Source organism: Bdellovibrio reynosensis, assembly GCF_022814725.1.
GTDB lineage: Bacteria > Bdellovibrionota > Bdellovibrionia > Bdellovibrionales > Bdellovibrionaceae > Bdellovibrio > Bdellovibrio reynosensis.
In genome coordinates this window covers 56,954-518,326 of record NZ_CP093442.1, presented here as the reverse complement: position 1 = coordinate 518,326, position 461,373 = coordinate 56,954, and the positions used below count along the sequence as shown (strand labels likewise).

Here is a 461,373-nt window from a genome sequence, read left to right as displayed (position 1 = left end):
ACCAAGACCCGCCAGCGCACTCATGATAGGGCCTGCCGCTACTAAAGGTCCAAGAGCAGGAATTGTTGCCACAGCACCAATACCCACTAGCCAACCTAAAGTACCACCAAGAACTGCACCCGTACCGCCACCGATGGCAGCACCTTCTGGCGCCTTCGTTCCTTTTTCGTGGGCGAAGGTCGCAGTGTCGCCTTTATCTGGCATTAATACTGAAACGTCCTCTGGACGGAAGCCTTCGAGGCGAAGGTTACTTACACACGATTCTAAACTTGCACGGTTTTGAAAGATCCCGTAAACAACTTTTCTTCCTTGCTTACCCATATAAGCCTCCTATTCTTTTTCTACTTCAGTTTGATTAATGATGGATTTTGCACCCGAAACTTTTTTTGCAATGGCTTCAACTTTGTTACGCTCACCCGCAGAATCAACCGGGCCTTTTAAAGTGACTTTGCCATTTTGTGCGATGATCTTGATATTTTTTGCATTCATAGAGAGCTTTTCGTCAGCGACAATTTGTTCACGCACGCGACGAGTAAGTTCAGTGTCTTTTTCGTTCATCATCGCCTGATCATCGGCTGTTTTTTCAGTATGATAGGTTTTTGAAACCTGATCATCCTTTATATGTCCCTTCTTATCCCCGTCAGCATAGGCACCACCGCTGGCGACGACAAGAGAAGCTGCAACTAGCATTGCTAATTTATTATTCATGTAGGCCTCCCTGCTTGGGTTTATTTGCCTATATGATAGTAAACTTGCTTTCTGCAGCCTATGTAATCAGTGGTGTTTGATTGCATAGAACCAACCAATCTCCGAAGCACCAAGGTCCGATTACAAAGAAAAAACTTTTGGCATTAAAAAAATATTTAGGTGCTTCAAACTTTTTTAACAAAGTTTTTAAAGAGTAACTTCTTGTTTTCTGAAAAGGTCGACAGAGTTTCCTAGGCTTCAGTGTATTTTTGTTTCATCCTCGTTAACGCAGTAACAACTTACATACACTTTTAACAGGAGAAATGGGCAATGCCGAATCAGCGAAACTATGACCGCAGCTCTGGCAATCAAGGACGCTATTCCCGTAGCAATGAACGACAAGATTGGTATGAAAATGACCCTATGGACGAGCGTTCTGGCTATCGCGGCGAAGACGATGACTATCAAATGAGCCGTAATCAACATCAACGTTATCGTTCAAATGACGATCGTGGATATTCGCGCGGGGGCGGCTCTCGTCGTGGTGGTCAAAGTGAATACTACGAACAAAGCCGCTTCGGCCGTGAAGAAGGCTACCGGGACCGTGATCGCAATGATCGTATGGATTATGAACAACAAGATCGTTACAGTCAGTTCGGTTATGGCGCACAAACAGGGGAACAAAATTTCGGTCAGTTCAACCAAAGTGGTTACAGCCAAGAAAGCCAACGTAATTATACAGGCCGCGGACCCAAGGGCTTTAAACGTTCCGATGAACGCATTAAAGAAGAGATTTGCGAGATCTTAACCCGTCACCCAGAAATTGACGCTGAAAATATTGACGTGGAAGTGTCAGAGGCCAAAGTCACACTTGAAGGCGCAGTTCCTGACCGTCGAATGAAATACTTAGCCGAAGATGCTATTGAACATTCCTTTGGAGTTCAAGAAGTCACGAACAACCTTCGTGTACAAAAAAGCGAAGAAAGGGAAGAAAGACAATCAGAAAGCAGAAGCTCTGGAAGCGAAAAATCCAGCAGCAAAAAATCTGGTTCTTCCTCGTCATCATCAAATCATTAATTTTTACCCCTATTGGGGTGGCCGGCAGAAGGATTCTTCCGGCCTTTTTTATCTTACACTACGAAGGAGTTCCCCATGGCCGATCTTTCAGGGAAATCAATAGCAATTTTAGCCGCTGAAGGTTTTGAAGAATCTGAGCTGTTTGATCCAAAGAAAGCTCTTGAAAGAGCGGGCGCAGATACTCATATAATTTCTTTAAAAAAGGGCGTCATCAAGGCTTGGAACCATGATAAGTGGGGAAAAACCATTGAAGTGGATCGCACTGTCGAAGATGCAGATTCAGCCGAATACGATGGCTTGCTAATTCCTGGTGGAGTCATGAGCCCTGATAAACTGCGCCTGGATGACGAAGCAGTTCAGTTCGTGCAAGAATTCATCGACGATGAAAAACCCATAGCAGCTATCTGTCATGGTCCTCAAATACTTATCGAAACTAGCATTCTAGTGGGCAGAAAAGTCACATCCTACCCATCAGTTCGTACTGATATCATGAATGCCGGGGCCGATTGGGTTGATGAAGAAGTGGTTGAAGACAGTGGCTTAGTGACAAGTCGCAAGCCTGCGGATATCCCTGCCTTTAATAAGAAGATGATCGAAGTCTTTGCGCAAACAGAGGATCAAAGAAAGAATGAGATTCGCAGACACAATCGCGACGAATCTCAACCATCGGTTTAAGTTTTATTTCTGCTAAAGGGGCATTTCCAGTCTGGTGGATTCATTTTTCCAGAGTACTGGATTGCCTCCCACTTATTATCATACTGTTCCACCATAGGATTAACCGAACCTTGAAATTGCATATCGCGATGACGGATGGATTTCACCATCGAATCAAACACACCTTTTTCACGTAGGACTTGAAACTGACTGTATAAATTAAATATCAATGCGTTGTAAGGCAAACGGCGTGCCCGTCGGCTGCTTTGGGGATGCATACCAACAACGAAAAAAGCGCTTCCGTCTAGACTAAAACAAAAATTCTTATCATCCGGATTTGAACTGAATTTTTCATCCCACTTCCCCGCGATTTCAGGAAAATTCCAAATGGCTGAAAGCTCATGAAACAAGTGCATTTCAAATGTGTGTTCGTCCGTGCTTTGATCCTCGGGGAAAACTGCGATATATGTTAAGTATTCCCCACCTGGTTTACTTTGCTTTTCTTTAAATGAAAGTAAATTCTGGGCCAGGCGCTGGGCAGATTCCCCTGTTCCAAACTTGCTGTAGGTATCAAAGATAAAGTCACCGTCATGAAATGCTTTAACAGCAGCCACACAGGGATAATTTTTTTGAGACACTAGCGCGCGAAGATCATTTTCAATTTCTTGTAAATTCATAGATGAATTATTCGACACAATCTTATGGGAACGCAACTTATCCGGTCGTGTGTTTTACCATGAAGTGCAAAGATAAATTTCCATTCTGTAAATTGAATTTATCTCTGCAGGATTCACACTGAGCCTATGTTTCATCAACATCAAAATCACGAATCCTATTGGCAAGAAATTGATCCTCCACTCTATACGCCCCTTTTGGGTACTTTGCATACCGATGTATGTGTTGTGGGTGCCGGAATAGCTGGCGTCATGACGGCTTACATTCTGTTGAAGAACGGATTTAAGGTTGTCCTTATCGACAAAGAATCCTTTGGGGAAAATGAAACGGCTCGCACGAGTGCCCATCTTTCCTATGTTCTGGATGAAGGCTTCACAAAACTGATTCAGTTGCACGGGGAAACAAAAGCAAACCAAGCCCTGAGCAGCCATAGTGATGCCATTGACCTGATTGAAAAAATCATTGCAGAAGAAAATATTGCCTGCGACTTCAAACGCATTCCGGGATTTTTATATTTAAGCCCGGAAACTGAAAGGGATGATTTTGAAGAAGAGTTTGAAGCCAGTCTTCGTTTAGGAGCACCTTGTGAGTTGCTGCCTTCCCCGCCTTATTTCGCGCATTTTGGCCCGGCGATTTCTTATCCTCAGCAGGCTCGCATCCATCCTTTAAAATTTATTAAAGGACTGCTGGCTTCGATTCAAAAAATGGGGGGCGAGATTTATGGGCACACCCCTGCGGTTGAGTTTGAAGACACGGACTCCACTTATGTGAAGACGAACAACGGTTCCATGATATATGCAAAGTCGATAGTGGTCGCTACCAATGTTCCGGTGAATGATCGCTTTCATATGCACACCAAAGAGGCGGCCTACCGTACCTATATCATCGGTGTTGAAGTTCCATCGGGAACTTTTCCGGATGTTTTATTCTGGGATACCACGAAGCCTTATCATTATGTGCGCCTGATTCCTGAAACCACCCCAGGCAAAGATTTAGTTATCATCGGTGGCGAAGACCACCGAGTGGGTCAAGATTCTCACACGGAAACGCGTTTTGACGATCTTGATATCTGGGCTAAAGAAAGATTGCATCTTCAAGGTGAGATAGTTCACCGGTGGTCAGGTCAGATTATCGAACCCACCGATGGTTTAGCTTTCATCGGAAAAAATCCTGGAGACAATAATATCTTTATCTCAACGGGAGATTCAGGCCATGGCCTTACTCACGGTGCCATTGCTTCGATGGTGATTCGGGATTTACTTCAAGGGACTCCGAATGAATGGGCTGATTTGTATTCACCCAGCCGGATCAACTTGCGAGCAACAATGCAATTCGTAAAAGAAAATACCAACATTCTTCGTCAGTACACAGAACGAATTCATGTTCCGAAAGAATGGACGAAAGATCATTTGCAACCAGGTGATGGCGGCCTGTTTGAAATCCATGGGCAAAAGGTCGCCGTTTATCGTGATGAAAATAATCAAATAAAAAGTTTCAGTGCCATTTGCCCTCATCTAGGCGGGGTTGTGCATTGGAACGAAACTGAAAAAACTTGGGACTGCCCCTGCCACGGTTCTCGTTTTGCTGCGACCGGGGAAGTGATCAATGGTCCTGCAATTTCTGGCTTGAAAGAAATGCCGGTCGACCAAACTAAGATTGAAAAAACTCTAGACAAAAAGGAGCCCTATCAAAGTCCGAATGACATGGGAATATGATGACATAACACAAAGACTGGCTTTAGACAGTTGGTACTCATATTTTTCGGAGCGACAATAAAGGCACCATTAAAAGGAGGCTTTTATGGCTCAACAATCAGCATCTTCACAATCTTCCAGTTCTTTTTCACCAAGCAGTAACGCTTCCAGAAGTTCACAAGCGTCAAGCAGCAGTGGTTTTGGAAGTCAAAGCTCACAAAGTTCCGGAAAAAATATTGCATCTACAGTGTCAGATTTTTCATCTAAAGCCATGAACATGGTTTCGAATCCAGAAACTTGGAGCCGTGTTTTGACTACATCAAGTTCATATTTAAGAAGACATCCCGTAGCTGCAAGCTTTGCTGGCATTGCGGGCGTAGGCTTGTTGAGAATGTTTTTGAAACGTCGTCATTAGGAGGTTCGTCATGAATGCCATTAAGATATTTGCATTGATGCTTCTTCTTGCTGGCAGCGCCCACGCTCAAACAAATTCTGCAACGGGTATGGGAACTACAACAACAGGTACTGGTACTACCACTGGAACCACACAAAGTACTGATACCTTGAACAGCACCTCAGGAGCTTCAACAACGACAAATCCCGTAGGCTCGGTTGATAATCCCGTCAATAACAATTCTACGTCTTCAACAAACTCGATTTCTGGTGGATCCGTTTCAGGTGCTCCTACAGGTCCCATGACTCCACCAAGCACTTCATCAACGATAGGTACTAGTCCTCGTACGTCCCAGTTTGATACTGGCGAGCAACTTGACCAACAACAAGAATGGATGCAAAGAAATCAAGATCAATACCGCAGAGATTTGATGGAGCAACAACGCGCACTGCAAAGAGAACAAGATAACCAAGTCATGCCCGACGGTCGTGCCTGGGAATAACTGGGACAACGACAACTAGGCATCGAAAAGCACAGGGTTAAATGCCTTGTGCTTTTTTATCGTAGGAATAAGATTTTAAAATTCTATCTAGCTGACCCGATTTTTTTATTGAGTTGATAGCTTTGTTTAATTCATCAATAGTGATGATATCTTGTTTTTTAGATAACGCACATTTGGTCATGACGGAATCTAAACCAAGATCCGCTGACTCTAAAGCGGGATACATTTTTTTATAATAGGAAAATTCAAGATTGGACATAATGGCATAAGAAATTCGTCCATTGATTAGCTTTTGGATATTCGCTTCATTATTGGGCGCGTCCTCGCGAATCACCGCGCCTTTTTTAAAATATTCATCCATTATTTGATAAATAAAATTAAGGACCGTTCCTACACGCTCGCCATGAAGGTCTTTGATTTTTTGAACGGGTTTGTTACCAAGATAAACGATCAAGTTGGTGCTGCGATAAAGATCTACACTCCATAGAACATCGTCTTTAATAGCTGGCTGCCAAACTTCGTTGAGGTGACAGACCACGGCAACGTTACCGGAAACCAAGGCCGGTGCCACTCTTCTTTTAGGAACAAGAAATACTTTGAGCGGAATTTTTAGTTCCTTATAGATTGCTTCGCCAAGATCTTTAAGAATGCCGCTTTCAAGATTCACAACATCCTGGGTTCTTCTGATTTCAACTAACGGCATTGCGTAATTTGAATTTACGCCATACTTAAGCGTGGCTTCGCCTGATTTAGATTTGGCGACTCCTGGCGTATTCCAAAATAAAAAAGCAGTCAGCAACACAGCAAACATAGACCCACATTATATCACGGAGGCATGTTGTCACTGATTTTCGTCTTTTGCGCAGTGATTTGGAATTTTCTCGAATAGAACAAACTAGTTTCTATTTAAAATATTATCGAAATAGGATCCCTTTGCAGCTCTAATAATTGGTCCCTAAGCGGTCTCATTTCTGCCTAGTAAGATAAGTAAAATCTCATAATCAAATACCTGTTTGACTCAGGCTGAGCCTGTGACTTGGTGTTTTTCACAACAGGAGTACAATAAGCCCCATGGGCCGTTTGAGTACATTGCTTCAATCATTGATTATGGTTGGTTTCTTAGTGTCATGCTCAGGAACCGCGCGAGAGATTACTAAAGGATCTGCTTTAGGACCTCCCGTTATTGGCGAAGACGGCACCCGCAGTGATGGCAATGACTTTGGCCAGATCTATACAGTGACTAGCATTGTTGAAGCCACGGATGATATTCCTGAGTGGAGCGATGCAGATTTGCCTTTTACAGCTGGTAGAAACAACTGGAATATTGAAACGCAGAATAAGCAGTGGCCGTTTAAGTTCACTTACACTTATCCATCTAATAACTATAAACTGAATGAAGCGCATATCGTCATTGTTACTCAAAGGGACAACTCTGATACTGAGGCCATCTTTGTTGACGGGGTGCTTACAGGTAGACCCCCAGGTGGAAACGTATCCACGACTTCTACAAAGGTCAGTCACAGACACTATGTCTGTGTGGGTGCGTGTGCAGCCGCTGTGACGCCCTCTTCCCCGTCTAACACCTATTTTATGGATTGGGCTTTAACCCATTATAAGGTCGCGACGAAAAATTCCTTTGATCTGAATATCGCAGATCTTCTGACTCCAACGACTTTGAAGCCTACGGACGTTGTTAGCGACGGCGTGGTCCGAGTTGTTACCGGTGACGACGCTGCTGTTTTTAATAACTATAATTCTTATTACAATAAGCCACTTTTGGTTATGGAAGGGTTTACGGTCTCAAGGTCGCCACTGACATGTACGACCAGTCCGGATTATCGCTTTGTGAATACCTACGTGCATAATGATGGAAACTCTATAGGTGAAAATACTTTTTCAAGTGGAGTCGTTGCGCCAGTGACCTCTTGGAATAATGCGATGACAGGATTTCGGGCTGTGGAGTTTTATTACGACCCTCGTTTGCCGCGCGTTCCGGTCACGAGTTTGAGTCTAGGTAAAGCTGATATCGCAATTCAGGTGAAGAGAGCCGCTGCCGGAGCATCAGCCATTATCGTGAACGGCATTGGGGTTGCTGAAAGTGGCTTTGATGATTCTTTAGCGACATCCGCAATAGAATCTTGGGAATTAAGTTCATCTGCTGTGAACTATTGGACTTCGTTTGTTGCGGATATTCCTAACGACAACACAACTCAGTCGCGCACATTAAATTTGATTTCGCTTTTAGGGGAAACAAAAGTAAAAGAGCTTTTAGCCCAAGGTAAATTAAATATTTCCATTGCTGGAGGATTAGCCACGGTATCTGGTGCTGCAGCGACTTCAACGCGTACTTACGGAGTGCAAGTCGCTGGCCCAGAGTTGATTCTAGAAGGTCACTACAATACTCAAGTCTGTGAGATCCCGAATGACCCTACGTCTCCCCTTTCTGATAGCGGAGGTGCTGTGGGCTCTTGTGATTTAGATGCCACGTCGCCAGCAGCTTCATCTATTCAAGTTGCAAGTATCACAAGCACATCGGCCACTGTTCAGTGGCTGACTAATGAGCCTGCCGACAGTCAGGTTGGTTATGGAATTTCTAGCACATCCACCCTGACGGCTCTTGATTCAACTTTAAATAGTTTTCATAGCGTTCAAATCACAGGACTGCAGCCTTATAAGTACTATCAATTTGCAGTTAGAACCAAAGATGGATGCGGCAATCAAACTATTTCAGCAACGCGCACATTTAGAACATTAAGGTAGGAATCCAACATGCGAAGTCTGCTTTCAGTTTTCATTTTATTATTTGTTTTTGGATTTGGCCTGTCCGCTTTCGCACAAAGTACGACAGGGAAAAAACATGTTTTTTCTTTTTCAGCCATGGCCCTTTCAAGCTCAACCAAACAAGGGGGCGATGGGCCTTCGGGAAGCACTGTACTTTCCCATTCAGAGTACGTCTGGAGTGGTGAACGCTTTGGGTTCGGTGCTTTTTTTCAATATGACATGCAAGGCACCACGGAGAAAGATTCTGTCTATGGTCCTAAGGTTGAAGTTTATCTTCGTCCCTTCTTCTTAGAGCTTGGTTACGCTTTATCAGTCAAAAGAGCTTATACGGATAGAACCATCGCCGAACAAACGGGTGACGGAACATTTTACGGGGTGGGTGCAAGGTTCAATCTTGGTGCTGGCGGAACTTCTGGCTGGTTCTTTCAAGCCAGTTATAAAATCAGAACGTTGAATATTAAAAAACAAGATGGAACTGAATTGGACGAACCTATTCAACAAACCGATGGATATCCTTTAATAGGTATTGGCTATCAGTTCTAAGGAAAAGCTTGTGAAGAACATTTTAGTTTTCTTATCAATTTTGTTTTTTATCTTAGGTTGCGGCCGCGGCCCTTCGCCACTGTTAAGGGTCGGTCAGGCGCCAATATTTGATTTTCCGTTGTACGTAAGTTCTGGCGATGGCACTGGGACGATATTTAAATTTGAACAAGATGGAAGCAAATCCACTTTCGTCACAGGACTTAACGACCCCAAAGGAGTCGCGACCGATAAGTTTAATAATTTGTGGGTCGTTGAAGCAGGTTCTTCGCAATTGATCAAAGTTGATCTTTCTTCCAAAGCAGTCACAGTGGTCAGAACAGGATTGAACATTCCCACCGTAGTAGCCGTGGATTCTTTCGGTGAAGCCTATGTGACACAAGAAGGTTTAAACAACGTCATTAGAGCGAGCGATGGAAAAGTCATGGCAAGCTACAACTCAAGAGCCACGGCCCTAGCGTTCGGGGTTAACGATTTAATGTTAGTTGGTTTATATGATGAATCAAAAGTATTCTGGGGAAAAGAACAAACCTCCCCTAATACCTCTGTCACTGAACCCGTTATGATTGCCACCGACGCCACAGGAAGAGTCTTTGTTGCTGAAGGCGCAGCGACGAACGCTAAGGTCTACAGATTCCACCAACAAAACCCTGATGGTAAAACCACTGTCGCAGATGGGCTTAATGGAGCTACAGGAATTGCTGTTGATGCTGTCGGGAATATTTATATCGCTGAACCTGGAGCTTCTAGGATTGTCTTAGCTACTTACGACAACCAGCTTTACAACTGGAGTTCTATCGTAGCCCCGCAATATATGACGTTCACACAATACTAACCTCCTCCAGCGAAGCAGCGACGAAAACGCCAAGGTCGCCCCCAACAAAAAGCACGCCGTGAGTTCACGTCGATTCCGCGTACCACTTAGTAGGCTTCCTTGCCTTGGTTGCAAGTTCCGCAGCCAATACAATATGAGGACGAAGGCAAAAAATGCCAACGAACCAAACCATTCCTAAGCAACAGAAAAAAAAAGAGCGAGGACTGTCCGAAGCAACCAAGGCAAGGAAGCCTACTAAGTGGTGCGCGGAGAGGGACTTGAACCCTCACGCTTGCGCATACGCCCCTCAAACGTACGTGTCTACCAATTCCACCATCCGCGCGCGAGACTCAATTATCCCCCAATAATCCTCAGAGTCAATACATTGGATTTCGCGCCACAGCCGGTTTCTAGACCTTCTTTGCCCACATTTTTAGCAAATTTCTTTAACCCCATTTCCCCCCTGCCGCATCATTATAACAAGAGCATGGATGCTCTTAGACGGAAAACAAGAAGACGCTAGGATGGCACTACTTGTTCCGAGGCCAAGGAAGGCCGCCATAAGGAGAAACAAGGAATGACGGACTTACATGATGTAGCAATGTTCTGCCTCTTATATTCGGTCATCGTGATGTATGCATTATGGATGACGATCGCAAATGCTGAAGCAAGAGTCCGAGTTAAGAATAAGAAATAGATTTAAATTTGCGACTTCGACAGGGTTTGGTGGTTCCCCTGTTCAAGTCAGGGGGGTCGATAAGACCCCCCATTTTTTTTGCCTTGAATGAACACTCGGCCAATCCTAGGATTTAGGAATGGTTGAAACTTCCTTAGAGAAAATCTTTCTGCACCAAAAAGCTGCAAGTCTGCGCTTAAGAAAACAAGATATTAGCGTTCGACTGGAATTTTTAAGCCACCTTGAAAAAGCCATTCAAAACAATCTTGAAGATATTTCGGCGGCGTTAGTTTCGGATTTTTCAAAACCAAAGGCAGAAACTTTGCTCACAGAAATTTTTCCGGTGATGCACGAAATTCGCCTGGCTAAAAGAAACCTGAAATCATGGACTAAACCCAAAAAGGTCAAAGCCCCGATCACGATGTTGGGTACTCAGAATTTTGTAATTTCCGAACCGCGCGGAGTGTGCTTAATCGTCGGCCCTTGGAACTATCCTTTTCAATTGTGCATCTCGCCTTTGATCTGCGCTGTAGCTGCTGGGAACACGGCCTTTATTAAACCTTCCGAATTTACGCCAGCCACTAATAAGATCCTAATTAAAATTATCAAAGAGGCCTTTCCTGAAGAAATCGTCGCGATCGTTGAAGGCGGCCCAGAAACGACTCAAGAACTTTTAGAACTTCCCTTTGATCACATCTTTTTCACTGGCAGTACCCGGGTCGGAAAGATCATTATGGAGGCTGCAAGCAAACACCTTAGCAGCATCACTTTGGAGCTAGGTGGAAAATCCCCAACGATCATTGATTCCTCTGCCAATCTAAAAATCGCTTGCGAAAAGTTGGTTTGGTCTAAATTCATAAATGCAGGCCAAACTTGTGTAGCACCGGATTATATTTTAGTGCAAAAAAATATTATTAACGACTTTAAGTCGATTTTTATTGCCACTCTCAATCAGTTTTATGGATCGTCGGATTTAGAAAAAAAGAACTCTCCTGATTTTGCCAGGATCATCACGCAAAAACATACTGAACGTCTGCAGGAATTAATTCAAAATGCTCTAAGCCTTAATGCTGAGATCATCACCGGTGGCGAAGTGGATTTGCAGAACCGCTATGTTGCCCCAACCGTCTTACACAAAGTCGATCCCCATGCGACCGTTATGCAGGATGAAATCTTTGGCCCCATTCTTCCCCTTATTGAATTTAAAGATATTCACGAAGCCATCCATTTTGTGAATGAAAGGCCAAAGCCATTGGCGCTTTATATTTATTCGCAAAGTGAAAGTAATATCAGCGCTATATTGAAAGAAACAAGCTCTGGTGGGGTTTGCGTGAATGATTCTATTATTCATCTAGCCAATCCTCACCTCCCTTTTGGCGGTGTCGGTCCCAGTGGAATTGGCAGCTACCATGGTGTTCATGGCTTTAGGGCCTTCAGCCACGAAAAGGCGGTGCTACGTCAATCATGGCTGGGTATCTTGTTGCGCGTGACCTATCCGCCTTATACAGGCTTGAAGATGAAGATCTTAAATAAGCTGATTCAATGGAAGTTATAACTAGTATAGCTGCACGTTCATAAGCTTAACCGCTAGCGAAGCGATAGAATCTTCTCGCGGTCACCTACGATCCAAAGCAAATCACCTTTTATTAGTTTCACTGTGGAATCTGGATTTAAAATCCGTTGGCCTTCACGCTCAATACCTACCACCAAGCCGCGGGTCGCTTCACGTAAACCACACTCACGGATGCTTAAATTTAAAAATGGCGATGTATCCGACAACAAATATTGCTCTAGGCTGTAATCAGATTGCAATTCTTCATGCCTATGGGGCATGCCCTCTGCCGTTTCCATTTGAATGAACTTTTTAAAATCCAAAAGCTGAGCATCGGTTCCAATCACGTGAATCACATCATGGGGCATAAGACATTCATTTCGCCCGGGTGCGGTGATTTTTAAGCGACCCCGCTCTATCAAAGCCACCGTTACACCGAATCTTTCGCGAATCGAGAGTTCATGCAGCTTGATTCCCACGTAGGGAACTTCCGCTGGAATTTCAAATTCAGTGATATGCGCATCCCACGGAGCCAAGGCACGAGAACTGGGGCGCGCCTTCTTTTTCGTAACATCATCATGCAGATTTGAAAGAAACCTGTTTTCAAACCAATGATAAACCGTCTTTAACTTATGGGACAGAATGTAACCGACAACTACAACCATCCAGAGTGTGATTCCGACAGCCCATCGCAAAGGCACGAATTGCGCCACCATCGCCCCTAAAAGCCCTACGGCCAGCATGATGCGAGAAACTAAAAACACATAACTTAGGTTGCTTTTATCTTGTTGCAATACCAATTGATCAAACTTTTTAGTTCGCCCGAAAGCCAAGGCCCAAAGAAAAGGAGCACTTAAAAACAATGTCGCACTGAGGGCGATAAACTTCGCTGGTCCCTCTTCTACTTGCCGTTCAAGCAGAAACGGCAATGACACTCGCGCCATTAATAAAAAGATCGCTACAACCACCACGGAATTTAAAATGATTTTTATGACGTAAGCGCGAACTTGCTCTCGCCAATCGCGATTGGCCGATAAAGCAAAGGACATGACGCTATAGGAATCTAACGTAGCAACAATTCTTGGTGGCAGGATCTTTTCAATGAATCCGTATACCTTGCCTGAGTACTTTAGCATGTAAGGGGTTGTAAATGCAGTCACTACGGACACTGCCACTGCTAAAGGATAAATAGTTTCGCTGATAACTTTTAAATTTAAACCCAGGGTCGCGATGATGAACGAGAACTCACCGATTTGCGAAAGGGCCATCCCGGATTGCACTGAGGACTTTAACGTTTGACCGGAAAGCACGGAACCCGTCGCGACGAACAAAGTTTTCCCGACGATCACGATGCTAGATAATAGTAAAACTTCCTTCCAGTATACGGCGATAATATGCGGATCGATAAGCATTCCCACGGAAATAAAAAACACCGCAGAAAATAAATTCTTAATGGGAGCCACCAAATGGTGTATGCGCTCTCCTTCAATAGTTTCAGCCAGAATACTGCCGGTGATGAAAGCCCCGAGAGCGCTTGAAAAACCCACATTGCTTGCAAACACCACCATCAAAAGACACAAGCCTACCGCCACAACCAGAACTGTTTCTTCGGTTAGCAGTCTTTGGGCTCTTTTTAAGAATGAAGGAAGTAAGAAAATTCCTGCCACGAACCAGATCGATAAAAAGAAAGCAAGTTTAACGATTGCTCCCAACATTTCACTTCCGACGAAGTCCCGGGTTAAGGCTACGGTTGTCAAAAGAACCATAAGCAGCACGGCCACAAGATCTTCAATAACTAAGATTCCAAAGACCATCCCAACGAACTTCATGTTTTTAAAACCTAGCTCTTCAACTGTTCGAATAATTATGGAGGTCGAAGAAATCGAAAGAATCCCGCCGAGGAACAAACTATCCATCGTGCTCCATCCCAGGAATCTTCCAGTGATGTATCCAATCAGGATCATAAATGAGATTTCAAAAACGGCGGTGAAACCGGCAGATCCACCCACCCTAAAAAGCTTTTTGAAACTAAATTCAAGGCCCAGGGCAAATAATAAAAAGATCACCCCAATTTCAGCCCAAAGGTGAATACTTTCTGCACCTACTACCGTGGGGAAAATTGAAGTTTTCGGACCAACAAGGAATCCCGCAACTAAATACCCCAGCACAATGGGCTGATTCAATTTTTTGAAAATAAGAGTCACAAGGCCGGCAGTGCCAAGAATCAATGCAAGGTCAGTAATCATTGCGGGTAAGTTATGCATACGTTCATTGTTGCAAAACTATAGAAGGCCCACAAATAAAAAACGGCCCCAAAAAGGGCCGTTTTCAAAAACTTATTGTTAATTTGTCTTGCCTCCGCCTTCAGCGAAGCAAAACAGTCTTATTTTGCTTGAAGAGCAGCAGATACTGCAGCTTCTGCGTTTACTAGTCCAGAACCATACTCGTTGTTAGTGTTAGGTCCCAAAGGTTGAGCAGTTTGTTTCAAGATAGCTTTAACTTGTGCACCGTTAAGAGCTTTATTAGCTGATTTAACTAGAGCAACAACACCCGCTACGTGAGGGCTTGCCATTGAAGTACCATCGAAAGCTGCGTAATCAGTCGCTTTAGTTTGAAGTGTTGCTTTAACCGCTTCACCAGCTGTTAGAAGTTTAACGATTTCCAAACCAACTTGCTGTTCAATCATGAACACAGCGATTGGAAGAACTGAACCGTCTTCAGTCAATGCACCTTGAATCAAACCAGGAGCATTGTTGTAGATAACTGCACCAGTTGCACCCGCTTTAATAGCGTTTTCAATTTTTTCGCTGAATTTGATTTCGCCACGAGCGATCAAAGCGTATTTGCCTTTAACGTTAATTTTCGCGAAATCTTCCACTTTACCAAGACCTGCAGCAACCAAAACGTTTGTTTCAGGTTGAAGAAGTTCTTTAGCACCTTGGAAAGTTGTTGAGTTTACGCGGCCAGATTTGTTGCCAACAGAAACTTCAACATGGGCTTCACGACCTGAACCTTGTGGTACAGATGATTCAACCGCAACACCTGGAGCTACGATCGCCAACTCAGGACCCCATTGAGAGAAGTCTGCTTTTGCTAGGTTGCTGTCAATCGCACCAACTGCGATAACAGTACCAAGAGCTGCTGGGAAAGAAACTTTGTTAGTTCCGTTGTTACCAGAAGCTGCTACTACGACAACACCTGCTTTATCAGCAGCTGCCACAGCTTGGCGCTCAGCAGGAGTCGACCACATACCACCAAGGGACATATTGATGACATCAACTTTCTCTTTGATACCCCAGTTGATACCTTGAGCGATAGCGATGTTTGAGCAACCGTTTTCAGCACATACGCGACCTGCTAGGATTTTTGCTTTTGGAGCAACACCTGTGAAGCCAGTTCTGTCCATAACACCAGCGATAGTTCCCGCTACGTGAGTACCGTGACCTACTTTATCTGTGTAATCAGAACCGTTTGAATCGCCAGTGAAATCTTGGCCTTTTTCAAAGTTTGCTTTTAAAGATGGGTGAGCATCGTCGATACCAGTATCTAGTACTAGAACGCGAGCGCCCTGACCTTTATTAGAGATCGCCCATGCTTGTGGAGCTTTCACAGTCAAAATACCCCATGGAGTTTTTTGGCCGATTTTTTGTTGTTGTGAAGGTTGTGCTTTAGCTAAGAAACCTTTTACTGGACGAGGAGCTGCGTGAAAAATTTCTTTTTCAACGTAGGCAACAGCTGGATTAGCTTTAAGCTTTTCAATCTCAGCTTCATTTTTTGTATCAACAATAAGAGTGTTCAAGTTTTCAAGAGTATCTTGAACTTGACCTTCTACTGCTTGTTGGCCACCCAATTTGAAACCTTTAAGTGCATAAGAAGACCCCTTCATCTTATACGCTTGGTTTGCATTATTGAAAGCCTCTTTATCTTTCATAATTACGATCACGCGCTCTGCATGAGCTGTAGTCGCTAACAACGCTGACAGGATAAGTGCGAAAACGTTGAGTTTCATAAATCCCCCCCCAAATCCATGGACTTTCACTATTGAAGTCCTTATGAGGAGGCACTTCATTTCAGCTTGAAAGATTTATCAAGTACTCTTTTGGAACCACCTAAAAATAATTTTCCACAGGAAAAAGTGAAATTTTCTGTCACTCTAGTGCAGTTCCAATTTGGAACCTCAATTCAAAATTACCAAGCACTCAGAGCTAAGTATTAGAAAGTCTTATAGTTCGTATCAGATGCGACCATTATTGCTGCTTAATATTAAATCAATGAAATTGACTCATCATGTCTTCATTTTTTTGTTCAAACGCAGAATAAAACCTCAGTCTCTAGCGACGACGCAGCTTCCACACTGTCCAAAGCATTTCAAAACTGTCTTTTAAAATACGCACATGGGATTGTTCCTGGTGTCGCCAACGGACTCCGACCTCTTTGATTGTACGATGATGTTTCATCATTAAAAGAATCAGTTCCACATCCCAGGCAAAGCGCGAAACTTTTAAATGAGGAAGAACCGTCGTGCGAAAAAGAAAATCATTTCGCAAAAGCTTGAAACCACATTGAGTGTCTTTAAATGGTAAACCAATGAATAAACGTATAATCTTATTAAAGGTCTTTCCCAAATTCTGACGAAGCCAGTGTTGCCTAACGATGATGTCACTTTCAGGCAAAGCGCGGGAACCCATCACTAAATCATTATTATGGATTTCATTTATTAACTTAAATGCTTCTTCCCAAGGTGTCGCCATATCGGCGTCGGCAATTAAAACATATTCACTTGCAGCTTCGCGCAATCCCTTGTGAACAGCAGCACCTTTACCTTGATTTACGGAAAAAGAAAAATGCTTAAGCTCGCTCCAGTCCTTTTCAGTACGCAATAAAACGTGCTCTGTTGCGTCTTTAGAGCCGTCATCAACCACCAGCACTTCTTTAAATTTTAACTCCCCCGTGTTCTTTTCAGCAAATTGACGAAGAGATTTCAGCGTCTCTGGCAATCTCGTCTCTTCGTTGTAGGCAGGAATGACCACGGAGATTTCGTACATTAGTGATTCGCCCCTTCAGAATCCTTGGCGATATGACGACCCACGGGGAAAAAGAAACTGAATGGCTCTGCCAGAAATCTTTTAAGGATGGCATTGCGAAGGGCCCGGCGTTGCGGAGGGTTTACGTTTCTAGCTTTGATAGCGACCATCAGGGCCAACCAAAAACTGATAGCGACGTTAAAGACCCCAATAAAGAAAATACCAATGGCTGCGCGCCAGAACTCAGGCGTTGAAAAGAAATCCGGTCCCAGCACTGGCAATGCGGCCCCTAGGCTTCCAGAAGATAAAGTCACGTGTCTAACGTCTAATGGAATGCCTAGAAATTTTAGAATTTCGGGCGTCATCCCCAACATAATTCCTAGTGAAATATTACCAAAGAAACCGGAAATATTCTTTTCAAGAAAAGAGGCAATATCATCAGCACCTTTTTTTGAAAAAACCGCCACTAAAGTTGGACTGCGAGCCAAGGTCTTTCGCATTGAGTGTAAGGCAAACCAGTTGTCTCCCCACCCCGCGATAAGACTTGAAAGCCATAATAGCACTCCGGTGAACGCTGCAAAGACAAGGACCGGGCCAAAGATATCGACAGACTGGTAAGCCGCCACGGCCTTTTCCTGACCCATAATGTGTCGACCAAAAAGAAGGAAGAAAAAAGTATCGATTAATAAAACCGTGGGAATAACAAAAAGAACGTTCCCGGTTACTGCAGCCACTTGCGAACGGATCAAGTGAACTATTTCGGTCACTAGTTCTTCATTCTTACCCGTGGATTCCACATCACTCATTTTGGTCGCTAAAGCAGGGGCTGTCATCGCCGGCTGCTTAGTTCCTAAGGTGAATCCTGCAAGCTGAATAGCGACAAAGCTGATGGCGTAATTTAATGAGGCCAAAAAACCTTCCGCAAATCCTGCAAGACCTAAGCTGACCACTCCGACTTTTATGTAGGTAGTTAATCCGGTGAAGGCCCCACCGCCGCCGGCTGCCATGAGCATGTGACGATATTCCTCGCGGGTGCGCGTAATATAGTGCTCGCCCGTTTCGGCTGCACGCTCTGCCACTTTTTTTGAAAGCAAAGAGATGTTTTGAGAAAATAACGTGCGCACGCTGCGCAGATCCTGATTTTCAGCGACAAGCTTTGAAAGAAAACTCGTGACTCTGTCGCCATCGACTTTTTCCATCAGCAACATATCTATAAGACCGTCGATTCTTTGCAAAAAGATATTCAGGCGTGCCATTTGAAAAACTAAGTTTACGCTGACACCGAATTGATCAAGGTGCTTATGAACCTGCTGAATTTCACGACGGCACTCCCACAGGATCAGACGAAACCGCGAAGCTTTCTCTGCTGCTAATTCGCGGTTCCCGGCATGATAGGCGTTTAAGAATTCTTCAAGTCCTCTGACGGCGCTAAAAAATGCAGAGTCGCGGAAGTTTTTATTTTCAAAGCGCGAACGTATCGCCGGTGAAAGGCCAATGGCACGCACTTGAATGACAAGATACACTAGGGCATCTTCCATATCATGGCGCAAACGATTCCAATCACTTTCATCCGCATCGACTTCAAAACTGAAAAGGCCTGCAAGCTTCGCAAAGGTCGAATCATCGATGGAAGCGAGCCACAAAGGATCATCACGATCCGGGAATAGCGCCCAGAAAAGATAAGCAAGCTCTTGATCCAAAGGCGGATTAGGCAGAATTTTTAAATTCATCCGGTCAATGAACTCACTCCAGATTCCGAGTTCCCGGGGAAGACCGGTCTCTGCATAAAGCTCTAGACCACTGACTTGCTTTACAACGGCGCGAAGGTTTTTCGCCACCGCTTTTTTCCAATCTGGATTTCTATCTAAGACAAGTAAGAAGAATTTTAAGCGCGCTAAAGGCAGTTGCCCGGTTTCTTTGACCAAATGCGAATCCGCAGCGCCTTCAAAGCGGATCCACTGCAATACTTTTACTAACCAAGCAAGTTTATCTTCTAATAACTTTTGTTCCGATGCCGATGACAGCAGAACATCAAGATCACTATGAACTTTTCCACTTTGTTTAAATGAAATGAAACGCTGACGAAATTCTTTTAACTTCTTAAACATAGAAAAAAGTTTACAGAAGTTCGATGTGCACACCAAGACTCATAGCAGCGCGCACATTTCTTATGCAGGATTTAGAACTTACTACGGATCGAGAAGACTATGTTTCAATAATATGATAGGGAATTTCAACGATAGCGCGAATGCCTTTGCGAGCAAGTGTTGCAGCAATCACGGCACGCACACCGGTGATGTTCTTACCTTTGCTGCCGATGACCTGGCCAAGGCACTTTTTATCGCACTCAACCTTGTATACTGTGGTCTTATCGCCCACCGAAAAGCTTACTGCCACCGATTCTGGATAATCGACAATACCTTTAATAACTCGTTCTAGGAGGTCACGGCCGTCTTCCCGAGCTTCGTCGAGGTCGACTTCTAACAAATTATTATCACTGCGTTTTTTGATCACTTTAAGATCAGACATAACTAACTCCTACACCAAACATTTCGGTTTTGTAATGTAAATCTTAAGGAGTTTTTTGGGATAAGAAGGGTTTGTAATGGTCTTTAATACGGTGTCCAAAACAGAAAAGGAGGATTTCTCCTCCTTCTGCAATTAATTCGTTTTTAGTTTAGAATTAATTATTAAAAGCCATCGGTCGTCCCAACTTTCGAGCGTTCCTCATCATCAAAAGGAATGATGCTTGACGCAGACTTTGCAGACATTACCGATTTTTGTGCGGTTTTTATATTTACCACATTAGTTTTTTGAACGCGTTTTACTTCTTCAACATGGGAAGTTTCCGTAGCAGTTGTTTGCGCGCCTCCCATGATTGTTTGATTCAATTCCACCGTCAGATTCTGAGCCGTATTTGCCAGGTTGTTGATCTCACTGCTTGTCGCTGCGATTTCTTCAGCGGAAGCAGCGTTAGCTTGTGCTGCTTGATCTAACTGATTCATCGCTTTGCTGATTTGCTGAATACCTGTTGTTTGTTCAGCACTTGCAGCGGCGATTTCATTATTTAGATCAGCCACTTTTTTAATCGAATTTACGATGTTTGCTAAAGATTCTCCACTTTGGTCAGCAATGCGGCTGCCATCTTCAATTTGCGACACAGAGTCTTTGATCAAAGTTGAAATCTCTTTTGCAGAGGAAGCACTTCTTTGCGCCAAAGAGCGAACCGCTTCTGCAACCACCGCGAAACCTTTACCTTGCTCACCGGCTCTAGCAGCTTCAACCGCGGCATTCAGGGCCAACAAGTTCGTTTGGAATGCAATGTCGTCAATCACGTCGATGATTTCTTCGATCTTTTTAGAAGATTGAGAGATCGCACCCATAGAGTGAATCAGATTTTTGATTTCTTGTTCACCTGTTTCAGCTGAATCTTTAGAAGAGGCTGAAAGAGCGGCTGCCTGTTTTGCATTATCTGAATTCATTTGCACCATTGAAGTCATTTCTTCAAGGGCTGCCACTGTTTCTTCAAGTGAAGCTGCTGCTTCCGTTGACGATTGCGACAAACTGTTACCAGCTTCATTCAACTGTTCTACAGAAGTCGCTACTCTTGAACTCGCCGTAGATAAACGGTCAGCGATAGAAGAAACTGATGAAGACACGCGTGATGCGATCCACAGTAATAATCCGAAAATCAAAAATGCACTGAAACAAGTAACTGCGATCACCGTCTTCATGACAAAAGCTTCTTCGGCTCTTGCTTTCACCACACCGTCTTTCGCCATTTTAGAATAGATTTCGACAACGACTTTATTCCAATTTCTGATTTTGCCGCTGACCTTATCAAGATTTCCTTTAAGCATGCCTTTGGCTTCTTCGATTTTTTGCGGGTCGCCTGACTCAATCAAAGCAATCACTTTATCCATAGATGCATAATACTCAGGGAATAATGGCTTTACTTCTTGGTAAGCCACGTCTTCTTCTGGAGTACGAGGAATTGGATCATACTCCTCTTGGGCTTTTCTAAATTCACCAATGGCTTCTTGCGCTGACGCTAAACGTTTTGTGACGCGCTCTTTATCTTCAATCTCACCAATGGCTGCCCATGATTGATATAAGAACTTATTGCGGGATTGGCGCATTTCACCAACACCCTCAAAAGTGGGGATCACTTGGTCATTGGCTTCAGATAATAGAACTAAAACTTGTTCTACGCCTTGAAATGCCACTGCTCCTAAAACTGCAAAACCAATAACTGGAAATACAGCCGCTAATAATAGTTTGCCCTTAATTCCTTTGAACCAAGATTGAAAATTCATGAACCACGCTCCAAGGTTGCAATTTGATAATGCAATTTCTCGGAGGGATACTAAAGGGACTTAAGCAAAATTTTGTAATGCGAGGTTAATCTTATGAATATCCAACAAAATTAAGTATATTCGCGGACCTAGAAAACTATTTCTGATTTTGCTCTGTAATGAAACTAAACTTATTCTTGTGAAAAAGTCGAGAGAGCCGAGCCCGTTAAGCGGTACACCGTCCACTCACTCATTGGAACGGCCTTCAATGATTCGTAGAAATCAATAGCAGGCTTATTCCAGTCTAATACTGACCACTCTACCCTGCCGCAATTTCTTGCCACTGCGATCTGTGCAATCGTTTTTAAAAGCGCCTTACCGATGCCCTTACCGCGCAAATGGGGCTGTACATAAAGATCTTCTAGATAAATCCCCTTTTTACCTAACCACGTACTGAAGTTGTGGAAGAAAAGCGCAAAGCCCACGGGTTGCTGATCCCATTCTGCAATCAAAACTTCGACCGGAGATTTTTCTGTGAAGAGTTCTTTTTCTAGTTCTTCAGCATTCGTAACGACTTCGTGAGGAAGCTTTTCGTACTCTGCTAGCTCTTTGATCAGACTTAAAATTATATGGGAATCACCGGATTTTGCTTTGCGAATATTTAAAGACGGATTCATGGAAGTTCCTTTGTCAGTCGCGTATTTAGCTGAGGCGGATTTAATTGTCACCAAAACTTCATAATTGCTAATTAGTTTAGACACACTTGCAGTTTAAAATAAGGGCATGTCTAAGATAATTGCCGTTCAAGATTTAATCTCCGCAGGTTCCAGTCTCAATGATGAGTCTGGGGGTTATCTTTTATGGTTTATGGAATCTATTGAAATCGAAAATAAGATCCTGGCCCAAGCTCGACTTTCCCACGGGAATACAGCAGCTAACTTAGCAAACGTAGCAAATGCAATTGCTCTTGCACGCATTGCCGTAGACCGAGGCGAATGTTCGGTTGCGCAGTATGAAGCATCCCTTAGTCCGATGTTGAAATCCATAGAGGCCTTGTTAGTAGACACTTAGACGTGACTTTACATGAGCATTTTCTTACTCCCAGTTAAGTAATAGTTTTACTATGTACTCATGGGACAAAAAGTTTCTCATAAGCTTCATTTTGAAAAAACCGCGACAAAGATTTCCTTCGGATTTGCATTATTTATTACACTTATTGGAATTCTTGTTCTGATTGGTTGGCAGATTAATTCCGTAGATCTTCTTACGGCGTGGGATCGTGGGGCTGTGATGAATGAACGAACTGCCTTGGGTTTGTTTTTCACTGGCTTTGGGATTTTCTTTTACCTATTTTATTTTCCGCGCCTAAGTCAGGCCTGTGGGTACATTATCGGGCTAATTGCATTCACAGGCGTGCGTTTTTTCCAAATCAATGCTTGGTGGGACCAGAGAGTGGGCCCTTATTTTAAAAGCCCCGAAACTTTGAACATCGAAAGTTATCTTTCGCCCTACACTCGCACTTGCTTTTTCTTTATTGCCGTCGCTCTTATTGCGCCATTCACCAGTGACTTTAGAAAAAAATCAATGATCTTTGGGCTTTTTGGGCCCGCGGTCATCGCAATTCCTGTCGCAGCACTGATTGCAAACTATTATGATCTTGGGCCGACTGCAGATGTTGGATTAAACGCCATGGCCTTTCACACGGCGGTAACACTGATCGCAGCCGGGATCAGTCTTACTTATCTTGAATTCGAATCCAATAAAGCCAATATCAAACAATGGTGGCCCGTTATACTTGGACTTTGCACATTCATTATTACGCTTATTGTTTGGCAAGCCTATGTGGTGCGACTGCCAGAGGATGATTTTCTATCGACTCTGATTCTAGTTGTGGGGACGGCTGTTTCCCTAGTGCTTTCGTTCATGGGTTATCTAATTCAAACCCTGATGAAAAGTCTTAAGGTTTCTAAAACCACAGAAGCACAGCTTAAAGAATTAAATGAAACCTTAGAAGAAAGAGTCGCGGAAAAAACCAGGGAGCTTGCGCAAAGACTGATTGAGCTAGATAAATTCAGTGCCATTGCAGCACATGACTTGCGTTCACCGGTGGCTTCAATGATTTCTTATTCAGAACTTATAATGGATGAAACTTCAAAAGAGCAACCTGCCCATCAGTACGCAGAGACCATTCATCGTCTTGGCACAAAAGCGGTAAAGTTAATCGAAGTCTTGCTGGAATACGCACGCTCTGGAACTGTTTCTTCTAAACCCGTTGAGTTAGATACGAACCACATCGTGGATCTTGCGATCACGAACCTTCAGTCAGAAATCGCCGGGAAAGAAGCGAACGTGGAAGTGGCACCATTACCCCATGTGTGTGGTGACGAGATTTTGCTTATCGAACTATTTCAGAACCTGATCGGAAATTCTTTAAAATACAGCAAACCCGGCGTACACCCAGAAATCAAAATCCAGTGTGAGCAAAATGAAAATATGAATCAGTTTAAGATTTCAGATAACGGCATTGGGATTGACCCTGCTTACTCTGAAAAGATATTTGGCCTTTTTGAACGCGCAAAAGAAGTCAGCGAAAAAACCGAAGGTTCCGGCGTCGGCCTGGCCGTCTGTAAAAAAATAGTCGAAGGTTACGGTGGAAAAATTTGGTTTGAGTCTAAATTAGGATTTGGAACCAGCTTTATTTTCACTTTACCGTTAGTGAAGAACACACCTTGTTCAGCCACTTCGCCCGTTAAGTAAATACTCTATAAAACTCCTATGGCCGACGTAGTTTTCAACTAAGCGCAATAGTGAAAGTTACTTCCGTGACTTCTATGATTGGAGGTTGTTAATGTCCGCCCATGAATTTATTCGGTACACTTTGGTTAATTCTAAGTTCGTTCCTATTTTCTCAAAATAGTTTTTCAAAACAAAACACCGAAGAAATCACGCTTCATTATTACGACCGCCCGCCATTCATGTTTGAAAAAAATCATATGCCCACAGGGCTTACTGCTGATTTGGTTTTGCAGATTTTCAAAGATGCGGATGTTCCTTATAAACTTAAGAAAACCCCGGCGCGACGTCAGTTGAGAATACTAAAAGAAAACCAGGGGTCTGATTGTTCGCTTGGATTTAAAAGGTCGCAAGAGAGGGATCTGTTTGCGCAGTTCACTTTGCCGATTTATTTGGATGGACCTTGGGTTCTAATCAGCTCCCCGCGCTTAAATCTAAGCTCGAATATTGAAACTGTATTTGGAAATAAGCACCTGCTGTTGATTTTATTTTCGCGTTTCACCTATGGGCCAAGAATTGAAGAACTTTTGATGAAGTATTCACCAAAGACATTAACCATCGATGGTGAAGTCAGTCGTATATACGAAATGGTAAAAAATGGGCGAGCGGATATTGCTGTGGTTACCAAAGAAGAAGCGGAATACCAGGACAAAGCTCATCCCGGCAGTTTCCGCATCTATAACTTCCCTGAATTCGGTCCCTATGGCGAAAATCGCTACATTATGTGTAGTAAAAAAGTTTCCCAAAATACGATGATGAAATTAAATAACACCATCCAACGGCTAAGGCTTCATATTACTTCACCGAAGTAGGCGCCACTTCATTTAGAAAATCCATGAAATCCCGCCATGAACGTTTGTCGGCGATTTCGTTATAAGCAACGCCATCGGAAGGATCATCGCCGGCTTCTTGGTGCGTAAAGGAATGAACGGCGTTAGCATACGCTACGAATTTATAATCAGCATTGGCGCGATTCATTTCGTCTAAAAAGCCTTCCACTTGCGTGCGCGGAACGATGGGATCAATTGCTCCGTGGGCGACAAGAATACTTGCTTTCACATTTTGTGTGTCCTGTGGGTTCGGAGTTGAAAGCACGCCGTGGAAGCTAACGGCACCAACAACGTTATCTAAGTTCGCTCGAGCAGCCTCTAAGGCACCGGCCCCACCAAAACAATAACCCATGACAACGGTTTTTGCCGCTATCACTTCACCACGGGTGGCGACAAAATCCACTGCTGCTTTCACGCGACTGCGGTACAGAGGGATATCACCCATGTGCTTAGCAACAAGTTGAAAAGCCTCTGCCGGGGTTTTAGGGCGCACGCCTTTTCCGTAAATATCAGCAGCAAAGGCGACATAGCCTTCGTTAGCTAGCATGCGGGCGCGCATCTTTTCATATTCAGTCAGCCCCATGAACTGATGAATAATAACTACAACGGGACGAGGACCTTTCCAGGCATCATCGTAGACCAGCACACCTTCAAGCGTGGTATTGCCATCCATATAATCCAGGGTTTGCTCTTTGATTGCAGCAACACTGAGTGAAGAAATAAGCAGACAGAAAATCAGCAGACAGGCTTTCATAATCAACTCCTTTTATTCGTAAGATCGGACAACCGATTGATCTAAATAGAGAATTGATTTTAAAAACGATATCAAAGCTTGGTCAAAAGGCCTTGTAACACAAAAAAAGGCTATCTATGCGCTAGCGCAGTCTAGTAGTCCTGAAGGCCCAGCATTTCTTTACAGGCTTCCATGTGTTTTTCGATTTCGTTTAAGTGCTTTTGTAATTTCAAAAGCTCACGGTCATCAAGTTCAGCTTCCATGGAGGCTAAAACGATGGGATGCTTTTTTAGCCATGCACCCTGTTTAGACGCATAATTTTCAGGAACTCCAGAACGCAGAGCCGCCATTCTTGCGTCCCCGTCTTTACGATACTCAGAAATAAATTTTAAGGTTTCTAAGGTAAGAAGCTTGCGATGGGCTTTAAGACGTTGGGAAAAGCCGACTTGTCTAATGCGCATAAACCATCTTTCGTAAGGAGTGTTCCAGCAAATTATATTCAAACATGTCACGAGTGGCAAAACAGGCTTTGAGTTAAAACCCTTTGCGTCAGGATCGGGGATTTTCTTTGAGATTCTTTTCGGACTTTGAAATAACTTTTCCCATGAAAATTCTAAAAAGTTATTTCCTCTTGATCGCTGTCATTGTGCTTTCTGTTTCATGTGCTCACTCTAAGGCGCCTCACTATGATCGCTTTCCTGAAACTCCCGCGGTTCCCTATCAAGGTGATATTTTAGATTTTTATTCTACCAAGGATGCTTACGGGGAATTTTCTAACTTTGCTCTTTTTCCTGTGTTTGTTGATAACCAATGGTGGTCAACCAGCGAACATTACTATCAAGCCCACAAATACGACACTATTGAGCTTATTGAATGGGTGAAGTCAGCGCCAACCCCTTATGAAGCCGCGCAACGGGGTCGCGATAAAAACATTCCGAAGCGCGCCGACTGGGATCAACGAAAAGATGAATTCATGGAAAAGGCAGTATGGGATAAATTCTCACGCTACCCAGAGTTGAAGATTTTATTGCTTTCAACCGGCAACGCTAGAATCTATGAGCACACCACCAACGATTGTTACTGGGGTGACTGCGGGGATCGCACCGGAAAAAACAAACTAGGATTGTTATTAGAAAAAATCCGCGAATCCTTTAAAGGACAATAAAAAAGCCTGCTGACAGGATCTGGACCCCATAAAATGGACAGATCAATAAAACAGACTTTTTAATTTAACTTAGTCGAAGGAAGCTCTGGCTTTGATTCTTCCTTTAACATCGTAAAGACCGCGTTCTGGAAGCACACTAGGGACTCACCGTCTTCAGCGTCAAATTCCGTGATGAACTCACGCTGGAAAGCTCTAAGCTTTGTAATAGCCTCTTGCAGTCGCTCTGGCTTCATGCGGATAAAGTTTGTTGAATACTGGCGGGACTCTTTAGGAACAAGGTCAAAGGAACGATCTAAAAGCCCGAGAACTTCTTGGTGCATGGATTTTGGATCTGGCTTTTCAGGAACCCCGGGTTCTAGGTTTAAAATCTCCTGGGGCTTGATTCCTAGGATCGGAGCTAAAACCTCAGCTAGGCTCTCGGTATCCTCAAAACGGGGCATACGTAGGCCTTCACGCACGATATAGCGGGCTAGGGAGTTTTTCTTTTCCCCATCAAGGTAGTTCAGCACCATAACTCTAAGGGTGGTGCTTTCGATGGACTTTTCGTATTTCACCAGGTTTGTGAAATGCGCTTTTTCATTTTCATTAAATTCGAAATACTCACAGAACGTCTGAAGCAGTTTATCTCCAACGTGGCGCTTTTTATTCAAGATCATCGATAATGCTGAAGGATACGCAAGACCCAAATGACGAGTCCACGTCGAAAGACTCCAGCCTGTGCGGGTCTCATTGCGCCAGCTATTATAGTCAGCTAGGAAAGCGCGATAGTCTTTGTAATTCAGAATATCAGACTTGTTCATCGTGGGACCCTTATACCCTAAGGGCTCTCTGGGCTTACACAAGATTAGTGAACATTCACAAAACCGGTGAAAGGTTTTCATGGAGCACCCCTTGTCTGGGAAAATTATCCATGTCAAAAGCTTCGACATCTGAAAACAAGAAAACTTAAAGGAGACTTTATGAAACTTATGATCGCTATTCTTATGATGGTTCCTGCTTTTGCTACTGCTGCTACTGAAATCGTGTACAACACTTCTTCTAACCCATACATCCCTGCTCGTGGTGTAGTGACTGCTAATCAAATCTGCTTAAACAGCAATAAAGATGCTTTCAAAGTTTACGTTGCTCAACACGTTGTTGAAACTTGTGATTCTGTAAAAACTGATCACTCTGATTCTACAAGACCTAAAAAGATTTGCGTGGGTCGCAAGATGGTCACTGTACCTGCAACTACGACGACTGTTTCTGCATTCACAAAAAAACAAGTTTGCTTGAAATGGAACAATAACGATTCTGCATACCCACGTTGCATGAAGTCTGTGTTGAAAGACGCGATGTACTCCACTTCTTACACTCAGTACAAATATGAACTGGCTGACTACAGAAGAGAACGTCCAATTTCTTCTAAAAACAAAGAAATCGAGACTTGCAAATAATTTGGCTTAGGCTGGACAGAGCTGTGCGCGCTCCGTGCTGAGCGCGTAGGTAAAGCATTTCAAACCAAAGGCGTTGATTTTATCAGCGCCTTTTTTTTTATAAATCCATCTCTTTATCTGTTTCTGGGGTCCAATCCAAAAGAGAAAGATCAGAATTTCTATTCCAATCTACTTTCACTTTTTTCATGACCTTAATTGAAACTTCATCTCCGTTCACGGTCCATAAAAGCGTATCGCCTTTAGCGATCTGCAAGGATTTACGAACGCGCGCTGGGATCGTAGTTTGATTCTTCTTTGAAGCTTTTGAAGTTGCGCCTGCTTTTGACATGCGGTTGCCTCCTTCAAAAAGGCTAAAAGCAGACGAAAATTTTGTCACGTTCGCAGTCAAAACAGGACCTGTTTCAGGTCTTTTTTCTTTTTCTTTCTTCACTAGCTCCGTATTTTCAAGCCTTTTTCGTTATAATATTTCGCGCGATTATGCATTCCACACAGAAGTTGCAAATTCATTAGTGAATTCACACCACCAGCCCACTTTGAAACCTTATGATCCACTTGCAAAGCAAAGGTACTTCCACACACTTTCCCCGTTGTCCGATCTACGTATTGGCAGCATTTATCCCTCTTAAAAACCATGCGCCGCATTTTTGGAGTGACGGATTTTGTTTCCTTTGAGCTTTCCCCGATTTCCACATTTTTCACCACCGCTCCGGTGGTGACTATTGCTTCCGGGAAATTAATTTCCAAATTCGTCATCGCTTCATCCTCAACCGTTGCCGAACTTGAAGCTTTTTTGCGTTTAAACTTTTCATCCAAATACTGATTCGCTAAAAATTCAATCACGTCTGCAAGTGCAATGGACCCATGTTCTTGCAGAAGGATATGAGCTGCCAAGTCTTTGCAGCGCAAAAGTTTTTCGTGTTGTTCTTTAGTCAGTGTAAGTTCTAACCGTACAGACTCATCTTTTTGAACTCTTTGAGTGTCATATTCTTTTAAGGGTAAATCTAAAGCCTGCGCCAGTTCCTGCTGAGTTTCTTGTGTCGTTTTGCCCAAAACTATTTCGATCAAAGCTTGCTTTTGCAAATTTGAAATTTTCTCTCCGCTAACTTTTTCTTTTTCTTTGATCGCTCGGGAAATTTCACCCACTTGGGTTAAATTCAATGAACCATCTTGAATTCTTTCGGCCACTTCTGGAATATCACGAAGCAATCGAGCCGCTTCAAGTCGGCGCATGGCTGCCGATCCGGAATATCCAAGCTCTTTGATGAGATAATCATAAATGGAAGAATAAGCTTTTTCTAAATAGAGCTTCCGAGAATCGACCTCGCGGATATGTTCTAAGATAAGATGCAAGAGTCTGCGCTCTTTTTGCACTAAGTACTTTAGCCGTGACTCAAGTTCATTATTTGAAAGCTGCGAAAGTGAATTCATAAAAATCTCCCAGCGATGGGAAAGTGTATAACACGGCTTTTTAAGAGTTAAATTTCTCGGCAATGGAAAACCTCTTTTTATCACTCTTTAAACAGTCGCATTTAGCTTATAAAAAGAGATCTTCTCATCAAAGCCACTTTAAAATTTTCGTCCAAGTTTTTTCAAGCAGCGAGGATTTTAAGAACACCAAAAACCCGTCAACAAAATCAGCATGACATTTTTGATATGACATCTCAAGCCACCGGAGCGGTGGTAAGTCAGCCGTTAAACAAACTATGTAGCATTTTAATTTACAGAAAATGAGTCGCTCGTGATGTGCCAAAATACCGCGAAATTCACAACTTCGGATTAACCAAAATTTCCCCGCGATATTTACTTTGAATTAACTTCGCAAAGTTTGCCGCACTTCTTTTGGTTGGAAAATGATAATAGAAATATTTATCACCAACGTGAATTGTAAAACCACAACCTGGAAATCTTCCTGAGCTATAAGAAAGCCTGATTTTTTCATTTTGTATAAACATGTTTTTTCTGGAAACCAGAGCCGTAATGCGAATAGAGCCTTCCGAGATGGTCATTTTGCTTTTAGATTGTTCCCACAAAATAAAAATCCACGCAGCGCCCGCGAAAAACATAACATTATACAATACTACGTCCGACAAAGAGACATCGTCCCATCTGTTGTTGAGCGCAAATGAGACTGGAGCTATCGCGAACATCAGACAAAAAATAAGGTAAATAACCTTCGTGCCATTGTGAATTCCGATAACTTCGATTTTATCTGGCGATTCTATTATCTTCATGAATTAAGTATAATCAGGGTTTTGTTTTCAAAAAAAAACAAATTCATAAGTAACCACAGAAATTCCAAGACCAAAATTCCCGAGCCAAAATTCAAATTTAAGATTTAAGATTTAAGATTTAAGATTTAAGATTTAAGATTTAAGATTTAAGATTTAAGATTTAAAATTTAAAATTTAAAATTTAAAATTTGCGATTAAAAAAGAAAAGAATTTGGAGGTGACGAGCGGATTTGAACCGCTGTAGCAGCTTTTGCAGAGCTGAGCCTAACCCCTCGGCCACATCACCCCTAAAGGAAACGTCAATCTAGTGAAAAACACCCTTTAAGTCAACTTTTAACAAGGTCTTCCCCTAACACCCCAGCCTCTTTAGCGATTCAAACGGCAGAAAAGTGATCTTCAAAGCTTTCTCTACGTGGGCTGGCAGCATCTTTTCACAAGCTTCGAGGTCCGCAAAAGTTCTAGCGACTCGCAGCGTTGCAAGATCCCTACGGCGGGATGCCAGCTCCTTAGGAAACAGCTCCTGCAGGTAAAAGCTTGGAAGGTCACGAATAAGCTCATCCCAGGTCCACCGACCTGAAGGCTTAACAAACCTCGGATCTTTGCCTGCGAGGCCTTTACGGAAGTTTCGTGCGGTTTCAATGGCTGCCAGAATATCCATCCCAGACTGGGCCTGGCCGTCCTCGCGCTTCTTAGTAAAAAAGATCACCTGAAAGCGATCCACCAACGGCCCCGACAATCTTTCCATGTAGGACTGGCATTTCTTTAAGGACCGTCCACAAACGACTTTCGCTTGCGGAGTCCAATCACCACAAGGGCAAAGATTTGTCGTTGCGATCACCAGATTTTCCGCCGGATGATCTTCATAATAACGCCCGCGCCGAATGCGAATCCGTGACTCCTCCATGGGTTCCCGCAAGGCCTCTTGCGCCCGCGGATGAAATTCCAAAAGCTCATCTAAAACCAAAATCCCCTTGTGTGCCCTAGAAATTTCACCCTTAAACGGAGGAATACCCCCACCAATCAAACCTAACGGAGAAGTTGAATGATGGGGCTGAATAAGCGGACGCCAATTAATTACTTCATCTTTTTTTGTTTTATTATTACGAATGATTTCTTGAATATCGTCTTGGGAAGGTGCCGCCAGCAAACTCTGCAAAGTCTTAGCAAAAGTACTTTTCCCAGAACCCGCGGGTCCTGCCAATAAAAGGCTATGCTCCCCTAAAGCAACAAGCTTTAACATCTCTGCCTGGCGTTCAGGAAAATTCAAATCCAAGCCGAACTGAGGCCGCACCAATGGAAACTGACGGGGCTGCTTAGCAACGACCAAAGGCGTTTGCACATCCTTTAACACCGACAAAGCCGCACGATCAAACGGAGCCGTCGTATCCCGCACTCTCCCCGTCCACACCGTCACCTGATCATCTTCAAAGTCTTCACAAAGATCATCAGGTTCAAACACTTCACCATTTAAGGAAAGCTCGCCATAAACAAACACCTCGTCGAGCTTTGGTTTTCTAATCTGCTCACTTTCCCAAAGAATTCCTAACGCCACCGCAAGTTCCAAGCCCCGGGAACTTTTCTTTAGATGAGCAGGTCGAAGATTCACTAGCACCTGCTGCGCCTTCGGAAAATCAAAATCCTGCGCCCGCAAAGCACTTTTAATTCGATGAATGCTTTCCTTAATAGCCTGATCCGGCAGCCCTAAGAATTGCACCTGCGGTAAACCTGGAATAAAACTAATTTCCACATCGACAGGAACCAACCGATCATTTTCACGAATCAAAGATTTTATTTTCATGCAGACCCGGCACAAGCAAAAAAGCGCCAAGCATTCTGAAAAAACAAAGGGCCTCTCAGCGAGAGGCCCCAACGAAGACCGGACAAAAAGTTTTAGACGGTAAAACTATTTTTCCATTTCCGGCATTGCCGACAATGGATGGTGTTCTTCAATAGTCCGAGCCATCGTATTGGTGGTAACATTCGTATATATTTGCGTCGTTTGAATGCTCGCGTGCCCTAAAAGCATTTGAATCGAACGCAAGTCCGCGCCGCCTTCAAGCAACGCCGTCGCGCATCCATGACGGAATCTGTGAGGATTCACCGGTTCAGGAAAACCCGCACGCGCTGACCAAGCAGCTAGCCAACGCCACACATCCACGCGCGAGGGGCGATGGCCACGATCATTGATCAGAATCGCTGGCGAATTTTCTCTGATTAAATGGGTGCGATGATCTTTCAAGTAAGCCGTCAGATTCTCAGCCAACTTTTCAGTCAAAGGAACCAAACGCTCCTTATTACCTTTACCCAAAACCTTGATCCAACGATCCGTCTGATTAAAATCAACAATATTTAAAGCAATCAACTCAGAAACGCGGCAACCCAACCCATACAAGAACAAAAGAGTCAGTTGGTTGCGCGCCGTCTTGTGCGCATCTTGAACTTCCGCTGCTTCAAAAAGTTGATGAAACTCTTGCGGAGTCAAAACTTTTGGCAGACCCACTTTCACTTTTGGTGGTCTTAGCTCACGCAGCTCAGGGCATTTCATTCCGCGAGTTTCACAGAATTTAAAGTAAGTTCTTAAAGAAGAAATCACACGGGCCTGAGAGCGGGTTGAAAGTTTATGCTTTTTCATAAACTCGTAAAACCCGCTGACCATTTTGCTGGTTTTGCCGTATTCAATATAAAGTTCCAGATCACGGCGATAAGCCATCACTGTATTCTGAGAACGTCCTCGTACATTTTGCAGCTCATCAAAGAAGTCGATCCAAAGAGGTAATTCCATATCTCTATTAGACCCAGACTTTCATCCCAAGAGCAAGAATTATTATGTCACTAATTCAAAACGACATATTCAAAGGCACCGAAATAAAAAAGGCCCCGATGTCTCGGAGCCTTGGGGGTTTTTCGATGAGGCGTTTTTATTAGTCAAACAATCCGTAGAAGTTCGAAGAGCAAGTGATGTTATTGATGCGAGTAATAGAAACTTTCGCCCAAACTCGAGTGCCTGATTGGTATAAACCCATTCCCTCACTGCCTGGAGCTTCAATTTTCATCTCGACGATTTGCGAACCTTGTCTTGCAACCAATAATGGAATGCTTAAGTTCGTTCCGTAAAGACCCAATTGACCCACTTGCTTAGTTTCAACGATGTAAGTTCCTGCTTGCAACACACAGCTTGATAAAGCCGCGCCATTCATATCGATGTCAGACTGAGCACTTGTGACAACCATCGAACCTTGTGCTGCCACTGGCCCTTGATAATTGTTATAGTTATTGCCCGAAGCATTGGCTTGAATGTTCGACGACTGAGCAATCAAGTTCATTGATTTCAAAGTCACATTGCGACTAGGGCTTGCACTTTCAAAAGTTGCAAGAGTCACCGGAGTCACAATCGTGCTGCAGTTAGAACAGTTTGTGAGACCATTTGGTGCCACTGCAACAGTTCCGCCACCGCCGTCTTTTCCACAAGCTGCGAGAGTTAATACCATTCCCAGCGCTGCGAAAATTTTTGTGATATTCCATGCTGGAAAACTTAAAGTTTCTTTGTTAAGTCTTTCCATGTTTTTCTCCTAGTTAATAAATAGTTTCTTTTTTAAATTTTAAGTTCGTCTTTAAACTCTTCAAAGTCCGTTACTGCTCCAGCCTACGCGTCTGGTCTACACTCCGACTTCGTCGGAGTAAGAACGCTGCGGCTCTGCCCGCGGCCGCGGCTTACTGATTAAATGCCGCTGCTTTGTTCAGACCGCTGAAAGTTCCAAGAAGTCTGTAACCGTCACCAGATCCAGGGTATGGAGTGGTTTTGTTGATGACAGCGTCAGAGCGGCAGTTCCATGGACCAGAGCGGATGTACCAGCAGTTTCTGTAAGTAGATTGGTAGTAGTAACTTTGCGCGAAGTTTTTATAGTACACGCGACCAGAAACAACTCCACCACCTTGGGCATCCCCTTGGTTTACATAGTTATCAAACACTAGAACGATCGCACCGTAATTATCTTGGAAGAAAGCAGAGAAGTAATATTTTCCACCAATGATGAACCATCTGTTGAATTCAGACTCTAGCATATTGTTGTCTTTCAAGTACTTGTGCTCTGGATTTGTTCCTGCACCAGCCGAGAAAGTACCAGTATATTGTTGGCCTTGGTCTAAGTAGCTGATTTTCACAGTACCGCTGTAACGACCGTTTTCAACCGCTGAAAGATCCACAGTCAACTTATAGTTCGATGGATTGTTCAGTGGGTGTAAACCAACATAAGAGTTCATTTCATTCAAAGACACCGGCGTGAAATTCACAGTCTTCTCTGAATTAGTAGAAGAGTATTGCGTGTTATCGCTCGTGTATACGCCATCTGGAGATACTGGGATTGTACCAGTGCCGCCTTGGACAACTTCTTGGTAGACTGTCGATGCAGGTGTCTGACCTTCTTTCGCGCAGCCAACACCAAGAAGTGCGATCGCAGCTACTAAAATCAGTTTTGAGTTATTTGCTTTCATATCAGCCTACCTTTAAGAGGTTCGTTAATTTATTGATCCTCTTGCTTAGGTCTTATTGCGATGCTTGTGCCAAGGTTGAAAACCAGGCCTAAGCCTATGATTAGTATTAAGAAAACATGGTTTTCTCAAGCTGACACAAAGGGGCATTTGCGTCTAATGTCTGCTGAAGGTGCGCAAAAAGGGCACCTCTGTCTCAAAAGAGTGCGGTAAAAAGTTCGACATTTTCTAAGGAACTCAAGGTTTTCTCGACCTTTACCGAAATGGGAATAAGAGCTTTTTTATCGAGGAAATAGACATGACGATTTCAGCAACGAATGCATTGATTCTGGGAGCAGTATTTATGTTTGCAGCCAGAGTCTTTATGGGATTCTAAAATAAATTACTTGAGTAACGCCAACGGATAATAGTGTTTCAGGATCTGTCTGAAGCTCAATCCATTTTTTCCTAAGGCCCTGCTGCCCCACTGGCACATTCCTACACCGTGACCAAATCCACGACCTTCAAAAACGTAGTTACTTCCCACAGTTTTTAAATCAAATAAAGAACTCTTTAACTCTTGAAATCCCAGCTTTTGACGAAGCTCGTTGCTACTAAGCAGTATTGTTTTTGAATCAGCAAAAGTGACTTTGACGGACTTAATGCGCTTTTCACCCGGAGTACGAATTAATTCCAACTTACTTAAACCCGAGATATTCAATTTCTTTTCTAACTCTAATTTTGAAACTTCCAATTTCCAATGAGCCTTGGGGCTAAAGGGGCACGATTTATCAACGACCACTCCCGCAGAGGGGCCAGCGTTCCAAACATTTTTTGCCGAAGTCGTCTCGCCACCGCAATCCGCGTGGAAAAATGATTTTAAGATTTTGTTATCAGCAGTGTATAGCTCGATACCTTCGGTTGAACGAACGGCTTGCACCGCTTTTTTCACCAACGGGTCGTTTTCGTTATGGGTTAAAACGTGTTGATACACCTGATCTAGAACCGTGCTTTCTAGCTGATAAGGCTTATCCTTGCGTTCGTTCATAACAGCTAAGGCATAGGATCTTGCTGCCACAGCTTGCGCTTTCAAAGTTTCTAACGGCCATGACAATGGCATTTCACTTGCGATCACGCCAATAACGTAGTCTTCAAGCGGAACCAGGCCAATGACATCCACGTTCTTGTTGGCATTTAAATTTAAAACAACTTGTGAAGGAACGGGCTTTGCGCCCAAACGCAGATTTTCACCTTGAACTAGCAAATAATTTTGGTGAAACAATTGTTCAGGATCTTGATCGTTCACTCTTAAAGCCCAAAGACGTTTGCCATCTTTTTCTAGGACACGCACTTCCGCTTTGGCAGCTGCCGGAATAGCTACCGTTTGATACCGCGAACCTAGGTTTTGAAATTTTAAAGAGGAACCGGAAATTTTTAAGCTTTTAGAAACTTCTAACAGGCGAACGCGAACCAGGGGCTTACTTGCGGGTGTAGAGTGGGCTTCAGAAAGGAAAACCACATAGGCGATAACAAAAATGAAAAACGCGCTCATCCACCGCACTAATTTCGCTCCATCCTTAGAGAGCGCAAGTCCGCGTGCAGACTTACGCTCTTCCATTAAAGCGAAATGCGGCGAAGGATGTAAGTCTAGTTTTTCTTATTCATCTCAAAAAACGGACGAATGATATCCAGCGGCATTGGGAAAATCACGGTGTTGGTTTTATCACCCGCGATTTCAGTCAATGTCTGCAAATACGCCAACTGCAAGGCTGACGGAGATTCTGAAAGAGTATTAGAGGCTTCTTGAAGTTTCTGCGCTCGTTGCACTTCACCTTCAGCACTGATGACTTTCGCGCGACGCTCACGCTCGGCCTCTGCTTCACGGGCCATGGCTCTTTGCATTTCTTTTGGCAAATCGATTTGTTTTACTTCAACCATCGTCACCTTGATACCCCAAGCTTCTGTGTGCTTATCAAGGATACCTTGTAATGCTCCATTGATTTTATCACGATGCTCTAACACATCATCCAATGGATATTGACCCATAACTGAACGCAAAGTCGTTTGCGCTAGTTGGCTTGTTGCAAAGTAATAGTCTTCGATTTTTGTGATAGCCTCTAAGGGCGAAACCACTTTGAAGTAAACAACGGCGTTGACTTGCATACTGACGTTGTCTTTGGTGATCACGTCTTGGGGTTGCACGTCCATAGCGACGGTACGAGTGTCGATTTTAAGCATGCGTTCAATGAATGGGATTAGTAAAATCAAACCAGGGCCACGCACACCTACAGCTTTACCTAAACGCAGAACAACACCTCGTTCCCAGTCATTTAAAATTTTGATCATCGAGCTTAGGATGATACCGCCGATGACTACTACACCAATTAAAAATTCCATAATTCACCTCTTGTCGGTTATTTAATTTTTTTAACATTTAAAGTAAGGCCTTGACGGCCCGTAACGTTGACTCTGTCTGCAACCTGCAAAGAGTCTTCTGAAACAAACTTCCAAGTTTCGCCCATGATAATAATCTGGCCGCGGTGGCCATTGGATTCAACACTCACAACTTCACCCATTGCTTCGGCTAAGTCCACATCCCAGTCGCGCGCTTTTAGGCGAATAGTTCTAACCGCCAGATATCCGATCCCTAAAAATAACGCAGCCAACACACCTACGACTGAAATAATCAATGGCAGGGGCAAGCTGTAACCCGTGGTTTCCATATCAAACAAAAACAAACTTCCCATAAAGACCGCAATCAGACCACCCACACCTAAAGCACCAAAGCTTGGAACGAAAATTTCAAGAATCAAAAACGCGATCCCTAAAAGAATCAGCGCAAGCCCGCCCCACGCCACTTCTAACTTGTGAAAAGCGACCATCGATAACACTAAACCAATACCGCCAATCACGCCCGGCGCGATCAACCCGGGATGAGTAAGCTCGACATAAAGCAAAGCCAAGCTTCCCATAAAAAGCAAATAAGCAAATTCAGGATCCGCAACGAAGCTTAAAACCTTATAGCGAGTGTCTGGCGCAAACTCTTGAAGGTCAGAAATTTTAACTTCCTGCTTTTGATTTTCTTTAAACGTCACCATGCGTCCTTGCGCTTGGTTTAAAAAATCAATTTCATTTTTTGCCAAAATATCCAAAGCCTTTTCTGCGTGGGCATCTTCAACCCCCAAGGACTTCGCTTCTGTCACGATCTCTTTAGAGAACTTTAAATTTCTGCCGCGAAGCTTGGTGATGCCTTCAAGCCAGCTAACGGTGTCGTTGATGATTTTCTTACGAAGATCATCAGGAATTTTTTCGCCCGTTCCAAGAATTGGAGTTGCTGCGCCGATACTTGTTGCTGGCAACCCGCCATTGACGTGGCAAGCTTGTAAAATAATCGCTCCCGCACTGCCCGCGTGGCCACCACTTGGCGTGATCAAACACACGTAAGGCAAATCTGAAGCAAGTATCTTTTCTACGATCAAACGCGTGCTTTGCAAACTTCCACCTGGAGTATTCATGCGCACATAAATACTTTCGCACTTGTTTTCTTTGGCTCTTTTTTCAGCGCGCTCTAGATAATCTGAGGTAGAGGCCGTGATGGCTTCATTGATCGTCACAGCCACAGTGCATTTTGCATGGGCAGCTATTTGTAGGTTACACAAAATGAAAATCAAAAAAGCCAAAAACTTCATAAGCCCAGCTCCTTCATCACTTTTTGCAAATCATTCCAGACCACTTTTTTCGCGCCAGGATCTTCAAGCAAGTAAGCTGGACTGTAAGTTTCAATCCACTTACCTGAGCCTTTGATAATCAGTTCACCAATGTCTTTAGGAAAAGAACTAAAGACCACCACGACACGGGCTTGAATTAATTTAGCTAACTCTGATGGCAGCTCGCCCCTGCTATCCACTGTGCAGTCAAGTTCAAGAACCTGCAGGTTCTTAAGTTTCATCGCCGCCTTCATTTTGCCGAACAGATCTTTTGTTTCAGGAAGAAAAAGACTTTCCTTGGATTGTGTCAGAATATTTAAAAACACCAATTCCGCGTGCTGAACTTCAGCAGGAGCAAACGGTCCCTCAGGCAAAAAGAAGCTGGTTTTTTGAGCGCCGGTTTCCCCAGGTGTGATCATCACATTCTGCAGACCCAAAACCTCTTGCAAATACTGAATGTAGTCTTTCATGCCAGCGAGTTTACCCAGACCCTAGTCCATAGACCATCAAATCTGGCTGATGCGCTGCTGAATAAACGATGCATCAGAAGAATAAATCGGAGTTTACGTCTCAAGCTGAGACAAAAGATGCCGATAAGAAAGCATCAGTGGAGGTATCACCATGGAAGTTTTCAAATTCAACATCATTCCTACAGAAGAATTTATTAAGCGTGAAAACTTTCGAATGAGTGTACAAAACTGCGAGTTATGCAGTGGCCCCATGGAATTCGATTATCAACAATCAAAAGAAGATGCGATGATCCAAGAAAATGGCAAATGCCAGGTTTGCGCCCACGAAAGAAAAAGCACTCTTCATCGCGTGAGTTAATTAATCCCAGTTGCGATAAAGTTTTGTGATTCCGATCAAGGCCAATCCCAGGCTTGCGATATACAGGGCCGTTGTTGTAGCAGAAAGCCTTGCGACGGCTCCCCAACTTACTGATCCAATCGCCATTCCGGCATAAAAGACAGCCAAGAAAACACCCAGCATCGTCGCTTTTAAGTGGGACTTTCCAGTGATCTGCCGAGAACTCATGTTCATCAATGTTGAAAGAACTAACCACCCGATTCCTGCTAAAAACATGGCGACATATAAAAACCCATAGTGCGGAGCAAACCCTAAAAGACCCACACCCACCGCATAAATCACGTAAGAACCGGCCAAAGATTTTTTAGTTTTTCCCGGCAGCATCACTTTTTCAGAAAGAATTGCACTTAAGCACGCACCTAATCCAAAACTCCCCAACAGCATACCGTACTGAAAAGAGTTTAACTCCATTTCAAGGCGGCCCCTGGTTGGATATAGCGCCCACAATGACGAAGCAAAGAAAGTGACACAGAATATTTCCACCCACAGCTTGGCGTTGTGAAAGGAAAATAAAAATCTCCAATCAAGGGTTTCAAGTTTTTTTGTTTGTTCCAGGCCGGTGTTCACCGGCCAAATCCAAAAGAAAATGATCAGACCTAAGAATGAAACGCTATTAATTAAAAAAGCACTGCTTGGGCCCACACTGCTTAGAATGCCTCCGCCCACAGTTGGGCCAAGCACGCGGGTTAAGTTAATTCCCATATAATAAACCATCACCGCAGAAGTATGCATTTGATTGGGAACTAAATCCGTAAGCACAGACTGAAAAGCTGGATTCGTAAGCGCAAATCCACACCCCATGATAAGCGACAAACTTAGCAAACTCGCGACGGTGACTTGCCCTTGCCACACTAGATACGCCAGAAGACCTGCTGCAAAGAACATCATACTTTGCGCAAACAGCAGCACTTTACGACGGTGCCCTTGATCCGCTATAAGTCCCGCAGGAATACTTAAAAACAAAACTGGTAAACTATTTGAAAAAGATAAAAGCGAGATCACCAAGGGCGAGGTGTTTAAATGTGTCATCACCCAACTTGCTGCCACATCTTGAATCCAAGTTCCAAGATTTGACAAAAAAGCACAGATCCAAAAGGATCTGTAGATGGAAATTTTCATGGGGGACCAAACGGACTCATTCATGACAAGACAATCATATACCGGAAAAACTTTGCGACCAATTTCTTATTAAGAAAAAATAGAATCAGTGGGAGGTTAGCATGAAATTGCTAATAAGTATCTTTCTGGTCATCGCCCTCAACTCTCTGGCACAAGCAAAACCCGCGGTGCAACTTTCAATCAATCCTGAACAAATTTCTGCCAAAGCCGATAAGTTTTATTACTATAACTTCGGTCACGTCGCGGTGAACTTTCGAGAACGCGCAGATATCTACCTTCGCAACACCGGGGATGAAAACCTTGAAGTGAAAGGCATCTACATCCTAGGTTCCGCCTATTGGGCATGGAGCAACTGCCCTAACCGCTTAGGACCGAATCAAGTCTGCCGTACTACGGTGGAGTTTAGACCGTGGCACGACGGCTACTTCGCGGGACGTCTGCGTTTTGCTTTCCCCGTCGATAATATTTATGTCGATTTATACGGATGGGGACGTCGTCGCTAATTTTATTTAATTCGTCTTACAATCTTACTGATGAACGAGTGGGCCTGTTCTACTTTCGCAAAATATCCAAGTGCGAAATAGGAGACGCCATACACACCAAGCACAATGATAGCTTGAACGATGATGTGCAACTGCTCATTCAGAATTCCATGACCTACGACAGCGGCAAGTCCTGCACTGACTGCGGCAATCCCCCACAACTTTCCTTGGAACTGAATATTTAATCCGGTCTTCCCAATTTTTTTATTTAAAGCCTGGCGCAAAAAATAAAACTCAATCCAGCCTGCAATACCACCCGCCAAAGTTAAACCCACCGTAGCCCATTGAAAATCAAGGTCCCATTGTTTTGGCACGACGAAGGTTAATAAGACAGAAAGCAGCGTCGCAAAAACCACACGAACGATGGCAAACTTCAGCGGGGTTTTAGTGTCCTTCAAAGAATAGAAAGTCGATGAATACAATCTTCCTAATGTCGACGCCAACAGTCCCACCGTGTAGCCAGCTAAAACCATCCACACATAGCGGGTGTTATCAGCTTTAAATTCCCCCGTCTGAAACAACGCCCCTACGATATAATTACCTAAAAAGAAAAAGCCCACTACCGATGGCACTATGAAAAAAGCAATCTGCGCTAAACCGCGATTCAGTCTTTCACGCAAATATTCCTTGATCTCATGATCCGTGCCCGTGGCCTGGGACATCATTGGTAGCTCTGCAGCTGATACACTCATTCCAAATAAACTGATCGGCAAAAGATAAAGGGTTTGCGCGTAAGCCAATGCAGACACCGCACCCGTCGGCAAAAGACTGGCGAAGATATTATCAATGTAAGCAACAATCTGCACCACACCCCGGGATGTCACTACCGGCACGAAGTTTTTTAAAACGGTACGAACCTCTGCCATTTTTAGATTCAATGAAGGATAAATCTTGCGCCCTAGTTTCAAAGCTGAAGGCAATTGTACGGCAAACTGCAAAAAGCTTCCTATCATCAAACCCCAAGCCACCGTGATAGCTAAGTCAAATTGGCCTTGCTTAAAACCAAATGCCACTAAAGAAACAATGATCGCTAAATTCCATACAACCGGAGCGACATAGGAAAGAAAAAATCGGCGATGGGAATTTAAAATTCCTAAGCACCATGCAGACATCACCAAAAAGCCTGTGCCAGGAAATAAAATTTGCACGATTTGAATCGTTAACGCTCGCTTTTCACCTGAAAAGCCTGGCGCAATAAGATCGATCAGAAAAGGCGTAGCAAAAACACCTAACAAAACTAAAAACGAAGTCAGTAGGAATAATAAACTACCGATAACCGACGCGACCTTAGCGGCCTCTTCGTCATGCTTCTTGGCTAACAACTGGGCATAAACTGGAATAAAACTGGCAGAAAGAACGCCTTCACCGAAAAGATTTTGTAAAAAATTGGGAATTTTAAGGGCGGCTTTGAAAGCGTCACCAGCGTCAGAGTTTCCAAAAAAGTGTGCAAACACCCGTTCACGCACCAGCCCCGCAATACGGCTTAAGAAAATTCCCAGACCCACAAACAGGGCATGACTCTTCACGCTTCAACCTCAGCTTCTTCTTCTTCAGTGTCATTGAGCTGCAACAAAATGCGCTCTGCCAGCACTCGGTTAAAGCCTTTTAAAGCGGCAATTTCATCCGGAGCTGCCATTTTGATTTCATCAATAGAGTTAAAGCGAGTCAAAAGAACTTTCTTTCTTTTTTCGCCTAAACCCACGACGTAATCAAGTTCACTTTCTAAAGAAGTGTTTTCGCGAAGTTTACGGTGATATGTGATGGCAAAACGATGGGCCTCATCGCGGATGCCCGCTAAAATATATAAAGCTTCAGCGTTGTTTTTAAAGACCACGGGATTCTGGCGACCCGGTAAAAAGAAACGCTCTTCAGTGGATTCCACGGTTTGTTTTTGGAAATCCGATTCGGTGCGAGCTTTAGCTAGCCCCACCACCGGGATGTCTTTTCTGCCGATTTCTTCTAGAATCTTCATCGCCTGGGACAACTGCCCCTTACCACCGTCAATGACGATCAAATTTGGATCATCGTATTCAGTGTGTTTAAAGCGGCGACTTAAAACCTCATACATCGAAGCAAAGTCATTGATTCCTTCAACCGTACGAATTTTATACCGGCGATAGTGTTCTTTAGCCGGAACACCTTCTTCAAAAACGACCTGAGAAGCCACGGTCTCAGAACCTTGGAAGGTTGAAATATCATAACACTCAATACGACGTGGAATTTCAGGCAAAGAGAAACGCTCTTTGATTTCTTCTAGACCACGCTGCTTTTCTTCGGACTTAGAAACGTATTTTAAGAAATGGGCTTCGGCATTTTGATTAGCCATGTCCACTAAGTTTCTGCCACGTTCATCCGAAGCATAACGAACAACGACTTTGTTGCCACTGCGTTCTTTCAAAACCTCGCCCATAAGTTTGCAAAGCTCTTCGCCAATATCTAAAGGCAAAAGAACTTCATCAGGGATAAAGTTGTCTTCAAAGTACTGATTCATAAAATCCACCAGCCATTCCCGTGGATCTTCTTTCGGATCGTTAGGATCAAAATGGGGCAGATAATGGGGACGTGTCCCGATCACGCGGCCTGCACGAACGTGGACAGTTTCAATCAGACAACCACGCTCATCACCAAAGAATCCGATAGCATCTTGATCTTTTTCAGAAGTGTCGTTGATAACAGTTTGTTTTTGCAAGATAGCTTTAACAGCTTGAATGGAATCACGCAGACGAGCAGCCACTTCAAACTTTTCTTCATCAGCCGCTGTCATCATTTTTTCAGTCAGCGCTTTTAGAACTTTTTTATTCTGTCCTTTTAAGAAGAGCTTCGCGCCTTCAACTTCTGCCTTATAATCATCTTTAGAAATATATTTCACACACGGAGCCGTACAGCGTCCGATTTGATAAGTCATACAAGGACGTGTGCGCGAACGAAACATTGCATCGCCACAGTCGCGGATTTTAAAAGTTCGATTTAGAAATCGAATGGTACCGTGAACTGCAAAGCCTGAAGTGTAAGGACCAAAATAAAGTGAACCATCTTTTTTCACCTTACGGGCCAAATACAGGCGCGGATAATCATCGCCCCAAGTAAAGCGAATGTAGGGATAAGCTTTATCATCGCGCAGACGGATATTGTATTTAGGGCGATGCTTCTTAATTAAAGAGGCTTCTAAAAGAAACGCCTCTACTTCTGTTTTGGTTAAAATGTATTCAACCTCAAGAATGTTTTGCACTAAAAGGCGCGTCTTTGGGGAATGGTCTTTATTATCAGTAAAATAACTACGCACGCGATTACGCAAATTCTTGGCCTTGCCGATATAGATAATCTTATCGCCAGGTCCTTTCATCAGATAGACCCCGCTATTTAACGGAAACTCTCTGACCTTATCGCGAACTTCGTCAAACTTACTTGAGGCCATCCTTAATTACCTCCGCACTGTCTGACTCTACCTCCCCGCTTCGTAATGCAAGTTCGGTGATTTGCAGCCGCTTGATTTCATCGCGCACTTTTGCAGCTTCTTCAAATTCAAGATCCGCAGAAAGTTTTTTCATTTTATCACGCAGCTTTTTGATTTCCTGCTGAAGCTTATCCGGAGCATGGGCGAACTTGCCATTAATAGCAGCATCTTTATTTTCACCTTGCAGTGGTGAACTTAAAGTTCCATCGAATACTTCACCAAGTCCTTCACGGATTTTTTTACGAATCGACTGTGGCGTAATACCATGTTGAGTATTGTATTCTTGCTGAATACGACGACGTCTGTCCGTTTCGTTGATCGCTTTTCTCATACTTTCGGTGATGGTATCCCCATAAAGAATCACGCGACCGTTTAAGTTACGGGCGGCACGACCAATCGTTTGAATCAAAGATCTATCGGAACGTAAGAAGCCTTCTTTATCGGCATCGGTGATGCCTACTAGGCTGACCTCTGGAATATCCAAACCTTCTCTTAAAAGGTTGATACCCACAAGAACGTCAAAGACGCCCAAGCGCAAGTCACGCAAGATTTCTGTTCTTTCCACTGTTTGGATTTCGCTATGCAGGTACTTAACTTTAATACCGAGATTTTCATAATACTCAGTCAAGTCCTCTGCAGAACGTTTCGTTAAGGTCGTAATTAAAACTCTTTCCTTTTTTGCAATTCGGTCACGAATCTCTTTTAAAAGATCATCAACTTGATGCTTCACCGGACGAACTTCAACGACAGGATCAATCAATCCCGTTGGACGAATGATTTGTTCAACGATGATACCTTCTGATTTCTGCAGTTCGTAAGTGCCCGGCGTTGCGGAAACATAAACGACCTTATCCATCATGGTTTCAAATTCTTGGAAGTTTAAAGGACGGTTGTCTAGTGCTGATGGCAAACGGAAACCGTGATCAACTAGCGTCATCTTACGTGCACGGTCACCACGGTACATGCCCCCGATTTGTGGAACGGTCACGTGGGACTCATCGATAAAAGTAACGAAGTCTTTCGGGAAATATTCTAATAAAGTTGGAGGCGGCTCACCAGGCCCTCGGCCGGTCATGTGGCGCGAATAGTTTTCAATCCCTTGGCAAAAACCCATTTGTTCCATCATCTCGATGTCATAGTAAGTTCTTTGCTCAAGCCGTTGCGCCTCTAGAAACTTCATATTCGTATTCAGTTCTACAAGCCTTTCGCGCAGTTCATCTTGAATCGTACGGATAGCGCGCTTTAGGTTATCTTCACTGGTAACGTGGTGACTTCCTGGATAAATGCCTATTTGATCAAGCTCTTCTAAAACTTGACCCGTCAATGGATCAATCCATGAAAGGCGTTCGATAAAATCGCCGAAGAACTCAACACGGATCGCGCGTTGTTCTTCATACGGAGGAAAGATTTCAACATTATCACCACGCACCCGCACAGTACCGCGAGAGAAATCCACGTTGTTACGTTGGTACTGAATACGAATAAGTTCACGCAACAAATGATCCCGCTTCATATCGGTATTTGAAACGATTTGAATCATCATGCCTTCATAGGCTTCTGGTGATCCCAAACCGTAGATACAAGATACAGAACTGACGATGATAACATCACGACGGTCAAACAACGAACGAGTCGCCGAGTGGCGCATGCGATCGATTTGTTCATTGATGGCAGAATCTTTTTCGATATAAGTGTCAGTAGTCGGGATATAAGCTTCCGGCTGATAGTAATCGTAATAACTTACGAAGTACTCAACCGCATTACGCGGGAACAGCTCTTTAAACTCCGCATACAATTGCGCTGCCAAAGTTTTATTCGGTGCAAGCACCAACGCTGGCTGATTCAATTGTGCAATAGTGTGCGCCATCGAAAAAGTTTTTCCCGATCCCGTCACACCTAACAAGGTTTGGTGTTTTAACCCGGCATCAAAGTTTTCAAGCATCTCTTGGATCGCTTTTGGCTGATCTCCAGAAGGCTTAAACTCAGATACCAATTGAAAGTTCTTTTTAAATGAAGAGCCCATCCCTCTAATGCTACCACGCTCCAGAAAAAGGTGCCTGCTTCTTTTTGCGGTTTCACCGCGTCAATCGAAAGTCTAGACTCTTGTTTTGCATGGTGACAACGATCCCCCTTGCCACTTCCCGCGGCTGTGAAATTATATCGTTTTACCTCGCGAAATAAGAGAGTCCCAATGAAACGAAAACAGAGATTTCCAACGAAAACTTTCAAACGAATTTTAGCTCTGCTTGGATTCGTTGTTGTTTTAGCTACTATCGGGATTTTCCTCTTCCTAAGGTCCTCTATGGCCCCACTGGATGGGGAAATTAAAATCCAAAATCTTTCTTCAGCCGTGAAGATCACTCGCGATAATTACGGGATTCCCCACATCAAAGCCGCTAACAAGTTAGATGCTTTGCGGGCCTTGGGATTTGTGATCGCTAGCGAAAGATTATTTCAAATGGAACTTTCCCGCCGCTTGACCCAAGGCGAGTTAAGCGAAGTCTTTGGCGAGGTCGCACTTAAAAGCGACAAACTTTACCGCAGCCTGATGCTAAAAAGATCTGTTCAGCGCATGCTAGAACACGAAAAGAAGAACAACACTTTCGATCAAACCTTGTGGCAGGAACTAGAAGCTTACTTTGATGGCGTAAATCAGTATGTTCAAACTCGCACACTTCCCTATGAAATGACTTTGTTAGGCATCAAGCCTCGTCGCTTTGAGCCGATCGATGCTTACATCATGACCGGTCACATGGCCTATAGCTTCGGAGTCGCCCTGAAAGCCGACCCCTTAATGACGAAGCTAGCATCACAGCTACCGGCGGAAGTCTTTCAAAACCTTCGCAATGATCCACTAAAAGCACCCCTAAAAATTGTCGATAATAAAAACTTTAAAACCTTTGAAGATGAAGCCAATGGAAACTTCATCGCTTCTTTTGAAGGAAGCAATGCCTGGCTTATTAGCCCGAGCCGCTCACAATCAGGCAGTAGCCTTTTTGCCAACGACCCCCACATTGGATACAGCTTTCCTTCTGTGTGGATTGAAGCTCATATCCAAACCCCGGAATTTGAACTTTACGGTCATCACCTGGCTTTAGTTCCTTTTGCAATTCTAGGACATTCCCGCCACCATGCTTGGGGCTTTACCATGTCACTTGCTGATGACATGGATTTGTATCGCGAGGTTCTCGATAGACACCAACAGACCGTGTTATTTAATAACAAGGATGAGGTCTACAAAACTTGGACTGAAACAATAAAAGTGAAAGATTCCACCGACGTGGTTTTAGAGATGATTGAAACCTCCCACGGCCCTTTGATGGATCATTTCTTAGAAGAAAAAAATCTAGCGCTGAAGTGGGCCTTTCACCGCCCTGAAAATAATCCGATGAAGGCCTTACGCCTGATGGGTGAAGCAAAAGACCTAGGCCAATTTGAATCCGCCCTGCAATTCGGAACAGCTCCTGGGCTGAATGTTATGTATGCCGACCGAGTCAACATTGCTTGGTGGATGTTTGGCGATATTGCGGTAAAGAAAAACCCCAATTCTGACATGATTCTTGATGGCAGCACCGGGCAAGATGAATACGTAAGAATACTGCCGTGGAAAGAAAAACCTCATTCGATAAATCCAGAATCCGGGTTCATTGTTACAGCGAACTCGCGCCCACCGGGTTTATCTGCAGATATCCGCGGCGACTGGCAGTCAGATGACCGCCTGCAAACCATCACTAAAGCTCTTCAAGAAAAAGACCAGTGGAGTGCTGAAGAATTTAAAGCCTTACAGACTGAAAACTTCAACGCCCAAACCAAGCTTCTTCTAGATAAACTTTTTGAGAACCTAAAACTTTCAGAGGCCGAGTATGGAGAGTACACACCACAGATTCAAGAGCTGAAAAATTGGAATTTTCTTTCAAACACGGATTCTAAGGCGGCAGCTCTGTACCATCAGTGGAACAACGAAATCATCCAGCTCATGATGAAGGACATTCCTGAAGATCAAAGAAAGATTTACCTTAATACCCCTTATGCGTGGATCTCTTATCAGCGTCTGATTGAAAATCTGCAAGCGCCTTTTTGGAACAACAAACACCCCGACGAAATTATCACTCAAGGGTTTATCAATGCCGCAGAAAAATTAGGAACAGAAATAGTGTGGGGAGACATTCACACAGTTGAATACGTTCATCCGCTGGGGCGCAAGGCACCTTTAAGTTATCTGTTTAACTTAGGCCCTTACCCAATGCCGGGCTCTTATAATGATATCAACAACAATAAAATGCACGCCTTAGGAGCCGATTTCAAAGTCGTGGCCGGGCCTTCTACTCGTAGAATTATCGATTTTGCTAGCCCACAGAAAAGTTGGGGTATTAACCCCATCGGTATTTCGGGGCACATGCTTTCGCCTTTTTACAAAGACCAAGTTCAGATGTTTATCGAGGGCAAGTATCGCGAACAGCTGTTGGATCAAGCTGACATCGAAAAAGCCAAGACCCACGAACTGACTTTATACTAACTTGCGTATCGGCAAAGTCCCCTTCTTGTATCACTGCAAGAACAGCATCTTTTGATTCACAGGACTCTTTCCTATGCCATGATCGAAAAGATTAGAAGGAGGAGTCTATGAAGCGTTTTGGATTCACAGCTTTAATTCTATTTATCGCGAGCTATGCCAGTGCTTATCCCACTGTCGGCGACAAGGTCACCTGGAACGGAACCGTGAACATGGTGGACGGCACCAAAGAAGAAATTAAAATTACCAAAGAGGTCTTGGCGTTTAATAAAGACACTCGTAAATGGACCGTCAAATACGAAGCAGATATTGGCAAAGATCGCACATCTAAAATCTCTGAGGTTGAAGATCTTTATTCACCAGACCGCTATAAAGAAATCCTAGCAAGCTGCGTGGAAAAAGGCGGAATCTTAGAAGATATTACGACGTCTGTTGGCATGTATAAAACGTGCAAACTAACTAGCATCGGCAGCGATGGTAGTATCGTTGAAAAGTGGTGGGGCAACTTACCGTTCGGCGTGGTAAGCAGAAAAACCCAAGACGCCAGTTCGCAAATCGCGAAACGCCCTGATTTAAATTCAATCCTAACAGGTCTTTAAAAATAACAGAGCTTCGTTCCTAAAACGAAGCTCTTCATTTCTTTTAAGTTCAAAATAAAAAACTACTTAGTCACTTCCCAGAAGCTTCCCGTCGCCGTATCGCTTACAGAAATACCCATTCCCGTAAGTTTATTTCTATACTCATCTGATTTTGCAAAGTCTTTGGCATCGCGGGCCGCTGAACGCTCAGCCACCAACGCATCAATATCAGCACGTTGCAAATCCATTTTCTTTAAAAGCATATCATCAAGTTTAATTAAGAAATCATGAGCTGGTTCTTGGAACATGCTCATCAAAGCGCCGACGTCTTTAATAAATTTACTAAATGAAAGTGCTTTTGCCTGGACTGCAGGATTTGATTTCATACCACGACGAACTTGGCTGTTAAACTGACGAACCACTTCAAAGATCGCAGCAAACACTTCCGGTGTTCCGAAGTCATCATTAAGACCGCTCTCAACTTTTTTCCAAGCTTCCGCCGTGATTTTTTCAAATCCAGCATCGGGAACAGTTACTTCAGGCGCTAAGTACGTCTCAGCTAAAGATAGTGCAGAATAGACGCGGGCTAAACTACCCACTGTCCTTTCAATTGCCGCATCACCAAACTCACTCGTAGAACGATAATGAACTGATAACATCATCCATTTATAAATTTCAGAATTATAGGTTTGCAGGAACTCGCGCATAGTCACCAGATTGCCCACGGACTTAGACATCTTCTGACCGCTAAAGTTCAGCATATTATTATGCATCCAGTATTTTACGAAGTGCTTGCCAGAACAGCCTTCACTTTGTGCGATTTCATTTTCATGGTGCGGGAAAATCAAATCCATTCCGCCACCGTGAATATCAATCTGATCACCGAAAATCTTTTTAATCATCGCCGAACATTCAATATGCCAACCGGGGCGCCCTACTCCCCAAGGGGAATTCCACGATGCTTGTTCTTCCCCCGGTTTTGCCTTCTTCCAAAGAGCGAAGTCCAAAGGACTGTGCTTTTTTTCATCCACATCAACCCGGGCACCTGCTAAAAGCTCGTCGGGATTTCGCCCGCTCAGTTTGCCGTATCCATCAAATGATTTGATAGAGTAAAGAACATCGCCTTGTTCTGCATAGGCTTTTTTATTTTCAATCAAGGTTTTAACCATCGAAAGAATATCATCCATATGCTCTGTGACCTTCGGATTAAAATCGTGGGGTCTTAGACCAAGATCGGCAAAGTCTTTTTTATATTCCGCAATGTATTTTTCTGTCAGTTCATGCGGAGTCATACCTCGCTCATTGGCGCGAGCAATGATTTTATCATCAACGTCGGTAAAGTTCAGGGCGTAAGCTACCTGATAGCCGCTCTTTTCTAACCAGTTACGAACTAAATTAAAAAACACCGGCCCACGAAAATTTCCAACATGCAAAAAATCGTAAACAGTCGGCCCACAGACATACATCGTCACTTTCCCCGGGGTTAACGGAGAGAAATCTTCAAGCTGTCTACTTTGCGAATTGTAAATCTTTAAAGCCATTGCTGACACCTATGCTTGCGCCAAGGCTTGTTGAGCTCTTGCCACTAAGGATTGTTTTTTAATCAAAGGAACTAAAATTTTTAATTCAGCCCCGTGAGGTTTACCGATAACCGCCACACGAATCGGCATGAAAAGGTTCTTGCCTTTTGCACCCGTTTTATTCTTAACTTCATCTTGGAATTTTAAAAATTCTTCTTCAGTTAAGTAATCAGAAGGATGAGCGGCGATCAGATCACGCCAAGTAGCTAGAACAGCTTTGGTAGATTCCCACTTCAAAGTTTCCTCTGCCTCAGGAAGAATCACATAGGATTTATCATTCAATGGCTTATATAGCTCAATCGCATCCACCAAAGTTTCCATGTACGGCTTAAATAGATTCAACGAACGATCTTGCCATGCAGGATCCTGGGGAAGTTCCATTTTTTCGCGGGCTAAGAACGGCTGAATCTGCTGCCAAAGCTCTGCATTTGGCAAAGCTCTTAAATGCATAGCATTCATCCATTTAAATTTCACACGGTCAAAAATCGCACCTGACGGATTCAAACGAGAAATATCAAATGCTTGAATCATATCATCAACTGTCATAATCTCTTTACCTTCAGGATGTGACCAACCTAGAAGAGCAATGAAATTCAAGATAGCTGAATTCAGATAACCCTCTTCTTTTAAGATCCCGCAAGCCACAGCACCTTTGCGTTTAGAAAGTTTTTGGCGATCTTCATCTAAGATCAAGGCCATATGACCAAACTCTGGAGTTTGCCATCCCATTGCTTCATAAATCATCAACTGACGAAGAGTGTTTGGAAGATGTTCTTCGGCTCTAAACACATGGGTGATTTTCATCAAATGATCGTCAACCACGCAGCAGAAATTATAAACGGGCATATTGCCAGAGCGAAGAAGCACGAAGTCACCTACCATATCAGATGGGAATTTGACTTCGCCACGAACTAGGTCGTTAAAGATATAATCTTTCGCAAGGCCTTTAGTTTTAAAACGAACAACGGCTTTGTTACCCGCTTTCAAATGCTCTAAAGCTTTTTCCAATGACCAATCTTGATAAGGAGAGTTCAAGTGAGCAAACGTACCCGCCGCTTTGCCTTCTTCTCTTTGTTTTTCGATTTCTTCTTCAGTCATGAAGCAGTAATAAGCCTTACCTTGCTTCAGAAGAGTTTCAGCAACTTCTTTATAGATATCCAAACGCTCACTTTGGCGATAAGGCCCCAAAGGACCTTGATCTTTCAAAGTCACCGGATCAACACCTTCATTCCAAAGAAGATTCAACCAAACTAAGTCATCAACCACACCACGAAGTGATTCTTCCGTAGACCGAGCTTCATCCGTATCTTCAATACGCAGAATAAATTCACCCTTATTTTTTTTTGCAAAAAGATAATTATAAAGAGCTGTTCGAGCTCCACCGACGTGAAGATATCCCGTAGGTGATGGTGCAAAACGAACACGAACATGTGGAGAAATTTGAGAGGTCATCGAAGCTCCGTAAATAAAAAAGGCCTGGTCAAAAAACCAAGCCTAAAACTTATTACTTTTTATTTTGAATGTCACCCCGGAAGAGGTTTCGCTCAAAACGGTTCAGCCGCAAGGCGGAGGGTTTTGGCCGAAACGGAGGCGTAGCAGAGCTACGTCGGAGAGAAGGCCAAGGCCCGACAACGCAGTCGGATGGGCCGTTTTCAGCGAAACCGGCGCCTAGCCTGTGATTCCGAAGATTGCTTTTACTTCTTCTTCCTTAAAAAGCTCTTCTTGGCTCGTCGCCAAAGTAAGTTCTTTAAGAAGAAGGCTGCGAGCTGAATCAAGCATCTTGCGTTCGCCAAAAGAAAGCTCTTTATCTGCTTTCAAAAGGAATAAATCGCGTAAAACTTCAGCAATTTCGAACACAGAACCCGTCTTGATTTTCTCCATGTATTCACGGTAGCGACGGTTCCAAGTTTGATTATCAATTTTGATGTCTTTTTCTTTAAGGATACCAACAACTTTATTCGCTTCAGCTTTAGAGATGATCGGGCGAAGACCTGCTGATTTAACGTTTGTTGTAGGGATCATGATTTTAAGACCAGTGTCGACAAGCTGCATATTATAGAAAGTAACTTTGGTGCCCAGCATTTCTTTGGCTTCAATAGAAACCACTTTTACAACGCCATAGCCGGGATAAACTGCATTATCACCGATATTAAACGTCTGCATTCATACCTCCGCTGCTTAACTTCAACTTTGTCGAAGTAGGCTCAAATTGGACAGAGTCACAACCTCGAATGTTCTATCAAATTTGACACAAGTTATCAAACCAGAGCGGCGTGTCTGGAAATATTTTCAGGTATTTTCAAAAACAAAAAGGCCCGGGACTACCCAAGCCTTTTCGTCAGTATATTCAGATACTTATAATGCCAATGAAATGTTATTTGGCAGTGAACACCAATGCGTAAGCTTGAGCTCCGTTCTTACCTTGAGGGATTTTATTCCCCTTTACAGCTAACTTGTAAGTACCTGCAGGTAAGCCCGATTTTTCGATCATCTCAAGATTGTTGATGTGATCGTTCATGCTGATTGTTTGACCGTTTGGCATAGTCAAAACTAAGTCTAAGTCATTTACTAACGCTTGAGCCGCATTCGCAGAACCTGCGACATCAGTCCAAACAAGGTTCGCATAAAGGCTGCCTGTTTGCGCCAATGTGAACTCGTATACAACTTCCGCACCTTGAGCAACACCTTGACGATTGTCGATCAATTTCGTTTCAGCACCGATGTTTACGATGTTTGAAACATCCACGCGACCGTAACCTTCATCAGAGTTCGGGCGACGAGTCAGTAACTCTTGCCCACGAGAAGCACCGATCTCTCCGAATTGGCCTGGGTACATATCAACTGCTGTGTGAATCATTGTTGCTTTCATCAATGCAGCAGATGGATTTTGGATTCCGTGTTTTTCGATCAATACTTGGCGAGCAATCGCTACCGCACCCGCAGTTAGCGGAGTCGCCATAGATGTACCACCTGACCAAGCGTAATCTTTGTTGTAGGCACCCCAAAGCTCAGATGCACCGTTTGTTTGTGCACGAACAGAAAGGATGTTTGTTCCTGGAGCTACGATGTCTGGCTTAATACGGCCATCCACTGTAGGACCGCGAGAAGAGAACATCGCTACACCGTTTTCGTTGTTGGAAATATAATCGCTGTAGATTGGTTCTGCTGGCCATTCATCTTTAGCTGCACGCAACTTGCTGATTGGAACTTGGATACCGCCAGAAGTCGTTTTGTTTTCAGAAGCACCTACTGTCAAAACGTTCTTTGCAGTCCCTGGAGAAGCCATTGAATTTGCATCAATACGGCCGTCTTTGTTTTTATCTGCGCCGCTGTTACCAGCTGCAAATAAAACTAACATATCGGGATTTGCAGCAGTCCACTCATCGACTTGGATTGCGAAGGCATCGTAAGCACCAAAGGTACGAGCACCACCCCAAGAGTTCGTGTGTACGCGAGCACCGTCAGCGTAAGCTTTAGCGAATAGATCACCAAGTTTAGATGGAACGCTTAGATTTTTAAGCATTGGCGACCACATACCTTCAGCCACCATGTTAGCGTCGTAAGCTCCACCTTTTAATAAACCGCGAGACGCTTTACCGTTACCCATCACTGAACCAGCAACGTGGGTACCATGCCCCATTGGATCGTCCCAAGTTTTAGACCATAATCCGAAAGGATATCCTGAAATGACTTGGCCTGCGAAATCTTGGTGGATTGTCGCGATGTTACCAGAATCAAGACCTGTATCTGCCATTGAAACTGTTTGACCACGGCCCGTGAAACCTTGCGACCATGCCGCATCAAATTTCATTACTCGTGTTCCTGTTTCATCACCTTTTAAATCAGTGTAGTCACCGGCTGCAGTGGCAACCACAGTGCCTGTGATGTCTTCATCCATCGCAAAGTGCAAAGATTCAAATTGAGGATTTGGTTGAACGTGCTCAACCCCAGAAACCGCAGCCACTGCCACCACTGATCCGCGAGGAATCAAAGCAAGGATAGATTTTCCGTCAACAACTTGAAGTTCTACTTGAGGATTTAAAGCGGCGATTTTTGCTGCTACTTGTTCAGTTTCTGAAGCTTTGAAGGTCTTTACGACAACACTTTCAAGTACATCTTTATTAAATACAGAGGCAGCGTCGAAATCACGGCTTACTTTATAAGCTGGAGAATATTTAACTACTGCTTGAACTTCTGCGTTTGAATTTTTGTAGCTGATAAGTTGCGCGTAAGTAGAACGAACTACTAAAGCGTCATCAGGCAGGTAACCGAAAACTTCAAATTGAGCTTTAAGTTTTGCTTTGTCAGCTTCCGTGATCGCTTTCTTGAATTGCACGATGTACTCAGTTGGCTGAGCTTCCATCATCCAAGAAGCGGCATAATTGTTAGAGATTTTTGTTGTGTCGATCGCGCCTGCATTCAGTTTTAGAACTGTTCCGGCACTTGCGGCACTGACGGATAAAACCGCCACGGCTGTTGTCACTGTGAAATTCTTCACGAGTTGAATCATCTGTTACCCCCTCAACAGGGAAAATCAGATCACGACCTAAGTCGTGTATCAACGAAGAAAGTCGTCCTTTGCTGCGGTCAGTCTTTAGAGTTGATGAGCCATCACTGCGAGAGAAAGATTTCCTGCAGTTCTGCCCTTTGAATTCATTCCGAATTCCATCTCTTGATTGTCAGGTGCAAAGATTTGCGCACGCTCAGAGACTTTTGACATTCCACGAACTCGTTTTGTTACGAGAACATCCATGAATAGACCATTCTTGCGATTTACCTGAGATTTTTTCGCGAACACTTCAACAACAGTTTCAGTTTGTCCGTCATCAGAGAATTGGCTTACGTAAGTTTTTTTGCCGGATTTAGCAACTGTGTTTACAGAAAAAGGAGATGATCCCTTGATTCCGACCCGCATGTTCACTTTGTACTGCGGAGCCGCTGCAAAAGAACTAAGAGAAATAAATGTAGATGCCGCTACAATGCTGAGAATTCTTGATGTCATTCGAACACGTCCTTGTGATCTTCTGATTCAAGGATGTCTTAAAAAAAATTCCCGTGCAATAAAGAAAAAAATTTTTATGCGATTCCTGCTAAGGCCGCAGGCCCGTGTTCTCTGAGCAGTTCTTCCCGCAAACCCTTGTTCTCAGCGTAACTCAGGCGTGGGTCCTTGCGTAAAACTTCGAAAGCAGCTTCCCGCGCTTGCTGCAAAATCGCCATGTCACGTACCAAATTCGCAAGTTTAAAACCAGAAAGACCGGATTGACGAGTGCCCATGAACTCACCGGGGCCGCGCATTTCTAAATCAAATTCTGCGATTTTAAATCCATCGGTGGTTTTTTCCATCATTTCTGTGCGCTGCTTGCCTTCTTCTGAAACTGCATAACCCATGATCAGAATACAGAAACTTTTGTGCTCTCCCCGGCCGACACGTCCGCGCAATTGATGAAGTTGTGATAAGCCAAAGCGTTCGGCATGTTCAATGATCATGATGTTGGCGTTTGGCACATCGACGCCGACTTCGATAACTGTGGTTGAAACCAGAACTTGAATTTCTTGGCGACGGAAAGCATCCATAACCTGATCTTTTTCATCGGGCTTCATTTTTCCGTGAAGCAAACCGAAGGTGACATCGGGGAACTTGGCTTTTAGGTTTTCGTATTCTGAAACCGCATCCTTCAGATCGATCTTTTCGCTTTCTTCAACCAACGGATAGACGATGTAGGCTTGGCGTCCTTTTTTTAGTTGCTCAAGCATAAACTGCAAAGCCTGGGGCTTTTTGCTTTCAAAGGTCGCGCGGGTTTGAATCGGACTTCGGCCCGCAGGCATCTCATCAATGATGGATACATCCAAATCACCGTAAACTGTCATAGCCAGAGTGCGGGGAATTGGTGTCGCCGTCATGACCAGGAAATGGGGTGAGTTTCCTTTGTTTTTAAGAACTCCCCGTTGTTCGACGCCGAAACGGTGCTGCTCATCGATGATGACGAGGCCTAAATTTGCAAATTGCACTTCGTCTTCGATAAGCGCATGGGTCCCAATGATCAGGTCTACTTCGCCAGCATGAAGTGCCGCTAGAACCTTTTTTCTTTCCGATTGTTTGGTTTTTCCAACAAGCAAAGCCAGTCTTAGACCCAAAGGTTCTAAAACTTTTTGAGCATTTTTGAAGTGCTGCTCTGCTAGGATTTCGGTCGGCGCCATTAAGCAGGATTGGTAGCCACTTTCAGCAGCGTAAACCGCCGCCATGAAACTCACCAAGGTTTTTCCGCTTCCAACATCTCCTTGAACCATTCGGTGCATTGGATGGGGTTTTTCTAAGTCACTTTTGATTTCAGCGAAAACTCTTTTTTGTGCGCCAGTCATTGTAAATGGCAACGATTTTTCAAGGGCCTTTAACTTGTCCCCCTTATTCTGAATTTGTGGCGCGCCTTCTTTTTGAAATCCGGTTTTTCTAGAGGCCAGATAAAGCTCTAACCAGAAAAATTCATCAAAAATGATTCTTCGTTGGGCAGCACTTTTAAATTCGGCATATTCTTGCGCCTTCGCAGGATCTGGATAATGCATTTCCTTAAGCGCATCTTTGCGAGGCTTCAGTTTGTATTTTTCTAAGATCCATTTTGGCAAAGCTTCTTCCGGCCATTCTTCGATTTGCGAAAAAGCCAGACGCACCAATTTCATGATCTTTGCCGTAGCTAGACCTTCAATTTCTGTGTACAGAGGAATAAGTGCGTCTTTGGTTTCCTCATCGGGTTCGATGTCGCGAATGTCAGGATGATGAAATTCTATTCGGCCACGGTACTCAGTAACCTTACCAACAACTCGAACTTCGGTGAAAGGTTTGAATCTTTCAAAGTAACCTTTGTAAGGAACGCGGAAATACTTGCAGTGAATTTGCCCAGAGGCATCTCGCAAAACCACATCGTACATTTTTCGTGTCGAGCGTCCCATATTGATACTATGAACTGCCACAACCTGAGCCTTAATACTAACGATGTCGTCCGGTTTGAGACTGGCAATATTGCGTGCCGCCCTCTGATCTTCATAGGCTCGAGGGTAAAACTCAAATAGGTCCGCCAAAGTCTTTAATCCCTTCCTGTTAAAGAGATCGCCAAGCTTTGGCCCGACCCCTTTTAAGTACATGATTTGGGTGTCTAGACGAAGGGCCATGGCCTTCGATTATTCAGGAATTTCTATCTAAGTCAATGTATCCATGGCAGAATTTTACTATGGAATCTTCGTCATATTTTCGCATCCGTCTGACTACAATTCGCCCCGATAAAATGACCTCTTTCGATATCTTTTTGCACATCGATGGCAAATATCTTTTGTATCTGCGTGCGGGGGATCGTCTTTCTGATGGAAAAATCAAAGCCATGCACGGCCGCGATACTGGCGACACATTCTTTGTGCGCAGCGAAGATAAGCAAAAATACCGTGACTGGGTTCGTGAAGAAATGAACTCAAGCCTGATTAATCCATTTGAAAAAGCCGCGATCTTGCGTGAATCCTCTGTCGCTTTGATGGAAGATCTTTTTGAAAATCCCGATGTAAACCAAGCCTTGGATGATTCCCGCCCGATCATCACTGATTTCATTGATTTGATGGAAAATGCTCCTGAAGCCATGGGCTTTATGATCTCGTTATCAGGCCATGACTTTTACACTTACAACCACTCGTTAGATGTCAGTATATACTCTTTAGGTTTGGGAAAAGCCTTAGGTTATGATGCGAAGACCTTAGAAGAACTGGGTGTGGGTGCTCTTTTCCATGACATCGGAAAACGCAATGTGAGCTTAGATATCCTTTGTAAAAAAGGCGGACTGACTGATCCTGAGTGGGAGCAAATGAAAATGCATCCGCAGTATGGTTTGGTGATTTTAAATAACCACCCGAACATCAGCGACGCAATTAAAGCGGCTTGCTTTGAGCATCACGAATCTTGGGCAGGTAACGGCTATCCTCAGCAGTTAGTGGCAGAAGAGATTCACCCGTTTGCCCGTATCGTTGCTATCACTGATACTTACGATGCGATGACGACACAAAGATCCTATAACGTACCAATGTCACCGCTGGACGCTGTGACGATGATGAAAGAAAAACTTGCGGGTCGTTATGATCCCGACATGTTGAAAGCAATGTATTCTGTTCTATTCAAAATCAAGGTTGCATCATGATGTTAGTTGTTCAGTCGATCATTTCAGTTGCCATCGTTCCTTTGATTGCGTTCGCCATTGAACCCGCGAACCCACAAAGCTTCTGCGACCGCTTCCTTGCTGAAAAAGACACTCAAGCTTGTATCGCGAAAGCTGAAAAAGAAGAAGTCGACTGGTATGCTGCTTCGATCTGCCAAATGCAAAAAGAAGACAGCGCTTTCTGGAGCTGCTGGGATAGCATTAAAGGCAAATCATTTAACCCCACTGCTTTAAAGAAGTGTGCTAATGGGGACTCATCAGATTCAGAACGACAAAGCTGTATTTCAGCTTCGGATAAGGCTCGTAAGCCTGCTTCCTCAGATAAAGACCTATTCCAGCCTCTTAAAATCCAAAAACAAAAATAAGTTAGCCCCTCCAACTAAAGACGGACTGTCTTCCGTCTTTACAGTTATGTATTTTATTCTTTGCCAACGAATCTATGGCAAAATCGGTCTAAAAATTGGTAGAACCTTGGGCTTATGAAAACATTCATTTCCTCTATGGTTTTGGTTCTTTCGTTGACGGGTTGTACTTATGGGCTTGAAGAGATCGGTTTTTATAAAACTGGCGGCCTTAAGATCGACGATATCGATGTATTAAAAAATAAATTCGCCGATAAAGAAGTCAATTTTGAGTTGGTTAGAAACCTTCCATTAAGCACCTGCCAAAGATGCCATAGCATGACCGATGAAGAAAAAGTTTTTGGAATGCGCGAAAAAATCCTGGCGACGGTTGAGGCTGAAACAATGCCTCCGCGCAGTGGTGGTTACTCTCCCCTAAACGAGTGTGAAAAACAGATTTTGCGCACTTGGATTGATGATAAACTTCATGATCGCACTCAGCTGCTCACAGTTAAAGAACTTCCTGCCTGCGGAAATGTAAAACAATCAGAAACGCCAAAGGGTGTTGATTTTAAGACTTTGGAAGTTAGCTTTGAAAATCTTAAAACACATATCATTGATCAGAAGTGTTTAAAGTGCCACGTCGTTGGTAAGAAAACGGTTCTTGAAAACCTTGAAGGCCTAAAAACAAGTGTGAAGCAAATCCTGGTTCCTAAGGATCCTGCTTCCCCTATTGAATCAACTCCGCTTTACCGTGCGGTTGTTCCGCCTTTGGATAATCCAACGGCTCCGCCGCGTATGCCACCAGCCCGCGCTTCTTTAGCGCCACTAAGTGCTGATGAAGTGGAGTACTTGAAAAAATTCATCCAGGCGAATCAAGAGTAGTATGAAATACTTCATCTTTCTTTTAATCACAGTATTTTCCTTCGGCGCTTTTGCGGCGCCGGCTTGCATGGATAGAAAAGATCGCCTGGATTACAATGAAAGCCGTCTGCTTCTTTATCGTGACGAGATGGAGCCAAAGTTCACTGCGAGAGCTTTCATTAAAGGTATCATCGTAGGCATCATTGAAGACCGTCAGAAGCATGTGCACTTTGAAGTCGACTTGGATGGAGATTTAGCTACCCGCGACGACCGTATTGAAGTGATCTATAATACGAAGTTTGGCCCTGTTCCAGAAAACAGACCCGGTGATGAACTTATCGCTTGTGGCGATTTTGTTGCTGACCCTTACTCTCCATTTAAGGCCGTTGTGCACTGGCTGCACATGGCTCCGAAAAAATCGAATCATGATCATGGTTATATGATAATCAACGGTCAGATCACAGGCTTAGTAAACCCAAAAGCGGAAAAATAGTGCGCCTTATTCTTCTGGCTGCAAGCCTTCTTCTTGCTTCATGTTCAGCTTCCCAAGAAAGTCTTCACACTGACGGTGCAGCTGTCATTTACGGCGATGATTCTAGAACAGATATATCTTCTGAAGATTTAAACCTGCAAAAAATAGCTTCTGCAGTTTCAGTTATCATTGAAAAATCAAAGTTAAAACCAGCTGTGGACGGCATGATTCCTTTCACTCGCACATTGGGACAAAGTTATCCGTTGTGTGAAAGCGAGAAGTTTCAAAATCAACCCCTTTTAGGATTTTGCACCGGCGTTCTAATCGGTAAAAACAAGGTTTTGACCGCCGGGCATTGTATGGACCAGAAAAATCGCTGCGCTGAAAGCTTATTTGTCTTTGGCTTTAACGCCAGCAAAGCTGAATCGAAAGTCATACCTCTTGAAGAAATCTATCGCTGCAAACAAGTACTAAAACTGCAAAATCGTCGCGGCCATGCTGACTACGCGGTGATTGAACTTGATCGCGAAGTAAATGCTGAACCTGTTGCGCTTGCTTCAGAAAAAACTTATGCCGTTGGTGAACCACTCTTAAGTCTTTCTTATCCTCTTGGCTTACCCCTAAAAAAAGATCTTGGTCGCGTGCTAAGGGACACAGAAGGTGCGATGCTGAAAATGGAAGTAGATACCTTTAGCGGCAGTTCGGGTTCACCGCTGTTTAACGCAAAGGGTGCTTTGGTTGGTATTTTGAGCACCGGCATGGATGATATTCTTGAAGACGACATTTACCGCGTTCAAACAGAAGGTGGATGTATTGAGTTCAATAGATGCAAAAACGGAACTTGTTTCGGTGAAACCTACACTAAAGTTCATGGCATTGACCTTTAGCATTTTACTCAGTCCCACTTAGTCAGCGATTCTTCTTTTCTCTAAACTAAGATTCATGAATACAAGACGTCTTCCTTGGTGGACCTGGGTTGTTCCTTTTATTGCATTACCGCTGGCGACAATGCTTAGCCTGCCGTTTGCGACGAACAAACTTTACTGGATCTATTTTCCAATCAATATCGGCGTTGTCATGGCCTTGTGGTGGGGGCCTCGAGTCCTTATTCCTGTATTCTTAAACGCTCTTTGGGCCGTTCAAATGTTGGGTCTACCCAAAACATATCTTTATCCTCTTTATGCTTTGCCGGAAACCTTGCAGGTTTTTATCGCCTGGATGCTAGTCAAAGAACGATTTAAAGGTCTTTCCGCTTGGCGCCCAAGCCCTAAGAATATCAGCTTACTTTTTGTCTATGGTTTATTAATTCCGACACTGGTCTGCTCAGCTTTGACTCAAGGAATCTATATTTTCACTGGTCATGTCGACAGATCACTTTTCCTTTGGAACACCCTGATAGCTGTTATTGGGGATTTAACTGGGGGTGTGTTTCTATGTTTTCCTCTTTTGATTCTGCTAACTCCCTTTCTTTACAAAAGAAATTTGTCGTTGTTTAAACACGAAACTTTGCCTCCTTTTCATTTAGAGAAAGTTACTTTCAAAGAAAAACTTCTTTGGGTGGGAGTCCTTGCCGGTAGTTTGGCTTTGGCTTTAACTATGCCTTTAGCTCAGACTTGGTATGTTTATGGTATTTTAATTTTAATTTCAGCGGCCTGGTATGGACTGTACGCCTCACTGATAATCAATACTTGGATCATGGCTATTACGGTCTTGTCGCCGAAATTTTTTAATATCCCGGGCAGCGAAGAACCCTTCTTTGTTCAAACCCCATCGACCCTTTTAACTCTTTGTTTCTGTGCTTTGATTACAGGTTCTGCCGTAACCAGCCTTACTGAAAAGCTTGTGAAATTAAAGGAAACTGAAGGCGAACTAAAATCCGCAAAAGACCAAGCCGAAGAAGCCTCCCAGGCAAAATCAGAATTTTTAGCAAGAATGAGTCACGAGATTCGTACACCGTTAAATTCAGTTTTGGGTATGTTGGAACTATTAAAAGAAACACAGCTTTCAAATGATCAACAACGTTATTTGACGCTGTTCAGTCATGCCGGGGAAAACTTAAAAGCACTGATCAATGACTTATTAGACTTTTCAAAAATTGAAGCCAAAGCGCTTAACGTTGAAAACGTCAGCTTCAACCTGCACGCCACCATTCGCAGTGTTTTTGAAATCTTGCAAATCAAGGCGGAAGAAAAAGGTATTCACTTTGTTTTAAATATCAATCCTGACGTTCCAGCTTATCACTTCGGCGATCCAACGCGCTTGCGCCAGGTTTTATTTAATCTTATCGGTAATGCTTTGAAATTTACGGATGAGGGCAAAGTTCAAGTCGATGTGAACATCGCAAAAACTGGCACTAAAGAAGAGCTTGCGATTGATGTTGCCGACACGGGCATTGGTATTCCCCGCGACAAGCAAGCAAAACTCTTTTCACCGTTCTTTCAAGGAGAACCAGGCATCAGTCGTAAATTCGGCGGAACGGGTCTGGGACTTGTGATTTCTAAAAACCTAGTAGAGATCATGGGTGGAACTATGGAAATGAAGAGTCTTGCGGGTCGTGGAACCACCTTCCGTATTCATTTGCCCTATTCACCGGACCTTACTAATCAACAAGAGAAAAAATCGACACCCATTTATGCGTTTAATAAATCAGACCGTCGTTACAAAATTCTTTTGGTCGATGACTCTGAAGACAACCGTGTGCTGCTGATCCACTATTTAAAAAGCTTACCGTTTGACTGTATTGAAGCGGTCAATGGTCAGGAAGCCGTTGATAAATTCGCTGCTGAAAAGTTCGATTTGGTCTTTATGGATATGCAGATGCCCATTATGACTGGATATAAGGCGACAGAAATCATTCGCCACTATGAAACTGAAAAGAAACTGCAGCACACACCGATTATTGCATTAACGGCAACAGCGGTTCTTGAGGATTTAAAACGCGCGCTTGCTGCTGGTTGTGACGCTTACGCAGTGAAGCCTGTTAAGAAGACTGAGATTTTAGAAATTTTATCTCAGCATCTAACGACGAAGGTGCCGATCAAAGAAGCCTTTAAAGAACGTCCCGGGCCAAGTCCTACAATCTGACTTTCAAGCTTGGCTTTCACTCGTCCCTTGTCTTTTAGCTCATCATAGAACGCGTTTTCTTCTTCAATGGAAGGAAAGCGGCAGATGATTTCAAAGTCTGTATCCACGGGACGAAGATATTCAATCTCCCCTTTTGAGATCACGATGTTTTCGGTATTGATCTTTCGTTCGTGAAGACCGGTAAGAACCATGGCATAAGCTGCCATCACGCCTGTGGCGTAAAGACTTCCACCGAAGGCTGTGCCCTTGTGGTTGTAGTTTTTTTCTAAGGCGACACGGAAGCGCACTTCGTGGGGCCCCATGGTCAGTACCTCAATACCAAGATGCTCATAAAGCGCGATCTTATTTCTTAGGATTTCAGAAAGCTCCAGCGGGTTTACTTCCACTGCTCATATCCTCCAGCAAAGTTGCTGGATTTATTATAGCCTAAAAATCCCAGAGCGTAAGTCACTGCTCCAGATCTGACACCGTGGTTGCTAATAACCACTATATTTATGTCTTTTGAGATACCAAGTGCAGCCAATGTTTTCTCGACGTCTTTTTGTGGAAGCCCATTGCTGGTGAAAAACTTCTTCCAATCAAGATTAACGACCTTGGCTTTGACCTTTTTTTCCTGGGATAGATTTCTTTGCGCAAACTCTTCTGGCGATCTGACGTCTAAAATCACTGTGTTCAAATCAGCTTTCGCTGCAAGAGCTTGCAGGGACTTTAATTCCGTCATTAAACCTTCTTGAACTTCAGGCTTCCAATAAGGTTTGTTTTGAACCGGAGGAATTTCCTTAGTGGGATTCATTTCTCGATAAGAGTTATGCACTAAAGTGTAAACATTCTTAACCCCTAGGACTTTCAGCGTCCAAGCAACTCGGCCCTCTTCACCTTGGCCTGCAGTGCCTTTTCCGAGCACCACCACTTTTGTGTTTGGATCAATACCGATTAACGACAGTCTGCGGGCTAAAGCAAATAGATCTGTTTGCAGCAAACCGCGGGACTTGGGATTGTTTTGGGATAAATCCTCCCAACGAACATTGATGGCGCCAGGAACATGCAAAAGATTAAATTCAAATGCAGGACGTGCATCTAAAAGAACTGCATTTTCTTTTTTTAGATTTTCAGCAGTGATCGATTCACTTTGAATGGCTTCTTGATTCACCACTTTCGTGGGTTTCATCTGACAGCCAATAGCAAGAAATAAAAACAAAGGAAGCAGGAACTTCATGTGCACCCCAAATGCTCTTTGGGGCGCACAGCACCCCGTGCAGAGGAAAAAACTATTTTGTGATTCTCATCGTCGGGAAGAAGATGATGTCGCGGATACTTGGACGATCGGTCATGATCATCACGATACGCTCAATACCGATACCCACGCCACCTGTTGGCGGCATACCAGCATCGATCGCAAGCAAGAAGTCTTCATCCATTGGATGGGCTTCTTCGTCTTTCGCGCGATTGGCTTCTTGTTCTTTCAAACGAGCCAATTGGTCTTCAGGGTCGTTCAATTCTGAATACGCGTTACCGATTTCCATGCAAGCGGCAAACGGCTCAAAACGTTCAACCAAACGACCGTCCTTGCGGTGGATCTTCGTCAATGGAGAAATCTCCACCGGGTGATCCATCACAAACGTCGGCTGCCACAAGTGTTGTTCTGCTGTTAGTTCGAAAAGTTCCATGATCATTTCGCCGCGTTTACCCGGTTCATCGATATCACCACCGTTTTTACGGATGGCTTGGAAGATATCGTCATCAGATGCTTTTTCTGGATCGATGCCTGCGTATTCACGAACACCGTCGTAAACGGTCAAACGTCTCCACGGCGGAGTGAAATCGATTTCTTTACCTTGGTAAGAAACTTTCATGCTGCCAGTGATTTTTTGCGCCAGTGTTGAGATCATTTCTTCAAACTGCGCCATTTGATAGTTGTAGTCCGTGTAAGCTTCGTAGAATTCTAAAAGCGCAAATTCCGGATTGTGGGTACGGTCGATACCTTCGTTACGGAAGTTTTTGCTGATTTCGTAAACTTTTTCAAAACCACCCACGATCAGGCGTTTTAAATAAAGTTCTGGGGAAATTCTCATGTAAAGCTTCATATCCAAAGCTTTGTGATGGGTTGTAAATGGAGTCGCGGCCGCACCACCGTAAACCGGTTGCAACGTCGGAGTTTCCACTTCCATAAAACCACGGTCATCAAGGAAACGGCGAATTTCTTTGATGATCTTAGAGCGAGTTTCAAAAACCTTGCGAGAATCAGCATCAGAGATCAAATCCAAATGTCTGTGACGATATTTGATTTCGATATCTTGAACACCGTGGAATTTTTCCGGCAATGGTTCAATTGTTTTAGTCAGGATTTGAAAGCTTTTAGCGTAGATAGAGAATTCGCCTTTTTGGGACTTGAAAACAAATCCCTCTAGGCCCACGATATCGCCAAGATCCACAAGCTCAAAAGCCGCACGGTCTTTTTCAGAAAGTTCTTCAACCTTCACATAAACTTGCACTGTGCCTGTTTGGTCTTGAACGTTGAAGAAAGAAGCTTTTCCCATTTGACGAAGGGTCATCAAGCGACCCGCAATCTTATAAGAAAACTCAGGCTTCTTTTCTCCCGCAGTCAAAGTGGCTGCGTGCTCGCTAACTACGTTAGCGATGCTTGCCTTGTTTTCAAAAACATAAGGGTAAGGATTGATGCCTTTTTCGCGAAGGGCATGAAGCTTTTTTCTTTTTTCCGCTCTGAGCGGATTTTCGTGAATACTCATTTACGTTCTTTCAATTTAAAAACTAAAGTTTTTTACCAGCAAAAGCTTCCATCACGTTCGTTAGCAATTGGATTGCTTCTTTCTTCGGACGTTGGAAAGCGTTACGGCCCATGATGGAACCAAATGCGCCACCTTGAGCAAGTTCAGAAACTTCTTTTAGCAACTCTTCAGTGCCTTTTGCTTCACCACCAGAGAAGATCACGATGCGTTTGCCGTTAAAGCAAGCTTGAACAACGTGACGAATACGATCAGCCATTGTGGAAACTTTAATACCTTGTTCTTGGTAAACTTTCGCAGCTGCTGCTTGTTCAATGTGTGCAGAAGGTGGTTTTACTTTGATGATGTGCGCGCCCAATTGAGCCGCGATGTGAGCGGCGTAGGCGATGACGTCGATAGCCGTTTCACCTTCTTTAGAAAGTTGCTCACCACGAGCGTAAGACCAGATGATCACAACAAGACCCGCTTCTTTAGCAGCGCGTGCCGCTTGAGCGATTTCTTCGTATTGGTGTTTACGTTCAGCAGACCCTGGGTAGATTGTGAAACCGATACCCACACAACCCAATCTTAAAGCGTCATCAACGTAAGAAGTTAATGCAGAGATTGGAGCTTTGTTTCCGAAAAGAGTGTCAGAGTTATTGATTTTTAAGATCAACGGAATCTCACCCGCGTAATCACGTGCGATCGCTTCGATAGCACCCAATGGAGCCGCGTAAGCAGAGCAACCAGATTCAATCGCAAGCTCGACGTGATAAGCTGGATCGTAGCCATCTGGATTTTTTGCAAATGAACGAGCAGGACCGTGCTCAAAACCTTGGTCCACAGGCAAAATAACTAGTTTACCAGTTCCTGCAAGTTTACCTTGATTCAACATACGAGCTAAATTCGTAAGTACCCCTGGATTGTCGGCTCCGTACCAGTTCAAAATCTCTCTAACTCTTGGCGTCATCTAAATGCTCCCTATTAAGTGTCATTTTCAACGGGTCTAAAACTAGTGAGTTTTTCTGATTTAGGCAAGCATCCTGAATTGCGTGTCAGACCTTTTAACACGCTTGGCAGAAACACTTGTGTGGTATACTTTCCCTATTCTTAAGAACGAGGTCCCACTATGAGCGTACAAGTCACATTTGAACCAACTCCAAACCCAGCAACGATGAAATTCCACCTGCATCGCCAAGTGACGGCGGAAGGCTTTGATTGCGCCAACTCTCAAGAGGCGGAGCGCTCCCCGTTGGCTGCTAAAATTTTTGGCTTTCCTTGGACAAGCTCGGTTTATGTGGGCCCTGATTTTATCACCGTGACAAAGCAAGATTGGGTTGATTGGGAACTTTTGGCCAATCCTTTAACCGGTCTTATCCAAGAGCATTTGGATCGTGACGAGCCTGTGGTGGTTGAATTCATCGAAATGGCTGAAGATGACGAAAATGACTCTCCGATGGTTCGTAATATTAAATCCGTATTGAACCGCGAAATCCGCCCAGTAGTTGCACTTGATGGCGGCGATATCGTTTTCCATAAATATCAAGATCAAGTTTTGTACGTGCATATGAAAGGCGCTTGCTCCGGCTGCCCAAGCTCTAGCGTGACCTTAAAAGAAGGTATCGAAACACGCATGAGAGAGCTTTTCCCGGAGATCAAAGAAGTTGTCGCAGTCTAAGTTTTTTCACGAAAGTAAACTCTTAGCCAAACTTGCCGGTCCCATCATCGTTGGTCAAATTGGTCAAAACCTGATCACTTTGGCTGACACCATCATGGTGGGAGCATTGGGTCCCTTGGCTTTAGGTGCTGCGGCTTTTGCAGGCAGCATCTTTATCGTATTTCTGATTTTCGGTATCGGCATGTTAGCGCCGGTCACAGCCCTTTTTGCGCGCATGCAAGGCCAAGCAAACTTCCCTTATGGCGGAGTTTTATTGCGCCATAGTGTGGCGGTGGCTGTCGGAATCAGCGGTTTTATTATTGGGCTCTTGTATTTGCTCTTACCGAACTTAAAACTTTTTGGGCAAACTCCGGAAGTTTTGGATCTAGGCGCGAAGTTTTTTGAGATCATTGCGTGGTCGGTACTGCCAAGCCTTCTTTATATCTCCTACAAGCAATTTACAGACGGCATTGGAAAAACCAAGGTCGCAATGTATGTGATGATCCTTGGAGTCGTGCTGAACGTTTTCGGCAACTGGGTCTTGATTCACGGGCATTTAGGTTTCCCGAAAATGGGACTTTATGGTGCCGCTTACGCCACGTTGATTGCGCGAGTTCTGATGGCAATCATCATGATGGTTTACGTTCACGTTCATCCTCAGTTTAAGCATTACTTTAAAGAACCATGGATTCATCGCTTTGATCATCACTTAATTAAAAGCATGATTCGTTTGGGACTTCCTAACGGTCTTACTTATGTTTTTGAAGTCGGTGCATTTTCCGCAGCAGCCATCATGGTTGGTTGGTTTGGTGCGGGTCCCCTGGCAGCTCATCAGATCACCATCAGCCTTGCGAGTACGAGCTTCTTAATTACCTTGGGTATTGGTATCGCAGCCACGATTCGCGTGGGTTATGAATTAGGCCGTGGAGATTATCCTTTAGCGCGCTTTGCCGGTTTTACGGCAATCAAATTGGGTGCAGTCTACATGGCAATTTGCGGAGTCGGATTCTTTGCTCTGCGCCACTGGCTTCCGACTTTTTACGTTAAAGATCCTGACGTTATAAATTTAGCAGCATTGTTCTTTATCGTGGTCGCTATCTTTGAGATCTTTGACGGAGTTCAAGCCGTGGCGATTGGCGCCCTAAGAGGAATGTCAGACACTCAGTGGCCTGGCATCATTGCATTTGTTGCTTACTGGATTGTGGGCCTGCCTGTTGGTTACTTACTAGCATTTCACTTAGGCGTGGGCCCCGTGGGAATTTGGATTGGTCTTTTGATCGGGCTTATCATTGCTTCGATATTCTTAACGTTCCGTTTTCACATTCTTAGCAATCGATTCATTCATAAATCAAATGACACCCCTTAAGGGTGCCATTTGATATCGCGATTTTCTTTAATGTAAATGGTTCCGATAATAAAAGTCATAACGGCTATGGCGATGGGATATAATAACCCAGCGAACATATTTCCTGTGCTTGCAACTAACGCCGTTCCGATAAAAGGTACCAATCCACCAAAAACACCGTTACCGATATGGTAAGGCAACGACATCGAAGTGTAACGAATCTGCGTTGGGAATAACTCCACCAAAAACGCTGCGATAGGCCCGTACACCATCGTCACAAAAATCACTTGAATGAAAATCAGAAGAGTTAACATTGTTGCGTTTGGATTCATCGCTGGCGCCAGCGGATCCGCAGGATTCCAACCGGAATAAAACGCCATGGCTTTATAAATTGGATAGTACGACAAAGCCGCAACCAGACACCCGGCCATCATGATGGGCTTTCTGCCGATCTTGTCAGAAAGTGCTCCGAAGACGACAAAAAATGGAGTCGCCAAAAGTAAGGCTACAGCTATGATCTGGTTGGCGATCACGAAATCAATGCGCAAACTGGTTTGCAAAAAGTAGAGAGCATAAAACTGCCCCGTGTACCACACCACCCCTTGCCCTGCAGTCGCCCCCAATAACGATAAAATAACCAAGCGGCGATTTTCAGGCTGCATGAAACTATCATGCAAAGGACGCTTAGAAGCTTTGCCTTCTGCTTTCATCTGCAAGAACACCGGGGATTCTTCCATTTTTCTACGAATCACATAGGACACAATCACTAATATTACGGATAACAAGAACGGAATTCGCCAACCCCAGTCTTTAAAGTCCTCTTCGCCCAAAATCAGGCGCGTGATTAAAATAACTCCCAGGGAAACAAAAAGCCCCAGGGTCGCCGTCGTCTGAATAAAACTTGTATAGAAGCCCCGGCGCTTATCCGGACTGTGTTCAGCAACGTAGGTAGCGGCCCCACCATATTCACCGCCTAAAGCCAACCCCTGCAACAATCGCAACAGAAGCAACAATATGGGCGCAAGAACACCGATACTTTCATAATTGGGAAGCAATCCGATGGCTGTGGTTGCAACCCCCATGATCAACAACGTCACCATGAAGGCGTATTTTCGTCCAATCACATCACCAACGCGACCGAAAACTAAAGCACCAAAAGGTCGAACGATAAATCCCGTAGCGAAAGTTGCAAGAGTACTTAACAGGGCTACGGTTTCATTTCCTTTTGGGAAAAACTGAGTGGCGATAATGGTGGCTAAACTTCCGAAAATATAAAAGTCATACCATTCGATCAAAGTGCCAGCACTGGAGGCTGCAATCACCTTCCAGATATTTCTTTTTTCTGAAATGACATTGTAATCGTTAGTGGCAGCCATCCAAAAACCTCCCTAAATAACATTTATGTTGGGGAAGTTATGGACATCTAACAATCAGGATTTTGAAAGTTTCGGAGGTTTAATTATAGGGTGTTGATTAGCACACTATTCAAGAACTTCCACAGAATCAGTAAGCTTGATGGTTCCTTCATTTTCTGGAATCCACAACGTTCCAAAGAAGACACCCTTATCTTCACGACGATAAGTCGCCAAAGTCTTCAATGGCTCTGGCCCCATCGAAGCCCCCGTCTGCTGATCAATAGTGATGATAGTGCAACGAGCGCACTTCTTAGGTTGAGAGAACACAACATCACCAATACGGATCTTCTTCCACTTATCTTCTTCAAAAGCTTGCGACCCATTAAAAACAATATTCGCACGAAAACGATCGGTACCAATCGGCGAAGGAAGCTTAGAATTAAGATCCTCAAGACTTTTCAAATTCAAAAGCTGCAGAGGACGCCCATCAGAAAACCGAACCTCAGGCTTCCACTCTTTATTCAAAGAAAGCACCCGGCGCTGAGAAAAAGGAGCATAACGAACCAAACGACAATGAACCCCAAGATACTGAGCAATCCCTTGAGAATAAAGATCCGGTTCAAGAGCCGCCTCAAAAGTGTCATTCCAAACCGAAACCTTAACCTTACGAGAAAAAGAATTCTTCTTAGAAATCTTAAAGAACATTTTCCCAAGACCCACAGTCAAAGCCGTGTCATCCTGAAAAACCTCCACACTAGCCAACCGAGGAACAGTACGCTGAGAAATAAATTTCCCATTCTCATCAACAAGCATCCACTGACGATCTCCTTCAGGACCTTCATGTGTAATCTTCATCTCTTTCAAACTTTGAGACCGCGCCGACTTGATAGGAAAAACATTAAGCTCAGTAATTTTCATAGCTAAATGCTTATGTTTTGCAGCCACAATGGCAAGAAAATAAATAACGCAGTGGGGACCAAAAAAAGAAGCAGGCACCTTCAGAAAAAGCGTCGGTGGCGATAAAAGGCAACAGATTCAAAAAGCATTAGAACAACCCTAAAATCTAATTCCAAATTCTTCCAACGAACATGATAACGCACTATGGGCGTAAAAAAGAACCAGGCACCTTTCGAAGTCAGGTTTTTTGGTTTGAACAGTTTTGGGTTTGGGTGGAGCTAGTTCACTTCTGATCCGAAGTGGGCCTTTGCCGGCGCCCGGACGGCGCGAACCGCTCCGCAGGAGCGGCGGCAACTGAGCCCGGATGGCGTGACCACGCAGGAGCAGAAATGAACTGGCTCCACCCAAACCCAAAACCCTCGTTCGAAGCAAAAAAAAAGGACTCCGAACGGAGCCCTTTTCTTTTTCGCATTTCAGTTCAGCGATTACTGACCAAGTACGTAAGCGAAGATCAGAGGAGCACAGATTGTAGCGTCTGATTCAACGATGTACGAAGGTGTTGTTGGTGCCAATTTACCCCAAGTGATTTTCTCATTTGGAATAGCGCCAGAGTATGAACCGTATGAAGTTGTAGAGTCAGAGATTTGCGCGAAGTAGCTCCACAATGGAACGTCTTCGTGGCCCAAGTCTTGTTCTAGCATTGGTACTACGCAGATTGGGAAGTCACCGGCGATACCGCCACCGATTTGGAAGAAGCCTACTGGGTTCTTTTTAGAAGCGCCCATGTACCATTCTGCCCAAGTTTTCATGTACTCGATACCACCTTTTACAGTCGTCGATTTTTTGATGTCGCCTTTAATGCAGTAACCAGCAAAGATGTTACCCAAAGTTGAGTCTTCCCAACCTGGAACAACCATTGGAAGGTTTTTTTCAGCTGCAGCTAGCAACCAAGAATTTTTTGGATCGATTTGGTAGTGCTCTTTCAATTTTCCAGAAAGAAGGATTTTGTACATGAATTCATGTGGGAAGTAAGACTCACCTTTGTTATCCGCATCTTGCCAGTACTCAAGAACTGCACCTTCGATACGACGAATAGCTTCGTGTTCAGGGATGCACGTGTCAGTCACGCGGTTCAAGTGTCTTTCCAAAAGTTTTTGTTCATCTGCCGGAGTCAAATCACGGTAGTTTGGAATGCGCTCGTAGTGATCATGGGCAACAAGGTTGAACACGTCTTCTTCAAGGTTCGCACCTGTGCAAGAAATCGCGTGAACTTTACCTTGGCGGATCATTTCAGCCAAAGAAAGACCCAGCTCAGCAGTCGACATAGCACCTGCTAAAGTTACAAGCATTTGGCCGTTGTTTGCGATATGGGCTTTGTAGCCTTTAGCTGCATCTTTTAAAGCTGCCGCATTAAAGTGACGGTAGTGATGTTCAATGAACTGAGAAATTGGTCCCATGACGAGCCTCCGGTCTAATTTTTTAACTTTAGGGCTCGCAAGGTAGCATGCATTAGGAACCAATTTCAAGAAGAGAATGGCTTTTGCCCGACAAGGGCCTTGGCAAAAAATCCCTGATCTCTTTTGAGCTTATCAAAGCCCCGATATGTCATTAAGCCTTCCATCGGATTCAGCAGATAGTTTTTATAAAATGGTTCATGAAAATCCACCGGGAATTGCTCTAAAGCCCACTCAAAATGGCTGACATCTTCGTTTTGCACAGAGTCGACCAACCCCATCCATCCGCCTTCTTTTAGGACGCGGAAGGTTTCAGCCACCACTTGGCGGCGAATTTCAATGGGCAGCTCATGAAATAAAAAGCAGGAATAGACGCAATCAAAAATACCATCTTTGAACGGCAACTCTTCGGCCGCCCCTTGCACAAAATCTAGGCGATCAAATTCTGCTAAATTTTCCTGAGCCTTTTTTAAATACGGCGAGCTTAAATCAAGCACCGTAATCTTGGCTTTGGGAAAAGCCATCTTCATAAAACGAGTCAGACGCCCGGTGCCGGCAGCTACTTCTAAGAAGTGCAAACCTTCCCCGTCCCCGGGATAAGGTTCTTTTAACAGCGGAATGATCAAACGTCTCATGGCATCCGCAGCGCCCGAGAAAAGAATTTCTACCTGATGCTCATAAAGATCTGCAGAATCTTTAGTTAAATATCCGCCCGTTTGAAAATGAAAATTGCGCTGATAATATTCAGGCAAATCACGCATCAGTTCTTGGGCTTCTGGATTAAAATCTTTCTGGTTTTTATTTTCGCGACGTTTGGCGATTTGGTAGCCATCCATGATGATACGTGGAAAACGGCGAAGGTGTTCGGTCATTTTTTCTGGCTTAAGAACTTCCCAGGGATAAAGACCCTTTGAAATATTATCGCTGTCTTTTTTTAGCAGTCGATAAAGTTCTGAATATATAAGTTTAACATTTTGTGGCGTCGTATGCCCGCGATGAAGATTCTTACCGGTCGCCAGAAACTCAAACAACGGAAGATAAAGTTTTTGCGTCGTATAGTGAACAGTGCGAGCTAGTGAATAGCCGAGAGTGATTTTATCCTGATAGGGAATTTTCAGTTTCATGGACACCTCACAGGATTAAGCCTACTGGCAGGCTTAATGGAACTCAAGACTTGAGCCACTGTCCCGAAGGACCAGCCCGGTGAGGTATTATGAAGTTAGGATTTTACCGCTTGTGATTCAGCAAGCCTCTGCTGCTGCTTCAAAGCTTTCGATTCTTTGTACCAGTGTCTAAACGTCAGGCCCACCAAAGTGAAGCCGACAAGAATAATAAAAATGATAATGGCGAACCAAGTGAAAACGATCATGTGTTTGCCTCTGGAGCAGCTGGAGTTTTTACTGAAGCGTAAACCTCATTCACGATATGGGAAGCCATTGCCAAACCAAATGCGCCGGTGACAAAGCTTGCAGTACCCCAAATCACGTTACGGTTGTCACAACCATGTAAGTTGTTAGAACCCTGCGGGCATACACATTTAAAACCCATGCCTTTATCGTATTTAAGTTCTTCTGGCTGAATAGGAATTTCGTCAGAGAACACACAAGGAATACCGAATTTCTTTTCAGGGAAACCGTATTTCTGGCGCAAAATTTTACGCACTTGATGCGCCAAAGGATCAACGTAAGTGTCAGCCAAATCCACAAGTTTAATTTTTAATGGATCCATTTTCGCAGCTGAACCGCCCGATGTGATAACGTTGATGCCTCTTTCACGACATGTCGCTAGCAAGTGAGTTTTTGCTGTCAGATTATCAATCGCATCGACGATATAATCTGGCTTATGGGAAAGCATCATCTCAGAATTTTCTTCATTATAAAATTCTGTGATCACTTGGATATTTGCTTGAGGATTGATTTTGCGAAGACGCTCGCCCATCACTTCCGCTTTTTTCTTACCGACCATGCCTTGAATGGCATGAAGTTGGCGATTGCCGTTAGTGATGCAGACTTCGTCGAAATCAATGATTGTTAATTTGCCGACACCTGAACGAGCCAAAGATTCAGCCGCCCATGAACCAACACCGCCCAAACCGATCACCATGACGTGGGTATTGAAAAGTTTTTTCATCACTTCATCACCAACCAAGCGACCCATGCGATCGAAACGGCGGTGTAATACGTATTCCGTTTCTTCAGGTTGAGCTGGATTTGCGGTGTTTAGAGAATTTTGCGGAGTGATGTTTTCCATTGCCTTAAGTCCTTCGTTCTTTCTTACGAAATTTAGAAGGAGCTGCTTCAGCTTACGCGTCCCAGGACGCTTCGGTTCTGCCGCCGTTCGACGCTACAGGGAACAACCTTCTAAAATTCTCAGTAGTGATATCTAAAATTTCCAAGGGATCAAGTGATTTTAATTCCCCTATAGTTCTTGCCACCTCCCAGATGCTATCTGGGGGGTTTAATTGGCCTTTAAATGCTGGTGGCGGCTGATCGGGGCTGTCACTTTCAATTAAAAGCATCTCTAGCGGCATTTCGCGAATGGCTTGTTTCAGCTTTTCATTGTCAGGACGACACACCGGCCCGCCGACGGAAAGAAAAAGACCTCTTTTTAGAAAATCCTGCGCTTTTCCCCAGCTGCCATTGAAGGAGTGTACCATGCCTTTTTGCTTCGGAATGCCAAACAGGTCCATCATCTTAAGGCTTTCTTCATGGGCCTGAACTAAGTGAAGGACCATCGGTTTATGCGATACATGGGCAAGTTCGATCTGCTGTTCAAAAACGTCTAATTGTCTTTCCCTAGAATCCTTCATGATATGAGGGCGGAAATCCAAACCCATTTCCCCGATGCCTTGGGCGTCAACCAGTTCCATCGCTAAAAGATTTAAAGCCTCTTCGCATTCTTCTTCGCCGTGATCGACAACCCAGTAAGGGTGAAGGCCAAAGCACATTCCAATATGCAAAGGATGGCGAGCGTGAAGGGCGCGCTGTCGTTGCCAGTCTTCGGGGCCAACCCCGCCTTGCATGAAAAAGTGGATACCGCGAGCCCGGGCATCGTTGATAATTTCATCCTGCTTACCGTCCCAGCGGGCGTCAGCAAGGTGTCCATGAGCGTCTGTCCAAAAGCCAAATCCAACCATAGGTCTAGATAATATCCCTAAATCCCGGACTCGAACAAGTTTCTAATTATTCCGATATTTTGATTGCGAAGGAGTGTTTATGAAGCACAAAGGTTTGCGATTAGGTTTTGATGTGACAATGGAAAAGGGATCTACATGGAAGCCCTTAAAGATTCAGTTCTGGAGCCAGGAAGAGAAATACGCAAACTTCAAAGCCACTCCCCCATTCAAGTACATGTCGGATGCCTTGACTGCTTTGTCATTGGTCAAATTAAATCATTTCATCAAAAGCCCGATGGTGACTCCGCACCTAAATTACAACATGGCTGTGGAAGCTTGGAAGAACCTTGATCCCCATGTAGAGCTTTTTGAAAGATCACAACCTCGCGTGCGTGCCTTACAATCCCATATTGCAATGGTAGATCCAGCGATTTGCGCAGAGTTTGAAAATCATTTTAACGAACACTTCGAGATGGCTTTGAAACCTTGGGGCGTAGATATGTCAGCCTTATGCCCGCTTTTAGATACTTTTTCTTGGTTTGAAAACAAAGCGGACTCTCCGTTGCTTTATAACTTCGGTTTGAATTTTTCTAAACCGTTCATGGAAAAGCTGCACATCCTTTATTCTTTCCTTTATCACCTAAGAAGCCTTGTGGCAGTCGATCACAATGCGCACATCGAAGATCCATCCCATGAAGGTGTGAAAGTCGATGCGATCACTGATTACTTGCCAAGAGCCGAGTACGTCGTGAACGACGCTTTACTTTATTGGAACTTTAAAAAACTTTCTTTGCCGTTTGCGGGCCCTAAAGCAGACGCCAAGGTTGAAAAGTTAATGGTAAATCCAATGGAAAAAGCGTTTAAGAAATATTCGCACAACGCTTGTCAGTTGGTTGATAATCTTCCGAAAAACTTCATCAGTTCATTGAACCAAGTAGAGCTTGAAGAAGCATTCTATCTTGTGCAAATGGATTGGCTGTTAGGTTCCCCAGCTGGTTTGCTATTCAAAATCCGCGAAGAGATTTTTGCTTTACAAAGTGGCTATGAAAAAATCTTTTGGAAAGATGTGGAGCCGAAGTTCCACTCAAAACCTTTCGCACTACACTTGTGCTGCGAGATTCCTGAAGAACATATCTACGGCAAAAAAGCTGGATAAGCGACGGAAACCCGGCACAATCTACTCCGACGACGTCGGAGTGTAAACTAGCGTAGCGGCCTTCGGGCCGCGGAGCTGAAGCAGAGCTTCACTTCTTTTTAAATTAATGAGTTAGCTTTGCTTTAAGGAAGCGGTTTCGTAACCACTTAATCAGCATATACAACAAGACCAAGCCGATGATCGCAAGCACGACCATTTTAAACTGTCTTAGGTATTTTAAGATAGGCTCTCCGTAATGAGCCAAAAGATAAATCTGTGTCGGCACACTGATTAAGGCTGCAATACCGTCGATCACTAAAAATTTCCACGCTGGGTAATGAAGCATTCCGCACGCCAAGTGACCTGGAAAACGTAAGCCCGGAGTGAATCGAAAAATACCGCAAGCATAAGCTCCGTATTTATGAGTCCACTCTTCCACACGTTTCATCATATCTTCAGGGAAAAACTTGTGAACCCGCGGATGATATAGAAGCTTTCGCCCAAACACCCGCCCTAAAAGATAGATGATAAAGTCACTAGTTACGACGGCGGTAAAGGCAATAATGGAAGCAGTATGAACGTTAACGACAGGAGCCCCTGGATACGGCGGAGGAAAGTGTTCTGGATTTGCACCCATGAATGCGAGAATACCTACACTAATCAGCGTCACCTCTTCTGGAAGTGGAAAGCCGACTGCAGATAACATCATCATACCAATCAATGCAGCATAAACAGTTCCCGGCTGATACGCGAACTGTGACATCCATACAAAGATAGGCTCACTTGCAAAGTCCAATGAAGCTCCTTTGAGGATTACAATATGAAGTAATCAGTCCCACTTGAACACACTTGCTACACCGTGCTATGAGTAGTTTTGCGTAAAAGGACGACCATGCATAGCGCTAGAGGATTTGAATACGGAGTGCGACACATTATTAGCCCCAAGTCGGGTGCGCTAATTGATGTTTTATTAGGCATTCTTGAAACAGATGAAGCGCAACTGCACTTTTTGTTGCACATGGGTTCCATATATCACAATCATTTAAGAGTCCTATCTAACATTGAAATTAGCGAAGGTGATTATGTGCGAGTTCACACGAAGCCTCGCCGATTCCTGCCGGATGATGGTTTGTGGAAAGAACGAATTCTTTTCGAAAACCCGCACTTCGTTGTAGTTAAAAAAGTATCGGGCCTTCCCGTTCATGGCAGCGTTGATAACTTGCAGGAAAATTTGCAGAGTTATTTAACCAAGTCACTTCAGTGCGATGTATTAGTGACTCACCGTTTGGATGTTCCCACTCGTGGTTTGATTCTCTATGCAAAGACCTCTGAATTTCAAAAGGCCTTCAATAAACTTTTAATTCAAAGAGAGATGACAAAGGTGTATCGCGCGAAGGTCGAAGGGCAAAGACTTTCACCAGGAATTCTGACGCATTTTATGGAGCCTTCACCACGCGCTCCGAAAGTTGTTTCCCGCGAAGCTAAAGAGCAATGGCAAGAGTGCATTCTGGAAATCCTTGAAGCTCGTATTTTAGGAAATAATCAAAGTGAATTAAAAATTCGCCTGCACACAGGGCGCACCCATCAAATCCGCGCGCAACTGTCGTCGGAAGGCCATCCAATTTTAGGCGATCATGCTTATGGCGCTAGGAAATTGTGGGAAGAAGATCGAATCGAACTTGAAGCCTGCGAGCTTGGTTTTACCAATCCGCTCACAGGCGAAAAACACTATTTCAAGATTTAGAACAAGAAAGCGTTAGTCATCACAGAGTACTGAGTGTTCTCTGGTTGCATCCATTTTACGTCTTTGCCTTTATAGCTGCCAAGGGTCGTTTGGTTTTGCACACCGGCTGTGAAAGTAAGACCTTTCATGGCGCGAATTTCTAATCCCAATCCCGCTTTCACTTTAGTGACGTGACTTCCAGAAAGCTCTTCGACTGCAGAAGAATAAAACCAATCTTCATCAAAGCCTACTTTTGGTTTTACAGAAAACATACGATTGATATCAATCACCGCTTCTAAATAGTGCTCAAAAGAGTATTGTTTCAATGTCGACCGAGGATCCTTCATGAAGTCGCCACTGTCGTACTGGGGAGTTTCTGGATCAAAATAAGCCGTTTGTCTTTGCCAGTAGATGTCGGGCTTCACGGCATAAGTTATAGATGAAAAACGACCGATGGAATATTCAAAGTAACCTTCCAAACGAAGCTTAGAAACCATTTTTGAATTTTGCGAATATTCGCTTGTTGGCAAATAGACTTTTACGTTTCCAGAAATATCGATATCACCGATATAGCCTAAGTCGTATTTAGAAAAAGCAAAGTGAATATCTTGAAGATCTAGAACAGAAGCTTCATGTTCGGCGTATTTATTTTGGCCCGCAGTATTGTATACAAAAGGCAAACGCACTGACACTTTTGTATCCGCATCCAATTTATAATTTAAACCAATGTAGTTATAAGACTCTAACGAGCGCTGGTCTGTTGCTTTTTTTCCGTAGTTCATGTTGGTTACTGAAGCGATCGAAAACAAAGTCGCATTCCAGTTTTTTCTATAAGTGTCAGCGGCAGACATCACAGACGATTCTTCACGCTCTTGGGCCGTAGATAGTGAACCAAAACAAGAGAACGCCAGGGTAAGGGCTAAGGCCTTTTTAAGCATGAAAGCTCCTTGTGACAGAGGAAATAAATCTCGATGTTTATGCCATATTGCAACACGTTACACAATACCCAAAAGTTAGACAGCCCGAGTCTCAACTGAAAGCTAAAATTTTTAGGCTTGTGTCGCTCTCTTAATCCCCTTAGAAATATGTCATGAGAAAAAATGCATTTATGTCTAAAAGTTTGACGCTGATTCTTTCACTTTCTTTGCTATCAGGCTGCGCTGTTAGCTTTAAAAAAGACAAATGGGACCTGCCACCTAAGGCCGCAGAAGAAGTTTCTGTGATGTCTTTTAACGTCGAAAACCTTTTCGATACAGTTCACGATAAAGACCGCAACGATCACACCTATTTGCCTTTAATGGTGAAAAGAAAAACTCCTGAATACCAACAAGCCTGTAAAGAAAATAGCGATAGTTCTTACCGACTGGGCGAATGCTTAGGCACTGATTGGAACGAACTTCAATTGGACAGCAAACTAAAAAATCTGACAGAAGTAGTTCTGGCTGTAGATGGCCAAGGACCTGATGTTCTAATGCTCATTGAAGTTGAAAATGAAAACGTCCTTAACATTTGGAATAAAGACTACTTAAAAAAAGCAAACTATCAAACGGTGGTGTTGCTTGAAGGCCCTGACAAACGCGGTATCGACGTAGGTTTGATGTCACGTTTCCCTGTGGTTGGTAAGCCTGTATTGCACATCATTCCATGGAAGCCAGAAAACGAAAAGGATGCTAAGTGGATGGCGCAATCCCGCGGCATCTTAGAAGTCACTTTGAAATTGCCTAACGGCGACCCAATGACATTCTTCACAGCTCACTTCCCATCCCAGGCAAATCCCACTTACTGGAGACGCCAAGCCACTGAGTTTTTAACAAAACTTATCAAAGACAAGGGACCGAATGCTTTAGTCATGGCTGGTGGGGACCTGAATATTTCTGCAGAAGAAGAAGATCGAGAAAAGTTCTTTGCCAACACTTTCAGCCAAGCCGGCGCTGTATCCCACTTAGTGGGCTGCAAAGAGTGCCAAGGAACCCATAACTATCGCAAGTCATGGTCTTTCCTTGATGCCCACATATACAGTAAGGCGTTGCTAGAAAAGGGCGCTGGAAGTTACCAAATGCTTCCAAATACCATCGATGTGATTCGCTATAGCGAAGTTCACCTTAAAAAAGGCAAATATCCTAAACGTTGGGATTACGAAAAAATGGATGGCGTTGCAGATCACTTCCCGCTTTACGTAAGATTAAAACAAAGAAGCTCAGCTAAAAATCCGGTAACGGAAGAACCTGTAAAAACAGAGCAAAAAGAAGTCAAAGCGAAGAAAAAGAAATAAAAAAAAGCCGCGGGAAACGCGGCTTTTTTTTTAAGTCTAAAGCTGTAATGAAGCTTAGAACAAAAGAAGTTTACTTAGATCCACCGTAGGGCGCTTTTGGCATTCACCAAGGCTTGTTTTAAAGCTGGAATTCAAAACTTCAACTGTGGTTTCAGTAGATTTTAATTCTCTCCCTTTACCCGTTACGATCTTAGAAGACCCTATCAGCGAGTTACACAAACCGACCATTTTTAGAAGATGATTTGTTCCTTCTACTTTCACGTCAACTAAACTGCCATCGTCTTTAACACGAGTTAATGTGCCTGAACTTTTCAAGACTTTTACATTTTCCGTCGCCAAACTTTCTTTATCAACTTCGGTCACAACCACAAGATTGAAATTTTCAAAAGCTTTTTGACCTTCTTTAGAAATTTGCACTTTGCTTTTTGTCGTCAAAGTGATCTCTAAAACAGAATCCGATTTTTCTTTCGCTGAAATTTTATAATTTTCTTCACCAAGGTTTGCGTAAGTTTTGCCTTTTTCTGAATTCGTTTTATCAAAAGATTGTTTTATATTCGCAGCAGTTACGGTCAACTCATCAGCTGTCGATAAAACATTGTACGTCTTTTTTTGTGACGTCTTAAAAGAACCTTGGGTCGTTGTATAATTAACTTCTGCGTTATCAAGAGAAATCACCAGCGAAACAGTCCCATCTTTTTCTTGGCGGTCTTTGATACGTGCATTGGATTTATCGCCTTTATCAATTTCCGCCGCCAAGCGATAAAGTTCAACCGACTCTACCTCTTTATCTAGAATGAGCGAAGACAATGAAAAGAAGCCAATTCTTGCCCCGCTAGAGGAATTAGATCGGCCACCATCTTTAGATTTCTTTTTAGCTTTTCTATCATTCTGCGCCTGGATTTTTAAGCGCAGATCTTTTTCAGTGACAGCCTTATCTGCAGGCGTACAAGCGGAGGTTAAGAGTGAGGAACCAAGAAATAATGCTGCTAAAAGAGATGATGTTTTCATGGACCAGGAATCTAACTTGAAACTCGGTAAGTTTCTAGAGGGAAGACGCCTAGTCACGGATTTCTGACTAATTCCTGAAAATTCTAAAGGCGTGTCAAAACTGTATACAGACAGCGAATGCCGCCATTGTTGATTTTAATCTCTTTAAGGCGGCGGTAGCCTTGTGGCACCGGCTGAACCTTTTCTTTGTCTGGATAAAGCAGGCCTATCCTGCGGGGGGTATAGCGACTGCACAGCTCATGGGCAAGACCCTTAAGCCCCTCTCCTGAGGCTGTGGGAAGGCGTTCTCCGTAGGGAGGATTCACAATCATCCACAGGTTTTCTGCTGCTAAACTTGGCCCCATTAAAGAGTCCCCTTGGGACACATCAAGATCAGCTTTAGAAAACGCCTTCTTTTGCACCAAGGAAATCTGCCTTTCAACTTCCTGAAAATTTTTTTCTACCACTTCAAGCATTTCAGAATTGATGTCTTTTCCAATGAACTTTTTAAAAGTTTTGGCTGGCGGCAAAGAATAATTGAACGCAAAACTATTCGATAAAAAAAGCTTCGGCGCTTTTTTCCATTTTTGAAAGGCAAAAGGTCTTACGAATTGTCCCGCAGCTAAAGAACGGGCCTCGGTTAAAAAGGTTCCAGCCCCCATCATTGGATCAAACAATGTGACCTCTGAAAGATCCGTATCCCCGTCAACCAGCTCTTTGATTAAAAAGCTAGCGATGGTTTCCCGCAAAGGGGCTTCACCCTTAAGAACAGTCCACCCCCGCTTGTGCAAATGTTCGCCGGTCGTATCTAAGCTGATGGTGCAGACATCGTCTTCCATTCTGATAAAGATGCTGCCACAAGGTTGTGCAGACGGTTTTATATTCGCAAAGATTTCCGTTAAGGCCTGTTCAGCACTTTCTTGCAGACGTTTTTCGTTATTAAGGCGGCTGGTTTTCGCAGCGACTTCCCATTCTACATTTGCTGAAGCCAGATATTCTAACCACGGAAGAGATTTGAATTTCTGATAGAATTTCGGCAGATCCCGGGCCTTGAAAGATGCCATCCGCAATAAAACTCTGTTGGCTGTCTTTAAGAAAAAATTAAGCTGCAATCCGATGAAAAGATCAGCTTCAAATTCAAGACCCCCTTCAAGAACTTGCACTTCAGTACAGGGAAGACCGTGGGGTTTTGCATCCTTCCCCAGAAGATGGGGCCAGATAGCTTTTAGATCTGCCAGAGTTCGCTCTTCAAACCCCAGTGGCGTTGAAACAAAAAAGCGACTCATTAGAATCTCCAGTAAGCATCAAACAAGAAGTAATACCCGTCCACCGGTGACAACTTTAAAGAGGTAATATCTGTGGAGTTGGCAGAAAAGCTTAAGTGGAACTTATCCCAAATTTTGAGATAAGTTAAAAATCCCCCGACGGCTTTTTTCTCGAAATTATAACTCGGTCCCACTAAGATGCGATCCCAGTTGTCTAAAATGAATTCGCTGCCTGATTGCAAAGAACTTGTACCTAACGATTTGATGGCCGTGGCATCTTCGGCTTCTTCAAAACTAAAAAGGGCGATGGATAAAAACGTATGTGAAACAACGCTTTCCGAGGAATACGAATCCCAGTGAATATTTAAATTCAGGGTTGAATTCGTTTGATTAGGAATTTTCGTAAAATTTAAACCCGCAGCAAAAACATTCGAATAGGATTCATACAATTGAAACTTCACACTGCCATTGGCAGCACCCAATAAATCAGCGGGGACCACAGTATTGATGGTTAACCATTTTTTAAGGCCGTAATTGACCTGACCGTACCAAGTAACAAGATATTCACCTTCCCACAAAGTTTCCGCCGTTTCACCGGCAGCAACACCTTGAGTGAACAGAGGTTTATACTTAGAAGAAATATTTTTACCTTGTTCTTTGATTAAAAGATCGGTGGTCCCTTTGTACTTTGGATTTTCAGAACTTAAATCCAAGTGCATGATTTGATCGCCCACTTGAATAAAGTTTAAGCGAGACTGTCTTAAAAGATCACAAGTGATGATGTAGGTGCCATCTGATTTTATTTCAATCCCAGTGACTTCAACAAATCCAACGATACCCACCCCAGGGGTTTGCGACTGCACGGCAATCACTTCCCCGATATACCAGTCACTGAAATGACTGATGGCCTTAAGGGTTTTGTTATCAATCAAATGATCAACGCGCCCCGAGGCTTCAGGACGAATGGCTTTGGCCTCTTCAAGGCTTGCAGGTTCGCGGACGACCACGGGCACTTCATCTTCAATAGAAGCAAAGGCTATGCTGCTGAAACTTAAGATAATCAAAACAAGCCATTTTAAGGTCATTTTTGGACCTTATCTTAATTTTTTGGCTTGTTCAATTCATCCTTCAAAGTTCCAAATAAACGCACAATTTCCATGCGTTCTGCATCCTTAATGCCCCACAGCTTCTGCAGTTGAAAACCTGTTAAATCCGCCGCTCCTGGAATCGTCCCTTTAAAAACAAGGTACGCAAAGCCCTCTTCTAAAAGCGTTTGATTCGTGATTTTTTTAATTGTTTTAAAGAACGGCGTAAATCGAGGGGAAGCGTCATAAACTTCTTCTAAAGAAAGTTTCGTGTTCCCATCTTTATCGAAAATGACCACTACTGCTTCTATGTAATGAAGAATTGTCACCATCGTGCGTATGTTGGCTGTTTCAACAAAACCGACTTTCTGATTCGGAGCCGCCGAAGCCACCGCAAGGTGGCGATAGAATTCTTCCCATCGCGCTTGATTTAAATCCGCAATATAACGGACCATTCCAGGTAAATTTGCAAAGTACTTGGCAAAATTATTTTTAAGGTTTTGTTTAAAACATTCCTCTTGTAAGTACGGCTTACCGAATACATCCAACTCTGCGACTGCACAATGAGCTGCTAAAGATTCACTTTGCAAACCTTCTGATGAAGCAAGACCTGCCGCGAATAAAGTACTAACAAATTCAAAGGATTCTTTTTGATCCATCAAGGCGTTGCCATCGCCACTGAACGTGAAAAAATTCGCCTCTAAAAAGCTGCGCGTCCCCGAATTCGCCGAGCGAGGATCAAAGGCTCCTGCATCCAATCCCAATTCTAGAAAATCGGCATACCAACCCACTAAACCAGTTTCATTCATGCCCACTTTGCTCATGCGTTCTTGACGACTTTCCCCGTATCCCAAAAGAAGAAGACGAGACAAAGCACGCATGATGTTACCCTTAGTCAACGAAGCCCACGTATGGCGGATAGCCGCAGCTTTAGCAATGGCAAGCTTTCCTTCTGCTGTGAAGCTCACAGTCATTGAAGACTTATAAAGCTCACCCACATCTTGCCACGCAGCGAGCAAAGCACTTTGTTCAAAGGCATCATCGCGGGCCGCAGCATCGACACTTTTGTTTTTATCGAAACTTTCAAAAGCAGAAACCAATTGAGCTTGAGTCAGAAAAATATTTTTATCATCACCAAGGCCATCTATAAACTCTTGCTGTAAACGCCAGATATTGAATTCGCGCTGTAAAGAGGCAAGATGCTTTTTTTCTAAACCCAATACGGATCTAGAATCCATTTTTCGCTCAGGATCTAAAATCTTCATTAAAACGGCACGGTAGGTTTTCTTGATCGACTTTGTGCGAATCTGCTTGGTGATTCGTGGCAAGGCCTGATCAATCAGATTATCAATGTCCGCTACGGGAATAAGTCCTTTGGTTTTCATTTGATGGGCATTGCCTAAAAGGTGAAGACCTTGCTCCATAAACTGCGAGGCCTGAGAAAGCTTTTCTTTGTTATCAAACTTTAAATCACTTAAAGAGTAGTGGTACTTTAAAGCCATCTCGTAAAGTGAAATCAATGTGTTAAGGCTATCGTTCCACTGATAAAGCCCCGTGAATTGAGCTTGCTGTCCCATCAGAACATTCTTCACAGCTTCTACAACGCCCACCCAGTTGCTGTAGCGTTCATACGGGGCAAAGGGTTCTTCACCGCGAATGAATTCGCCAAACCCGGCTAAGGCCCTTTTAGCGTCATCAAAACTATAGTCTGACTTTGCAATCTGGGTTTTTTCTAAAAGCTTTTGTAAGCTTAGACGCAGCTGTTCGGTGGCCGACGAAATAGTTTCCCATGGCAGTTCACCTTTTTTTGAAATCAAAAGAATGACCTTCATGTGCGGAGCCAACGTCACAGCCTCGTCACGGACTGCATTTAAAATATCAATCAAACGCGTGATTTCATCTTTAGTGATATAGGCCGTAGAGCCCCCTAACAGGGCTCTTTTAATTTTCATTAACTCGGCTGCAAATTCCGGGGTGACGTTGTTTTGTTTTAAAAAATATTTGCCAAAGAAACGACGCATTTCTTCAACGGTATAACCGCCATCAATGGAACCGAAAGTCCGCTTATTAAAATATCTTAGGGCCTCACTCATACAATTAAAGCCCTGTTTGACTTCTTCTGCTTGCGCTTCACCAATAGAATAAAGCTTTAGCTGGGCTGGAATGGCCTGCAAGCATTTAAAACGCGTGTCCGAAAATTCGATAACTTCGGGTTCTGTCTTTTTGCCATTTAAAAACTCGCTGCATCCGACAGAGCTTAAAGCGATGCCGCAAGCTAAGGCCCTACTTACGATTTTTTTAAAAGACATAAGCGGCCCCTACCATGAAACGATCGTTGTTCACAAATTGGGAAATTTCACTTTGATTTTCTGCCGTCATGGAATCAGCTTTCACCATTTGCATTTCGCCGATAAAGGACCACATCGCCGACAAACGCAAACGAGTGCTTAAACGTATAAGATCAAACTTATTTTTTTGTGAATGGGTGTAACTGATTTTACCCATCAATCGGCGACTTTTTGAAAAGTTATAATTTGTTAAAAAGGCCACTTGTTGAGCCTGTTTATAAGGGTAACGGGTCATTAAAGAGGCTCGGCCTGGATTGGCAAGCTCCCCTTCTTCTTTGATGTCTCCACCATAAATATCTAATTGTTGGAAGTTGATTCCGTAGCGACCGTTATTCCACTCAATAAAAGGACTGATCAACAAAGCTTCTTCGAAAACAGGATGGGTCCACTGTTCTTCAAAGATCTCATCTTTGTTAGGTCTATCTAATATTCCACTCAACCCCACACGCCACTGGTTGATTTTGTATGTTACATCAGCACCCGCAAGCGAGTGATAAAAAACTTGGGGTTGTAAATCCACGACACCTTTAAGTTGAGCGACATCAAGATTACCTTGATAACCAATCGCCAACTGATTGGCAGGCTTGTAAGTGTAACTTAGCTGCCCACGGAAGCTTTGCGGATCACCGAAGCTTAATTTCATCCCGAAAGAATTTTGCATCACAACCTGGGCTTCATTGGGCTTTTCAAATTTATAATCAATAGCAGTGGCCTCACTCCAAATACGAATGCTTTCTGGGGGTCTGCGGAACCAAGGATTTCCTTTTACGAAACTGCCATTTTCTATTTCAAAACTAGGCCCCTGATCTGGCAAATAAAACGGCGAGGCAAATAACACCATCGTGTAATAAGGCTTATCCATTTGCCAAAAAATTCCACTTAATCCTTGGCGCTCTGGCGACAATGGGTTCCACTTAAATAACGGTTCCCACACACCCAAATCCCAACGGGCATCAAGTTCGTTCCACAAAATTCGTTTTCGGCCTAAGATAAAGGATTCATTTTCATTCTGGCGATTCTGCACATAAAACTCAGAGATGTTCAAATAATTCAAAAGCGGAGCACCTACGGCCACGCCGCCGGAAATATCCATTTTTAAAGTCCCCTCTTCGAAAGGGTCCGTTTTAAGTTGTGCACCGATAAATTGGTAATTAGTTTTTTGCGTAGCTTCAAAGGCAGGACTGATAAAGGAATCTGAAAATAGTTTCATTTCGGTCTGCACCTGCGCAGACGCGAGAATTGGAAATAAAAGCAGTAAAAGGGCCCCAAAAATGGAGTGACCAAAAAAAGGCATAGGTCTCCTTACCTTGGGTATAGATCAAAGCCTGTGCCCAGACGGCGGCCACTTTATGAACTCTGCTTTTAAAAACTTTTAAACAAGTGACCTTTTTGGCCGTCTTTGGTAGGATTTAGGGATGACTCAAAATGAGACTAAAAATGCTAAATTTTTAATCATTCGCTTTTCCAGTTTTGGAGATGTGGTGCAGACTTTGAGCGTTCCTGCAGCGCTTAAGCAAACCTATCCCAAGGCGGAAATTCATTGGGTCACGCGCAAAGACATGGCACCCTTGCTGCAAAATCATCCTGCCATTGATAAGATCTGGGAGTTTGATAGAAAAAACGGTGTGCGCGGTCTGATTCAACTTTGCTTTGAAATGCGCAAAGAAAACTTCACCCACATTTATGATGCCCATAACAACAGCCGATCGCGCATTATTGGTATGATCTTGCGCCCAATGGGTGTTATTGGTGTCGGTCCTCAATTTATTCGCCGTTCGATTCGCCGTTGGAAAAGATTTTTGCTTTTTAGATTTCGCATTAATAAATTCGAGATGCCTTTTAATGGCCAGCGCGATCTTTTAGAGCCGTTAGAACAATGGGGCGTACCAAGATTGGCTCCGCCTTCCCCACAAATTTTTCCTAGCGAAGAAAGTCACAAAAAAGCGTTGGACGTTCTTGGCTCTTATGCCGGCGCTATTGCGTTAGCCCCTTCCGCTGCCTTCTTTTTAAAACGTTGGCCTAAAGAATATTGGAAAGAGCTTATAATGCTTTTCCCAAATCAAAAGTTCGTGCTGTTAGGTGGACCGGAAGATTCCTTCATTGAAGACATCCGCGACGTCGCCCCTGATCGAGTTTTAAACTTGGCTGGGAAGTGTTCATTGCAAGTCAGTTCCAGCGTCGTTGCACATTCGGCGGCGTTAGTAAGTAATGATACTGGGTTGTTACACGTGGCTGAACAACTGGGGCAAAAAACCATCGCGTTGATGGGACCGGCTCCCTTTGGTTTTCCTTCGCGCCCGACTACTAAGGTGATGGAAATAATGCTTCCGTGCCGTCCTTGCAGCAAACATGGTCAGGGCCCTTGTGTGAATAAAACCAAATTTCATCAGTGCCTGGTGGATATCACTCCCCTTCATGTGGCCGCTGAACTTAGAATGTTATTAGGTCGTCGATGAGCAGCTTTGTTTTCTTTCTTTATAAGTATCTTTTAGTTCCTTTCACTTTTATTTTGGGTCAGGCGTTACGCCCGATCTTGAACAATAAACTAAAGGAACTGACCGTTGATAAAAACCATGGCTTTTACAAACTTAAAAAAGCTAACAGTGAAAAGGAAATCAATTCCGTTCGTCCCATTTGGATCCATGCTGCCAGTGGGGAAATCGAATATGCTCGCCCTTTAATTCGTGAATTAAAAAAGCAATATCCCGACATTCCGATTCTTGTGAGCTATTCATCCCCGTCAGCTAAAAAGATTTTGAACAACATTCAAGAAATCGACGTCTGGGCAGCCCAACCTTGGGAATTTTCGTTTTCAATAAAAGCCTTCATAAAAAAATGGAATCCGCGCATGCTGCTATTTGCGCGCACGGATGTGTGGCCTGTTTTAGCAAGTGAAGCGAAGAAAAATGATCTTCCCTGCATCTTGTTTTCAGCGACATTTGCAGATAACTCAAGCCGCTTGGGTGGACTGACTCGTTACCTTACTACTTATGCGCTAAATCAGCTTTCACAAATTCACTGCGTATCCCAAGAAGACGTTCTGAACTTGCAGAAGTTAAACTTGAAAGTCCCCGTCATCGCCAGTGGCGACACGCGATTTGATCAAGTGTTTCACCGCCTGGAAAACCCCCGCGTACTGAAAAGCGAGTTAATGCCTGGGCCTGAGGATTTTGTTTTTATTGCGGGTTCAACTTGGCCCGAAGACGAAGCCGTACTGATTCCTGGTTTAGCAAAACTTAAAAACGTCCATATTCAAATTATTTTAGCGCCCCATGAAACAACGCCAAAGCATCTTGAAAGCTTAGAACAACAGCTTAAAGACGCAGGCTTGCGTTTTGTTCGCTATTCGCAAGCTCAGATCTGGCCTGCGGGATCAGTCTTGATAATCGATCAAGTGGGCATTTTAGCAGAGCTTTACACCTGGGCGGATATTGCCTTTATTGGCGGCTCGTTTAAAAAACAAGTGCACAGCGTGATGGAAGCCTTGGCTGCGGGTTTACCAGTGATGGTCGGACCTCACCACCAGAACAACCGCGAAGCTTTGTATTATCAAAAGAAAAACTATTCTTCAGGAATGATCGTTCAAGTTATTCATAACCCCGAAGACCTGGTCGTGCTTTTAGAACGTATTAAGAAAAAGCAGGACAACATCGCCCACATCAAAGAAGAAATTCGCGCTGAAATCGGCAAGAATCGCAATTCCACTCAGCGGGTTTTATCGGGAATAAATTTGGGTGCACGAATCTAGGCAGCCCTTGGCGTCTTGCTGAGTTTCACCTAAGTCAGCGCCACGGACAGTGGCGATATAATCTTGTTCGTCAAACCGAGTTCCGTGGTGACAATCTTTAAGATCTTTTTCTTCTTTGTACCAGCCGACATAATCAGCGGTGCGCTTGCTGATTTCCTGGGAAATTCGGCAACCCACATAGCAGTGAGCCAGTTTATCGGATTTCTTTTTTAGTTTATTCGCCAAATCTTTTTCGCTGGAATAAAGACTATAGGCTTTCATCAAAGAAAATGGATTGGGCATTCCGGGATGCTTTTGATTCCACAAAGAAAGCTCATCATCATAGTCCGCTTGCGTTTGAAAGACTTCACCGGTGCGCGGATTGTTTTCACTTTTAAAACACAGGTCTGCGGCGCTTGCATTGAATGAAATAATACTTAAAACGAGGAGCCATTTTTTCATAAGACGCTAATTTACCAGGTTGCCTGCATTTACAGGAACTTACCTAACGGCAAGGTAATAATTCCCAAAGCGGTGCCGTGTTTTGTCCCAGGGTAAACAGTTCTACATTGGACCGCGTATCAAGTTCTATTAGTTGCAACTTAAGCATCACTTCTTCAGCACGGAACTTGTATTTATTTTGTGTTGAGAGGTAACCATGAAATCTGTAATTTCAACAGCTTGTCTCATTTTGATAATTTCTGGCTGGGCCCACGCTCAAGGTCAGAATGTAAATTCCTCAGTGACACCTGCTGCGAAAAAGGAAAAACGTTTTTCCGCGGAATGGCGTTTTAGACTTTCTGGCTCCTCTTACCAAGATGAAACCAGTCAATCCAAAGTGGTCGACATTAGAACAGACATTAAAGCCAAATACGATCTTAGCAAAAATCTGCAGTTAGATATTCAGCCGGCTCTGCGCATGCAATCAGGCCAGACGAATTCGATGGTGGGCGCCTACCAACCTGAAAACAAGATCAGCCTTGTGCAAGCGGCAGCCCACTATGAGCCCTATTTAGAAATGAAAATATCCGGCGGCGCTCTTAATCAGAAATACATGCATTCAAGCCTTCTTGTCGACCCTATTGCATTCCCTGCCGCACGCATCGAAGGAAACTGGGCGGTAGGAAAACTAAAAACTAGTATTGATGCAGAAACTGCGATTCCAACATCGTCAACATTAAGCACGAATACGAAAGAGTTAGAAAGTACTCCAGCATTAAATTCAGCTGCGGCAAAATTTATTTGGGAACTGGAAAAGAATTTGTATTGGAAAACTTCGTTGGGCTATTTCGTTTACTCAAATCTTCCTTCCGCCGTGGCGCAAGCTTCGGCAAAACTTGGTAACGATATTAAAAAGATTTCTGATAAAGAGTATGAGTTCATTTATAAATATGAAGGCGTCGAAGCATCGACCGAGGTTAAATTCCCTGTTTTAGATTCTTTAGACTTAGCACTTGGCGGTGAATATCTGTTAAATCAAAAAGCTCCGGCTGATTTAAATGCTGCCTTCCGGGTGAATCTTGCTGGCGAAATTCATATGAATCCGAATACGGATATTGTTCTTGGTGGAAGTTACTTCCAAGTTCAACCCGAAGCTGCTGTAGCTTATTTTAATGCAGCAGGATCAGACACCAATCGCATTGGGCATTCTGCGGATGTTTCATTTGTGTTTAAAAAAGATGGCTTCACTGCGGGGGCTTCTTATGTAGAAACAGAGCTGATGTACACCAATGATGTGCAGTTGAAAGAAAAAACTTTGTTGCTAAGACTGCAAACTTTATTCGTAAGCCTTTAAGATTTAGGGAACAATGTATCCCGCATAAATTCCAAACTGCGAATCCCAAACCAAGAATAGGATTCGCCATTTACAATAGCTCCTTCCACATTCAGTGCTTTCAGGTCATTTATCTTTTTTTGAAATGGATAGGGCTCTGAAGAAAATAACAGAAACGATTTTTCATAATCTTCAATATCAATCACGGGGTATTTTTCATCGATGGGAAATTCAACCATCTTAGCCCCCAACTTCTGTAATACAGAGCCAATGTAAGTTTGCTGACTCACCGTCATCCAAGGCTTTTTCCAGATTAAATACACGACATTTTCATATTCTTTTTGCGAAGGAGTTTTCACCCATTCCATGAACCCTGGAATTTTCTGAAAGTCCCAAGCCGCCGTCGGAGCTTCTAAAACATCTAAAGCATCCACGGCCCACTCCATCAACAGGGGACTTTCGAAATGCTCGCCTAAACGCACTAATTCTTTTTGCAATGTTTCTAATGACGACACGTGGGTGGCTAAGTAAGGAACAGGGCAGTTTTCTGCCATATCTAATGGATTTTCCTCTTCATCCAACAACACTAAATCAGGCTTAAGATCGGCTACTAATTCCCACGACACATCCTTTGTGCCACCCACAATAGGAATATTAGTGATCATTTTAGGAGGATGAATGCAAAAACGCGTGCGTCCAACAACTTCGACTCCCGCCCTTAATAGGGTTTCAGTCCATGATGGCACCATACTCACAACACGCATCGATCCTCCAAATGCAGCAACAGAATTAGGTTACATTACCCACCGAGCCAATGGGAGTCAAAAACTTGACCGCCCCTGCAGCCTAGCACACTATGTGTGTCTTAAATTGTGAGGTGTATATTATGACGCAACTCTTCCCTCTTCGTGAAAAACCTGCTTTGAGTCCCTACAAAAAAGGCGACGTTCTTGTGTTATTCGGCGAACTTTTTTCTCGTGGATACGCAAACGGCTTAGTTGAAGAAGCTGAGCGCCGTGGCATGACCATCGTGCGCGCAACCGTGGGCCGCCGTGAAAAAGACGGCACTCTTCGCCCTTTGACTGCGGAAGAATCTGCAAACATTCCTCAACCATTTATCAATGTGCCGCTTGAAGCGGGCTTTGATATGGATAAAGATTCTAAAGGTGTTTCGCCTGACGAAGTTTTAAAAGAAGTTAAAATGAGCGAATGGGATAAGGCCAAACTTGATTGGACTTCGATTGAAGAATCCCGCAAAGCTGGAATCGCCCGCTTTAAAATGAACACTGAACAATTCGTAAAAGAATTGGAAAAAGTGATTCCTGCTGGTGCTAACGTTCAGTTTGCGCACTTGATGGCTGGTGGTGTTCCCCGCGCGAAAGTTTTAATGCCACTTTTAAATAGAACTTTCAAAGGTGCTGGCGACAGACACATTCCTTCCCAAGCGTTGATGGATTCAGACATTGGCCAATTATGTTTGAAAAACTTTATTGAAGTGACTGCTGAAACCTTCCGCCACTTGATTGAAATTTCTGCTCCGCTTCGTAAAAAGATTGAAGCTGGTGGCAACCATGTCTCTTACTCTGCTTACGGATACCATGGCACTGAAATACTTATTAATGGCCAATACAAATGGCAAACCTACACGCCTTATTTCCAGGGCTGGGCGAAAATGGCTTTAGAGAAAATCTCTGAAGATTTCTTTGCTCAAGGTATCAACTGCTGCGTTTACAACTGCCCAGAGATTCTTACGAACTCATCTGGTGTGTTCCAAGGTGTGGAAGTTTCTTTGTATCCTTTATTACTTGCGATGCAAAAAGACACTGGCGACAAAAACCACGCGGACCAGGTTTTTGCTGAATGCAAAAAACTGTTAAAAGACGAAGTTTCTTTCGATCAGATTTTGAAATTCACTGATGACTATATGACAAGCCCTTTGGTGAAAGACTTCTGCAAGTTTGAACAGTGGCCTCAGCATTCGCGTTTAGACCAGATGGAAAACATGTTGAATGCTTCTGAGCATCTTTATAGCCTGCATAAGGACGATAAACATTTGATCACGTTCCCATTAAGTGAAGTGGTCTTTAAATCCTGCGGCTATGTGATGTTGCATGACTCTTGGAAACCCAAAGCTCCGGTGGCATGGATCGGTCACGATCTAGTTGCACGTTGCATGTAAGATAAAATATGGCAATCCAGGCTGGAGAAAGTTGGAGTTACGACAAGTATAAATTCTACGGCTTATCGCTGTCGGGAATTCGTACTGGAATAACCATGCCCGACCTTTCTTTGGCCTTTGATGTGGCCCAAGGTTATCCATATCTTCTTCATTTAAAAAAATATTTTATCACCCATGGTCACTTAGACCATGCGGCAGGCATTCCGTATATCATCTCGCAAAAAGCGATGAACTCCCAAGAAGGTCCTAAGTTTTATATGCCAGGTTCCTTGGTTGAACCGATGGATAAAATTATGAAACTTTGGGAGCAGATTGAAGGTCATACCTATACCTATGAATTCATTCCTGTGGCTGCGGATTACGTGATTGAATTGAATCCGCAAACCTATGTGAAGGTGTTTCCGACCACTCACCGAATTGAATCTTATGGTTATACGGTGTTTGAGGTTCATAAAAAGTTAAAAAAAGAATACCTGGGATTAGAACGCGATGAAATCATCAACTTGCGACGCCAAGGAATTGATATTAACGATATCATTCATACTCCGGTCGTTAGTTTCACCGGTGACACACAAATTGAGTTTTTAGATTCTAGAGATTGGGTTCGAAAATCAAAAATCTTGATTATGGAATCAACTTATCTTGATGATCGCAAAACCATCGAACAAGCCCGTCAATGGGGCCATATCCATATTGATGAAGTGATTCCAAGATTGCACGAAATTGAGAGTGAAAAGATTGTCTTTATTCACGCAAGCAGCCGCTATTCTGATGGCGAAGCCCGCCGACTGCTCTTTGAGAAAATTCCGCCCGAATACCACGATCGTATCGAGATGTATCCGGGCCGTTAGTTTCGGCAATTAGAATAGATCGTTAAGATCCAACCAAATTTTACGAGATTTTAGTTTTTTGGTGCGGAAATGATCAGACCATTCTGTTGGAGTGCGCTTTTGCCAGTTTTCAGCAAGTTCAGCAGCAAACATCAATGGCGAGTAACCTTGGCCCATCATATCTTTCGGTGGACGAAGTGCTGTTAACATTTCTGGTCCGTAGAACCCTGTTGGCATCAAACGATCACGTTCTGCCAGTTCGCCGATGATTAAGGCACCATTTACTTTCCCAAGAACTGTTCTGCTTAGGGGACTTGATGACTCTAAAGATTTTGGAGCCCCCGCACTGCCGACCACTAAAAGGCCTGCTGCGACTTTTTTGTTTAAAGTTTCAATCAGCTCTTTTGTTTGATCGTTAGCTTTCAAATTAAAATCAAAAAAGATAAAGCTGGTGTTTTCCGGAAGGCTTTGAATTCTTTCTTGCAAGGCTTCCATATCTACGTGGCCATCTTTTGTATAAGGCGTGTAGTTTACGATCTCGCAGGATTTGCAGGGACGTACGAAATCAGCAAAAACGGGTTTCACTTTTGTATCGAAGTCTTCCGCTTTTTGTTGGCCGAAGAAAATCACTGTTGTCGTTCTAGAAGGTAACGCTGCCTGGGCCCATGTCGCTCCGCACGAAGCGAGAATAAGGCAGACACTTACCGCAAATTTTTTGAAGTTCGATAGCTTGCACATAGTCATAAAGTCAGTTTGCCCTCCTCAAAGCTTTGCTGTCGACTTTTTTAATAACTTAAATAACAATCGACATATGGAGTCATGGAGTCGAAGCCACATATTTTATTCAGGTGATGAGTTCTTTGAAAGCCTCATAGAGGATATCCGTAGCGCTTCAAGTTCTATCACAATTGAGTCTTATATCTTTGCTGTCGACACTTTAACGATGACCCTTTTAGCCGAACTTAAAAGCGCCCGAGAGCGCAGTTGTTCAGTTAAGATCATCGTCGATGGTTTTGGCTCTTACACTTACATCCCACAACTTAGCAGATTATGTTCGGAAATGGGGATTGAATTTCGTGTATTTCATCCGCTTCCCTATCCGCTCGCGGCTATTAAAAAAACTTTTTCAGGAAAAGCCATCCAGGGCTCACTTCTATTCAGACGTTTGAATCGCCGCACCCATCGCAAAATCGCCATCATCGATCAGAAGCGCGTTTATTTGGGCAGCTTTAACTTCATCCAAAATCATTGCGCAAGCATCGTCGGCACAAAAGCTTGGCGCGATACCGGAGTTTGGGTCGAAGGGCCTCCGGTGCAACAGTTGGTTCAAGCTTTTCAAATTTCTTATTTGCGCACCTTCATCCACGGCATTTTAAATTGGGTGGGACGTTGGAAGAATCGCTCTGAGCCCTACGAAAAGTTATTGCGTTTAAATAACACCCAACGCATGCGCCGACGCCTGTATCGGGACTTGTTAATTCGAATTTCATCAGCAAAAAGCCGCGTGCTTATTACGACTGCGTATTTTCTACCGAAGGGGTCACTGATGCGTGCCCTTTTAAAGGCGGCTCGCAAAGGAATTCAGGTAGAAATTGTGATTCCTGGCAAATCTGATGTGCCCATGGTGAAGTGGGCGGCTTTTTATATCGTGCGCTTTTTACTGCAACGTCGAATTAAGATTTATGAGTATCAAAAAACCATCCTGCATGCGAAGACAATGATCATTGACGACAAAGTGCTGATTGGCTCCTTCAACCTTAATCACCGCAGTATTTTGCATGATCTTGAAGTTGAAGTGGTCCTTGACGATGCCGAAAGCTTACAAAGCATGCTGAACCAGTGGCAGCTTGATATCGCAGAATCGAAAGTCATTTCTGAACAAGAAGTAAAAACCCCGGGGCTTTTTGCGCGGCTGATTTATAATATCGCCTTCCTTCTGCGTTATATCCTGTAACTTTTTACTTTGACCCTTTTCCTCTAATTAGTGATCCTATTGCTATGAAATCCTACGTAAAAATAGCAATTACTGGCGGTCCTTCGGGCGGAAAAACCACTCTTATTGAAGCTCTGAAAAAAGAACTTGGCCAAAAATGCGCGCTTGTTCCAGAAGCTGCCAGTATTTTGTATCGCGGAGGTTTCCCACGCAGCAAAGGTGATCTGGGTCTGATTTGCGCCCAACGTGCCATCTATTTTACGCAAAAAGAACTTGAACACTTGATATGCGAAACTAGCCAAAAACCTTTGATCGTTTGCGACCGTGGATCATTAGATGCAATCGCCTACTGGCCAGATAGCGAAGAGCATTTTTTTAAAAACATCCAAAGTAATAGGGATGCCGAGCTTGCAAGATATGACTGGGTTATTCATCTAGACACCGCCGCCGAAGATTTTTACGACACAACAAACTCCATTCGCACTGAAACTTTTCAAGAAGCGTGGGATTTGAATGATAAGATTGCTAAAGCTTGGGAAGGTCACCCTCATCGCGTAGTGATCACCCACAATGAAGACTTTCTTTCTAAAATGACGACATCATTATCAGTGATTCGCGCGATCATGGCGCACAAATCCGCTGATGAAATCAATCGGGAGATTTTGCCGTGATTAAATTACTGATTTCATTGGTTGCGATTCTGTGTTCAGCGCAAGTTTTGGCGCAAGGTAAAGGTTCTAGCAAATTGAAGCCTTTGTATTTTCAAGCAGATAAAAACAATTTGCAGGTACTACCGCAACGTTTTGAATATACGTTGATCGATGACGATCGCCTTAAAGTCGGTGACATTCTGATTGATACTACGCAAGTGACTTTTCAAATTGAGCCATCGGGCGATAAAGAAGGCACTTTCCGTATTCACTTCACTTGGCCAGCGGGCTTGATTAAAGATGGCGAACTAGCGATTAAAAACAATTCTGGAAAAGCCATTTTCAATGCGATCGCCACTAAAAAAGAATTAAAAATCACTCAAGGTCAAAAGAAAGCCGAAGAAGAACATCTTCGCTCTGAAATCGCGACTTTCACAGTTGAAGGGGTTGAAGCCAACCTTGTTAACGACATGAAGTACTTCCCCTTCATGGTATTTTGTATTTACAAGGAAAGCGAAGAAACAAGACTGTACCTGTGTTCTAAAGAACTTTACCTAAGTTCGCAGCAAGGACAGATGGTGGTAAAATCTCGTTCAGCCACCAAAAGATCCGCACAAATTGAAATCAACGGTAAAGTGGTTGGCAATCAAGGAATCATTTATTTAAATGATCGCAGCGAGACAGTCGCGTTCAAAGCTCAAACGCAAACTGGCGCTTTCCTTGAAGTTGAAACTAGAAAAAAAGACGTCGACTTTAAAGATCTAGTTGTTTCAGAAGACAACACAAAGATCATCCTTACAGCAACAGGCGCAGAACCGGTTGATGAAACCAAAGTTAAAAAATTAAGCGAAACAGATTGGCAAATAGCCTTGCCTAAGGACCGCCCCGTCCTGTATCTAAAAGGCGAAGGCGACATCCCGATGCGCCAAGAGTTTTACGTGCGCGGAAACTTACCCAGAGAAAAAAGCCGCCCTTTCCTATCACCTAGGTCAGCTTCAAGAACTTACTCATCAAGCCTGACGTTCAACGGAATCACCCCAGAAGGTGTGCAAGTTCGCCCTGTTGAAAAAGACACAGCAGCGAAAGTAGAACCCACAAAGAAAAACCAATTCCAATGGACCATTCGCGATATTCCTGCCGGAGCAGAAAGCCGCCGATACTTAATGGTGACTTCGGATAACAACGAATTTCAAGTAGGCTATGACGTCTTCAGAGGCCACCCAATGTCCATCAGCCTGGGACTTCATTATCAAACTCCAGCAGCTGTGGCGTTTGCTGAAATCGAATACCAATGGTGGTTTGAAAATTTCCTGATGATCAATGCAGATTGGTCTAGATTCAGATTTGGAATTTCCCTAGAAAGAGACCAACAAGTCATAGAAAAATCCGGCGAAGGCAAAATCGATTTCACAACAGTGCATTTAAACTGGAGAGCAAAACCAGGATTCAATTTAAGCGAATCCACATGGGGCTTAAGCTTCCCATTGCAAATGCTACAAGCCGAAGGAGTCAGCAGCACAGCCTACGGAGTCGGAGCATTCCTACTTAAAAAACCACACCGCTGGCTAAAACCACTCATGCATTGGACCGAAGTAAAATTCGACTACCTACTAGGCTCAACAGGAGATTTCAAAGTAACCTCCGCCTACATCCTAAGAGCCCAAGGCTACTGGCAAGCCTCTAACCAACTCTACTGGCGCTACGGCCTTGATCTTTCTTCTTACAAATTCGATCCATCAAGCGGTACTGAAGAAATGCAGATCGGCCTCAACGGTGGAGCCCTCTGGAAATTCTAAACACGGCGTCTGGTCGCTTGCGAGCGACGGATTTGGGTTTGGGGTAAGGGCTTAGTTAGCTTGGCTAGCTACGTGAGCACGCCGTCCGGGCTCAGTTGTCGCCGCAGCTACGCTGCGGTTCGCGCCATCGTGGCGCCGACAAAGGCTCACTTCGTATCCAAGCTAACTAAGCCCTTACCCCAAACCCAAATCGTGCTAGCAACGAGTGTTGTGTTAAGAATTCTTCGGTTTGGACTTTAAGTTCGTATGCTTTTTTTGTGACGCGGTGAAACCGTAAAAAGAAGCAGGCACCTTTTCAGGTGCCTTAGGAACTGCTCAATAGTTGATACACGAATTATTCAGAGGACCGGGATCTAAGGTTCATATTCTTCTTTAACTTTTTGAATTTTCTCCTCAGCGCTTTAAAAGCCTGGGCTTCGCCGCTTCCCAGACAAGTTGAATCTTTTCTTTAAGAAAGCATGACATCTTATCTCAGCAATTCGGAATGGGAAGGGCTTGGGGCTTAGCTCTGTGCTGTGGATGCGGAATGAACCTTCGCCGGCGCCATGACAAAAATAGCAGGATGCTATTTTTGCGCGTCAGCCCCGAAGGGGTTGGGGGCAGGAGCCCTCAACCTTGCGCGAACCGCACGAAGTGCGGCGGCGATGAGCCAGGATGGCGTGTTCATGGAGACAGCCAAGCACCAAGCTAGGAGCCTAAGCCTTCCCATTCCGAACTTCGATCGAAGCTAAGAGCGTTATTTTTTCTTGAAGAAACCAGAGACGACTTGTTTTAGGTCCATGTTGAAGACGTCTTGTTTTTTGTTTGCCGCTGACAACAGAGAGATTTCTCTTCGTGCAGGGATGAAGGATGGGTCTAAGGCTACGCTTTTTTCGAAAGATTTGCGTGCTGCTACCACATCTCCTTTTGCTTTATTGAATAGGCCGATGACGAATGGGAATAGTGTGTCGTAACGCTCGTCTGGTGGGACTTGCATTAGTTCCAATTCGATTTCTTTCATTTGAAATACTTTTTTTGCTGGATCTAGAGCGCCTAGTTTTGCCCATGAGCTGTAGACGTGTAACTGTTGCATTTGTGGATTTAGTTTAGCGATTTCCGCTAAGTGTTCTAAAGCCTTTGCGTATTGGTTGTATTGCAATGCTTTTTTAACGTCTTCCATTAATGAAGCGGCTCTTAGTTTTGCTTCGGCTTCTGTTTTTTTCGAAGCTTGGCGGTACTGGTCGATTTTGCTCGAATCTTTTGCCATGGCTACAGATTCTTCGGCGATTTTTTTAATATTGTTCCATACTTGATATAGCTCTGACGCTGTATCTTGGGGTTGATCACCGATTAATGTCATGAAGTCTTGGAGGGCGCCGTCTAGAGATGTGCCACCAGAACCTGTTTCCATGTACGATACGATGTCGTATCCGTTTTTGCTTTCTAGTTCTGCCCAGATTTTCTTTAATACTTTCAATTGCTCTTGCGGATTTGCGAAAGCAGCTCTTTGAGCAAAAACGATTAGACCTTTTGTTAATAGGAAGTGGATCGCTTTATAAACAGCTACTTCACTGTATCCTTTAACATCTAAAAGCTGACTTAAAGTCATTTGATTGTTTAACTTTACCGTTAAACCTTCTAGCGTCTTAATCAAGCTCATGCTTAATGCAGGATGATCTTCGCGGAAGGTTGGACTTTTTACGATCACGTTCCCCGACCACATTACATATAAAGACTTTAACCAGCTTACTGAAAGTTTTGAAGCGATCCAGTCATGCAAGTAATAAGACAAGCTGTCAGCGTCAATGCTGGGGCTGCTCATCTCTACTTCTGCAGAGGCGAAATTCACGCGGATCTTTTGATCTACGATCGTTCTAACCAAGCGGATGTTCATTTGTTCCATCAGGATCAAATCAAACGCGTGGGGGCTTAGCTGATTGTTTTGAATTAAGTAATTACCAATGCGGCGATTGTTCTTGTCACGCAAAGCCGTTTGCACGTCTTTAGGTGTCGCGTAACCACTTTGAATCAACATCTCACCTAGGAATGTTGTTTTATCATCAACGTCTACGCCGACGATCGTGCCATTACAGAATGAAATACCGGAAACAGAACCATCAGCATTGTAGATATTTAAATATCCACTGCTCTTTGTTTCTGCCAATAAGGAATATAAAAATGGTAAGTCAAAACCGCTCACTTCTTCGATGGATTCAATCACCTTCCGTTTTTGGCGATTGGTCACTGTGGGATTTGCGAACATTTGATAAAGAAGTTTTCTGGCGCCGACTTCTTCACGTTTTGGCGCTTCTTCTTTTTTAACAAGTTTTAGAACTTGTTCCATCTCAAATGGTTTCTTTAAGAATGCAACCGCCCCTGTCGCTTGAGACGCTTCTTGGATGAAGCTTTTATCGGTATAGATACCGCTCATTAAAACGACTTTAAAGCGCAAGTTCGGGTAATTGCCGCGAACCTGCTTAATGAAATCCAGACCTGTCATTTGTGGAAGAAGACAGTCACAGAAAAGGAATTCAATATTGGTATTAGATGTTAATATCGAGTTGGCTTCATCAGGACGAGTCGCAAGAAAGACGCTATAACCCGCTCGGGCAAGAACTTCTTTTAAAGCCACGCCGATCGTTTGGTCATCTTCTAATATCAGAATCTTTGATTTATTAGCGTCCACGTTTTCTTTTCGGCTATTTAAAGTTCTAAATGAAGTTTAAAAAACAAAAAGCAGTACTGACAACCAGTACTGCCTCGAATCCTAGACCAACGACCTGACTCCGGACGGCCTGTCCCGCCGTAGCGCCAAAGGCGCGAAGACGGACTACTTCTTAATGAACTTAAAATACTTTGATTCGATGACGTCCATTTCCATTTCATTGCCTTCTTCATCTTTTACCGATGGTGGCGGATTCACGCTGCCCTCAGAAAACTCTGTTCCATAACGGAACAGAACGTTTTTTTCAGATCCAGCGTCGTCATTATAGTAAGGAACGAAAAAGGAATTTACTTTACCCGTCGTTGGAAGAAATCCATCCACCATGTTGATTTGATCAACGATCACCTTAGGGCAATTATTAAATGTCACTGGCGCGGGACCCGCTGTTCCCATCCATTTGATCCATTCACGAATGCCGCAAGAGTTGATGCTTTTAAGACCACTTAGCTCAACTTCAATTGCGGGATTTCCACCTAAGTTGAACTGAGAAAAGTCCACATCTTCATCGATAGTGCCAGCCATCTGAACAACTAATTTGTCAGCTGCTTTATTCATTTTCACATCGAGTTTACCCATTCTTTTCTCCTCTAAAATCTCCGGTAAAACCGGAGTCCACGACTATCTAATAAACTTAAACATTGCCTTCGTGTTTGACCACAAAAAATGTGACGTCATCGACCAAGGCCGCCCCTTGACGATGACCTTGAAAACTTAGCGCGAATTTTTCAACTGAATCACCCACACCTGGACCATCTTTGTTTGCAGCGATCAAGGCCTTAATAAATTCACGCTCGCCCCAAGCTTCTTTACTTGGGTTTTGAATATCTGGAATACCGTCAGTATAGAAGAACACAGAATCACCAACGTCGACTTGAATGCTCGTTTGTGCATAAACCGAATCACGAGATTGACCCAACCTTGGGTTGTTCACTTCGTTCAGCGGCACCAAATCCTTTTTCTTTAACGGAGCCCCCTCTGTTTTCTTCATCAAGAACGGAGCTTCGTGGGATGCATTACAATAAATAAGCTCCCCTGTTTCTAAATCAAAAGACGCTAAGAAGAAGGTCATCATGATACGACCTTTAGAAACATCATAAATAGATCTATTTAATAGCTCCAAAGCCTTTGCTGGAGAGATATTCAATCGCTCAATAATAGTTGATGCCGATTTCGCCGCACTTGTGATCAAAGCGGCCGGAGCACCGTGGCCCGTTGCATCCCCAATCCATAAGAAAATCTTGTTTCCGATTTGACAGTAATGCCACCAATCGCCACCGCACTCACTGGCAGGCTCATAGTATCCGGCAATTGCCAACGGACCAATCTTAGCGCGGGTTTCTGGGAACAGAGTTTCTTGCACCGTTTTTGCCGTTTGCAGCTCGGATTCCATCCGGGCTTTTTCAGCTGTTTGATCTAACAAGCGCGAAACTTCCGCCGCCATAATATTGAAGTTGTCAGCAAGGCTTCCCACTTCGTCGTTGGTTTTCACATCTACACGGATATTAAAATCACCTTCCGCCACTTTTTTAGTCGCATTAAACAACTGAGTAAGGGCTTGAGTTAAACCGCTAGAAGCAAAAAGGCTTAAGATCACAGTTACTGAAATCAAAATACCGAAAAAAATCAAAGATTTTCTAATCAAGATTTGAACGGCACCCAAGGCTTTTTCCTTAGCCACCGCAGTCACTACCGTCAGATCACCAAACCCTGCGCGAGAATAGGAAACTAGCAAATCCCCTTCTGCGGATTTCACCGTCTCGGCCCCTTGAGCAACTTTCGCCGACTGGCCACTTAAAAATGAAGGAGCTAGAAATTCCTGCAACTTTTTACCTGGCAGCTTATCCGGACCAAATAAAATAGTTCCATCGCCCGAAATCAAATACATGCTTTGTGAAAGTGAAGCCTTAAACATTTCTGCTGCTTCACTCATCCGCGTGATCACCATAAAAACTGTCACGCGATTTGTCGTTTCATCAGCAACACGTTCAAAAATAAAAACGCGATCATCACTGAATGGAACCTTCACCATACGCTTACTAGCTTCCACGTCAGAGAAATAAATCGGCAGATTGTTCTGCAAAGACGCTAAGACAGCGTCTGTCTGCCCTACGGCTTTTTCAAGCAGCGCTTTCTTTTCAAAAGATCCGCTTTCTGAAGGCGTAAATACGACGATGGCCTCTAGATTGAATTCATTTTGAAAGATCGATTCAGAAATGGACGTGAATTTATTTTGCGTTAGGTAATCTTGAAAGATGGGTTTCGTGGTTCCAAGCACGGCATTAAGCTGTGTCTTAATTTGAGCCGCCATGGTTCCAGACATATTGCTGGATGAATCGAAGACGTAGGCAATTTTATCGTCTTCAAAAATTTTTAAAGCCAACACCAAATACACAGTTAATGTGATTAATGGCAGCGAAGTTAGTAACAACAGAATCTTATATCTTATTGATAATCCACGTTTTTTCACCAGATCAGTATGCCCGCGAAAGGCACCCCAAGAAAGAAAATGTCAAAGAACTTAGGCTAAGGTCCGTAAATCATTCAGAAAATTCTGCCGATATCAACTAAAGCAGGAGTGTTATGTCTGGATTTGGACGTACAGAAAAAACGATTTTCTTATTTGCGGTAGCAACGCTACTCGCATTTTCGTATTTTTTGTACGACGACTCTTTACTATTCCCGAAAGCCAACACCGGAAAATTGGAATTGATTGGTGACGTTTCTATCTCTCAAAACGATGTAAGACGTAAAAACCTTGATACGTTCAGTTGGGTGCCCGCTTCCCGTCAAGATAAGGTCTTCCAAAATGATTCTATCTATACTGGGGACCGCTCAGAAGCGACCATTCGCTTGCAAGATGGATCTGAAATCAAAATCCAGCCGAACTCTTTAATCACTTTGAATCTTAAAAACGGTCAAATGAATTTGGATCTGCGCTACGGTAACTTAACCGGTGAACTTTCTGGCGACACTTCAGTCACCGTTACATCTGGCGGCGAAGAAATCAAACTTGAAACCAACAAAGGCACCACCGAAAAACCTAAAATCCAATTTAAGAAAGCCCACAGTGGCAATGTCGACCTGAAGCTTATCGCCGGTGAAGTAAAATACGTCGATAAGAAAAAGCAAACCGTTAAAGAGCTTCCTAAAAACACCGTAGTCGCTGTTTCTAAAAAAGGTGAAGTTAAAGAAGTTCAAAAACCTGAGTTGGAACTTAAAACTGCACAAAACATCAACTGGTTAAGAATCAATCCTGACGATCCATTGCCGTTTGAATGGCATGGAAAAGGTTTATCAAGATACCAACTTGAAATCTCTCCGACAGAAGATTTCTCTAGCGTTTCTGTTTCTAAAGTGACAAGTGAACAAAAAGCAGATGTTAAAGATCCGATCGAGCCAGGTGCTTATTTCTGGCGCGTAAAAGGTCTTGATGAAGATGGGCAAACAAGTGCTACAACATCTGTACAAAAAATGTTTATCACGCATCTTGAAGGTCCACAGATCACAAGTCCCCTTCCCGAAGCCCAAATTTCGCTGGAACTAAAAGTGAAAGCAAAAGAGACCCTAGCTACTTCCACTGAAGTTCAATGGAAAGCACAAGGTCTTTTAAAGAACTTCACTTGGCAGGTTTCTCAAGATCCAGAATTTAAAACTATTCTTAAAGAAGGTCAGACGAATAACCTGGCAGCTTTAACACCGAAACTTGAAAGCGGCAGCTACTGGGTTCGTGTTCAAGGTACAACAGAAAGCAATAAAGTTTCACCATGGTCACAACCGGTGAACTTCAATCTTGCATTGGTGGCACATAAAGAAGAACGCCCGACACGCCCTGTTCTTATAACTAAAAAAGTAGAGTTCGTAGCTCCATCAGGGAAAGACCGCAATCCTGCATCACCAGAAGCACCTAAGATTGCATGGAAGCCCGTGTTGCAAACCAAGCAATACCATTTGCAAATTGCAAAAGACGCAAGCTTCCAAGAAGCCGAAAGATACGACGTCACACAAAACCAAGTGGCCTGGGGTCAATATCGCCCGGGTAAATACTTCTATCGCGTCTATGCTCGCGGTTTAAATGGTTTAGTCAGTGAACCAAGTGAAGTGGGAACTTTAGATATCTCGGTTAGCGGTCTGACTTTAGATCCTTTAAAATCCATCAGAGTTATTGGAGCGACCCCACAACCAACAGAAACACCCATCAGCTGGAGCGAAGTTCCATTCGCTAAATCCTATCTTGTGCAAATGGATGAAGACAAAAACTTCACAAAACCAACACAAATGGAATTTGCGTCAAACACAGGAATCTTAAAAATCCCAGTACCAGGTCGTTTCAATGTGCGCGTGCAAGCATTGGACGAAACCAACAAGCCTTTGACTGAATTTTCAAATATCGAAGAAGTGCTTTATAGCTTCCGCTCTCCTCTAGCGGCTCCACTTTTAATGGAGCCATTTAATAATGCTTCTATTTTCTTACAAACAGAGATGGAACCATTCATCTGGCTAGAGTGGAAAAAAGTAGAAGGCGCGACTTCTTATAGAATCGAAATTTCTGACAAACCTGATTTTTCACGTACTTTGATTGCGAAATCCCTGCAAGGAAATCGTTATCTTATTAAAGAAAAAGTGCCGTTGGGGAAAATCTATTGGCGCGTGCGTGCAGAATCGAAAAGCGACCAAGAATCCTCTGAATGGACTACGAAACGCGAATTCACCCTTTACCATCAAAAGAATGAGACCTTTGCACAATGAAGATTCAGTACAGTTTATTTGACACTCTTCTTGAACCAGTCTTTGTTTTGAATGCAGAACAAAAGGTCGTCTATTGCAATGAAACCGCAGCGATCATTGCAGGACTTTCCATTCGAAAAATCACTCGCGGCATGAAGCTCTTAGAAATCTTTGAGTTCAGTGAACCGATTGAGGGTTTAACAAAACTGATTTCTATTACGGATGCGACTCCGTATAAAGAAGTGACTTTCAAAACAGCCCAAGGTGGCGAAGGTAAAGTTCAAATCACCCTACAACCTATCTTTGACAGCATGGGCGATAAGAATTGGATCGTCTTCGTCCGTGACGTGACGCTGGAAGAGCGTTTACAAAAGAAATATCGCGCCGAACTTGAACAAAAAGAAGATGTCATTAAGGCCCTTGAAGACGCCAAAGTTCAGCTTGAAAACTACAGCAAGAACTTGGAACAAATGGTTGCCGATAGAACCCGCGAATTGTCGCGCTTAAATCAAACTATGTCGGCTCTTTTAGACAGCCTGGGACAAGGTTTCTTTATCTTTAATTCCGAAGGTAAAATTCTGGATGTTTCATCTAAGGCCTGCGAAACCACGGTGGAATGCAAGCCAGAAGGTAAAGACATTTGGGAAGTTTTAAAACTTCCAGAAAACAAAGTGGACGGGTTTAAGAAATGGATGATGACAGTCTTTATGGAAATGCTTCCATTTGAAGACCTAGCGCCATTGGGTCCGACGACCTACCCCCATTCACAAAATCGCAATATCGCCTTGGAATATCATCCTCTGCGTTCATCTGAAGGAGCTATGGACGGTATCGTCGTTGTAGCTTCAGATATCACTTCATTAGTTGAAGCACAGAAACAAGCTGAAAGAGAAAAAGAACACGCCAAACTTATCATTAACATGATTAAGAGCAAGCGCGAGATCCACCGCTTTATCCAAGAGTCCCAAGAATTACTTATTTCGATTCGCGAAGAAGTTTCGAAGGACGCAGCCCCTGATACAGAAAGCCTGTATCGTTCACTGCATACTTTAAAAGGGGGCGCAGCTTTATTTTCTGTCAAAGAGGTTGCAGAAAGCTGCCACATGGCCGAAGGAATTTTGAATGATCTTAGCCAAGAGTTTTCCCAATCAAACTTCATCGCACTTCGTGCGAAATGCTTTGAAATCGAAGAAGGCTTTTTTAAATTTTTAGATGAAACAAAAGAAATCCTTGGTACGACGGCCCTGTCTGATGAACGTCAGATCGAAGTTGCTATAAGTAAACTGAATGATATCGCCCGCAAGGTCGGCACATTACCAGGTGGCGGCCAAGTGGCCCAAGAGCTTTTGCTTGAATTAGCCATGGAACCGGTTGAAAGATTCTTTGAGCCGTACAACGAAGTCATGCTTCGCTTAGGCGAAAAGGTCGATAAGATGGTCGCCCCTTTAAAAATTACCCATGGCAATGTCATGGTGATTCCAGAAATCTATAGTTCTCTTTTCTCTACGTTAGTACACGCGTTTAGAAATGCCGTAGATCATGGTATTGAACTTCCCGACCTGCGTGTTGATCAAGGCAAGCCTGCGGAAGGTCATATCGAAGTGGCTATCGAGATCAAACAATCCCACGCAGGCCCACAGCTTGCGATTAAGATTGTTGATGATGGTGGCGGTATCGACCCAGTGAAGATCCGCGAAAAACTAGCTAAGAAAATGGTCGACACTCGTAAGAAAAGCGATCAAGACGTCATCCAGCACATCTTTGACAGTCAGTTTTCTACCCGCGATCAGGTGACAGAAATCTCTGGCCGTGGTGTGGGAATGGATGCGATTAAATACGCAGCCGAAGAACTGCAAGGGCGCGTGTGGGTTGAATCCACAGTGGGTATCGGCACCTGCTTATTTATTGAAGTTCCTTACATCACTGAATTTAAAAAAGACAAAAAGAAAACGGCGACCGCAGCCTAATGACAAAGCACCCCTTTTCAAGGGTGCTTTTGTCACTCTCTCGTCGAATGCAATGTAAAAAACTGTTATTCAGTTGTTCCAGTGCCTGTGCCTGTGCCTGTATCACTGCTGCCTGTAGAATTATCCCAAGTTGTTCCACGAGAATCAGTGTTCGTACCAGTACCTTGCGTTTCGGTAGCAGTATCTCTTGCTGTTCTGCCTTTTTTCATAAACTTTTTCTGAGCGCGACGGTCTTTTTCGATTTGGTCCGAAGCTGTTCCTGAGTCATCATCCATAGCTGTTGTTCCAGTAGAGCTAGAATAAGAATCCGATGTTGTTGTGCCATCACTTCTTCCCGTCGATGCGCCTGAAGTTGTGCCAGGGCCCGAATTTCTTTCAGCTGAGCTCATTGTTCCAGTTGCTGTTCCGGAGCTAGTAGTAGAACGTGTTCCTTCAGCGAAGGTCACTCCAGAAAACATAAAAACTGCAGCCAAGACAAGTTTATATAGATTCATATCGTCCTCCTTTACCGAGAGAGTTCACCCCCATGGTCACACCTTGCCGAGGTCACCACAAGATGAAGTTGCATGGATAAAAACACACTCTTTCTAACAAGCGAAAATTCAGGCCGCTGGGCTTTATCACAAAGTCGTGATCCTTAAATCCTAGAAGGCTTGTTTAAAAGATCACTCTTATTCTAATAAATTTTGTGAGACTTAAGACTCAAAAAAAAAAGAACCCCTAAGTTTTTAACTTAGGGGTTTGTTTGGTTAGACGATGTCGCCAAATTAGGCTTTGTTGTGTTTTTGATAAGCCGCTTTTAGCTTATCTTCAAAAATTTTCGCAGAAAAAGGCTTCACGATATACTGAGAAACTCCGGCTAAAACGGCCTCTGTCACCTGATCACGCTCTGATTCAGAAGTTAAAAGAACAAAGGGAAGATTCGACCACTCTGCGGTCGCGCGAACTTGCTTTAAAAGCTCAAGCCCCTTCATTTTCGGCATGTTCCAGTCAGAAATAACCAATTGGATATTGTTCCCGGCAGAATTGTTTTGCAGAAGAATTTTTAATCCTTCTTCCCCGTCTCCAGCTTCCAAAATATTTTTGAAGCCCATGCCCTTTAATGTGTTTTTAACTAGATCACGTATAGAAGGCATATCGTCGATAACTAGTATGCGTGTTTCAGCGGGAAACATAGTTAGAACTCCTTAAGCTTTTTCTATTTTAGGAAAAAGCCACAGAAGCACAAAGAATCTTTATTTCACTGGACCTTGTGCTGGCGCTAACCACAGGTAATGGGCCCTAGGACCTTCTGTTGGCGACGCTGCGATCTCTTGTGCAATCTCATCGGAACTCAATCCCAAGGTGTTGATTTGCGAAAAGCTCAACACCGGGATATGCGCAGAACGAGCTTTAATTCGATCCGGCAAGCCTCCGTCAAACTGGACATGGAACTCTCCCACCACGATCACTAATACCTGGTCAGGGTGATTCATCATATAGTCTACCGCCCTCCAAGCCATGGTATCGTCCCAGATGGACTGAGCAGCGAAGTACCTTTCCCCCGCTTCAGGTGACGGCAGGTGCGGCATCATGCTTAAAAAACGTTGCTTATAACTTTCTCGGCCCAAGCTAAACTTCGGGGGTAACAATGCTTGCTCTTCGGCCGTCAGATTTTGCAATCCATGTTTTGCAACTTTGCTAGTCAGTTTTCGTGGCGCATTCAGGGCAAGGGTTTTCGAACCTTCTGTTAAATCAGGGTACAAAGCCTGATCGCGATAAAGGTCAAAGGAAGGACTGCCCCACTGAATAGCTTTTAAAAATTCCTCTTCAGCCAAAACACCTTGCTGATAAGAGTCCACGAGATCTTGGGAAGTGTATGTAAAAAATTCCAGTCCCACAGAAACCTTCAAGCCTTTTGCGCGCAAAGCTTGCATGATCTGAAGCTGCTGATCTTGATGTTCTTTGAATCCGTGGTTTTCTCCGATTACTACGATGGAACCTGGTTGGACCTCCGCCATTGTTTGATTCAAAGTCACCGGTTGATGGGTGGATCCCTGGAAAATGCCAATGGATTGGGCATGGGCGCAGGCAGACAAAAGCACGGAGATCGAAAAAAGGCTCAGTGAGTTCATGAATTCTCCCTGTAGACAGTAAATTGCCTGTTGAAGTTTCCTTTTTCATTTGATACCTTGAGCCCCTTCTAAAAGGTATTGTCATTTTTTTTCAATTACGCATGGCAATATAATGAACGTGTTTGCCTAAAGCCGCGTGTCAGTTTAGAAGCTTATGTTTTAAAGTTCCATTTAAGGGGTACCGCAATGGCAAAAAAGTCAGGAAGAATCATCATCACTTTGGAATGCACTGAAGCACGTGCTGAAGGCAAACCTGTTTCTCGTTACACTACAACGAAAAACAAAACTAAGACTCCAAGCCGTCTTGAGAAAAAGAAATACAATCCAAATCTTAAGCGCCACACAGTTCACAGAGAAACTAAGTAATGATTCTTACGGATCAGCAGATTCTTTCGTACATGGAAGAAGGCTCAATTAAAGTAGAGCCCTTCCGCAGACAATGCTTAGGCACGAACTCATACGATGTTCACTTGGGCAAGACTTTGGCTGTGTACGAAGATAAGGTGCTGGACGCTAGGAAGCATAACCAAATTCGCACTTTTGAGATTCCTGAAGAGGGTTTTGTGCTTATGCCAGACACCCTCTATTTGGGCGTTACTTTAGAGTACACAGAAACTCTGAAACATGTCCCATTTTTAGAAGGAAAATCAAGTGTAGGCCGCCTCGGAATCGATATCCATGCCACCGCTGGTAAAGGCGACGTCGGCTTCTGCAATTATTGGACTCTGGAGATTTCAGTTAAACAGCCTGTTCGCGTTTATACTGGAATGCCAATTGGTCAGTTGATATACTTTGAAGTAAAGGGCGACATTTTGACGGCTTATAACGTCAAACCGTCGGCAAAGTATAACGACAAAAAACCAATTCCAGTAGAGTCAATGATGTGGAAAAACTCATTCTAAGATCCGTTCTTTTAGTAAGCCTATTCATATTAACGTCATGTGCTGCGCCTGAAGAGGCTCCGGAATCTGTTGGTATTGATCCAAACACGATTGTTTCCGGCAGCTTTTCTAATTATGACAATTTGAGTGTGACCGGAACAGGGACTCTGTTTTTTACAGATGTTTTAGGAACTTCCCGTCGCGCTTTTCAACTTAAAGCAAGCTTAGACAGTGTTTCTACAAGCTGGGTGGAAGTGATTTTCTATGGAAGCAACTCTTCCTTCCCAGGTACTGACGGCATTTCTATTTATTTTCATCGTAACGGCGCCAGCGTTTCTTCCATCGTGATGTTTGATAATGCAGCTTCGTCAGTCACTGCCACGAATCTAGCCTATTATTTCCCAACGGATTTAGATCTTATTATTGAAGTTCATAATGATGGAACTAAGGCGAGACTTCTTGTCTGGCGCAGAAACATGGTTTCTTACGTCGCAGCTTCTGCAGACATTGATACCAACCGTCCAGGGGATTTGGCGTCTGCTATGCCCAACACAGTGGGCTCTGGTGCGTTCTTAGGTTTAAGAATGCAATCAGCGACAGTCACCTCTGCGAAAGTCATTTCAGCAAAAGTGACGGATTAGAATAATTAGACTTAATTCAACCAATCACAAGTCAGACTAAGACCCATGTTGTTTTGGGAAGAAGGTTTCTTGCCTTGGCGTGACTGATCCGCGATGTATCCTAGGATTTCTGCCATTTTCGAACGCCCCGCCCAGATATTCCATTTTTCTGGCTTTTTCACCCAGATATATCTAAAGCAAGCGCCTTCCGCCAAACCATCCGGAGCTTTACCGTAGCGAAGGATGTACATGAATAAAGGCTGCAGCTCGCTGGTTTTCAGTTTTCCTGAATTCAACTGATCTTTAGCCACGTCCATGATGATGCCTTTAAAAGCAGGATATGCTTTTAAGCCCTCGGAAGTTTCTATGTAGCCGTCTTTGTTTTTATCGTAACGGGCAAACACCGACTCAATATACTGAAGAACGTGCGGAGTCAGCGCGATGTCTTCTATCAACGCTTCCTTCTTATCATTGGGTTGATAACCTGCCGCCTTGAAAGCATTGGTCATAAAGACAGCCCAGTCTTCATTGCTTGCATGCTTTTGGAATTTTAAATACTCCGGCGTTGCCGTCATTACTGTTGGCATCGCTTTCTTATAGGCTTTTTGCGCACAGGCGATGCTGACGCTATCTGAATTTGTGATCTGGCGGCCATTGAAGCACTCTTGGATCAGGGTTTCGCGAAGCATGTTGTTGATGCGAACACCCGACCAAATCATACCCACTAATGTGCTCAACTCGGCCTGGGAAGCAAAGTTATTTCCATCCGCGTGCGGAGTGAAAAGATTGGCTTCTAAGAAACGTGATTTTACGAAGTTCACGCTTTTTTTATCAATGAATCCTAAATCAACAAGGGCTGGAAAGACCTTAAGGAAAGGCTCTTGGATTTCTTCTAGCGAAGCACCTTTATAAGTCTTAATCGCTTCAAGGTCCTTAGAAACGGAGCGGATCAGAATGCGCGCCAAACTGCGATTCATATTTAACTGGCGCAGACTTTTTGCCGTGTACAGTTGCACAAAGCGGTTTGAAATAATAAGGCGACCCTGTTCGTCGACCGTGTGCGTGACGGGTCCTTGCACCGCCAACTGAATTTCATGAAGTCCTGAATACAATGGCGTCGTTTCATTCACTTGCGACTTTTCTTTTTCTAACAAAGAAATCAAGTCTGCCGTATTTAAACCTTCTTCAGGCTTCCAATTCTGCACAAGTTTAGAAATGAAAAGTTCAGTATCAAGCCACACCTGGGCTTCTTGGCGCAGAACCTCTACAGAACCCATGGTTAAAGCATTAGGAAGAGTTCCTTTAATTCTTTGTTCCGGGAACACTAAAATATTATTCACAAGTACATCTACAAAGCCTTCAATCGACTTCGCAGTAAGCTTATCAGGAATGAGCCCGACTTTGCCTAAGTGGCCCACCAATTTTCCTAGCTCTTCAGCAGAAAAATTCGAGGCTTTTTTAGCAGCTAAAAGATCACGCAAAATATTAAGGCTTTGATTCGCCAAAATAGACATGTAACTAACACTTAACGGTTCTTCCAAATTTCTTTCAGAAAGGAAGTAATCATAATACAAGAAATCTGTGTACACTCGCGCCGCGAAACTAAGCAAAGTGCTCCAGTGACCTTTGCGAAGCGAAGAATCATTGCCGCCGAAAATGATCTTTTTTGCATCAATCACTAACGGAATATACGGCTCCATTTTTTCCGAAATCTTCTTTTCGGCGAAACCGCCATATAAAGACTCGATTTCCCGCATCAGACCTTTGACGTCATTGATGTCGTAGGTGCCTTCAAACAAACTGCCAGCTTCGCGGACGGTCGCCTCTAAGACGAACTGAGATTCCATAAAAAGTCGTTGCGCTTCTTCAGCTTCATAAAAACTTGGATCCCATTCACGACCATAAATCGTGTAGAAAGGAAGAAATCGTTCGACAAGAATTTTAATACGACTGACTTTTAAGCGAGCCGTTTCAAAATCGCGTGCAGAAAATGAATCGACACTGCCGCCAAAGAATAAAGCTTTGACCTTCATACCTTCAAGGACCAAGCCTGGTGAAACCTTAAATTCCGGCCATACGACAGCCAGGGTTTTTAGTAAGTCTGTGACTTCGTCGCGAGATACGACTTCTTCAGGCTTTTCCGCCACCAGATCTTGAAAAACCGAAAGGACATCTTCCACCGTGCGAGAAAGGTAAGAAAGTCGATACCCCGTCCCAGTCTCTGGAGCTGATTTAATAAAATAATGATAACGAAGATACTGAACATAGCCCCGGGCACCTAATAAAGCAAAGCGGCGCCACTCATTCGGAGTGATAGAGTTTTCTTGGCCTCCGGCTAATGCCTTCTTTACTTTCTTCACGAGCGGCATATAACGCGCGATGATTTTTGGAAACTCCCACTTTTCTTTAAAGAAGGTTCCCATTTCTTCCATCAAAAAGACGAAGTCAGAAAGTTTATAGGTCTGGCCATTTTTTTCGATCAGTGCCGCCAAAGTACGGGCGGCATTTTGCACCTCACGGTTGGCATCTTCAAAGTAACGAACATCCCGTTGAATGTTATTGGCTTCCGTCACTGACCAGTTCAGCGAAAGCACCTTCATATAAGGATTTAATTTTATCGTGATTTCACGAAGGCTTTTCGTCAGAACTAAAATCTTATCAAGCTCAGCCCGTGAAATGTAATTTGGGCTGCCACCTAGGAAAAGCAGCTTCACCTTCATGAATTCCGCCTGCAGCGCAGGTGAAATAGGTGGATCTTCAGATTTTGCTAAAAAGTTGTTTTCTAAGAAAGTAGCCAGTTCTTGGGGAGTATAGCGGTCGGCAGAACGCCCGCGCACGTAACGCTTGAATTTTTCAATGGCGCTATCGATGCAAATCCATGTGGCTTCAAGCTCCTCGGTTTTTGCGTCACCAAGGACGAAGGCTTTTATAACAGGCTTTGCTTCCGTTAAACAATCCGTCCCACCGAACTCTTGACTTTGCGGTGGAGGAGGCGCTTCCCCGACTTTGCTGTCACAAGCAGACAGCCCCAAGAAGGCTGCAGTCACAAGACTTATGGTTTTAAAGCTCCAATTTAGCTTAGAAAACATAAGTCATCCCTCCATAGACGCGATCATTGGCGCGATATTGATTTAAGAAACTAGAGGGACTGAAGGTTTCATCTTGAACCCCCAGGATGTCGCCCCCCATAACCACGGCCCATTTTTGCGATGGATAATACAAAAACTCTGTATTCAACAAAGAACCACGCTGATCATAATCGTAAAGATACTTAAAGCGCGTCACGAACGGACGTCGGAAGAAACTAGCAAGCTGCCCTTCAACGCCGAAAGATAAAGCGTTGGTAAATTTAAGCCGCTTATCAAAAAGCGTAAAGTCATCAGGTTGACCTGTTGAAAGTATATCAACGATGCCACCGCCCACGACTTTTAAATACTCAATTTGGAAAGACAACGTTTTGCTAAAAATATTTGCTAAAGAAAAATCCAAAGACGCTGAATACGCTTGCAGGGCTTTGATTTTTTGGATGGACCAATCTGGATCCGGAAGCTTTTCTAAAGGCTCATCTTGCAAGTAAGAGATCGTGCCGCTGACAGAGTTGTACGAATAACCAAAGTCCACAGAGGAGATTGAATGGTAGGTCACGACGGGTGATACGGTCACGTCCACTTCGTCTTCAGAAACGTCTTTGAAATTTTGACGTTTTAAAATCAGCTCGTTCACCGGTAAATATCCCGCACTGACATTCAACCAAGGACCCTTGTCTTTATCTCCGACGCGGACCATGAAGGCCCCGCCTGGATTGGCCACGAGCTTTGCTGTTTCTGGGATGTCCAAGTCATAGCTGATGGTATTGATGCGGTTGTTGAAATCATAATCCCTAGAGGGGGCACGGTACCAGCGGCTGTCTGCCACCAAGCCCCCGCCTTCCTCGCGGATATCAGGCCCCATGTTCGGAATAAACATGGGTGTCACAAATCCAAGGACTTCAAGTTTTTGCGTATTATAATCTAGAAACAGGCCCGTTAAACCTTGTTCTTCAGGGCGAAGGGCGTCGATAGAAAACGTCGGCTGCCAAAGACCTAATTGCCAGCGTTGATCAATTTCACTCCAGGATTTCTTTTTGCGACCTACGAAAGTTTTAAAATCAGAATTGCCGTGGGACCCAGCATACAGTTCATGAACGACGAAATGGGACTGCCCTTTAGTAAAAAAGGTTCCGCCAGAAATATCACTAGCAAAATCCATCCACGAAGTTTCTTTAACTGCAGAAAGCCGCGCTGAAAGTAATTGGCTGTAGGTTAATTGGGATGCTTCCGCGATGGGAGTCAGATATTGCATCCCCTCCATACGGACCTGTCCATACACTTGGGCCTTTGATGACGGTGCCATCGGCTCTTCAAGTACACTGACGCCCAATGCAAGCTTTTGTAAGCTTGGGGTTTGGGCCTTTGCTTTTGTGGTTACTGCAAGACAAAAAAGCCCTGCCGCAAGATAGGTTTTAACCCTCACATCCGCCTCTGGATAAAAGTCCAGCCGATAGAGAATAAGAAAAGCCTGGAGGAGTCAACGGAGCCACGCGTTGTTTTACCCCTAATGCAACCTGTTCGAGATGATGGTAAAAATACCCTGCTAAAGTTGAAAATTATACCGTTAAAAAATCCTCAGAAAACGGATGTTTTAGAGTAATTGTTCAAGCAGCCATTGGGGGTCATCAATAGGGATATCGTGGCCAGCCCAAGGATGCATGTGGGGCTTCAGTTCCCAGGCATGGGCAATTCGCAAAGTGCAATGCGGGGACACCAATCGATCACCATGACTTCCAATCAAACGAACATCACCCGGAGCTTCTTTGGGAAAACGAAACTGCGATGCTGCCGCCAACTGCCTTAAAATGTTTTGCATCTTCACTGGATATCGATCGGAATAGGCCACCATTCCCAACATTTCAGCTTCGCGGCGATCGGCACTGTTGACGATCATGTTTAAAATCGTATTTTCCCAGATCAAAGCTTGGTTTGAACTTAATAGGCGCAGCGACTTCACCACGTTTATCGGTTGAAAGCGATGATAGAAGGGTGAAAATCCCGAAGAGCTGGTGCACACCAAAAACGCCTTGTTAATTTCGTGGGGAAATTCCCGCATCCACTCGACAGTGACCATGGCCCCTAAAGAAACCGCGAGGACATTGAATTTTTCATTTTTTTTAACAAACTCAGAACGGGAGCGAAGGTCTTTGACGTAGTCACCTATCGTCGTTGGACTCACCTCTTCATTGCGGGTTCCGTTTCCTGGCAAATCAATAAATTCAAAGCGGTCTTGGGGAAAACGCTCTTGGATTTTTTCTGCAAACGTCCCCCAGTGTCCCACACCGCGAGCAAGGCCACGAAGTAAAAGCCAGTTTTTAGGATGGTGTTGTTGCATACCAAAGCTCCTTAGCACGTTGCAAAGATTGCTGTTGCTTTTCACCTTCCCCATGAACCCAAGCGTGAGGTGACGAAATAGCGCGAATTAAAAATTCTAAAAGAGTATTGTGCCGGCGTAAAATACGCTGTTCACGATGGGCTTTCACAGGATTGAAAGGCCCATCCGCCGTTAAAATCTGCATTGGGTTTTTTTTGACCCACAACCAAGAACCCATTTCTAAGCACAGCGGTAAATATTTTTGGCTGCTATTTTGTGTCGTGTGCTGATCGTAAATATAATCCCACAAATCACCATGGGTTGTATAACTTTGCGACTGAGGTTCAATCTTATAAAAGTGATGGGGGTAAGTGCGGTCCATTAGCTTTTTAAACTCAAAGGCCATGGCTAAATCCGGAAACGGTTTCACCGTTTTTGCGTAGGGAAACCACAAGCGATCCTGCATGCCAAAACCTGAATGAATGTCTAAGGTGATTGCTAGCGAACTGTCTTTGATTTCTTTTGTGACCGCATCCACCAGCGCTTGCGCTTCCACTTCCATGGGAGCGCCAAGCTTGCCTCTGTACCAAGGCAGTCGCGGCGACACACGCTGACCCCCTACCCACCGCGCTGGATTTTCTGCTTCAACAGGGGAATTCCTCATCAAATCCACACCGCGTGGATTGCATCGAGTGCGTTGATAAATACCGATCGGATTTACGGTCGGTATAAAAAAAATGCGAATTTTCTGTAAAGTTTTTTGCAGGTTTTCATCCCACAAAGAAAGTTCTGCCACAGAATTCATAAGTGCGATGCAGACTTGGGCGCCGATTCTTTCAAGACCGTGAACACCACCCACAAAACCTATTACCGGGGCCGAAGGATACTCACTGCCGAACGTAATTTTACATATGGGCAAACTTAGGTTCCCGCTTTGGCTGCGCGCCAAAACCTCCACCCGGGCTTGATCGCCCAAGCTTTGCATTCGTTCTTCAATTTGTTGGAACTCAAGCAAGGTCTTCATTGCTCTATACTCAGTGAAATATTTGCGGACTCCAACGGATAACGCTCGCTGCCAAATGCGCGCGCCTTGCGCCAGTTAGTTAAGAGGAGTAATCTTCCTTCCATTAGGAGAACGAATATGATGAGTCTTGAAAGTCTTCTTGAAAAAATGTGGGTTGATTACTGCCAACTGAATCCTGCTGCAAAAAGAATCTATGATCTTTTCGTCGCCAAGGGCGAAACAGTTTTAAATGATCACATCGCCCTAAGAACTTTTAATCATCCGCGCCTTGGTATTGAATCCCTTGCTAAGCACTTTAAAAAATTAGGCTATGTAGAAAAAAACGATTACGTTTTCGTAGAGAAAAAACTTTACGCAAAACACTATGAGCATCCAAACACAGACATGCCGAAGATTTTCATCAGCGAACTTGAACTTGAAAAAGTGTCTCCGTTTGTACGTGATACTGTGAACAAACTTGTAGACCAAATTCCTCAGTCGGTGATCGATAGCGAAACTTTTGCGATGAGCGGTCGTCCATGGCCAATGACATATTCACTATATTCTGAGCTTGCAAAAGAAAGCGAATACGCTTCTTGGGTTGCGGCCTACGGTTTTAGACCCAACCACTTCACAGTGAATATCAACAAACTTAAGAATTTTGACGACATCACTGAGCTAAATGATTTCATTAAAGCCAACGGATATGTATTAAATAAATCCGGCGGAGAGGTAAAAGGCACCAAAGCCGATTACTTAGAGCAAAGTTCGACCATGGCTTCTGAAATCCCTGTCCAATTCGACGATGGAACCCACAATATCCCGGGTTGCTACTATGAATTTGCGAAACGCTATCCACTTGAAAACGGCAAACTGTACCAAGGGTTTGTGGCTAAATCTGCTGATAAGATCTTTGAATCTACGAATAAGATGCAGTAGTTTTAAAATAAAAAAAAAGGCGGGATTCCCGCCTTTTTTTATTCGCCCTTAAGCGATCTTTTTTATAAGTTTATTTTCAGTTTCTTGATCCGCTTCTTGGTTTTTCCAGGACGGATGAGCTTGTAAGAAAATATTCACAAGCTGTGAATCAAACTGAGTGCCCGAACAGCGTTTTAATTCTGCATAGACAACATCCATGGGTAAACCTTTACGATAAGCCCGCGTCTGTGACATCGCATCGCAGGTATCAACCACTAGAATGATTCGCGCAATCAACGGAACTTCATCACCTAATTTTTTATCAGGATAACCAGTGCCATCCACACGCTCATGGTGACCGCGAATACCTGGCAGAATTTGCGCAAAGAAATCATGTTTCGCCAAGGGCTTTACGATTTCTTCGCTTAAAACAGGATGACTGTTCATGATGCGGTATTCATTGTCGTCTAATTTTCCCGGCTTAGAAATGATAGATTGGGGAATTCCCATTTTACCAATGTCGTGAAAAAGGCCTGCAAATTCTGCAAGCTTTTGCTGGTATTCATTTAAGCCAGCATCACGGGCAAGCTTACGCGACATCTCGCCCACGCGACAGCAGTGCGCGAAGGTCGCTGGATCAACGATTTTCAGAGATTGCATCAGCGCCTGCGCAGCCTCATAGGCCCATGCAGGAACATCCCCAAAGGATGATGACATTAAAACTCCTTTATCACTCTGATTTTTTCGGTTTTTAAAAACAAAACTTAAATTAAAGAATAAACTTCGCGTCTCATCTTGAGACAACTTCCCGTTGACATCACTATTAAGCGTTGAAAGACTTTTAATGAGCATCCGAAATCAAAAAGGTGGTTATGAAAAAGTATTTACTGGCCCTAGCCGTTTTCAGTTTTTGTTCCGCAACTTACGCACAAAAGATCAAAGTTCGCAAAGTAAAGGGCAAGCAAGCTGTCGTTGAATTTTCGGGTGCCACCCTTGAATCAGGCCGCGTTTATGAACTTGCACCTGATGAATTCGGTGAATCATCGGTCACAACGTCTTCAAGAAATTACGTCATCAGTATCGAAGGTTTGATTCAAAGCCTAAAATCTGACACATCGGGAGCTGAAAATGAAATGGACATTTCTTTAACTGCGCGCTTTGGTTGGAATCATGGCTCCTATGAATTTGGCCCATTAGGGTCCTACACTTCTGATGCAGAAGGCGCTACCACGACAACTTTGATCAGCGGCGGTGGTTTTTTTGACTACAACTTGATTGCAAATACTCCTGGCGAAGCTTTTATTTATGGCGCTGGAGGCGCTGGAACATTCGGGCAGTATAATGACGGATCTAACGCTTCCACTGTCATGACCTTCTTTGGTGGTTTGTTCGCGAAGTGGTTTCCTACCGGCAGCAATGTGGGCTTTAGAATTGATGGTGGCTATTTATATGGAAAACTTACGGGAGATGCCTCAACAACTACGACGGGCTTTAAAGCAAGTTTGGGCTTGCTAGGATACTTCTAGCCAGCGCCTAATCGATGAACTTATGTAAGTGACCGTATTCTTGGCGATTCAAGTTATATTCTTGCTGAATCGCCCCTTCAAGTCCCGCCATTAAATCTTTGTGCTTTTTATTTAAAACCAAGTGCAAAGGCACGCGATCATAAAAACTGCGTGACGTTGAATAGCTTTCATCCAGGTTTAATGCATCAATGGCGCTTTCAGAAATGATAACGAAATCAACCCGTTTTGCGTCCAACATCTTTAATGCCGCTTGAATTGTCGGAACTTCAATAAGACTCAAGCCCCGCTTTTTTTCTTCATCGGCGGTAGAATCATTATTTAGAATTTTAAGTCCTCGAAACTTAGTCAAGTTCGCTTCGTCGAAAACTTTATTTGTTCTTAAATACACCACTCGAAAAATGGAATGACCGATGGGCTTGTGCGAATAGATCAATTGATTGTGATCATCGCTTCTTTTGCGTAAAAGCTCCCCGTCAAGATCGCCTGATTGAATAAGCATTTTTGCGCGTTTCATCGGTGTTTGAACAAATTCAAATTGGACGCCATTCACTTTCCCGGCGATGCGATACAGACGTTCTAACTGTTGAAAAGACACCAGCGCACGCGATCCTTCAGGCACTGCAAGCCTAAGAATTTTGCCCTGAGCAAACGTCAGAACTGGAAAGAATAAAAAACAAAGAAACAATAAACGCATACACCTACGATAACACACGGACATGTTTACAAGGATCATTTAATCCTGAAAATAGCGACCAGCGGGCGTTCTAAGCCACAAAATGACAAAAAACAAACCTTAAGACAGCAAAGAATCAACCCTGACAAAAAAATAAAAAAGGCCACCGAAGTGGCCCCTTTTATTCTGAGTAATCTTTTTTATTTTGAAACTACCAAGAGAATGAAGCGTCGTCATAACCCCAGTTCGCTAACGCCTTTTTATACATGCCTTTCATGAATTTTTGCGCTTGGTGAGGTTTCAATCCAAGTGCTGAGGCAGATCTGTTTGTAAGATCTTGCATCGCTGCTTTATCACCCAATGAAAGGTCTTTCACCGCTGCTAAAGCATCAGAGAACTGAACACCGAATACAGCCTTGAAAGTTTTATCCATATCTTTTTCTGAAGTTGCTCCACGATCCGCCGCCGCTACAGCCCAAGAATTCAAAGCGGACGCCACTGCCACAGCTTTGTCTTGTTTGAAACCGTATTCGTTCATTAGCTTTTGGGAAGCCATTTTCACAAGTTGTTTATTAGCGTCTGAATTTAAAGCTGCGAAATTCGTGTCTGAGGCTTCGCTAGAGGCTTCATCATTGATCGCCTGACCGTAATTTCCTTCACCAGAATTTGCGCTGTAAAGAACGCCATTTTTACCTAGCCAGTATGTCCCGTTAGTCACATCTTCCCAGTGAAGACCCGTTGTACCAACACCGATCGTGTTACCACCCACGTATCCTGCGAATTCATGAACACCAGCGTAGTATTGGAATTGACCAAGATCATTGTAAACAGCCGCTTTACCGCTAGAATCAAATTCGACATACCAAAGATCATCAGACCCGTGTCCCGAACGACCGTAGTGAGGATCATCCGTCACTTTAATTCTTTGACCATTAGATTCTAGGAACGTACAGCCTGGTGAGGCTTCTTGTGTATGACAGATGTCACCGTAAACAGTTTCGTAAGGATAATAAACGACTTGGCCTCCACCACCGCCGCCTCCACCGCCTCCGCCACCGCAGGCAGCAAAGCTTGTAGCGACTACAGTTGCAACGAAAAGTCTTAAGCCATTTTTCATATTTTGGTTCATGTGGTTCTCCCCATTTTTCCCTCCTCTTAAAAGCCCGGGGCCTAAGAGGTCAAATTAAGATAGTCAAATCCGACACCAGTCCGATTGCGAATCCCTACTTTGCAAAAAGTGGTACCAACTTTTTTGACACCGTTGGGGTATTTTGAAGAAAATTGCGGCAGAAATGGGTTCATGACTCGGGAGGCTGAAGAAGAAGTGGGGGCGTTCTGCAACCACTTAGGGAAAAGTATTATGCAGATGCAATAGAAAGCACCATAAGGCAAAGGGCGCACAATATGACTATTTTTAAAGACATAAGGGTCTCCGGTTACATCTTCCTTAAGCGCGTAAACCCGCAATTGCTGCGGGTTTTGCGTCTTTAGACCTTGATGGCTTACTTACAAAGAGCCTTATAAAAAGCCAGCATCGCCGACTCTAACTTACCGCGCTCTTCTTCATCAACCACGAAAACTCCCAAGGCTTTTGTTTCAATTGCACCGATGCGATCGACAACATCAGGAGCATAGAACTGACCAGAGCGACCGTTATAGAACACGGACCAGTCACGCTCTGGAGCATTAGAATCATAAACTGTAAAATCGATAATGTTGTTACTAAGGCGCTTAAAAGACTTCACCATTACGATGTGTTGCAATGTGCGACCCGCGCGCAAATTGATCAAAGTTAAACGCTTCCCACTGGCATTACGAATGATTTGTTCGACTGTTTCAGCATTTTTTCTTTCAGAACGTTTGCCCGAGCCCATGCCCATGCCGATATTACCGAAGCGGAAAAAGTGATTTGCTTGGTTGGCTTCGATTTCATCACGGAAGTGGCGACGAACAACATAGCCACCAACGTTTTGATCGTATCCATCCATCAGCTTATTCCAAAGACCATTATAGTTGTTGCGGCTGTCACGAAGATTGCCTTCTTCAACGGCGAAGACACTAAAATAAGGAAGTTTAACTTCAGAAAGTCTATTGCGGTTTTCATCAACGGTGTTGGTTTTAGCTTCAACTACTCTTGCACCGCGGACCATATCTAAAACGACAGGAATACGTTCTTGCATGCTGCGCGCACCAGTGGCGTTATAGCGGGCCATATAAGAAACCATACGTTGGGTCGATGAAAGCGCCCAGCACCCTGCAATGGTCGCCATGCCTGATTTAAAAGCCCAATTCTGAATGGGCATATTACGATTAGCATCGAAAGCATCGGCGCGGATGGCGCGATAAATATTATCCACACTTAGATTTTTGCAGGAAAGATTCTGAACTAAAGAATCATTCACCGTCTTTGTGTTCATATTAACAGTGACCGCATAAGCTTTATCAGCAGTCGCTAATAAAGAGCTCACTAAGCCTGCAACAAATAAAGAAGAGAGTTTTAATGCTTTCATCCAACGTCCTTTTTTAATTTTCCAACGTGATGGACTTAAGCAATTCGCACTCCAAGGTGAAAAAGGGTTATATTGAATCTGGCCTGTCTAAGAATTAAACAGGGGCCCCGGATGGGCCCCTTTAAGTGGCATTCGACTAGTCTTTTAAGCTGGTGGAAAAATTAGAAGTTAATACCTAATCCCACTGTGCCGTAGAAGGTGTTTAACTCGGCCTTTTGATTTACAGAAGTATCAGTAAAGCCGTAACGTTTCATACCAAATCCAGCTTCACCGAAAAAACGTTCGGACCAAAGAACTTTACCGTGGAAGTTTAACGACATCGGCGCATTCAGTGTGACATTTGCATTCATCGGAAGTGCGTAATAGATGAATTCCATGTCCACCCATTTTGGATAACGCATAAGTGGGATTAAATTGAATAGATCATCAAAAACTTTCGGCATTGAGCGTGCCCAGAAAGCGCCCGCACCCACCATGGGTGCTACGGCTTTACCGAAGGTCACGTTTTGATATGAAAGCATCCCCCCGACGGTTTCATCGCGGCCCCATAAACCCGGCGTATAGCGCCACTTTAAATCAAGAGTCATAACGGCAATACCGGCCGTTTCTGTCGTGCTGACATCCATCTTATTAAAGGATTGGAAGTACTTAAAGCTAGCACCCCATCGTTGACGAGACAGCCAATAGTTCTGCCAGCCGAAAAGATCTTCAAACCATTGGTTGTAGGCGACTTCGCCCATGATAATCAGCTTGCCTGCCGCTTGCACGCCTGAAAAACGACCCGACAATTCGCGCGGATAACCTTTAAAGATTTCATAGTAAGACTTATAAGCTTTGCCGTCAGCCGTGACATTCAAGTAAGAGCGGTTGATTTTACCACGTTCCGTGGCTTTAAAGTTCCAAGTGAATGCAGCGGGATCCTGCGGATTCAGATCCACTGAATTCTGTTCCGAGTTGACCTCTGCCACGGGCTGCTTACGACCGAAAAGTTTCACGTTATCGATGTAAGTTCCTGCGGGCGTTTGGTTATGCAAGTAAACGCGGCTTTGCGAACGTGGAATTTCATTTAGTTCAAAGCGCTGCTTAAAGACCCCACCACCTTGCCCCGGCAAATATATTTTTGGGTCATCCTTTTTTAAAGCCATGGCCCAAAATTTACGAGGGTCCCCGATAGTCGCTTCAAATCCCAGCAACTTAGTCAGCTTCCCGTATTGATCTGGATTTAAAATAATAGAACGCCCGATCGGACGAGTATCATAACCAACAATTCTAAGAGTGTCTGACTTTTTTGTGTCAGCGATATCCATTAGTTCGACTTTGTTTGGCAAAGTGACGAACTCATAGGATTCACCCGTAGCAAGTTCAGCGAAAAAAGAAGTTGGCATATCAGCCGCAACAGGAACAGAGGCCTTCGGCTTTGCTTCTTCGTTCTGCACCAACACCCGCGGAGCGACCGGATCTTGACGCATTTTTCCCATCACGACATTTTTACCAGAAGATTTTGCACCATAGCGTTGCGAGCAAATTTTTGTCGAGTTGTTACCCGTAGTTTGCGTCACACAGAAGCGAAACGCTTCCTTTTGCCCCCAGAACGGCGCTTTCACGGACTCAACATCCTGAATAGCATATTGGGAAGCAAAGATACCACCACGCAAAGCTTTTGCTGGAACACCTTTGCTAACAAGTCCTTTGCGCCAGTCTTCAAGTTGCTTTGCCCAGTTGGCTTGATCTTCTTTTGTAAATGAATAAGTCCATAGCACGGTGCCCGTGCGTGAAATCATCTCTAAGGTTCCATGGGACATCAGCGATTGGGGCCATGACATGATCAATGCCACTTTTGCTGCCTCGCTGCTGCCAAGAACTTGGTTTAACTGCGAGTGAGTTTTACCCAAAGGTAAAAGGGCGAAGAAAAAGTTTTTTTCGTTTAAAGTGACGTTTCCGATCTTTAAATTTTTCCCGTCGCTTAAGTCATACTCAAGCTCCATCGGAGGCAAGATCACTCCGTTATCCAATTGATCAAAATAAAGCGGCTTGCTGAAGTTTTTAGTTGCTGCGGTTTTGAGCAAAGATCTTTGCGGAGCAGGAACTTCTTCCTGACTTGCGGTTTCGGCGGCCGCCGGGGCTGCTTTCTCCTCCGCTTTTTCCTGTGCTAGAGCCTGAGAACTAAATGATAAAAGAATGGAAAGTACCAGATGCTGCGCAATATTCACGATTCTTCCTCGCTGATGTTCCATATGTTTACATTTTAGGGAATGCGAGTGAAAGAACAAGCTAAAACATTGGACTGTCTGGGTTTTTCGGATTATTAATCCCTTGATGTAATGACAAGGAGATTTATGTCTGCCGCCCGTACCGTTTACCACATGAGAGTCACCGAAATTATCGATCACACCCCTGGAGTGCGTGAGTTGGTTCTGCAAGCAGAAACTCCCCAAGAATTTAAATTTAGAGCTGGTCAGTTCGTGATGTTGAACGTTCCTCAAGGCGAAGCAAAACCTGTCTTGCGTGCTTATTCAATTGCATCTGACGACCGCATCACTAATGGCTTTAGATTGTTGTTTAAATACGTTGAAAACGGCATCGCCTCGACTTTCGTTTGGAGCTTGAAGGGTGGTGAGCTGATCAACTTCACAGGTCCTTTCGGAAAAGTATTCTTCCAAGAACCACCAACAGAACAAATCGTATTCCTAAATACTGGCACTGGTCTTTCTCAACATATCTGCTATCTGCTTTCTAAAAAAGAACAGTACCCGAATCTGCGTTATCGCATGTTGTTCGGCGTGCGAACTGAAAAAGATATGTACTATGAAAAAGAAATGGCAGCATTAGAACAAGAACTTAAAGATTTCAAATTTGAGTTCGTCCTAAGTCGCCCGCAGGATGACTGGAAAGGTAAAAAAGGTTACGTGCAAAACTTCCTTTCTGAATTTGACTACAAAAATATCCCGACGACGTTCTACCTTTGCGGTAACGGTGGAATGATCAAAGAAGTAAAACATCAACTTATCGAGGTTGACGGCATCGATAAGACCCGCATTTGGTCAGAAGCGTTTGACTAAACCCAGAGCCGCCCTAGAGTTGATCTTTGCTGGGCTTCTCTGGGGCTTCGGCTTTGTCGCCACGGCCTGGGCGCTGAAGGCATTTACTCCCGCTGAAATTTTAGTTTATCGATTTATTGTGGCGGTCTTTGTAGGCGAGATCATGTATTTCGCCGCCAAAGGAGCCAACTTCACTACGATCCGTGAAGAACTCTTTCGCGCCTTCCCTGCCGGATTCTTATTAGCAACGATGTTGCTGTTACAAACCATCGGATTAAAATATACGACCGCGACTAAGAGCGGATTCTTAACAAGTCTTTACGTTATAATTGTTCCCATACTAAACGCCTGGTTCTTTAAATCCCCCAGCAACTGGAAAAATTATGTTCTGGTGTTTGTCGCTTTAGCAGGAACGTTTGTTCTGATGGATGCGAATCTTGCCGGCATCAATGTCGGAGATCTTTGGACCATTGGTTGTTCGCTGATTGCCGCTTTTCATATTATTTATATCGGCAGAACTTCCCCGCATGTGGGTAATGCTTTTCGTTTTAACAACTTCCAATCCATGTGGTGCTTGGTTGTTTTAACTCCGCTTCTATTTTTTCAGGAAAAAGTGACTTATCAAAGTTCTGATAACTTAGCGTGGATCGGCATTGCTGTTTTGGGAATTGCTTCAAGCGTGATTGCTTTTTATCTGCAGGTCAGAACGCAGAAGATTTTGTCGGATTCAACGGCAAGCATGTTATTCCTGTTGGAATCCCCGTTTGCCGCGCTGTTTGGATATTTGCTATTAAGCGAGCGCCTAAGTCCGTTTCAAATGACCGGCGCCGCTTTAATTATGGTAGCCGCTATTCTGCAGATTCTTTGGGAGCCTTCTTCAGAGACCACACAAACGACGCCGCAATCAAAACTGCGCCGCTTAGACCCGTAAACCATTCTGGAATATGCACAAACGGACTAGATAGCATGATCATCGCTAAAAGACCGATGGCATAGAAAGCGCCATGTTCTAGGAAAGCGAATTTCGTTAAAGTCTCTTTTTCTACGAACATAATCGTCAAGCTACGTACGAAGAACGCACCGATGCTTAGACCGATCATGATGATAAAAAGATTGTGAGTGATCGCAAACGCACCCACCACACCGTCAAAGCTGAATGAGGCGTCAAGAACTTCAAGGTATAAGAACATACCGGCACTGGCGCGGTGAACGTCTTTCATTGTTTCATCAGAAGCTTCAAGCCATGAACCGATACCATCCACGATCACATAAGTGATCAAACCCGCCATACCGGCTTTTAAGAATGGCAATGCACTTTCAGAAGGCATGAACTGAGTGATGATTGCAAAAATCACCAAGCACAGAGCCACTTCGATCGCTTCCACCTTACTGCCTAGATAGGCTGTTGGCTTTTCAAGAAATGGAATCCAGTGAAGTTCTTTGCTTTCATCATAGAAGTATTTTAGTGCCACCATCAGTAAGAAAGCTCCACCGAAGGCTGAAACTTCCAAGTGAGCTGATAGCATTAGGTTTGCGTATTCGTCGGGGCGAGTCGCTGCCATCACCAACGCTTCCCAAGGATTGACGTGGGCGATGAAAGTCACGATCGCGAGAGGAAACACCAAACGCATTCCGAAAACCGCGATCAACATACCCCAAGTTAGAAAGCGCTTACGCCACACCGGGGTCATTTGTTTTAAAACCACCGCATTCACAATGGCATTATCAAATGAAAGGGACACTTCAAGCACCGCCAGAACAGTGGCAATGAAAAGAGCCTGCAGACCTGCGCCCACTGTGCCGCCATAGTACTGGCCCACAAAGAAAGACGCGATCAAACCTAGAATTGTAAAAATAAATGAGGTCGTAAAATATTTCATGAAAACTAAAGTTGACGATAAATAGCCAAAGATCAAAGAAAAACACGGCGCACAGCGCGATTGCAATGTGAAATGCCTAAAACACAAGCATATCCCACAGGATCTAACTTCTTACTGTGATTATTTTAAAACGGGCTTTAAAAACTTGCCGGTTTCACTGCGCGCGACTTTAGCAACTTGTTCCGGAGTTCCCGTCGCCACGATCTGACCACCGTGCTTACCGCCATCAGGACCTAGATCAATCACGTGATCCGCAGCCTTCACAACCTCCATGCTGTGTTCAATCACCAGCAAGGTGTTGCCTTGATCCGTCAGCTCTTGGATCAGTTCTACTAGTTTTCTGACGTCATCAAAATGCAAACCTGTTGTGGGTTCATCTAAGATGTATAACGTCTTGCCAGTGCCCCTGCGGGAAAGTTCTTTAGAAAGCTTCACCCGTTGCGCTTCACCGCCTGAAAGGGTGGTCGAACTTTGCCCCAAGGTCATATAATCAAGGCCCACGCGGTGAAGAGTATCAAGTTTGCGATAAATTTGTTGATGATTGCGGAAGAATTCTAAGGCCTCTTCCACGCTCATTTCTAAAACATCAGCGATGGATTTGTTTTTATATTTGATGTTTAAAGTTTCACGGTTGTATCTGCGTCCCAGGCACGTATCGCAAGTCACGAAAACGTCACTTAGGAAATGCATCTCGACCCTGATTTGACCATGCCCTAGGCAGGTTTCACAGCGTCCGCCCTTGACGTTAAAACTAAAGCGGCCTGGCTCGTAACCACGAAGTTTTGAATCAGGTAAATTTGCAAACAAATCCCTGATCATCGGAAAAAGACCTACATAGGTTGCCGGCGTTGAACGAGGTGTTCGCCCAATGGGACGCTGATTGATATCAATGACTTTATCAATCTTATCAAGGCCCTCAATTTTTTTATAAGGTGAAGGTTGGGCTGACGCTTTATAAAAATGTTGGGCAAGAATTTTATAAAGAGTATCAATGATAAGCGTACTTTTGCCAGATCCGGAAACCCCAGTGACAGCAGTGAAAGTTCCCAGTGGAATTTCTAAGTTTACGTTTTGCAGATTGTTGCCAGTGGCACCAATTAATTTTACGAATTCACCGGTTCCTTTGCGACGCTCTTTGGGAACTGGGATGCGCACTTCACCGCTGAGGTATTTGCCTGTTAACGAGTTTGGATTCGCAGCAAGTTCATCGGGAGTTCCCTGGGCCATTTTTTCGCCACCAAGAACACCAGCACGCGGACCTAGATCCACGACAAAGTCAGCAAAACGGATGGTGTCTTCATCATGTTCAACCAACAAGATGGTGTTTCCACGATCTTTCAATTCACCGATAATTCCTAGAAGACGATGATGATCCCTAGGATGAAGACCGATACTTGGTTCATCCATAACATAAAGAACGCCAATCAATGATGAACCCACTTGGGTCGCCAGACGAATACGCTGAGCTTCTCCACCCGATAAGGTTCGTGATGGACGACTTAAGGAAAGATAGCCCGTCCCAACGCGCACCAAATAATCTAAGCGCGCCATGATTTGTTTTACGATTTTTTCTGCGACCAGTTGGTCTTTGGATTTCCAAGAAAGCTTAGAAAGCCATTCGCGCAATTCAACCGTGCCCATATCAGAAAGTTCTGAAATGGTTTTTTCACCGACTTTAATATTTAAAGCTTCAGGTTTAAGACGTGAACCATGGCAATCAGGACAGGCTGATAAATCCATTTCTTCGCCGTCTTCGTCATCTTCTTCCGAAGTTTTTTTGCCTTTATATTTGTAGACGACTTTTTCTAATTTCTTACCGCCCACTTCACCTTCAGAAAATTGTTCTTCTTCTTCAAGGTCAATGGTACCAAGACCGTGGCAAGTTTCACAGGCGCCACGGGGATTATTAAAACTGAATAAGCGTGGTTCCACTTCTGGGAAACTGAAACCGCAAATGGGACAAGCTGAATGCAAAGAGTAAGCTGTGCGTTCACCATTCAAAGTTTCGATGATCACTCGTCCGTTGGCCATGGATAAAGAGGTGTTGATCGATTCTGACAAGCGCAGTTTTAAGCTGTCTTTTAAAATTAACTGATCGATGACCAAGTCTATATCGTGGGTTTTCGTTTTTGCAAGTTTGCTAGCTTTATCTAGCTCAATCATCTTGCCGTCGACTTTGGCTTTAACGAATCCTTTTTTAGCCCAGCGTTGGAACTCTGCTAAGAACTCCCCTTTTTTTCCAGAAGCCATGGGCGCAAGCACGTAAAACTTTGTGCCCATGCTTTTCTTAAACACATCGTCGATAATTTGCTGAGGCGTCTGGCTGGTCACCGGAATATGATGCGTAGGACATTCAGACACGCCCACTTTGGCGTATAATAAACGCAAGTAATCGTAAATTTCAGTCACCGTTCCTACGGTTGAACGAGGATTTAAACTGACTGACTTTTGATCGATGGCGATGGCTGGCGACAAACCTGTGATGGAATCGACTTCTGGTTTCTTAAGCTGCTCTAGAAAGTTACGAGCATAGGCTGACAAGCTTTCGACGTAACGACGTTGGCCTTCAGCGTACACTGTATCAAATGCCAAAGACGATTTTCCACTGCCGCTTAAGCCGGTAAAAACCGTGATCTTATTGCGCGGAATAGTAACGCTGACGTTCTTAAGATTGTGCTCTTTTGCACCCTTTACTATGATTCCATCTTCAGCTTGTGCCATAAGTCCTCATTCTAGGATGAGGACAACACCCGCCGCAAGGTCCAGCCCAAGAAATGCACTGTTCCACACATTTTAATGCTAAATACCGAAGCCGCACCGACGTTTTAAGAAAGCATCAAATTCCGCATCCGTAGCAAAACGAAAATGCACGGCAGAGTCTTGATTTTGATCCGGCCAAAGTTCTTTTAGCTGTACTTGGCAGGACTTACTTCCTTTGGTGATCTTCGCAGTACTACTTCCCAAACGAGGATCTGCTCCACGCTGATTTGCACGAACCATTACACCCGTGCCTTTATAAGTGATTTTTGCCGGCGCCAAAGCCCGCACACCAGAAGTCATAGGACCATCTTCACTGATCACTCCCCCAAGAACTTCTTTTGTTTGCGCGTTGAAAACAACCACTTCACCTGTCGGCAAAGTCACATAGTGTTTGTTATCTTCAGTGCGAATATGCGGCAGGGTTTTTCGGGGGAATAAATGGAATATACTTTCTTGAGTTAAGCTCACCGTACCGTTTGGCATATCGGTGATGGAAAAGCTTAAATCTTGGCGCGCGTTTCCGGCGAAATTAAAACTCCATTCGCGGGAACGGGACGGCGCTTTAGAAACGATGCGATTGGGTCCGTAGTTTCTAAATAAAAATCTGACGGGACCAGAGTTATCTAAATAATTGCATTCTTCATAGTTACCCTCTTGCACCCAAGAACAGCGCGAAGGCTTGATGCCGTGGGGGTTTTTATCCCTGTGCGGAGGATTGATAACTGGTGAATCCGCTTCAGCCGCGTAAACGTTTAAAGAAAAAAGAAGTGCAGATAAAAAAAGACCCCATGATTTTGTCATGGGGTGATTTTAGCTTAAGTGCCTTTTGCCTGGCAACTTGGACAAACTCCATAGAGTTCAAGAATATGGTGAGTCAGAGTGAAGCCAAATTGGTTGGCTACTTTTTCTTGCAGACTTTCGATTGCTTTGTTTTCGAACTCACAGATCTTGCCGCATTTTACACAAGTTAAATGGTCATGGTGACCTTTGGGAGTCAGTTCATAACGAGCTGGCAATCCGCCCATGCGAACTTCAGTAACAAAACTTCCTTCAGTCAAAGTGCGAAGAAAGCGGTACACCGTCGCAAAACCAATTTCAGGATGGTTTTTATTTAACTTTTCATAAAGTTCTTGAGCTGTCACATGGCGACGACCATCGTGAAGAGCTTTAAGAATCGCCATACGTTGAGTGGTTACTTTAAGATTTAATGCGCGAATGATGCGCTTAAGTTCTGATTCGTCGAATTCATCTTCGTGAACGATGATGTCTTCGTCGTGTTGTCTTGGCAGAAATGGAACTGCGTCTTTACCCATGGGTGTACCTCAAAACCATCTTTATAGTAGCTACGCCCTTTAAAGTCCAAATTATTAAGAATCATTTTCAACTGGTTATTAAGTAGCTTGCTCAAAATCGCATTTTAAGAATTAAATACCTGTTTTCACTACCTATTTTCAAGCCAGATTGTTCTGAAATCTTTCTATTCAGGCTATCGTGATTCGAACGAAAATGTGGATTACCAGTAAATAACTGTCCAGACAGATTTGCAATTAGCCTTCAATTTACCATTCCTCTACGGTTATTCGCCTATCCAGAAATTAAGAGGAATTGATGAGAATTTTAAGCATCACGATATTACAGTTGCTTTTACCTTGTCTATTGTGGGCGACTAGCCCCTATTCGACTTCCGAAGGAATGATAACTTCGGGCCACGATTTATCTTTAAATAAATATCGACAGACTTACTTTTATACCAACGGAAACATAGATTCAGAAAAACTCGGAAAACTGATTCGCTTTTTAGAGCACCATAAAAGTTTACTGATGGACTCAGCGAAATTGAATCGCAAAACCAATTTAATATTTACCCATGGTTATGAAAATGACAGAGCTGAAAAAGAAGGTACTGAAGCACAACACGAAGAAGCAGAGGCTATAGCTCCGATCATTTTCGCTTTGGAACACACCCGGGATTTAAAAGCCAACCACTCCAGAATGACGGCTCAACAAATCCACGAAAAAGTTGAAACTGTTCTACTGTTTTTCGCGGCTGGATATACCCCTTATCCGATGAATATGTTCACCAAAGTAAAAGAAAATATAAAGAATTGGGGAGAAAACTTTTTTGAATTTGCAATTGATGATTCTAGCCAAACTCAAGCGAGCAACTTGTTATTAAACGGAAGTTTCGCCGACCAGAAAACATTGCTACAAGCCCGTCGCCGCGGTCTTGATATTTCAACATTAAATCCACCCTCTTCCCCAATTTGGACTGACAATGAAGTGGAGGATTATGATCCTGCGAATGAAGTTTATTTTGGCAAAAGATTTTTCCCGCCAAAGTCAGACTTACTTCCCGTCTTTCACTATGAACGTATGGGAAATGGAACCATAAAATTTAAAACCCATTGGTTTGACGAATCAGAGCTAACTAAAAAAGGAAAGCCTAAGAAGAAAGATGTCACTCTTAGAGTGGGCCGAGAAGCCTATGTCACCCCGGCCGTAAATCACTTGGCTAGAATTATCGGTTATCCTGCTAATCCCACGACATTCAGATCACAAATAAAATTAGAACTGGGCGATACCACCTTTGAACACTTTCTTTCAGAGTGGCGAACGATTCACGGCTTACAGATGAGCACCGCCATGACTCATATTGAACGAATTCATGGCGAAAACGCGGTGATTTTAAAAAACGTGGCCCTTGAAGCTTATCCTGACAAAGAGGACTATCGCAAGATGGGTCCTTTCCGTATGGGGGACAACGGTTTGCGCAATCGCCGCGAATACCGTGCGATGGTTTTGTACAACGCCTTGATCGCTTTGCAGGACGAATACGAATATCAATCCCGGGTCGATGCCATCAGAGATCCAGTCAAAGGATGGCTGCCGATCTTTTTTATTAGCGATACGGGTTCATCTTTAGGAATTTCATTTCTTCCGGATTTCCTTGGATATGTCGGCACAGTGAATATGTTTCCGTGGGAATTTACGAAGGTCTATAACGACAAAGTCCATTTATGGTGGCTATCACTATTTGATCATCGCACTTGGAAAGACACGACCTATAGTGATGTTAAATGGCTTGCGCGCCGAATGGCAAGAATTCAGACCTGGCAAATAGATAGCATAATGGCAGCTTCAGGATTCCCTGCTCCGGTCAGTGCTTTGTATGCAGAGAAATTTAAATCGCGCCTCAATAAAATGATGATGGATTTTGACCTTTACGAAGAAGGGTTCAGACCTCACCGTGTACTTACCCATTCCGAACTTGCCGCCAGGTTTCAACAATATATCAATGAACAGGGACTTCTTAAAGAAGGAGCACAGGAAATACCCGGAAACACATTACCGATTCTAGGAAAAAGTTTTACCCCATTTCAGGCAGTCATCGCCTTAGGCATTAACAAACTCCAAAATAAGTTTTTAGAACTTTTTAATCCCGCGACCCACGGAAAAGGAAATTTCGTTATCGATATAGGAACGGTGGATGTTCAGGGCGGATTTTCTTTTGCTGCTTCCCGTGCCGTGAGCGTCAACCCCGAACTAGGGCCTGGGCAAAAGCGTTATTTACTACAAGATAAAATCAGCATCAGCCTTCCAATTGGCTTAGTCTCTGATCGCATCACCACTCCCCTGGGTTTGTATTACACTTACACTTTTGAATATTTTCATAGCGTATCAACTTTGCAAGAAACTGGGACAAAACGTTTCTTTGCACTGTTGAATCCTTTTAGTATTTATGAAATTCGTCGCAATTTAAGAACCGGCGAACAGCTTTTTGTTACTCATTCGATCGGCGCTTCCATTGGCAAATCCAAAACCAAAATAATTGATGACATTCAGATTGACGCAGCTCTTTTAGGTTTAAGCATTTCAGCGATTAAAACGATATATTTCGCCAAACCCCATGACACCTTATTGGAAGTATCCACCGATCACATAAAAACAGCAGCAATACAAAGCGGTCTTGATGTTAGAACTTATTTACGTTTAGCAGCCCATGCTCGCGCCACCCGAGCAAAAAGAACTTACCGTCTTTATCGTGTAGACACTTTAAATGAAACAGAACAAGGACAGATGCACTTACAAGAAGCTTTTGACACAGCCTTAATTCATAACGACTTCAATTCATTAGACAAGCTTATTACACCCCATGAACTTAATGATCTATCTCGAAGTAAACACTTTCAATTAGGTGCGGTTTTTTGGAATTACGGTTCCGACACTGGCGTAAATGCTGTTGAGGCCAATGGACAGCCAGTTATACTAGCCCATAAAAATCGCGCCTATGACAGATCCTTTGGCAGAGTCTGGACTGAAAAAACAACGACCGGAAGGTTTGATAGTGCCTTTAATTTCGTCGGTAACTTTTGGGGCGAAGGACAATACACCAGCATTAATTTAGAAGGAACTCCCGAAAAAGGAGGACGAAATTTTAAAGAGTTGGAAGTTATCATTAACATTTCAATGTTTGATAATTATTGCACCCGCAAAGAATTTGAAAATGATTTCAAAGAATTTTTCGCAGAACGCTCTGGAATAGATAACTACATCCGTTTTTATATGCCCGCTGAACTTGGTGTTTATCCTGAACTTCACGGCACCATGCGCTGGCAACTTTCCAAGGCAGCCTTGAAAAGCATTTTAGAAAACGTCAGCAGTCCCTCTAATATCCGCGAGCTAACGATCCTTCGCAGTGCCCGACGTCTTCTTCGCGCATGGGATGGAAAAGTCAGTGATTACGATCTTAATCACCAAGCCAAAGATTTAGTGCACATATTAGATAGAATTATCGGTATACGCGCAAAGCATATTAGTCAGCTTCGGCATTTCGTGCGTGACGACGACATTTGGATGATCACAAGCATCTCTAACATGTTAGCCCTAAGTCATCCCACCTTTCGCGACCAACAGCGGAATATTTTCTGGGCGCCAGAAGTAGGAAAATTTCAGGGGCATAGTTTTATGACGCGATTTAGACGTCACAATCTTTTAGATCCAATTCTTACTGAAAAGAAGGACTGATAAGCATTACAAGCAAATAACCGATTCAACAAATTTGCAATTAGCCTTCAAATTAGGGTTCCTCTAGCCTTTTCAAAGATTTTTTAAGAGGGATCCTATGAGAAAATTGTTTGGCTTACTTGCACTCTTATTTCTATTTCCAAATCTTCTTTGGGCCACCAGTCCGTATTCGCCTTCGGAAGGAATTATTTCTTCTGGACATGATGGAGCTTTAAACAAGTATCGCTCGGCTTACTTTTATAGCGATGGCGGTATTGACCCACTTAAATTGGACCGCCTGATTTCCTTTTTGGAACATCATAAAGGCCTTTTGATGGATTCTGCAAAATTGAATCGCAAGACGAATTTAATTTTTACCCACGGTTATGAAAACGAAAAAGCCGAAAAAGAAGGCGTCGAAGCGCAGAACGAAGAAGCTGAAACCATCGCACCTATTTTGTTTGCACTTGAGCACACCAGAGAACTAAAAGCTGCCTATAAAAAAATGACACCCCTGCAGATTCACGAAAAAGTTGAAACGATCTTACTATTCATTGCTGCAGGTTACACGCCTTATCCAATGACGTTGTTTTCAAAAGCTTCGGACCGCATTAAAAACTTAGCTGAAAACTTTTATGAATTTTCACTCGACGATTCGCCAAAAACCCAAGCCAGTAACTTGCTACTAAATGGTAGGTTTGCAGATCAGGAAAGTCTGAAATTAGCACGTCGTCAAGGTTTGGATCTTTCTACCTTAGATCCACCCTCTTCACCTATTTGGACTGATAATGAGGTAGAAGCCTATGATCCAGCCAAGGAAGTTTATTTAGGAAAAAAGTTCTTCCCACCTAAGCATGACACTTTGCCGGTTTTTCACTATGAGCGAATGGGCAATGGAACAATTAAATTTAAAACCCATTGGTTTGATGAAAACGATTTAAATAAAAAGGGAAATCCAAAAAAGAAAGACGTCACCTTGCGCGTGGGTTTTGAAGCTTACGTGGCACCGGTTGTAAATCACTTAGCCCGGATTATTGGATACCCTGCAAATCCCACCACTTTCCGCTCACAAATAAAACTTATATTAGGTGATACGACTTTTGAGCATTTTTTAGCACAGTGGCGCTCTGTTCATGGTTTAGAGATGGGTTCTGCGATGACTCATATAGATCGCATTCCAGGTGAAAATGCAGTCATATTAAAAAACGTCACCTTAGAAGCTTATCCCGATAAAGACGAATATCGTCGTATGGGCCCTTTTCGCATGGGAAACAATGGCCTGCGCAATCGTCGTGAATATCGCGCGATGGTTTTGTATAATGCCTTAATCGCACTTCAAGACCAATTTGAATACCAATCCCGAGTTGATGCTATTAAAGATCCAGCGCGTGGATGGTCCCCGATTTTCTTTATCAGTGACACCAGTTCTGCTTTGGGACTTCCAGGCTTTTTGGGTTACGTTGGCACGGTCAATTTGTATCCTTGGGAATTCACAAAAATCCATAAAGATAAAATTCATTTATTCTTTCTTTCTGTATTTGATCATCGAACATGGAAGGATACTACTTATAGCGATGTGAAGTGGCTGGCCCGCAGAATGGCGCGAATTCAGACCTGGCAAATTGACAGTATCATGGCAGAGTCAGGCTTTCCTGCTCCGGCGCGGGCTTTATATTCTGAAAAAATTAAGAATCGTCTTAATAAGATGATCGTGGATTTTGATTTACAGAAAGAAGGATTTAAATTTCATCCCGTTTTAGGTAAAGCGGATTTGTCAGCGATGTACCCGGAATATATCAATGAAGATGGTCTTTTGAAAGAAGGCGCACAAGAAATCCCGGGCAATACCTTACCCATTTTGGGAAATCGCTTCACACCGCTACAAGCCGCTATCGTTTTAGGAATAAATAAACTGCAGAATAAGTTTTTAACACTTTTTAATCCTGAAACCTATGGCAAAGGGAATTTCACTGTTGATCTGGGAACAACTACGGTCAACGGAGGTATTTCATTTGCCGCTTCACGAGCTGTCAGTGTAAATCCTGAATTAGGTCCGGGACAAAAACGTTATCTACTGAAAGATAAAATCAGCATTAGCCTGCCAATCGGGTTGGTCTCTGATCGAATCACGACTCCCATAGGACTATATTATACTTACACATTCGAATATCTTCACAGTGTTTCAACTATGAAGGAAGTAGGTACGAATCGGTTTTTCTCTTTATTAAATCCATTCAGTGTTTATGAAATACGCCGCACTTTGGGAACTGGGGAACAGCTTTTTGTCACTCACTCTATTGGCGCATCTATCGGCCAATCAAAAACCAAGATCATCGATGATATTCAGATTGATGCAGCACTTTTAGGACTCAGTATTTCTGCAGTCAAAACAGTTTATTTCGCCAAACCCCACAATACATTGTTAGAGGTTACAACAGATCACATTAAAACCGCAGCCATTCAAAGTGGAGTTGACGTCAGAACCTATGTGCGTTTGGCAGCCCACCTAAAAGCATCAAAGGCTAAAAGAACCTATCGTTTATATAGGGTCGACACTTTAAATGAAAGTGCACAAGGTCAGCAGCAATTACAAGAAGCCTTTGACACCGCATTGATTGACAATGACTTTAGCTCATTGGATCAGCTAGTAAAACCCCATGAGCTGAGTGATTTAGGAAAAAACAAAAACTTTCAGCTGGGTTTTATCTTTTGGAACTATGGTTCAGATACAGGGGTTAACACCATTGAAGCTGATGGACAGAAGGTTATATTAGCCCACAAAAACCGTTCCTATGACCGTTCCTTCAGTCGAGTTTGGAATGAAAAAACCACCACGGGAATGTTTGATGGTGCTTTTAATTTCGTTGGCCATTTCTGGGGCGAAGGACAGCATATCAGTATTAACCTTGAAGGAACGCCGGATGAAAAACACCGCCAGTTTAAGGACCTTGAGGTGATCATCAACCTTTCTATGTTCGACAACTATTGCACCCGTAAAGAATTTGAAGAGGATTTTAAAGAATTCTTTGAAGAACGTTCAGGCACTGATAACTACATTAGATTTAGAATGCCATCCGAACTTGAAGTTTACCCAGAAATCCAAGGGACTATGCGTTGGCAGCTTTCTAAAGCGGCTTTACGTAGCTTGTTAGAAAGCGTCAGCAGTCCTTCTAACATTCGCTATTTAAGCATTACGCGAGGTTATGATCGCTATATTAGACCCAACGATCCCATCGATGATGTTAGCAAAGGCGCACGTAAAATCCTGGGTGCTTGGAACAGCATGACCCCCGATTATAGTTTGGATCAACAAGCCAAAGATTTGGTCGGCGTCCTAGATCGTTTGATTGGTAAACGCGCAAAACATATTTCCCACGTGCGTGATTTCGTGCGCGACCAGGATATGTGGATGATCACAAGTATTTCAAATATGCTTGAGCTAAGCCATCCTACTTTCCGTCATCAGAAAGAAGGCGTTTACTGGGCTCCGGAAGTTGGTAAGTTCCAGGGACACAGCTATATGGAACGATTCAGAAGAAACAATCTTTTAGATCCGGTGATTAACTAAATAAAAAAGGGAGCCTAAAGCTCCCTTTTTCCTTTTTAGATTTGGAAAGTGCGCAGTTTTTTTCCTGCTGAAATATGCGAAACCGCGTTGTGGGGATGAAGACTCTCTACGTGACTGAATTCAGCAACATAGTCTAGAACGCCTGCTTTAGTATCAAGAGCTTCTTTCACTCTTCGGGCAGCGTCTTCGCAGAACATAAGGTTCTGGCCATTGCGAAGGGCGAATTCTTGTTCGTCTTCACGTTTCACGGCCCCTTGAACCGCTGTCTGCAATGCTTCTTCAACGACATCGATAAGATCGCCGTATTGGAAATCAATGCCAACTTCCGCTTTCACGCGGGCAAAACTGCGTTGCGCGTGCGGAGTTGCCACGATCCCTTGAGTTGTTCCCAACCAAGAATGAATCACATCAAAATCAACCGACTGATCTTGGAATTGTTGTTTGAATCCATCTTGAATCAATTGGCGAGATAAAGCCGCAGAAGCGGGACACGTGCTTGAATAAGTCACAACCACTTCAACGAAATAGCTTTTCTTACCTTCATGATTAAATGAAGACAAGATCACTGGATATGAACGCCAAGCTTGATTTGTGCTTTTTAAAGCTTTGCGGATAAGTGGTGCTTCAAACTGAACTTGCACTGATGCTTCACTGGAAAGATCTTCGTGGGTTTTTAAAAACTCATCCGTAGTTTTACCCAACAGGTCGAAGGACAATTCGTTTTTAGATAGTAGTTCTTGAGTGATGAGATACAAACGCGACATGTGAATGCCGCGAGAAGGTTTTTTATCTAAACTGACTTTGGCATCCACGCGTGCAGGAATGCGATATACACCGTCACTTTGTTTTAATAACAACGGCAACTCGATAGAGCCCATGCCCACCCAATCAATCGGGGCGTATCTTTCAGAATGGGTTTCTTTAGCAACATCAGGAAGAGTCTTTTTTGTCATAGCGTTCGACCTTTACCGCAAAACCGGGGCTTTGGCTCTTAAATTATAGTTTTTACAGCTATTTTGACCTATAGTGGAAAGCCTATGGCAGAAAAACAACTGATACTTGGTAGCACCTCAAAATACCGTAAAGAGCTTCTTTCTCGATTGGCTTACAGCTTCACCGCGACGGCCCCGCTTATTGATGAGGATAAAGAAAAGGACCCGAAACTTTCTCCGAAAGCGTTGGCTGAAAAGCTCGCTTTTATGAAAGCAGAAAGCCTTAAAAGCTCTGACCGTGTCGTTATTGGTGGTGATCAACTGGTGTCTTTTGAAGGGCAAATTTTAGGCAAAGCCCACACTAAAGAAAATGCAGTAAAACAGCTTATGGCGATGCAGGGTAAAACCCATGAATTGATCACCGCTATTTGCGTATTTGATGGCGATAAAGCCATTCCTTATACCAACATCACCCGCATGACGATGCGCACACTTTCACAAAGCCAGCTGGAACGGTATGTCGAACTGGATGAACCCACCGATTGCGCTGGCAGTTATAAGATCGAAAAACATGGCATCATGCTTTTTGATAAAATCGAAACAGACGATTTTACTGCGATCCAGGGTTTACCCTTGATTGCTTTAAACAAAATATTGGAAGATATCGGCCTATGACAGATACACAGAAAAAACTTTTTGAAGCAGCATGTGAGGTTCAGAAAAAAGCCCACGCCCCTTATTCTAACGCCTATATCGGCGCCGCCGTTTTAATGGGAGACAAGATTTTTACAGGATGTAACGTGGAAAACGCTTCTTACGGCGGCACTGTGTGCGCAGAACGTGTGGCGATTTTTAAAGCCGTCAGCGAAGGGGCTCACAAAGTAATCTCTGAAGTTTTAGTTGTCAGTGATGCTGAAAAACCGTGGCCGCCATGTGGTTTTTGCCGCCAGGTTATTGCAGAGTTTGCAAACGAGCAGACTGTTATTCACACAGCGAATTTGGAAGGTAAAATCAAAAGCTTCCAGTTCCCAGAAATCTTCCCGGAAGCTTTCACACCGAAACATTTAGATTAATCTTAAAGAGATATTTTTAAAAAGATAAGATTCAATGGTCATTCACTGAACCTTATTGTTTTTAGCGATAACTTTCAAAATAGCTATTGAAAGTGCCGTTACGGTCTTTAAGTTCTGCTGCCAGTTGTTGAACCAAAGTCGAATATGGCTTGAACTCTGCGCGCTCTTGCACTTTTAAAATCGCATCGGCATCAGCCAGGGCTTTTAACGCCTCTTCTCTGCGAACTTCAATATTGATATCGTTTGCAGTTTTTGGTTGAACCGCGAACTTCACGCGAACGCCGAAGTGATCTGACCAACCTTCGGCGATACCAAATGTTGTTTTACCCTTCATATTCACTTCGCCATCGAACGGTCTTAGTTGTGTATCAGCCTGACCAACATTTGAATAGAAGATGTAATCGAAAGTGTGATTTGTGAACATCAAGCTTAAATTATTTAAAAAGCAATAAGTGCAATAGCCCGCTGGATATTTTCCGCCGAATGATTCCTCCATCGAATCACGAACACCTAAGCTTAACATCAAAACTTTGCGTTCTAGACTGTCGATGTCAGCGTTAAAGTCTCCGGACAATACCATTTTTTCTGATTGGTTTTTTAAGCGCCACTGCAATAAATCAAGAATTTGCGTTAAGCGAACCGCTTGGGACGAAGGATGCAAGTGAGTGTTCATGAAGAAGATTTTTTCTTCCACATCATTCAGGTTTGATTGTACTACGTGATATGCTTTTTTAACGTCGAAAGCCTCACGAACATTATCTAGCATTCCGCCTTCGTTATTAACATTAAACGCGACTGTTTGTTTGCCAAGAATAGTTCCGCGGAACATCGACATGACACCGATTGTTTCTTCCTTATTTGGAGCACTCACTTGGTAAAAGCTATTTAAGGCAGTTTCGACTTGTTCAATATGGCCTTTATTCCAAACCTCTTGTAAGTGAACTACATCACATGGTGACTGGCTTTTTAGGAATTTCGTCATTTTAACTGTTCGCCCCGCTACATCCGGTGCATAGATGGGACCATAGGCATTGAAGTTCTGCACACAGAAGGTGGTCGTGCGAATGTCATCTTCCCAAGAAGTTTCGGCAAAAGCGTTCGCTGAAACCAAAAAAGCACCAACAGCTAAAAGATTTAAAAACTTCATAGGTCCTCACAGGGTTATAGATGATATCTATTCAAATCTTGTGCGGGCCCCCATACACAATAGGGCCCGACTGGGGATCGATCGGCTGTTTAAACTCTGTACACCCTGCCTGAAATTGGCGATCCGCCAAGCTGCTTAAATGGAAAACGTAGCGTTGCCATATTACGGCAAGGTGACACTGAATCCTTCGCCCAAATAATGAATGGAAAAACCTTTAAGATGGCTTCCTGACTTAAGCATATATTCAATATTTTCAGAAAGCTTTTGGGTTAGCTGTACTGCCGGTTCATGGCTCACACTTTTTAGAAGTTTAAATCCTTCATGCTGAAGGTCTTCTTCACATCCCGCCACGCGCAGCCACTGGAAATCAATTTTTAATAAATCAAAGCGCTCAGCCGTCGATAAAGATTCAAGGTAGTGGGAGTACGTGAAAAGCATTTCTTCAGGGGAAAGCTTTTTATTCCAACTAAAGGACCAGGCTCTTTCTTCCCGGAAAGTCAGGCTAACTAATTCAACTTTTTCTTTTTCCGCTTTTTCAAGCAGGTTCAGTCGACATACTGCCATGATTTCTGCAAGGGCGTGGGTCAAACTTTCCGTGGGAGAATTAAAAAGACTTTCTTCAAGATCTTCTTTTAATTCCGTCAGCCACTCATCCACGGCCATAAGATTGACTGTCATTCCTGATAACGGATCAACCTCGCCAGAAAATCCCGCCGATAGGTAAAATAAGAAACCCCGTCTATTTGACAGGGCTCCTTGTAATACTATGCGAATGGGAATTTCTCTTACGAATTGCAGCATACTGCTAGTTCAATTGCAGAGCATCTGTGTTCATAGTCACGTGGGACTTAGAACGGAATTGGTTGATCCATGCTTCGAACATGCCTTCAGCACGGCGTTTTTGCATCATTTCAACTGTCATTGGTTCAAGATTCACTACAGTTTCAACTTTTGAATCTTTCAATTTCAATACGAACTTGTTGCTGCCATCACGAACAAGGCGTTTTAAAAGTGGTTCTGATTTTTTAAGTTCATACACAGCTTCAGTTGCTGTCGCGCTTTGGATTTTTGGGAAGTTGTCAGCGCCCAAATCAACGTAACCAGTTTCTTCCCAAGAAACTTTAAGTTCTTTCAATTGAGCTTGAACTGCGGCTTCATCACCTTTTGCTAACGCTTCATCTAAAGCTTTCAAAGAAGCATCCAATTTTTCACGAGGCATAGTTTTAATCACTGCCTCTTCGTCAATTTTAGCTACTTGAACATTTACTTTGTGACCTTTAAGCGCTTTCAACTGATTCATTTCAGCTGCTGATGGCTTAGAAACTAGTTCAAATAGACTGCGCGTACGCACGTTCGCGATGTCCTTACGAACTTTTCTTTCAAAGCTACCTGGAGTGGAACGAGTCGACTCTAGGTAGCGAGAATAGTATTCTCTTTGGAATTGGCCGTTTTGTTGGAAGAACGGAATGTCTTTAACGATGAAGTTTCTAACTTCAGCATCTGTCGACAAAATGCCATTTTTTTCCGCAGCTTGAGAAACAAGCTCCATGCGCACTAAGTTTTCTAGCGCTTGCTGGCGAAGAAGTTGACGCTGAGAGCTAAAATCCATCTGATTTCCGAACAGGTTTTGGTAGTATTGTTGAATACGATTTTCTTCCTGTTGGAAGTCCGCCACAGAGATCAGAGTGTTGTTCACGCGAGCAACAGAACCTACGCCTGCGCCCATTTGTCCCGGCAACCCAAAAAATACGAATACAAGAATGATAGCGCCGAATAGCACAATCGCAGTTACGCTCTTTGCAGAGAGCTTTCTTTTCATTTTATCTGCCATAGAATCGCTCATAAAAAATCCTTCCTAAACGAACTTTGATTCGGGCCTTCGCCCTCAAGCGGTTTCATTACCTTACGATTTTTCTATTTTTTCAAGGGGAAATTGTTGAAATCCCTCAGTCTTTTTACTAGCGTTGAGAAATAGTTTTTAAAATATAATTTTTTAGTACGACACAGTGGGTGACTTTTGAACTTTTTCAACTTTGATCTCAAAAAATTAATTATGATCGGGATTGTCCTGGCTCTGCCGTTAATCTCTATCAACATGCAGCAAAGACCCCAAGAATCCAATTGGCTGGCAAAACCATTCACGATGTTAGCAAGCTCTGTCTCTGAAGGTTTTTACAGCTTCAGCAGCGGCGTTACTGACACCACAGCCATGTATGTCGACTTAATCAACATCAAAAAAGAAACTGAGCTGATTAAAAGCACCAACAACGAATTGCAAGCCCGCCAAGAAAAAATGGCAGAGCTTCAATTAGAAAACGATCGTCTGCGCGGACTTCTTGCTTTCAAAGAAGAATCAAAAATGAATTTGATGGCGGCACAAGTGATTGGTCGCGATTTGGTTATCGATCACAATACGGTGACTATTAATAAAGGAACTAACGACGGCGTGAAATCAGGACAAGCGGTCATCACAACCGGCGGTGTTCTTGGTCATATCTATAAGCCTGAACCATTCACTTCCCACGTCATGCTTATCACTGACCGTTATTCCGTTGTTGACGGTATCGTACAAAGAACCCGCGCCCACGGGATCGTTGAAGGTAAAAGTCAAAACACGGGTACTTTAAAATATGTAGAGAAAACAGAAGACGTTAAAGAGGGCGATCTAGTAGTTACTGGCGGCTTAGATAATATCTTTCCACAAGGTTTCCCAGTGGCGATCGTTGAATCGGTTGAAAGAAAAACATTCAGCGTTTCTTTGAAAGTAGATCTGCGCCCAGTAGTGGATCCTTATAAGGTTGAAGAAGTGTTCATCGTTCTTAACGCCAACAATATTGATTTTGGTGATAAGTATGCGCCTCAAGCTGAAGGTGCGGCTCCGGCTGTGAATCCTGCGGATTTAACTAACGCGCCAGCAACAGTGACGGCACCAACACCAGCTCCATCCCCTACTGCAACTCCGACTCCAGCTGCCAATGCTCCTACTCCAGTGGCTCCGAAAAAACCTGAGGAGAAAAAACAGTGAAAATCCGCTGGAACGCTATTCTGAATTTTCTAGTTCTGTTTGCAGTTTTAATTTCAGTTGCCGGGATCCAAACCACCTTATGGTTTCAACTTTTCGGCAATGTGCCGGCACCGATGCTGTGGCTGAATTTGATTGTGTATGTGACCCTTTATCGCAAACCAATGCCGGCGATCTTGATTATTTACGCTATGGGCTTTGCTTTGCTTGCCTTTACGGCGATGCCTTTAAAGATGATGTGGATCTCTTTATTGATTCTCTTTACTTTAGTCTATGGAATTAAAAGTCGCGTCTTCTGGTCAGGCTCTGGATACTATACAATTATGTGCAGTTTCTCGGTCGTGGCTTACCATTTGATTTATTTTTTCACGTCAATGGTATTAGAAAAAAATCCCGCGAGTTTTGAAATTGTTGATCGCCTTGTACAAATCATCCTGACTCCCACCTTTGCTTTTCCGATGTATTGGGTTCTAGCTAAGATCGATAAGATTTCGCAGGATGAACTTATGCATGAGCCGGGAGGATTGGAGTTATGAGTACTTACGTCAGCAATCCCGATGAAGCAAAAGAGTATCAGGGCCGCTATAAGTTATTTTACTTTGCCATGGCTTTTACCCTGACCGTTTTTTCAATGCGTCTGTGGTATCTTCAAGTTATTTCAGGAAATGAATTGCGCGAGTTCTCTGAAAAGAACCGTATTAAGCAAAACAAAATCAATGCTCCCCGCGGTTTATTGTTAGATCGTGATGGCCAGGTGTTGGTTGAAAACTTGCCGGGCTTTGAGGCGATTCTTACGCCGCAATATATCGAAAATCTTGAATCCTTAGCTAAAACTGTCGGCCCTATTTTAGGCATGGAGCCAGATAAAGTTGTCTTGAAAGTAACTAAAAGCCGCCGTCAAAACGGACCCTTCGCACAAATCCGCTTGAAAGAAAATTTAAGCCGCGAAGAGGTTTTCCGTTTAAAGCGCATGCGCTTAGATACGCCGGGACTTGAGATCCGTGAATCTATCATTCGCTACTACCCGTTGAAAGATAATGGCGCTCAGCTATTCGGTTACGTGGGTGAGATTTCGAAACGTCAGCTTCCTGTTTTAAATGACCTTTACAAAGGTGCATTGCGTTTTGAGCAAGGTGACATCATCGGAAAAAGCGGGCTTGAAGAGACTTTGGAAAAAGACATCCGTGGCGCTGATGGCGTGAGCTTTATTCAGGTCGATGCCCACGGACGAGAGACTGTCACGCAAACTCCGAACATTTACGGTGAACAGATTAAGGATCTAATCCCTGTTCATGGCAACAACGCGGTTCTTACTATTGACCGTGATATTCAAGAAGCGGCGTTTAAGTCGTTCATGACTTTAAATCGTATCGGTGCGGTCGTCGCGATGAGAACTAACGGCGAAATCTTAGCGTGGGTCAGCACCCCATCTTTTGATCCGAATGAGTTTTCAACGGGCATTTCGGCACAGACTTGGTCAAAACTGATCAATGATCCGTTTAAGCCTTTACGTAATAAAGTTATCCAAGATCACAATTCTCCAGGATCTACTTTCAAACCGTTAGTAGCAATTCCGGCGTTGCAGGAAAAAGTTATTACTCCAACTACCATCGTAAGTGCACCGGGCGTGTTTTACTTTGGTCGTCGTCCATACCATGACCACTTAAAAGGCGGTCACGGTAATATCACGGTTTATGAAGCGTTAGAGCGCTCATCAAACGTGTTCTTTTATAAGATGGGTATCGCTCTGGGTGTTGATAAAATGTATGACTACATCAGCATGCTGGGTATCGGTCAGAAAACCGGTATTGAACTAGCGCGCGAAGTATCAGGCACCATGCCAAACTCTGCTTGGAAAAAAGCCCAAGTGGGTGAAGAGTGGCAACCAGGCGAAAACTTAAGTACCGCCATTGGACAGGGCTTCGTGAACGTGACTCCACTTTCCATGGCGATTGCTTACAATGCGATTGGTACTGAAGGAAAAGTTGTTAAGCCATTCCTAGTGCGTAAAGTGATCGACCAAGACGGCAAAGTTTTAAGAGAAAACTTCCCGCAAGTCATTCGCGATTTACAACAAGTGCAATCCAACGGAATCTCGATCAGTCCAGAGACTTTCAAAGTCGTTAAAGAAGGTATGAGACGCGTTGGTAACGGCGAACGCGGAACTGCAAAACACTGGAAAGTTCCTGGCGTACAAATCGCTGGTAAAACTGGAACAGCGCAGATCATGGGCTTTTCTGCAGACCAAATTTATGCGAAGTGCGAAGGCCGCCCTATTCATATGCGCCATCACGGTTGGTATGTGGCTTTTGCTCCGGCAGAAAATCCGGAGATCACCATTGCTGCACTAGCAGAGCACTCGTGCCATGGAAGCACCGGGGCCGCTCCGATCGTGCGTGATATAGTGCAAGCGTATTTTGAAAAATATCATCCTGAAGTTATTGAAGCTGCCTTAAAGGCAAAAGGCGTAAAGAAAGCGGCAGTCCCTGTGTCTGTGCCAACGCCTGTTGAAGGAGAATAAGAGTGTTAACGTCTTTGCATGTTGAAGAGAGAACTCTTTTTAAAAAATTAGATATCAACTTGATCATCGTTATCTTGGCTTTGAACGTTATCGGTTTGATTAATTTGTACAGCGCCACCCACGGTCCAACGACGGTGGACGTAGCTTCTTTATTTATTTCTCAGATCATGTGGCTAGTAGTTGGTTGGACCGTATTCCTAGTCATGACCTTGTTAGATTATTCGGTCGTCAGCCGTATTGCGATCATCATCTATGTTCTTAATCTCGGGGCGATTCTTTACGTGACGTTCTTCGGTAAAGTAGCCTTAGGTGCGCAACGTTGGATCGACCTAGGGTTTTTCCGTTATCAGCCCTCAGAAACAATGAAACTTGCGATGATCATGTTGATGGCCAAAATCCTTTCAACAAGAAATTCTTTAGGCGCTGGAATGGGCTTAAAAGAAATGGCCGTACCGCTTATTGCTTTGGGAATTCCATTCGCCCTGGTCGTTGAACAGCCCGATTTGGGAACAGCAATGATGTTAGCAGCCATCGGCGGATCCATGCTGATTTTTGCAAAAATCAAAAAAAGCATCATAGCAGCCTTAGTAGTCATGGGAATCATCGCCCTGCCAGTAGCATGGAAGTTCGTACTGCATGACTACCAAAAAAACCGCGTACTAACCTTCCTATCTCCAGCAAGTGACCCAAGAGGAACTGGATACAACAGCATCCAATCAAAAATCGCCGTAGGCTCAGGCAGATTCTTCGGAAAAGGCTTCATGAAAGGAACTCAATCCCAACTGGAATTCCTACCAGAACGCCACACTGACTTTATCTATTCAGTACTAAGCGAAGAACACGGCTTCGTAGGCTCATTAGCAGTCATCGGCCTTTTCTGCTTCCTATTCATGACCGGAATCAGAATCGCAACCAACGCCCGCGACAAATTCGGAGCACTCCTAACTGTAGGCGTCCTCTGCTACATCTTCTGGCACATGTTCGTAAACATAGGAATGGTAATAGGCCTACTACCTATCGTAGGGGTCCCACTACCGCTACTATCATATGGTGGTTCTTCGATGTTAACCACAATGGCCGGAATGGGAATCATATCCTCCGTCGCCTACCGCAGATACTTATTTTAGAAGTTAAAAAAACCGAACCAAAAAAGGGAGCCAAAAGCCCCCTTTTTTTTGCCTTTACGACTATTTAAATTTTTACCCCATGAACGGCTTGACTGACAAGCTTTGCTGCCACACTTCTTTGGAGCCTTACAAGCCACCTTGCTAAAATCCATCTACTCTAAATATTTAATCCAAATTTTTTTGCCATAAAATTGTTGTGAGTGCGGCAGGGAGCTCGGATTAAAAATTCCAGTGCGATAAAAGCAAAAATAAAAAGAGGAAAAAGTTGCCAAGCAGAATTTTAATTACAAAAATTCTTAACTCAAAGCTTCACCGAAGCGGAAGTAACAAATTCTTTAGAGCCTTGCCAGAAGGATGATGTGAAATCCATTAACTCTGAATGGCCGAACTGTATCCCTTAAACTTTTCCGTGCTCCTCTCTTCGGAGGAACACCCAAGCAAAGTTCTCCTCAGCCAAGCAAATCTGTGACTTCGACGACTTCTGGAAAAGTTAGCTTGGAATGCGCAGAGGAATACTTCCGCTTGAGACTTATTACCTCGTTCTTATTCCACTTCCTTCCCGCTCAGTTCGCACTACTGTTCAAAGAAAAGACGTTTCCCTAGTTAATTCTTTATTTGCAGAACTGCTGCTTCCCTCTCAACGGTAATCAGGAAGTTTCACTAAGAAAATCTCTTTAGACATTACAACTCATAATTCAGTCGGATCTCTCAATTCTTCTTTTTTAACTAACCTTAAAACGACTTACTTGATTTCGAACAAATTTGGAACTTTGCTAGGGCTGTGGGCTTCCTCTATGCAGCGGGGCTTTGCCGGCGCATGGATGCGCGAACCGCAGCTTTGCTGCGGCGGCAACTGAGCCCGGATAGCATCCCCGCGAAATAGAGGAAGCCCACAGCCCTAGCAAAGTTCCAAATCCCCCGTTCGAAGCCAACCCAAATCGCATTAAACCCAGAGCGAAAACCAAGCAAAAAGAGAAGGAAAACCGCAAGAATTAAGGTGCCTCAGAGTGGTCGTCTCAGAGAGAGAATACGTTTTAAAGTGACTAACTATCTTTCAGTCATTGTCGAGAGTTTGGTTGACACCGGTATCCCTCAACTCCAACGAATGTGACCTGAATCATGTTTCACTCTAAGAACCAAACTATTCCGCGAGGTTAGCCATTCGGCATGACCATTGAAGTATCTCTGTGTATCGGAGGTAGCGGACATGAAAACGAAAAATCTCAATACTGGAATCGCAATTATTACCGCAACACTCAGCTTGGTTCTATTTAATAACTTCGCTTTCGTATCTTGGAATCTGCAAGATCAAGCTCTTGAAAATGTGCACGAAGCTTCACGCGTAGCCCATGCTAAAGAGCTCTTAGGTAAGAGCTACCGCGGAAGTATGGCTCAACGCCTTGAAGGTAAAAAATCATTGAACCAAATGATTCAAGTGAAAGTTAAAAACTCTTTAGCTCCGAAATTTAAAGCGCAATCTGGGTCCATTGCACGCACGGTGATTGCTGAAAGCAAAAAGTATAAGCTTGACCCAGTGTTTGTATTAGCTGTGATTAAAACAGAAAGTAAGTTCAATCCATTAGCAGTAGGTTCTGCTGGTGAAATTGGCCTTATGCAAATCAAGCCTGACACTGCGGAATGGATCGCTAAGAAGTTTAAACTTCCTTGGAATGGTAAAAAGACCTTGGAAAATCCATCAGCAAACATCCGTATCGGTCTTGCTTATATGAATTACCTGCGCAGTTCTTTCAAAGGCCGTGCTGTGACTTATGTCAGCGCTTATAATATGGGACCAAAAAACGTACGCCGCCTTCTTTCTAAGAACGTCACACCTGCGGAATATAACAATCGTGTGATGAAAAACTATGGCGAACTTTACGCGAAAATTTCTGCGCCAACTGCAGTATTGGTTGCAGCGAACTAACATCATCTATCAAAGCTGCTCTAGCAAAGAAAAAGGAGGCACGAACCTCCTTTTTTGTTTTCATAATTGCGGTGCCTAAGCTCCAAGTCAAATTTTGAAAATCTAATTTTGATCGCACCAAAAACAGACATAAACATTATTTTTTTAGTAATGTCTAAACAACTGTTAATGTTTGCAATGTTCATCCGAAAAGCTTCTGTCCTTACCGTTCAGAGCCGGTAAGGTCTCGAAGTAGAACGTTGTAGTGCATTGCGGAGGTCGTTAGTGTTCGGCTTTAAGCTATATTTATTTAGCCCTCATTTCGTTGATGAAGCATTCACTGAAACATTCAATAAAGTCTATATCGCTTGGAAAGAATCCTTCATAGAAGTCGTCGAAGGAGCCGGCGGAAAACTGGATCCCGATGATTTCTTTCGTAACGACGTCGTCGCCGCTATCTTATACAATGATGAAGTTGTCGCCCTAAGCACGATGACAATGTTTGATTTAAGATTGCTATCTTCAATTGAACATCATTATGTGCAAGCCTTAGAACCCAAAACCGTTCAAAACTTAGTAAAAGACAAGCAGCCACGAGTTATAAGTATTGAATATTTAAACGTGAAGCCCCAATGGCGCAAATCGCACTCGAACATTTTATGGACTGAAGTGCTTATCGGTGTGGGTTTAAAGCTTATGGATGACTCCCCTGCGGATGTTATCATGGGAACCCCACGCACCGACGTGAAGGTCTTAGATGTGTGCTTAAATCTTGAAGCCATCGAGGTTCAGCCACCCATTAAGAAGATGAACTATCCCTGCGCGGTGGTTGTTTTCCAGAAACAGAAAAATAGAAAATTTAAAAACGATGGCACCGCCCAATACGTAGAGGGTCTTTATAAAGACCGCGTACTGACTGGCGCAGCGCCGTTTTCACAACAAAATCTTACTAACAAAAAAGTTTCTTAATAATAAGAACAAGGAGTACGTATATGAAGCCCACAATTTTTGACACTTTAAGTGCCTGCGTAGAAAAATCAGGAAAATTCTTAATGGAAGATGCACCTTGGGAAAACAAGGACTTCTATGCCGCTTGGTTATCGCAGGCCTGTTATTATATTTGCCATTCAACCCGCTTACTGGCGTTAACAGCAGCCAACATTCCACCGAACGACAACAGCATGCACTATCGCTTCTTAAAGCATTGTGCAGAAGAAAAAGGCCATGAAAACTTACCAGTGATGGATATGAAAGCCGTGGGCCGCGACATCGCAAACTTCCCCGAGTTTGCAGTGACCCAAGCATTCTATCAAACCCAGTACTATCAAATTGAACACATTCATCCCCACGCCTTCTTTGGCTATATTCTTTTCTTAGAAAGCCTTGCCTGCGATTACGGCCCGAAACTTTCAGAAAAGATTGAAAAGATCCATGGGCCCAAAGCGATTTCATTTTTAAAAGTACATTCGGATGCAGATATCGAGCACGTGCGCGACGCCTTAGAGCGTGTGGCGAAACTGCCAATGGAACAGCAGATGATGGTTCAAGAAAATATTAAGATGACGGCAGAGCTTTATTGGCAACTGTGCCAGCAGGCTTTAGAGGTTGGAAACAATATGGGTAAAATAAAAAAAGCGGCCTAAGCCGCTTTCCTTTACCCTTCAAGGATCTTTGCATCCTCTGCGATGATCAAAGCAACGGCTCTCTTATTGTGGTAAAGAGGGCCCATCACTGGGAAGTTGATTTCAGTCACCAACATGTCGACTGAAGCAAGTTCACGTACGACATGGGTTGGAATATCAGGAACAAAGTTTTCGCCAATTTCTTGATTAAAGATCTTACCAGCGTAACCCAATAATGAATCAGTGATTCTAGTGTCACGGTTGAATAACAACCACCACTCTCTAGAGTGAAGCTCTTCAAGCGTGTAAGAACAGAATTTAAAGAAGTTCAAACTTCTGAACAATTGAACGTTTTCGTTTGAATAGATCTCGATCACAGAATTTTCATTGAAGTACTGGAAAAGATCCGAACGCGGGATCAAATTCAATTTTCTTAAAGCACGCCAAACGAAAGTAGGACCATCGCTTAAAGAATAGCCTTCGCTCATTTGTTCACGGCAAAGCTCAACGTAGAATTCTAAGTGGTAGTTGATAGTTTGTTTTTGCTTTTCAGAAAGTTTTGAAAAGTACGGAAGACCTTTATCATAGGTACGAACTAGAACACCCTCACCTGCCAACATCACTGAAAGGCGTTGCGCTAAAGTTTTGAACTTTTCGTTTTCAACTTCAGATTCTACCGCCACATTTTGAAGATCGATGGACATATAAACTCTACCTTGTTGAGTGCCTTGAAACATATTAGTGGTCCCAATTTATTAAGTCCACTCAAATACCAAAAAAATAGGGAGTTATAGAATAACTCCCCATCTGCCAAATATGTTTTCGATATCAAACAAACCTAAGTGTTTTTGTTTAAGAAGTCCAAGATAGCGTCTTTAGGGTGGTTACCAACTAGTTGCCCGACTTCGTTTCCGCCTTTGAATAACAACATCGCAGGAATACCGCGGATGCCGTATTTGCCTGGAGTACCAGGATTTTCATCAACGTTAACTTTTACGATCTTAACTTTTGTCCCCAATTCTTGAGCTACTTCTTCAAGCTTAGGAGCCAAAGCACGGCATGGACCACACCATTCTGCCCAGAAATCTACAAGAACTGGGGTTTGTGAATTAAGAACTTCTGTTTCAAATGAACTGTCTGTTACTGGTGTTGTAAATGCGCCCATAGTGGCCTCCGTAAAATCAATGTCAGATCTTGAACTAACATGTACATGAAAAGGCCTACGGTCAAGGTGCGATACGGTCCATTATTTCTTAAAAAGGGCTTTTGTAAATTCCCGGCGTAACTCGTCTTGGTCCTTCAGATTTTGACTATCCCAGTCACCTTCTAGACCCTTTTGGCGGCGACGGGCCTCTACACGGGTGATAGTACTTTGCGGAGGAAGGTTCACACCTGCCACCATTTGACTGTACTTAGACACCCTTTCTTTCAGCGTTTGCTCGGCTTTTAAAAGTTCTTCGCTGGCCTTGGCTTGCAGCTGTTGTTCCTCACTTGCCGGGGCAACCTCACCTGAAACTTCAGCAGTTGCATCACTTGGCACCGTGCCTTCAACCTTCAAGGTTTCTACAGGTTCTGTGCTTTCCGAGACTTCAGAAACGACTTCAACTCTTTCAACCTCGGGGGTGCCACCGCCTAAAAGTTCTTGTTCAAGGGCCTTTAGGTCAACGTCTGGAAAGGCTTCAGCCATGTCGTTAGAAGCATCTTCTTTTTGCGCCTCAGCCATGCGATCGCCAAACTTAAACTTGGCTTTTTCTTTGTCTTCTTCATTACTTAACAAGAACTCTTGATCTTTGCCTTGACGCTCTTCAGCCGGGGCTAAAAACTCTTCTTCCGCGGCAACGGCCTTTTCTTCAACTGTTCCTTTAACATAAATGGCTTCACCTTCAGGGGTTGGCTTTCCGCCGTGGGCCCCTGCTGCAGCACTGCCACCGACCCCACCAGGTTTATGGGGGCTTTCTACGTGCATGGCTTTATTTAAACGTTCTAACAGAACGGCCTCATCATGGCCTAAGATGCGCCCGATGACTTGCACTAACCGAAGCGGAGGAACCGGAGCCTCTAAAATCATGTCGGCGCGAATTCTTAAAAGATCCTGGGGACCCGGCTTAAAGTTCGCGGGAAATATAAGAACGGACTTGCCGTGCCAGCGAGCGTTTTCTTTAAGACGCTTTCCCACCCCAAGGGAACTCACCTTCCCTGCTTTACCAGAGCCAACAACTAAATCGGGATTGAATGCCAACATCTGATCCGACATAGCGTACTCACTCGTTAGACCGATGACGTCAAAGCCGACTCTTTTTAAAGCCGCCTCCACACTCATTAAATCCGCATAGTCTTCGTACACTAAAAGAATCTTGTTCATGGTGATATTGTCAGATATGGGATGGGCGCGGTCAATAAACCTTCAACTAGACAATGGACGCGATGACTCGCACCCTGGCTCAGTCTACAATGTTGCAACAGGAGACCTCAACTTTGAGTATTTTTTTTGGAAAAAAAGCTGCGCAGTACATTTTCTTTGAGATGCTTCCCAGCTTTATCGTTGGTTTGTTAGTTTTCATTTCGATCATCCTTATGTTCCAGGTTTTAAGATTGACCGAATTTGCCCTCGTTCATGGCGTAAGCATACGGACCATCGGGGAAATCATTAGCTACGTTATCATTTCGTTATTACCTGCGCTTTTTCCCATGGCGTTGTTATTTTCAGTCCTTCTTACTTACGGTCGCCTCAGTCAGGATTCAGAAATCGTGGCGATGAAAGCCTCAGGTTTGCCAATGACAACTTTGCTTATGCCAGCAGTCATCTTGGCTTTGCTTGTGGGAACAATTTCAGCTCAGATGTCCTTCAACATTGCCCCGTGGGGCAATCGACAGTTTGAGGTGATGTTTTCGCGAATCAGTGACACAAAAGCTGGCGCCGTTATCAAAGAAGGTACCTTTTCTGAAGGTTTTTTCGATATGGTGGTTTACGCCAATAAAGTGGATTCAGAAAAAGGCATTTTAAAAAATGTTTTTATTTATGATGAAAAATCGGGCGACATTCCTTTAACTATCATTTCAAAACAAGGCGAGATTATTCCTGATCCCGATAAACCAGGTCACGAAGTTTTGCTGCGCCTAAAAGATGGTGAAATTCATCGCCAAGCTAAGACCCACACCAAGATCAGCTTTGAAACCTACGACGTTCAATTTTCTGCGCCATTAAATATTGGCGAAAAAAAGAAGTCGCCCCAATCACTGACTTTAAGTGAAATTGAAAAAAGACTTACAGAGGACTTTTCTAAAGATAAAGAAATGGAACGCACTTTACGTACTGAGTATCACAAACGTTGGGCGATTTCTGCTTTGTGTTTAGTGTTTGCACTTATTGGTGTAGGCCTAGGAACCACGACGAATCGCCGTGCCGCTAAGGCCGGTGGAATGATCTTGTGTATCGGTCTGATTATTTTGTATTGGGTTTTGTATATCGCCGCAGAAGGCGCTGCCCGCGGCGGATCGTTGCCAGTAACCGTTGCTGTGTGGACACCTAATATTCTTTTTGCCGGACTTGGTTTTGAAGCTTTAAGAAGAAATTGGGACTAAGAGGCGGCGACTAAAAAATTAGAGCGATGCAGTAGCATCCATACTACCACGGTCATCCTTGACCACATCGCCCCTCCCTTAAAACAAATGGTAGGGGCAATGACGGCTCCTTGCAAAAGATTTTTTTAGATGATTTCACTTTTTTCGTAAGAGTTTTGGCAACTTAGAACGCTCACTACCGGTAGTGTAACAAACTTTCCTGCTTCACTATCCCTGCTGGGGATGCTTTAACATCGTTCATTTCTGCGGTTATTAACATGGATAAATCTTGCGCATCTCTGACTATTTGAGCGCCTTCCATTACCAGTTCTAAGCTTCCAGAAAAATGCGGATCTAAGGGATGACCGGGGACAATCCAAACAGGGCGACCTAAGTTTAAAGACTGATGCGCCGTAATTAGAGTGCCACTGCGTTTTCGTGCTTCCACTAAAAGTGTTGCCTTTCCCAGTGCCGCGATCAATCGATTGCGATGATGAAACAGATGCTTGTGCATTCTTTGTTCATAAGCATATTCACTTAAGACACATCCGCCATTTTCATAAATCGCGTGCAGCCATTCTTTCAAACTTTCTGGATAAATATTTTCTAAGCCCGATGGCAAAACCACGACGGTTGGCAAACTTTTTCTTAATGCCACTGAATGGGATTTTTGATCTATCCCCCGCGCACCACCACTGACAACACAAGGCCGTTCTTTTTCACAAAACGGTGCGAATTCTTTCTCCATCCATTGAATGGATTCAAAACAAGGCTCTCTGCTGCCGACGACTGCCAGGGCTTTGTCAGATAGCCACGCTGGCGATCCGCGATAGGAAAGCGTTAAAGGAGGATCTGTCATAAGATAGCAGGAAGCAGGGTAAAGCTCTTCACCGTAACAAACCAAATGAATGCCATTCATCTTTAGCTTCAGAGAATCTTCACAATGTTTTTTAAATAGCGCATGGTTCTTTTGAATCGCTTCGTACAGCTCTGGCTGATGGAATTTTAAAGCTTGAAGCAGTCCCTCAGGATCCAGCTGTTGCCTGATTTTCAAAGAATAAAAAAGTCCTAAGATAGCATCCCGCTGTACGTTGAACAGCGGATGAGATTTGATCAATTGACATAAAGAATATAAATCGTTCATAACAAAAGAGCCCTGCAATCTGCAGGGCTCTTTTTAAGTTTATTCTATTTCTAGATCCAGATCTTCTTCTCCGGAATCCGACGGGGCCTCTTCTTGAGGTGCGTCCTCAAAATCCTTTTCAAAATCATCATCTTCTTTTTTCGGAGCCTCAATCACCTCTGGCTCTAAGGCAACTCGGGCCGTAGGTTTACCGACATAGTCCCCTAAAAGAATATCATCAGTGGCTTTCACAATGTAGGCCGTTGCGAAGTTCGGAGCCACGCGGACCACTTTTGCCGCACCGATCACGCGATCATTAATAACCGCATCGTTTTTCTTATTGCGAACTCTTTCATCCGCAAAAACTGGAAGAGCCATGCCTTCTTGAATTCCTTGGCTGCTTCCTGAATCTAAGAATACAAAGCTGTGGGAACCAAAAAGACTGCGTTTGGCTTCAAACTGCCCGCCCATGATTTTTGCGCCCACACCTGTTGTCAGGCTGCCAATAGTTGGATCAATCATCGGAAGTCGACCAGGAATAAGCACAGAGCCTACGGCAACGGGTTGAATCGTTTTTTTGACTAAAGCGCGGTACAAATTCTTTTGCTCATTGACGGGCTCAATGACTTCAATTTCACCTTGCAGCTCTATCATAAAGCCTTTGCGCTTTTTTGTTTCAGGGTCTTTTACTTCCGCAAGATTTTTTTGCACGACAAATTCTTTGCCCGCATTATTTGGCAAGCGAACATAGACATGCTGATAGTCTCCAGCGGTCTTAGTATCAAGCTCTGTCGCTGTGACCACACCCACACCCTCGACCGGGGCATCAGCGATAAAGTATTCCAGATATTCTAAAGCTGTTGGGAATTGGGTTTTAGCTAATTCTACTTCTAAAGTTGGCAAAGGTTCATTCACTGCGCCCAAACGGTATTGCGGCAAACTTGGCGGAAGTTTCTTAAGTAACGGAGCTCTTTTTTTACCTTTTGGTAAAGCCCCGACATTCACTTCATTCTTATCAGCTTTTTTTGCTTTTTCTTTTTCCTGAGGCTCGTTTACGGCCGCTGCATCCGCTTCCGCCACAGCCATCGTCGGCGCATCATCCATGCTGCCAGGGAAGAATTGAACCATCATGCCAGGTTCGATTTCATGGGGATTTAAAATTTGCGGATTATTCAACGACCACACTTTCGGCCAATAGGTGTAATCACCAAAAAAGGTTGTAGAGATACCCGACAAAGTATCCCCTTTTTGCACTAGATAAGTTTCTGATGCTCTTGGACCTGCCACTTGTTCCCACGCTTCTTGGGAAGTCGGCTGTTCGTTGTAGGACTTATAGATGCGGTGAAATTCAGATTCTTTTGAAAAGTCAGGGGAATCCCCTTGCGCTGCTGTTTCAACCGCAGTTTCAACGGGCGCTGGAACCGCTTCTGGTGTGGCGACTTCCGTTGGCTCTGCAGCTGGCGCATCGATTTCAGTTGGCGGAACGGGCTCTGCAGGTTGCGAAGCGCTTCCCGTTTCATCGATTTCTTTAAACTCGGGTACAGAAGGCTCTGCGGGTGCATTTTTCTGTTCAGGCTCAATCACATCTAAGGGATCTGTTTCCCAGGTTGCATCCGGTGGAGCATCCTGCGCCTGTACTTTTTGTACTTGCGCCATTTGCAAACAAATCATCACCGCTAAAATCATCGAAAGTCTTTTACTCATCACCTTTTGCATCCTTGCATCTTGCTTATGAGAATCTGAAACGTAAGAAACGAAAAACTATTTCATCAATTTTAATTCAGCATCAGCGCGGAAAGATTCCGGGCTGCCTGGATATTTCGCGCGAACTTCTTTAAGTGTGTTCATCGCAAAATTTGGAAGATTCATTTTTTTGTAAGTCATGGCCTTTGCGAATTTCGCTGCGACCACTTTGTTGCTGCTGGAATATTTCTTTTCAATCTCTGTAAAGTACTTCACGGCTTCAGCATAATTGTTGTGATCCACAGCCATTCTGCCCGCTAAAAAAAGCGCATTGTCAGCGTAGGAACTTTGCGGGAAGCGACTTAGTAAACTTTGTAAACGGCTCTTGAAGCCTATTTCATCGTCATTCTGATAAGCGCTTACCATTTCAGCATATAAGTTGATGTCATTTTCTTTAGTAAAGTCTTTGCCAGTAAGCTCTACCAGTAGTGCTTCTTGCTGAAGATCCTTTGCAGGAGAGGCTTTGGACAGCGCCGAATTTTTTGCGAACGCGCTCATGGGGACACTTAAAAGTACCGTTGCTGCTAATAGTCTAAGTTGCTTCATCTCTCGACACCTCATGCTGTTTCACCAGTATGACACGCATTAAGAAGTGCAAACAAGCAGGAGTTATCCACACAAAATGTTGAGTTGTTGTAATGCTAGACCTTAGACCTATTTATTTACAAGGCTTTCAGCGATTTGCCAGTATTTTGGGCATCATATAAGTATATGAAATTTATAGTGAATACTTAATAACTAGGACTTTTTTAAGCAGGCAAATAACAGATCTTACATTCCGCCCCTGTCGGACGCATCTTCCCAGTGACAGCTTATTTTAGAAATCAACTGCGTTACGAAAATTGCTAAGTAGTTAAAACTATGGCAATTCTTCTGATCCTTGCTTTCGTGTTAAGCATTCCACTTCCAACTCATTTGCACGATAATGCATCAGCTGTCTCGCAAGAATTCCACAAAAAATGTATCGAGATTATTCCACATAGTACCCAGCACGCATCATCGTTAGCAGCTCTTGTTTGTGGTGAAAAAATCACAGATGAAAAACTGAAAGCAAATTTAAGCAAAACATCTTTGATTCACATCTTTGTTATTTCTGGTTCTCACTTAATTTTACTTGATCAGCTTTTAGGCATTTTAAAAATTCCACTTTATTTAAGATTCGTTTTTCTTGGGGCCTATGCGCTGTTTGGAGGCTGGCAAGCGCCCGCAGTGCGTGCCTTGCTTGGTTTTGCGGTCCGCGAAACCTTCGCGTATCGCAAGATCTTTTTCCCTGCGGATCTGATTGTGCTGATAACGGGCTTTACGGCGCTTTTTCTTTTTCAATCGTACTGGCAGTCGTTGTCCTTTTTGATGAGCTGGAGCGCAGCCCTGGCTCTGTCTGTGGTGGCGGTCTTTCGCGTACGGAATTCATTTTCGAAGGCCGTGTTATCACAGTTCGCCATCTACTTTTTTATGCTGGCTCCACTTTGGGGGATTGGCAGTCTTCATCCGTTGAGTATTTTATATAACTTATGTTTGGCTCCCGTGGTTTCCTTTGTGTTGTTGCCATTAAGTTTTTTTACTGTGGCCATGCCACCCCTTGCCGTTGTTTTTGATTCGGTGATGAATATCTTTGGCTCACTACTTCCCTTGGTTGCCGAACCGGTTAAAACGGCCGCCGTGACCGCGCCGACTTTACCATTTCTATGGTTGTGGCTTTTAGGACTGCACCTATGTTTGCATTTTCTTAGACTGAAACTTTGGCAGGGAAAAATGTGATGAAGTGGTTTTGCCTTTTTCTTATAACTTTCAGCGCCAGTCACGTCTTGCATATTCCAGCGCAGAAATTTTTTATCGTGTGGAATGTGGGACAAGGCCAGTGGACGACCGCGGTCACACCCAATGCTTGTTATCACTTCGATATGGGGGGTGAGTTTTTTCCGATGGGGAAAATTCTGCAACAATGCCGACTTAAAGCTAATCTGGCTTTCTTAAGTCATTGGGATTGGGATCACGTGGGTGGGCTTCAAAAAGTAAAAAAGAATTTGCCCTTGTGCATTGGTCTACGCCCCCTAGGACCCGCCTCAAAAAAGAAAAGAAGGTTGCTTGCGGGGTTTTCTGACTGCGATAAAAAATCAATTCCTGAACTTTACAAATGGCAACCCCGTGGATTTAAAAACGCCAACGAACAAAGTCAGGTGATATTATATAACCAAGTACTTTTACCCGGGGACTCCCCTGGGGAACATGAAAAGCAGTGGCTTGACCAATCGTGGATCTCGCGAACAAAGCATTTTATTTTAGGACATCATGGCAGCAACACCAGCACGTCGATGGAACTTTTAAAGCGCCTTCCTGACGGCATCCAAGCGATCAGCTCGGCCCGCTGGGCCCGTTATAAACATCCCCACAGCAGTGTTGAACTAAGACTGAGCCAGGCGCGCATTCCCCTGCTGCGCACAGAGGACTGGGGAAATATTTGGATAGACCAATAGATCAGTACACGTTTGTCTTTTTCTCTTGCATGCTGTACTGAGTTTTTCATCACTATCAACTTTTTGGTAAATATTTAACATTACGGTTCTCGCCAAGGTATTAGCTAGCCAGAAAAACCCAAAATAATACGTTCCGTTTAATTGATGATTCACCCTAAAACAGCAACTACTTTTGCCCGCATATTAGCATTCATCATGCCTACCCCGAACTCAGCGGCATTCGAGGGATTAAACTAAACAGTTTTAAGTTAATTAATCTTTATGCATGCTCTTAAGGCAGCTTTTAAATAAAAAAAAGCCCGAGATCACTCCCGGGCTTTTTTGATCGAAATTGTATTCGAAGGAATTAAGCTCTGTAAGCTTTGTATTCCATGTGAAGATCTTTAGCCACTGGCTCGTAGCAAACGTAACCGTTGTATACGTTAAGACCTTTAAGCAATGCTGGGCTTTTCGCAACAGCATCTTCAACACCCATATTAGCAAGCATCAAACCGTACTTCGTAGTGACGTTAGTCAAAGCGTAAGTAGAAGTTCTTGGTGCTACACCTGGCATGTTTGGTACGCAGTAATGGATGACGCCATCAACTTCGTATGTTGGGTTTGTGTGCGAAGTTGGACGGCAAGTTTCGATACAACCACCTTGGTCAACCGCAACGTCAACTACTACTGAACCTTTAGCCATAGAAGAAACCATCTCTTTAGAAACAAGAGTTGGAGCTTTATGACCCGTGATCAATACACCACCGATAACTAGATCAGATTCACGAACTGATTCTTCGATGTTTTTCGGATTCGAGAACAAAGTCATGCAACGACCTTGGAAGATATCATCAAGATATTCCAAGCGCGCTGTAGATACGTCAAGAATCGTCACAGAAGCGCCAAGGCCTACTGCCATTTTCGCAGCGTTCGTACCAACAACACCACCACCGATGATTGTTACTTTACCTGGTTTAACGCCAGTCACGCCACCAAGAAGGATACCTTTACCACCGTGATCTTTTTGAAGGTAGAAAGCACCGATTTGTGTCGCCATACGACCTGCAACTTCAGACATAGGAGTCAAAAGAGGCAATGAACCATTTTCAAGTTGGATTGTTTCGTAAGCGATTGCTTTCACTTTACGCTCGCAAAGAACTTTAGTTAGTTTTGGTTCTGCAGCTAAGTGAAGGTATGTGTAGATGATTTGATTTTCTTTCATCAACTCATATTCATCTGGAAGTGGTTCTTTAACTTTTTGGATCATGTCCGCTTTCGCGTACACTTCTTTTTTGCTGTCGATAATTTTCGCACCAGCTTTTTCGTATTGTTCGTTAGTGATACCAGAACCAACGCCCGCGTCTTTTTCAACTAGGACAGTGTGGCCTTCACCCACATACTGACGAACACCCGCTTCAGTCATACCTACGCGGTTCTCAGAAATCTTAATTTCCTTAGGAACACCGATAATCATTTTCACTCCTGTAGGGGGTAAAGAACTCCCTATTATTTATCTGATTTTTGATGACTCCCGGACTATGCCAGATCAGTAATAAAAGTAAAAGATTCCTCGAACTATAGCGCACCTAATCAGCACCTAGGTGACCCCTCGACGAAAATAAGTTCCCTCATAAAAAGGTCCGTTTTTCGCGATTTTTATGACCTAGGCCCCGCGAAAACCTATTTAATTCAAATAAATGCCTTAAAAAATGGCACAGTAGAGTGGCTATGCATCTAGAGGAATTCAATTTATGAAATTACATTTGTTTTCACTGCTGACGGCTTTTTCAATTCTTGGAACGGCAACGGGAAGCTTTGCCGCTGATGCACGGGATTGGCGCATCACGCAACCGGTTTGGACTGAAACCCACGAACAACTTTTCGGTGAATTTATCGTCCGACTTGGCGAAGCGGTTGAAGCGCGCAAATGTTCTCGCGTTGATACCTGTTTAAAAAGCGATGTGAATCCTTACTATCCGACTGATCCTGCGGGCTTAAAATATTACGCTGACTGCGCAGATCTTCCTTATTACTTGCGCGGCTATTTCGCGTGGAAAAACGGTTTGCCATTTTCGATGGTCAACCAAGTAAAACCCATCGAGGGCCCGGTGGGTCCTTTGAAGCCTAGCAAAGACGTTCGTTATTCCCCACATGGTAACTATGTGCTTAGCCGCTATGAAGCTTTAGTAAAAGTTCAACCGGATTTAACTAATGTTTATCCAAATGCAGTACGGGTTCTTAACTACACCATTCCAGGTCTTACGTTTTCAGCTACCTATCGCATGATGGGAACAGATGATACGGGCCTAATGAGTGACTTTTATCCTGCTAGATTAGATCGCACCGGCATTCGCCCCGGCACTGTCATCTATGATCCCAACGGTCACGTCGCTATCGTTTATCGCGTGGCTGATGATGGAAGAGTTTATTACATTGATGCGCATCCTGATAACTCGCTTACGATGGGAATGTTTTCGCCAAAGTTTGTGCGTTCGGCCCCAGGGCAAGGTGCTGGATTTAAAAACTTCCGTCCGTTAGCCCTTGTTGACGCAGTTCCTGATGTTGCGGGCGACGGCTGGGCTGGAGGAAAAATCGTTCCTGCTTTTAACCACCAAGTACACAACATGGGGATTGAACAATTCTATGGAACCAATCCAGATCCTGGCGGCGATTGGGCTAAAGGAAAATTCAGCATCTTAGGTCGCAACGTGAACTTTTATGATTACGTGCGAATGAAATTAACTGTCGGTGAACTGCATATCGATCCGATTGAAGACATGAACCACATCGTTGATGATATTTGTATCAGCGTTAAGGATCGCGTGAATTCAGTGGACACGGCCCGTGCAGAAGGCATTTATCTAAAACCACATCCGGAAAAATTGCCTGAAAATATTTATGGAACTCAAGGCGAATGGGAAACCTATGCGACCCCTTCCCGCGATGCTCGCTTAAAAGTGGCTTTCGTGGATTTATTAGCGAATACGGTTTCAAATATCGAACGCTATAAGAACAAAGACTCTGTTATCAGATACGAAGGCACTAACCTTGCCGGAGATTTGCTGAATATTTATTTAGAAAAGTCTCAAGCTTGTCAGATCACTTACACAACGACGGACAATCGCTCGATCACTTTAAATCTTGAAGATGTTCGCCAAAGAATTTTCGCTATGAGCTTTGATCCCTATCATTGCATCGAACTTCGCTGGGGAGCCGCCAGCGCTGAAGAATTAGCATCTTGTTCGGATGATGCAAACAAACGTGCTTGGTATGAAAATGAAAAGTACCTGCGCAATCAGCCGGAACGAAGATTTGATGTGCGCATGGATTATACTTTAGAAGAATTAGCTAATCCAATCCCAGGGGTGGGACTTGAGACAGCGCCAGACGTAGATGTTCTATCGTATCTACGCCAGCAGATTGATTGGATGTAGGCTCCCGTTTAGAGAGCCTACTTTGCTTACATTTGAGATTTCAAGAACCCAACGATATCGATATCTGGAGGAGTAGCCACTCCTACACCTTGAATAGGCTGCGCTAATTCGTGGACTGTGTAGTCCATTCTTACGTCGTATTTACGCTCGTGTTGGTTTCTAAGATATTTTTCGTTTTCATACCATAAACGCTTATTAGCATCATCAGTACATGCCGCTAATTCTTGCGGAAGACGCGCGCCCCAACGAAGTTCGATACAGTGGTATGGATCAAAACTCATGTTGAAAACTCTTTGTCGAGCAGCTTCTAAGTGCATTCTTACGACTTTATTGTTTGTCGTCGTGTAAGTGAACTCACATGCTAAGGCTCTTTCTTTATAAACGTTAAAAAGATCAGCTGCTAAGTTGCCGCCAGAATAACGGATGGCTGGGTCCCGTTTTTTATAACGTTCAATATTTGATTTTGTGGTCGCAAGCAAATCCATGAACGCCACTTTTAAACGCGCATCACGGGAAGGAGTTGCGTAGTTTTCCCACTCCCCTTCTGTACCGAAGATGTTAATAGGTAAACGTTCTGGGTGAGGTTTTAAATAAACGCCTGAAGTGCGAGCCGCCTCAACCGCAGCAACGCGGTCTTTTAAGCTTACGCAAATATCGTCTACGATATGGGCCATGTCCTCTAACGGATTGATGTGGATATCACCATCCATCAAACTCATACGAACGTAGTCATAAAAGCTGACAGTTTGATTATTGATAACGAACTTTCCTTTTGACCAAGAACCACCTGGATCTGGATGAGTTCCATAGAACTGCTCGGTACCCAGATTCGCTAATTGATAGTTAAACGCTGGAACAATTTTACCCCCAGAAAAACCGTTACCGAACATGTCTTGTTTCGCATCAACTAAAGCCAAAGGACGGAAATTTTTAAATCCCGCACCCTGCCCCGGATTAGAGCGAACAAACTTCGGAGAGAACATCCCCATAGTCAGCGAGTTATCTGGATGAGCATCGATATAATAAATGCGCCCGTCATCAGCCACCTTATAGATGATCGCCACGTGACCGTTTGGATCATAGATCACGGTACCAGGACGGATACCATTGCGGTTGATACTTGCAGGATAGAAGTCACTCATGAGCGGTGATTCATCAGCCCCCATCATGCGGAATGAAGCTGAAAACGTTAGACCCGGGATCACGTTGTTAAGAATGTCCACGGCGTCGGGGTAGGTGTTTTTAACGACTCTGTTTTTAACTAAAACATCATAACGTTTTGTGACGTAGTTACCTTTATTAGAATAACGAACGTCTTTGTTTTGTTTATTAAAAAAATCAAGATTAACAAGAACGGGTTCTTCAACCGCTTTCACTTCACTAACGATAGAAAAAGGAAGGCCGTTTTTCCAAGCAAAGTAACCGCGCAGATAGTAGGGCAAATCAGCACAGTCGGCGTAATATTTTAGACCTTGGGGATCTGTAGAATAATAAGGGTTATAGGCACTTTTAAGGCAGGTATCGACTTTATCACAGGCCCGGGACTCTACGGCCTCACCAATGCGAGTGACGAATTCACCGAACTGCTGTTCATGGAAGTCAGTCCAGACCGGCTGAGTAATCTTCCAATCTTTGGGCCCCGCAAGAGCCATAGAAGGCCCCAAGGCAGAAAAAACCGTCAGCAACGAGAGCATACCTAATAGTTTCATAACAAACGTCTCCGGATTAGTATCCGAAACACGTAGCAACTACCGAGCCAGAACTTTTGTTCTATCAACTAAAATAACAACGATCTGGCACCCCAAGCCCACCCCAGGTAGGCGCAAAATGGGCCTAAGAATTGAAAAAAGGTGCCTGCTTCTTTTTTAGGCCCATACTGCGTTAAACGCACCGTAGACCCAAAAAAGAAGCAGGCACCTTCGGAATTAGCGGATGAATTTTACTTTTACTGAGCCCCGATTTAGCGGGAAGTTGAGGCGAGCTGCACGGCGAATGATGCTTCTGAAAATAGAGCTGTTCTTCTCTGGACAGCCGGTGATGTCTAGAGTGATTTCTGAAAAACTTAAGTAGTCAGGACTTTCAACAGACGAAACCACTTTTGCGCAAGTGAGATAATTAATATTTTCCTGAACAAACTGATCACCACACCCCACATTCGCATTCACTTTGTATTCAGCAGTGAACTGCGCAAGCTGCGGCCCACGAGCCAACCCATAACACCCGATGATAGGTGCACGCTCAATAAAGAATTCCTCAGTCTGTATATCTTTAACAACGAGGTACACACGCGTATGAGCATCCACAGTACCGAATGCTTTAAGTGAACCAACCAACATAGCCAGAATCAAAACCACTGTTCTCATAATTCCTCCCAATGAATTAGAACAGATTTTTGAATAACTGATTGGCTCAGCTAAGGCTGTTTAAATCTCTGCAATTTAGAATAAGAATTGAGTCAAAAGCGCAGTGGTCCGAAATCATTTAGTCGACGTTAACACCAGATTTGGAATTTTAGCAGGGAGCCTTTGGGCTCCTTCCGAAAGCGGCCTTTGCCGGCGCCACGATGGCGCGAACTGCAGCATAGCTGCAGCGGCAACTGAGCCCGGATGGCGTGCCGCTGTAGAGAAGGAACCCAAAGGCTCCCTGCTAAAATTCCAAATCCCGCGTGTTTAAAGATGACCGAAGTTATTGAGGAACAGTCCATCCGGTGTAGCGCTGAACTTCTTCGCTAATATCCGCACCAAGTTCAACGTGACGATAGCTAGAACCGCTATCCCAGATTTTCTTAACAAGCTTGTTCATAACGTCATGGCCGGCTTTATAAAGAACCACGTGACCCATTAGGGGCATTTCGAGAGTGACGAGGTCACCAAGTGCATCTAGGCATTTGTGGCGAACGAATTCGTCAGCCCAACGCAAGCCTTCTGGATTTACGATGTTTTCGTTATCAAGAACGATGCAGTTATCTAGGCTTCCGCCTTTTGCTAGGCCGCGCGCCTTTAGTGCTTCAACGTCTTTTAAGAAACCAAAAGTTCTAGCGCCCGCGATATCCCGAGTGAACGACTGTTCATTGATATCAAGATCAATTGTCTGCTTCCCGATTTTTGGATGAGGGAAATCAATCGTCACCGTCAAACGAAGTCCATGGTAAGGAACTACGTAAGCGTGCTTTTCACCCTCACTAAAATAAATGGGTTCAGTGATATAGCAATACTTACGAGGTTGATCTTGCTCAACAATTCCTACTGCTAAAAGTGCTTTAAGGAAATCCCCTGCACTGCCATCACAAATTGGAATTTCAGGCCCATCAAGTTCGATAAATAAGTTATCAATTCTTAAAGCCGACAAAGCAGAAAGACAGTGTTCAATGGTAGCTACAGAAAACTCGCCGCCACCAATAGTCGTTTGATGTGAAGTCGCCTGAACATTACGTGCAGTGACTTTTAAAAAAGGTTTTCCCGGCAAATCGCTGCGAATGAAATAGACACCTGTATCAGGCGGCGCAGGACGAAATGTAAGGGTGCAAGCATCACCAGAGTGAATACCAACACCGTTAACGACTGTTCTTTTGCGAATCGTTTTTTGTAAAAACATACTAGTTAGACTTTACCGTAACTAGGTGCCCTTCGCAATGCGGATTTGCCCGACGACATCGCCGCGCCAGTTTGTGACAGTGGGTTGAGTGTGTTTTGATAAAGCCTTAAATTCGTCAGCATTCAGGCCTCCGTAATTTAATAAAATCGCCGCTGTTGCGACTTGAGCAGCTCTAGCTCCACCGTCAGAAGCCTTCACTGCGAATGCCAGCTTCTTATCGGTTAAAAAACCACAGTAAATTCCTTCGGCCCCACCTTTGATGATGGCGCGACCTTGTGTCTTTTCAATCACACTTGTGACAAAATGGTCACTGCCCGCCAGGTAAAACGGTTGAGCACTGACCGCCCGGATAATCCTATCCACGGCCAATTTGCGAGCTGGTGTTTCTTTCGGATTAATGAAAGTCGACATACCAACCGCCATCTGCTGAACAGTCACCGCATATGTTGGAATGCCACAACCATCACTCGCGTAAACGACTTTGGAGTGATCCACTTTCATTGTTTCAGTCAGAATTTTACGCAGACGTTTTTGCGCGGGATGATCAAACTTATCATAGCCTGCGATGTCTTCACCTAAGTGCAAGCATGTTGACATAATTGCCGAATGTTTTCCTGCACAGTTGTTACAAAGCACTGTGGGCTTTTGATTTTTACGAAGCATTTCGTGGGCGGCATTTTCATCGTAAGGTAGATGGGGCCCGCAGATGAAATTGCTTTCTTTAATGCCCGTCTTATCCATCCACTCAGTCAAAGCAGTTAAATGATCTTTTTCAGCTTTGTGGGAAGCACATGCCAAAGCGATGTGTTTATCGGACAAACCAAATTTATCAACAGCACCTGATTCCACGAACGGAATCGCTTGCAGCATTTTGATACCGCTGCGAGGGTAAGTTAAAAAGGCCGGCTGCCCCCAGAAATTTTTTGTAGCGCCAGTTTCATCAACAACCACACCGATTACTTGATGGGAACTTTCAACCACGGCCCCTCTCGTCACTTCGACAATCAAGGGATTTCTAGAAGCCATATTTATATCTCCGTCATAATGGATTTTTTCGCGTACTCTGTAATCACACGTCCGCGCGGTGTTTTTTGGATGAAACCTTCTTGAATTAAGAAGGGTTCATACACTTCTTCCAAAGTATCGCGCTCTTCACTGAGTGCCGCTGCCATTGTATCAATACCGACAGGGCCGCCGTTATATTTTTCTTGGATCAGACTCAAAATACGACGATCCATAAGATCTAAACCGAATTGATCCACACCCAGCTGATCTAGAGCATAAATCGCAATATCTCGAGAGACAGTTCCATTTCCTTTAACTTGTGCATAATCACGCACACGCTTTAAAAGTCTATTCGCCACACGCGGAGTTCCGCGGGCACGACGAGCGACCTCATCGGCTCCTTCGGCATCCATTTTAACTTTAAGAATTTCACCAGATCTGATCAAAATTTGTTGAAGCGCACTGCGATCATAAAACTGCAAACGCTCAACGATTCCAAAACGATCACGGAATGGAGGATTTAATAATCCCGCGCGAGTCGTAGCACCAATCAAGGTAAAAGGTGCTAGTTGGAATTTCATCGATCGCGCACCAAGGCCTTCGCCTGTCACGATATCGATGTAATAATCTTCCATCGCCGTATAAAGATATTCTTCAACCACGCGGCTTAAACGATGGATTTCATCGATGAATAAAACTGAATTTGGCTTAAGCGAAGTTAAGATCGCAGCCAAATCTCCTTTTTTATCAATGGCCGGAGCTGACGTCATACGAATATCAGCGCCCATGTCGTTCGCGATAATTTTTGATAACGTCGTTTTACCCAAACCGGGAGGACCACACAATAAAACGTGATCCAAAGCCTCGCCACGGTGTTTTGCCGCCGCAACAAAAACTTTCAGCTTTTCCTTCACGTCATCTTGGCCAGGAAAGTCTTCAAACTTCTGCGGGCGCAGTTCGTTTTCCCAACTCTTTTCGCCTTCAACCGGATCACCTTCTAGGATGCGACTCATGCTAAGCTCCCAGATAATGTTTGCAAGCCTTTGCGAACACCTTCTTCAAGGCTCATATCCGTAGGCAATGAAGCCACGAACTGATCGACGTTTTGCGATTTATAACCAAGATTCAAAAGCGCCGAGGTGATCTGCGTATGCGCTTCTGATTTCGACTTCACAGTTTCTTCGATAGAAACAAGTTTGCCTTTTAAAGTAAGAATAATCTGCTCAGCCGTCTTCTTACCCACTTTTGGTAAACCAGAAAGGGCTTTTGCATTACCCGCTTCGATCATTTCTTGGATTTGATTTGGTCTGCCGCCAGAAAGAATGCTTAACGCCATCTTCGGACCAACGCCATTCACTTTTAAAAGCGAAAGGAAAAGATTTTTTTCATCTTTAGAATGAAAGCCAAACAGAGTTAAAGCATCTTCACGCACATGGGTGTGAACCCACACGATAATATCTTTACCTAAAAGAGACTGCAGATCGACCAAGGTGTTTGAAGAAGCATGAACTTCATAACCAACACCTTGTACATCCAACAAAGCGGAGTCGCTAGAAACTTCAATAATTTTACCGCGTAAATAACCGATCATACCGTAACTGCTCTTTCAATAATGGATTTCTTCTTTAATTCAAAAGCGTGGTGGCAGGCCATAGCCAAAGCATCCGAAGCATCGATGCGATTGATAACTTTGATATTCAAGATCGCTTTTAAAATCGCCTGAACATCTTCCTTCGAAGCTCCGCCAGTGCCTGTGACACCTTTTTTAACAACTCGGGTGGCGTATTCATGAACTGCAGCACCACCGCGCCCAGCTTCATACATCACAACCCCACGGGCATGCCCTAATTTAAAAGCACTGTCCGCGTTTTTTCCTAAAAATATTTTTTCAATAACAACTTGGTGGGGTTTGTACTTTTCCATGACTTCACGAAAAGCCTCACCCAATTCTGTCATACGCACAGGGAACCCCTGATCCGCATCAAGCACAATCACACCATGATTGATATGCTCAATCCGTCCATTTTCAACTCGCACGACTCCAAAGCCAGTAATGCGAGATCCAGGATCTACTCCCAAAATCGTTAATGACATTAAATTTCCCCTCAAGAATTAACAAAAAAATTATCTCAATGGAAAAAACAAAAGGCAAAACGCAAATTCCAGAAAACCAAAAAAATAGCCAAAAAAGAAGCGATTGATCAAAACGGTTCAGCTGCAAGGCGGAGGTCTTTCCCGCAGTGGAGGCGTGGCAGCGCCACGTCGGAGCGAGGACAAAGGCCGACAACGCAGTCAGATGCACCGTTTTCATCAATCGCGCTTGCGCTGTCAATTCTTCTGACTTAGAATTTCTCTTATAGACGTCGCGGCTAACGCAGAAACGGAAAAACAGCTTTGATGAAAATAGATGCAAGTGCCATCGAAAAATATCAAATGATCTTGGAAAAAGATCCGAACTCTCAGGTTTTTGCTCCTTTGGCAGAAGCTTATCGAGAGATGGGCATGCTTGCTGAGGCTAAAAAAACCGTGACTGCCGGCGTTCAACGCCACCCGCAATTCGTTGGTGGGCTTGTGACTTACGCAAAAGTGATGCGCGATCTTTCAGAACTTGGCAAAGCTGGCGAAGCCTTGAAACGCGCCACTTCTTTAGCTCCAGAAAATATTTTAGCTCACCAATTAACGGCTGAAGTTCATCTTGCAAATAAAAATCCGAAGGAAGCTCTTAAAGCCTTCAAGATGGTTTTATTCTTAAATCCGAATTCAAAAAGCGCGCAAAAAGCCGTGCAAAAACTGGAATCTTTGACTGCGGATGAATACGACGACGAAGTTTTTTCGATGACAAAACTTCCGGAAGTTCAGCTTGATGAGCCCCGCCGTAAAGGCACTGCTGCTAAGACGGAAGAACCGATGATGGTGAAACCTCAGCCGGTCAGCCCAAGCAAGGCCATGGAAAGAATGCTTTCCTTGATTGATGCCTTTATTGTGCGCAACGATCTAGAAAAATCCCATGCCCTTCTAAAAGACACCCGCGTGGAATTCGGCGACCATCCAGAGATTCAAAGACGCATGAAAACCCTGCAGGTTCGCTACAACGATAACGATGAGGTCACCTCTTTAAAGCCTCTTCAACCACGGGATCAAATCGTTCGCGAAAGAAAACTGGAAGTATTAGAGATGATGCTTCGCAGAATCGAAGAGTATAGAGCTTAAGGTTAAGAGCCGAAGGTTGACCTCCATCAGATAATTAAGCAAATATGTCCTTTCTCTACAAAAAGGATATACAATGTACGAAACGTCGGATTTCAAAAAAGGTCTTAAAATCATGCTTGAGGGGAAACCCTATGTAGTTGTGGATTTCCAACACGTTAAGCCTGGTAAGGGAAACCAATTCACTCGCACGAAGCTTAAAAACATGCTAACTGGCCAGAACTTGGAATCCACTTTCAAATCTGGTGAAAAATTCGAAGTACCAAACGTTGAAAATAAAGAGATGACTTTCCTTTATAAAGACGATTCTGGTTACAACTTCATGTCTCCTGAAAGCTACGAACAAATCGCTATGTCTGAAGACGACCTTGGCGAATCAAAGTACTACCTAGTAGAAAACTTGAAAGTTGTAGTTTTATTCTACAATGAAAAAGCCGTTGCAGTTGACGTTCCAAAAGCAGTGAACTTGACTGTTGCTAAAACAGATCCGGGCGTAAAAGGCGACCGTGTGACTGGTGCTACTAAGCCCGCAATCATGGAAACTGGTTTGTCTGTAGGCGTTCCATTGCACATCAACGAAGGCGATGTTCTTCGCATTGACACATCTACTGGCGACTACGTAGAGCGCGTTTCTCAAAAATAACTAACGCTCCATATTAAGTCTCCGCAACCACTCAATTTTATCGCAAACTAATAAAGATAAAATTGACGACGTTAGCGGAGGCTTTTTTTTGTCCACTTATATTGAGTTAGAAATCCAAAATTTACTCAATGAGGTCACTGACCTTGATGTCGTGTGTGACCGTATCATCGATTACCTTGAAGCCGCCCCGGACCGTTTTACCCAAGATAATATCAACGCCCTTTGCAAGTTTCTAATTAACTCTCGAAGTTATTTGCGATTGGTGGGTTTCGTTCTTCGCCACATCGACAATGAAGACTTCCCGATTCCTTGGCCATATTTTTTAGAGTCCTTAGGACTTATCGGCGAAGAGATCGACAACAAAACTTTAAAAGCCTTAACTGAAGGAATCGAAGAAGGCGAAGCACAAGCCGAAGCTTCCCGTTCCCGCGCCTTAAAATCTTTAGAAGAATTGGGCGAGTGGCGCAGCAATCGGAAATATAAAATTCATAAAGATTATCTAAATAACAAACGCCAACTATTAGATCAGCTGATCACATTGCGTACCCAGCAACTTTATGAACAAGAAAAAAAATTGTTACAACGTCTGCAAAAACTTTATCCCGGCGATAAAGATATCATGCATGAAGTGGGACAGCATAAGCAGCGCTATGCTTTAGAGATTCTGCAAAAAAGAACTCCGAAAAATCGCGGCATCAAAACTGAAGAGTACAACGTTAAAGATCCTGAAGTTGAAAAAGCTTTAGAGGCTTTGCTAGTAAGCTTGCGGGAACATGCAGAAGAAAATCCACAGATGGCTCTTGATTTTGCCATCGCCGCATTCATGTTTGAAAGTTACGAAGCGGCCTTAGCTATTCTTGAATTCAGTCCAGAGACCTCTGCATTGCTGTGGTTCCGGTTGGAAGTCCTGTTAAAGTGCCGCCGCTTCGTTGAACTTTTAAATGAACTTTCAAAAATTGAACTTGCCTTAGCAGAAGAACCAGAAACTTTTTTTGCAACAGCTTACCTGCGCGCCCAAGCCTTATGGGGCTTAGGTCAAAAACATACAGCCATAGAGGTGATGGAAGGCTTATTGGCGTCCCGTCCCCACTATCGTGCTGCTAGTGCCCTTATCGTGGTGTGGAGATCCCAGTGAAACGCGCGTTCTGGATCTTAATCACGCCGATTGCAGGATTCTTAGTTCTTTATTTGTTAGGCACAAAAATTGTCGGCCCGAAACTAGAATCGTGGACTTTACAACAAGTCCAAAGCTATTCCGATCAAGAATTACCCGTCAGTATTCGCGCCGAAAAACTTCAGCTTAAATTATTTAAGCCTTCCCTTATTGTTGAAGATATTGAAATCAGCGCTAAAGGGGATCTTGCTAGATCGGTCCAAAAAGTTCACATCAAAGGACTGCGTGTCTTTTTAGATTTTTTTCAACTATTAGTGGGTAAAGTAAAACTTTCTGCGGTGGTGGTTGAAAGCCCGGAAGTGGTTTTAGATATCGATCCGTTTTTAGAAGACGATACGCCACCTAAAGAACTCCCGATTGATATGATCTTTGACCAGTTGGCAAAGCTTCCGCTGCAAAGAGTGTTTTTGCAGAACTTAAGTTTAAAGGTCAGTTCAAAGAAATTAAAATTCACCACGGAAATTCAAAGTGGTGATTTGCTTCTAAATAACATGGCTAAGAACATCACGGCGAAAATCAACCTTCCGGCTTTGACAGCCAGCTATGATGGCATAAGCAACCTTGAAGGATCTTTAGATTCGCACCTGTATTTAACTCGCCAATCTTTACGCATCATCCAGCTAGGACTGCGTTTAGATTCATCAGAAATTTATGCCCGCGGTGAATTGACTCGTATTAAACAAGTGACGATCAAACCATCAGGGGTTCTTGATATCTCTGGAAAAGTTAATTTGCAGGATGTGTATCAGGAAATTAAAAAAATCCGTCCTGGCTTGAAAATTCCTACTTTAGCGGGCCAAGTAAATTTGGACGTTGAAACTCGCTTTGACGGATTAAAAAATCTGCGCGGCAAAGCAGACCTCACGACCCGTGCCGTGGTGGTTGATAAGTTTGAATTGGGTGACGCCCGCATTCAAGGTGATTATCAAGATAACGTCGTCACTTTATCTGAACTAAGAGCCCACCATCCAGCTGGTGAAGCGGTCCTTACTAAATCGCAAATCACTTTGGATGGTAATTTTCCATTCACAACGAAATTGCACTTTGACTGGGAACTGCAAAAACTTTTTGAATCTTTAGACCTAGCTGGCATCCCCGTGGGCATGGATTTAAAAGCCGATGTTCCTTGTGAAGGCCAAATTTATCCAAGCATCCAAGTCACTTGTTCAAATGTAGATCTGCAAGCAGAAAATCTGTGGGTTAAATCAGGAATGGCTAAGACAGATAATTACATTCTTGAACTTGTCAGTATGGGTGCTAAGGGTCAATTTAAAGTGACTCCGCAAAGTATTGCCTATGCCGCTAAAGTGAACGTAGGCAACAGCTCCGGAACTAGCGACGGAACCATCGATTTCGCTCAAGGTTTTAAAATCAACTTCAAAACCGATAAACTAGATATGAAAGATATCAAAAATCTTTCAAATCTTAAAATTGAAGGCTCAGCGAGTATTGATGGTTCAACATCAGGGGATTCCCAAGCGGCGATTTTTGATATGAAGATGAACGCCAGGGATTTTACATTTGAAGGTTTCTATTTAGGAAACTTGATTTCAACCCTGCATTATCGAGATGGCAACCTAGCTTTTGAAGATGTCGCGGGAGCTGTTAATAAAACCCAGTACCTTGGTGACCTCACCGTCCGATTTAACAGTAAGACCTTGGAAGGTGACTTCTCTGCACCTACGGCAGACTTAAATGATATCGCTTTGATTTTCTCTAAAATTTATGAACTGCCTGTTTCTGTTCAAGGCCTTGGCTCTGCAAAAGCAAAAGTTAGTGGCCCCCTGGATTTCTGGAAAATGAACTATCAACTGCAATCGGCTTTCAAAAAGGTATTTATCGGACCTGAAAGCTTTGATCAACTGCAGTTCAACGTTTCAGCCGTAAATGGCAATATGAACACTGATAAAGTTCAATTAAGCCGTGGATTATCGACTTTGACCTTGCAAGGTGGAATCAGCTCTGAAAAAGTCATGAATCTTTATGCTGATGGAAAGAACTGGAAACTGGAAGAATCCGACACCATCACCAAGGTCAATTCAAACATCAGCGGCAACTTGAACTTTGCAGCCGAACTGAAAGACAATGTAACAACACCCCAAATCTTAGCCAAAGGGGCCATCACCGACACTTACTTTGAAGAACAAGAAATCCCTAATTCGAATTTTATCTTCAAAATCAATCGCGAGTTTTTAAACACTCAAGTCAGTCTTTTCGGCGACAAAGTGCAATCCGAATTTCAATATCCTTTCGAAAAAGGTCGCGCCCCACTTTTAATTAAACTTAATACCAACGATTGGAACTTCTCTTCACTATTGGGCCTTATCGGGGGCATTAACTTAGCCAATGAATATAACTCGTCACTGACTACGAATGTGGATCTAAGATCAGAGTCTGGGGAATTGTTTAAATCTTCCGGCAAAGTGACAGTACAAAATCTTTCGCTGAAACGCGGAACAATGAGCTTTGCCAATAAAGCACCTATTGAAATAACCGCAAATAATGGTGCTTTAACGATTCGAAATTTTAATTTGGAAGGCCCCCATAATAGCCTGCAGGTTCGCGGTGAAAATTTTACGGCCGATGACTTAAACGTGGCTGTGAATTTAGAAGCCGATATGCGCTTATTGCAGATTTTTTTACCCTTCCTTGAAGATCTGGGCGGGCCGATTAATCTTTCCACCACAGTTTCAGGAAAGATCACTAAGCCCGCGATTCTTGGAAACTTCAATGCCAATAATGCCTTTATTAAAATCAAAGGCTTCCCTCACCCCATTGAACGCCTTTCAACTGAAGTCGTATTTTCGCAAAGTCGTATCATTATCAATGGTATTAAAGCGCAAATTGCTGGCGGTACGTTGACTGGCGATGGTGGTGTGCAAATCAATGGCATTAAAGATCTGCCGACGTCCATCCGTTTAAGAATGGAAAACGTGACCTTCAATGTTCCTGACAAAATCAGAACCAGCGGAAACGCAGATATGTTGTTTTCAGGCCGCTGGTTCCCGTTCACCCTTTCGGGAACTTACCATGTAGCTAGTGCTTTGGTTGAAAAAGAATTTACCGAAGATGGCGGATCTGTTGCGGGGGTTAAACAAAGCGTTTATTTGCCAAAAGTAATTCGTGAAGGCCGCTTTGAACCTGTCGTGCTAGATTTGCAAATTATCTTAGATAGAAACATCATTGTTAAGAATTCTTTGTTAGATGGTTCTGTCACTGGGAATATTCAAGTGAAAGGCCCCCCATCGAATCCGATTCTTTTAGGCCGTATCAACATGGATAGAAAGTCCAAGTTGATCTTTAAAGATAAAATCTTTGAAGTGCAAAACGGTGTGGTTGAATTCAACGACCCTAACGAGATCAATCCAAACCTATATATTTCCGCCCAATCACGCATTGATGAATACGATATCACTTTGATTGCCCAAGGGCCTGCAAAGAACGTGGGGATTCGTTTAACCAGTATCCCGCCGTTACCAGAACAAGATATTATTTCATTGATTGCCTTGGGTGTGACCTCTTCCACCAAAGAACAAAACCTAACGTCCCGTCAACAAGCAGAACAATTGGGTGTGGAAATCGGCGGCGCGGTTTTAGCAAAACCAATCAGCAAACAGTTAGAAAGCACCTTAGGTTTAAATCTGCAAGTCACCTCAGAGTACGATTCAACCCGCAATATCTCCGTTCCTAAAATCACTTTGAGCCGTCGACTTTCAGAACGCGTCAAAGTGTCAGGCAGCCGTCCGGTGGGTGATAATCAGTCCTATGATTTAAAATTAGAATACCTGATCAATAATAACATCACGGCTGTAGGTTCTTTTGAAAACCGCGGCATTGAAGAAAATTCGACCCTACAAACCGTTCAACCTGCTTCGCAAAGCATCTTTGGTTTGGATCTAGAGTTTAAAAGGGAGTTCAAATAATGCAACGCTGGTCCTCCTTTTTAATTACTTCAGCATTGGTTTTTTCTAGCTCTGCTTTTGCAAAAAAATTTTTGGATTATTCTTCGTTACCTAAAGACGTACAAACAGATCTGGTACGTCGTTTTCCGAATATTGAAAAAGAAAAATTAAGCTTAGAGCAAGTCGACGAAGCCCTTCGCTACTTGCAGATCAAACAGCAATTTGAAAAGCTGACAGTTTTAGATGATAACGGTCCCCGCTATCGACTGGAATATAAAAAGACCCGCAAAGTTGCTGAAGTTCGTATTAGTGGGAATAAAGAAATATCTCGCAATGAAACCGAAAGTATTTTCGGGGTGAAATCGGGGGACGTTTTTGAACAAGAAGCCTTAGTCGAAGGTGGCGAAAGAGTTCGTCAAGCCTACCGGGATCTTGGCTACTTAAATGCTGTCGTTGATATTGAAATGCCGCCAGAATCTGATGATCGCGTGGGCGTTCATCTTAAAATCACTGAAAATAAGCGCACGCTAACAAATAACATTGTCCTATTAAGTTCAAATCACGAACTTAATAAAAAACTGGCGAAAGCCTTAAAAAAGTATGTCGATGATCCTTTCACTGAAAACACCTTAGGCAAGATTCAAAAAGCTGCCAGGGATTACCTGAAAGAAAACCATCACGTTCGCGCTGACATTATCGGCCCAACGACTCAGTTCACCGCTGATGAATCACAAGTGACCTTAAGTTACAGACTTGAGCGCACAGAAAAATACTCTTTTGAATATAAAGGCCTTAGCTACTTTCAAAAGCGTCAGATTGAAAAACATCTGGATTTAGAAAACTTCACCTCAGGAAATCCTTCAATAGGAACTGAACTAGCACAAAAGATTAAGAGCTTTTATCTGACGGAAGGCTATGCGCGTGTGGAAGTGAAGGCCGATGAAACTGACATTCGCCCCTTCCAACGCCGAGTTTTATTTGAAATTGATGAAGGACCGAAAATCAAGATTGAAAAGATCGCAATCAATGGCCGCTTCAGCAAAGATGAAGACTATTATGCCAAGTTTATCGAAAAACACAGTTCTAAACTGATCGATAAAGGCTTTTACAATAAAGATGACTTTGATACCGGTTTAAAAAACCTTATTTTAGAACTGCAAAACAACGGGTATCTGCAAGCCAAGCTTCTGTCGACGCGAAGTCAGTATAATAAAACAAAAGATCGGCTGACCTTGTATGTAAACTTGGATGAAGGCCCACTGACAGAAATTGAGTCCGTGAACTTTACGGGAAATAAAGATTTTTCTAATGACCAGCTTTTAAAAGTAACAGAAATCAAGCCCGGCCCATTAAAACTGGGACAGATCGAAGAAGCCATCGCAGCCCTTAAAGAATATTATCGCGAGCGTGGTTATATCGAAATGCTTCTTTTAAACGAAAAAGAAGACTTGGTGACCTATGATGAAACCAACACCCGGGCCTCGTTAAACTTTAAAATTTTTGAAGGCCCCCAAGTTCGCGTAGCAAGCATTGTTTTAGAAGGTAATGACTTCACCAAAGATTACGTTATTCAGCAGGAACTAGATCTGAAAAACGGTGAACTGGTGACACCTAAAAAGGTCGATGAATCCATCGCTCGTCTGCAACGTTCTGGATTTTTTAGCACCGTTGAAATTCGCACCTTAGAAGAAAAAACCAATGTTTCTAATCGCACCGTTTTAGTTAAGGTGACTGAACGCGATCCGGGCCTATTCACCCTGGGTGCGGGTGCGACGAATGAAAGAACGCTAACTTTAAGAGGTTACACCAGTGGTTCTTATCGTAATCTTTGGGGCACAGGACGAGGGGTTTCTTTACGTTTAGAAGGTAACTATAACGTTGCTGACATTAAGTATTTAGAAAGCCGTATCGTCTTTGGTTATCTTGAGCCTTATCTTTTCGGCACCCGTATTCGCGGTCGTGTGAACATCACTCGTTCTAAAACCGTAACCGATTATGATATTCGCCAGGTGTCTGAAGTAAACTCTACCACCTACTCTATAGAAAAAGACTTTACATCTCACATTCTAGGGATATGGGACATTTGGTCCTTAGCAACAATTAAAGATTTCGGGGTTGATGATCGCTATCCGTTCCCAGAAACAACCCAAGATATCGCAACCACAGGTCCCACATTGGATTTAGATTTTAGGGACAGCCCTTTCAATCCTACCAGAGGAAATTTCACCCGCTGGAGTGCTGAATATTCAGACCCTGTATTAGCAAGCACCGAGACTGATAATTTTGCGATTAAATATTGGCGCAGCACTTTAAGCTTCACGCACTATACGACCGTAGGAACCCTGCAGTTGCAACCGGTGGTGTGGGCGAATCAACTGCGTGGCGGATATATTCAAAACCTAAGTGATAAACCTTTAGGGGGCGTACCTTGGGATAAAAAAGGCTTTACCCTGGGTGGTCAGTCGACGATTCGTGGTTATGAAGCTGGGACCCAAGAGGTCTTCCCCAATCGTCAAGATTTAGGATTATCTGAAAGTGAAAAGACCTATTTCTTAACTTCGGATGCCAGTATGTATTTGCTAAAGTCTGAATTGCGCTTTCCTGTTTATGGCGCCTTAGGTGGAGCTGTGTTTTATGATGGTGGTTCCGTGCAAATCAAGGGTTTGCATTTTAGAGATAACTATCGTGACTCTGCAGGATTTGGGATTCGCTATAGCACACCGGTAGGACCTTTATCTTTAGAATGGGCATGGAAGTTAGATGCCCGTCCTACTGAAGAACCTTGGCGCTTTCACTTATCCATCGGAACATTCTAATTGAATCATTTAAGGAAGAACTTAGTCTTCTTCCTCTGTCGGCAAATTAAAGATCGGCTCGCAGTCAACACAGCTTGCAAGAGCTGTGATCTGACCTTGATGTTTAAGCGCTGAAATATGCAAGCCGTTAATGACCATTTCAACTCGCTCTAAGGAAGCGCGTTCTTTTAAGATATTTTTTTCAGTAAAGAAGTAATTGTCCTCGCCCTTACCCTCGACCATTTTAGTGACGACTTCGTATACGTGGGCCGCTACTTTTTCTTCACGCTCATAAAGGTGAATCCACTGACGGCAGTAAATGTCTTCAATGGTATAGCTCGTCACCTCAAAGAAATTAAGAGTGCGGAAAAATTGAGTGTTCTTGAAAGAATAAAACTCAGTGATGAATTTTGGATTTTTTAAAATTTTAAAAAGGGCTGGGCTTGCTTCAAATTTATAATACTCTAACGCCTTTAAAGTAAAAAACTCTGCATCTTTAAGTTGGCGACCTTCAGCATAGACAGATTTACAGATATTCAAATAATCATTTAGAGTTGCCACAACCTCATCCTTAGATTCATCAGTGAGCTGATGAAAATAGGGCAAAAGTTCACTGCTGTAGGGACGAATCGACAGACCTTCATCTTCAATATAGGCGCAGAGCTCTTCGCTAAGACGTTTAAATTTATTTGCCGGGACCGAAGATAAAGGCATGAAGTTAAGCCTGCTAATTTTATAGGTTCTAGAAACAAAAAAAAGCTCCCATAGGGAGCTCTTTAAAGACAGTTAAATTAATGTTAAAAAAATTCTTTATCTAGTTTTGCTAGTTGCAAATTTTCTGCGCAAATCTTGGGTAACTTCAGTAATTGTTGCATTTAAAGTCACTTCAAACAAATCATCGGCAGAAACTTTATAAAGTTCACCAAGTCTTTTAAGTGCGTTGATTGGCGGATGAGAAACGCCTCTCTCCCAGTTAGAAATGAATTGCGGAGTAGAATAACCCAATTTATCGGCAACATCTCTTTGAGAAAGACCTGCTGATACTCGTTTATTTTTCAAAAATTCTGCTAGCACATTTTTCTGTTTCATCAGTTCCATCCTAATACCCTGAGCTTACACACAACCCGCCAAAGGTGACAAGTACTTGGTGATAAAAATCTGTGAAAGATAGCCGGTTATCACCTTTCGGTTTACTAAACAAATTTAGTATACACTACTAAGCAATAAAGTACTTTCTGTTTTTGCACAATAATTATTCAGATGGATGTGAGTTATTTCATGTTTCATTCGAAGAATTATGGGACTATGTACTTATGGAAACAAAGCAACCGTTGTGGTCGGAAACCTTCAAAGTTACAAGTCTTTTAGTCAATCCCATGGGGCGATTAGGACTTTACGGGCTCCTGAATTTACTTCAGGAAACTTCCTGGATCCACGCCGAACACTTAGGTTTCGGCGTGTCATCGATGGAAGAGCACGGACTATATTGGGTCGTAACCCGCCAGCATTTAAAGGTTCATTCCTGGGCCAATTATGGAGATAAATTAACAATTCAAACCTGGATTCGTGCGCCAGAAGGTTCCTTCACCAACCGTGAATTTAAAGTTTTTGATGAAAGCGGTAAAGAAGTCGCTCAGTGCACTTCCACTTTTATTGCCATAGACAAAACTACTAAAAAACTTCTCGCCGCCCATGAGCTGCAAAGCATGGAAAGCTTCACCCTGAATGAATCAACGGGGCTGGTCGCTGAAAAAATCACTGCGCAAGGTGACTATGAAACTTTGGCGCAGTTCCAAGTTCGCAACTCTGATTTGGATATTAACCAACATGTTAATAATACCAAATATGCCCAGTGGGTTTTGGATGCCATTCCCTATCAGTTTCATAAAACTTTGCGCTTAAAAAGTTACGCCGTGAACTTTTTAGCCGAGACTTTTTTAGGCGACACCGTCAGAATTGAACGCGACTGTCACACCATCGATGTGTCTAAAGCTTCGCACGGAGTTTCAACTTACCGAGGCCTTAGAATCAGTGACGAAAAAGTATTATTCACCTCTCAATTAGAGTGGGAAAGAAAATCATGAACGTTTTGCAGCCCTTTGCTTCGACACCGTTAACGGATCAATTTAAAATTTTTAGCGATCTGCAAATAATTTCTGCTGAAAAAATCGAAATCACTTTTCAGATTTCAGGTCCATTAGACAAAATTCTGTGGCCTGATCCGGCCATCATCGAAAGTCGCCAAGATGAATTATGGAAAACAACCTGTCTGGAAACTTTTCTGGGATCCGGTCCCCAGGCCAATGACTCTTACACGGAGGTCAATTGCTCCCCCAATGGCAATTGGAATGCTTATAGTTTTAGCAGTTATCGTGAGGGCATGAGCCCTTCACCCGATATCACTGTGCGTCTGAAAGAGAAATCCACCCAAGGCCAAAATGGTTTTTTTAAGATTGAATTGCTTAGTACGAAAGCAATTGCGGCCTCCTGCGTTGGATTAACTGCAGTCATAGAGTTCACGACTGGCGAAAAAGCTTATTGGGCTTTGCGCCACCCAAAATCCACCGCGGATTTCCACGACAAGACCGGCTGGAAAACCTAGTCCCCGCTTGACCCTTTCTGGCCGAGCAAGTTAATTTGTCTCGGCTTTCATTTTCTTAATTCAGAAAGGATCTTCTAATGAAGAAACACACCGTTCGCGTTTATCCATCTAAAGAAAAATTGGATCGTAAAGATCAACTGGCTTGGAAAATTGCAGAAATCGCTTCTGACAATGCTCCAATCAAAGCTGATGTTCTTGATATGGTCATTAACCGTATCATCGACAATGCTTCTGTCGCTATCGCTGCAGCTAATCGTCGTCCTGTGGCTTCTGCTCGTGCGATGGCGCTTGCGCATCCTCGTAACGGTGGTGCGACTGTATTCGGTATGCCGAATGATCAAAAATTCGATTGCGAATGGGCGACTTGGGCGAACGGGACTGCGGTTCGTGAATTGGATTTCCATGACACTTACCTAGCGGCTGATTATTCTCACCCTGGTGATAACATTCCTGCGATTTTGGCCGTTGCTCAACAAATGGGTAAAAACGGTAAAGAACTTCTTAAAGGTATCGTGACTGGTTATGAAGTTCACGTAGACCTAGTAAAAGCGATCTGCCTTCACATGCACAAAAAAGATCATATTGCTCACTTGTGCCCTGCTCAAGCAGCTGGTATCGGTACATTGCTTTCTCTTCCAACTGAAACCATCTTCCAAGCGGTTCAACAAGCAGTTCACGTGTCTTTCACGACTCGTCAATCTCGCAAAGGTGAAATCTCTTCTTGGAAAGCTTACGCTCCGGCACACGCTGGTAAACTCGCTGTTGAAGCAGTGGACCGTGTTATGCGTGGCGAAGGTGCGCCATCTCCAATCTATGAAGGCGAAGATTCTGTTATCGCTTACATGCTAGATGGTAAAAACGGTAAATACGAAGTTCCACTTCCAGAAGTGGGCGAAGAAAAACGCGCGATCCTTGAGACTTACACTAAAGAACACTCTGCAGAGTACCAATCTCAAGCATTGATCGACTTGGCTCGCAAAATGAAGCCAATGATCAAAAACTTCGACGATATCAAAGATATCGTGATCCACACTTCTCACCACACTCACTACGTGATCGGTACTGGTGCAAACGATCCACAAAAAATGGATCCAAATGCGTCTCGTGAAACTTTGGACCACTCTATTATGTACATCTTCGCAGTGGCTCTTCAAGACGGCACTTGGCACCATGTGAACTCTTACGCTCCAGAGCGCGCTCAACGCCCTGACACTGTGGCATTGTGGCACAAAATCTCTACGATCGAAGACAAACAATGGACGGCTTGGTACCACGAGACAGATCCAGATAAAAAACGCTTCGGTGGCCGCGTAGAAATCACAATGAAAGACGGTTCTAAAATCGTTGATGAACTTGGCGTAGCTGATGCGCATCCAGCAGGTGCCCGCCCATTCAAACGTGCTGACTACATCCGTAAGTTTGACACTTTGACTGAAGGAATCATTACTAAGGCAGAACGCGATCGTTTTATCGGTCTTTGCGAACGTCTTGAAACTTTGACTGCTGAAGAAGTTCAACAGTTGAACGTGCAGATCCCAATCGAAAAGCTTGTTAACAACAAGCGTGATAACAAAGGTATCTTCTAGTTACGAAGAGCGCCTGGCAGTGAGGGAGGGGCTTCGTAGTCTCCTCCTTCGCGGTCACGCCCTCCTGGCTCAGTTGTCGCCGCACCTTCGGTGCGGTTCGCGCCATCCAGGCGCCGACAAAGGCCCGCTTCGGATGAGACTACGAAGCCCCTCCCTCACTGCCAGGCTCATCATAACTTAAGAGTCTTGGTTTTCAGTCTTTTTGAATAAAACTAAGATAGGGATTTGGTACGATTTTCAGTGATTTTAGCGGTTAAAGCTTAAGCGGTTGGAGAACGAAAATTTCACGTGGTGCCTTTGAGTGGAATTTTTTTTAAGTTAAAGGCAAAATTGAAAGATCTCGTCGCAGTTTTCTGGAAAAGATCTTTGAGTTTTTCACTTGGAGGAAAAAATGTTGTTTCCTGAAATTACACCGGCGCAGAAGCGTAAGAATTTTCGTGAGGCTTTAAAATCTGGGAAGCTTTTGCAGTTTCCGGGGTCTTGGTCTCCGCTTGTAAGTATGGCTATTCAGAAAGAAGGATTTGATGGGGTTTATATCTCTGGCTCTGTTCTTTCTAATGATCTTGGATATCCTGATATTGGCTTAACTACTTTGTCTGAAGTTGCTAACCGTGGTCGTCAGATTGCGCGCACGACTTCACTTCCAACTATTATTGATATCGACACTGGTTTTGGTGAACCGATGTCAGCGACTCGCACTGTGCAGGAAATGATTGAGATGGGCCTAGCAGGCTGCCATATCGAAGATCAAATCAATCCGAAGCGTTGTGGTCACCTTGATGGTAAGGGCCTAGTGACTCGTGATGAAGCGACTCGCAAAGTGGCTGCTGCTGCTCGTGGTAAAAAGCTTGATGAGAATTTCTTATTGATCGCTCGTACGGATGCTCGTGCTGTTGAAGGTCTTGATAAGGCCATTGATCGCGCGAAAGCTTACATCGATGCGGGTGCGGATTGCATCTTCACGGAAGCTCTTGAGAACGAAAAAGAATTTGAAACGTTCCGCAAAGCTGTCAATGTTCCTTTACTGGCGAACATGACGGAATTTGGTAAGGGCCGCCTTTACACTTACGAAGAGTTATCGAACTTAGGTTATAACATCGTGATCTATCCGGTCACTACATTCCGTCTGGCGATGAAAGCAACCATTGATGGCTTAAATGAAATCAAAGCTAAAGGAACTCAAGAAGGTCTTTTAGGCAAAATGCATCATCGTAAAGATCTTTACACGTTGACGAGATACGACGAGTACAACTCGTTTGATTCAAGCATTTTTAACTTTAAAGTGCGCGAATAATTTAGACTGTTAAAACATAATCAAAACTTTGAAAGGCTCGCCCCGTGCGGGCCTTTGTTTTTTTCACCAGAGCTTTTCTTGACGCTTTTTTAGATGGTGAATTAGCTTTTTATTTAATGCAGCTAAAGGTCTTTCTTTCCGATTCACTAAACCCCCATCTGAATCTCGCCACCGAGGAGTGGATCTTTAATAACTTAGAACCTGATCAGCATGCCCTTTTCCTATGGCGCAATGAAGACACAATCCTGATCGGGCGCCACCAAAATCCCTGGTCTGAATGTAACCTGCTAAGAATGGTTGATGATAAAGTTCATCTAGCCCGCAGAACCACCGGCGGAGGTGCTGTCTTTCATGATTTGGGAAATACCAACTTTACTTTTTTATCTCCGAAAGAATCCTACAGTCTTAAGAACAATACGCAGATCATTTTTCAAGCCTTAGAAAAATTTGGTGTTAAAGGCGAAGCCTCTGGTCGCAATGATTTATTATTTCGCGCGGGTGATGGTTACCGTAAATTCAGCGGCAGTGCATATCGCGAAAAAAAGGATCGCGCTTTTCATCACGGGACACTTTTATTAAATACAAATCTACAACGACTAAGAAGCTACTTATTAACGAATCCAAAAAGACTAAGAGCCTTCAACTTGGAATCGGCACGAGCACGCATCGCAAACTTAAGTGAAATTGCCAAGGATGTGCGCCACGAAAAAATGGTTGAAGCAATGATTGCTTCGTTTCAAAGCTTTTATAGTTCGTCCTCAGAGATCGAATGTTTGACGGCCTCTAGTCTGCTTGAGATCCCCGAATTAAAATCCCAATACGAATCGTTAACAGCCTGGGAATGGCTGTACGGTAACACCTTAGAGTTCAATCATCACATCCAAGAATATCTATCTCTGGGCTCATTTGAAATTCAGTTCAAGATTTACGACGGATTCGTGAAGGATTTAAGAATATACACGAACTGCCTTTATCCAACCCTGGTTGAAGAAATCACCGAAGCATTGATGGAAAAACCCTATGACTGCCCTTCTGTGATTCGAAATTTTGAGCCCATCATCAGTTCCCACCCCGAGCTTGAAGCAGGCTTACGGGAACTGCGGGCTTGGATCTGCCAAACTATCAATTAGCAGCCGGAATCTTCCATAACGATGTTATAAATCTTTCCGTTTTCAGTATCGATAATTAAAAGTGACTGGAAAGTAACTCCACACTGAACAGCACCCATGGGTGCCACGCCGTATTTTACGGATTTAATTGAACGCAAGATTTGTTCTGCGCGCTCTACCTTTAGCATTGCGTCTGCGTATTTGATTTTATCAGCGTCCGTTCGTTCCCCCTCTTCCAGGATTTGGAACAGCACCACTTTCACGTATTCAATTCCGCCCATCATGTTTTCTGCTCCCCACAACAGAGAGTCTGTAGCCCAGGCTTCGCTACCTACGGTCCAATGTGCTTCAAAGTCCGCCTCTGATTCTACAAGCTCTTCATTTAGGGCTAGTTCTTTAATCATTAGCTTTGGATCTTTATTTGGGGTTACTGTGTAGGTCTCGGAATCTTCGGCTAAGGAAGCTAATAGGTCCGCAGCAAATGAAATTCGCTTTTCAGTTTCCTTATTTGCGGCATTGGCGTTCAGGGCTAAGGCAAACGAAATAACAAAGATTAGCTTTTTCATGGGCACCTCATTGGTTTTAAAGATGTCCTCTTATACAGAGCGCAGGGCTAATTAATAAATGAATGATTTAATAATAAATATACGCCAATTGAATAGTAATTATTTCTGACCATTGACCCGAAGGGGCTGTCAGACTAGGTTACGGCCATGACTAAGCTTAAAGTTTTCCTTTCTGATAGTTTAAATCCCCACCTTAATCTTGCTACGGAAGAATGGATTTTCCATAATTTGGATCCGTCCCAACAAGTTTTGTTTTTATGGCGCAACGAAGAAACTGTGGTGATTGGGCGCAATCAGAATCCTTGGTCAGAATGCAACTTGGCGCAAATGAAAGCGGACAATGTTCACTTAGCCCGCAGAACTACCGGCGGTGGAGCTGTATTTCATGATTTAGGGAACACCAACTTCACTTTTCTTTCGCCGAAAGAATCCTATAAGCGCGAAAACAATATTCAAATCATCTTTGATGCTTTGAAAAATTTTGGTATTCAAGGTGAAGCTTCCGGTCGTAACGATCTATTGATTCCTTTCCACGATGGTCCTCGCAAATTCAGCGGCAGTGCTTATCGCGAGAAAAAAGACCGCGCTTTTCATCATGGGACATTATTGTTGCATGCGGATCTTACTCGCTTAGGAAATTATCTAACGCCGAATCCTAAGAAATTGCAGGCCAAGGGAAAAGAATCAGTGCGCGCGCGCGTAGCGAATCTAACTGAAGTTGCTAAAGACATTCGCCATGAACAAATCGTTGAAACCATGGTGGCTTCCTTTGAAAAGTTCTACGGTGGGAAGGCTGAAATTGAATCTTTAACGTTATCAAGCCTTCAACAGATTCCAGAACTAAAGGCGCAATACGAATCTTTAAGCAATTGGGATTGGCTGTACGGCAACACGTTAGAATTCAGCCACAAGATGGATGAATATTTATCGTTGGGCTTTTTTGATTTCCACTTCCAAGTTGAAGACGGCGTCATTAAAGACCTAAAGATTTTCACTGACTGTCTTTATCCGCAGCTTATCGAAGAAATCACGACAAGCCTGCGGGGGCAGACTTATCGTGGAGAAACAGTTCGTAAAACTTTAGCAGCAGCCCGAGAAAAGTATTCTGATCTTTCAGCAGGGCTTACTGAACTTGAAGATTGGCTTTGCCGTCATCTTGAAGTCTAAGACTGGCGCCCGATCTTCAACAACGGCTTTCGCGGTCATTAGGTCTGTAATTACCTGGTTTTTTTAAAATCAACGCACGTGAATTGCTTAAACACGCGATTGCCGTCTGATCTAAAAACGTGTTCATTATAAAGATTTGCAGCTAACACTTTTCCAGTGCCGTTGCTTTGAATTTTCACTTCAGCAGAAGTGTCTTTATCAAGCTTTACGTAATAAGCGATAAAGTTGTCTTTATAAAGATAAGGGCCTTTCACACGGCCTTCAAAGAAGCCTGTACCGAATGCTTTTTTAGCGCCACCGGTCAGTTTGATTTCGATTTTATTAATGCCTTCGCTGTTGGCTTTTAAAGTAACAACGCACTGGGAACTTTCTGATGGGATAGCTTTACATCCTAAGTGTTTTGCAAAGGCTCCCTTACCGTCATCCATACATTGCTCTTTTTTAGCAACACGGCCTTGAAACTCTAATACCGTTCCGGCTTGGGCACTTAAAGCAAACAAAGTAATCAAACTAGGTACTAGTAGTAACTTTTTAAGCATTGGGAACCTCCTGGATACCAAACCCTTAAGCAGCAAGTATTCCGGGTCTTAAAACCAATGAATTGCACTTAAAGCGTTCCACCATGTACTCAATTCTCGTTATTGACGAAATTTGCTCTGCATCAGCCCCTTCGCCGGGTTGACGCTCGTGCCCCGGCGTACTAGCTTTGGACCATAAAAATTTAGTAATTAAGACACACTGCAGGTAAGCCCAAGGCTCGCCTGAATATTTCGCACCGGAGGCAATAATGGCTGAGTATATCAATCCAGATTACGTTCCAGAACCAGAGAAAATGAACGTTAAAAAAGGGCTTGATGGCGTTGTAATGGATACGTCTTCTGTATCTAAAGTGAATCCCCACACAAACTCTTTGATCTACCGTGGTTACCCAGTTCAGGACTTGGCTGAAAACTGCGCTTTCGAAGAAGTTGCTTTCTTAATGTACAATGGCGAATTGCCAACAGCTTCTCAACTTGCTGACTTCACTAAAAAAGAAAAAGGCTATCGCGAGATCTCTACAACTTTGCTGAACGTGATCAAAGCTCTTCCACCGAAATGCCATCCAATGGATTCAATCCGCACTGCGGTTTCTTTCCTTGGCGCTGAAGACGCGCGTATCTGGGATGCTTCTCCATCAACAAACATGGATAAAGCAATCCAATTGCTAGCAAAAATTCCTACTATGGTTGCTGCTGACTACCGCTTCAAAAAAGGTTTGGATTTCATTCCTCCTAAAGCGGATCTTTCTATTTCTGAAAACTTCTTCCATATGTGCTTTGGTAAAGTACCGCAAAAAGAAGTTGTTAAGGCTTTTGACGTTTCTTTGATCCTTTACGCTGAACACAGCTTCAATGCTTCTACTTTCACAGCACGTGTTGTGACTTCAACTCAATCTGATATCTACTCTGCAACTGTCGCGGGTATCGGCGCGTTGAAAGGTCCTTTGCATGGTGGTGCGAACGAAATGGTTATGCACATGATGAAAGAGATCGCTGATCCAGCAAAAGCGGAACAATGGATGCTTGATGCTTTGGCTCAGAAGAAAAAAGTGATGGGCTTCGGTCACCGTGTTTACCGTTCTGGCGACTCTCGCGTACCAACTATGAAAAAATACGCGCAAGTTATGGCTGATGTGACTGGCGAACAAAAATGGATGCAAATGTACACGTCACTTGAAAAAGTAATGGTAGAGAAAAAGAAAATCTACCCTAACTTGGATTTCCCAGCAGGTCCTGCATACTACATGATGGGTTTTGAAATCGACTTCTTTACTCCAATCTTCGTAATGGCACGTACTACTGGTTGGTCTGCTCACATCATGGAACAAACTGCTGACAATCGTATCATCCGTCCTCTTTCTGAGTACGTAGGAAAAGAACAACGTAAAGTTGTTCCTTTGAACGAACGTAAATAAGCGCCGGCCGGCCGGCTTGAAGAGCTAATGCAAAAAACTAAAAAGGGAGCCTCTGGCTCCCTTTTTTCATCTATAATCCCAACATTTTTCGATCTAGCATCAGCCGTTCATGATTATAACTCGCCAAGGTCTGCTTCATCATTTCTGAAGAAGCGCGATTGTGATTAGCGCGATTCAAACTTGATAAAGTCACTTCAAGTGAAAGAATATAATCACTCTTGCTTAAAGTGCTGCGAAATTCAAATTCTTGAAGTTTTGCAAATCCACCCAATTGGCGGCGTGCGCGCATAAGTTCTGCCATGTCTTTCAAGTGAACCATCATCTGCTGTGAAAAACGTCGTTCCACAAAATCAGAATCGATGTTTTGATTCCACTTTTCTAAGGCCCCCATGCCTGAAACTTTCACCAGCATCGGCAGCTGCTTATCGATTTCAAGAGCTGTCTTAGCAGCCGCCTGAAAGCGGATCTTCAGGGCCGAGGGACTGATAACCGCATCAACAGTGCCGCCATTTCTGGGCTGTCTCAAAGCAAGACTGCGGTGCTTTACAGTCATTAAAAGCATTCCTGCCGCTAACAAAGTAAAGCTTAAGCAAGAAACCATCATCAATCGTAAAAAGTTCTTCGTCATTGTGTTCATACCTAAGGATTATTTCAAATCGCGTGCCCTGTTTAATTTTGAGACGCATTAGGGATTGCCAAACCTTTAAGTCTTTACTGAAATACATTCATTCAAGAGGACTTTATGCTTAAGAACGTATTAATACTTATCGCTCTGATTGTGGCTGGCTGTGCGCAAACTCAAAAAACTGCCCAACAAGGTGAAGCCACCAAAGATGCTGTTTATGTTTCGATGATTCCTTCTCGTGGCATTGATTATGAAACGGCAATCACAACGATCGCTTTTGGCTCTTGCGCCAATCAAGATCAGCCTGAACCTTTATGGAAAGATATTTCCGCAGCGAACCCTGATTTGTTTTTGTTCTTAGGGGATAACATTTATGCCAGCACCCCTACGCAAAAACCCATCGCTGAACAATACCGTAAACTTGATCAGATTCCGGAATACCGTGCTATTCGGGAACAAGTTCCATTTTTAGCAACGTGGGATGATCATGACTATGGATTGCGCGACGGCGGTAAAGATTGGCAAGGCAAAGAAGCCGCCCGTCGTGATTTTATAAATTATTGGTCCTACGTTCGTAACAGCATTCCGTTTGAACAAAATGGGATTTACCACGCAAAAGTTATCGGTCCAAAAAAGAAAGCCGTGCAAGTGATCATGCTTGATACCCGCTATTTCCGCAGTGCTTTGCTAGAAAAACCTGGCAATGAAGGAAAGGCCTATGACTATTTACCTAACGAAGAAGGAACTATTCTTGGAGACGCGCAATGGAACTGGCTTGAAGAACAACTTAAAAAACCAGCCTCTGTTCGTATCATCGTTAGCAGCATTCAAATGATCGCTAACGAACCTAAATATGAAAAGTGGGGAAATTTCCCAAAAGAACGTCAGCGCTTTTTTGATTTATTGAAAAAAACCAAAGCCAAAAACGTGGTGATTCTAAGCGGTGATCGTCATATTGCTTCCATCGCTAAAACCCAAGTGAAAAACTATGGCGATTTATACGAAATCACAGCTAGCTCTATCAACCGCGCTAACAGCTTCAGTGATTCCGATAAGGAATATATCGGAGCTGTTTACAATAAAGAAAATTTCGGGCTAGCGAGCATTGATTGGAAGAAAAAGAAAATGCAGGTCGAAATTCGTGGCTTCAACAATGAAGTGGCAAATCGCATAGACATCCCTTTAAGATAAAAAGAAAAAAGCCGACCTTAGCTTGATCGGCTTTCTTCATTTTTAATGAACTAAAAGTAAATCCCGAATTTGTTCGATCCGTTTTGAATCAAGGTCATGTGGATTTACTTGGGTGATCTCAGCTGCAATGGCTTGCTGTAAGCGCATCAGCCGCCCCATGGTCTCTGTATATAAAAGCTTTCCGCTTTGCACATTTTCATACGGTGGCAATTCGACCTGGAGCTTCCCTAATTTTAAATAGCAGCGCCCTTGGCTTAATACAAAATCATCTTCCTTAAGACCAAAATATTCTGGCTGCAAATAGCACGAACCACTGCGACTGGCGTTTCTAATATCTTGATGTGCCCTATAAATGATTAAGTTTTTCATCATTAATGAATTACGACGGACAAAACAGAAAGGCTCCTCATTCACACGCTCACAGCCTGTTTTTTCAATGGTTATCTTGTTAAAGTCTCGATTAAGAGAAAATAATAGCGGTTCACCAGAAAGTATCGCCTCTTGCGCGATCGCAGTTTTCGTTTTTTCTAACGCCCCCTTCAACCATCCCTGAGACCGGGCTGTCGGTAAAGGCGCTCCCCCGATAGTATCCGTTGCAAACGACATCGCAGTCTCAAGATCAGCCCAAGCTTTAAGATCCAGTGAAATAAATGGGTGAATAGCTAATAAGGTAGAAACGAACTTTTCCAAAGCCAGGGGTGCGATCAGGTCGTTTAATTTAGAAAGCTGACCTCCAGTATGTGTGGAAGACATATCGTAAATATAAAAGTTTTTTCGAAACAGCAAAGTTTTTACGTCGCGCACAGGCACGTAAAGCGCCATATCCGTCACCGACCGGTTAGCTGCTTGACTGCTCAAATAGTTTAAAGCGGGATGAAAAAGTTTTTTTTCAACTTTCAAACCTTCGCCATCCGCAATCGAATAAAAGTGACGAAGCAAAAAGGCATCGTTTGTTCCCTCGGTGAAAACCAGACTCATGCCTAACGCACATTCTTCAAAGGCCTTTTCTGAAGGTCCGCGCAACATTTTATTGATAGCCTGAAACCCTTGATTATTTTCGACCACCAATTTTCTAACGGTGCTAAAATCTTTAACTCCGGAAGCATACGCGACGGAATCATGCCCCGTTGACCCGAAAGCTAACATGCTATTACAAGCTTTAAGTCTTTGTTCATTTTGAATTGCAATAAGTTGTTTTGACACCAAAACCTCATCGCGAATATCTTCCATCAGTGCCATTTCTCTTTGATGATTTTCATCAATCATAAGAGCCAAATCACGAATCATTCCGATCGTTGCTTTTTGTAATTCTAAAGTCTGCTTTTGCATCCTTTTAATTTCTTGCAGATCTTTTTTAATTTCACCAAGATCAGCAGCAGTCTGATCACCACCCCCCAGGCCTACCGCGGAAGCCCCCACCAATGCCAAACCGGGTCCACTGGCTATAGATGCCATAGCTCCTGCAAGCCCGCCTTTTTGAAAGGCTCCGGTTACCAAATTAACAAACTCAATGCCTTCAGAAACTTTTCTTGCTGTATTGATGGCGTCTTTAATAGGCGCACCTAATTCTACGCCGACAACGGCGGCAACTTTTTCTGCCGAAGTCAAAAGGTGATCCAGCGAATTAGCAACTTGTTTGGAGCTATCAAGGAACTGATTTGCACTTTCTGTTAGTTTTACTCCCGATGTATAAATTCCCTTTAATTTTTCCCCGCGACTTTGCAGATCTTCGGCACCTTCTTCGACACCGTTTAAAAGTCCGTCGACGAAATGTTCCAAATTCTTTTTAGTCTGGGGCGACAGTCCGGGATTTCTAATGATATCGTGAGCTCCGATTTTAAGGTCCTCTTGGATACCCTCAAATGAAACCTTCATTTTGTTCCAGCTACTTTTGATCTCTTCATTATGCTTATCGATAGAATTTAACAACATTCCCAGACGCTCGATCCGTTCCTTAATTTCCTTTCCTTTTTGGTAGGATTTAATTAACGACTTTACTGAGTTGTTTTCTTTAAGGTGATTAGCTAACGCCGCCGCCACAACGGTGTATACAAGCAATCTATTTTTATCGCGATCTGGAAATTGGTACGTGGCTAATTGTTTGTCGTATTTTACAAGCACTTCATAAATTTTTTGTGCCTTTTCTTTCACATCGTCAGTAACAATGCTTTCGACTTTTTTAATAACGTCCTTTTGTCTTTCATCCCATCTCACAACCATATCTTGAGATAAGTATTTAGCATCTTCCTCAATAGCCTTATTATAAGCTGACATGATTTTTTCTAAAGCTTCCGCCTTGGCAATCGCCGCGATCTGCATCTGAATTCGCCCTGAAAAACCTCCAGTGCTTTCCATCTCTGAATAATTAAAAATCAAAGAGTTTTTTTGAAGAATGTCATCTTGCCACGCGGCCGAATTTAGCAAAATGTAACTGCGCGCCGCCGTTTTCCACTCGTCACTAAGTTCTTGGCTGACATTTCCCCAAGCGTTTTTACTTTTAATATTTCTTAAAATATTCTGTCCCAGTTCAGGGTGACGGGATTTAATTTCTTGCGCAAAAATCTCTGCCAACGCGAAATTAGGAAATGGCCCTTTTAACAATTTCTCTAGCTGAGAAAGGTCTGTTTGGGCCCTTTCCTGAACTTCAGTTTTTGGTGGTAAGTTGTTCGAGCTTTGGGAACAACCACTTGTTAATAAACTCATCGCTGTCACTAATTGGATTGATTTTTTAAAAATCATAATTCACCGGCCAAGCATTCCATTGTTTGCTGTTCATCGTTTTGCACACAGATCTTTTCTTTTTTTCCAGTCGGACCGAAGTCTCCTGCTTCACCCTCAGGACCTTGTGGTCCCGCTTTGCCACTCTTCGCTCGAGGACAGTTGTATGAGTTTCCCGGCGCCCCGCCTTTTCCTCCTTTGCCTCCAGGACTGCCTTTTCCACCAACACCACCGCTTCCAGGCCATCTTTCAACTTGGATTTTGAAATTTTCATTTTTCGAAATACGAAACTCTAGACTGCCTGAATTTCCACCGGGCTTCCCCGGATCGCCGGGATGTCCTTGCTCCCCGGGCTCACCATCATATCCATTTCCAGGGCCCTCAAGGCATCTACAGGAACCTGAACCGCTACCTTCATCGGGCTGATCGCAAGATGATGTTTCCCAATAGCCTTGCTCCCCCGGGTTTCCATCCTCGCCCGGATTTGCATTGTCATAGCCAGCCCCACCTTTTGTTCCGCGCAGGTACACCGTTAAATTTCCTTGGGCATGTTGTGTTTCCACTACTATAGTGCCACCGTCTCGCCCCTTTTCGCCGATAGCAGCCTCTGCCTTGGCAACGTCCGCCGTAAAAGTCTCTATGCGAGCCCCTGACACCACGCCACCAATGACGGTATTTTGAACTATGAATTTTTGCGTGATTAATTTGACGTTCTTTCCCTGGGTAACAAGGCGGGATTGGTTTTCCATTAGCAGAGTACCGATTCTAAACTCACCAGACTCTATTCCGAAGTCTGCAAGTGATTTCGTCCCAGCTGGTATATAAAGGTCCGGTTGAATTTGAAATTCAGTTTCTGCTAATTTTTCACCGCCGCGAAGGACGGTATATTTATAGATTTTATTTTCAATTTTACTACTTGAAGCAGTAATAGAATCCTCTAAAAGAACTTTTTTATTATTTATTGAGGCCGGTTCTTTATTGACTCTACGAACCTCTTTAGTTCGAACGTCAGTTCTATACACTTCCACTTGGTCGATCCATTTTTTTTCAATACCGATCGAGACAATGAAGATATTATGATTATCTAAATAATCAGTTTTATTACTAAGATCCGCTTTAAGATCCACTTTACGAGAAATAGTAAATCGCAGTCCATTTTCTTCGACGACTTCTTCAAACTTTTCCGGGGCATCTGGATTCTCTGGCTCGGCGGTGTGCTTTCTTTCGGTGACCGCTTTTTCTGGCGTGGAATTATTTTGGCACGCCATTGAAAAAGACAGAATAAGACTTAGGGATAAGAGCTGCAAACGTTTCGCAGAATTCATTCAAAACCTCCAACGACGAGCTTGTATGCAGCTTTTATACCGGGCTGACCGGCGCAAATCGGATGGAGGAATATCAAGAGATCCCAATGTCTGGAAAAATAGATCCTAATTCTTGGACTGAGTTAGATTTTAGATTTAATTATTCGGAAATTTCATTCCACGGGACCGGGCGACTGTTCATTGGGGAATTGCCATTTAATAAAGTTCGCACCCACAAAACGATTTCATCGACGGCGGCCTCCAGGTGTGTGTCGTCAATAACAATGGAGGGAATATCTAAATGGGAAGCGGCGTTTTGAGAATCATCAAAAGGGCCTTGCAACATCACTAGGCCTTTACAGATAGAACTACTTCTACAAACCTCGGCCATATATTCAGCACCGACACTGACCCCCACGCCTATAATGTTATCACTATCGACGGCAGGGTGATCTTGCAAATAATGAAAAGCCGCTTTTACGTCTTCAATTCTTTTTGAAGGTGATTCCCAAGGTTCTGCTTGTGTTTCGTCTTCGCTGAAATAGCGGTGATCTACCACCATGGTTACAAAGCCTTGGTCGGCGACTTCGCGAGCAATCACTTCGGTAATGCGCTGTGTGGCGCCAGTGACTGCACTTTCAAAAAGAAGTGCAGGCTGAAGGCCTGCAATAGTTTCTGAAACGAACAATTGGCCTTCTAACATGCGCCCCTGTGAAATGTAATTGACGGTGATTTGCATAGAACCCCCGTAAGACAGGATAAACTTCTAGAGCCTTTCAAACAGGGGCTTTCAAAGGTTCATGCAGGAAAACAATCTGCCTGGTGACAAAAATTAAAATTTGTCGCGGAATACCTGCATCATTCTCCGGGCGTGAAAAAGAAGGACGTTCTCTTCCCAGATACCCGGGGTTTTTACGCCATGAAATGAATCCCAGGCTTGAAGATAATCGCGTGATTTAGGACCGAGATAGGGACCAATATTTTTCACTTGCAAGTGACCATTAGAAATACTGTTGCTAAATGATTCTAAAATTCCCTGCTGAACTAAGATATGCACGTCCAAGTATTCGCTGTGCCCATCACAGAACGGATTATTCAAAGATTCATCGGCAAGCATTTGCTCAATATTTCCCATAAGCGCACGCCAATTCACTTTTTCTTGATGCTCTAAAAATACATCACCTAATTCAAACATTTGGCAAAATGCGTATCCACGCCAATTAGTGTCGTTCTTACTCTGCTTGATAAGATCAACAATGGAATCCGCTTGCTCCTCTGCGAGCACTTCGTGGATATATTCCACCACTTCCTGATTAAGCGCTTTAATCGGACTTAGTGGCTTGATTACTTCATTTAATTCATCGTTTGAGTCGCCCATGCTTTACCCTTTTTAACGTTGATCATGGCAAAGGGTGAGCCATCCGAGTTCCGACCTCAAAGAGGATTAAATTCATTTTGAGCTTTTTCAGTATTTAAAATCGGAGCCTATTCTTAGAACCTGGATTTACGCTACCGAGTGAAAATCATCCCTAACCCATTGATTTCTCATGATTTTGCTAGATATCAAAATTCCCTCTTGACCTATTCCAAGTTTAGAACTATTCTAATTTTAGAACTGATACAACATCTAGCGTTATCCGTCAGGGAACCTTAGAACAATCATGTTTAACCGAATGGGAAATGAATGAAGCACTGCTTATCTACAGCTGAAATTGAAGGACGTTTGCAAGCCGCAGGTGTGCAGCCGACTTTACAACGGATTGCTATTTGCAAATTTGTGCTTTGTGAAGCTGACCACCCTAGTGCCGATGATGTGAAAGAATGGGCAGAACATAACCTTGGCAAAATCAGCCAGGCCACTGTCTATAACACTTTAAACACTTTAGTGGACGCCGGGATTTTAAAAGAATTCCGCTTCAACCATTCGGACAAAGTGATCTATGACTGCAACACCCACGATCACTTTCATTTTGTGGATGAAAACACCGGCAAGATTTACGACATCAACCCGGAAGACGTTCAATTGAACATCTCTATCCCGAAGAAATTTAAAATTAAAGATGTGAAGTTAATTTTTAAAGGCGAAGTTAAATAATTAAATTTAAAACCACCAAACAAGGAGTACATTAAATGTTAACTATCGGTGATAAATTCCCAGAGTTTAAATTGCAAGCTTGCGTTTCTATCGAAAAAGGCAAAGAGTTCGCAGAAGTTGCGAATAAAGATGCCAAAGGTTCATGGGCAGTCTATTTCTTCTGGCCATTGGATTTCACTTTCGTATGCCCTACTGAAATCGCTGAGTTCAACAAAGAATTCAAAAATTTCCAAGCTCGTGAAACAAAACTTTTTGGGGTTTCTGCTGATTCTCACTTCGTGCACTTAGCATGGAGAAACAATCACGACGACCTTAGAGATTTGAAATTCCCAATGCTAGCTGACTACAAAAAAGAATTAGCTGCTCAATTGGGTGTTCTTCATAAACAAGATCACATGCCATTGCGTGCAACTTTCATCGTAGATCCAGATGGTATCATCCGTTGGGTTTCTGTTAATGACCTTTCAGTAGGCCGTAACGTAAAAGAAGTTGTTAGAACTTTGGATGCTCTTCAAACTGACGAACTTTGCCCATGCAACTGGGAAAAAGGTCAAGCGACTTTGACTGTTTAATCAGTTAGTTCAACAGAAGGCGGGATATCTCCATCCTGCCTTCGCTTGAAATAATCGACCAAGGAGTACGTAATGATTTCCGAAAAAGTTGATGCTTATCTAGAAAAAGAATTCCCAGAAATGACTTCAACGATCTTCCGCGACTTATCGTTGAACCTAAAAAAGGTTTTGGAAGACAGCCCGCTTGAACCGCAAGAGCGTTTCATGAACTTGCTTTCCATCGCTGTTGCTTTAGAAAATAAGGCTTTGGTGGATTTATCAAAGTCAGTTCTGACTGAGCTAGGAACTGCTCCAGAACTTATGCAAGAAGCCGCAGAAATTGCTGGTATCATGGGTATGAATAATACTTACTACAAATTCAAATCGTTCTTGCCACCAGAATTGGCACAAGCTGATTACCAACGTGCGGGCTTGCGCATGAATTCACTAGCAAAATCTTTGAATTCAAAAAAAGATTTCGAAATGATGGCGTTATCTGTTTCTATCGTGAATGCCTGCCCGGTTTGCGTAGTAAGCCATGAAAAAGCAGTTAGAACTCATGATGTTTCAAACGACAAAGTTCATGACTTGGCAAGATTAGCTGCCACAGCAAAAGGTTTAACGACGCTGAAAAAAGCGATCACTCTTTAAGATTGCGCAAAACAGAAGTGGTCAAAAGTAGTCAGCTGCAAGGCGGAAGCCTCTTCCCGCAGCGCAGGTGTGGCAGCGCCACATCGGAGCGAGGACAAGAGGTTTCCAACGCAGTCAGATGGCTGCTTTTCACCACTTCCCTCTTAGTATTCAGTGAGTTCGATCGAATGGCCATCAGGATCAAGCACGATGGCTTTCTTCCCGTCAGGCATTTCAGTTGGGTCTAAAATACACATGGCTCCTGGAATCTTTGTCAATTCCTCAACTGTTCCTGTTAGATCTGTAATTTTAAAGCCCAACTGCAAGCTTGGAATCTTCGAGCGCAGAGGATTGTTCGTAGAATACAGTGAGAACTCAACACCATTGTGAGTCGCACGAAACACTTCGGTCCCTTTATCCACTTTTGACGCTGTAAATTGAAAGCCGATTAATCGGTAAAAACCCAGCATCGGTTCTAGCTGCGGTGTTGTTATTGTGATAGAAGTGATAAGCAAACTCATTGATTTATTATCTGAATCGAGGCTTTATGAAACAAGAGAAAATTTATTTAAGAGACTACAAAGCTCCATCTTTTTCCGTAGAATCCATAAACCTCGACTTCAACCTCAATGAGGACTTTTGTCGAGTTATCGCTAAAAGCAATATAACGAAGAAAGAAGCCGCGGAGCTTCGTTTAAATGGCGAAGAACTAAAGCTAGTTTCAATCAAGATCAACGATAAGGTTTTAACTAGCCAAGATTATCAAATCACCGGCGAAGAACTTATCATTCCCCAAGTTCCAGAAAAATTTATTTTAGAAATCGAAACTGAACTTGAGCCACAAAAGAACACGTCACTTGAAGGTCTTTATAAGTCCAACGGGATTTTCTGTACTCAATGTGAAGCCCAAGGTTTTAGAAAAATCACTTACTTCTTTGACCGTCCTGACATTATGACTTCTTATTCTGTGACAATCGAAGCTGATAAGAAGAAATATCCAGTCCTTCTTTCTAACGGTGATCGCGTTCGTATTGATGACTTAGGCAATGGACGTCACAAAGCTTTTTGGAGTGATCCACACAAGAAACCTTGTTACCTTTTTGCTTTGGTTGCTGGTGACCTTGGCGTGATTCGCGATAACTTCGTTACGAAATCTGGCAGAAAAGTAAATCTTGAAGTCTACGCGGCACACGGCAAACAAGAACGCTGCTGGCATGCAATGGATTCATTGAAAAAATCCATGAAGTGGGATGAAGATACTTTCAATCTTGAATACGACCTTAACGACTACATGATCGTGGCTATTGATGATTTCAATGCTGGCGCCATGGAAAATAAAGGTCTAAACGTTTTCAACTCGCGCCTGGTGCTAGCTGATTCTAACTCTGCAACTGACGTAGACTTCCATGCGATTGAATCAGTTGTAGCCCACGAATACTTCCATAACTGGACAGGTAACAGAGTCACTTTGCGTGACTGGTTCCAACTTTCACTTAAAGAAGGTTTAACTGTTTTCCGTGATCAAGAATTCTCTGCCGACATGACTGATCGTGGGGTGCAAAGAATTGAAGACGTTGACGCCCTTCGCGTGGGGCAATTTGCTGAAGACGCAGGTCCTAACGCTCACCCCGTTCGTCCCGAGTCATGCATGGCTGTTGATAATTTCTTTACCATGACGATCTATGAAAAAGGATCTGAAGTGATTCGCATGATGCAAACGATTGTGGGCCGTAAAGGTTTCCGCAAAGGCATGGATGAATACTTTAAACGTCATGATGGCCAGGCTGTGACGACGGATGATTTCGCGGCGGCGATCTCAGAGCCTAACGGCAAAGACTTCACTCAGTTCAAACGTTGGTATCATCAATCAGGCACACCGGTCGTAAATGTTAACGAAAGCTATGATTCTTCCAAGAGCGAATACACCCTGACATTAGAACAGCACTGCCCGCCCACCCCGAACCAACCAACAAAAGAGCCCTTCCATTTACCATTGATGATGGAGCTTTTGAGCAAAAACGGTCAGGAATTAAAGTTAGAATGCGATAAGATTGAAACGAATTCTGACGGTAAACATCTTATTGAGCTGAAAGAGGCCAAAGAAACTTACGTCTTTAAAAATCTTAACGAGCGTCCGGTACTTTCTATCTTGCGCCAATTTTCTGCACCTGTGAATTTAAAATGGCAGGCTTCCCAAGATGATCTTTATTTCCTTATGGAAAAGGATACGGATTCTTTCAACCGTCGCGAAATGGCGCAAAAAATCGGTTTAGGGGTCCTTCGTCAACTTATCGACCAAGCTCGCAACAAAAAAGACTTAGTGATTGATCAACGCTATTTAGCTGCGATGAGCGCTATCATCCGTGACGAAAAAATGGACCATGGCTTTAAAGCAAAAATGTTACAACTTCCAAGCCATTCCGTTTTAGCGCAAGAAGAAGCCGTTTTAGACACGGAATCTTTCCATACAGCGCGCACGACTTTGAAAAAAGCGATCGCTAAAGAAAACCGCCAACAACTTTTAGAGATTTATCAAAAGTTCCATGGTGTTGAACCTAAAAGCCGCGATACTAAAGCTTTTGGCCATCGTTCCTTGAAAAACAGTGCCCTTAGCTATCTAGCAGAACTGCACGATCCAGAAGTATTAGAAGTAGTGAACAAACAGTATTGGGGCGCACAAAACATGACAGACCGTATGACAGCAATGATGATTCTTGCTGACTCGGAATCTGTTCATCGTGATAAAGCACTTCATAACTTCTATGAAGAGTGGAAAAACGACGCGGTCGTGATGAATAAGTGGTTCACAGCCCAAGCAACGACAAGCCGGAAGCAAACTTTGGAAGATGTGAAAACATTGACGAAGCATCCCGCATTTAACATCACGAATCCTAACAACGTTTATTCGTTGTTAAGAGCTTTTGGTGCAAACCTTGTGCGCTTCCATGATCCAAAAACCGATGCTTACGAGTTTTATGCTGATAAGATCATCGAAGTCGATGCAAAGAACCCACAAGTGGCTGCCCGCCTGTGTTCAGCTTTTAACTTCGTGCAAAAGCTTGAGCCTGCGATGAAAGAAAAGGCGCTAAAACAAATCCGCCGCATGGTTGGAATTGAAGCCCTCTCTAAAAATTCAAGGGAGCTTCTTCAGTCAGCTTTAGCGGAGTCATAAGCTACAAAGATATCTAAAAACTAAAAAGCCGGATTTTAAATCCGGCTTTTTTTATTTGGTCTTAATCTGTTGAAGGAATTCTTCTCTGGTTTCTTGGCGGGATTTAAAATGGCCTCTGAGATCCGCCGTTGATGTGGTACTGCCTGTGTCTTCAATTCCGCGCATAACTACGCAATAGTGTTTAGCATTGATATGAACTGCGACGTGCTCAGTACCTAAGATATATTGCAAGCAATCCGCGATCTGCTTAGTGAGACGTTCCTGCACCTGGGGACGACGTGCAAAATATTGCACAATGCGGTTGATCTTTGAAAGTCCGATCACCTTCTGATTCGGGATATAAGCCACCGTAGCAAAACCATCAATTGGCAAGAAATGGTGTTCACAAAAAGAAAGGCAGCTGATGCTTTGAACGACGATCATTTGATCGTAATTCATTTTATTTTCAATCACTGTCATCTTAGGGAACTTTTTCGCATCAAGACCTGCGAATACTTCGTTAACGTACATCTTAGCTACGCGGCGAGGAGTATCACCTAAGCTGTCATCTGTAAGATCAAGACCAAGAACTTCCATGATTTCTGTGAATTTTTCGGTGATTTTTTCGATCTTTTCTTCGTTACTTAGACCGTTATGAATCATGGGTGTTGGACGAACATTGTCCAGAATTTGCTTCACCAACACGGCTGTCTCATGGGCATGAACGCCAGGCTCAATCGATTGCTTTTTGCTGGTTTTCAAAGTCGTTTTCTTAGTGGTTTTTTTAGGTGCTTTTGCCATTATGTGTTCCTAACAAAGATGCCTTGTCTATACTCTGATTCCAGCTTCCACGAAAGTGAAAAGAACTTTTTAGATTAGACTTTTTGTAAATTTTGGGCAGAAAGCCACTGACGAATCATCTCTTTATCACCGGCCGAAGTGTCCTCGAAATGAACGCGGACTTGGCCTGGTTTCGAGTCAATAATTCGGGCCCAACACTGGATGTCGTTAATTTCGCTGAACTGCAATGGAATTTTATCGCCCACTTTGAAGGTAGCACCTTCTGGTGTGGCAATTTTAGCCCCGGTATACGAAAGATCTAGAGTTTGAGTTTCAACGCCATCTAGAACAACAGACATGGAAAGAGCAAAACGTTCCCCTGTTGGCGCAAACCAATTTTGGCGACGATCTAAGTAAGGATATCTGAAAAAGTAAGAAACAGTGCCCACGATAAATAACACAAGTAAGCAGTCCAATAGTTTAGCCGAACTGACAATAGGGTCTGCAGACTCTAAATCGTGAAACAAACTAAAACCGGTAGAAAGAACAAAAAGGCAGCATAAAGCAATGCCCACCAGCCAAGATAGCTTATGGCGAATCATCAAACTGATTCCTGCTCCGGCAATCATCACCCAACTGATCCATGAAAATATCTGCGTTCCAGTTCTTTGCATCATCATGATGTCTAAAACAGGAGTTGCGATTAATACTGCAGCGGCCATTTGCACGGCCCGTGGTCGTTCCAATGTTGATGATTTTGGTTCCATAGCCAACTTATCGGTAAACACTGCGGTCAGGTGAAGATTTTTATTGATTCTAAGCTTCGCTCCAATAGAATTTGTCTCATTGTGATACAGCTTAAAATTCGCCACTGTTTATTTGCTTTATTTTCGTTTCTTTTTATCAGCCAAGCCCAGGCCTACCCTGACTTTATTGGCTATAGTTATTCATCCTGCATCACCTGCCATTACAATGGTCTTGGGGGCGGTGCTTTGAATGACTACGGACGGGCTTTGTTCGCGACAGAAATCACCGCCAGAGACATCTTCCCTGACCGTAGAGAAGAAGAAGAAATCGCGGCGATGTCGGGATTTTTAGGTAAAAAGAAACTGCCATGGTGGATTCGTCCCGGTCTTAAATATCGTGGATTATGGTTGCGAAGATCCCCTGACAACACCCCAGCGTCTTCAACCTATATGTATTTCGAAATGCAGAATGATATAAATTTAAATCTTTTTGCGGATAAAAAACAAAAATACAGTTTAATCACCACAGCTTCTTATACGGGAAAAGAAAGCCATCTGGATCGCTCTAATCCTCAATACACATGGTTTGCTAAGGAATTTTACCTTCGTTATCAGCAAAATAAAAACCTGTGGCTGTATGTTGGTTTAATGGACAAAGTCTACGGAATCAGGCACCCCGATCACACGGCTTTCAATCGTAAAGATATAACTTTAGGTCAACACGACCAATCGCAAGGTGTGGTGGTGCATTTCACTTACCCGACTTGGGATATTGCTGTGAATGCATTCATCGGAAACCAAGCAAATCTTGAAGAAAAAAAGCAAAAAGGTTTTTCTGCAGCTGGCGAATACCAAATGTATGAAAATTACAAAGTGGGGGCATCGTTTCTTACTTCGCAAAGCGAAATGGAAAAATGGAATCTTTTGGGTGTGACTTCCCGCATGGGGCTTTCAAAGGGTTCGGCCATTCTTGCTGAATTCGGATTAAAAGAAAAAACCAATCTGACGGACGATAGTGATGCACAACTTGGCACCTATGCTTGGGTTGAAAGCTTAATTTCACTAAGACGTGGTTATAACTTGTTATCGACTCTTGAACATAAGAAAGACGACATCAATAAATCCTCTAATGAAACTATGAAATGGAGTTTCGGAGCACTGATGTTTCCGCTTCCACGTTTAGAGGTTAGAACCATGTTCACGAATACGAAGTTCTTTCAGGCCACTAATGGTAAGGCCGATGATTGGACGCTTCATGGACAAGTTCATATTTCTTATTAAGGACCTAAATGAAAAAGAAATTATTACTTTTAACCCTAGTCCTTCTTTCCTTTAGAACAGGCTACGCCCAAGAGGAATCGTCAGAGGACGCGGCTGAAATGTCTGCCGAGGCTCAAGACGCACCTGCCTCTGAAGAGCGCGCCTATAAAACACAAACAGTGAACTCCCTGATTCTTTCCTCAATTCAATGGAACGACACCTTAAAACTTCAGCAGGGTGTGACGCTTGGTAAGGCCCCAGTGAATTACAATGGCCTGATCATCGGCGTGCAACGAGATATATTATACCGTCACTGGGGATGGAGTATTGGTGCCTTCGTTGGCTCTGGAAGAGCGAACAGTGGCGAAGATCCGCAAACAATTGAATATCAAGAAGACAAAGTCCCCTTCACTGTTTACGGTCTTTCACCACGGGTTTTCTATCGTCATTCCGGAAGAATCAGCTTAGGTGTTACAGGAATGGGATTTATGAAAAACGTCAGTTGGCCCAATGAAGATTCAACTTTAAGCATCGATGATGGGCGCAAATTAAATATGACGGCTTTATTTGATATTAACTTACGATTGTTTCCACGCTGGGATTTCTATTCAGGGATTGGCCCCTTAGCTGAAGGGGCCACGCTTTGGAAAATCGGGCTTAATTTCCGTTTTTAGGGTTTTACTGGGACGGAGACATTCAAAGTGACTTCGTCCTCAACTCCGACACCCATGTAGTTGATATCTTCGATACCGAAATCAGATAAAGTTAATTTAAATTTCGCTTTTAGAGTTTTGCCATCGACTTTGTAAACACCGGCGATGTCTTTTTCAATTCCTCTGATTTTAATCTTACCAGTTCCTTTACCACCCTTTCCTGTAGCAGAAACAAGGACAGCGTCTGGGAACTTGTCAGTACCTAAGTGTTTTTGTGTATGCTTATCTCTAAGCTCAACACCGGTTTTAAGACCTTTTAAATTCACCACGATATTAGATGCTGAAACACTGTCACCGTTGACAACGGCTTCACCTTTAACGTCTGATGTTTTCGCTTTAAAATCCCCCATCGGATTTAAAACCACGTCGACAACCACGCTCTGAGCCAATGCTGTGTATGAAAAACTCATAGATAGAAGCAAAGCTGCAAAAAATTTCATTTAATAATCCCCCTCGATCAATTGATTATTTTGTTATTGAATGCTTGAAATCCAGTCAGAAATCGCCTGAGCTTCGGAAGCAGAGACACTTCCGCTTGTAGGCATGTTACGTGGTCCAGGACCTACTGTAGCGCCACTCAGACGATAATAAAGTTTAGAAGTTGCAGGACTTCCAGCAACTACGAGTCCATTTTGCATGGCTTTACTTTCAGTTAAGTTTCTGAAGTCACCATTGCTTGAACTGCTGTGACAGCTTAAACATTTAGCATCGATGATGGCCTTAGCCGCAACAAACAGAGGATTTACTTCCTCTTCATCTTTAGTAGTGCCACCACCAATAAGGCTTGGATCAAACACCACATTCGCAATCGTGTTATTATCCGCGATATAACGAGACATCACATTTAATTCAGGATTCGTCAAAGCACCTGTATCGTATCCACCGTAAACGACATATTCATAAACTTGGCCATTAGCAGGTGCCGTGGTTAGACTTTTTGCGACATAAGAAAAATCAGTCGGAGTTCCTGTCTTTTGAACCGTCGCGGATTGTACGATACCGTTGACGACTAAAGAAATGTCCTCTGCATCCACGCCGAAAGTAGCAGCGATGACCATCTTATCACCGCTTGTTGGAACATTGGCTTCGACATACGAAGAATCTGTAGCCGTGCTTACGTGAACGGCGCGAATTTTTCCGTCGGCAATATTGATGTACCCTTCATCTAAGTTGGCACCGGAATCAAGTGAAATAATTTTACCGGTTACAGAACGATCCGCAGCGACGACCACGGACCACTGACGTGCTAAGAATGGAGTGACGTTAACAAAGGTTGGATTTGAAGGCTTTGACCACATTCCAATGTCATCTGATTCTAAAAGTTTCGGAAGAGTCGTTGCATCTAACGATTCGCGGGATTCTAAAAGGCCTTGTTCGTAAAGAACTTGATCTTGCAACGCAAAGTCACTGCAGTTTTGGAAAGCCAAAACCATGACTAACATAGCACCACCCACGATCAAATTTTTCTTCATCCCCAAACTCATTTATTTCCCCCGAAACCCCTGCTGCTATTGTAACTGCCACCCTGGTGATTCGCAAACTTGGAGTGCTAAAGCTCGCCATCTTTCTAGAGGCGTCTCATTTTTAAGCGCCAGTGTCCTGTCCAAATCAAGCAGTGAATTCACCACAGCTTCAGGTGCTTCATCGCCACGATAAAAAAGACCATAGACCTGTTTCACCGTGTCTGCCGTCGGAGCAGCACCCCGGTTTCTTAGTTTTTGAAGGATGGCGTTGACGCCTTCATCCATTCCTAAGATGTTTTCGCAAAATTGAATACGGAACGATTCGCGAACGGTGTTGGCGTCTGTTTTTGCCGGCAAATTAGAGTTAGAAATATCACCACCGCAGTCACGACCCGTATAAGAGCTATAAGGATTGCAACCTAGACCATACTGCGCCCCGCGAGTCATGATCCATTGATGAATAAGGCCTTCTAAATTCGGAACTGGACCCGTGCTTGTGGTGAAGATTTCACGCATTAAAGCCGCGACGTAATTTTTATTCACGACCTGGATCTTCTGAACTGGCAGTTCCACCGGTTTTGCTGATGGATGATTTTCATCTGACGACTGCGAACTTTGACTTAATCCCAAGGAAGCTTGTTCAGAAACCTCAAACTGCGCCATCTCGCCACAGTTTTGATAGGCTTGGGTTAGCAAAGCGCCACACAATAACAAGGTAAAGATTTTGGTTCTTGAATGATTCTTCACTTCATCACCCCACAATCTTCGCTGTTTTTAAAACTTTAAGACCGCCATTTAATTGCACTAATGGCGCTGCCAAATTTTCATAAGGATTGTGTGGAACTCTTAAGACAGCAGCGACTGTTGAAGCCGCCATTGTTGGTGATGGCATTCCTTTTTGATTGTAACCATCAATCGGCGCCCCAATACCTTGAGTCCCAGTGTAGCCTCCACCGTGACCACCGCGTTGGATGTTACCAACTACGAATGGACCATTTGTGATGGCACCTGAATACACGCTTGTAACCATTTGATTAAAACCGTGATCAGAGCCCGTTCCATTACTACGGCCCGAACGATCGAATTCAGAAATAATTTGCACGACTGTTTCAGACCACAGATCCGAACCGTTTCTTTGCGTCGCTTTTAACTGATCGATTAATTCTAAAAGACCCGCTGCGATGGCTCTGTAATAGGCTGTACACAGCAACACACCTGGGATTGCACCTGTTTCGTGCATGTCCTTGACCGCGTTGAACATGCGAACGCCACCGCCCACTTCTTTTAACGTGATGTTATCTAAATCACCCACTTGCAAATTTAAAGAAGTCACTAGGCCTTCTTTTAAAACGTATTCGGCCATTGCCAAGCCTTCGCTTAAGGCACCTGGGCAAGTCATGGATTTTGTAGCATCGCGCATGTCAAAATCACTGCTTACTGTAAGACCACGGTTTCCGTCAGTCACATGCACGCGCCATAAATTGCCCTGATCAGAAATCAAAGGAACATCATTAATACCTACCAAGCCTTGTTGGCGCATGCTGTTTTCAATAATTGATTTATATCGTGCAACAGCAGGCCCCCAGAAAGAATCTAGGTTGCCAGAGCCTTTTTTCATAAGCTCTACAGCGTTGCTTAAATTTTTGCCGACGATCACGTTACCAGCAAAGTCACTTTGCGCATAAGCACGCAATCGCGCTTGCGCCAAATCAAAAGCTTCACGGTTACGATCCGCAAGACTGCGACCTTTAACACGACCGCCCTGCGGCCCACCAAAACCCTCAAGCAAGGCATGGGGTCCACTGACTTTATTAAGTGCTTTGCCTTTAGTAGAACTGTAATTACCGAAAGCACCACGGTCAGGAAATTCAACAGCTTCGAATGTTTTTGTTGAATAGTCAGCAGCTAAACCAGCCACCGAAGAAACACCGCCCACCGGCGCTTGCTGAATTGTGGCGTTAAACGGATGGCCATCAAATCCAGAGCCATAACCGCGGATCACAAGCATATTGTTTAAAAGATCTCTTAAAGGACGTTGTCCCCCATTGCGGTGAAACACAGAATGGGAAAACATATGTGGAACTAAAACGCCGTTGTAATTAAATGTCGCGTTTTCAACGCCGATCACTCTGCCGCCAGAAGATACAAACTTATTTGTGATCATTGGATTAAAATCCAATGTAGGATCACTTGAGTTCGTGCGCATCCAGTGGTCAAAGGTGTAGCGCATCGGACCACCAGCCATCAGGATGTTAATGTAGTTTCTAGCACCCACGTTACCACTAGCTTCCGCTTGCGCTTCGCTAATGAAACCGCTGCTTAAAACATTTAAAAGACGCTCGATGGGTGTAGGCACTAATGCCGCTGCACCGGCGATAGCACCAGTGGCGATAAATCCCCTACGAGTAAAATTATTTCCGTCCCCCATTGTGGCCCCCAAAAACTTGTTTAATTGCCTCTAAAATTCACGTTGCGGTAGTACTCTGATGCCATAATTCTTTTCACAAGCTGACGAACAGATTGTGATGTACGAAGCTCTTCCCCAAGAGATTCGACAAACTTACGGTCCTCTTTTGCAACTTCAGAGAGTTTTAAATTCAATTCTGCATTATTCGGATTCGTGCGATCGTAAAGAGCTACTTGAATACCTGTTAGATGTTCAAAGTAACGTTTCGCCGCACAATAATAATAGTCCGGAGTATCAGCCATCGCAGCACCCAGGCCCGCAATGTTCGGCACTTGTCTATCAATCAAAGCACCCGTCATAGATCTAAAGAACAATCTGCCTGAAGGAGTTTGACGATGGAAGTTCGCTACGGGTTCTGATGGCCATCCTGCCACTGAGGCGATTTCAGGACGATAACTAGTTAAATGCAATGCTGTCTTAGAGTGGGTTCTTGCTCCGCGATCTAATGCCGCAAAGTCAGAGTTACCAACAACCACATTGCGAGCAGTGTAAGCCATTGGATCTAAAGTAGCGTGACACATTACACAGCTAGCACCATTTCTGAAAGGTGTCGAAGAGTTGCCAACGACATATTGGCGCACATCAGATTCCCTTAATGACGGAAGATCCTGACACAAGAACGTGTTCATGTTGGTTTGGGCCCATCGACGGGGAACTTTGGTTGTACCATTGGCTTCAACACCCCGGCCGTGGCCATAGTTCAACATCAAATAAATCGGCGTGCCTAGCACACCACCGCCATGGGTCGCGAATAAATTAAAGTTAAAATTCAAACCTGGTTGGTCATTACCTCTTTTATCACCACCGAGTGGTTGTAACGAAAGGTTTGGAATCATCACGGACTCTGTTTTCAGACGAATACCAACAAGTTCCCCCACTTCAATTTTTGGAAGCGTGATGAACATAGCTTGAGTGGTGTCTGAGTTTCCGTCATACCCCTGAGTGTAGGCTCTGAAATTAAAAAGGTTTTGATCAAGCCCGGCATTATTTCCCGCGATGCGACGGCCTGGGAAAGAGACGTTCCAACCAATCATATTTCTGACGGTTTGGTTTTCTTGCCTGTGGGCGTGCATACCTTGATTTAACGTCAGCACATCACTGTATCGGGAACCACGGGCAAACACCGCACGGGTCACTGCTAATGCAGGCTCTGTAGTGTCATAGATGTCCATAGTTCCGCGGGACATCTCTTCGTTATATTCTTGAATTTGTTCAACCGAGTTTGTTGGGAACCAGCTGCGGTGAAACTCATAAAAGTTGTTTAAAACAGCTCGGGCTTCAGAGTCGCCGCTGTTAACAAGCATTCCTGAGGCTTGTAAATCCGCTTTATCTAAAAGCCCATTACATGCATCAAGAGCTTTAATCTTTCCAGCCTTAATTTCTGTCATCGTAGCGTGATTTAACGGAACAGGCTTGCCCGTTAAGTGCGAATAGCAGCGATTAAAAAGTGCCGCCTCTGACATTGGTTGCGCCAATGCAGGTGCTACTACTAATAAAAGCAGTAAAGAACTATAGAAATTTGACACGGCCATTCCCCCATAGAATAAACGCGCGAACACTGATAGTGTATCGGACTTCTACGGAAAAACTCGACCCGCCTTCTCAACTTGAGACGGAGTTCTTCAAAATTCTTGCTGAGTTAACCTTACTACCGGCTCGCATCCCATCTCTTTTTGGGATACGGCGGGCTAGCCCGTGACGGTTAAAGGGGCTAGCAAAGGGTAATGTTTGAGGGCGCTCGTCCGCTGAAGCCTTGGCGAAGGCGGAAAGGAGGAGCTTGAGTTTCAAAATGAATCTGTCGATAATAACCTTATGAAAATCCTCATTGCAGCTTTGCTTGTTACATCAGTGGTGTCCCCGGCTTTTGCCATTCGGGCTTTAACTATTAAAAACGATCGCGTTTTAGTCGACCTTGAAGGCGAAAGCGTCAATGTCGGCGATAAATTAGGTGCAAGAAGTTCTGACGGAAAAGCGCGCGCTATCCTTGAAATCAAACAAATCAAAGAAGGCCGTGCTGTTGCTGCTATCTTAAAAGGTAAGATGCAACAGGAATACACCTTATCCAAAGTGGGAGCACGTGCTGGTGGCAGTGCAGGTTCAAGTGCAGGTGGTGTGGCTCCTGGTAAATCCTGGGGTGTCATAGGTGGTTATGCTATGAACAGCATGAGCTCTAAAATTTCTAACACGACTATTTCAGTTTCAGGTTCTAGCTTTAATCTTTCTGGCATTTATCAAATGCCCCTTCCTGATCTTGGACAAAAAGTAAGTGCTCGGATTCTTGGTGGTTATGAAACGTTCCAAGCCGCGGGATCTGACAGTGGCACCAATCGCACCGTGGACATTTCATATCTGGGCGTGCAAGGCTTGTTGCGCTACAGTTTTTATCAAAACCCCAAATTGAATGTTTGGGCTGGCGGCGGATTGGGCTTTCTTTTTGCGATTGCTAAAAGCAGTACGAACTTTTTAGATGAAAGCAAGATCAGCACAAATCAAACATTAATTGGTTCTATTGGTGTTGATTATAATTTGAATTCTAGAAACTTTATACCGGTGCAGTTTGATTATGCGATCTATCCTGATAGCAGCACGTCTTCGGCTAGACAAATGATCCTTCGCGCGGGTTACGGTTTTAACTTTTAATTTTTTAAAGGCCCAATGAAAAAGCTCACCCTGTTTGCATTGGGCTTAACGGCTCTGGTTGTGATTGTGAAAACGGTGTCTTCAAAAACGCCGGGGACTTCTTCTTTTTCATCTAGCGAATCTTCGCGCATCTATGCACCGATTCAACTTCCGGCGTTCAGCGCTGAAAGTTTAACAGGAATCAAAACTTCACAAGATGCTCTTAAACTTATTGCCGATTCCCACGAACGCGCGGTGTTTGGCTGGAATCCGGCTTTCCCAGTTTATATTCCTGCCTTTGATAGTACAAACGCACCTTACTTAAGAAAACATCTGCGCAGTCAATTAACGGACCTTGAAAATGGATTTGTTAAGTTCGATGGCAGTCAGTGGGTGGATTTACCGTTAAGCGCAGCAGCCCTTCAGCAAGAATTTTCTGACACTCCAATTGAAGATTTAAAGCGTAACAATCGTCAGGATATTTTGTGGGATCCGAAGATGGCCGTCTTTGATAAGGACAACGTTCTTTATACGGCACTTCGTGTGAAAGATAAGAACCCATTCTTGCGGCACTATGCTTTGATGTATTCCCGCGATGGTGGATCCACTTGGAAAACCAAAAAGCTATTATCATCAGACAACCTTCCGCAGTGGTATGATCTGGAAAGACCTTATTCCCACGCCCCTCTGCAGGGACCGCCTGCTTTTATTTATTATAAAATAGTTGCTAAGGTTCCTGGTTATGAAAAAGGTTTTCAAGACTGGCAGGGAACTTTCGGTGAATTGGTGCTTCAGACTTCGCACTTCAACAAACAAGCCGACCTTGTCCTAGATACTCCAATTACTATCAGCCATACCGCTCAGCCCATCGGCTATCGCAGCGGTTCTGCGGTTAAGATCCTGCGTTCAGGAAATAAATATTTCGTCGTGTGGCTTGAAGCGACTTTGAACCACCCGTTAGAAAAAAATGAACAGGGCCGCCCTACCAATATAGTTCCTGATAAAGATGGCAATCCCTATTCAGGTATCTGGATTGCTGAATATGACCTCGTTAAAAAATCTTTAAGTAAAAAAGAGATTTTAAGAACCTGGCCTGTGAACGACAGCCACAATCAACCAGGCATCGTGCGCACCAGCCACGGGCACTTGCATGTGGTGGGTGGATCCCATGGTGGACACTTCACCTCTACATCTTCGCTAAAGTCTGATTCTATTTCTGACTGGACGCCGGAACAGTATGTGAACATGACTGATAGCGGTTATGCAGCGACTTATAATATTCCTGGCGTCCCCGGTGGAAGCCAAACCTATGTTTCTTTGATCGTCGACAGTAAAGATCAACTGCATCTTGCCTATCGCTTGTGGGCTCAAGACAGGACGATTCATGACAAAGAATACTTTGGCGCCTTGGCCTATCAAACAGCAACGGTTGCTGAAGGAAAGAATCAAGGTTGGAGTACACCCAAGATCCTGGTTTATCCGAATGCCCATGACTACAGTCACTACTATCAAGTGCTTGCGATTGATCGCAAAGACACCTTGTATCTTGAATACAGTCAGCTAAGACCCTGGGTACCGTACTTTATGAAGTTTGCAAATCAAGGAAATCAGGAAGTCTTCAACACCTCACCGATGCAGAATTCAGCGATCTTAAAATCCACGGACCAAGGCAAATCCTGGTACCTTGTTGATCATTTCTAAACAAAAAAAGCCGAGTTTAATCCCGGCTTTTTCGTATGAACATGTTTTAAGAATTAATTAATTCAAAATGTCAGCATTCTTAGAAATCCAATCAGCGTGAGCATCAACACGAGTGAAGATAGAAAGAATAAAGCAATCTGGAGTCAATGGGATTGGCAATGAATCACCACGGCTAGCAACACCTAGTAGGTGCAATTTACCGTTGATTTCTAGGTAAGCTGGGCCACCAGAATCACCGCTGCAGATCCCTTTACGAAGAGATTGATCAAGCATGATTTCCGTAGAACCATAAAGAGATTTTTTAACTTTAAGTTCAGTCGTACGTAAAACGCCTGCCCCTTTTTTTACACCCCACGCCCAGTTTAAACCGAAACCTGCAACGTGAACTTTAGTGCCTTTTTGAACTTGAGAGAAGTTGCCAAGTAATGGAGCTGGAACAAAACCTGCTGGAGTAGTACCTTCATAAGAAACTAAAGCGATGTCGTAAGTATCTTCGCCGCGCTCTGGGTTGTATTTTTCGTGAACAATGGCGTCGTCACTTTTACGGATCAATGCAGAGTCTGGGTTATTTTTAAGATCTTTCCCAAAGTAAACAATAAGTTTGTTTGAGTTTGGAGTGATACAATGAGCCGCTGTTAAAACCAAGTTTGGACCAATCAACGTACCAGTGCAAAGAGAACCACTGCCACTATCATAAAGACCTACTGTAGAAGCTGCGATTTTAGAACCAGAAGCAACAAGGTCACCGCCTATGACACCCGCTTGGTCACCAGACAACTCTACTTGAGAAGCATTTTGTTCGCTACAAGCTGTTAACATCGCTGTAGCAATCAGAAGTACCGATAATTTTTTAAGCATGGGATCTCCTTTTATTCATCGCGAACTTCTATCAAAATTCTTTTCTAAAATGGAAACTAAATCCGACTTTAAAAGTTTTTTCCCGAGTGTTTAATTTTTAGGTATTTTGTCCCCGAGCTTAGGGAACTGACGATGAGGGGCATCTGTCTGAATTTTTGACACTAGCAGAATTCTCATACGCAATTTGATTTGATTTGACCCCAATAACGTTTGGACTTGGCTTTGCATTAAGGGCTGCGGATAGATAGCACCCTAATGCCGAGGTAAGAAATGGTACGTAGGTTCCAAAGCTCAAAAATTTTGCTGCCCTTGTTGATTTCATTGCAAGCCCTTAACGCCGCTGCCATGGATACGAACCCGCAATTGCCGGTAAAACATCTATTGAACAAAGCCGTTCAAATTCAAGTAAGTCCCCGTGGGATGAAATTCTTTGACACCCGCCTTTCTGAAATTCTTGGCAATCTGGGTGTGAACTTAGACGAAGGCTATTTCCCCGCGATGAAATACACTTTTGATAAATCTATTAATCCTGACGACTTCAAAGAAAAGCATTCTGAAGAAGTAAAAATGTACGAACAAGTTCGTAACCTATTAACTAAATGGCTTGTGGGTTTTTCATTAAATAATCATCGCCCGGCTATTGAAGTTGGTGAGTCTGGCTATGTGGCCCATTTTACTCGCTTCGGTATTGTGACTGATGATGACTTGATGTCGAAATTAGGCAAGCGCGATGGGGCAATTTTAGCTATTGAACTTGAGGTCAATCAACTTACGATCTCTACAAGTTCAGTGATTGCCTGGGATGCAGATAATGAATTCCTGGGTAAGGCCGGTTTTGAAGACATGTCCTTATCTGCTGGCAGCACAGAAACCCCTTTAAAGCTTCGTCTTCCGTTTTATATCCGCATGAACGCAACTGGAGGACTTGATTTCGAAGCTTTAGAAGTCGCTAACAATTTGGATTCCATTCCTCTATCACTTTCTTACCAGAAGTTAGTAGTCCCAACTTTCGCGGTGGAAGTGAATGGTAAAAAGTTTTATTTGAATAATGAAGAGATCGATAAACTTTTTAGAGCACAAGCTCCAGCCATTCTGGAAGCCGTTCGCGCAAATCTTGGCGAGTTTACGCGAAAACAACTGCCTGAAATGCTGAACCAAAAAGCCCGAGAGTTTTTAAAAGGGCCGATTGAACAAGTTCAAGACATGGTTCCCCCAGGCAAAGAAGTGACGGATCTGCGCCCGAACTTTAAGTGGGGCTTACAGCTCCAAAACATCAATCTGAAAAAGTCTTTAAATATCGACTTAACTGGATACGTTGAAGACAGCTTAAATCCTATTAGCAACCCGATTCCTTCAAGTGGCTCCCGTGGTGCGATGTCCTTTGATGCTGTAGCACCGGAAAATTTCGACATCGCTTTAAGCTTGGATCGCGCTTTAATCAATCGCGTGATGCAACTATCATTTGAAAGAAAGAACTTTGAAAAGATCAAACAGACCGATGGTACCGTTTTGAAACTAGTTTCTGCGCCGCTGATGGATTATGTAAAAACTCCGGCTGGTGTCGCTTTGAAACCACAAGAGACTTTCGTCAAACTTCATGTGGCCGTAGAAAACCAACCGGGCTCAATGTTCTTAAAAGATACTGTGATTTTAAAATTCGATATTATTGCAAAACTCCGTCAGTTGAGCGATAAGAGCGGCATGCAGCTCGCCCTGCACACTATTGACACCAATAGTATGACCATGGACGAAAAATATCTTTCCTTAGCGGGACGACTGGTAAAAGGAAAAGTATACGACGGTGTTCGCAAGGAACTTGCGAAGAAGAGCGAGAAATGGAAGTACGGGAATGAAGTTATTCCAGGAAGTCTTCCGCTGCCACCACAGATTTTAGGAATTAAATTAGATATTAATCGCGTACTCATGAGCCCCACTGGACACTTAGTGATGTACTTAGATTACGCAAAAACTGCAGCGCAAACAGGAGCGACAAAATGAAGTCACTTAAACTTATCATCATCAATGCCCTTACTTTGATTGTTGGTTTAGGCTTGATGACAGGAAGCTTTTCTGATCGCAGTGCTGAAGCAGCACGCTTTGAAACAATCCCTTCTTTGCAAGTCAATAAGCTTGGCAACTTGCGCGGTCAGTATCTGACAGTTCTTTACGCTGTCGGTTCCCGCCCGTTCATCTCGATGGATTCTACGCAGATCTCTATCACCCAAGTGAAAGAATCTCGCACCGTAGCTATCACTGCAGACTCTATGAAGTTACCAGCGGTGCAAGTTGAAAAAGAAGGCTTCCGTCCGTCTTACAACATCATCGTTTTTGTCGTGTCGCCACAACCGAACTATTCTTGGGTGAATGCGGATGGTTCTGTACCGCAAGGTATGGTAGCGACTTCGAACCGCTTAAGCTCTTTGATCAACGCGATCAATAAAGCGGACGTCGATAGCTTTGTAACTGCTCAAGGTGATACTTCGATTCTTCAAGTGAATCTTGCGAATTAATTTTTTAAAAAAATTTTAGAAAATTCTAGAAATAAAAAAAGGAGTTCTTTAAAAACTCCTTTTTTTATACTGTGATAGTTTGAGCAGCCTTGATCCCTGTTTCGATGGCTCCTTGTAAGGTGCCCGCGAATCTTAAGCTTGTGTGTTCCCCGGCAAATAGGAATTTGCCGTCGTATTCTGGAATCGCAGCAACACCTTTGTACTTCATGTACTGACCTGGTTTAAATACTGACATGGAACCAGCACTCCATTTCCTTGTGGACCAGTTCGCCACTTGGGCTCCCCAGTCTTCATAGTTTGGAATGTCGTTATAAAACAGTTTTAAGTCTTTCAGCGTTTCGTCAACGGCCACTGCTCCAGCCTTTGCGCCACTGTTTCCGGCGCGCTGTGAAGTCAGTAAACCTTGGCTAACCTCCTGAGCGCGGGAAGAATCCCAGATTTTTTGCGAAGTAAAATCGCCCGTGAAATTGCCGACGTTGGCAGGCGTATTTCCACGGCGGGCGTTCCAGAAAGGTACAGCAAACGGAATAATTACTTTGCTATGGGTGGCATAGGCTTGGTTTTTGATGTTTTCATGTTTCAGATCTGAAAAACGCAATTTTTCAATACCCTTCACTTCGCGCAATTTCGAAAAGGGAATTGTGCAAATCACCGTGCGTGCCGTGATTCTTTCTTTTCCTTTCGGTGTTGCAAAAACGAAGGTAAAAACATTTTCTTTTTCTTCAACTTCAATCAAAGCGGAATTTAACCGTAGGATATGATCAGGGATAACCCCGGCCACCCTTGCTGCCAGGGTTTGCGTCATCCCTGACAATCCACCGTCCATACGATGAGTCGTGCGACCACTTAAAAGCGAACTTCCTTCACCATCTAAAGTTGAAAGAAAGTGAAGTGCTGACTGGTCTTTTGCATCCACACCAAAACGTTGCACAGCTTGAACTTCGATTAATTTTAAAATCACTGGATCCACTTCCGTCACCCAGGATTCTAAAAGATCTTTTAATGATAAAGTGTCATAGTAAAGGGATCGTTCATACTGCAAAGAGTTTGCATGATTCAGCACGACTTCTTGATCACGGTAAAGATCACTGCGAATACGGCGCAAAGGTGTCTGCAAAGATTTTAACTTTGGCACAAGTTCCTTCACGCGATAAGTCTTACCTGCAAACGAAAAAAGATGGGCTTCAAGATTCGGTAAAGATTTTAACTCTGTCAGAGGTAAATTCAGTTCCTTTGCCAAATTAAAAACATCGGTATGACTTAGATCAATGTACTCAGCACCAAGTTCTGCGATGGGCCCTTGTTCTTGATATGCTGCAACACTCTGAACGCGCCCCCCAATGCGGGAAGAAGCTTCAAAAATGCGGAAAGGCACCTTATTTCTTTTAAGTTCAAATGCTGCTGAAAGGCCCGCCGCCCCTGCTCCTAAAATGAGAACTTCATTTTTAAGATCTCTGCTATCGCCCATGAAATAGCGATCCATGCTAGTGCAACTGCTAAGAGCCATAGCCGAAGTTCCTAGAGCAGAAACCTTTAAAAACTCGCGACGGGTAAAAGAACGTTTTGCCATCAATCCCTCTCGTGAATAGAATGGCAACACTTTGGACAGGAATCAATTCAATCATACAGCGCTAGAAAGAATGTTTGATGAGTTAGCACAGAATAACTGGGCTTACTCAGGGGATGTTTTCACTCTAGATTTCTGCAAGTCCCTTGCCCAAGAGTGTCAAAGGCTTTCAACACAAGGTCAGTTGCAAAAAGCTTCCATCGGACATGGGGCCAGCAAAGGGACCCATGCTGAAATTCGCGGCGATTTTACTTACTGGCTTGATGAAAAAGAAACGTCCCCCGTGCAACAGCAGTTTCTTGCCAGTCTTCAAAGCATTTTAGAAAATTTAAACTCTGCTTTTTATTTGGGGCTCAAAAGATACGAGACACATTTTGCCTTATATCCACCGGGCGCCCACTATGATAAGCATATCGATAATCATAAAGGTTCCGGAGCACGAAAGGTCACTTTCATTCTGTACCTTAATGAGCACTGGGAAAAAGGTCACGGCGGCGAATTAGAAATCTATGATCCTGAAAATCAAGATATTAAGATCGCGCAAGTTGAACCGCGTCTTGGAACTTTTGTACTTTTTCGCAGTGAACTCTTCCCTCATCAAGTCGCGAAGAGCATTCAGCCCCGCTTAAGTTTAACGGGTTGGTTTAGGGACGATGCATCATGAAGTCACTCTTATCTGAAGTCATATTCACCCGCTTTTACGCTCGCGTAGCGATTCTATTCTGTTCGCTGTTTGCAGCAGTGCTTGGTTTGATGGGACCTTTTTTTCAAAAAGAATTCATCGATCATATCTCCGGAATGCAAAGCCGCTTTCACTTCATTCAGTTTGATAATCCACTGACCTATGTCCTTGGTGCGTTCTTGTGTGTGCTTTTGGGTCAAGCGTTTTCACAACTGACGAACTTTTTAAGTATGCGCGAATCTTTGTTCATGCAAAAAATCTTTGCGCAAAGAGTGTATGAAAAGACCCTGAACCTGCAAGTCGACACCATGAGTGGGCGTCCCGTCGGAGAAATTGTTTCTTTATATGCGACAGACGTACAAGGCGCGACGGTTTTTCTTGATCAAACTTTACCAGCTGGATGTTCTACTTTATTTCCGTTAATCTTAGCGCCTGTTGCGATTTCAGTTTTGTTTGATGTTCCGCTGTGGCCCATCGTACTTCTGATGATCACGATTGCCTCGTTTAATACGTTCATGGCTTTCCGCCAGTCAAAGTTCTTTTTTAACTTTAAGCAGCTTGCAGCAGAACGTATTGGTCTTGTGAACGAGTGGGTGCAAAATATTCGCACCATTCGTATTTTAGGGTGGACTAAACATTTTGAAAGCAACATCTTTGCTAAACGTGAAGTTGAAACCAACAACCGCGTGATGATGGTGACCAATGGTCAGATTATGAATGCGATTTCTTCATCGATCACTTTCATATTAAACGTTGTGGCCCTGGGAACTTTGGTTTTTTATTCCAAACACCAATTAACCACGGGCGAGCTGTTAGCGCTTTTATGGATTGTCGGTGTTTTCTTAACCCGTCCATTCCGTCAAATGCCGTGGTTCTTTACTTTTGCTTTTGATTCATGGACGTCATTAAAGCGTCTAGAAGATTTTTTAAGTACGGAAAATAATAAAACACCAGCCCTTGGCAGCAAAACCCGGGAACAAAAGCGGGATGAAAAGTTCGCCTTGCAAGTGCATGGCCTCAACTTAGTTATTCGCAACCGTAAGATTTTAGATGATATCAACCTGGATGTGGCCCACGGTGAATTTGTTGCCATCGTTGGCGAAGTAGGGTCTGGAAAATCCATGCTTCTGCTTTCGCTTTTGCGTGAAACAGGGGCAAACTTTAATTTCTATCACCTGGGCGAAAAGAATGCTTTGCAGATTTCCCTAGACGACGTCCGCGGTCAATTTGCTTATGTTCCCCAAGAGGGATTTATCATGAGCGCCTCGTTACGCGAAAACGTCGCCTTTGTTTATGATATCGATCCAGATCGTGACACCATGGTTGAAGAATCTTTAAAGCTTGCACAGTTTGATCTCAGTGGCGAACGTGTTGAAAAAGGACTTGCAACAGAGATTGGCGAGCGTGGCGTAAACCTTTCAGGCGGCCAACGCCAGCGTGTGGGTCTTGCCCGAGTTCACTATCATCAAGCTCCGATCTTGTTACTAGATGATTGCTTAAGCGCGGTGGACGTTGATACCGAACAAAAACTTTTTGATCAGCTTTTAATCGGTGCCTGGAAAGATCGAACGCGCTTATTAGTGACTCACCGTCTTAGTGCCCTTCACCGCGTGGATCGAATTTTATTTATGGAGGATGGCCGAATCATTGATCAAGGTACCTTCGAAGAACTTTTAGCAAGAAGTGAAAAGTTCCGCGAATACACAACATCCGTCGCTAAAGAAGCCACGGAAAAAAATCAAAGCGAGGCTAGTCATGTCTAAGAATTTTAGCAAAGCCTCGCAAAGATACCTTTCTGATGGCGATACCAAAAAAGAAGGCGGCTATAGCCCCACCCTTTTTGAAACCCTGAAATTTGCTTATAATCCCTTTCTAACTCGCATTGCGATCTGCTTAGCCTTAGGTGTTATTGGGCGTGGTTTGTTATTAGCAAATACAAACATCATCGGATATTGGGTTGATAACTTAGTTGGTAAACCCACGCCGTTAAGCGGTTTTGATTCCGGTGATTTCGTTACTTTATTATGTGGGATGGCGGTCACTGGCTTCGCTTTTACATTGGTTTTCCGCGTGGGCTTTTCTCGATTATCGGCCTTAGCAATTTCTTCATTCTATGATGAAGTGACCTTAAGAACATCACGCCTGCCGATGGGATTCTTTGACAACACGCCGGCTGGCCGAATTATCACGCGTTTTTCTAGCGACTATGGAAACGTATTTCGCTTGTTCGGTGGTCCCTTAGCCGAGTTTCTTTCAATCATCTTCGATCTTACGATGATGGTGATTCTAATCACTGTTGCAAATCCGATTTATTTGCTTTTTGTCGGGTTAATCGGTGTCATGAACTATCTTGTGTATCGCTTAAACCGCGATAAACTGCGCGCTTCCCGCCGCGAACTTTCTGCAAGTCGATCCCCAAGTATTGCGCACTTTGCTGAAACGACTCAAGGGGCTAGCACGATACGGTCGTTCAGCCGTCAAAAATCTTTTGCGGAACGATTTGATCGCTTAGATCGCTATTTCCTAACGCAAAAATTGAACACCTCAAAAAACCTATTTAGCTTTTCATTTCAAATGAACAGTTTAACAGCCCTGTTATTACTGATCACCGGGGTTTCTGCTTACTTTATGGTGGATTATGGATGGGCCACAGTGGGTTCGGTGGGCGTGGCGTTTAGTTTCATTGCACTTTCCGGAAACACTGTGCAAATGTTCTTTGAGTGGTTAACGCAATTTGAAGAAGCGATGATTGGTGTTGAACGCTTAGATCAATACATGCGCATGGAAACAGAAGCCGGCAATCACCTTCCATCCACAGCTAAATTTACAACAGGCCACGCGGTTTATTCTGAATCCGTTGAAAAATATCTTTCGACTCGCCGTCTGACTGACAATCGCAATGCTTCGGTGGAAGTCAAAGACCTGTGGTTTAAATACCGCGATGACCTGCCCTGGGTTCTTAAAGGTGTTGATTTTCAAGTTAAAGCCGGTGAACGTTTAGGCATCGTGGGTCGCACAGGTTCTGGTAAATCAAGCCTGATCCAAGCACTGTTTTACCTTTACCCGTTAAGCCAGGGTTTTATTTCGATCAATGAACATCAGCCGAAATTAAAAGAAGATGCCCACGGTGTGGATTTAAATCTTTACCGACAATCTTTGGCTTTTATCGCGCAAGAACCGATCTTATTCCAAGGTTCGTTGCGCTTTAACTTAGATATCAAAGACAACCTTCCTGATCAAAAACTATGGGAAGTTTTAGAACAAGTGGGTTTACGTGCGTGGGTCGAAGCTCAGCCCGGTAAATTACTTATGAAGATTGAAGAACGTGGGAAGAATTTATCCCTTGGCGAAAGACAGCTTCTTTGTATGGCTCGCTGTCTTTTGCAAGATGCTCCGATTGTGATCATGGATGAGGCAACAAGTTCTGTTGATCCGCAGTCTGAAGAAATCATGGTCAAGGCTACAGAAGAGTTTTTCTCGGACCGTACCCAGATCATCATTGCCCATCGTCTTTCGACCCTGGCAAAATGTGATAGAATCCTGTGGCTGCAGAATGGTGAAATCGTTGCTTTGGGGCCAACCCAAGAGGTTCTTCCGAAGTTTAAAAATGCAGAACTGGTCTAACAAATCCCTTTGAACTTGCCGATGAAGTAGAGTACTTCATCGTTCAGAGTCAGCAGCGGAGTGTAGATGGATAACGACAACCAGGTCCTTGAAAAAGATCTTCAAGAGCAAGAAGAAGTCTTAAGCTTGACTGAGACCTGGTCGGCGCTTTCCCCCGCTGAACGTCGTGAGAAATTCAAAGAGCTTCCTCGAACTGAAGCTGAAGAGCTTTTCCTTAGTCTTAGGACCCATGACCAGGCCGAATTAATTGCTGAAGCAGCCCCGCTAGAAAAGCGTGGTTGGATTCGCCTTCTTGCCCCCGATGACGTGGCCGATTTGATTCAAGAAATCGGATTAGATCAAAAAGATGATTTATTGTCGCTATTAGATCCGCAAACCCGTCGTGAAGTGACGGTGCTATTAGCTTATGCCGAAGACGCTGCGGGGGGATTGATGAGTTCCCGTTTCTGTCGTCTTCGTCCCGAGATGACTGTGGATGAAGCGATTAGCTACATCCGCATTCAAGCTAAGACCCACGTTGAAACAATCTATTACGCTTACGTTTTAGATTCTGAGCAAAAGCTTCTGGGCGTGGTTTCATTCCGTGAACTTTTCTCTGCCACTCCGGGCAGAAAAATTGAAGAGATCATGCAAACCGACGTGCTTAAAGTCCCTGTTGAAATGGACCAAGAGCAAATCGGCCGTATCTTTGCGCAACAAGATTTAATGGCCGTACCGGTTGTTGATGAAACAGGCATCATGAAAGGTATCGTTACTTTCGATGACGTGGCGACAGCAATCCAAGAAGAAGCCACGGAAGATATCCATAAAATCGGTGCCGTTGAAACTTTAGACGCGCCTTATTTAAAAATCTCGATGGCAGAAATGCTTAAAAAGCGTGGCGGTTGGTTATTGATCCTCTTTTTAGGGGAAATGTTCACTGCGACGGCAATGGCCTTTTTTGAAGATGAGTTAGCGAAAGCCATCGTGCTATCGATGTTCATTCCTTTGATCATCAGCTCTGGTGGTAACTCTGGTTCCCAAGCTTCCACAATCTTAATTCGTTCAATCGCTCTTGGCGAGGTTCGCCTGCGCGACTGGTGGCGTGTATTAGGTCGCGAGATTCTGACGGGACTTTGCCTGGGCGTGCTTCTGGGTGCGATTGGATTTATTCGTATTATGCTTTGGCCAAACCGTGAAACCCTTTATACCGAGCACTACATGATGGTCGCTGCTACTGTCTGTGTGAGCGTGATGGGTGTCGTATTATGGGGTACGATTTCAGGCTCCATGCTTCCATTCATTCTTAAAAAAGTGGGCTTTGACCCCGCTTCTGCTTCTGCTCCTGCGGTTGCGACCCTGGTAGACGTGACGGGACTTGTGATCTATTTCACAGTGGCGAGCTTCTTACTTCATGGAATTTTACTTTAATTTTAAGCAAGAACCTTTAGAACGGACTTAATTAGAAAGTCCTTTTCTAAAGGCTTTTCTAGAAAATCACTAAATCCAATTTCCATGCAGCGTTCTTTATCCCCTTTTCCATGGGCCGTCACTGCGATGATGGGTTTTTGATAGGATTGACTGCGCAGTTCTGAAGTCGCATCCAATCCGTTTTTCACAGGCATTTGCAAATCCATCAGAATAGCATCGAAATTTTCATGAAGAGCTTTTTCAACTCCTTCTTCGCCGTCTTTAGCTACTGCTGTCACTGCTCCCGCAAGTTGCAACATACGACTCATAAGTCTCTGGTTATCAATGTTGTCATCGACGACTAATATCTTTTTATTTTCTAGCTGACGTTTTTTAATTTCCGCTTGCTGCATATATTCATGTTACTAAATTACTCGCAAAGTCTTACCCTCAAGAAACAGACTTGGTAAAAAACACTCAAAATCACTGCTCGAGCGCAAAAAAAAAGCTCCGCTTTGTTAGCGAAGCTTTTTTATTTTTAATCTAGTCTTTAATAAGAACTAATTACTTTTAACTAAGCTAGCAGACCAATCCCTAATCATGGCAAGGGCGCCCTGCTTAGCATTATCGAACTGCACTCCGTAAGCTTGGTTTTTCTCGTTCCATACGACGTGACCTTGCACTTCGATGGACTCGTGACCGTCTGGGCTTTGGATTCGCATTGTAACGATGCCGCCTTTTTCAAGAGCAGCTTCGGTATTAAACGACAAACCACCTTCAGAGATCGTGTTCACGTTACCCACAAGTTCTTTATCACCCACCATCACGCGGATTTCAGAACTCATTTTAAAGCGTTCGTATTTACGTTTTGATTTCGGTTCACGGCTTCTTAAAGCCTGCCAGAACACCAGTGGCATCATCAGTAAGCCAATTACGACACCCGCACCACCGCCAGAACCTCTGCCTGAACCCGGGCCATTTTCAGTCACCGCTTTTACTAAACCGCAGCCACCGCCACCGCCTGAAGACTCAGACGCCGGAGCCCGCTCAGACAAATAAGACGGCTTGTAACCAGGCTGCGAAGAAGCTGTCGACACCATTTGTTGGGCTTCTTGCAGTAAGTAAAGGGCATCAATGCGGGAACTTGTGGAGATCAAACTGCTAAGATAACCGTTCGTATCACCCGTTCTTAATATTAATTCTTTAATCTGATAGCCAGATAATGAGGGAGCTTCACGCATCGCAAGAGCTGCCACCCCCGCAACAAACGGAGCGGCCATACTTGTTCCGTGCATCTTCATCATCTGATTACCAGGAACAGTACTTTCGATATATTCACCCGGGCTACCAATATGAACTGTATTTGCGCCATAATTTGAAAAACTTGAAAGATCATCAAAGCGCGTGGTTGAACCCACTGAAAGATTGCTTGGAACATCATAGTTTGCCGGGTACATCGGATAAGCGTCGTTATCACTAGCATAGTTTCCGGCAGCACAGACGACTAAAACTTTATGATCGTAAGCATAAGTGATCGCATCATGAAGGGCACGACTGTAAGAAGCGCCTCCCCAAGAATTATTAATGACTTTTGCACCGTTATTAACAGCGTAATAAATCGCACGAATCGCGTTGGAAGTGGACCCAGAACCCGCCCCGTCTAAGAATTTTAAAGGCATGATTTGGATTTTTGATTCTTGCAGTGGACGAGCAAAAATATTTTGCGAAGCCCCGACAACGATCCCCGCTACGTGGGTTCCGTGATCATCGTCATCAGCAAAGTTGCCTGAGTTATTAATAAAGTTCCAACCGTTGATGTCATCAACATAACCGTTCTGGTCATCATCAACGCCTGCGGAACCATTAGCTTCAATTGGATTCACCCACAACGATCCCGTCCCGCCAGAGCCATTTGAGTTATAAGCTTTAAAGACATCATGATTCTTGTCTAAACCAGTATCGATCACGGCAACAACGATTTTGCCATGGCTGCCATCTAACGCAGTTAAAACAGGCCACGCTGAATCAATACCTGTATTGGCATTATTTTGCGAATACACCGCGGGATTTGTGGATGCAAAAGAACTATTAGAAAATTGTTCGTAAGATTGGCGTTCAAAAGACTCACTGACGACAACATCAGACTTTTCTAAAACGTAGTTAGGCTCAATGTATTCAACATCGGGGTCATTTTTTAAAGCTTCGAAATTGGCTTTTTCATCGGGACCGGCCTTCATATTGATTTGCATCATGCCCAGGCCATGGAAATTGGCTTTTAAAGTCGCCTTTCCTTGAATCTTTTGGTGGGCAATAGAAGCACCGCCTGAGGAAGCCTTAAACTTCACAAGGTATTCTCCTGGAACCACTTTAGCTTCGGGGCGAGCGAAGGCTGCAGAGCTTACAGTTACAACAGCAATAAAAAGCGTCTTTAGAATCGGTTTCACCGGTTCTCCTTCGTGACCCCATTCTTTTCGGTCAGGAGTCTAGGAGGGTTAAGTGAAAAATGTGTCTCATTTTGCGAAAAGCTAAGAGCTTGAGCGTACTCGACTTAGCTGATATTTATGAACTACCGATAATGTTAGACGAACAGGATATCCAGCTATGAAACAACTTCAGAAAATCTTCTTGCAAGGTCTCGTCACTTTTCTGCCAATTGCTCTGACTATTTATATTATCTATGCCGGCATCACTATTGTTGATAGCTTTTTAGGTGATTCTCTTCGTCGCATTCTGCCGATTTATATTCCGGGCTTGGGCTTTTTACTGACTGTGGCTTTAATCATGTTGTTGGGCTTAGCCTTAAACAACTTATTAACTGGCGGTCTTTTTCAAAAACTTGAGCAACGCATGACTCAAGTTCCGTTTATTAAAGCAATCTATTCCCCGCTTCGTGACCTGATGAATTTATTTTCTAAGGGCGGCGGACCTGGTGGTTTACAAAAGGTCGTCTTCGTAGACATGGGTGAAACCGGTGTCCGCGTTTTGGGTCTTGTGACTCGAGAAAATTTTAAAGATATTCCTGCCATTGAACAAAACGCCGGGGATCGCATCGCCGTTTACGTGCCGATGAGTTATGGTCTTGGTGGATTTACCTTGATGGTACCTCGTTCCCGCATCACACCGTTAGATATGCCAATTGAAAAAGCCATGAGCTTAGCTATCACAGGCTGGGTGAAAGCTGATAAAGAAGGCGAGAAAAAATAATGGCTGATTCTCATACTCCTGAAAACACCCACGGCAAAGCTTTAAAAATTAACAAAGACACTTCCCGCTATGGAGCTTTTGCTGAAATTGGGGCAGGCCAAGAAGTTGCCCGCCATTTCTTCCAAGCAGGTAAAGCCTCACAAACGATTGCAAAAACGATTTCCGCTTACGATATGGTTGTAAGCGACGACATTTACGGCCGCGAAGCCAATGGTCGATATGTTTGTGAACCCCGTCTGTATAAAATGCTAGGGCATGAATACGATCTTTTAGTAGAACGCCTTAGCGAAGGCCGCGGCAAAACTTCGCGCTTCTTTTCTTTCGCTAACACCGTGGCGACCGCTTCTTCTGGCAGCAACAAACAATCCCACGGTTGGATGGGTGTGCGCTTTCAAACAGAACCTGAAGGTCCAAGCAACGATATTATTTTACATATAAGAATGCTGGATCGCTATCGCTTGCAACAACAAGAAGCTTTGGGTGTTTTAGGGGTGAATCTTTTGGATTGCGCCTTTTACCACATCGGTAATCCCGAAGAATTTATTCCGCGCTTGGTTGATAACTTAAAAGAAGGCCAAGTTGTTATTGATGTGATTAAGTTTAAAGGGCCTGCCCTTACGCACTTTAATGAGCGCCTGATGAATCTTGAACTTGTTCGTCGCGGTTTGGCTGAAGCTATTTTATTTTCACCTGAAAACGAAATTCTTAATATCGCAGATGCTGTTTACGGAAAGTCACTATTGATTCAACGTGGTCACTTCCGCCCGGTTACGGTTACCCACGTAGATGTCTTGCAAAAAGGCTTAGTGCAAATGAAGTCTGACATCCTAAAAAGCGAAGGCAAAGACTTAGAAATCCTGCCGATGATGGAACTAACCATGCACAATCTGCAAACCGGCGGAGAAGTGGATGAAAAAGATTTCTTAGAGCGTGTAGAAACGTTAACAAGTCTTGGACATCATGTTTTGATTTCAAACTTCTTTTTATTCTATGGATTAAAACGTTTCTTAAGACGCTACAACTCTCACTTTATGGCTTTGGTAGTGGGCGCAAGCCACTTAGAAAAATTATTCACAGAAGAACACTATAAAAACTTAGAAGGTGGATTGCTTGAAGGTTTGGGTAAACTTTTAGAGCAAAAAACGAAGCTTTACGTTTATCCGCATAAAACCAACGTACTTTGCTTAACCGCGAAAAGCTTCTTCCCGTCACCTAATCTACGTCACGTCTATAAACATTTTATTGAAAACAACCAGATCGTTGAAATCTCCGGTTGTGATGAAACTGATGATTACTTGCACTCTAAAGATGTCATGAAGATGATTGAAAAGGGCGATCCTGAATGGGAAAGCAAAGTGCCAGAAAAAGTGCGCGACTTAATCAAAACAAAAAAACTTTTCGGCTACACAGACTAAGCTGGTTCAAGGTTGGCGAGAAGGGTTCATATGCAAGGCGGAAGTCTCTTCCCGCAGCGCAGGCGTAGCAGCGCTACGTCGGAGCGAGGACAAGAGACTTCCAACGCAGTCAGATGAGCCCTTATCGACGACCGACTAAGAATTCGATCAGACATTGAACCGGCTGACCACTTCCACCGCTTGCCGTTATTGCTCCCCCTGCTTTGTCCGCCCACGCGTACACGTCTAAGTGAGCCCATTTTTTACCGCCCACGAAACGTTGTAAGAACAACGCCGCTGTGATGGCGCCACCAAAACCGCCGCCCGAGTTTTTACAATCAGCAAACGGCGACGATAAATCGCCCCAGTATCTTTCAAAAAGTGGCATTCTCCAGTTAAGGTCGCCGGCTCTGTTACCTGCCAATGTAAGTGCATTTGCTAGTTCATCGTCGTTGGCGAATAGACCGGCAATTTCAGCACCCAAACCTACTTTGATAGCTCCAGTTAAGGTCGCTACGTCGATCACATATTCTGGTTCGTCAGCACCTTTAGTTGTACATGCCACATCTAATACGTCCGCTAGAACTAAACGGCCTTCAGCATCGGTGTTATCGATTTCAACCTTCATTCCATTTCTTGCCGTGATGATGTCGCCCGGGCGGAATGATTTTCCGTCAACCGCGTTTTCAGCTAAAGCCAAATAGAAATCCACAGGACCTGGATAGTTGCTTTCAGCAACCCATGAAGCAAGACCCATGATGCTGGCTGCTCCACCCATGTCTTTTTTCATTAAGCGCATGGCACTTGAAGGCTTGATATCAAGGCCGCCCGTATCAAACGTAATACCTTTACCAACAAAGGCGATGGGTTTTAGTTTTGATTTTTTTGCGGGACGATAGCGCATGTGAACCATGCATGGCCCATTTTCAGCACCTTGGCCCACAGCTACGTGCAGTCCCATGCCTTCTTGAACCAATCTTCTTGTATCCCACACTGAAACTTTCAAAGAAGCTGGGAATACTTTTTTTGCTGCCATTTCAGCAAACGTGCGTGGGTTTAACATATTTGGCGGAAGGCTTACCAAGTGACGAGCTAAGTTGACTCCGCGGGCGCGCAAGATCGCGTCTCTTACTAAAGCTTTTTCCAAACCACCCAAAGACTTTCTAATAGAAACCTTTGGCAAGTCCGCTAAATGTTTTCCGTCATTAAACTGGCGGAAGTTATAGGTGGCCATATCAAAACCAACTAAAGCCCCTAAGTCTTGGCTTTCATCAGTTCCGTGAAGTTCGATTTGTACGAATTTTAAGTGATGAGCTTTAAAGTTAGAAACCAAGGTACCGAATTGATCGCGGGCCCAAGCGTAGGAAGTTTCATCGATCAAACCGCCATGACCCACCGTTGCTTTTTTGCGAGGACGCAAAATCCATACAGGTCCACGTTGACCCACGAAATAGACAAACTCACGGTCCGATTTCTTTAGTGAATCCACTTGCCAGTCCAAAGAGTGCTGGGAAATCAAAGAGGTGTATTTGCTAACGTCATCTACGCCCAGGAAATAGACAAAACCCATCAATTCATTTTTTACTTTAAGTTCTTTGCCGAATTCAAAAGTCTCAACCCAGGATTGAATAGTTAGTTTTGACGAAGTTTTTGCGCTAGTTGCCTTTTTAGCCACTTTAATTCCTCACTTTTAGTTTGTGATTGGGGTGATTAAGTCCGTAAAATCATAATATGACGTGGACTGAGACCACAAATCTAAAATTATGCTTACTCAATGCAGAGAATCTCTTTTTGATGTTCGATGGAACACCTGGCAAAGAGGTTTTGGATCTGAAGGAAGTTCAGTGGCAGCGCCTGTCTACCTCCGTTTACGAAAATAAAAGCCTTAAGAAAACCCAAGACATCGCTAAAGCCCTTAAAGAGATTAACGCCGATATCGTCATGTTCTGTGAAGTCGGTGGTTTTGAGTCTCTTAAAAACTTCAACCAACTCTTTATGGATGATGTCTACTCCCCTTGTTTGATTGAAGGAAATTCTGAGCGCAATATCGACGTGGGCTTTTTAATTCGTAAAAATTTGAATTTTTACTTTGATTTGCAGTCTAATAAAAATCGTCCGATCAATTACCTTTACCCCCACGAACGACAAAGCTTGCTGACTGGTTACCCGGTGAAAGGTGGCATTACCACAAGCCATAAGTTTTCACGGGATGTGGCAGAGCTGCGACTTTTCACGACCGATAAAGAAAAGCCGTTTTTAATTATCTTGTTAGCTCACTTAAAGTCGCGCCTTGATCCTGACCGCATTGATCCTAATGGCTTTGAAAGACGCCAGGCTGAGATGCGCACTTTGCTAGAGATCTATAACGAACTCACCCATGTGCATCCGGAGTTACCCATCGTAGTCGCTGGTGACTTTAACGGGAATGCTAGTTTGCAGAACACCGATGAAGAATTTAAAGGTCTTTACGCTACAACTCAGCTTAAAGATGTTCTTGAAGTTAGTGCTTTACCTCAAGAAGCTCGCGCGACTTTTTACCAAGTTCGGAACGGGGCTCGCGCGGAAGGAAGACAGATTGATTTTGCTTTTATCAATCCGCAATTGGCTCCGCTAATTAAGGCCGGATCAGCCCATGTGCATCGTTATAAAGATGAATTCGGAATGGCCCATGATATTCCTAAATCCATGGATGCAAAATTAAGTCTGCCATCGGATCACTATCCGGTGGTTTTTGAAATTGAAAACCTGAAGATTAAATAGTTCGATCACGTTGACCTTTCCATTAGACAAATTTATTCTTTGTCAAAGATGGCAACACAAAAAGAGACAACTCCCGATATCCAAGTCAGCGCGAAAGTGGTTTACATTCCTTCGGAATCTAAGCCAGATCAGGGTTATCACTTTTTTGCGTATAAAATTGCGATCACTAATAAAGGCTCTGCTCCTGCGCAGTTGATGAGCCGTCATTGGACCATCACTGACTCACTTGGTCACAAAGAAGAAGTCCGTGGCCCTGGGGTCGTCGGGGTTCAACCGAAAATCCAACCCGGTCAAACCTTTGAATACGACAGCGCTTGTCCGTTAAACGCCTCCACCGGAAGCATGCGCGGACATTATTATTTTTTAGGCGAAAGTGGCGAAAGTTTTAGCGTCGAAATCCCAGAATTTTATTTGATCGCTCCTCACGCCTTGCAATAAGCGTCGACTGTGGCGAAGTAGTTACACAAGATTACAGGTTTTTCCTGAGTCTAGTTTTTATTGAAATCCCTAGAATTTTTGAATAAAGGTGTGCTAAATCCCTAACCACTTTGAAGGGAGGCACATAATGACTTGGTTTAAAACATTAAGAGATTTACTGCTCCCACAGCCCCGTTCGCGCTCATGCCTGTGCATGATTGTTTCTGAACAAGAGGGTGCAGAGATTTGGTTAGATGATCATAAAACCGAATTCTTAACCCCAAAAGCCGTCAATATTCCTAAAGGCAAGGAAGTTAAAGTTACGATCAAATTAGTCGGCCACAAAGATCATGAAGCCTACATCCGCAGCTTCCACAATTTGACCTATTATCATTGCAACTTAGAGCGCATCCCTCTTAGACTTATCAGCAATGAAATCTATCATTCTGCCTCTTTATAAAGAAACAAAACGCCTGATCATTCGCCCTTTAGAGTCATTCGATTACGAAAACTGGGCCCAAGCTTATTCCAACATGCACCCCCCACAAAACGAATGGGACGAAACTGCATGGGATGATTCAGAGCTAACAAAACAAAAATTCAAAGAGCATTTAAAATTCGAAAAACAAAATCGCCTGAAAGACCACTTCTATGACTTCGGCATCTTCAGAAAAGACGATGGCGTTCTGATCGGAACAGTAAAGTTAATGGACATCAGCCGAGGCATTTTTCAAAACGCCTACCTAGGCTACAGAATCTTCAACCCCTATTGGGGAAACGGCTACGCCCAAGAAGCCTGCAAAGCCGCCATGCAAATCGCATTTAAAAACCTAGATCTACACAGAGTAGAAGCCGGCATCGCACCAAAAAACAAAAAATCCATCAAGACAGCTCTAGCCATCGGCTTAAAAAAAGAGGGCCTAAGCAAAAAACGCCTAAAAGTAAACAACCGCTGGCAAGACATAGAAATCTACGCAAAAACCAAATAGGTGCCTGGTTCTTTTTTACGTCTACACCGCATCACCGAATCGCTAACGCAACGTAGACGTAAAAAACAAGCAGGCACCTCTTGGCACGCCGCAACCGTAAAAAGAAGCAGGCACCTTTAGGAAATCCGTCCAAAGTTCAACCAACTATCATTCCCGGTTTTCCTGGGATCGATAACGCATTGTAGACCCAAAAAAGAAGCAGGCACCTCCAAAACGGGAACGTCGTCTTCAAATTGCCTTCTAAGCTTAGGGTATTTCGTTCAAATGCGAGTTCCGCAGCGCCAAGAAAAATCAATCTAGCAATTAGAAAACAAAGAACCGAAATCGGCGCCTAACAAAGACTGAAATGCGCGAGGACTGTCTGAGACAGTTGAGCGAAATACCCTAAGCTTAGAAGGCAATTTGAAGAACCGAGGACTCTCGACTATGGAGAGCGCATGAAGGTTTTCCACGAGCCGTCGGCGGCGCGGGAATAGATGTAGCGCTCGTGGAGTCTGCCGGTAAGGCCGAACCAGAATTCGATTTCTGTGGGTTTTACTCTCCAGCCGCCCCAGTTAGGTGGGCGTGGGACTGCTTGGCCGTCGAATTGTTTTTCGAACTCTAGCACTCTGCGAGTGAGGTGATCGTGGTCTTTGATCACGGCACTTTGATTCGAAGCCCAGGCTCCGATTTGACTTAGTCTTGCGCGCGTTGCGAAGTACGCATCGCTTTCAGCTGCCGAAATTTTTTCTGCTTTGCCGGTGATACGGATTTGATGCCAGATTTCTGGCCAGTGGAAATTTAAGCACACGTTTGGATTGGCAAGAATGTCTTTCCCTTTGTGGCTATCGTAGTTTCCAAAAAAAACAAAACCCTCCTGTGACACGTCTTTTAGATAGACGATTCTTACGGAGGGCACGCCCTTTTCATCCACCGTCGCCAACGACATGGCGTTGGCTTCGGGGATTTGCTTTGCGACCGCTTGTTTCATCAAACGGTCAAAATGCAGAAAAGGATCTAAGTTTGTATCGAACATTACTTAGTTTTTTTAGCAGCAGCTTGTTGTTTTACGATGTCGATAAGTTCAACTTCGAAAACAAGAACTGAATTCGGTGGAATACCAGGACGACCTGATGGACCGTAAGCAAGTTCTGGTGGGATGAAAAGTTTAGATTTGCCGCCAACTTTCATCAATTGAAGAGCTTCTGTCCAACCTGGGATTACGCCACCAACTGGGAATTCAGCAGGTTGACCACGGTCGTACGAAGAATCGAATTGTTCACCGTTAGTCAAAGTTCCTTTGTAGTGAACCTTTACTACGTCTTCTTTTTTAGGAGAAGCGCCAGTGCCTTCTTTTTCAACGATGTATTGAAGACCAGAAGCTGTTGTTTTTACGTTAGCTGCTGATTTGTTCTTCTCTAGGAAGTCTTTACCAGCTTTAGCATTTGTATCAGCTGCTTCTTGTTGTTTTTTCATCGCCATTTCTTGAAGTTTCATCATAGCTGCTTGCATGTCTTCTTTAGACATTTCGTTTTTGCCAGCAGAAGCGTCTTTCAATGCCTGAGCTAAAGCATCAGCATCGAAATCGATGTTTTGCTGTTTCAAGTTGCCGCCGATTTGTTGGCCGATAGCGTAGCTCGCTTTTTTCATGTCTGTGTCGAGCTTAACTTTCTTTTGGCATGCTGTAGTGAAGCCCAAAGCTGCAACTACTAAACCACCAACTACTAACTTATTCATTGCTGTCTCCCCTTAAAGGTTGTTTTCATTTTTTGCTAACGGTCTATATTGCGATGAAAATTTTCTTTTTCAAATAGATAACACTGTGAGTAAACAAACGATCAGTGGGGCCATCCTTGATGCGAGAAATAGCATGAGGAAACTTTAATCGTTGGAGTGATGAGCAAGGCAGTTTTGAAAATAAAAAAGAGGCTTCCATTCCTGGAAAAGCCTCTTTTAGTAACAAACTTTTTTCAAAAGACTATGACTGTTTGTTTGTGTCTTTTTCTGTTTGAGTTTGTTCTTGGTTCATTGGTTGTTGTTTATTCTGAGAGATCTGTTGGTTTACTTCGCGCTCGTTTGAAGAGTCATCGCTGAGACCTTTTTTAAAGCCGCGGATTGCTTCACCCATAGAACGTCCCAAACCGGGAAGTTTTGTTGGTCCAAAAAGTAATAAAGCGATACCGCCGATCAATAAAATTTCTGTCCACCCAAGATTCATGTGATCTCCCTCTTAATGCCCAAAAACCTACTATAGACCCTATTGCATGGCAATAGAAGCCCGTGCATTATATTAGTATTCAGGGGGCATCATAATGCTGCACTTATTAATGGTACTCTTGCTTATGGGTGATGCACAAGCCCATGCCCAGGCAAAATCCTACAATACGGATCTTTTTGAAAAGGAAGACTCTGGGGAAACCCAGGACAAGTCGCAAAGCTTTACTGCTAAGGTCAAGGTTGTGCGGGAAGAAAGCGACGGAGTAGAGGTCTTTTTTGAAGGCACTAGCAAAGTCAAAGGTGGCTATATGCTTTTGCGCTCTACGGAGCAGTATGCCAAGCTTTTGAAGCTTCTAGAATCCAGTAAAAAACCCAAAGGTCCTTCTGTTTCCGTGACAGTGAACGCTGATAAACACATCAAAAAGGTCGAGAAAAAAGAAGGCGGCGGAGGCATCGTCGTCCCTGATGATCCCAATAAGATGTGGGACTACGGCAAAATTCCAGATTGAGGTCGGGCTCAATTCGTGAGATTTTCAGCCTCTCATGGAATCAAACCGAGCCCAATGGCTGAATCAATGTTGGCTTTACTTTAAACGCATCCTTGCGTTGAATGCGTTTTTTATCTTTCTTGGTTTCCTGTGGCGCCTGGCTTTCCTTATTTCCTTCGGTAAATCTTCTGAACTTTCAAATTTAAAAATCGATGTTCTGCGTGCCTTTATTTTAGGGGCCCGCTTTGATAGCACCGTTTTATTTTATGTAAACGCGATCCCACTCCTCATACTTCTGATCGCTTCGCTTTTTTCTTTTACTCGTCTTTTTGAAATCGCGATCACTCCGATTTTTAAAAACTTCGCGCGTTTTTTAATTCCCTATTATTTAATGATGCTTTTCATCGTGACCTTCGTGTCGGCGGTAGATCTAGGGTTTTATAGCTTCTATCAAGATCGCATCAATGTTCTGATCTTTGGGTTCATCAATGATGACACATGGGCTTTGATTAAAACCATGTGGCGCAACTACCCTATTATTTGGATTTTTCTTGGGCTGGGTGTTTTCACTTACCTTTTAGGAAAAGGTTTAAGAATTCACTTCCAGCAAAAAAACGAATGGCTGCCACTAAAACTAAAAAAAATATCTTATCCCGCCTTCGTTCTATTTTTCTTTATCGCTTTTGTTCTTAATGGTGTTGGTGCTCGCGGCAGTTTAGCTTTATTTCCTTTAAGTGAAATGGACACGGGTATTTCAAAAAGTATTTTCGTAAATCATTTAAGCTTTAACGGAATTCGCGCGTTCGCCCGAGCCATAGAGTTAAAGTCTTTGCAAACTTCCAAATGGGATAGCAATCTTCGCCACTATGGATACGGTGAAAACCATCGCCAGGCTTTCTCAGATTATTTTCAAGTTCCGCTAGAATTTGTCCCTGCCGATCCTTTAGAACTTTTGCAAAAAAGGACAGCAAAAAATGAATGGGCTGAAAAAACCCGTCCGCACGTCATTCTGCTTGTGATGGAATCCATGGGTGCTTACTGGTTTAAATATAATTCAGTCGATTTTGATTTGCTGGGTGGATTTAAACAACATCTTAACGAAGACACCTACATTACCAATTTCCTTTCTAGCTCAAACGCAACAATCGGAAGCTTAAGCTGCTTGATGATTGGATCCCCACAGCGCCCGGTCAGCGAGTTCCTGACGGAAAGTGAATATTTACAGGTGCCTTTCCGTTCCAGTCCTGCGCGCACATTTAAAGAATCCGGCTACAAGGCGCGCTTCATTTATGGCGGCAACCCTGGCTGGAGAGAAATCAACAAATTCGCCTTCATTCAAAACTTTGACACTGTTGAAGGTGAAACTGAAATCACCGAAGCCATGGGCGGCCTTAAGGACAAACACGACTGGGGCGTTTACGACGAAGACGTCTTTAACTACATGCTAAAAACCTTGGGTGAAGCCCAACAGCCCCAGTTTCTACTAGCAATGACCACCACCAACCATCCGCCCTATCAACTCCCTTTTGGCTATCAAGGACCGCAATTAAAAGTTCCAGAAGAACTTTCGGGCCGATTGATTGTCGATAAAGAGCTTGCCGCAAAACGCTTTGCCACTTATCGCTATTCTTCAGACAAACTTGCACAGTTCATCACGAAAATTAAAAACTCTCCGTTAAAAGACAAGGTGATCTTAGCGGTTACGGGCGATCACTCTTTTTGGCTCGTCAACTTTCCTGAACAAGAACTCATGCAAAAAGGCTCCGTGCCTTTCTATCTTTATACACCGGCGGCCGTTCGCAAAAAATTAGATCCAAAAAGTTTCGGCTCCCAGGCTGATATAGCGCCCACTCTTTACGAACTCGCTCTTTCTGATAAAGAATACCATTCTGTGGGTCGCAATTTATTTTCGCAAACTCCCGACTTTGCTGTGAACGCCTCTAACTTAATCGTGGATCGCAGTGGCGGACTTTTAGCTGCTGGCAAAAAGATCAATGATAAGTACTTTGCGTGGGAAGGCCCCTTTGAACGATTGATTCCTGGAACATCGAATGAACATCAAGAAAAGTTGTCTGTCCGATATAAATCCTTGATGGGTGTGCTGGATTATTATTTCATGAAAGAAAAAGAATCCATGGCGAGGACCCCGTGAGAATTTTAGTCGTTGAAGACCAAGTCAAAATGGCGAACTTTCTAAAAAAAGGCTTAAACGAAGTCGGTTATGCTGTGGACATTGCTGAAAGCGGCGGCGCGGCTGAATCGTACATGGCCCAAGGCGATTATGATTTAGTCATCCTTGATGTGATGCTGCCGGATCAAAGTGGCATCGATACAGCTCGCCACATTCGCAGTGATGGATATGAAGGTCCGATCATGATGCTGACGGCCTTATCAACCACCAAAGACAAAGTGAATGGCCTTGATGCGGGTGCTGATGATTATTTGACGAAGCCCTATTCCTTTGATGAACTTCACGCCCGTGTGCGCGCACTGCTGCGCCGTAAAAGTCCGGTCAGTGGCATCGGTAATAACCTTTTAAAATATGCAGAACTTGAATTAGACCTGATTCACCGCAAAGCCCGTCGACTGGGGCAAGAGATCACTCTGACCACCAAAGAGTTTGCTTTGTTAGAATATTTCATGCGCAATCCCGAGCGCCCTTTGGGTCGCGTTTCGATTGCAGAGCATGTGTGGGATATTAACTTTGATTCTGAAAGCAACGTCATTGACGTGTACATCAACTTGCTTCGTAAAAAGATCGATGCTCCGTTTAGCAAACGATTGATCCATACTGTCGTCGGAACAGGCTATGTACTTAGAGAAAATCTTTAATCTTATTTCTCGCATCAGTATTCGTCTGCGCCTGTCGCTCATTTTTTTGCTTATCTTTGGAACAACGATGATTGCTTTTAACATGTATATGTTTCAAGCGATGATTGATACTCTTCAACAAGATTTCGATGATGCTTTATTCAATTACTGTGTCGACGTTTCTGAAGGCATTGAAATTGGCGTTAAAGGGGATCTAAATTTCCCCCCACTGCAATTAGATCAAGGTAAAATCCTTCCCTTTCCTTTAGGTACAGCATTGATTCAAGTACGCCATAGCTCTGGCGCCGTACTAGCCCGCATTGGAAATTTCGGTGAATTCAACCCGCCCTACAAAAAAGATTTTGAACGCATCTGGGCTGGCGAAGAAGCCACCTATCGTACGATGGAACATATCCACAATATCCCGTCTGCTGAGGCTGACTCTTATCGTCTGATTTCTTTCCCTGTCGACAATGCTTCAAAACCGCAGATTCTTTTGCAAATTGCAGTGCCCATGACATTGCTTGAAACGCAAATCAGCCAACGCCTAACGATGTTGCAAGTAGGGATTCCACTGGTCTTACTGATTGCCACGTTCGGAGGCTTGTTTCTTTCAGCCCGCGCATTAAATCCGGTCAATAGAATGATCAACATCGCTAAAAATATCAAAGCCAGTGAACTTTCCCAACGCGTGCCGGTTCCCAATGCCAATGATGAAATTCGCAAACTCAGTTTAACTTTAAATGAAATGCTGGATCGTATTCAGCAAGCTTTTCAAAGCCAAGAACGTTTCGTTGCAGATGCTTCCCACCAACTTCTGACTCCACTGACGATCATGCGCGGGGAACTTGAGCTGTTACAAAAATCAGAAGATAAAAATACGGACCAATTCATTAAAAGCGCCCTGCAGGAAGTAGACAGCTTATCAAAAATCGTTCAAGAGATGCTTTTACTAGCCCGTGTGGACGCAGGTATTGGCGCCTTAAATCTGCAAGAACTTGCTTTTGATGAAGTGATCTTTGAAGCGCTTTCACGTTGTGAAAAACTGGCGAAGTCCAAGGACATCAAATTAAAATTCGATATCGTGAATGAAACCAATGATGATCGCAAATTTGTACGTGGAGACAATGATCTTCTTATCAATCTATGCGTGAACAAAATTGAAAACGCGATCAAGTATTCTCCGAATAATGAAGTAGTCAGTCTCATTTTAATGTGGCGAAAAGAATCGACGTACTTCATTGTGGAAGACAACGGTCCAGGAATTCCCGCGGATCAATTGCCTTTCATCTTCGAACGATTTTCCCGCGGCTCTACCATGGAAAACCGTGTTAAAGGCTTTGGTCTAGGGCTAGCTATTGCACAAAAAATTGCAGTTCTACATAGTGCCAAACTCAAAGTACAAAACAAAGAGCCCCGCGGCGCTCGATTTAGCTTTGAAATTAAAAATATTTAATTCCCTTTTAATACGCAATTTATCCCTCTTTGTTAGCCTTTTTGAGTTGTCCAATAGAAAGCAAAAATAACCATTAGGAGGTTACTATGAAAATCGCTTCTATCATTATGTCTCTAGTTTTTGTTGGTGCTGTTGCTCAAGCTGCTGATACACACGGTGGTCACGGAACTGCAACTCCTGCGACAACAACTGCTAATCCAGAAGCAGCTCACGGCGAAACTCAAGCTCACACTGAAATGAAAGCTGAGAAAAAAGCTACTAAAAAGAAAACTGCTAAAAAAGAAGAGAAAAAAGAAGAAGCAGCTCCTGCTGCAGCTCCAGCGGGTCACTAAGCCTGCTAATGAGCTCTGTGCTCTTGAAAGGGAACCTTCGGGTTCCCTTTTTTATTTTCTGCGATGTGCAGATGTTCCAGATGCTTTTCAAAAGCTTCCCAATACTGAGTTACTAATTTTTTGGCATCATTCTTTATCTGTCCATTTTCATCAAAAGCCTTTGAAGCATTGAAATAAAGCTCTGGCTGCCCCATCACATCGACATCTAGATAAGCTAAACACTGGCGCAGGTGATGTTGAGCACCGAAGGTCCCAATACTCCCGGTCGAGGCACCGGTGACTGCGGCGGCTTTACCTTTCCAAAGATTTTGTCCATAGGGACGAGACGGCCAATCTAAAGCATTTTTTAAAACTCCGGGAAAGGATCGATTGTATTCTGGAGTGATAAAAACCACGGCGTCACAAGCTTTAACCAGCTCTTTAAAATCTTGCACAATTTCCGGCGGATCGTTTTCCATGTCTTGGGTAAAAAACGGCAGCGTTGAAATATCAAATGTCGCAAGTTCAAAATCTTTAGGCGCCAGTTCCTTCATCGCACCATAGAACTTTTTATTTAAAGATTCTTTAGCGATACCACCGACCACTGCAAGGACTTGATACTTTGCCATATGCACCTCAGGGACCATTGTAAAAGGCAATTCATGCGCGTAAAAGCTAGCGGGATAAACAACACGGAAAACTTTTTGTTAGGACACAAGACGGAAGAGGTTATAACTGTAAAGTGAAGAAAAACTTTGAGCCTTGATGGTATTTACTTTGAACCCCAATAAAGCCGCCCATTTTTTCCACCAATTCTTTACTTATGCTAAGACCAAGGCCCGTACCGCCGAAGCGACGAGTGATAGACGAATCCCCTTGAGAAAACCGAGTGAATAAGCCTTTCAATTGTTCCGCAGTCAGCCCGATCCCTGTGTCCTCGACAACGACTTCCACTTCATTTCGATCTTTGATGAAGTTGGCTTGAACTTTCACTTCACCCGCATCGGTGAATTTAATCGCGTTGCCAATAAGATTAACCAGGATCTGCTGAACCCGGGCCGAGTCTCCGATGATGTACTGTGGTACGGCCTCTTCAACTTCATAGCTAAGGTTTAAGTTTTTTTGCGTGGCTTTTATACGCAACATTTCTACAGAATGTGCAATCGCTTCACGCAAAGAAAAAGGCTCTTTATCTAAAGTCATTAATCCCGATTCAATTTTAGAAAGATCTAAAATATCGTTGATCAAATTCAGCAAACTTTCAGCAGCTCTAGACAATATCGTCACATATTCTTTCTGTTCTTCATCCAACGAGCTTTCAGAAAGAAGGTCCGCCATCCCCATAATTGAATTCATCGGAGTGCGGATTTCATGGCTCATGTTTGCTAGGAACTGAGACTTTGCGCGTGTGCCAAACTCTGCCGCTTCTTTTGCGTGGACCAATTCTTTTTGATAACGGTGAAGTTCAGTAATATCTGAAGCAACCCCGGCCACCGCAATAATTTTTCCATTTTCATCAGATAAAGGGAATTTCTCAGTGTGATAGTGTTTATCTTGTCCATCAGAATTTTTGACATCATCTTCAAAAGTGACATGAACGCCGCTGGCTGCGACCTCACGGTCCTGCCGCACGAATCTTTTTGCGGCAAAATCTGGGAAGAAATCAAAATCAGTTCTACCTAAAAGTTCTGCCTTCGTTCGCCCCATAAACTGTTCAAACTTACGACTGACCAGGATGTATTTTCCTTCTAAGTCTTTAACAAAGATGAGTGCTGGCGATGCTTCAAAAATTCCATTAAGTAAGTACTGCTGATACTTTAATATTTTTTCAGACTCTTTAATTTTAGTGATGTCTTGAATAGTACCATAGGTGCGACTGCGCACGCCATTTTCTTCCATGGCAGCACCAATAACACGGACTGGGAAATTTCGACCGTCGGGTGTAGAAACAGAAACTTCGATATCGTAAGTCTCGCCCTTTTCCACCAAATTCTGATATTTCTGTCTAACGATCTCTTTGTCTTTACCAAAAAAACTAAGGCTGGTTTCTAAAGTCAGTGCCCAGTTTTCTTTGGTTTGAACAAAATCTGGGGTTAAGCCAAAAAGTTCCCACATTTCTGGGGACCAATAAACTTGGTTTGTACTTAGATCGACACTCCAGTTACCAAGCCCCGCTACGCGATTGGTTTGACGGGCGATTTCTTCCTGAACTTTTTGTTCGGTGATATTTGTAGCTGTTGTGAAAACCAGGCCGCGATCTTTATCGACTTTATAATTCCAGCGCAGATAAATATATTTTCCATTTTTGGTGCGGTAGCGATTTTCAACATTGCCGACGACGACTTCTTTTTTTATGCGCTCCCCGATTTCAGCTGTGTATTTCAGATCATCAGGGTGAATCAATTCAGCAAAAGATATATTAAGAAGTTCTTCTTTGGTGTATCCAAGATTCGTGGACCAATGCGAATTTAGTTTAACGGCTTTCCAATTTAAATCGAAAATAGCCATCATCTCATTGGAAAGTTCAAAAAATACCGGGTCCAAGGAATCCATGGCCGGCATACTAGAGACTTTGATTAAAAAAATCCAATGGTAAATGACTGTTTTTCGCTCTTAAAGATTACAAAATCCAAAGACAAAACACTGCCACTGCCGTCGGCGCAAGGGCTGCTGCTAACAGATGTAATGGGCTTAATCCTTTCGGAAACTTATTACTCAAAATATTATAGCCGGCAGCATTCGGGGCATTGGCGATTATGGTCAAGCCACCCCCTGCAATAGCACCCGCAACAAGAGCGTATTTACTTGAGTCGGATAAAGACTCTACTTGCGACCCCAAATAAGTTAACGCAGCATTATCAGTAATTGCGGTTAGAGCAACTGCTCCTGAAAATAAAAACAAATCATTCAGACTTGAAAGCAGCGGAGCCAACCACCATTTCTGAAAAGCTCCGAACTGGATGATGCCGCCAAGGAACATCGCGACCAAAAGACTTTCTTTCAGACGCAAATTATCTTGATAAGCCTTCGTAACAGTCGCGACCCCTAAGAAAAGTAAAAAGATTCCAAGGAATGCATTTTGATAGTGACCGGTAATTACAACCATCGCCAAGAAAACCAAATGCAGCAGAATTACGCCCGCCGGAGTTTTAGCCTGCCCGCCTTGCAAACGGGTTTCCACTTCTTTTAAAGTGATACAGCTTTGCGCGAACTCTCGACGAAAGAAGAAAATTAATCCAAGGCTGTTGATAACAACTGCGATGGCACTTTTCCACCCAAGATTTGAAAAGACAAAAGCAAAATCCCAATTCCACTTTGATGCCACCATCAAAATTGGCGGCGCTGCAAACGGAGTCAATGCTCCGCCGATGGAAACATTCACGAACAAGACTGCTAATAAAGCATAAATTAAATTCTTAGATTCTTTTTGCAAAGTTGCATTCAACATAAATGCGGTCACGGTCATCGCAGCAGGCTCTGTAATAAAACTTCCCGCCAGTGGACCCAGAACTAAAATTACCGCTAGATCCGTGTGCACTGCTGGAGTTTTAAAAGTCTTTTGAATCAACGAGCTGACAAATTGAATACCTTGTCTAGCTGCCGTTAGAATCGGACGCGTAGAACACAGAACCATGATCACAAAAATAAAAAACGGCTCGGTAAAATTCAGTGAAGTTTGATAGTTGATAGCTTCCTGCCAGCCTTGCAAAGCGATAAACAAAGCCATGAAGGCTGCAGCCCAGATGGCAAAGACAACTTCAATCTCGCCAAATAAATGTAAAATCCCATGGCGCATAGAATGTTTGGGATAATGATGAGCCCAATGGGTAAAGCGTCCCACTAAGAAAGTATGGATGACCGCTAAAAAGAAAAAGACTGTGCCAAGAATTTCAATCTGTGAATATTGCATGGCTTATCTTAAGCGCTTTAAAAGCGCCCTGCCAAACAGATTTGTTTTATCTCGTCTCTAAATTCTAATACAGAAAGCCAACGTTCAGGAATAGCTTGCGGACCATAGTAAGCTCCGCACAATGCTCCGGCCACAGCTCCGCAGGAATCTGAATCATCACCGCGGTTCACCACCGCCACTAAGGCATCTTCCAAATTATCAATTTTCAAAAAAGCCCAAAGTGCTGCACACAAAGTATCAACACAGAATCCGGATGTTTTTAAATTTTCCCACGGTGTCACCGGAATTTGCAGAAGACGTTCTAAAATATACGGCGAAGATTTTAAGGCTTCATGCTGAGCCGCCTGAAAAACGGAGGACTTTGATCCGCCACGCATAATGGCTTTGAGCGCTGCAATCAATACTTTATCTGATTCGACACAATAATGATGTCCGTGAGTCATCTTGGTTTGTGTCTCTATCACGTCGTTTAATCCCAACATTAAACCACCCTGGTAACTACCCACGACGCTTTCTTCAAGAAGGCAAAGCGGGGCCACGCGCATTAATGATCCATTGCCTTGAAACTTGTTGTCGACATATCCACATTCACGCAGCGGCAATCCTGACTTTAGGTTCACTAAGCCTCGGATGGTGGTGGTGCCGATATCAGGTGGTTTGCTATCTAACCACTTCAGCATTTCTTTTTTTAAAATATCAAAAGAAAATTTCTTAGGGCTTTCAATCGCGCGAAGCACACAAAGCATTAAATCTGTGTCGTCAGTGGCTTCACCGACCTTCCATCTAAAACTGCCGCCGCCGGTCATTTCGGTATGGGCATTCCAAACTTTTGAAGGTGGTAAAAATTCGATGGGGGCACCCAAGGAATCCCCAGCGTGAAGCCCCCACAACATTCCTAAAATGCGATCTTTAGATTCAAGCATGTCTTTGGATTACTGGCACAAATCCATATTGTCAGCCATAAAGCGACGTTGCTGACTTAATTCTTGTGCAGAAAACTCAAAGTCCGTCGACTTGCAATTATTCTGACGGGCAAGCTCTATCACTTTATCTTTTTCTGGCGGCGTTAACCCCAGGGTCCAAATCAGTTTAACTTTTAACCACTGCGCTAAGTACTGACAAGCGTAGGCGCGATTGGGTGGCATGTATTCTTCAGGCGTTTTATCGCTCTTCGTTTGATTTTCATCACCCAAGACAGATAACAAGTGATAATCGTTACCTAGAAAATTTCCATAAAGACAACGCTTGGTTTGATTCCATTTATAGGCGCCACTGATGTAAGCGTTTTTCAAAGGAACGAAGTGATCAATTTGAATATCACTAGCGTATGTGTAATCGCGCCCTGCATAGGGATCTTCCCAATGACCACGAACCACTGTGCAACCGTTGCTAGCAAAATCCACCGGCCTTAAAGAGTCACGCATTAACACTTTGGCTCTTGTGTTATAGCAATCATGATCACGGGGGTCATTCACCCAACCACCGAAATGTTTTTTACGATTGTAGGGTTCGTTGGTGTAACCGTAGCGTTCGTTATGAAATTCAAAATTAAGCAGGGAATAAATTTGCACTTTCAATTCTTCAACAGAGGCGCTTTCAAGTGCGGACTGAATCACTTCTAAAGGATCTAAGGAAACGTCTTCTTGTCGCAGCGTCGGCTGCTCCTTGACAGTGAAGTAGTTATCAAACTTAGGGTTCCTACCCCAATTTGCAGCAGCTTGATTGATTCCGCCTACTACCAACAGCATCACAAGAAACGATGTCTTCATGAAGTCTCCCAATCCTTAGGAAGTGTTGTTTCCTCATTAGATTCCGTCCACATCGCACTTGGCAACGAGTAAATTGTTAGACTTCTATTTGGATATTAAATAAAAGAAGCATTATGTTACGTGCTGGTCGATTCAGGCATCGTTTGTTAGATGATGCCTTTTTAAATTCCAAAGCAGAGCTTGCCCATCAGTGTTTAAAACCTTTCGTTGCACTTTGGCAGAAGCGCCAACTCAGTGATGTTGAGATCGCATCGATTTATATTTTGATATTTTGCTTTTTGCGCAGACCACAGGATTTTTTGGGCGGCCCGCACAATCTTATTTCTGCTTCAAAAAATCATCAGGCTGGCGTTACAGGTCACGCCGTGATTGAACTTTTGCGCCATCACCTTCCCAAAGAATATGCCCAGGCCAAATCCTTGAAGAGACTTGATAAGCCCGCGCCCTTCGTTCAGTTATTCTGCGACTTCAGTTGGCGTTCAATCCCGCTGTCCGTACAACAATCACTTATAGCCTGGCAATCAGGCAATTATGTTTTAAACTTAACAATGGGTATCCCCACTCCTGAAGAAGTTCTTTCAATGCAGGCGCAAGGCAAACGTTGCATTAGTATGCTTATTCAAAAAAATGAAGTTCTTAATTTGGTTGAAGAAGGTCGCGATGTTTTAGGCTTCATCGTTCATGATCTGATTCATGCCGACCACTTTTTTGCGGATGCAGAAAAGGCCGTGGCGCAAATTGAATTTTCTAAGAAGCTAATGATGGTTCACAAAGATGCGAAAATTCAAGAAATGCTCTGTGAAGACAAGGTCTTTGAAAAAGAATTTCATTACTTGATGTCGGATATGAACTCGGTCCCTTTGCATCTTTTAAAAACCCTTAAAGCCATCTTACTGGGATACTTTAAGCGTCGCGAAAACATTAGTTTGAAGGCCTCATTAGCCTCCCAAACGGAAGGCGAGTTTTTGCAATTTTTTAGACACATTCTGGCCCCCTGGGATCTTAGTGCCGAGGCCCTTTCGGCTTCTGAGCGCCTGAATACAGTGTCTTATCTTGGACCTCTGGATGATATATTGCTGCATAAGGCTTTATTGTGAGGACGAACTAAATATGATTTGGTAGGATATTTGGGAATGATTAGTAAAAAAGATTGCGCCCCAAATTTCGATCCCCATTCTTGCCGTAACTGCGAAAGCCGCGATGAAAGCTTGCTTTGCTCTATTCCTGAAGTGATGGAACAAATTGAAAACATTAAAATGCGTTCCTCATTTAAGGCAGGTCAGATTATCTTTACTGCGGGCTCTAACCCGATGGGACTTTTTACGATTCAAGCAGGCCTAGTGAAGCTTGAAGTGATTTCTGCGAATGGTTCTGCCCATACATTGCGTATCGTAGGACCTGGTGGAGCCTTAGGCTACCGTTCCCTTTTTGCTCAAGAGCCTTATCACGCCACGGCCATTGCGGTTGAAGACTGCGAACTTTGCTTTATTTCTAAAACAGATATCATGAACATCTTCAAGTCCCATCCGGAACTAGCGATGCGTTTGATTTCCCATATTTCAAAAGACCTGCGTTTAGCAGAAGAAAAGTGGGCCGATCAAATGGACAAAGGAGCTCCCGAAAGAATTGCGGAAGCCCTTCTATTTTTACAGGATCATTTTTCACACCAGAATTGGACAAGACGCGAAATCGCTCAGTGGGCTGGAACAACTCCAGAGACTGTGATTCGCACTTTGGCCAACTTTGAAAAAGAAGGCCTGATCGATCAAACCGATGGTCGCAGCATTCGCATCGTTTCAAAAGAAAAACTACGCGAACGCGCTTTACCTTAGATTTTTAATAACCAATTTTTGCTATCTGGAAGTTGACCGCTTTGAATGCCCGTCAGCTCATCATAAAGCTTTTTAGATACCGGACCAACTTCGTTATTATTAATAACAATGTTCCAGTCCTTGGCAGCAAGCTCACCCACAGGACTGATCACAGCTGCAGTTCCTGTACCGAAAACTTCTTTCAAGCGACCTGATGCAGCCCCGTCACGGATCTCTTGCAGTTTTACTTTACGTTCAACCACAGGCTTATTCATGCTCTTCAGAAGCTCAATCACAGAGTTACGGATACCGCCACCCAGGATCGTGCCTTCTAAAGAAGGTGTTACGATTTCGTTATCAAAAACAAAGAACACATTCATGGTTCCAACTTCTTCAACGTACTCACGTTGAATGTCTAACCATAATACTTGCGCATAATTTTTCTTTTTAGCTTCGGTTGCCGCTTTTAAGCTACCTGCATAGTTCGCAGCCGCTTTTGTAGATCCCAAACCGCCTGGGCAGGCGCGAGTGTAATCCTGCTCAACCCAGATTTTAACAGGCTTAGCTCCCCCACCGAAATACGAAGACACCGGGGAAAGAATAGTAAAGAAAATATATTCATCAGAAGGTCGAACACCCAGGAAGCCTTCAGTGCCAATCAAAGTGGGACGAATATAAAGCGAGCATCCTTTTTCCTTCGGAACCCAAGCCTCATCCACTTTGATCAAAGCTTTAATACCTTCGATGAAAAGTTCTTTTGGCGGCGCAACCATGCAAAGTCTTTCAGCACCTTCACACATACGTTGCCAGTTAAACTCGGGTCTGAACAGCACGCATTTTCCATCTTCGTGGCGGAAGGCCTTCATGCCCTCAAAAAGAGCCTGACCATAATGCAGAACTGCTGCGCCGGGATCTAATGGAAGTGGTTCATAAGGAGTGATGCGAGCGTCGTACCAACCTTTTTTTGTAGAATATGAGGCTAAGAACATATGGTCGGTAAAGTATTTACCGAACCCAAGGGTTTCGCTAGACGGAAGTGCTTTTGGGCTTAAGGTACGGCGAACGGAAATTTCTAATGAATTCATAGTAGGAAATTAACCACAGACTGGGCTTTCGGCGCAACAAAGAGCTGCAGAATCAGTAAAATTTAGTGTCTCAATGCAAGAAAATTATTAGGACATGATCCACGTCATATTTCCTGAGCTGCAATTTAGGCAAGATGAGCTTACGAAAGAGGCTTTTCATGCAAGAACTGACACTAACAAATTGCAATTACTGCGGGATACCAACCCAGAATGCGGATCGTTATTGCTGCCAGGCTTGCGAGTTATTAGCGGAACATTTAAAGGCTCTTCCGGTCATTGAAGCTGCTAAAAATCCTTTCACTCATTTAGACAGCGAAGATTTTAAGACGATCTATTTTCAAGGTGCAAAAAAAGATTTTGATTATGTGTTTTATGCTGAAGGATTGCACTGTTCTTCATGCGTGCATCTTTTAGAAAAACTTCCCGTTTTTTATCCGGGGGTTTCTTCAGCGCGGGTGAACTTTGGCAAATCCACTGTTTCTATCAAAGTACATGACGGTGCTTCCTTAGCGCAAATCGCTTATGTGATCCAAGAACTAGGATATAAACCAAGTTTGCTAGGTCCTGGCGATGACCCCCAAGAAAAATTCACATCGGAAAACCGCACTTTCTTAAAGCATATTGGTGTTGCTGGCTTCTGCGCTGGGAACACGATGCTTTTTGTGGTTCCTGTTTACGCAGGGCTTGCGGGCTCATGGGCGACAGTATTTAACTGGATTAGTTTCTTTTTATTTTTACCGATTTTACTTTATAGCGCCTTGCCGTTTTACCGCGGCGCCTGGAATTCACTGAAATATAAAGTGGTGAATGTGGACCTGCCAATTGCGATTGCGATGCTATCGGGCTTCTTTATGTCCACTTATAATTTAGTTAAAGGTCACGGCGAAATATACTTTGATAGCACTGCAAGCTTTTTATTCTTCATCCTTTGCGCCCGCTATCTACTAAAAAGAGTCCAGCAAAATTACCTTTCTAGCTCTAGCGTAAAAGGCTTTTTTAAAAATGAAAAATACGTCGTGGCTGATGGCCTTGAATATTCTTTAATCCCTTGGTCTAAAATTCAACGTGGACAAGTTTTAAAAATCACTCGTGATCAGATCTTACCAAGTGACTGTGAATTGATTTCTGGCCAGGCCCACCTTGATATGTCGCTATTTAATGGTGAGTCACTACCTCGCCATTATTCACAGGGCATGGAACTTTTTGCAGGCACTAGGGTTTTAAATGATTCCATCTTTGTGAAAGTGGCAACTCCATTTACTGAAAGCCGCTTAGGAAAACTTTTAAATCAACTAGATCAAGATAATTTAAAAAAATCTGACTTTGTGGCGCTGACAGACCGTTTAGCACAAAAGCTGATAATCACAGTATTTGGAATTGCGGCACTGTTCTTTGTTGTCTATTTCCATATTGATGCGACAGCTGCTTTCAACCGTGCACTGGCATTGATTGTCTTGGCCTGCCCTTGTGCTTTGGCCTTTGGTTCACCGTTAACTTTTGGTTTGGCTTTAAAAAAAGGTCTTAAACAAGGTATGTTACTAAAAGACTCAGCTGTTTTAGAAAAACTTTTAAAAGTTAAAAATATCTATTTTGATAAAACTGGCACTTTAACTGAGGGAAACCTAGCCTTAGCCTACTCTGCTCCGGTGGTCATTTCTGAAGACTTGCAAAAAATCATTTTAAGTCTTGAAGCTATTTCATATCACCCCATTGCTTTTGCATTAAGAAAAGTGTGGCAACATAAAGATTTGCACCCCGTGACTGATGCTAAAGAAGTTCTTGGCAGTGGTGTCAGCGGTATCATCAATGGCGATAAGTATGAAATCAAACACTTAAGTGAAAGCCTGCACGAAGCAGAAACTGCCATTGAAGTCTTTAAAAACCACGAAAGTGTGGCGCGCCTTTATTTTAGCGACGACTTAAGAAATGATTCTGCTTCCGCGGTTCAACATTTACGCGCGCAGGGCTTCAATGTCTTCGTTCTTTCGGGAGATAAGAAAGCTCGCGTGCAAAAAGTGGCGGAACTTTGTGGCATTGCCAAAGAAAATGTTCACGCGGAACTTTTCCCAGAAGAAAAGAAAGAAATACTTTTACAAAGAGCTGACACTTGCATGATCGGCGACGGTGCGAATGATTCACTTTGCTTGCAAGCCGCAGATGTGGGTATTGCGATGAAAGGCAGTGTCGACTTAAGCCTGCAAAGTGCTGACGTTTATTTCACTCGCGGTGGCTTATCTCCTCTTTTTGACCTTTTAAAACTTTCAGTCAGAACTCGTCAGGTTTTGATCCGTAATCTGACTATTTCATTAGTTTACAACTCTGTCGGCGGAACTTTGGCGCTGACTGGATTTATCAATCCAATGGTGGCTGCGATCTTAATGCCGTTAAGTTCATTGGCCATTATTTTATCTACTTTGTGGGGGCTCAAGTGAACATCGTTATGCTGATGATTCCGATGGCTCTTGTTCTAGGACTTGGATTTGTGGGTGCTTTTATGTGGGCCACGTCCAAGGGACAATTTGATGACCTAGAAACCCCTGCGCACCGAATTTTGAATGATGATAGCGAAAGGAAACACTCGTGAACCCTAGAAACACATTCGATAAACCCATGTACAAAGAAGGACTGCAAAGAACTGCATCATCTTCGCTGTTAGAGGAAATCTTTTACGACGATGAGATCGTTAAAAAGTTTTTGCTAGCGACGATGATTTGGGCAGGCGCGGCTTTCCTATTTGGTCTTATCGCTGCTTTGCAATTGGCTTACTGGCCTTTAAACGGAAACATGGAATGGATCACATTCGGCCGTTTACGTCCGCTGCATACGAATGCGGCGATCTTTGCCTTTGCGGGTAATGCGATCTTTGCTGGTATCTACCATTCTTCGCAAAGACTGCTTAAAACAAGAATGTTTTCAGACCTGCTGTCTAAGATTCATTTCTGGGGTTGGCAGTTGATCATTCTTTCAGCGGCGATCACTTTGCCACTGGGATATTCTCAATCTAAAGAATACGCGGAACTGGAATGGCCGATTGACGTGGCCATTGCTGTCGTGTGGGTGATCTTTGGTATCAACTTCTTTGGAACTTTGAAAAAACGCCGTGAAAAACACATGTATGTGGCGATTTGGTTTTACATAGCAACTATTATTACTGTGGGCGTACTTCACATAGTTAACTCCATTGAAATTCCTGTAACACTGTTTAAGTCTTACCCAGTGTATGCTGGTATCCAAGATGCCTTGGTTCAATGGTGGTACGGACATAATGCGGTGGCGTTCTTCTTAACGACTCCGTTCTTAGGTTTAATGTACTACTACATTCCTAAAGCAGCGAATCGTCCGGTGTATTCTTACCGTTTATCTATCATTCACTTCTGGGCTTTGGTGTTCATCTACATCTGGGCGGGTCCTCACCATCTTTTGTACACTTCACTTCCTGAATGGGCACAAACTTTGGGAATGATCTTTTCTGTTATGTTGTGGGCTCCATCGTGGGGTGGAATGATCAATGGTCTTTTAACTTTAAAAGGATCTTGGCATCTTCTTCGTACTGAACCGTTAATTAAGTTCTTCGTTGCTGCATTAACTTTTTATGGAATGTCGACTTTCGAAGGGCCGCTTCTTTCAATCAAATCCATCTCGGCTCTTGGTCACTACACAGACTGGATTGTTGGTCACGTGCATGCGGGTGCATTGGGCTGGAATGGTTTCTTAAGCTTCGGGATGATTTACTATCTAGTGCCGCGCCTTTGGAATACAGAACTTTACTCTAAAAAACTTTTAGAAAATCACTTCTGGATTGGGCTTGTGGGTGTGATCCTTTATTACATCTCAATGGTCGTCGCAGGGATCACTCAAGGTCTTATGTGGCTTGCTGTAGATGGCCAAGGAAACCTTGTCTACCCAGACTTTATTGAAACTGTCGTTCGTATCATTCCACTATACTGGGTTCGCGCCATCGGTGGATTGTTATTTGTAGTTGGTTTTATCTTGATGTGTTGGAACATCTTTAAAACTATTCAACTTGCTCCTAAAAAGGTTGAACAAAAACCAGTAGTGGTTGAACGCACTGGTTACGGCGAAATTTATAATGCGGCCCACAGAAAATTAGAAGGAATGGGACTGACTTTCTCGGTTCTAACTTTCCTAGCGATCGCTGTGGGATCGTTTATTGAAATTTACCCGACCTTGTCATTGCATAAATATGTTGAGCCAAATAGTTTTGTTGAGCCGTACACTCCGCTAGAACTTGCTGGTCGTGATCTTTATATCAAAGAAGGCTGTTACGTCTGTCACTCGCAACAAATCAGACCTATCGCTTCTGAGGTTCTTCGCTATGGGCCGGCGTCAACTGTGGCTGAATCTATGTATGATCGCCCATTTCAATGGGGATCAAAAAGAACAGGTCCTGATCTAGCAAGATTAGGAAAACGTTATCCTAATCTATGGCACTACAATCACATGGTGGATCCTCGCGCCGTAACTCCGAAAAGTATTATGCCAAGCTACCCATGGCTTGTTGACAAGAACACAGACTTCCTAGTTCTTCGTAAAAAACTTTCTGTGATGGAACAACTGGGTGTTCCTTACGCTCAGGATGTGATTGCAAATGCTGACATCCACGCGCAAAAACAAGCCCAAGAAATTGCTGCGGATCTTGAAGCCAATGGCGCACCGAAAGGCCTAGCTAAAAAAGAAATCGTAGCCTTGATCGCTTACCTTCAAGCACTTGGTCAGAAAGGGAAAAACTAATGAAACAAGAAGCTTTAAAATACTTCACTGACACTCACCTGACCGCCATGGGCTTAGTGATTTTCTTTCTGTTCTTTGCTGGAGTGGTGGCTTGGGTTTACCGCAAACACAGTAAAGAAATATATGCCCACCTTGAACAACTTCCATTAAAGGGAGGCGAATAATGAGCGACGAAAAATTCCACGAATATGACGGCATCATTGAGCACGATAATCCCCTTCCTACTTGGTGGTTATGGACCTTTCTGCTTACAATCATTTTCGCCTTCATGTACTTCCTGCACTATGAAATTGCCGGGGGCCCTACATTAAAAGATGAATTGAAAGTAGCCATGGCAGAAATCGATAAAGCCCAAGCCACTGCACAGTCTAATGTACCGGTAGAAACTGAGGAATCATTAAAAGCGATGTTCGGCAAAGACGAAGTTCTAGCCACAGGTGCTGAGCAATACACAGCAAAGTGCGCTGCTTGTCATGGTCAAGAACTGCAAGGTCTTGTTGGTCCAAATTTAACGGATAAATTCTGGCTTCATGGTGGAACTCGCATGGAAGTTGTTAAAGTAATTACTGACGGTATTCCTGAAAAAGGAATGCCGCCGTGGGGACCGGTTCTTAAAAAACCCGAACTCTATGCTTTAGCTGCGTATATTTTCTCTAAACAAGGAAGCAATCCTGCCGGAGCAAAAGCCCCACAAGGACAGGAAATAGAAGGTCACTAAGTTATGAACGCTCCATTAGATCCTACAAAATTAACCAGCGTCGATCACAATGGGGATAGAGTTCATCTCATCCCCGCCGAAGTGCGCGGTTTTTTTAGAAGGCATCGCAATTGGAGCCAGGCTGTTCTGCTTTTTATTTTCTTAGCGTTACCTTGGACTACCATTAACGGGCATCAAACAATTCACTTAAATATTCCAGATCGCGAGTTTTCATTTTTTGGAATTCTTTATCGTTCCCATGATGCTCCGTTGTTATTCTTTATTTTTGCGACTTTAGCTTTAGGGTTGGCCTTGGTCACCACCCTATGGGGTCGCGTATGGTGCGGCTGGGCCTGCCCGCAGACGGTATTTATTGATGGGGTCTTTCGTCGCATCGAACAGTGGGTCGAAGGAAACTATATCCAGCGTCGCGCTTTAAAAGATGCCCCCATGAGTTTAGAAAAACTCACTAAAAAATCTTTGAAATGGTTTTTATTTACGGTCGCTTCATCACTGATTGCCCATAGTTTCATGGCGTACTTCGTGGGCGCCAAAGAATTGGCAGTGATGACTCAAAACGACCCTGCTGAAAATTCCACATACTTCTGGTTGGTCATTTTCTTTACCTCTGTGGTTCTTTTTGATTTCGGTTGGTTCCGAGAACAGTTTTGCGTGATCATGTGCCCTTATGGGCGGTTGCAGTCAGTTCTGCTTGATACAAATTCTTTAGCGATCGTGTATGATGCAAAACGCGGTGAACCACGCCGAGGTGCCTTAAACGCCTCACGCATGTCTTTACAATCCGTTGAAACTGCCTTGAATACTAAAGAGCAAGGTGATTGTGTTTCCTGCAATCGTTGTGTACAAGTCTGCCCGACCGGAATTGATATTCGCAATGGTTTACAGATGGAGTGCATCGCATGTACTGCTTGTGTGGATGCTTGCGATGAAATCATGGAAAAAGTAAAAAAACCTAAAGGCCTTATCCGTTATGAAACTTTAGGTGGTCAAAAACAAAGTTATTTAAAATTAAGACCTATCGCTTTATCCTTATTGATCGTGGTATTAGTTTCTGGCTTAAGTTATTCAGTGGCGACCCGCAAATCGGTTGATTTCACTTTGTTGCGTGGGCACGGTCTGCCATTTAGTTTTGTGCAAAATGAAAAACAAGAAGAAGTGATCTTAAATCAGTTCCGTCTGCATATTACAAACCAAGGCTCGAAAGTTTCTCAGTATACTTTAAGTTTAAATGATCCCGGTGTTCTATCCATTAACGTCGCTGAAAATCCAATCACCTTGCAACCAGGTCAATCGCGCGAATGGTATTTCTTTGTTAAAGCTCCAAAAAGTGTCTTTAACAAAGATGGGAAATTTCAAAGTAAGCTTAGACTTGATTACTTCGATGGTTCTGAAAATGATTCCATTTCTAAAGATCTAACCATCCTAGGACCACGGTTATGAATACAAGCCTGATTCTAGCACTTGGAATTATCAGTTCTAGCTTTATCGGAAGCTGGCACTGCGCTGGGATGTGTGGGCCGATCGCTTCATTGATGAGCACACGAAAAACCTTATGGTCTTATCATCTGGGCCGAATGATTTCCTATATTGTGCTAGGGGTGATGGCAGGATTTTTTGGCAATATCTTTTTAAAAAGCCAATTCGTAGAGCTACGTTGGATTTCGGCAATTTTACTATCTGGATTCTTATTTGTTAGCGGCACCGCCCTTTTATTTCCCAAACTGCAAATCTATCTTTCCCAATTCAGTGTCAGCCACTTTGCATTGAAATTGATTAAAAAGCTTCAAGCCTTTCATCTGAAGCGTTCCGGTGTTGTCGTAGGGCTTCTGACTGCGTTACTCCCTTGTGGTTGGCTGTACACTTACGTGATGGCGGCGGTTGCAACCCAAAGCCCCGAATCTGGGGGATTGACGATGTTGTTATTCTGGCTGGGTGGACTTCCCGTTTTATGCACGGTTCCTTTGATGGTGCGCTCAACTATTAACTCTGCAGGGTTGAATCAAAAAAGAATCGCTGGTGGCATTCTTATCGCAGCTTCAATTTATTCTTTGATTAGTTTTTTCTATCTTCATTAAATATATTTTCAATTAAGCAATCCTGCCTTCGTCCGAAGGTCCGTGGCCAGTGTCACTGAACACCGGCAGTTGTCAGCTCGGGCGTTTTTCTTTTACGCGCTTGCGGTGGGGGTTTAGCCTTTATGGTGGATAAGACCTTAAAACAAAATCAAGGAGTCAGCTATGACGTTGCGTAGGAATAAAACCTTAATCGCTATGACGTTTGCTTTGGGTGTAGCCGCCGGATGCGCCACAAAACCACCAAGCTTTGAAACTATTGCTTCAAGCGCCAATCCTTCAACTGAAATTGAGCGCACAGATGAAATGCTTAAAGACGCCAAAGATCGTCAGGTAGACGTACTTTCTCCTGAAAATTTCACCGATGCGCAAAAATCTTTGGAAAAAGCAAAAAAAGCGAAAGACAAAGGCAAGTCCAATGAAAAAATCTTAGAAAGCGTGGCTTATTCGCGGGGCTGGTTAAAGGAAGCCAATGAAAAAGCAGACATTGCGCAGACCTCGCTTAAAGATATTTCTGACGCCCGCGCTGGAGCCCTTCGCGCCGGAACACCCACGCTTTATAAGACGGAATGGAACCGGGCTGAAAATGATCTAGAAGACATCACCACTTCCATAGAAAAAGGCAACCTGACCCCGGCAGAAAAACGGGGCGATAAATTGACTGCCGAATATCGCGAATTAGAAAGAAAATCCATCATCAAAGCGCAGCTAAGTCGTGCGGAAGATAATATCAAAGCCGCAAAAAAAGACGGAGCTGAAAAAAGAGCGCCTAAAACTTTCAACCTCGCAAATATGAAATATGAAAACGCCGAAAGATTGATTTTATCTGATCCACGCAATCTTGAGGCCATTCGACGTGCTTCCGAAGATGCGACACAAGAATCAAGTCATCTAGTTGATGTCACTCGCAAAGTGAAGGCTGGGAATACTGAAGATTTAGTTTTGCTAGCAGAACGCCAACAAAGAACTATTTCAAGCCTGCGCGGTGACTACACTTCCAGCGAACAAGAATTGCAAAGAAAAGAACAAGAGCTGCAACAATCGCAAACTCAGCTTGATGCTGCGGCCCGTGAAAGAATGGCTTTGGCCGAACGTCAGGGACAGCTTGAACAAGAAAGTCAAAAGTCACAAAACCTTTCAGCGACGGCGGATCGCATACGTAAGCAATTCAAACCCAGTGAGGCTGAAGTCTTCACTGAAGGGAATAGATTGATGGTGCGCCTTAAAGCCTTACAATTTGCGACCAATAAATCCGAAATCGGTCCAAAAAGCGCTAACATCCTAAAAAAGGTAGAGTCAGCTTTAGCCGATGTGAATGCAAGCAAAGTCACAATTGAAGGCCACTCGGACTCAACCGGGGACCCAGAAAAAAATGTAGAACTTTCTGAAAAAAGAGCCGAAGCCGTTGAAAAATACCTAGTACGCAACGGAATAGTGGCAGAAAATAAAGTTGAAGCGGTGGGCGTAGGCCCTGAAAAACCAATCAGCGACAACACCACCCCACAAGGTCGCGCGCAAAATCGTCGTATTGATCTTGTGATTGAAACTGAATAGGAGGTGTTTATGGCAACACATCTTCCTCCGCATTGGACGGACTTAAAACGTGAGCTCATGGAAAAATGGCACGAGCTTACGGAACGGGATCTTGAAAGAACCCGGGGCCATTCAGAGTCCATCGTGGAACTTATTGAAAAAAAAGTGGGCTTAGCAATAGATGAAGCCAGTGAACGGTTTTCTGAAATCGCGTCACGCTATCATCTTTATGATGAGCCCGAAGAAACCAAACCTGTTTTGACTGAAGAAAAAAAGGAGCGCGTCTTAGAATTAAAACCTAAGAAGCCCGCCAACCGCGACAGAAAGCCTAAGGAAGATTTCCGGGCGTAATGTAACGGGCCCTGCTCACCTAAAGAGTTCCGTTGTTAAGACGGGACTCTTTTTTTCTTACGACTGAAACAAAAGAACATGGAACGGTTTCTTGAATCACCGGTTTGCCGTCAATTTTTTCAATAACTTCTAAGAGATCATAACCAAAATGCGCTTCATGGACGAACACCATGCGCCCGCCTTCTTTTAATTGATCAAAAAGCTTTTCTGGGAATTCGGTTGAGCCCGCCGTAAAAATGGCGCGATCATAAGGGGCCTCAGGCTGATAACCTTCAAAACCATCGCCGGCAAAAATTTTGATATTTTTAATTTTTAACTTCTTCACAATATTTTCCGCACGCTGAGCAAGCTCCGGTATCACCTCAACACTGACGACATGCCCCTTGTCGCCTACCAGATGCGCCATCAAAGCGGTGTTCCACCCGCTGCCCGTTCCAAGTTCAAAGACCTTTTGCCCTTCCTCAAGCTTTAAATATTCTAGGATCCTTAAAACAAAACTAGGCTGTGAAATAGTCGAGGCATAAGGAGGTTTATCCCACAAAGGCAAAGGTCTATCTAGGTATGCCTCGGTCAAAGAATACTCAGGAACAAATTCATGGCGTGGATATTTGTAAAAGGCCTCTTCTATTTTGCTAGAAAGCGGTTGGGATTTCTTGATTAGATTTTTTTGTAAGCTTTGTAAATCCATGCTTTTATTTTGCAACTGCAAAATGTGAGTCGCAAACTTGTGTCTGCTGACACCGGACCCTGTATGAGTTCATTCATTTAGGTGTATTCTATAGATGGTTCATACTTGAGGAGGATTTTATGAGACAAGAAAGTGAGCGCTCGAGCCTAAATAGAAGCGAACTGAGAAAGGTCCGCAGCACACCTCGTGCTCAAACCTCTGGAGCTGTCGACAAAACCCCAGTCATTGAATCTTTAAAGGCGACTTTGTCTGACCTTTATATTTTGCAGCTTAAAACTCAATACTGTCATTGGAATGTCGAAGGTCCTTTATTCTTTTCTTTGCATAAACTTTTTGAAGAGCAATACGAAGAAATAGCTGAATTTGTTGATCGCGCCGCCGAGATGATTCGTTCACTAAGAGAAACATCACCTGGATCTTTTGACGAGTTCGAAAGACTGTCAGATCTAGAACAAATGCCTGCAAATAAGCTAAGTGCAAACCAAATGATTGAGATCATGAATCAAGATCATTCAAACTTAGCTGTGCAACTGAAAACTCGTTGGGAAACAGCGGAAGCAGCAGAAGAAGCTAGTGCTATTGTTTTATATGAAGACTTGATAGAATTTCATGAGAAGTCTGCGTGGATGATCCGCAGTCATAAGTCGTCATAGGAGCGAATTATGGGTAATGCATGGTACGGAATTTTTGCCGGTTTAATTACTGGGCTTTCAACGATGGTTGGAGCATTACCCATTTTGAAAAAAGAAACTAAAACTTGGAACCCCTGGAAAAGTTTAAATTTGGATTTTGCCATCGGAATGATGTTGGCGGCTTCTGCTTTTAACCTGATTGCTCCCGCGTATCGCACTTCAAAAAGTATGTTGGGCGTTTCATTGGCAATTTTTTTAGGAGTCGCTTCGATCTATGGGCTTAGCCATTTGATCCATAACTTTTCCCCTTCCCAAGTGAATTTGCATAAACGGGCGTGGCTTTTTGTAACGGCCATGATGTTGCATAACTTGCCAGAAGGTTTAGCGTCAGGGGCTGCCCTCAGTGCCGATTCTATTTCGGCTGCGAATGGTTGGACCGTGGTCGGCGCCATCATGTTTCAAAATTTCCCAGAAGGCTTAGCTACAGCAGCAGCTTTTTTATCTATCGGCTTTTCACGCAAGGCCGCTCTTTACGGAGCCTTCTTAACAGGCGTGATGGAAATCCTTGGCGGTACTTTAGGGGGAATTTTTACCGGCCTTACCTCTGCAACACTACCTTACATCTTAGCGTTTGCCGGTGGTGCGATGATCAGTGTGACCTTGGAAGAGATTTTTCATAAGCTTAAAGAAAGCAACATGCGCTACCTAATTCAAAAAGAATTCGTTTTAGGCGCGCTCTGTGTTGTTGTGATGAATCTTTTTACACAACCCTAGGCTTTACCAGGTATTGCAATCAACTTTAGAAGTCGTCGCCTTAGAGCCATCTTCAGAAAAATGCACCAACGGTGAATAGCCAAAGCGACCATCATTTAAAGTCACTTTTGAATTATCATCCGTCGTAATCCAACTCGTGCTTAAGTCTGTAAAATGGCGTCCCATACATAGGAAACGAATTGCTCCCGATGGGAAAAAGCCGGCTACATATTTTCCGTTATTATCAATCCCACGATTGATTGAAAACGTTCTATCATTGCCAAAATTAAAAGCCGCACTCACCCGTTGATCCACTAGTGAATAAGAGCGCACCGTGTTTAATGACCCGTCTTCTTGGTGATAGGTAAAATGACTGCCAAGCATAGAACCTGCGCTGATGCCACTTTCACTTTGCAGCGAAAAACGGATGTTGCAATTCAATTTGATGTCGCGCGGGGTATTGTTCAAATAAAAATTAATCTCATTCACAACTCCACTGGCCGACTGACCACACGTGATCGCCTGACGGGTATTATGGGCGACCATAAGAGAATTACTTTTCACCGACAGAACTGCAGAGGCGATGTTGTTTTCATCATGAAAAAGGACAGCGTAAGAAGTCCCCATCACTGAAGGTCCATTGTGCCGGCCGGAATGTAAAAGAATACCGTAGCCATGGGCATCAGCAGCTTGAAAGCCGACATTGCGTAAAACATCAAAGTATTTAGCTAAAGATAAATTTTTAATCGCAGCAGAGTGAACAACTGCGTTGAAGTAACGAACACCGACGGAACTGGTAAAATCGTTTTCTTCTTTAAGCCCTTCACGATAAATAAACTCGTGCATGACTAAGGCCGCTTTGTTTTTTTCATCCAAAGATTCCCAAATGTCAGCATTGACAAAATATTTAAATCCATTCAGGTTGGCTTTTTTAAATTGCACGACAGCCTGGCGCAATTCACAACCATTAGGAATTGTGCCCCAGCCTTTGTCAGGCAGTTCGGTAAAGTCCACTCCAGGAATCATGCGGGCTTCCCCTACCCAACCCAGCAGGTAACCGCGATAAAGTCCCGCTCTTGACGGGTTCACCCGCGCAATTCGGTCAATAAGTTTATCAACCATCATGAAATAGGTGGGCGCATCTTCAAACTCAAGATCAATGCCATGAACCGCACGGCCTTCAAAAAGATCCAACACTTCATACTTCAAAGTGGGACGTGAACAACGGATAACGACTCCGCCATTTCCTTTTTCGTCCCCGCCAATATACGCCTTTGCCGCTGATACTAAAGTCAACGACGCCAAAAAACTCACGAAAATCTTAGATAACATTCACAGGATCCTTTTCAGGGCGAGTCAGTGGAAAAAACTGAATATTCAAATTATAAACTTCCGTCTGATCGCCTTCTTCAACAAGGATGCTGAACTTACGACGGAACTTTTTGATCAATTTTTTAGCCTCTTCGATTTTTTCTGGATTGATCGCCATTGTGATCGAGGAGAAATCACGAACTGCTGGTGTTGTCGACTGTAAAACGTCGATGGCCTTTTTTAAATCAGAGATATGGGCCTTCACCAGGGCCTGGCTGGGAATGTCCGTGGTGGTTGATAGGCTTGCCACTGCCCGGGCAATGGAGTTGCCCTTACGCTTAATAAAGCCCAGGTTCATTAATAACTGCAGGCTGTTTTCAGCTTTTTCAACAGGGATACCTAACCGTCCTGCAATCCATTCTGGTTCGGCTTGAAAGTTTTTCATACGGAAGAGATTTAAAATCGCGAAATGCTCCCAGTGGGTCAGCATTTCTAATTCTTGGTCTTCGAGGGTTTTTTGAACAGCAAATTTGCGGGAACGAGTCGCGATCAATGAATAAATCTCGTTTCGCTCGTTAATATCTAACTCTAAGCCAAGGACGATTTTGTTGGCGTAAAACTCACTTAGCGGTCGTTTGCCATGCATAAGTTCGTTGAGACAACCCGGAGAAATGCCGACCTTCTTTGCTAAGGATCGAAATGAAAAGCGCGGATTCTTTTTTTGAATATCCTCTAGCTTGCTTTTTAACAGGTCGCCGAATCTATTAGATGACATATCCCCTCACTAACTGATGGGAATTGTTGCAAAACTCGGCAGTATTTCAACATGAAAAGTTACAAAGGGTTCCTTTATATCAGAGAAAGGAACATGACACTATACGACAAGCTCAATAATAGCTCTGAAACCATGATTCCCGCCCATGGCTGCGATGATGTTTCTTAAAGCTGTGATGTTCTTACCTTGAGCGCCGATCAGCTTACCACGGAACTCCTGAGGCAAATCGACTTTATAAATCGTTGTCTTATCACCCATCAAGTAACTGACTTCGATGGTGTGCGGGCAAGAAGTCATTTCTTGAATCACACCTTTTAATATGGTTGCTAAGCGGTCTCTTACTTCATTTTGATCTGCTACATTATTCGCTAGCATGAATCCTCCGGTACCCACACATCTTTTCTTACGAACCTAGTTCTAGGCAACGAACACCTTAAGTCCTGGTCCATATTGTGTTCCACCACGTCTCATCAGGAACCTTAACCCTTTCGGCAAAAATGGGATGAAAATAGAGACATGAACCTCAATATCTCGCAGACACGATTGCCGCTCGCGATAAGGAGGAAAGTATGAAACATTCATTGTTAATTTTTGTTTGTTTTTTGATAACTTCCTGTCAACCAGAACAACATGAAGCACTTATTAATAAAACACCTGAAGTCGATGAACGGGTTATTTACGGTGAAGACAATCGCAAAGATCTTTATGAAGTCACCAATCCACTGCAGAAAAAATTAGCTGATTCTACCGTGGCACTGATTAAATCAGCGCGCATCACCGAACGAGCCACCACCTCCATCATCACCGCTAAAACGTTTAAAGAAAATTACAACTTATGTTCGAGTGAACCCTTCGGCGAGCAGGAAAATGCCGGTTTCTGCTCTGGGGTTTTAGTCGCTAAGGATATCATTGCAACGGCAGGGCACTGCATGCGCAGTCTTTACGACTGCCAAGCAAGTAAGTTCGTTTTTGGTTATGCCTTAAAAACAAAGAGTCGCCAACCACGGGAAATCAGCAATAGCGAGATCTATTCATGCAAAGAGATTATCTATTCAGAAATTCTGGACACAGGATCTGACTTCGCTTTGATTCGTTTGGACCGAGCAGTTCTGAACCATGCGCCGGCAGCTATACGCCGAAGCGGTACCATTCAGACCGGCGAACCATTGGTGGTGATTGGTCATCCCTTGGGCTTGCCAACCAAAATTGCCGCCGGGGCTAGAGTGCGAACTAACTCGCCGACGGACTTCTTTGTCGCAAATCTTGATACCTACGGAGGAAATTCGGGCTCTGCCGTTTTTAATGCCACCACCGGGGTGATGGAAGGAATTCTTGTGCGCGGAGAATCTGACTTTGTGGAACGTGGTGAGTGCATCGTATCTAATCGCTGCAAGGAATCTGAATGCCGGGGCGAAGACGTGACCAGAGTCATAAGATTTCTGAGGTTTTTATAGATTTAAGATATGACTTGAGTCTTGTTTCCTAAAGGATCACAACGGACATCCACTTAGTTGCACGATCATTTGCTAACCTTTTTAAGGGGGAAAAAATGATTAAATATGTTCTAGTTCTGCTTTTGGGTTTTCTAGTTTTACCCTCGTGCAGCCGTTTAGATTTAGCCTTTAATTGGGCAGACACTTTTATCGTTTCTAAGGTCGATGATTACTTCAATCTGACATACACGCAAAGCAAAGAACTTAAAAAATCTTTGAATAAAGATTTTAAAAAGGTTTCTGCCACGGTTATACCCCAGATTATTGACGACGCTAAAAAGCTAGAACAGCAGTTGCAAAAAAACACCGTGGATGAGGCCATCATAGAAAAGCTATTTTCCATGGGGCAAAACGTATTTGAAGATTTCTATGCGCAGTTTTCAGTGACGGCTGTGGAATTTATAGCATCGACAAATAAAAATCAGCTGGAACATTTCAAGAAAGCTTTCTATGAAAAACAAAATGAAGAAAAAGAAAAGCTTGCTGACTTCAAAGAATATCAAGAGGAACAAAAAGAAAAGTATCACAAATATTTTAAAATGTTTTTGGGCCCATTAAATACCGAACAGAAAGCATTGATTGACAATCATCTTCGCAACTTCCCTTACCCGAAAGCTTTAAAACTTAAAAATAAAGAAGCTGTCTTTAATGCGTTTATCCAAGCCGTCCATCAATCACCAGAAAAAGCGCAACAGTTTATAGTGCAGTTCACGCAAAAGCCGCAAAGTTTTAATCTGCCTGAATATCAAGAGGCTTTAAAAAATTACAACCGTGGATTAAAAAAGCTGATTATTTCTATGGCCTCTACGCTGAACGCAGACCAGAAAAAAGAACTGCGGCACAATTTGCTTGAAAAGGTCAGCCAGCTCCAAAAAATTAGATCTGTGGCAGAGATGTCTTAATTTGAAACAAAGATTTTAACAAATTCCCCTCGGTAAAACGCCGAATTTTTCCGAAAAGCTGGTTATGAAGTTCGGACTCATTCTGGGTGTTTTACTTTTTAGCGTCAGTTCTTTGGCAGAGGATAAAACTTTGCATTCGTTTGCTAGTGGTCTTGACGGAACCCTTCGCCACTTAAATCGCAGCGAAGCCCGCCCTTGCCCTGAAGATACGATCTTAAGTCCTCGTACTGCCAAAGCATCAAAATTTGACAACAAGCCCGTCACAGCGCTGAGCGAAGAAGATGCGCAACGTCTTTTTACTGATTTAAAAAATCAAAGTCATATACCTTATGAGTTTGCTTGGGCCGGATGCCAGGCGCGGGCCCATGAGATGTCGCGCTTGATGTTATTAAAAGGCGTGACTCCGCTAAAGGCTTTTGCTTTTGTCGATGAAAAATCACCCCATCTACGAGTACCCCACCCCTCGCGCAAAGGCGAAATCATTTCTTGGAACAATCACGTAGCACCCATGATTCTGGTAGAAAAAGATGGAAAGCAAATACCTTACGTTTTAGATCCTTCGATTGAAAACAAAGCTGTGTCGGTTGAGGACTGGAAGAAAACTATGTCGCAGTTTCCGCCGGCTCCGAAAATTCAAATGGAGTATGGACCAGCGACCCAACTCGTTCATCAAACCCGCCACCGTATTGATTTTAAGGACCCCAAGGTTCAGGAACAGATTGACTCCTCATTACGGGAGTACAAGGAATTAGCCACAGATCCAGAAAAAGAAAGTCAGTGGTTCTTTGAAATGAACAAGTACGGAGAGTAATCCTGGTCCCGCACTGTAGCCCCACAGGTTAAGATTATTTACCTTTATAGCCTACACAAAACATAAGAAAATTTATGTGTAGGTGTCTTATGAATGACAAGTACAATCAAAATTTACGTCGTGTGGGCATATACCTCTTAGGCCCGATTGTGATTCTCGGCATCGTGGCTTTGATGGCGTTATTTCAAAATGCCGCTTATCCTTTTCGTCACCCGCAAGCGCTGATCACCTTGGCTGTTGTCGTTATAAGTTTCATGGGTGGCTATGGACCTGGTTTTGTTACATCCGTTATCGCTCTTTTATATATGGCTCTTAATTATTTCCCCGAACAAAAAGGAACTTTTCACTATAATGAAGAGAATTATTTAAGGCTTTTATCTTGGGTTCTAGTACTGCCGGCGATATCACTTGCCGTAGGTGTTTTAAGAAAACGATCGGAAAAAGCGCTGCGCGGGGAAATACAGGCCAGCAAAAAACGACAAGAAGACCTGCAGCTCAGCGAAGAACGAGTGCACTCTTTGATTCGCTTTTCTAACGACCCTTTTGTGGCGATTGATTCCCACAGCACTATTATTGAATGGAATCCCCAGGCTGAAAAAGTATTTGGGTGGACTGCCGAAGAAGCCATTGGGAATAAAATTTCACACATGATTATTCCTGAAGAGTACAGAACAGCCCATCACCATGGCTTAGAAAAGTACCTTCATACGGGCCAGGGGAAGATTTTAAATAAAAGTATTGAAATGCCTGCTTTGACCAAAGAGGGGGCGCGGATTCCCATCGAGCTGACCGTCTATCCTGTGCAACAGAAAGATACGGTTATCTTTGGTGCTTTTCTTAGGGATATTTCAGAGAGAAAACAGAATGAACTTTTAGCTCAGGTTCAGTTCAATGCCACTCGAATCATGACTGAAGCTCAGTCCCTAGAAGAAGGCGTACCTCAGTTGTTAAAAATTTTCGGCGATAGTTTGAATTGGCCCATTGTTGAGATCTGGTTGACCGACGAAAATAAAAAGTTTTATTCAATGTTGGGTGTGTGGGCCGCTAACAAACAACATGAAGAAACATTGAAAAAAGCGAGTCTTGGAATGCAGATTCCAAAATCAGAGGGATTGCTAGGAAAAGTGGCTACTGACACCCACCCACTTTGGATCACATCTCTTCATGAAAAAGAATTCCCGCGGGATGCGGTGGTTAAAGATCTTGGAATTGAAACCATTCTTTATTGCCCGATCAACGCCGACAACGACCTTATCGGCGCACTTTGTTTGCATAATACGAAATTATTAAAAGCGGATGTGAAGGTCATGGATATCATGTTTGACCTTAGCAAACGTATGGGGCTTTTTATCTTAAGAAAGTGGGCCAAGGCCGATCTAAAAAATCTTTCACGCAACCTTGAATTAAAAGTGAAAGAAAGAACAGCAGAGCTGAATGAACTTAATAAACGCTTACAAGAAGAGGTCACCGAAAGACAGATCCTTTATGAACAGGCTCAGACCGCCAACCGCCTTAAAGATGAATTCCTGGCGACTATTTCCCATGAACTAAGAACTCCGATGAATGTGATTCTGGGCCACAGTGAATTATTGACCGGCGAAGAATTGAATGAGGATGAAAAGAAAAAATCCATCGAAGCCATTCACCGCAATTCAAAAGCACAAGCGCATATAGTAAATGACATCCTAGATGTGTCAAAATTTATCACTGGCAAAGTTCACCTGAACATGGAAATCGTGAACATCGCCGATATCGTCATAAACTCTATTGATTCAATTATGCCGACAGCGAGCGCTAAAAGTATTGAAGTCGAAGAAAAAATCGTTGAAGACGTGGGGTTGGTGTCCGGTGACGCCACCCGTTTGCAACAGGTCATGTGGAATCTTTTATCAAATGCGATTAAATTCACCCCTCGCCGCGGGAAAATCACGGTGTCCGTCACGCGCGCTGAATCCAATGTCGTGATTTCGGTCCGCGATACTGGTAAAGGCATTGATGCAACATTTCTTCCCTACGTGTTTGAACGGTTCCGTCAAGAAGATGCCACAACGACACGCAAATTTGGCGGCCTCGGGTTAGGGCTTGCTATCACCAGAAGTATCGTAGAAGCCCATGGCGGCAATATTCAGGCAACCAGTGAAGGAAAAGGTCACGGTGCCACTTTTTCTGTGATATTGCCGATCACTAACTTAAGAACCCGTCCCGGGGCCCCAGCAGAAAAATCTGAAACAAAAAAAGTTGCAGAAAACGCGGCTCCTAAAGCTCCTGCTGAAAATCTGGGAATTAAGATCACACGACCTTTAACCGGACTTTCAATTTTAATCGTCGATGACCAAGTCGATGCTTTGATGATTCTTGAAACAATCTTAAAACGCGCCGGAGCTGAAGTGACCACTGCCTCTTCAGCCGCTGATGCTTTTAAGATCCTGGTTAAAATTAAGCCTGATCTAATCATAAGTGACATTGGTATGCCGGAACAAGATGGCTATGAGCTGATCAGAATGATCCGCAGACTGCCAGAAGAAATGGGCGGAACGATCACAGCGATTGCCTTAACTGCCTATGCCCTTGATGAAGAACAACAACGAGCCTTGGATATGGGCTATAATGCCCACCTTTCAAAACCCACGGATTCAAAATTCTTAATTCATACGATTGCGGAACTTTTTGGTCGCCAAGAGTATGAAAAAGAACCCCCAAGCCACTGAATCTAAGGTTCTTCAGATTCAGGTTTGTTGCGCATGTGATGCGCTAACTTTAAAAGAGAATGAAGTAAATCACTGCGCAAGGGTTCTTGAACATTTAAATCATCAAAGGCTTGCACCATACAAAGAACCCACATGTCGCGTTCTTCTTTCCCTATCGCAAAAGGCATATGGCGCGCGCGCAGGCGAGGGTGACCAAACTGTTGCACAAATAAATCAGGTCCACCTAGCCAGCCTGATAAAAACATAAAAAGCTTTTCTTCGGAACTTTGTATATCTTGGGGATGCATGTCGCGCAGATGTTTGAATTCAGGCGTGGTATCCATCACTTCATAAAAACGATGACAGATTTTTCTTAAAACTTCTTCGCCACCAAGTTGTTCATAGGGCGTTTTCTGTTCAGACATGGGCTTGCAACTTTCGCCATTCATCAGCAGTGATTAATGTGACTGATTCTGTATTGGGATCAAAGGCTATCTTGATTCTTTTTTTATCTAACTGAGTTCGCACTTGTTTTAATTTTGTTTCCAAGGCGACTTCATTGGCACCATAGTCCGTGCCTTCACGAAGTATATAGGATTCAATTAATGCTTGTAGCGTTTCGGGACTGAGCATATCTAAAGGAACTTCCACCGGCGGTTGAAGTTCAGTCTCAGTGTTAGACGGTTTTTCATCGTTTTTATAAGAGCCCATAAGATCCCCTACACCTAGATAAGACTCAATAAAACCAACGTCAAGAAGTGTTCCGAAATCAGTAAACTAAGATCACTTTGAAAGTCTTACGATGCTAAGACCTTCTCAGGTTTTCCTTAAGAATACCGATAAATTAAGCATACTACGGAGCTTAAAGATGTTTGCTAAATCGATGCACGTTATTACCGCACTTATACTTTCGATCGTGATTGTTGGTTGTGATCGCTTAGCCTTGGATGAAAAGACCAAAATATCTTTGCAAATTCCATCCACAATGAGCGGAAAGATGACGGCTTCTTCTTCAGAATTGGAACTACGTCATTTAGTCATTCAAGTGACTGCTCCAGATATGCCAGAACCCATTTTGATTATCAAAGATGCGGGTCATAGTTCAGATGGGACTTCGATCGGGACGGAATTCCCCGTGGACATTCCTTCTGGTTCAGGTCGTTTGATTCAAGTTCTTGCGGGATATTCTGCTGGTGAAAACGATGATGGTGCACTTATTCTTTACGGTGATATCACCAAGGTTCTAACTGGATCCACTGAAACTGTCCCTGTTGTGCTTAATCCCATCGTCAGCGAAACTTCTGAAGAAGCCCACATCCGCGGCCGCTTTTTAGATAGTAACAACAGCGGCCCTACCGGTGAAATCAAAATGGTTTATCGTCCCGCCAATAAGCCAGCCATGGTGGTAGATAAAGATATCATCATTGGGGGTTGGTTTGAACTAATGGCGTTTAAAGATATACCAATGGATTATATTTTACCTGACGGCAGCTTGATGTTTGATCAAATCACGGCAGATAAAATTACAACTAGCGCCCATGTAGTTCGCGAATATCAACCAGCCAGTTTAAAACGCGACTGGGAAAATGGCGCGCAAATATGGCGTACACAAAGTGCTAAAAACAAATACGTCGGGTTTTTCGCGAAAAATAGCACTTACCTAGTCGATAAAAAAGTCTGCGTGGATGTTTCAAGCATTCTTAATAACGCTTCCGTTTATCTGAATAACAACTTCTTTACTCAGAACATTATTAATCCAGTTCCAGTGAAGTTCTATTTAAATGGAACGACTCCGGTTATCGGCAGCACCCATGCAGCACTTGTGGGTGGTGTGGCTGCGGCAAGCTGCGCAAGTCTTCCTGTTGCGGATGAATATGGAAAATATTTAAAAGTCATTATCAATGCTAGTAACTCAAATATTTATGATGAATTAGCAAACGTGGGTTATAGAGGGTATTGGAGTCATAGTCTTTATCCTTCTTGGCTACCGGGGGAAGGTGTTTATCGCTCTCCGAGCCAAACCTATGCGGATGCAAGTGGTGGATTTATAGAAGCGAAGCTCATTCCGGGGGCTGCCTCTGGAGTAGATAGTATTTCTATATATACCCGCCCCTATTCTTATGGCGGCAACATGATGTACAACAATTCCTTTGAATGTCGTGCCGATAGATTAAGTCAGGACCACTGGACATTCGCTAAAAGCTTACCAAAATCGCTGATTGTGAATGATACTGTTCGATTCGGTGTCACAGAGATGAGCGGTGTTACTTCTAATAACGAAATAACCGCGTGTCTTGTTAAAAATGGCGAACCCGTGGGTTCAAGTTTGTCTTTATATGTACCTTCTTACATTGGTGGCGTTGCTGCAGAAATCGGAATCAATCAGTACAGCATGGGGCCATACAACGCAAATGTCGCTGGCAATTGTCAGCCGTATTTAGTGGAACTGACAAATCAAAATTCGGGTGCTTACAATCCACATTCTTCTTTGCAAGCTACAGTGTCTGCGACTGATAGCAATACAAGTCCGCTAGCTATCTTACATGGTAAGCCTGACTGCAGTGACACGCCCCTGGCTTCGCAAACGGTGTCCTTCAGATCTTTTAGCACGCGAGCTTTAGGTTACATGAAAGCTCCAGCCGGTGAAGCTCGTCTTGCTGTGACTAATAATGATAGAAACCTTACAAGCAAACAGCCTTTTTTATTTAACTTCTTTGTCCCGTCAAATACGCCGAACGATATCATGCTAGGTTTAGACTCTAGCACGTATTTTTACCATAACAGTGAATACAGCCTCTTCCCTAACGGTTGCTTTCCGCTTCGTATTGATGCCGTTAATAGTGGCGCCCAGGTTCCGGTCACTGGAAGTGTGTCTGTTTCTTTCCACCATCGTAATGACACCACTTATGCTCTGCCAAGCGGGACACGTTTAGTGGATTCTTGCGCTACTAAGAATACTATTAGCAGCACCCTTAATTTTAGTAATCAAAAAGAAAAACGCTTTGCTATCGAAATTGGCGCAAATGCCCCAATGAATATGATCTTAAAAATCAGCGGCCTGGGCTTTACTAAAACGGCTCTTGTGAATAACGGCCCGGTTGCTGATCACCTTAGCTTTTCCCTGCCAAACGGATCTTCGTTGACGCCGCAACAATACAGCTGTCAGGCCATAGATATCTTAGTGAAAGACGCCAATAACAACACTGTTCCGGTTTCTGGATCTGAGCAAATTCGCCTTTGGTTGAATAGCAAAAATGGCGAACACTGGGATAATGGCTTTTATTCCGATGTTGATTGCATCACTCGTCACACTGAAGTTGTGATTCCTGGGTCATCAACAGGCGTAACAGTTTATTATAAACCTCGCCTAGCGGGTCCAACGACTTTGATGTATGCCTCATACAACACGTTTGCATCTAATGGTGGAAATGACTTCAATAATACATTGAACGTTAATGTACAGGGTGTGGCGCTGGGCGCGCCGGTCGGTCCTTCGACAGTAGCAACGAATAGCAATATCACCTACCAGATGTACGGCGGTAAGGCCCCTTATACAGCAACAAAGGTGTCTGGTACTGGTACTGTCCTGCTTGAAGGGTCCACGTTAGATCCAATCTTGCGTTTTACCGCAAGCAGCACGCCAGGTCCGGTTTCGATTCTGATCACCGACAGCCTTGGTGCTACGGTCTTCTTAAATATCAATGTGCAAAATTAGTTCTGCGCGAGCCGACAAAGCTCGTCGCAGCGTTCGTTAAGAGGATTTCCGGAGTGGGCTTTGACCCACTTCCATTCTATATTGTGATCTGCAGTGAGGTTATGAAGTTCTTTTACAAGATCGATATCAGGAATTTTTCGTTCTTTTGTTTTCAACCAGTTATTCTTTTGCCACTGAAACATGTCCTTAGAAGCTGTATTTATAAGGATGCGTGAGTCTGAATATAAAGTGATTTCTGATGCAGCCGGAACCTGCTTTAACGCTTTGATCGCGGCCGTTAGTTCCATTCGTAAACTTGTGGTGTTTGTTTCTTTTCCCGACATTTCACATAGGATTTTATCATTCTGCAAAATCAGGAAAGCCCAAGTGCCTTTGTTCTTTTTAAGACTGCCATCGGTGTATATTTGATAAGAAGTTTTTTTCTTAACAAAGAAACGTCTAAAAAACGAAATCACTAGATAAGAACCAAATGACGTTCCACTTCCAATACGGGGGACTGAAGTGGAATGATTTTAGTTTCTAATTCTTTAAATTTCTTTTTGGCTAAAACCAACTCTTCGTTGATTTTTTCCTGGCGGGCTTTCAATAAGAAGTATTTTCCACCCTTTTTATAATAGTCGCGGCTGACTTCTAAAATAACATCAATAGGTTTAAAACCTCTTGCCGTCACTAGTTCCACGTCTTTTAAATCCTTGGGAATTTCACCGTGAACCTGCAAATTGGGCGCAATGACTTTACAGCGCTCTAAGAATTCTTGCTTCTTCGGACTTTTTTCATACAAGTGGTATTTCATCTGTGGAAACTGAATGGCGTAAATCACACCCGGCAGTCCCCCGCCAGCGCCAAAGTCCGCCGCGGCTTTCACATTTTTTGGGAAGTGTTTTAACGGCAAAAGACAGTCAATAATATGATTATCGATAAGTTCTTCAAATGTCATTTTACGGCTGATCAAATTAAGTTCTTCGTTAGCAGACCATAAAAGGTCCACATAGTTTTTCAACTTTGGCAAAGCCGCTTCATCAAAGCCTAATTCAATAAATAAGGAAGATCTTTTCTCGAAATACATGACTCGAACATAGTAGATGGACTAGGGCGTTGTCACGCCCTATTGGCATTCTTTTCCATTATCTCCGTGGGCTTGGCAACCCAAGGCCTTTTGTATTTCAGGCTTAGCATAGTAAATGCGATTGATACGACGGGCACTTTTAGGATGAGAGGTCGACTCGTCCCCGTGGCTGTGATCTTCTGTCGAAAGAAATGCTTCTAAAGCGTCAAAAGCTTTGCACGATTTTCCAGCCGTAGCCCGCATTTTTTCCAAAGTCGCTTGTTTCACATTCGCACAATCAATTCCATAAAACACGGCCTGGGAAGCAAAAGCAAACTCCCGGGCTTTCCCCGACTCTGGAATCTCTGAAAGCTTTACTGCCAACGCCTGCGAAGAAATCCAATCTGAAAAAGCCTCTTGCATATGACCTGAACCCGTCATCGAAGCACAGTGTTTATGGTTTTCATATTTGCCTTCAATTTCTTTACGACGGTCTTCAAACTGCGCTTCCGCAGCATCCGTAAAGTTACCTTCTTCCCCACCTTCTCCGATTTCTTGGGCTTCAGATGCCGTCTCTTCTTTCAAAGCATCTTCTTCCTCATTGACCTGCATGATCAGGCTTTGTTGACTAGGAACCTTTACGCCGATGGAATCATCGGACTGTAAACAGGACAAAACCTGGCTGAATGGATTTTTTTCTGGCGGGGTGTTAATCTCGCCTTCCTCATTTGCAAAGGCATTACACGAGTCAATGGCATGTCCCAGCTCATGACTTAAAGTCGAAAACAAAGAGGCATCGGGCAAATTTAAATAATGCGGGCACACGGTCACTGTATTTAAGTCAGGACGGTAATACGCATTCGGGGCTTCACAACCCTCTTCTGCTAGCATGTATGGACCACCACTTAATTTTAAGTGACGCATTTTTGCCGCTTTAACCTTCGCGATCATTTGATCGACTTGCGCCTTATTGGCCGGTGTCTTTTTTAGCTCTAGAGCCTTAATGACTTTGTCTTTCGCATCGGCAAAAACTTTATCGACGCGCTTAAGTTCAGTCGCATATCTTTCGCGGTTCTTTTTTAAATTCTCGGGCCCACCGGCTTTTGCCGCATCGAAAAATTGTTCAGGATAGACAAAAGGATCTTGCACCGGTGCTTCTGGAAATGGTTTTCCTACACAGCTTTCAACAAATTTCATACTGATCGACATTTGCATATTAGGAACCTGGCGACCGTCAGCATCTTGATACAAATAAAAGTCCGAAGCTTTTCCGGCAAGCTTATCGCAGTATCCTTCATAGGTGCACTGCGTGGATTGCGGAGTTTCACAGTACTTCTGGCCGCTCGCGGATAAACGCAAAGCTTCACGCGCTTGAGAAATTTTATTAATTGTCGCCGTAAACTCAGCTTCCGAAGAAGCCTGTGACGGGTTTGATAATGAAACTAACAACATCGGTAAAACAAGCAACTTCATGGGTTACCTTTTGCATATGAACGAAGATCATCAACTTTTTTAATCAGCTCAGCGTAAGCTTTTCCTTCCGTACAGGCCTTATGACGACGTTCCTTTTTTCCTGCTATCACAATGTAAGTCATTTCCCCACTGTGACAGGCTTTCTTTTTTAAATCTTTAGATGGTCCGCGGTTTAAATCTTTCCAGATTTTATCGATATTAGCGGGAAGCTTTTTACCTAAGGTTTTTCCGTTAAAGATGTATTCGCCTTTTTCTTTTTGCAGAATATCGGTCACTCTTAAGCCCGCATGGTTTGTGCGATCTAGAATCACTTGATCTGCCAAAGCTGTGCTGGAAAAAAGAAAGAAAATTAAAAAGTACTTCATATCCTTATTCTAGGGTTTTTTCGACATCCTGGCTGCAAAGTTCTTAGATCCCTTAAGACTTAAGACCTAGGTCAGAGTCTGAGGAACCCCGGTTTTTCGAAACAACCCATTTCACTTGAATATGTTGATCTTGCCCGTCATCGACAAGTTTGTGTCTAAAGACCTCGTCTTTTACTTCCTGCGGGTTTTCTATAGTAAATACATACAGCGATTTTCCATGCTGCAAAGTGATCTTATAGTCTTTCCAAGCTGCCGGTATGCACGGGGAAATGATGACTTCATCATGGACCAGTTTAAAACCTAAAATGTATTCAAGACCCGCGCGATAAAGCCAGCCTGCAGCTCCCGTATACCAGCTCCACCCACCCCTTCCGGCAAAGGGAACTTGCGAATACACATCGCCGGCTACAACATAGGGTTCGATTTTATATTTATGAACCTGTTGTAAATCCCTAGTGCGAGACAAAGGATTAATTAAATTAAACAATTCAAAAGCGCGTTCTCGATTTTTTAAAAGGGCATGGGCGATAATCACCCAACTTGCAGCATGGGTGTACTGCCCGCCGTTTTCACGAACTCCCGGCAGGTAACCTTTGATATATCCTGGATCTTTGGGCGTTTGATCAAATGGAGGCGTGAATAAAAGTATGATTCCATCGTCTGGTTTTACAAGAATTTTATCAAGACTTTGCATGGCTGTCTTTGCACGTTCTTTATCCCCTGCCCCGCTGATAACTGCCCAAGTTTGTGATAACGAATCGATCTTACATTCATCACTTTCTGCGGATCCTAAGGGTGTTCCATCGTCATAGTAAGCGCGACGATACCACTGTCCATCCCAGCTTGTAGATTCAATCGCTGAGCGCAAATGTGCGGCGTGTTCTTTCCATTTTTCAGCTCTTTCAAATTCGCCTTTTTTCGCAGCAATGATGGCGAAGTTTTGTAAGTTTTGAATTAAAAACCACGCTAACCAAACACTTTCGCCTTTTCCTTCTTTACCGACGCGATTCATCCCGTCGTTCCAGTCCCCGCATCCCATAAGTGGCAGGCCGTGGGTTCCCACACGCAAACTGTGATCTAATGCCCGCGCGCAGTGTTCATAAAGGGAGGCCATTTCTAGCGACACCTTCGGTGTGTAATAAGAGTCTTCTTGATCGGGACGAAGAAGAGGACCTTCTAAAAAGGGTGCAGTTTCATTTAAAACTTCATAATCATTCGTGACCATTAAATACTGATAGGTGACGTAAGGAAGCCATAAAAGATCATCAGAAAAATGGGTTCTTACGCCTCGTCCACTGGGTGGATGCCACCAGTGCTGCACATCGCCTTCGACAAATTGACGACTGGCGGCTCTTAGTAAATGTTCGCGGGCCATGCGTGGCAGGATAGGAATTACGGCCATCATGTCTTGCAATTGGTCCCGAAAGCCAAATGCACCCCCAGCTTGATAAAACGCCGACCGCGCCCAAATACGACAACTGATGGTTTGATACTGAAGCCATTGATTCAACATTAAATTGAATGATGTCTCTGGTGTCTGCACTTGGATCTTTTTCAAAGCGCCATCCCAAAATTCGGTGACAGCATTTAATGAGGTTCCCTTTTGTTCTGCGAAAAGCTGTTGCACAAGGGTGCGCACATGATCGGGACTGTCAGCTTGTCCTAGAATAAATGAAATTGTTTTTGATTCATTCGGCTGCAAATGAATATCTAATTGCATCGCCGCGCACGGATCATAACCGCCACCTGAAGAGTTTGACAGACGATCTTGTTCTACGACCCCTGCAGGATTTGCAAGACTGCGGTTCCGACCAATAAATTCACGACGATCACAAGTATAACTATGCGGTTTCATCAGAAACCCTGTGAAGGCAATAAGATGTCCAAACTCTGGATTTCTGCGATTATAACAAAGTACCATTCCAGTTTGATCATCAAATTCCGTCACCGTGGTGGGTGCCATCACGGATCTAGAAAATCCTAAAACCCACTCTACATAAGAATACAGCGACAGATTTCTTGGCGTGTTGGATTTATTTTCAATCGTGATTTCAGATATTTTTATCGGGCGATCCATGGTTACAAATTGAGTCAGCTTTGATGAAATCCCATGGGATAAATGTTCAAAACTTGTATAACCTGCCCCATGATGAACAATGTAGCTAGCTGCCGGTACGCGAATGGGATGCGTGGTCGGTGACCAAATACAGTGAGAATCCTTATCATAAATATAAAAAACTTCGCCGCTAGGATCACTGACGGGATCATTAAACCAAGGCGTTAACTGATTTTCGCGACTGTTCTGGGACCAAGTATAACCCGCTCCACTTTCTGAAACTTGAAAACCAAAAAAACCGTTCGAGATAACATTGATCCATGGCGCCGGTGTTACGACCTTAGGATCATTTAAGACAATCACATATTCTTTACCGTCTTTTGAAAATCCTCCGACACCGTTAAACAAATCCAGTTCAGGAGTCGGCAGTGCAGGCGCTGCTTCGTGCTTTTTAACTTTTTTCGCTTTTTCTCGCACTTGAGTTGGAAGAGATCTTTCTAGTTGTTCTGAAAGACTTCCGTGCCTTGGATTTAATACGATGCGAGATTCAGAAAGAATCTGCAGGTATTCTTCAGCACTTAAAGCGTCTTTTCGTAAGGTGAATACGCCACCCCTTGACACTTCGGCGCCTGATAGTAACCGAATCATTCCTGCGTGGGCTACGGATTGCAGGGCATTTTGCACTTCTTGGGCATAGGAACTAGCTTGTGAATTAATAACCACCACATCGACACGAAAACCTTTGTTGGCGAAAAACTCTTGGGCTTTTAGGACGTGTCGGACTAGGCCCATTTCTGTGATGTCTTCTATGATCACCCCAATAATGGGATGGTCTCCGGAAATGCCGTGGGCCCACAACCCCGTTAAATCCCGTTTATTTGATTTCAAAATTGCTTTAGAGGGGCGCAAACTTGAATCAGAAAAAAGCAAACGTGCCGCCAGCCTTTGAAATAGATGGGCTTCGTCAGGTTCGATATTAAGATAATGCAGCTTAATCTGCGCTTGGGTCCAAGCCAAATTTGAAATGCGCTCTAGGTTTGATTCATCATACAAATTTTCAGTTTGGGTTAAAAGTTCCTCTTTAGAATCCGCAACAAGACTTGAAAAACTTAAACGCGATTGCACGCCGGCAGGAATGATCAATTTTGTTCTTAAACTTAAAATCGGATCAAGCACAGATCCGGTATTTCCTTCTAGCTTTTCATTTTCAAAAAGGGCTTTCGCCGATTTTATCGTCTTTCCCCGTCCTAGGAACGCAGCTCGGTTTGTTTCATATTCCACATCACCACTAGCAAAACCATCACGAACCAAAGTGTGGGCCATCCACAAAGTTTTTTCTTCCGAAGAACGCGCCCGTCGGGAAGCCACTAACGCGGATAAATCTTTTTTAAACTCTGTTTGAATGAACAGATTCGAAAAGCTCGGATGGGCCTGGTCGGCTCCTTGGGAATTTAAAACGACTTCTAAATAGGAAGTCACTTCTAACTCCATATCTTCTTCCGTTTTATTAATAATTCTTAGGCGACGAATTTCTGCCTGATTTTCTGGGGAAACAAATACTTCTAAATCCGTTAAAACATCATCGGCATTTCTAACGAAAGTGACACGGTCTTCGGCAAATATCACATTCTGCAATTCAGGCTCTGAGGTCAGTGGTTGAAACGTCACTGAAAAAACTTCGCCGGTTTTTAAGTTTTTAACAAAAATGTACTGGCCCCAATGATCTTGAGTAACATCCTCGCGCCAGCGGGTCAGGGCCTTGCCTTTGTAATGACTGTATCCAGAACCCGACATCGTCAGCATGACTGAATAATCGCCATTTGAAAGCATCTGAATTGGCGGTGTTGCGCGATGAAAGCGATGATATCGGCGTGATATGTGTTCCACCTCTTCACGCACCACAAAGCCTTTATGTTTGCGGACCGGCACCGGTAACGCCCCTTTGGTGCGTGGCAAACGTTCTTGTAACAACAATTCCGTGGCCTGCACCAACGGTTCAGCGTGGAACCGACGTAACATCACACCCTGATGAAAAAGGTTCGCGAGCGCAACAAGCGACATGCCTTGATGATGGGCCATGTAAGTATGAACGACAGCATGGGTTTGTTTGTCCCTAAGCCGAGCTTGGGTAAAATCAACAGCCTCATAAAAACCATAGTTACCTTCAGCGCCTATAGTTCGCAGACGTTGTAAGTTTCTTGCAGCATCCACGGGTTTATACATGGAAGCCATCAGTGTCGCGTAAGGAGCAATCACAAGGTCGTTTTCTACACCCCGCTTTAAAGCTAAATCAGGCACCCCAAAATTTGAGTATTGATAAGTTAAATGCTGATCGCGACGGTTATAGGCGGATTCTGAAATTCCCCAAGGCACATTCTTAGTTTCGCCATATTCAATTTGCTTATGAACCGACAGCTCGCACGTACTTTTGATCATGCTGCCTTCGGGGGTTTTTAATACCAGGGAGGGCATCAAATATTCAAACATAGATCCAGACCACGACACCAGAGTTCCCTTGCCATCAACTCGCACAAGGGATCTGCCTAAACTAAACCAGTGGGAGACTGGCACGTCGCCTTTAGCGATGGCAATAAAACTTAGAAGCCTTGCTTCTGAAGCCATCAAGTCGTAATAGCTTGGATCCAGGACATTTTCAGCAACACGCATCCCGATAGAAAAAAGTTTGCGGGAAGGATCATACAGCATTTCAAAATTCATTTGTGCAAACAGTTCTTGAGTCAAATTCTTGGCGTTCGTCAACTTCTGATGCGTGACCTGGGAATGGGTCATAGCCTCTTCTAGAAGATCAATAAGCTCATTTAAAAAAATACCGTTAGGACTCTTATCCTGAACTTTAAACATTTTCACGAAAAGCTGAACTTCGCTTATCAGCATTTGACAGTAAGCTGGCAACTTCTCTAAGACAATGGGCTCTAGGATCAATGCTTGGATATGACTCCATCTAAATCCTGCATCTTGATTGATCGCTTCTGGCAACGGCTTATGCGAAAAAGCGGTCCAAGCTAAAAAGACTTTAAAGTCGATAGCCGCATTTAGGATTTCTTCATGAAAAACCAACGCCCAAGAAAGGATTACTTTACTTTGATGATCGTTGTTTTTTTCAAAGTGCTTATGGATTTCCTCATACAAAGAGGTGGAAGATTTTTGCAGTACTTCCCAGGCGACGAAAGATTCCGGGCCCTTTTCAGGAGCACCTTTTAGAAACTTTTGAATTTCGTTAATCTGATACTGCCAAGGAATATTTTGTTTTGCGAACTTTTCCTGCAACAGGTTGGTAAGTAAAATTAAAGTGTCACTCGCTCCAGTGCGAAAGCGAGTGAAGTGGACATTCTCTTTCTGCATTTCTTCAATGGCTTGTGAAACAACTATCAGGTGTCCCGCCAGATTGCCGTTATCCACCGAAGAAATATACCGAGGATCTAAAGGTCTAGCAGTTGTCGTCTCATACCAATTAAAAAAATGTCCTTCATACTTTGGTAAAACCATCATGCTTGAAAGGGTATTATTAAGCCTGTCGGCGGCTTCACGCAGCCCAATCCAACCAAAATCCCGAGCAGAAATGACCGAAAGCAGATACATTCCAAAGTTTGTCGGCGAACTGCGGTGAGCAATCACCGGATGGGGATCTTCTTGAAAGTTATCCGGCGGTAAAAAATTATCTTCCGCCTTCACAAAGGTCGCAAAAAAGTGCCAGATCTTTCTTGCCGTAAGTTTTAAAATTAAACTTTCTTCGTGATGAAGTGGTTCTTCGATGGTTGAAGCTATAGGACTGCTGACCCAAAGTGCGACATGGGCTTGAATGCCCCAGGCAAAAAGAATGAAAAAAGCTAGGATCGGTAAATCAACCCCACTTAAAACCCAAACTACAAGAGCGATGCCGGTAAATACCAAGCCCCCTTTGAGGCCCTTGTAAAACTGGGAAAGGTTCAGTTGTGTCGTGTCGCGAACATGGGCCGCAGTCGTCCATTGCAACATGTTCTTTTTAGAAATCATCATCCGATAAAGACTTTTTAAAATCGCTTCACTAGAAATATACGCGTAAAAAGGTAGAATTAAAAAATCCAACGCCAACCTTTTGGCATTTAAAACCGTGTCTTCCCAGAAGAGATGCAGCCGGTCTGACAGGCTTAAATTAGGCTGCTCGGTTAAAAGATCTGATAAAAGAGAGATAATGTAGTGTCCACTTAAACATAAAACTCCCCAGAAAAAGAAAATCAATGATTCCTTAAGAGGACGTGTTAGTGCCAATACGAAAAGAGAAAAAACGGCAACGGGAACCAGGGATCTGCGAAGGTTTTCGATCATTTTCCAGCGACCGACGAATGAAATGGCTCTTCCTCCTCGACCTACAATCCAGGGTAACAACTGCCAGTCCCCTCTTGTCCAACGCTCGGTTCTGGTCGTAGCCACTAACAAATTCGACGGAAAATTTTCAAAAAGCTCGACGTCGCTTAAAAATCCGCAGCGTGCAAAATTACCTTCAAATAAATCATGACTTAAAAGGGAATTTTCAGGAACGCGATCGGCCAGGGCCTGTTCAAAAATTTTTAGATCATAAATGCCTTTCCCCGCAAAGGACCCTTCTTCGAATAAATCCTGGTATACATCCGAAACTGCCGACGAGTATGGATCAACCCCCGAATTACCCGCAGTCAGTTTTTGAAATGGGGTGCTTTCTTCTGCCGTAGGTAATGTCGGTGTCACCCGAGGCTGCAATATTCCATACCCTTCGATCACTCTTCCGACCTCGGGATCGTAAACAGCCCGATTTAAGGGATGCGCCATCGTGCCCACAAGTTGCGACAATGTATTTCTTGGGATTTTTGTATCCGAATCCAAAGTTAAAACATATTGAACATCCGTCGGAAGATTTAATTTATCTTGATTTAAGTAAGAGGTTCCTTTACCGCCCAAAAGCAGACGGTTAAACTCTTCAAGCTTCCCACGCTTACGTTCCCACCCCATCCATTTTTGTTCTTGGGGATTATACAACCTTCTTCGGTGAAGAAGGTAAAACCTTGGTTTCCCCTCGGGCACAGCCGGGTATTTTTCATTCAGCGCATTCATTTCACTTTGCGCTAAATCTAAAAGTTCATGGTCAGCCACAGTGGTTTCAGTTTTCGCATCAGCCCAGTCTGTCAATAATGCATAATAAACAAATCCCTCTGTATTAGAAAGATAATGAATTTCCAGATCCTTCACCTGCTGACGAATATTCTTTTTGCTTGTAAGCATTGTCGGAACGACAACGAAGGTCTTATAAGATTCGGGGATTCCTTTTTCTAGTGAATACCTCGGAAAATGACGAGGTCCGATAAGAAGGGTTGTGATTCGGTTCGACAGTGCAAGGACAAGCTCTGAAGAAGCAAAATAAAAAACAACGAAGTAAATAAATCCTAAGACAGGATTTAGATCCCCTGAATATAAACTTAGCAATCCCAAACTGATGACGATAGCTAAAGCGATATTCCCAAACCAATATAAAACCGGCGAAGTTTTTTTATAAACTCGCACGAACTGTTCTGAAGCAGGTCTGCTATATTTAATTTCTTTTTCAAAAGCAAAATGTCCTGCTCCCAATAAATGGTAACCAAGATCATAAAGCGCTTCATTTTCCATAGGGGATTGGGCTGATTGAGCGGCACGACTGACGGCTTTTTGTGCAACTTCAAGTTCACTCAGCGGTGATCTTAAAGCAAAGCGTTCAATCTTGTGGCGATATCGATCCCGGGTCGGAAAGTCCATGTTACCATAAAGAAAGTTTTGTCTTAAGATGCCATCGACCAAACTGACTTTTTCAAAAAACTCGGACCAGTTATATGCTGCTAAGAATCTTAAACTTAGAATAATATTTTGTACGGTGGCGTTTGCAGATGTCTGAACAGTGTGTTCTTCTTTAATCAACGTATCCGCATCCAGTTTCTTTTTTCCCAAATACTGATCTAACCAAATAAGAATTGGATCAACTCTAGAATCTTGATACCGAAGTCGTTGCAGAAGATTCACCACGAGACTTGTGCTTAATTCCTTTCCCTCTAAGGATTTTACGATAGAGTCCATGGCGCGAGGTGGCCTATCGCCAAGCCCAAGAATCTCGTCAGCCAGGGCATCGACTTCAGCACGGGCCTGCTGGCTAACGACGACAGTTTCCATAATTCGACGCAGATTTTCGACAAGCACAGCACTTAGGGTGATCGAAAATGCCCAAAGCTCTGCCATCTTAAGATTTTGGATTCCTTGAAAACTCTTTAGAAAGGTGAAAAGCAAATCAGGATCTAGACGGCTGTCCGTGTGCGCGACGTATTCATAGGCGACTTGATAAATTCTTGGCAGTCCTGCTAACTCCCCGTCGCGGACTACAGGAAGCTTTTGATAATATCGTGCCGGCAAATGTTCTTCGATATTCTTAATTTGTTCGCGCACGACGTGAAAATTATCTAAAAACCATTCACCAGCAGGGGGAATTGCTCTTTTTTGATCGACGTCAGTTAGCAGCACATCATAACAGTCAGAAAGAACCCTGCGATTGTCTTTAATTCGCGCAACAAAAGACCGTTGTCCTTTAGACTTTTCAGTAAAAATTCGAGTTTGGGCAAAGTTACGCGCAAACTCTTCGAGCCTTTGACCTGATAGGATTTCTGAGCGAATGGGCTGCATACCAAAAAAATACGAGCAGACATCACGTCAAACAAGCAACACTTTGTTAATCATGGGAAAGACATGAAGTTGAAATGTTGCTACACAATTTTAAGACTATGACGATGCCTAACCACAAAACTAATTCAGGACCTGGTGTCTCAGAGTGAGACATCCCGCAGGGACCAAGTGCTTTACAAACGAGCTTATGTACTGAATATTATTTCGCAAAAATAAAAATCATAAGTATTTATTAGTGTTGTTAAATTTCCGATAAGAATTGCATGAGCAAATGCACGTATTTTCTCTCAATAATAATATTGGCGTTTTCATTAACCACTCACGCATCGCCATCGTCACTGACGTACCAAGGGCGCATTGTTAAGTCGGACGGAACTCCGCTTGAATACAATAACGTGAGCTTCTTATTTGAAATCACAAATCCTTCTGGGAATTGCGTGATCTATCGCGAACAAAGAAACACTGTGAACATGATGAGCTCTGGTGGTGTGTTTGATGTTCCCATTGGAACGGGAACAAAACTTTTCCCGGCAAACCCCCTTTTTAGTTTGCTTGATGCTTTTAATAATTCTGCCAATCAAGATTGTGATGGCGGCGCGACCTACACCCCGGCTCAGGGTGATATCCGTTTGCTTAAAGTGCAATTTCACGATGGAAGCGGTTGGAAAGCAATTTCCCCTTCTAGCGAAATTCGCACCGTTCCCTATGCTGCATTTTCGTTATCATCACAAAAGTTAGGAACAAAGTCTGAATCAGATTTCGTTGCGAAATCCAATGTTCCAACCTGCGCTGCAGGAACTTTTTTAGCTTGGGATGGAACGGCTCTTTCGTGTAACGGTGTTGCAGGTGCCAGTGGTGGTACTGTGACAACGGTCACCTCTGCGAACTCTTATGTAACAATCATCAATAATACTTCGACACCGCAAGTGACTTTGAATGTTGGTACTTCAGCAAACACGGTGGCGGCCGGTAATGATGCGCGCTTCACTGATGCCCGCACCCCGACTGGTGCAGCTGGTGGAGATTTGGGTGGAACTTATCCCAACCCATCGGTTGTAAAGATTCAAGGCACTGACGTGACTTTGACGACTCCGGCCTCTGGTCAGTATTTAAAATTTAATGGCTCTGCCTTTGTAAACTCGGCAATTGCGATGGCAGATGTGACGGGCCTTTCTGCGAACCTGGCCACTTATCAAACAACCGCCGCGTTCAATGCCGCGGTTGGAAGTGCGAACTGCGCAGCCCACCAGACTGCTTACTGGAACTCTGTTTCGTCTTCTTTTCAGTGTCAAAGTATTAACGTATCTGTTGCTGGTGACGTCAGTGGTGCGATTGGTGCTGTCAGTGTTGATAAAATTAAAGGTGTTGCGGTAGATGGGACTGCGCCAACAAACGGACAAGTTTTAAAATTTGATGGAACGAAGTGGATGGCTGCCAACAATGTAGCCTCAGGCGATGGTTCAGCCTTAACGAATTTGAATCCTGCGAATTTATCTGCAGTTGTTCCAGTTAATAAAGGTGGCACTGGTCAGTCTTCATATACTGACGGTCAGATTTTAATTGGTAACTCTTCTGGTAATACATTGTCTAAGTCGACATTGACTGCGGGTACGGGTGTTTCAATCACGAATGGCAATGGTTCTATTACTATTGCTACGACAGGTGCTGCGCCCACAGGTGCTGCGGGTGGTGATTTAAGCAGTACTTATCCAAATCCAACTGTCGCGAAAATCCGAGGCGTTGCAGTCAATGCTACTGCGCCAACGAATGGACAAGTTCTTAAGTATAATGGAACTGACTGGGCCCCGGCTGCTGACACGGATACAAATTCTGGGGGTACTGTTACTAACGTGACGGCTTCGGCACCATTATCTGTGGCAACGGGCTCTACGACGCCAGCGATTTCAATTTCTCAAGCGACCACTTCAACAAATGGTTACTTGTCTTCGACGGATTGGAATACGTTCAATAATAAACAAGCTGCAGGCAACTACTTGTTGAATGCGGGCGGCACTCCTTCCGTGCAAACGGGCCTAGATGCAAGTAAACCTGCCTCCCCTACTGCGGGAGCTATTTATTTTGCGACAGATTCTAAAACTATTTATCAATACAACTCTGGCGCGTGGGTCGCTATTGCTTCCTCTGATGGATCCGGCGGTACGATCACGGGGGTCACTGCAGGTACGGGTTTAACTGGTGGCGGTACAACGGGTGCTGTGACCGTAAACGTGAACGTAGGTACGGGAAATAATCAAATTCTGCAACTGGATGGAACCGCAAAAATTCCGGCAGTGAATGGTTCTTTAATCACGAACTTAACACCAGCAAATTTAGCCAGTGCTGTCCCTGTAAATAAGGGCGGTACGGGTCAAACTTCCTTCCTTAACGGTGAACTTTTAATTGGTAATACCACCGGCAACACCTTAACTAAAGCCACTTTAACTGCTGGTACTGGTGTTTCAATCACCAACGGTACGGGTACAATCACGATTGCTACCACAGGCGCCGCACCAACCGGCACAGCCAGTGGTGATTTAAGCGGTTCTTACCCTGGTCCTACAGTCGCAAAACTGCAAGGTTATGCGGTTGATACTGCCGCCCCTGCTGCGAACAAAGTTTTAAAGTGGGATAGCGGCACCAGTAAATGGACCGCGAACTTTATTAAGCTCAGCGAGCTTACGAACAACATCGGCGGCAGTGCTTTTAACGTCGCTTCGTGTACAGCAGCGCAAACCATGAACTGGAGTTCAATCTCTGACAAATTTGAATGTCAGGCAATTTCAATTCCCAACACGGCAGTCACCGGTCTTGGCACTGCCTCTACGAAAGCGGCAGGCACTGGTGCCAACGAAGTTTTATTACTTGATGGCAGCGGCCGTTTGCCAGCAAGTGCCCTTCCATCAGCCATGGCGCAATGGCAGCTCAATGGCGCAAACACATATTATTCAGCGGGCAAAGTGGGCGTCGGCACTAGCACTCCGTATGGACAGCTTGATATATCCTACGGGGGATTATATGGGATGACCGTGGGAGCTGATGCCAATGCGACCACCCGTACTGATGCGACGATGAAATGGTTTAGATTTGCGGGCTACCAATATAACAACGCCAATTCGCCTTTTATGATTATCAACGCAGGTTCCACCAGCACGGACAATAACGTTTGGATCGGTGGTGGCGGTTCTTTGAATGCTGCAACAAATATTCGCCTATATACTGCTGCCAATCAGACAACAACCGGCGGCACTGAAAGAGTCACGCTGACTAATACCGCGATGGGTATTAATAATACCAGCCCCACTGAAACTTTAAACGTAAACCAAACGGATTCTTCTTCAGGTGTTGTCGTCACCAATACTTCGTCTACAGGCGTTCGCAGCCCTGGTTTTACAATTAAAAACTATTCTGGTTCAACATACGGTAAACCCACATTCATGATGCAAAGTGCGCGTGGCACGAGTGCTTCAGCAACGGCTCTTGCTGATGATGATATGCTTGGGCAAATTTTATTTAACGGACTTTATTCCGGTTCTAGTTACGCAACCGGGGCTATGATTTACGCAGAAGCCGCAGAAACTTGGTCAGGCTCGACAGCGGGAACCCATCTCATCTTTAATACGATTTCCTCTGGTGCAGTCACGAACACTGAGAGAATGCGTATTGATGGTCTTACGGGTCGCGTAGGTATCGGTGCTTCTCAAGTAAACTCCCTATTACAAGTGGGTCCGAATGGTTCCCAAGCAAATATTTATAGCACCTATGTCGGTTCTTATTACAACGCTGGCGGGCAAGGTCAGTACAACGGTAACTGGACAAGCTCCAACTACTGGGGACTGGGTCCTTTCAGTGGGACTGCTGACTCCACTTTAAGATTGGGTATCACTAGTGATCCGAAAGGAACATGGAATGCTACCCAAAATCTTAATTTAGTTGTTGGTGGAAAAATTGGAATTGGGACATCCGCAGTTCCAACGCAGAAACTTGAAATCGAAGATGGTAACATTTTAATTAATAACGAAGCTTCTGATGCCGCAGTTTACGCGACCGCATACACTTCTGCTGCTGCCACCCAAGGTGGTACTTTCGTGGGCTCGCGCGCACGTGGTACTCAAGCTGCGCCGACCTATGTTCTATCTGGTGATTTGATGGGTCAGTTTTTAGCAAAAGATGCAATCACAACAACGTCCTCACCAGGTATGGTGGTGTATGCGGGTGAAAATCACTCAGCCTCCGCGCTTGGTGATTACCTTACTTTTAGAACGACAGCAAATGGTGCCACGACTTCTGCAGAAAGAGTGCGTATCCAAGGGAATGGTTATGTCGGTATCGGTACAAATGCTCCTACGAATCTGTTAACACTTAAAGGTGCATCAACCGGTGCACAAGCTTTCAAAGTTCTTTCAAACGGCGGAGCCAATGAAAGGGCTTCGATGATGCTGGGTGATTGGGAAATGGGCCAAGACGTAACGATGACGGCTGCCAAAGACCTTTTCTTTTTTGATAGCGCTACGGGAAATGTTCGTATGACCATTGGTACAAATGGATGGATGTCGTTAAATAAAAACACGACGACTATCGCACCACTTGGTATTTACAACGCTACTGCTTCCTATATGGGCTACGAAGAAGGTGATACTGGTACAAAATTCTTTCACGGAGTTGATGGCAGCCACTTCTGGATTCGTCCCGGTCCGACGACGGCTTCACAAAATGCCTTCACGGTTTCTGCTGGCGGCTTAGTTGGAATTAACGGTGCCGTGAATGCAAGTTATAACTTTTTTGTGAACGGCTCTGCTGCAGGTACAAGCGCTTATGTGAATACATCGGATGCGCGTTTAAAAACAAACGTAAAACCCATCGAAGGGGCCCTTGATAAGATCTTAAAATTAAGAGGTGTCACATTCGATTGGAAACACGATGTGCGTCCTGAGTTATCATTCCCGCAAAAGAACGATATGGGTGTGATCGCTCAAGAAGTAGAAAAAGTATTCCCGCAAGCCGTAGAAACCGACAAAGAAGGCTATAAAGCCGTCGGTTACACTCGCCTTGTGGGACCATTAATAGAATCAACCAAAGAACTAGCGGGACTTTGCAAAATGAACCAATCCCAAATTGCAAAACTAGAATCCCTTGTCGCAAAACAAACGCGCGAGATCGCTTCATTGAAACAAGAAAACAAAGACCTCAAAGAAGCCATCTGCGAAATCAATCCAAAAGCCAAAATCTGTAAATAGCAAACCGGCACCGAAAAGGTGCCTGCTTCTTTTTGTATTTCACACAAAATTTCTTAACAAACTAGTATGTCATGCTTAGCTCCTTTTATTGTCATGATTCAAGGAGCAATCATGAAACATCTTTCTTCTGTTTTAATCGCAGCGCTGTCACTCACCGCATGGCCGACGTTAGGTGCTGAAAGATCTGAAGCCGATTTTAAACCCATGGGTCTGCAAGAAGCTTCGATTTATACGGGTCCTGATGAGCTTTACGAAGATCATGCCGAACATGTTGGAAGCAAATCGCCGCGCCTGCCTTTTGAATTTCCGCCGATAGAAACCAAAGCGGTGTGTGTGAATCCGAAAGTAGCGAATGATTGTTGCTACTACACTATTTACGACGGTCACTATGCAAAGAATGTAAATTACAAAGGTCCAAATCCTGTTTTTGGAAATGAAACAGATGCCCGTGCCTGGGCAAAAAATCAGATCGCGAAAATGCCGTTCTTTTTACCTTACAACGGAAATGAAGTCGGGCTTATTCAAGGTTGGCAATACAACAACGGCGGTGAACATTCGGGCCTCGATTCCTGGAAAAATTCTGTCGAAGCCGGTAAAGATGTGACCTTTGACGTCGTTGCGGTCGCACCAGGCCGAGTCGTCACCAAACTTTGGGACAACTGGTTTGGTAATACTGTGATCATAGAGCATACGGCAGCCAATGGTTCTAAGTATCGATCTATCTATATGCATCTGCGCGACGGATTTACTCACGATAAAAATGCTGCAAAAGCGATTGTTCCACCAGACCCCAATGCCAACGACAATTGGGCCAAGTATGCGCGCTTTGCAAAAAATAACTCTGATAAACTTTATTGGGGGCAAGAATCCCACATCATCGCAGTAAAAGTTGGTGACTGGGTTCATACTGGGACTTACATCGCGAAGGCTGGTAACACCGGCGCTGGTGGCGCAGGCAACGGTCTAAATAATGACGGCACGCCGATGAACACCACTCGTGCCAACAACCATCTTCATTTTATGATGGCGGTACCGAACCCGAAAACCGCTGGCGAATGGGTCTTCGTTGATACCTTTGGAGTTTATAATGAAGTGGATACAGGCTGCTATGACCTTATGAAGGATATTGAATATCCAAGATACTTTGCGCCCTACTATCCAAACTTCCACAACATCAGCTGGGACCTTTATAAGTTTTATTTCTATTACTACCCTAATATGGGATGGGGTCCGCAAACTTTAAGCGTTTATCACAGCCCCGGTTTAGTCAGAGCCGCCGGCGCCTTTCATCCCGCAGTGCAAGGCCAATGGGCCGTCAGAGGCTATTTAACTTCTGCAGAGTTTAACTCTTGGTTTAATACCTACCATGCTCAAGGTTTAAGACCGCGCGAACTGCAAGTACAAACCGGCTATGATGGTTACCCGCGGTTCACAGCCATTTGGCAAAAACGAGGCAATGAATCTTATTACACATGGATTAATATGAATGACGCTGACTTCAATGCAAAATGGAATGACCTAGTTTTACGTCAAGGGTATCGCGTCGAAGACTACGTGGGATATTCCATCGGAGCAAACCGCTATCATGCCGCGATCTTTGTAAAAGACGGGCAAGGCTTTTACCTATGGCATGGGATGACCCAAGCCGAATACCAAACGAAATTTAACGAGCTTTGGAATTTAGGCTGGAGAACCACCAGCTTTAACGCTTCCCCACTGCCGTGGGGTGAACGTTATGCCAGTGTCTGGATGAAAAAACCCGGCGCCTGGGTGACTTGGTTTAATTTAACGGGTGCGGGCTATCAGCAAAAGTACAACGAATTGTCAGGCCAAGGTTATCGAGTTTGGAAAATTCAAGGATATAGAAACGGAACAATGTTTGGAGCTATTTGGACAAAATAGTTTTAAACATAGAAAAGGCCATGGATCATCCCATGGCCTTTTCTTTTTTTTAATATCTATTTACAAAGATTTATCTTTTTAGTTGCAGTAACAATTTTAGAAATAGAACCACTTGTTGATCTAAGAACAGACCAGTATCTGGCTCCGCCTCTCCATTTGCCACTTACTTTACCGGCGATACGGCCATCGCGTTCTACCCAACGATCTAGAATTCTAATACCGCAAGATAGATTCTGATAAGGATCATGAATGTCTTTAGAAGATTTAAAATTGCAGCCATAAGCGTTTCCACTTTCGATGGAAATTTGCAGCAATCCCCGACTCATCACATTCGCTCCCGTGCTATCACTGAAATCTTCTTTATAAGAAGTGCCGGTTTTAAAATTACTTTCATAACGAACCATCTGCGAAATCAAGTACGTCCAAAACTCTTTTCTTTCTTTATAAGAAAGGTCTTTATACTTTGGACAGAACGTAGCGTAGTCTGCAGGAATCACATCCAGTAAGTCTTGACCTAAAGTTTCAAGTTGACGATCCACGTGGGCCGTCCACTCTTTCCCATCTTTATGAGCAGTTTCCCAAAGTGGTGTGACTTCACGCTTTTCACCAGAAGCGGGTGGCTTAGGAGCAGGCGTCGCTGAAGGAGGCTTTGGTGATGTAGCCGCTGGGGGCTTTTCTTCTTTTACCGGAGCTTTAGCCATCGCTAATGCTGCATGGGAATAACCGATAACAAGACTGACTGCGATGAATGAAGTAAGTAGTTTTGATTTATTCATACCTATTCATTCGGTCGATTTTGTGAGTGGCTTTATTGTTTAGAAAACTGTCTAAACTTTTGCAGGCGAGTTTAAATATAGTGGCTGTTGTTTATACAGTACGGGGCTAAATGCCCCTTGATCAATTCTAATTGGAGTTGGTATTACAGATCGAGATAGCTCTGGTGGCATTCACGATTTTTAAATACTTATCACTGCTGCTACGAAGAACAGACCAATAACGGGCACCGCCGCGCCACTGGCCGTCGATCTTACCCGCAATTCTTTTATCTCTAGAAAGCCAACGGTCTAAGATTCGAATTCCGCAACTCAAGTTTTTTTCAGGATCGTGCAATTCATTTTGAGTTTGAAAATTACATCCATAGGCATTCGCACTTTCAAACGAAAGCATCAAAAGTCCCCTGCTAACTATTTTATCGCCATTACTGTCAGTAAAAGATTCTGTATAGTACTCATCAGGATCGAAATTACTTTCATAACGAACCATCTGGGCCATCAAAAAAGTCCAAAATATTTTTTTATCACTTGTTGAAAGCGACTTGTATTTCGGGCAAAACGCCGGATAGTCCGCAGGCACGACTGATAAAAGATTTGTTCCAATCACACTTAATTGTTGATGAACGTGGGTTGTCCAATCATCCCCATCAGGATGTTGACTTTCCCACATGGGCTCTGTTGAAGTTGGCGGCACTGAAGCAAAAGTGTACTCGGCCTCTTCAGATACATTCTCGGTACAACCAATAAGCAAGCTCGTCACTAAAAGAATAAGTAATTTCATCTACTTTATTTCTGACAGATAGAAATGGATTTAGTGGCTTTAACAATCTTTTGGTAGGACCCACTGGAACTGCGAAGAACAGACCAATAACGGGCCCCGCCTCTCCACTGTCTTCCGGAATTTCCACCGATCCTGCCGTCTTTGCCGACCCAACGATTCAAAATTCGAACACCGCAAGCTAGATTCTGTTCTGGATCATGTACATCTTTAGATGTTCTAAATCCACATCCATAGGCGTTGCCACTTTCAATCGAAAGCTGCAAAAGTCCACGGCTGATCACTTTCTTCCCTTTGCTATCAGAAAATGATTCTGTATAGAACTTTTCAGGAGCAAATCCGCTTTCATAGCGAGTCATCTGGGAAAGAAGATAGGCCCAGAAATCTTTTCGTTCGTTGTAAGTCAGATTTTTATAATTAGGACACCAGGTCGCATAATCACTAGGAATAACATCTAAAAGATCTGTACCAATCACATCAAGTTGCCTCAGCACGTGCGAAGTCCACTGCTTACCATCTTGATGTTCACTTTCCCACAAAGGCGCCACAGAGCTTACATGCGACGAAGCTGAGTCCATTGCAGATGTTTGGGAACCTAGGTCGGTAGAGCTATCAGCACAACCAATAAAGGCAGCGGCCGTCAGTAAAAGAAGTTGAGATTTAAGGGCAAATTTAACGAGGTTTGATTTTCCTTTTATTTTTTGCATGACCTATTCTTAACGATCAGGCCCAAGTTTCGCACCCATCAGAGGTCCAAAAGGTTTCAAAAAACGCAGGATTTTAGAGGAAGGTACAGGAAAATAAGAGGACCTCTTGAATGAAGAGGTCCTGAAATATTTGATCAAAACTTTTATTAGAATTCTCGGTAAGACTATTCAGCGGGTGTTGGTAACGACTTTTTGAACATTTCTTGAAATTCTTTAGCGGTTAAAAAGACTGGAGCACTTACCGAACGCACTGTTAAAGCTCCGTCGGCGGCGCTCAGATTACGTACAAAGATATTTAAAGAAGAAGAATTATTCATGACCTTAGGTTTTTTAGGTCCCTGTAGAAGGATCTTATTTTCACCGACAAGCTCTAATGTTTGAATAAAAAGAGTGGGAATACTAGTGAATGCATATTCAGCATTTTTTGTAATCACCCATTCAACATCACTTAAAATAAGCTTGTTCGCCCAAATCTCTAAATCATCGCCGTTAAATGCAATCTTCCCACAAAGTTTCAAAACATCGACTTTAATTTTTTTAGGAAGTTCAACAACTTCATCACTGTTGTTACAATTAAGCTCTTGCACTTCGGTCGCATCCACCTTGCCATAAGGTTGTGGAAGTGATTTATCATACTTCACATGATCGCTAAGAAAATCGACGGAACCTTTATCTGTATAGGCAAATTCAAACTTTAAGTGCTTTTGGATTTCTTCCTGGCTTAAGTTTTCACCTTGAAGAAGGTTGAAATGAACATAACCATGATTATCAAAACGCATTTTGTGTTTATTCAACGCCTTCACGTCAACGTCCCCACGCTCTGGCGGTGCACAGGCAATAAGAAGAATAAACGACAAAAAGATTAGGATTCGAAGAACGTACAACATTTAGGACCTCACTTGTTGTGGGTCCTAGTTGCAACCGACGGGCCAGCCGTTTATTACGGATTTTGATCCTCTAATACAATTAAATGCATTCCTAGAGACACATAGGTCTTAATAAGAATCCTAGTTCTAAGATTCTATCCCGCTTTCTTAGCCGCGATAACGCCATATTTAAGATCAATCCCCATAATATGGGCTGTCAGCCACGTCTTTAAGAATTGAAAAAACGCGGGTCCTAGCTGTCCGGTTTTTTCAAATTCTGCTTGGTGCCCTTTTAAACGCTCCACTAAATCCTTATGAATTGTCTTATGAGTTTTTGCTTGGGAATAATCTAAAGTATCAAAAAATTTTTCTTCGTGTTCAAAATGAGTCACGGTCCACATCGCAAGTTCCTTAATGATTGCCGACAGCTCTGCCTTTGGGGCTTTGGCAGCATTTCGGTCGTAAAGCTTATTCATGATGTCGATAAGCTTCTTATGTTCGTTATCCATTGCATCGACATGAGTCGTGAGTTTTTCTTGATCCCACTTAAAAAATGATTCAGCCACTAGCACCTCTCTTTTTATGATACTAGTAGGATCGGAAGCCCTAGATTTTTCCTATATGACGGCCGTCATGTTAGGGAAATTTATTTTGGTAACTGAAACAGAACTTATATTTGCCCCACAAAGTTGTCGCCAAAAGAAACAAACTGCTACATTCTTAATTCATGCACAATTCATGGAAACATCTTGCGATTCAAAGTGACAGGGAACTGCGCGACATAAAGCGACTAAAGCAATTAAATTTTTCCAGTAGCATTGGATTAACAGTTGCAGCCATCGGTTTTGGATTTGCAGGTGTCGCAAGTTTTCTAGCAGGTGCTTGGATGCTTTATCTTACGGCTAAGGGTGAACTTCCGTGGGGCACTGGCCTTGGGGTGGGTCTTGCGCTTCTGGCTTTTGATGGTGTCGCCTTTTTTTTCGTTCACATGGTGATTAAAGAGCGTTCTTTAAACCTCTTAGGTCTTTACATAAAAAGTCCTCAGCACTTTGAGTTTGTTGAAGGAGAGCTTACTTCCGCAAGTTATTCGCGCAGAGATAGCCACAGTAATAGTAAGTTTCTAGTACACGGTAAGGGAATGTATCACGATAAAGAGTTTATGGCCCTAGAGCAATTTTCATCTTTCATTTGGCCCTTTGTTGACTCCACGGAAGATGATCAAATTCAAGAAGGCGATGATTGGTATGATCTGAAAGGTAAACGCGTACGCTTACCCGTGAAAGCTCAGTTCCTTGTTGATAAAAGAAATCCGAACCGAGGTGTTTTAGTCGCTATTGATAAGAGTTTGGTTAAAGACGCTTGTAAGCGCGCAGAAAAAGATTTTTAAAGTATCTTCTAAAGGCTTTATCCAAAAAGAACACCAACCCACAAGACGTAAAGGCAGCAGCGCCCAAGCCGCCACCAAATCCATCTACCAAAGGCAAAAGAAAATAAAATACCAAACCATAAATAAAGCTAGCGACAGCAACCCGCTTCCAGCCAAGCCTTGATTTATCCGTCATGCCTACAAAGGTGGCCCCCAGGAAACCTGCACGCAAAGCCGCTGAAAATGGAATGGGTAATGTCGTTATGATCACAGAGAATATTAAAGCTGGTGCCGCTGAAGCTCGAACCGTGGTTAGGTGTTTTTTGTGAATCAAAAAATACGTCAGCTGCGCCCCGATAAGCGATGTGATTAATGTACAAGCTAAAATCATAGCCAGTTCCTTAGGGCAAATCCTAATATTGAAGAAATAAAGGCAACAAAGCCCATTCTTCCGCCGAAACCCTTGATATATGGACTGATGAAAAAATAAATGGTTGTTCCTAAGATGGATACAAAAAGAATTTGTGGGAAACCTGCCATGACAACCTTTGATCCCATGGCGATGAAGGCACCAATATAGACTGTGGCGTGAATATGGGCGCTTTCTATTTTCTTGGTGTCAGGAATAAAGCTGCCAATAAGACCGGTGAGTGCAGCAGCTGTGACCGGGTTAAAACCCCACTGGGACTGAAAATAAAAGCACGTTAAGCAGCCGCCTAAAAGACTGATAAACTTTAAAACCCAAAGTTCAAAAAACCGTAGCTGCAAACATAACCTCGAAAGATTTGATTCTAGGTGATTACAGTCCAGCGGGCAATCTGAAGTTCACTCGCAAAGGACGCCACGGACACATGCTTGCGTCTAGAATTCATTAAAAACCCCAATAAATTCCCGAAAATCATGAGTTTCATCTCATAGAATAAAGCCTCAATGCTTAAGGAGTCTTGATGATTAAGAAGATAATCGCATTTAAAGATAATGCTGTAGAATTGTACGAAAAAATCAAGGAACTAGATCAAAGAGTTTTTGGATTGAATTTGGGCGATGATCTTTATGAGAGTAAAAGAAAAACTCCACGGGCTCCGCGTAAGAACCACGTGAAGGTTGAAGATTTAAGACCGCAAAGAGCGGACGAAAATTAGGGCTTACCTAGTTTTCGTAATAGCTTTTACAAATTCCGCGTTGGAAGTATTAAGCCCTTCTTTTTGCGCAATCACTTCGCCTTTTTCGTTTAGCAAGTAAATAGCGTTTGAGTGTATGTATTCGCCGCTTTTAAGCTTCTTGTAACGAACACCTAAAGCCGCAGCCAGCTCTGCAACGGTCGAACTGTCAGACTTAAACACTTGCCAATTTTCAGGCAAATTTCTTTTCTTTAAAAAATCCTTCATGGTCTCTGGCGTTTCTTTTTCTGAATCAAAAGAAAATAGAGTTACAGAGATATTCTTCTTAGCCTCAGGCAGTTTTTTAATAACTTCCGATACTTCGTTTACAAGTAACGGACAGGCTGTCAAGCAGCGAGTGTAAAGCATGGAGACAATGCGCGGCTCCCCTTTTAAGCTTTTAAGTTCAAATTCTTTGCCGTTCTTATCAATCCACTTACTATCGAATTGATATAAGGACATACCAGTTTGCGCTTTTGCGCTTTCCATCTCATCATGGTCTTGATGATGATGTTGGTGCTCTTCATGGGCCCATAAAGGCAACGAGATATACATCATAAGTAAAATCACCTTTTTCATTGAGTCTCCTTTACATCTTTCACACAGCGAAATCCTAATGAAGATGTATTGTAATTTGCTTTCAGGCTAGAGCGTAAAGCATAGCGCATAAAAGCCGCATAGAGTTTTGGATTTTTTGAACCGACCGAGGCACCACCGCAAAACATATCGCGTTTTGTGCCTTCGCGGGAATCACTGGACATAATAGCGCTGGAAAAGTCATCAACCCATTCCCAAATAAGTCCGCTTGTATCGTGCAGACCATATTTGTTGGGTTTAGATTTCCCAACCACTCTCATCTGTTCCTGGCCTTTAGCGTACCACTTTAACGTCTCTGCTTCATGCGCAGGATTTTGTGAATCACTGAAGTATTCCCACTCTAGGATCGTTGGAAGCCGACCCCCTTGGCTTTTGCAGTAGGCTCTTGCAGCAAACCATGAAACATGCACCACCGGGTATTTTGCAATTCCTGGAGGAAAAGCTAAGTCCGCAGTCCATTTTTTTAGATAGTTTGAATCAGCAACAACGGGAGTCACTTGCGATTTTTGCCAGTTCGGATTTTTCTTTAAAAATTTTAAGAACTGATCGTTAGTGACGGGATATTTATCCACTTGAAGTGCAGGGATTGAAACCGCCTCTTCCCCTTTATCCTGAAAAAGAGGCTCAAAGTTTCCGCCGGGAACTAGCGTTTGTTGGGCAAACGCTAGTTTTAAGATCACGAACAGGATGAGTTGAATCATTTTTTAAACTTTTTCACCTGATCTAAAGTGACCAGGTCACCTTTATTACCAAAACTGTTTCTTACATAAGTTACAACGTTAGCGATGTCGTCATCAGAAAGTCCCAACGCTGGCATCACGCTGTTATAAGTTTTGCCGTTAACAGTAATTTGACCTTGAAGACCATTTGCAACAACCTTGATCGCGCGTCCTTTATCAGCCATTAAGAAATCTGATTTCGCAACTGGTGGGAATGCATTTGGTACGCCTTCACCGTTTGCTTGGTGGCACGCTAAGCAGTTTTGTTTATATACGATCTCCCCTGCTTTCATACGAGCTTCCAAGGAATCTCCGGCAGGTGGGTCGATCTTTTGTTCTTGGGCGATAGGTACGATGTTTTGACCTTCAGGAAGGTAAACAGCGTCCTTAGTTTTACCAGTGTAAATCTTAGTATTGTGTTCCCCTGGCACAGTTAACATACCCAGTGCCCCTTTATTGAAGGCGCGGAAGATCGCGTGATCCACAAGGATGAAGTTTCCAGGAGTATCCATGCGGAATTCAACAATCGCCGATCCACCAGCAGGAACCATAGTAGTTTGAACGTTCTTTTGAGTAACCTTAGTTCCACCCTCTTGGAAAACGTTATCAAAGATTTCCCCGATTAAGTGGAAAGAAGAAGATAGATTAGGTCCGCCGTTACCAAAGAAGATACGGACAGATTCACCTAATTTGGCCTCTAGTTTACCTTTATCAGTCAAAGCACCTACAGCGCCATTGAAGACGACATAGTCAGGTTGTTCTTTGATTGCTTTTTCCATGTCAAAGGCTTGAAGCCCGCGTTCACCGAACTTACCTTTAGTATAAAAGTCCCCTTGTACGACATAGAACTCTTTATCCACTTTTGGTAAACCTTCTTTAGGTTCAACAAAGATCAGACCATACATTCCGTTTGCGATATGCATACCTACTGGAGCTGTCGCGCAGTGATAAATATAAAGACCTGGATTTAGTGCTCTAAAAGAAAAAGTCGATGAATGCCCCGGCGCAGTGAAAGATCCTTCAGCACCACCACCTGCACCAGTCACCGCATGCAAGTCAATGTTGTGAGGAAGTTTGCTATCGGGGTGATTTGATAAGGTGAAGTCAACATAGTCCCCTTCACGAATACGAATCATTGGGCCTGGCACTGTGCCACCGAATGACCAGAAAGTGTATTCTACACCGTCAGCGATTTTGCCAACATACTCGCGCACTTCTAAATTAATTTTAACGCGAGCTGGGGCCTTCCTGGTGATAGGCGGTGGAACCTGTGGTGGAGGTACTTGTTTAAATTCCTCAACCGGAAGTTTATCTAAGTTTTCGTTATCGTCAGCAATCGCAACTGAAGTAGCCTTCCAAGCTTGGTCACGTCCGCCGCCTTCATCGTTTTTCCCTGTACATCCCGCAGCACCCAATGCGCCTGCTAAAATGAAACAATAAAGTTTACTGTGTTTCATGTTCGTCTTCCTCTCGTTGTCAGCTTTACAGATTTTATTATTTTAATTTTCTGCTAAAGCTTCAAAGTTTTTTAAAATTCCCTTAATTAAACAACTTATTTTTTGTTCCCTTACACGATCAATCCTACGCTCTTGAATTGGAAAATAATTGATCCAAATCAAAGTCAGTCTGCGAAATATTGTTAGAATGAAAGTAGAAAGAACAGGGGCACTAAAATGACTCAAGCAATGCAAAAAATTCAAGACCAATTTGAAGTGCAAAAAGAGCGCTGCCTGAGCTGCGCTTACTGCTGGAAAGAATTGCCCAAAGTTTTTAAAAGTCATCCCGTTCATACTTATGCCTATGTTCATAATCAGCCTAAGACTGATCTAGAAAAAAACCTGTGTCAGAAAGTTCTTGAAACTTGCCCCGCCCAGGCGATCGTTAAGATCACTTGATCCTAGTATCGTAAAGTTCCAATTCTTAGAACATGACGGCGATCATCATTCGCAAAATAAATGTTTCCTTACCCGATCCTGGATTTAAATCCGTATAGTTAGCTGTTGGCGCTATATCTAGTGAGCCAGATCAGGATTTTCTTCAATCCGCAGTGCTTTCCCAGTTTGCGACGTTATTGTTTTATTTAAGGAACAACAGATATGAACATCTACAAGTACGACATCTTGTTTCAGGAAGTACCAAATCACATAAGCTTGGGTTTCTATGTTTGCGGCTGTTCTTTGCGCTGTCCAGGCTGCCATTCGCCGGAACTTTGGCCAGAAAATAATGGCTATGCTTTATCGGAAGATTTGTTTGAAAGTCTTTTAGATAGATACAGTCAAAAAATCACCTGCGTAGTTTTTTTAGGTGGCGAATGGCACCCGCAAAAACTAGTACAGCTTTTAAGTAAAGCTTCAGCGCGGGGCTTAAAGACGGCTCTTTATACAGGCCTTAACGATGTTTCACCCGAGTTAAAATCCCATTTGGACTTTTTAAAATGTGGCCCCTGGGTAGCCCGCTTAGGGGGCTTATCATCCCAGACAACGAATCAAATTTTTTGGGACGTAAAAAACGCTTTAAAACTAAATCATTTATTTCAACAACAAGAAATCATAAAGGAGACCCCATGATGGTGCGTATGACGGCTGAACAGATTCAGCAAAAAATAGATTTCATTAAAAACTATCAACATGCAAAAAATGCGGCCGATGGCGCAAAGCTTGATGCAAACGCCAACGTGACCCACAAAAATATAGCGACGTTGGAAGCAGAGATTAATAAAGATATAAATATACAAATCAACCGCGCTCTGGTCGGTGATAAAATCAGCGAACTGTTTGGCGAGGATTTAGGAAAAGAATATCATCGTCAAATTGAAGAGCATGAAATTTATGTTCACGATGAAACTTCGCTTAAACCCTATTGCGCTTCAATTTCGATGTATCCGTTACTGCTAAGGGGCTTAAAAGACCTAGGGGGCGAATCAGATGTACCAAAGCACCTTGAAAGTTTTTGCGGGTGTTTTGTAAATCTGGTGTTTGCTATTTCTTCGCAGTTTGCAGGAGCTGTGGCAACAGTAGAGTGGCTGATGTACTTTGATCACTTTGCCCGTCTTGATTACGGTGATGATTATTTAAACACCCATCGTAGACTTATAAATAATCACCTACAGCATGTCGTGTATGCCCTGAATCAACCGGCGGCGGCCAGAGGATATCAATCTGTTTTCTGGAATATCTCTTGTTATGATCAGTTTTACTTTGAATCCCTCTTTGGTGATTTCGTCTTCCCAAATGGCGATAAACCTGAATGGAAAAGTGTAGAAAAACTGCAAGCCCATTTCATGACTTGGTTTAACAGTGAACGCAAAAAAGCCATTCTTACCTTCCCGGTGGTCACAGCCGCGATGCTTACAGAAAACGGCGCACCCAAAGATTCTAATTTTGCCATCATGTGCGCTAGGGAACTAAGTCAGGGAAGCAGCTTTTTTATGTACATGAGTGCGTCAGCAGATAGCCTTGCAAGCTGCTGTCGCTTAAGAAATGAAATCTCTGATAATACCTTTAGTTATTCCCTTGGAGCTGGTGGCGTGGCAACAGGCTCAATTAATGTCATCACTATTAACATGAATCGCCTGCTGCAGAAAAATATCGACTTACAAGCCACTGTTGAAAAGGTGCAAAAATATCAAGTGGCATACCGTCGTTTGATGGAAGAATATTTTGCAGCTGGGTTATTAACCGCTTACTCTGCCGGGTTTATCTCTTTAGATAAACAGTTTTTAACCATCGGGATTAACGGCATGGCCGAAGCCGCAGAAGCAAGTGGCATCAAAGTGCGCAATGATGGTCCCTATAAGAGCTTTGTAAAAGAAAAACTAAAGGTGATCTATGATGCTAATAAAGCAGCACGAAAAACCTTTGGTTACATGTTTAATACTGAATTTGTTCCGGCAGAAAACCTAGGCGTAAAGAATGCCGAATGGGATCGTCGCGATGGGTTTAAAGTCCCGCGGGACTGTTATAATTCGTATTTCTATGTGGTTGAAGACGATAGCTGCAATGCTTTAGATAAAATGGAAATGCATGGGCATGAGATGATGCAGTATTTAGATGGTGGTTCGGCCTTGCATTTAAATCTAGAAGAAAAACTGACTGGCGATGGATTTTATAAATTAATTAAGGCCGCCGCCCTTTCAGGATGTAATTACTGGTGCGTGAACATTAAAATCACTATCTGCAATGAGTGTGAACACATCGACAAGCGCACCCTGCACCTTTGCAGCAAGTGTGGCAGTGAGGATGTTGACCACGCCACTAGAGTGATTGGTTATCTTAAACGAATTTCTAACTTCAGCGCTGCCCGCCGCAAAGAGGCCGCACAGCGCTTTTATCACAAAATGGCTTCTTCACCGAAGCATCCCATCCGCGCAGCTTTAAATCTACGCGGCCCCTAAAGCGCTTTTGGTCTAGAAAAGCGCAAGGCCACCCGTATATTGCAATACAGGGTGGCCTCTTCTTTCTAAATTTGAGAAATTCGTATTTTTCCCCAGAAAAAACACACAAAAGTGATCCAGATCATATTGTTAGTCCCCCTTTAAGGCCAAAATAAAGTCCAGAGGGTCTTATGAGCGATACATCGATTTATCACAAATTGCAGTGTTTTGAGTTCTTTAAAAATTTAAGTGAAGTGGAGCTAAAGTCCATTGCCACCCAGGCAAAAATCACTCATCTAAGTCACAACCGTTCCCTTTTTAAAGAAGGCGGCAAGATCGAATCCGTCTATTTGGTTTTATATGGGTCATTTAAAATTCAACAAACACCCTCTGAACAAGAACCAGTGATTTTTTCATTTCTAAGTCGCGGCGACTTTTTAGGAATCGCAATGGCAAGTTTAAAAAATGCGATCTACCCTGCGTCGGCCATCGCCAATGAAGAAAGTGCGGTTATCGAATGGCCGCTGCGCTTCTTTAATGAAAAATTCATGTTTAACACCCAGCTTCGTCAAATCGTGCATCAACAAATTTCATCGCGCTTTTTCGAATTTCAGAATGATCGCTGTATGGTGAAGTCCCTAGCTCCGCAAAAGCTTGCTGATTTTATTTTAAGAACTTTAGATCGTCAGCCTAAAGAAAACGGAATGCGCTTGATGATTCCAACCACTCGTTATGACATCGCTAGAAAAATCGGCTCCCAGGCAGAAACTGTGATTCGCTTGATCAGTGCGTGGACTAAAAAAGGTTACATTCGCACCGAAGATAAACACATTGAGGTGTTAGACCGGGCTAAGTTAGAAGAAATAAGAATAGAAAAAAGTTCGCGCAAAACTTCGCGAGCCATTACCGGAGCTGCGGTATGAACCCCATAAAATGCTCAACAGCTGAAGCCGCGCTGAAAGGACTTTTCCTTGGGCCCCAGGCGGAAAACCGTGAATGGGTTGCTGAGCAAATATCCCAGCTTTTAAAATCATGGTTTGAGTGGCGCCAGAACTCTTTTCCTAAAGATGGCTGGGCCATTTCTCGGGACGACATGCAGAGTGCTGAATATCTTTCCCGCAGAAAAAATACGGAAGAGACTTTAAAATATCTTACAACCCGTTTTGAAGCCGAAATACCAAAGTTCTCGCCTCGCTATATTGGGCATATGTTCTCAGAAATGTCTTTACCGGCTTTGTTTGGCCATATCCTGACACTGCTGCATAATCCTAATAATATCTCTGGTGAATCATCAAAGGTTGGAGTTTTTATTGAGGATGAAGCCATTCAGGCGCTTAGTAAAATGATCGGTTATCCACAAGGCTCTGGGCATTTTACTTCCGGCGGCACTATTGCCAACTTCGAAGCCGTTTACAGAGCCCGCAGCCGCTGTTATTCGTGGCTTAGTGCGGGCCTTGCGTCGGGAATTACCTCGGCCTTTTCAAGTTCAGTAATGGGCTGGCATCAGTATGATAATTCGAAAGTCTGCCGTGAAGAAGCACTGAAGTTTAATCCTTTAGAGGGTAATCCTTTTGAGGTCTCTCAGCGTATTTTTAAACACACTCATAACGCCTTCTTAGGACCCGTGCTCTTAGTTCCTGAACATAAACACTATTCATGGGTGAAAGCGGCTAACGTATTTGGCTTAGGTGCTGAATCATTTTGGTCTGTACGTCTTGATAACGAAGGCCGTATGGATGTGAAAGATTTAGCGAACCAAATCTTGAAAGCGGAGCAGGAAGACCGCCCGATTTTAATGGCAGTTTCAGTTCTAGGAACTACCGAACTTGGTATGATCGATCCAATTCATAAGGTGCAAGAAGTTTTAGATTCTTACCGTGCGTCTAAGGGCTGGCACATCTGGCATCACATTGATGCTGCTTATGGTGGTTTTTTTTGTTCCCTACTAGGACAAGATATTACTGTTAGCAATGCCCTTTCAACTGAAAGCCTTAAGGCGCTTTCTGCTGTCGCAACAACAACTTCGCTAACGATTGATCCCCATAAACTTGGGTATGTCCCCTATTCATCCGGCGCATTTTTAACTTCCAATCCCAGGGACTACTTCCAAAATCCTTTTGGTGCGCCTTATGTGGATTTTAAAGCGCAACAAGCCCATACTGACAAGGGGCCCTTTACTTTAGAAGGTTCGCGCAGTGCCACTGGGGCTGTGGCAACTTGGATGACCGCGAATTGCATTGGTTTATCGCAAGAGGGCTATGGAAAAATCATTGCTCGCACGATCCAGCTTAAATCGGAATTTGAAAAAAGCCTCAAAGAAGAAGTACGCCACTTACGGGTCGCTCCGTCTACAGATACAAATCTGATCGGCTTTTGTTTAGCAGCGCCTGGAGAGACCTTAAGCAAAAGCAATGCACGCACCCTTGAAGCCTTTAAGAATTTTCATGAAAATAAAGATCAGGTTTTTTTCGTATCTAAAACTAAAATTAATAAAAAAAGCTATGAACTTTATATAAATGACTTTGTCAATTCTTGGGAAGGCCAAGTCGACAGTGATGAGCTAGTTCTAATTCGCCTTTGCATTATGAACCCTTTCTTTAAAACAAAAGAGATGAAGGTCGATTATCAAAAGCTATTCATCAGCACTTTAAAAGAAATGGAGATCCTTTATGCTCGAAGTAATTAATGAACTTCGCGAAGAACATCGCGCCATTTTATGTCTTATTGAAAAAAATGATATTCTAGCTGTTATAAAATACGTTGAAGAAATCCATCATCCTAAAGAAGAAAAACTTCTATTCCCAAAGCTTGCAGGGCATCCCTTATTAAACCAAGGGGGCCCTCGTTGTATGTATTTTCGGGGACTTGAATTAGATTTACAGATTTATGATGGGGCAAAAAAGGTTTTAAAAGACTTTTACCAAAACAAGGGCCCCCGTCCCCATGCCTATGGGACCTTTCATTGGCTTAAAGACAACAATCCGCTTAATATACCCATGGAAGAACACCGCTTGGGCCATGAGCTTTCCCAGGCCATTCAATTTTTATATACTCACCCCTCTTCTGACCTTTACAAAGACTTTTTAGTTCCGTTAGAACAGGAATACGTGCGGCTTTTAAAGCTTCATATTGAAAAGGAAGACACTTGTCTTTTTATTCTCGCAGAAAGGATCCTGCAATGACCAAAGATAAAGACATCGCTAATTGCCCCATTTGTTCTTCGCTTGAAGAAAAGGTCATTTCTGAATTACTAAAAGTCATTCATAGAAAGTCTTTTCCAAAAAATTCTTTAATCTTTGAAGCCGGCGAAGAAATCACAGGGATCTATTTAATCATTAAAGGATCTGTGAAAGTTTCAAAGATTTCAGCTGGAGGAAAAGAAATCGTCTTGCAGGTTTTAGGCGCCGGCAAAACCTTTGGTGAAGGCAGTATACTTGGCCAAGAAAAAAATTCGGATACTTTCGTAGCTAATGAAAATACCGAAGTTTTTGTTCTTCCAAAAAGAAGCTTTCAAGAAATTTTAAAATCCAACGCCGCTCTTTATCAATCCGTGGTAGGATCTTTAATCCGCTGGCTGAATAACTTAAATGTCGTCATTGAAAACATCAACACTCCTTCTGCTAAGGAACGAGTATGGATGCATATTTGTCGTCTTAAAGAAGAGCAACAACAAGCCATCATTCATCTTGAAGGTAAAAAACATGATGTGGCCTTGATGCTGGGGCTTCGCCCAGAAACCTTTTCTCGCGCTTTGCATGAGCTTGAAGAGGAAGGCCAAATCAAGATGAATCATAAGCAGATCCAAGTTCTTTAGTTTTTCTTTTCAGTTATAAAAAACATTTTTGGAATAAAGATCCCCCCCCAAAGCAGCAGTCCAAATATCCAAGTGACTGCTGCGTATAATAAATGTGATTGATAAATGTGGGGACCAATTCCGGCTGAAAATCTTGTTAATCCAGCGAGGAATAATAAAAACGCCCCCACAGCTAGAATCTTTGATTTCTTTTCTATGGCCATGTCATGCCCCCCGTGTGACAGCACGACCCGGACTGCGATCATAAAAGTCATTAAGCCCAGTCCAGAGATATAAATGATATGTAACCAGTGAATGCGCATTTGCGGCACCACCACTAATCCCCACGCTCCTACAACGACGGACCAAGCTGAAAGCCATAGTCCCCAAGTTTGCACAGCTTTTCTTTGCGGTGGCTTATAAAGCTTCCAGAACTTCATAGTTATGAAAGTAATCAAAACAGCGCGCAGGGCCAGCGCCAGGGGCGCATTCACCAATGTTTCACAAACGTAAGTTAATAGGAATAAAAGAGCCAAATACAGGAACATTTTTCTATTTTTAGCTGAGCTCTGTTTTTGTTCAGTTGGCAATGGAGCCCATCCTAAAAGAGCGGGAACTAATCTTGAACCTACGCCTAATACTAAACACAAAATATAAGTTTGCAGAAAAAATATTTTTCCTAAAGAATAAATTTGAAAATTCAGCTCAGTAAATTCGGCTGCAAATAATATCAGGGCCCCGACGATTCCAGTGAAAAGTCCGACGCCGACAAAGATAAAAGGTTCTGGAGGATCATTTTTTCTGACTAAAAAACGTTTAGCACAAAAATAAATCAGAAAAATAAAATTTAAGATAATTGCGAAATAGAATGGCTTCTTCCCTGGTAAAAGCAGGGAAACAAATAAAAGCGCAATCAGCGCCAAGGAAAATTTTTGATCGTTTTCAGAAGGACCGAAAGTTGCTGTGAATCTTGGCACAGCAGTCATTAAAAAACCACTGACAAAACAAAGAAAGAATCCACCCATCATGATTTCGGGGTGATTAAGACCTGGGTAACTAACTAACTTCCAGGGAAAAAGTATCCACAGGAAAACTCCCCAGAAAGCCATGAGCCAGCCGGCAGGAAAAAACAATCTATAGGCATCAACGGCGTTTTTCATTTTTAAGCTCCTCAAGACGGCTCCAGGCACGAAGGGCACTATTCTTTGCACCCGGAACCTTGCTATCGCTTCTTTATGTTTTATTTGTTTTTAGCCACAATATCCGCAACAACCTTCTTTCTTATTTTTCGTGAGTTTCAATTTCCAAAGGTCAGGACCTTTTGCTTGATACTCATGGGCAAATTGATTTGCTCTGTTTTGTTCGAATTGTTTTAAAAGTGGAACAGGATCATGGGTATTAACGATCACCACACTTTCCCCTGCTTCCAAATTGTCGAAAGCCTCAAAGATGTAAGCATGACGATGTTGAGGTGGGATTGACTGAGCTTCGATAATTACTTCTTTCATTGGGATGGTGCTCCTTTAGGTTTAAAGTAGCCCATCCCTGAAAGTGATTCCTTGACCTGGATCAAGAAACCTTATCTTTTGCTCATTGTATCTTCAGATAGATCTACGGTGCTCTTAACAGAAAAGCCCGCCTTAAGACCGATTACAAACCATCCTAAAGCTAAGATACCGATGGTAAAGATCGTGTCGCCAATGACTCGCAACCAGCGCAAAGTATCCATGCCTGGTTGCTGCATGAACTCTGCAGATCGCGCATACCAGAAGCCATGCTCTACGCTGGCTAGGGTTTGTAAAAAGCCAATTGGCAGAACACTGATTAGAACCATCAAAGCTAAACCAATGTTGATGGACCAGAAGGCAAATTTAATTACACCATCTTTCCAGACATTGCGAGATGCTAGCCCCTTTAGAACAAACAGCATTAAGCCAATCCCCAGCATCCCGTACACACCAAATAAAGCAGTATGGCCATGCACTGGAGTTGTATTAAGACCTTGCATATAATAAAGCGCAATCGGTGGATTGATTAAGAACCCAAAAATCCCCGCGCCCACTAAATTCCAGAAAGCGACGGAAATAAAAAAGTATATTGGCCACTTATAAGCTTGTAACCACTGTGCTGCCCTACTGACTTTAAAGTGGCTATAGCCTTCAAATCCTAATAGGACTAATGGCACGACCTCTAGAGCACTGAAGCTAGCACCGATCGCTAAAACCGCTGTTGGTGTTCCAGTGAAATAAAGATGATGGAAAGTCCCTAAGATACCACCTGCTAAGAAGACGATGGTTGAAAACAGCACACTTAAAGTTGCAACTTTCGTATTAATCAGTCCCATGCGCGTGAATAGGAAAGCAATCACCACTGTCGCAAAGACTTCAAAGAATCCTTCGACCCACAAATGCACGACCCACCAGCGCCAGTATTCGGCGATGGCTAAATTTGTATGGCGGCCCCACATGAAGCCTGCGACGTAAAATAAGGCAATGGCGGCAGAAGCAATCATGAACATGGTTAATAGATGACGATTTTCTTTTTGCTGTTTAAATGCAGGCCAAATGGCTCTAGACATTAGGAACAACCATAAGAATAAACCAATCAATAAAAACGCCTGCCAAAAGCGACCAAGATCTACGTACTCATAACCTTGGTGACCAAACCAGAAGTTTTCTTCTAACCCCAGTTTCTGCATGACTCCCATCCACTGACCAGCTAATGAACCGACCACGATGATAAGTAAGCAAATAAATAAAAAGTGCACACCGGCGGCTTGAAATTTGGGTTCATATCCAGAAACCGCAGGAGCAATAAACAGACCCGTTGCTAACCATGAAGTCGCAATCCAGAAAATACCAATTTGCACGTGCCAAGTTCTTGTCACTGAATAAGGAAGAAAATCAGCTAACGGAAATCCATAAAAGGCACTGCCTTCAACGCCATAATGGGCTGTGACCGCACCAAGAATAACTTGCACCACCATCAATGCGCACACCACCCAGAAATACTTTAAGGTCGCCGCCATGGAAGGAGTTGGTTTTAAACCTAAAAGGGGATCGAGCTTAGGAAGATTTTCATCGATTTCATCACCGTGATTAACGGCATAATAAAACGCTAGTAGCGCAATACCCGCTAACAAAATAATGACGCTAAAACCAGTCCACAAAATAAGAGAACCAGTGGGTTCGTTACCAACAAGTTTATCTGGTGGCCAGTTATTCGTGTAAGTGATATCGCTGCCAGGTCTGTGGGTTACGCAAGCCCAAGAAGTCCAAAAGAAAAAGGAATTCATCCAGGCCATACGCTCAGGATCTTTGATCGCATTTTTAGGAATGGCATAGTCGTCCCGCAATTGGGCCATGGCTTCGCCGTCCATAAATAAATCACGATAGTGTTTGCTATTATCTGCGATGGCTTCCGCTCTTAATGGACTCACAGTTAAAGTGCCAGTTGCAGAATCATAACTGTTTTTACGCATTTCATTTTGCAGTTTTGATCTAACTGAGGCTTTTTGTGCTTCATCAAGCTGGTCATATTTTTTACTGAAATCAGTTTCTGCCAAACGATTGGCGATGAACACAGCTTCTCTGTGAAGCCAATCAGCGCTCCAGTCTGGTGCGACATAGGCGCCGTGGCCCCAAATAGAACCTAACTCTTGCCCCCCTGTTGACTGCCACACGTTCATACCGTCTTTGATATGTTGACCGGTAAATAAAACCGTCCCGTCAGTAGTGATTACTTGTTGAGGAATTGGCGGAGCCTCCCGATAAATCTCCCGCCCGTAATAACCTAACACTGCAAATGAGGCTATGACGACAATTGCGAATATCGTCCAAAGTTTTTTGTGGCTCATGAAATAGACTCCTTTATTTTCGGCAAAGGTACTCTCTATTTCATTACATTGAAAAAGTGTTACTTAAGAAAAGATGATTTAGATCACGGGATAAATACAAAAAAATATTAATACTTGATACGCACTAAAGTTATAAATACACAGTTCTTTAACTGCATAAAAAAGGCTCCTTGTCGGAGCCTCTTTAGTTTTAGATTTTAGCTGAAATCCAGATCACTCCCCCAAAACCTTTTACTTTGTTGATCTCAGGAGTTTTATCAGAATCAAATGCCCAGTATGGACGGTTCTTGTTGTACTCAACTCCCGCACCGACTGTGACATACTTATTCACGGCCTTTTCAATTCCTAATCTGAAACTCACTGCTAATGCATTGTCATAGTAAGCATCCTTAGAACGGTTGCTAACAATTTGGCTTGCATCAACAGCAAACGAGATCGTTCCAAACTGCGCTGCCGGAAAGCTTGCCTTTACAAGTTGGCGAACTGCGGAAGCGGCGTACGCTTCGACACCTTCAAAAATATAGTACTCTGAATTTATCACCAAGAACGCCTTGGCGTTTGATGACTGAGTCGTATCATAAATCACACTGATACGGTCATAGTGGGTTTCTAAAACGGTGGATCTAGATTTTTGACTATTACGAGTCACTTCAAATTCTCTTTCACCGTCAACGCTTAAACCTTTTTCATTAATTTTTTGATTAACACCGACTCTAGGACGGATATCAATCGAAGTGGCCTTATCTTCAACCCCCAGATCATTAATGAAGGTTTCTACCTCAATGCGACCTGTAGTTTTATTGATACGAGCGTAACCCTTAGCTTTCGTACCTGAAACCACCGTATGGCGCGTTTTAGTTTCAGAATTCATATGCGCATCAAAACTTGGCGCTTTAATCTGCATGAAACCAGCATAAAAGTTACTCATGCTTCCATATTCGTCGAGGATTGAATTCACCACTTCTTTAGAAACTTGATTTTGCATTGCTACACCGACCGCGTTCATTTCAAAACGACCGTCTTGGGTGTCAAAATCCGAATGCATGATAAAACCACGGGCTTGGGTTCCACCAAAATCTTTCGTGAATTGCAGGCCCGCTGTCGTTCCTTCGTTACTTACTTTTAGTTTCACGATGGGATCGTTTTCTTTAATCTCGGCAAAACCTTTTAAGTTATCTTGCACCCAACGCGAAGTTTTAGGTAAGTAGGCGTGATATTTATTTGCTTTGGCAGAAGACTCAACATGGGAAACCCCTGAGATTGGCCCCAGGATTCTAGTGGATACATCCACTGCTTCTTGAACGGTCTTAACGCCGGTATTTACTAACTGAGAATAGTTTTGAATAAAATAAACGCCTGAATGCGGATCTCTAAAGTGATAAACCATGTGGCCATCACCGTTTTTACCCTTTTTATCTTTTTGCCAGATCCCCGTGTGCATACCCACATCCTGGAATCCCAATGCTTTAGCGTGATCAGAAAGATAGCGATGAATATCGCCGCAGATACCGCCCTCTTTTTGTTTTGCTATGGCATTAGCAAAAACCTTTTGCATGTTATCTTCGTTTTTTGTTTCTGAGCTATAACCTTCAGAAAGGCGTGAACCCATAAAAGAAAGGTAAGCAAGCTTTTGCGATAATGAAAGACTAGAACCATGATTACGGGCCAAAGCTAAAGAGTCATTATAGCTTTTTGCGGCTGGAAGACCCATCACGCTTCCGCCGAAAGAGGCTTTATAAAGATCAGCAGCTTTTAAGTAGCTGGCTTGATCGTTCCTAAAAACCTCATTTACTTTGAAAGCATGGATATCGTACTTATCACCATAGTTTGTAGCTTTATAATAAAAAACTGAATCGAAAATAGTATCAGTTTTGGCAGCTGATTTGATCTCTATAATGGATAACGAAGCCATCTCAGTTTGAGATTCAGTATAGCTATGTCCTAATTTATACCCGGCATAGTAAGAAACCCCTAAGAACGCCGCCATCGCTAAACTTCGGTTAAACATACGCATCCCCTTCAAGTTGTAGATCTTTGCTGTTACAGAAACATACGAAAACGAAAAGCAGATCTAATTTTTTATTTTATTGAAGGATATGATTGCAAAGGAAAGACCACGTTATTATGGAACCTAGTTGTTTTGAGTGCGTATGATTTTTACTGTGTTTAAAAATTAGTTAACAGTGCTTTTTCGCTGTTTCAATTGGGTACGGGTATGTGCAAGGTCTGCAATAAAAAAGGTCCCAGTGAAGGGACCTTTTAGTGAAATTATGTTACCGACAGACGTGACCGTAAGACACATTGTTACCAACGTAACATTTGCAAGGAGCACTCAGTCTTTTATATTCACCCATGTCACAGTATCCGCCGCCGTGACTTCTGATACAGCAGTAGCGTGATGAAGCGTTGATCTCCATGTCAACTGGCTCTGCTTCAGCAGAAGAATAATTCACTTCTTGTTGTTGCACTTGCCCGAACAAGAAAGCTTCTTCACCTTCAAAGGCGTGCGCCGCAAAGGAAAAACCTAAAGACAAAATAACAGCCATAAAAATTCGTTTCATTTTAAACCCTCAGTGGTTAATGGTTGAGACTTTAGTCTTCGGAAAAACTTGAGTTTGCGCAATATGTATCCATGCATATCAACACAGGTCTGCGGAACATCACGGTACATGTTTGATGAGGATGTAATCTACAAAGCAAAATTTGCGCTGCTCTAAAATTGCTCCTTCTAAAAATTCTAGATAAAAATCAAAACGTATAAAAAAGGAGACTACGATGAAAATACTATTGGCTCTGGTTTTAGCGCTACCTATGTTTGCGCACGCTTATAAAGAAAGTTACGTGAACCGCACTTCAAACCCTTACGTTCCTAAAGCGGGAATCGTAACAAGCGCACAAATCTGCGTAGATAAAGTGAACTATTTTTTCCGCGTTTATATTCCCAAACACACGGTTGAAACTTGCCGCGAACGTCGCATGGATTATACCGATTCAAAATATCCTAAAGAGATCTGCATTGGTCGTAAGGTCACAACCGTGCCAGCACACTATGAAGATAAATCGATGTATACACAAAAAGATGTGTGCGTGAAATGGAACCGCAGCGACTCAACTCGCCCCCGTTGCATTGGTTATGAAAGACAAACTGTGCAACTTCCTTTGACCTACACTCAATATACTTATGAGTGGTCTGATTACCGAAAAGAGCGTCCGATTAAAACCGAGGAAAAGGTTATTGAGACTTGCAGATAATAAAAAGGCTCCTTGAGGAGCCTTTTCTTTTTTTTTAGATTTAGTGTTCTTTAAAATTGACCTTCACAGACTCCCGGCGTTGTCGTCAGAATCGGTTTATAATTCGCCGAAAAGTAGTTCTTCGTATCAAGATCTAAGAAAAGCTGATTCTTTTTACAGTTCGTATAAAGCGCTCTATAAATACTTAATACGTTATTAGAGAAGTCTTTATATTCCCCTTCAGTCATTTGCAGCCCCTTAGTGAAATAGGCCTTAGCAGCGTCCTTGGTTTGCGCACTAAAGACATATCCATGCAGATTCACTAAGCCCTTATACACATCTGGATTAAAGTGACGAACAACCATAGAAGCATTTAAAAAGATATCGGCATTGTCCTTCCAAGAGTCGTAACTAGCCGCACTTCTTTTTACATCAACAATGACCTGGTGCTTTTTGAAAGGATTAGAATCAAATCCACCATCATTGTCTTTCAGAAGCATTACTTTAAGTTCTACACCTGTTTGCTGGATGGCTTTTAGCGTTTCTTGTTCCTCTGGAGTCAGTGTCGTCAAATCTTTGGCAGAAAGTTCTTGGAATTTCTTTTGCGAAATATCGCGCACTTTGCCAGCAGATGTTCTATAAAAGTATTTTTTCTTATAATGAATATTGCCGATGCGATCTGGATTTTCAAATAAGAAGTCTAAGATCAACATGCTTGAAGTATCCTGCATACCCATCATCTTTTGTCCTGCGACCGCTAGATCACGACTGCCAAGGATTTGCTCAATGGGTCTAAAATCTTTCAGGGCCGGATAATGAACGCTGCTAGTTTTAAATTTTTCAATTCTAGTCTTCGCAGGTTTTGTGCCAGAGATCTCAGAATAGCTAGCCTCGTTAGAAGGATTTTCTGACAGCGGTCCATAGATCGTCAGCCTATCGTCAGTCAGCTGACGATTTTGATAATAACTGGGCGCGGACACAAGCTTGCGGGTGGTGGAATTATAAAAGGAAGCTGGAATGATCCCTAACCCGTGGCTTGCGCCTAAATACTCTGAAGGAATTTGCGAAAGCGACCCGTGCTTAAGATTTAATAGCAAAGACGTCTGCATATCATAAAATCTATAAAGATAACTGTTCTTAAATACAGCCGACAGGTACCGGCCCGCTAAAGAGTGTTCTAACACGGTGTCTGTATCCACTGTGCGTAAGACCGATGCTGGAATATCTACGGCTTTTAGATAATTAGATACGTGATAATAGCCGAACATACTGCCACTAGAAACCCCGGGCGATGAAAACTTAAACTTCACTTCTTTATCTGGATAATCTTTGGCGTCTTTTAATTTCGTTTTTCCGGCTTTTGATAAGGGGCAAACCGTTTTTTGAAATTCAATCTCGCCCATGCCCTTTGGAATTTTATAAGACTCAATGGCTATTGAAGTATTGTGAACTTTAGGACAACTATAATAAGTTTTTGGCGCGGGATTGGTACTTACTGAGTTATATAAATTTGCGCGGCATAGATCTTCTTCATCCTTAGTCACCTTTTGTGGCATTCCTGGAAGAGGTTTTAAGATCAAACACCGCTCTTCATGGCGTTTACCAGGAACGATAAAGTTATAGGCCTTTAGTGCGATGCTTTCATCAGCGGGGTTTAAAGCGGCCTGTGTAATACCGGGTGAAAGTGACAGAGCCAAATACAGACTTAAAGTTTTATGTAGGGTTCCAGTAAACATAAGGGTTATCTCCAGTTAGAAGATAACCCTTATTCTTTTAATCAGATTTAAACCAATTACATTGCTGAAAAATCAGCGCTTGTAAATAACGCGGTTTTTTGAATCCAAAGTAATGGAGCTTGGCAAAGAACTAAGGTTTTGTTCAGTCCCTGCAGAATTAAAGTAACGAACTTTTAATTCATTTGTCTCTGCAATGGAAACCTCAACGAATCCATGGGGAGTTTTAATGCTTGTTCCAACGATATATCTTTGTGATCCCCCTGCGCAAGGTAAGGAAACCACACGAAGCTTCTTGCCATCTGGATAAGTATAGTGACCAGAATAAAAACCGTGGGAATGACCAAAAAGAACAAGATCGACTTTGTTTTCTAAAAGCATTGCTTCAAGTGTGAACGAACCATTGGTTTTTCTTTCCCCCGACAACACCCCATTTTGATAAACGGTGGAGCTATTAGCCTTAGAACTGACGATGGAATAAAGCGGGATATGCCCATACACCACGCGCGCGCGCGCTTTTTTTGCCGTATCTGATGTCAGTTGTTTTTTTAGCCAGTTTAGCTGTTCCGTGCGGTTTTTCAGTTTTGCATAGTTTGCGTCATCTAAAGAAACAAAGAATACATCTTCGCGAAGGAATGAATAATAGAACGGATAGTTGCTATCATCTACGTATTGCACGTTCGGAGTATTCTTCTTCCAGTGTTGGCTATAGATCTTTCTTTCTTGCGCATAGTAGGCGTCATGATTCCCTGGCGTTGGCGCAAAGGGCACGTGGGCCGTATCCATAAGTGAAGAAACTTTTTTCGTAAAGACACTCCACATTCTTGTATAGGTGCTATCGGATAAAGAGCTTTTTTCCCCGTCGATGTAGTCACCCATGCCAAGAATGACTGCAGGATCCCGGGCGATCATGCTTTTAACTGTGGCCGGGGTGTGGCTGCTATAATCCCCGTTTACGTTCACGTTCATGTCACCGAAGGCGTGAAATTTCATAGCACTGTGGCTCACGTTCAGATCAGGATCTGTTGGAGTGGTGGGTTCTGTGACTGGGGCCGAAGACGTGTCGTTGCCATCAGTTGGAAGGTTGTTATTAAGGTTCGTGCTTTCTATTGTGTCAGAAGCAGGGGCACAGGCTGAAACGGACAAAACAAACATTAGACCAGCGATTGGAGCGATGATTTTTTGGTTTATTTTTCTCATCTCTCCGTTATCGGCTAAAGCTGCCGAATAACATACGGTCCAATGGTATAATTTCTTGTATGCGTGTAATGCTCAGAGAAATGTTTTTGAAATTGTCAGGTTGGTTGGCGCTTTAATTAGAATTCACGAAAAAAAGCAAATTTTTTAAGAGAATATTCAGATATTTAAATGCTGACTAAGGTCTGTTCTCAGAGGGTAAAGGCAGATTTTTCGTCTGCCTTTTTTAACTTTATTTTTAAATTTTTATGGAAACTTCATGTCCACTATTATTTCCATTTTTTTGCGTCACAATCGGTGAAGAAACATAACCGTTGGCAAAACTTCTGACGTGTTCTAAGAAATTTTCTAAGCCCTTGTGATTGGTATTATCGGCAGCGACGATTCCCGAGGATTTAATTTTCGGTTCTAGTAGTTTTAAAACATCTAGGTACATATCTTTAGGACCGTCTAAGAAAACCATATCAAGTTCTGGAATGTCTTCTTTTAAAGTTTTTAAAGCATCACCACCTCGGAACTCTACGTAATCCAATAAACCTGCTTCACCTAGGTTCATTTTTGCTTTTTCTACTTTTGCTGGCAAAAATTCAGTCGTGATAACTTTGCCCCCACCGTTATCGCGCATAGCACAGGCAAGATAGATCGTAGAAACACCAAAAGATGTTCCAAACTCAACCACGGTCTTTGCCTTCATTGAGCGCGCCATAGCATAAAGCAGGTTCCCAAATTCCGATCCAATACACATGTAGGCTTTACCCATGGCCGTATAAAACTCGTCGCGTGAAGCCGTGGCTGGTAAGGCCATCGCTTCCCTGCGTGCCACTTCATGGTTTTCTGTGGCATCTTTATAAAGATTTGCTAGGACTGTTTGAACTTTTTCAGAAGCCAAGGTTGAAGACATATTTCACCTCTATTTATTGTTATAAAAATACGTTCTTACATTGGGCATATTCAGAGTCAGCTTAAATTTTTTAGAGGTAAAAACTTGGACCTGTAATTGAGAATGATTTGGGGACCTTCCCTATTGACGCACAATTTTCTTAATGGTTTCAAGGCTTCTAGTTGTTACGGCTTTGCCGAAAGTTTTTTCGATTAACACCATAAAGACGGCGCCCTTAGGACTTGGTGTATAGGCAGAATAAATCACGCGATCTTTAAGCTTTAAAATTCTTGCTTTATCTTTTTCCATGGGCAGATCTAACTTCGCCGTGGGCTTATTTTTTAAAAATGTCACAATGGGCTTCATTTTAGGTTTTAATTTAAATTTTTTAAAGTGGTCATCATCAATAAGTTTTTGCAGATCATCCAATGATCGCACAATGGTGCTAAATTCAGTGCCTAGTTCTTTCTTTAATACTTTTTCGATTTTCTTTTCTAAAGTACTTTCTGAAGCTTTTCGGTAAGTAAATACGGCGTTGCCACTAGATAAAACCGTCTTCACATCGGTGAAGCCCGCGCCTTCCAACGCTTTCTTAAGCTCGGCCATTTTGCAATTCATAGGACTGACTCCGCGAAGGAGGGCTGCGTATCTGGGCATACTGATTTATTATCAGAATATTACTATTCACGGAATATATAACGCGCCTGTAAACACTGATTTTTGCAGAAGAATTTTCAATTTTGAAATTCCATGAACACAATTTGAAAGTGTCCTGATAAGACGCTTTTAAATTTTTTAAAAAGACCAAACCCGGAGAATTAAAATGTTTAAGTTCGTTTCGTTTTTATCGGTCCTGTTCTTATCTGTTAACGCTCTAGCCATCGACACAGCTCGCTGCCCTGAAACAATCGATGTGCAAGTTGAAGTACAACGAGTTTACAAAAGCTCTATCTACAAAAACTTCCCAGGCTGGAAAGAGGCGCAAGCGACTTTGTTGAACAATCCAGTTGTTGAAGCTAACTTCGTTTTGGTTTCTACAAAAAATAATGCGTGTCTTTACAAAGACGATGCACAAAACGTGGCTAAATTAAGTACTGCTACCTTTCAAGATCCTGAAACTGTGGGTGAAGATCATGTTGATCAGTTGATCTTGAATTTAAAATTAGAAAACTCTTCTTACGTTTCTTATATCCCGGTAAAAGGTTATGAAGTATCAGGTGTAGAACTTTATCAAAACCCTTACAGCCTAAAAATCAAGGCTCACTTGTACAATTCCACTCAAAAAAGATATGTGGATTTAGATTTAGGAATGGTTTCTGTTTCTGGTAAGTAATAAAATTAAAGCGGCTTTTTATCGAAGCCGCTTTTTCTTTTTCAGCTTAAACTTTGGCTGACTGTTATTTTTTCGAAGTTTTCTTGCGCGACGTTTTCTTTTTTGTGGCTTTCTTTTTAGATGCTTTTTTCTTTGCAGGAACTTTTTTACCTTTCTTACGTGCCTCTGAAAGTCCTATGGCTATGGCCTGTTTGCGGCTTTTCACCTTCCCGCCTTTACCACCTTTACCGCTTTTAAGTGTTCCCTTCTTTTTTCTTTTCATTGCTGATTTGACGTCTTTGCCTGCTGATTTTGAATATTTGCGTGCCATGCTGCTGCTCCTCCTAAAGAAGTTTTGAAACCGTTCAGAAATTGAGTCAAATCTCGAATAAAATACGAGTGAATTATTGCAACAATACAAGTGACGGCCAGCGCTTCATATGAGACGAAAAATAAACTTGGTCACCTAAATGTGCTTTAGAAAAAAAACATTTAAGTCGATTTATATTCAATGCTTGTGCGATTTTTGAGCGTCCTATTTTTAGTATCTTTACTAACGGGTTGTACCATTGATGGGAACCTGGAAGACCTTAGTGTTCATAATCGCATAAATCTTGTTCTTGATGAATCCAACAAGGCTGTTAATTCCGCAGACATTGGCGCTTACCATATCAAGGTCAGTGTTATCACGTAGACCAACCGGTAACGGTCTCTATCGAAGGTAAAGGCGAATTTTCAGCGACTTGAAGGTTCCACTGAAGGAGAGTTCGTAGTTAGAGCTGAACAAGCTGAAACTGAACTTGCTCAGATAGTTTTAATTTACTTAAAATTACAAGCTCTTTGCAAGAAGAGCAGTTTGCAATCTACGCGCCTCCATTGACTCTTAGATTATGAACTTGAATTCCCATGCTGATATCTATGAGACTTATTTCGTGCCGACGTTTTCTGCGTCACGGGTGTTCTTTACAAGTGATGCTTATAACTCCCAGGTCTTAGAGTTGTTTGCTGATACCTACTAGGCCCTGATCTTTGTCACTGAACAAGCAGCTTCAATCTAGAATTTAAGCTACACTTAGCTAGATGAAGTCGTCGTTCTTTTTAATAACCTTTCTTCTGAGTACTTTATTTTCAATCAGGGCTCTAGCTAGTCCCTGCCCGAAACCGTTAACAATTTCTGTTGCTGAAAGTTGGCCACCCGCTGTCCTGAAAACCTTAGAAACTTATCGGGAGCCATTTAAAGAACTCGGCTGCCAGGTTGTGCTAAAGAAAGTTCCGTTATCTCGATCGATGCGAATGGTTTCTAAGGGACAACTTGATGGCGACACTTTTCGGATTGCGGGATTTGAAAAGGATTTTCCCCATGTGCTTAGAGTACGGACGCCGATGGCGCGGTTTGGTTATTATCTTTATAAAAAAAAGAATACGGCTGTTGATATTAATGATCCTAAGTCTTTAGCTAATCGCAAGACCTGTCTAACCTTTGGTAACAGATTACGCTATAAGGTCGCTCGGGATCTAAAGCTAAAAGTCACGCAGACCTCTAATACTAGCCAGTGTTTAAAAATGCTCACCACAGAACGCGTTGATGTGTTCTTTGGCCCTCGGCCTGAACTGGAAGATCCCAGTTTAAAAGATCTAAACGAACAACTTGTTCGCGCCGATCAACCCTATATGACCGTGAATCTTTATATTTACTTAAACGAAAAACACAGCGAGCTTGCAAAAAAGCTTGAGCAGAATTTAGATAAATATTTTGTGACAGTAGAATGACTTTATGATGCGCCCGCGTTTATTTAAATTCGCAATAATCCATTTTTTCGTATCGTACGTTACGCATTTCTACGTAGGCAAAGTCTTTTAAGGTGCCATTTTTTTCTGCTTCATAGATTTTTGCCCAAACGACTTTTTCACGCTTATCTAATTGCCAAATATGCAGAACGATCTTGTCTTGAATATTCACTAAGACACTTACTTGCTTTTGATCTTTTGCGGGCAGCATTTTAAAGGTGACGGTTTTAGATTTGATTGTTCCCGATATAGCAATATTTTGCGACCTTAAGCCACCACAAGAAATGTCGTGGATAATATCTAAATCAAAATCCTTAAAGTAAGCAGCAAAACGTACTTCGTGCTTCGTCCCCTCTTTTACGAACTTTGAATAAAACGTGCCGCTTAAAAAACGCAGGGATGGTGCTTCGTTAAAATCATTTAAGTTAGGCAGTTTGTTAATTTGATCTAATGTCTGCGGAATCTTTCCAAGGGGACTGTCTTTGGGATCGATATTTTCTTTATAGGGATTAAAAGATAATTTCGCTGAAGGATCTGCATCAGAAGTTATATGGGTGGATCTTTTTTCTAAAATCTCGAAGGGCGCCGGCTGCTCAACCGAGGCATCTTCGAATTTAGTTCCTTTTATTTTTCCTAGTGCTTTTGGCTGCGCTAGGTCCGCTTTTTTTACCTTTGCCATAGCAGAAATCACCGGTTGCTTTGCGTGGGCAACTGGTGACTTTAAAGAATTTGACTTCTTGTGCAGAGTAAAAAAAAGGATCGTTGGAATTAATACCACCAAAAGCGTTTTCATTTAAAAAGTCCTAATTGCAAACTGGATCTGGCACACACTCTGGCGGTGGGCACGGTTCATCGAGATCACTGGGGCAGGTCTGTACGGGGCGACAGCCTTTGCCGGGGGAACATGGGCCAGTATAATCAAGCTGGTTTAATTTATTCTTCTTTAAAATTTCTGAAATCGCCGGAGCCAGTTTACCCGGGACCGGAGTGCAAATGGCTGTGTGGCAGATGTTTTCAAAACCCTTAGGAAGGACGATTTTGGGGGTGGGGGTAAATTCCATAGCAAAGGCCGAATTCACTGCAAATAAAGACATTAAGACGCACTTAAACATAAACATTTCTCCTTATGGGAAACCCCTTTTTCATTTATTAGGCCAAGTCTTTTAAGGATGGAAATGAGTTTAATTGCAGATAAAAGACGAACCCGGAATGCTTTCCGGGATTTGAGAATTCGAATTAAGAATGTAAGTTAGGATTAAGAAGGCTCGCTTATTTACAAATCGATATCGCCTTCATAGCGCTTACAATTTTTGGATAGGAATCACTGGTGTTCCGAAGCACTGACCAGTAACGAGCGCCCCCTTTCCAGTCCCCGTCCACTTTGCTGGCGATTCGGTGATCGTTTTCCATCCAACGATTGAGGATGCGAATACCGCAGCTAAGGTTTTGAAGTGGATCATGAAGGTCTGAAGATCGATCAAAAGCGCAGCCATAGTCATTGCCACTTTCGATGGAAATTTGCAGTAAACCGCGACTGATCACGGGGTCACCGTTACTGTCATCGAAATCTTCTTCGTACCTTGTGGTCGTATCAAAGTTACTTTCATAGCGAACCATCTGCGAAAGCAGATAAGCCCAAAAGTCTTTTTTATTTTCATGTTTTAGATTTCTATAGTTTGGACAAAACGTCGTGCGATCTAAAGGAAGAACACTAAGCAAATCTCGTCCGATGCGATCTAATTCACTTTTTACGTGCTTGGTCCAATTCTTCCCGTCTGAAACTTCACTTTCCCATAACGGAATCACGGGCGCATAAACAGGTTCAGGGACTGGCGCAGGTGTTGGCGTTGTGGGCACCTCAGTTCCTGGCTCTGGATTGGTTGAAGCTGGGGCGTTGGTATCAATAGCTAAAGCAGTCAGTGAGGAATTCATTTCCCCGCAACCTATTAAGAACCAGACGATAAGAAAAAGTAAACTTGATTTAAGAACGTATTCAGCAAGGTCAAATTTCACTTGGGCTTTTTGCATTGCTCTAGTGTGCGGAAAAGCTTTGCTAATTCACACCCGTCAATAGCCTAGATCATTGCTTGGGATTTAAATTTTAGCGAAAGGTATAGGTAATTTAATAATTGGATTTAACTATTACTCATAAAAAAAGCCAGGAAGTTGTCCTGGCTTTTTCATGCTTAGGAAGGCTTAAAAATTAAAGCTTGATGCCGTTCTTTTTTAAGACTGCAAGAGCTTGATCGTTGTTTTCATAGATACGCAAAAGTTTTGTGCCAGCAAAGAAAGTTTCCGTTGCACCGAAGTCACCATAGAAATAACGAATAGTTTCTAAAGCGCGGTAGACATCATGATTAGAGCTTCTGTATTCACGGATCAACTTAAAGACCTTTTCGATATAAAGAACATCTGTGCCAACTTCACCTTTTACACACCAGAACTGACCGCGCATAGAAGCGTGTTGGGGTTGGACTGCTCCGCCTGTGTAGATCTCGTGCCCGGGAGTTAACCAATGTTGCATAGCTACGTAACGTTGGTCAGCCACAGGAACTGCGGTGTAAAGTGAAAGAGCTTGGATGCCGCCTTCTTTATATTGAGTGCCAGATTCAGCTAGCAAGATTTCACGAGAATATGGCAAACGGTAGCCGCGCATTTTGCAGTAGGTTTGTGCTTCTGAATAGCTGTAACCAGTTTCGGCGCGCTCTGGGTTTACGGGCATTGGCATCCACGTCAGTGTTTTAAGTGGATTTTCCCAATCTGGGTAAGTGTTCTTTTGGAAGTGATCAAAAACTTTTCTAGCAACTTCAGATAAAGCTTCCGTCAAACGACCTGTGGCTGTGAATGATCTATAGATACCTGAACGGTAACCGATAAGGTGCACATTCACTTGGAAAACACCTTTACCGATGCTTGTGAACGTACCGTAAGCTGTGTAATCAAGCTCATTCAGCATGGATCTGATTTTAGCTTCATCAAAGCCAGTAGCGCGAAGTTGTGCGATCGTTTCTTCAACTAATAAAGCATTTTTACCAGAAGCGATTTCAAGCTTACGATCGTAATCACGAATGTCGTTTTCGATAAAAAGATTACCGATTTCAGCTTTGAATTGTTGTTCTAAAGAATAACCAATGTTTTTTGAATCAATTTGCTTATGACGATCATGAAGTTCATCAAACTCCATAAGGATGTTCGCCATTGGTACTAACATTTTTTCTACGGATGCACCTGACTCTGCCAGTTTTTGTGCTTCCGTCATTAGTTCAGAAAAAAGCATCTTACGAACAGTATCACGGTCTTGTTGCATCGTGATTTGGTACTGCCCGAGATCGCCGCCTTGAAAGAACGGAATCTGATGCCATAGGATTTGAGTTTTATGACCTTGGCCAGCTGAAGCTGAAACCGCCGCCGCAATAGTTAGTGCGAACGCAACCACTTGCGCTAATATTTTCATAGATTAACCCCTGTTTGTGGCAAAGGCCTATTCCAAGATCCGCGCCATCCTTAGAGACATTTTAAGGAACGCTCACGCTAAAAGGCTGTCAAAGTTTTGATCGCCGCCAGGTAAAGAAGTAAAAAAGATCGATGGCCTTGTGTAAGACAGCACTGCTGCTTTCATGTTATTTGCGGACCTATTTTAGTCTTCTTTGCCGTTAGTAAAGAGGCTTTTTAGACTTCGATTTAGTCAGAACAAAATTCTGTAAAAAAGGAGTGCAAAATGGCTTACGGCATAATTCATTTTTTTGCGAATGGAACAGAAGAACAATACGATGCAGTTTTGCAAGCAGTACACCCTGATAAAAATACTTTGCCCAAGGGGCAACTTTATCACGCGGCTGGGCCTTCTAACGGGGGGTGGACGGTCATTGCGGTTCATGATTCAAAAGAGTCTTGGGAAACGTTTAAGAATCAAATCTTAATGCCCAAGATGACTGCAGGGATTAAGGGTGGATTTTCTGGGCCTCCGCAGGAAACAGTGTTTGAATGCTATCGCTTCATTGAAGGGAAACAAGAAAGAGCTAGCGAGAATCGCCGCGAAGCTAGTATGTAGATTCTTACTTGATAGTAATCAGCGGAAGGGGCTTTATTATAAGCCCTTTTTTAGCTTAGTTTATAAAAAATAAATCCCTTCTACAAATCGGTAGATGTTTATAAGCAATTAGAGTACAGCAGTCTTCATAAGGAACTTTTATGAAAAAACTTGCTGCCCTTCTTTTGCTTTCTTTATTGTCTATCCAATCTTTAGCTACTGTTGAAGTGGACGATACCTCTGAAGCTTCGCTGAATGCCGAAGCGTTACTGCATGACTCTGTTGATGCCTATATTGAAAAATTCATTGATTTAAAAGACGACGGGACGATTGATAACGTTGGATTTTCTAGAGGCTATGAATCAAGCCTTGTATTAGACCGCCGTCTTAGTGGTTTTGCCGCTAGCGCTTGTGAACTTTCTGATAAAAATAATTTAGATAAATGTAAAAACGAAGTGATCTTAAAAGTGGTAGATGGCTTAGAACAAGCTTTGAAGGCTGAAAAGTTCGAAGATGTTATTCTTCCTTCCCCGCTAGGTTTTAAAAGTATTTCTGAAGTGTGTGCTTCTGTGACGGACTCGTTTCAATTACTAACCTGCTTGCACAATGAACTTTCACTGCGTGAAGAAAAACTTATGACGGACGCTGCCAAAGTTTCAACACCGACGATTTTCTTGGCGGGTCAGGGTTTAACTGTGGGTGAAGCTTACGCTGAAGTCATCACGACACTTTTTGGTAAAACTGGATTAGATAAGAAAATTTCTTCGTTGATCGTGAAAGACGCGATGGTCGCTTTTGTTCGTCAAAGCATGGGACTTCGTCAACAAACGAAGCCGGGATTGATTTTAGAATAGGTTAACTGATCAGGCTACACTTTATTAATTGGGTCACTTTTTGACCCAATTAGTAAGATTAATTGGGTCAAAACTGGCTCAAATCGAATTAAACGATAAAAGGCACGATCACCTTTATGGTTCTTGTGCTTACGAAAGTGCGCAGGCAAATTAGTAGCTTATGGTCACCTGCCAACTATGTCTTAAAAAAACGCACCTCACTCCTGAAGACCTCGTCTGCTCTGAATGCGAAAAGCGTTTTGCTAGGGAAGCCGCTTTTGGGGAGTCGTTTTTTGAACAACGCAAATATTTTAAATCCCATCGTGAGCTGAAATATCAGGAAGAAAGCCTTTCGATTGAAGTTCACTCAAATCTTGGGAAAGCGGGATTGCTGTATTATGCAACCGGCCTGATACTTAAAACCCATCTTGAATCTCAGAATGAAGAGGAAACTTTGTTAGGTGCTGCTTTTGAGCGAATCGCAAAAGACTATTGCGAACACCTGCTTGAAGATCAAAATTATCAATTCATTGCGATTAAGCGCGAAGAACCCTACCCGGCTCCTGCATCACGTACACGAATTCAAAACTTAAATGCAGTTTCTGTGGATGCATTTGATTTCAGCATCATTTTGATCACGGATAAAAATCGGCTATCGGCGGAATCGCCATTTTATAAACTCGTCAGTAATCCGGAACTGATTGTTTTAATTGAAAATGATCCCCAAGAGAACGTTTTGAAGAAAGCAGCTATCTACGGACGAATCTAGTTTAAACGTAAAAATAGTAAAACGAAAGCGGAAGGATGATGCCTGCTGTGACAAACATCCATCCCCGTCTACCAAACCCATTAGCGCCTTTAACCATAAAAAGCCCGGATAGGCTTAGATAGATAAGTAGAACCGCAAACACGTCAGCAACATAGGTCCACACGCGTTTGGCTTTATTTAAATGTAGGTAGTTTGCGAAGAACAGACCAATCCTCTTCTCAGTAGTCTCTACATAAGCCTGCTGCTTAGTTTCATTCCAAGAAACTCTCGTTCCTTCATAAAAGAACAAAACTTCATCAGCAGAATCTCTTACGCGACTGCGGAAGTCTGTTTTGATGCCTAGGCTCTTAGTTAGAGCCTTTTCGAATTCATCAGACTCTGCGTCTTTGGGAAGATGTTTAAGCGTGTGCTCTGATCTGGTGATAACGTAACTTGGGTTCCAAGAGTCGACGTGATTTACAGCTATTCCTGAGATGGCGTAAATTAAAATTAGACCAACGCAGAAATAGCCAATATCGCGGTGAAAGGATCTGTTTAGTAAAAACAGCTTCTTTCGCCAGTCACTGCCGCTCTTTTCAACCATTGGGGGCTATTCCTCGATCACTGCGCCAGATGCTTGTACTTGGTACACAACCATTGGCTCTTTCACTGAGGCAGGGTCGAATTTCTTTTTATTTTCTTCAGCGATGTGGGCTAAGTGGTTTTTCGTTTGTTCTAAAGTTAGAACCATTTTTTTGAATTCACCTTTTGCTGCTGCTTTTTTACCGCGTGCTTCAAGTGGGAATACGATTTCACCGTCGTTTACTTTGACTCTTACTTTTTCGTTACCAACGTCAGTTGTTAATTGCATCCAGCAGCCGCGTTTAGCGCACACGTCTACGATTGTGCCTGATACTGTTACTTCTTTACCTACGTAAGATTCAGGTGTCTTCATAATCTTAGACATTGGAACCGCGTCAGTGAACTTAGCACCTTTGCCAAGATTTTTTTCTGCAGCAAATGAAGTTAGGCCAATAACAGTAAATAGGATAAAAACTAAGCTTTTCATTTAATACTCCTTTTAAATTTAGAAGATGGTCGCTAATGACAGACTGTAGTTGCGTCCTAACTCAAACGTACCGCTTGGGCTGTTGTGCACGACGTACTTTCTATCAAATAGGTTGCTGATTCCAAGACCCACGTCGAATTGACCGACATCTCGAACTCGAGGTGACCAACGCATATTTAAACCGTACACATCGTATGATGGTGTGCCGTAACCAGCCAACAGATATCTTTCAGAAAGGTTTCTTTGAGCACTTACAAACTGTGCGTCAGCACCTACTTCCAGGTTGATGGATTTAAACTCATAGCCTGCTGCAACGCCGAACTTATCAGCGGGAGCTGAAACTAATGGCTCAGAGATCGTGGTTGCCGTGTACATATCCGGGCAATCAATGCAATCCATGCGGATCATGGAATACATTGTTTCAAATTCCCAGTTGCCGTAATCCATTTGGGCTTGGGCTTCGGCACCATGGCGTAAGACTTTTGAAAGGTTGCGGTATTGGTATTCACGGTGGGTGGCGTTTTTAGGGCCGGCTTTAACTCGTGCGCCGTTTTCTAAGCGGTACATCTCTGGCATGTATTCGATGTAGTCGCTGATCGTTTCATCAAAGTAGGTCACTTTAAGACGTTTTGGTTCAACGGTTTCTGGTGTTTTAAATAGAATCGAAGCTTCTTTAGAGAATGCTTGTTCTTCGTTTAATTTGGCATTGGGTACACTTGTGCAGTCTTTAGCGGGGCGATGACATTTCCACGCCACACCTGTTCCCATGTACATTTCACGCACGTTTGGTGCGCGATTAGAAACGCCGTACTTGCCAGAGATTTTTACCCACTCAGCAGGCGCGTAAGAGACACCCACCATGGTTGATAATGTGTCGTCATCTTTACTTGGTGCTTCTAAAGCAAGTTTATCTGATTCACGGTGATATTTGCTATAGCGGGCTCCTGCCATAACCACGACTTTGTCTTCGTTGATGCTTAGGCTATTTTCGGTGAATACTCCAGCGTCATAACCTTGGGATTTACCAAAGTAAGGGCTGTTGGTGCCATCGTCTTCTGAAATTCTGCTACCGATACCTTCGATTCCGTATTTTGTTTGGAATAAAAGATCTGAGTTAATCGGTAATAGCGATACGCCCGCAAGTTTTGCTCCGGTGTTTTCTAGGCGGTCATCGGTTTTACCCAAAGTTGATTTCATGCCTCGAAAGGCAGTGTGCGTGTCTTTAATGGATTCCGTTTTATTGTAGTAAGAAAGGAATTCGTATTTAAAGTTCGAATTAAGACTGTGTTCGTGGTTAAGAACTGTTTCAAAAGTAGTACTGCGGTAATCAGAGTTTGATTCACCAAAGCCCGCTGAATAAGCCGCGTTCTTTGTCTGGGAATCAGAAAACTCTGCTTTCACATCTGTTTTCACCGTTCCCGTTTTACGGACGTATTTACCAAGGAACGTATTTCTATTGGCTTTAATTTCTTCACTTTGTCTAGAGTCACCGGTTTCATTTGGTGATCCTGATTCAACTTTGTTGCTATTTCTAACAGTCACACCAAAAAGCGCTGATGATGATTTATCAAGCTTAGCTGCGGTGTGAAGCGAAGTCGCTTGGCCTTCAGTTGCCGAATCACCCGCTACTTTTACTTTTGTTGAGATCTCTTCTTTACCGATTAAGATATCTTCAGGCGTGATGGTTTTATATTGAATGGTTCCGCCGATTGCACCATTGATAGAGCTTACTGAGTCTGCGCCATTTTGTACGGCGATTTCAGAAAGCATTTCTGTTTCTACTGCAACCCCAGAAGACATACCTTGTTGGGTCGCCTCTAAGCGCTGGGCTCCGTCGACTTGTTGGATAACTCTGAAGCCATCTAAACCCCGGATGGAGATTTTTTTGTTTTGTAGTTCTGCGCCACCACTGACACTTACGCCTGGGGCTTTTTGCAGAAGTTCACTTACATCTCTTGGATTTCCTTTAGTCAAAGCGGCCTTTGGGATGACTGTTTCAGAGTTAATCGAGTTATAAGCTTTTTCTTTATCGTCTTCTTTTTCTTCTGAGACTTGGATCGTATCTAAAAGATAAGATCTTTCGCTGATGCGGCTTTCGCCGGTGGTTTCTTGGGCAAAGGTGGATTGGCTAAAGGACAATAATAAAATTAGAGATAAAGACTTAAGACTCACGGAGCCCCCATTTCAACCATGGGATATCAGCGCCAGTGGGGCTTTTTGTCCATTGAATAGCTTTTGAGAAACGGAGATGAAAATTAAATGCTTAGACGAGCTGCGCCAGTATCTATGGCGCGGATTTGCGGAACACTATTGTGGTTTTAAATTCTGCACCTAAACCATAAGAGCTAGGCCTCTTACCTTTGAATTTATACTCGGGCTAAAGAGGCTTTAAGATCTTCAATGATATCGTCTGCGGCCTCTAAGCCAATACTTAAGCGAATGGCTTTAGGATCAATGCCGCTCTCCCCTTTTTTGCTATCAGGGATTGCAGAGTGGGTCATAAAGCCTGGCACTTCAATAAGTGTCTTAGTTAAACCTAAACTCACAGCGAGAGTGATAGCGTAAGAATTTTTAGCAACGTCATCGACAAATTTCTGACAGGTTTTCATGCTGCCTTTAAGCTGAAATGAAATCATCGTGCCTGGGGCAAAATCTCCGTTGGGTGAACGCAGATATTTTCTTGCAAGCTTATATTGCGGATGGGATTTAAGCCCTGGGTAAAGCACCTTTTCAACTTTAGGATGCTTTTCTAAGAAGTTTGCGATCTTTAAAGCATTTTCTTGTTGTTGTTCAAAGCGCACCGCTTGTGTCGTAATACCGTAAACCAAAATATGCCAAGCTGAATACGGATGCATGATCGCGCCGAAATCTTTTCTTGCTACACGTAAAGAGGGTTCAAACTCTAATGGTGTCACTACTGCGCCACCCATTTCTGTTCCGAAGCCAGAAATATTTTTGGTTAAGCTTTGAATGACAAAATCAATCCCCCACTCCATCGGACGTAAAGCCCACGGGGTTGGGAATGTGTTATCAACGACTGTATAGATCTTACGATCCTTCGCTCTTTTTTTATTGGCTGTTTGAACAAGCTTCACGATTTTTTCTAAGTCAGCCACTTCTAAAATGGGATTAGAAACTGTTTCAAAATAAAGAACGCGCGTTGTGGGATTTTCTAAATGAGTTTGCAGTGCCTTAAGATCTTGAATATCGATCAACTGGTTTTGCACGCTTAAGCGCGGTAACCAATTTGTGATTAAGCTATAGGTGCAACCATACAAAGTTTTATGCGCAACTACCTGATCACCGGCTTTAAGCAAAGTCATAAGTGTTGAAGCAATAGCGCCCATACCACTTCCGAAGGCGACTGCGGCTTCACCGCCTTCCATCATGGCTATTTGGTCTTCAAGCATTTTGGTATTAGGTTCTTCAAGACGGTCGTAAATATAGATCGGAGCTTCTGTGGAAGAGCCAAAAGTACTAAATCCTTGCGCTCCCCGCTCTAATGAACCTAAGCGAAAAGTAGTGGAAGCAGTCATCGGTGGGATGAGGTGATGAGAAAATTCCCAAGAACCGGATTGAGTCTTTCCGTGAATGGCTTTGGTGCTTGGACATTTTGCTTTTGAGTTGCTTTTTTTAGTCATTACATCCCCCGCTTGGTAACTAGAGCACAAATCGAGGGGGATGCATTGCGGCAAGGCGCGGAACAGTGGGGTATAAATTTTATGAGGAACGCCGATTGATGACAGACTGTAGTTACCCTAGCTCCCAGCATGCCGATGGGCTGTTGTGCACGAGGTTCCCATAAAATAGGAAGCTTATGCCAAGACCTCCATCAAATTGACCGACAACTCGAAGTGCTATAATCACCAATCTACGGAATTTCGTTGCCGTTAATCTTATGGCGTACTGCCCAATTGGATGGAAGATTAGATTTTTCTGATGCGACCACCCTTTTTCTGTTGGGATTAGAATATTTAGGCTCTTCCGCTAAAATATCTTCAGCTAAATAAAACTCGTCAGTATTTGAAAATAGTCTTTGATAGGAACCCGTAATCTGCAGGTGATTATTGTAGATGATATTATCCTTGTTTAACGGAACTACTCTATTTTCTGTATGTTGTTCAGCTAAAACGCTCCCGTGTGAATCATTAAAAAAACTTTTACACATCAACATCAAACTTACTTTCGGACTTAATGGAATTAAAATTTCGGTTTTCGGAACACCCCAAGCTGCTGACCTTAACCAAGGATGGTCATTATGGCTTCGCATCACGACTGGATGATCAGAAGTAATCAATGGAATTTCAGTTTGATTATAACCAATAACCCAGTGCTTGCTGAGAGCAAAATTAACTAGCTTATTTATAAAACCATGGTCGGTTATCAAACTTAAATGACGGAGTATTTCTCGATATTCATGTATGTAAATATCCATCTTTTCCAAATATTTCTTCTTGTCGGGATGCTTAAATTCAATGACTCTCTTCATAATTGTCTTTGTGAAAAAATATTCCATTTGGGCAATTTTTTCGCGAAACTCTCTAGTTCGTAAATCTTGAAACACAATGAAGACGGACAAGTTGATACGGTCATTTTCAGATAGTGAATAAGTGGGAAAGCCCGACCTCGAGATAACACGAGAAGATTCAATATTCCGCAGAAGACTGGCAATTGCACGGTTGCTTCGATGATCTATTTCCGACAAATAATCTTCTACGGAGTTAATTAGTTCTAGATTGCTGTGTTTCCCACCAGACTCACCTCTTTCGTTCGGAATCGCATAGAAGTATCGCTCCTGCGCGACATCTGATACGTTAGATCCATAGACTATTTTGGATTGTTTATCGAAAACAAAAATTCCGTTACCTTTACCGAAATTCTTTAGATAAAACTGCGGCACGTAATGCTGCTTTTTCTTACCTGTCAATTGAGCCCCCTTCAGCGCAAATTGTCTGCAGTAGAACCACTTAGTTACGTATCAACTTCAACAGAAGATCTTTTGCATGTCTCATTCAGTAAGGTCTGCGCGTCTGAAGAATAATTAAGCAATTTTCTCTCGTTTTCCCACCAGTGGGAAAGCATGAAGAGACATCTTAGAGCAATAATTGCGTCGACATACCCAATCGTGGAAACCGCTACTGCTCTATCGACACGATGAGAAACCCGATTTCTGAGTGGTAAAAACTCATTTAGAGCATGATTTATATTGCTCGGAAAAAGTATGATCCTATTTGATTTGTTATCGCCAACCTGTGTTTTAATATTTTCAAATGATTTTTCGATTTCATTCGCTAAACTTTTTAAGGTAAAACCGATATGGACAACACTGTTATTCACATCTTTTTTTCCTTTCTCGATTTCCAAAATGTTATCAAGCTCATTGATATAAGATTTTATGCGGCTGTTTTTCCTTTCGCCATCTTTTCCCAACCGTTTACTAAACTCGCCCATTAAGCTCCCTAGCGGAATTTCTGGCGCCTTTTCCCTAAAAAATGATTCAAAGATTTCTACCATTAATTCTTCAACAGCAATCCCAGTTACTCTTATTGAATGAACAAATCGATTCTCTCTTATTTCTGAAGTGATCTGATTGAAATTTCTTAAAGTTTTTTTATCAGTAGATAGTGATCCCGGCATTGAATCTAGAACAGGAAAAAACATTTCCATCAAACTATCGTCAGGGCTAAATATTTTGTATTTATCGACTCTTTTGGGTCGCAAACTATTGAACGAGTTAAATATCCGCTCAACTTTTTGCAATACATCAATGTCAAAGGCGCAGAACTTAAATGTTCCGTTTTGCTCTTCTGAGATTTGCATATAAGCACCATTGCCCATATCAAAAAAATCCAATTTTGAGCTATTATCGGGAACTAACGAAAGCCGCACCTGTGTAAATGATTTTCTAAACTCGCCAGCAGCTTTTAAAAATTCATTTTTTCTCTTAGCTGTCGACTTAGGACCGCTCTGCATTAAATGATGAAAATAACTATACCTTCCGAAACGTGCACGCTCTTCTCTCGACGATTCAAAAACAAACAGTTCTGAAAAATCCTTTTTTCCGGTCTTCAATAGTGTATTGAACAGCGACAAAAGACCGATAAATCGAGTCGGTGGCCCATCAGTACCCATATCATTCGGCGATCCATATCTATTTCGAATAGAGTGCGCTACTTTTCCTGAATAGTAGAGGTAGTATCGATCGCCACTGCCCAACACGTCATTGAGTTTTTTAAGATCATCACCCTCGAACTCTACACTTAAACACCAGACTCCATACTTTTTAGGGTGCAGAATAGTCTTGATCGCCGGATCTATTTTTTTTGAGCTCATTCACCGCTGCCTTTTTAATTTTTTAAACAGTTCGGTTAATAAACAATATTTCTTTATAGACAATTTTAACTTTAACGTCCTTTGCATCTGCCTCTTTGTAATAGGATAGGAATTTGCGTGCTTTAAATAAAAGACGAAATAGCGATTAATAACTCGACTTCGATCCAAACGCCTCGAACATTTGAAGGATTGATGCAATTTAGACGCCTAAGGGTGCCTGTTTTATTTTTTAAAAATTTAGGGAAGGCTCGATTTGAACTATCGCCTACAAAACATGGTTTCTTTACTTTACTCCGCTGAGACTACACGGCCCCAATAGCAATATTAAAATCATGCTCCGAGATAGCCTCAATCCCCTCTTCCTCAAGAAGATCCTGAACCAACACTTTCGCATCAAGAAGTTGATTTACACTGTCGCTAACAAAACTACTTTTAAAAATAATCCTCTTCTTAGAATTTTCAGCACCAATCACAGCAACAGCACAGACTACACCAGTGATGAATACTCCACCTAGTTCGTCGGCTGCTGCATTTAATTCTTCAAGATGATCTTTAATTAGCTTTTTTGCTTCAGATTTAATCGCTTGCATAAGTAGAAACCTCTAGTGACGGGTTTTGGGCAAAAAAAAACCCGCATCGCTGCCGGTTTGGTATTTCTCTCAGAGACTCATTTCTGGAGAAACTTCTTTCAGAACGCATCTTGAAAGACAAATTTGGTAGTGAGAGGCGTACCTGTACCACCGACTCGGAACTTATTACTTATTGGAATAAATTAGCGCATGATCCACCAAAACAGTTGGACTTTAAAAAAATCAACCAGGACTTTGTAACTGCGCTTCGCGATGCCTTTAGTTTAGCAGAAGATAGCGCTGTGTTCCGTGCAATTACAAAATCGGAAAAAGAATCAGATGATGCCGCAAATTTAGTTAAGATTTTGCTTTGCTCTAAAATCTACATTGAACTTTTCGCCAACATCGAAGTTTTTGGAAAATATGAAGACACTTCTTTAAAATTTGTTGAAGCAATTAGAAAATTCCCAATACATACGCAGAAGATTCAGTATTTTGGCCCATCAAATTCAATCTATGACAAAGTCGAGTGATGCACCAGAATCCTTCAAAATGGCATCTGAATTCAACTCAGTGATGGAAGATCTCCAGAGCCCTTTAAAAAGATTTTTGGAGGAGCTAATGACTGGAAAATGCCCGAATAGATAGTTGATTTTTTCAAAATGAAAATATCATTGATTTAAGCATGCAGCTGACGCCGCAGATAAAAATGTCTCGCCGCGTATAAATAAAAGTTTGTATTAAGAGGCTTGCTGATTGGCAGGCCGTTTTTTATCATAAAATACTGAATTCACAGTGTTAAAAACGATCTAAGGATGGCTCGTATGTCTAATGTTCAATTCTTAAAAATTTATGACTCGATTCTCGTTGAGCTATTCAGTCGTGCGGAAGAATATGTTCACTCCGATCCAAATACTGCCCTTTTTAAAATTCGTCAGTTCGCAGAGATTCTGGCAAAATACACCGCCGCCCAAGTTGGCGTGCCCGAATGGCAACAAGACAAACAAGTTGATTTGCTGAATCTATTTAGAAATCGCGGCATCTATGGCCAGCAAGCTCTTGATTTATTTCACAGCATCAGAAAAACTGGCAACAAAGCTGCCCACACAGTACATGGTTCCAGTTCCGATGCTTTGTCACACTTAAAAATGGCACACCATCTTGCCATAATTTTTCATCGCACTTTTTCAACCGATAAAACATTTACAGCTGAATATAAAACACCACAGCCTACCGCCAAAGTTGCAGTAGATATTTTAAAAGCTGAAAAAGATCGTGCTACCGATTTAGAAAAAGAGATTAAAGCTCTACACGAAAAACTCAGAATTATTGAAGCCAATAACGAAGCTCAATCTGCCACTCAAAAAGCAGCCATTTTGTCTTTGAAGAAGGCCAGTGACGACCTTCAGCTTGATGAAAAAGAAACTCGACTACTAATCGATGAACAACTCCGTGATGCAGGCTGGGAAGTTGATACAGCCTCCCTGCGATACAGTAAAGGAACACGTCCTCAGAAAAATAAAAACATAGCCATTGCGGAATGGCCGACCGAAAACGGGAATGCCGACTATGCCCTATTCTGTGGATTGAAATTCGTAGGCGTTGTCGAAGCAAAGAAGAAAGCCAAAGACGTTAAGAGCGACCTTTCTCAGTCTGAACGATACTCGAAAGGAATTAAAACTTCTGACGAGTTTGAGCTGTTGGGCCAATGGGAAAAGTATTCAGTTCCGTTTTTATATTCTACAAATGGCAGACCTTATATCGAACAATTAAAAGAAAAAAGCGGTATTTGGTTTTTAGATGCAAGACTCAACGCAAATCTTCCTCGTCCATTAGTAGCATGGCCTTCCCCGGAAGGTTTGTTGTCACTTAGTCAAAAAGATGAAAGTAAGGCCATTCAAAAACTAAAGGATGAATCAACTGATTATCTGCCTCTTCGTGACTATCAAAAAAACGCGATCACTAAAGTTGAAGATACGATAGCAAAAGGCAAACGTGAAATCCTGGTCGCCATGGCAACGGGCACTGGAAAGACGAGAACTTGTATTGGACTTACCTATCGTCTAATAAAATCCGAACGTTTTAATAGAATTTTATTTCTAGTGGATCGTACCTCACTTGGTGGACAAGCAGAAGACAGCTTTAAGGAAATGAAGATTGAAAATAACAAAACCTTCAGTGACATCTACGACATAAAAGGTCTTGATGAAATTAAGCCGGACACAGCAACTAAAGTTCACTTCGCCACTGTACAAGCATTGATTAAACGTATTTTGTACCCATCTGTCGAAGAGCCAATGATCCCTATTGATCAATACGACTGCATCGTCATCGACGAATGTCACAGAGGTTACACTTTAGACAAACAACTTAGCGGCGAAGAATTTCAATACCGCAATGAGGAAGACTATATTTCGAAGTATCGTCGAGTGGTTGAGTATTTTGATGCAGTAAAAATCGGTTTAACTGCTACCCCCGCACTTCATACAACAGAAATTTTTGGTAAGCCTGTCTTTACCTATAGCTATCGTGAAGCTGTAATTGATGGCTACTTGGTTGATCACCAAGAGCCATACAAAATCAAAACGAAACTCAGCGAAGAAGGTATGAAGTGGAAAAAGAACGAAGACATTAAAGTCTATGATCCCACCACCTCTAAAATTCAACTTGAGCAAACCCCAGACGAGCTGGCTTTAGAAGTTGAAGACTTTAATACGAATGTCATAACTGAAAATTTTAATAAAACAGTCTGCGAAGAACTCGTGAACCATATCGAGTGGGATTCTAATGAAAAGACTTTGATTTTTTGCGCTAGAGATGACCATGCGGATATGGTTGTAAGACTTTTAAACGATGCCTTTAAAGCCAAATATGGTGACATTGATCGCAATGCAATTACAAAAATAACTGCAAGCGTAGATAAGCCTCTTGAAAAAATAAGATTGTTTAAAAATGAAAATTTTCCTTCCATTGTGACAACTGTAGATCTTCTGACTACCGGTATTGACGTCCCTGAAATTTGTAATATCGTTTTCTTACGCCAAGTGAAAAGCCGTATCTTGTATGATCAAATGATAGGCCGCGCGACAAGGCTTTGTGAAAAAATCCAAAAAGACTTCTTTAAAATTTATGATGCAGTTGGCTTATATGATGCCTTACAACCATATTCGGCTATGAAGCCCGTAACTCCAAATCCAAGCATCACGTTAGAAGAACTAGCTAAGGAACTTAAAAATAATAAAAAGTCCGAGGTTAAAGATCACATCATCGAGCAGATCGTAGCAAAACTTAATGCTCGCAAACGTCGAATCAAGGGCGAAGCGGAAGCTGAGTTTAGACAACTTACTGGTGGCCTTGATCCCGAAGAATATGTCGAAAAAATGAAAACTCGAAGCCTCACCCAACAGGATTGGGACTTGCGTTTTGAACAGCTGGCAAAGTGGCTTGATAAACTTCAGCAAGACAAAAAGAAAATGATTATTTCAGAACACGATGATCAACTTATCGGTGTTGAGCAAGGATTTGGTGAAACCGGAAGACCAGAAGATTACATTGAAGGTTTTAGCAAATTCATCAAAGATAACGTCAACAAAGTTCAAGCTTTGATTATTATTGCTACTCGTCCACGAGATTTAACAAAAGCTGAGCTGCGAGAATTAAAGCTAATCTTGGATAATCAAGGATATAAAGAAGCAACTTTGGAAAAAGCCTACAAAGAAAAGCTAAAATCTACTCGTGAAATTGCGGCAAGTCTTATCGGATTTGTTCGTCGCGAAGCAATTGGCGACGCATTAATCCCATTTCAAGAGCGACTTGATAAAGCTATTGTGGTAATTAAATCCACGCACAACTTTACACCTGTGCAAATTAAATGGATTGATCGAATCAAACAACAATTAGAAAAAGAATATGTGGTTGACTTGGAATCCCTAGATAAAGGTGCCTTCAAAATTGATGGTGGCCTTGCTAGAGCAAACAAAATTTTTGATGGAAAAATCGAAGATATACTACATGAAATTAATGAGCTCATCTGGCAGCAGACAGTTTAAGGAAAATTATGGCTAATACGAATCATATTGTACAAAAACTTTGGAACCTATGCGACATCCTTCGTGATGGCGGTGTCGATTACATGGGGTATGTGAATGAACTGACTTTCATTTTGTTTCCCAAAATGCTTGAGGAAAAAGGTCTTGATAAAAAGTGGCTTCCTGATGGCTACAGATGGAAAGATTTAACTGAAAAAAACGGAGTTGATCAATTCAATTTTTACAGAAAGATGTTACTTGAACTTGGCACAAGCGATAACAAACTGAAAAAACACCCACGAGTTTTAGAAATTTACACAAATGCCAATACTTCACTTAAACAACCAAAACATTTGTCGTTGATTATTTCCGAAATTAACAAAATCGACTGGTACTCGCATGACAAAGACGATCTTGGGGATATGTACGAGGGATTACTTGAAAAAGTAGGCTCTGAAAAGAAAAGCGGCGCTGGCCAGTACTTCACTCCGCGCGTCCTCATCGAATCTATCGTTGATATTCTTCAACCTCAAGCAGGTGAAGAAATTCAAGATCCTGCGGCTGGCACTTGCGGCTTTCTAATCTACGCTGATAAATACATTAAAAAACATACGGACAATTTAGGCAAACTTTCAGAAGCGAAAGCCGAATTTCAAATTAAAGAAGCATTTTATGGAATTGAATTAGTTGAAGTTACGCATAGGCTGGCGCTAATGAATTTGATGTTACACGATATGGAGTCGAACCTTATTCAAGGTAGCGCATTGAGTGATGCTGGTGCTAATCTTAAACCAGCAGATTTAATCATCGCAAATCCTCCGTTTGGAACGGCTAAAGGCGATGGAGGCTCAACAAGATCTGACTTAACGTTTGAAACCTCAAATAAGCAGTTAAGTTTTCTACAACATATTTATCGAAGCCTGAAACCTGGAGGTCGCGCAGGTATTGTTCTACCCGATAACGTGCTTTTTGAAGCTGGTGTTGGCGCAAAAATTCGTCAAGATTTAATGGAAAAGTGCAATTTACACACGATCTTAAGACTTCCGACAGGCATCTTTTATGCGCAAGGTGTAAAGACCAATGTTTTATTTTTCAATAAAGGCAAAAAAGAAACTGGCAATACGAAGGAAACGTGGGTTTACGATCTTCGTGCCAATATGCCTTCGTTTGGAAAAACAAGCCCATTAAGGCGTGAACACTTTTCTGAATTTGAAAAAGCATACGGTAAAAATCCCGATGGCACTTCAAAAAGAAAAGATCAAGGTGAAGAAGGTAGATTTAGATGCTTTAACATAGCTGAAATCAAAAAGCGCGAATACAATTTAGATATTTCATGGCTAAGAGATGAGTCAGTCACTCATGCTGACGAGCTGCCAGAGCCTGATGTAATTGCTGGAGAAATTTTAGCTTCATTGAAAAATGCGTCAGAGTCATTTGCGAAAATAATATCTAACATGGAGAGATAGCAGATGTTGGAATCAGTAAATACGACAACTTTATCTAATCTATCAGATTTCGGCGCGCTTTTTTGCGATGGTGATTGGATTGAATCTAAGGATCAAGATCCAGATGGAGATGTACGCCTAATACAATTGGCTGATATTGGGGACGGTTACTTCATTAATAAATCGAATAGATATATGACAAGGAAGAAGGCCAAAGAGCTGCGATGCACTTTTCTAAAAAAAGGAGATGTACTCATCGCCCGAATGCCTGACCCCTTAGGAAGAGCCTGTATTTTTCCGCTCTCTGAAGAAAATAAATATGTTACGGTTGTTGATATCGCAATATTTCGCCCTAACAATACGGAAATAGATTCAAATTTTCTAATGAGCATTGTCAATTCTCCACAGATAAGACAGCAAATTTCGATGCTCCAATCAGGAACTACAAGAAAGAGAATATCTCGCGGAAATTTAGGCGAGTTATCTATCCCGTTGCCGCAACTTGACGAACAAAGAAATGCTGTTAACAAAATCAATACTCTTTTTTCTGAAATCGATAAAGGAACTCAAGAAATCGAATCGGCAAAACAAAAGTTAGATTTATACCGCCAGTCGATTTTAAATGCCTCCGCTTTTGGAGAGGTGACCACTTTAGAAGAGATATTAGATGATGATCGCGGAATATTCGATGGTCCATTTGGATCAAATTTAAAATCTTCCGACTATACCCCTTCTGGCGTTCGAGTTATTAGACTCGAGAATATTGGAACTTTATATTTTAAAGATGAAGCTACATATATTTCAGATAAAAAGTATGAATCTCTAAAGAAGCATACGGTTTTTTCAGGCGACATCGTGTTTTCATCTTTTGTTGCAGAGAAAGTAAGAGCATGCTTCATTCCAGAGGCTATCCAATTTGCAGTTAATAAAGCTGACTGCTTTTGCTTAAGACCAAATCAAAATTTGATAAATCCTGAATTTCTATTATATCAAATTTGCTCTCCTTCTTTTTATCAAAATTTAATATCAGAAGTTAAAGGGGTCACTCGTCCAAGAGTGAATACGAAGATACTGCGAAAAATGCCATTATATCTGCCAGACCTGAAAAAACAGGGGGAGATAATTCGTGTGATCAAGGAATCTCTTTCAGCCACCACAAAAGTTGAAAATGAAATTGCAAGATCCGAACAAAAAATAGTCCAACTCAAACAAGCCATTCTCAAAAAAGCATTTGAGGGTAATCTGTGAGCGAGTTTATTAGCTGGGCTACTATTGTGGGTGGTTTTTCGGGTCTTCTGTCATTCATTTATGTGGTTTACGAGAAAATCACAAATGGCCCAAAAATCGTCTCTGATGTAACCTCTGCTAAAGTGTACGAAATAGCGCCTTCAGAGTCAGATCAACGATATCGCTATGACTTCTATCTCGAAGTAGATATCGGCAACATCGGGACTAAACTTACTTCACTAATAAAACCAAAGTTAGCGCTCGAGGAAATAGAGACTGAGTTTTTCCTACGATTTCCAGGAGACGACCCGTTATCATACGGCAAGCCATCCGTAGCTCTAGATCCTGGATATGCAAATACATATTCTTTCAACTGTATGTATTACTGTGAAAGCAAAATAGAATTAGCTTCTTTGCAAGGTATCTTCGAAGTTAAACAAATAAAAGGGAAAAGTATTCAGCACACAGTATGTTTTAAAAATATAAACCGGAGCTAACAGTATGCTTAAGGCTGTGTGTATCGACTCAATTGTTCTGGTTTTCTGAAGAATTTTTAAGAGGAAATATGAGAATTTTAAAGATTGATATTAAACATTTCAGAGCCATCAAAGATTGTTCAATACTTCCTAAGAAATATAATGTATTCCTCGGAACAAACAACATTGGCAAAACAACAATTGTCGAAGCAATCAACCTTCTACTCAACCCAGAGTTTTCTTACGGATCAAATGTAATTGACGAAAACGACTTTCACAATCGCTCCTACTTTAAAAGAAAAATCACTACCCCAGAAGGTCAAGAGATTGAAATTCCAGGGAATCGAATAGAAATTGAGGCAGTTCTTGGCCCAATAACTGAAGAAGAAGATATTTTAAAGTTTGATGGTCATATTCTACCATGGAATACAAAAAGCAATCAATTGATCGAAAGTTCAGATGATGATCCATACACAGCCGATGTAATCAAATCAATCAGAGTAAAGTTTGAGGCCTTATATTCATATGAAGACGATGAGTTTGTCTGGAAAACCTTTTTCAAGGATAAAGAAGATACCCTTTGGAATTTTCCTGAGGAACCAAACTCAAGAGTAACAAAAGAGCAGAAATTAAGAATAGGATTTTTAATCTATAGAGATGTCCGGGGTGCTCAATTTCCGCTTACTTTGAAAACATCAAGCCTTCTTTCTAGAGTTCTTCAGAGCCAAGATGCCCTACCAACAAATTTCGAAGAAGTTTTTGAAAATTCAAAAGACCTATGCCAGCCATTTCAAAGCAATGATAATTTTTCAAGGGTCATTAACGAAATTGCGAATGAATTTGAACGTTTTTTGCCTTATCCAAAATCCTTTAAAAAACAATTAACGTTTGAACTTACTGACCGAACAAGGCAACTCATAAAAAATAATGCCTTCCTTTATGTAAGTGGTGAGAATCCACTACCGATTCATAAATTTGGAGCAGGAACGCGATGCCTAAGCTATCTCGGCCTGCTTACTTATATTATGAGGAAGCGAGGCAGAGGAATTTTGTGTTTAGAAGAACCTGAATCCTACTTATTTCCTCATGCACAAAGAAGAATTGTTAAAGATGCGAAGGAACTAGCTACACAATTATTTGTGACAACACATTCACCCTATGTTCTAGAACAGTTTGAGCCATCCGAAATATGTCGAATTAATGACTCTGGCAACGGCGTACTTAAATCGACCTTCATTGATGATAGTAAAATTTCAATAAAATCTTATGAACGAAATCTTCGTAAACAATTATCAGAAGCGTTTTTGAGTAATCTGGTTATTGTTGCGGAAGAAGAATCTGTCGTTCGATGGATTAGAAATATATCTGATGCTTTTTCGGGAAAAAGTATCGACGGTCTAGAAATTACATCTCTTGATTATCTTGGAGTAACAGTTGTTAGTGCTGAGGGAATAAACAGCGTTACTCCCCTAGCCGAAATTATTGCATCAGCAACAATTCCTGTATTTATTTATGTCGATAAAACGACAGAGTCTAATCCTGTTCAGACTGATTGGATTGATAAAGGAAAGTCAGCAATTATTGCCGAATACACTACATTAGAAGAACTATTGTACGCAGAAGTCCCACGAGAAACTCTCAAGACAATTTGCACACAGGCCGAGTTTGTAAAGAATAATAGATTAACAGATGCTGACTTTAATCTTGATGAAATTGCTTTAAAGAAGAAAGTGATCGATTTTTTAACCTCTAACAAGGGAAGCATTCCATTTCATGAATGGATGGTCGGGAAACTATCAGCCAATGATGTTCCTAAGACTTTTAAAGAGGTATTTAAGAGCTGCTATCAAATACTAGGACTCATGCCTTCAGAAGAAGAATCTGAATTAGAAGCTGTGATGCCAGAAGATGAGCTATAGTCCAACACCTGAACAATTGGAAATAATAAATTCGACAGACAGTCGTTATATTTCTGCCGGCCCAGGGACAGGAAAAACGACTACCGCGTTGTATCTTGCGGGGCAAGAGGTACTAAAACTTAAGCCAGGGCAAAAAATTCTTTTCCTTTCATACTCAAATGCTGCTGTTCAAAGGATGGCTGAAAGTGCGGGCCTTCAGCTAAACTCTTCAACTAAGACAAAAATTGATTTTAATACTTTTCATTCATTGTCGTGGAAAATTATTTTTACCTACGGACGCTATATTGGCCTTCCTAAAAAAATTTCTGTTTTAGATAATATAGACTCATCCCTAACTGGCTTTCTAGTCGCAAGAAATGAAAATGAGTCAGACAAAGAATATTACCATCGAGTTGCGCGATCTACTGGCAAAATTCATTTTGATATTATGCTAGAGTTAGCCTCTAGGATTTTAAAATCATCTGAAACAATCCGAGGATTTTATGAGTTAAAATTTCCTCTAATCATTGTTGATGAGTTCCAAGATACAAGTTCCGAACAATATGATTTTCTTAAATCATTAGGGGGCAAATCGAGAATTCTTCTTTTTGGAGACCAAAACCAAGTTATTTATGACACTGAATATTCTACTGTAGTGAGCAGAAAGGTTGATTTTCTTCGCTGGAAAAATGTTCAGAAAGAAAACAGTTTCGGTGTGAATCACCGATGTCCTAACTTTGAAATCATTCAGTTTGCGAATAACGTTTTGAATGGCATAAAAAACGAATCAGAAAAAAATGGACTACAAGTATTTCCATATTACTATAATCAGCTTAGATCAAACATAGCTAGTATATATCTTCAGGTCCAAAAAGCTCCCGAGCTTACAGGTAAAAGTATTGGGATACTAACTCCAAGCCAAGGTCTCGCTCAGGACATTTGCAATGCTTTAAAGAATCCACCGGATGGAAGTGCTTTTCCTGTAAAAATTTATCCGCACTTTAATCTTAGAGAAGAAAACAAAGAGTCAATACGTTCTCTCTTTATGTCTTTTATCCAACTCAAGCTGGATAAGAATGAGAACAATGCCATTCAGACCGCAAGGAGTTTGGTAATTTTATTGGCCACATGGGGAAGATCTAAAATTTCGGAAACGAAAGTACAAGAAGCGTTAAAAAAAATAAACATACAAGAGAAAAAAGTCAAAAAAGCAGACTCCCTTCAATCTATCGCTGATAGCTTAAGGCTTGAGTCAATTGAGGATGACTATAGAATCTTCATAGAAAAGATAGTTGCCTCTGAATTTCTTAAAGGTATTAAAGATGGTATTAGCGCGTCGTCACTTAATTTTTTAAATGCTGAAATGAGAATTTCTTATAAAGCCACTACTCCGTACAACAATTATCTTGAGCTAAGAAAGCCCGTAGGACTTTATGGATCAAGTGCAGGAAAAGCAAAAATTGAAGTTGTCAGTATGTGGAGATCAAAAGGTAGAGAATTTGACATCGCCGTAATGGTTGTTGACCCTTTTGCACTTTCACAAAGCAACACAGAAGCCATGATCCGCAGACTTTATTATGTGGCCGCTACGAGAGCTAAAGAACATCTAATTGTTCTTTCTTGTTCTCGAAAAGGAAAAAAAGATTTTATATTAAACTGAGCACGCGCCCAGTAAGAGTTTGAGTATTTGGAATATTACTTTCAAAGTAGATGTCCGTTAGTTCATTTCCAAAAAAGTATTTAAGGTTTTCAAAAAATATCTCCTACTTCACGTCCGCAAGATCCCGTAGCAGCAACCAGGCCTAGTTATCGGGCCTAGTTCCTTTGCCATTTCAAAGCACGAAAATGACGAAGCCAGTGCAATGGCTACTTTTTTTAACTTGGTAGACTGACTTGAATTGCCGACGTTCGGCTAATAATTGCGTTACCCTAGCCAGCATGCCTACACAACCCCAATAGCAATATTAAAATCATGCTCCGAGATAGCCTCAATCCCCTCTTCCTCAAGAAGATCCTGAACCAACACTTGCGCATCAAGAAGCTGATTTACACTGTCGCTAACAAAGCTAGTTTTAAAAATAATCTTCTTCTTAGAATTCTCAGCACCAATCACAGCAACGGCACCGTCAACACCAGTGATGAAAACTCCACCAAGTTCGTCAGCTGTTGCATTTAATTCTTCAAGATGATCTTTGATTAGCTTTTTTGCTTCAGATTTAATCGCTTGCATAAGTAGAAACCTCTAGTGACGGGTTTTAGGCAAAAAAAAACCCGCATCGCTGCAGGTTTGGTATTTCTCTCAGAGGCTCATTTCTGGAGAAACTTCTTTCAGAACGCATCTTGAAAGACATTATCTACTTCGGCGGAGCCGAAGTGTAGACAAGAATTTTTTAATCCCGCTACGCGGGCTTAAAAAATTTGGTAGTGAGAGGCGGACTTGAACCGCCGACCTACGGATTATGATTCCGTTGCTCTAACCAGCTGAGCTACCCCACCACACGTAACGCAAACATTGCATAGAAATTTAACAAAGCTTGCGTAGGTGAAGGTTTTATTTGCGGACGCGCATGAAGTCAATACTGGGGAACAATTTAACGCGCTTTTTTTAATTTTTCCCTGTGTCACTCGCCTTTGGTCTTGACCCACCCCCCACTTCCCTAATGCAATAACAGATAAGTTAAGAAAAACCACGGAGGGGGATCTTATGAAAAAAATGCTGATGGCGTTAGCCATCCCAGGGCTCTTAATCGGTTGTTCTAAGGACGATAAACCCGCTAATCCTAGCAAAAACTCGTTTTTCGGGATGTTTCTTGGTCAAAGTGCGCATCAAATCACGGTTTTAAATGCCGATGACCAGCCGATAGCTAACGCTGAAATTTTAATCGGCGACGCTTTAAATGCTCCTTTTTCAGGCAATTTTATTACTACTGACGCCAATGGAAATGCTAATGTCCCGACAGAGTGGACCTCCGCTGAAGCTTTAACTATCGATGCAAAAGGCTATGTGCGCGCGACTTACCTTGCGCAGGAACCAGGCGCAGTAACGATCAAACTTCGTAAGAGTGTTAATAAAACGCAGTATGAAGTAAAAGGCCCTACTACCGGTCTACCGATCCAAGATAAAGACGGTTGGGTTGATTTTGGCTTAGTGATGCCAGCGTTTTCTAAGGCCGACATCTTATCATTCAACTTAGATAACGTAATCAGCGCACAAAACGATCAAATCGAAGCGATGGGACAAAAAATCGATGTTCCAGCCAACATCTCGCTTCCTTCGCAACGTGAAAAATACGCTTTATTTACGATCACTTTAGATAAACCAAACTACCGCATTTACTTTGGACAAGACGGTGTCAACCGCGTGTTTGCTGCTAAAGGCCGTTTCCCGTTTAAATCAACGGTGGATGCTCTTCGTAATGGCGCTGACTTCTTTGATCTAATCAATGATTTCAAACTGACTGGCGGAGCCATCCGTGACGTAGACGTTAAATCAGCTTCAACTAACCTAACTATGCCTACTGGCGAGTTATCATTTAAAGATCCAAAATACGTGCAAGCACCACAAGTGCGTGGTGATGAAGCGTTTATGGCTTTGGGTGTCGCAAACCAACAAGGTTTCTTAATCCCAACAGACGTAAAAAGAGTTGAGCCTGGTCAAAAAATGGCGATCAACACTTTACCGGGTGCTGAAAACTTCGCTTTGGGTATCGTGCAAAGACCAAAAGAAAAAGGCGATCGTATGAGTGCAACGTTAATTCCGTTCACTGGAACAGTCGCACCAAAAATGCTTCCGCTTGTAGCTGACCCAGTGATCCAAGGCGACGAATTGCTTTTGCCTAAATTTAACTCAGTTGAAGGTGTAAATCCGATTGCGACTTATACTCTTTTAACTAAAGAAGAAGACGTAAAACAGGGTTCAGCAACCGTGAAAATCCAAACGCCGCAATGGGAAATCTATGCGACGACTTGGGTAGAGCGCGTGAAACTTCCAGAATTCCCGACGGCTCTAGCGATTCCAGGAACGAAGCGTTGGAATGTGAACTTTATTGGCTCACAAACTGCTTCCCAAGTGCCTGCAGGTCCGGCTATCATCGACGCTGCAACACATGTCACACACAGCTCAATTTCTTTCTAAAAAAGTTTTCTTAGTACTTGTGATTCTCACAGGCTGCACCCTTTTTGGCTGCAGCCTGTTTGATAAAAAGCCTTCTGCCCACGCGCGCATGGCGCAAATCAATAAGCAAAAAGTCTTCTTCGCAAACTACGATGCTGTGTGGAGGGCTGCCCACGCTGTTCTTAAATATCCTATCGCTCAAGAAAACCAAGACACCGGTGTGATTGAAACAGAATACATTAAAGGTATTGATGGGTGGCTGCCACCTAATGAACAGCGCCCACCTTCTAGTGGCATCAGATACCGTTTGATGCTGACTTTTGCCCAAGGTAAAGCTGAAGGCAGAGAATCCGTGCGTGTCACCATTGATAAGAAAATGGAAATCTTAAGAGATTTTTTCTCGGAACCAGAACCCATTGAGTCTGATGGTTTAGAAGAAAAGATTATCTTTTATCGTATTGAGCGTGAGCTTATCATTAACGAAGCTTTAAAACGCGCCAACTAAAGAATTCCCCATTACGTATTGGTTTCAGGTGGCGATCTTCCGTACTTTTTCCCAATTCCAATATATAGCTTTATAGACCTTAAAACTGGACCTTCTTGTGCCTTTAATTAATTTGTTTATTTAAGTTATTTCAAGTATTTACCACTTGATCGACATTAATTTACTATCGATTAATATTAAATTAATATCAATCAACAGTAATTTAATATTAATCGATATCGTTTTAATACCGATACTGATACTATGGAATAGAGGAGTTTCATATGATGTTAGATAAGTTATTTGGAAATCAAACCGCTACCTCTGCACTGCTCTTTTTAACTCGCTACGAGGAAGCTGCTGTCAGTGATATGGCGAAAACTTTTGGTGTATCAAAAACTCAACTATATCAACAACTCGTGAAACTTGAGGATGCGGGAATTCTTGCAAGTAGAGAAATGGGAAACCTGCGCATTTATTTTTTCAATCCCCGATGCTCAATAAAAAATGAACTCCGCGCCCTTCTTGAAAAATACATCGAAACAAACATGTCCAAAGAACAAAATCCAGATTTCTATCTTGTTCGCAAAAGACCGCGCAGTCGCGGGAAAAAACTAGGAGGAGCCTATGAGCGTTCAAGAAGAGATTAATGAAAATACATCTATCTCAAAATTAGCTGTTATCGTATCTCAACATCTTAAAGCTAATGGAATTATTTCGGTCCTATCTGGTGGCTCAGTAGTAACTATTTATACTGACAAAAATTTTTATGAATCAAATGATTTGGATTTTATCAGTCCAGCAAATCACCAAAAAATTCTTGAAGTCATGGCACAGATTGGTTTCGTGAAGGCAAAATCAACTCATAAACATCTTACCCATCCAAATACAAAAATAGTCGTGGAGTTTCCAACTGGCCCCGTCAATTTAGGCGGCGCTCCGATTCGCTACGAACACTTCGACGAACATGAAATTGACGGCGGAAAAATTCGTATATTAAGTCCAACTCAGTCAGTTATGGATCGACTGCTGCACTATATTTCCACGAAGGATGCTCAAGGACTTGATCAGGCCCGTGAAATTTGCGAACGACAAATGGTGAACCTGTCAGCCATCGAAAAATGGTCTATCAAAGAAGCAATGGCAAGCCCCGAACAACATGAACGCATTATGAAAACTTGCAAAGAAGCGATTGCGAAATATAATAAATCACAAAAGACAAATAACTAGTTTCAGGATAGCATTTTCTTATGAACAAAAATTTTAAAGTTTTATTGATCGTTGCAAGTGTCATGATGGTCCACCTTTTCACATCACAGGCAACTGCTAAAAGAAAAACTCCACCGAAAGCCTATAGCTTTATCGCTGAAGGCGGCAAAGCTTCCCAAGGTGAATGCGATGGGGAACGTAAAATCCCGCGTCTAAAAAAACTTTCTGAATTTTCTAAAGCCCCATCTTACATGGGTTCCGAACTGCAAGATCCAGAGATCAAAGGAAAACCAGGCGATGAGATGTGGAAGCACTTCTTTAGAGCCAAGCCTTCTTGCAATGCTGCTTTAGCAAAAACCCCTTCAGCGATTCAAGATCCAGCAAAAACTGCGACGAAGCCAGAACTTCCGCCGGATGAAGATGGTTCAGATGATGAAGAAGAGTCTACAACACCTGAAAATGGTGAGACTGAAAACGGACAAACTGAACAACAACTATAATTTAGAAAAAGCCGCTTAAATCAGCGGCTTTTTTTTCGCGCAAAGTTTAGAAGGGTTCTACCTATGAGTTCTAATATTTATACTTTACTGCCAAGATTTCACGATACCGATGCTTTAGGGCATATCAATAATGCCGCCTACGCAACTTGGTTTGAAGAAGCGAGAAGGTTTATCTTTAGATTCTTTGTTCCTGATTTAGATCCCAAAAAGTGGAACTTAATTATCGCGCGCACTGAGTTTGATTTTTTAGCGCAAGGTTATTACCAAAAGGAAGTCACGGTTACGACGAACATTGAAAAAGTTGGCAATTCATCTTTTGTGATCGTTCAAGAGGCTATTCAAGATAAAGTTGTTATCGGTAGAGGCAAGGCTTTTATGGTGCACTTTGACTATAAAACAAATAAGTCAGTGCCGATTCCTGAATCCATCAAAGAAGAACTGCAAAAGCTGATTAAGTAGTTCGGTTGGTACACTCTATGACTTCAACCGCATCGCCCGGGAAATACTTAAAATGCGGATGATCCATGAACATCTTAGCGGCTTCCTCATGGGAAGCCGCCTTCACCACCAGGAACTTTCCCATCTGACTTGGGATATCGTGAACGCCATTAATGTCGGTTCTTTTAGTTAACTCACCAAGGGCGCTGCCTTCATAAACGATCTGGCTTTGATACTTTAAAGCCCATGCTTCAAGGGCGGCAGCCCCCGTTTGCATGGAATCTTTTTGAGCCTGGGAATCTAACTTCATCCAAGCTTGATGATTTTTGCTATTTTCAGCGCAAGTGAAGATGGCTAGGAAGGTCTTCATGATTGGCTCTTAAAGCTCAATCTTTTCTTTTTTAACGTAGTCTTTCCACATACCAACTAAGGCTGCTGACTTAGTAGAATCCCCACCAAGCTTCACCCCAGTTAGTTTTTCTAAACCCGCAACTGCTGGCATATGAAGGCGTTGGTCTTTATCAGATAGAAGACCGGCGAAGATCTTAGCCTCATGGTTTAAAGGTTTTTTCGCCAAAGTCTCTACGATCTGATGACGGATCCAAAGACTGTGATCACCTTTAAAATTGTACTTTTGATTTAACTCATCCCATAAAAGATCACGAACAGCTGGCGTTGTGCTTTTAGCTAAAGCCTCCACCGCTGCTGAACGAACCACCAAGGCTTTATCTTTTAATAAGCTTTGCGCCAGCTTTTCACCCTGGCTTGGGTTTACTTCAGTTAAGGCAACAAGAGCTGCGTTACGCATGTACCACTGATTATGTTTCCCAGCTTTTAATAGATCCGGAGTCGAACGATCCCCATGAACTTCAGCTGCCGCCATTAAAGCGCGCCATCTTACACTCATCGGTTGCGATTCATTAAAGGCAACAGAGATAAAGTTCTGATAAAACTTCTCACCACCATTAGAAAGAACCATGCGACGGTTTTCCGTTGGTAATTTCAACACCTCAAGCGCGGAACTTAAAGTACTAGATGAAGGTTTAGCTGGGGCAGCTAACACGTTCACACTAACACTTGAAGTAAGACCCATAACTACGACTGCTGAAACGAACAACGAATTCTTCATGGATTAACTCTTTTTAGCTACGAAGTTTTCAAACTCATTCATTAGTTTTTCAGATTCATCAGCCGACTCTTTAGGTTTTTCAGAACCCTCACCGGCTTTTGCGGCAGCACTGTCTAAGGCATCTTTTTTCTGCCCCTCAACCGCAGCTGCGAATTCTTTCATCAGTTCATCATCAATCAATTCGCTGCCAGCATCAGTAGCTGGTGCTGGTTCACTTGCTGATTCAATAACGGGTTCCATTGCCACTTCAGCTTCAGTGATCGCAGCCGGAGCTTCCGGAGCAGGTTCGGCTGCCACAGGTTCTGGAGCTGGTTCAACCGCAGCAGGTGCTGCCGCCGGCGCTGCTTCTTCAACTGGAGCCACGTAACTTGCGCCCAAACCTTTTTGCAAACCTTCAAGCTGCTTACGCAGTTCTTCATTTTCTTCGCGGAATCTTGAAAGGTCGGCGATATCTTCAGAAATGATTTCGTATTCAGATAAACGCGCTTCAAGGTCTTTCACTTTTGCCGCAAGCTCGGCACTTTGACCCGCATCAGCACTTCCCGCGGCAGCTGCTGCCGCCGTCGTCGATTGTGCTGCAAGCATCGCTTCTTGCGCTCTACCTTGAGCGTCTTTAAGTTGAGCTTGTAAAGCTTCGATTCTTTTTTGGCTATCCGCTAAAGAGATCTTCATTTGCTCTACTTCAACCCCAGCCTCACCGGAAAGTGACGAAGCACTTTCCGTCGGAGTATCAAGGCCTAAATCCACGTCCATTCCCAAATCATCTGCTGGGCGTGATTTAACAGCCGTGCCTGAAGATTGGTTATCTAAGATTTTCTGCAAAGTTTTTTCTAATTGCGCGGTATCTAAATTACTTCCCGCTTCAGAAGAGTGACTGGCGTCGCCTTTTTTACCAAAGAAGCTGCGGTAGGCTAAAACCAAGGAAAGAAAAATCACCAAACCCACAAGGCTTTCGATGATCACGGTATTGTGCTGACTCCAGAAGGAGAGGAATTTTTCAATTGTCACAATTCAAATTGTCCTCTATCCCAAAGGCTCCGTCAACGCTGGACCTTTGGTTGGTCCCAGTGATAAAGTCGCTGCCAAGAAGTTTCTTTAAGAGGTGCTGTGATGTCCGAACGAACGTATGACTTAATCATCAAAAATGGAACTTGTTTGCTTCCCCATCCGACAGAAGCGCGCCTTATTCAAGCAAAGGCCGATATAGCAATTTCTGGTGGCCGCATTGAGATGATCGCGGATTCAATTTCAGAGAAAGCTTTAAAAACCATCGATGCTAAAGGCCTTCATGTCTTTCCCGGGGTCATCGATAGCCAAGTTCACTTTCGCGAACCAGGGCTAGAACATAAAGAGGACCTTGAAACTGGCACCAGAGCCGCCGTACTTGGTGGCGTCACCACGGTCTTTGAAATGCCGAACACCAACCCTTCAACGACGACCAAAGAAGCTTTTGAAGATAAATTAAATCGCGCTAAAAACCGTTGCCACAGTAACTATGCTTTTTTTATGGGTGGCGCCCATGACAATGTCGATAAGATTGCGGAGCTTGAACTCCTCCCCCACTGTTCTGGGGTAAAAATTTTTATGGGCTCTTCAACCGGCACTTTGTTAGTTGAAGATGACGACACTTTAGAAAAAATCTTAATGCAAGGTCATCGTCGCGTGATTTTTCACTCTGAAGATGAAATGCGCTTGCGCGAGCGCAAACATATCGCGACAGAAAAAGCCGATCCACATTTTCACCATGTTTGGCGTGATACAGAAACAGCTGTGAACTCTACCCGTCGTTTGTTGCGATTAGCGCGTAAGACTGGAAGAAAGATCCATGTCTTGCATGTTTCAACTGGTGATGAAATGGACATGCTTAAAGACGCTAAAGACATCGCGACCGTCGAGGTGCTTCCGCAGCACTTAACTTTGTTTGCGCCAGATTGTTATGACAAACTTGGCACCTATGCTCAGCAAAATCCGCCAATCCGTGAAAAGCATCATATGGATCGCATATGGCAAGCAGTGCTTGATGGCACGGTGGATGTGATTGGTTCAGATCATGCTCCGCATACTAAAGAAGAAAAAAACAAACCTTATCCTTCAAGTCCTTCCGGCGTACCGGGCGTGCAAACACTAGTGCCGATCATGCTAAATCACGTCAATAACGGGAAATTGCCACTAGAGCGTTTTGTTGAAATGGTGACGATGAACACGGCGCGAGTTTTTGGTATCAAGAATAAAGGTGCCCTTCGCCAAGGTTTTGACGCCGATGTCACGATCGTTGATATGAAAAAACAAAAAACTATCACGAATGATTGGATCGCTAGCCGCTGCGGATGGACTCCGTTTGATGGTATGCAAGTGACAGGCTGGCCAACACACACGATCGTTGGTGGAAAAGTTGTGATGGAAAATGATCAAGTGGTTATGCCTAGCCAAGGAAAGCCCGTTGATTTCATGGATACGAACTAATGAAAATTAAAGAAGCAAATCCTAAAGCCCAGGCCGCAAGTTTATTCTTTGCGGGCCTTTTACCAGTCATCGCCTTCACGGTGATTGAAGAATATTACGGGATCATGGCGGGTTTAATCGCCGGGATGATCTTTGGTGCTGGTGAAATCATTTACGAACTTATCAAATACAGAAAAGTTCAAAAGCTAACGTGGTTTGGTAATGGAATGCTTTTAGGTTTAGGAGCCGTTTCACTCATTTCTTCAGAAGGCATTTGGTTTAAATTGCAGCCTGCCATCATGGAAGGAATTTTCGCTGTTATCCTGTGGGGGTCAGTTGTCATCGGTAAGCCGTTATTAAGCACACTCGCAGAAATGCAAGGCGCCCAACTGCCTGACTTTATTAAGGCGCGCATGAAAGGCATGACCATCCGTTCAGGCTTCTTTTTTGCCATTCACACAGGACTTGCGATCTGGGCTGCTTTCAAATGGAGTTCACGGGATTGGGCTTTGCTTAAAGGCGTGGGCTTAACCGTCAGTTTTATTCTGTATCTTGTCATTGAGGGTATCCTCATCCGCCGAGCCGTTTTAAAACTTAAACAAGATGAAAATCCTCGTCCTTAGTTTTTTATTACTAGCGACCACAGCCTGCAGCAGATCTTCTGTGATGATGTCATTTGCTGACACCCTGGCCGTTTCAAAGACTGATGAGTATTTTGATCTTACAAGCCAGCAAAAAGAAGATTTAAAAAAAGATCTGCGCCAGGACATTGACGCTTTAAAAAAAGAATTCCTACCAGAAGTCGCAAAGACCTTAAGAAGAATCGAATCAGAAGTAAGCAAAGGCAAAATCGAGTCAGAACTTATCGCGACTCACTTTACGGAATTCCACGTGCACTTTAAAAAGTTAACAAGCTACTTTGCTAACACGGCTGTTAAAACTGTGGCAACCTTCAAGCCAGAACAATTTGATTACTTCGAAAAAACCATGAAAGAAGAAATCAAAGACCGCAGTGACGTTGAAGAACAAAATGAAAAAGCTTTTAAACGCTACCGAAGATCCCTTGAGTTCTGGATCGGTGGCTTATCCCAAGATCAAAAAGACCGAATACAAGCGTTCTTAAAACAAAACCCGTATCCGGTAAAACTAGAAACCGAAAATAAAGAGCACATTGTTAAGCAGTTTCTAGAAGTAAAAACAGATAAAGAAAAACTAAAGGTCTACGTCAGAACTCTTTATCTGGACTATGAAGCCCCAAGACTTCCATCCTTCACTGAATCTTTACAGCTCCATAAAAAAGCTTTCCAAAATTTCCTGAGTGAATCCCTATGGCCAACAATAAGTAAAAACCAATTAGAAAACCTTAAAGCCAACCTTATTTCCAGAGCCGAAGAATTAGAAAAACTAGCGCAGCGCTAAAGATTTCTTAACAAAGTCGGCCGGTGCAAATCTTCCAGTAGAATAAAATACAAATTAGTTTACAAAGCGAGTTCTAAAGTATTTAACTTCAGTCTTCTGAGGTGTTTATGAAATTATCTATTATAGCTTTTTTGCTCGCGTTGACCACAAATGCTCAAGCATTCCCTTTAACGTGGAAACTGCAAATTAAAGACAACAAAAAGAACACCATTGAAGTCATTGAAATTTTAGAAACTCCTAAGCTATTTTCATTTGCAGAGCTTCACTGCCGCCTTGATGCTGAGACAGATGAACATGAAGTTGAGCGCCGTTCTTATAGCTGCAAAAAAGAAAAAATGATTTTTTCTAAAATTTCCGAATGCAGACAAGGAATAACTCGTCGACACCAGATGCTTAACAGTAAGGACAAAAACGACGTTTTTGTTTATCAAGATGAAAAGTTATCACTAGAGTTCGCCCTTTACTGTGAATAACCCCCGCCAAGCTTGTGATTTAATACAGCGAAATACCTCTTGTTCCCTTGGAATATAAAAATACGATGGAGTTCTCTTAAACCCGGAGGACCCATTTGAAAAAATCAATCACGTTACTAGTCTCTTCTTTATTCGCCTGTTCCGCCCAAGCCATTACCACCACTGAAACCAACATCACTATGGCAGGTGCCTTGATCGCTGCTCAAGCCGCAGTAGAAAACTGCGCATCGAAAGGTTATTCAGTAGCCGCGACAGTCGTTGATGCTTCGGGTGATACAAAAGTCACTCTGCGCGCAGACGGTGCTGGCCCCCACACACTGGATGCTTCTCGCCGTAAAGCCTACACTTCTGCTTCAGCAAGACAACCAACAAGCGCGATGTTAGCGACTTCGCAAACTAATCCAACCGCGCAAAACCTTGGACAGATCGATGGCTTCTTACTTTTGGGTGGGGGTATTCCAATTAGAATTAACAATGTTGTCGTAGGAGCGATCGGCGTTGGTGGCGCACCAGGTGGACCTTTAGATGATCAATGCGCGCAAGCCGGAATCGATAAATTGCTAGCGAAGTAGTATTATGAAGCCTGCTTTTTTAAACGGCGTCACCGTTAGAACAAGCAGGCGCCTTTTTACTTACCAGTGAATTCTGGGGTAGTTTTGTTCTTCATTCCTTCTAGAGCTTTGAAGTGATCTTCTGTTCTTTGCGTTATACCCTGATAGGCCGCTGACAAATCTAAAACTGTGTTGAGATCACTAAGATACGCGATCTTCATCGCTTTCTTTGTCATTTGCACTGCCACTGGAGCGTTGTGAGAGATTTTCTCTGCCAGCTTTTTAGTTTCATTTAATAACTGGTCTTCAGCTACGTAGTAGTTTAGTAGACCCCACTTGTAAGCCTCTTCCCCTGCGATAATGTCGCCAGTTAACGACATCTGCATGGCTTTTGAATAGCCAACGACTCTTTGTAAGAAGAATGTGCCGCCATCGCCAGGAACAAGTCCTAACTTCACAAACGTTTCGCCAAACTTCGCTTTAGAGCAACCGATTCGAATATCGCACATCATTGCTAGATCACAACCAGCACCAATCGCAGCCCCATTCACCATGGCGATGATGGGTTTAGAAAGGTCTTCAATCGCTTTAGGAATCTGTTGAATACCATGCATGTAGCGCATACGCAGTTCGTTGCTTTGTCCCGCGAACATGCCTGTTTTATTTTCCATGGCTTTAATATCGCCACCTGCGCAGAACGTAGCTCCCTCGCCAGTGATGACGATGACTTTCACGTCGGGATCAAAATCAGCGTGTCTTAGTAAGTTCGTCAGCGAATCAATCATTTCTGTTGAAATCGCATTACTTTGTTCTTGGTTTGCAAGAGTCAGCCACAAGATGCCATCGCTTCGATCTGTTTTAACGTGCGTGAACATCTGAGAATAATAAGACATGGGTCACCTCGCACATCATTATACTCAGTCTTCCTAAAATTACTCAAACGGAAGAAAAATAAACATAATTTTGCAAACTTAGTTTGACGCGGTGGGGACCAAAATTTTAAGCAGGCACCTTTAAGGAAGGAAGTATTCGATGATGGCTGGCAAGCCGTTTTGTCTTGCGACCATGACTAAACGTTTTGGTTTTGGACCGGAGGCAGGTTTCACTAAGATGCGACGGCCTTCGCACACGATGTTGGAAGCCGGCATCGGCATTTGGGTGATTGTATAATGAGTGTTTTGAACAAGTGGCCAGTTCGTTGTTGAAGTTAAATCAGAAGGATTCGTGATCGCCACATCATAAAGTTTACCGCTCGTACAAACATAGATGTGTCCGTTGTCATAAGCATAGGAAACTGGCTTAGAAGGTAATGAAAGCATTTTTTTAACGTTACCACCAAAGGCAACGTGCAAGTCCCCGGCATGACCTGAAGCTAGATCACGGTATGGATTAAATAACCATCCTGATAACGAGCCAAAGTACGTAGGTGAAGCATTATAATAAACACCATGCAAACCGATGTTACAGCTTGTTGCGACTCCATCAGGACATGAATCACTGTTATCATCAAGCGCAGCTGCGCCGGCAATATATTCGGCCGTTGTCGGAGTAATAACCCGTAAGTTCGCACTATGGTGAGCAGTGCCGTTCCAGTGATGGTGATTCATCAATAGATTTCCACCTTGGTAACCAAAGATCGCTGGAGCATAACCATTTAAAAGTAAATCAGCGATAGGAATTGCAGTTTGCGACGAAGTTAAAGTAGTTCCTGTTCCAGGTACTATTACTTCCCACAACCCAGTGGCGCGATTTAATTTACAAATACGAATGTTAGTTGTGCCGGCCAAATCACAACTCATGTAAACGTCCCCGTTTGCAGGATTAGTCGCAAAGGCATTGGCGCCATTCCATGAGCCAAACGGAATAGACTGAGCATTAGCCGCGATCCCCGTATTCACACTTTCATTTCTGCCAGTACCAGCAACTAAGCGGACTTCAGAGGCCGCACCCGGTACGATCTCGCGCATTTTATTTTCTTGATGGTCAAGTAAGACGATATTGTCGCCAGCTCCGTGATCAAGGAAGAAGACCAGCGATAAGCGCATATCAGAGGCAGCGCCTCCATCACCCGCATCTTTGCGCTGACCAAATAAAGTATAAACATTTCCATTAACAACAGTCTTAATAATCCCGCGAGTAGAAAAGTATATGCGCCCATAACGATCAATAAAGGCATCATCTAAGGAAACCGCGCAAGACGTCGCCGCCGTACCATCAGCGCATTCCCCAGCAGCACCCGTTCCTAAAACCGAAGTCCAAGTACCATCATCATTTAACCTAGAAAGTCTATTTTCAGTATAGCGATTAGCGCGATAAACCCGGCCGTCCATTGATTGCACATCATAATAAACCATCGAACCATTTGCGAAAGGGTGATCTGGATGGACACCGTTTGCAACCCAAGTTGTGGGATCAAGCTCGGTCATAGGGCCATAAGAGTTGCCTGGAAAAAAATGCCACGCTTGCACATACGCCTTAGAAATCACACTGGTTTCTGGGTCATAGCGCAAACTAAAGAACGTATAATCATTGGTATTTAGATCCCAAGCTGGCTGATTTTTCACTCCGACACCTGAAAATCTAAAAGCTTCTACCCGTGGGACTGCTAGCGATCCTTTATAAACTCTAATCCGTCCGCCATTATCTTTACCTTTATTTGGATTATCAGAAACAAAGTAGATATCACCATTAGGATGCGCTTGGAAAATCGCACGCTTTTTAACGTACCACCATTCATCAACCGGAGTAGAAGTATCATAAAGGTTTATTTTTACGTCCCGCGGATCGGCCACCGTATCAGCGGTGTTCGTTCCTAAGTTTCCACTTGGGTCCGCGCCAATGATTGTTTCAATAGTCATTGGTTCAACAGAGGTGTCAATCCTACGAATCATATAGCGATCGTAGACAAGGATTCGATTTTGATAATCTAAGGTCGTGCGCAAGATTTCTTTCGCGCGAGCTTGCTCTACCGGAATGCCATCACCGTAAGATTCTTCGCCTTCTTTTGCTAAACGCAAAAGAACTTTCGAGTTATTAGTTCTTGGATCGATATAGATGATTCCATAAGAAGTATCATTAAAGAAAACCTTCCCGTCTGTGGTCACAAGCAAAGTTCCCGGCGCTGTATCAGTACCAACAAGCGTATTAAACACAGTCTGCTTAGCATTTCCGTTATGCCCAGGATCTTGATTACCCGCTAAAAGATTTAAGCTACCACTATTTAGCGGCGGACTTGTTAATTGTGAAGTCTGCCCCACGTCATCAGTCACACGTAATTGCAGTTTAAAGAAGCTGTCATTTGGATAAGTTGAATTCCAAACAAAACAACCCGTGTAAGGGGCTGCGTAGCTGCAACTAGCACCGTTAGAAGAACCATTAGAAAGAGCATCCGTGATCAAAGTATAATTACTACCATCAACCGAAGTATAAAGAGCCACTTTTGAAATCGACCCGTTATCAGAGGCCTTCCATTTAATGTAAACAGCGGCGTTATTGACAAAGTTCATATCCGCATTGATCGGCGGACTATTAGGTGTCGTCGAATTCACAGTTAAAAAATTTGAAACCACTGGAGCCGGGTCATTAATATATTCAACCGTATTAAAATCTTTTTTCAAAGTGGCAGAGTTAACACTGATATTTCCGGCAACGTCTTTCACCCATGCATAAACATTATAAACGCCAAAATCAGTTCCGAGGTAATAGTCAAAATCAACTAAGTTTAATGTCGCAAGCTCATCAAGTCCTGGTTTTGGTGCTTTCACGGACACCCAACATGCATCATTTCCAGCGGGTGCAGAGTTTGAAGTTTTTAAACAGAACTCCGTCACCGCCGTATGCGCATCATTAGCTTGTAAACTTACGGTCACATAAGAACGAACCGTATCATCCGGATCTAGCGCGCCATTGATTTTAAATTCATTAGCTGTGATCGTGGGTGCTGTCGTATCTGCCACGACGTTAAAGGCATTCGATTGACCGTAACCCGTCATACCCAAAGCATCCGTCAACATCCCACGAACGCGAAGCCCAGTGTAAAGATTTGTCGGAGTCCAAGATACCGAGAAAGATTTATTATTCATTGGACCTGAAACACCCAAAGTTCTGCTAGCAGCAAAATTCCAAGTCGTACCATCCGTTGAATACTGCAACGTTAAGGTTGCGGTTGAAGCTACGGTTGTTTCAGTTACTCTGACCACAAAAGGATAAGAGCCATCTTTAGCAAGTGTTGGAACTGGATCAATCGTAATGATCGGAGCTTGACTATCATAAGTAATTGTATGCACTGTCGCCGTTGAAACGTTTCCCGCTTCATCGCGCGCGTAAAAACGAATGTTACGAAGACCCTGTTGATCGGTCACAGAAAGATCATAAACATAATTTTCAGCCACCGTACTGCAAGGAACCCAACCACTATCACCTAATGCTGGAGCTGAGTTCACTTCTTTCATTAAAATCATCGTGTGATCCGTGCAACTTCCCATAGTGAATTTAGCAAGCGGCGTATTCATGGTAGCTGAAGTCGTCATGGTTACACTTGGTGGAACAATCGCTGTGTCTTTGAAAACTGAGTGCGAAGCAATCGATGACGTATTGTTAGCATTATCTGTTGAGGTAACTGAAATATTCTTAGCGCCATCACCGTTAGATAAAGTAAGCGCCAGGGAATAGGTCCCACCCACGGTACAACTTTGCGAAGAAGGAGTCGGTGTGAAATCACCACTTGCCGTAACGGTTAATCCCGCCTCACAAGTTCCAGTTAAATTAAAAGTTGAGTGAACCTTGGCACTGGCAATCGGTGAAGTAATAGTCAGCGCAGGATTTGTTTTATCAATGACGACCGCAGTACTTTCAAAGATTCCAGCAGCTGAAGGCCAGTTACCCGCCTGATCCCCCGCAAGTACGCAAATACGATAAGTCCCATCACCACTAAAAGTTAAAGGAATGTTCGCCGTACCCGTAACCGGAGTCGAAGCCATTAATGCTGCATACTGAGCAGAACAGTCCGTATCTTTCACTACGACATAACGATACTGAGTTCCACCATCCGTAGGTAAAGTGATCGTCACAGATCTAGCAGAATCATCATTGCTTAAAGCACTTCCTAAAGATCCAAGGCTTGAAAGTAAAAGCGGAGCAATAACGTCTTTATTAAACGAAGCACTCGCCGTCGTTCCGACGTTTAAAGCAAGATCCGTTTGTCTTGCAGTAAAACTATTTGCGCCATCAATTAAACCTGTGCCGGAAACATTCCCAGTGAAAGTGCCATTAGTTTGACAAGGCCAGGTTGCTAGCACGGCTGTGCCAGCCAAAATCTCAACATCACCATCGGCAATTTCACAGGTACCCATAAGAGCGATACTTGAAACCGCATCGTTACCAACTTCTGCAGGAATACTTCCGGTGAAAGTTAGAACAGGCGGCACAATGTCTTTTAAAACCGAAGCTTCGGTACTTGAAGAAATACCCGCTTCCGAAGTCACTGATAAAACGATTTTGTAAGTGGTATCACTCCAAGTTTGCGTATCAAGTTCTAAGCTGAACTTTTGATCGACGCACTTAGCATTAAAAGTTTTAGTCTCAGCTTGTGCAGCAGTTGAATTTTCAGGCACAAAGGAAACCGCAACATCACGATCGTCCTGATAACACTCCCCGCGTACAGAAACTTTATCTAAGTCTGAAGAGGTATTGATGATAAACGAATCCAACCGCTCACCCTGATCGTTGGTAAGCACTGGTGGTGTTAAGGCGTTCATATCAAGAACGCTACCTTGAAAGGTACAGCCAGCTAACACCAGAACATAAATGAAAATAGCTGAGATGTTCCGCACACTTTCTTATCGGAATACTGTAGGTTTAGTTTACAAAATTTCGGACTTCGTAATGTTCGAGTGTCTCAGAGTGAAACAGAAATATGTGCTTTCCGACGGCTTCTGGTTATTTCTAAAAGTGCTGCGCGGGAAACGCTGAAAAGAACAAGGTATCCAAAATAAAAAAGGCTCCTTGCGGAGCCTTTTCTTAGTTCCATCTTACTGTTGGCAGAATGGAAGGTCAGGTTTGATTTGGCAGATGATTTGGCAGATTGACGGATCGCCAAGTGGACATTCGCCAGGCTCACCTGGAGTTGGCAAACCGCCACCGTCGTCTGGTGGGTTTCCTGGGTTAGAAGAAACTGCGCCTACGTTGATGTTCAATGTAGAAGCTGTGTTTCCAGCAGCGTCTGTGACTGTGATTGTAGTAGCACCATTTGAAGCTGCAGTGAAAGTTCCGTTGTCAGAAACTGAACCAACAGAAGCGTTGCTGCTAGCATATTTGAATGGAGCTTTACCGTTAAGTACTGAGAACGCGATCGTGTCGTTAGGTTTAACAGTCGCAGCTGCAGGAACTACAACCATTTTCTTAGACATAACTGTATCAACTGCACCGAAAGCGTCTACGCGGCAGTTACATGCTGTTTCGATAGAAACTTTAGCACCTGTCGTTTGTAGGATCGCACGAACTTGCGCACCAGTTAGTGAAGGATCTTGAGCTTTCATCAAAGCTACTAGACCAGACACAAGCGGGGTCGCCATAGAAGTACCAGAAAGATTTCCGTACTTATTGTTTGGCAAAGTCGACATGATGTTTTCACCCGGAGCCGCTACGTGAACTGTTGCAGTACCGTAGTTAGACCAAGATGGTTTTGCATCAGAAGAACCAGAAGCTGCAACCGTGATTGAGTTCGGGAATCCGTTGTTTGCTGGATACATTTCAGTTTTATCGTTGTTTTTACCATCATTCGCAGCAGCTGCGATGAAGATAACACCTTTGTCATCAGCACGTTTGATTGCCTCTAACAATGGAGCTGCTTGTGAACGAGGAACCGCAGCACCCCAAGAAGCAGAAATGATTTGTGCACCTTTTTCAACTGCGAAGTCGATTGCTTTAATCGCGTTGTTAAGGTCACCAGAACCATCTTCACCCAAGAAGCGAAGAGGCATCATAGAAACTTCAGGAGCAAGACCCACAATACCACCGTCGATCAAACCAGTCGCACCCACCGCACCAGCACAGTGAGTACCGTGACCTGGGTTTTGGAAACCAGTTTTATCCATTGGATCAGCATCGTTTTCTTTAAAGTCATAACCAGCGATCATGTTTGGAGCCAAAGCTGGATGGCGATAGTCAACGCCCGTGTCGATAACAGCTACGATAACGTTGCGGTTCCCTTTGTTACCAGCACGTTGCCAAGCTTTCTCAGCTTGAACTTTTGAAATAGCCCATTGCTCTTTTAATGCAGCAGCGTCTACTGGAGCAGTGAATGCTCTGATTTTAAAGTTTGGAACAACGTACTCAACGCCTGGTTGAGAAAGTAAAGAAGCCAAAGCGTGTGCTTCGTGTTCTTTATTGATGTTCACTTTTACTAAACTTGCAGTTTCGTTGTGGTCCATTGCTTGGAACATTGCAACGCTAGAAGTTTTCGTAGATGTCAGCATGTTGAGTGCGCGTGTGTCCTGGTATTTCACCAAAAATTCGCCAGCGAATGCCTGCGAACCGAACAACAATGCACCTAATAATAATGCACGTTTCATATTAACCCCCTCCGTGGTGAAAAAAATCAAATCAGGTTTGGACCACAAAGAGTAGGAAAATCTTAAATAAATCTTAAATTTTTTGACACATTCCATCGAATATTGAACCCACGCCTTATTCTTTCAAGAATGAAGCGCCAACATTTTCTCTGATATTCAACACCGAAGAAGGATTCAACATGAGTTATCTGCACGCGATCATCCTGGGAATTGTCGAAGGCATTACTGAGTTTCTACCGATCTCCTCCACAGGTCACATGGTGATTGCAAGCTCCATGATGGGGATTGAAGACAGCGCCTTCACTAAAGCATTTGAGGTGATTATTCAATTCGGCGCCATCCTTTCTGTTTTGGTTTTGTACTGGAAACGGTTTCTGCCCGAATGGGGTTTCTATAAAAAACTATTCGTCGCCTTTCTGCCAACTGCTGTGATTGGCTTTATGGTAAAAGACATCGTCGACCAACTTTTAGGAAGTGTTGCCATCGTTGCCTGGTCATTAATTCTTGGCGGCATCGTTTTAGTTTGGTCCGACAAAGTTTTTGCACATCTAACTTCATCAGGCAGAAAAACTTCGGACCTGTCTTATATAGACTCGCTAAAATTAGGTTTCTTTCAGTGCTTAGCGATGATCCCCGGTGTGTCCAGATCAGGGGCCACAATCATGGGCGGACTGACGCTTGGCATGAATAAAAAAGAGGCAGCAGAGTTTAGCTTTTTCTTAGCCGTTCCAACCATGGCCGCAGCCTCTGGATACAAAGTGCTAAAGATCTATAAGACAATTGATACTGAACAATTAGGAGTCCTACTTGTCGGCATCGTTGTTTCGTTCTTGGTAGCGATGCTTGCGATCAAATTTTTTATCGGTATAGTGACTCGCTACGGATTTCGCGGTTTTGGATTTTACCGAATCGCTGTGGGCCTGGTGATTTTGATCATGCTTTATAGCGGACAAAATCTGCAACTGATGTAAGAAGGATTTTTTGTGGAGTCTGAATCAATGGAAAAGTTTTTATTTGAGCATTCAAACTGGTTCACGAAAGAAGTGGCCGATGTTTTAAAAGCTCAAGTGTTAGTAATGCCCAACTGGAAATGGGGAGCTTTATTCATCGCTATCATCGCGGCGTTAATTCTTCGTCCTATTATTCAGTTCGTTATTAGAAAATTTAAAGAGCACAATCCGTTCACAAGAAAATACCCAACAAGCTTTACTGCGCATTTCATGCAGCAACCAATCGAGCGTCCTTTGGCGTGGATCATCGTTATCTTATTGCTGTTTGTGGTTGGCGATGCGATTGAACTTAAGGGGAAGTTTGAGGTTTATACTTCACGCGCGCTGCAAGGCTTTTTAGCTGTTAACGTCATCATCTTATTATATTTCGCAGTGGATGGTATTACCCAAGTCTTTAAACAAATCGCTGCGAAAACTGCAAGTACCTATGATGATCAGCTGGTCCCATTTGCTTCTAAGAGCTTAAAAGTTCTGATTGTTGTTTTAGGTATCTTACTTGTTTTACAAAGCTTCGGCTTAAACGTGATGTCGTTACTTGCCGGTCTTGGACTGGGCGGTTTAGCTTTGGCCTTAGCCGCGCAAGACACGGCTGCCAATCTTTTTGGTTCAATCACGATCTTATCTGATAATCCATTTAAAGTCGGCGACTGGGTAAAGATCAAAGATATGGAAGGAACCGTTGAAGAGATCGGTTTTAGATCTACTCGCGTTCGTACTTTCTATAATTCTGTTATCACAATTCCAAATGCGATGATGGCAAAAGAAACCATCGACAACATGGGACTGCGCCCTGCCCGCCGTATTCGCCAGGTTTTGGGTGTGACCTATGAAACTCCACCACAGTTGATGGAACAATTCATTGATCACATCAGATACATGATCAGCCAGCATCCAAAAGTGAATCCTGAAACAGTGACTGTGAACTTTAATAACTTTAATGCTTCATCGTTAGATGTTTTGGTGCAGTTCCATTTAACGGTAGCAACCGGTAAAGAAGAGCTAGATATCCAACAAGCGATCTTCTTAGAAATCCTTACGGTCGCTGCAACGATGAATGTGGAGCTAGCGTACCCAACAAGAACTATTTATCACAAAGGTTCTTCAAGCTTAGCTGCTGTATCAGCGAATGCGGGAATCACTCCTAGCTCACCGACACTAAGCTAAAAATTAAAAAAATTGTTTTTGACGACAGGCTCTGAGAAATCAGGGCCTTTTTTATTTTGTCGGCGTGCCGTCGCCCGTGCGAGGAAGGATTGCGAAGCCAGAGCGAGGCACTCGGTTGGCTTTTCTAAAGGATCCTCCGACTAAAACTGCGTCGGTGGTGACAACTAAAGGCTCAGAGTCATAACCTAGGACTGGATTCCAGGGAAGGAGGTTGAACGTACTAGTGTTCGCATTCGCAAGAAATACTGAATACGCTTTGATGACAGTGCTTTCAATGGATCGGCTAGTGCTGGCGTTCATACTTACGGCAACAACACCTTCCCCTATAACTGGCTTAGAATAATATGATGATGTAAATGATGTTGTCGTATTCCAGATCAGGTTCATATCAGCATCAAATAAAGACAGCAATCGAGAGGATCCAGCTACAGCAGCACCGGTAATCACCACTTTCCCATTATCAGTAGAGATTCTAGATGAAAGTGATGTTGTTATATTTGTGGTTAAAAGCGACAAGTCATTGACATCGAACATGGCGATACCGGGACGGGATTGACTTTGCATGGTGGTGAAATCGCCTGCCACGATATATTTTGTTCCAAGCTTGTGAATTTGTCGCACCGTTGAAGATGGAAACGGATCCCAATTTAGAAGACTTCCTGAACTTATATCAATTGCGCCCAACCGCACACGACTAGTACCATTAATTCCGTTGAAAGCCCCGCCAGCAAAGATTCGATCGCCATCCCAGAGCAACCCGTTAATATATGAATCAAATGAAAATGATTCAGGCAAAACATTGCCCGAATTTTTATCTAAAAGGGCAAACCTACCTCTATTAATATTTGAAACAGAGGTAAACTCTCCTCCTACTGCAATTGTGTTTCCATTTTTCGCCATTGAATGTACATAAGAGCTGGCACTAGGCTGCCAAGGTAGCAAGGAACCATCGCTAAAATTAATTGCTGCCAAGTTATTACGAGAAACCGTATCTGCAGTCACAAAGCTGCCACCAATTAAGAATTTGTTACCTGCTTTCAAAGCAACCTTTCCGGACCCACCGGAAATTAGCGAAGTGAAAGTTCCAGTCAGTGACATCGTGATAGGGTTAACTTCTGAAAACTGGTTTGCTTGTGCAACAATAACTCCCGTATTTCCTGTGCCTGCGATACTGGGCACACCGCTCAATACAGCTTCCACTGAATAAGTTGTGGAGTTTAACCTTAGAAAACTATAACCGTCGGTTGCATAAAGTTTTGCGTCTTTTACAAGAAGGGAAGTTACAGAGTAATAGTATGCATTTCCATTATAATAAAAATTGGTACCAATTTTTTGCCAAGTATTAGCGGCTTTATTATACACTGTTAGAGATCTGCTTTCCACATTGTCGACTTTAGAAAAACTGCCCCCAACAAATACAGAATTTGCATCAAATGCTAGAGCGGAAATTGAACCATCGATCGAAACACCAAAGGCAGAGTCGACTGTGGGACTGACAGGATTCGTTATATCTATCCTTGCCAGTTGGCTTTTTGCAATTCCTTGAATCGAACCAAAAGATCCCCATATGTACAAATATCCATTATCAATTCCAAGCCCACTCACCGAGGAATTAACTGAGACTGCTGCAAGTATTGAGGGGCTACTGACAGATGAAATATCGACACTAGCAAAATTAGCGCGTGAAACACCACCTACAGAACTAAATCCACCACCTATAAATAGAACTCCTGACGACACTGCAGCCGCATTGATAGCACCATTTACACTTAAGTTAAAACTTACATCCACGGTAAGATCGCTTTTAAGACGAAGAATATTATCTGTCGAATATGCGCCTTGCACCAACGAAAATAAACCGTATACAAAATATCCGCCTTGGCCATCAGGTATAATTCCAGAGACCGTACCGGCAAGATTGTAACCCTCTTCAAAGGTTCCGGTGTCAGTGGTCCGAATCAAACCGCCATGACATTTCCCAACTTTAGAAAACTGGCCCCCAACATAAATGGTGTTCCCCTCAACTATGGCTGAATTGACTTTCCCTAATGTATTGCCACTTGTGAAACATAGAGGGCCAGCTAGCGTGTTATCTGCATTTATCGACCACCCATCCGACACGGTTTCAGTTGAAATATTTCCAGCCAGATCTTTCGTACGAACGCGAACTCGATAGGAGTTACCGGCAGTTAGTGAAAGGCCAGTAAAGGCGTATTCATCAACGTTTCCTATACTAAGCCAGCTTGTGACCACAGTGAGAGGAGATATACTCTCTAACTGAATTTCGTAATTACTAACACCACTTAATGAATCTGTACTTGCAGACCACGTGATTATGGGTGAATAGTTGCGTAAAGAAAAGGCGCCATCTACTAATGATGTCACCGCCGTCGGCGCCACCCGATCAAGAGTATAATTTAAACTCACCAGAGAACATCCAGAATAATTACTTCCATTGTAAGCTTTCGCATAGAAGCGATAAACTTGGTCTACTGTAAGAGTTGGATTAAGAATAAGTTGGCTTTGCCCACCAGGAACTGTTCCTGTAACGATAGCTGCATCAGAACAGTCTTCTAGGCCGTGCAAAGTAATAGTATTAGTAGCAGATACTCCCCCCACTAAAACTGACGGAGTTGTGACATTGGAAACATTCGAAGCCGGCGTTACAAGGCTAATTGACGTTGGCGCATCCGGAAAGTTTCCCACCACCGCTTTATAATGATAAACGCCAGAAATGTTTCCTGCAGAATCTTTAGCGCGAATATGCAAGTAGTAGATCGCATCTACTTCACTTTCAGCAATGGTATAAGTTTTATTACTATTAAAGAAACCATTGGAAAGATCCGTCGTTGGCACTGTATCGACGAGGAACTCGTAAGTGCAAGGTTCCTCTGAACAAGACCAGTTCCATGTTTTACTTGGCACTGGTGTCACCGAGTTAGTAAGACCAAGAATATCAGGTGGTGTCGTATCTAAATTTATCGAGACACTTTGGCAGGAAGAATTATTGCCGGCAATATCACGAACCTTCACCCTGACTGTTTTATTTCCATCGCCAACACCCAGGTTCCAGTCTGTGATTTCCGCTTGGAAGGCCGCCCAGGTGCCTCCAGTAGTACAATCCGCATTGGCAGTCATATAATACTCATGGGGGGGTTCAGAGGTAGCTAGTTGCACTGATACCAACTGATTATTTGTAATCAAGGCCCCTGCATTAATCGAAGGATTAACTGCCGCTGGTGCAATTCTATCAAGGCGATAGCTAGCGCTTGCTGTCGAGCAAGCAGAATCAGCGCCAAAAGAATTTCTTCTTTTTGCAAAAAACTGATAATCACCGTCCGCACCTAAAATAGTCGCGTTTAATATCAATGAAGTACCAGCAGAAAATCCTGAAGATGCTAAGGTTGAATCACTGCAGTCACTGGAAGTATAGACAAAGACCAGATCCCCTGGATCCAAACCTTCAATTTTAACTGAAGGTGTCACCTCATTACTTTCTAACTGCAACGGAAAAGCAATAGAAAGCGCTGTTGGAGCCAAAAGACTAGAATCAATAGTTACATTCAAACTTTGACAGACAGATTCATTGCGAGCGAAATCAATAAATTTATAATAAATAGTCTGCGCCCCATTACCTTGAAATGTCCAATCAAGCTTCATGTTTTGCAGTTGATGCCAAGCGCCCCCGCCCGAGCACCCTGCCTGATCCGTTAGATAAACTTTAAATAAATCTAAATCTCCCGTGGCGGAAAGTATGGCATCACGGCTATGAAGAGTTGTAACTCCACCGTCAAGTGCTAAAGTTGCTGTGGGTAAAACCGTATCTAGGGCAATATTCTTTTCTATCACGGCACTGACACTTGCGCCTACCAGTGAACGAATTTGAAGAGCACTGACAGAGCTTTTTGACGATAAGTCTAAGACAAAACTAAATTTCTTATCAGTCTTACAATCCAGAAAAAACTGAGATACAAGGGACGAATCATTTGCTGATAGCCAAGAAGCCCCTTGATCTAAAGAAAATTGCACATCTTGAGTTTGGCGATGACAACTTCCATCCACATAAAATGCTGTCGCCACCGATCCACTGATTTGCGGTGCCCATAGCTGCACGCCGTCGGATGGCACTATTAATTGTTCAACGCGCGATTCAACCTGGGTACATCCAATTAAAAAGCAGATTAATAGCAAAGCTAAGCATTGAGTTCGAATAAGAAAGTGGAAGTCCAAAAACCGCATAAACAAGTATCGGTTAAAGAAACAAGTTCCTGTATAATACCGAAGGTCTATTTCGGAAGTTAAATGTCTCAACCTGTATTTCAAATTGAGACACTATCATTCTATGAGAAGGTAGCAGAAGGAACCCATCACCAAGCAAAAATGCAAGTTGATGTTCAGTAATATTCACTACCGCATCGGTAGCGCGGCGCAACCGTAAAAAGAAGCAGGTACCTTTAGAACTCAGATATTCTATATTGCTCAACGCCGCTTTTTTTGCGCGGCGCAACCGTGAAAAGAAGCAGGCACCTATAAAAAAAGCCCGGGCGTTTCTGCCACGGGCTTTAAAGTTTTCACTTTTCGGTACTCGTAATTACTTTTTCTTAGTTGTCTTCTTAGTTGGAAGACCGGCATCAGCACGGATCTTCTGTGCTTCTAGCTTCATTTTTTCAGCTTCAGCTTCTGCTTTTGCAGTTTCCATTTTGATTTTAGATTCTTCAGCTTGGTTTTGCGCAGCTTCCATACGCTCTTCTAAAGTTTCGCGTTCAGCGATGGCTCTAGCGGCCTCGTCTTTAAGGCGTTTTAACTCAGCTTCGTCTCTAGAAACTGCGGCTTCACTTTCAGCAATTACTTTTTTAGCTCTTGCGATTTCTAAAGTCGCAGTGGCTTGTTCTTTTTTCAAGTTGTTGCGGTTGCCTTCAAGTTCTTGGCGGGCTTTCGCAGCAGCTTGACGTGATTTTTCTTCCTGAGAACGAACTTCTGCCACTTCTTTACGTTGTGACTCAGCTTCTTTCGTAGCATCCTTTGCTTCGCTTTGCGCTGTTTTAAGTTCTGCTTCTACTTTATCAATAGTCGCTTTAGCTTGCTCTTCTTGAGCTTTTAGTTTCGCTAATTCCGCTTCAGCGCGAGCTTTATCAGCTTCGGCACGAGCGATTTCTTGGCGACCTTTAGCATCGCGGGCTTTTGATTCCGCTACGGCTTTTTGAGTTAATAGACGAGCTTTCGCTAGGGCTTGTTCAGCCCTTGCTGCTTCCATCTTAGCTACTTCAGCTTCTTTCGTCGCTTGTTGACCCGCTTCAAACGCGGCTGCTGCCTGTTTTTCTTGGTCTTTAGCTTCGTCTTTCATTTGATCAGCTTTATCTTCAGCTTGTTTTCTTTTCGCAACGGCTTCTTCTTTAACTTTCACCGCGGCTTGAGTCTTTTCTTGAGCTGATTTGATACGGCTTTGAGCTGCTTGCTGTTCACGCTCTGCATTTTTTTGCATGCGTTCGTTTTCAGCGGCTTCTGCTCTTAATTTTGCTGATTCTCTTTCTGATTCAAGCTGTTCTTTTTTTGCTTCAGCTTCTAAAGAGCGAGCTTTATTAGTTGCAGCTTGTGCTTCCGAACGGATTTTATCGCGCTTCTTGCGATCTTCCGCTTCACGACGTCTTGCCTCATTAGCTTCTGCCTTTGCTGCTTCTGCGTCTGCTGTAGCTTCTTCAGCTTCGATTTGAGAACTCTCAACTGCGTAAGCTTTCTGTTGGTAACCTTGTGTTAATAATGCTGCTAATAACAGAGCACTAAGAGGTTTTAGATACATGTAATTCTCCTTCAATGGATAAACAACAGGTCTAAGGATATACGATTTTAGGCAAAAAAAAAGCGACCAGGATTGGGGGGAGGGGTCCTGGCCGCCATGGGGGGTTATTTATCCATAGAGCAACGACGGTGCCATGACCAAAGGTTCGCCAAGATTAATTAAATGCACCGTGAGCGCAAAACCTATGTCGAGGAAATGAACAGAAAACGACAATTGTCGGCGCTCAAACCCCTTTAAATTCTAGACTAGCCGGGTGTTTGGACTCGACAGATTTTCGCCGAATTTTTATCCTAAAAAAATGAACTTTCTCACTATAAAACACTTGATGCTAGCGGCTCTCATCGTTTTGAGTCGTCCTGCATTTGCACTTCATATCATGCTTGATCCTGGCCACGGTGGAATTGATACAGGTGCCGTGCATGGCCAAGCCCGTGAAGCAGAGCTGGTGTTGAAAGTTGCGCAAAAACTAAAAACTCTTTTAGAAAAAGATGCCAATTTTAAAGTCACACTGACGCGCCAACTTGATAAAAATATCAGTCTGCCACACAGAGTGAAAATGGCAGAAGACGCAAAAGCGGATATCTTCGTCAGTCTTCATGCCAATGCCGCTTTAGACAGTCGCGCAAAGGGCGTTGAATTTTTCTTCCAAAATAATCTGCCCCCCGATGAAGATGCACTGTACTTAGCAAGCCAAGAAAATCAGGCTTTATTAAATTCAAAAGAACTGCATAAGATTTCTGGTGGCGATAACTTATCCAAAAAAGGTGACGTCGCTGCGATCATTGAAGATCTGCATCGTCAAAACCGTCTGCAAAGCAGCTTGCGACTAAGTAAGACTTTAACATCCGTGTGGAGCACAGATGCAACCGCACCACAAGCGACAATCAAGCAAGCTCCGTTTTACGTGATCTCAAAGACCTCAATGCCCTCAGTCCTTATTGAAATTGGTTTTTTAACCAACCCGCGCGAAGCGAAACGACTTTTAAACACAGAATATCAATCTGATCTTGCTCAAAAAATCTACACCGCTTTAATCTCTTACAAAGAAAAGATGGACAATCACACGGCGAAGACATTAGATTAGGCCTTCCCTATTTAGGAGGTCTTTCATGCGTGTTGACGGCCGTCTTTTTGATCAACTTCGTCAAATTAAAATCACTCCAAATGTATCTGAGTACGCTGAAGGCTCTTGCATTGTTGAGTTCGGAAAAACCAGAGTTCTTTGCACAGCCACTTATGAACCTAAAGCCCCGCAATGGCTTGTTGGCACAGGTGCTGGCTGGGTGACGGCTGAATACGGCATGCTACCACGCTCTACACACACTCGTATTAAACGTGATAAATCTATGACTGGTGGTCGCACCCAAGAAATTTCAAGATTGATTGGCAGATCTTTAAGAGCGGCTGTTGATTTGAAGGCTTTGGGTGAAAGACAAATCATCGTCGACTGCGATGTTCTTAATGCTGATGGCGGAACAAGAACAGCCTCAGTAACTGGCGGTTTTGTGGCTTTAGCTTTAGCTGCTAAAAAGCTTCATGACGTCAGCGAAATCAAAGCTTTCCCTTTGATCAATTACGTTTCTGCGATCAGCGTAGGTCTTCATCAAGGAAATATTCTTTTAGATCTAAACTATGACGAAGATTCTGCAATCGGCACTGACATGAATTTTGTAATGACTGACAAAGGTCATTTCGTAGAAGTTCAAGGTACAGCAGAACACGTTCCATTCACACGCGAACAATTATTTGAAATGATGAGTGTCGCACAAAAAGGTTGTACGGAACTATTCATTCATCAAGCCGCTGTGGTTGGCGACATTTTTAAATTAGCAAACAGATAGGAACCGCGAAGATGGAGTTATGGATCGCCACTGGCAATAAAGGCAAACTAGCTGAATACAAACTTCTGTTAAGAGAGATTGCTGACTTAAAAGTATTTTCTCAAGGCGATATTCCATCCTTCACTCCCCGTCCTGAAGACGGCAAAACTTTTGAAGACAACGCGCGCATCAAAGCTAAAACTTTGCGTGCTGTGAAAAACAACGTCTGGGTTTTAGGTGAAGATGCGGGCCTAGTTGTAGAAGGCCTTAATGGTTTACCAGGTATCCATTCTGCTCGTTACGCAGGTCCGAAGGCTTCTGATAGCGAAAACGTTTCTAAGCTTTTAAAAATGATCACGCTTAAACCAATGCCAAATAAAAACGCGAAGTTTGTAGCAACAACTGTGATCTATTCACCCACTGGTGAAGAATGGGTATTTACCGGGGAAATGAAAGGGACGATTGCTTCTAAGCCAGCGGGCCTTCATGGTTTTGGTTATGATCCTGTGTTTGTTCCTGAAGGACAGACAAAAACTTTGGCAGAACTTGGTGATGGGTTTAAAACTCAACATTCTCACCGTGCCCAAGCCCTTAAGGCGTTTTTAGAGCGCCTTAAGGAAACTGGACAGATGCCTAATTAATTATTCAATAGGTTCTTGAGGCAAGCCTGGGAAGGCTCTTGATTTAAGAACCTGTTCTGCGCGCAAGCCCGTCAATCTTACAAACGGAACTTGAGTTCGTTTATCAGCTAAACCCAATTTCTTAAATGGGTTTGAGTCTGATTTATGCGAATAAGTTCCAGAGTAGAAATCAAAGCGACCTCTGCCTTTAATTCCGTGGCCCATATCGCGAATTACAAAGTAACCTGTATGTTTAGAACCGTCTGGCAGCTGCACGCCGCGAACAGAGTTAACATAAATCACATCACCCGGTTTATAGATATCAAGGTCTGCAGCCAATGTGTAAAATGGATCTAAGCAATAGCTTTTCACGCCAAACCCAAAGCTGCATTTTTGATTCGTGATTTCTGTAAATGCACCTTTTTTGACGACATTGAACTTACGCATCGTATTGTTCTGAACAACACCACAAGAACCTTCAAGGCGGCACGTTTTATAAGTACTAGTACAAACCATTGTCATCACACGCCCAGATTTATCAAAAAGTGGTGCTACACGAGGACATGCACTTTTATCTTCGTTAAGAACCGCAAAGTAGTAAATCGTCGGAGTCACAAAACCTTTTTCGGCAATCGTGCCTGGCGATTGAGATGAACCTGGTGCAGGAACATCCACTGGAGGATTTTGTTTTTGTTCGTTCTGTCTATCTTGTTCTGCTTTTCTGCGTTTTTCTTCTTCTTGGCGACGTAGTTCTTCTTGTCTTCTAGCTTCCTCTTGTTGTCTTTTTAGCTCAGCTTGTTTGCGCGCTTCTTCTTGACGACGTTTTTGTTCTTCTAACTTTTTTTGCTCGTCTTCTTGGCTGCCTTGTTTGTCGTCGGCTTTTTGCTGATCGTCTTGATTTCTATCTTCCGTTGACTCATCAACAGTAGAATCATCTTCTTTCACAGTGTCGTCATTAGTTTCAGAATTCTCTTTAGATTCTTCGCCGATTTTCTCGTCATCAATAACAACTTCTTCATTTCTTTCGTTATCACTAGCAGAATTTTCACCTCTAGTAACAGTATCACCTGAATCTTCGGTTTCTTCGACGTTACGGTCACCACGACGGTAGTTTGAATTTCTATCTACTTCTAGTTCCGGCAGTTCGTCAGCAGTGGCAATGGTACTTTTTTGTTTGCCTGCTAGCTGAGTAATTTTACCTTCAGCGCAGCCCATAAGGATGGTCATCATCGTGATCGTCAATGTGATTTGAAAAATTTGGTGTTTCATAAGAAGCCTCCTATGCTTCGACTTGGAGTGATCTTAAAGGAACAAATAAAATTAGGTGGTGCTTTCTTGGAACCTTGAAAAATAGGAAAAACCAGCGCCGTAATTTGTCTCTGCATCGAGGTGAAAACGAAATAAACATGAAGCCAGAAACAAAACCCCGTAGAACTTTCAGACAGAGTGAAAAGTGCCCTTTTTTGGCTCAGATTTTAGAGTCAAAAACGCTGCTTGGAACGTCGCCATAAATAATTTTTTTCGAAATGTGGACAAAGGGTTTTTGCCTTGTTAGGGTTTCGAAACTGCACTTTTAACTCAGGAGACTACGAGTGATGAAGGGCCTAAAAATCTTTACCGCCAATGCCAATCCGACCCTGGCAAAAAAGGTAGCCGAAGCAGCTGGAGTAGAGCTCGGTTACTGCGAAGTAAGCACTTTTGCCGACGGGGAAATCCAAGTAGAAATACATGAAAGCGTTCGAGGACAGCATGTCTTTGTAGTACAAAGCACCTGCCCCCCTGTGAACCAAAACTATATGGAGCTTTTTGTGATGCTCGATGCTTTACGCCGAGCTTCTGCTGCCTCCATCACTGCTGTGATCCCGTATTACGGGTATGCCCGCCAGGACCGTAAAGTGGCTCCGCGCGCGCCGATCTCTGCTAAGCTTATGGCCGATCTAATTACGACGGCTGGGGCTGACCGCGTGGTTTCAGTCGACCTGCATGCCGCCCAAATCCAAGGTTTCTTTAACGTTCCAGTGGATCACTTATTTGCGATTCCGACTTTATCTCGCGCTTGGCGTGATTCCCATGGCCACGGCAGCGAATTTGTCGCAGTGAGTCCAGACGCCGGAGGGGTGGAAAGAACCCGCGCTTTTGCTAAACGCATTGAATCCTCTATGGCTATTATCGATAAACGCCGTTCTGGCCCTAATGAGGCAAAAGCTTTGCACCTTATCGGGGATGTGACTGGGAAAACCGCGATCATCGTTGATGATATGATCGATACGGCTGGAACTCTTACACAAGCTGTTGACAGTCTAATTAAGAATGGTGCAAAACGTGTGTTCGCCGTTGCAACCCACCCGGTTTTATCGGGTCCAGCGATCAGTCGCTTGAAGGAAAGCCCTATTGAAAAAGTATGGGTGACCGATTCGATCCCGCTGACGGAAGCAGCGAAGAATTGTGGCAAGATCGAAGTTGTTTCAGTAGCCCCGGTGCTAGCTGAAGCGATCAAGAGAATCCACGGCAATGATTCAGTAAGCTCCCTTTTCGACTAACTGAAATTGCACTTTTAACTTTAATTTACGTGCTCCCTTAGTTGGGGGCATTTTTTATTAACATCCTCTATCGGACTAGAAGGAAAAATATCATGAAATCAAGAATCGACTTGAATGTTGAAGCTCGCGAAACTGGTAAACACAACAGCCGCGCTCTTCGTAACTCTCGCAATGTTCCTGCAGTAATCTACGGTGCAGTTGAGCCAATCAACGTATCTGTTAGTGAAAAAGAAATCGTTAAGTACAACACTCGCGCTTACGAGAATGCTCTTTTCAATCTTAAAGGGAACGTAAAAGGTGCTGATGGCATCGTAGTTCTAATCAAATCTGTAGACGTACACCCACTTACTCGTCGTCCACAACACGTAGACATGTACGCTCTAGACCTTAAAAAAGCGGTTCGCGTTAACGTTGAAATCCGTCTTGAAGGTAAAGCAATCGGTCTTTCTGAAGGCGGTTTGTTGAACGTAGTTACTCGTACTGTTGAGGTTGAGTGCTTACCAACTGAAATCCCTGAATTCTTCACAGCTGACGTTTCTAACTTGGGCGTAGGCGATGCTCTTCACGTATCAGACATCAAAGTTTCTGGTTCAGTGAAAGTTATCACTGGCGCAGAGCAAACAATCGCGGTTGTTTCTGCTCAAGAAGAAGAAGTTGTTGCTACTCCAGCTGCAGCTCCTGCTGCTGCCGCGGCTCCAGCTGCTGCTGCAAAAGCTCCTGCGAAGAAGTAATTCTTTACAGCGAAAACTTGAAAAAGACGAAAAAGGCAGTTCCAATAGGACTGCCTTTTTTCGTTTCAGCACTGTAGAGGCTGATCAAAATGGTCCAAATGCAAGGCGGAAGGATATCCTCGCAGCGCAGGCGTACTTCTAGTACGTCGGAGCGAGAAGATATTCTTCCAACGCAGTCAGTTGGGCCTTTTTCATCAGCCGCTTCGATCGGAGATTTTATGTGGATGGTTGTTGGTTTGGGTAATCCTGGTGGTGAATATAAACTCACTCGACATAACATTGGGTTTATGGCCGTTGATTTTTTCATGCAGGGCCTGGGCAATCCCACTGTAAAGAACCAATTCAAAGCAGAGATCGCGCAAGTGAAGTGGAAAGAGCACAACTTGCTATTCTGCAAACCGCAAACCTACATGAATCTTTCTGGGGAATCGGTGCAGCCTCTAATGGGTTTCTACAAAATCCCGATGGATCATCTGATTGTTATTCATGATGAGATTGATCAGCCCTTTGGCCAAATGAAGATTCAAAAAAACCGGGGGCACGGCGGCCATAACGGCATTAAGAGTGTCTCGGGCCTATTAGGCTCTGCTGACTATATTCGCCTTAGATTGGGCGTAGGACGCCCTGAAAACCCGAATATCCCCGTTCCTGACTATGTCCTAGGTAAATTCACAAAAGATGAATTCGCAAAAATGCCGGATTTCTTGAATAAAGCCAATGATGCCATCGAAAGTATTATCCTCGACGGAATTCAAAAAGCTTCGACAAAATTCAATGGTTAGGCTAGATTGCAACCTCTGAATCGAGGTTTTTCATGGCTTTACAAGTCGGTATTGTCGGCTTACCAAATGTGGGTAAATCAACGCTTTTCAACGCATTAACTTCTGCAAAAGCGGAAGCAGCGAACTACCCTTTCTGTACAATTGATCCTAACGTGGGTGTCGTGACAGTTCCCGATCCACGCATGGATAAAATCACTGGATTCATCAAACCTCAAAAAGTCATCCCAACAACGATGGAGTTCGTGGACATCGCGGGTATCGTAAAAGGTGCTTCCCAAGGTGAAGGTTTAGGTAACCAATTCCTTTCTCACATCCGTCAAACTGATGCCATCGTTCACGTGGTTCGTTGTTTTGACGATCCAAATATCGTGCACGTATCTGGATCAGTAGATCCCATCCGTGACATTGAAATCATCAATACAGAGCTTTTGCTAGCAGACCTTGATTCTGTGGATAAGAAATTTGCGCGCATCGAAAAAATGGCGAAAAACACCACAGATAAAAAACTTAAAATGGAAGCGGAAGTTACTAAAAAAGTAAAAGAAGCTTTGGGACAAGGTCTTCCTGCCCGCGCGGTTACTTTAGATGACAACGAAGCGCCCTTCTTGCGCGACATGCATCTATTAACTGCAAAACCAGTACTTTACGCTATGAACGTGTCTGATACAGATTTCGCTAATGGTGGTAACGATTGGACGAAGGCTGTTGAAAAACGTGCGGCTGAAGAAAACAACAAAACTATTTTGATTTGTTCTGCGATGGAAGCTGAGATCTCTCTTCTTCCGCCTGAAGAACGTAAAGAGTTCTTAGAAGCAATGAACGCTGAAGAGCCAGGTTTGAATCGTTTGATCCGTGAAGCTTACGCTTTATTGGGTTTACAAACTTACTTCACAGCAGGTGAAAAAGAAGTTCGTGCTTGGACAATTCGTGCTGGAACTAAAGCACCGCAAGCTGCAGGTGTGATCCACACGGATTTTGAAAAAGGTTTCATCAGAGCTGAAACTTATCACTGTGAAGATTTGTTCTCGTACAAATCAGAACAAGCGGTAAAAGAAGCAGGTAAATACCGCCTTGAAGGTAAAGAGTACGTAGTGAAAGACGGAGATATTTTGTTCTTTAGATTTAACGTATAGGAGAAAGGGAGCACTAAGCTCCCTTTTTAGTTTATGAATGAACTATTGAAATTGTCCGCGTTAGAAATTGCTAGCAAAGTAGCGAAAAAAGAAGTTTCCCCGACTGAAGTTATTGAAGCGCACATCGCGCGTATTGAAGAAGTAAATCCTAAACTCAACGCCATGGTTGAAGATGATTTCGTGCGTGCTCGTAAAAAAGCGCATGAACAAACTGATCTTGTGGCGAAAGATAATTCGGATCTGCCGCCGTTATTTGGTGTGCCTTTCACGGTTAAAGAAATGTTTGCTTACGAGGGCATGAAGCGCACCGGCGGCAGCATTCATCATAAGAATGATGTGATGAACTGGGATTCAACTTTAGTCACGCGCATGAAGGTTGCGGGGGCTATTCCGCTTGGCACGACCAACGTGCCTGAACTTGGTTTTTGGTTTGAAACCTTTAATCCTGTGTATGGACGTACGAACAATCCATATGATCTTGGCAGAACGCCAGGGGGCAGCAGTGGTGGTGAAGGTGCCTTATTGGGCGCTGGTGCCTCGCCGATCGGTTTAGGAAGTGATATCGGTGGCAGTATTAGAATGCCTGCGTTTTTCTGTGGAGTCTTTGGTCATAAGCCTTCTCGTTATTTATTCCCGTTAACTGGTCACTTCCCGTTTGGTCAGGAAGATTTCTTAGAGCTATCAGAAGATAAATACCCTTGGACATCAACGGGGCATTTAACTCGTAAAGCTTCAGATCTTTATCCGCTGACTAAGATTTTAATGGGTGCTGATCAGTCAGATATTTACACTATGAAAAATCCAAGCCTTGATGAACTTACTAGCGAATGGGCTGGCAGAAAGATTTTAATCTGCCCTGAGCCTGCTTTTCATCGTGCGCGTGGAACTGATCAGGAACTAGCACAAGTCGTGCGTAATTGCGGGAAGTTATTTTCTGAATTGGGCGCTGAAGTTGAAGAACTAGATCCAAGATTCTTCGTGCGTTCAGCTGAACTTTGGTTTGCAGCGCTTAAGCATTCAAAACGCACAAACTTATATGAACTTTTAATGGGGCCAAATCAGCATCTTTCTGTCGGAAAAGAAATTTTAAAATTAGCTGTGGGTAAAGGGGATTACACTTTGCCAAATCTAATTGTCTCTTTGACTGAAATCTTTGATAAAAGCAAAAAAGATTTTAGTGCCGAGATGGCTGATTTATACAAAATGAAAGCTGATCTTGATGCGAAACTGGGTGATAATGGAATTTTATTAATTCCTCCTCACCCGCGAGTCGCACCAAAACATCGCCAACCTTTGTGGTCGCCGTTTGATTTTATTTATACTGGAATCTTTACGACCCTCGGGAATCCCGCGACAGTGGCACCTACGGGGTTGAATGCTGAAGGCATGCCTTTGGGAATTCAGATCGTTGCAAAACACATGAAGGATCACTTAACGATTTCTTGTGCTGAACTTATCGAACAAACCTTTGGTGGATGGACCACGGCAAAGCCCTAAATAATTAAGCTGCACTTAGCAGAAACGACAGGTTGTGAGACAGACTCGTGTCAGTCTGTTTCACTGCCTTAAGTTGATACGTTTCCCTCTAAAAACACCCTGATTTTGATCATGATTTTATCAATTTCCCTCTTCATTCAACCGATAAGTAAAGGAGAGATTTTGAGGAATTATGGGCAGATTACAAGCACTTATAGAACGGCTTTGGGGTTCCATGCGAACCTATGCTTTGCTATTTGTGTGTTTTGTTTTAGCTGCCTGTAGTGCTCCGAAAGCTGAAGACTATCAAGCTAAAGAGAAAATTGAAAAGCCAACTGGAAGTATTAACATCAACGATGGAGCTGCTTCAACAACAAGCCTTGGCGTTACCGTCAAACTTTCATCTTCTGTAGCAACTGAAATGTATGTCACTAATACCGCCAAGTGTACCGGCGGCGGCGCTTGGGAAACTTTAACTTCAAGCAAATCTTGGACACTTACAAAAACTGGTGTCAGCAATACGATCTATGCAAAATTTAAAGACGCTGCCGGGATTGAATCAAATTGTTATTCAGCTTCAATTACTCACGTGGTGAGTGGAAGTTTTTCTTTAGCCTCCCCTGCATCGACGACTTACATCAATTCAAGCAACGTTGCTAACTTCACTCTCATCGGTGGATGCGTGAACGAAGGACAAAACGTCACGATCAAAGTCACCGGTTTTACTGATCAAACAGCTGTTTGCACAAATGGCGCTTGGACTAAGACTATGAATTTAACTTCCCACGCCGATGGAAGTGTCACCTTCACTCTTACACATTCTGATTTAGCTCCCCTTTACCGACCCTTTAGAAAAGACACGTCAGCACCCACCGCAAGTACTTTTGCGATTGCCGGGGGCGCACCTGCAGTTTCAAGTTTAAATACGACTTTAGCTATGACTGCGACAAATGCTGCTGAGATGTATATTTCTAACACCTCTTGCAGTGCTGATGGTACTTGGGAAACTTTTGCGACATCGAAAAATTGGACGTTGGCTACTGCAGATACAACTAACACTGTTTATTTTAAAGTGCGCGATCTTGGTGGGAATGAATCAAACTGTCTTAATGATTCAATCTTACATGATTCCGTGGTACCGACTGTGACCATTGGTGCGCCGGTTGCGGGAACGTGGATTAATAATATCAATAATGCCGCATTCGCGCTCAGCGGAACTTGTTCTGAAGTTGGCGCCACGGTTAATTTAAGTATCACCGGCCAAAGTTTAACCAACAGTGCAACCTGCTCTGCTTTAAATACTTGGTCTGTTTCTTGGAATTTATCTACGCTTGCTGATAACGCTGCTACACCTTATCAGATTATCGCGACCCTTTCCCGCCCTAGTGGCAATCAAGGAACAGGCTCAAAATCTTATTATAAAGATGTCGTATTACCGACGGCTCCCACCTTTAGTAATTTACCAGCCCTATCAGCCAATACGACGAATATCACAGTCAGCAGTGCGGATGCGACCCACTATCGATATTTGATTATTGAGCCTGGCGATATTTCTACTTGCACTGATACGACGGCGGCATTTAGCAGCGACAGCCTGCTTTCAGCCTCGCTTGTTTATGCACTGACCAATCAAGGTGGTTATAAAGTTTGCGCGCGCTCAATAGATGCCGCTGGTAACGTGTCTTTAGCGGTCACTGCAGGGGCGTGGACTCGTGATACTCAGGCACCAAGCGTTTTAGCGGTGTCCGCTAGCAATGCTGATGGCACTTACGATGTGGCATCGGTTATTACCGTTAAAATTACTTTCGATGAGGCCGTGATCGTCACTGGTAACCCGACCTTGACCCTTGAAACTGGGACTGTGGATCGCACGGCTACGTATTCGGCGGGTTCAAATTCCAAAACATTGTCATTCACATATACCGTTGCCACCGGTGATGCTGCTGCAGATTTAGATTATGTGGCGACCACGTCATTAAGCCTTGCTGGTGGAACGATTAAAGATGCTAATAATTTTAATGCGATTTTGACTTTGCCTGCTCCTGGGAATGTGAATTCCTTAGCGGGGCAGAAAAATATTGCGATCGTCGATGCTGGCAACCTAGTGCCGACTTTGTCTGATTATCCCACCGGGAATTCTTCAGATACAAGCCTCTATGTTGGCGTCAGTGGTGGGACCATCACTCAATATAAATACGCAATCATCACCTCTGGTTCTTGCGCTTCGGCGACCTTTTCAGCTGCCACACCCAAAACCACCCGAATCACAGCTTCGCTGACGGGCTATGCTGATGGAAGTAATATGAAACTGTGTGTGGTTGGTGGTAATGCCTCTAACACTTTTCAAAATAACAATTCAGCGACTGTGGTTTCTTGGGTTAAAGACGCTCGAGTCTTTGCTTCCATCACTTCGCCAGCGCAAAATCGCGTGGTCGAAGGTGGGGCAAATCAAATTATCACAATCTCTTTAAGTGCTGCCAAAGCAACTGATGTGACGGTTTATTATCGAATCGGTGGGGATGCCGTTAATCCAACCCATCATAATTTAGCCAACGGCAGTGTTGTTATTTCGGCGGGTTCTACCTCTCAGACAGTGACTTTAAGTTTGCCTGAGAATGCCGTTGCCGATGGTGAAAAGCTTCTTAACTTTCATATTACGGGGGCGATTCCTTCTGCTGGAGTTACGTTAGATAAAAACTATCAAGCTCAGTTTTATATCAGGGATAATGATTCTGCTTTTAGTGTTTCTAAATTCGCTATGGGTAGATCCCATGCTTGCGCTATCACAAGCGACAATGCTTTAAGATGTTATGGGCATAATTCCTATGGCCAAGTGGGCGATGGTACAAACCTGTTTAAAGAAACAGGCGTGATTATTAAGCCGGGCACTTCATTTGCGCAAGTAGCGGTTGGCCATAGTCATACCTGTGCAGTGACTACCTTAGGTGCACTTTATTGTTGGGGAGATAACTCTAAGAATCAGCTTGGTGACACCACGTCCTCTCCTAGCAACGTTCCTGTCGCCATTGATATAGCTAATAGTTATTTGTCTGTTTCAGCAGGTGCTAATCATACTTGTGCTATTACGACGACAAATAAGCTTCGCTGCTGGGGATATAATTTCTTTAGCAATCTTGGTGATGGGTCTAACTTAAATAGTTCATTACCTATAAATATCGATGCTGCAGAAAATTATTCTTATGTTGCCGCAGGCTCTGAATCAACTTGCGCCATCACTGTTGACGGATATTTAAAATGTTGGGGGCGAAACGCCAGTTCCCAACTAGGAAATGGCGGTTCCACAACAGTGACCTCCCCGACCGCTGTTGATGCTTCGGTTAAATATAAAAATGTCGCTATGGGATCAGGTCATGCCTGCGGAGTCACCTTAGCGGGTATTATGAAATGCTGGGGTGCTAATACAGTCGGTCAGCTTGGGAATAACTCCATTTTTTCAGAAACCACACCTGTAGAGATTGATAATCTAGTTACCTATAATGCAGTGACAGTGAATGACGATTCAACGTTGGATACCAATCAAGGCTTTACCTGCGGAGTGACCTTAGCAAATACTTTAAAATGTTGGGGACACAATGCGCTTATGCAGCTTGCTGATAATTCGACCACGAATAGACTGCTTCCTGTCGCTTCTGATTCTGGCACTTTATATTCATCCGTGATTGCTAGCGGTTCTCGCGCTTGCGGCGTTAGTACTGCGGGTGGATTAAAATGCTGGGGATCTTTGGATGGTGAAAAAACAAGAACTCTTCACCCACTGGGTTCTGGCAATGGTGGGAAATACTTTATTAATCGCTTTAAGAATATAAGTCTTGGATTTAATTTCCCAAGTTTTTCAGGCTACCCACATAGCAGCAGCGATGCGGCAAGCTTTAGCTGTGCAGTAGAAAGTAATAAGCTTTACTGTTGGGGAACGACAGATGCGTTAACGACAACGGGTGATGGAACTGGAAGCGTTTCCTATCGTAGACCTGCGCCTATTTGGATCGATCCAGAAACTCAGTATTCGTCTGTGTCCCCGTCCCATGTGTCAGATATGTGTGCCCTTGCCCTTGATGGTACTTTGAAGTGCTGGGGAAAAAATGATGCTGGTGAATTAGGATTAGTGACTAAGACTGCTGATGGCTTAGTTTATCGGCCTAAGATTGCTGATCCAACGGCGAAATATTCTTCTGTTGCTGTTGGATCTACTAACGTCTGCGGTATTACCCAAACTGGAATTTTAAAATGCATGGGTGAAAACGAGTATGGCCAAGTCGGTGATGGCAGTGCACCTTCCGATGTTGCAACGATGACTACTGTGGATCCTGGTGTGTCTTACCTATCAGTTGTAATAGGCCAAGCCCATGCGTGTGGAATCACTAGCGGTAATATTTTGAAATGCTGGGGGCAAAACACTGGAAGCGGTATTGTCGGCAACAACTCTGCTACGCAAGTGAATACTCCAACTGTGATCGACTTTGGTGTTCAATATAAAAAAGTTTCTGCAGGACCTTATTCTACGTGCGGAATCACGTTAGGAAATAAATTAAAATGTTGGGGCTTTGCTGGCACAAACAAGATTCTTGGATTTAACGATTCCGTGGATCGTCTGATTCCAACTTTAGTTGACAGTTATGATTATAAAGACGTTCAAGTGACAGAGACCCATGCTTGCGCTATTCGCAGTGATGATGAGCTTTACTGCTGGGGCCAAGCAAGAGCATTTGGTTATTTCACTGGGAATTTAGAAGCATTGCCGACGGCTGCAGTGGCTCCTGCAGTCAGGGTTGATACAGGTATAACTTATGGCACTCTTAACCTTCGCAGTGAATCGACTTGTGCAAAAACTTTGGGTGGTCAATGGCGTTGCGCGGGACGCTTCCTTGGCGATAATTTAGGGACTGTGGATAGTGGTCGCAACAACACTGTCAGTATAACTGCGGGTCAGTTTGGATTTCACAATCCTACATTCATCCACAAGGACCTTGGATTCTAGAAGCTAATTCTTAAATAAAAATCCGTTTTTTAGTTTTGCGAACTAATAAAAATACTAAACAGAAATGATTCTGATGTTTCGTATTGATACAAAGCCCGACAAAATTTTATTTGGCCTAGCAACATTTTGGCCCGCATAGATAAAGCGAGGAAAGTGTTACACCGATAAGTTTTATGGAACAACTGAATGTAAATGATGTTCTAGGAACTATGAACAAAGCTGCCTATTATAAACACTCATCTATAAAGTTTGTTAGCTTGCTAACTAAAGGCATTCATTTTTTGACTGGCATATCGTTTTGCATTTTGAGTGGCTGTTCTTTAGACATTGCGCTAATAAGTTCCGAACAAGGCGCTGCTTCATTAATTTGGAATCAAGATGCTTTTGATAATGGCGAACTTAAAGCTGAATGGACTCCTGCAGATTCAGAAAAAGTTGTTGAACAGGAACTACTGTATTATAAGGGACCCACTTGTGATGAACCCATTCTACCAAGTGTAAAGTTAAGCCCAGACCAAAAAACAAATGTTGCAAGCTTTACCAAAACCGATGGCACCCAATATTCATTTAAAGTTTTTTCTTTAGATAAAAATGGAATCTCGTCCGCTTCGAATTGTTCAAATCCTATCACTTATAAAGCAGGATTCACTGTTCATGGTCCTGCAAATGGCTTCATTAATTCAAGCAACTATTCTGCTGCAGGATTTAGTGGCAAGTGCGTGGTTGGTTCCCAGATAGAAGTTGCACTACCAAATTCAGCAAGCTTTACATCATTTAATTGTGGAACTGAAAATTGGTCACAGTCTATTGATTTATCTTCGTTAGCCCCTATTTATAGCGGCAATCTTATTTTCAAAGTAACACCGCCCTCAGCGCAAGCGAAAGAATACAGTCTTACCATTTATAAAGATATCGTGATACCCTTAGTAGCTATCACCTCTTCCACACCTATAAACTTACTTAATCATTCATCCTATGCTGTTAGCGGCACCTGTTCTGAAGATGGGAAGTCGGTGATAATAAGTGTTGGCGCTGTTTCTGAAACAGCGACTTGTTCTGGCGGGGCTTTCACAAAAGTGCTCGATATTTCAGGTACTACTGTAAGTCCTGTGAACATAATGGCGACTCACAAAGATGCAGTTGAGAACGTCGAAACAGACACGGCCTCGGTTACGCTCGATATATCTCCACCCACTGTAACATCATTCTTAATTAATAATGGAGATGTTGCTACAGCTTCCGTCAATTCAATTTTGTCAATGAATGTTGCTGAAGCTACAGAGATGTATTTAACAAATACGCCGGGATGTACAGCTGGGGGGACTTGGCAATCTTACGTTAATAGTTTGGCGTGGACCTTACCTAGTGCAAATGGTGTAAATACTGTCTATGCGAAATTTAAGGATGTGAATGGAAATGAGTCCTTATGTATAAGTGATGATATTTCGATTAGCACACCACCCACGATTGCCTTCACTACGCCTGCTGCGGGCGCATATGTGAACTTAAGTAATGTCGCTAGTTTCACAGTTGGTGGAACCTGCTCTGAGAACAACCAATCTATTACATTTACTGGGCCCGGTGGATTCACCGGCACAGCCACTTGTCTTGGAAGCTCCTTCACGGCGATTCTTAACTTAACGCCTGTACCTCAAGGAAATTTTCAGCTGACAGCCACAATCAGCAATTCATTTGGAACAAGCACCTCTGTAACCTCACCCGTTTACACAAAAGACACCGTGGCACCTACGGGAACAGTTATCATCAACGCCAATCAGACAGACACCATCAGTTTAACCGTAACCTTAAGTGTCAACTCAATCGTTGGCTCGCAAATTTATATTACTAATACACCTGGATGTGCGGCAGACGGTACATGGGTTACAGCGAACTTTTTAAGTAAAAGTTGGACTTTAAATACTCCGGACGCTGTAAATACCGTTTTTGTAAAGTACAAAGATGCTGCTGGGAATGAAACTCCATGCTATTCCGACTCAATCTCTCACTCTTCTGTTGTGCCGACGGTAAGTCTCTCTTCGCCGGTATCAGGCTCTTATATTAATATTGCAACTGGTACTAGCGTCACATTGTCAGGCGGTTGCTCTGAAGAAGGAAAAAACGTTACAATTAGTATATCAACTTTCAGCGCTTTAACTGCGGTTTGCACTGCGGGTTCATGGTCTAAAACCTTTAACTTTAGTGCAAAAGCGGACCAGACATATTCAGTTAATATTACACATTCACGAAGCACTGGGGTTAACGCGACACCAGTCACCGCTAGCTATATAAAGGATACTACAGCTCCGACAATAACAGGTTTTTCGATAAATAATGGAACTGCTGTTACCTCTTCGCAAAATGCAACCCTGAATGTGACTTCCCATACTGGGACTGAGACGTATGTCACCAACAACGCGCTTTGTTTGACAGGAGGAACATGGGAACCTGTTTCCTTTCCTAAGGCGTGGACTTTGCCTACCTTAAATTCCACAAACACAGTTTACATAAAACTTAGAGATGCTGCAGGTAACGAATCATCATGCGTTTCTGATTTTATAATTCATGACAATACTGTTCCCACTCTTTCCATAACGGAACCACCAGCTGGCACATTTATCAATCAGTACAGCGCAGCTAGTTTCGATGTTAAAGGAACTTGTTCTGCGCACGGCCAGATTATTTATGGTGTTGTTACCGGGGAGCCTTCAGTTGGAACATCTGCCGCTTACTGTACAGGTGGTTACTTCACCCTTCATTTCAATGTCAGTAGTTTGAGTGACACATCAACGACGCCATATGATTTCGAGTTGTCATTGACAGCTGCAAACGGAAATTCGGTCAATACCACTTCATATTATTATATGGATGCGACACTTCCATCTGCTGTATCAATCAGCGGTGCGCCCTCCGGAACTAACAATTCTACAGGTTTAAATGTTACGGTCTCAAGCGCAACAGCTTCATTTTACAAATACTTCTTAATTCCACCTGGAGGCACCGGATCTTGTGCGATATCTTCAGCTTACATCGGAACGAAATATCCAGTGTCGACACCAATTACAGATCTTTTAACTGAGACGGGAAATTATACTTTGTGTGTCGTCGGTATTGATGATCATGACAACTGGTCGACAGCAGCTACTACCGCTTCATGGACCCGCGATGCCATTAAATCGACACTATCAGGCGCACCAACAGGCGTGGTTACAACTACAGCTTTGAATATTTCAGTAGCTGGAACCAATGTTACCCAATATAAATATGCAATCATTTCAACCGGCGGTTGTGCGACAGCGAGCTTCGTCGGGCCCGTGGCTGTCGGCTCTAATATTACTGACAACATTTCTGCCTTACCAAATGGTCCAGTAAAAGTGTGTGTTATAGGCGGCGATGCCTCAAATAATTGGCAGGAAGTTTCGGTAGCCACTGAAACTTCATGGATCAAAGATTCAATAGTCACGCTGAACATCTCTTCTGCTGCTGTTAATAGAGTCAGTGAAGGCGATACAAAAACAATTACCTTTTCGATGTCTGGATCAAAAACTTTTGACGTGACAGCTTATTTTAAAATAACCGGCGATGCGACTTCCACTGAACATAATCTGACAAGCGGTTCAATCACCATCCCTGCAGGCAGCACGACTGCAAATCTTCCAGTCAATTTCCTAGTTAATGCCGCTACAACTGGTGAGACGTTAATGAATGTTCACCTAACTCACACAGATTCACCTGCAGTTCTATTAGATCCGAAATATCAGGCGCAGTATTTTATTAGGGACTCACAAAAGGATCTGACCACTATATCCTTAGCTATTAACTTTTACCATGCCTGCGCCGTTCTCGATGATAATTCATTGAGATGTTGGGGCCATAGTGGCGTTAACCTAAGCCGTTTAGGTTTAGGTAATACCGTCGGGTTTGCTGACACCGCCAAAACAGTGGCGCCTGGGATTTCATTTAAAAGTGTTACTGCGGGACGCGACCACACTTGTGCACTTACTACATCTGGATATGTTTATTGCTGGGGTGAAAACTTGAGCAATCAGATAGGCGATGGAACTACAGCAAGAAGAACCACTCCAGTTTTGATAGATAGTAGCACGACCTATACTTCTATTAGCTCCGGCCAGGCTCACACTTGTGGCATTACTACTGAACAAAAGTTAAAATGCTGGGGAAGTGCAGATTCTTACCAAACCGGCTTAAATACTACTTCCAGTGCGCAAACTCCGACTCAAGTTACCTCGGCGGATTTTAAATTTGTTTCTGCAAATTCAAAAACAACCTGTGCCATAGATACAAATGATAAACTTTTTTGTTGGGGTAGAAATGCGACGGGTACTGTAGGAGATGGCACTCTAATAGTGAAACAAGTACCAACGGCCATCGATTCTTCAAACACATATTTAATGGTGGCTGTAGGATCGGGGCACTCGTGCGGAATTATTTCTGACGGAACCCTAAAATGCTGGGGAAATAATAGTCAGGGACAACTTGGCGATAACACACTTGTCACAAAAACTTCCCCGACTGTCATAAATTCTGCCGTTAAATACTCCTGGGTTACTGTAAATGATGACACGACCACGGATACCAATCGTGGCTTTAGCTGCGGAATTACTGATGGCGGCGTACTGCACTGCTGGGGAAATAATGCAGGGAAACAATTAGCCGACGGCACCACTACGAATCGAAAAATCCCTACTATTGCCGATTCAGGCGAAAGTTACTCTCGAGTTTACGCTGTGTCGCAAAAAGCCTGCGGCATCACCACAGCCGGCGCAGTTAAGTGCTGGGGAAATCTTTATAAAGACAACACGACAGGACGGAATTCCGATCTTTATGGCTTTGGTTATGGCACCTATTTAGGCGCCTATGGGGGATCCTTTTTTGCTTTATCAGATTATAATTTTAAGACTATTGGCATGCCAGATTCGGCGGCAGATACATCTTCCCAAACTTGTGGTATAACAGGCAATAAACTTTACTGCTGGGGCGAAACGAGTTATTTTGGTGACGGTTTAACTTATCGTCGTCCTGCACCGGTAATCCTTGATGCTCAAAATAACTATTCTCAAGTAAGCGAGATGCATGATTCAAGTAATAACTGCGCTATCACCTCTACAGGAACATTAAAATGTTGGGGCAGAAATAATTATGGCGAGCTTGGATCGGCTGGAAATATTGGAACTAATATTTTTACTCCAAAAGTGGCAGATCCGACCACCTCTTATTCACAAATCTTTCTAAGACTTGGAGCAGCTTGCGGCATCACCACCACGGGGGCCCTAAGATGCGCCGGGAACAACAACTTTGCGAAGCTTGGTGATGGAACTACGACCCACATCACTAATTTCACGACGATAGACAGCGGAGTTTCTTATAAACAGATTGGAATTGGAACTGCATTCTCGTGTGGCCTCACGACCTCTAATAAAGTTAGATGCTGGGGCACGAATACATATGGCCAACTAGGGACAGGAAATTTAAATAATTCTTATACTCCGATTGATACTGATCCAAGCGAGTCATATCGCTCTATTAGCGTAGGATTGGACCGAACCTGCGGAATTACTATGGCCAACAAGCTTAAGTGCTGGGGAAATGGACTTCTTGGCGATAATGGTGCTGGAGACCCTAAAACACCGCATGTTATAGATAGCGCCAGTGACTATTCAAGTGTCACGGTTAATAACTCAGTCGCTTGTGCAATTAAAACAAATGGTTCGACAAAATGTTGGGGCGCTAACACAGGTGTTTCTTTACCGAGTGAGAGTGGATCAGCAGCACAATATAATATTCTTATAGATTATGAATCGCAAATTGCTTATTCAAAAATCTATTTAAGTGGATCAAGTTTGTGCGGGTTGACTCCAGGGGGGTTATATCGCTGCGCCGGAAAAGGTGCGGGCGGTGTTTTCGGGATGGTTGATCCAAATCAAACCTATATCAGCAATGTCTTAACAGTCACCGCTCCAGTTTATATTCAAAAATGGCTTAGTTATTAATACTTGGTCGACGTTTACAATCTTAACTTCGCTTTCACATGATCTAAAATAATGTGAAAGCTCCATACCGTTAGAAATAAAACCATCGATGGGAAAAGGATCAGATGTGGAAAGCTTGAAAGAGTTTTCCATCCCTCTTTTACTAAAATTCCCCAGCTTGTGTATGGCGGGTGAATTCCTAATCCCACAAAACTCATGAAGCTTTCATACAGGATGTTCGTTGGAATTTGCATGGCAATTAATAACAACAAAGTGCCAAACATGTTCGGCAGGATATGACGAAGCATGATGTGCAGTCTTGTACCACCTAAAGCCACTGCTGCTTCAACGAAGGGCTTTCGTCTGATTTCTAAAACCATTCCTCTGGTCACGCGGGCTAAGCCCATCCAGTGAGTTGCTGAAATCCCCACGCATAGACTTAATAAAGCTTTAGTGAAGTTATCTTCCACTGGAAGAACAATTTGCAAAGTCATACACAAGATGGAAACTAAAATAAAACTTGGGATGGCCATCAGGATATCGCAGAAGCGCATCAGTACGCGGTCGACAATTCCTTCAAACCAGCCGGCAACGGCTCCGTAGGTAAAGCCGATTAAAAATGAGAGGAATGAACAAAGTAAACCTACTAAAAGTGAAATTCTTCCGCCAAGCACGACTCTACTGAAAACATCACGCCCTAACGAGTCTGTTCCAAACCAATGATTTTTATTGGCACTGACTAAGATGTTTTCTACATCTTGTTCTAAGCCTGTACCCATTCCCAATAATGGCGCGAAAACTATCAATAGACCCAGTAAAGATAGGAATAAGATCGCAAAGGTCAGGAAGACTTTTTTCACACTTCCTCCCTTAACCGTGGGTCTACGAACTTTAATAATACGTCGACGAAGATGTTTACTAAAATTAATAAAGTTCCGTAAAACAATGTTAATCCCATGATCAAAGTATAATCGCGGTCATTGAGTGCACTGACGAACTCACTGCCTAATCCGGGCACCGCAAACAGCAGTTCCACTAAGAACGAACCAGAAAGCAGGCCTACAATCAACGGCCCGACGTAACTTAAAAAAGGAATCATGGAATTCTTTAAAACGTGAAAGAACAATATCTGCCACGTCCCCACCCCTTTAGCCCGCGCCGTTCTGACGTAATCGTGACCAAAATTATCAGTCAGGGAATTTTTAAGTAAGCGCACAAGCGAAGCCAAGGGACGAAGGCTTAAAGTTAGAATCGGTAAAATATAATGCTGAGGTGTCGTTAAGAAAGCCACCGGTAAGAGATTAAAGTAAAATCCAAAAAGATAAATTAAAAGAGGACCCCAAAACAGACTTGGTAGCGATAAAAAGGCGATCACCCCTTGATCGATCACTTGCTCTAGGACTTTCCCTTGAAAACGAATGGCTAATAATGAAATTAAAAAAGCACCAACCAAAATAAACAGCAAAGCAAAGCAATTTAAAAACAGCGTATTCTGCACACCTTGGGAAATAATCTCTACCACTGTGCGATCAGGGCGCGCCATAGATACGCCAAGATCGCCTTTCACTAAACCACTAATGTAGGAAATAAACTGCGCACCACCAGAGGCTTCGACCTTCCAGTGTTGCATCAATTTTTCTTTTACTAAAGGATTAAGCGCGAAATCTTCATCAAAGGGACCGCCCGGAAGGGCTTTAAGCATAAAAAAGGTAAGCGTCCCTAGCAAGGCTAGCGACGCTATAAGTTCGATCGACTTTTTAAAAACAAAACGAACTACATTAACACTCAAATGTCATCCCAGTTTTCCTTCCCTACGATTTCAGTATTCACTTTCACAGGTACAGCGCCTGCCATGTAAGGGAAAAGATCTTTTTTGTTGCCGTAAAGTTGAGAATAAATATGAGCATTAGAAACCACGCGCTTCACGTAATTGCGAGTCTCTAAAAACGGAATGTGTTCAATGAACTCATCCGTTTCAAGGTTACCAAAACCTACTAACCAGTTTTTTACTCTGTGAGGGCCAGCATTGTAACCAGCAGCTACTAGAGGAATTGTGTTTTCAAAACGATCCATCAGACGTTTTAAATAACGGGATCCCACTTTCACAGAAGTTTCAGGTTGCAGAAGCATTGGAACTTTAAATTCTTTTTCACCTAAAAGGCTTGCAACTTTATAACCAGTGAATGGCATGACCTGCATTAGGCCCAACGCCCCTACTGGAGAGATTGCATCTTTACGGTAATTCGTTTCAGCGCGCATGATACCCCAAACAAGTTCTTCAGGAACTGAGAACTTCTTTGTGTATTTTTCAACTTGCTCTGAATAAGCGCGTGGGTACGCCAGTTCCCAAAGATATCGAATACCGCCTAAACCATGGGCTGCTCGTTGCCCAGCAAAGTTGATTTGCGCAATGTAAGAAGAACGGTTGAAGTGCCCCGCAGTGTTGTATTCTGTCATCAAGGTACGAAGGTAATCGCGATTTGATGTTTTCTTTTCAATATCAAATAAGTCCCAACGAGCCCATTCGTATTCACCAAGGATCATCATGTCACGAGCACGCTCAAAACGTTTCATCAATGCAGGATTACTGAAGGTCGTTACGTTTTCAGTGGCTTCAACGCTATTTTCTTCAGCCACGCCAACTGCTTTTAAGTCGGCATTGTCTGGAGTTTCACCTTCATCATCGTCACCTTTTTCGTCATCAGCTGAATACTGAGTTAGAATTAGGTTTTCTTCCGATTCAGATTCATCACCACGATAATCATCAGGCATGGATGGCATTAAAAACTCGCTTGCTGAAAAGCGAGAAATCATACGTGGGGTCGTTGGTAAATTAGAAGAAAGAATAACTTTCGGAATCTGGATTTCACCCATTTTCTTTAAGCGTGAAGAAGCCGCGATAGAGTAGTACCCCATCAAAGGATCTTTCGCTAAGTTTTCTAACATCACTTTTGCTGGTTCTACCTTACCTTGGCGGTAAAGACTCATCGCCATCCAATAATTCACTCTGTCTTGCGGTATAGACTTTTTGCCTTTTCGCGCAGTCATGTTCGCAAAAGCTTTGAAGGAACCTTGGTAGTCGCCCTTAAGATACTTAAGCCACGCTAAGTGCCACTGAGCATCGCGGTTTAATCCTGATTTAGGATAAGCCTTCATAAACTCTTGGAACCTGCGAGCTGCGCCATCGTAATCTTGGAACTGGTAACTTAAGAAGGCCGATTGGTACAAAGCCTGACGGCCTGTTTTAGAACGTGGGCTTAATTTATAAGCAGTATAATAAGAACCTACTGCCAACTGCACTTCACCGGCGCGAGCTGTGGCTGATCCAAACAGAATCAAGTAGTCGAAGTTCTTTTTATTAGATTCATAATAAGGCTTTAAAAGATCAACGGCCTTAACCAACTCACCTTCTTGTAAGAAAAATTGCGCCTGCAGTTTATCGGCAAGATATTTATCAGTCTTCGCAAGCTTTGCTTTCATCAGATTGATTTCAGCTTGGGCTTTTTGGTCAAGACCCGCAAAAAGCATATGACGAACGCGCGTGCGGAAGTCCTCCGTCGTGACGTTGCAATCCGATGGCTTTCCTTCAAATTCATTGGCAGCTAAATCCACGCTCCAGTTAGCCACTTTGTGGTAAGCAGGATACTTTTCATAAAGCTTTGTAAGCCATTTACACATCTGACCGTGGCGCTGCAAACCTTTTTCAGTCACAGCTAAATTGTAAATCACGTCGGGATATTCTTCGGTTGAACGAGTGCGCTTTTCTAGTTTAAGAAAATAGTTACTAGCTAATTTAAAGTTTTTCTTTTCTAAAGCGACTTGGCCTAAAAGATTGTTTGTCTCAATAGACATTTTAACGTTTGGCGATAGATCCAAAACTTTTTTGAATTCAGCTTCAGCCTGATCCCATTGGGCTTTTTTCATGTACGACTGCGCCAAGTAAAAGCGCGCGTATTCTTCAAGAGTGATTTTCTCTTTTAAGATATTTTCGAAAGCTGGAATCGCTTCGTCGTATTTAGCCGTTTTGTATTGTTCTAAAGCCTTTTTAAAAGCCTCCAGATCATTTTTAGGAGCTGGAAGAGCTGGTAACTGTGCTCCAACTGTGGAGCTTATTGATAGAGAAAAAACTAAAACTACTTTGGCAAAGCCAGAGTGCAAACCAGCGAGCGCATTCTTCATGTGTACAATCCTTGTAACGCGTATCTAATAATGATACCGAATATCCCTGGCAAAATCGAAAACTAAACGACCTATACCTGTAAAAATTGTGACTCTCAAAGACCAAAGTGGGAAGGAGTTTCTCTAGACCAACGCACAGAGGAAAATAAATTTGGTGCCTTCGATAAGATCTCTTTCACAAAAAACGTGAAAGATCCTAGCAGATTATTATAACCTAAATACTCTCACTGACGAAGGTTGGCGAGAAAGGTCCAAGCGCAAGGCGAGGACTCGGCGACCGATCGGAGCAACATGGATGCTATTTTAAAAGAGTCTTATAAGCCCGGTGACTATATTTTCTTTGAAGGCGATATCGAAAATCATTTCTATATCGTAGAAAGTGGTGTCATTCAAATTTTCACTAAAGACAGTACCGGCGCAAGAATTCCTATTTGCGAGGTCGTCGACGGAGAATCTTTTGGCGAGTTTGCGCTTATTTCAAAATCTCCCCGTTCGGCGACGGCCCAAGCGGTGACGGATGTGGTCTTAGTTAAAGTTTCTGAAGATGGATTTCAGCAGCTGATGTCAGAGCTTCCTACATGGGCTGAATGCATGATGAAGACTTTTGTCGATCGCTTGCAAAATATGACTGAAAAAGTGCGCGAGCTTGAACAATTTAAGCGTCGCGATTAATTCTTTTTAGGATACTTTAAAAAGATCTCGCGCTGTAAATCTGTAATCACGGTCATCAGTTTTGATTCGGTGATTTTTTCAACATTTAAGAACTGAACGCCAGCGATCTGTTGTTTTTTATCTTCAGCTTCCTTCATCGAGCTAAACCGCACTTCCACTTCAAATTCTAAGGGCCTGCGGTTGCCGATTCTTAAGTGGCCTTTGACTTTATCGCCGATCTTTAAAACGGGATCGCCACCTAGTTCCATTTTAAAACCGCCGGCACTGACATCCTTCACTTTGCAATCAAAGAAATATTTTTTACCCTGATGTTCGGTAAAGTTAAAAATAGCATCGTACTTTGCCGGAATATCGACGCGGAAATTTGCGCGCCTTTGCAGTTGAAATAGTTCCTTGTCAATTTTTAAAACCGCCCATCCTGCTTCAAAATAAAGTTCCGTCTGAATAAAGTAACGTTCTGTTTTAAAAGCAAAGTTCACCAGAACTTCTTGATTTTCCTTAATGTCCTTGGAATCCGCCGTATGGTGGCACATCAAAGCTTCATCTTTTTCGCTTTGTACAGCAATCAAATGAAAAATACGATCTTTCCCCTTCACGACCACCTGAACTTTGTCATGGGCGACCTCGCGAAAAATCATTTTCTTTTCCGAGATAGAAATTTTCTTAAAAATCGTCTGGCCGTTATCAGAATTCATTTAATCTTATACTTTCTTAAGCGCCGTTTCCCAGCGTTGCATGCGCGCCTTGCGATCTTTACTGTTCATTTTCACTTTGAATTCTTTATCGATGGCCCACACTTTTTTGATTTCTTTGATGTCTTTCCATAGGCCAGAACCAAGGCCTGCCATAAACGCAGCACCTAACGCCGTTGTTTCTAAGTTTTTAGGTCTAACCACATTAACGCCGCAATAATCAGCTTGAAGCTGCATTAAAAGATCATTCGCAGCAGCGCCTCCGTCAACCTTCACGCCTTTCAACTTTTTGCCTAGGTCTTTTTGCATGGTCACAAGGATGTCGACATTCTGCAAAGCCATGGCCTCAAGAGTGGCCCGCGCAATGTGGGCTTTAGTGCTTCCCCGAGTTAAACCACTGATCACCCCGCGGGCTTCTGGCTGCCAATGTGGAGCACCTAAACCAGTTAAGGCCGGTACGAACTCGACTCCTTGAGTGTCTTCCACCGTTTTAGCTAAAGCTTCAATATCAGAACTTGCTTGAAATAGCCCTAAGCCATCGCGCAGCCACTGCACCGCTGCTCCGCAAACGAAGGCGCCCCCTTCAAGGGCGTAGGTCATTTCTTGATTTTTTAATTTCCAAGCAATCGTTGTAAGAAGTTTGTTTTTAGATTTCACCGCTTTTTTGCCAGTGTTTAAAAGTAAGAAGCTTCCGGTACCGAAAGTACATTTTGCTTCACCTAAATCATAACAAGCTTGACCGAACAACGCCGCCTGCTGATCCCCGACGATTCCTGTTATTGGAACCCCATCAGGCAAAAATCCAAGTCCTTGGGTCACACCAAAATCTGCGTTGGAAGGACAGATTTCAGGCAGAATCGATTCAGGCACTTGCAGAAGCTTTAATAATTCTTCATCCCACCAGCCCGTGTGAATGTTCATTAGCATTGTGCGCGAAGCATTACTTACATCGGTTTTATGGGACTTTCCGTTGGTCAGCTTCCATAATAAGAAAGTATCTACGGTGCCAGCAACGGTCTCTCCACTTTTGGCTTTCGCAGCGGCCTGGGGAACATTCTTTAAAAGCCATTGAATTTTTGTTCCAGAAAAATATGGGTCCAACACCAAACCCGTTTTCGCTGTGATCATTTTTTCTTTTTTATTTTTCTTAAGTTTCTCACAAAGATCTTGGGTGCGACGGCATTGCCAGACGATGGCATTATGAATGGCTTTCCCTGATTTTTTATCCCACAACATCACCGTTTCACGTTGATTGGTGATGCCGATGGCGTGAATTTGCGAACCTTTGATTTTGGCTTTTTCTAAGGCCAAACGCATTGAACGTTGTGTGGAGTACCAGATGTCCTCAGGGTCATGCTCTACCCATCCCGGCTTTGGAAAAATCTGTTTGAAGGTTTCGCGGGCTTCGGCGACAAGACCTCCGGCTTGATTGATAATGCAAGTTCGAGAGCTGGTTGTCCCTTGATCGATTGCCATGATAAATCTAGACATAGGTATTCCTCACATAAACAATAACTATAATAATGAAGAATTTCTTGCAGAAACCCAACGAAAAAATCTTCGGACTTCGCAACCTCGATCGAGATACTTTGATATTTCGCGTGTTGCCACGTTTTCTGTTAGAAATTCTGCGCAAATATTTTCGCATGGAGATTTCTGGCATTGAGAACATTCCCCGCAAGGGTGCTGTCATCATTGCGCCGAATCACTCTGGTTTTTCCGGCTTTGATGCTTTCTTATTAGGACACATCGTTCAGCAAGAAGCCAAGCGCGTGCCAAGAGTTTTAACTCATCACTTTTGGTTTTTAACTGAAACCACTGCGATCCCCGCTCACAAAATGGGTTTTACTGAAGCTACTTATGAAAACGGAATAAACGCTCTGAAAAAAGGCAATGCCATCGTTTTATTCCCTGAGGGCGAACAAGGAAACTTCAAACCCACTTCCAAACGCTATCAACTTCAAGAATTTAAGCGCGGTTTTGTTAGAATGGCGCTTGAAACCCAAAGCCCGATTGTTCCAGTGGTAGTTTTAGGTGCAGAAGAAACACATATCAATCTAAAGCAGTTAAAATTCACAAAGTTCTTAAAAGGAACAGTGATCCCGTTACCATTAAACATTATTCCCCTGCCAGCAAAATGGAGAATCAGATTCTTAGAACCGATTCACCTACCTTACAAACCAAATGCAGTGAACGATTCTGAGTTAGTGCACGAGATAGCAGAAAATATTCAGGATAAAATGCAGCAAGCTATCGAAGAAGAACTAACAAAACGTGGCAATCCCTTTTTGTAATTGAGGGTGCCTGCTTCTTTTATTTTTTTCTAGCGTCAGGTTTATCGTCCGCAACGACTTTCAAAATGCCGTGCCATTTAGCTACAAGAATACCAGGCTCATCAGGATTTCTGCTGACCAGCTGGCTTATCAGGAAGGCTGCAACCCCTGTTGCTACAACGAGGAGGAGTACGTACTCCACCACGATTTGACCTTTATTGTTTTTCTTCATTTATGCAGTCTATCACAGTTCCGCAGGAGCGGAAGTCGCCTCTAGAGGGGCTGGACGCCAGTTGATCATTGTAAGACGAAGCGTATCAATTAAAAGGTCTAGGTTCTCGTCTTCAATAGGCCCTTTTAGTCCCACAACCACATCTTCGCGCCACTTTTCAACCATCAATGGTCCCGGAGGATGTGTCGCCGACTCAAAGGACAATCCGAAAGCATCTGTGGTTGGATAAATCATCACTAAGATGTTTGCGCCTGAAGCTTTTGAGGCTTCCTTGGCTTTGACTACTTCATCAGTCAATTTCTGCTGAACTAGAAAATAAATTTTTAAAGCAAGAGCCTCATGAAACTGAGCAAAGTATATGCGAAGTGGTCCATCAAAGATGGCACTATTAAACGCAGGATTAAAATACTTCGACTGCATCAATGTGGTGTATGACGATCTCATGCTTCTTCCCCCCAAACAGATCCGCCCTTTCCCCAAGACTAGGAAGAAAAGGGGTCATTATTCAAAGGAAATTTTAAGATTCTTAAATTTTGTGACAATTTTGTGACGCGAACAGCTATTAAAGATTGGTGAAAACCTTTTTTCCACTCTGAAAAACAAGCTTCTTTGACGACTCACCAACGCTGTAAAATAAAGTCTTCCAATCTTGTTCAATGCACAAAATATCAGCAGACTTTCCGACCTCTAAAGATCCAACTTCCCCTTGTAAATTAAGAGCGTGAGCAGCCCCCACTGTGTAGGCAGTGATCACTTCTGGCAAAGTCATTTTCATTTCTAAGCGCGCAAGTAAACCCACTAAATTTAAATCCTGAGTTGGTGAGGTGCCGGGATTAAAATCTGTTGCTAAAGCAACTCGAGCCCGCGCATCGATCATCTGTCGAGCGGCTGGGTATTTCACTTTCATATACAGATCCGCAGCCGGCAAAAGAACTGCTGTTACTTCTGATTTAGCTAAAGATGAAATTTCTTTTTCTGTGACTTGCAACAGGTGATCCCCTGACAAGGCCCCTAACTTCACGGCAAGATCACTTCCCCCACTTAATGAAAGCTGATCGGCATGCACTAAGAGATCAAAACCTAAGCTTTGCGCTTTACGCAGGTATTTTTCAGAGGCTTCAACAGGGAAGAATCCCTTTTCAACGAAAACATCCACCCGGCGCGCCAATTTCTTTTTCGCGACAACAGGTAAAACCTCATCAGCCAGAAAGCTTAAATATTCTTCGTAGGTTTTATATTCCGGCGGCAAAGCATGGGCGCCTAAGAACGTATTCACTGTGCGCAGACCAGAAATTTTTTGCCCTGCTTGTAAACACTTTAGTTCATCTTTCAAATTCAGCGCATACCCTGATTTAATTTCTAAAGTTGTTACACCTTGAGATATAAAATGATCAGCCCGCTGCTGCCCGGTTTTGACTAGATCATTCAAAGAAGCACTGCGGGTGTTTTTCATTGTCGACAAAATACCGCCGCCTTTAGCTGCAATTTCTTGATAAGACGCCCCTTGATTGCGCATTTCAAATTCAGCCGCGCGATTGCCCGCAAAAATCAAATGGGTGTGGCACTCTACAAATCCAGGCAGCACTGTGCGGCCCTTCATGTTTATTTCTTTGTGATTTTTTTTAGCGAACTCTTTAGGAAGTTTTTTATCCGTCCCCACCCATGCGATCTTATCTTTTTCAATAAGAAGACTTGCGTTTGATAGGATGCCTAAATCAGCTTCTTTAACTCCACGCCCGCCTTTGGCAGCAGCGGGAGCAAGAGTCAAAAGTGTCGAGATATTTTTTAAGAGTGTGCCCATGAATGCATTCAAACATAGGGCACGGGGGGATTCTAGGAATGACTTTGTGTTTCTTCTGATTTTGGCAAAAGAATCGTTAAAATGCCTTCTTCCACGTTCATCTTAATATGGCCGCTATCAACGGCTTCTGGCAGTTGAACGGTGATTAAAAAACCCTCTTTGACGTGTTTAAGATCTACAGGGATGACAGGCTCCATGAATTCATCTTTGATCGCCGGGCCTTCATCTTTTTCAAATTCATTTATGTATTCTTCAAATTGGCTTGGACGACCCACATGGGGTTGCTTGGGGGAATCCATCAGGGGAGCAGCCATAACAGCCTCCTATCCCCCTAATTATGAAGCAAGGCTTATAATACCGCCAACAAGCAAAGGTCCTATGTTAAATGAAAAAAGCGGAGCTTTTGGCTCCGCTTTTATTAGATATCATTTTATTCAAGATTATTTCTGAGCTTGTTTCACGCGTGGAGCAAACCACATATCTAGAACTACGCCTTGCTTTTCTTTGCCTTTTTCTACAAAGACAAAGGTACTGCGCTCGCGCACTTCAGCGCGATCACCAAGGGCATTCACTGTTCCAGCTTCATATTTTAATGAGATCGATTTCACTTTTGATTTTAGTGGCACCAATTCTTTGGCTGCTGAAACCCCGTCACCGTTATCAGACCATAACAATAACTTCGCAAAATCGGCATCTTTAGCATCAATCACAGAGTCTTTGTTTGAATCTAGCTCTTTAAGAACTTCAAAACCGTTGGCGAACTTATCACCTTGGTTACCAAAAAGCTCTTCTGCTTTAGTGATCTTTTTATTCCCATCGCGATCTAGGGCAATGAACGCACCCGGTGAACCTTTTTCAGGCCACATAGTTTGACCGGAAGGATTCAAAGGGAAATCCACTGTCGCAGAAAATTGCGGTCTTTTATCATCAAAGAAAACCATCAATGGCGAGAAGTAACCACCACAGAACCCATTTTCACCTGGGAAAAAAGCAGATACAGAATAGTTCTTACCATCTTTAGAGTTGCTAGTATAAACGTTACCTGAAAGGTCCCCGTTATAACCCATGTACTCACCACGAGCCCCTTGGCCCGGAGCAAACTCTTGTTTAAAGCGAACGCTTTGAAGTTTGACATCAAAGTCATCACTGATGTTACCTGCTTCATCCACTTTGGTAGTGAAATTAATTGGAATATTAATGCGCACATTATTACCGGCATAAGATGCTGTTGCGCCCCCAGAAACATCGCCTCCTGGAATTGCCATCACAGATTCATTGCCTGCCATCGACACAACCCGCGCTGGGTATTTCACCGTGTATTGGCGAAGTGTGCCTTTATCATTCAACGTAAGATAAAATACGACATCAGATGTTGGAGCAATCGGATTTGAAACGTGACGCAAGTTCGTTCCAAAACAACTATTAGAGATATTAATTGAAATACCGCTTTCGCCTGCTCTTGAAGCTTGTCCAGAAAGGACAACCCCTTGAAAGCCTGCCGTTGCGCCGGCACCGGAATTAACAGAAGCAGGTTCTTGTTCGGCATAAGCTGGGCTTACCACCGCTGCGATCATCGGAATGAAAAAGATTTTTTTCCCAAACATACAAGGCCCCCTCTGGCACTTATTTCTTCGCGGAACGAACAATTCGATAATAAATTAACGAATCGTGTGCATCCCGACGACTAAATACGACGCTTTCAATATCTGCGGCAAACAATTGAGCATCCATGAACTGCTGCCCATTGAAAGTGGATCGCATAAGATTGACTTTCCCCATTTTATCCCTAGCTAAATAATACTTGATGATCATCACAGGTTTCAAGCGCACAATCGGCGCAGCTCCGCCCATTGGCGGTATATCTCTTAAGAACTTATCTTCATCAGTAATCGTCTCATTTGGATACATCGGATTTGATCTATCTAAAATGTTTCCTAAAATAACTGGCGCCAAGCGCACTTCGCCTTCTGACGGAATCACACCAAGAAAAATCGGTGATCGCGCCGGACGACTGTAGTTGGGGCCCGTTGCTGTCATCTCTCTGACTAGCGCTGGCGAATCTAACATTAAAATTCTTCCTGGCGTCCAAAGTCTTCTTGTAGGCTCATCGGGATCGGTCACATTTAAGGCTCCGTTCTTATTAAGTGAACGGAAATTTAAATTTGATGCGACCATGGGATTTCCAGAAGGTGCCCCGACATCATACGCCATAGACGGAGTATACATCACGGCCGGACCCATCTTATCTGACGTTGCAATGAAAATGAATTCACTCTTGCCTGCTGCAGTCAAAGTAAAGACGCGTTCGCTGTTATCTACGTTCTTATCTGTGCGATCAGAAACATAGTCAAAGAAGCGATTACCATGATCGTCTAGTGTCAGTAAGTTGTTAAAAGATGGCTCTGAATTCTTTAAATCCTTTAACAGCATACGTTCAGCGATAATGTTATCCACTGAATCTTCAATGTCGTTGGTGATTTCGTTTTTTGTTTTCGCCGTAAAGACAAAGAATGATGCCGCCACCATCCCCATGATTCCCATGAGGGCGATACCAACAACCATTTCTGCTAAAGTAAAACCTTTTTGATTCCTCATTGCGAATTCACCACAAATTGATAGTCAACGAAACCGTAAGCCGCAGGACCGTTTACTGGCGGTGTGCCCCAGTCACGATGACTTAAGCGCACCGTCACTAGGTAAAGTCCTTTCATTCCTGGATAAGTCTGAATGACATATCCAAAGCGTCCCGGACAACCACTGCATTTTTCTGCTGTGCTGATAAGCCCATTTCCCCACGCCATCGGCAAGGCTTCTAACGCTAAAGCGGTGTTGCGCTCTTGATCGGAACTAAAATAGTTGATCTGGTACATGCGCACGTTAGGACGAATACTTTCAATAACGTCGTTGATTTGCTTGTAAAGGGAATTTTTAGTCTTACTCTCTTTCGCTACTTTCTTTAACGACAGTGTTCCTGAAATAAAGAAAGAGCCAACCAAAGTAATCATCGCTAATCCCAACAGGGATTCTAGCACCGAAATACCTTTTTGATTCTTGATGATGGACTTCATATGCCGGACTCCCTTGAAACTTCCAGAACATAGAAGCGAACCAAACGGTTTTTACACATTGTCGAGTTGCTGTTGTTCATCAAACCACAATCCGGATCAACAGAAGTCCAACGGAATGGATCGGCTTTTGAACGTAACGAAATAGAATTACAACGATAAAGGTTCGCCACATCTGACATCGATGGATATGGATGCCATACGGGATAACGATTGATCGTCGCACAGTCTTGGTTATTTAGACCTTTTAAAACATTGGCCTGACGAAGTTCAAAAGTCGCTTGGGGATGATAAATCGTGCTCCACGTGATACCCGCTTGGTACGCGTCATCAGCAATGGTGATCCCTTTGGTCACGATAATTGAAGCAATAATTCTTAGCGGTGTCGCGCGCGATTGAATCACCAAACGCTCACAGTTTAAGAATCCTGAAACGAAGTTGGCACTGTCTTTAATTACGCAGTTCTTCGCAATCGATTTCACCGTGAACACCGCCGTACCACCACCATTTGGTGCGCGGTAAGCATTGTTATGGTCAAATACTAACGTATCCACTTCACCATATTTATTTGTGAACGACCAAGAATGTCTTGAACTGGATGCAAAAGATTTAGACCAATCCGTTCCACCGAAAGCAGAGGAACTTCCTGATCCTAACTGAGCACAGGCAATGTCATAATCAATAAACGGATCTTCATCATCAGGAAGATTGCCCTTGGATTGACCAAAAGCCGTACTTAAGCGAGGTGATACGGCCATGCCATCACCGTTACGACTAAAGAACAACCAACCCTTGTTTTTACCCAACTGTTGTTGCGACCAAGTTCTTAAAGAGGAACCTTGGAAGTATGAAACGTCATAAGCCTCAAACGCCAATGACACATCTAAAGGCTCACCGTTAGAATTTAATAACATTTCTGGATGTTCAAATGTCACTTCCATATCACGGAAAGATGGATTGGACATTTTGTTGCCTGGCTTGGTTGGATCCAACGGCTTTTTGATTGTGATATGAACTTTGGGCTGAACATTTTCTTTACTAGCAACATCACGACGGGTTCTTTGCAGATTCGATAGTTTCGTTTCTGCTTCATACACGTCATTTTTTTGCTTCGTTAGTTGGTTGCGCATATTGCGCACGCGATATTCAGCATTATCAATTTCGTAACGTAAACGTGCAATCTTGCCTACGTTTGGAACTTTATCATTCTGCTCATCCCGAAGTTCCCTTTGCATATCAGAGATATCATCTTCAGTACGGCGGATTTGTTTTTCTAATTGATCAACCTGACTTTTTTGGAATAACAAATTCGACTCAGCATCCGTGATTTGTCGATCCAATCTCTCTTTTAACTGCTTTAAATTAATTTCTGGCGCTAAGGTCACAGTTCCGTCATCTGGAATTTCCCCGACGACTTTCATTCTGCCGAAATTCATTTGATAGCGCGCAATCGCACCGTCTTTTTTATTTAAACTCCAGTCCTTTAAGATTTCACCAAACCAACCGGCTTGCTGCAATGAAGGACGAACAACTTCACCCGTCTGAGGATTGAAACGGTTCTTGTCAGACATACCCATGCGGTATTGAACCTTTGAACCGGTGTTCTTTAAAAGCTCACCAGTAAGCTCAGCATCTGTTGTTTTATTAAGATTATATTTAGCTAGATTGTACGAGATACATTTTTCCATTAGGCGCGGATCTTCCGCCCCTGAAGCGGTTTTATAACCAGACAGGTAATCAAGACCCTCATCACGATCGCCGTCGACTTCAACACCTTTTTGGAACCCACCAAATTGACGAACATGGGCCCAGAATTGATCCAGCTCTGCTCCTGAAGAACGAGGCTTAAATTCCTTCCCGTTACGCATGACTTGGCCACCACCAAGAATTAATTTTTCTTTAAATGTCACTGGCGTATAAACTGTGTCGCCGTTGGATTTATCAACTTTGATGTCTGGCGCTTTTGGTAAATGAACATCCCCGTTGACGTACACAGGGCTTTCAAATACTAGGCCCTTCCATTTTGCAGCCACATTTCTTGAACCAAATTGTTTTAAATTCGCATCCCCCGCACTGCTGCCCGCGGTTTCATTTAAGTGAAGGTCATTAGCAACCATCAAAGCAAAGCTTCCCACTTCGCGTGGATAAACTCCGACATAAGAAATCGTGCGCAGTTTGCTTGCGCCAATTTCAATAGGCTTACCTTGTCTGTCTAACAAGCTGACTGTGATTTTTAAATAAACTTCACGACCGTATTCTGGAATAATTTGGCGTCGGTCTTTTTCAATGCGCACATGGATTGCTTCGACTTTATAACCTTTTAGATCTGCGATGATTTTATAAACCGGATGCAAGGCACTGAAAGAAGAAATATTGATTCGTTCGTCGATAACATCAAGAGGTACAGATTCAGGGTTCGCAACACCCATACCGCGCAAGAATGCAACGGTTTCATTTTTCATCAAAAGTCTTTCAACAGATCTTTTATGATTTAGAATTTGCGCCATTGTTGGCGGATAGCTTTCTCCGCAAGGTTCTGGCATCCAATCTTTAGAAAAACACCAGCGCTGTTTGACACCAAACAACGTAAAATCCACCATAGAATGCAAAGCTAAACGGGCTGTGATGATCGAAGCTGTTTTTTGAACTTGTTGACGATGCTTAAGAACTTCTGGAGATAAAAAATAAAGCATCGTACCGACAATACCGACGGCAACGAGGGCCTGAACAAAGGCACTACCTTTATTATTGAGTGGTTTCATAGTCATATCTCCCTAATGTCGTATCGACACAAGGGAGATCAAACTTAAGACAGTTGGCCGGAAAGTCTCAGAGTGAGACAGTCACCTTCAGTGAAAACGAATTATTTCGCTTTCCCCTGATTTGCGACCGCTTCAATCGCCGCTTTTACTTCTTCCGGATCACCGATAAATTCTTTTTTAAGGACCTTAAAGTTTGCGTCCAACTCATACATCATCGGGATCCCAGTTGGCATATTGACCCCCATAATTTCATCTGGAGTCATACCTTCAAGATGTTGCATTAATGCGCGCAAACTGTTTCCGTGGGCGACGATCAAAACTTTTTTGCCTGATTTTATAGCAGGAGCAATCGTCTCACTCCATAAAGGTAAAAAACGCGCGACTGTGTCTTTTAAACTTTCACAGCTAGGCAAAAGTTTAGGGTCCACATTTTTGTAACGCGGATCTTTAGAAGGATGGCGAGGATCTGTCGCTTCCATCGCTGGAGGCGGAACATCGTAACTACGACGCCAGATTTTTACTTGGTCTTCGCCATGACGAGCCGCAGTTTCAGCTTTGTTCAAACCTTGAAGGCCACCGTAGTGTCTTTCGTTTAAGCGCCAGTCTTTGTGTACTGGAAGCCACACTAGATCCGTTTCATCTAAAACAAAGTTCAAAGTCTTAATCGCTCTTTTCAATAAGCTTGTATAAGCGATATCGAAGGTAAAACCTTTATCTTTGAGGGCTTTACCACCTTTTAGAGCCTCTGCTCGACCTTTATCTGAAAGATCCACGTCTTCCCAACCGGTGAAGCGATTCTCTTGATTCCACACACTCTCACCGTGTCGTACCAGTACTAACTTATACACAGCTTAAACTCCTTCATTTCGAGATAAAAAACAGCTATCATGACCATGCTATAAAAGCTTGTGTTTTTGCTGCGCATTAAGGCGTTACAAACAGCGCAGTTTTTGAAAAATTAGCACGCGTATTAAGACGTAAATTGAACGTGAGGATCATCGTGAACAACAGTGGCATCAATCGCGCGAACTTAGAGTACATCGAACAGCTCTACACCGATTTTAAATCCAATCCAGAATCTTTAGCTACAGAGTGGAGAAGTTTTTTCGAAGGCGTTGAATTCGCCCAAGAAGGAAAATTCGGAATGTCTGATAAAGAACTTTCCGTATTTCAACTTATCCAAGCCTATCGCGCTGACGGACACCTTGAAGCAAACATCAATCCGCTTTATTCGCCACAAACCAGTGAACAACTTTCTTTAAAGCGTTTTGGTTTAAGCGATAAAGATTTAAATGCAAAATTTCAAGTAGGCTCTTTGATCGGCAAACAAGGTGCAAGCCTTGCTGACATCATTGCTCACCTTCGCAAAACTTATTGCGGAACTTTGGCGCTACAAGCTTCTGATGCTTCTCCGAAAGAGCAAGCATGGTTGACTGAACAGTTTGAAGGTAAAGCTGCCGCTGTTTCAGTTGATGAAAAGAAAAATGCGCTTAAAGGTCTTACCAAAGCTGAGACTTTAGAAAAATTCATTCACCAACGTTATGTTGGTACAAAACGTTTCTCGGTTGAAGGTGGTGAATCCATCATCCCGATGATGGATTATCTAGTTGAAAAAGGCACTGGCCAAAAAGTTCAGGAAATTTTCTTAGGTATGGCTCACCGTGGTCGCGTGAACATGCTAGTGAACTTTTTTGGTAAAGGTGAAGAGTATGTGTTCGGTGATTTCAACGGTCCGCTTTCATTAGAGCAGCCCGTTGAAGACTTCGACGGCGACGTAAAATATCACTTAGGCTACACTTCTGAAAAGAAAACAGCGAACGGCACTTGCCGTGTGAATATCGCGTACAATCCTTCACACTTAGAAACTGTGAATGCGATCACTGTGGGTATGGCAAGAGCTGCCCAAGACAAACTGGGTGGCGATGCTTTCCGTAAAAATGTGGTTCCCGTTTTGATTCACGGTGATGCGGCGTTTGCCGGTCAAGGTATCGTGCAAGAGGTGTTACAACTTGCTGGCGTGAAATCTCACACTGTCGGTGGTACTTTACACATTATCATCGATAATCAAGTTGGTTTCACGACGAACGGTTTTGACACTCGTTCTACCCGTTACGCTTCTGATGCTGCGAAAATGACTTTCACACCGGTTCTTCATGTGAATGGTGATGATGTTGAAAGCGGCTTAAAAGCAATGGACATCGCTCTTCGCTATCGCCAAGAGTTCGGTAAAGACGTTGTGATCAATATGATCTGTTTTAGAAAATACGGTCATAACGAAGGTGACGAGCCTGCGTTCACTCAGCCAAAAATGTATGAGCTTATTAAAACTCATCCTACGGTGCGTGAACTTTACGTTAAAAAATTGACGGCTGAAAACAGCATTGACCAAGCAACGGCTGACAAAGTTTACCAAGATGCTTGGGACCGTCTGCAAAAGATCTTTGATGAAACAAAACAAAATCCACCGAAGCTTAAGAATTTTAAATTCGAAGGCGCTTGGAAAGGTCTTCGTAAAGGGACTGATGCTGATTTTGAAAAAGCAACGAACACGACATTTGATTTAGCGACTTTGAAAAAGGTCGGTGAAAAATTAGCCTCTTACCCAGAGTCATTCACTCCTCATCCAAAATTGATCAAACTTTTGGAAACGCGTAAAGCGATGGGCACTGGTAAAGAAATGATCGACTGGGGAACGGCTGAGCTTCTTGCTTACGGTTCTTTATTATCTGAAGGCACGGATGTTCGTTTGACTGGTGAAGACTGTGTGCGTGGTACATTCACCCACCGTCATGCAGGTATGTATGATTTTAAAACAAACCAAGCTTACTTCCCGCTTGCGGACATCAATCCAAAAGCAAAACTTTTGGTGGCTGAAAGTATTCTGTCTGAATACGGTGTTGTTGGTTTTGAATACGGTTATTCTGTTCAGAACCCTCGCGCTCTTGTTATGTGGGAAGCGCAATTTGGTGACTTCGTAAACGGTGCACAGATCGTGATCGATCAGTACATCGCCGCGGGTGAAGCTAAGTGGCAACAAATGTGCAACCTTGTGATGCTTTTACCTCACGGTTATGAAGGTCAAGGGCCAGAGCACTCTTCTTGCCGTATTGAGCGCTTCTTACAATCTTGTGCACAAAACAATATGCAAGTGTGCAACTTGACGACTCCAGCGCAAATCTTCCACGCGCTTCGCCGTCAAATGCACCGTGATTTCCGTAAGCCATTAATCATCGCTTCACCGAAATCTTTGTTAAGACATCCTAAAGCTGTTTCTTCTTTAGAAGAAATGGCTAAAGGTTCTTTCCAAGAAGTGATCGCGGATACAGTTGATAAATCCAAAGTTGATACTGTGGTCTTTGTTTCAGGTAAGTTCTATTACGAGCTTCTTGAAGAAAGAGAAAAATCGAAAAAAGAAAACATCGCCCTTGTGCGCATTGAACAGCTTTATCCGTTCCCTGCTAAACAAGTGACTGAAGTTTTGAAATCTTACCCTAAAGCTAAAACATTGATCTGGGCGCAAGAAGAGCCGCGCAATATGGGCGCGTTCCAGTCTGTGTACTTCAAGTTCGCTGATGTTGTTGCAAAAGCGGGAATGAAGTTGGGCTTTGAATATGTAGGCCGTCCGGAAAGATCTTCCCCAGCGACGGGCTCTATTCACCGCCACAAGCTTGAGCAAGCTGAAATTATTAAATCAATTTTTGGCGCCTAGGCGCTTTAGAAGGACGTTGCAATGAAACAAGAGATTAAAGTTCCCGCAGTTGGGGAATCCATCACAGAAGCAACCATCGGTAGCTGGACAAAAAAATCCGGCGAGTTTGTAAAGCGCAATGAAGTTTTATTACTTCTTGAAACTGACAAAGCTAGCGTTGAAGTTGTCGCTGAAAACGACGGCGTATTAACAATTCTTCCTGGTAGCGAAAACGGCGCGGTTGTTAAAATTGGTGCTACGATTGCTACTTTAGATACAGACGCAAAAGCTTCTGCTGCAGCTTCCGCCTCCGCTAAAGCTACGGACGGACAAGCCTCCCCGACTCCTACCCAAGCTTCCACTCAAGCAGCGCCGCAAGCTGGTGGTGCTTCAACTCATCAATCCCCTGCAGTTCAAAGAATTGTTGGTGAAAAAGGTCTTGATACAACGGGTATGCAAGGTACTGGTAAAGATGGTCGTTTAACTAAAGGTGACGTTCTTGATGCCTCCTCCTCCGCTAAAGCTACGGCGGGACAAGCAGCGGCACCTTCTTCAAAACCAGCTGCGGTGCCGACAGTGAATGCTGCGGAAGTTATGGCCGCGCGCGGTCCTTCTAAACAAGGCGAGAAAAAAGTTGTTCCAATGACAACGATCCGTAAGAAGATCGCTGAAAAATTAAAAGAAGCGCAAAACACGGCGGCTCTTTTAACGACTTTCAACGAAGTCGACATGGGTAAAGTCATGGAGCTTCGTGCGAAGTACAAAGATAAATTCAAAGAAAAATACGGCTTGAATCTTGGTTTTAACGGTTTCTTTGTTAAAGCTGCAGTTGAAGCTTTGAAATCATTCCCAGCAGTAAATGCTTACATCACTGGAACTGATATCGAATATCATAACTACTTTAACATCGGTATTGCCGTATCTACTGAAAAAGGCTTGATGGTTCCAGTAGTAAAAGATGCTGATACTTTATCACTTGCTGGTATTGAGATGGCTGTTCGTGATCTTGCGCTTAAAGGTCGTGATGGCAAAATTACTCCGAATGATTTAAGTGGTGGAACTTTCTCTATCACTAACGGTGGTGTGTTTGGTTCATTGTTATCTACTCCAATCTTAAACTACCCTCAGTCTGCGATCATGGGTCTTCATAAAATCCAAGACCGTCCAATGGCTATTAATGGTAAAGTTGAAATCCGTCCAATGATGTATGTGGCGTTAACTTACGACCACAGAATCATCGATGGTAAAGAAGCGGTCAGCTTCCTAGTGAAGATCAAGGAACTTGTTGAAGATCCTGAACGTCTTCTTTTAGAGGTATAAAAATGTCTGATACTCAATTTGATCTAATTGTAATTGGTTCTGGTCCCGGTGGATATGTTGGCGCGATCCGCGCCGCTCAACTTGGTCTTAAAACTGCGGTTATTGAAAAAGATAAAACTTATGGTGGTACATGCCTTAACGTAGGCTGTATCCCGTCTAAAGCTCTTCTTGAAAGCTCTGAACATTTTCAAGCGGCTCATCACGATTTGGCTCTTCACGGTGTGAAAGTTGCGAAGGTTGAATTAGATCTTCCAACGATGATGGCAAGAAAAGACAAAGTTGTTAAAACCAACACTGAAGGTATAGCGTTCTTATTTAAGAAAAACAAAATCACTCCATTTAACGGCCTTGGTAAAATCGTTGGCCAAGGTAAAGTGGAAGTGAAAGGTGCTGATGGTTTGACGCAAGTTCTTACTACTAAGAACATCATGATCGCGACCGGTTCAGTTCCAGTGGAACTTCCATTCTTAAAATATGACGAACAAAAAATCGTTTCTAATACAGGGGCACTTGCGCTTAACAAAGTTCCAAACACGATGATCGTTGTTGGTGGCGGTGTTATTGGTCTTGAGCTTGGTTCTGTATGGCAACGTTTGGGCGCAAAAGTGACTGTGATCGAATACGCGGACCGTTTAGGCGGCGCTATGGATCAAGAGTGCATGACGGTGCTTAAAAAGAATCTGACTAAAGAAGGCATGGCTTTCTTAATGTCTACGAAAGTAACTGGCTCTAAAGTCGTTGCTGACGGTGTAGAGATCACTTACGAAGCTTTGGCTGACGGCAAAGCGGGTTCAATGAAAGCCGACGTAGTTCTTGTTTCAACGGGTCGTAAACCATTTACTGGTGGTTTAGGCTGTGAAGAAGTAGGAATCCAAAAAGATCCTCAAGGTCGCATTGTCGTAGATAAACACTATCAAACGAACATCCCAGGCATCTTTGCTATTGGTGACGTTATCGCTGGGCCAATGCTTGCGCATAAAGCGGAAGAAGAAGGTGTGGCGGTTGCAGAGATGATTTCTACTGGTCATGGTCACGTGAATTACGACACAGTTCCTGGCGTGATTTACACTCACCCAGAGATCGCTTCTGTGGGTATCACAGAAGAGCAAGCTAAAGAAAAAGGTATCGAAATCAACGTGGGTAAATTCCCGTTCATGGCCAATGGGCGTGCGCGCGCGAAGGGTTTCACTGAAGGTTTTGTTAAATTGATCGCGGATAAAAAGACAGACCGCTTGTTGGGCGCTCACATGGTGGGACCAAGCGTTTCTGAGCTTATCCATGAAGTGATCGTTTGTATGGAATTTGGCGGCAGCAGTGAAGATTTGGCTCGCTCATTCCATGCTCACCCGACTTTATCTGAAGTTGTGCGTGAAGCTGCTTTGGCCGTTGAAAAACGCCAACGTCAAATGTAGTTTTCTTTCTGAAATATGAAATTAAAAAAGCTCAGAGGCTAATCACCCTGAGCTTTTTTTATTTTTTAGCTGCATAATGACTGCAGTATAGTCCATCCTGGCTTCACCGCAGGCTCTGTTGGAGTATCTTCCGCTGTCGGTTCAAATTGATTTAAAAGATCATTTTCATAGGTCAGACAACGGCCTCTTTTAAAATCCCGTTCTTTCGGAATGGACTCTAGTACTGTGACTACTAAATCCATATGAGTATCATCCAAGGCTGACTGAGGTGCTCCATTATCTCTGAGCGTTTTAATTTGGGTTAACACTTGGTTTATAAATTTGAAGCGCTCACTATGGCTTTGCGCTGTGGTCACTTCTTGTTCTAGAAGCTTCACATAACTGTCAACTTGCTGACGAAGACTGCGCTGACTGCGCACATCCATGCCGCTTTGATAAGGTGGAATCGCTGCAAACGCAGTTGATAAAAAAAGACTTATAGCTATACCTAAGACCGCCCTTTTCATACTCACCTCTTTTGCATTAATTAACTCAAGGGGCATTTGGTTTTTCAAGAAGGTGATTTGCGTCGGATAGAATATTGATGAACTTTTAATTGAAGAATTTGAATTCCTACAAATCATTTAAATTCATTTTGGATTTTTAATTTGCCAGAAACTAGGGATTAGGTCAGAGGTCCATGTGGTGCCTATATCTGTCACTGTCCAGCCTTTAAACATCTCTTTTCGTAGTAATTCCTTCCCTTTAAAGCATAATTTTTGCTCCTTATGAGTCCTATGAGACCGATTTTAATCCTTTTAACATTATTTTTTTCCATCTGCCTGACAGGGGGCTGTTCCTTTTCTAAGGATTCAAAGAGAATTGAGTCCAAAGTTTTGGCAACGAGTTATACAGCTGAATTCGACCTCATCAATTCGTCAACAGAAGAACTTCTTAATTTCCTGGAAGACCAAAACGACCTATCCCTTTTTAAAGTTCAGATACGCGGTAAGGATTCAAACCTAACCGATTTAGCAGCAGAAAGAAAAGATTTAGTCTTGCTACGATACCTTCAAAGCAAAGGCTTTTCGCCATTTGAGTATTCTTTAGAAACGTCGGTGCAATTCTTAAGCGGACCTCAAAAAGAAATTATTGATGAACTTCAGAAAAAAACTTCCTCAGATATAGAATATGCATTGGCCTATAATAAGATCACCAAGGCTTCTCAAAGAGGCTGCAAAGCTATTATAGATAAACTAATGCAAGAGCGCTGGACAGAGAGTGAAGAATCAAGTGTAACGAAAATCATCACCTTTCTAAATTCACCGGTTTGTCGCGAAACGCTGCAATCAATTACTGAACAAGAGAGAAACCAAATTCTTTCCACTGAATTTATGTTTCAGTTTAAACATGATTTTTTTAATTTTCCTCTGTTTTCAGCTTTAGCTCTAAATGCTCAAGTAGAAAATTTTAAAATAAAGTCAATTGATCCGTTGATTTTCCTTAAATGGAAAGCTCGATGTATTTCTCGCAGTGAATTCAATATTTGGGAATCTTTTTTTAAACAGATACTAAGACGTGAATTTAAATCAATTCCGACTCGATATAAAACTACCGAGGAATGCGCGCACGAAATAGGGCTTACCTACGCCGGTGCACTCGATGAAGTTGACGAACACTGCAAAAACGAAAACAAAATTATCGGTGCGACAGTCATGTCGGAAATGGGTTTAAAGGAAGAGGATTTAAAGTGTATAAAATAATACTCCCTTTCTTTTTAATTCTCTTTGTATCTTCCTGCAGTTTCAAAAAAGCTACGAATGAAGCCGTCAAGGTGAAGACTGACTCTTTGAATGAACACACACCTTTTAAACTAAACCAGGAACAGAAAACTATTGTCGATTTGGTTAAGTTTGGAAATGCCAAGCAATTGGCTTCTTTTTTAGATAAGAATCCCCACAACTTAAACTTCAATCTCGACAAAAAAAATAGCTTATTATCAATAGCATTAAATCGAAGTGATAAAGAAGTTTTGACTATTTTATTTGAGAGAGGACTCTCATTATATTCTTCTTCTGAGCATGAAAAATGGCTCCATTTTTCTAACAAAGTACTTTTAAACCGGTCATATCGAAAAAAAGAAAAAATTACTGAACTTCGTGATATGTCTTTCGAGCTTGAAGATGAAGTCACAAAAAATACATTTCTAGCACTGTATTTAAAGGATATTGAAACGGTCTCCAATTTAATCGCTACATTTAATGAAAGCGGCTTACGAGAATTTCAGCGCAAGAAAGCGATCGAATGTGATCAAATGTTAATGCTATCACTTCAAGCTATTCAAAGTCGGGAAATCAATTCAGATGACGAGTATATTTTTCTTGATAAGTATTTAACTTCTGTTAGCTGCAAAAAGAGCTTTAAATTCAATGTTGGCCAGAACCTTTTTGAATTTTCACTTTTTAGAATTTTCTATAAGTTAACAACCTCCTATAATAGCCTATTTTTAGTCGAAAAATACTTTTTTAGGACGTCAGATTATGTTCTTTTTAAGGATGACACCGTGACGCTCATGGTAAGCCCTGGCCTACTGTTACCCAAGGAAGATTTACCGCTCAGCCTTAATTTCGATCAATATAGTTTAAATAATTTACCTAGAGAACAAATCTATAAGATTGAGGGGAAAAAACTGCCGGATGTGCGAACATTAGAATCTGGATTAACTAGCGACGAGACTGTAAAAAATTGTGTGATTGATTGGCTATCTGGAATGGAGCCAGGTTGTTCGACTGTTGACTACTATTTTTTAATGTTTAGGCCAGAAGAAAGAGCGGAAGGAACCGACGAAGAATGATTCCTTCCGTCCAATTTAAGAACAAACACCCTCAACAATATTAAATGAACGAAGTAGCGCTGGATGAGATGGCTTTTCATCTGAATATGGCTCGAAATCATTCACAATACGATGCTTGTAGTAGCCGCATTTTTTTACTGAGAATGTTTTATCATTAGCAACATGCTCAAGTGATTCAGTGGCATAATCCATATAGATTTCTTTATCTACAGACATAACTGGGCTGTTTTTGCGCATCTCTTCAATGCTAGAAAGAGCTTCTTTGATTAAGACAACCTTCTCAGATGCAGGCATACGTTGCTTTACCTTGACCTTTAAAGCATTCAACTTTTCATCAACAGCCTTTACAGGATCGTGAGCAAGCACCTCAGAACCCGAACCTCCGTGTTCAAAAGCTGAACGCTCATGAAAAGTAAACCCAGAAGCTAAAAGAAGAACATATGCTACTGTTAAAACTGTAAATATTTTTCTGCTGTGCATACTTCTTTCCCCATTTCTTTTTCGAGTTGTGCATATTTTGCGGCGATGAAACTTAAATATCCAGGTGCCCCACCTGCTCCTGGAACTGTAACGATCATATTCGCATGCGCAATGCGCATGTATTCAGGCAGAGTTAATTGATCGGCCTTAGCGAATACAGCAGCCAATAGTGGATGTCTATGTTTGTCGTATTTAATCTTAACTTCAAGAATCTTCTTATCCTTATCAGCTTTTGAAATTTGCATTGCTTCAATTGCTTTCAATTCTCTTTGTACATAAGGGCGAAGATCTTTGTAATGTTTTTGAGCCTTTGCATAATCAACACCTAGATCACCAACAGCTTTTAGAGAATTTAATGCATTATCTAAAGCTGCAGGATCAGGGGATCCAAGTCCGCGCCAGAAAGTTGGCATATTTGTTACGATAGCCCAGCGACCTGTATCAGTATTAACGAAATCAATATCTGAATCCTTAAGCGCAATTTTTTTAGCTTCGCGCTGTTTTAAGTAATTATCTAAAAAGATTTTTCCGCTTTTGATACCACCGTTGAATCCCAAAGAAACGATAATTTGCCTTACAACTTCATTGTCTGCTCGGGAAGCACCTAGTGTTCTGAAACGGGCAACGTACTTCCCATCACCAATATAACCCTTATAGTCGTCACCAACTTTAAATGGTTTACCACTTAAGATGTCGACTCCCTTAGAGAATCCCATACCTGTTGCTGATCTCAACATGCTCTTGTAGAAAACTCCTGTGAAAAGTACGTTTCTCAACGGGTTTTGAGGGATTGCCATTACGCTGCAACGATGCGCTGCCGACCATGGTTTGTGGCAATTATTTGCAGCATCTTCGCGCGGAAAACAAAAGACCTTCTTTTGCTTGGTATTAGGATCTACAGGAAACTCGATTTCATAACTCGTCTTTGCAGCGACGATTCTTTTGCATGAATCCTTAGTCGATTTTGAAATCTCATTAATATACCAATTCAATGATGAACTGTTTTCTGGCTCACCGTCATGATGCATATAAACTGCTTCTAAAGCACTTTTAGTAAGCTGACCTACACCGCCATCAAAACCACCACCCAGAGCATTAACGTGGAGACCACTTTCGTTAAACAGCTTCGGAAGAAATTCTTTAACTGGGATGTTAAGGCAATCTCCTACGTCCATCAGCGCATTGTAAACGCTGTTTACGTATGGCTCAGTAACACAAGGAGGATAGTAACCTCCGCCATCTGCGCCCTTCGTTGGTGATTCTATTGACGCTCCATTCGCATCGCGACATTGCGAAAATAGACCTGAACGCGCGCTTAAAGGCACTAGGTTTTGCATGATGAAAGAAACGCACTGTTGTGGGGGATGGTTCGCATCCAGCTGCCTACGTGTATTTAAAAATACCGGAGAAATTTTCGCTAGATCATTTTCCAAATACAAACGTTCTGGTCCACACTGTTGGCGTGATTCGTAGGTTCCTTTTGAAGCTAACTCTGTCGTACCAGAAGTATTACCCGAATATTGAAGCTGGCTATATCCCCATAAAGAAAAGGACAAAAAGCAAAATGCATAAACCCAAAAGGATGTCCTAAATAACTTCACAAGATCTCCCCTATATACAAATGTGATCAGTGACTTATCTGTTTATTTGCTTAAAAACTGAATGACCTAAAGTCTAGAAGGTTTAAGTCCGATAAGTTACGTCATGAGATTCATTGGTAATCTAAGCGTAATCTTTGCGTTGCTCTTAACCGGCTGTGCGGACGTAGTCCCCCAGGTGATGATGTTGCGTGGACTGACCCCGGATGAAGACACCAATACCAACAGTAATAAACCGCAAGCCCAAGTTGAGCTTGCCAGTCACATCGAAACCACTTCTGTGAATGGATATAAATTGAAAGCTGTCGTTTCAAAAGAAGACAGAAGCACCGTTAAAACTTCATCTATCGGCTATAAATTGATTTTAGATTCTGCTGCCGAATAATTTTCCTCAAATTACTAATGATTTATACTTCCCTGGCCGAAAAGATAGGTGGAATGAAACTTATTAAATGCCTTGGACTACTCATTTTGAATGTAGTTTATCCCCTCGCTGTCTTTGCAGAGGGATACAACGTATCAGGTAAAATCATTAAGCCTGATGGCACAGCCTTTTCTAGTTCTACTGTCAGTTTCATCCTAACCATCACAAGCCCCGACGATACATGTGTTATATACCGCGAACAAATTGATGGCGTGAACATGAGTCAATCCAATGGCGCATTCCATTTGGTTTTAGGTAGCGGTACAAAACTTTATTCTGCCGGTGGCGCTACAAACGTAGATCATCTAGTTTCTAATAAAACTTCCTTACCTTGTTCCGGCGGAGCTACTTACTCCCCGACTTCTGGTGATGAAAGAAACTTGAAAATTTCTTTCCATGACGGTTCGGGATGGGTTGATTTCTCTAGTCAAAAATTAAAAGCAGTTCCATTTGCTACTGAAAGTAAAAATGCTGAAGTAGCTGCAAAGCTTGATAACTACTCTTCTGCAAACTTACTTCGTGTGGATGGATCAAACATCCCTGCACTTACGAATGCGCAAGCCGCAGCTCTTTTAAGTTTGGGTGACGGATCTTCAACGGCATATTTAAAAACTTCTAATATGCCAACGTGTTCTGCTGGACAATTTGCTTCTTGGAATGGAACGAACTTCGTTTGTTCTAGTCCAACTAACTCTTTACCTGCCGGCACAGATGGTCAGTTCTTGAAATACAATGCAGGTGCTTGGCAAAGTTCCGCCATTGCTATCGCTGATGTCGCTAATTTAAATTCAACTCTCGCCACCTATCAAACGACGGCAGCTTTTAATTCTGCTGTTGCCAGTGCAAATTGCGCAACCCATCAAACCGCTTATTGGAATTCTGTTTCCAACTCTTTTCAATGTCAGGCTATCAATCTTTTGGTGGCTGGCGACGTGAGCGGAACAACGGCCGCGTTAACCGTAGACAAAATCAAAGGTGTCGCGATTGATACGACGGGTTTATCCTCCGGAAAAGTTTTGAAATATGATGGCACCAAATGGGTGCCAGCCGCCGATGGAAATACGGGTGGAACGGTGACTTCCGTTGCCACTGGAACAGGTCTTTCTGGGGGCCCGATCACAGCAACGGGGACAATCTCTTTAGCGAATACTGCAGTCACTGCAGGCTCGTTTGGCTCTTCAACGTCAGTCAGCACTTTTACTGTTGATGCCCAAGGACGATTGACTGCGGCGGCTAATGCCGCTATCGCCTATCCAGTAACGTCAGTCGCTACTAAAACTGGGGCTGTCGTTCTGGATTATGGTGATATTACCAATTCCGCTGCTAAATACCTGACCTATAAACCTAACAACGTCGCATGTTCTGACGGACAGATCTTAAAGTGGAATAGTACGACCTCTCGTTGGGAGTGCGGCACTGACAGCGCTGGATTTGGAACTGTAACGAACGTTTCTCCAGGCAATTCCTTTGTGAGCGTTGCCAATGGCACAACCACTCCTATTATTAGCATTAATGTCGGAACTGCAGCTGGGACTGTGGCGGCTGGTGATGATGCGCGATTTAGCGATGCGCGTACGCCCGCAGGGTCCGCGACCGGGGATTTATCAGGTTCCTACCCTTCACCTACTATCACAAAGCTTCAAGGGAAGCCCATTGATGTAGCGGGCCTCTCTGATGGTGATATTCTTGTGTATGACGGCACCAACCTTAAGTGGAAACTTAAGAAAGGTTGCGAATCCGGATGGACGAAGGTTAATAAGGGAAACGCATTCTGTATTCGAAATGAAAACGTAGTAAAAAACTTCAATGATAGCATCATCACCTGTGGTGATGCTCAAGCAGACCTTTGTGAGCCTTCTCAACTTTTTCACGCGTGCAGGGACACTAAGATGATCGCTGGTCACTCTGCTTGGACAAATTCAGCCTACGGTGGAGGGTACGTAACGACCGTACTCTGTAACAGTCCTCCAGACACAGCTGACGTTTTGCAAACGAACACAAGAAACGTGTACTGTTGCAAACGAATGAACTATTAAAAACTATAGCTTAGAGCCAATAAAGTGTTCGCAGCACCCAAGAAATAAAACATCGATCGAATCTGCGCGTTGTCTTCCCGACTACCACTATAAAAATTCGCCACCGCAACCAGACTATGGGTAGCAACACGAATCCATCGCTGACGTTCTTTTTCTTCCTTTTGGTATTTTAAGTACCTCATAAGCACTTCATTCTTTTGTTTTAAACTTAAAGAAGATTGTTCAATGGAATAATAAAATGCATTCGCTTCGGTGCCGGTGAAATAATAGGTAGCTCCGATACCAATTGCCGTAAGACCGAGATTAGATGTGATAGCAAAAATAGTGCGGCTTAGAATCTCCTCAGACTCTTGATAGCCGACCGAGCCTCCTAAGGCCGCTAAGCTTCCAGAAATCATGTACGCTAAACCCTTGCGCGAATGTTCTGCTTCTTCTTGTTCAACATAGTCTTTAAACTCTGTCCAATTCGCGGGAAAGGATTCTTCAGCAGAGGCCGAAAAGGGAATACCTATAAAAAGTAGTAGAGTGAGCAGAATCCTCATAAAGTTACACCCAGCTGAACAAACACTCCCCGATCAGATCCTTGGGTCCAATAAGAAAGCCCCGTTGTGCATTGTTCAAGTGTTAATAAAAAGGCGGCAGTGTGATCATTTTCTGAAGCACTAAAAACGGTCTGCAAGATCCCCAGGTGATAAGCTAACCCCAGACGAAAAGCATCGCGGGCATTCTCAGTTTCAGAGTTGATCTGCAATTGCACACCCAGTTCTAACAATCCCAACGGCACTAACGGTTTAATCGAGGCCCCTAACAATCCTTCAGGCTGAATAGGATATTCTTCGGTTTTACGACTAGTGACGCCCCACTGAGCTAACACGGCAGAAATTTGCGGTTGCCACGGTTTTTCTTCCCAAGAAAATAATAATCCAGGTTCTAAATATAAGAGCTCTTGAGTTTCCGTAGCGAACGTTTCATCACTTTGCGCAGAAAATGCTTCAGCAATTGAAAAGTACTGGCCAAGAAATTTCACATGGGTGTAGCGAGCTTGAACGCCGGCATAAAAATTATCGTGCACATAGCTTGCAATTTGCGCCTTCACGCTTTGTTCTTCAGCGATGACTAAATCGATCATCGGTAAAGACGGATTGGTAAAAGTAGTGACTGCTACTAAACGATATGGTTCAAACGAAATTCCCCATGTCGATGCCTGAAAGGAAGCTTCAATCGAAAGCTCCCCTTCGACGGTTTCCCGGCGGGATAGAAAGCTAGCCAGCGCTTCTGGAGTTGCCTGATCAGACAATAAACTTTCTGCTTCTTTTAAATACTCGACGTTACTACCTAAGAAAATGTCGCCATCAAAGCGGGCTTTCTTTTCTTTCGCTGCTGCGGCGGGATTACACGGAAGCCCCCTTTGCACGCTGTCCATGGTGTAACAAGCACTCCCTAAAGATCTCGCTAAAAAGCGAGTGTTACCTTCGCGCAAAGCCGCAGGCAAAGCATAAGCGGAACAAGCAAATAGACTTAGGAGGATTATTTTTAGAAGCATTGATTATCCTTGGGCCAAGAGACTTTTAATGCTTCATTTTTTATCGACGCCAAACGTGCGCGTGCATCAGCACAAGCTTTGTGATTTTCAGGGCGAGCAAGTTCGATGTCGTGAGTTAATATAATAAGCTCGTCAAATATACGTAAGGACCAATCAAAATAGGGCTTCAAGTTTTTCGAACAAGTCTTTTTAGTATTTAAAACTGTAAACTGATCTAAGCCTTCTGCAATAACTCCATTAATTTGCAGAATTCGCAAAGCTGCGGAATACAAGCGCACCGATGGTTTAGGATCATCCTTTAAAACCACTAGCGCCTTACGAATATCATCCCGTGCAGAACCAGATAATACAGGAAGCATCGACCATGCGGTGTGAAACTCTTCTAAAGCTTGCAGCACTTGCACCGTAGATTGTTCTAAATTGGTTTTGGCAAAATCTTTCTCTAAAGAAATTTCAGTTAAAGCGACAACGGAAATAAGCTTTTTTGTGTCAATCTGAGCACGCGCTGAATACGCCGAAGCAAGCGCCAAACGCACGTGAAAGTGCGGGTCTTTTTTCGCAAGATTTTCAAAATATAAAATCGCTTCCGAGTACCGGCCTTGATCTAAAAGAACAAAGCCCTTTGAAAGCTGGTGTTTTCTCGAGGTCGGCTCTTCCTTGCTTTGGCAAGAAACAACAAAAAATATGGCCACAATTAGCGAGAATCTTACTAAAACTGTCATAGGAAAACCGGACTAACGCAATGCGATTAGAAATACATCATGAGTCACCTGGTACTAAAAAGATTTCATTGATCATTACAGCGATGAGATATACCTGTCCCAACAGCAATGAGCGGAGGCCTTTCATGGTTCGTTTTTTGGTAATAATTTTCTTAATGCTTTTCTCTCTGACATCACAAGCGGCAGTGTGGGTTGAATCGAACCAATGGTCCCCTGCTTTTGAGGCGCGCTTTAGTGAGTGGGTTCGCACCGAGTGGCGCACTGACTTTTTCTCTCGCAAGTTATTATCTAACGGGCAAAAAAATCCTTACCATGGACTTCGCGTGGACTGTGCTGACACGGTCTATTCAATGCGTTTGATCTTTGCTTATGAAAATCGTTTGCCATTTGTGATTCAAGATCCGACGGCTTCAGGTCGCACGATCTCTAATAAAATGTCGCGTTGGGATGGCCAAAGCGAAATTCAAAAAGTTCGTAACTTCTTATATTTTATTTATGAAGTTGGCAGCACTCGTTCGCTTCCTAACGACACTTACCCTGTGGCTGTATCAAGAGACAATATCCGCTCAGGTGCTTTGATTCTTACAACAAAAACGAATCATCACTCTTGGACGGTGAAAGAAATTCTGCCTATCGGTGTTCCTTACTTAGTTTATAACTCCGTCGTTGGTGCGCATTCAGGATTGGGTTTGAAAGAGCGTCAATCTTGGCCAAATCCTGCTTGGGTGTTTGAAGGTGATTTTTCAGTCGGCGGTAACGGTGGCTTTAGATACTGGAGACCCGCTGCATCCTTAAACCGTCCTGTATGGGAAGTTCCGGGATACAGCGATGAACAGTATCGCATTCCACTAAGCAAGTGGGTTCGTTACGTACAAAGCCGTCTTGCAGTCAGAACAGAGACCGATGATCAAATGTTCACACGTTTAATGAAGGCTGCTTGTGCGGAACTTAATGATCGCGTGGGCGCAGTCACTGAGGCTTTGGTTTATTTGAACAAAAATCCACGCTGCATGAAGTACGTAGACTATGACAACTATTCTACTCCAAGTCGTGACCAACGCGCTTATGATGAATTGATCGGTCTTCGTCGCGCTTACCGCGAAACTTTGCAAATCAATGGCGGCAACCAGATTTCTCCGGCGATACTTGCTCAGCTTAACAAAATTTTCCCAGCGATCACTCAGTCAGCAAAGTCTGAAGTAGCAATCATGCAACCACAAAGCATTACTGCAGCTTCAGTCTGTGAAACAGAATACCTTCCAGGTAAACTTATGGACCTTGCAGAATGGAAACGTCGCATGTTTGCTGGTTTGATTTCTAACAATCCACACGACCCTGGATCTATTCGCTGGGGCGAGATCCGTGGACCCTCGCAGCGTGCAAGATCTTGTGAGTCATGGGACCATTGGGCTCCTGATTTAAAAGATTAATATAAGGATTTATGGAACCAATAAAGATTAGAACCTGGATCATGTGGGCCTTGGTACTTTTTGTCTTGGGCCTTTTAGCGGACCTTTATTTTTTCCATTTTTTATTTAAGCAAAAGACGCCACCAGGTTTAACGGATGAAGCAGTCATCAGTGGTGAAGCAAATACGAACAGCACTAATGGCAATGGTCACAAAGTCGCTGATAATTCATTTATTTCTACTGATTCCAATTTTGAAAACAAAGAAAGCGGCGTTAACAATTTCTTAGAGTCCTTACAGAAGTGTGCACCAGAAGTAGCTGCTCAAGCTATTGCAACACCTGAAGCTTTTATCGAATACCTTCGTAAAAGTGTGGGGATTCAAAACGAAGTCGTGTCGTTAGAGAACTATCATATCACTTTACCTGACGGCACCAAACGTCGTATCCATATGGTGACTTCTGATCAAAGCAACAGTGCTGATAAAACGGAACTGCGTTTTTTTGCCGTCGATGCTGAAGGGTATCCGGAGCGACTTCCATTAAAGGGAGATGAGACTTTAGAGTCGCTGTTAGCTTTAGGCACTACGACTCGCCATGAAGTTCGCTCACAGCTTTTCCTTAAGGACAATTCAATCTTAAATCTTGAACAACATGATCAGAAGGTCTTTGAATTTCAATACAACAATCAAGGCAAAGTGCTTTCTTGCCGTTTTAGCGAGTGTCGCTGCCCTTAAGGTCTAGAGCTAGGTCTAGTTTCATTTAGCAACCATCGCGATTAGAATTAAGACTGTCGAGGAAGTTTTAATGAAAAAATCGCGACGTCTTTTAGCTCACTACACGGTGTTTTTTTCTGGCAGCCTGGTTTTAGTTTATCAAGCTCTTGGACTTTCCATGGTTGGCGATTCAGTTAATTTCTTATGCCTGTTATTTGTGATTAATGGGTTCTTCGCAAAACGCTCTCGCCATATTCTTGAAAATGCCGGTCTGCTGACTTTAGGTTATATCTTGCCACTTTTCATCCGTAACTCGTTAAAACTTAGTTACAGCGAAGCCCCTTCGTTATTGGCTTTTGCTAAGATGGGGCTTGTTTCTACGGTGACTACATTTGCCTTGGGCTGTGCCTTTTCACTTTTAGGTTTCTTATTGGCCCAAAGTTTTTTGAAGTTTCAGCAGATCTCTAGGGGCAATGTCACAACAAGAAACCTCAGCAAAGATTAAGTCCTTTCTTTCGGCCCTGGCGTCGAAGTTTAAGATCGATAAAATTAAAAGAAAGAAAAAGCTAAGAATCAATAGGGATTGACGTTGTCTCGCTTGTTGCATAAACGGCCTCCATATCTTCCAGCCCCATGGAACTCCCCTTTACATCGACTCGCAATAAGTCTTATGACAACAAAATCTGTGAATTTTTCGGCGATTGGATGCGCTCTAACAAAGACTCATCTTAATGCGCAAATACTTAAGCCTTTCATGTCTATAATGAAGAAAATGACACTAGAAAACTCTAGGAAGGAGTCACTTCAATGGCTAGAACGGCAACTACACCGACAACAAAAAGATCCACTTCAAAAGCACCAACTAAAAGAGCCTCTTCCACTGGCACCAAAACAAAATCCCAAAGTGCGAGCTCAGGAAAAAAATCGGTTTTATCTAAACTTACAAGCAAAGCCCGCAGTGTCGCGGCGAAAGCGAAAAGTAAAGTTTCTGGTAAAGCTAAATCAGCCAAGTCAGATATCGAAAGAAGCGTGGAACCGCGCTCTGAATTCGCAGAACAACACGCGATGAGTGGTCGTAACACTCGCCAAACTAGCGGCAAGGGCATGGGCGCAAGAGTTAATAAAAAAGTGGGATCTTTCAAAGATCGTCAGAACGCACAGCCAACGAGTATCAGCCCAAGTTCACGTAAGTAGTTTCTTGATTTGTTTATGGTATGAAATAAAAAAGCCTTCTTGCGAAGGCTTTTTTATTTTTAAACTTTAAAAGCTGCTCCGGCTTGACGGCCTAGATCCAACAGCTTTTCACACCACGTTCGATCGCGACTTCCTTAGCAAGCTCATAGCCAGCATCTAAATGACGGAAGACACCCATTGCTGGGTCCGCAGTTAATACGCGCTCTAATCTGCGCGCTGCTTTCTCAGTTCCGTCAGCAACGATAACTTGGCCTGCGTGTTGGCTGTAACCCATGCCAACGCCACCTCCGTGGTGAAGACTCACCCAAGTAGCACCGCAAGCTGTGTTTACTAGAGCATTTAATAGCGCCCAGTCACTGACTGCATCCGAACCGTCTTTCATCGCTTCAGTTTCACGGTTTGGACTTGCAACAGATCCACAATCCAAGTGATCACGACCGATTACGATCGGAGCTTTTACTTTTCCTTCAGCCACAAGCTGATTTAGCATGGCACCCGCTTTTGCTCTTTCACCGTATTCAAGCCAGCAGATACGCGCTGGCAAGCCTTGGAATGCGATACGCTCTTCAGCCATGTCCAACCAACGAAGAAGATCTTTCTTGTGTGGGAATAACTTTCTCATCGCATCGTCAGTCACTTTAATATCGGCTGGATCGCCTGATAAAGCCACCCAACGGAATGGACCGCTACCTTTACAGAATAAAGGTCTGATAAACGCAGGAACGAATCCCGGGTAATCAAATGCGTTTTCAACACCCGCTTCGTAAGCGCGTGCACGAAGATTGTTACCATAATCAAAAGTCACTGCGCCCTTATCTTTCATGATAAGCATGCCGCGAACGTGTTTTGCCATGGCATCATAAGCCGCTTTCAAATAGGCTTTCTGATCGCGCTCACGGAATTCTTTTGCTGTCTCGACTGTGTAACCTTCTGGGATATACCCCACCAACGGGTCATGGGCCGAAGTTTGGTCCGTCAAAAGATCAGGAGTAAAACCTTTTTCGATCATCTGATGAATCACTGTTGCCATGTTACCAAGAAGCGCAATTGATTTTGCTTCACCGGCTGCTGTGTATTTTTTGACTCTTGCAATGGCATCATCAAGATCTGTGGCAACTTCATCAACGTATTTAGTTTCAAGACGTTTTTGAATACGAGTCGGATCAATTTCCACTGCCAAAACTGTGGCACCAGCAAATACGCCGGCAAGAGGTTGAGCCCCGCCCATTCCACCTAGGCCCGCTGTCAAAATTACGCGACCTTTAAGATCACCGTTAAAATATTGGCGGCCGGCTTCGACGAATGATTCGTAGGTACCTTGGATGATGCCTTGAGTTCCGATATAAATCCAAGAACCCGCCGTCATTTGGCCGTACATCATCAAACCTTTTTTATCTAGTTCGTTAAAGTGTTCCCAAGTAGACCACTTCGGCACAAGGTTTGAATTTGCTAGCAAAACGCGAGGAGCATCTTCGTGGGTTTTAAGAACACCAATCGGTTTTCCTGATTGCACCAAAAGTGTTTCATCGTTTTCTAGATTTTTTAAGGCTTCTAAAATTTTGTCGAAAGATTCCCAGTTACGGGCTGCTTTTCCGATACCACCATAGACCACTAGATCTTCGGGGCGCTCTGCCACCTGAGGATCAAGGTTGTTTTGAATCATGCGGTAGGCTGCTTCTTGAAGCCAGCCCTTACAAACCATTTTATTTCCAGTTGGAGCTTTAACTACGCGAGACATATTTCCCTCTCTTACCACTCTAGGTCGCCGACAGTTTTTTTAATAACGTCAGTCAATTCATCTGAAAGCATCATGGCTTTAATAGCCTCAATATCTTTATTAAAGATTCTATCTTCTGCTGCATAAGGAACTTTAGTGCGAATGTGATCACGAACCGCCTTCACCGCCGCATTAGGTTTTAGCGGAGCCAGCATATCCAAAGCTTGAGTTGCCGACAGGAATTCCATCGCCACCACATTTTCAGCATTTTTTAAAATTGAATTAAACTTACGAGCCGCAATCGTTCCCATTGAAACGTGGTCTTCTTTTTCCGCTGACGTTGGGATAGAATCCACGCTGGCAGGATGAGCTAGAACTTTATTTTCACTCACCAAAGAAGCCGCTGCTACTTGCACAATCATGTGACCTGAATTCAAACCACCGTTTGGAGTTAGGAACGCAGGCAATTCACTCATCTGTGTTGAAATCATTTTAGAAATACGGCATTCGCTGATACTTGCTTGTGAAGACAAAGCAATCGCCGCAAAATCCATCGCGTGCGCGACCGGCATCCCGTGGAAGTTACCGCAAGAAAGAACCTTGTTATCATCAGCAAATACAAGCGGATTATCGGTTGAAGAATTCGCTTCCGTTTCTAATACTTTAACCACGTATCTTAGTGCATCTTTCGCTGCACCATGAACCGCTGGCATACAACGCAATGAATAAGCATCTTGCACGCGCGGATCATTCACCGCATGGCTGTCAGCGATTTCAGAAGTCACACCCATAAGCTTAATCAAGTTGCGCGCCGTTTTCGCTTCCCCTGGATGAGGACGAGTTGCCGAGATCAATGGATCAAATGGTTTTCTAGAACCACGCAAACCTTCAAGCGACATCGCACCAGCAAGGTCTGCAAGGAACAACAAACGACGAGCTTGCCATAAAGACAACAAACCAACAGCGGTCATAACTTGGCAGCCATTGATCATTGAAAGACCTTCTTTGGCTTTAAGTTCTAAAGCTTGAATGCCTTTCGTTTTTAACAAGTCTTGCACGTGAACGGGAGTTCCATTTGGCCCCCACGCTTCACCTTCACCAATAATCGTTAAAGCCAAGTGAGATAGCGGAGCCAAGTCACCAGAAGCACCCACCGAACCTTGCGAAGGAACAACCGGAATGATGTCGTTATTTAGAAATTCTAAAATCTTATCAACAACAACAGGACGAATACCGCTGTGACCTTTTGCCAAAGCATTAGCGCGCAAAACCATCATTGCTCTTGTTTCAGTTTTAGTGAACGGAGTACCGACACCCACTGAGTGAGAACGGATAAGATTTCTTTGCAGCTGCTCGATTTCAGAATCAGAGATACGAACAGAAGAAAACGCACCAAAGCCTGTGTTCACGCCATACATCACTTCGCCTTTAGAAATACGCCCTTCGATGTAGTCTCTGGATTTTTGCATATTCGCGCGGCCGATGGCTGATAGCTCAGCTTTAATGTGCGGTTTTGTCGCAATTTCGTATAGGTTTTCAAGAGTGATATTTTCACCAGTAATTTGCATGATCGATGCCTTCCTCGAAAGAGGGTTGCATCCTAGCGCAAAGGCTCTAAATTAGGTACTTTCTAGACATGGAGTGCGGCGCAGCATATAGTGCAAAGACATAAAAAAAGGGGCTCATAGCCCCTCTTCTTAAACTCATTAATTTAAATTTATAAATTATAAATCTAAAGGAAGTGATACAGACAAAACCGTCGCGCTGTTATCCAAAGTTGGATCCATTGTCGCGCCATCAGCATCGTCGAAAGTTTCTTTGATCATTTCTACGTTTAAAGAAACGAATGGAAGACCTGTGAAACCGATACCGATTTTAGTAGCTTTACCTTTTACTTTACCAGCCGTATCGAAGCTCACTTCGTTCATTAGACCATATCCCAACCAACCACGAACTAGGATTGGAAAGTCTACGCCCACTGTTGCGTAAAGAGATGTTCTTTTACCATCATCATCAGCACCGACATCTGGTTTTGAAGTCACTGTGCCAGTCGAACCATCAAGAGCGGCCCAGAACATAACAGGCGCCGTCCAACCGATACGTGCACCTAAGCCTGTACCACTTGTTTTACCATCTTGCGCACCAGACATAGTGCCCATTTCATACGATAAATACGGTTCAAGTAACAAACCCGCTTGGGATACACTTGTAAAGCCAAGTACCAAAGCAAATACCGCCATGACCTTTTTCATAAGAGTCTTCTCCTTTTGTAACCCAAAAAATTATGGATTCGTCTAAAATTTTGAAGAGACTCCTGATGCTGGTCAATAAACTACAATCAATCACATGACCTGAGCCTAGTCCGGAAGGAGCTTATGTTACGAACTTTCAAAGACGATAAAGAGTTTTACTCTTCTCTGCCTAAGAAAAGAATCGGCACCGGCGCATTGTTGTTTTATAGAAGATCATTACTTATTGTTCAGCCTACCTACAACCCGGGATGGATTCTTCCTGGCGGTACAGTTGAAGGCGAAGAATCCCCCCTTGAAGGTTTGCACCGAGAAGTGAAAGAGGAACTTTCCATTGAAATTGAACCGACTCATCTTTTATCAGTGGACTATATTTCTAATCGCGATGTGAAGGGTGAATACATCCAATTTCTTTTTGCCGCCAAAGAATTAACTGAAGAACAAGTACATAAAATAAAACTGCAAGCTTACGAACTCAGAGACTTTAATTTCGTCAGTTTAGAAAAAGCTGCAGAGCTTTTAACTGAACCCGTTGCCTTAAGAATGGCAAACAGTCTTGAATCCTTAGATCCCAAAAAAGGGGCTGTTTACTTAGAAAACGGAAAACCGATTTATGGTTTCTTCAAAGAGGCGATAGCCGAGCTATAATCCCGGCCAAAGACATAACTACCGGCTACGAAAACATCCGCCTCATGACAGCGCTTCGCAGTTTCTTCGTTGATGCCGCCATCCACTTCAATAAGACAATTCAATTTTTTATTTTGAATTTCAGAACGTAAGCGCGAGATTTTTTGGATTTGATCGTCCATAAAAGACTGACCACCAAAGCCAGGCTCTACCGTCATGACTAAAACCAAATCACAAAGTGGCAGCAAAGGAAGAACTTCATCCAAAGAAGTGCGCGGACGAAGAGTGATTCCAGGTTTTGCGCCCAGCTCGCGGATTTGTTTTAAAACCGCTGCAGGGTCTTTCGTCGCTTCAACGTGGATTGTTAAATAATCACTGCCCGCTTTGATAAATTCAGCAACGTATTTTTCAGGCTCTTCGATCATCAAGTGAACATCTAAAGGAATCGGTGAAACTTTTTTTAATGATTTAACAACTGGAATACCGATCGTGATGTTAGGAACAAATCGTCCGTCCATCACATCCACGTGAATCCAATCGGCCCCCGCTGCAGCCACAGCCTTGATTTCTTTTTCAAGATTTGCAAAGTCCGCTGACAAAATTGATGGGGCTACCATTTTAGACACCGAATTTATCTCCTATTTTTAAGGCCGTGCCTTTTAAAAAGTCTGCCACCAGCATGCGATTGCGGGATTCGGGCTGAACTTCTAAAAGTTTTAAAACTCCGTCACCAGTGGCAACACTAACAAAATCAGCACCCACTTCAAGCACTTGGCCCGGCTCTGAATTATTAGAAGCAGGCAAAGGCACGGCTTTATGAAGTTTTAATTTTTTACCTTGAAGAATTGTATACGTACCCGGCCCGTAAACAAAGCCTCGGATTTTTCCGTCAATATTTTTTGCCGAAAGATTCCAGTCAACTAAGGACTCGGTTTTATCGATTTTCTTAGCAATGGTCACTTGCGCTTCATCCTGCGGAACTGGCGCTAAATTCCCGCGCACATAGTCCATTAACTCCACACGCAATAAGTCAGCTCCTAATAAGGCCAACTCATCATGCAACTGCAGGGCGTGCATTTCTTGAGTGATCTTCACGCGGCGAATGCCAATGATGTCGCCGGCATCTAGTTTCTTTACCATTTTCTGCAAAGTCACGCCTGTCTCTTCATCACCGGCTTCAATCGCACGTTGAATCGGAGCAGCACCACGCCAGCGCGGTAAAATCGAACCATGCACGTTCACGCAACCAAAACGGAATGAATCCAAGAAAGCTTGCGTAAGAATTTGACCAAAAGCCACAACAACGCCAACTTCAGCGCCCCAGCTTTTGATTTCTTCGTTAGCAGCGTTATCATTTTTTAAGGATTCAGGAGAAATAACTTTGAGCCCATGATCTTGGGCTAAAACTTTAACAGGACTGGGTGTCAGTTGAAGTTTCCGGCCAGCGGGGCGATCAGGTTGGGTCACCACGCCGACAACTTCAAAATGTGCATCTTCTAAAAGAGCTTTTAAAGAGGTGACTGCAAATTCTGGAGTCCCTAGGAAACAAACTCGGACCTTACTCACACTTCGATCTTTTCTTCGTCAGCTGTTTTTGATCCGGCTTTGGCTTTTTCTTTTTCCTCTTTTACAGGATAACCGAATTTCTTGATCTGATTTTTGATCTTGTTGCCTTTGATAAAGCTTAAATGATCTACGAACAATGTGCCTTCAAGATGATCAAGTTCGTGCTGCATGCAGATCGCAAGTAAGCCATCAGTTTTCACGATAAATTCTTTACCGTTCAAATCAAAAGCTTTCATTTCTATATAGTTAAAACGTTGAACCGTTTCGTAGTAACCAGGAATAGACAAACAGCCTTCATCAAAAGTTGTTTTACCTTCGCCTTTAACGATTTCAGGATTGATTAAAATCAAAGGCTGCTTAACTGCGGCTTCAAGTTCAGTCATTTCTTCGTACTTGTAGCGGCGACCTTTTTCATCCTTAGGGCGAGTGTCGATAACGACCATACGAACAAGCTCGCCGACTTGAGGGGCTGCTAAACCGATGCCGTTCGCATCGTACATAGTTTCGATCATATCCTCTGAAAGCTTTTTGATTTCTGGTCCAAATGCCTCTACAGGCTTAGAAACTTCACGCAGTTTTGGGTCAGGGAAAGTGAGGATTTTCATGATCATAAGGGCCTCCGGGAGGGCCTCATTATATCAGCGTTTCAGCCTTTTGAGAAGGACCAAGGCCACCATCGTCATGAGAATATTAGGCGTCCAAGCGGCCACCACCGGAGGTACTGTCCCGTGCTGCCCTAAAGTGATCCCTGAGGAATAAAATACATAATAGGCAAAAACTAGGGCTAAACAGATCCCCACATTCAGCATCGTACCCCCAGAGCGAGCCTTACCCACACTAAAAGGGATACCTAATAAACACATTACAAGGCCTGCAAAAGCAAAGCTGATTTTAGCGTGATAGTCGACTTCATAGGCCACCGTATCTAAACCGGCTGCCTTATTTTTGTTAATGAAGTGATCCAGTTCCTTTTGCGACATCATATTGGCAGTGGCCCCGGCACTTTGTAAGTCCTTAGAGTCTTCGGCCATCACAATACTTTTTCGTTTAAACTGGCTAGTTAGCGGGAAGCTTGAATCTTTTGAAAAGATCGTAACCGCCCCCTCTTCTAAAACCCACTGGGCCCCTTCGATATTTACTTGGCGAGCCGTGATCATTTGGACCAAGTCCCATGCCTCATTAAAGAAGTACATGGTTAACCCTTGGGCTTTGTCCCCTTTTGCATTCAAGGTTTGAATATTAAAGATCGAGTTTTTCGAGCGGTACCAAATCTTATCCGTCTTGATCGTTGAAAAACGGTGCGGCTCTTTTTTCAGATCATAATACAGAATATAGTTCTTTTGTTTCGTCGCTTGCGGAAGCAAACGATCCGTCGCCATGTAACCGATTGCTGAAATTAATAGCACCCACAGCAGAATCGGAAAGCAAATACGGATTAAACTCATGCCCGCTGCGAATAACGCAACGAGTTCATTTGCTTTATTCAAACTAGATAAAGTCAAAATTGTGCCTAACAAACAGGCGACCGGAAGAAGTTTTGAAACAATCTCTGGGAATGAATAAAGGTAGTATTTGATTAAAGCTGACGGAGCAACACCAGGGTAAGTTACCATAGTAGACATCGCATCCACCGCAGTGAATACGGTCAAGAAAACGAGCAAGCCACCGATGAAGTAGCCCCAAAATAGCCAAGATGTATATCGATCGATGCGGTTCATGAAGTCTATTATCCTTGACTCAGTTGCAAATTCCTATTTTACTTTTAGTATGGCTTTACGCGTCTTACTTGCAGATGAGAGTTCCACAATCAAAAAAGTAATGCAACTTGCATTGTCTGACTTCGCTGTTGAAGTGAAGGCAGTTCCGGTGGGGCTTGATGTCCTGTCAGTGACCAAAACTTTTAAACCTGACATTGTATTTGCGGATGTGCTTTTAACGAAGCGCTCAGGTTATGAAGTTTGTGCGGATTTAAAAAATGACGCTGAAACAGCTCACATCCCGGTGGTGTTGATGTGGAGTGGTTTCATGGAAATCGATGAAACCAAAGCAAGTGAATGTAAAGCCGACCGTCGTTTAGAAAAACCTTTCGATGCCGACCACTTACGCTCGATTGTGAATGATTTAGTTCAAAAAACGACATCCAATCCTGTAAGTAATTTTTTAACTTTCCCAAGCATGCCCGACTTTGAAGAAGCTCCAGTTGATGAAGCTATTCACCAGGAAGCAAGTAACGAAATTTATGCTGTGCCAGAAGCCCAAGATGAAGCGTTTCTTGATATTCCTGAAATAAGTGATGCAGATGCCAATCCTTTAGAAGTTTCTGACGAAGAATTTTCGGCAGTGCCTTTGACCAATCCTAAAATGGCGGAAGAGCATGATGAAGGTGGTTGGGCTCATCAAGATTTAACTAAGTTTAAAATCAATCTTCCAGAAACTGAAACCGGTGACTTTGCATCGAAGTTTGTGATTCCTCAGGATGACGAACTTTCATCGGCTCACATTGAAATGGATGGCGATTTTGAAGAGATCAGCTTTGTTAAGCCAGGTGCCACTAAAACAGCTCCTAAACCAACAACTGAATCCTTTGTTTCTAAAGTAGAAAAGTCCGTTAAAGACCAAATGATGGAAACGCTACAAAAGGCGGCGCCAAAACGTGCTGAAGCTCCTCAGGCAGCAGCGCAGAATGCCCAATCCAAGGGTGACTTAAACAGCAATATGATGGAAAAGGTTATTCGTGAGGAAGCTCGCGAAGTGATTGAATCCATTTGCTGGAAAATCCTTCCAGAGATCGCTGAACGCATCGTGCGTGATGAGATCAATAAAATCCTCAAAGATACCGAGAAATCAATTTAAGCAGGTTTAAATTAATACGGACCTGCTTGTTAAAAGAGGTCTGCTGTTATGACATTGCTGGAGCTGATCCGCGCTGCCATCAAAGAAGACATGCCCCAAGGGGATGTTACCACTGAATCTTTAGCCCTTAAACCGCGCATTGGCAGAGCCAAATTAAAAGCCAAGGAAGACATCGTTTTATCGGGCGCTTCAGCTTTTGAACAATCCATGCAAGCCCTAGAACCCAATGTTCGTATCAAATGGCACTTCGAAGAAGGTGATGAGATTTTAAAAAATCAAATCATCTGCACTATCGAAGGCGACTTGGTTCAAGTTCTTAAAGCAGAACGTGTGGCCTTAAACTTTTTAGGTCACCTTTCAGGGATTGCGACCCACACTCGCCGTTTTGTTAAAAAAGTGGCTGGTACTAAAACTAAAATCTTAGATACCCGCAAAACGACCCCGGGCTTTCGCGAACTTGAAAAGCGCGCGGTTGTCCATGGCGGCGGCATGAATCACCGTATGAACTTAAGCGACGCTATCATGATTAAAGACAATCATATTTCTGTTATGGGCGGAATTAAGAATGCCGTGAATCGCGTGCGCGAACACAGCCAGCTTCATATCGAAGTTGAAGCTAGAACTTTAGAAGAAATCAAAGAAGCGGTTGATATGAAAGTTCACCGCATTCTTTTAGATAACATGGATAATGAAATGCTTAAAAAAGCCTTATCCATGATTCCTTCTGAAATCGAAACTGAGGCTAGCGGCAATATGAATCTAGAGCGCATTCAGTCAGTGGCTGAAATTGGTGTGAACTATATTTCTGTCGGCGCTTTAACTCACTCTGCTCCTTGCGCTGACGTCAGCCTTGTCTTTAACTGGGAGGACTAGTGGATACACCTTTAGCAGATATTCGTATTGGACAGGTGACTTCGCACTGGGCTGAAAACAATCACCTTTATGTTTCATATAAATCACAACAAGACAGCACAAATAATTTGGCGAAGGAAGAGGCTTTTGAAGAAAATCTTTTAGAAGAATCTTTATGCCTTTATCTTACCGATCATCAAACTTCGGGTCGCGGCCGCGGAAAAAACTCTTGGATTGATGCTCAACCCGGAAGCTGCTTATTAAGTTCATGGTCTTATCTTTTGGGTGTGAAACCTCAACCGACAACGTCTTGCCTGGTGGGACTTGCGGTTTACCGTGCTTGTGTTTCAACTTGGCCATTCTTAGAGTGGAACTTAAAAGCGCCGAATGACATTTATATTGGCGATAAAAAAGTCTGCGGTATTTTGTTAGAAAATGTCAGCCAGGCTGACGAAGTTCGTTTGATCATCGGGATTGGTTTTAATATTACTTCCTCCCCTGCTGAGGTTGAAACTGCGACAAGCATTTTAGAATCCTTGCCACCAGGGGCTCCACTTTTGGGTCAGGACTATACGGCATTCTTAGATCGTTTGTTATTTGAACTGACTGATGCCGTTTCCCACTGCGAAGAACAACTTACGACCAGTGATCAGTTGTCTTTGCTGACTGCTTTAAACCATCATCCTTTGTTAAAAGAAAAATACACTGGTATGGAGGCTGATGGCAGCTTACTGATTAACGATAGAAAAATCAGCTGGACAAGTCTGTAGGAGGTCCTTCGTGGCATTAACATTTACGCCTTTTGCAGAGTTAGGAAACGACTGCCCTGATTTTACCTTGCCTGCGGTGGATGGAAAAACTTATTCACTTAAAGATTTCCCGAAAGGAAACCCTTTAGTTGTGATGTTTATCTGTAACCACTGCCCTTATGTGCAAGCGATTGAAGATCGTTTGATTACTTTGGGAAATGACTTAAAAAAACAAAATGTTTCGGTCGTCGCTATTTGCTCTAACGATGCAAAATCGCATCCGGAAGATTCTTTTGAAAATCTAAAAGCTCGTGCGCAGGAAAAGAATTATTCTTTTGTGTACCTGCACGATGAAACTCAAGAAGTGGCTCACAAGTTTGGTGCCGTGTGCACGCCGGATTATTTTGTTTACGATAAAAACCACAAGCTTGCTTACCGGGGTCGCCTTGATGATTCATGGAAAGATGCTTCTAAAGTAACCAAGCGCGAACTTTACGACGCCGTTCAAGACTTATTAAAAGATAAAAAAGCAACTGATGAACAAGTAGCCTCAATGGGCTGCTCTATTAAATGGGTATAAATAATTTATGAGATACATCTTAGTTTTCGTAGCTGTCGCACTGGTTTCTTTTGGCTTGTTTCTTTCGAACTATCTAGGAGCTTTCAAAGGTGTGGATATCACAACCGCTAATCAAGGACCGTTCACGACAGTTTATCTAGAGCATGTGGGGCCTTATCACAAAGTAAATAAGGTGATCGAAAAAGTTGAAAAAGAAATGAAGGCTAAAAATACAGAGTGTGGCCGTACTTTCGGTGAATACTTAGATGATCCTCGTCAAGTGGAAGAAGCTCGCCTTCGTTCTAAAGTAGGCTGCATCGTTGCCAAAGTTCCAGAAGGACTTACAGAAGAATTCAAAACGGGTGAAATCCCTGGCCGCCAATATGTCGTTGCCACTTTCACTGGCAGCCCAGGCATCGGGCCTATGAAAGTGTACCCGCGTGTGAATGATTACTTGTTAAAACAAAATCTAAAACAAACGGGTTCTGTGGTGGAAATCTATGAGATCCATTCCATCACTGAAAAGAATGCGATGACCACCACTTACCTTTTCCCGGTTCAGTAGCGGCGGACGCCGGCAGTGTCGGAGCGCCGCCGGCGCGGAGACTGGAGCAGCTTTAGATCTCGTACTCCGATGTGACTTCAACCTTCACTTTGATTTGTCCAGCAGACATTTCTGTAGAGGTTGAAGCTGCATCATAAGAAGCCTTCATCATGCCTCTAAATGGTTGAATGGGTTGTACTGGCGCTGTGGAATGACTGATCTTAGAAACACCTTTGATCTTTACACCTGCGGCTTTGGCTATTTCCTGGGCTTTGGTTTTTGCGGCCTGCACGGCATCTGCTAAAGCCAAAGTCTCTGCCTCTTGTCTTTTATCTGAATCCCAAAAAATGTTGTTAATGTTCACGCCCGCATCTTTAGTGCCTTTATCAGCCACCAAACTATCGATAAAGTTCCCCGTGTCTTCGATTTTTCTTACCGTCACCGAAAGGGCTTGGCTGACTCTGAAACCGGTCATTTTGTTGGTGCGCGACTTATCATCCCAGACCATTTCTGGATTTAAACTGTAGTTTTCAGTTTGGATGTCTTCTTTTCTGATTTTAAAATCCTCAAAAGATTTTTTAATAAGCTTGAATTGCTGGGCCGCCATCTGTTGGGCTTGTTTGGCTGTAACAGCCTTACTCCACACTTCAACAGTCATAGTGACCATATTTGGATCCAGACTTTTTTCTGCAACCCCGTTCACAACAATAAATCGGTCTTCGGCTTGGGCTTGTCCTACAACTAGGAAACTGACAGTCAGCGCGGCGATTAGAAGCTTATTCATGCACATCCTCTTTCTTATAATCCTTTAAAAAAGCATAAAGATTAGCCAAGAATTAGGGAATTCATTTTGTGTCTTTTTTAATGGGTTTCTTTGGCATCCAATGGAGCTGCTAAAGCACAACCCCTTTTTTGGACCGCACTATGTACATGGACGCGCTGATTCTAATATTGCGCTTTCCCCTTTCTTCTTTTGAAATGGATCTTTAACAAGGAGACATCATGAAAAGACTTATTTTACTTGCAGCTGCAGTCAGCATTTTTGCTACGGGTTGCGCTTCTATGAAAGAAAACCCAAACACAGCTAAAGGTGCCGGCATCGGTGCAGGTCTTGGCGCTGCGGTGGGTGCGATCATCGGTCACCAAACTGGTAAACGTAACGAAGGCGCCCTTATCGGAGCAGCTATCGGTGGTTCACTAGGTGGAGTGGTTGGTAAGCGTATGGATAAACAAGCTAAAGAGCTTGAAAAAATCGCTGAAACAAAAAGAACAGAGCAAGGTCTTATCACGAAACTTAAAAGTGATATCCTCTTTGACACTGGTAAAGCAGAGTTAAAACCAGCGGCTAAATCAAACATCAATCAACTTGCTAGCATCATGAAAAAGTATCCAGAAAATATCCTAACTATCAAAGGATACACTGACGATACTGGTACTACAGTTGTGAACAACCCACTTTCAAAGCAACGTGCTGAAGCTGTTCGTGAGCAATTGATTGCTTCAGGAATGCCTGCAAACACAATGTCTTCAATCGGTATGGGTGCCGCGGATCCAGTTGATCCAGCAAAAACTAAAGAAGCTCGTTCTAAAAACCGTCGCGTTGAAATCGAAGTGACTGTTGACGAATCCAAAGTACCTAAAGAAGGCTAATGCCTTCTTAGATCTAGAAAATAGATTTTAAAACTAAAAAGCCCCGGCATTGCTGGGGCTTTTTTTTATAATAGGTTTTTTGCTATTTCTAGGAATCTGGCTTCGGTTACTTCTGGTGGCCACGGAATGATAGGGAAATCAAAAGGTTCATCCTTGCCGATGTTCCAGGATGCTAGGTCTTTAGTGATAAGATCGCGGACTTCTGTTGCTAACAAGCGGCGGTCGATTTGTTTTACTACTTTTGGCAGTGGGAATTCCAAACCGAACTTTTGCGCGATGGCCCAGTGAATGCGCGACTCAATAATTTCAAAATCAGGAAGAAGTGCTTTTACTGGAGATACCAAGTCACCAACATAGGCTTCAGTGGCATCATGGAACAGCATTTGTTTTGCGATGTCTTTGGTTGGCGACACTTCAGCGCCAAGGCACGAGTGCTGTCCAACGCTATAGAAAAATCGAGTGTGACCATTGAAGCGGGCCTGGCGCGCTAATGCGCACGCGATGTCTTCTAATCTTACGGCAGCAGGGTCTGGTTTTAGAATATTAAAACGGGATCCTGAAAGAGTGATGACCCATGAACGTTCAATCACTTCTGGCTTATTTAGTTTCTCTGTCAGCTCGGGAAATTCTAAATTATTCATGGAAGAAACGCTTACATGAGCGTCTGGTAACTTGCATTGGAAATCGACGTGAAACAAGGCGTTAGCGCGAATTTTCCTGGAACAACAATTTGTTTAAACACGCGTTCTTACGGGCAGGTAACTTGAGACTTGTGCTTCGTCAGAACAAAGTTTTCGCACACACAAAACAAAAAAGGAGATTTCCATGAAAAAACTAACAGCTCTTATTTTAGGCCTTCTGGTTTCAGCATCGGCTCACGCAATGGTTAATCAAAACTCTTCTTGGGAAGAAATCATGGCAGACCGCTATGTCCAAGTGAAGGCTCCGACAGTTTATATGGGTCGCGCGATTGATTACACTTTCGTTTGCCGCGATGGTGATAACTTGCGCACACAAAAACCCGTCGATATCACTGAAACTCGTTTCCACGGTGGTCGCGAAGGTGGTCGCACAGAAATCGTTGTTGTAGGCAGAGAGTATCTTTCAACTCCAATTGATTACGCTCACAAAGTTGAATCATGCCGCTCAAACAGCAACCATGACTTTGACTGCAAAACCCACACAGTTTATGGCTCATACCCAATGACAGTGACGATCCCAGTTGTTAAACGCATCTCTAACCGCAACGCTGAACGTGAAGAACTTTTATTCAGAAAATCTTACACGGTTCCTGACTGCGATGGTGGCGTTTACCCTCACTAAATTTCAATAAGTTCTCAATAAGGGGAGGCCCCTCAACCTCCCCTTGTTCTTTGCATCAGGCTTCTTTATTTAAAGGGCCTATGCAAAGACGTGATTTTATCAAAAGCAGCCTTTCTATTGCCGCCATCTCTTCACTGCCTACAAGAGGCATCGCTCAGGGTTCTTCCTGGGTTTCAAAAAAACTAACTGATGATTTGCCGATCGCAAAAGTAGACGCTGGCCAAAACAACAGCTTAGATTTTAATGGCGATAATATCGATCGTCCCCACGATATTCTTTGGAACATTGACGGCTATATCGAAAAACAAGGTGGCGAACCTTCAGTGACTGAAGAGTTTGAAGTGGCTGTTATAGGTGGCGGTATTTCTGGTCTTAGCGCTGCTTATTACTTAAGAAATAAAAAAATGGTTCTTTTAGAGCAAGACACTCGTTTGGGTGGAAACTCTAAGGGCGAGCTTTACAAAGACGCTTGTTATTCCATTGGTGCTGCTTACATCTGTGAACCTGCGCAAGAAGCTCCGCTAGCTGGCTTATTAAACGAACTAGGCATCGCTGATAAAGCTCGCAGAGAAACTAGTGAAGAAACTTCGGTGTTCTTTAAAAATGCGATCAAGTCCCCATTCTGGCAAGGCGCTACAGCGCCAGGCGCAGAGGCTGACTTTAAAAAACTTCATAAGCGCTTAGTTGAAATTTATAACGAAGCGGACTTTAGCTTTGAAGGTGATTTTGCCAAAGAATATGACCAACTGACGGTTGATGAATGGGTCGCAAAAGAATTCGGTGATCTTCACCCGCATTTGAAAGAATACATGCAGCTTTATGGTTGGAGTTCTTTCTGCGGTTCAACTGAAGAACTTTCTGCTTTCCAATACCTTGGTTTTTTAAGTGCTGAAACCGGCGCAATATTAGCGTTCCCAGGTGGCAACTCCTATATCGCTCACAAAATGGCGCAGCAAACTCGCAAAGAAGCCGGCGAAAATTCCCTGCGCACGGGCTGCATGGTTTTACGCGTGCAAACAGATAAGGATTCTGTGACGGTTCTTTATGTTGACGAGATGAACGTTCTGAAAAAGATCCGTGCGAAACACGCGATCATGGCCTGTCCTAAGTTTGTGGCTAGACGCCTACTTCCTGAAATGAGTGACGATCAATCCACAGCGGCTAAGTTCCTTCCGTACCGCGCTTACCTAGTTGGCAACGTTTTAACTAAAAAACCAATTCAAAGTCCTAGCTTTGAGCTTTATTGCTTACAAGGCAATGTGCCGCCAGCACCGACACCGATGAAACGTGGTGATCGTAATTTTTCTGACGTTTGTTTTGGCTCATGGGCTCAGCAAGATAAAACCGAGCATGGCGTATTAACTTTGTATCACGGCATTCCATACGATGGCGCCCGCCAGTTCCTGTTTAATCCAAACAGCCATGATAAATATAAAAACAAGTACCTCGCTGATGTCGGTCCAGTTTTAGCTTCTTTGAATTTAACTGCGCAAGATATCCACGGCATCCGTTTAACTCGTTGGGGTCATGCGGTTCCACTTTCTCAAAAAGGACTTATCAGCAGCGGTTCGGCGAAAAAAGCGGCAGCGCCGATTGGTCAACGCATTCACTTTGCTAACCAAGATAACTGGATGACTCCGTGCTTTGAGGCTGGATTGCAAGCAGCCATCGAGGCTTGTCAGGCCATCGCTGCGGTTAAATAGTCTCCCTCATAAAAGTCTATACAAATGGGTTCATAGATAGCTAAGATTTGTCTATGAACTCTAATGAATACGTCTTTTTAATGGACTGTGCGGACTTCGCTGAAGCTCAAGTTATAAAGTCTTTTCTTTTATCCCATGGTCTTCATCCACGAGTTCGTGATGAACAGACTCGCGGGGTTGCTCCGCACTTGGGACAGGTCTTAGGAAAATTAACTTTAGAAATACCTGAACATGAGTACATGGATGCTTCTTTAGCTTTAGAAAGTAAAGAACGACCGTCGCTTAAATTAGTTTCAACAACCCCGTTAGAAGAAACTCAAGCGATTGCAAAACGATCGCTTTTAAATGCAGTTCTAGGCTGTGTCCTAGTACCTATCTTGTGCAATCTGATGTCGATGTCTATGGGATACAGAGTTTTGAAGCAAGAAGTGCCTTTAAGCAAATACAGTCGCAACAAACTTCTGCTAGCTATCGTATTTAATTCCGTCGCCTTTTTCTTTTGGTTAACGATCGGACCAAAATTCATATTTAAATAAACCGCCCGTGTATTTTCTCAAGGCAGCTAGGACAAACTAAAATTTAGTTTAAGCTTGGCTGCATGGATCGATTTCTTTTTAGACTTCTGTTAGCCGTGCTCTTATCTGCGTTCGCTTTTAAAGCGCGGGCCATGACTGTTATTGGTTATGACTTTAATCCCTTCTATTACAACTCGGGTTCTGAAGGTATTCAAGGCGCTTGTTTTGATTTTTTAAGCACGATCTGCAAATCACAAAATGAAAATTGTAAGTTTAAAATCGCATCACAAAACCAAGTCGTTTCTATGGTTGTTAATGGCGAGGTGGATCTTATGTGTCCTGTTGCGAAGACTCCCTATCGCGAAACTGTTTTAGAATTCACTGAAAGTATTTTTGAAAGCAGATATTCCTTTTTCACCTTAGAAGAAAATCTATCTCGCTATCACGACTATAAAGATATAAAAGGCCAAACCGTAGGGGTCATGAATCGCTCTGCTTCCCACGAATCACTAATAAAGTTTCAAGATCGGACCCCTTTTAAAATAGTTGCTGAAGAAAAGGCCGATGCCGTTTTAAGAAAAGCCGATAGTAAAATTTATTCTTTGGTTTATATGAATCGTGATGTAGCGATGACGTGGATAAAAAAGAATCGCAGCACTTTAAAAGAAATTCCTACTATGGGCGAAGACATTTCTTACTTCATTGCTTTTTCTAAAAAACGCACCCATGCACTTAGAACGAAAAACTTTGCAGATGAAATAAGGAAGCTTAAAAGAACTAAATTTTTATCTGAATTAAGTGCGAAGTATCAACTGCAACCAGCAAATCACTTGCATATGAATTAGTAGTACTTTTCAAGAAAACGGAAGTACTGGTCTTTAAAGACATCCAATTCCATTTTGTTATTATCGTTATCGTAGAATTCTGGAATTTTTAAAATCAATTTATCGTTTTCTTTTTTGTATTCTAAAAATTTGGTGAAAAGAACCATCTTATCTTCACCCGTGGTTTCTGAAAAATAAGGCACAAAAAAGCTTTCGATTTCTGCTTTTTCAGGAAGAAAACCCTCGACCAAATTCATCTGATTCACGAAAGCTCTAGGACAATAGAAAAGTCTTAAGCGTTGGCATTTAATCTTTTTGATCCAATTATGAAAATTGCGAATGCCCAAAGAATTGATGGCTTGAAGATCTTTAAGCTCAATATGCAGATCAAAAGAAGGATTAACCTCAACCCCGTCTAACATAGACGAATATTCATTCAAGCTGCCCTTAAGCTGAATAGTTGTGCATTTGTCTTGTACACTGAATGCAAGTTGAAGTGCCATGGAGTTCCTCTAATTACTCGAGCTTATCGGTAAAAACCGACAAAGTGATTCAAGAAAAAAATCCTAGACCTTTTATTGCCTAAAAGTAATCAGAAAGCGATGTGGGTAAATATGTTTTTATTTGCTCCCTACGCAAAAAACCTCTAAGTCATCCGCACTTCAACACTCATAAAGGATAAATATGAAAACACTTATAGTGACGCTACTTCTTTCTTCTTCACTTTCGTTTGCTGCTCCGTTGAATAAGGCTGATTGCGAACTGATTCTTTCGATTCCGGAAACGACAGACCAATGGCGCCAAGCTGAATATGGAAAATGCCTTGAAGAAAGTTCTTCAATTGATGAACAGATGGTGTGCGCGACCAAGTGCGATCCAGAATTCTTTGGCTGGGATGAAGTAGAAGCTAACAAATGCTTTCATCAGTGCCTAGCCGTCGACCAAATGACCGATGCTGGCTGCCAATAAGTGCTTTGCAGGGCGATGGCTTCTATCGCCCTTTATTGTATCAAATTGATATTTTATTTAACCCCGAACCAATTTAGATCAATTACCCAAGAAACTTTCGTTTCCGAAGATAATCGTTAAGACCTTAGCCCACTAAACCGAAAACTAAGAATCATGTTTAAGCACTTGTTCTTTCTAAGTTTGGTCAGCGTTGGGTCTTTGATTTATTCAACAGCGACGCTAGCCTATGACCCCCACATGTTAAAGTGCGAAAGCCAATGCCCTGCAACTTTTTACTCTGACGAATATGATCAAGCGACTTGCATTAATGAATGCATCACTGTTGAGCGGGATATTTGGAATATTGATTATAAACCCGGCGCAAGTTTAAATAATGGCGCAAACTCTAACACTGCCGCAGGTTCCGAAAATAAAACGGGAGCTACGGGCTCAACTACGGGATCTACAACTAACTCCACACCTCGTTCGACGAACCCCAATGTAGCAGAAGATTTCGAAGTGCCCTGCAACGAAGACTTTTCAGCCGAAATCGCTTCGTGCGAGCGCGAGCTTGCAAGTGCGTCTGATGCTTGCGATGAAAATAGCTCAGCCTTGAGCAATGTTTCTAATCTTATTTCCCAAGCCACCGTCTATGTTGGACAGAAATCAGCTTCTAGCATTACAGAGAGCTGTTCCAAAATGGCCACCTTCGGTAAAGGCATTAGTGCCGGCCTCATGGGATATCGCTTGTACTGCAAAAATGCGATCAACTCTTGTTCAGCGGTTTGTTCAGCGAATTTAATACCGAAATGTCCTGCCAATGCAAAATCGAATATGCAGGTTATGGCGGCCCAAAAAAATTTGCGAAATTTAAAAAGCTCCTGCCAAACCTTTACCAGAAAAATGGATCAAGCCGCGGCAGCGGCTGAAAACTATGCTGCTATATCTTTAAATGCCCAGGACTGCGCCTCATTAACTTCCGCTGTCAGTAACGGCCCTACTGAGCTTTGTATAAAAAATCCAAACTATCCTGGCTGCGGTGGAGCTTCTGAAGAAAAAATGGATTGTGACAACCCGAAAATGTCAGGCACCAAGGTGTGTGTTTGTAAAAACAATCCTCAGGATGCGATGTGCATGAATTCAGCTTCGTCATTTAATCAAACGGCGAATGTTGAAATTGCTAATCGCAAAAAAAATGAAAAGTCTGATTTTAAAGATCTAAGTAAACAGGAAAAATTAGAACAGGCAGAAAGATTGCCGACGTCTGCTGATACCAGCATTGATGGTAAACAGGGACATCTTAATCTTGGCTCCCCTGCTCTTGCTGTGGCTGCTGGTACACGTATTAAAGGGAAAAAGTCTATCAGTGACCGTAGTGTCCTTGGCGGATTTTATGGTGGCGCAGGCAAAGCTGCAATTAAAAACGAAGCTGAACCTTTGGCGATCATCGAAAAAGAACCATCACGAGGACCAGCCTCAACTGACGACGAAGAAGAACAACTCAGTATTTCAGCTGAAGACTTAAAACGTTTTTTACCAGGCAATCCTATGGCTCCGCAAAGGGGAATCGCTGGAAGCTCAGACCGTGTGGGTGAAGACGGTATCACTGGGCCTCATAGCAATATTTGGGGTAAAGTGAAGAATCGCTACGAAGCGGTCAAGGGAACACTTCTGCCCTAATACAATCCATTTCTGTCTCAAATTAAATCAAAATTTTCCTGCACCTATTACACTTGTGTCAGATGATTAGAATAAACCACCTTTTGTTTCAGTAGTCGCGGTCACAGACCGAAAAAAAGGTATGGGGACGTTTCAGGTTGTGCTGCTTACATTCGTAAGTATCTTTGCTTCGTCATATACATTCGCGGGGACAGATGCCCACTGCGCCGTTAAATGCGTTCACCATCAAGAAGTAGATCGCGACGATGATTTGTACCAAGAGTGTTATTACCAATGCTTAGATGAACAGAAAGAAAAAACAGACGAAGCAGGCTTGTGGAGTCAAAAAAACAAGCCCAGCCAAGAAGAGAATAAAACCAATCAGGCGTCTGAAGGCAAACTCTCTGAAAGTAAAACAACTGAAAATGTAGCTGAAGAAAGCGCGTCTGCCGCTTTGCCTTGCGAAGAAAACTTTGATGCACAGATCGCCGCTTGTGAACAAGAAAGCCTTCGCGCTGGTGATGCGTGTGATGAAAATAGTTCTTCATTATCTAATGTTTCTAATCTTGTTTCCCAAGCTTCACTTTATATTGCAAATAAATCAGCTTCGAGCATCACTGAAAGCTGTTCGAAAATGGCCACTCTTTCTAAAGGCGTTAGTGCCGGGTTAATGGCTTATCGATTGTACTGTAAGAAAGGTATTGATAGTTGCAGTTCGACTTGTTCTCAGACCCTTATCCCCCGTTGCACTGCAAACAGGGTCAAAAGTGATTTGGCAGTGAGTGCTGCACGCAAAGTGATGAACCAAAACAAATCCCAATGCATGGCTTTCACTAGACGCATGGAAGAAGCTGCGGCGGCCGCGCAAAATTATGCTGGGATTACGATGAATGCAAAAGATTGTGCGTCGCTGACCGCTGGTGCCGGAAGCGCTCCTACTGAATTGTGCTTAACGAATCCAGATTATCCTGGCTGCCGCACGGAAGAAAAAATGGATTGCAGCAACCCAAAAATGGCGAATACTAAAGTTTGTGTTTGCAGCGGAAATCCTAATCACTCTATGTGCCGCAATTCAACGGACACTAAGGAATCAGCAAGTTTATCTTTAGACACTCGTCTGCAGAATAAAAAATCAACCGGTTTTGATTCTGCCCAGCAGGAAAAATTATCTCATGGCGAACGCCCTGAAGGGGACGAGGGTGAAAGTATTGACGGACGGCAAGGCAGCGACATCCATCTTCATTCGGCTTCCCACAGGTCTATACCTGAAAAACGTGGCAAGACTAAAAAGAACATTAGCGATCGCAGTGTTCTTGGTGGATTTTATGGAAGTGCGGGCGGCAAAAAGTTAGAAGGCAATGTGGCTAACCCTCTGCTGGTGTCAGAGAAAAAAGCTGTTAAGCCAACAAATGACGATGAGAAAGAAAGCGAAGAAAGAAACTTTGCTGCCAGTGACCTTGAAAAATTCTTGCCAGGTAACGCGATGGCGCCAGCAAGGGGTATCGCTGGCACCTCTGAACGCGTTGGAACCGATGGCGTCACGGGTCCCCATAGTGATATCTGGGGTAAGGTCAAAAACCGTTATGAGGCGGTAAAAGCTACGCTATTACCGTGATTGATCCAAGTAAGCTACGTCAAGCGTACTTGAGTTTCGCTTATTATTGTTTTTTTAAGTAAGGTGCTAAAAATTCGCTTAAATGATCTAGTCGTGTATACATATTAAAGAAATTACAATCTTTTCCACTGTCTACTACTCCGCCGCCTGCAGTGACAGTTCCAAATAGCTGATAACGTCCATCTTTGAAAATTAAAGCAGGGCCCCCAGAATCACCATAGCACGAAGAGTTTTCATCGGATGAAAGTGATGCGAATGCGTATTTAAGAACTTCATCTATTTGCGTCTCTAAAGATTTGAGATGGTCAGATTGGATCTTAGGAACTTCAGATGAGATTCCGTAGCCCGCTAGAACTATTTTAGTGCCCTTTTGTATCACAGAAAAATCATTAAGAATTGAAACTGGCTCATAGGGTGCTGGAACTTCTTTAGGTAAATTCAGAATAGCGATATCCTCACTCCAATTGTTTTTTGCTGGGACATATTTCGGATTAAAAACAACATTTTTTACCTTCAATGAGCGCGACGATAAGGGGTCTTTAGAAGAAACGTCAAAGACCACCAGCGTATCCACAGTATCGAAAGCAATAGAATCGTGATCATTATAGCAGTGGGCGGATGTTAAAACTACAGTGGGGGCAATTACAACACCAGAACAACCAGTCCTACTAACAAGACTTCCCTGATGATACTTTTTGATATCAACGTAAACCGTAAAGGTAGATATCGGTGAATCAGCGTAGATTTTTTTCCCACCGATAATTCCGACTGTTTCAGATTTCTCGAAATTTCTAAGGCTATTGAACTCAGAATCTGCACACCCAATCAAAAACAAAACAATCATTATTACAGCGCGAACCATATAAACCTCCACCGGGTAAGGCGATATACAATAACTTTTGTTTATAGGCCAAGATATTACTTGTTAGGAAAAAAATTCCTCGCAAAACCGTCAAGTTGAGGAAAATATTCATCTATTTATCTCGTTTTGAAACACACTAAATTTTCGTCAATTACAATCGTGTCAGACCTCAATCTACAAACTGAATTCTGTTTCAGCCGGGACCTTCTTAAACCGAAAAATAGGTATGAGCTATTTTAGGATCGTTTTGGTTACTTTCACATTTTTGATATCTCAATATTCTATTGCTGAAGTAGATGTTCAGAAAGCATGTGCCGAAGACTGCGAAATCGTTCTTTACTACGGAGCCAACGATAATACCTATCAAAGCTGCATTAATAGATGCGTCCAAAAAGCTAATGGTATACAGGGCATTATTGGTGATGGAACTGGTGGTAATGGCCCTGTTAATGGCTTAGGCGATAAAAAAAATGCAGATTGCAAAAAAGAAGATTTTGAAAAAGGAATTTGCAAATCAGCGAATGATCCTAATAATGAAGACACTGAGAATGAAGATGACAATAAAAACAAAAGCACAGGAGGCAACGATCAGAAAGCTGCCCCTTGCGAAGAAGACTTTTCTGCCGAAATCGCGGCTTGTGAACGAGACAGTCTAGCCGCAGGTGATGCCTGCGATGAAAATAGCACGACCTTAAGTAACGTTTCAAATCTTGTTTCCCAAGCTTCAAGGTATATCTCTTCAAAATCTGCATCTAGTGTTGCAGAGAGCTGCTCTAAAATGGCGAAACTTTCAAAAGGTGTCAGCGCAGGCTTGATTGCTTACCGGCTTTACTGCCAAAGAGCCATAGCAACTTGCAATACATCCTGTTCCCAAACTTTGTACCCTCGATGTCCAGATAACTCTGCTAAAAGCACTAATGCCATGAATGCCGCTCGCAGGGTCATGAATCAATATCGATCACAATGCGCTGGCTTTTCTGGAAAGATGGAAGATGCCGCTGCAGCCGCACAAAATTACGCGACCATTGAGATGAATGCCAAAGATTGCGCTTCATTAACTACCGGTGCCGGCGATGGCCCAACAGAACTATGCTTATCAAATCCTGATTATCCCGGCTGCGGGGCTGAAGAAAAAATGGATTGTAACAATCCTAAAATGGCTAATGATAAAGTTTGCGTATGTCGCGCCAATCCCATGCATTCCATGTGCAGAAATGCTTCAGATGCTCCTGGCCAGACCGCTGGAGTCGTATTGGACAGTCGTTTAAAGAATAAGAAAACAACCGGTGGCCTTGACTTGAGTGATCTAAATAAATTGCAGCAAGCTCCCCGTCCTGAAGGTGGACCTGGTGAAAGTATTGATGGCCGTCAAGGCAATCAAGTTTCTTTAAATGCCCGTCCACTTTCTGCGGCCCCTGACAAACGCAGCAAAGGTAAAAAGAATATCAGCGATCGAAGTGTGCTGGGCGGATTTTACGGTGGCAGTGGTTCAACTCAACAGGCGCAAGCAGGTCCGACTGAGGCCGCTACGGTAGAAAAGAAATCAGGGCGCGGTCCTGCTTCTGTCGACGAAGATGATTCTTCCAGCATAAGTACGAAAGACCTTGAAAGGTTTTTGCCGGGAAATTCATTGGCTCCTCAGCGCGGAATCGCTGGAAGCGGAAATCAGATTGGTGAAGACGGTATCACAGGGCCGCATAGTGATATCTGGGCAAAAGTAAAAAACCGCTACGAAGCTGTAAAAACCACGCTTCTTCCATAGAATCTCGATGAATTTCATTACAGTTCTTTGAGACTATAATCATGATGGTGTTTATAGTTGTCACCCACCCCTTAATTGCATATACCGCTCCTTTCGAAAAAAAAGGAGCATTCAATGATCAAATCTATTTTACTGGCATTCGCATTCTTAGCGACAACAACTGTAACAAGTTCTGCATTTGCAGCACTTAGCTGCCAAGAAGACTGCGGAATTATCATTTACATGGGTGGCACTGAGGAAGAATATCAAGCCTGCTTCAATAAGTGTGAAACTAAAAGAATCGACACTAAAATGGCTTGTTACCACACTTGTGAACCAGCTTTAGATAAATACAACGATGAATCCGTTTTTGAACGTTGTTATGACAAGTGTTTGACTCAAAAATCTAAAAAATAATTTCGCACGAACATATGAAATAAAAAAAGCGGAGTCTCCTCCGCTTTTTTTATTTCATAATTTTCTCATCAGCTTTTCAGCTAAAGATCAGACTACAAACCACGAATCAAGTTTAGTGCACTACCCGCGCGGAACCATTTCAACTGTTCAGCGTTGTAGGTGTGTTTCAACTCGATTTTTTCAGAAGTACCGTCCTGATGTTTGATCACCATAGTTACGTTCTTACCTGGAGCTAGATCTTTTAGATCAACTAAGCTCACAAGGTCTTGTTCTTGGATTTTGTCGTAATCTTTTGGATTAGCGAACGTCAAAGCCAACACACCTTGTTTTTTCAAGTTTGTTTCATGGATACGCGCAAAAGACTTCGTGATTACAGCTGTACCGCCCAAGAATCTTGGCGACATCGCTGCGTGTTCACGAGAAGAACCTTCACCGTAGTTTTCATCACCGATGATAACCCAGCCACGCCCTTGTTTTTGATAGTTACGGGCGATTTGTGCGAACTCAATACCAGTTTCACTAGTTAAGTGATTTTTACCTTTACCGATTTCACCAGTAAACGCGTTATCTGCACCCAACAACATGTTGTTAGAAATGTTGTCCAAGTGACCACGGTAGTTCAACCATTTACCACCCGGAGAGATATGATCCGTTGTACATTTGCCTTTTGCTTTCGCAAGAACCAAATTATCAACGTAGTCTTTACCGTCCCATTTAGTAAATGGAGAAAGAAGCTGCAAACGATCTGAAGTCGGGCTTACCGCTACTTGAGCAGTCGCACCTGCTGGTTTTTGGTAACCTTCTGTATCAGGGATAAATCCTTTAGCAGGAAGTTCCGGAGCTACAGGAGCTTGAAGTTTGATTTTACCTTTTGGTCCTTCAAGTTCGTCAGTCGCAGGGTTGAAATCCAAACGACCTGCAAGGCCCAACGCCATAACCATTTCTGGTGAACCGATGAACGCCAAAGTTTCTGGGTTCGCGTCGTTACGTGCGCGGAAGTTACGGTTGAAAGAAGTCACGATCGTGTTCTTTTCACCCGTCTTAACGTCGTCACGTCTCCATTGACCGATGCAAGGTCCGCAAGCGTTCGCTAGAACAGTTGCGCCTACTTCGTTGAATGTCGCCATTTGGCCGTCACGTTCAATCGTTTTTTGGATTTGCGTAGAACCTGGAGAAACCAAGAAAGGTTGGTTCATTTTCACGCCGATATCCATCGCTTGTTTTGCTACGAAAGCTGCTCTGCCGATATCTTCGTAAGAAGAGTTTGTGCAAGAACCGATAAGGGCTGAAGAAATTTTCAAAGTGTAGCCTTTTTCTGCAGCTTCTTTTTTAAGAGCAGAAATGGGACGAGCGATGTCTGGAGAGTGTGGTCCCACTAAGTGTGGCTCAAGCGCCGACAAGTCGATTTCGTAAACTTCATCAAAGTATTTACCTGGGTTTGCAACAACGTCAGCATCTGCAGAAAGAAGATCTTTGTGAGCGTCAGAAACTTTTGAAAGTTCATCGCGGCCTGTAGATTTCAAGTAAGCAGCCATACGGTCGTCGTACGGGAACACCGAGCAAGTCGCACCAAGTTCAGCACCCATGTTTGTGATGGTTGCTTTACCAGTACAAGAAATTGAAGCAGTACCTTCACCGAAGTACTCAACGATTTTATCTGTTCCACCTTTTACAGTCAGCATTCCGCAAAGTTTTAAGATCACGTCTTTAGCAGAAGCCCAACCAGAAAGTTTACCTTTCAAGTGAACACCGATTAGTTTTGGATTTTTAACTTCCCAAGGAAGACCAACCATTACGTCAGAAGCGTCAGAACCACCAACACCCACTGCGCACATACCAAGACCACCCGCATTTGGCGTGTGAGAGTCAGTACCGATCATCAAACCACCTGGGAAAGCGTAGTTTTCAAGGATTACTTGGTGAATGATACCAGCGCCTGGTCTCCAGAAACCGATATTGTAACGAGAAGCGGTCGTCGCCAAGAATTCAAAAACTTCTTTGTTCGACATATTTGAAGCGTTCATATCCGCTTCTTTACCTTTGTAAGCTTGGATCAAATGATCGCAGTGAACTGTTGAAGGAACAGCTGCTTCATCTTTTCCGGCAAGCATGAATTGCAACAAAGCCATTTGTGCAGTCGCATCTTGCATCGCTACGCGGTCAGGTCTTAGAAGAAGGAAACTTTCACCACGCACCAATTCTTGGTTTTGTGGATCGTCTAAGTGACCGAACAAAATTTTCTCTGCAAGTGTCAAAGGACGGTTCAAGCGGTTGCGAACGACAGCCAATCTTTCAGCTGTTTTCTTGTAAACGTTCTGTACCATTTCTGGCGACGTTTCGATTTTAGAAGCCATTGTAATTGCCTTTCTTTGATGAACGCCTCATCCTAATGAAAATCAGTTGAAAGCTCAATGTTTGACAGTGTTTGTGCGAGGCATAATGGACCTTCGGCTTTTCAAAAATATAGTGATCCTCACAGGTGCTGGAATCTCTGCTGAGAGCGGCATTCGCACCTTCCGGGACCAAAATGGTTTATGGGAGGAGCATCGCATTGAGGATGTCGCAACGCCCGAGGCTTTTGCACGGAACCCTGCCCTGGTTCAGCGCTTTTATAATCTGCGCCGGGCCCAACTAAAATCCAATGATGTTCAGCCAAATGCCGCTCATTTCGCTTTGGCAGAATTAGAAGCTGCTTGGGAGGGAAATTTTCTGTTAGTGACCCAAAACGTAGATAATCTACACCGTCGTGCTGGGTCGAAAAACTTGCTCCACATGCACGGAAGGCTAGACAAAGTTTACTGCCAGTTTTGTTCTGAAAAGTTTGAATGGCTTGAAGATCTAGCTGTAGATGAGACTTGCCCTCATTGCGGCAGAAAAGGCGGAGTTAGACCCGACATCGTGTGGTTTGGGGAAATGCCTTATCATATGGAAGAGATCTATGATGCCTTAGATAAGGCAGATTATTTTATAAGCATCGGTACTAGTGGCAACGTCTACCCTGCTGCGGGGTTTGTGCAAGTGGCTTGGAAAGCGCAAAAGTTTGAAGTGAATACCAAAGAAACTGAAATCTCTTCTTCGTTTTCTGAACACTTCATCGGACCAGCGACTGTGGAAGTTCGCAAGTTAGTGAACTACTTTCTAGATTCTGACGCTCTGTAGACCCAAAAAAGAAGCAGGCACTTTTAATATCCTGGGGCGCCCGCTTCGGATTCACCACTGGTGGATTTTTGTTCCGATTGTTCAAACAGCGGCAAATATTCTTCGTAACCTTCTTTGGCTAAATCTTTTACCGGAATGAATTTCAGTGAAGCTGAATTCATGCAATATCTTTTTCCTGTAGGTGCAGGGCCATCATCAAACACGTGTCCTAAGTGGCTATCACCGAATTTACTGCGGACTTCCACTCGCGGATGGGAAAGATGAATGTCTGGCTTCATCACGATGTTTTTTTCATCCAAAGGTTTTGTGAAACTGGGCCAACCTGTTCCTGAATCATATTTATCTAAAGAGGAAAAAAGGGGCTCGCCTGAAACCACATCTACATACAAACCCGGTTTCTTATTGTCCCAATATTTATTACGAAAAGGATGTTCCGTCCCTTCCATCTGCGTGCATTCATATTGAAGAGCATTTAGTTTACGCTTCAATTCACTTAATTCTGGTTTGTGATAGCTTGAGAAATCTTTCATACAAGCCTCCCCGATTTCGGTTATTATTTTACCTCTTCTTTTGATTTGTTATTAGCTCCCTTACGACTTTAGTTCTCTAAAGAAGACGTTAGCTTTGTGCACTAACATCCCATTTCTTAAATAAAACCGTGAGTCCATTTCGCAGGAGCAAGTTTGGTGCAAAGATCTTTTGATTTTTCATAAGTATCCCATTGTTCGTAACATGAAGGTAAACAGTAGTTAATGTTGCGAAGGAAAGTTTCAAGGAGTCCATTATGAAAAACCAGGCATCATTATTTTTACTCTTCATTTTGTTCATTCCGACGGTGAGCTTCGGTCTAGATCGCAAAGCCGATATTTTAAAAAGTTTAGTCAATCGCCAGTGCCAAAAATCCATCTCGGAAAAACAAGCCCTGCAATTCGTAAAAATGATTTATCTAACTTGCATACCCGATTCGAATGTTTCGGTATTGAAAGACTGCTCACTGCCCTGCAGAAAAGCCACTGTGGAAACTGTTGTTGGTCCTTGACACATCTGCGGGTATTTAATTCCGCCGCCTAGACTCTCAGAACTATAGTGGAGTGATGAGAAATTCGGCACGTTTAATCTTAACACTGATCGCGTTGATTCCCTTGCTGGCAAAAGCTCAGGAGCAGCAACCAACTCTTGAACAGCGAATAAAAATTTTAGAACAAAGGGTTCTTGAAGCAGAAGCTCAACAGTCTTTGAATATTTTTAAATTCAGCGGACAGATGACTTCGTCCTATGACGACATCGCTGTAAAGGAAGAATACCCAGATCCCAAAGATAACACCGGTTTAAATTATCTGCGTCTGCGTTTTTCGCTGGATATGCTTGCTGATCTAGATCCGAAACTAAAAATTTACACGCGGATGACCACCACAAAATTTTTCAATCGCACCAATGCCCAAGGTCTTGAGACAAGACCGAATGATTTTGATGCGGCCTACAGATATGGTCCGCCCAATGTTTTTCTTGAAAAGGCCTACTTGGATTATTTGGTGAATGAAAAATTCACCGTCTCGGTTGGAAAACTACCGACGGTTGAAGGTGGACCTAGTCATATTTGGGACAGTCAGCCGCGTCAGGGAACATATCCCATGATGAACTTCAACGTTCCTTTAGACGGAGTTGCCGGCACATATAAGTTTAGTATGCCTGCTGGCTACGCTGCATTTCTAAGACTTTTATACACACCCTTTACAGTCGTAAATTTAGGCGGACCTAATGACGCTTACTTAAAATTTCCGAAGGAAGATTTTAGCGGCATCACTCCTATGGGTGCAGACATTAAAAACATTTTTAATTTATTTGCTGTTCAAGTGGAATATAATTTCCCGACACGTTTTTCAGAAACACTGAATTCCCTTGCGGTTCAGTCCACTCGCCTACCGGATGCTCCTGCGATGACGGGGGCTGGAACCTCCAACCTTCGTTACACAGCCCAAGCCGATACTCTGTATTTACGTTTAAGCAAATTGTTCGATCTACCTTTAACCTTCGTAACTTCCTTTACCTATACAGGAATTGATGCCTTTGGTTTTGCCGCCCCTGGAGTAGGCATCGGTGGAAATACATCTGAAGCCCACGCCTATGGACATAGCTTAGTGATGGATGTCCGCTATGATTTAAAGAAATGGGCTATCGGCGCGGAGTATTTAGAAGTTTCCCGTAACGTGTTTAGTTTTTCCACTGCTGATGAAGATCTTGTGAGATTTTATCGAACTCCAGGGTGGGGCCAGCACCTTTATCTAACTCGAAAGCTTACCGATCTAGTCACCCTGCGCTTAGGGTATCGCCATAAAACTCAAACTAATTTTAATCTAACGGCCGGCGATGTGGTCACAACGGACAGAGACATCAGAAACTTTTATGTACGTTTAAGAACGGATTTTTAAGGTCAATGAAACGTTTTGTACTATTCCTTTTTCTAGCGATCTTTTCTAGTTCCGCTTTGGCTCAACAGTCAGACGATGATCCGGCATTGATCGAACGCGCGCGAATTTTAGAGGAAAAACTGAACGCTTTGCAGGCCGAACAGGAATTAGATTTTATCACTTTTGGTGGACAGATGACGTCATCCTATGACGACATCAATGTCAAAGAAACCTATCCTGATACGATCGATGCAACGGGCTTGCAATATCTTCGCTTGCGCTATTCTTTTG

Annotated in this window: 406 protein-coding genes, 3 tRNA genes and 1 pseudogene (2 of these 410 only partly in view); 198 read left to right on the top strand and 212 right to left on the bottom strand. The window is 43.2% G+C overall.

Features of this window, described 5'->3' with window-relative positions; translation table 11 throughout:
- Window positions 1-321: the 5' portion of a quinol:electron acceptor oxidoreductase subunit ActD gene (locus MNR06_RS02350; RefSeq protein ID WP_243538397.1), read on the bottom strand. Its footprint begins 255 nt before the window's first position; only the first 321 of its 576 coding nucleotides appear in the window; its start codon is at window positions 319-321; the stop codon falls past the left edge of the window.
- A 9-nt stretch (window positions 322-330) separates the two neighbouring features.
- Window positions 331-708, bottom strand: coding sequence for a BON domain-containing protein (locus MNR06_RS02345; protein ID WP_243538396.1), 378 nt, complete (start codon window positions 706-708; stop codon window positions 331-333).
- Between the two features lie 309 nt (window positions 709-1,017).
- Here MNR06_RS02345 and MNR06_RS02340 point away from each other — a divergent pair, with 309 nt between their 5' ends.
- Together MNR06_RS02340 and MNR06_RS02335 are read left to right on the top strand one after the other, a co-directional pair.
- The gene (locus MNR06_RS02340; RefSeq protein WP_243538395.1) at window positions 1,018-1,764 is read left to right on the top strand and encodes a BON domain-containing protein; all 747 of its coding nucleotides are present in this window, start codon (window positions 1,018-1,020) and stop codon (window positions 1,762-1,764) included.
- A gap of 75 nt (window positions 1,765-1,839) precedes the next feature.
- On the top strand, window positions 1,840-2,439 hold the full coding sequence (locus MNR06_RS02335; protein WP_243538394.1) for a type 1 glutamine amidotransferase domain-containing protein: 600 nt from the start codon (window positions 1,840-1,842) through the stop codon (window positions 2,437-2,439).
- Here MNR06_RS02335 and gntA read toward each other — a convergent pair.
- Window positions 2,436-3,113: a guanitoxin biosynthesis heme-dependent pre-guanitoxin N-hydroxylase GntA gene (gene gntA / locus MNR06_RS02330; protein ID WP_407933192.1), complete on the bottom strand. Its 678-nt coding sequence runs from the start codon at window positions 3,111-3,113 to the stop codon at window positions 2,436-2,438. The genes MNR06_RS02335 and gntA overlap by 4 nt on opposite strands.
- 108 nt (window positions 3,114-3,221) lie before the next feature.
- On the opposite strand from gntA, the gene MNR06_RS02325 reads away from it, so the two are divergent.
- The 3 genes from MNR06_RS02325 to MNR06_RS02315 all read left to right on the top strand — a co-directional run bounded on the left by MNR06_RS02325 (window position 3,222) and on the right by MNR06_RS02315 (window position 5,683).
- Window positions 3,222-4,808, top strand: a complete 1,587-nt coding sequence (locus MNR06_RS02325; RefSeq protein WP_243538392.1) for an FAD-dependent oxidoreductase — start codon at window positions 3,222-3,224, stop codon at window positions 4,806-4,808.
- 85 nt (window positions 4,809-4,893) lie between these two features.
- Window positions 4,894-5,202, top strand: a complete 309-nt coding sequence (locus MNR06_RS02320) for a hypothetical protein (RefSeq protein WP_243538391.1) — start codon at window positions 4,894-4,896, stop codon at window positions 5,200-5,202.
- Between the two features lie 10 nt (window positions 5,203-5,212).
- A complete protein-coding gene (locus MNR06_RS02315) occupies window positions 5,213-5,683 on the top strand; it encodes a hypothetical protein (RefSeq protein ID WP_243538390.1) in 471 nt (156 codons plus the stop codon).
- Between the two features lie 37 nt (window positions 5,684-5,720).
- Here the strand turns inward: MNR06_RS02315 and MNR06_RS02310 are convergent, their stop codons facing one another.
- Window positions 5,721-6,494 carry a substrate-binding periplasmic protein gene (locus MNR06_RS02310; RefSeq protein ID WP_243538389.1) on the bottom strand — a complete coding sequence of 258 codons (774 nt, stop codon included), beginning with the start codon at window positions 6,492-6,494 and terminating at the stop codon, window positions 5,721-5,723.
- Between the two features lie 260 nt (window positions 6,495-6,754).
- Between MNR06_RS02310 and MNR06_RS02305 the strand changes: the two genes are divergently transcribed.
- From MNR06_RS02305 to MNR06_RS02295, 3 genes are read left to right on the top strand one after another with little or no spacing between them, the layout of a single operon-like run.
- Complete coding sequence (locus MNR06_RS02305; protein ID WP_243538388.1) at window positions 6,755-8,443, top strand: fibronectin type III domain-containing protein; 1,689 nt, start codon at window positions 6,755-6,757, stop codon at window positions 8,441-8,443.
- A gap of 9 nt (window positions 8,444-8,452) precedes the next feature.
- The gene (locus MNR06_RS02300; RefSeq protein ID WP_243538387.1) at window positions 8,453-9,007 is read left to right on the top strand and encodes a hypothetical protein; all 555 of its coding nucleotides are present in this window, start codon (window positions 8,453-8,455) and stop codon (window positions 9,005-9,007) included.
- Window positions 9,008-9,017: 10 nt separating this feature from the next.
- The gene (locus MNR06_RS02295; protein WP_243538386.1) at window positions 9,018-9,839 is read left to right on the top strand and encodes an NHL repeat-containing protein; all 822 of its coding nucleotides are present in this window, start codon (window positions 9,018-9,020) and stop codon (window positions 9,837-9,839) included.
- A 239-nt stretch (window positions 9,840-10,078) separates the two neighbouring features.
- Here the strand turns inward: MNR06_RS02295 and MNR06_RS02290 are convergent.
- Window positions 10,079-10,161: transfer RNA gene (locus MNR06_RS02290), tRNA-Leu, on the bottom strand.
- 472 nt (window positions 10,162-10,633) lie between these two features.
- Here MNR06_RS02290 and MNR06_RS02285 point away from each other — a divergent pair.
- Entirely contained in the window at window positions 10,634-12,049 is a 1,416-nt protein-coding gene (locus tag MNR06_RS02285) for an aldehyde dehydrogenase family protein (protein ID WP_243538385.1), read from the top strand.
- A 32-nt stretch (window positions 12,050-12,081) separates the two neighbouring features.
- On the opposite strand, the gene MNR06_RS02280 is transcribed toward MNR06_RS02285, so the two are convergent.
- From MNR06_RS02280 to MNR06_RS02250, 7 genes are all read right to left on the bottom strand, one after another.
- Window positions 12,082-14,310 (bottom strand): cation:proton antiporter domain-containing protein, encoded by a 2,229-nt coding sequence (locus MNR06_RS02280; RefSeq protein ID WP_243538384.1) that lies wholly within the window; start codon window positions 14,308-14,310, stop codon window positions 12,082-12,084.
- A 119-nt stretch (window positions 14,311-14,429) separates the two neighbouring features.
- Window positions 14,430-16,055, bottom strand: a complete 1,626-nt coding sequence (locus MNR06_RS02275; protein ID WP_243538383.1) for a S8 family serine peptidase — start codon at window positions 16,053-16,055, stop codon at window positions 14,430-14,432.
- Between the two features lie 322 nt (window positions 16,056-16,377).
- The gene (locus MNR06_RS02270; protein WP_243538382.1) at window positions 16,378-17,091 is read right to left on the bottom strand and encodes a dolichyl-phosphate beta-glucosyltransferase; all 714 of its coding nucleotides are present in this window, start codon (window positions 17,089-17,091) and stop codon (window positions 16,378-16,380) included.
- A complete protein-coding gene (locus MNR06_RS02265; protein WP_243538381.1) occupies window positions 17,091-19,178 on the bottom strand; it encodes a site-specific recombinase in 2,088 nt (695 codons plus the stop codon). Before MNR06_RS02265 ends, MNR06_RS02270 begins: the two co-directional genes overlap by 1 nt.
- Before the next feature lie 97 nt (window positions 19,179-19,275).
- A complete protein-coding gene (locus MNR06_RS02260; protein WP_243538380.1) occupies window positions 19,276-19,599 on the bottom strand; it encodes a KH domain-containing protein in 324 nt (107 codons plus the stop codon).
- A 161-nt stretch (window positions 19,600-19,760) separates the two neighbouring features.
- Window positions 19,761-21,386 (bottom strand): HAMP domain-containing methyl-accepting chemotaxis protein, encoded by a 1,626-nt coding sequence (locus tag MNR06_RS02255; protein WP_243538379.1) that lies wholly within the window; start codon window positions 21,384-21,386, stop codon window positions 19,761-19,763.
- 170 nt (window positions 21,387-21,556) lie between these two features.
- Complete coding sequence (locus tag MNR06_RS02250) at window positions 21,557-22,042, bottom strand: GNAT family N-acetyltransferase (protein ID WP_407933234.1); 486 nt, start codon at window positions 22,040-22,042, stop codon at window positions 21,557-21,559.
- Window positions 22,043-22,148: 106 nt separating this feature from the next.
- On the opposite strand from MNR06_RS02250, the gene MNR06_RS02245 reads away from it, so the two are divergent.
- From MNR06_RS02245 to MNR06_RS02235, 3 genes are all read left to right on the top strand, one after another.
- Window positions 22,149-22,436 carry a hypothetical protein gene (locus MNR06_RS02245; RefSeq protein WP_243538377.1) on the top strand — a complete coding sequence of 96 codons (288 nt, stop codon included), beginning with the start codon at window positions 22,149-22,151 and terminating at the stop codon, window positions 22,434-22,436.
- 60 nt (window positions 22,437-22,496) lie between these two features.
- Complete coding sequence (locus tag MNR06_RS02240) at window positions 22,497-24,122, top strand: ATP-binding protein (protein WP_243538376.1); 1,626 nt, start codon at window positions 22,497-22,499, stop codon at window positions 24,120-24,122.
- Window positions 24,123-24,223: 101 nt separating this feature from the next.
- Window positions 24,224-24,970, top strand: coding sequence for a type 2 periplasmic-binding domain-containing protein (locus MNR06_RS02235; RefSeq protein ID WP_243538375.1), 747 nt, complete (start codon window positions 24,224-24,226; stop codon window positions 24,968-24,970).
- Here the strand turns inward: MNR06_RS02235 and MNR06_RS02230 are convergent.
- Both MNR06_RS02230 and MNR06_RS02225 read right to left on the bottom strand, forming a co-directional pair.
- Window positions 24,954-25,742 carry a dienelactone hydrolase family protein gene (locus MNR06_RS02230; RefSeq protein WP_243538374.1) on the bottom strand — a complete coding sequence of 263 codons (789 nt, stop codon included), beginning with the start codon at window positions 25,740-25,742 and terminating at the stop codon, window positions 24,954-24,956. The two genes, MNR06_RS02235 and MNR06_RS02230, sit on opposite strands and share 17 nt — an antisense overlap.
- A gap of 131 nt (window positions 25,743-25,873) precedes the next feature.
- The gene (locus MNR06_RS02225; protein ID WP_243538373.1) at window positions 25,874-26,182 is read right to left on the bottom strand and encodes a hypothetical protein; all 309 of its coding nucleotides are present in this window, start codon (window positions 26,180-26,182) and stop codon (window positions 25,874-25,876) included.
- Window positions 26,183-26,325: 143 nt separating this feature from the next.
- Here MNR06_RS02225 and MNR06_RS02220 point away from each other — a divergent pair, with 143 nt between their 5' ends.
- Complete coding sequence (locus tag MNR06_RS02220; protein ID WP_243538372.1) at window positions 26,326-26,886, top strand: NADAR family protein; 561 nt, start codon at window positions 26,326-26,328, stop codon at window positions 26,884-26,886.
- Window positions 26,887-26,945: 59 nt separating this feature from the next.
- Here MNR06_RS02220 and MNR06_RS02215 read toward each other — a convergent pair whose 3' ends face one another.
- Entirely contained in the window at window positions 26,946-27,686 is a 741-nt protein-coding gene (locus tag MNR06_RS02215) for a TIGR02147 family protein (protein ID WP_243538371.1), read from the bottom strand.
- Window positions 27,687-27,845: 159 nt separating this feature from the next.
- On the opposite strand from MNR06_RS02215, the gene MNR06_RS02210 reads away from it, so the two are divergent.
- The gene (locus MNR06_RS02210; protein ID WP_243538370.1) at window positions 27,846-28,322 is read left to right on the top strand and encodes a hypothetical protein; all 477 of its coding nucleotides are present in this window, start codon (window positions 27,846-27,848) and stop codon (window positions 28,320-28,322) included.
- Between the two features lie 97 nt (window positions 28,323-28,419).
- On the opposite strand, the gene MNR06_RS02205 is transcribed toward MNR06_RS02210, so the two are convergent.
- From MNR06_RS02205 to MNR06_RS02150, 12 genes are all read right to left on the bottom strand, one after another.
- Entirely contained in the window at window positions 28,420-28,650 is a 231-nt protein-coding gene (locus MNR06_RS02205; protein WP_243538369.1) for an AbrB/MazE/SpoVT family DNA-binding domain-containing protein, read from the bottom strand.
- Window positions 28,651-28,751: 101 nt separating this feature from the next.
- Entirely contained in the window at window positions 28,752-29,750 is a 999-nt protein-coding gene (locus tag MNR06_RS02200; RefSeq protein ID WP_243538368.1) for an HNH endonuclease, read from the bottom strand.
- Between the two features lie 335 nt (window positions 29,751-30,085).
- Window positions 30,086-30,553, bottom strand: a complete 468-nt coding sequence (locus tag MNR06_RS02195; RefSeq protein WP_243538367.1) for a hypothetical protein — start codon at window positions 30,551-30,553, stop codon at window positions 30,086-30,088.
- A gap of 212 nt (window positions 30,554-30,765) precedes the next feature.
- Window positions 30,766-30,839: transfer RNA gene (locus tag MNR06_RS02190), tRNA-Cys, on the bottom strand.
- Window positions 30,840-30,902: 63 nt separating this feature from the next.
- Window positions 30,903-32,351: an ATP-binding protein gene (locus MNR06_RS02185; RefSeq protein ID WP_243538366.1), complete on the bottom strand. Its 1,449-nt coding sequence runs from the start codon at window positions 32,349-32,351 to the stop codon at window positions 30,903-30,905.
- 105 nt (window positions 32,352-32,456) lie between these two features.
- Window positions 32,457-33,335, bottom strand: coding sequence for a site-specific tyrosine recombinase (locus MNR06_RS02180; RefSeq protein ID WP_243538365.1), 879 nt, complete (start codon window positions 33,333-33,335; stop codon window positions 32,457-32,459).
- A 139-nt stretch (window positions 33,336-33,474) separates the two neighbouring features.
- Window positions 33,475-34,113: a hypothetical protein gene (locus MNR06_RS02175; protein ID WP_243538364.1), complete on the bottom strand. Its 639-nt coding sequence runs from the start codon at window positions 34,111-34,113 to the stop codon at window positions 33,475-33,477.
- 151 nt (window positions 34,114-34,264) lie between these two features.
- Window positions 34,265-35,044: a hypothetical protein gene (locus tag MNR06_RS02170; RefSeq protein WP_243538363.1), complete on the bottom strand. Its 780-nt coding sequence runs from the start codon at window positions 35,042-35,044 to the stop codon at window positions 34,265-34,267.
- 379 nt (window positions 35,045-35,423) lie between these two features.
- Window positions 35,424-36,572, bottom strand: a complete 1,149-nt coding sequence (locus MNR06_RS02165; RefSeq protein WP_243538362.1) for a SpoIID/LytB domain-containing protein — start codon at window positions 36,570-36,572, stop codon at window positions 35,424-35,426.
- Between the two features lie 95 nt (window positions 36,573-36,667).
- A complete protein-coding gene (locus tag MNR06_RS02160) occupies window positions 36,668-37,417 on the bottom strand; it encodes a slipin family protein (protein ID WP_243538361.1) in 750 nt (249 codons plus the stop codon).
- A 17-nt stretch (window positions 37,418-37,434) separates the two neighbouring features.
- Window positions 37,435-38,709: an NfeD family protein gene (locus tag MNR06_RS02155; RefSeq protein ID WP_243538360.1), complete on the bottom strand. Its 1,275-nt coding sequence runs from the start codon at window positions 38,707-38,709 to the stop codon at window positions 37,435-37,437.
- A complete protein-coding gene (locus tag MNR06_RS02150; RefSeq protein ID WP_243538359.1) occupies window positions 38,706-39,197 on the bottom strand; it encodes a uracil-DNA glycosylase family protein in 492 nt (163 codons plus the stop codon). Before MNR06_RS02150 ends, MNR06_RS02155 begins: the two co-directional genes overlap by 4 nt.
- A 151-nt stretch (window positions 39,198-39,348) precedes the next feature.
- Here MNR06_RS02150 and MNR06_RS02145 point away from each other — a divergent pair, with 151 nt between their 5' ends.
- The gene (locus MNR06_RS02145; RefSeq protein WP_243538358.1) at window positions 39,349-39,555 is read left to right on the top strand and encodes a hypothetical protein; all 207 of its coding nucleotides are present in this window, start codon (window positions 39,349-39,351) and stop codon (window positions 39,553-39,555) included.
- On the opposite strand, the gene MNR06_RS02140 is transcribed toward MNR06_RS02145, so the two are convergent.
- Window positions 39,556-40,737: an MFS transporter gene (locus MNR06_RS02140; RefSeq protein ID WP_407933191.1), complete on the bottom strand. Its 1,182-nt coding sequence runs from the start codon at window positions 40,735-40,737 to the stop codon at window positions 39,556-39,558. It abuts the gene before it with no gap.
- Window positions 40,738-40,814: 77 nt separating this feature from the next.
- On the opposite strand from MNR06_RS02140, the gene MNR06_RS02135 reads away from it, so the two are divergent.
- Window positions 40,815-41,216: a hypothetical protein gene (locus MNR06_RS02135; protein ID WP_243538356.1), complete on the top strand. Its 402-nt coding sequence runs from the start codon at window positions 40,815-40,817 to the stop codon at window positions 41,214-41,216.
- A gap of 2 nt (window positions 41,217-41,218) precedes the next feature.
- On the opposite strand, the gene murJ is transcribed toward MNR06_RS02135, so the two are convergent.
- From murJ to uvrB, 3 genes are read right to left on the bottom strand one after another with little or no spacing between them, the layout of a single operon-like run.
- On the bottom strand, window positions 41,219-42,781 hold the full coding sequence (gene murJ, locus MNR06_RS02130) for a murein biosynthesis integral membrane protein MurJ (protein ID WP_243538355.1): 1,563 nt from the start codon (window positions 42,779-42,781) through the stop codon (window positions 41,219-41,221).
- A complete protein-coding gene (uvrC, locus tag MNR06_RS02125; protein WP_243538354.1) occupies window positions 42,778-44,670 on the bottom strand; it encodes an excinuclease ABC subunit UvrC in 1,893 nt (630 codons plus the stop codon). The genes murJ and uvrC overlap by 4 nt, the downstream gene beginning before the upstream one ends.
- On the bottom strand, window positions 44,657-46,732 hold the full coding sequence (gene uvrB / locus MNR06_RS02120) for an excinuclease ABC subunit UvrB (RefSeq protein WP_243538353.1): 2,076 nt from the start codon (window positions 46,730-46,732) through the stop codon (window positions 44,657-44,659). Before uvrB ends, uvrC begins: the two co-directional genes overlap by 14 nt.
- 279 nt (window positions 46,733-47,011) lie before the next feature.
- Between uvrB and MNR06_RS02115 the strand changes: the two genes are divergently transcribed.
- Both MNR06_RS02115 and MNR06_RS02110 read left to right on the top strand, forming a co-directional pair.
- A complete protein-coding gene (locus tag MNR06_RS02115) occupies window positions 47,012-49,225 on the top strand; it encodes a penicillin acylase family protein (protein WP_243538352.1) in 2,214 nt (737 codons plus the stop codon).
- A 107-nt stretch (window positions 49,226-49,332) separates the two neighbouring features.
- Window positions 49,333-49,821: a hypothetical protein gene (locus MNR06_RS02110; protein WP_243538351.1), complete on the top strand. Its 489-nt coding sequence runs from the start codon at window positions 49,333-49,335 to the stop codon at window positions 49,819-49,821.
- Between the two features lie 62 nt (window positions 49,822-49,883).
- Here the strand turns inward: MNR06_RS02110 and cysS are convergent, their stop codons facing one another.
- The 6 genes from cysS to recG all read right to left on the bottom strand — a co-directional run bounded on the left by cysS (window position 49,884) and on the right by recG (window position 58,544).
- The gene (cysS, locus tag MNR06_RS02105; protein ID WP_243538350.1) at window positions 49,884-51,341 is read right to left on the bottom strand and encodes a cysteine--tRNA ligase; all 1,458 of its coding nucleotides are present in this window, start codon (window positions 51,339-51,341) and stop codon (window positions 49,884-49,886) included.
- Between the two features lie 9 nt (window positions 51,342-51,350).
- On the bottom strand, window positions 51,351-52,832 hold the full coding sequence (gltX, locus tag MNR06_RS02100) for a glutamate--tRNA ligase (RefSeq protein WP_243538349.1): 1,482 nt from the start codon (window positions 52,830-52,832) through the stop codon (window positions 51,351-51,353).
- 216 nt (window positions 52,833-53,048) lie between these two features.
- Window positions 53,049-53,543 (bottom strand): CarD family transcriptional regulator, encoded by a 495-nt coding sequence (locus tag MNR06_RS02095; RefSeq protein ID WP_243538348.1) that lies wholly within the window; start codon window positions 53,541-53,543, stop codon window positions 53,049-53,051.
- A 211-nt stretch (window positions 53,544-53,754) separates the two neighbouring features.
- Complete coding sequence (locus tag MNR06_RS02090; protein WP_243538347.1) at window positions 53,755-55,890, bottom strand: S8 family serine peptidase; 2,136 nt, start codon at window positions 55,888-55,890, stop codon at window positions 53,755-53,757.
- A gap of 84 nt (window positions 55,891-55,974) precedes the next feature.
- The gene (locus MNR06_RS02085; RefSeq protein WP_243538346.1) at window positions 55,975-56,382 is read right to left on the bottom strand and encodes a hypothetical protein; all 408 of its coding nucleotides are present in this window, start codon (window positions 56,380-56,382) and stop codon (window positions 55,975-55,977) included.
- 74 nt (window positions 56,383-56,456) lie between these two features.
- Window positions 56,457-58,544, bottom strand: a complete 2,088-nt coding sequence (recG, locus tag MNR06_RS02080; protein WP_407933190.1) for an ATP-dependent DNA helicase RecG — start codon at window positions 58,542-58,544, stop codon at window positions 56,457-56,459.
- 59 nt (window positions 58,545-58,603) lie between these two features.
- On the opposite strand from recG, the gene MNR06_RS02075 reads away from it, so the two are divergent.
- The 6 genes from MNR06_RS02075 to MNR06_RS02050 all read left to right on the top strand — a co-directional run bounded on the left by MNR06_RS02075 (window position 58,604) and on the right by MNR06_RS02050 (window position 64,330).
- Complete coding sequence (locus MNR06_RS02075) at window positions 58,604-59,551, top strand: HD-GYP domain-containing protein (RefSeq protein ID WP_243538345.1); 948 nt, start codon at window positions 58,604-58,606, stop codon at window positions 59,549-59,551.
- Window positions 59,548-59,934, top strand: coding sequence for a hypothetical protein (locus tag MNR06_RS02070; protein ID WP_243538344.1), 387 nt, complete (start codon window positions 59,548-59,550; stop codon window positions 59,932-59,934). The genes MNR06_RS02075 and MNR06_RS02070 overlap by 4 nt, the downstream gene beginning before the upstream one ends.
- A gap of 114 nt (window positions 59,935-60,048) precedes the next feature.
- The gene (locus MNR06_RS02065) at window positions 60,049-60,795 is read left to right on the top strand and encodes a hypothetical protein (protein ID WP_243538343.1); all 747 of its coding nucleotides are present in this window, start codon (window positions 60,049-60,051) and stop codon (window positions 60,793-60,795) included.
- A 1-nt stretch (window position 60,796) separates the two neighbouring features.
- Window positions 60,797-61,267, top strand: a complete 471-nt coding sequence (locus MNR06_RS02060; protein ID WP_243538342.1) for a hypothetical protein — start codon at window positions 60,797-60,799, stop codon at window positions 61,265-61,267.
- The gene (locus tag MNR06_RS02055) at window positions 61,267-62,133 is read left to right on the top strand and encodes a trypsin-like serine peptidase (RefSeq protein WP_243538341.1); all 867 of its coding nucleotides are present in this window, start codon (window positions 61,267-61,269) and stop codon (window positions 62,131-62,133) included. Before MNR06_RS02060 ends, MNR06_RS02055 begins: the two co-directional genes overlap by 1 nt.
- Before the next feature lie 55 nt (window positions 62,134-62,188).
- Entirely contained in the window at window positions 62,189-64,330 is a 2,142-nt protein-coding gene (locus MNR06_RS02050; protein ID WP_243538340.1) for an ATP-binding protein, read from the top strand.
- On the opposite strand, the gene MNR06_RS02045 is transcribed toward MNR06_RS02050, so the two are convergent.
- Genes MNR06_RS02045 through MNR06_RS02030 form a run of 4 tightly spaced genes read right to left on the bottom strand, consistent with a single transcriptional unit; the run spans window position 64,258 to window position 68,023 of the window.
- Entirely contained in the window at window positions 64,258-64,716 is a 459-nt protein-coding gene (locus MNR06_RS02045) for a YiiD C-terminal domain-containing protein (RefSeq protein WP_243538339.1), read from the bottom strand. The two genes, MNR06_RS02050 and MNR06_RS02045, sit on opposite strands and share 73 nt — an antisense overlap.
- Entirely contained in the window at window positions 64,707-65,546 is an 840-nt protein-coding gene (locus MNR06_RS02040) for a sulfurtransferase (RefSeq protein WP_243538338.1), read from the bottom strand. The genes MNR06_RS02045 and MNR06_RS02040 overlap by 10 nt, the downstream gene beginning before the upstream one ends.
- A gap of 52 nt (window positions 65,547-65,598) precedes the next feature.
- Entirely contained in the window at window positions 65,599-67,077 is a 1,479-nt protein-coding gene (gene lysS / locus MNR06_RS02035; RefSeq protein WP_243538337.1) for a lysine--tRNA ligase, read from the bottom strand.
- Between the two features lie 22 nt (window positions 67,078-67,099).
- A complete protein-coding gene (locus MNR06_RS02030; RefSeq protein WP_243538336.1) occupies window positions 67,100-68,023 on the bottom strand; it encodes a class I fructose-bisphosphate aldolase in 924 nt (307 codons plus the stop codon).
- Window positions 68,024-68,182: 159 nt separating this feature from the next.
- Between MNR06_RS02030 and MNR06_RS02025 the strand changes: the two genes are divergently transcribed.
- Both MNR06_RS02025 and MNR06_RS02020 read left to right on the top strand, forming a co-directional pair.
- On the top strand, window positions 68,183-68,731 hold the full coding sequence (locus MNR06_RS02025; RefSeq protein ID WP_243538335.1) for a NifU family protein: 549 nt from the start codon (window positions 68,183-68,185) through the stop codon (window positions 68,729-68,731).
- Complete coding sequence (locus tag MNR06_RS02020) at window positions 68,718-70,076, top strand: MATE family efflux transporter (protein ID WP_243538334.1); 1,359 nt, start codon at window positions 68,718-68,720, stop codon at window positions 70,074-70,076. Before MNR06_RS02025 ends, MNR06_RS02020 begins: the two co-directional genes overlap by 14 nt.
- Here MNR06_RS02020 and MNR06_RS02015 read toward each other — a convergent pair.
- The 7 genes from MNR06_RS02015 to MNR06_RS01985 form a co-directional block, all read right to left on the bottom strand.
- Entirely contained in the window at window positions 70,073-71,431 is a 1,359-nt protein-coding gene (locus tag MNR06_RS02015) for an MFS transporter (protein WP_243538333.1), read from the bottom strand. The two genes, MNR06_RS02020 and MNR06_RS02015, sit on opposite strands and share 4 nt — an antisense overlap.
- A 105-nt stretch (window positions 71,432-71,536) precedes the next feature.
- Window positions 71,537-72,328 carry an MOSC domain-containing protein gene (locus MNR06_RS02010; RefSeq protein ID WP_243538332.1) on the bottom strand — a complete coding sequence of 264 codons (792 nt, stop codon included), beginning with the start codon at window positions 72,326-72,328 and terminating at the stop codon, window positions 71,537-71,539.
- A gap of 464 nt (window positions 72,329-72,792) precedes the next feature.
- Window positions 72,793-73,764, bottom strand: a complete 972-nt coding sequence (locus MNR06_RS02005) for a deoxyhypusine synthase family protein (protein ID WP_243538331.1) — start codon at window positions 73,762-73,764, stop codon at window positions 72,793-72,795.
- Window positions 73,765-73,829: 65 nt separating this feature from the next.
- Window positions 73,830-74,885: a class I SAM-dependent methyltransferase gene (locus MNR06_RS02000; protein WP_243538330.1), complete on the bottom strand. Its 1,056-nt coding sequence runs from the start codon at window positions 74,883-74,885 to the stop codon at window positions 73,830-73,832.
- 95 nt (window positions 74,886-74,980) lie between these two features.
- A complete protein-coding gene (locus tag MNR06_RS01995) occupies window positions 74,981-75,130 on the bottom strand; it encodes a hypothetical protein (protein ID WP_243538329.1) in 150 nt (49 codons plus the stop codon).
- Window positions 75,127-76,011, bottom strand: a complete 885-nt coding sequence (locus MNR06_RS01990; protein WP_243538328.1) for a tRNA threonylcarbamoyladenosine dehydratase — start codon at window positions 76,009-76,011, stop codon at window positions 75,127-75,129. The genes MNR06_RS01995 and MNR06_RS01990 overlap by 4 nt, the downstream gene beginning before the upstream one ends.
- Before the next feature lie 52 nt (window positions 76,012-76,063).
- On the bottom strand, window positions 76,064-76,897 hold the full coding sequence (locus MNR06_RS01985; protein WP_243538327.1) for a TatD family hydrolase: 834 nt from the start codon (window positions 76,895-76,897) through the stop codon (window positions 76,064-76,066).
- A gap of 79 nt (window positions 76,898-76,976) precedes the next feature.
- Here MNR06_RS01985 and MNR06_RS01980 point away from each other — a divergent pair, with 79 nt between their 5' ends.
- A complete protein-coding gene (locus MNR06_RS01980) occupies window positions 76,977-78,032 on the top strand; it encodes a hypothetical protein (protein ID WP_243538326.1) in 1,056 nt (351 codons plus the stop codon).
- A 103-nt stretch (window positions 78,033-78,135) separates the two neighbouring features.
- Here MNR06_RS01980 and MNR06_RS01975 read toward each other — a convergent pair whose 3' ends face one another.
- Window positions 78,136-78,807: a DedA family protein gene (locus MNR06_RS01975; RefSeq protein ID WP_243538325.1), complete on the bottom strand. Its 672-nt coding sequence runs from the start codon at window positions 78,805-78,807 to the stop codon at window positions 78,136-78,138.
- Window positions 78,808-78,903: 96 nt separating this feature from the next.
- Between MNR06_RS01975 and MNR06_RS01970 the strand changes: the two genes are divergently transcribed.
- Window positions 78,904-79,755 carry an RluA family pseudouridine synthase gene (locus MNR06_RS01970; protein WP_243538324.1) on the top strand — a complete coding sequence of 284 codons (852 nt, stop codon included), beginning with the start codon at window positions 78,904-78,906 and terminating at the stop codon, window positions 79,753-79,755.
- On the opposite strand, the gene MNR06_RS01965 is transcribed toward MNR06_RS01970, so the two are convergent.
- The gene (locus MNR06_RS01965) at window positions 79,752-80,672 is read right to left on the bottom strand and encodes a hypothetical protein (RefSeq protein WP_243538323.1); all 921 of its coding nucleotides are present in this window, start codon (window positions 80,670-80,672) and stop codon (window positions 79,752-79,754) included. The genes MNR06_RS01970 and MNR06_RS01965 overlap by 4 nt on opposite strands.
- A 170-nt stretch (window positions 80,673-80,842) precedes the next feature.
- On the opposite strand from MNR06_RS01965, the gene MNR06_RS01960 reads away from it, so the two are divergent.
- Window positions 80,843-82,006 (top strand): endonuclease/exonuclease/phosphatase family protein, encoded by a 1,164-nt coding sequence (locus MNR06_RS01960; RefSeq protein WP_243538322.1) that lies wholly within the window; start codon window positions 80,843-80,845, stop codon window positions 82,004-82,006.
- Between the two features lie 54 nt (window positions 82,007-82,060).
- Here the strand turns inward: MNR06_RS01960 and MNR06_RS01955 are convergent, their stop codons facing one another.
- From MNR06_RS01955 to MNR06_RS01935, 5 genes are all read right to left on the bottom strand, one after another.
- The gene (locus tag MNR06_RS01955; RefSeq protein WP_243538321.1) at window positions 82,061-83,014 is read right to left on the bottom strand and encodes a hypothetical protein; all 954 of its coding nucleotides are present in this window, start codon (window positions 83,012-83,014) and stop codon (window positions 82,061-82,063) included.
- 83 nt (window positions 83,015-83,097) lie between these two features.
- The gene (locus MNR06_RS01950) at window positions 83,098-84,279 is read right to left on the bottom strand and encodes an RNA methyltransferase (RefSeq protein ID WP_243538320.1); all 1,182 of its coding nucleotides are present in this window, start codon (window positions 84,277-84,279) and stop codon (window positions 83,098-83,100) included.
- A complete protein-coding gene (locus MNR06_RS01945) occupies window positions 84,279-85,343 on the bottom strand; it encodes a hypothetical protein (protein WP_243538319.1) in 1,065 nt (354 codons plus the stop codon). Before MNR06_RS01945 ends, MNR06_RS01950 begins: the two co-directional genes overlap by 1 nt.
- 14 nt (window positions 85,344-85,357) lie before the next feature.
- Window positions 85,358-87,652 (bottom strand): hypothetical protein, encoded by a 2,295-nt coding sequence (locus tag MNR06_RS01940; protein WP_243538318.1) that lies wholly within the window; start codon window positions 87,650-87,652, stop codon window positions 85,358-85,360.
- Complete coding sequence (locus tag MNR06_RS01935; protein WP_243538317.1) at window positions 87,642-88,901, bottom strand: hypothetical protein; 1,260 nt, start codon at window positions 88,899-88,901, stop codon at window positions 87,642-87,644. Before MNR06_RS01935 ends, MNR06_RS01940 begins: the two co-directional genes overlap by 11 nt.
- A 205-nt stretch (window positions 88,902-89,106) precedes the next feature.
- Here MNR06_RS01935 and MNR06_RS01930 point away from each other — a divergent pair, with 205 nt between their 5' ends.
- Both MNR06_RS01930 and MNR06_RS01925 read left to right on the top strand, forming a co-directional pair.
- Complete coding sequence (locus MNR06_RS01930; protein WP_243538316.1) at window positions 89,107-90,147, top strand: glycosyltransferase family 9 protein; 1,041 nt, start codon at window positions 89,107-89,109, stop codon at window positions 90,145-90,147.
- Complete coding sequence (locus tag MNR06_RS01925) at window positions 90,144-91,439, top strand: 3-deoxy-D-manno-octulosonic acid transferase (protein WP_243538315.1); 1,296 nt, start codon at window positions 90,144-90,146, stop codon at window positions 91,437-91,439. The genes MNR06_RS01930 and MNR06_RS01925 overlap by 4 nt, the downstream gene beginning before the upstream one ends.
- Here the strand turns inward: MNR06_RS01925 and MNR06_RS01920 are convergent.
- Entirely contained in the window at window positions 91,407-91,880 is a 474-nt protein-coding gene (locus tag MNR06_RS01920; RefSeq protein WP_243538314.1) for a hypothetical protein, read from the bottom strand. The two genes, MNR06_RS01925 and MNR06_RS01920, sit on opposite strands and share 33 nt — an antisense overlap.
- A gap of 196 nt (window positions 91,881-92,076) precedes the next feature.
- Between MNR06_RS01920 and MNR06_RS01915 the strand changes: the two genes are divergently transcribed.
- The gene (locus MNR06_RS01915) at window positions 92,077-93,213 is read left to right on the top strand and encodes a hypothetical protein (protein WP_243538313.1); all 1,137 of its coding nucleotides are present in this window, start codon (window positions 92,077-92,079) and stop codon (window positions 93,211-93,213) included.
- Here the strand turns inward: MNR06_RS01915 and MNR06_RS01910 are convergent.
- Complete coding sequence (locus MNR06_RS01910) at window positions 93,210-93,956, bottom strand: helical backbone metal receptor (RefSeq protein WP_243538312.1); 747 nt, start codon at window positions 93,954-93,956, stop codon at window positions 93,210-93,212. The two genes, MNR06_RS01915 and MNR06_RS01910, sit on opposite strands and share 4 nt — an antisense overlap.
- A gap of 122 nt (window positions 93,957-94,078) precedes the next feature.
- On the opposite strand from MNR06_RS01910, the gene MNR06_RS01905 reads away from it, so the two are divergent.
- Window positions 94,079-95,371, top strand: a complete 1,293-nt coding sequence (locus MNR06_RS01905) for an enoyl ACP reductase FabMG family protein (protein ID WP_243538311.1) — start codon at window positions 94,079-94,081, stop codon at window positions 95,369-95,371.
- A gap of 8 nt (window positions 95,372-95,379) precedes the next feature.
- The gene (locus MNR06_RS01900; RefSeq protein WP_243538310.1) at window positions 95,380-96,222 is read left to right on the top strand and encodes an MBL fold metallo-hydrolase; all 843 of its coding nucleotides are present in this window, start codon (window positions 95,380-95,382) and stop codon (window positions 96,220-96,222) included.
- 9 nt (window positions 96,223-96,231) lie between these two features.
- Here MNR06_RS01900 and MNR06_RS01895 read toward each other — a convergent pair whose 3' ends face one another.
- Window positions 96,232-96,945 (bottom strand): hypothetical protein, encoded by a 714-nt coding sequence (locus MNR06_RS01895; RefSeq protein ID WP_243538309.1) that lies wholly within the window; start codon window positions 96,943-96,945, stop codon window positions 96,232-96,234.
- A 67-nt stretch (window positions 96,946-97,012) separates the two neighbouring features.
- Between MNR06_RS01895 and MNR06_RS01890 the strand changes: the two genes are divergently transcribed.
- From MNR06_RS01890 to MNR06_RS01880, 3 genes are read left to right on the top strand one after another with little or no spacing between them, the layout of a single operon-like run.
- On the top strand, window positions 97,013-98,155 hold the full coding sequence (locus MNR06_RS01890) for a phospholipase D-like domain-containing protein (RefSeq protein ID WP_243538308.1): 1,143 nt from the start codon (window positions 97,013-97,015) through the stop codon (window positions 98,153-98,155).
- 44 nt (window positions 98,156-98,199) lie between these two features.
- On the top strand, window positions 98,200-98,805 hold the full coding sequence (locus MNR06_RS01885) for an ATP/GTP-binding protein (protein WP_243538307.1): 606 nt from the start codon (window positions 98,200-98,202) through the stop codon (window positions 98,803-98,805).
- Complete coding sequence (locus MNR06_RS01880) at window positions 98,802-100,580, top strand: hypothetical protein (protein ID WP_243538306.1); 1,779 nt, start codon at window positions 98,802-98,804, stop codon at window positions 100,578-100,580. The genes MNR06_RS01885 and MNR06_RS01880 overlap by 4 nt, the downstream gene beginning before the upstream one ends.
- Before the next feature lie 736 nt (window positions 100,581-101,316).
- Here MNR06_RS01880 and MNR06_RS01875 read toward each other — a convergent pair.
- From MNR06_RS01875 to MNR06_RS01865, 3 genes are all read right to left on the bottom strand, one after another.
- Window positions 101,317-103,245, bottom strand: coding sequence for a response regulator (locus tag MNR06_RS01875; RefSeq protein WP_243538305.1), 1,929 nt, complete (start codon window positions 103,243-103,245; stop codon window positions 101,317-101,319).
- 144 nt (window positions 103,246-103,389) lie between these two features.
- Complete coding sequence (locus MNR06_RS01870; RefSeq protein WP_243538304.1) at window positions 103,390-103,860, bottom strand: hypothetical protein; 471 nt, start codon at window positions 103,858-103,860, stop codon at window positions 103,390-103,392.
- A gap of 55 nt (window positions 103,861-103,915) precedes the next feature.
- Window positions 103,916-105,712, bottom strand: a complete 1,797-nt coding sequence (locus MNR06_RS01865; protein WP_243538303.1) for a SpoIIE family protein phosphatase — start codon at window positions 105,710-105,712, stop codon at window positions 103,916-103,918.
- Window positions 105,713-105,864: 152 nt separating this feature from the next.
- Here MNR06_RS01865 and MNR06_RS01860 point away from each other — a divergent pair, with 152 nt between their 5' ends.
- Complete coding sequence (locus tag MNR06_RS01860) at window positions 105,865-108,030, top strand: FecR domain-containing protein (RefSeq protein WP_243538302.1); 2,166 nt, start codon at window positions 105,865-105,867, stop codon at window positions 108,028-108,030.
- Window positions 108,027-109,976, top strand: coding sequence for an ATP-binding protein (locus MNR06_RS01855; protein ID WP_243538301.1), 1,950 nt, complete (start codon window positions 108,027-108,029; stop codon window positions 109,974-109,976). Before MNR06_RS01860 ends, MNR06_RS01855 begins: the two co-directional genes overlap by 4 nt.
- 65 nt (window positions 109,977-110,041) lie before the next feature.
- Here the strand turns inward: MNR06_RS01855 and MNR06_RS01850 are convergent, their stop codons facing one another.
- From MNR06_RS01850 to MNR06_RS01840, 3 genes are all read right to left on the bottom strand, one after another.
- On the bottom strand, window positions 110,042-110,470 hold the full coding sequence (locus MNR06_RS01850) for a hypothetical protein (RefSeq protein WP_243538300.1): 429 nt from the start codon (window positions 110,468-110,470) through the stop codon (window positions 110,042-110,044).
- Between the two features lie 273 nt (window positions 110,471-110,743).
- Window positions 110,744-111,151, bottom strand: coding sequence for a response regulator (locus MNR06_RS01845; RefSeq protein WP_243538299.1), 408 nt, complete (start codon window positions 111,149-111,151; stop codon window positions 110,744-110,746).
- A 60-nt stretch (window positions 111,152-111,211) separates the two neighbouring features.
- A complete protein-coding gene (locus tag MNR06_RS01840; protein ID WP_243538298.1) occupies window positions 111,212-112,090 on the bottom strand; it encodes a ChaN family lipoprotein in 879 nt (292 codons plus the stop codon).
- Window positions 112,091-112,276: 186 nt separating this feature from the next.
- Between MNR06_RS01840 and rpmG the strand changes: the two genes are divergently transcribed.
- From rpmG to MNR06_RS01825, 3 genes are read left to right on the top strand one after another with little or no spacing between them, the layout of a single operon-like run.
- A complete protein-coding gene (rpmG, locus tag MNR06_RS01835; protein WP_041873421.1) occupies window positions 112,277-112,456 on the top strand; it encodes a 50S ribosomal protein L33 in 180 nt (59 codons plus the stop codon).
- Window positions 112,456-112,992, top strand: a complete 537-nt coding sequence (gene dcd / locus MNR06_RS01830; RefSeq protein WP_243538297.1) for a dCTP deaminase — start codon at window positions 112,456-112,458, stop codon at window positions 112,990-112,992. Before rpmG ends, dcd begins: the two co-directional genes overlap by 1 nt.
- Entirely contained in the window at window positions 112,974-113,612 is a 639-nt protein-coding gene (locus tag MNR06_RS01825; RefSeq protein ID WP_243538296.1) for a hypothetical protein, read from the top strand. Before dcd ends, MNR06_RS01825 begins: the two co-directional genes overlap by 19 nt.
- An 11-nt stretch (window positions 113,613-113,623) precedes the next feature.
- Here MNR06_RS01825 and MNR06_RS01820 read toward each other — a convergent pair whose 3' ends face one another.
- The 4 genes from MNR06_RS01820 to MNR06_RS01805 all read right to left on the bottom strand — a co-directional run bounded on the left by MNR06_RS01820 (window position 113,624) and on the right by MNR06_RS01805 (window position 120,018).
- Complete coding sequence (locus MNR06_RS01820) at window positions 113,624-116,680, bottom strand: hypothetical protein (protein ID WP_243538295.1); 3,057 nt, start codon at window positions 116,678-116,680, stop codon at window positions 113,624-113,626.
- Window positions 116,670-118,103, bottom strand: a complete 1,434-nt coding sequence (locus MNR06_RS01815; protein WP_243538294.1) for a transposase — start codon at window positions 118,101-118,103, stop codon at window positions 116,670-116,672. Before MNR06_RS01815 ends, MNR06_RS01820 begins: the two co-directional genes overlap by 11 nt.
- Before the next feature lie 168 nt (window positions 118,104-118,271).
- Window positions 118,272-119,015, bottom strand: coding sequence for an alpha/beta fold hydrolase (locus MNR06_RS01810; RefSeq protein ID WP_243538293.1), 744 nt, complete (start codon window positions 119,013-119,015; stop codon window positions 118,272-118,274).
- Complete coding sequence (locus MNR06_RS01805) at window positions 118,996-120,018, bottom strand: M14 family zinc carboxypeptidase (protein WP_243538292.1); 1,023 nt, start codon at window positions 120,016-120,018, stop codon at window positions 118,996-118,998. Before MNR06_RS01805 ends, MNR06_RS01810 begins: the two co-directional genes overlap by 20 nt.
- A 117-nt stretch (window positions 120,019-120,135) precedes the next feature.
- Here MNR06_RS01805 and MNR06_RS01800 point away from each other — a divergent pair, with 117 nt between their 5' ends.
- On the top strand, window positions 120,136-120,936 hold the full coding sequence (locus tag MNR06_RS01800) for a DUF1338 domain-containing protein (RefSeq protein WP_243538291.1): 801 nt from the start codon (window positions 120,136-120,138) through the stop codon (window positions 120,934-120,936).
- Window positions 120,937-120,984: 48 nt separating this feature from the next.
- On the opposite strand, the gene MNR06_RS01795 is transcribed toward MNR06_RS01800, so the two are convergent.
- Entirely contained in the window at window positions 120,985-121,632 is a 648-nt protein-coding gene (locus MNR06_RS01795) for an HD-GYP domain-containing protein (RefSeq protein WP_243538289.1), read from the bottom strand.
- A gap of 155 nt (window positions 121,633-121,787) precedes the next feature.
- On the opposite strand from MNR06_RS01795, the gene MNR06_RS01790 reads away from it, so the two are divergent.
- On the top strand, window positions 121,788-122,441 hold the full coding sequence (locus tag MNR06_RS01790; protein WP_243538287.1) for a hypothetical protein: 654 nt from the start codon (window positions 121,788-121,790) through the stop codon (window positions 122,439-122,441).
- A gap of 7 nt (window positions 122,442-122,448) precedes the next feature.
- On the opposite strand, the gene MNR06_RS01785 is transcribed toward MNR06_RS01790, so the two are convergent.
- The 4 genes from MNR06_RS01785 to MNR06_RS01770 form a co-directional block, all read right to left on the bottom strand.
- On the bottom strand, window positions 122,449-123,135 hold the full coding sequence (locus tag MNR06_RS01785) for a type 2 periplasmic-binding domain-containing protein (RefSeq protein WP_243538286.1): 687 nt from the start codon (window positions 123,133-123,135) through the stop codon (window positions 122,449-122,451).
- 190 nt (window positions 123,136-123,325) lie between these two features.
- On the bottom strand, window positions 123,326-124,243 hold the full coding sequence (locus tag MNR06_RS01780) for a hypothetical protein (protein WP_243538284.1): 918 nt from the start codon (window positions 124,241-124,243) through the stop codon (window positions 123,326-123,328).
- A 373-nt stretch (window positions 124,244-124,616) separates the two neighbouring features.
- On the bottom strand, window positions 124,617-125,624 hold the full coding sequence (locus MNR06_RS01775) for a hypothetical protein (RefSeq protein WP_243538282.1): 1,008 nt from the start codon (window positions 125,622-125,624) through the stop codon (window positions 124,617-124,619).
- Between the two features lie 161 nt (window positions 125,625-125,785).
- Window positions 125,786-127,858, bottom strand: a complete 2,073-nt coding sequence (locus tag MNR06_RS01770; protein WP_243538280.1) for a hypothetical protein — start codon at window positions 127,856-127,858, stop codon at window positions 125,786-125,788.
- Window positions 127,859-127,960: 102 nt separating this feature from the next.
- Between MNR06_RS01770 and MNR06_RS01765 the strand changes: the two genes are divergently transcribed.
- Window positions 127,961-128,683 (top strand): FAD-binding oxidoreductase, encoded by a 723-nt coding sequence (locus MNR06_RS01765; RefSeq protein ID WP_243538279.1) that lies wholly within the window; start codon window positions 127,961-127,963, stop codon window positions 128,681-128,683.
- Window positions 128,676-129,593: a DMT family transporter gene (locus MNR06_RS01760; protein ID WP_243538277.1), complete on the top strand. Its 918-nt coding sequence runs from the start codon at window positions 128,676-128,678 to the stop codon at window positions 129,591-129,593. The genes MNR06_RS01765 and MNR06_RS01760 overlap by 8 nt, the downstream gene beginning before the upstream one ends.
- Here MNR06_RS01760 and MNR06_RS01755 read toward each other — a convergent pair.
- The 4 genes from MNR06_RS01755 to MNR06_RS01740 form a co-directional block, all read right to left on the bottom strand.
- Entirely contained in the window at window positions 129,511-130,542 is a 1,032-nt protein-coding gene (locus MNR06_RS01755) for a DUF475 domain-containing protein (protein ID WP_243538275.1), read from the bottom strand. The genes MNR06_RS01760 and MNR06_RS01755 overlap by 83 nt on opposite strands.
- 120 nt (window positions 130,543-130,662) lie before the next feature.
- On the bottom strand, window positions 130,663-133,263 hold the full coding sequence (gene uvrA / locus MNR06_RS01750; protein ID WP_243538272.1) for an excinuclease ABC subunit UvrA: 2,601 nt from the start codon (window positions 133,261-133,263) through the stop codon (window positions 130,663-130,665).
- Window positions 133,264-133,341: 78 nt separating this feature from the next.
- Window positions 133,342-134,103: a hypothetical protein gene (locus MNR06_RS01745; RefSeq protein WP_243538270.1), complete on the bottom strand. Its 762-nt coding sequence runs from the start codon at window positions 134,101-134,103 to the stop codon at window positions 133,342-133,344.
- Between the two features lie 14 nt (window positions 134,104-134,117).
- Window positions 134,118-134,615, bottom strand: coding sequence for a Fur family transcriptional regulator (locus tag MNR06_RS01740; RefSeq protein WP_243538261.1), 498 nt, complete (start codon window positions 134,613-134,615; stop codon window positions 134,118-134,120).
- Window positions 134,616-134,910: 295 nt separating this feature from the next.
- Here MNR06_RS01740 and MNR06_RS01735 point away from each other — a divergent pair, with 295 nt between their 5' ends.
- Together MNR06_RS01735 and MNR06_RS01730 are read left to right on the top strand one after the other, a co-directional pair.
- On the top strand, window positions 134,911-138,327 hold the full coding sequence (locus MNR06_RS01735; RefSeq protein WP_243538259.1) for a hypothetical protein: 3,417 nt from the start codon (window positions 134,911-134,913) through the stop codon (window positions 138,325-138,327).
- A 97-nt stretch (window positions 138,328-138,424) separates the two neighbouring features.
- Window positions 138,425-141,874 carry a hypothetical protein gene (locus MNR06_RS01730; protein ID WP_243538257.1) on the top strand — a complete coding sequence of 1,150 codons (3,450 nt, stop codon included), beginning with the start codon at window positions 138,425-138,427 and terminating at the stop codon, window positions 141,872-141,874.
- 35 nt (window positions 141,875-141,909) lie between these two features.
- Here the strand turns inward: MNR06_RS01730 and folE2 are convergent, their stop codons facing one another.
- Complete coding sequence (gene folE2 / locus MNR06_RS01725) at window positions 141,910-142,827, bottom strand: GTP cyclohydrolase FolE2 (protein WP_243538255.1); 918 nt, start codon at window positions 142,825-142,827, stop codon at window positions 141,910-141,912.
- Window positions 142,828-142,911: 84 nt separating this feature from the next.
- On the opposite strand from folE2, the gene MNR06_RS01720 reads away from it, so the two are divergent.
- Window positions 142,912-143,481, top strand: coding sequence for a Maf family protein (locus tag MNR06_RS01720; RefSeq protein WP_243538253.1), 570 nt, complete (start codon window positions 142,912-142,914; stop codon window positions 143,479-143,481).
- Window positions 143,478-143,879, top strand: a complete 402-nt coding sequence (locus MNR06_RS01715; RefSeq protein WP_243538251.1) for a cytidine deaminase — start codon at window positions 143,478-143,480, stop codon at window positions 143,877-143,879. The genes MNR06_RS01720 and MNR06_RS01715 overlap by 4 nt, the downstream gene beginning before the upstream one ends.
- 61 nt (window positions 143,880-143,940) lie before the next feature.
- Here MNR06_RS01715 and MNR06_RS01710 read toward each other — a convergent pair whose 3' ends face one another.
- From MNR06_RS01710 to MNR06_RS01700, 3 genes are all read right to left on the bottom strand, one after another.
- Complete coding sequence (locus tag MNR06_RS01710) at window positions 143,941-145,026, bottom strand: endonuclease/exonuclease/phosphatase family protein (protein ID WP_243538249.1); 1,086 nt, start codon at window positions 145,024-145,026, stop codon at window positions 143,941-143,943.
- 162 nt (window positions 145,027-145,188) lie between these two features.
- Window positions 145,189-145,704, bottom strand: a complete 516-nt coding sequence (locus tag MNR06_RS01705) for a hypothetical protein (protein ID WP_243538247.1) — start codon at window positions 145,702-145,704, stop codon at window positions 145,189-145,191.
- A 127-nt stretch (window positions 145,705-145,831) separates the two neighbouring features.
- Entirely contained in the window at window positions 145,832-146,869 is a 1,038-nt protein-coding gene (locus MNR06_RS01700; protein WP_243538246.1) for a SurA N-terminal domain-containing protein, read from the bottom strand.
- 210 nt (window positions 146,870-147,079) lie between these two features.
- Between MNR06_RS01700 and mreC the strand changes: the two genes are divergently transcribed.
- The 7 genes from mreC to MNR06_RS01665 all read left to right on the top strand — a co-directional run bounded on the left by mreC (window position 147,080) and on the right by MNR06_RS01665 (window position 155,242).
- Entirely contained in the window at window positions 147,080-148,051 is a 972-nt protein-coding gene (mreC, locus tag MNR06_RS01695; protein WP_243538244.1) for a rod shape-determining protein MreC, read from the top strand.
- The gene (locus MNR06_RS01690) at window positions 148,048-148,584 is read left to right on the top strand and encodes a hypothetical protein (RefSeq protein WP_243538242.1); all 537 of its coding nucleotides are present in this window, start codon (window positions 148,048-148,050) and stop codon (window positions 148,582-148,584) included. Before mreC ends, MNR06_RS01690 begins: the two co-directional genes overlap by 4 nt.
- Window positions 148,581-150,569 (top strand): penicillin-binding protein 2, encoded by a 1,989-nt coding sequence (gene mrdA, locus MNR06_RS01685; protein WP_243538240.1) that lies wholly within the window; start codon window positions 148,581-148,583, stop codon window positions 150,567-150,569. Before MNR06_RS01690 ends, mrdA begins: the two co-directional genes overlap by 4 nt.
- Before the next feature lie 2 nt (window positions 150,570-150,571).
- Entirely contained in the window at window positions 150,572-151,696 is a 1,125-nt protein-coding gene (gene rodA / locus MNR06_RS01680) for a rod shape-determining protein RodA (RefSeq protein WP_243538238.1), read from the top strand.
- Window positions 151,697-152,903: 1,207 nt separating this feature from the next.
- Window positions 152,904-153,620 carry a lytic transglycosylase domain-containing protein gene (locus tag MNR06_RS01675; protein ID WP_243538236.1) on the top strand — a complete coding sequence of 239 codons (717 nt, stop codon included), beginning with the start codon at window positions 152,904-152,906 and terminating at the stop codon, window positions 153,618-153,620.
- A gap of 264 nt (window positions 153,621-153,884) precedes the next feature.
- The gene (locus MNR06_RS01670; protein WP_243538234.1) at window positions 153,885-154,568 is read left to right on the top strand and encodes a hypothetical protein; all 684 of its coding nucleotides are present in this window, start codon (window positions 153,885-153,887) and stop codon (window positions 154,566-154,568) included.
- Window positions 154,569-154,591: 23 nt separating this feature from the next.
- Window positions 154,592-155,242, top strand: a complete 651-nt coding sequence (locus MNR06_RS01665) for an iron-containing redox enzyme family protein (RefSeq protein WP_243538232.1) — start codon at window positions 154,592-154,594, stop codon at window positions 155,240-155,242.
- 11 nt (window positions 155,243-155,253) lie between these two features.
- Here MNR06_RS01665 and MNR06_RS01660 read toward each other — a convergent pair whose 3' ends face one another.
- The 3 genes from MNR06_RS01660 to MNR06_RS01650 all read right to left on the bottom strand — a co-directional run bounded on the left by MNR06_RS01660 (window position 155,254) and on the right by MNR06_RS01650 (window position 157,583).
- Window positions 155,254-155,925 (bottom strand): hypothetical protein, encoded by a 672-nt coding sequence (locus tag MNR06_RS01660; RefSeq protein WP_243538230.1) that lies wholly within the window; start codon window positions 155,923-155,925, stop codon window positions 155,254-155,256.
- Between the two features lie 134 nt (window positions 155,926-156,059).
- Entirely contained in the window at window positions 156,060-156,386 is a 327-nt protein-coding gene (trxA, locus tag MNR06_RS01655; protein WP_243538228.1) for a thioredoxin, read from the bottom strand.
- A gap of 81 nt (window positions 156,387-156,467) precedes the next feature.
- Window positions 156,468-157,583 (bottom strand): ANTAR domain-containing protein, encoded by a 1,116-nt coding sequence (locus MNR06_RS01650; protein WP_243538226.1) that lies wholly within the window; start codon window positions 157,581-157,583, stop codon window positions 156,468-156,470.
- Window positions 157,584-157,696: 113 nt separating this feature from the next.
- Between MNR06_RS01650 and lptF the strand changes: the two genes are divergently transcribed.
- A complete protein-coding gene (lptF, locus tag MNR06_RS01645; protein WP_243538224.1) occupies window positions 157,697-158,803 on the top strand; it encodes an LPS export ABC transporter permease LptF in 1,107 nt (368 codons plus the stop codon).
- Between the two features lie 175 nt (window positions 158,804-158,978).
- Here the strand turns inward: lptF and MNR06_RS01640 are convergent, their stop codons facing one another.
- From MNR06_RS01640 to MNR06_RS01630, 3 genes are read right to left on the bottom strand one after another with little or no spacing between them, the layout of a single operon-like run.
- Window positions 158,979-159,926, bottom strand: coding sequence for a DNA-processing protein DprA (locus tag MNR06_RS01640; RefSeq protein WP_243538219.1), 948 nt, complete (start codon window positions 159,924-159,926; stop codon window positions 158,979-158,981).
- A 39-nt stretch (window positions 159,927-159,965) separates the two neighbouring features.
- Complete coding sequence (locus tag MNR06_RS01635) at window positions 159,966-161,609, bottom strand: LysM peptidoglycan-binding domain-containing protein (protein ID WP_243538218.1); 1,644 nt, start codon at window positions 161,607-161,609, stop codon at window positions 159,966-159,968.
- A gap of 57 nt (window positions 161,610-161,666) precedes the next feature.
- Complete coding sequence (locus tag MNR06_RS01630) at window positions 161,667-162,194, bottom strand: tetratricopeptide repeat protein (protein ID WP_243538217.1); 528 nt, start codon at window positions 162,192-162,194, stop codon at window positions 161,667-161,669.
- A 315-nt stretch (window positions 162,195-162,509) separates the two neighbouring features.
- Here MNR06_RS01630 and MNR06_RS01625 point away from each other — a divergent pair, with 315 nt between their 5' ends.
- Together MNR06_RS01625 and MNR06_RS01620 are read left to right on the top strand one after the other, a co-directional pair.
- Complete coding sequence (locus MNR06_RS01625) at window positions 162,510-163,406, top strand: ComEC/Rec2 family competence protein (protein ID WP_243538216.1); 897 nt, start codon at window positions 162,510-162,512, stop codon at window positions 163,404-163,406.
- A complete protein-coding gene (locus MNR06_RS01620; protein ID WP_243538215.1) occupies window positions 163,406-164,122 on the top strand; it encodes a ComEC/Rec2 family competence protein in 717 nt (238 codons plus the stop codon). Before MNR06_RS01625 ends, MNR06_RS01620 begins: the two co-directional genes overlap by 1 nt.
- Before the next feature lie 346 nt (window positions 164,123-164,468).
- On the opposite strand, the gene ald is transcribed toward MNR06_RS01620, so the two are convergent.
- On the bottom strand, window positions 164,469-165,575 hold the full coding sequence (gene ald, locus MNR06_RS01615) for an alanine dehydrogenase (RefSeq protein WP_243538214.1): 1,107 nt from the start codon (window positions 165,573-165,575) through the stop codon (window positions 164,469-164,471).
- A gap of 277 nt (window positions 165,576-165,852) precedes the next feature.
- Between ald and MNR06_RS01610 the strand changes: the two genes are divergently transcribed.
- Window positions 165,853-167,535: a hypothetical protein gene (locus tag MNR06_RS01610; RefSeq protein ID WP_243538213.1), complete on the top strand. Its 1,683-nt coding sequence runs from the start codon at window positions 165,853-165,855 to the stop codon at window positions 167,533-167,535.
- Window positions 167,536-167,561: 26 nt separating this feature from the next.
- On the opposite strand, the gene MNR06_RS01605 is transcribed toward MNR06_RS01610, so the two are convergent.
- The 7 genes from MNR06_RS01605 to ruvC all read right to left on the bottom strand — a co-directional run bounded on the left by MNR06_RS01605 (window position 167,562) and on the right by ruvC (window position 174,228).
- Entirely contained in the window at window positions 167,562-169,244 is a 1,683-nt protein-coding gene (locus MNR06_RS01605) for a hypothetical protein (RefSeq protein WP_243538212.1), read from the bottom strand.
- 216 nt (window positions 169,245-169,460) lie between these two features.
- Window positions 169,461-169,898: a hypothetical protein gene (locus tag MNR06_RS01600; RefSeq protein WP_243538211.1), complete on the bottom strand. Its 438-nt coding sequence runs from the start codon at window positions 169,896-169,898 to the stop codon at window positions 169,461-169,463.
- Window positions 169,899-170,220: 322 nt separating this feature from the next.
- Window positions 170,221-171,129, bottom strand: a complete 909-nt coding sequence (gene lpxC / locus MNR06_RS01595) for a UDP-3-O-acyl-N-acetylglucosamine deacetylase (protein WP_243538210.1) — start codon at window positions 171,127-171,129, stop codon at window positions 170,221-170,223.
- A 21-nt stretch (window positions 171,130-171,150) separates the two neighbouring features.
- Window positions 171,151-172,155, bottom strand: coding sequence for an asparaginase (locus MNR06_RS01590; protein WP_243538209.1), 1,005 nt, complete (start codon window positions 172,153-172,155; stop codon window positions 171,151-171,153).
- A 2-nt stretch (window positions 172,156-172,157) separates the two neighbouring features.
- Window positions 172,158-173,147, bottom strand: a complete 990-nt coding sequence (ruvB, locus tag MNR06_RS01585) for a Holliday junction branch migration DNA helicase RuvB (RefSeq protein ID WP_243538208.1) — start codon at window positions 173,145-173,147, stop codon at window positions 172,158-172,160.
- Complete coding sequence (gene ruvA, locus MNR06_RS01580; RefSeq protein WP_243538197.1) at window positions 173,144-173,725, bottom strand: Holliday junction branch migration protein RuvA; 582 nt, start codon at window positions 173,723-173,725, stop codon at window positions 173,144-173,146. Before ruvA ends, ruvB begins: the two co-directional genes overlap by 4 nt.
- Entirely contained in the window at window positions 173,722-174,228 is a 507-nt protein-coding gene (gene ruvC, locus MNR06_RS01575; protein WP_243538187.1) for a crossover junction endodeoxyribonuclease RuvC, read from the bottom strand. Before ruvC ends, ruvA begins: the two co-directional genes overlap by 4 nt.
- Window positions 174,229-174,531: 303 nt before the next feature.
- Between ruvC and MNR06_RS01570 the strand changes: the two genes are divergently transcribed.
- The 5 genes from MNR06_RS01570 to MNR06_RS01550 all read left to right on the top strand — a co-directional run bounded on the left by MNR06_RS01570 (window position 174,532) and on the right by MNR06_RS01550 (window position 183,876).
- On the top strand, window positions 174,532-175,344 hold the full coding sequence (locus MNR06_RS01570; RefSeq protein WP_243540800.1) for a tetratricopeptide repeat protein: 813 nt from the start codon (window positions 174,532-174,534) through the stop codon (window positions 175,342-175,344).
- Window positions 175,345-175,417: 73 nt separating this feature from the next.
- A complete protein-coding gene (gene efp, locus MNR06_RS01565) occupies window positions 175,418-175,984 on the top strand; it encodes an elongation factor P (RefSeq protein WP_243538185.1) in 567 nt (188 codons plus the stop codon).
- Between the two features lie 88 nt (window positions 175,985-176,072).
- Complete coding sequence (locus MNR06_RS01560) at window positions 176,073-177,119, top strand: tetratricopeptide repeat protein (protein WP_243538183.1); 1,047 nt, start codon at window positions 176,073-176,075, stop codon at window positions 177,117-177,119.
- The gene (locus MNR06_RS01555; RefSeq protein WP_243538181.1) at window positions 177,116-181,081 is read left to right on the top strand and encodes a translocation/assembly module TamB domain-containing protein; all 3,966 of its coding nucleotides are present in this window, start codon (window positions 177,116-177,118) and stop codon (window positions 181,079-181,081) included. Before MNR06_RS01560 ends, MNR06_RS01555 begins: the two co-directional genes overlap by 4 nt.
- A complete protein-coding gene (locus tag MNR06_RS01550; protein ID WP_243538179.1) occupies window positions 181,081-183,876 on the top strand; it encodes a POTRA domain-containing protein in 2,796 nt (931 codons plus the stop codon). Before MNR06_RS01555 ends, MNR06_RS01550 begins: the two co-directional genes overlap by 1 nt.
- Window positions 183,877-183,897: 21 nt before the next feature.
- Here the strand turns inward: MNR06_RS01550 and MNR06_RS01545 are convergent, their stop codons facing one another.
- Window positions 183,898-184,569: a hypothetical protein gene (locus MNR06_RS01545; protein ID WP_243538177.1), complete on the bottom strand. Its 672-nt coding sequence runs from the start codon at window positions 184,567-184,569 to the stop codon at window positions 183,898-183,900.
- A gap of 96 nt (window positions 184,570-184,665) precedes the next feature.
- A complete protein-coding gene (locus tag MNR06_RS01540) occupies window positions 184,666-184,944 on the bottom strand; it encodes a helix-turn-helix domain-containing protein (RefSeq protein WP_243538175.1) in 279 nt (92 codons plus the stop codon).
- A 224-nt stretch (window positions 184,945-185,168) separates the two neighbouring features.
- Here MNR06_RS01540 and MNR06_RS01535 point away from each other — a divergent pair, with 224 nt between their 5' ends.
- From MNR06_RS01535 to MNR06_RS01515, 5 genes are all read left to right on the top strand, one after another.
- Window positions 185,169-185,939, top strand: coding sequence for an acyl-[acyl-carrier-protein] thioesterase (locus tag MNR06_RS01535; protein WP_243538173.1), 771 nt, complete (start codon window positions 185,169-185,171; stop codon window positions 185,937-185,939).
- Window positions 185,936-186,457 (top strand): DOMON-like domain-containing protein, encoded by a 522-nt coding sequence (locus MNR06_RS01530; RefSeq protein ID WP_243538172.1) that lies wholly within the window; start codon window positions 185,936-185,938, stop codon window positions 186,455-186,457. Before MNR06_RS01535 ends, MNR06_RS01530 begins: the two co-directional genes overlap by 4 nt.
- 77 nt (window positions 186,458-186,534) lie before the next feature.
- Window positions 186,535-188,043 carry an MmgE/PrpD family protein gene (locus tag MNR06_RS01525; protein ID WP_243538170.1) on the top strand — a complete coding sequence of 503 codons (1,509 nt, stop codon included), beginning with the start codon at window positions 186,535-186,537 and terminating at the stop codon, window positions 188,041-188,043.
- A gap of 391 nt (window positions 188,044-188,434) precedes the next feature.
- A complete protein-coding gene (gene prpB / locus MNR06_RS01520; RefSeq protein WP_243538168.1) occupies window positions 188,435-189,337 on the top strand; it encodes a methylisocitrate lyase in 903 nt (300 codons plus the stop codon).
- A gap of 44 nt (window positions 189,338-189,381) precedes the next feature.
- Window positions 189,382-190,467 carry a lipoate--protein ligase gene (locus tag MNR06_RS01515; protein WP_243538167.1) on the top strand — a complete coding sequence of 362 codons (1,086 nt, stop codon included), beginning with the start codon at window positions 189,382-189,384 and terminating at the stop codon, window positions 190,465-190,467.
- Here the strand turns inward: MNR06_RS01515 and MNR06_RS01510 are convergent.
- Window positions 190,464-191,012, bottom strand: a complete 549-nt coding sequence (locus MNR06_RS01510) for a hypothetical protein (RefSeq protein WP_243538165.1) — start codon at window positions 191,010-191,012, stop codon at window positions 190,464-190,466. The genes MNR06_RS01515 and MNR06_RS01510 overlap by 4 nt on opposite strands.
- Window positions 191,013-191,159: 147 nt before the next feature.
- Here MNR06_RS01510 and MNR06_RS01505 point away from each other — a divergent pair, with 147 nt between their 5' ends.
- Window positions 191,160-192,179, top strand: coding sequence for a lipoate--protein ligase (locus tag MNR06_RS01505; RefSeq protein ID WP_243538163.1), 1,020 nt, complete (start codon window positions 191,160-191,162; stop codon window positions 192,177-192,179).
- A gap of 50 nt (window positions 192,180-192,229) precedes the next feature.
- Here MNR06_RS01505 and MNR06_RS01500 read toward each other — a convergent pair whose 3' ends face one another.
- Window positions 192,230-192,718: a hypothetical protein gene (locus MNR06_RS01500; protein ID WP_243538161.1), complete on the bottom strand. Its 489-nt coding sequence runs from the start codon at window positions 192,716-192,718 to the stop codon at window positions 192,230-192,232.
- 248 nt (window positions 192,719-192,966) lie between these two features.
- Here MNR06_RS01500 and MNR06_RS01495 point away from each other — a divergent pair, with 248 nt between their 5' ends.
- A complete protein-coding gene (locus tag MNR06_RS01495) occupies window positions 192,967-194,133 on the top strand; it encodes a bifunctional 2-methylcitrate synthase/citrate synthase (RefSeq protein ID WP_243538159.1) in 1,167 nt (388 codons plus the stop codon).
- Window positions 194,134-194,203: 70 nt separating this feature from the next.
- Here MNR06_RS01495 and MNR06_RS01490 read toward each other — a convergent pair whose 3' ends face one another.
- A complete protein-coding gene (locus MNR06_RS01490) occupies window positions 194,204-194,761 on the bottom strand; it encodes a hypothetical protein (RefSeq protein ID WP_243538157.1) in 558 nt (185 codons plus the stop codon).
- A 114-nt stretch (window positions 194,762-194,875) separates the two neighbouring features.
- On the opposite strand from MNR06_RS01490, the gene MNR06_RS01485 reads away from it, so the two are divergent.
- The gene (locus tag MNR06_RS01485; protein WP_243538150.1) at window positions 194,876-195,949 is read left to right on the top strand and encodes an alkaline phosphatase D family protein; all 1,074 of its coding nucleotides are present in this window, start codon (window positions 194,876-194,878) and stop codon (window positions 195,947-195,949) included.
- Between the two features lie 42 nt (window positions 195,950-195,991).
- Here the strand turns inward: MNR06_RS01485 and MNR06_RS01480 are convergent, their stop codons facing one another.
- The 4 genes from MNR06_RS01480 to MNR06_RS01465 form a co-directional block, all read right to left on the bottom strand.
- Complete coding sequence (locus MNR06_RS01480; protein WP_243538148.1) at window positions 195,992-198,688, bottom strand: hypothetical protein; 2,697 nt, start codon at window positions 198,686-198,688, stop codon at window positions 195,992-195,994.
- A complete protein-coding gene (locus MNR06_RS01475) occupies window positions 198,685-199,992 on the bottom strand; it encodes a collagen-like triple helix repeat-containing protein (protein ID WP_243538147.1) in 1,308 nt (435 codons plus the stop codon). The genes MNR06_RS01480 and MNR06_RS01475 overlap by 4 nt, the downstream gene beginning before the upstream one ends.
- Window positions 199,993-200,131: 139 nt before the next feature.
- Window positions 200,132-200,710 carry an alpha/beta hydrolase family protein gene (locus MNR06_RS01470; protein ID WP_243538145.1) on the bottom strand — a complete coding sequence of 193 codons (579 nt, stop codon included), beginning with the start codon at window positions 200,708-200,710 and terminating at the stop codon, window positions 200,132-200,134.
- Between the two features lie 93 nt (window positions 200,711-200,803).
- On the bottom strand, window positions 200,804-201,349 hold the full coding sequence (locus MNR06_RS01465) for a hypothetical protein (RefSeq protein WP_243538143.1): 546 nt from the start codon (window positions 201,347-201,349) through the stop codon (window positions 200,804-200,806).
- A gap of 306 nt (window positions 201,350-201,655) precedes the next feature.
- On the opposite strand from MNR06_RS01465, the gene MNR06_RS01460 reads away from it, so the two are divergent.
- The 3 genes from MNR06_RS01460 (at window position 201,656) to MNR06_RS01450 (ending at window position 203,268) form a co-directional block, all read left to right on the top strand.
- On the top strand, window positions 201,656-202,066 hold the full coding sequence (locus MNR06_RS01460) for a Fur family transcriptional regulator (RefSeq protein WP_243538141.1): 411 nt from the start codon (window positions 201,656-201,658) through the stop codon (window positions 202,064-202,066).
- Between the two features lie 35 nt (window positions 202,067-202,101).
- Complete coding sequence (locus MNR06_RS01455; RefSeq protein ID WP_243538139.1) at window positions 202,102-202,638, top strand: peroxiredoxin; 537 nt, start codon at window positions 202,102-202,104, stop codon at window positions 202,636-202,638.
- Between the two features lie 72 nt (window positions 202,639-202,710).
- The gene (locus MNR06_RS01450; protein WP_243538137.1) at window positions 202,711-203,268 is read left to right on the top strand and encodes a carboxymuconolactone decarboxylase family protein; all 558 of its coding nucleotides are present in this window, start codon (window positions 202,711-202,713) and stop codon (window positions 203,266-203,268) included.
- 143 nt (window positions 203,269-203,411) lie between these two features.
- On the opposite strand, the gene MNR06_RS01445 is transcribed toward MNR06_RS01450, so the two are convergent.
- Complete coding sequence (locus MNR06_RS01445) at window positions 203,412-203,768, bottom strand: VOC family protein (RefSeq protein ID WP_243538135.1); 357 nt, start codon at window positions 203,766-203,768, stop codon at window positions 203,412-203,414.
- 26 nt (window positions 203,769-203,794) lie between these two features.
- Here MNR06_RS01445 and pepN point away from each other — a divergent pair, with 26 nt between their 5' ends.
- A complete protein-coding gene (pepN, locus tag MNR06_RS01440; protein ID WP_243538129.1) occupies window positions 203,795-206,419 on the top strand; it encodes an aminopeptidase N in 2,625 nt (874 codons plus the stop codon).
- 51 nt (window positions 206,420-206,470) lie between these two features.
- On the opposite strand, the gene folE is transcribed toward pepN, so the two are convergent.
- The gene (folE, locus tag MNR06_RS01435) at window positions 206,471-207,199 is read right to left on the bottom strand and encodes a GTP cyclohydrolase I FolE (RefSeq protein WP_243538127.1); all 729 of its coding nucleotides are present in this window, start codon (window positions 207,197-207,199) and stop codon (window positions 206,471-206,473) included.
- A gap of 74 nt (window positions 207,200-207,273) precedes the next feature.
- Window positions 207,274-207,945 carry a PilZ domain-containing protein gene (locus tag MNR06_RS01430; RefSeq protein WP_243538125.1) on the bottom strand — a complete coding sequence of 224 codons (672 nt, stop codon included), beginning with the start codon at window positions 207,943-207,945 and terminating at the stop codon, window positions 207,274-207,276.
- An 81-nt stretch (window positions 207,946-208,026) separates the two neighbouring features.
- Here MNR06_RS01430 and MNR06_RS01425 point away from each other — a divergent pair, with 81 nt between their 5' ends.
- Together MNR06_RS01425 and MNR06_RS01420 are read left to right on the top strand one after the other, a co-directional pair.
- Entirely contained in the window at window positions 208,027-209,205 is a 1,179-nt protein-coding gene (locus MNR06_RS01425) for a hypothetical protein (protein ID WP_243538124.1), read from the top strand.
- Between the two features lie 8 nt (window positions 209,206-209,213).
- Window positions 209,214-209,858: a hypothetical protein gene (locus MNR06_RS01420; protein WP_243538122.1), complete on the top strand. Its 645-nt coding sequence runs from the start codon at window positions 209,214-209,216 to the stop codon at window positions 209,856-209,858.
- Here the strand turns inward: MNR06_RS01420 and MNR06_RS01415 are convergent.
- From MNR06_RS01415 to MNR06_RS01395, 5 genes are read right to left on the bottom strand one after another with little or no spacing between them, the layout of a single operon-like run.
- A complete protein-coding gene (locus tag MNR06_RS01415) occupies window positions 209,855-210,337 on the bottom strand; it encodes a YceI family protein (RefSeq protein ID WP_243538121.1) in 483 nt (160 codons plus the stop codon). The two genes, MNR06_RS01420 and MNR06_RS01415, sit on opposite strands and share 4 nt — an antisense overlap.
- A gap of 33 nt (window positions 210,338-210,370) precedes the next feature.
- Entirely contained in the window at window positions 210,371-211,369 is a 999-nt protein-coding gene (locus tag MNR06_RS01410) for a c-type cytochrome (RefSeq protein ID WP_243538119.1), read from the bottom strand.
- A gap of 36 nt (window positions 211,370-211,405) precedes the next feature.
- Window positions 211,406-212,107 carry a hypothetical protein gene (locus tag MNR06_RS01405; protein WP_243538117.1) on the bottom strand — a complete coding sequence of 234 codons (702 nt, stop codon included), beginning with the start codon at window positions 212,105-212,107 and terminating at the stop codon, window positions 211,406-211,408.
- A gap of 4 nt (window positions 212,108-212,111) precedes the next feature.
- Window positions 212,112-213,788: a hypothetical protein gene (locus MNR06_RS01400; RefSeq protein WP_243538116.1), complete on the bottom strand. Its 1,677-nt coding sequence runs from the start codon at window positions 213,786-213,788 to the stop codon at window positions 212,112-212,114.
- Window positions 213,789-213,808: 20 nt separating this feature from the next.
- Window positions 213,809-215,353, bottom strand: a complete 1,545-nt coding sequence (locus MNR06_RS01395; RefSeq protein WP_243538114.1) for a hypothetical protein — start codon at window positions 215,351-215,353, stop codon at window positions 213,809-213,811.
- Between the two features lie 286 nt (window positions 215,354-215,639).
- Between MNR06_RS01395 and MNR06_RS01390 the strand changes: the two genes are divergently transcribed.
- Window positions 215,640-216,467: a porin family protein gene (locus MNR06_RS01390; RefSeq protein WP_243538112.1), complete on the top strand. Its 828-nt coding sequence runs from the start codon at window positions 215,640-215,642 to the stop codon at window positions 216,465-216,467.
- Between the two features lie 15 nt (window positions 216,468-216,482).
- The gene (locus MNR06_RS01385; RefSeq protein WP_243538110.1) at window positions 216,483-218,147 is read left to right on the top strand and encodes a BNR repeat-containing protein; all 1,665 of its coding nucleotides are present in this window, start codon (window positions 216,483-216,485) and stop codon (window positions 218,145-218,147) included.
- A gap of 57 nt (window positions 218,148-218,204) precedes the next feature.
- On the opposite strand, the gene MNR06_RS01380 is transcribed toward MNR06_RS01385, so the two are convergent.
- Window positions 218,205-219,005: a S1 family peptidase gene (locus MNR06_RS01380; protein WP_243538109.1), complete on the bottom strand. Its 801-nt coding sequence runs from the start codon at window positions 219,003-219,005 to the stop codon at window positions 218,205-218,207.
- A gap of 270 nt (window positions 219,006-219,275) precedes the next feature.
- On the opposite strand from MNR06_RS01380, the gene MNR06_RS01375 reads away from it, so the two are divergent.
- Both MNR06_RS01375 and MNR06_RS01370 read left to right on the top strand, forming a co-directional pair.
- The gene (locus MNR06_RS01375; RefSeq protein WP_243538107.1) at window positions 219,276-221,003 is read left to right on the top strand and encodes a DUF2785 domain-containing protein; all 1,728 of its coding nucleotides are present in this window, start codon (window positions 219,276-219,278) and stop codon (window positions 221,001-221,003) included.
- Window positions 221,000-221,515, top strand: coding sequence for a hypothetical protein (locus tag MNR06_RS01370; RefSeq protein WP_243538106.1), 516 nt, complete (start codon window positions 221,000-221,002; stop codon window positions 221,513-221,515). Before MNR06_RS01375 ends, MNR06_RS01370 begins: the two co-directional genes overlap by 4 nt.
- A gap of 64 nt (window positions 221,516-221,579) precedes the next feature.
- Here MNR06_RS01370 and MNR06_RS01365 read toward each other — a convergent pair whose 3' ends face one another.
- The gene (locus MNR06_RS01365) at window positions 221,580-223,085 is read right to left on the bottom strand and encodes a flavin monoamine oxidase family protein (RefSeq protein WP_243538104.1); all 1,506 of its coding nucleotides are present in this window, start codon (window positions 223,083-223,085) and stop codon (window positions 221,580-221,582) included.
- A 31-nt stretch (window positions 223,086-223,116) separates the two neighbouring features.
- Between MNR06_RS01365 and MNR06_RS01360 the strand changes: the two genes are divergently transcribed.
- The 4 genes from MNR06_RS01360 (at window position 223,117) to mgtE (ending at window position 228,798) form a co-directional block, all read left to right on the top strand.
- On the top strand, window positions 223,117-223,746 hold the full coding sequence (locus MNR06_RS01360) for a 2OG-Fe(II) oxygenase (RefSeq protein WP_243538102.1): 630 nt from the start codon (window positions 223,117-223,119) through the stop codon (window positions 223,744-223,746).
- A complete protein-coding gene (locus MNR06_RS01355; RefSeq protein WP_243538100.1) occupies window positions 223,743-225,527 on the top strand; it encodes an ABC transporter ATP-binding protein in 1,785 nt (594 codons plus the stop codon). Before MNR06_RS01360 ends, MNR06_RS01355 begins: the two co-directional genes overlap by 4 nt.
- Window positions 225,520-227,388, top strand: coding sequence for an ABC transporter ATP-binding protein (locus tag MNR06_RS01350; RefSeq protein ID WP_243538098.1), 1,869 nt, complete (start codon window positions 225,520-225,522; stop codon window positions 227,386-227,388). Before MNR06_RS01355 ends, MNR06_RS01350 begins: the two co-directional genes overlap by 8 nt.
- 66 nt (window positions 227,389-227,454) lie before the next feature.
- A complete protein-coding gene (gene mgtE, locus MNR06_RS01345) occupies window positions 227,455-228,798 on the top strand; it encodes a magnesium transporter (protein WP_243538096.1) in 1,344 nt (447 codons plus the stop codon).
- Between the two features lie 2 nt (window positions 228,799-228,800).
- On the opposite strand, the gene MNR06_RS01340 is transcribed toward mgtE, so the two are convergent.
- Both MNR06_RS01340 and MNR06_RS01335 read right to left on the bottom strand, forming a co-directional pair.
- Entirely contained in the window at window positions 228,801-229,190 is a 390-nt protein-coding gene (locus tag MNR06_RS01340) for a response regulator (RefSeq protein WP_243538094.1), read from the bottom strand.
- A gap of 147 nt (window positions 229,191-229,337) precedes the next feature.
- Window positions 229,338-231,221, bottom strand: a complete 1,884-nt coding sequence (locus MNR06_RS01335; RefSeq protein WP_243538092.1) for a S8 family serine peptidase — start codon at window positions 231,219-231,221, stop codon at window positions 229,338-229,340.
- 157 nt (window positions 231,222-231,378) lie between these two features.
- On the opposite strand from MNR06_RS01335, the gene MNR06_RS01330 reads away from it, so the two are divergent.
- Both MNR06_RS01330 and MNR06_RS01325 read left to right on the top strand, forming a co-directional pair.
- Window positions 231,379-231,981 (top strand): DUF502 domain-containing protein, encoded by a 603-nt coding sequence (locus MNR06_RS01330; RefSeq protein WP_243538090.1) that lies wholly within the window; start codon window positions 231,379-231,381, stop codon window positions 231,979-231,981.
- Window positions 231,981-233,396, top strand: coding sequence for a hypothetical protein (locus MNR06_RS01325; RefSeq protein ID WP_243538088.1), 1,416 nt, complete (start codon window positions 231,981-231,983; stop codon window positions 233,394-233,396). Before MNR06_RS01330 ends, MNR06_RS01325 begins: the two co-directional genes overlap by 1 nt.
- A 121-nt stretch (window positions 233,397-233,517) precedes the next feature.
- Here the strand turns inward: MNR06_RS01325 and MNR06_RS01320 are convergent, their stop codons facing one another.
- Window positions 233,518-235,050 carry a M17 family metallopeptidase gene (locus MNR06_RS01320; protein ID WP_243538081.1) on the bottom strand — a complete coding sequence of 511 codons (1,533 nt, stop codon included), beginning with the start codon at window positions 235,048-235,050 and terminating at the stop codon, window positions 233,518-233,520.
- A gap of 119 nt (window positions 235,051-235,169) precedes the next feature.
- Between MNR06_RS01320 and MNR06_RS01315 the strand changes: the two genes are divergently transcribed.
- The 4 genes from MNR06_RS01315 (at window position 235,170) to MNR06_RS01300 (ending at window position 237,541) form a co-directional block, all read left to right on the top strand.
- A complete protein-coding gene (locus MNR06_RS01315; protein ID WP_243538080.1) occupies window positions 235,170-236,135 on the top strand; it encodes an endonuclease/exonuclease/phosphatase family protein in 966 nt (321 codons plus the stop codon).
- Window positions 236,136-236,183: 48 nt separating this feature from the next.
- Window positions 236,184-236,573, top strand: coding sequence for a Co2+/Mg2+ efflux protein ApaG (apaG, locus tag MNR06_RS01310; RefSeq protein WP_243538078.1), 390 nt, complete (start codon window positions 236,184-236,186; stop codon window positions 236,571-236,573).
- Window positions 236,574-236,700: 127 nt separating this feature from the next.
- Window positions 236,701-237,012, top strand: coding sequence for a hypothetical protein (locus tag MNR06_RS01305; protein ID WP_243538076.1), 312 nt, complete (start codon window positions 236,701-236,703; stop codon window positions 237,010-237,012).
- Window positions 236,984-237,541, top strand: a complete 558-nt coding sequence (locus tag MNR06_RS01300; RefSeq protein WP_243538074.1) for a GNAT family N-acetyltransferase — start codon at window positions 236,984-236,986, stop codon at window positions 237,539-237,541. The genes MNR06_RS01305 and MNR06_RS01300 overlap by 29 nt, the downstream gene beginning before the upstream one ends.
- A 424-nt stretch (window positions 237,542-237,965) precedes the next feature.
- Here MNR06_RS01300 and pdxH read toward each other — a convergent pair whose 3' ends face one another.
- The 3 genes from pdxH to MNR06_RS16720 all read right to left on the bottom strand — a co-directional run bounded on the left by pdxH (window position 237,966) and on the right by MNR06_RS16720 (window position 239,738).
- The gene (pdxH, locus tag MNR06_RS01295; RefSeq protein ID WP_243538072.1) at window positions 237,966-238,556 is read right to left on the bottom strand and encodes a pyridoxamine 5'-phosphate oxidase; all 591 of its coding nucleotides are present in this window, start codon (window positions 238,554-238,556) and stop codon (window positions 237,966-237,968) included.
- The gene (locus tag MNR06_RS01290; protein ID WP_243538070.1) at window positions 238,556-239,257 is read right to left on the bottom strand and encodes an FKBP-type peptidyl-prolyl cis-trans isomerase; all 702 of its coding nucleotides are present in this window, start codon (window positions 239,255-239,257) and stop codon (window positions 238,556-238,558) included. Before MNR06_RS01290 ends, pdxH begins: the two co-directional genes overlap by 1 nt.
- 241 nt (window positions 239,258-239,498) lie before the next feature.
- The gene (locus MNR06_RS16720) at window positions 239,499-239,738 is read right to left on the bottom strand and encodes a twin-arginine translocase TatA/TatE family subunit (RefSeq protein WP_330220899.1); all 240 of its coding nucleotides are present in this window, start codon (window positions 239,736-239,738) and stop codon (window positions 239,499-239,501) included.
- Between the two features lie 94 nt (window positions 239,739-239,832).
- Between MNR06_RS16720 and MNR06_RS01280 the strand changes: the two genes are divergently transcribed.
- From MNR06_RS01280 to MNR06_RS01260, 5 genes are all read left to right on the top strand, one after another.
- Entirely contained in the window at window positions 239,833-240,246 is a 414-nt protein-coding gene (locus MNR06_RS01280; protein WP_243538069.1) for a hypothetical protein, read from the top strand.
- Between the two features lie 34 nt (window positions 240,247-240,280).
- The gene (locus MNR06_RS01275; protein WP_243538067.1) at window positions 240,281-242,377 is read left to right on the top strand and encodes an LTA synthase family protein; all 2,097 of its coding nucleotides are present in this window, start codon (window positions 240,281-240,283) and stop codon (window positions 242,375-242,377) included.
- Window positions 242,374-243,057: a response regulator transcription factor gene (locus tag MNR06_RS01270; RefSeq protein WP_243538066.1), complete on the top strand. Its 684-nt coding sequence runs from the start codon at window positions 242,374-242,376 to the stop codon at window positions 243,055-243,057. Before MNR06_RS01275 ends, MNR06_RS01270 begins: the two co-directional genes overlap by 4 nt.
- Window positions 243,035-244,492, top strand: coding sequence for a sensor histidine kinase (locus MNR06_RS01265; RefSeq protein ID WP_243538064.1), 1,458 nt, complete (start codon window positions 243,035-243,037; stop codon window positions 244,490-244,492). Before MNR06_RS01270 ends, MNR06_RS01265 begins: the two co-directional genes overlap by 23 nt.
- An 86-nt stretch (window positions 244,493-244,578) precedes the next feature.
- Window positions 244,579-244,824, top strand: a complete 246-nt coding sequence (locus MNR06_RS01260) for a hypothetical protein (protein ID WP_243538063.1) — start codon at window positions 244,579-244,581, stop codon at window positions 244,822-244,824.
- A gap of 5 nt (window positions 244,825-244,829) precedes the next feature.
- Here the strand turns inward: MNR06_RS01260 and MNR06_RS01255 are convergent, their stop codons facing one another.
- The 5 genes from MNR06_RS01255 to MNR06_RS01235 form a co-directional block, all read right to left on the bottom strand.
- A complete protein-coding gene (locus tag MNR06_RS01255) occupies window positions 244,830-245,432 on the bottom strand; it encodes an NADPH-dependent FMN reductase (protein ID WP_243538061.1) in 603 nt (200 codons plus the stop codon).
- A 100-nt stretch (window positions 245,433-245,532) separates the two neighbouring features.
- Entirely contained in the window at window positions 245,533-247,356 is a 1,824-nt protein-coding gene (locus MNR06_RS01250; RefSeq protein ID WP_243538052.1) for a PAS domain S-box protein, read from the bottom strand.
- 67 nt (window positions 247,357-247,423) lie between these two features.
- Complete coding sequence (locus tag MNR06_RS01245; RefSeq protein ID WP_243538049.1) at window positions 247,424-248,713, bottom strand: putative Na+/H+ antiporter; 1,290 nt, start codon at window positions 248,711-248,713, stop codon at window positions 247,424-247,426.
- Window positions 248,714-248,730: 17 nt separating this feature from the next.
- Complete coding sequence (locus MNR06_RS01240) at window positions 248,731-249,636, bottom strand: ADP-ribosylglycohydrolase family protein (protein WP_243538047.1); 906 nt, start codon at window positions 249,634-249,636, stop codon at window positions 248,731-248,733.
- 9 nt (window positions 249,637-249,645) lie between these two features.
- Entirely contained in the window at window positions 249,646-250,482 is an 837-nt protein-coding gene (locus MNR06_RS01235) for an HNH endonuclease family protein (protein ID WP_243538045.1), read from the bottom strand.
- A 113-nt stretch (window positions 250,483-250,595) separates the two neighbouring features.
- Here MNR06_RS01235 and MNR06_RS01230 point away from each other — a divergent pair, with 113 nt between their 5' ends.
- Both MNR06_RS01230 and MNR06_RS01225 read left to right on the top strand, forming a co-directional pair.
- Window positions 250,596-251,579: a hypothetical protein gene (locus MNR06_RS01230; protein WP_243538043.1), complete on the top strand. Its 984-nt coding sequence runs from the start codon at window positions 250,596-250,598 to the stop codon at window positions 251,577-251,579.
- Between the two features lie 36 nt (window positions 251,580-251,615).
- On the top strand, window positions 251,616-252,314 hold the full coding sequence (locus MNR06_RS01225) for a Crp/Fnr family transcriptional regulator (protein WP_243538041.1): 699 nt from the start codon (window positions 251,616-251,618) through the stop codon (window positions 252,312-252,314).
- Here the strand turns inward: MNR06_RS01225 and MNR06_RS01220 are convergent.
- The gene (locus MNR06_RS01220; RefSeq protein ID WP_243538039.1) at window positions 252,311-253,378 is read right to left on the bottom strand and encodes a branched-chain amino acid aminotransferase; all 1,068 of its coding nucleotides are present in this window, start codon (window positions 253,376-253,378) and stop codon (window positions 252,311-252,313) included. The genes MNR06_RS01225 and MNR06_RS01220 overlap by 4 nt on opposite strands.
- 158 nt (window positions 253,379-253,536) lie before the next feature.
- Here MNR06_RS01220 and MNR06_RS01215 point away from each other — a divergent pair, with 158 nt between their 5' ends.
- From MNR06_RS01215 to MNR06_RS01175, 9 genes are all read left to right on the top strand, one after another.
- Window positions 253,537-255,810 (top strand): heavy metal translocating P-type ATPase, encoded by a 2,274-nt coding sequence (locus MNR06_RS01215; RefSeq protein WP_243538037.1) that lies wholly within the window; start codon window positions 253,537-253,539, stop codon window positions 255,808-255,810.
- Window positions 255,811-255,818: 8 nt separating this feature from the next.
- Window positions 255,819-255,962, top strand: a complete 144-nt coding sequence (ccoS, locus tag MNR06_RS01210; RefSeq protein WP_330220904.1) for a cbb3-type cytochrome oxidase assembly protein CcoS — start codon at window positions 255,819-255,821, stop codon at window positions 255,960-255,962.
- Window positions 255,963-255,988: 26 nt separating this feature from the next.
- A complete protein-coding gene (gene ccoN, locus MNR06_RS01205) occupies window positions 255,989-258,130 on the top strand; it encodes a cytochrome-c oxidase, cbb3-type subunit I (protein ID WP_407933233.1) in 2,142 nt (713 codons plus the stop codon).
- Entirely contained in the window at window positions 258,130-258,294 is a 165-nt protein-coding gene (locus MNR06_RS01200) for a cbb3-type cytochrome oxidase subunit 3 (protein ID WP_243538034.1), read from the top strand. The genes ccoN and MNR06_RS01200 overlap by 1 nt, the downstream gene beginning before the upstream one ends.
- Window positions 258,294-258,848, top strand: coding sequence for a cbb3-type cytochrome c oxidase N-terminal domain-containing protein (locus MNR06_RS01195; RefSeq protein ID WP_243538032.1), 555 nt, complete (start codon window positions 258,294-258,296; stop codon window positions 258,846-258,848). Before MNR06_RS01200 ends, MNR06_RS01195 begins: the two co-directional genes overlap by 1 nt.
- A gap of 3 nt (window positions 258,849-258,851) precedes the next feature.
- The gene (gene ccoG / locus MNR06_RS01190; RefSeq protein ID WP_243538030.1) at window positions 258,852-260,288 is read left to right on the top strand and encodes a cytochrome c oxidase accessory protein CcoG; all 1,437 of its coding nucleotides are present in this window, start codon (window positions 258,852-258,854) and stop codon (window positions 260,286-260,288) included.
- Window positions 260,285-260,923: a sulfite exporter TauE/SafE family protein gene (locus tag MNR06_RS01185; protein ID WP_243538020.1), complete on the top strand. Its 639-nt coding sequence runs from the start codon at window positions 260,285-260,287 to the stop codon at window positions 260,921-260,923. Before ccoG ends, MNR06_RS01185 begins: the two co-directional genes overlap by 4 nt.
- Before the next feature lie 162 nt (window positions 260,924-261,085).
- Window positions 261,086-262,474, top strand: a complete 1,389-nt coding sequence (locus MNR06_RS01180) for an OmpA family protein (RefSeq protein ID WP_243538018.1) — start codon at window positions 261,086-261,088, stop codon at window positions 262,472-262,474.
- A 9-nt stretch (window positions 262,475-262,483) separates the two neighbouring features.
- Complete coding sequence (locus MNR06_RS01175) at window positions 262,484-262,804, top strand: transcriptional regulator (RefSeq protein ID WP_243538016.1); 321 nt, start codon at window positions 262,484-262,486, stop codon at window positions 262,802-262,804.
- Between the two features lie 19 nt (window positions 262,805-262,823).
- Here MNR06_RS01175 and pcm read toward each other — a convergent pair whose 3' ends face one another.
- A complete protein-coding gene (pcm, locus tag MNR06_RS01170) occupies window positions 262,824-263,492 on the bottom strand; it encodes a protein-L-isoaspartate O-methyltransferase (protein WP_243538015.1) in 669 nt (222 codons plus the stop codon).
- A 119-nt stretch (window positions 263,493-263,611) separates the two neighbouring features.
- Between pcm and MNR06_RS01165 the strand changes: the two genes are divergently transcribed.
- On the top strand, window positions 263,612-264,145 hold the full coding sequence (locus MNR06_RS01165; RefSeq protein WP_243538013.1) for a Dps family protein: 534 nt from the start codon (window positions 263,612-263,614) through the stop codon (window positions 264,143-264,145).
- Window positions 264,146-264,154: 9 nt separating this feature from the next.
- On the top strand, window positions 264,155-264,898 hold the full coding sequence (locus MNR06_RS01160; protein ID WP_243538005.1) for a ZIP family metal transporter: 744 nt from the start codon (window positions 264,155-264,157) through the stop codon (window positions 264,896-264,898).
- 3 nt (window positions 264,899-264,901) lie between these two features.
- Here MNR06_RS01160 and MNR06_RS01155 read toward each other — a convergent pair whose 3' ends face one another.
- The 3 genes from MNR06_RS01155 to MNR06_RS01145 all read right to left on the bottom strand — a co-directional run bounded on the left by MNR06_RS01155 (window position 264,902) and on the right by MNR06_RS01145 (window position 267,338).
- Complete coding sequence (locus MNR06_RS01155) at window positions 264,902-266,209, bottom strand: hypothetical protein (RefSeq protein ID WP_243538003.1); 1,308 nt, start codon at window positions 266,207-266,209, stop codon at window positions 264,902-264,904.
- Window positions 266,199-266,963 carry a DUF4423 domain-containing protein gene (locus MNR06_RS01150; protein WP_243538001.1) on the bottom strand — a complete coding sequence of 255 codons (765 nt, stop codon included), beginning with the start codon at window positions 266,961-266,963 and terminating at the stop codon, window positions 266,199-266,201. The genes MNR06_RS01155 and MNR06_RS01150 overlap by 11 nt, the downstream gene beginning before the upstream one ends.
- A 99-nt stretch (window positions 266,964-267,062) precedes the next feature.
- Window positions 267,063-267,338: a KH domain-containing protein gene (locus MNR06_RS01145; protein ID WP_243537999.1), complete on the bottom strand. Its 276-nt coding sequence runs from the start codon at window positions 267,336-267,338 to the stop codon at window positions 267,063-267,065.
- A gap of 194 nt (window positions 267,339-267,532) precedes the next feature.
- Between MNR06_RS01145 and MNR06_RS01140 the strand changes: the two genes are divergently transcribed.
- From MNR06_RS01140 to MNR06_RS01125, 4 genes are all read left to right on the top strand, one after another.
- On the top strand, window positions 267,533-268,417 hold the full coding sequence (locus tag MNR06_RS01140; RefSeq protein ID WP_243537997.1) for a trypsin-like serine peptidase: 885 nt from the start codon (window positions 267,533-267,535) through the stop codon (window positions 268,415-268,417).
- A gap of 95 nt (window positions 268,418-268,512) precedes the next feature.
- Window positions 268,513-269,358 carry a DUF6279 family lipoprotein gene (locus MNR06_RS01135; RefSeq protein WP_243537996.1) on the top strand — a complete coding sequence of 282 codons (846 nt, stop codon included), beginning with the start codon at window positions 268,513-268,515 and terminating at the stop codon, window positions 269,356-269,358.
- Window positions 269,359-269,422: 64 nt separating this feature from the next.
- Window positions 269,423-270,169, top strand: a complete 747-nt coding sequence (locus tag MNR06_RS01130; protein ID WP_243537995.1) for a protein-glutamine glutaminase family protein — start codon at window positions 269,423-269,425, stop codon at window positions 270,167-270,169.
- Window positions 270,170-270,258: 89 nt separating this feature from the next.
- The gene (locus MNR06_RS01125) at window positions 270,259-272,877 is read left to right on the top strand and encodes a hybrid sensor histidine kinase/response regulator (RefSeq protein WP_243537994.1); all 2,619 of its coding nucleotides are present in this window, start codon (window positions 270,259-270,261) and stop codon (window positions 272,875-272,877) included.
- 2 nt (window positions 272,878-272,879) lie between these two features.
- Here MNR06_RS01125 and MNR06_RS01120 read toward each other — a convergent pair whose 3' ends face one another.
- Both MNR06_RS01120 and MNR06_RS01115 read right to left on the bottom strand, forming a co-directional pair.
- Entirely contained in the window at window positions 272,880-273,281 is a 402-nt protein-coding gene (locus MNR06_RS01120) for a group II truncated hemoglobin (protein ID WP_243537993.1), read from the bottom strand.
- Complete coding sequence (locus tag MNR06_RS01115; RefSeq protein WP_330220898.1) at window positions 273,274-273,567, bottom strand: YheU family protein; 294 nt, start codon at window positions 273,565-273,567, stop codon at window positions 273,274-273,276. The genes MNR06_RS01120 and MNR06_RS01115 overlap by 8 nt, the downstream gene beginning before the upstream one ends.
- A gap of 157 nt (window positions 273,568-273,724) precedes the next feature.
- Here MNR06_RS01115 and MNR06_RS01110 point away from each other — a divergent pair, with 157 nt between their 5' ends.
- A complete protein-coding gene (locus MNR06_RS01110) occupies window positions 273,725-276,571 on the top strand; it encodes a hypothetical protein (protein WP_243537992.1) in 2,847 nt (948 codons plus the stop codon).
- Here MNR06_RS01110 and MNR06_RS01105 read toward each other — a convergent pair.
- The 5 genes from MNR06_RS01105 to MNR06_RS01085 are packed head-to-tail and all read right to left on the bottom strand — an operon-like array spanning window position 276,568 to window position 288,188.
- Window positions 276,568-277,026 (bottom strand): ribonuclease H family protein, encoded by a 459-nt coding sequence (locus tag MNR06_RS01105; protein ID WP_243537991.1) that lies wholly within the window; start codon window positions 277,024-277,026, stop codon window positions 276,568-276,570. The genes MNR06_RS01110 and MNR06_RS01105 overlap by 4 nt on opposite strands.
- A complete protein-coding gene (gene rsmG, locus MNR06_RS01100; protein WP_243537990.1) occupies window positions 277,026-277,637 on the bottom strand; it encodes a 16S rRNA (guanine(527)-N(7))-methyltransferase RsmG in 612 nt (203 codons plus the stop codon). Before rsmG ends, MNR06_RS01105 begins: the two co-directional genes overlap by 1 nt.
- 39 nt (window positions 277,638-277,676) lie before the next feature.
- Entirely contained in the window at window positions 277,677-279,089 is a 1,413-nt protein-coding gene (locus MNR06_RS01095; RefSeq protein WP_243537989.1) for a DUF4344 domain-containing metallopeptidase, read from the bottom strand.
- Window positions 279,086-279,454: a hypothetical protein gene (locus MNR06_RS01090; protein ID WP_243537988.1), complete on the bottom strand. Its 369-nt coding sequence runs from the start codon at window positions 279,452-279,454 to the stop codon at window positions 279,086-279,088. Before MNR06_RS01090 ends, MNR06_RS01095 begins: the two co-directional genes overlap by 4 nt.
- Before the next feature lie 52 nt (window positions 279,455-279,506).
- Window positions 279,507-288,188 carry a GH36-type glycosyl hydrolase domain-containing protein gene (locus MNR06_RS01085; protein ID WP_243537987.1) on the bottom strand — a complete coding sequence of 2,894 codons (8,682 nt, stop codon included), beginning with the start codon at window positions 288,186-288,188 and terminating at the stop codon, window positions 279,507-279,509.
- Window positions 288,189-288,451: 263 nt separating this feature from the next.
- On the opposite strand from MNR06_RS01085, the gene MNR06_RS01080 reads away from it, so the two are divergent.
- Both MNR06_RS01080 and MNR06_RS01075 read left to right on the top strand, forming a co-directional pair.
- Window positions 288,452-293,422 carry a tail fiber domain-containing protein gene (locus MNR06_RS01080; protein ID WP_456237213.1) on the top strand — a complete coding sequence of 1,657 codons (4,971 nt, stop codon included), beginning with the start codon at window positions 288,452-288,454 and terminating at the stop codon, window positions 293,420-293,422.
- 111 nt (window positions 293,423-293,533) lie between these two features.
- Window positions 293,534-295,324: a hypothetical protein gene (locus MNR06_RS01075; RefSeq protein WP_243537985.1), complete on the top strand. Its 1,791-nt coding sequence runs from the start codon at window positions 293,534-293,536 to the stop codon at window positions 295,322-295,324.
- Between the two features lie 56 nt (window positions 295,325-295,380).
- Here MNR06_RS01075 and MNR06_RS01070 read toward each other — a convergent pair whose 3' ends face one another.
- The 5 genes from MNR06_RS01070 to MNR06_RS01050 form a co-directional block, all read right to left on the bottom strand.
- Window positions 295,381-296,100: a hypothetical protein gene (locus MNR06_RS01070; RefSeq protein ID WP_243537984.1), complete on the bottom strand. Its 720-nt coding sequence runs from the start codon at window positions 296,098-296,100 to the stop codon at window positions 295,381-295,383.
- Window positions 296,101-296,227: 127 nt separating this feature from the next.
- A complete protein-coding gene (locus MNR06_RS01065; protein ID WP_243537983.1) occupies window positions 296,228-296,878 on the bottom strand; it encodes a transglycosylase SLT domain-containing protein in 651 nt (216 codons plus the stop codon).
- A gap of 5 nt (window positions 296,879-296,883) precedes the next feature.
- Entirely contained in the window at window positions 296,884-297,582 is a 699-nt protein-coding gene (locus tag MNR06_RS01060; RefSeq protein WP_243537982.1) for a hypothetical protein, read from the bottom strand.
- A gap of 164 nt (window positions 297,583-297,746) precedes the next feature.
- Window positions 297,747-298,469, bottom strand: coding sequence for a hypothetical protein (locus MNR06_RS01055; protein ID WP_243537981.1), 723 nt, complete (start codon window positions 298,467-298,469; stop codon window positions 297,747-297,749).
- A gap of 134 nt (window positions 298,470-298,603) precedes the next feature.
- Complete coding sequence (locus MNR06_RS01050; protein ID WP_243537980.1) at window positions 298,604-299,014, bottom strand: bacteriohemerythrin; 411 nt, start codon at window positions 299,012-299,014, stop codon at window positions 298,604-298,606.
- A gap of 161 nt (window positions 299,015-299,175) precedes the next feature.
- On the opposite strand from MNR06_RS01050, the gene MNR06_RS01045 reads away from it, so the two are divergent.
- Window positions 299,176-299,835, top strand: a complete 660-nt coding sequence (locus MNR06_RS01045) for a hypothetical protein (RefSeq protein WP_243537979.1) — start codon at window positions 299,176-299,178, stop codon at window positions 299,833-299,835.
- Here MNR06_RS01045 and MNR06_RS01040 read toward each other — a convergent pair.
- Complete coding sequence (locus MNR06_RS01040; RefSeq protein ID WP_243537978.1) at window positions 299,798-300,205, bottom strand: hypothetical protein; 408 nt, start codon at window positions 300,203-300,205, stop codon at window positions 299,798-299,800. The genes MNR06_RS01045 and MNR06_RS01040 overlap by 38 nt on opposite strands.
- Window positions 300,202-300,582 (bottom strand): hypothetical protein, encoded by a 381-nt coding sequence (locus MNR06_RS01035; protein ID WP_243537977.1) that lies wholly within the window; start codon window positions 300,580-300,582, stop codon window positions 300,202-300,204. The genes MNR06_RS01040 and MNR06_RS01035 overlap by 4 nt, the downstream gene beginning before the upstream one ends.
- Before the next feature lie 179 nt (window positions 300,583-300,761).
- On the opposite strand from MNR06_RS01035, the gene MNR06_RS01030 reads away from it, so the two are divergent.
- Window positions 300,762-300,956: a hypothetical protein gene (locus MNR06_RS01030; protein ID WP_243537976.1), complete on the top strand. Its 195-nt coding sequence runs from the start codon at window positions 300,762-300,764 to the stop codon at window positions 300,954-300,956.
- 3 nt (window positions 300,957-300,959) lie between these two features.
- On the opposite strand, the gene MNR06_RS01025 is transcribed toward MNR06_RS01030, so the two are convergent.
- From MNR06_RS01025 to nirK, 3 genes are read right to left on the bottom strand one after another with little or no spacing between them, the layout of a single operon-like run.
- The gene (locus MNR06_RS01025) at window positions 300,960-301,553 is read right to left on the bottom strand and encodes an SCO family protein (protein WP_243537975.1); all 594 of its coding nucleotides are present in this window, start codon (window positions 301,551-301,553) and stop codon (window positions 300,960-300,962) included.
- Window positions 301,550-302,272: a formylglycine-generating enzyme family protein gene (locus tag MNR06_RS01020; RefSeq protein WP_243537974.1), complete on the bottom strand. Its 723-nt coding sequence runs from the start codon at window positions 302,270-302,272 to the stop codon at window positions 301,550-301,552. The genes MNR06_RS01025 and MNR06_RS01020 overlap by 4 nt, the downstream gene beginning before the upstream one ends.
- Complete coding sequence (nirK, locus tag MNR06_RS01015; protein ID WP_243537973.1) at window positions 302,269-303,747, bottom strand: copper-containing nitrite reductase; 1,479 nt, start codon at window positions 303,745-303,747, stop codon at window positions 302,269-302,271. Before nirK ends, MNR06_RS01020 begins: the two co-directional genes overlap by 4 nt.
- Before the next feature lie 216 nt (window positions 303,748-303,963).
- On the opposite strand from nirK, the gene MNR06_RS01010 reads away from it, so the two are divergent.
- From MNR06_RS01010 to MNR06_RS00980, 7 genes are all read left to right on the top strand, one after another.
- Window positions 303,964-304,185: a ferredoxin gene (locus MNR06_RS01010; protein ID WP_243537972.1), complete on the top strand. Its 222-nt coding sequence runs from the start codon at window positions 303,964-303,966 to the stop codon at window positions 304,183-304,185.
- A 201-nt stretch (window positions 304,186-304,386) separates the two neighbouring features.
- Window positions 304,387-304,857 (top strand): anaerobic ribonucleoside-triphosphate reductase activating protein, encoded by a 471-nt coding sequence (gene nrdG / locus MNR06_RS01005; RefSeq protein ID WP_243537971.1) that lies wholly within the window; start codon window positions 304,387-304,389, stop codon window positions 304,855-304,857.
- A complete protein-coding gene (gene nrdD / locus MNR06_RS01000; protein WP_407933232.1) occupies window positions 304,857-306,683 on the top strand; it encodes an anaerobic ribonucleoside-triphosphate reductase in 1,827 nt (608 codons plus the stop codon). The genes nrdG and nrdD overlap by 1 nt, the downstream gene beginning before the upstream one ends.
- A 170-nt stretch (window positions 306,684-306,853) precedes the next feature.
- Entirely contained in the window at window positions 306,854-307,585 is a 732-nt protein-coding gene (locus MNR06_RS00995; protein WP_243537969.1) for a Crp/Fnr family transcriptional regulator, read from the top strand.
- Window positions 307,582-309,348, top strand: a complete 1,767-nt coding sequence (locus MNR06_RS00990) for a pyridoxal phosphate-dependent decarboxylase family protein (RefSeq protein ID WP_243537968.1) — start codon at window positions 307,582-307,584, stop codon at window positions 309,346-309,348. Before MNR06_RS00995 ends, MNR06_RS00990 begins: the two co-directional genes overlap by 4 nt.
- Entirely contained in the window at window positions 309,332-309,844 is a 513-nt protein-coding gene (locus MNR06_RS00985; RefSeq protein ID WP_243537967.1) for a hypothetical protein, read from the top strand. Before MNR06_RS00990 ends, MNR06_RS00985 begins: the two co-directional genes overlap by 17 nt.
- Window positions 309,841-310,476: a Crp/Fnr family transcriptional regulator gene (locus tag MNR06_RS00980; RefSeq protein WP_243537966.1), complete on the top strand. Its 636-nt coding sequence runs from the start codon at window positions 309,841-309,843 to the stop codon at window positions 310,474-310,476. Before MNR06_RS00985 ends, MNR06_RS00980 begins: the two co-directional genes overlap by 4 nt.
- Here MNR06_RS00980 and MNR06_RS00975 read toward each other — a convergent pair.
- The 5 genes from MNR06_RS00975 to MNR06_RS00955 all read right to left on the bottom strand — a co-directional run bounded on the left by MNR06_RS00975 (window position 310,473) and on the right by MNR06_RS00955 (window position 316,872).
- On the bottom strand, window positions 310,473-311,615 hold the full coding sequence (locus tag MNR06_RS00975) for an NnrS family protein (RefSeq protein WP_243537965.1): 1,143 nt from the start codon (window positions 311,613-311,615) through the stop codon (window positions 310,473-310,475). The genes MNR06_RS00980 and MNR06_RS00975 overlap by 4 nt on opposite strands.
- 90 nt (window positions 311,616-311,705) lie before the next feature.
- Window positions 311,706-311,963 (bottom strand): DUF2249 domain-containing protein, encoded by a 258-nt coding sequence (locus MNR06_RS00970; RefSeq protein ID WP_243537964.1) that lies wholly within the window; start codon window positions 311,961-311,963, stop codon window positions 311,706-311,708.
- Between the two features lie 71 nt (window positions 311,964-312,034).
- The gene (locus MNR06_RS00965) at window positions 312,035-314,311 is read right to left on the bottom strand and encodes a nitric-oxide reductase large subunit (protein ID WP_243537963.1); all 2,277 of its coding nucleotides are present in this window, start codon (window positions 314,309-314,311) and stop codon (window positions 312,035-312,037) included.
- 190 nt (window positions 314,312-314,501) lie between these two features.
- Window positions 314,502-316,319, bottom strand: a complete 1,818-nt coding sequence (locus MNR06_RS00960; protein ID WP_243537962.1) for a hypothetical protein — start codon at window positions 316,317-316,319, stop codon at window positions 314,502-314,504.
- 265 nt (window positions 316,320-316,584) lie between these two features.
- Window positions 316,585-316,872, bottom strand: coding sequence for a hypothetical protein (locus MNR06_RS00955; protein ID WP_243537961.1), 288 nt, complete (start codon window positions 316,870-316,872; stop codon window positions 316,585-316,587).
- 214 nt (window positions 316,873-317,086) lie between these two features.
- Here MNR06_RS00955 and MNR06_RS00950 point away from each other — a divergent pair, with 214 nt between their 5' ends.
- Window positions 317,087-317,563, top strand: a complete 477-nt coding sequence (locus tag MNR06_RS00950; RefSeq protein ID WP_243537960.1) for a hypothetical protein — start codon at window positions 317,087-317,089, stop codon at window positions 317,561-317,563.
- A gap of 50 nt (window positions 317,564-317,613) precedes the next feature.
- Here MNR06_RS00950 and MNR06_RS00945 read toward each other — a convergent pair whose 3' ends face one another.
- From MNR06_RS00945 to MNR06_RS00930, 4 genes are all read right to left on the bottom strand, one after another.
- Window positions 317,614-319,278, bottom strand: a complete 1,665-nt coding sequence (locus MNR06_RS00945) for a hypothetical protein (RefSeq protein WP_243537959.1) — start codon at window positions 319,276-319,278, stop codon at window positions 317,614-317,616.
- 72 nt (window positions 319,279-319,350) lie between these two features.
- Entirely contained in the window at window positions 319,351-320,475 is a 1,125-nt protein-coding gene (locus MNR06_RS00940) for a metallophosphoesterase family protein (protein ID WP_243537958.1), read from the bottom strand.
- A gap of 235 nt (window positions 320,476-320,710) precedes the next feature.
- Complete coding sequence (locus MNR06_RS00935; protein WP_243537957.1) at window positions 320,711-321,373, bottom strand: O-methyltransferase; 663 nt, start codon at window positions 321,371-321,373, stop codon at window positions 320,711-320,713.
- 120 nt (window positions 321,374-321,493) lie between these two features.
- A complete protein-coding gene (locus tag MNR06_RS00930; RefSeq protein WP_407933189.1) occupies window positions 321,494-322,009 on the bottom strand; it encodes a DUF1697 domain-containing protein in 516 nt (171 codons plus the stop codon).
- A gap of 166 nt (window positions 322,010-322,175) precedes the next feature.
- Here MNR06_RS00930 and MNR06_RS00925 point away from each other — a divergent pair, with 166 nt between their 5' ends.
- Window positions 322,176-322,685 carry a hypothetical protein gene (locus tag MNR06_RS00925; protein ID WP_243537955.1) on the top strand — a complete coding sequence of 170 codons (510 nt, stop codon included), beginning with the start codon at window positions 322,176-322,178 and terminating at the stop codon, window positions 322,683-322,685.
- Window positions 322,686-322,749: 64 nt separating this feature from the next.
- Here the strand turns inward: MNR06_RS00925 and MNR06_RS00920 are convergent, their stop codons facing one another.
- The gene (locus tag MNR06_RS00920) at window positions 322,750-322,995 is read right to left on the bottom strand and encodes a DUF6496 domain-containing protein (protein ID WP_243537954.1); all 246 of its coding nucleotides are present in this window, start codon (window positions 322,993-322,995) and stop codon (window positions 322,750-322,752) included.
- Window positions 322,996-323,554: 559 nt separating this feature from the next.
- Here MNR06_RS00920 and MNR06_RS16700 point away from each other — a divergent pair.
- Window positions 323,555-323,683 carry a hypothetical protein gene (locus MNR06_RS16700; protein WP_256461059.1) on the top strand — a complete coding sequence of 43 codons (129 nt, stop codon included), beginning with the start codon at window positions 323,555-323,557 and terminating at the stop codon, window positions 323,681-323,683.
- A 343-nt stretch (window positions 323,684-324,026) separates the two neighbouring features.
- Window positions 324,027-324,434, top strand: coding sequence for a transporter substrate-binding domain-containing protein (locus MNR06_RS16735; RefSeq protein ID WP_243537953.1), 408 nt, complete (start codon window positions 324,027-324,029; stop codon window positions 324,432-324,434).
- Window positions 324,435-324,453: 19 nt separating this feature from the next.
- On the opposite strand, the gene MNR06_RS00910 is transcribed toward MNR06_RS16735, so the two are convergent.
- The 4 genes from MNR06_RS00910 to MNR06_RS00895 form a co-directional block, all read right to left on the bottom strand.
- Window positions 324,454-325,245 carry a hypothetical protein gene (locus MNR06_RS00910; RefSeq protein ID WP_243537952.1) on the bottom strand — a complete coding sequence of 264 codons (792 nt, stop codon included), beginning with the start codon at window positions 325,243-325,245 and terminating at the stop codon, window positions 324,454-324,456.
- Window positions 325,246-325,255: 10 nt separating this feature from the next.
- Window positions 325,256-325,564 (bottom strand): hypothetical protein, encoded by a 309-nt coding sequence (locus MNR06_RS00905; protein WP_243537951.1) that lies wholly within the window; start codon window positions 325,562-325,564, stop codon window positions 325,256-325,258.
- Window positions 325,565-325,721: 157 nt separating this feature from the next.
- Window positions 325,722-326,480 carry a transglycosylase SLT domain-containing protein gene (locus tag MNR06_RS00900; protein ID WP_243537950.1) on the bottom strand — a complete coding sequence of 253 codons (759 nt, stop codon included), beginning with the start codon at window positions 326,478-326,480 and terminating at the stop codon, window positions 325,722-325,724.
- A gap of 175 nt (window positions 326,481-326,655) precedes the next feature.
- Window positions 326,656-327,906: a hypothetical protein gene (locus MNR06_RS00895; protein ID WP_243537949.1), complete on the bottom strand. Its 1,251-nt coding sequence runs from the start codon at window positions 327,904-327,906 to the stop codon at window positions 326,656-326,658.
- A 264-nt stretch (window positions 327,907-328,170) separates the two neighbouring features.
- Here MNR06_RS00895 and MNR06_RS00890 point away from each other — a divergent pair, with 264 nt between their 5' ends.
- The 3 genes from MNR06_RS00890 to MNR06_RS00880 all read left to right on the top strand — a co-directional run bounded on the left by MNR06_RS00890 (window position 328,171) and on the right by MNR06_RS00880 (window position 330,084).
- Window positions 328,171-328,503, top strand: a complete 333-nt coding sequence (locus tag MNR06_RS00890; RefSeq protein ID WP_243537948.1) for a hypothetical protein — start codon at window positions 328,171-328,173, stop codon at window positions 328,501-328,503.
- 140 nt (window positions 328,504-328,643) lie between these two features.
- Window positions 328,644-329,336 (top strand): hypothetical protein, encoded by a 693-nt coding sequence (locus MNR06_RS00885; protein ID WP_243537947.1) that lies wholly within the window; start codon window positions 328,644-328,646, stop codon window positions 329,334-329,336.
- 160 nt (window positions 329,337-329,496) lie between these two features.
- Window positions 329,497-330,084, top strand: a complete 588-nt coding sequence (locus MNR06_RS00880; RefSeq protein ID WP_243537946.1) for a hypothetical protein — start codon at window positions 329,497-329,499, stop codon at window positions 330,082-330,084.
- A 1-nt stretch (window position 330,085) separates the two neighbouring features.
- Here MNR06_RS00880 and MNR06_RS00875 read toward each other — a convergent pair whose 3' ends face one another.
- The 7 genes from MNR06_RS00875 to MNR06_RS00845 all read right to left on the bottom strand — a co-directional run bounded on the left by MNR06_RS00875 (window position 330,086) and on the right by MNR06_RS00845 (window position 338,055).
- Entirely contained in the window at window positions 330,086-330,667 is a 582-nt protein-coding gene (locus MNR06_RS00875) for a PepSY-associated TM helix domain-containing protein (RefSeq protein WP_243537945.1), read from the bottom strand.
- A 6-nt stretch (window positions 330,668-330,673) separates the two neighbouring features.
- A complete protein-coding gene (locus MNR06_RS00870; RefSeq protein ID WP_243537944.1) occupies window positions 330,674-331,132 on the bottom strand; it encodes a DUF4920 domain-containing protein in 459 nt (152 codons plus the stop codon).
- An 18-nt stretch (window positions 331,133-331,150) separates the two neighbouring features.
- Window positions 331,151-333,304 (bottom strand): TonB-dependent receptor domain-containing protein, encoded by a 2,154-nt coding sequence (locus MNR06_RS00865; RefSeq protein ID WP_243537943.1) that lies wholly within the window; start codon window positions 333,302-333,304, stop codon window positions 331,151-331,153.
- 194 nt (window positions 333,305-333,498) lie between these two features.
- The gene (locus MNR06_RS00860; RefSeq protein WP_243537942.1) at window positions 333,499-334,773 is read right to left on the bottom strand and encodes a trans-sulfuration enzyme family protein; all 1,275 of its coding nucleotides are present in this window, start codon (window positions 334,771-334,773) and stop codon (window positions 333,499-333,501) included.
- A gap of 230 nt (window positions 334,774-335,003) precedes the next feature.
- Window positions 335,004-336,059 (bottom strand): DUF4238 domain-containing protein, encoded by a 1,056-nt coding sequence (locus MNR06_RS00855; RefSeq protein ID WP_243537941.1) that lies wholly within the window; start codon window positions 336,057-336,059, stop codon window positions 335,004-335,006.
- A 44-nt stretch (window positions 336,060-336,103) separates the two neighbouring features.
- Entirely contained in the window at window positions 336,104-337,465 is a 1,362-nt protein-coding gene (locus tag MNR06_RS00850) for a hypothetical protein (protein WP_243537940.1), read from the bottom strand.
- A gap of 302 nt (window positions 337,466-337,767) precedes the next feature.
- Window positions 337,768-338,055, bottom strand: coding sequence for a hypothetical protein (locus MNR06_RS00845; RefSeq protein WP_243537939.1), 288 nt, complete (start codon window positions 338,053-338,055; stop codon window positions 337,768-337,770).
- A gap of 110 nt (window positions 338,056-338,165) precedes the next feature.
- Here MNR06_RS00845 and MNR06_RS00840 point away from each other — a divergent pair, with 110 nt between their 5' ends.
- The 7 genes from MNR06_RS00840 (at window position 338,166) to MNR06_RS00810 (ending at window position 348,768) form a co-directional block, all read left to right on the top strand.
- Window positions 338,166-338,567, top strand: coding sequence for a hypothetical protein (locus MNR06_RS00840; RefSeq protein WP_243537938.1), 402 nt, complete (start codon window positions 338,166-338,168; stop codon window positions 338,565-338,567).
- A gap of 291 nt (window positions 338,568-338,858) precedes the next feature.
- Window positions 338,859-342,083, top strand: coding sequence for a type I restriction-modification system endonuclease (gene hsdR, locus MNR06_RS00835; protein ID WP_243537937.1), 3,225 nt, complete (start codon window positions 338,859-338,861; stop codon window positions 342,081-342,083).
- 8 nt (window positions 342,084-342,091) lie between these two features.
- Window positions 342,092-343,528, top strand: a complete 1,437-nt coding sequence (locus tag MNR06_RS00830) for a class I SAM-dependent DNA methyltransferase (protein WP_407933188.1) — start codon at window positions 342,092-342,094, stop codon at window positions 343,526-343,528.
- Window positions 343,529-343,531: 3 nt separating this feature from the next.
- Window positions 343,532-344,755 carry a restriction endonuclease subunit S gene (locus tag MNR06_RS00825; RefSeq protein ID WP_243537935.1) on the top strand — a complete coding sequence of 408 codons (1,224 nt, stop codon included), beginning with the start codon at window positions 343,532-343,534 and terminating at the stop codon, window positions 344,753-344,755.
- A complete protein-coding gene (locus MNR06_RS00820) occupies window positions 344,752-345,231 on the top strand; it encodes a hypothetical protein (RefSeq protein WP_243537934.1) in 480 nt (159 codons plus the stop codon). The genes MNR06_RS00825 and MNR06_RS00820 overlap by 4 nt, the downstream gene beginning before the upstream one ends.
- A 68-nt stretch (window positions 345,232-345,299) precedes the next feature.
- Window positions 345,300-347,129 carry an ATP-dependent nuclease gene (locus MNR06_RS00815; RefSeq protein ID WP_243537933.1) on the top strand — a complete coding sequence of 610 codons (1,830 nt, stop codon included), beginning with the start codon at window positions 345,300-345,302 and terminating at the stop codon, window positions 347,127-347,129.
- Entirely contained in the window at window positions 347,119-348,768 is a 1,650-nt protein-coding gene (locus MNR06_RS00810) for a UvrD-helicase domain-containing protein (protein ID WP_243537932.1), read from the top strand. The genes MNR06_RS00815 and MNR06_RS00810 overlap by 11 nt, the downstream gene beginning before the upstream one ends.
- Window positions 348,769-349,050: 282 nt before the next feature.
- Here MNR06_RS00810 and MNR06_RS00805 read toward each other — a convergent pair whose 3' ends face one another.
- Window positions 349,051-349,338 (bottom strand): hypothetical protein, encoded by a 288-nt coding sequence (locus tag MNR06_RS00805; protein WP_243537931.1) that lies wholly within the window; start codon window positions 349,336-349,338, stop codon window positions 349,051-349,053.
- A gap of 189 nt (window positions 349,339-349,527) precedes the next feature.
- A tRNA-Met gene (locus MNR06_RS00800) sits at window positions 349,528-349,604 on the bottom strand.
- A 208-nt stretch (window positions 349,605-349,812) separates the two neighbouring features.
- Between MNR06_RS00800 and MNR06_RS00795 the strand changes: the two genes are divergently transcribed.
- The 6 genes from MNR06_RS00795 to MNR06_RS00770 all read left to right on the top strand — a co-directional run bounded on the left by MNR06_RS00795 (window position 349,813) and on the right by MNR06_RS00770 (window position 353,874).
- Window positions 349,813-351,243 carry a hypothetical protein gene (locus tag MNR06_RS00795; RefSeq protein WP_243537930.1) on the top strand — a complete coding sequence of 477 codons (1,431 nt, stop codon included), beginning with the start codon at window positions 349,813-349,815 and terminating at the stop codon, window positions 351,241-351,243.
- On the top strand, window positions 351,215-351,727 hold the full coding sequence (locus MNR06_RS00790; RefSeq protein WP_243537929.1) for a hypothetical protein: 513 nt from the start codon (window positions 351,215-351,217) through the stop codon (window positions 351,725-351,727). The genes MNR06_RS00795 and MNR06_RS00790 overlap by 29 nt, the downstream gene beginning before the upstream one ends.
- Before the next feature lie 263 nt (window positions 351,728-351,990).
- Window positions 351,991-352,356 (top strand): winged helix-turn-helix domain-containing protein, encoded by a 366-nt coding sequence (locus MNR06_RS00785; RefSeq protein ID WP_243537928.1) that lies wholly within the window; start codon window positions 351,991-351,993, stop codon window positions 352,354-352,356.
- Window positions 352,334-352,936, top strand: a complete 603-nt coding sequence (locus MNR06_RS00780; RefSeq protein ID WP_243537927.1) for a nucleotidyltransferase family protein — start codon at window positions 352,334-352,336, stop codon at window positions 352,934-352,936. The genes MNR06_RS00785 and MNR06_RS00780 overlap by 23 nt, the downstream gene beginning before the upstream one ends.
- A 20-nt stretch (window positions 352,937-352,956) precedes the next feature.
- Window positions 352,957-353,415 carry a hypothetical protein gene (locus tag MNR06_RS00775; RefSeq protein ID WP_243537926.1) on the top strand — a complete coding sequence of 153 codons (459 nt, stop codon included), beginning with the start codon at window positions 352,957-352,959 and terminating at the stop codon, window positions 353,413-353,415.
- Between the two features lie 63 nt (window positions 353,416-353,478).
- Window positions 353,479-353,874 carry an acyl-CoA thioesterase gene (locus MNR06_RS00770; protein ID WP_243537925.1) on the top strand — a complete coding sequence of 132 codons (396 nt, stop codon included), beginning with the start codon at window positions 353,479-353,481 and terminating at the stop codon, window positions 353,872-353,874.
- Here the strand turns inward: MNR06_RS00770 and MNR06_RS00765 are convergent.
- From MNR06_RS00765 to MNR06_RS00755, 3 genes are read right to left on the bottom strand one after another with little or no spacing between them, the layout of a single operon-like run.
- On the bottom strand, window positions 353,867-354,223 hold the full coding sequence (locus MNR06_RS00765) for a hypothetical protein (RefSeq protein WP_243537924.1): 357 nt from the start codon (window positions 354,221-354,223) through the stop codon (window positions 353,867-353,869). The two genes, MNR06_RS00770 and MNR06_RS00765, sit on opposite strands and share 8 nt — an antisense overlap.
- Window positions 354,224-354,232: 9 nt before the next feature.
- On the bottom strand, window positions 354,233-354,982 hold the full coding sequence (locus MNR06_RS00760) for a HEAT repeat domain-containing protein (protein ID WP_243537923.1): 750 nt from the start codon (window positions 354,980-354,982) through the stop codon (window positions 354,233-354,235).
- A gap of 3 nt (window positions 354,983-354,985) precedes the next feature.
- A complete protein-coding gene (locus tag MNR06_RS00755) occupies window positions 354,986-355,990 on the bottom strand; it encodes a hypothetical protein (RefSeq protein WP_243537922.1) in 1,005 nt (334 codons plus the stop codon).
- Between the two features lie 102 nt (window positions 355,991-356,092).
- Here MNR06_RS00755 and MNR06_RS00750 point away from each other — a divergent pair, with 102 nt between their 5' ends.
- The 5 genes from MNR06_RS00750 (at window position 356,093) to MNR06_RS00730 (ending at window position 359,888) form a co-directional block, all read left to right on the top strand.
- A complete protein-coding gene (locus MNR06_RS00750; protein WP_243537921.1) occupies window positions 356,093-357,445 on the top strand; it encodes a dihydroorotase in 1,353 nt (450 codons plus the stop codon).
- Window positions 357,445-358,047 carry an inner membrane-spanning protein YciB gene (locus MNR06_RS00745; RefSeq protein ID WP_243537920.1) on the top strand — a complete coding sequence of 201 codons (603 nt, stop codon included), beginning with the start codon at window positions 357,445-357,447 and terminating at the stop codon, window positions 358,045-358,047. The genes MNR06_RS00750 and MNR06_RS00745 overlap by 1 nt, the downstream gene beginning before the upstream one ends.
- On the top strand, window positions 358,028-358,843 hold the full coding sequence (locus MNR06_RS00740; protein ID WP_243537919.1) for a DUF6279 family lipoprotein: 816 nt from the start codon (window positions 358,028-358,030) through the stop codon (window positions 358,841-358,843). Before MNR06_RS00745 ends, MNR06_RS00740 begins: the two co-directional genes overlap by 20 nt.
- Window positions 358,844-358,950: 107 nt before the next feature.
- Complete coding sequence (locus MNR06_RS00735; protein ID WP_243537918.1) at window positions 358,951-359,316, top strand: hypothetical protein; 366 nt, start codon at window positions 358,951-358,953, stop codon at window positions 359,314-359,316.
- A gap of 95 nt (window positions 359,317-359,411) precedes the next feature.
- On the top strand, window positions 359,412-359,888 hold the full coding sequence (locus MNR06_RS00730; RefSeq protein ID WP_243537917.1) for a GlcG/HbpS family heme-binding protein: 477 nt from the start codon (window positions 359,412-359,414) through the stop codon (window positions 359,886-359,888).
- A gap of 56 nt (window positions 359,889-359,944) precedes the next feature.
- Here MNR06_RS00730 and MNR06_RS00725 read toward each other — a convergent pair whose 3' ends face one another.
- The 3 genes from MNR06_RS00725 to MNR06_RS00715 form a co-directional block, all read right to left on the bottom strand.
- A complete protein-coding gene (locus MNR06_RS00725) occupies window positions 359,945-360,760 on the bottom strand; it encodes an enoyl-CoA hydratase-related protein (RefSeq protein ID WP_243537916.1) in 816 nt (271 codons plus the stop codon).
- Window positions 360,761-360,880: 120 nt separating this feature from the next.
- The gene (locus MNR06_RS00720; RefSeq protein WP_243537915.1) at window positions 360,881-365,698 is read right to left on the bottom strand and encodes a hemagglutinin; all 4,818 of its coding nucleotides are present in this window, start codon (window positions 365,696-365,698) and stop codon (window positions 360,881-360,883) included.
- 198 nt (window positions 365,699-365,896) lie between these two features.
- Entirely contained in the window at window positions 365,897-367,438 is a 1,542-nt protein-coding gene (locus tag MNR06_RS00715; RefSeq protein ID WP_243537914.1) for a S8 family serine peptidase, read from the bottom strand.
- A 179-nt stretch (window positions 367,439-367,617) separates the two neighbouring features.
- On the opposite strand from MNR06_RS00715, the gene MNR06_RS00710 reads away from it, so the two are divergent.
- Both MNR06_RS00710 and MNR06_RS00705 read left to right on the top strand, forming a co-directional pair.
- The gene (locus MNR06_RS00710) at window positions 367,618-368,409 is read left to right on the top strand and encodes an undecaprenyl-diphosphate phosphatase (protein ID WP_243537913.1); all 792 of its coding nucleotides are present in this window, start codon (window positions 367,618-367,620) and stop codon (window positions 368,407-368,409) included.
- 27 nt (window positions 368,410-368,436) lie between these two features.
- Window positions 368,437-369,612: a mechanosensitive ion channel family protein gene (locus MNR06_RS00705; RefSeq protein ID WP_243537912.1), complete on the top strand. Its 1,176-nt coding sequence runs from the start codon at window positions 368,437-368,439 to the stop codon at window positions 369,610-369,612.
- A 51-nt stretch (window positions 369,613-369,663) separates the two neighbouring features.
- Here the strand turns inward: MNR06_RS00705 and MNR06_RS00700 are convergent, their stop codons facing one another.
- A complete protein-coding gene (locus tag MNR06_RS00700) occupies window positions 369,664-373,740 on the bottom strand; it encodes a phage tail protein (RefSeq protein WP_243537911.1) in 4,077 nt (1,358 codons plus the stop codon).
- A 463-nt stretch (window positions 373,741-374,203) separates the two neighbouring features.
- Window positions 374,204-375,409: a hypothetical protein gene (locus MNR06_RS00695; RefSeq protein ID WP_243537910.1), complete on the bottom strand. Its 1,206-nt coding sequence runs from the start codon at window positions 375,407-375,409 to the stop codon at window positions 374,204-374,206.
- A 298-nt stretch (window positions 375,410-375,707) separates the two neighbouring features.
- Here MNR06_RS00695 and MNR06_RS00690 point away from each other — a divergent pair, with 298 nt between their 5' ends.
- From MNR06_RS00690 to rdgB, 3 genes are read left to right on the top strand one after another with little or no spacing between them, the layout of a single operon-like run.
- Complete coding sequence (locus MNR06_RS00690; RefSeq protein WP_243537909.1) at window positions 375,708-376,493, top strand: N-acetylmuramoyl-L-alanine amidase family protein; 786 nt, start codon at window positions 375,708-375,710, stop codon at window positions 376,491-376,493.
- A gap of 25 nt (window positions 376,494-376,518) precedes the next feature.
- A complete protein-coding gene (gene rph, locus MNR06_RS00685) occupies window positions 376,519-377,250 on the top strand; it encodes a ribonuclease PH (protein ID WP_243537908.1) in 732 nt (243 codons plus the stop codon).
- Window positions 377,251-377,261: 11 nt separating this feature from the next.
- The gene (gene rdgB / locus MNR06_RS00680; protein WP_243537907.1) at window positions 377,262-377,870 is read left to right on the top strand and encodes an RdgB/HAM1 family non-canonical purine NTP pyrophosphatase; all 609 of its coding nucleotides are present in this window, start codon (window positions 377,262-377,264) and stop codon (window positions 377,868-377,870) included.
- Here the strand turns inward: rdgB and MNR06_RS00675 are convergent, their stop codons facing one another.
- Entirely contained in the window at window positions 377,871-379,118 is a 1,248-nt protein-coding gene (locus tag MNR06_RS00675; protein WP_243537906.1) for a 3D domain-containing protein, read from the bottom strand.
- A 326-nt stretch (window positions 379,119-379,444) separates the two neighbouring features.
- Here MNR06_RS00675 and MNR06_RS00670 point away from each other — a divergent pair, with 326 nt between their 5' ends.
- The 7 genes from MNR06_RS00670 to MNR06_RS00640 all read left to right on the top strand — a co-directional run bounded on the left by MNR06_RS00670 (window position 379,445) and on the right by MNR06_RS00640 (window position 395,515).
- Complete coding sequence (locus MNR06_RS00670) at window positions 379,445-380,389, top strand: ribose-phosphate diphosphokinase (RefSeq protein ID WP_243537905.1); 945 nt, start codon at window positions 379,445-379,447, stop codon at window positions 380,387-380,389.
- A gap of 92 nt (window positions 380,390-380,481) precedes the next feature.
- Window positions 380,482-381,120, top strand: a complete 639-nt coding sequence (locus tag MNR06_RS00665; protein ID WP_243537904.1) for a 50S ribosomal protein L25 — start codon at window positions 380,482-380,484, stop codon at window positions 381,118-381,120.
- Between the two features lie 218 nt (window positions 381,121-381,338).
- Complete coding sequence (gene pth / locus MNR06_RS00660) at window positions 381,339-381,902, top strand: aminoacyl-tRNA hydrolase (protein ID WP_243537903.1); 564 nt, start codon at window positions 381,339-381,341, stop codon at window positions 381,900-381,902.
- A gap of 32 nt (window positions 381,903-381,934) precedes the next feature.
- The gene (ychF, locus tag MNR06_RS00655) at window positions 381,935-383,035 is read left to right on the top strand and encodes a redox-regulated ATPase YchF (RefSeq protein ID WP_243537902.1); all 1,101 of its coding nucleotides are present in this window, start codon (window positions 381,935-381,937) and stop codon (window positions 383,033-383,035) included.
- 45 nt (window positions 383,036-383,080) lie between these two features.
- The gene (locus MNR06_RS00650) at window positions 383,081-384,532 is read left to right on the top strand and encodes an amidase (protein WP_243537901.1); all 1,452 of its coding nucleotides are present in this window, start codon (window positions 383,081-383,083) and stop codon (window positions 384,530-384,532) included.
- A gap of 172 nt (window positions 384,533-384,704) precedes the next feature.
- A complete protein-coding gene (locus MNR06_RS00645) occupies window positions 384,705-389,507 on the top strand; it encodes an RCC1 domain-containing protein (RefSeq protein ID WP_243537900.1) in 4,803 nt (1,600 codons plus the stop codon).
- Window positions 389,508-389,680: 173 nt separating this feature from the next.
- Complete coding sequence (locus MNR06_RS00640; protein ID WP_243537899.1) at window positions 389,681-395,515, top strand: RCC1 domain-containing protein; 5,835 nt, start codon at window positions 389,681-389,683, stop codon at window positions 395,513-395,515.
- Between the two features lie 14 nt (window positions 395,516-395,529).
- Here MNR06_RS00640 and MNR06_RS00635 read toward each other — a convergent pair whose 3' ends face one another.
- From MNR06_RS00635 to MNR06_RS00625, 3 genes are all read right to left on the bottom strand, one after another.
- On the bottom strand, window positions 395,530-396,354 hold the full coding sequence (locus tag MNR06_RS00635; protein ID WP_243537898.1) for an ABC transporter permease: 825 nt from the start codon (window positions 396,352-396,354) through the stop codon (window positions 395,530-395,532).
- Window positions 396,351-397,196, bottom strand: coding sequence for an ABC transporter permease (locus tag MNR06_RS00630; RefSeq protein WP_243537897.1), 846 nt, complete (start codon window positions 397,194-397,196; stop codon window positions 396,351-396,353). The genes MNR06_RS00635 and MNR06_RS00630 overlap by 4 nt, the downstream gene beginning before the upstream one ends.
- A gap of 83 nt (window positions 397,197-397,279) precedes the next feature.
- Window positions 397,280-399,673: a transglycosylase SLT domain-containing protein gene (locus MNR06_RS00625; RefSeq protein ID WP_243537896.1), complete on the bottom strand. Its 2,394-nt coding sequence runs from the start codon at window positions 399,671-399,673 to the stop codon at window positions 397,280-397,282.
- A 291-nt stretch (window positions 399,674-399,964) separates the two neighbouring features.
- Between MNR06_RS00625 and MNR06_RS00620 the strand changes: the two genes are divergently transcribed.
- On the top strand, window positions 399,965-400,345 hold the full coding sequence (locus MNR06_RS00620) for a Crp/Fnr family transcriptional regulator (protein ID WP_243537895.1): 381 nt from the start codon (window positions 399,965-399,967) through the stop codon (window positions 400,343-400,345).
- On the opposite strand, the gene MNR06_RS00615 is transcribed toward MNR06_RS00620, so the two are convergent.
- Together MNR06_RS00615 and glpK are read right to left on the bottom strand one after the other, a co-directional pair.
- Window positions 400,342-401,040 (bottom strand): flagellar brake protein, encoded by a 699-nt coding sequence (locus MNR06_RS00615; protein ID WP_243537894.1) that lies wholly within the window; start codon window positions 401,038-401,040, stop codon window positions 400,342-400,344. The genes MNR06_RS00620 and MNR06_RS00615 overlap by 4 nt on opposite strands.
- Before the next feature lie 6 nt (window positions 401,041-401,046).
- Window positions 401,047-402,528 (bottom strand): glycerol kinase GlpK, encoded by a 1,482-nt coding sequence (gene glpK, locus MNR06_RS00610; protein ID WP_243537893.1) that lies wholly within the window; start codon window positions 402,526-402,528, stop codon window positions 401,047-401,049.
- A gap of 44 nt (window positions 402,529-402,572) precedes the next feature.
- Here glpK and MNR06_RS00605 point away from each other — a divergent pair, with 44 nt between their 5' ends.
- Window positions 402,573-403,331 (top strand): lysophospholipid acyltransferase family protein, encoded by a 759-nt coding sequence (locus tag MNR06_RS00605; protein ID WP_243537892.1) that lies wholly within the window; start codon window positions 402,573-402,575, stop codon window positions 403,329-403,331.
- Window positions 403,332-403,350: 19 nt separating this feature from the next.
- Here the strand turns inward: MNR06_RS00605 and MNR06_RS00600 are convergent, their stop codons facing one another.
- The 9 genes from MNR06_RS00600 to gpmA form a co-directional block, all read right to left on the bottom strand.
- The gene (locus tag MNR06_RS00600) at window positions 403,351-403,542 is read right to left on the bottom strand and encodes a hypothetical protein (RefSeq protein ID WP_243537891.1); all 192 of its coding nucleotides are present in this window, start codon (window positions 403,540-403,542) and stop codon (window positions 403,351-403,353) included.
- 12 nt (window positions 403,543-403,554) lie between these two features.
- Window positions 403,555-403,986, bottom strand: coding sequence for a hypothetical protein (locus tag MNR06_RS00595; protein WP_243537890.1), 432 nt, complete (start codon window positions 403,984-403,986; stop codon window positions 403,555-403,557).
- 118 nt (window positions 403,987-404,104) lie between these two features.
- Window positions 404,105-405,343 (bottom strand): imidazolonepropionase, encoded by a 1,239-nt coding sequence (hutI, locus tag MNR06_RS00590; protein ID WP_243537889.1) that lies wholly within the window; start codon window positions 405,341-405,343, stop codon window positions 404,105-404,107.
- Window positions 405,344-405,375: 32 nt separating this feature from the next.
- Window positions 405,376-405,657 carry an Hsp20 family protein gene (locus MNR06_RS00585; protein ID WP_243537888.1) on the bottom strand — a complete coding sequence of 94 codons (282 nt, stop codon included), beginning with the start codon at window positions 405,655-405,657 and terminating at the stop codon, window positions 405,376-405,378.
- A 126-nt stretch (window positions 405,658-405,783) separates the two neighbouring features.
- Window positions 405,784-406,947 carry an EF-hand domain-containing protein gene (locus tag MNR06_RS00580; protein WP_243537887.1) on the bottom strand — a complete coding sequence of 388 codons (1,164 nt, stop codon included), beginning with the start codon at window positions 406,945-406,947 and terminating at the stop codon, window positions 405,784-405,786.
- A 19-nt stretch (window positions 406,948-406,966) separates the two neighbouring features.
- Entirely contained in the window at window positions 406,967-407,938 is a 972-nt protein-coding gene (locus MNR06_RS00575) for a pilus assembly FimT family protein (protein ID WP_243537886.1), read from the bottom strand.
- The gene (locus tag MNR06_RS00570; RefSeq protein WP_243537885.1) at window positions 407,935-408,411 is read right to left on the bottom strand and encodes a hypothetical protein; all 477 of its coding nucleotides are present in this window, start codon (window positions 408,409-408,411) and stop codon (window positions 407,935-407,937) included. Before MNR06_RS00570 ends, MNR06_RS00575 begins: the two co-directional genes overlap by 4 nt.
- A complete protein-coding gene (locus MNR06_RS00565) occupies window positions 408,408-411,170 on the bottom strand; it encodes a hypothetical protein (RefSeq protein ID WP_243537884.1) in 2,763 nt (920 codons plus the stop codon). Before MNR06_RS00565 ends, MNR06_RS00570 begins: the two co-directional genes overlap by 4 nt.
- Window positions 411,171-411,271: 101 nt before the next feature.
- Entirely contained in the window at window positions 411,272-412,018 is a 747-nt protein-coding gene (gene gpmA / locus MNR06_RS00560) for a 2,3-diphosphoglycerate-dependent phosphoglycerate mutase (RefSeq protein WP_243537883.1), read from the bottom strand.
- A 152-nt stretch (window positions 412,019-412,170) separates the two neighbouring features.
- Between gpmA and MNR06_RS00555 the strand changes: the two genes are divergently transcribed.
- Genes MNR06_RS00555 through lpdA form a run of 3 tightly spaced genes read left to right on the top strand, consistent with a single transcriptional unit; the run spans window position 412,171 to window position 417,590 of the window.
- A complete protein-coding gene (locus MNR06_RS00555; RefSeq protein WP_243537882.1) occupies window positions 412,171-414,879 on the top strand; it encodes a 2-oxoglutarate dehydrogenase E1 component in 2,709 nt (902 codons plus the stop codon).
- 21 nt (window positions 414,880-414,900) lie between these two features.
- The gene (odhB, locus tag MNR06_RS00550) at window positions 414,901-416,178 is read left to right on the top strand and encodes a 2-oxoglutarate dehydrogenase complex dihydrolipoyllysine-residue succinyltransferase (protein WP_243537881.1); all 1,278 of its coding nucleotides are present in this window, start codon (window positions 414,901-414,903) and stop codon (window positions 416,176-416,178) included.
- Window positions 416,179-416,180: 2 nt separating this feature from the next.
- Entirely contained in the window at window positions 416,181-417,590 is a 1,410-nt protein-coding gene (gene lpdA, locus MNR06_RS00545) for a dihydrolipoyl dehydrogenase (RefSeq protein WP_243537880.1), read from the top strand.
- A gap of 65 nt (window positions 417,591-417,655) precedes the next feature.
- Here the strand turns inward: lpdA and MNR06_RS00540 are convergent, their stop codons facing one another.
- Window positions 417,656-418,096 carry a hypothetical protein gene (locus MNR06_RS00540; protein ID WP_243537879.1) on the bottom strand — a complete coding sequence of 147 codons (441 nt, stop codon included), beginning with the start codon at window positions 418,094-418,096 and terminating at the stop codon, window positions 417,656-417,658.
- A 270-nt stretch (window positions 418,097-418,366) separates the two neighbouring features.
- Between MNR06_RS00540 and MNR06_RS00535 the strand changes: the two genes are divergently transcribed.
- Complete coding sequence (locus MNR06_RS00535; protein WP_243537878.1) at window positions 418,367-419,332, top strand: hypothetical protein; 966 nt, start codon at window positions 418,367-418,369, stop codon at window positions 419,330-419,332.
- Window positions 419,320-420,423, top strand: a complete 1,104-nt coding sequence (locus MNR06_RS00530) for a hypothetical protein (RefSeq protein ID WP_243537877.1) — start codon at window positions 419,320-419,322, stop codon at window positions 420,421-420,423. Before MNR06_RS00535 ends, MNR06_RS00530 begins: the two co-directional genes overlap by 13 nt.
- Window positions 420,424-420,438: 15 nt before the next feature.
- Here MNR06_RS00530 and MNR06_RS00525 read toward each other — a convergent pair whose 3' ends face one another.
- Together MNR06_RS00525 and MNR06_RS00520 are read right to left on the bottom strand one after the other, a co-directional pair.
- Window positions 420,439-420,903 carry a hypothetical protein gene (locus MNR06_RS00525; protein WP_243537876.1) on the bottom strand — a complete coding sequence of 155 codons (465 nt, stop codon included), beginning with the start codon at window positions 420,901-420,903 and terminating at the stop codon, window positions 420,439-420,441.
- Window positions 420,873-422,504: a hypothetical protein gene (locus MNR06_RS00520; protein ID WP_243537875.1), complete on the bottom strand. Its 1,632-nt coding sequence runs from the start codon at window positions 422,502-422,504 to the stop codon at window positions 420,873-420,875. The genes MNR06_RS00525 and MNR06_RS00520 overlap by 31 nt, the downstream gene beginning before the upstream one ends.
- A 103-nt stretch (window positions 422,505-422,607) precedes the next feature.
- Here MNR06_RS00520 and MNR06_RS00515 point away from each other — a divergent pair, with 103 nt between their 5' ends.
- Window positions 422,608-422,886 (top strand): hypothetical protein, encoded by a 279-nt coding sequence (locus MNR06_RS00515; RefSeq protein ID WP_243537874.1) that lies wholly within the window; start codon window positions 422,608-422,610, stop codon window positions 422,884-422,886.
- A 53-nt stretch (window positions 422,887-422,939) separates the two neighbouring features.
- Window positions 422,940-424,961 carry a hypothetical protein gene (locus MNR06_RS00510; RefSeq protein ID WP_243537873.1) on the top strand — a complete coding sequence of 674 codons (2,022 nt, stop codon included), beginning with the start codon at window positions 422,940-422,942 and terminating at the stop codon, window positions 424,959-424,961.
- Here the strand turns inward: MNR06_RS00510 and MNR06_RS00505 are convergent.
- From MNR06_RS00505 to MNR06_RS00495, 3 genes are read right to left on the bottom strand one after another with little or no spacing between them, the layout of a single operon-like run.
- On the bottom strand, window positions 424,958-425,503 hold the full coding sequence (locus MNR06_RS00505) for a hypothetical protein (RefSeq protein WP_243537872.1): 546 nt from the start codon (window positions 425,501-425,503) through the stop codon (window positions 424,958-424,960). The genes MNR06_RS00510 and MNR06_RS00505 overlap by 4 nt on opposite strands.
- Window positions 425,500-426,504 carry a hypothetical protein gene (locus tag MNR06_RS00500; RefSeq protein ID WP_243537871.1) on the bottom strand — a complete coding sequence of 335 codons (1,005 nt, stop codon included), beginning with the start codon at window positions 426,502-426,504 and terminating at the stop codon, window positions 425,500-425,502. The genes MNR06_RS00505 and MNR06_RS00500 overlap by 4 nt, the downstream gene beginning before the upstream one ends.
- Window positions 426,495-427,226, bottom strand: coding sequence for an outer membrane protein assembly factor BamD (locus MNR06_RS00495; protein WP_243537870.1), 732 nt, complete (start codon window positions 427,224-427,226; stop codon window positions 426,495-426,497). The genes MNR06_RS00500 and MNR06_RS00495 overlap by 10 nt, the downstream gene beginning before the upstream one ends.
- A 125-nt stretch (window positions 427,227-427,351) precedes the next feature.
- On the opposite strand from MNR06_RS00495, the gene MNR06_RS00490 reads away from it, so the two are divergent.
- The 4 genes from MNR06_RS00490 to MNR06_RS00475 all read left to right on the top strand — a co-directional run bounded on the left by MNR06_RS00490 (window position 427,352) and on the right by MNR06_RS00475 (window position 430,542).
- On the top strand, window positions 427,352-428,656 hold the full coding sequence (locus MNR06_RS00490) for a hypothetical protein (RefSeq protein ID WP_243537869.1): 1,305 nt from the start codon (window positions 427,352-427,354) through the stop codon (window positions 428,654-428,656).
- A gap of 11 nt (window positions 428,657-428,667) precedes the next feature.
- The gene (locus MNR06_RS00485; RefSeq protein ID WP_243537868.1) at window positions 428,668-429,369 is read left to right on the top strand and encodes a hypothetical protein; all 702 of its coding nucleotides are present in this window, start codon (window positions 428,668-428,670) and stop codon (window positions 429,367-429,369) included.
- A gap of 70 nt (window positions 429,370-429,439) precedes the next feature.
- Complete coding sequence (locus MNR06_RS00480; RefSeq protein WP_243537867.1) at window positions 429,440-429,853, top strand: hypothetical protein; 414 nt, start codon at window positions 429,440-429,442, stop codon at window positions 429,851-429,853.
- A gap of 302 nt (window positions 429,854-430,155) precedes the next feature.
- On the top strand, window positions 430,156-430,542 hold the full coding sequence (locus tag MNR06_RS00475; RefSeq protein WP_243537866.1) for a hypothetical protein: 387 nt from the start codon (window positions 430,156-430,158) through the stop codon (window positions 430,540-430,542).
- Window positions 430,543-430,633: 91 nt separating this feature from the next.
- Here MNR06_RS00475 and hutU read toward each other — a convergent pair whose 3' ends face one another.
- The 3 genes from hutU to MNR06_RS00460 all read right to left on the bottom strand — a co-directional run bounded on the left by hutU (window position 430,634) and on the right by MNR06_RS00460 (window position 434,511).
- Entirely contained in the window at window positions 430,634-432,280 is a 1,647-nt protein-coding gene (gene hutU, locus MNR06_RS00470) for a urocanate hydratase (RefSeq protein ID WP_243537865.1), read from the bottom strand.
- 11 nt (window positions 432,281-432,291) lie between these two features.
- Complete coding sequence (hutH, locus tag MNR06_RS00465; protein ID WP_243537864.1) at window positions 432,292-433,827, bottom strand: histidine ammonia-lyase; 1,536 nt, start codon at window positions 433,825-433,827, stop codon at window positions 432,292-432,294.
- Between the two features lie 156 nt (window positions 433,828-433,983).
- On the bottom strand, window positions 433,984-434,511 hold the full coding sequence (locus MNR06_RS00460; protein ID WP_243537863.1) for a hypothetical protein: 528 nt from the start codon (window positions 434,509-434,511) through the stop codon (window positions 433,984-433,986).
- 123 nt (window positions 434,512-434,634) lie between these two features.
- On the opposite strand from MNR06_RS00460, the gene MNR06_RS00455 reads away from it, so the two are divergent.
- Complete coding sequence (locus MNR06_RS00455; RefSeq protein WP_243537862.1) at window positions 434,635-435,156, top strand: NUDIX domain-containing protein; 522 nt, start codon at window positions 434,635-434,637, stop codon at window positions 435,154-435,156.
- Here MNR06_RS00455 and rpe read toward each other — a convergent pair.
- Genes rpe through lptG form a run of 4 tightly spaced genes read right to left on the bottom strand, consistent with a single transcriptional unit; the run spans window position 435,120 to window position 438,419 of the window.
- On the bottom strand, window positions 435,120-435,752 hold the full coding sequence (gene rpe / locus MNR06_RS00450) for a ribulose-phosphate 3-epimerase (protein ID WP_243540797.1): 633 nt from the start codon (window positions 435,750-435,752) through the stop codon (window positions 435,120-435,122). The two genes, MNR06_RS00455 and rpe, sit on opposite strands and share 37 nt — an antisense overlap.
- 1 nt (window position 435,753) lies before the next feature.
- Window positions 435,754-436,701 carry a methionyl-tRNA formyltransferase gene (gene fmt / locus MNR06_RS00445; protein ID WP_243537861.1) on the bottom strand — a complete coding sequence of 316 codons (948 nt, stop codon included), beginning with the start codon at window positions 436,699-436,701 and terminating at the stop codon, window positions 435,754-435,756.
- The gene (gene def, locus MNR06_RS00440; RefSeq protein WP_243537860.1) at window positions 436,698-437,312 is read right to left on the bottom strand and encodes a peptide deformylase; all 615 of its coding nucleotides are present in this window, start codon (window positions 437,310-437,312) and stop codon (window positions 436,698-436,700) included. The genes fmt and def overlap by 4 nt, the downstream gene beginning before the upstream one ends.
- A 27-nt stretch (window positions 437,313-437,339) precedes the next feature.
- Window positions 437,340-438,419 (bottom strand): LPS export ABC transporter permease LptG, encoded by a 1,080-nt coding sequence (gene lptG, locus MNR06_RS00435; RefSeq protein WP_243537859.1) that lies wholly within the window; start codon window positions 438,417-438,419, stop codon window positions 437,340-437,342.
- Here lptG and MNR06_RS00430 point away from each other — a divergent pair.
- From MNR06_RS00430 to MNR06_RS00410, 5 genes are read left to right on the top strand one after another with little or no spacing between them, the layout of a single operon-like run.
- Entirely contained in the window at window positions 438,418-439,554 is a 1,137-nt protein-coding gene (locus MNR06_RS00430) for a response regulator (protein ID WP_243537858.1), read from the top strand. The genes lptG and MNR06_RS00430 overlap by 2 nt on opposite strands.
- 48 nt (window positions 439,555-439,602) lie before the next feature.
- Entirely contained in the window at window positions 439,603-440,427 is an 825-nt protein-coding gene (gene nadC / locus MNR06_RS00425) for a carboxylating nicotinate-nucleotide diphosphorylase (RefSeq protein ID WP_243537857.1), read from the top strand.
- Window positions 440,427-441,176 carry a biotin--[acetyl-CoA-carboxylase] ligase gene (locus tag MNR06_RS00420; RefSeq protein WP_243537856.1) on the top strand — a complete coding sequence of 250 codons (750 nt, stop codon included), beginning with the start codon at window positions 440,427-440,429 and terminating at the stop codon, window positions 441,174-441,176. Before nadC ends, MNR06_RS00420 begins: the two co-directional genes overlap by 1 nt.
- 10 nt (window positions 441,177-441,186) lie before the next feature.
- Complete coding sequence (locus tag MNR06_RS00415) at window positions 441,187-441,735, top strand: thioredoxin family protein (RefSeq protein WP_243537855.1); 549 nt, start codon at window positions 441,187-441,189, stop codon at window positions 441,733-441,735.
- Window positions 441,736-441,742: 7 nt separating this feature from the next.
- Window positions 441,743-442,279, top strand: coding sequence for a GyrI-like domain-containing protein (locus tag MNR06_RS00410; protein ID WP_243537854.1), 537 nt, complete (start codon window positions 441,743-441,745; stop codon window positions 442,277-442,279).
- Window positions 442,280-442,331: 52 nt separating this feature from the next.
- On the opposite strand, the gene MNR06_RS00405 is transcribed toward MNR06_RS00410, so the two are convergent.
- Window positions 442,332-443,042 carry an SIMPL domain-containing protein gene (locus MNR06_RS00405; RefSeq protein WP_243537853.1) on the bottom strand — a complete coding sequence of 237 codons (711 nt, stop codon included), beginning with the start codon at window positions 443,040-443,042 and terminating at the stop codon, window positions 442,332-442,334.
- 218 nt (window positions 443,043-443,260) lie between these two features.
- Here MNR06_RS00405 and MNR06_RS00400 point away from each other — a divergent pair, with 218 nt between their 5' ends.
- Window positions 443,261-443,908: an OmpA family protein gene (locus MNR06_RS00400; protein ID WP_243537852.1), complete on the top strand. Its 648-nt coding sequence runs from the start codon at window positions 443,261-443,263 to the stop codon at window positions 443,906-443,908.
- A gap of 65 nt (window positions 443,909-443,973) precedes the next feature.
- On the opposite strand, the gene MNR06_RS00395 is transcribed toward MNR06_RS00400, so the two are convergent.
- Window positions 443,974-444,549, bottom strand: coding sequence for an HD domain-containing protein (locus MNR06_RS00395; protein WP_243537851.1), 576 nt, complete (start codon window positions 444,547-444,549; stop codon window positions 443,974-443,976).
- Window positions 444,550-444,733: 184 nt separating this feature from the next.
- Here MNR06_RS00395 and MNR06_RS00390 point away from each other — a divergent pair, with 184 nt between their 5' ends.
- The 4 genes from MNR06_RS00390 (at window position 444,734) to MNR06_RS00375 (ending at window position 448,294) form a co-directional block, all read left to right on the top strand.
- Window positions 444,734-445,231 (top strand): hypothetical protein, encoded by a 498-nt coding sequence (locus MNR06_RS00390; RefSeq protein WP_243537850.1) that lies wholly within the window; start codon window positions 444,734-444,736, stop codon window positions 445,229-445,231.
- Between the two features lie 80 nt (window positions 445,232-445,311).
- Window positions 445,312-446,934: a flavin monoamine oxidase family protein gene (locus MNR06_RS00385; RefSeq protein ID WP_243537849.1), complete on the top strand. Its 1,623-nt coding sequence runs from the start codon at window positions 445,312-445,314 to the stop codon at window positions 446,932-446,934.
- A gap of 53 nt (window positions 446,935-446,987) precedes the next feature.
- Window positions 446,988-447,470: a hypothetical protein gene (locus tag MNR06_RS00380; RefSeq protein ID WP_243537848.1), complete on the top strand. Its 483-nt coding sequence runs from the start codon at window positions 446,988-446,990 to the stop codon at window positions 447,468-447,470.
- Window positions 447,471-447,601: 131 nt separating this feature from the next.
- Window positions 447,602-448,294, top strand: coding sequence for a substrate-binding periplasmic protein (locus MNR06_RS00375; protein ID WP_243537847.1), 693 nt, complete (start codon window positions 447,602-447,604; stop codon window positions 448,292-448,294).
- Here MNR06_RS00375 and MNR06_RS00370 read toward each other — a convergent pair.
- Complete coding sequence (locus MNR06_RS00370) at window positions 448,291-448,776, bottom strand: hypothetical protein (protein WP_243537846.1); 486 nt, start codon at window positions 448,774-448,776, stop codon at window positions 448,291-448,293. The two genes, MNR06_RS00375 and MNR06_RS00370, sit on opposite strands and share 4 nt — an antisense overlap.
- 181 nt (window positions 448,777-448,957) lie before the next feature.
- Between MNR06_RS00370 and MNR06_RS00365 the strand changes: the two genes are divergently transcribed.
- The 3 genes from MNR06_RS00365 to MNR06_RS00355 all read left to right on the top strand — a co-directional run bounded on the left by MNR06_RS00365 (window position 448,958) and on the right by MNR06_RS00355 (window position 452,495).
- Complete coding sequence (locus tag MNR06_RS00365) at window positions 448,958-449,242, top strand: hypothetical protein (RefSeq protein ID WP_243537845.1); 285 nt, start codon at window positions 448,958-448,960, stop codon at window positions 449,240-449,242.
- Window positions 449,243-449,395: 153 nt separating this feature from the next.
- Window positions 449,396-450,901, top strand: coding sequence for a hypothetical protein (locus tag MNR06_RS00360; protein WP_243537844.1), 1,506 nt, complete (start codon window positions 449,396-449,398; stop codon window positions 450,899-450,901).
- A 121-nt stretch (window positions 450,902-451,022) separates the two neighbouring features.
- The gene (locus MNR06_RS00355; protein WP_243537843.1) at window positions 451,023-452,495 is read left to right on the top strand and encodes a hypothetical protein; all 1,473 of its coding nucleotides are present in this window, start codon (window positions 451,023-451,025) and stop codon (window positions 452,493-452,495) included.
- Between the two features lie 43 nt (window positions 452,496-452,538).
- On the opposite strand, the gene MNR06_RS00350 is transcribed toward MNR06_RS00355, so the two are convergent.
- A complete protein-coding gene (locus MNR06_RS00350; protein ID WP_243537842.1) occupies window positions 452,539-453,357 on the bottom strand; it encodes a S1 family peptidase in 819 nt (272 codons plus the stop codon).
- Between the two features lie 226 nt (window positions 453,358-453,583).
- On the opposite strand from MNR06_RS00350, the gene MNR06_RS00345 reads away from it, so the two are divergent.
- Both MNR06_RS00345 and MNR06_RS00340 read left to right on the top strand, forming a co-directional pair.
- Window positions 453,584-455,119 (top strand): hypothetical protein, encoded by a 1,536-nt coding sequence (locus MNR06_RS00345; protein ID WP_243537841.1) that lies wholly within the window; start codon window positions 453,584-453,586, stop codon window positions 455,117-455,119.
- A 114-nt stretch (window positions 455,120-455,233) separates the two neighbouring features.
- Window positions 455,234-455,515, top strand: a complete 282-nt coding sequence (locus MNR06_RS00340; protein ID WP_243537840.1) for a hypothetical protein — start codon at window positions 455,234-455,236, stop codon at window positions 455,513-455,515.
- Between the two features lie 92 nt (window positions 455,516-455,607).
- On the opposite strand, the gene MNR06_RS00335 is transcribed toward MNR06_RS00340, so the two are convergent.
- A complete protein-coding gene (locus MNR06_RS00335) occupies window positions 455,608-457,869 on the bottom strand; it encodes an aconitate hydratase (protein WP_243537839.1) in 2,262 nt (753 codons plus the stop codon).
- A gap of 85 nt (window positions 457,870-457,954) precedes the next feature.
- Here MNR06_RS00335 and cobB point away from each other — a divergent pair, with 85 nt between their 5' ends.
- Entirely contained in the window at window positions 457,955-458,674 is a 720-nt protein-coding gene (gene cobB / locus MNR06_RS00330) for a Sir2 family NAD+-dependent deacetylase (protein ID WP_243537838.1), read from the top strand.
- A gap of 23 nt (window positions 458,675-458,697) precedes the next feature.
- Here the strand turns inward: cobB and msrB are convergent.
- Window positions 458,698-459,246 (bottom strand): annotated as a pseudogene (msrB, locus tag MNR06_RS00325) (peptide-methionine (R)-S-oxide reductase MsrB); the annotation flags it as partial.
- Window positions 459,247-459,458: 212 nt separating this feature from the next.
- Between msrB and MNR06_RS00320 the strand changes: the two are divergent.
- The 3 genes in view from MNR06_RS00320 to MNR06_RS00310 are tightly spaced (at most 55 nt apart) and all read left to right on the top strand, a layout consistent with a single transcriptional unit that may run on beyond the window.
- The gene (locus MNR06_RS00320) at window positions 459,459-459,713 is read left to right on the top strand and encodes a hypothetical protein (protein ID WP_243537836.1); all 255 of its coding nucleotides are present in this window, start codon (window positions 459,459-459,461) and stop codon (window positions 459,711-459,713) included.
- 55 nt (window positions 459,714-459,768) lie between these two features.
- Window positions 459,769-461,103 carry a DUF3373 family protein gene (locus tag MNR06_RS00315; protein ID WP_243537835.1) on the top strand — a complete coding sequence of 445 codons (1,335 nt, stop codon included), beginning with the start codon at window positions 459,769-459,771 and terminating at the stop codon, window positions 461,101-461,103.
- A gap of 5 nt (window positions 461,104-461,108) precedes the next feature.
- On the top strand, window positions 461,109-461,373 hold the start of the coding sequence (locus MNR06_RS00310) for a DUF3373 family protein (protein WP_243537834.1). Its footprint extends 1,076 nt past the window's final position; the window shows 265 of its 1,341 coding nt (coding positions 1-265); it begins with the start codon at window positions 461,109-461,111; the stop codon falls past the right edge of the window.

Bases quoted from the DNA above. Each gene is read 5' to 3' on its own strand.
- MNR06_RS02345 (WP_243538396.1), bottom strand. From the start codon at position 708: ATGAATAATAAATTAGCAATGCTAGTTGCAGCTTCTCTTGTCGTCGCC.
- MNR06_RS02340 (WP_243538395.1), top strand. From the start codon at position 1,018: ATGCCGAATCAGCGAAACTATGACCGCAGCTCTGGCAATCAAGGACGC.
- MNR06_RS02335 (WP_243538394.1), top strand. From the start codon at position 1,840: ATGGCCGATCTTTCAGGGAAATCAATAGCAATTTTAGCCGCTGAAGGT.
- MNR06_RS02325 (WP_243538392.1), top strand. From the start codon at position 3,222: ATGTTTCATCAACATCAAAATCACGAATCCTATTGGCAAGAAATTGAT.
- MNR06_RS02320 (WP_243538391.1), top strand. From the start codon at position 4,894: ATGGCTCAACAATCAGCATCTTCACAATCTTCCAGTTCTTTTTCACCA.
- MNR06_RS02315 (WP_243538390.1), top strand. From the start codon at position 5,213: ATGAATGCCATTAAGATATTTGCATTGATGCTTCTTCTTGCTGGCAGC.
- MNR06_RS02310 (WP_243538389.1), bottom strand. From the start codon at position 6,494: ATGTTTGCTGTGTTGCTGACTGCTTTTTTATTTTGGAATACGCCAGGA.
- MNR06_RS02305 (WP_243538388.1), top strand. From the start codon at position 6,755: ATGGGCCGTTTGAGTACATTGCTTCAATCATTGATTATGGTTGGTTTC.
- MNR06_RS02300 (WP_243538387.1), top strand. From the start codon at position 8,453: ATGCGAAGTCTGCTTTCAGTTTTCATTTTATTATTTGTTTTTGGATTT.
- MNR06_RS02285 (WP_243538385.1), top strand. From the start codon at position 10,634: ATGGTTGAAACTTCCTTAGAGAAAATCTTTCTGCACCAAAAAGCTGCA.
- MNR06_RS02280 (WP_243538384.1), bottom strand. From the start codon at position 14,310: ATGCATAACTTACCCGCAATGATTACTGACCTTGCATTGATTCTTGGC.
- MNR06_RS02275 (WP_243538383.1), bottom strand. From the start codon at position 16,055: ATGAAACTCAACGTTTTCGCACTTATCCTGTCAGCGTTGTTAGCGACT.
- MNR06_RS02270 (WP_243538382.1), bottom strand. From the start codon at position 17,091: ATGTACGAAATCTCCGTGGTCATTCCTGCCTACAACGAAGAGACGAGA.
- MNR06_RS02265 (WP_243538381.1), bottom strand. From the start codon at position 19,178: ATGTTTAAGAAGTTAAAAGAATTTCGTCAGCGTTTCATTTCATTTAAA.
- MNR06_RS02260 (WP_243538380.1), bottom strand. From the start codon at position 19,599: ATGTCTGATCTTAAAGTGATCAAAAAACGCAGTGATAATAATTTGTTA.
- MNR06_RS02255 (WP_243538379.1), bottom strand. From the start codon at position 21,386: ATGAATTTTCAATCTTGGTTCAAAGGAATTAAGGGCAAACTATTATTA.
- MNR06_RS02250 (WP_407933234.1), bottom strand. From the start codon at position 22,042: ATGAATCCGTCTTTAAATATTCGCAAAGCAAAATCCGGTGATTCCCAT.
- MNR06_RS02245 (WP_243538377.1), top strand. From the start codon at position 22,149: ATGTCTAAGATAATTGCCGTTCAAGATTTAATCTCCGCAGGTTCCAGT.
- MNR06_RS02240 (WP_243538376.1), top strand. From the start codon at position 22,497: ATGGGACAAAAAGTTTCTCATAAGCTTCATTTTGAAAAAACCGCGACA.
- MNR06_RS02235 (WP_243538375.1), top strand. From the start codon at position 24,224: ATGAATTTATTCGGTACACTTTGGTTAATTCTAAGTTCGTTCCTATTT.
- MNR06_RS02230 (WP_243538374.1), bottom strand. From the start codon at position 25,742: ATGAAAGCCTGTCTGCTGATTTTCTGTCTGCTTATTTCTTCACTCAGT.
- MNR06_RS02225 (WP_243538373.1), bottom strand. From the start codon at position 26,182: ATGCGCATTAGACAAGTCGGCTTTTCCCAACGTCTTAAAGCCCATCGC.
- MNR06_RS02220 (WP_243538372.1), top strand. From the start codon at position 26,326: ATGAAAATTCTAAAAAGTTATTTCCTCTTGATCGCTGTCATTGTGCTT.
- MNR06_RS02215 (WP_243538371.1), bottom strand. From the start codon at position 27,686: ATGAACAAGTCTGATATTCTGAATTACAAAGACTATCGCGCTTTCCTA.
- MNR06_RS02210 (WP_243538370.1), top strand. From the start codon at position 27,846: ATGAAACTTATGATCGCTATTCTTATGATGGTTCCTGCTTTTGCTACT.
- MNR06_RS02205 (WP_243538369.1), bottom strand. From the start codon at position 28,650: ATGTCAAAAGCAGGCGCAACTTCAAAAGCTTCAAAGAAGAATCAAACT.
- MNR06_RS02200 (WP_243538368.1), bottom strand. From the start codon at position 29,750: ATGAATTCACTTTCGCAGCTTTCAAATAATGAACTTGAGTCACGGCTA.
- MNR06_RS02195 (WP_243538367.1), bottom strand. From the start codon at position 30,553: ATGAAGATAATAGAATCGCCAGATAAAATCGAAGTTATCGGAATTCAC.
- MNR06_RS02185 (WP_243538366.1), bottom strand. From the start codon at position 32,351: ATGAAAATAAAATCTTTGATTCGTGAAAATGATCGGTTGGTTCCTGTC.
- MNR06_RS02180 (WP_243538365.1), bottom strand. From the start codon at position 33,335: ATGGAATTACCTCTTTGGATCGACTTCTTTGATGAGCTGCAAAATGTA.
- MNR06_RS02175 (WP_243538364.1), bottom strand. From the start codon at position 34,113: ATGGAAAGACTTAACAAAGAAACTTTAAGTTTTCCAGCATGGAATATC.
- MNR06_RS02170 (WP_243538363.1), bottom strand. From the start codon at position 35,044: ATGAAAGCAAATAACTCAAAACTGATTTTAGTAGCTGCGATCGCACTT.
- MNR06_RS02165 (WP_243538362.1), bottom strand. From the start codon at position 36,572: ATGAGCGCGTTTTTCATTTTTGTTATCGCCTATGTGGTTTTCCTTTCT.
- MNR06_RS02160 (WP_243538361.1), bottom strand. From the start codon at position 37,417: ATGGAATTTTTAATTGGTGTAGTAGTCATCGGCGGTATCATCCTAAGC.
- MNR06_RS02155 (WP_243538360.1), bottom strand. From the start codon at position 38,709: ATGAAGTTTTTGGCTTTTTTGATTTTCATTTTGTGTAACCTACAAATA.
- MNR06_RS02150 (WP_243538359.1), bottom strand. From the start codon at position 39,197: ATGAAAGACTACATTCAGTATTTGCAAGAGGTTTTGGGTCTGCAGAAT.
- MNR06_RS02145 (WP_243538358.1), top strand. From the start codon at position 39,349: ATGGAAGTTTTCAAATTCAACATCATTCCTACAGAAGAATTTATTAAG.
- MNR06_RS02140 (WP_407933191.1), bottom strand. From the start codon at position 40,737: ATGAATGAGTCCGTTTGGTCCCCCATGAAAATTTCCATCTACAGATCC.
- MNR06_RS02135 (WP_243538356.1), top strand. From the start codon at position 40,815: ATGAAATTGCTAATAAGTATCTTTCTGGTCATCGCCCTCAACTCTCTG.
- uvrC (WP_243538354.1), bottom strand. From the start codon at position 44,670: ATGGCCTCAAGTAAGTTTGACGAAGTTCGCGATAAGGTCAGAGAGTTT.
- uvrB (WP_243538353.1), bottom strand. From the start codon at position 46,732: ATGGGCTCTTCATTTAAAAAGAACTTTCAATTGGTATCTGAGTTTAAG.
- MNR06_RS02115 (WP_243538352.1), top strand. From the start codon at position 47,012: ATGGCCCCACTGGATGGGGAAATTAAAATCCAAAATCTTTCTTCAGCC.
- MNR06_RS02110 (WP_243538351.1), top strand. From the start codon at position 49,333: ATGAAGCGTTTTGGATTCACAGCTTTAATTCTATTTATCGCGAGCTAT.
- cysS (WP_243538350.1), bottom strand. From the start codon at position 51,341: ATGGCTTTAAAGATTTACAATTCGCAAAGTAGACAGCTTGAAGATTTC.
- gltX (WP_243538349.1), bottom strand. From the start codon at position 52,832: ATGACCTCTCAAATTTCTCCACATGTTCGTGTTCGTTTTGCACCATCA.
- MNR06_RS02095 (WP_243538348.1), bottom strand. From the start codon at position 53,543: ATGCAGACGTTTAATATCGGTGATAATGCAGTTTATCCCGGCTATGGC.
- MNR06_RS02090 (WP_243538347.1), bottom strand. From the start codon at position 55,890: ATGATTCAACTCGTGAAGAATTTCACAGTGACAACAGCCGTGGCGGTT.
- MNR06_RS02085 (WP_243538346.1), bottom strand. From the start codon at position 56,382: ATGACATCAAGAATTCTCAGCATTGTAGCGGCATCTACATTTATTTCT.
- recG (WP_407933190.1), bottom strand. From the start codon at position 58,544: ATGGCCCTTCGTCTAGACACCCAAATCATGTACTTAAAAGGGGTCGGG.
- MNR06_RS02075 (WP_243538345.1), top strand. From the start codon at position 58,604: ATGGAATCTTCGTCATATTTTCGCATCCGTCTGACTACAATTCGCCCC.
- MNR06_RS02070 (WP_243538344.1), top strand. From the start codon at position 59,548: ATGATGTTAGTTGTTCAGTCGATCATTTCAGTTGCCATCGTTCCTTTG.
- MNR06_RS02065 (WP_243538343.1), top strand. From the start codon at position 60,049: ATGAAAACATTCATTTCCTCTATGGTTTTGGTTCTTTCGTTGACGGGT.
- MNR06_RS02060 (WP_243538342.1), top strand. From the start codon at position 60,797: ATGAAATACTTCATCTTTCTTTTAATCACAGTATTTTCCTTCGGCGCT.
- MNR06_RS02050 (WP_243538340.1), top strand. From the start codon at position 62,189: ATGAATACAAGACGTCTTCCTTGGTGGACCTGGGTTGTTCCTTTTATT.
- MNR06_RS02040 (WP_243538338.1), bottom strand. From the start codon at position 65,546: ATGAAGTTCCTGCTTCCTTTGTTTTTATTTCTTGCTATTGGCTGTCAG.
- lysS (WP_243538337.1), bottom strand. From the start codon at position 67,077: ATGAGTATTCACGAAAATCCGCTCAGAGCGGAAAAAAGAAAAAAGCTT.
- MNR06_RS02030 (WP_243538336.1), bottom strand. From the start codon at position 68,023: ATGACGCCAAGAGTTAGAGAGATTTTGAACTGGTACGGAGCCGACAAT.
- MNR06_RS02025 (WP_243538335.1), top strand. From the start codon at position 68,183: ATGAGCGTACAAGTCACATTTGAACCAACTCCAAACCCAGCAACGATG.
- MNR06_RS02015 (WP_243538333.1), bottom strand. From the start codon at position 71,431: ATGGCTGCCACTAACGATTACAATGTCATTTCAGAAAAAAGAAATATC.
- MNR06_RS02010 (WP_243538332.1), bottom strand. From the start codon at position 72,328: ATGAAAATTACTGAGCTTAATGTTTTTCCTATCAAGTCGGCGCGGTCT.
- MNR06_RS02005 (WP_243538331.1), bottom strand. From the start codon at position 73,764: ATGGGACCAATTTCTCAGTTCATTGAACATCACTACCGTCACTTTAAT.
- MNR06_RS02000 (WP_243538330.1), bottom strand. From the start codon at position 74,885: ATGAAACTGAAAATTCCCTATCAGGATAAAATCACTCTCGGCTATTCA.
- MNR06_RS01995 (WP_243538329.1), bottom strand. From the start codon at position 75,130: ATGATCGTTTTCACTTGGTTCGCCATTATCATTTTTATTATTCTTGTC.
- MNR06_RS01990 (WP_243538328.1), bottom strand. From the start codon at position 76,011: ATGGAAAACATCACTCCGCAAAATTCTCTAAACACCGCAAATCCAGCT.
- MNR06_RS01985 (WP_243538327.1), bottom strand. From the start codon at position 76,897: ATGGTTGGATTTGGCTTTTGGACAGACGCTCATGGACACCTTGCTGAC.
- MNR06_RS01980 (WP_243538326.1), top strand. From the start codon at position 76,977: ATGAAGCACAAAGGTTTGCGATTAGGTTTTGATGTGACAATGGAAAAG.
- MNR06_RS01970 (WP_243538324.1), top strand. From the start codon at position 78,904: ATGCATAGCGCTAGAGGATTTGAATACGGAGTGCGACACATTATTAGC.
- MNR06_RS01965 (WP_243538323.1), bottom strand. From the start codon at position 80,672: ATGCTTAAAAAGGCCTTAGCCCTTACCCTGGCGTTCTCTTGTTTTGGT.
- MNR06_RS01960 (WP_243538322.1), top strand. From the start codon at position 80,843: ATGTCTAAAAGTTTGACGCTGATTCTTTCACTTTCTTTGCTATCAGGC.
- MNR06_RS01955 (WP_243538321.1), bottom strand. From the start codon at position 83,014: ATGAAAACATCATCTCTTTTAGCAGCATTATTTCTTGGTTCCTCACTC.
- MNR06_RS01950 (WP_243538320.1), bottom strand. From the start codon at position 84,279: ATGAGTCGCTTTTTTGTTTCAACGCCACTGGGGTTTGAAGAGCGAACT.
- MNR06_RS01945 (WP_243538319.1), bottom strand. From the start codon at position 85,343: ATGACCTTAAAATGGCTTGTTTTGATTATCTTAAGTTTCAGCAGCATA.
- MNR06_RS01940 (WP_243538318.1), bottom strand. From the start codon at position 87,652: ATGTCTTTTAAAAAAATCGTAAGTAGGGCCTTAGCTTGCGGCATCGCT.
- MNR06_RS01935 (WP_243538317.1), bottom strand. From the start codon at position 88,901: ATGAAACTATTTTCAGATTCCTTTATCAGTCCTGCCTTTGAAGCTACG.
- MNR06_RS01930 (WP_243538316.1), top strand. From the start codon at position 89,107: ATGACTCAAAATGAGACTAAAAATGCTAAATTTTTAATCATTCGCTTT.
- MNR06_RS01925 (WP_243538315.1), top strand. From the start codon at position 90,144: ATGAGCAGCTTTGTTTTCTTTCTTTATAAGTATCTTTTAGTTCCTTTC.
- MNR06_RS01920 (WP_243538314.1), bottom strand. From the start codon at position 91,880: ATGAAAAAATGGCTCCTCGTTTTAAGTATTATTTCATTCAATGCAAGC.
- MNR06_RS01915 (WP_243538313.1), top strand. From the start codon at position 92,077: ATGAAATCTGTAATTTCAACAGCTTGTCTCATTTTGATAATTTCTGGC.
- MNR06_RS01910 (WP_243538312.1), bottom strand. From the start codon at position 93,956: ATGCGTGTTGTGAGTATGGTGCCATCATGGACTGAAACCCTATTAAGG.
- MNR06_RS01905 (WP_243538311.1), top strand. From the start codon at position 94,079: ATGACGCAACTCTTCCCTCTTCGTGAAAAACCTGCTTTGAGTCCCTAC.
- MNR06_RS01900 (WP_243538310.1), top strand. From the start codon at position 95,380: ATGGCAATCCAGGCTGGAGAAAGTTGGAGTTACGACAAGTATAAATTC.
- MNR06_RS01895 (WP_243538309.1), bottom strand. From the start codon at position 96,945: ATGACTATGTGCAAGCTATCGAACTTCAAAAAATTTGCGGTAAGTGTC.
- MNR06_RS01890 (WP_243538308.1), top strand. From the start codon at position 97,013: ATGGAGTCATGGAGTCGAAGCCACATATTTTATTCAGGTGATGAGTTC.
- MNR06_RS01885 (WP_243538307.1), top strand. From the start codon at position 98,200: ATGAAATCCTACGTAAAAATAGCAATTACTGGCGGTCCTTCGGGCGGA.
- MNR06_RS01870 (WP_243538304.1), bottom strand. From the start codon at position 103,860: ATGGGTAAACTCGATGTGAAAATGAATAAAGCAGCTGACAAATTAGTT.
- MNR06_RS01860 (WP_243538302.1), top strand. From the start codon at position 105,865: ATGTCTGGATTTGGACGTACAGAAAAAACGATTTTCTTATTTGCGGTA.
- MNR06_RS01855 (WP_243538301.1), top strand. From the start codon at position 108,027: ATGAAGATTCAGTACAGTTTATTTGACACTCTTCTTGAACCAGTCTTT.
- MNR06_RS01850 (WP_243538300.1), bottom strand. From the start codon at position 110,470: ATGAATCTATATAAACTTGTCTTGGCTGCAGTTTTTATGTTTTCTGGA.
- MNR06_RS01845 (WP_243538299.1), bottom strand. From the start codon at position 111,151: ATGTTTCCCGCTGAAACACGCATACTAGTTATCGACGATATGCCTTCT.
- MNR06_RS01840 (WP_243538298.1), bottom strand. From the start codon at position 112,090: ATGAACTCACTGAGCCTTTTTTCGATCTCCGTGCTTTTGTCTGCCTGC.
- rpmG (WP_041873421.1), top strand. From the start codon at position 112,277: ATGGCAAAAAAGTCAGGAAGAATCATCATCACTTTGGAATGCACTGAA.
- dcd (WP_243538297.1), top strand. From the start codon at position 112,456: ATGATTCTTACGGATCAGCAGATTCTTTCGTACATGGAAGAAGGCTCA.
- MNR06_RS01820 (WP_243538295.1), bottom strand. From the start codon at position 116,680: ATGTTTTCTAAGCTAAATTGGAGCTTTAAAACCATAAGTCTTGTGACT.
- MNR06_RS01810 (WP_243538293.1), bottom strand. From the start codon at position 119,015: ATGCAACAACACCATCCTAAAAACTGGCTTTTACTTCGTGGCCTTGCT.
- MNR06_RS01805 (WP_243538292.1), bottom strand. From the start codon at position 120,018: ATGAAGACCTTGCTTGAGTTCCAACAAATTGAAGAACGAATGCAAAGC.
- MNR06_RS01800 (WP_243538291.1), top strand. From the start codon at position 120,136: ATGATGAGTCTTGAAAGTCTTCTTGAAAAAATGTGGGTTGATTACTGC.
- MNR06_RS01795 (WP_243538289.1), bottom strand. From the start codon at position 121,632: ATGTCATCATCCTTTGGGGATGTTCCTGCATGGGCCTATGAGGCTGCG.
- MNR06_RS01790 (WP_243538287.1), top strand. From the start codon at position 121,788: ATGAAAAAGTATTTACTGGCCCTAGCCGTTTTCAGTTTTTGTTCCGCA.
- MNR06_RS01785 (WP_243538286.1), bottom strand. From the start codon at position 123,135: ATGCGTTTATTGTTTCTTTGTTTTTTATTCTTTCCAGTTCTGACGTTT.
- MNR06_RS01780 (WP_243538284.1), bottom strand. From the start codon at position 124,243: ATGAACCAAAATATGAAAAATGGCTTAAGACTTTTCGTTGCAACTGTA.
- MNR06_RS01775 (WP_243538282.1), bottom strand. From the start codon at position 125,624: ATGAAAGCATTAAAACTCTCTTCTTTATTTGTTGCAGGCTTAGTGAGC.
- MNR06_RS01770 (WP_243538280.1), bottom strand. From the start codon at position 127,858: ATGGAACATCAGCGAGGAAGAATCGTGAATATTGCGCAGCATCTGGTA.
- MNR06_RS01765 (WP_243538279.1), top strand. From the start codon at position 127,961: ATGTCTGCCGCCCGTACCGTTTACCACATGAGAGTCACCGAAATTATC.
- MNR06_RS01755 (WP_243538275.1), bottom strand. From the start codon at position 130,542: ATGAAATATTTTACGACCTCATTTATTTTTACAATTCTAGGTTTGATC.
- uvrA (WP_243538272.1), bottom strand. From the start codon at position 133,263: ATGGCACAAGCTGAAGATGGAATCATAGTAAAGGGTGCAAAAGAGCAC.
- MNR06_RS01745 (WP_243538270.1), bottom strand. From the start codon at position 134,103: ATGACAAAATCATGGGGTCTTTTTTTATCTGCACTTCTTTTTTCTTTA.
- MNR06_RS01740 (WP_243538261.1), bottom strand. From the start codon at position 134,615: ATGGGTAAAGACGCAGTTCCATTTCTGCCAAGACAACACGACGAAGAC.
- MNR06_RS01735 (WP_243538259.1), top strand. From the start codon at position 134,911: ATGAGAATTTTAAGCATCACGATATTACAGTTGCTTTTACCTTGTCTA.
- MNR06_RS01730 (WP_243538257.1), top strand. From the start codon at position 138,425: ATGAGAAAATTGTTTGGCTTACTTGCACTCTTATTTCTATTTCCAAAT.
- folE2 (WP_243538255.1), bottom strand. From the start codon at position 142,827: ATGACAAAAAAGACTCTTCCTGATGTTGCTAAAGAAACCCATTCTGAA.
- MNR06_RS01720 (WP_243538253.1), top strand. From the start codon at position 142,912: ATGGCAGAAAAACAACTGATACTTGGTAGCACCTCAAAATACCGTAAA.
- MNR06_RS01715 (WP_243538251.1), top strand. From the start codon at position 143,478: ATGACAGATACACAGAAAAAACTTTTTGAAGCAGCATGTGAGGTTCAG.
- MNR06_RS01710 (WP_243538249.1), bottom strand. From the start codon at position 145,026: ATGAAGTTTTTAAATCTTTTAGCTGTTGGTGCTTTTTTGGTTTCAGCG.
- MNR06_RS01705 (WP_243538247.1), bottom strand. From the start codon at position 145,704: ATGACAGTCAATCTTATGGCCGTGGATGAGTGGCTGACGGAATTAAAA.
- MNR06_RS01700 (WP_243538246.1), bottom strand. From the start codon at position 146,869: ATGAGCGATTCTATGGCAGATAAAATGAAAAGAAAGCTCTCTGCAAAG.
- mreC (WP_243538244.1), top strand. From the start codon at position 147,080: ATGATCGGGATTGTCCTGGCTCTGCCGTTAATCTCTATCAACATGCAG.
- mrdA (WP_243538240.1), top strand. From the start codon at position 148,581: ATGAGTACTTACGTCAGCAATCCCGATGAAGCAAAAGAGTATCAGGGC.
- MNR06_RS01675 (WP_243538236.1), top strand. From the start codon at position 152,904: ATGAAAACGAAAAATCTCAATACTGGAATCGCAATTATTACCGCAACA.
- MNR06_RS01665 (WP_243538232.1), top strand. From the start codon at position 154,592: ATGAAGCCCACAATTTTTGACACTTTAAGTGCCTGCGTAGAAAAATCA.
- MNR06_RS01660 (WP_243538230.1), bottom strand. From the start codon at position 155,925: ATGTCCATCGATCTTCAAAATGTGGCGGTAGAATCTGAAGTTGAAAAC.
- trxA (WP_243538228.1), bottom strand. From the start codon at position 156,386: ATGGGCGCATTTACAACACCAGTAACAGACAGTTCATTTGAAACAGAA.
- MNR06_RS01650 (WP_243538226.1), bottom strand. From the start codon at position 157,583: ATGAACAAGATTCTTTTAGTGTACGAAGACTATGCGGATTTAATGAGT.
- MNR06_RS01640 (WP_243538219.1), bottom strand. From the start codon at position 159,926: ATGAACGATTTATATTCTTTATGTCAATTGATCAAATCTCATCCGCTG.
- MNR06_RS01635 (WP_243538218.1), bottom strand. From the start codon at position 161,609: ATGAGTAAAAGACTTTCGATGATTTTAGCGGTGATGATTTGTTTGCAA.
- MNR06_RS01630 (WP_243538217.1), bottom strand. From the start codon at position 162,194: ATGAAGCAACTTAGACTATTAGCAGCAACGGTACTTTTAAGTGTCCCC.
- MNR06_RS01625 (WP_243538216.1), top strand. From the start codon at position 162,510: ATGGCAATTCTTCTGATCCTTGCTTTCGTGTTAAGCATTCCACTTCCA.
- MNR06_RS01620 (WP_243538215.1), top strand. From the start codon at position 163,406: ATGAAGTGGTTTTGCCTTTTTCTTATAACTTTCAGCGCCAGTCACGTC.
- ald (WP_243538214.1), bottom strand. From the start codon at position 165,575: ATGATTATCGGTGTTCCTAAGGAAATTAAGATTTCTGAGAACCGCGTA.
- MNR06_RS01610 (WP_243538213.1), top strand. From the start codon at position 165,853: ATGAAATTACATTTGTTTTCACTGCTGACGGCTTTTTCAATTCTTGGA.
- MNR06_RS01605 (WP_243538212.1), bottom strand. From the start codon at position 169,244: ATGAAACTATTAGGTATGCTCTCGTTGCTGACGGTTTTTTCTGCCTTG.
- MNR06_RS01600 (WP_243538211.1), bottom strand. From the start codon at position 169,898: ATGAGAACAGTGGTTTTGATTCTGGCTATGTTGGTTGGTTCACTTAAA.
- lpxC (WP_243538210.1), bottom strand. From the start codon at position 171,129: ATGTTTTTACAAAAAACGATTCGCAAAAGAACAGTCGTTAACGGTGTT.
- MNR06_RS01590 (WP_243538209.1), bottom strand. From the start codon at position 172,155: ATGGCTTCTAGAAATCCCTTGATTGTCGAAGTGACGAGAGGGGCCGTG.
- ruvB (WP_243538208.1), bottom strand. From the start codon at position 173,147: ATGAGTCGCATCCTAGAAGGTGATCCGGTTGAAGGCGAAAAGAGTTGG.
- ruvA (WP_243538197.1), bottom strand. From the start codon at position 173,725: ATGATCGGTTATTTACGCGGTAAAATTATTGAAGTTTCTAGCGACTCC.
- ruvC (WP_243538187.1), bottom strand. From the start codon at position 174,228: ATGTCATTAACGATTTTGGGAGTAGATCCTGGATCTCGCATTACTGGC.
- MNR06_RS01570 (WP_243540800.1), top strand. From the start codon at position 174,532: ATGAAAATAGATGCAAGTGCCATCGAAAAATATCAAATGATCTTGGAA.
- efp (WP_243538185.1), top strand. From the start codon at position 175,418: ATGTACGAAACGTCGGATTTCAAAAAAGGTCTTAAAATCATGCTTGAG.
- MNR06_RS01550 (WP_243538179.1), top strand. From the start codon at position 181,081: ATGCAACGCTGGTCCTCCTTTTTAATTACTTCAGCATTGGTTTTTTCT.
- MNR06_RS01545 (WP_243538177.1), bottom strand. From the start codon at position 184,569: ATGCCTTTATCTTCGGTCCCGGCAAATAAATTTAAACGTCTTAGCGAA.
- MNR06_RS01540 (WP_243538175.1), bottom strand. From the start codon at position 184,944: ATGAAACAGAAAAATGTGCTAGCAGAATTTTTGAAAAATAAACGAGTA.
- MNR06_RS01535 (WP_243538173.1), top strand. From the start codon at position 185,169: ATGGAAACAAAGCAACCGTTGTGGTCGGAAACCTTCAAAGTTACAAGT.
- MNR06_RS01530 (WP_243538172.1), top strand. From the start codon at position 185,936: ATGAACGTTTTGCAGCCCTTTGCTTCGACACCGTTAACGGATCAATTT.
- MNR06_RS01525 (WP_243538170.1), top strand. From the start codon at position 186,535: ATGAAGAAACACACCGTTCGCGTTTATCCATCTAAAGAAAAATTGGAT.
- prpB (WP_243538168.1), top strand. From the start codon at position 188,435: ATGTTGTTTCCTGAAATTACACCGGCGCAGAAGCGTAAGAATTTTCGT.
- MNR06_RS01510 (WP_243538165.1), bottom strand. From the start codon at position 191,012: ATGAAAAAGCTAATCTTTGTTATTTCGTTTGCCTTAGCCCTGAACGCC.
- MNR06_RS01505 (WP_243538163.1), top strand. From the start codon at position 191,160: ATGACTAAGCTTAAAGTTTTCCTTTCTGATAGTTTAAATCCCCACCTT.
- MNR06_RS01500 (WP_243538161.1), bottom strand. From the start codon at position 192,718: ATGCTTAAAAAGTTACTACTAGTACCTAGTTTGATTACTTTGTTTGCT.
- MNR06_RS01495 (WP_243538159.1), top strand. From the start codon at position 192,967: ATGGCTGAGTATATCAATCCAGATTACGTTCCAGAACCAGAGAAAATG.
- MNR06_RS01490 (WP_243538157.1), bottom strand. From the start codon at position 194,761: ATGACGAAGAACTTTTTACGATTGATGATGGTTTCTTGCTTAAGCTTT.
- MNR06_RS01485 (WP_243538150.1), top strand. From the start codon at position 194,876: ATGCTTAAGAACGTATTAATACTTATCGCTCTGATTGTGGCTGGCTGT.
- MNR06_RS01480 (WP_243538148.1), bottom strand. From the start codon at position 198,688: ATGATTTTTAAAAAATCAATCCAATTAGTGACAGCGATGAGTTTATTA.
- MNR06_RS01475 (WP_243538147.1), bottom strand. From the start codon at position 199,992: ATGAATTCTGCGAAACGTTTGCAGCTCTTATCCCTAAGTCTTATTCTG.
- MNR06_RS01470 (WP_243538145.1), bottom strand. From the start codon at position 200,710: ATGCAAATCACCGTCAATTACATTTCACAGGGGCGCATGTTAGAAGGC.
- MNR06_RS01465 (WP_243538143.1), bottom strand. From the start codon at position 201,349: ATGGGCGACTCAAACGATGAATTAAATGAAGTAATCAAGCCACTAAGT.
- MNR06_RS01460 (WP_243538141.1), top strand. From the start codon at position 201,656: ATGAAGCACTGCTTATCTACAGCTGAAATTGAAGGACGTTTGCAAGCC.
- MNR06_RS01455 (WP_243538139.1), top strand. From the start codon at position 202,102: ATGTTAACTATCGGTGATAAATTCCCAGAGTTTAAATTGCAAGCTTGC.
- MNR06_RS01450 (WP_243538137.1), top strand. From the start codon at position 202,711: ATGATTTCCGAAAAAGTTGATGCTTATCTAGAAAAAGAATTCCCAGAA.
- MNR06_RS01445 (WP_243538135.1), bottom strand. From the start codon at position 203,768: ATGAGTTTGCTTATCACTTCTATCACAATAACAACACCGCAGCTAGAA.
- pepN (WP_243538129.1), top strand. From the start codon at position 203,795: ATGAAACAAGAGAAAATTTATTTAAGAGACTACAAAGCTCCATCTTTT.
- folE (WP_243538127.1), bottom strand. From the start codon at position 207,199: ATGGCAAAAGCACCTAAAAAAACCACTAAGAAAACGACTTTGAAAACC.
- MNR06_RS01430 (WP_243538125.1), bottom strand. From the start codon at position 207,945: ATGGAACCAAAATCATCAACATTGGAACGACCACGGGCCGTGCAAATG.
- MNR06_RS01420 (WP_243538122.1), top strand. From the start codon at position 209,214: ATGAAAAAGAAATTATTACTTTTAACCCTAGTCCTTCTTTCCTTTAGA.
- MNR06_RS01415 (WP_243538121.1), bottom strand. From the start codon at position 210,337: ATGAAATTTTTTGCAGCTTTGCTTCTATCTATGAGTTTTTCATACACA.
- MNR06_RS01410 (WP_243538119.1), bottom strand. From the start codon at position 211,369: ATGAAGAAAAATTTGATCGTGGGTGGTGCTATGTTAGTCATGGTTTTG.
- MNR06_RS01400 (WP_243538116.1), bottom strand. From the start codon at position 213,788: ATGGGGGACGGAAATAATTTTACTCGTAGGGGATTTATCGCCACTGGT.
- MNR06_RS01390 (WP_243538112.1), top strand. From the start codon at position 215,640: ATGAAAATCCTCATTGCAGCTTTGCTTGTTACATCAGTGGTGTCCCCG.
- MNR06_RS01385 (WP_243538110.1), top strand. From the start codon at position 216,483: ATGAAAAAGCTCACCCTGTTTGCATTGGGCTTAACGGCTCTGGTTGTG.
- MNR06_RS01380 (WP_243538109.1), bottom strand. From the start codon at position 219,005: ATGCTTAAAAAATTATCGGTACTTCTGATTGCTACAGCGATGTTAACA.
- MNR06_RS01375 (WP_243538107.1), top strand. From the start codon at position 219,276: ATGGTACGTAGGTTCCAAAGCTCAAAAATTTTGCTGCCCTTGTTGATT.
- MNR06_RS01370 (WP_243538106.1), top strand. From the start codon at position 221,000: ATGAAGTCACTTAAACTTATCATCATCAATGCCCTTACTTTGATTGTT.
- MNR06_RS01365 (WP_243538104.1), bottom strand. From the start codon at position 223,085: ATGGCAAAACGTTCTTTTACCCGTCGCGAGTTTTTAAAGGTTTCTGCT.
- MNR06_RS01355 (WP_243538100.1), top strand. From the start codon at position 223,743: ATGAAGTCACTCTTATCTGAAGTCATATTCACCCGCTTTTACGCTCGC.
- MNR06_RS01350 (WP_243538098.1), top strand. From the start codon at position 225,520: ATGTCTAAGAATTTTAGCAAAGCCTCGCAAAGATACCTTTCTGATGGC.
- mgtE (WP_243538096.1), top strand. From the start codon at position 227,455: ATGGATAACGACAACCAGGTCCTTGAAAAAGATCTTCAAGAGCAAGAA.
- MNR06_RS01340 (WP_243538094.1), bottom strand. From the start codon at position 229,190: ATGCAGCAAGCGGAAATTAAAAAACGTCAGCTAGAAAATAAAAAGATA.
- MNR06_RS01330 (WP_243538090.1), top strand. From the start codon at position 231,379: ATGAAACAACTTCAGAAAATCTTCTTGCAAGGTCTCGTCACTTTTCTG.
- MNR06_RS01325 (WP_243538088.1), top strand. From the start codon at position 231,981: ATGGCTGATTCTCATACTCCTGAAAACACCCACGGCAAAGCTTTAAAA.
- MNR06_RS01315 (WP_243538080.1), top strand. From the start codon at position 235,170: ATGTTCGATGGAACACCTGGCAAAGAGGTTTTGGATCTGAAGGAAGTT.
- apaG (WP_243538078.1), top strand. From the start codon at position 236,184: ATGGCAACACAAAAAGAGACAACTCCCGATATCCAAGTCAGCGCGAAA.
- MNR06_RS01305 (WP_243538076.1), top strand. From the start codon at position 236,701: ATGACTTGGTTTAAAACATTAAGAGATTTACTGCTCCCACAGCCCCGT.
- MNR06_RS01300 (WP_243538074.1), top strand. From the start codon at position 236,984: ATGAAATCTATCATTCTGCCTCTTTATAAAGAAACAAAACGCCTGATC.
- pdxH (WP_243538072.1), bottom strand. From the start codon at position 238,556: ATGTTCGATACAAACTTAGATCCTTTTCTGCATTTTGACCGTTTGATG.
- MNR06_RS01290 (WP_243538070.1), bottom strand. From the start codon at position 239,257: ATGAATAAGTTAGTAGTTGGTGGTTTAGTAGTTGCAGCTTTGGGCTTC.
- MNR06_RS16720 (WP_330220899.1), bottom strand. From the start codon at position 239,738: ATGAATCTTGGGTGGACAGAAATTTTATTGATCGGCGGTATCGCTTTA.
- MNR06_RS01280 (WP_243538069.1), top strand. From the start codon at position 239,833: ATGCTGCACTTATTAATGGTACTCTTGCTTATGGGTGATGCACAAGCC.
- MNR06_RS01275 (WP_243538067.1), top strand. From the start codon at position 240,281: ATGGAATCAAACCGAGCCCAATGGCTGAATCAATGTTGGCTTTACTTT.
- MNR06_RS01265 (WP_243538064.1), top strand. From the start codon at position 243,035: ATGTACTTAGAGAAAATCTTTAATCTTATTTCTCGCATCAGTATTCGT.
- MNR06_RS01260 (WP_243538063.1), top strand. From the start codon at position 244,579: ATGAAAATCGCTTCTATCATTATGTCTCTAGTTTTTGTTGGTGCTGTT.
- MNR06_RS01255 (WP_243538061.1), bottom strand. From the start codon at position 245,432: ATGGCAAAGTATCAAGTCCTTGCAGTGGTCGGTGGTATCGCTAAAGAA.
- MNR06_RS01250 (WP_243538052.1), bottom strand. From the start codon at position 247,356: ATGGATTCCTTGGACCCGGTATTTTTTGAACTTTCCAATGAGATGATG.
- MNR06_RS01245 (WP_243538049.1), bottom strand. From the start codon at position 248,713: ATGCAATATTCACAGATTGAAATTCTTGGCACAGTCTTTTTCTTTTTA.
- MNR06_RS01240 (WP_243538047.1), bottom strand. From the start codon at position 249,636: ATGCTTGAATCTAAAGATCGCATTTTAGGAATGTTGTGGGGGCTTCAC.
- MNR06_RS01235 (WP_243538045.1), bottom strand. From the start codon at position 250,482: ATGAAGACATCGTTTCTTGTGATGCTGTTGGTAGTAGGCGGAATCAAT.
- MNR06_RS01230 (WP_243538043.1), top strand. From the start codon at position 250,596: ATGTTACGTGCTGGTCGATTCAGGCATCGTTTGTTAGATGATGCCTTT.
- MNR06_RS01225 (WP_243538041.1), top strand. From the start codon at position 251,616: ATGATTAGTAAAAAAGATTGCGCCCCAAATTTCGATCCCCATTCTTGC.
- MNR06_RS01220 (WP_243538039.1), bottom strand. From the start codon at position 253,378: ATGAATTCATTAGAAATTTCCGTTCGCCGTACCTTAAGCCCAAAAGCA.
- MNR06_RS01215 (WP_243538037.1), top strand. From the start codon at position 253,537: ATGCAAGAACTGACACTAACAAATTGCAATTACTGCGGGATACCAACC.
- ccoS (WP_330220904.1), top strand. From the start codon at position 255,819: ATGCTGATGATTCCGATGGCTCTTGTTCTAGGACTTGGATTTGTGGGT.
- ccoN (WP_407933233.1), top strand. From the start codon at position 255,989: ATGTACAAAGAAGGACTGCAAAGAACTGCATCATCTTCGCTGTTAGAG.
- MNR06_RS01200 (WP_243538034.1), top strand. From the start codon at position 258,130: ATGAAACAAGAAGCTTTAAAATACTTCACTGACACTCACCTGACCGCC.
- MNR06_RS01195 (WP_243538032.1), top strand. From the start codon at position 258,294: ATGAGCGACGAAAAATTCCACGAATATGACGGCATCATTGAGCACGAT.
- ccoG (WP_243538030.1), top strand. From the start codon at position 258,852: ATGAACGCTCCATTAGATCCTACAAAATTAACCAGCGTCGATCACAAT.
- MNR06_RS01185 (WP_243538020.1), top strand. From the start codon at position 260,285: ATGAATACAAGCCTGATTCTAGCACTTGGAATTATCAGTTCTAGCTTT.
- MNR06_RS01180 (WP_243538018.1), top strand. From the start codon at position 261,086: ATGACGTTGCGTAGGAATAAAACCTTAATCGCTATGACGTTTGCTTTG.
- MNR06_RS01175 (WP_243538016.1), top strand. From the start codon at position 262,484: ATGGCAACACATCTTCCTCCGCATTGGACGGACTTAAAACGTGAGCTC.
- pcm (WP_243538015.1), bottom strand. From the start codon at position 263,492: ATGGATTTACAAAGCTTACAAAAAAATCTAATCAAGAAATCCCAACCG.
- MNR06_RS01165 (WP_243538013.1), top strand. From the start codon at position 263,612: ATGAGACAAGAAAGTGAGCGCTCGAGCCTAAATAGAAGCGAACTGAGA.
- MNR06_RS01160 (WP_243538005.1), top strand. From the start codon at position 264,155: ATGGGTAATGCATGGTACGGAATTTTTGCCGGTTTAATTACTGGGCTT.
- MNR06_RS01155 (WP_243538003.1), bottom strand. From the start codon at position 266,209: ATGTTATCTAAGATTTTCGTGAGTTTTTTGGCGTCGTTGACTTTAGTA.
- MNR06_RS01150 (WP_243538001.1), bottom strand. From the start codon at position 266,963: ATGTCATCTAATAGATTCGGCGACCTGTTAAAAAGCAAGCTAGAGGAT.
- MNR06_RS01145 (WP_243537999.1), bottom strand. From the start codon at position 267,338: ATGCTAGCGAATAATGTAGCAGATCAAAATGAAGTAAGAGACCGCTTA.
- MNR06_RS01140 (WP_243537997.1), top strand. From the start codon at position 267,533: ATGAAACATTCATTGTTAATTTTTGTTTGTTTTTTGATAACTTCCTGT.
- MNR06_RS01135 (WP_243537996.1), top strand. From the start codon at position 268,513: ATGATTAAATATGTTCTAGTTCTGCTTTTGGGTTTTCTAGTTTTACCC.
- MNR06_RS01130 (WP_243537995.1), top strand. From the start codon at position 269,423: ATGAAGTTCGGACTCATTCTGGGTGTTTTACTTTTTAGCGTCAGTTCT.
- MNR06_RS01125 (WP_243537994.1), top strand. From the start codon at position 270,259: ATGAATGACAAGTACAATCAAAATTTACGTCGTGTGGGCATATACCTC.
- MNR06_RS01120 (WP_243537993.1), bottom strand. From the start codon at position 273,281: ATGTCTGAACAGAAAACGCCCTATGAACAACTTGGTGGCGAAGAAGTT.
- MNR06_RS01115 (WP_330220898.1), bottom strand. From the start codon at position 273,567: ATGGGCTCTTATAAAAACGATGAAAAACCGTCTAACACTGAGACTGAA.
- MNR06_RS01110 (WP_243537992.1), top strand. From the start codon at position 273,725: ATGTTTGCTAAATCGATGCACGTTATTACCGCACTTATACTTTCGATC.
- rsmG (WP_243537990.1), bottom strand. From the start codon at position 277,637: ATGTATTTCGAGAAAAGATCTTCCTTATTTATTGAATTAGGCTTTGAT.
- MNR06_RS01095 (WP_243537989.1), bottom strand. From the start codon at position 279,089: ATGAAGTTGCTTGTTTTACCGATGTTGTTAGTTTCATTATCAAACCCG.
- MNR06_RS01090 (WP_243537988.1), bottom strand. From the start codon at position 279,454: ATGAAGTACTTTTTAATTTTCTTTCTTTTTTCCAGCACAGCTTTGGCA.
- MNR06_RS01085 (WP_243537987.1), bottom strand. From the start codon at position 288,188: ATGCAGCCCATTCGCTCAGAAATCCTATCAGGTCAAAGGCTCGAAGAG.
- MNR06_RS01080 (WP_456237213.1), top strand. From the start codon at position 288,452: ATGAGCAAATGCACGTATTTTCTCTCAATAATAATATTGGCGTTTTCA.
- MNR06_RS01075 (WP_243537985.1), top strand. From the start codon at position 293,534: ATGAAACATCTTTCTTCTGTTTTAATCGCAGCGCTGTCACTCACCGCA.
- MNR06_RS01070 (WP_243537984.1), bottom strand. From the start codon at position 296,100: ATGAATAAATCAAAACTACTTACTTCATTCATCGCAGTCAGTCTTGTT.
- MNR06_RS01065 (WP_243537983.1), bottom strand. From the start codon at position 296,878: ATGAAATTACTTATTCTTTTAGTGACGAGCTTGCTTATTGGTTGTACC.
- MNR06_RS01060 (WP_243537982.1), bottom strand. From the start codon at position 297,582: ATGCAAAAAATAAAAGGAAAATCAAACCTCGTTAAATTTGCCCTTAAA.
- MNR06_RS01055 (WP_243537981.1), bottom strand. From the start codon at position 298,469: ATGTTGTACGTTCTTCGAATCCTAATCTTTTTGTCGTTTATTCTTCTT.
- MNR06_RS01045 (WP_243537979.1), top strand. From the start codon at position 299,176: ATGCACAATTCATGGAAACATCTTGCGATTCAAAGTGACAGGGAACTG.
- MNR06_RS01040 (WP_243537978.1), bottom strand. From the start codon at position 300,205: ATGATTTTAGCTTGTACATTAATCACATCGCTTATCGGGGCGCAGCTG.
- MNR06_RS01030 (WP_243537976.1), top strand. From the start codon at position 300,762: ATGATTAAGAAGATAATCGCATTTAAAGATAATGCTGTAGAATTGTAC.
- MNR06_RS01025 (WP_243537975.1), bottom strand. From the start codon at position 301,553: ATGAAAAAGGTGATTTTACTTATGATGTATATCTCGTTGCCTTTATGG.
- MNR06_RS01020 (WP_243537974.1), bottom strand. From the start codon at position 302,272: ATGATTCAACTCATCCTGTTCGTGATCTTAAAACTAGCGTTTGCCCAA.
- nirK (WP_243537973.1), bottom strand. From the start codon at position 303,747: ATGAAACACAGTAAACTTTATTGTTTCATTTTAGCAGGCGCATTGGGT.
- MNR06_RS01010 (WP_243537972.1), top strand. From the start codon at position 303,964: ATGACTCAAGCAATGCAAAAAATTCAAGACCAATTTGAAGTGCAAAAA.
- nrdG (WP_243537971.1), top strand. From the start codon at position 304,387: ATGAACATCTACAAGTACGACATCTTGTTTCAGGAAGTACCAAATCAC.
- nrdD (WP_407933232.1), top strand. From the start codon at position 304,857: ATGGTGCGTATGACGGCTGAACAGATTCAGCAAAAAATAGATTTCATT.
- MNR06_RS00995 (WP_243537969.1), top strand. From the start codon at position 306,854: ATGAGCGATACATCGATTTATCACAAATTGCAGTGTTTTGAGTTCTTT.
- MNR06_RS00990 (WP_243537968.1), top strand. From the start codon at position 307,582: ATGAACCCCATAAAATGCTCAACAGCTGAAGCCGCGCTGAAAGGACTT.
- MNR06_RS00985 (WP_243537967.1), top strand. From the start codon at position 309,332: ATGCTCGAAGTAATTAATGAACTTCGCGAAGAACATCGCGCCATTTTA.
- MNR06_RS00980 (WP_243537966.1), top strand. From the start codon at position 309,841: ATGACCAAAGATAAAGACATCGCTAATTGCCCCATTTGTTCTTCGCTT.
- MNR06_RS00975 (WP_243537965.1), bottom strand. From the start codon at position 311,615: ATGAAAAACGCCGTTGATGCCTATAGATTGTTTTTTCCTGCCGGCTGG.
- MNR06_RS00970 (WP_243537964.1), bottom strand. From the start codon at position 311,963: ATGAAAGAAGTAATTATCGAAGCTCAGTCAATCCCACCTCAACATCGT.
- MNR06_RS00965 (WP_243537963.1), bottom strand. From the start codon at position 314,311: ATGAGCCACAAAAAACTTTGGACGATATTCGCAATTGTCGTCATAGCC.
- MNR06_RS00960 (WP_243537962.1), bottom strand. From the start codon at position 316,319: ATGTTTAACCGAAGTTTAGCGATGGCGGCGTTCTTAGGGGTTTCTTAC.
- MNR06_RS00955 (WP_243537961.1), bottom strand. From the start codon at position 316,872: ATGAAACGAATTTTTATGGCTGTTATTTTGTCTTTAGGTTTTTCCTTT.
- MNR06_RS00950 (WP_243537960.1), top strand. From the start codon at position 317,087: ATGAAAATACTATTGGCTCTGGTTTTAGCGCTACCTATGTTTGCGCAC.
- MNR06_RS00945 (WP_243537959.1), bottom strand. From the start codon at position 319,278: ATGTTTACTGGAACCCTACATAAAACTTTAAGTCTGTATTTGGCTCTG.
- MNR06_RS00940 (WP_243537958.1), bottom strand. From the start codon at position 320,475: ATGAGAAAAATAAACCAAAAAATCATCGCTCCAATCGCTGGTCTAATG.
- MNR06_RS00935 (WP_243537957.1), bottom strand. From the start codon at position 321,373: ATGTCTTCAACCTTGGCTTCTGAAAAAGTTCAAACAGTCCTAGCAAAT.
- MNR06_RS00930 (WP_407933189.1), bottom strand. From the start codon at position 322,009: ATGCCCAGATACGCAGCCCTCCTTCGCGGAGTCAGTCCTATGAATTGC.
- MNR06_RS00925 (WP_243537955.1), top strand. From the start codon at position 322,176: ATGTTTAAGTTCGTTTCGTTTTTATCGGTCCTGTTCTTATCTGTTAAC.
- MNR06_RS00920 (WP_243537954.1), bottom strand. From the start codon at position 322,995: ATGGCACGCAAATATTCAAAATCAGCAGGCAAAGACGTCAAATCAGCA.
- MNR06_RS16700 (WP_256461059.1), top strand. From the start codon at position 323,555: ATGAACTTGAATTCCCATGCTGATATCTATGAGACTTATTTCGTGCCG.
- MNR06_RS00910 (WP_243537952.1), bottom strand. From the start codon at position 325,245: ATGAAAACGCTTTTGGTGGTATTAATTCCAACGATCCTTTTTTTTACT.
- MNR06_RS00905 (WP_243537951.1), bottom strand. From the start codon at position 325,564: ATGTTTAAGTGCGTCTTAATGTCTTTATTTGCAGTGAATTCGGCCTTT.
- MNR06_RS00900 (WP_243537950.1), bottom strand. From the start codon at position 326,480: ATGCAAAAAGCCCAAGTGAAATTTGACCTTGCTGAATACGTTCTTAAA.
- MNR06_RS00895 (WP_243537949.1), bottom strand. From the start codon at position 327,906: ATGAAAATATTAGCGCAAGTGGTTGCGTTCGCACTAACTATTGCGGCG.
- MNR06_RS00890 (WP_243537948.1), top strand. From the start codon at position 328,171: ATGGCTTACGGCATAATTCATTTTTTTGCGAATGGAACAGAAGAACAA.
- MNR06_RS00885 (WP_243537947.1), top strand. From the start codon at position 328,644: ATGAAAAAACTTGCTGCCCTTCTTTTGCTTTCTTTATTGTCTATCCAA.
- MNR06_RS00880 (WP_243537946.1), top strand. From the start codon at position 329,497: ATGGTCACCTGCCAACTATGTCTTAAAAAAACGCACCTCACTCCTGAA.
- MNR06_RS00875 (WP_243537945.1), bottom strand. From the start codon at position 330,667: ATGGTTGAAAAGAGCGGCAGTGACTGGCGAAAGAAGCTGTTTTTACTA.
- MNR06_RS00870 (WP_243537944.1), bottom strand. From the start codon at position 331,132: ATGAAAAGCTTAGTTTTTATCCTATTTACTGTTATTGGCCTAACTTCA.
- MNR06_RS00860 (WP_243537942.1), bottom strand. From the start codon at position 334,773: ATGACTAAAAAAAGCAACTCAAAAGCAAAATGTCCAAGCACCAAAGCC.
- MNR06_RS00850 (WP_243537940.1), bottom strand. From the start codon at position 337,465: ATGAGCTCAAAAAAAATAGATCCGGCGATCAAGACTATTCTGCACCCT.
- MNR06_RS00845 (WP_243537939.1), bottom strand. From the start codon at position 338,055: ATGCAAGCGATTAAATCTGAAGCAAAAAAGCTAATTAAAGATCATCTT.
- hsdR (WP_243537937.1), top strand. From the start codon at position 338,859: ATGTCTAATGTTCAATTCTTAAAAATTTATGACTCGATTCTCGTTGAG.
- MNR06_RS00830 (WP_407933188.1), top strand. From the start codon at position 342,092: ATGGCTAATACGAATCATATTGTACAAAAACTTTGGAACCTATGCGAC.
- MNR06_RS00825 (WP_243537935.1), top strand. From the start codon at position 343,532: ATGTTGGAATCAGTAAATACGACAACTTTATCTAATCTATCAGATTTC.
- MNR06_RS00815 (WP_243537933.1), top strand. From the start codon at position 345,300: ATGAGAATTTTAAAGATTGATATTAAACATTTCAGAGCCATCAAAGAT.
- MNR06_RS00810 (WP_243537932.1), top strand. From the start codon at position 347,119: ATGAGCTATAGTCCAACACCTGAACAATTGGAAATAATAAATTCGACA.
- MNR06_RS00805 (WP_243537931.1), bottom strand. From the start codon at position 349,338: ATGCAAGCGATTAAATCTGAAGCAAAAAAGCTAATCAAAGATCATCTT.
- MNR06_RS00795 (WP_243537930.1), top strand. From the start codon at position 349,813: ATGAAAAAAATGCTGATGGCGTTAGCCATCCCAGGGCTCTTAATCGGT.
- MNR06_RS00790 (WP_243537929.1), top strand. From the start codon at position 351,215: ATGTCACACACAGCTCAATTTCTTTCTAAAAAAGTTTTCTTAGTACTT.
- MNR06_RS00785 (WP_243537928.1), top strand. From the start codon at position 351,991: ATGATGTTAGATAAGTTATTTGGAAATCAAACCGCTACCTCTGCACTG.
- MNR06_RS00780 (WP_243537927.1), top strand. From the start codon at position 352,334: ATGAGCGTTCAAGAAGAGATTAATGAAAATACATCTATCTCAAAATTA.
- MNR06_RS00775 (WP_243537926.1), top strand. From the start codon at position 352,957: ATGAACAAAAATTTTAAAGTTTTATTGATCGTTGCAAGTGTCATGATG.
- MNR06_RS00770 (WP_243537925.1), top strand. From the start codon at position 353,479: ATGAGTTCTAATATTTATACTTTACTGCCAAGATTTCACGATACCGAT.
- MNR06_RS00765 (WP_243537924.1), bottom strand. From the start codon at position 354,223: ATGAAGACCTTCCTAGCCATCTTCACTTGCGCTGAAAATAGCAAAAAT.
- MNR06_RS00760 (WP_243537923.1), bottom strand. From the start codon at position 354,982: ATGAAGAATTCGTTGTTCGTTTCAGCAGTCGTAGTTATGGGTCTTACT.
- MNR06_RS00750 (WP_243537921.1), top strand. From the start codon at position 356,093: ATGTCCGAACGAACGTATGACTTAATCATCAAAAATGGAACTTGTTTG.
- MNR06_RS00745 (WP_243537920.1), top strand. From the start codon at position 357,445: ATGAAAATTAAAGAAGCAAATCCTAAAGCCCAGGCCGCAAGTTTATTC.
- MNR06_RS00740 (WP_243537919.1), top strand. From the start codon at position 358,028: ATGAAAATCCTCGTCCTTAGTTTTTTATTACTAGCGACCACAGCCTGC.
- MNR06_RS00735 (WP_243537918.1), top strand. From the start codon at position 358,951: ATGAAATTATCTATTATAGCTTTTTTGCTCGCGTTGACCACAAATGCT.
- MNR06_RS00725 (WP_243537916.1), bottom strand. From the start codon at position 360,760: ATGTCTTATTATTCTCAGATGTTCACGCACGTTAAAACAGATCGAAGC.
- MNR06_RS00715 (WP_243537914.1), bottom strand. From the start codon at position 367,438: ATGAAACGTGCATTATTATTAGGTGCATTGTTGTTCGGTTCGCAGGCA.
- MNR06_RS00710 (WP_243537913.1), top strand. From the start codon at position 367,618: ATGAGTTATCTGCACGCGATCATCCTGGGAATTGTCGAAGGCATTACT.
- MNR06_RS00705 (WP_243537912.1), top strand. From the start codon at position 368,437: ATGGAAAAGTTTTTATTTGAGCATTCAAACTGGTTCACGAAAGAAGTG.
- MNR06_RS00695 (WP_243537910.1), bottom strand. From the start codon at position 375,409: ATGTATCTAAAACCTCTTAGTGCTCTGTTATTAGCAGCATTATTAACA.
- MNR06_RS00690 (WP_243537909.1), top strand. From the start codon at position 375,708: ATGAACTTTCTCACTATAAAACACTTGATGCTAGCGGCTCTCATCGTT.
- rph (WP_243537908.1), top strand. From the start codon at position 376,519: ATGCGTGTTGACGGCCGTCTTTTTGATCAACTTCGTCAAATTAAAATC.
- rdgB (WP_243537907.1), top strand. From the start codon at position 377,262: ATGGAGTTATGGATCGCCACTGGCAATAAAGGCAAACTAGCTGAATAC.
- MNR06_RS00675 (WP_243537906.1), bottom strand. From the start codon at position 379,118: ATGAAACACCAAATTTTTCAAATCACATTGACGATCACGATGATGACC.
- MNR06_RS00670 (WP_243537905.1), top strand. From the start codon at position 379,445: ATGAAGGGCCTAAAAATCTTTACCGCCAATGCCAATCCGACCCTGGCA.
- MNR06_RS00665 (WP_243537904.1), top strand. From the start codon at position 380,482: ATGAAATCAAGAATCGACTTGAATGTTGAAGCTCGCGAAACTGGTAAA.
- pth (WP_243537903.1), top strand. From the start codon at position 381,339: ATGTGGATGGTTGTTGGTTTGGGTAATCCTGGTGGTGAATATAAACTC.
- ychF (WP_243537902.1), top strand. From the start codon at position 381,935: ATGGCTTTACAAGTCGGTATTGTCGGCTTACCAAATGTGGGTAAATCA.
- MNR06_RS00645 (WP_243537900.1), top strand. From the start codon at position 384,705: ATGGGCAGATTACAAGCACTTATAGAACGGCTTTGGGGTTCCATGCGA.
- MNR06_RS00640 (WP_243537899.1), top strand. From the start codon at position 389,681: ATGGAACAACTGAATGTAAATGATGTTCTAGGAACTATGAACAAAGCT.
- MNR06_RS00630 (WP_243537897.1), bottom strand. From the start codon at position 397,196: ATGCTTAAAGCCCTTCCGGGCGGTCCCTTTGATGAAGATTTCGCGCTT.
- MNR06_RS00625 (WP_243537896.1), bottom strand. From the start codon at position 399,673: ATGAAGAATGCGCTCGCTGGTTTGCACTCTGGCTTTGCCAAAGTAGTT.
- MNR06_RS00620 (WP_243537895.1), top strand. From the start codon at position 399,965: ATGGATGCTATTTTAAAAGAGTCTTATAAGCCCGGTGACTATATTTTC.
- MNR06_RS00615 (WP_243537894.1), bottom strand. From the start codon at position 401,040: ATGAATTCTGATAACGGCCAGACGATTTTTAAGAAAATTTCTATCTCG.
- glpK (WP_243537893.1), bottom strand. From the start codon at position 402,528: ATGTCTAGATTTATCATGGCAATCGATCAAGGGACAACCAGCTCTCGA.
- MNR06_RS00600 (WP_243537891.1), bottom strand. From the start codon at position 403,542: ATGAAGAAAAACAATAAAGGTCAAATCGTGGTGGAGTACGTACTCCTC.
- MNR06_RS00595 (WP_243537890.1), bottom strand. From the start codon at position 403,986: ATGAGATCGTCATACACCACATTGATGCAGTCGAAGTATTTTAATCCT.
- hutI (WP_243537889.1), bottom strand. From the start codon at position 405,343: ATGGGCACACTCTTAAAAAATATCTCGACACTTTTGACTCTTGCTCCC.
- MNR06_RS00585 (WP_243537888.1), bottom strand. From the start codon at position 405,657: ATGGCTGCTCCCCTGATGGATTCCCCCAAGCAACCCCATGTGGGTCGT.
- MNR06_RS00580 (WP_243537887.1), bottom strand. From the start codon at position 406,947: ATGTTTGGGAAAAAAATCTTTTTCATTCCGATGATCGCAGCGGTGGTA.
- MNR06_RS00575 (WP_243537886.1), bottom strand. From the start codon at position 407,938: ATGAGGAATCAAAAAGGTTTTACTTTAGCAGAAATGGTTGTTGGTATC.
- MNR06_RS00570 (WP_243537885.1), bottom strand. From the start codon at position 408,411: ATGAAGTCCATCATCAAGAATCAAAAAGGTATTTCGGTGCTAGAATCC.
- MNR06_RS00565 (WP_243537884.1), bottom strand. From the start codon at position 411,170: ATGAAACCACTCAATAATAAAGGTAGTGCCTTTGTTCAGGCCCTCGTT.
- odhB (WP_243537881.1), top strand. From the start codon at position 414,901: ATGAAACAAGAGATTAAAGTTCCCGCAGTTGGGGAATCCATCACAGAA.
- lpdA (WP_243537880.1), top strand. From the start codon at position 416,181: ATGTCTGATACTCAATTTGATCTAATTGTAATTGGTTCTGGTCCCGGT.
- MNR06_RS00540 (WP_243537879.1), bottom strand. From the start codon at position 418,096: ATGAAAAGGGCGGTCTTAGGTATAGCTATAAGTCTTTTTTTATCAACT.
- MNR06_RS00535 (WP_243537878.1), top strand. From the start codon at position 418,367: ATGAGACCGATTTTAATCCTTTTAACATTATTTTTTTCCATCTGCCTG.
- MNR06_RS00525 (WP_243537876.1), bottom strand. From the start codon at position 420,903: ATGCACAGCAGAAAAATATTTACAGTTTTAACAGTAGCATATGTTCTT.
- MNR06_RS00515 (WP_243537874.1), top strand. From the start codon at position 422,608: ATGAGATTCATTGGTAATCTAAGCGTAATCTTTGCGTTGCTCTTAACC.
- MNR06_RS00510 (WP_243537873.1), top strand. From the start codon at position 422,940: ATGAAACTTATTAAATGCCTTGGACTACTCATTTTGAATGTAGTTTAT.
- MNR06_RS00505 (WP_243537872.1), bottom strand. From the start codon at position 425,503: ATGAGGATTCTGCTCACTCTACTACTTTTTATAGGTATTCCCTTTTCG.
- MNR06_RS00500 (WP_243537871.1), bottom strand. From the start codon at position 426,504: ATGCTTCTAAAAATAATCCTCCTAAGTCTATTTGCTTGTTCCGCTTAT.
- MNR06_RS00495 (WP_243537870.1), bottom strand. From the start codon at position 427,226: ATGACAGTTTTAGTAAGATTCTCGCTAATTGTGGCCATATTTTTTGTT.
- MNR06_RS00490 (WP_243537869.1), top strand. From the start codon at position 427,352: ATGGTTCGTTTTTTGGTAATAATTTTCTTAATGCTTTTCTCTCTGACA.
- MNR06_RS00485 (WP_243537868.1), top strand. From the start codon at position 428,668: ATGGAACCAATAAAGATTAGAACCTGGATCATGTGGGCCTTGGTACTT.
- MNR06_RS00480 (WP_243537867.1), top strand. From the start codon at position 429,440: ATGAAAAAATCGCGACGTCTTTTAGCTCACTACACGGTGTTTTTTTCT.
- MNR06_RS00475 (WP_243537866.1), top strand. From the start codon at position 430,156: ATGGCTAGAACGGCAACTACACCGACAACAAAAAGATCCACTTCAAAA.
- hutU (WP_243537865.1), bottom strand. From the start codon at position 432,280: ATGTCTCGCGTAGTTAAAGCTCCAACTGGAAATAAAATGGTTTGTAAG.
- hutH (WP_243537864.1), bottom strand. From the start codon at position 433,827: ATGCAAATTACTGGTGAAAATATCACTCTTGAAAACCTATACGAAATT.
- MNR06_RS00460 (WP_243537863.1), bottom strand. From the start codon at position 434,511: ATGAAAAAGGTCATGGCGGTATTTGCTTTGGTACTTGGCTTTACAAGT.
- MNR06_RS00455 (WP_243537862.1), top strand. From the start codon at position 434,635: ATGTTACGAACTTTCAAAGACGATAAAGAGTTTTACTCTTCTCTGCCT.
- rpe (WP_243540797.1), bottom strand. From the start codon at position 435,752: ATGGTAGCCCCATCAATTTTGTCAGCGGACTTTGCAAATCTTGAAAAA.
- def (WP_243537860.1), bottom strand. From the start codon at position 437,312: ATGATCATGAAAATCCTCACTTTCCCTGACCCAAAACTGCGTGAAGTT.
- MNR06_RS00430 (WP_243537858.1), top strand. From the start codon at position 438,418: ATGAAGTCTATTATCCTTGACTCAGTTGCAAATTCCTATTTTACTTTT.
- lptG (WP_243537859.1), bottom strand. From the start codon at position 438,419: ATGAACCGCATCGATCGATATACATCTTGGCTATTTTGGGGCTACTTC.
- nadC (WP_243537857.1), top strand. From the start codon at position 439,603: ATGACATTGCTGGAGCTGATCCGCGCTGCCATCAAAGAAGACATGCCC.
- MNR06_RS00410 (WP_243537854.1), top strand. From the start codon at position 441,743: ATGAGATACATCTTAGTTTTCGTAGCTGTCGCACTGGTTTCTTTTGGC.
- MNR06_RS00405 (WP_243537853.1), bottom strand. From the start codon at position 443,042: ATGAATAAGCTTCTAATCGCCGCGCTGACTGTCAGTTTCCTAGTTGTA.
- MNR06_RS00400 (WP_243537852.1), top strand. From the start codon at position 443,261: ATGAAAAGACTTATTTTACTTGCAGCTGCAGTCAGCATTTTTGCTACG.
- MNR06_RS00395 (WP_243537851.1), bottom strand. From the start codon at position 444,549: ATGAATAATTTAGAATTTCCCGAGCTGACAGAGAAACTAAATAAGCCA.
- MNR06_RS00390 (WP_243537850.1), top strand. From the start codon at position 444,734: ATGAAAAAACTAACAGCTCTTATTTTAGGCCTTCTGGTTTCAGCATCG.
- MNR06_RS00385 (WP_243537849.1), top strand. From the start codon at position 445,312: ATGCAAAGACGTGATTTTATCAAAAGCAGCCTTTCTATTGCCGCCATC.
- MNR06_RS00380 (WP_243537848.1), top strand. From the start codon at position 446,988: ATGAACTCTAATGAATACGTCTTTTTAATGGACTGTGCGGACTTCGCT.
- MNR06_RS00375 (WP_243537847.1), top strand. From the start codon at position 447,602: ATGACTGTTATTGGTTATGACTTTAATCCCTTCTATTACAACTCGGGT.
- MNR06_RS00370 (WP_243537846.1), bottom strand. From the start codon at position 448,776: ATGGCACTTCAACTTGCATTCAGTGTACAAGACAAATGCACAACTATT.
- MNR06_RS00365 (WP_243537845.1), top strand. From the start codon at position 448,958: ATGAAAACACTTATAGTGACGCTACTTCTTTCTTCTTCACTTTCGTTT.
- MNR06_RS00360 (WP_243537844.1), top strand. From the start codon at position 449,396: ATGTTTAAGCACTTGTTCTTTCTAAGTTTGGTCAGCGTTGGGTCTTTG.
- MNR06_RS00355 (WP_243537843.1), top strand. From the start codon at position 451,023: ATGGGGACGTTTCAGGTTGTGCTGCTTACATTCGTAAGTATCTTTGCT.
- MNR06_RS00350 (WP_243537842.1), bottom strand. From the start codon at position 453,357: ATGGTTCGCGCTGTAATAATGATTGTTTTGTTTTTGATTGGGTGTGCA.
- MNR06_RS00345 (WP_243537841.1), top strand. From the start codon at position 453,584: ATGAGCTATTTTAGGATCGTTTTGGTTACTTTCACATTTTTGATATCT.
- MNR06_RS00340 (WP_243537840.1), top strand. From the start codon at position 455,234: ATGATCAAATCTATTTTACTGGCATTCGCATTCTTAGCGACAACAACT.
- MNR06_RS00335 (WP_243537839.1), bottom strand. From the start codon at position 457,869: ATGGCTTCTAAAATCGAAACGTCGCCAGAAATGGTACAGAACGTTTAC.
- cobB (WP_243537838.1), top strand. From the start codon at position 457,955: ATGGACCTTCGGCTTTTCAAAAATATAGTGATCCTCACAGGTGCTGGA.
- MNR06_RS00320 (WP_243537836.1), top strand. From the start codon at position 459,459: ATGAAAAACCAGGCATCATTATTTTTACTCTTCATTTTGTTCATTCCG.
- MNR06_RS00315 (WP_243537835.1), top strand. From the start codon at position 459,769: ATGAGAAATTCGGCACGTTTAATCTTAACACTGATCGCGTTGATTCCC.